The sequence below is a fragment of the Chengkuizengella sp. SCS-71B genome, from assembly GCF_040100845.1.
GTDB lineage: Bacteria > Bacillota > Bacilli > Paenibacillales > KCTC-33759 > Chengkuizengella.
Window position 1 is genome coordinate 2726887 of the sequence record NZ_JAZHSH010000001.1, and the last position, 461373, is coordinate 3188259.

The 461373-nt window shown below is 33.6% G+C and carries 467 protein-coding genes, 4 tRNA genes, 1 other RNA gene, 8 pseudogenes and 5 other annotated features (2 of these 485 cut by a window edge); of the genes and pseudogenes, 75 read left to right on the forward strand and 405 right to left on the reverse strand.

What is annotated here, in order from left to right:
- The 8 genes from VQL36_RS13310 to VQL36_RS13345 form a co-directional block, all read right to left on the reverse strand.
- On the reverse strand, nucleotides 1–40 hold the start of the coding sequence (locus tag VQL36_RS13310; protein ID WP_349249792.1) for a hypothetical protein. The gene continues 299 nt to the left of window position 1, outside the view; the window shows 40 of its 339 coding nt (coding positions 1–40); it begins with the start codon at nucleotides 38–40; its stop codon lies beyond the left edge, outside the window.
- A gap of 202 nt (nucleotides 41–242) precedes the next feature.
- Nucleotides 243–1274: a hypothetical protein gene (locus tag VQL36_RS13315; protein WP_349249793.1), complete on the reverse strand. Its 1032-nt coding sequence runs from the start codon at nucleotides 1272–1274 to the stop codon at nucleotides 243–245.
- A 140-nt stretch (nucleotides 1275–1414) separates the two neighbouring features.
- Complete coding sequence (locus VQL36_RS13320; RefSeq protein WP_349249794.1) at nucleotides 1415–1537, reverse strand: hypothetical protein; 123 nt, start codon at nucleotides 1535–1537, stop codon at nucleotides 1415–1417.
- A gap of 87 nt (nucleotides 1538–1624) precedes the next feature.
- Nucleotides 1625–4420: a peptidase G2 autoproteolytic cleavage domain-containing protein gene (locus VQL36_RS13325; RefSeq protein ID WP_349249795.1), complete on the reverse strand. Its 2796-nt coding sequence runs from the start codon at nucleotides 4418–4420 to the stop codon at nucleotides 1625–1627.
- A gap of 774 nt (nucleotides 4421–5194) precedes the next feature.
- Nucleotides 5195–5470, reverse strand: coding sequence for a hypothetical protein (locus VQL36_RS13330; protein ID WP_349249796.1), 276 nt, complete (start codon nucleotides 5468–5470; stop codon nucleotides 5195–5197).
- Between the two features lie 126 nt (nucleotides 5471–5596).
- Nucleotides 5597–5878, reverse strand: a complete 282-nt coding sequence (locus VQL36_RS13335) for a hypothetical protein (protein ID WP_349249797.1) — start codon at nucleotides 5876–5878, stop codon at nucleotides 5597–5599.
- A gap of 56 nt (nucleotides 5879–5934) precedes the next feature.
- On the reverse strand, nucleotides 5935–6060 hold the full coding sequence (locus VQL36_RS13340; protein WP_349249798.1) for a class III lanthipeptide: 126 nt from the start codon (nucleotides 6058–6060) through the stop codon (nucleotides 5935–5937).
- Between the two features lie 78 nt (nucleotides 6061–6138).
- The gene (locus tag VQL36_RS13345) at nucleotides 6139–6270 is read right to left on the reverse strand and encodes a hypothetical protein (RefSeq protein ID WP_349249799.1); all 132 of its coding nucleotides are present in this window, start codon (nucleotides 6268–6270) and stop codon (nucleotides 6139–6141) included.
- Between the two features lie 750 nt (nucleotides 6271–7020).
- On the opposite strand from VQL36_RS13345, the gene VQL36_RS13350 reads away from it, so the two are divergent.
- From VQL36_RS13350 to VQL36_RS13370, 5 genes are all read left to right on the forward strand, one after another.
- Nucleotides 7021–7158, forward strand: coding sequence for a hypothetical protein (locus tag VQL36_RS13350; RefSeq protein ID WP_349249800.1), 138 nt, complete (start codon nucleotides 7021–7023; stop codon nucleotides 7156–7158).
- A 215-nt stretch (nucleotides 7159–7373) separates the two neighbouring features.
- Entirely contained in the window at nucleotides 7374–7517 is a 144-nt protein-coding gene (locus tag VQL36_RS13355; protein WP_349249801.1) for a hypothetical protein, read from the forward strand.
- Between the two features lie 487 nt (nucleotides 7518–8004).
- Entirely contained in the window at nucleotides 8005–8154 is a 150-nt protein-coding gene (locus VQL36_RS13360) for a hypothetical protein (RefSeq protein ID WP_349249802.1), read from the forward strand.
- Between the two features lie 987 nt (nucleotides 8155–9141).
- Nucleotides 9142–9315: an HNH endonuclease signature motif containing protein gene (locus VQL36_RS13365; protein WP_349251178.1), complete on the forward strand. Its 174-nt coding sequence runs from the start codon at nucleotides 9142–9144 to the stop codon at nucleotides 9313–9315.
- Between the two features lie 104 nt (nucleotides 9316–9419).
- Nucleotides 9420–9629 carry a hypothetical protein gene (locus VQL36_RS13370; protein ID WP_349249803.1) on the forward strand — a complete coding sequence of 70 codons (210 nt, stop codon included), beginning with the start codon at nucleotides 9420–9422 and terminating at the stop codon, nucleotides 9627–9629.
- Nucleotides 9630–10230: 601 nt separating this feature from the next.
- On the opposite strand, the gene VQL36_RS13375 is transcribed toward VQL36_RS13370, so the two are convergent.
- The 7 genes from VQL36_RS13375 to VQL36_RS13405 form a co-directional block, all read right to left on the reverse strand.
- On the reverse strand, nucleotides 10231–10419 hold the full coding sequence (locus tag VQL36_RS13375; protein WP_349249804.1) for a helix-turn-helix domain-containing protein: 189 nt from the start codon (nucleotides 10417–10419) through the stop codon (nucleotides 10231–10233).
- Nucleotides 10420–10466: 47 nt separating this feature from the next.
- Nucleotides 10467–10805, reverse strand: a complete 339-nt coding sequence (locus tag VQL36_RS13380) for a hypothetical protein (RefSeq protein ID WP_349249805.1) — start codon at nucleotides 10803–10805, stop codon at nucleotides 10467–10469.
- A gap of 155 nt (nucleotides 10806–10960) precedes the next feature.
- On the reverse strand, nucleotides 10961–11650 hold the full coding sequence (locus VQL36_RS13385) for a site-specific DNA-methyltransferase (protein WP_349249806.1): 690 nt from the start codon (nucleotides 11648–11650) through the stop codon (nucleotides 10961–10963).
- Nucleotides 11651–11968: 318 nt separating this feature from the next.
- Nucleotides 11969–12502: a hypothetical protein gene (locus tag VQL36_RS13390; RefSeq protein WP_349249807.1), complete on the reverse strand. Its 534-nt coding sequence runs from the start codon at nucleotides 12500–12502 to the stop codon at nucleotides 11969–11971.
- 564 nt (nucleotides 12503–13066) lie between these two features.
- Nucleotides 13067–13142: transfer RNA gene (locus tag VQL36_RS13395), tRNA-Val, on the reverse strand.
- 85 nt (nucleotides 13143–13227) lie between these two features.
- Nucleotides 13228–14052 (reverse strand): alpha/beta hydrolase family protein, encoded by an 825-nt coding sequence (locus tag VQL36_RS13400; RefSeq protein WP_349249808.1) that lies wholly within the window; start codon nucleotides 14050–14052, stop codon nucleotides 13228–13230.
- Nucleotides 14053–14076: 24 nt separating this feature from the next.
- A complete protein-coding gene (locus tag VQL36_RS13405) occupies nucleotides 14077–15078 on the reverse strand; it encodes a Gfo/Idh/MocA family oxidoreductase (protein ID WP_349251179.1) in 1002 nt (333 codons plus the stop codon).
- A gap of 213 nt (nucleotides 15079–15291) precedes the next feature.
- Here VQL36_RS13405 and VQL36_RS13410 point away from each other — a divergent pair, with 213 nt between their 5' ends.
- Nucleotides 15292–16218 carry an S-layer homology domain-containing protein gene (locus tag VQL36_RS13410; RefSeq protein ID WP_349249809.1) on the forward strand — a complete coding sequence of 309 codons (927 nt, stop codon included), beginning with the start codon at nucleotides 15292–15294 and terminating at the stop codon, nucleotides 16216–16218.
- A 165-nt stretch (nucleotides 16219–16383) separates the two neighbouring features.
- Nucleotides 16384–17409 carry a spore photoproduct lyase gene (gene splB / locus VQL36_RS13415; protein ID WP_349249810.1) on the forward strand — a complete coding sequence of 342 codons (1026 nt, stop codon included), beginning with the start codon at nucleotides 16384–16386 and terminating at the stop codon, nucleotides 17407–17409.
- A 75-nt stretch (nucleotides 17410–17484) separates the two neighbouring features.
- Here splB and VQL36_RS13420 read toward each other — a convergent pair.
- From VQL36_RS13420 to VQL36_RS13440, 5 genes are all read right to left on the reverse strand, one after another.
- Nucleotides 17485–17573, reverse strand: a tRNA-Leu gene (locus VQL36_RS13420).
- Nucleotides 17574–17583: 10 nt separating this feature from the next.
- Nucleotides 17584–17660, reverse strand: a tRNA-Ile gene (locus VQL36_RS13425).
- Between the two features lie 5 nt (nucleotides 17661–17665).
- A tRNA-Met gene (locus tag VQL36_RS13430) sits at nucleotides 17666–17742 on the reverse strand.
- A gap of 105 nt (nucleotides 17743–17847) precedes the next feature.
- Nucleotides 17848–18012 (reverse strand): hypothetical protein, encoded by a 165-nt coding sequence (locus tag VQL36_RS13435; protein ID WP_349249811.1) that lies wholly within the window; start codon nucleotides 18010–18012, stop codon nucleotides 17848–17850.
- 123 nt (nucleotides 18013–18135) lie between these two features.
- The gene (locus VQL36_RS13440) at nucleotides 18136–18654 is read right to left on the reverse strand and encodes a phosphatidylglycerophosphatase A (RefSeq protein ID WP_349249812.1); all 519 of its coding nucleotides are present in this window, start codon (nucleotides 18652–18654) and stop codon (nucleotides 18136–18138) included.
- A 180-nt stretch (nucleotides 18655–18834) separates the two neighbouring features.
- Here VQL36_RS13440 and VQL36_RS13445 point away from each other — a divergent pair, with 180 nt between their 5' ends.
- Nucleotides 18835–19353 carry a 2'-5' RNA ligase family protein gene (locus tag VQL36_RS13445; protein ID WP_349249813.1) on the forward strand — a complete coding sequence of 173 codons (519 nt, stop codon included), beginning with the start codon at nucleotides 18835–18837 and terminating at the stop codon, nucleotides 19351–19353.
- 186 nt (nucleotides 19354–19539) lie between these two features.
- The gene (locus VQL36_RS13450; protein WP_349249814.1) at nucleotides 19540–19929 is read left to right on the forward strand and encodes a DUF2500 domain-containing protein; all 390 of its coding nucleotides are present in this window, start codon (nucleotides 19540–19542) and stop codon (nucleotides 19927–19929) included.
- A 66-nt stretch (nucleotides 19930–19995) separates the two neighbouring features.
- Here VQL36_RS13450 and VQL36_RS13455 read toward each other — a convergent pair whose 3' ends face one another.
- A complete protein-coding gene (locus VQL36_RS13455) occupies nucleotides 19996–20436 on the reverse strand; it encodes a MarR family winged helix-turn-helix transcriptional regulator (RefSeq protein WP_413789513.1) in 441 nt (146 codons plus the stop codon).
- A gap of 220 nt (nucleotides 20437–20656) precedes the next feature.
- Here VQL36_RS13455 and VQL36_RS13460 point away from each other — a divergent pair, with 220 nt between their 5' ends.
- Complete coding sequence (locus VQL36_RS13460; protein WP_349249816.1) at nucleotides 20657–21661, forward strand: LLM class flavin-dependent oxidoreductase; 1005 nt, start codon at nucleotides 20657–20659, stop codon at nucleotides 21659–21661.
- A 162-nt stretch (nucleotides 21662–21823) separates the two neighbouring features.
- Here the strand turns inward: VQL36_RS13460 and pyrE are convergent, their stop codons facing one another.
- The 10 genes from pyrE to lspA all read right to left on the reverse strand — a co-directional run bounded on the left by pyrE (nucleotide 21824) and on the right by lspA (nucleotide 33641).
- Nucleotides 21824–22462: an orotate phosphoribosyltransferase gene (pyrE, locus tag VQL36_RS13465; RefSeq protein ID WP_349249817.1), complete on the reverse strand. Its 639-nt coding sequence runs from the start codon at nucleotides 22460–22462 to the stop codon at nucleotides 21824–21826.
- Nucleotides 22463–22465: 3 nt separating this feature from the next.
- Nucleotides 22466–23188: an orotidine-5'-phosphate decarboxylase gene (gene pyrF, locus VQL36_RS13470; RefSeq protein ID WP_349249818.1), complete on the reverse strand. Its 723-nt coding sequence runs from the start codon at nucleotides 23186–23188 to the stop codon at nucleotides 22466–22468.
- A gap of 91 nt (nucleotides 23189–23279) precedes the next feature.
- Nucleotides 23280–26543, reverse strand: coding sequence for a carbamoyl-phosphate synthase large subunit (gene carB, locus VQL36_RS13475; protein WP_349249819.1), 3264 nt, complete (start codon nucleotides 26541–26543; stop codon nucleotides 23280–23282).
- Entirely contained in the window at nucleotides 26536–27678 is a 1143-nt protein-coding gene (gene carA, locus VQL36_RS13480) for a glutamine-hydrolyzing carbamoyl-phosphate synthase small subunit (protein WP_349249820.1), read from the reverse strand. Before carA ends, carB begins: the two co-directional genes overlap by 8 nt.
- A 38-nt stretch (nucleotides 27679–27716) precedes the next feature.
- Nucleotides 27717–29000 (reverse strand): dihydroorotase, encoded by a 1284-nt coding sequence (locus tag VQL36_RS13485; RefSeq protein ID WP_349249821.1) that lies wholly within the window; start codon nucleotides 28998–29000, stop codon nucleotides 27717–27719.
- Between the two features lie 31 nt (nucleotides 29001–29031).
- A complete protein-coding gene (locus VQL36_RS13490) occupies nucleotides 29032–29940 on the reverse strand; it encodes an aspartate carbamoyltransferase catalytic subunit (RefSeq protein ID WP_349249822.1) in 909 nt (302 codons plus the stop codon).
- Nucleotides 29941–29946: 6 nt separating this feature from the next.
- Nucleotides 29947–30486 (reverse strand): bifunctional pyr operon transcriptional regulator/uracil phosphoribosyltransferase PyrR, encoded by a 540-nt coding sequence (gene pyrR, locus VQL36_RS13495; protein WP_349249823.1) that lies wholly within the window; start codon nucleotides 30484–30486, stop codon nucleotides 29947–29949.
- Nucleotides 30487–30864: 378 nt separating this feature from the next.
- Nucleotides 30865–32112, reverse strand: a complete 1248-nt coding sequence (locus tag VQL36_RS13500; RefSeq protein WP_413789514.1) for an LL-diaminopimelate aminotransferase — start codon at nucleotides 32110–32112, stop codon at nucleotides 30865–30867.
- Between the two features lie 105 nt (nucleotides 32113–32217).
- Complete coding sequence (locus tag VQL36_RS13505; protein ID WP_349249825.1) at nucleotides 32218–33150, reverse strand: RluA family pseudouridine synthase; 933 nt, start codon at nucleotides 33148–33150, stop codon at nucleotides 32218–32220.
- 5 nt (nucleotides 33151–33155) lie between these two features.
- A complete protein-coding gene (gene lspA, locus VQL36_RS13510; protein WP_349249826.1) occupies nucleotides 33156–33641 on the reverse strand; it encodes a signal peptidase II in 486 nt (161 codons plus the stop codon).
- 219 nt (nucleotides 33642–33860) lie between these two features.
- Between lspA and VQL36_RS13515 the strand changes: the two genes are divergently transcribed.
- Nucleotides 33861–34574 carry a TraR/DksA C4-type zinc finger protein gene (locus VQL36_RS13515; protein WP_349249827.1) on the forward strand — a complete coding sequence of 238 codons (714 nt, stop codon included), beginning with the start codon at nucleotides 33861–33863 and terminating at the stop codon, nucleotides 34572–34574.
- A gap of 56 nt (nucleotides 34575–34630) precedes the next feature.
- On the opposite strand, the gene ileS is transcribed toward VQL36_RS13515, so the two are convergent.
- The 31 genes from ileS to VQL36_RS13670 form a co-directional block, all read right to left on the reverse strand.
- The gene (ileS, locus tag VQL36_RS13520) at nucleotides 34631–37363 is read right to left on the reverse strand and encodes an isoleucine--tRNA ligase (RefSeq protein ID WP_349249828.1); all 2733 of its coding nucleotides are present in this window, start codon (nucleotides 37361–37363) and stop codon (nucleotides 34631–34633) included.
- 57 nt (nucleotides 37364–37420) lie between these two features.
- Nucleotides 37421–37668, reverse strand: a binding site (T-box leader).
- Between the two features lie 55 nt (nucleotides 37669–37723).
- A complete protein-coding gene (locus tag VQL36_RS13525) occupies nucleotides 37724–38245 on the reverse strand; it encodes a DivIVA domain-containing protein (protein ID WP_349249829.1) in 522 nt (173 codons plus the stop codon).
- 77 nt (nucleotides 38246–38322) lie between these two features.
- Nucleotides 38323–39105 carry an RNA-binding protein gene (locus tag VQL36_RS13530; RefSeq protein WP_349249830.1) on the reverse strand — a complete coding sequence of 261 codons (783 nt, stop codon included), beginning with the start codon at nucleotides 39103–39105 and terminating at the stop codon, nucleotides 38323–38325.
- A 9-nt stretch (nucleotides 39106–39114) separates the two neighbouring features.
- Entirely contained in the window at nucleotides 39115–39384 is a 270-nt protein-coding gene (locus VQL36_RS13535) for a YggT family protein (RefSeq protein WP_349249831.1), read from the reverse strand.
- A gap of 6 nt (nucleotides 39385–39390) precedes the next feature.
- Nucleotides 39391–39834, reverse strand: a complete 444-nt coding sequence (locus VQL36_RS13540; protein WP_349249832.1) for a cell division protein SepF — start codon at nucleotides 39832–39834, stop codon at nucleotides 39391–39393.
- 128 nt (nucleotides 39835–39962) lie between these two features.
- Nucleotides 39963–40646 (reverse strand): YggS family pyridoxal phosphate-dependent enzyme, encoded by a 684-nt coding sequence (locus tag VQL36_RS13545; protein ID WP_349249833.1) that lies wholly within the window; start codon nucleotides 40644–40646, stop codon nucleotides 39963–39965.
- Between the two features lie 2 nt (nucleotides 40647–40648).
- Nucleotides 40649–41476, reverse strand: coding sequence for a peptidoglycan editing factor PgeF (gene pgeF, locus VQL36_RS13550; protein ID WP_349249834.1), 828 nt, complete (start codon nucleotides 41474–41476; stop codon nucleotides 40649–40651).
- A gap of 177 nt (nucleotides 41477–41653) precedes the next feature.
- Complete coding sequence (locus tag VQL36_RS13555; RefSeq protein ID WP_349249835.1) at nucleotides 41654–41938, reverse strand: YlmC/YmxH family sporulation protein; 285 nt, start codon at nucleotides 41936–41938, stop codon at nucleotides 41654–41656.
- 163 nt (nucleotides 41939–42101) lie between these two features.
- The gene (gene sigG, locus VQL36_RS13560) at nucleotides 42102–42893 is read right to left on the reverse strand and encodes an RNA polymerase sporulation sigma factor SigG (protein WP_349249836.1); all 792 of its coding nucleotides are present in this window, start codon (nucleotides 42891–42893) and stop codon (nucleotides 42102–42104) included.
- Between the two features lie 128 nt (nucleotides 42894–43021).
- Nucleotides 43022–43744 (reverse strand): RNA polymerase sporulation sigma factor SigE, encoded by a 723-nt coding sequence (sigE, locus tag VQL36_RS13565; RefSeq protein WP_349249837.1) that lies wholly within the window; start codon nucleotides 43742–43744, stop codon nucleotides 43022–43024.
- Between the two features lie 48 nt (nucleotides 43745–43792).
- A complete protein-coding gene (spoIIGA, locus tag VQL36_RS13570; RefSeq protein WP_349249838.1) occupies nucleotides 43793–44710 on the reverse strand; it encodes a sigma-E processing peptidase SpoIIGA in 918 nt (305 codons plus the stop codon).
- A gap of 231 nt (nucleotides 44711–44941) precedes the next feature.
- Nucleotides 44942–46078, reverse strand: coding sequence for a cell division protein FtsZ (ftsZ, locus tag VQL36_RS13575; RefSeq protein WP_349249839.1), 1137 nt, complete (start codon nucleotides 46076–46078; stop codon nucleotides 44942–44944).
- Nucleotides 46079–46160: 82 nt separating this feature from the next.
- Entirely contained in the window at nucleotides 46161–47414 is a 1254-nt protein-coding gene (gene ftsA, locus VQL36_RS13580) for a cell division protein FtsA (protein ID WP_349249840.1), read from the reverse strand.
- A gap of 191 nt (nucleotides 47415–47605) precedes the next feature.
- Nucleotides 47606–48406 carry a cell division protein FtsQ/DivIB gene (locus tag VQL36_RS13585; protein WP_349249841.1) on the reverse strand — a complete coding sequence of 267 codons (801 nt, stop codon included), beginning with the start codon at nucleotides 48404–48406 and terminating at the stop codon, nucleotides 47606–47608.
- A gap of 106 nt (nucleotides 48407–48512) precedes the next feature.
- A complete protein-coding gene (gene murA / locus VQL36_RS13590; RefSeq protein ID WP_349249842.1) occupies nucleotides 48513–49784 on the reverse strand; it encodes a UDP-N-acetylglucosamine 1-carboxyvinyltransferase in 1272 nt (423 codons plus the stop codon).
- 15 nt (nucleotides 49785–49799) lie between these two features.
- Entirely contained in the window at nucleotides 49800–50705 is a 906-nt protein-coding gene (gene murB, locus VQL36_RS13595; protein WP_349249843.1) for a UDP-N-acetylmuramate dehydrogenase, read from the reverse strand.
- A 133-nt stretch (nucleotides 50706–50838) separates the two neighbouring features.
- Complete coding sequence (gene spoVE / locus VQL36_RS13600; RefSeq protein ID WP_349249844.1) at nucleotides 50839–51930, reverse strand: stage V sporulation protein E; 1092 nt, start codon at nucleotides 51928–51930, stop codon at nucleotides 50839–50841.
- A gap of 30 nt (nucleotides 51931–51960) precedes the next feature.
- Nucleotides 51961–53349 carry a UDP-N-acetylmuramoyl-L-alanine--D-glutamate ligase gene (murD, locus tag VQL36_RS13605; RefSeq protein WP_349249845.1) on the reverse strand — a complete coding sequence of 463 codons (1389 nt, stop codon included), beginning with the start codon at nucleotides 53347–53349 and terminating at the stop codon, nucleotides 51961–51963.
- A gap of 13 nt (nucleotides 53350–53362) precedes the next feature.
- A complete protein-coding gene (gene mraY, locus VQL36_RS13610; protein ID WP_349249846.1) occupies nucleotides 53363–54319 on the reverse strand; it encodes a phospho-N-acetylmuramoyl-pentapeptide-transferase in 957 nt (318 codons plus the stop codon).
- A 13-nt stretch (nucleotides 54320–54332) separates the two neighbouring features.
- On the reverse strand, nucleotides 54333–55724 hold the full coding sequence (locus VQL36_RS13615; protein WP_349249847.1) for a UDP-N-acetylmuramoyl-tripeptide--D-alanyl-D-alanine ligase: 1392 nt from the start codon (nucleotides 55722–55724) through the stop codon (nucleotides 54333–54335).
- Nucleotides 55705–57210 (reverse strand): UDP-N-acetylmuramoyl-L-alanyl-D-glutamate--2,6-diaminopimelate ligase, encoded by a 1506-nt coding sequence (locus tag VQL36_RS13620; RefSeq protein WP_349249848.1) that lies wholly within the window; start codon nucleotides 57208–57210, stop codon nucleotides 55705–55707. The genes VQL36_RS13615 and VQL36_RS13620 overlap by 20 nt, the downstream gene beginning before the upstream one ends.
- A 52-nt stretch (nucleotides 57211–57262) precedes the next feature.
- Complete coding sequence (locus VQL36_RS13625; RefSeq protein WP_349249849.1) at nucleotides 57263–59188, reverse strand: stage V sporulation protein D; 1926 nt, start codon at nucleotides 59186–59188, stop codon at nucleotides 57263–57265.
- 143 nt (nucleotides 59189–59331) lie between these two features.
- Complete coding sequence (locus VQL36_RS13630) at nucleotides 59332–61539, reverse strand: penicillin-binding transpeptidase domain-containing protein (RefSeq protein WP_349249850.1); 2208 nt, start codon at nucleotides 61537–61539, stop codon at nucleotides 59332–59334.
- 14 nt (nucleotides 61540–61553) lie between these two features.
- A complete protein-coding gene (gene ftsL, locus VQL36_RS13635; RefSeq protein ID WP_349249851.1) occupies nucleotides 61554–61967 on the reverse strand; it encodes a cell division protein FtsL in 414 nt (137 codons plus the stop codon).
- Nucleotides 61968–61994: 27 nt separating this feature from the next.
- Nucleotides 61995–62945: a 16S rRNA (cytosine(1402)-N(4))-methyltransferase RsmH gene (gene rsmH / locus VQL36_RS13640; protein WP_349249852.1), complete on the reverse strand. Its 951-nt coding sequence runs from the start codon at nucleotides 62943–62945 to the stop codon at nucleotides 61995–61997.
- A 27-nt stretch (nucleotides 62946–62972) separates the two neighbouring features.
- Entirely contained in the window at nucleotides 62973–63410 is a 438-nt protein-coding gene (mraZ, locus tag VQL36_RS13645; protein ID WP_349249853.1) for a division/cell wall cluster transcriptional repressor MraZ, read from the reverse strand.
- Nucleotides 63411–63563: 153 nt separating this feature from the next.
- On the reverse strand, nucleotides 63564–64826 hold the full coding sequence (locus VQL36_RS13650; RefSeq protein WP_413789515.1) for an adenosylhomocysteinase: 1263 nt from the start codon (nucleotides 64824–64826) through the stop codon (nucleotides 63564–63566).
- 21 nt (nucleotides 64827–64847) lie between these two features.
- Nucleotides 64848–66488, reverse strand: coding sequence for a bacillithiol biosynthesis cysteine-adding enzyme BshC (gene bshC / locus VQL36_RS13655; protein WP_349249855.1), 1641 nt, complete (start codon nucleotides 66486–66488; stop codon nucleotides 64848–64850).
- Between the two features lie 251 nt (nucleotides 66489–66739).
- The gene (locus tag VQL36_RS13660; protein ID WP_349249856.1) at nucleotides 66740–67165 is read right to left on the reverse strand and encodes a DUF3397 domain-containing protein; all 426 of its coding nucleotides are present in this window, start codon (nucleotides 67163–67165) and stop codon (nucleotides 66740–66742) included.
- A gap of 36 nt (nucleotides 67166–67201) precedes the next feature.
- Nucleotides 67202–68161 (reverse strand): 2-dehydropantoate 2-reductase, encoded by a 960-nt coding sequence (locus tag VQL36_RS13665; RefSeq protein WP_349249857.1) that lies wholly within the window; start codon nucleotides 68159–68161, stop codon nucleotides 67202–67204.
- A gap of 90 nt (nucleotides 68162–68251) precedes the next feature.
- Complete coding sequence (locus VQL36_RS13670) at nucleotides 68252–68893, reverse strand: RsfA family transcriptional regulator (RefSeq protein WP_349249858.1); 642 nt, start codon at nucleotides 68891–68893, stop codon at nucleotides 68252–68254.
- A gap of 340 nt (nucleotides 68894–69233) precedes the next feature.
- Here VQL36_RS13670 and VQL36_RS13675 point away from each other — a divergent pair, with 340 nt between their 5' ends.
- A complete protein-coding gene (locus VQL36_RS13675) occupies nucleotides 69234–69467 on the forward strand; it encodes a DUF2626 domain-containing protein (RefSeq protein WP_160646211.1) in 234 nt (77 codons plus the stop codon).
- A 64-nt stretch (nucleotides 69468–69531) separates the two neighbouring features.
- Here the strand turns inward: VQL36_RS13675 and VQL36_RS13680 are convergent, their stop codons facing one another.
- Nucleotides 69532–70641, reverse strand: a complete 1110-nt coding sequence (locus VQL36_RS13680) for a class I SAM-dependent methyltransferase (protein ID WP_349249859.1) — start codon at nucleotides 70639–70641, stop codon at nucleotides 69532–69534.
- A 129-nt stretch (nucleotides 70642–70770) separates the two neighbouring features.
- On the opposite strand from VQL36_RS13680, the gene VQL36_RS13685 reads away from it, so the two are divergent.
- Nucleotides 70771–72054, forward strand: coding sequence for a hypothetical protein (locus VQL36_RS13685; RefSeq protein WP_349249860.1), 1284 nt, complete (start codon nucleotides 70771–70773; stop codon nucleotides 72052–72054).
- Nucleotides 72055–72199: 145 nt separating this feature from the next.
- On the forward strand, nucleotides 72200–73288 hold the full coding sequence (locus tag VQL36_RS13690) for a hypothetical protein (RefSeq protein ID WP_349249861.1): 1089 nt from the start codon (nucleotides 72200–72202) through the stop codon (nucleotides 73286–73288).
- 69 nt (nucleotides 73289–73357) lie between these two features.
- On the opposite strand, the gene VQL36_RS13695 is transcribed toward VQL36_RS13690, so the two are convergent.
- A complete protein-coding gene (locus VQL36_RS13695; RefSeq protein ID WP_349249862.1) occupies nucleotides 73358–74542 on the reverse strand; it encodes an ABC transporter substrate-binding protein in 1185 nt (394 codons plus the stop codon).
- A gap of 173 nt (nucleotides 74543–74715) precedes the next feature.
- Between VQL36_RS13695 and VQL36_RS13700 the strand changes: the two genes are divergently transcribed.
- On the forward strand, nucleotides 74716–75195 hold the full coding sequence (locus VQL36_RS13700) for a hypothetical protein (protein ID WP_349249863.1): 480 nt from the start codon (nucleotides 74716–74718) through the stop codon (nucleotides 75193–75195).
- A gap of 60 nt (nucleotides 75196–75255) precedes the next feature.
- On the opposite strand, the gene VQL36_RS13705 is transcribed toward VQL36_RS13700, so the two are convergent.
- Nucleotides 75256–75546, reverse strand: a complete 291-nt coding sequence (locus VQL36_RS13705) for a hypothetical protein (protein ID WP_349249864.1) — start codon at nucleotides 75544–75546, stop codon at nucleotides 75256–75258.
- An 83-nt stretch (nucleotides 75547–75629) separates the two neighbouring features.
- A complete protein-coding gene (locus VQL36_RS13710; RefSeq protein ID WP_349249865.1) occupies nucleotides 75630–76958 on the reverse strand; it encodes a PhoH family protein in 1329 nt (442 codons plus the stop codon).
- A 158-nt stretch (nucleotides 76959–77116) separates the two neighbouring features.
- Between VQL36_RS13710 and VQL36_RS13715 the strand changes: the two genes are divergently transcribed.
- Nucleotides 77117–77659 carry a YhcN/YlaJ family sporulation lipoprotein gene (locus tag VQL36_RS13715; protein ID WP_349249866.1) on the forward strand — a complete coding sequence of 181 codons (543 nt, stop codon included), beginning with the start codon at nucleotides 77117–77119 and terminating at the stop codon, nucleotides 77657–77659.
- Between the two features lie 166 nt (nucleotides 77660–77825).
- On the opposite strand, the gene VQL36_RS13720 is transcribed toward VQL36_RS13715, so the two are convergent.
- From VQL36_RS13720 to VQL36_RS13745, 6 genes are all read right to left on the reverse strand, one after another.
- Nucleotides 77826–78278 (reverse strand): pyridoxamine 5'-phosphate oxidase family protein, encoded by a 453-nt coding sequence (locus tag VQL36_RS13720; RefSeq protein WP_349249867.1) that lies wholly within the window; start codon nucleotides 78276–78278, stop codon nucleotides 77826–77828.
- A gap of 72 nt (nucleotides 78279–78350) precedes the next feature.
- On the reverse strand, nucleotides 78351–78626 hold the full coding sequence (locus VQL36_RS13725; RefSeq protein WP_349249868.1) for a hypothetical protein: 276 nt from the start codon (nucleotides 78624–78626) through the stop codon (nucleotides 78351–78353).
- Nucleotides 78627–78656: 30 nt separating this feature from the next.
- Entirely contained in the window at nucleotides 78657–78971 is a 315-nt protein-coding gene (locus tag VQL36_RS13730; protein ID WP_349249869.1) for a YlaH-like family protein, read from the reverse strand.
- A gap of 34 nt (nucleotides 78972–79005) precedes the next feature.
- On the reverse strand, nucleotides 79006–80847 hold the full coding sequence (gene typA / locus VQL36_RS13735) for a translational GTPase TypA (protein ID WP_349249870.1): 1842 nt from the start codon (nucleotides 80845–80847) through the stop codon (nucleotides 79006–79008).
- A 151-nt stretch (nucleotides 80848–80998) separates the two neighbouring features.
- On the reverse strand, nucleotides 80999–81472 hold the full coding sequence (locus tag VQL36_RS13740; protein ID WP_349249871.1) for a hypothetical protein: 474 nt from the start codon (nucleotides 81470–81472) through the stop codon (nucleotides 80999–81001).
- Between the two features lie 103 nt (nucleotides 81473–81575).
- Nucleotides 81576–82226, reverse strand: a complete 651-nt coding sequence (locus VQL36_RS13745) for a TerC family protein (protein WP_349249872.1) — start codon at nucleotides 82224–82226, stop codon at nucleotides 81576–81578.
- Nucleotides 82227–82508: 282 nt separating this feature from the next.
- On the opposite strand from VQL36_RS13745, the gene VQL36_RS13750 reads away from it, so the two are divergent.
- Nucleotides 82509–83201: a TerC family protein gene (locus VQL36_RS13750; RefSeq protein WP_349249873.1), complete on the forward strand. Its 693-nt coding sequence runs from the start codon at nucleotides 82509–82511 to the stop codon at nucleotides 83199–83201.
- On the opposite strand, the gene thiI is transcribed toward VQL36_RS13750, so the two are convergent.
- From thiI to VQL36_RS13775, 5 genes are all read right to left on the reverse strand, one after another.
- A complete protein-coding gene (thiI, locus tag VQL36_RS13755) occupies nucleotides 83193–84395 on the reverse strand; it encodes a tRNA uracil 4-sulfurtransferase ThiI (protein WP_349249874.1) in 1203 nt (400 codons plus the stop codon). The two genes, VQL36_RS13750 and thiI, sit on opposite strands and share 9 nt — an antisense overlap.
- A 14-nt stretch (nucleotides 84396–84409) precedes the next feature.
- The gene (locus tag VQL36_RS13760) at nucleotides 84410–85558 is read right to left on the reverse strand and encodes a cysteine desulfurase family protein (protein ID WP_349249875.1); all 1149 of its coding nucleotides are present in this window, start codon (nucleotides 85556–85558) and stop codon (nucleotides 84410–84412) included.
- 163 nt (nucleotides 85559–85721) lie between these two features.
- Complete coding sequence (locus VQL36_RS13765) at nucleotides 85722–86102, reverse strand: DUF4190 domain-containing protein (RefSeq protein ID WP_349249876.1); 381 nt, start codon at nucleotides 86100–86102, stop codon at nucleotides 85722–85724.
- A 27-nt stretch (nucleotides 86103–86129) separates the two neighbouring features.
- The gene (locus tag VQL36_RS13770) at nucleotides 86130–86339 is read right to left on the reverse strand and encodes a DUF1540 domain-containing protein (protein ID WP_349249877.1); all 210 of its coding nucleotides are present in this window, start codon (nucleotides 86337–86339) and stop codon (nucleotides 86130–86132) included.
- Between the two features lie 154 nt (nucleotides 86340–86493).
- Nucleotides 86494–86994: a DUF3907 family protein gene (locus VQL36_RS13775; protein WP_349249878.1), complete on the reverse strand. Its 501-nt coding sequence runs from the start codon at nucleotides 86992–86994 to the stop codon at nucleotides 86494–86496.
- 188 nt (nucleotides 86995–87182) lie between these two features.
- Here VQL36_RS13775 and VQL36_RS13780 point away from each other — a divergent pair, with 188 nt between their 5' ends.
- Nucleotides 87183–89042 (forward strand): S8 family peptidase, encoded by a 1860-nt coding sequence (locus VQL36_RS13780; RefSeq protein ID WP_349249879.1) that lies wholly within the window; start codon nucleotides 87183–87185, stop codon nucleotides 89040–89042.
- 71 nt (nucleotides 89043–89113) lie between these two features.
- Here the strand turns inward: VQL36_RS13780 and rnpB are convergent.
- The 24 genes from rnpB to VQL36_RS13900 form a co-directional block, all read right to left on the reverse strand.
- An RNA gene (gene rnpB, locus VQL36_RS13785) (RNase P RNA component class A) lies at nucleotides 89114–89516 on the reverse strand.
- 123 nt (nucleotides 89517–89639) lie between these two features.
- Entirely contained in the window at nucleotides 89640–90755 is a 1116-nt protein-coding gene (locus VQL36_RS13790) for a Nif3-like dinuclear metal center hexameric protein (protein ID WP_349249880.1), read from the reverse strand.
- Nucleotides 90731–91495, reverse strand: coding sequence for a class I SAM-dependent methyltransferase (locus tag VQL36_RS13795; RefSeq protein WP_349249881.1), 765 nt, complete (start codon nucleotides 91493–91495; stop codon nucleotides 90731–90733). Before VQL36_RS13795 ends, VQL36_RS13790 begins: the two co-directional genes overlap by 25 nt.
- 225 nt (nucleotides 91496–91720) lie before the next feature.
- On the reverse strand, nucleotides 91721–92845 hold the full coding sequence (rpoD, locus tag VQL36_RS13800) for an RNA polymerase sigma factor RpoD (protein ID WP_349249882.1): 1125 nt from the start codon (nucleotides 92843–92845) through the stop codon (nucleotides 91721–91723).
- Between the two features lie 42 nt (nucleotides 92846–92887).
- Nucleotides 92888–94705: a DNA primase gene (gene dnaG / locus VQL36_RS13805; protein ID WP_349249883.1), complete on the reverse strand. Its 1818-nt coding sequence runs from the start codon at nucleotides 94703–94705 to the stop codon at nucleotides 92888–92890.
- Nucleotides 94706–94752: 47 nt separating this feature from the next.
- Nucleotides 94753–95208: a YaiI/YqxD family protein gene (locus VQL36_RS13810; RefSeq protein ID WP_349251180.1), complete on the reverse strand. Its 456-nt coding sequence runs from the start codon at nucleotides 95206–95208 to the stop codon at nucleotides 94753–94755.
- 114 nt (nucleotides 95209–95322) lie between these two features.
- On the reverse strand, nucleotides 95323–97398 hold the full coding sequence (glyS, locus tag VQL36_RS13815) for a glycine--tRNA ligase subunit beta (RefSeq protein ID WP_349249884.1): 2076 nt from the start codon (nucleotides 97396–97398) through the stop codon (nucleotides 95323–95325).
- Nucleotides 97391–98281: a glycine--tRNA ligase subunit alpha gene (glyQ, locus tag VQL36_RS13820; protein WP_349249885.1), complete on the reverse strand. Its 891-nt coding sequence runs from the start codon at nucleotides 98279–98281 to the stop codon at nucleotides 97391–97393. Before glyQ ends, glyS begins: the two co-directional genes overlap by 8 nt.
- An 85-nt stretch (nucleotides 98282–98366) precedes the next feature.
- Nucleotides 98367–98550: a binding site (T-box leader), on the reverse strand.
- Between the two features lie 80 nt (nucleotides 98551–98630).
- Nucleotides 98631–99404, reverse strand: coding sequence for a DNA repair protein RecO (recO, locus tag VQL36_RS13825; protein WP_349249886.1), 774 nt, complete (start codon nucleotides 99402–99404; stop codon nucleotides 98631–98633).
- A 20-nt stretch (nucleotides 99405–99424) separates the two neighbouring features.
- Entirely contained in the window at nucleotides 99425–99559 is a 135-nt protein-coding gene (locus tag VQL36_RS13830) for a YqzL family protein (RefSeq protein ID WP_349251181.1), read from the reverse strand.
- Nucleotides 99560–99706: 147 nt separating this feature from the next.
- Complete coding sequence (era, locus tag VQL36_RS13835; RefSeq protein WP_349249887.1) at nucleotides 99707–100603, reverse strand: GTPase Era; 897 nt, start codon at nucleotides 100601–100603, stop codon at nucleotides 99707–99709.
- A 17-nt stretch (nucleotides 100604–100620) separates the two neighbouring features.
- Nucleotides 100621–101010: a cytidine deaminase gene (locus VQL36_RS13840; protein ID WP_349249888.1), complete on the reverse strand. Its 390-nt coding sequence runs from the start codon at nucleotides 101008–101010 to the stop codon at nucleotides 100621–100623.
- 37 nt (nucleotides 101011–101047) lie between these two features.
- Nucleotides 101048–101731, reverse strand: coding sequence for a diacylglycerol kinase (locus VQL36_RS13845; protein ID WP_349249889.1), 684 nt, complete (start codon nucleotides 101729–101731; stop codon nucleotides 101048–101050).
- Nucleotides 101728–102219 carry an rRNA maturation RNase YbeY gene (gene ybeY / locus VQL36_RS13850; protein ID WP_349249890.1) on the reverse strand — a complete coding sequence of 164 codons (492 nt, stop codon included), beginning with the start codon at nucleotides 102217–102219 and terminating at the stop codon, nucleotides 101728–101730. The genes VQL36_RS13845 and ybeY overlap by 4 nt, the downstream gene beginning before the upstream one ends.
- Complete coding sequence (locus tag VQL36_RS13855) at nucleotides 102197–104290, reverse strand: HDIG domain-containing metalloprotein (protein WP_349249891.1); 2094 nt, start codon at nucleotides 104288–104290, stop codon at nucleotides 102197–102199. The genes ybeY and VQL36_RS13855 overlap by 23 nt, the downstream gene beginning before the upstream one ends.
- Before the next feature lie 17 nt (nucleotides 104291–104307).
- Entirely contained in the window at nucleotides 104308–105276 is a 969-nt protein-coding gene (locus tag VQL36_RS13860; protein ID WP_349249892.1) for a PhoH family protein, read from the reverse strand.
- A 117-nt stretch (nucleotides 105277–105393) separates the two neighbouring features.
- Nucleotides 105394–106590 carry a sporulation protein YqfD gene (yqfD, locus tag VQL36_RS13865; RefSeq protein WP_349249893.1) on the reverse strand — a complete coding sequence of 399 codons (1197 nt, stop codon included), beginning with the start codon at nucleotides 106588–106590 and terminating at the stop codon, nucleotides 105394–105396.
- Between the two features lie 29 nt (nucleotides 106591–106619).
- On the reverse strand, nucleotides 106620–106898 hold the full coding sequence (yqfC, locus tag VQL36_RS13870) for a sporulation protein YqfC (protein WP_349249894.1): 279 nt from the start codon (nucleotides 106896–106898) through the stop codon (nucleotides 106620–106622).
- Nucleotides 106899–107144: 246 nt separating this feature from the next.
- On the reverse strand, nucleotides 107145–107564 hold the full coding sequence (locus VQL36_RS13875) for a hypothetical protein (protein WP_349249895.1): 420 nt from the start codon (nucleotides 107562–107564) through the stop codon (nucleotides 107145–107147).
- Nucleotides 107565–107570: 6 nt separating this feature from the next.
- Nucleotides 107571–108560, reverse strand: a complete 990-nt coding sequence (gene floA / locus VQL36_RS13880) for a flotillin-like protein FloA (RefSeq protein ID WP_349249896.1) — start codon at nucleotides 108558–108560, stop codon at nucleotides 107571–107573.
- A gap of 31 nt (nucleotides 108561–108591) precedes the next feature.
- Nucleotides 108592–109932, reverse strand: a complete 1341-nt coding sequence (locus VQL36_RS13885) for a nodulation protein NfeD (protein WP_349249897.1) — start codon at nucleotides 109930–109932, stop codon at nucleotides 108592–108594.
- Between the two features lie 169 nt (nucleotides 109933–110101).
- Nucleotides 110102–110545 carry a GatB/YqeY domain-containing protein gene (locus VQL36_RS13890; RefSeq protein WP_349249898.1) on the reverse strand — a complete coding sequence of 148 codons (444 nt, stop codon included), beginning with the start codon at nucleotides 110543–110545 and terminating at the stop codon, nucleotides 110102–110104.
- A 14-nt stretch (nucleotides 110546–110559) separates the two neighbouring features.
- Nucleotides 110560–110733, reverse strand: a complete 174-nt coding sequence (gene rpsU / locus VQL36_RS13895) for a 30S ribosomal protein S21 (RefSeq protein WP_160646171.1) — start codon at nucleotides 110731–110733, stop codon at nucleotides 110560–110562.
- Between the two features lie 109 nt (nucleotides 110734–110842).
- Complete coding sequence (locus tag VQL36_RS13900; protein WP_349249899.1) at nucleotides 110843–111187, reverse strand: histidine triad nucleotide-binding protein; 345 nt, start codon at nucleotides 111185–111187, stop codon at nucleotides 110843–110845.
- 291 nt (nucleotides 111188–111478) lie between these two features.
- Here VQL36_RS13900 and VQL36_RS13905 point away from each other — a divergent pair, with 291 nt between their 5' ends.
- Together VQL36_RS13905 and fadH are read left to right on the forward strand one after the other, a co-directional pair.
- A complete protein-coding gene (locus VQL36_RS13905; protein WP_349249900.1) occupies nucleotides 111479–112903 on the forward strand; it encodes an NAD-dependent malic enzyme in 1425 nt (474 codons plus the stop codon).
- 133 nt (nucleotides 112904–113036) lie between these two features.
- Nucleotides 113037–113801 (forward strand): 2,4-dienoyl-CoA reductase, encoded by a 765-nt coding sequence (gene fadH / locus VQL36_RS13910; RefSeq protein ID WP_349249901.1) that lies wholly within the window; start codon nucleotides 113037–113039, stop codon nucleotides 113799–113801.
- A gap of 115 nt (nucleotides 113802–113916) precedes the next feature.
- Here the strand turns inward: fadH and VQL36_RS13915 are convergent, their stop codons facing one another.
- From VQL36_RS13915 to addB, 5 genes are all read right to left on the reverse strand, one after another.
- The gene (locus VQL36_RS13915; protein WP_349249902.1) at nucleotides 113917–115002 is read right to left on the reverse strand and encodes a nitrous oxide reductase family maturation protein NosD; all 1086 of its coding nucleotides are present in this window, start codon (nucleotides 115000–115002) and stop codon (nucleotides 113917–113919) included.
- A 130-nt stretch (nucleotides 115003–115132) separates the two neighbouring features.
- Nucleotides 115133–116623, reverse strand: a complete 1491-nt coding sequence (glpK, locus tag VQL36_RS13920) for a glycerol kinase GlpK (protein ID WP_349249903.1) — start codon at nucleotides 116621–116623, stop codon at nucleotides 115133–115135.
- Nucleotides 116624–116812: 189 nt separating this feature from the next.
- A complete protein-coding gene (locus VQL36_RS13925; protein ID WP_349249904.1) occupies nucleotides 116813–117343 on the reverse strand; it encodes a hypothetical protein in 531 nt (176 codons plus the stop codon).
- A 111-nt stretch (nucleotides 117344–117454) separates the two neighbouring features.
- Nucleotides 117455–121285: a helicase-exonuclease AddAB subunit AddA gene (addA, locus tag VQL36_RS13930; RefSeq protein WP_349249905.1), complete on the reverse strand. Its 3831-nt coding sequence runs from the start codon at nucleotides 121283–121285 to the stop codon at nucleotides 117455–117457.
- Nucleotides 121282–124797 carry a helicase-exonuclease AddAB subunit AddB gene (gene addB / locus VQL36_RS13935; protein WP_349251182.1) on the reverse strand — a complete coding sequence of 1172 codons (3516 nt, stop codon included), beginning with the start codon at nucleotides 124795–124797 and terminating at the stop codon, nucleotides 121282–121284. The genes addA and addB overlap by 4 nt, the downstream gene beginning before the upstream one ends.
- A 207-nt stretch (nucleotides 124798–125004) precedes the next feature.
- On the opposite strand from addB, the gene VQL36_RS13940 reads away from it, so the two are divergent.
- On the forward strand, nucleotides 125005–125967 hold the full coding sequence (locus tag VQL36_RS13940; protein WP_349249906.1) for a Na/Pi symporter: 963 nt from the start codon (nucleotides 125005–125007) through the stop codon (nucleotides 125965–125967).
- A 25-nt stretch (nucleotides 125968–125992) separates the two neighbouring features.
- Here the strand turns inward: VQL36_RS13940 and VQL36_RS13945 are convergent, their stop codons facing one another.
- The 6 genes from VQL36_RS13945 to prmA form a co-directional block, all read right to left on the reverse strand.
- On the reverse strand, nucleotides 125993–126127 hold the full coding sequence (locus VQL36_RS13945; RefSeq protein WP_349249907.1) for a hypothetical protein: 135 nt from the start codon (nucleotides 126125–126127) through the stop codon (nucleotides 125993–125995).
- Between the two features lie 76 nt (nucleotides 126128–126203).
- Nucleotides 126204–126653, reverse strand: coding sequence for an NUDIX hydrolase (locus VQL36_RS13950; RefSeq protein WP_349249908.1), 450 nt, complete (start codon nucleotides 126651–126653; stop codon nucleotides 126204–126206).
- Nucleotides 126654–126787: 134 nt separating this feature from the next.
- On the reverse strand, nucleotides 126788–128134 hold the full coding sequence (gene mtaB, locus VQL36_RS13955; protein ID WP_349251183.1) for a tRNA (N(6)-L-threonylcarbamoyladenosine(37)-C(2))-methylthiotransferase MtaB: 1347 nt from the start codon (nucleotides 128132–128134) through the stop codon (nucleotides 126788–126790).
- A gap of 2 nt (nucleotides 128135–128136) precedes the next feature.
- The gene (locus tag VQL36_RS13960; protein ID WP_349249909.1) at nucleotides 128137–128895 is read right to left on the reverse strand and encodes a 16S rRNA (uracil(1498)-N(3))-methyltransferase; all 759 of its coding nucleotides are present in this window, start codon (nucleotides 128893–128895) and stop codon (nucleotides 128137–128139) included.
- A 102-nt stretch (nucleotides 128896–128997) separates the two neighbouring features.
- On the reverse strand, nucleotides 128998–129672 hold the full coding sequence (locus VQL36_RS13965) for a site-2 protease family protein (protein WP_349249910.1): 675 nt from the start codon (nucleotides 129670–129672) through the stop codon (nucleotides 128998–129000).
- 9 nt (nucleotides 129673–129681) lie between these two features.
- Nucleotides 129682–130632 carry a 50S ribosomal protein L11 methyltransferase gene (gene prmA, locus VQL36_RS13970; protein WP_349249911.1) on the reverse strand — a complete coding sequence of 317 codons (951 nt, stop codon included), beginning with the start codon at nucleotides 130630–130632 and terminating at the stop codon, nucleotides 129682–129684.
- 186 nt (nucleotides 130633–130818) lie between these two features.
- Between prmA and VQL36_RS13975 the strand changes: the two genes are divergently transcribed.
- Complete coding sequence (locus tag VQL36_RS13975; protein ID WP_349249912.1) at nucleotides 130819–131733, forward strand: hypothetical protein; 915 nt, start codon at nucleotides 130819–130821, stop codon at nucleotides 131731–131733.
- A 126-nt stretch (nucleotides 131734–131859) separates the two neighbouring features.
- On the opposite strand, the gene VQL36_RS13980 is transcribed toward VQL36_RS13975, so the two are convergent.
- From VQL36_RS13980 to gpr, 17 genes are all read right to left on the reverse strand, one after another.
- Nucleotides 131860–132231 (reverse strand): hypothetical protein, encoded by a 372-nt coding sequence (locus VQL36_RS13980; RefSeq protein WP_349249913.1) that lies wholly within the window; start codon nucleotides 132229–132231, stop codon nucleotides 131860–131862.
- Complete coding sequence (locus VQL36_RS13985) at nucleotides 132228–132560, reverse strand: hypothetical protein (RefSeq protein ID WP_349249914.1); 333 nt, start codon at nucleotides 132558–132560, stop codon at nucleotides 132228–132230. Before VQL36_RS13985 ends, VQL36_RS13980 begins: the two co-directional genes overlap by 4 nt.
- Nucleotides 132561–132572: 12 nt before the next feature.
- Nucleotides 132573–132713, reverse strand: coding sequence for a YfhD family protein (locus VQL36_RS13990; protein WP_349249915.1), 141 nt, complete (start codon nucleotides 132711–132713; stop codon nucleotides 132573–132575).
- Between the two features lie 95 nt (nucleotides 132714–132808).
- Entirely contained in the window at nucleotides 132809–133165 is a 357-nt protein-coding gene (locus tag VQL36_RS13995; RefSeq protein ID WP_349249916.1) for an MmcQ/YjbR family DNA-binding protein, read from the reverse strand.
- Between the two features lie 131 nt (nucleotides 133166–133296).
- The gene (gene dnaJ, locus VQL36_RS14000) at nucleotides 133297–134415 is read right to left on the reverse strand and encodes a molecular chaperone DnaJ (RefSeq protein WP_349249917.1); all 1119 of its coding nucleotides are present in this window, start codon (nucleotides 134413–134415) and stop codon (nucleotides 133297–133299) included.
- 362 nt (nucleotides 134416–134777) lie between these two features.
- Complete coding sequence (gene dnaK / locus VQL36_RS14005) at nucleotides 134778–136625, reverse strand: molecular chaperone DnaK (RefSeq protein ID WP_349249918.1); 1848 nt, start codon at nucleotides 136623–136625, stop codon at nucleotides 134778–134780.
- A 63-nt stretch (nucleotides 136626–136688) separates the two neighbouring features.
- On the reverse strand, nucleotides 136689–137279 hold the full coding sequence (gene grpE, locus VQL36_RS14010) for a nucleotide exchange factor GrpE (RefSeq protein WP_349249919.1): 591 nt from the start codon (nucleotides 137277–137279) through the stop codon (nucleotides 136689–136691).
- 67 nt (nucleotides 137280–137346) lie between these two features.
- Nucleotides 137347–138363, reverse strand: coding sequence for a heat-inducible transcriptional repressor HrcA (gene hrcA / locus VQL36_RS14015; RefSeq protein WP_349249920.1), 1017 nt, complete (start codon nucleotides 138361–138363; stop codon nucleotides 137347–137349).
- Nucleotides 138364–138607: 244 nt separating this feature from the next.
- Nucleotides 138608–139768, reverse strand: a complete 1161-nt coding sequence (gene hemW / locus VQL36_RS14020) for a radical SAM family heme chaperone HemW (RefSeq protein ID WP_349249921.1) — start codon at nucleotides 139766–139768, stop codon at nucleotides 138608–138610.
- A 57-nt stretch (nucleotides 139769–139825) separates the two neighbouring features.
- The gene (locus VQL36_RS14025) at nucleotides 139826–140638 is read right to left on the reverse strand and encodes an undecaprenyl-diphosphate phosphatase (RefSeq protein WP_349249922.1); all 813 of its coding nucleotides are present in this window, start codon (nucleotides 140636–140638) and stop codon (nucleotides 139826–139828) included.
- Between the two features lie 99 nt (nucleotides 140639–140737).
- Complete coding sequence (gene lepA / locus VQL36_RS14030; protein ID WP_349249923.1) at nucleotides 140738–142552, reverse strand: translation elongation factor 4; 1815 nt, start codon at nucleotides 142550–142552, stop codon at nucleotides 140738–140740.
- An 88-nt stretch (nucleotides 142553–142640) separates the two neighbouring features.
- Nucleotides 142641–142973 (reverse strand): hypothetical protein, encoded by a 333-nt coding sequence (locus tag VQL36_RS14035; protein ID WP_349249924.1) that lies wholly within the window; start codon nucleotides 142971–142973, stop codon nucleotides 142641–142643.
- 4 nt (nucleotides 142974–142977) lie between these two features.
- Nucleotides 142978–144204, reverse strand: coding sequence for a stage II sporulation protein P (spoIIP, locus tag VQL36_RS14040; protein WP_349249925.1), 1227 nt, complete (start codon nucleotides 144202–144204; stop codon nucleotides 142978–142980).
- A 210-nt stretch (nucleotides 144205–144414) separates the two neighbouring features.
- The gene (locus tag VQL36_RS14045; protein ID WP_349249926.1) at nucleotides 144415–147039 is read right to left on the reverse strand and encodes a peptidase G2 autoproteolytic cleavage domain-containing protein; all 2625 of its coding nucleotides are present in this window, start codon (nucleotides 147037–147039) and stop codon (nucleotides 144415–144417) included.
- Nucleotides 147040–147239: 200 nt separating this feature from the next.
- Entirely contained in the window at nucleotides 147240–150074 is a 2835-nt protein-coding gene (locus VQL36_RS14050) for a peptidase G2 autoproteolytic cleavage domain-containing protein (protein WP_349249927.1), read from the reverse strand.
- A gap of 406 nt (nucleotides 150075–150480) precedes the next feature.
- A complete protein-coding gene (locus VQL36_RS14055) occupies nucleotides 150481–151578 on the reverse strand; it encodes a hypothetical protein (RefSeq protein WP_349249928.1) in 1098 nt (365 codons plus the stop codon).
- 63 nt (nucleotides 151579–151641) lie between these two features.
- Nucleotides 151642–152631, reverse strand: coding sequence for a GPR endopeptidase (gene gpr, locus VQL36_RS14060; protein ID WP_349249929.1), 990 nt, complete (start codon nucleotides 152629–152631; stop codon nucleotides 151642–151644).
- A 194-nt stretch (nucleotides 152632–152825) separates the two neighbouring features.
- Between gpr and rpsT the strand changes: the two genes are divergently transcribed.
- On the forward strand, nucleotides 152826–153086 hold the full coding sequence (gene rpsT / locus VQL36_RS14065) for a 30S ribosomal protein S20 (protein WP_349249930.1): 261 nt from the start codon (nucleotides 152826–152828) through the stop codon (nucleotides 153084–153086).
- A gap of 99 nt (nucleotides 153087–153185) precedes the next feature.
- Here rpsT and holA read toward each other — a convergent pair whose 3' ends face one another.
- The 7 genes from holA to VQL36_RS14100 form a co-directional block, all read right to left on the reverse strand.
- On the reverse strand, nucleotides 153186–154205 hold the full coding sequence (gene holA / locus VQL36_RS14070) for a DNA polymerase III subunit delta (RefSeq protein WP_349249931.1): 1020 nt from the start codon (nucleotides 154203–154205) through the stop codon (nucleotides 153186–153188).
- 302 nt (nucleotides 154206–154507) lie between these two features.
- Complete coding sequence (locus VQL36_RS14075) at nucleotides 154508–155428, reverse strand: anti-sigma factor family protein (RefSeq protein ID WP_349249932.1); 921 nt, start codon at nucleotides 155426–155428, stop codon at nucleotides 154508–154510.
- Nucleotides 155425–155973 (reverse strand): RNA polymerase sigma factor, encoded by a 549-nt coding sequence (locus VQL36_RS14080; protein WP_349249933.1) that lies wholly within the window; start codon nucleotides 155971–155973, stop codon nucleotides 155425–155427. Before VQL36_RS14080 ends, VQL36_RS14075 begins: the two co-directional genes overlap by 4 nt.
- Nucleotides 155974–156163: 190 nt before the next feature.
- Entirely contained in the window at nucleotides 156164–158611 is a 2448-nt protein-coding gene (locus tag VQL36_RS14085; protein WP_349249934.1) for a DNA internalization-related competence protein ComEC/Rec2, read from the reverse strand.
- A 131-nt stretch (nucleotides 158612–158742) separates the two neighbouring features.
- On the reverse strand, nucleotides 158743–159264 hold the full coding sequence (locus VQL36_RS14090; RefSeq protein ID WP_349249935.1) for a cytidine/deoxycytidylate deaminase family protein: 522 nt from the start codon (nucleotides 159262–159264) through the stop codon (nucleotides 158743–158745).
- Between the two features lie 58 nt (nucleotides 159265–159322).
- Nucleotides 159323–160615 (reverse strand): homocysteine synthase, encoded by a 1293-nt coding sequence (locus VQL36_RS14095; protein WP_349249936.1) that lies wholly within the window; start codon nucleotides 160613–160615, stop codon nucleotides 159323–159325.
- Between the two features lie 139 nt (nucleotides 160616–160754).
- On the reverse strand, nucleotides 160755–161195 hold the full coding sequence (locus VQL36_RS14100) for a ComEA family DNA-binding protein (RefSeq protein ID WP_349249937.1): 441 nt from the start codon (nucleotides 161193–161195) through the stop codon (nucleotides 160755–160757).
- Between the two features lie 239 nt (nucleotides 161196–161434).
- Here VQL36_RS14100 and comER point away from each other — a divergent pair, with 239 nt between their 5' ends.
- On the forward strand, nucleotides 161435–162268 hold the full coding sequence (gene comER / locus VQL36_RS14105; RefSeq protein ID WP_349249938.1) for a late competence protein ComER: 834 nt from the start codon (nucleotides 161435–161437) through the stop codon (nucleotides 162266–162268).
- Nucleotides 162269–162275: 7 nt separating this feature from the next.
- Here the strand turns inward: comER and leuS are convergent, their stop codons facing one another.
- From leuS to VQL36_RS14190, 17 genes are all read right to left on the reverse strand, one after another.
- Complete coding sequence (gene leuS, locus VQL36_RS14110) at nucleotides 162276–164717, reverse strand: leucine--tRNA ligase (RefSeq protein ID WP_349249939.1); 2442 nt, start codon at nucleotides 164715–164717, stop codon at nucleotides 162276–162278.
- A 108-nt stretch (nucleotides 164718–164825) separates the two neighbouring features.
- Nucleotides 164826–165022: a binding site (T-box leader), on the reverse strand.
- A gap of 59 nt (nucleotides 165023–165081) precedes the next feature.
- Nucleotides 165082–165849: a class I SAM-dependent methyltransferase gene (locus tag VQL36_RS14115; RefSeq protein WP_349249940.1), complete on the reverse strand. Its 768-nt coding sequence runs from the start codon at nucleotides 165847–165849 to the stop codon at nucleotides 165082–165084.
- A 78-nt stretch (nucleotides 165850–165927) separates the two neighbouring features.
- On the reverse strand, nucleotides 165928–166821 hold the full coding sequence (locus VQL36_RS14120) for a S1 RNA-binding domain-containing protein (protein WP_349249941.1): 894 nt from the start codon (nucleotides 166819–166821) through the stop codon (nucleotides 165928–165930).
- On the reverse strand, nucleotides 166818–167165 hold the full coding sequence (gene rsfS, locus VQL36_RS14125; protein ID WP_349249942.1) for a ribosome silencing factor: 348 nt from the start codon (nucleotides 167163–167165) through the stop codon (nucleotides 166818–166820). The genes VQL36_RS14120 and rsfS overlap by 4 nt, the downstream gene beginning before the upstream one ends.
- Before the next feature lies 1 nt (nucleotide 167166).
- The gene (yqeK, locus tag VQL36_RS14130; protein ID WP_349249943.1) at nucleotides 167167–167745 is read right to left on the reverse strand and encodes a bis(5'-nucleosyl)-tetraphosphatase (symmetrical) YqeK; all 579 of its coding nucleotides are present in this window, start codon (nucleotides 167743–167745) and stop codon (nucleotides 167167–167169) included.
- A complete protein-coding gene (locus VQL36_RS14135) occupies nucleotides 167732–168322 on the reverse strand; it encodes a nicotinate-nucleotide adenylyltransferase (RefSeq protein ID WP_349249944.1) in 591 nt (196 codons plus the stop codon). Before VQL36_RS14135 ends, yqeK begins: the two co-directional genes overlap by 14 nt.
- Before the next feature lie 55 nt (nucleotides 168323–168377).
- Entirely contained in the window at nucleotides 168378–168668 is a 291-nt protein-coding gene (gene yhbY / locus VQL36_RS14140) for a ribosome assembly RNA-binding protein YhbY (protein ID WP_349249945.1), read from the reverse strand.
- Nucleotides 168669–168696: 28 nt separating this feature from the next.
- Nucleotides 168697–169551: a shikimate dehydrogenase gene (gene aroE / locus VQL36_RS14145; protein ID WP_349249946.1), complete on the reverse strand. Its 855-nt coding sequence runs from the start codon at nucleotides 169549–169551 to the stop codon at nucleotides 168697–168699.
- A gap of 121 nt (nucleotides 169552–169672) precedes the next feature.
- A complete protein-coding gene (yqeH, locus tag VQL36_RS14150) occupies nucleotides 169673–170788 on the reverse strand; it encodes a ribosome biogenesis GTPase YqeH (protein ID WP_349249947.1) in 1116 nt (371 codons plus the stop codon).
- A gap of 3 nt (nucleotides 170789–170791) precedes the next feature.
- The gene (locus tag VQL36_RS14155) at nucleotides 170792–171310 is read right to left on the reverse strand and encodes a YqeG family HAD IIIA-type phosphatase (protein WP_349249948.1); all 519 of its coding nucleotides are present in this window, start codon (nucleotides 171308–171310) and stop codon (nucleotides 170792–170794) included.
- A 100-nt stretch (nucleotides 171311–171410) separates the two neighbouring features.
- Nucleotides 171411–173606, reverse strand: a complete 2196-nt coding sequence (locus VQL36_RS14160; RefSeq protein ID WP_349249949.1) for a transglutaminase domain-containing protein — start codon at nucleotides 173604–173606, stop codon at nucleotides 171411–171413.
- Between the two features lie 2 nt (nucleotides 173607–173608).
- The gene (locus tag VQL36_RS14165) at nucleotides 173609–174856 is read right to left on the reverse strand and encodes a DUF58 domain-containing protein (RefSeq protein WP_349249950.1); all 1248 of its coding nucleotides are present in this window, start codon (nucleotides 174854–174856) and stop codon (nucleotides 173609–173611) included.
- A 5-nt stretch (nucleotides 174857–174861) separates the two neighbouring features.
- Entirely contained in the window at nucleotides 174862–175824 is a 963-nt protein-coding gene (locus tag VQL36_RS14170) for a MoxR family ATPase (protein WP_349249951.1), read from the reverse strand.
- Between the two features lie 272 nt (nucleotides 175825–176096).
- Nucleotides 176097–176447, reverse strand: a complete 351-nt coding sequence (spoVAE, locus tag VQL36_RS14175; protein WP_162035445.1) for a stage V sporulation protein AE — start codon at nucleotides 176445–176447, stop codon at nucleotides 176097–176099.
- A 12-nt stretch (nucleotides 176448–176459) separates the two neighbouring features.
- The gene (spoVAD, locus tag VQL36_RS14180) at nucleotides 176460–177467 is read right to left on the reverse strand and encodes a stage V sporulation protein AD (protein ID WP_349249952.1); all 1008 of its coding nucleotides are present in this window, start codon (nucleotides 177465–177467) and stop codon (nucleotides 176460–176462) included.
- A gap of 2 nt (nucleotides 177468–177469) precedes the next feature.
- Nucleotides 177470–177946 (reverse strand): stage V sporulation protein AC, encoded by a 477-nt coding sequence (spoVAC, locus tag VQL36_RS14185; RefSeq protein ID WP_349249953.1) that lies wholly within the window; start codon nucleotides 177944–177946, stop codon nucleotides 177470–177472.
- A gap of 12 nt (nucleotides 177947–177958) precedes the next feature.
- On the reverse strand, nucleotides 177959–178819 hold the full coding sequence (locus VQL36_RS14190) for a DUF421 domain-containing protein (RefSeq protein WP_349249954.1): 861 nt from the start codon (nucleotides 178817–178819) through the stop codon (nucleotides 177959–177961).
- Between the two features lie 188 nt (nucleotides 178820–179007).
- On the opposite strand from VQL36_RS14190, the gene VQL36_RS14195 reads away from it, so the two are divergent.
- Complete coding sequence (locus VQL36_RS14195; protein WP_160646325.1) at nucleotides 179008–179214, forward strand: DUF1657 domain-containing protein; 207 nt, start codon at nucleotides 179008–179010, stop codon at nucleotides 179212–179214.
- Nucleotides 179215–179308: 94 nt separating this feature from the next.
- Complete coding sequence (locus VQL36_RS14200; protein WP_349249955.1) at nucleotides 179309–179503, forward strand: hypothetical protein; 195 nt, start codon at nucleotides 179309–179311, stop codon at nucleotides 179501–179503.
- Nucleotides 179504–179676: 173 nt separating this feature from the next.
- On the opposite strand, the gene VQL36_RS14205 is transcribed toward VQL36_RS14200, so the two are convergent.
- Nucleotides 179677–180618 carry an L-lactate dehydrogenase gene (locus tag VQL36_RS14205; RefSeq protein ID WP_349249956.1) on the reverse strand — a complete coding sequence of 314 codons (942 nt, stop codon included), beginning with the start codon at nucleotides 180616–180618 and terminating at the stop codon, nucleotides 179677–179679.
- A gap of 131 nt (nucleotides 180619–180749) precedes the next feature.
- On the opposite strand from VQL36_RS14205, the gene VQL36_RS14210 reads away from it, so the two are divergent.
- A complete protein-coding gene (locus VQL36_RS14210) occupies nucleotides 180750–181931 on the forward strand; it encodes a PLP-dependent aminotransferase family protein (RefSeq protein WP_349249957.1) in 1182 nt (393 codons plus the stop codon).
- A gap of 24 nt (nucleotides 181932–181955) precedes the next feature.
- Here the strand turns inward: VQL36_RS14210 and VQL36_RS14215 are convergent, their stop codons facing one another.
- Nucleotides 181956–183512, reverse strand: coding sequence for an alkaline phosphatase family protein (locus VQL36_RS14215; protein ID WP_349249958.1), 1557 nt, complete (start codon nucleotides 183510–183512; stop codon nucleotides 181956–181958).
- A 193-nt stretch (nucleotides 183513–183705) separates the two neighbouring features.
- Nucleotides 183706–184701, reverse strand: a complete 996-nt coding sequence (locus VQL36_RS14220) for a DUF4003 family protein (protein WP_349249959.1) — start codon at nucleotides 184699–184701, stop codon at nucleotides 183706–183708.
- Nucleotides 184702–184950: 249 nt separating this feature from the next.
- Between VQL36_RS14220 and VQL36_RS14225 the strand changes: the two genes are divergently transcribed.
- Entirely contained in the window at nucleotides 184951–185238 is a 288-nt protein-coding gene (locus VQL36_RS14225) for a DUF3817 domain-containing protein (RefSeq protein ID WP_349249960.1), read from the forward strand.
- A gap of 180 nt (nucleotides 185239–185418) precedes the next feature.
- Here the strand turns inward: VQL36_RS14225 and VQL36_RS14230 are convergent, their stop codons facing one another.
- From VQL36_RS14230 to VQL36_RS14250, 5 genes and pseudogenes are all read right to left on the reverse strand, one after another.
- The gene (locus VQL36_RS14230; protein ID WP_349249961.1) at nucleotides 185419–187917 is read right to left on the reverse strand and encodes a U32 family peptidase; all 2499 of its coding nucleotides are present in this window, start codon (nucleotides 187915–187917) and stop codon (nucleotides 185419–185421) included.
- A gap of 112 nt (nucleotides 187918–188029) precedes the next feature.
- Complete coding sequence (locus tag VQL36_RS14235) at nucleotides 188030–189298, reverse strand: MFS transporter (RefSeq protein ID WP_349249962.1); 1269 nt, start codon at nucleotides 189296–189298, stop codon at nucleotides 188030–188032.
- A 407-nt stretch (nucleotides 189299–189705) separates the two neighbouring features.
- Nucleotides 189706–189990 (reverse strand): annotated as a pseudogene (locus VQL36_RS14240) (sigma-70 family RNA polymerase sigma factor); the annotation flags it as partial.
- A 696-nt stretch (nucleotides 189991–190686) separates the two neighbouring features.
- Nucleotides 190687–191556, reverse strand: a pseudogene (locus tag VQL36_RS14245) (IS3 family transposase).
- A gap of 141 nt (nucleotides 191557–191697) precedes the next feature.
- Nucleotides 191698–192195, reverse strand: coding sequence for a hypothetical protein (locus VQL36_RS14250; RefSeq protein ID WP_349249963.1), 498 nt, complete (start codon nucleotides 192193–192195; stop codon nucleotides 191698–191700).
- Between the two features lie 300 nt (nucleotides 192196–192495).
- On the opposite strand from VQL36_RS14250, the gene VQL36_RS14255 reads away from it, so the two are divergent.
- The 6 genes and pseudogenes from VQL36_RS14255 (at nucleotide 192496) to VQL36_RS14280 (ending at nucleotide 195267) form a co-directional block, all read left to right on the forward strand.
- Nucleotides 192496–192714, forward strand: a complete 219-nt coding sequence (locus VQL36_RS14255) for a transcriptional regulator (RefSeq protein WP_349249964.1) — start codon at nucleotides 192496–192498, stop codon at nucleotides 192712–192714.
- Nucleotides 192715–192883: 169 nt separating this feature from the next.
- Nucleotides 192884–193255: pseudogene (locus VQL36_RS14260) on the forward strand (hypothetical protein); the annotation flags it as partial.
- Nucleotides 193238–193426 (forward strand): excalibur calcium-binding domain-containing protein, encoded by a 189-nt coding sequence (locus VQL36_RS14265; protein WP_349251184.1) that lies wholly within the window; start codon nucleotides 193238–193240, stop codon nucleotides 193424–193426. The pseudogene VQL36_RS14260 and the gene VQL36_RS14265, both read left to right, overlap by 18 nt.
- Nucleotides 193427–193730: 304 nt before the next feature.
- A complete protein-coding gene (locus VQL36_RS14270; protein WP_349249965.1) occupies nucleotides 193731–194261 on the forward strand; it encodes a hypothetical protein in 531 nt (176 codons plus the stop codon).
- Between the two features lie 58 nt (nucleotides 194262–194319).
- The gene (locus VQL36_RS14275) at nucleotides 194320–194862 is read left to right on the forward strand and encodes a helix-turn-helix transcriptional regulator (protein WP_349249966.1); all 543 of its coding nucleotides are present in this window, start codon (nucleotides 194320–194322) and stop codon (nucleotides 194860–194862) included.
- A 27-nt stretch (nucleotides 194863–194889) separates the two neighbouring features.
- Nucleotides 194890–195267 (forward strand): helix-turn-helix transcriptional regulator, encoded by a 378-nt coding sequence (locus VQL36_RS14280; protein WP_349249967.1) that lies wholly within the window; start codon nucleotides 194890–194892, stop codon nucleotides 195265–195267.
- 30 nt (nucleotides 195268–195297) lie between these two features.
- On the opposite strand, the gene VQL36_RS14285 is transcribed toward VQL36_RS14280, so the two are convergent.
- Together VQL36_RS14285 and VQL36_RS14290 are read right to left on the reverse strand one after the other, a co-directional pair.
- On the reverse strand, nucleotides 195298–195531 hold the full coding sequence (locus tag VQL36_RS14285; protein ID WP_349249968.1) for a hypothetical protein: 234 nt from the start codon (nucleotides 195529–195531) through the stop codon (nucleotides 195298–195300).
- Complete coding sequence (locus VQL36_RS14290; protein WP_349249969.1) at nucleotides 195531–195833, reverse strand: YolD-like family protein; 303 nt, start codon at nucleotides 195831–195833, stop codon at nucleotides 195531–195533. Before VQL36_RS14290 ends, VQL36_RS14285 begins: the two co-directional genes overlap by 1 nt.
- Nucleotides 195834–196090: 257 nt before the next feature.
- On the opposite strand from VQL36_RS14290, the gene VQL36_RS14295 reads away from it, so the two are divergent.
- Complete coding sequence (locus tag VQL36_RS14295; RefSeq protein WP_349249970.1) at nucleotides 196091–196519, forward strand: DUF1259 domain-containing protein; 429 nt, start codon at nucleotides 196091–196093, stop codon at nucleotides 196517–196519.
- 321 nt (nucleotides 196520–196840) lie between these two features.
- Here VQL36_RS14295 and VQL36_RS14300 read toward each other — a convergent pair whose 3' ends face one another.
- From VQL36_RS14300 to VQL36_RS14350, 11 genes and pseudogenes are all read right to left on the reverse strand, one after another.
- Nucleotides 196841–196975, reverse strand: a complete 135-nt coding sequence (locus VQL36_RS14300) for a hypothetical protein (RefSeq protein WP_349249971.1) — start codon at nucleotides 196973–196975, stop codon at nucleotides 196841–196843.
- Between the two features lie 181 nt (nucleotides 196976–197156).
- Nucleotides 197157–197396, reverse strand: coding sequence for a hypothetical protein (locus VQL36_RS14305; RefSeq protein ID WP_349249972.1), 240 nt, complete (start codon nucleotides 197394–197396; stop codon nucleotides 197157–197159).
- Nucleotides 197397–198179, reverse strand: a complete 783-nt coding sequence (locus tag VQL36_RS14310; RefSeq protein WP_349249973.1) for a peptidoglycan recognition family protein — start codon at nucleotides 198177–198179, stop codon at nucleotides 197397–197399.
- Nucleotides 198180–198183: 4 nt separating this feature from the next.
- Complete coding sequence (locus tag VQL36_RS14315; RefSeq protein WP_349249974.1) at nucleotides 198184–198582, reverse strand: phage holin family protein; 399 nt, start codon at nucleotides 198580–198582, stop codon at nucleotides 198184–198186.
- Nucleotides 198563–198700, reverse strand: a complete 138-nt coding sequence (locus tag VQL36_RS14320) for a BhlA/UviB family holin-like peptide (RefSeq protein WP_349249975.1) — start codon at nucleotides 198698–198700, stop codon at nucleotides 198563–198565. Before VQL36_RS14320 ends, VQL36_RS14315 begins: the two co-directional genes overlap by 20 nt.
- Nucleotides 198701–198934: 234 nt before the next feature.
- Complete coding sequence (locus VQL36_RS14325; RefSeq protein WP_349249976.1) at nucleotides 198935–199081, reverse strand: YjcZ family sporulation protein; 147 nt, start codon at nucleotides 199079–199081, stop codon at nucleotides 198935–198937.
- A 166-nt stretch (nucleotides 199082–199247) separates the two neighbouring features.
- Nucleotides 199248–199373: a hypothetical protein gene (locus tag VQL36_RS14330; protein WP_349249977.1), complete on the reverse strand. Its 126-nt coding sequence runs from the start codon at nucleotides 199371–199373 to the stop codon at nucleotides 199248–199250.
- 381 nt (nucleotides 199374–199754) lie between these two features.
- Nucleotides 199755–199910: a hypothetical protein gene (locus tag VQL36_RS14335; RefSeq protein WP_349249978.1), complete on the reverse strand. Its 156-nt coding sequence runs from the start codon at nucleotides 199908–199910 to the stop codon at nucleotides 199755–199757.
- Nucleotides 199911–200341: 431 nt separating this feature from the next.
- Complete coding sequence (locus tag VQL36_RS14340) at nucleotides 200342–200608, reverse strand: hypothetical protein (protein ID WP_349249979.1); 267 nt, start codon at nucleotides 200606–200608, stop codon at nucleotides 200342–200344.
- A gap of 395 nt (nucleotides 200609–201003) precedes the next feature.
- The gene (locus VQL36_RS14345) at nucleotides 201004–201126 is read right to left on the reverse strand and encodes a hypothetical protein (RefSeq protein WP_349249980.1); all 123 of its coding nucleotides are present in this window, start codon (nucleotides 201124–201126) and stop codon (nucleotides 201004–201006) included.
- 193 nt (nucleotides 201127–201319) lie between these two features.
- Nucleotides 201320–201796, reverse strand: a pseudogene (locus tag VQL36_RS14350) (Gp37-like protein); the annotation flags it as partial.
- Between the two features lie 159 nt (nucleotides 201797–201955).
- Between VQL36_RS14350 and VQL36_RS14355 the strand changes: the two are divergent.
- A pseudogene (locus tag VQL36_RS14355) lies at nucleotides 201956–202339 on the forward strand (transposase); the annotation flags it as partial.
- A 161-nt stretch (nucleotides 202340–202500) separates the two neighbouring features.
- Here VQL36_RS14355 and VQL36_RS14360 read toward each other — a convergent pair.
- Both VQL36_RS14360 and VQL36_RS14365 read right to left on the reverse strand, forming a co-directional pair.
- Nucleotides 202501–202623 carry a hypothetical protein gene (locus tag VQL36_RS14360; RefSeq protein WP_349249981.1) on the reverse strand — a complete coding sequence of 41 codons (123 nt, stop codon included), beginning with the start codon at nucleotides 202621–202623 and terminating at the stop codon, nucleotides 202501–202503.
- A gap of 183 nt (nucleotides 202624–202806) precedes the next feature.
- A complete protein-coding gene (locus tag VQL36_RS14365; protein ID WP_349249982.1) occupies nucleotides 202807–203067 on the reverse strand; it encodes a hypothetical protein in 261 nt (86 codons plus the stop codon).
- 207 nt (nucleotides 203068–203274) lie between these two features.
- On the opposite strand from VQL36_RS14365, the gene VQL36_RS14370 reads away from it, so the two are divergent.
- A protein-coding gene (locus VQL36_RS14370; protein WP_349247821.1) for an IS3 family transposase occupies nucleotides 203275–204395 on the forward strand; the annotation gives its coding sequence in 2 pieces (ribosomal slippage) (nucleotides 203275–203524 and nucleotides 203524–204395; 1122 coding nt in all).
- Nucleotides 204396–204596: 201 nt separating this feature from the next.
- Here the strand turns inward: VQL36_RS14370 and VQL36_RS14375 are convergent.
- The 27 genes from VQL36_RS14375 to VQL36_RS14505 form a co-directional block, all read right to left on the reverse strand.
- Nucleotides 204597–204713, reverse strand: coding sequence for an XkdX family protein (locus VQL36_RS14375; protein ID WP_349249983.1), 117 nt, complete (start codon nucleotides 204711–204713; stop codon nucleotides 204597–204599).
- A gap of 19 nt (nucleotides 204714–204732) precedes the next feature.
- Nucleotides 204733–205014 carry a hypothetical protein gene (locus tag VQL36_RS14380; RefSeq protein ID WP_349249984.1) on the reverse strand — a complete coding sequence of 94 codons (282 nt, stop codon included), beginning with the start codon at nucleotides 205012–205014 and terminating at the stop codon, nucleotides 204733–204735.
- A gap of 53 nt (nucleotides 205015–205067) precedes the next feature.
- Complete coding sequence (locus VQL36_RS14385; RefSeq protein ID WP_349249985.1) at nucleotides 205068–207263, reverse strand: PQQ-binding-like beta-propeller repeat protein; 2196 nt, start codon at nucleotides 207261–207263, stop codon at nucleotides 205068–205070.
- A gap of 14 nt (nucleotides 207264–207277) precedes the next feature.
- A complete protein-coding gene (locus VQL36_RS14390; protein WP_349249986.1) occupies nucleotides 207278–208354 on the reverse strand; it encodes a siphovirus ReqiPepy6 Gp37-like family protein in 1077 nt (358 codons plus the stop codon).
- 13 nt (nucleotides 208355–208367) lie between these two features.
- On the reverse strand, nucleotides 208368–209000 hold the full coding sequence (locus VQL36_RS14395; protein ID WP_349249987.1) for a hypothetical protein: 633 nt from the start codon (nucleotides 208998–209000) through the stop codon (nucleotides 208368–208370).
- A 12-nt stretch (nucleotides 209001–209012) separates the two neighbouring features.
- A complete protein-coding gene (locus VQL36_RS14400) occupies nucleotides 209013–209876 on the reverse strand; it encodes a phage tail family protein (RefSeq protein ID WP_349249988.1) in 864 nt (287 codons plus the stop codon).
- 6 nt (nucleotides 209877–209882) lie between these two features.
- Nucleotides 209883–213686 carry a phage tail tape measure protein gene (locus tag VQL36_RS14405; RefSeq protein WP_349249989.1) on the reverse strand — a complete coding sequence of 1268 codons (3804 nt, stop codon included), beginning with the start codon at nucleotides 213684–213686 and terminating at the stop codon, nucleotides 209883–209885.
- A 179-nt stretch (nucleotides 213687–213865) separates the two neighbouring features.
- Nucleotides 213866–214201 (reverse strand): hypothetical protein, encoded by a 336-nt coding sequence (locus tag VQL36_RS14410; protein ID WP_349249990.1) that lies wholly within the window; start codon nucleotides 214199–214201, stop codon nucleotides 213866–213868.
- A gap of 46 nt (nucleotides 214202–214247) precedes the next feature.
- Nucleotides 214248–214817 (reverse strand): major tail protein, encoded by a 570-nt coding sequence (locus tag VQL36_RS14415; RefSeq protein ID WP_349249991.1) that lies wholly within the window; start codon nucleotides 214815–214817, stop codon nucleotides 214248–214250.
- Nucleotides 214817–215140, reverse strand: a complete 324-nt coding sequence (locus tag VQL36_RS14420; RefSeq protein WP_349249992.1) for a hypothetical protein — start codon at nucleotides 215138–215140, stop codon at nucleotides 214817–214819. Before VQL36_RS14420 ends, VQL36_RS14415 begins: the two co-directional genes overlap by 1 nt.
- Nucleotides 215137–215502: an HK97-gp10 family putative phage morphogenesis protein gene (locus VQL36_RS14425; RefSeq protein ID WP_349249993.1), complete on the reverse strand. Its 366-nt coding sequence runs from the start codon at nucleotides 215500–215502 to the stop codon at nucleotides 215137–215139. Before VQL36_RS14425 ends, VQL36_RS14420 begins: the two co-directional genes overlap by 4 nt.
- Nucleotides 215502–215840, reverse strand: coding sequence for a phage head closure protein (locus VQL36_RS14430; RefSeq protein ID WP_349249994.1), 339 nt, complete (start codon nucleotides 215838–215840; stop codon nucleotides 215502–215504). The genes VQL36_RS14425 and VQL36_RS14430 overlap by 1 nt, the downstream gene beginning before the upstream one ends.
- Nucleotides 215837–216145, reverse strand: coding sequence for a hypothetical protein (locus VQL36_RS14435; protein WP_349249995.1), 309 nt, complete (start codon nucleotides 216143–216145; stop codon nucleotides 215837–215839). The genes VQL36_RS14430 and VQL36_RS14435 overlap by 4 nt, the downstream gene beginning before the upstream one ends.
- Nucleotides 216142–216402 (reverse strand): head-tail connector protein, encoded by a 261-nt coding sequence (locus tag VQL36_RS14440; protein WP_349249996.1) that lies wholly within the window; start codon nucleotides 216400–216402, stop codon nucleotides 216142–216144. The genes VQL36_RS14435 and VQL36_RS14440 overlap by 4 nt, the downstream gene beginning before the upstream one ends.
- A gap of 14 nt (nucleotides 216403–216416) precedes the next feature.
- Nucleotides 216417–217568 (reverse strand): phage major capsid protein, encoded by a 1152-nt coding sequence (locus VQL36_RS14445; RefSeq protein WP_349249997.1) that lies wholly within the window; start codon nucleotides 217566–217568, stop codon nucleotides 216417–216419.
- A gap of 2 nt (nucleotides 217569–217570) precedes the next feature.
- Nucleotides 217571–218311 carry a head maturation protease, ClpP-related gene (locus tag VQL36_RS14450; RefSeq protein ID WP_349249998.1) on the reverse strand — a complete coding sequence of 247 codons (741 nt, stop codon included), beginning with the start codon at nucleotides 218309–218311 and terminating at the stop codon, nucleotides 217571–217573.
- Entirely contained in the window at nucleotides 218280–219506 is a 1227-nt protein-coding gene (locus VQL36_RS14455) for a phage portal protein (RefSeq protein WP_349249999.1), read from the reverse strand. The genes VQL36_RS14450 and VQL36_RS14455 overlap by 32 nt, the downstream gene beginning before the upstream one ends.
- 21 nt (nucleotides 219507–219527) lie before the next feature.
- On the reverse strand, nucleotides 219528–221258 hold the full coding sequence (locus tag VQL36_RS14460; protein ID WP_349250000.1) for a terminase large subunit: 1731 nt from the start codon (nucleotides 221256–221258) through the stop codon (nucleotides 219528–219530).
- Nucleotides 221236–221550, reverse strand: a complete 315-nt coding sequence (locus VQL36_RS14465) for a phage terminase small subunit P27 family (RefSeq protein ID WP_349250001.1) — start codon at nucleotides 221548–221550, stop codon at nucleotides 221236–221238. Before VQL36_RS14465 ends, VQL36_RS14460 begins: the two co-directional genes overlap by 23 nt.
- A gap of 145 nt (nucleotides 221551–221695) precedes the next feature.
- Entirely contained in the window at nucleotides 221696–222010 is a 315-nt protein-coding gene (locus VQL36_RS14470) for an HNH endonuclease signature motif containing protein (RefSeq protein ID WP_349250002.1), read from the reverse strand.
- A gap of 231 nt (nucleotides 222011–222241) precedes the next feature.
- The gene (locus VQL36_RS14475; protein WP_349250003.1) at nucleotides 222242–222727 is read right to left on the reverse strand and encodes a hypothetical protein; all 486 of its coding nucleotides are present in this window, start codon (nucleotides 222725–222727) and stop codon (nucleotides 222242–222244) included.
- A gap of 478 nt (nucleotides 222728–223205) precedes the next feature.
- Complete coding sequence (locus tag VQL36_RS14480) at nucleotides 223206–223379, reverse strand: hypothetical protein (RefSeq protein WP_349250004.1); 174 nt, start codon at nucleotides 223377–223379, stop codon at nucleotides 223206–223208.
- 683 nt (nucleotides 223380–224062) lie between these two features.
- Nucleotides 224063–224749, reverse strand: coding sequence for a hypothetical protein (locus tag VQL36_RS14485; RefSeq protein ID WP_349250005.1), 687 nt, complete (start codon nucleotides 224747–224749; stop codon nucleotides 224063–224065).
- Between the two features lies 1 nt (nucleotide 224750).
- Nucleotides 224751–231515, reverse strand: a complete 6765-nt coding sequence (locus VQL36_RS14490; RefSeq protein WP_349250006.1) for a S8 family serine peptidase — start codon at nucleotides 231513–231515, stop codon at nucleotides 224751–224753.
- A gap of 33 nt (nucleotides 231516–231548) precedes the next feature.
- Entirely contained in the window at nucleotides 231549–233789 is a 2241-nt protein-coding gene (locus tag VQL36_RS14495; RefSeq protein WP_349250007.1) for a hypothetical protein, read from the reverse strand.
- Nucleotides 233790–234254: 465 nt separating this feature from the next.
- Nucleotides 234255–234728, reverse strand: coding sequence for a hypothetical protein (locus VQL36_RS14500; protein ID WP_349250008.1), 474 nt, complete (start codon nucleotides 234726–234728; stop codon nucleotides 234255–234257).
- Nucleotides 234729–234919: 191 nt separating this feature from the next.
- Nucleotides 234920–235111 (reverse strand): hypothetical protein, encoded by a 192-nt coding sequence (locus VQL36_RS14505; protein WP_349250009.1) that lies wholly within the window; start codon nucleotides 235109–235111, stop codon nucleotides 234920–234922.
- 42 nt (nucleotides 235112–235153) lie between these two features.
- Between VQL36_RS14505 and VQL36_RS14510 the strand changes: the two genes are divergently transcribed.
- Nucleotides 235154–236296 carry a hypothetical protein gene (locus tag VQL36_RS14510; protein ID WP_349250010.1) on the forward strand — a complete coding sequence of 381 codons (1143 nt, stop codon included), beginning with the start codon at nucleotides 235154–235156 and terminating at the stop codon, nucleotides 236294–236296.
- A gap of 107 nt (nucleotides 236297–236403) precedes the next feature.
- Here VQL36_RS14510 and VQL36_RS14515 read toward each other — a convergent pair whose 3' ends face one another.
- From VQL36_RS14515 to VQL36_RS14615, 21 genes are all read right to left on the reverse strand, one after another.
- Nucleotides 236404–237831: a kelch repeat-containing protein gene (locus tag VQL36_RS14515; RefSeq protein WP_349250011.1), complete on the reverse strand. Its 1428-nt coding sequence runs from the start codon at nucleotides 237829–237831 to the stop codon at nucleotides 236404–236406.
- A 266-nt stretch (nucleotides 237832–238097) separates the two neighbouring features.
- Nucleotides 238098–238889, reverse strand: coding sequence for a TIR domain-containing protein (locus VQL36_RS14520; protein ID WP_349250012.1), 792 nt, complete (start codon nucleotides 238887–238889; stop codon nucleotides 238098–238100).
- Between the two features lie 227 nt (nucleotides 238890–239116).
- Entirely contained in the window at nucleotides 239117–239659 is a 543-nt protein-coding gene (locus VQL36_RS14525) for a site-specific integrase (RefSeq protein ID WP_349250013.1), read from the reverse strand.
- The gene (locus VQL36_RS14530) at nucleotides 239656–240102 is read right to left on the reverse strand and encodes an ArpU family phage packaging/lysis transcriptional regulator (protein ID WP_349250014.1); all 447 of its coding nucleotides are present in this window, start codon (nucleotides 240100–240102) and stop codon (nucleotides 239656–239658) included. The genes VQL36_RS14525 and VQL36_RS14530 overlap by 4 nt, the downstream gene beginning before the upstream one ends.
- A gap of 97 nt (nucleotides 240103–240199) precedes the next feature.
- Nucleotides 240200–240385: a DUF3954 domain-containing protein gene (locus tag VQL36_RS14535; protein ID WP_413789519.1), complete on the reverse strand. Its 186-nt coding sequence runs from the start codon at nucleotides 240383–240385 to the stop codon at nucleotides 240200–240202.
- 16 nt (nucleotides 240386–240401) lie between these two features.
- On the reverse strand, nucleotides 240402–240863 hold the full coding sequence (locus VQL36_RS14540) for a hypothetical protein (RefSeq protein WP_349250015.1): 462 nt from the start codon (nucleotides 240861–240863) through the stop codon (nucleotides 240402–240404).
- Between the two features lie 185 nt (nucleotides 240864–241048).
- A complete protein-coding gene (locus VQL36_RS14545) occupies nucleotides 241049–241291 on the reverse strand; it encodes a hypothetical protein (protein WP_349250016.1) in 243 nt (80 codons plus the stop codon).
- Nucleotides 241284–241646, reverse strand: coding sequence for a hypothetical protein (locus VQL36_RS14550; protein WP_349250017.1), 363 nt, complete (start codon nucleotides 241644–241646; stop codon nucleotides 241284–241286). Before VQL36_RS14550 ends, VQL36_RS14545 begins: the two co-directional genes overlap by 8 nt.
- Entirely contained in the window at nucleotides 241643–242080 is a 438-nt protein-coding gene (locus tag VQL36_RS14555) for a YopX family protein (protein ID WP_349250018.1), read from the reverse strand. The genes VQL36_RS14550 and VQL36_RS14555 overlap by 4 nt, the downstream gene beginning before the upstream one ends.
- Before the next feature lie 11 nt (nucleotides 242081–242091).
- The gene (locus VQL36_RS14560; protein WP_349250019.1) at nucleotides 242092–242274 is read right to left on the reverse strand and encodes a hypothetical protein; all 183 of its coding nucleotides are present in this window, start codon (nucleotides 242272–242274) and stop codon (nucleotides 242092–242094) included.
- A gap of 199 nt (nucleotides 242275–242473) precedes the next feature.
- Nucleotides 242474–242722, reverse strand: coding sequence for a DUF3310 domain-containing protein (locus VQL36_RS14565; RefSeq protein WP_349250020.1), 249 nt, complete (start codon nucleotides 242720–242722; stop codon nucleotides 242474–242476).
- Complete coding sequence (locus VQL36_RS14570) at nucleotides 242719–243048, reverse strand: nucleoside triphosphate pyrophosphohydrolase family protein (protein ID WP_349250021.1); 330 nt, start codon at nucleotides 243046–243048, stop codon at nucleotides 242719–242721. The genes VQL36_RS14565 and VQL36_RS14570 overlap by 4 nt, the downstream gene beginning before the upstream one ends.
- A gap of 5 nt (nucleotides 243049–243053) precedes the next feature.
- Nucleotides 243054–243266, reverse strand: a complete 213-nt coding sequence (locus VQL36_RS14575) for a hypothetical protein (RefSeq protein WP_349250022.1) — start codon at nucleotides 243264–243266, stop codon at nucleotides 243054–243056.
- Nucleotides 243266–243943: an ATP-binding protein gene (locus VQL36_RS14580; protein ID WP_349250023.1), complete on the reverse strand. Its 678-nt coding sequence runs from the start codon at nucleotides 243941–243943 to the stop codon at nucleotides 243266–243268. Before VQL36_RS14580 ends, VQL36_RS14575 begins: the two co-directional genes overlap by 1 nt.
- 4 nt (nucleotides 243944–243947) lie before the next feature.
- Nucleotides 243948–244799 (reverse strand): hypothetical protein, encoded by an 852-nt coding sequence (locus VQL36_RS14585; protein WP_349250024.1) that lies wholly within the window; start codon nucleotides 244797–244799, stop codon nucleotides 243948–243950.
- A gap of 11 nt (nucleotides 244800–244810) precedes the next feature.
- The gene (locus VQL36_RS14590; RefSeq protein WP_349250025.1) at nucleotides 244811–244969 is read right to left on the reverse strand and encodes a DUF6906 family protein; all 159 of its coding nucleotides are present in this window, start codon (nucleotides 244967–244969) and stop codon (nucleotides 244811–244813) included.
- Nucleotides 244970–245107: 138 nt separating this feature from the next.
- Entirely contained in the window at nucleotides 245108–245266 is a 159-nt protein-coding gene (locus VQL36_RS14595; RefSeq protein WP_349250026.1) for a hypothetical protein, read from the reverse strand.
- A 58-nt stretch (nucleotides 245267–245324) separates the two neighbouring features.
- A complete protein-coding gene (locus VQL36_RS14600; RefSeq protein WP_349250027.1) occupies nucleotides 245325–245450 on the reverse strand; it encodes a hypothetical protein in 126 nt (41 codons plus the stop codon).
- A 20-nt stretch (nucleotides 245451–245470) separates the two neighbouring features.
- Nucleotides 245471–245953, reverse strand: a complete 483-nt coding sequence (locus VQL36_RS14605; RefSeq protein ID WP_349250028.1) for a hypothetical protein — start codon at nucleotides 245951–245953, stop codon at nucleotides 245471–245473.
- A 192-nt stretch (nucleotides 245954–246145) separates the two neighbouring features.
- On the reverse strand, nucleotides 246146–246391 hold the full coding sequence (locus VQL36_RS14610; RefSeq protein WP_349250029.1) for a hypothetical protein: 246 nt from the start codon (nucleotides 246389–246391) through the stop codon (nucleotides 246146–246148).
- A gap of 13 nt (nucleotides 246392–246404) precedes the next feature.
- Nucleotides 246405–246644, reverse strand: a complete 240-nt coding sequence (locus tag VQL36_RS14615; protein WP_349250030.1) for a helix-turn-helix transcriptional regulator — start codon at nucleotides 246642–246644, stop codon at nucleotides 246405–246407.
- Nucleotides 246645–246828: 184 nt separating this feature from the next.
- On the opposite strand from VQL36_RS14615, the gene VQL36_RS14620 reads away from it, so the two are divergent.
- Nucleotides 246829–247170, forward strand: a complete 342-nt coding sequence (locus VQL36_RS14620; protein WP_349251186.1) for a helix-turn-helix transcriptional regulator — start codon at nucleotides 246829–246831, stop codon at nucleotides 247168–247170.
- A gap of 14 nt (nucleotides 247171–247184) precedes the next feature.
- Here the strand turns inward: VQL36_RS14620 and VQL36_RS14625 are convergent, their stop codons facing one another.
- Nucleotides 247185–247316, reverse strand: coding sequence for a hypothetical protein (locus VQL36_RS14625; RefSeq protein ID WP_349250031.1), 132 nt, complete (start codon nucleotides 247314–247316; stop codon nucleotides 247185–247187).
- Nucleotides 247317–247921: 605 nt separating this feature from the next.
- On the reverse strand, nucleotides 247922–249193 hold the full coding sequence (locus VQL36_RS14630) for a helix-turn-helix transcriptional regulator (RefSeq protein WP_349250032.1): 1272 nt from the start codon (nucleotides 249191–249193) through the stop codon (nucleotides 247922–247924).
- Nucleotides 249194–249409: 216 nt separating this feature from the next.
- Between VQL36_RS14630 and VQL36_RS14640 the strand changes: the two genes are divergently transcribed.
- Entirely contained in the window at nucleotides 249410–250297 is an 888-nt protein-coding gene (locus tag VQL36_RS14640; protein WP_413789574.1) for a type I restriction endonuclease, read from the forward strand.
- Nucleotides 250298–250570: 273 nt separating this feature from the next.
- Complete coding sequence (locus VQL36_RS14645; RefSeq protein ID WP_349250034.1) at nucleotides 250571–252112, forward strand: recombinase family protein; 1542 nt, start codon at nucleotides 250571–250573, stop codon at nucleotides 252110–252112.
- Between the two features lie 537 nt (nucleotides 252113–252649).
- Here VQL36_RS14645 and VQL36_RS14650 read toward each other — a convergent pair.
- Nucleotides 252650–253156 (reverse strand): hypothetical protein, encoded by a 507-nt coding sequence (locus tag VQL36_RS14650; protein ID WP_349250035.1) that lies wholly within the window; start codon nucleotides 253154–253156, stop codon nucleotides 252650–252652.
- A 480-nt stretch (nucleotides 253157–253636) separates the two neighbouring features.
- Here VQL36_RS14650 and VQL36_RS14655 point away from each other — a divergent pair, with 480 nt between their 5' ends.
- Nucleotides 253637–254089: a hypothetical protein gene (locus VQL36_RS14655; protein ID WP_349250036.1), complete on the forward strand. Its 453-nt coding sequence runs from the start codon at nucleotides 253637–253639 to the stop codon at nucleotides 254087–254089.
- A 54-nt stretch (nucleotides 254090–254143) separates the two neighbouring features.
- Here VQL36_RS14655 and VQL36_RS14660 read toward each other — a convergent pair whose 3' ends face one another.
- Nucleotides 254144–255463 carry a hypothetical protein gene (locus tag VQL36_RS14660; protein ID WP_349250037.1) on the reverse strand — a complete coding sequence of 440 codons (1320 nt, stop codon included), beginning with the start codon at nucleotides 255461–255463 and terminating at the stop codon, nucleotides 254144–254146.
- 489 nt (nucleotides 255464–255952) lie between these two features.
- On the opposite strand from VQL36_RS14660, the gene VQL36_RS14665 reads away from it, so the two are divergent.
- The gene (locus VQL36_RS14665) at nucleotides 255953–257236 is read left to right on the forward strand and encodes a helix-turn-helix transcriptional regulator (protein ID WP_349250038.1); all 1284 of its coding nucleotides are present in this window, start codon (nucleotides 255953–255955) and stop codon (nucleotides 257234–257236) included.
- 724 nt (nucleotides 257237–257960) lie between these two features.
- On the opposite strand, the gene VQL36_RS14670 is transcribed toward VQL36_RS14665, so the two are convergent.
- The 11 genes and pseudogenes from VQL36_RS14670 to VQL36_RS14720 all read right to left on the reverse strand — a co-directional run bounded on the left by VQL36_RS14670 (nucleotide 257961) and on the right by VQL36_RS14720 (nucleotide 270553).
- Nucleotides 257961–258464, reverse strand: a complete 504-nt coding sequence (locus VQL36_RS14670) for a hypothetical protein (RefSeq protein ID WP_349250039.1) — start codon at nucleotides 258462–258464, stop codon at nucleotides 257961–257963.
- 487 nt (nucleotides 258465–258951) lie between these two features.
- On the reverse strand, nucleotides 258952–260472 hold the full coding sequence (locus VQL36_RS14675) for a recombinase family protein (protein ID WP_349250040.1): 1521 nt from the start codon (nucleotides 260470–260472) through the stop codon (nucleotides 258952–258954).
- Between the two features lie 233 nt (nucleotides 260473–260705).
- A pseudogene (locus tag VQL36_RS14680) lies at nucleotides 260706–261098 on the reverse strand (sigma factor); the annotation flags it as partial.
- Nucleotides 261099–261194: 96 nt separating this feature from the next.
- A complete protein-coding gene (locus VQL36_RS14685; RefSeq protein WP_349250041.1) occupies nucleotides 261195–263135 on the reverse strand; it encodes an endonuclease MutS2 in 1941 nt (646 codons plus the stop codon).
- Between the two features lie 94 nt (nucleotides 263136–263229).
- Nucleotides 263230–264492 carry a group II intron reverse transcriptase/maturase gene (ltrA, locus tag VQL36_RS14690; protein ID WP_349248364.1) on the reverse strand — a complete coding sequence of 421 codons (1263 nt, stop codon included), beginning with the start codon at nucleotides 264490–264492 and terminating at the stop codon, nucleotides 263230–263232.
- Nucleotides 264493–264686: 194 nt separating this feature from the next.
- The gene (locus VQL36_RS14695; RefSeq protein ID WP_349248363.1) at nucleotides 264687–264827 is read right to left on the reverse strand and encodes a hypothetical protein; all 141 of its coding nucleotides are present in this window, start codon (nucleotides 264825–264827) and stop codon (nucleotides 264687–264689) included.
- 773 nt (nucleotides 264828–265600) lie between these two features.
- The gene (locus tag VQL36_RS14700) at nucleotides 265601–266497 is read right to left on the reverse strand and encodes a lamin tail domain-containing protein (RefSeq protein ID WP_349251187.1); all 897 of its coding nucleotides are present in this window, start codon (nucleotides 266495–266497) and stop codon (nucleotides 265601–265603) included.
- Nucleotides 266492–267712 (reverse strand): annotated as a pseudogene (locus tag VQL36_RS14705) (hypothetical protein); the annotation flags it as partial. The pseudogene VQL36_RS14705 and the gene VQL36_RS14700, both read right to left, overlap by 6 nt.
- Before the next feature lie 320 nt (nucleotides 267713–268032).
- Nucleotides 268033–268233, reverse strand: coding sequence for a cold-shock protein CspD (cspD, locus tag VQL36_RS14710; RefSeq protein ID WP_160646336.1), 201 nt, complete (start codon nucleotides 268231–268233; stop codon nucleotides 268033–268035).
- Between the two features lie 302 nt (nucleotides 268234–268535).
- Complete coding sequence (locus VQL36_RS14715) at nucleotides 268536–269840, reverse strand: hemolysin family protein (protein WP_349250042.1); 1305 nt, start codon at nucleotides 269838–269840, stop codon at nucleotides 268536–268538.
- Between the two features lie 170 nt (nucleotides 269841–270010).
- On the reverse strand, nucleotides 270011–270553 hold the full coding sequence (locus VQL36_RS14720) for a cysteine hydrolase family protein (protein WP_349250043.1): 543 nt from the start codon (nucleotides 270551–270553) through the stop codon (nucleotides 270011–270013).
- A gap of 273 nt (nucleotides 270554–270826) precedes the next feature.
- On the opposite strand from VQL36_RS14720, the gene recQ reads away from it, so the two are divergent.
- Nucleotides 270827–272614, forward strand: coding sequence for a DNA helicase RecQ (gene recQ / locus VQL36_RS14725; RefSeq protein WP_349250044.1), 1788 nt, complete (start codon nucleotides 270827–270829; stop codon nucleotides 272612–272614).
- A 177-nt stretch (nucleotides 272615–272791) separates the two neighbouring features.
- Here recQ and VQL36_RS14730 read toward each other — a convergent pair whose 3' ends face one another.
- The 13 genes from VQL36_RS14730 to VQL36_RS14790 all read right to left on the reverse strand — a co-directional run bounded on the left by VQL36_RS14730 (nucleotide 272792) and on the right by VQL36_RS14790 (nucleotide 281743).
- Nucleotides 272792–272980, reverse strand: a complete 189-nt coding sequence (locus VQL36_RS14730) for a hypothetical protein (protein WP_349250045.1) — start codon at nucleotides 272978–272980, stop codon at nucleotides 272792–272794.
- A 26-nt stretch (nucleotides 272981–273006) separates the two neighbouring features.
- A complete protein-coding gene (locus VQL36_RS14735; RefSeq protein WP_349250046.1) occupies nucleotides 273007–273522 on the reverse strand; it encodes a TlpA disulfide reductase family protein in 516 nt (171 codons plus the stop codon).
- Between the two features lie 47 nt (nucleotides 273523–273569).
- Nucleotides 273570–273701, reverse strand: a complete 132-nt coding sequence (locus VQL36_RS14740) for a CcmD family protein (RefSeq protein ID WP_349250047.1) — start codon at nucleotides 273699–273701, stop codon at nucleotides 273570–273572.
- A gap of 190 nt (nucleotides 273702–273891) precedes the next feature.
- Nucleotides 273892–274569, reverse strand: a complete 678-nt coding sequence (locus VQL36_RS14745) for a cytochrome c biogenesis protein (protein WP_349250048.1) — start codon at nucleotides 274567–274569, stop codon at nucleotides 273892–273894.
- 5 nt (nucleotides 274570–274574) lie between these two features.
- Nucleotides 274575–275258, reverse strand: coding sequence for a heme exporter protein CcmB (locus VQL36_RS14750; RefSeq protein ID WP_349250049.1), 684 nt, complete (start codon nucleotides 275256–275258; stop codon nucleotides 274575–274577).
- Entirely contained in the window at nucleotides 275255–275956 is a 702-nt protein-coding gene (gene ccmA, locus VQL36_RS14755) for a heme ABC exporter ATP-binding protein CcmA (RefSeq protein WP_349250050.1), read from the reverse strand. The genes VQL36_RS14750 and ccmA overlap by 4 nt, the downstream gene beginning before the upstream one ends.
- A 16-nt stretch (nucleotides 275957–275972) precedes the next feature.
- Nucleotides 275973–276374, reverse strand: coding sequence for a hypothetical protein (locus VQL36_RS14760; protein ID WP_349250051.1), 402 nt, complete (start codon nucleotides 276372–276374; stop codon nucleotides 275973–275975).
- A 50-nt stretch (nucleotides 276375–276424) separates the two neighbouring features.
- On the reverse strand, nucleotides 276425–276802 hold the full coding sequence (locus VQL36_RS14765) for a hypothetical protein (RefSeq protein ID WP_349250052.1): 378 nt from the start codon (nucleotides 276800–276802) through the stop codon (nucleotides 276425–276427).
- Between the two features lie 12 nt (nucleotides 276803–276814).
- Nucleotides 276815–277285 (reverse strand): cytochrome c-type biogenesis protein CcmH, encoded by a 471-nt coding sequence (locus tag VQL36_RS14770; protein ID WP_349250053.1) that lies wholly within the window; start codon nucleotides 277283–277285, stop codon nucleotides 276815–276817.
- Between the two features lie 11 nt (nucleotides 277286–277296).
- The gene (locus VQL36_RS14775) at nucleotides 277297–279279 is read right to left on the reverse strand and encodes a heme lyase CcmF/NrfE family subunit (protein WP_349250054.1); all 1983 of its coding nucleotides are present in this window, start codon (nucleotides 279277–279279) and stop codon (nucleotides 277297–277299) included.
- 45 nt (nucleotides 279280–279324) lie between these two features.
- Nucleotides 279325–279750, reverse strand: coding sequence for a cytochrome c maturation protein CcmE (locus tag VQL36_RS14780; protein ID WP_349250055.1), 426 nt, complete (start codon nucleotides 279748–279750; stop codon nucleotides 279325–279327).
- Between the two features lie 44 nt (nucleotides 279751–279794).
- Nucleotides 279795–281216 carry an ammonia-forming cytochrome c nitrite reductase subunit c552 gene (locus tag VQL36_RS14785; protein WP_413789576.1) on the reverse strand — a complete coding sequence of 474 codons (1422 nt, stop codon included), beginning with the start codon at nucleotides 281214–281216 and terminating at the stop codon, nucleotides 279795–279797.
- 5 nt (nucleotides 281217–281221) lie between these two features.
- Nucleotides 281222–281743: a cytochrome c3 family protein gene (locus tag VQL36_RS14790; RefSeq protein WP_349250056.1), complete on the reverse strand. Its 522-nt coding sequence runs from the start codon at nucleotides 281741–281743 to the stop codon at nucleotides 281222–281224.
- A 315-nt stretch (nucleotides 281744–282058) separates the two neighbouring features.
- On the opposite strand from VQL36_RS14790, the gene VQL36_RS14795 reads away from it, so the two are divergent.
- Nucleotides 282059–283144 carry an LCP family protein gene (locus VQL36_RS14795; protein WP_349250057.1) on the forward strand — a complete coding sequence of 362 codons (1086 nt, stop codon included), beginning with the start codon at nucleotides 282059–282061 and terminating at the stop codon, nucleotides 283142–283144.
- Between the two features lie 69 nt (nucleotides 283145–283213).
- Here the strand turns inward: VQL36_RS14795 and hmpA are convergent, their stop codons facing one another.
- Nucleotides 283214–284431, reverse strand: a complete 1218-nt coding sequence (gene hmpA, locus VQL36_RS14800; RefSeq protein ID WP_349250058.1) for an NO-inducible flavohemoprotein — start codon at nucleotides 284429–284431, stop codon at nucleotides 283214–283216.
- 145 nt (nucleotides 284432–284576) lie between these two features.
- Here hmpA and VQL36_RS14805 point away from each other — a divergent pair, with 145 nt between their 5' ends.
- Nucleotides 284577–285023, forward strand: a complete 447-nt coding sequence (locus tag VQL36_RS14805) for an Rrf2 family transcriptional regulator (RefSeq protein ID WP_349251189.1) — start codon at nucleotides 284577–284579, stop codon at nucleotides 285021–285023.
- 48 nt (nucleotides 285024–285071) lie between these two features.
- On the opposite strand, the gene VQL36_RS14810 is transcribed toward VQL36_RS14805, so the two are convergent.
- From VQL36_RS14810 to VQL36_RS14835, 6 genes are all read right to left on the reverse strand, one after another.
- On the reverse strand, nucleotides 285072–285758 hold the full coding sequence (locus VQL36_RS14810; RefSeq protein ID WP_349250059.1) for a phosphatase PAP2 family protein: 687 nt from the start codon (nucleotides 285756–285758) through the stop codon (nucleotides 285072–285074).
- A gap of 102 nt (nucleotides 285759–285860) precedes the next feature.
- Nucleotides 285861–286754, reverse strand: a complete 894-nt coding sequence (gene nikC, locus VQL36_RS14815) for a nickel transporter permease (RefSeq protein WP_349250060.1) — start codon at nucleotides 286752–286754, stop codon at nucleotides 285861–285863.
- Between the two features lie 48 nt (nucleotides 286755–286802).
- The gene (locus VQL36_RS14820; protein WP_349250061.1) at nucleotides 286803–287807 is read right to left on the reverse strand and encodes an ABC transporter permease; all 1005 of its coding nucleotides are present in this window, start codon (nucleotides 287805–287807) and stop codon (nucleotides 286803–286805) included.
- A 279-nt stretch (nucleotides 287808–288086) separates the two neighbouring features.
- Nucleotides 288087–289742, reverse strand: a complete 1656-nt coding sequence (locus tag VQL36_RS14825; RefSeq protein ID WP_349250062.1) for an ABC transporter substrate-binding protein — start codon at nucleotides 289740–289742, stop codon at nucleotides 288087–288089.
- A 32-nt stretch (nucleotides 289743–289774) separates the two neighbouring features.
- On the reverse strand, nucleotides 289775–290758 hold the full coding sequence (locus VQL36_RS14830; RefSeq protein ID WP_349250063.1) for a dipeptide ABC transporter ATP-binding protein: 984 nt from the start codon (nucleotides 290756–290758) through the stop codon (nucleotides 289775–289777).
- On the reverse strand, nucleotides 290733–291746 hold the full coding sequence (locus tag VQL36_RS14835) for an ABC transporter ATP-binding protein (protein WP_349250064.1): 1014 nt from the start codon (nucleotides 291744–291746) through the stop codon (nucleotides 290733–290735). The genes VQL36_RS14830 and VQL36_RS14835 overlap by 26 nt, the downstream gene beginning before the upstream one ends.
- 680 nt (nucleotides 291747–292426) lie before the next feature.
- Between VQL36_RS14835 and VQL36_RS14840 the strand changes: the two genes are divergently transcribed.
- The 4 genes from VQL36_RS14840 to VQL36_RS14855 all read left to right on the forward strand — a co-directional run bounded on the left by VQL36_RS14840 (nucleotide 292427) and on the right by VQL36_RS14855 (nucleotide 295833).
- Nucleotides 292427–293332 carry a diacylglycerol kinase family protein gene (locus VQL36_RS14840; RefSeq protein ID WP_349250065.1) on the forward strand — a complete coding sequence of 302 codons (906 nt, stop codon included), beginning with the start codon at nucleotides 292427–292429 and terminating at the stop codon, nucleotides 293330–293332.
- Nucleotides 293333–293446: 114 nt separating this feature from the next.
- Complete coding sequence (locus tag VQL36_RS14845; protein ID WP_349250066.1) at nucleotides 293447–294223, forward strand: basic amino acid ABC transporter substrate-binding protein; 777 nt, start codon at nucleotides 293447–293449, stop codon at nucleotides 294221–294223.
- A 100-nt stretch (nucleotides 294224–294323) separates the two neighbouring features.
- The gene (locus VQL36_RS14850; RefSeq protein WP_349250067.1) at nucleotides 294324–295124 is read left to right on the forward strand and encodes an amino acid ABC transporter permease; all 801 of its coding nucleotides are present in this window, start codon (nucleotides 294324–294326) and stop codon (nucleotides 295122–295124) included.
- Entirely contained in the window at nucleotides 295111–295833 is a 723-nt protein-coding gene (locus tag VQL36_RS14855; protein WP_349250068.1) for an amino acid ABC transporter ATP-binding protein, read from the forward strand. Before VQL36_RS14850 ends, VQL36_RS14855 begins: the two co-directional genes overlap by 14 nt.
- Nucleotides 295834–295901: 68 nt before the next feature.
- Here the strand turns inward: VQL36_RS14855 and VQL36_RS14860 are convergent, their stop codons facing one another.
- The 3 genes from VQL36_RS14860 to VQL36_RS14870 all read right to left on the reverse strand — a co-directional run bounded on the left by VQL36_RS14860 (nucleotide 295902) and on the right by VQL36_RS14870 (nucleotide 297930).
- Nucleotides 295902–296405: a zinc ribbon domain-containing protein gene (locus VQL36_RS14860; protein WP_349250069.1), complete on the reverse strand. Its 504-nt coding sequence runs from the start codon at nucleotides 296403–296405 to the stop codon at nucleotides 295902–295904.
- Between the two features lie 241 nt (nucleotides 296406–296646).
- Nucleotides 296647–296898 carry a cupin domain-containing protein gene (locus VQL36_RS14865; RefSeq protein ID WP_349250070.1) on the reverse strand — a complete coding sequence of 84 codons (252 nt, stop codon included), beginning with the start codon at nucleotides 296896–296898 and terminating at the stop codon, nucleotides 296647–296649.
- 153 nt (nucleotides 296899–297051) lie between these two features.
- Nucleotides 297052–297930, reverse strand: coding sequence for a LysR family transcriptional regulator (locus VQL36_RS14870; protein ID WP_349250071.1), 879 nt, complete (start codon nucleotides 297928–297930; stop codon nucleotides 297052–297054).
- A 118-nt stretch (nucleotides 297931–298048) separates the two neighbouring features.
- Between VQL36_RS14870 and VQL36_RS14875 the strand changes: the two genes are divergently transcribed.
- A complete protein-coding gene (locus tag VQL36_RS14875) occupies nucleotides 298049–298498 on the forward strand; it encodes a rhodanese-like domain-containing protein (protein WP_349250072.1) in 450 nt (149 codons plus the stop codon).
- 69 nt (nucleotides 298499–298567) lie between these two features.
- Here VQL36_RS14875 and VQL36_RS14880 read toward each other — a convergent pair whose 3' ends face one another.
- Nucleotides 298568–299458: a winged helix-turn-helix domain-containing protein gene (locus tag VQL36_RS14880; protein ID WP_349250073.1), complete on the reverse strand. Its 891-nt coding sequence runs from the start codon at nucleotides 299456–299458 to the stop codon at nucleotides 298568–298570.
- 169 nt (nucleotides 299459–299627) lie between these two features.
- Between VQL36_RS14880 and VQL36_RS14885 the strand changes: the two genes are divergently transcribed.
- Nucleotides 299628–301397: a M3 family metallopeptidase gene (locus VQL36_RS14885; protein ID WP_349250074.1), complete on the forward strand. Its 1770-nt coding sequence runs from the start codon at nucleotides 299628–299630 to the stop codon at nucleotides 301395–301397.
- Nucleotides 301398–301518: 121 nt separating this feature from the next.
- On the forward strand, nucleotides 301519–302343 hold the full coding sequence (locus VQL36_RS14890) for an SDR family oxidoreductase (RefSeq protein ID WP_349250075.1): 825 nt from the start codon (nucleotides 301519–301521) through the stop codon (nucleotides 302341–302343).
- A gap of 193 nt (nucleotides 302344–302536) precedes the next feature.
- On the opposite strand, the gene VQL36_RS14895 is transcribed toward VQL36_RS14890, so the two are convergent.
- Together VQL36_RS14895 and VQL36_RS14900 are read right to left on the reverse strand one after the other, a co-directional pair.
- Nucleotides 302537–303886, reverse strand: coding sequence for an MATE family efflux transporter (locus VQL36_RS14895; RefSeq protein WP_349250076.1), 1350 nt, complete (start codon nucleotides 303884–303886; stop codon nucleotides 302537–302539).
- A 17-nt stretch (nucleotides 303887–303903) separates the two neighbouring features.
- The gene (locus tag VQL36_RS14900) at nucleotides 303904–304026 is read right to left on the reverse strand and encodes a hypothetical protein (RefSeq protein WP_349250077.1); all 123 of its coding nucleotides are present in this window, start codon (nucleotides 304024–304026) and stop codon (nucleotides 303904–303906) included.
- A gap of 296 nt (nucleotides 304027–304322) precedes the next feature.
- Here VQL36_RS14900 and VQL36_RS14905 point away from each other — a divergent pair, with 296 nt between their 5' ends.
- Nucleotides 304323–304859 carry a hypothetical protein gene (locus VQL36_RS14905; RefSeq protein WP_349250078.1) on the forward strand — a complete coding sequence of 179 codons (537 nt, stop codon included), beginning with the start codon at nucleotides 304323–304325 and terminating at the stop codon, nucleotides 304857–304859.
- 154 nt (nucleotides 304860–305013) lie between these two features.
- Here VQL36_RS14905 and VQL36_RS14910 read toward each other — a convergent pair whose 3' ends face one another.
- The 11 genes from VQL36_RS14910 to VQL36_RS14960 all read right to left on the reverse strand — a co-directional run bounded on the left by VQL36_RS14910 (nucleotide 305014) and on the right by VQL36_RS14960 (nucleotide 318095).
- Nucleotides 305014–305355 carry an NIPSNAP family protein gene (locus VQL36_RS14910; RefSeq protein ID WP_349250079.1) on the reverse strand — a complete coding sequence of 114 codons (342 nt, stop codon included), beginning with the start codon at nucleotides 305353–305355 and terminating at the stop codon, nucleotides 305014–305016.
- Nucleotides 305356–305378: 23 nt separating this feature from the next.
- Complete coding sequence (locus VQL36_RS14915) at nucleotides 305379–306143, reverse strand: DeoR/GlpR family DNA-binding transcription regulator (protein WP_349250080.1); 765 nt, start codon at nucleotides 306141–306143, stop codon at nucleotides 305379–305381.
- Nucleotides 306144–306409: 266 nt separating this feature from the next.
- The gene (locus tag VQL36_RS14920; protein WP_349250081.1) at nucleotides 306410–307063 is read right to left on the reverse strand and encodes a hypothetical protein; all 654 of its coding nucleotides are present in this window, start codon (nucleotides 307061–307063) and stop codon (nucleotides 306410–306412) included.
- 162 nt (nucleotides 307064–307225) lie between these two features.
- A complete protein-coding gene (locus tag VQL36_RS14925; protein WP_349250082.1) occupies nucleotides 307226–307360 on the reverse strand; it encodes a hypothetical protein in 135 nt (44 codons plus the stop codon).
- Between the two features lie 151 nt (nucleotides 307361–307511).
- Nucleotides 307512–308632, reverse strand: a protein-coding gene (locus tag VQL36_RS14930) for an IS3 family transposase (RefSeq protein WP_349247821.1) whose coding sequence is annotated in 2 segments (ribosomal slippage) — nucleotides 307512–308383 and nucleotides 308383–308632 — 1122 coding nt in all. Because the reading frame shifts where the segments join, the coding sequence is not laid out codon by codon here.
- Nucleotides 308604–309083, reverse strand: a complete 480-nt coding sequence (locus VQL36_RS14935; RefSeq protein ID WP_349250083.1) for a hypothetical protein — start codon at nucleotides 309081–309083, stop codon at nucleotides 308604–308606. The genes VQL36_RS14930 and VQL36_RS14935 overlap by 29 nt, the downstream gene beginning before the upstream one ends.
- Nucleotides 309084–309109: 26 nt before the next feature.
- Nucleotides 309110–309880, reverse strand: a complete 771-nt coding sequence (locus VQL36_RS14940; protein ID WP_349250084.1) for an aminoglycoside phosphotransferase family protein — start codon at nucleotides 309878–309880, stop codon at nucleotides 309110–309112.
- A gap of 501 nt (nucleotides 309881–310381) precedes the next feature.
- The gene (locus tag VQL36_RS14945) at nucleotides 310382–312166 is read right to left on the reverse strand and encodes a penicillin-binding protein 2 (protein WP_349250085.1); all 1785 of its coding nucleotides are present in this window, start codon (nucleotides 312164–312166) and stop codon (nucleotides 310382–310384) included.
- A gap of 416 nt (nucleotides 312167–312582) precedes the next feature.
- Complete coding sequence (locus VQL36_RS14950; protein WP_349250086.1) at nucleotides 312583–313293, reverse strand: hypothetical protein; 711 nt, start codon at nucleotides 313291–313293, stop codon at nucleotides 312583–312585.
- A 376-nt stretch (nucleotides 313294–313669) separates the two neighbouring features.
- The gene (locus VQL36_RS14955; RefSeq protein WP_349250087.1) at nucleotides 313670–314659 is read right to left on the reverse strand and encodes a serine hydrolase domain-containing protein; all 990 of its coding nucleotides are present in this window, start codon (nucleotides 314657–314659) and stop codon (nucleotides 313670–313672) included.
- 559 nt (nucleotides 314660–315218) lie between these two features.
- The gene (locus VQL36_RS14960) at nucleotides 315219–318095 is read right to left on the reverse strand and encodes a leucine-rich repeat domain-containing protein (RefSeq protein ID WP_349250088.1); all 2877 of its coding nucleotides are present in this window, start codon (nucleotides 318093–318095) and stop codon (nucleotides 315219–315221) included.
- Nucleotides 318096–318692: 597 nt separating this feature from the next.
- Between VQL36_RS14960 and VQL36_RS14965 the strand changes: the two genes are divergently transcribed.
- Nucleotides 318693–319277, forward strand: coding sequence for a matrixin family metalloprotease (locus tag VQL36_RS14965; protein WP_349250089.1), 585 nt, complete (start codon nucleotides 318693–318695; stop codon nucleotides 319275–319277).
- A 17-nt stretch (nucleotides 319278–319294) separates the two neighbouring features.
- Complete coding sequence (locus VQL36_RS14970) at nucleotides 319295–319864, forward strand: hypothetical protein (RefSeq protein WP_349250090.1); 570 nt, start codon at nucleotides 319295–319297, stop codon at nucleotides 319862–319864.
- Between the two features lie 1027 nt (nucleotides 319865–320891).
- Here VQL36_RS14970 and VQL36_RS14975 read toward each other — a convergent pair.
- From VQL36_RS14975 to nagA, 3 genes are all read right to left on the reverse strand, one after another.
- The gene (locus VQL36_RS14975; RefSeq protein ID WP_413789577.1) at nucleotides 320892–321149 is read right to left on the reverse strand and encodes an MGMT family protein; all 258 of its coding nucleotides are present in this window, start codon (nucleotides 321147–321149) and stop codon (nucleotides 320892–320894) included.
- A 399-nt stretch (nucleotides 321150–321548) separates the two neighbouring features.
- A complete protein-coding gene (locus tag VQL36_RS14980) occupies nucleotides 321549–321725 on the reverse strand; it encodes a hypothetical protein (protein WP_349250092.1) in 177 nt (58 codons plus the stop codon).
- A gap of 63 nt (nucleotides 321726–321788) precedes the next feature.
- On the reverse strand, nucleotides 321789–322958 hold the full coding sequence (nagA, locus tag VQL36_RS14985; RefSeq protein WP_349250093.1) for an N-acetylglucosamine-6-phosphate deacetylase: 1170 nt from the start codon (nucleotides 322956–322958) through the stop codon (nucleotides 321789–321791).
- 192 nt (nucleotides 322959–323150) lie between these two features.
- On the opposite strand from nagA, the gene deoD reads away from it, so the two are divergent.
- The 4 genes from deoD to merA all read left to right on the forward strand — a co-directional run bounded on the left by deoD (nucleotide 323151) and on the right by merA (nucleotide 326030).
- Entirely contained in the window at nucleotides 323151–323858 is a 708-nt protein-coding gene (gene deoD, locus VQL36_RS14990) for a purine-nucleoside phosphorylase (protein ID WP_349250094.1), read from the forward strand.
- A 99-nt stretch (nucleotides 323859–323957) separates the two neighbouring features.
- Entirely contained in the window at nucleotides 323958–324359 is a 402-nt protein-coding gene (merR, locus tag VQL36_RS14995; protein ID WP_349250095.1) for an Hg(II)-responsive transcriptional regulator, read from the forward strand.
- A gap of 20 nt (nucleotides 324360–324379) precedes the next feature.
- Complete coding sequence (gene merF / locus VQL36_RS15000; protein ID WP_349250096.1) at nucleotides 324380–324574, forward strand: mercury resistance system transport protein MerF; 195 nt, start codon at nucleotides 324380–324382, stop codon at nucleotides 324572–324574.
- Between the two features lie 43 nt (nucleotides 324575–324617).
- Nucleotides 324618–326030: a mercury(II) reductase gene (gene merA, locus VQL36_RS15005; RefSeq protein ID WP_349250097.1), complete on the forward strand. Its 1413-nt coding sequence runs from the start codon at nucleotides 324618–324620 to the stop codon at nucleotides 326028–326030.
- Here merA and VQL36_RS15010 read toward each other — a convergent pair.
- The 22 genes from VQL36_RS15010 to VQL36_RS15115 all read right to left on the reverse strand — a co-directional run bounded on the left by VQL36_RS15010 (nucleotide 326027) and on the right by VQL36_RS15115 (nucleotide 349285).
- A complete protein-coding gene (locus tag VQL36_RS15010) occupies nucleotides 326027–326566 on the reverse strand; it encodes a GNAT family protein (RefSeq protein ID WP_349250098.1) in 540 nt (179 codons plus the stop codon). The genes merA and VQL36_RS15010 overlap by 4 nt on opposite strands.
- Nucleotides 326567–326629: 63 nt before the next feature.
- Nucleotides 326630–327127, reverse strand: a complete 498-nt coding sequence (locus tag VQL36_RS15015; protein WP_349250099.1) for a GNAT family N-acetyltransferase — start codon at nucleotides 327125–327127, stop codon at nucleotides 326630–326632.
- Nucleotides 327128–327436: 309 nt separating this feature from the next.
- The gene (locus VQL36_RS15020) at nucleotides 327437–327673 is read right to left on the reverse strand and encodes a DUF3977 family protein (RefSeq protein WP_349250100.1); all 237 of its coding nucleotides are present in this window, start codon (nucleotides 327671–327673) and stop codon (nucleotides 327437–327439) included.
- Between the two features lie 45 nt (nucleotides 327674–327718).
- Nucleotides 327719–328003, reverse strand: coding sequence for a hypothetical protein (locus VQL36_RS15025; RefSeq protein WP_349250101.1), 285 nt, complete (start codon nucleotides 328001–328003; stop codon nucleotides 327719–327721).
- Between the two features lie 296 nt (nucleotides 328004–328299).
- Entirely contained in the window at nucleotides 328300–328992 is a 693-nt protein-coding gene (locus tag VQL36_RS15030; protein ID WP_349250102.1) for an MFS transporter, read from the reverse strand.
- Nucleotides 328993–329204: 212 nt separating this feature from the next.
- Nucleotides 329205–329930, reverse strand: coding sequence for an MBL fold metallo-hydrolase (locus VQL36_RS15035; protein WP_349250103.1), 726 nt, complete (start codon nucleotides 329928–329930; stop codon nucleotides 329205–329207).
- A gap of 43 nt (nucleotides 329931–329973) precedes the next feature.
- Complete coding sequence (locus VQL36_RS15040) at nucleotides 329974–330837, reverse strand: AraC family transcriptional regulator (protein ID WP_349250104.1); 864 nt, start codon at nucleotides 330835–330837, stop codon at nucleotides 329974–329976.
- 171 nt (nucleotides 330838–331008) lie between these two features.
- A complete protein-coding gene (locus tag VQL36_RS15045) occupies nucleotides 331009–333057 on the reverse strand; it encodes a (Fe-S)-binding protein (RefSeq protein WP_349250105.1) in 2049 nt (682 codons plus the stop codon).
- Nucleotides 333058–333071: 14 nt separating this feature from the next.
- Nucleotides 333072–333488 (reverse strand): PaaI family thioesterase, encoded by a 417-nt coding sequence (locus tag VQL36_RS15050; protein WP_349250106.1) that lies wholly within the window; start codon nucleotides 333486–333488, stop codon nucleotides 333072–333074.
- Between the two features lie 8 nt (nucleotides 333489–333496).
- Nucleotides 333497–335275, reverse strand: coding sequence for an acyl-CoA dehydrogenase family protein (locus VQL36_RS15055; protein WP_349250107.1), 1779 nt, complete (start codon nucleotides 335273–335275; stop codon nucleotides 333497–333499).
- A 130-nt stretch (nucleotides 335276–335405) separates the two neighbouring features.
- Nucleotides 335406–336584 carry an acetyl-CoA C-acyltransferase gene (locus VQL36_RS15060; protein ID WP_349250108.1) on the reverse strand — a complete coding sequence of 393 codons (1179 nt, stop codon included), beginning with the start codon at nucleotides 336582–336584 and terminating at the stop codon, nucleotides 335406–335408.
- Nucleotides 336585–336624: 40 nt separating this feature from the next.
- The gene (locus tag VQL36_RS15065; RefSeq protein ID WP_349250109.1) at nucleotides 336625–338985 is read right to left on the reverse strand and encodes a 3-hydroxyacyl-CoA dehydrogenase/enoyl-CoA hydratase family protein; all 2361 of its coding nucleotides are present in this window, start codon (nucleotides 338983–338985) and stop codon (nucleotides 336625–336627) included.
- Nucleotides 338986–339001: 16 nt separating this feature from the next.
- Complete coding sequence (locus VQL36_RS15070) at nucleotides 339002–340675, reverse strand: long-chain fatty acid--CoA ligase (RefSeq protein WP_349250110.1); 1674 nt, start codon at nucleotides 340673–340675, stop codon at nucleotides 339002–339004.
- Between the two features lie 24 nt (nucleotides 340676–340699).
- The gene (locus VQL36_RS15075; protein WP_349250111.1) at nucleotides 340700–341683 is read right to left on the reverse strand and encodes an electron transfer flavoprotein subunit alpha/FixB family protein; all 984 of its coding nucleotides are present in this window, start codon (nucleotides 341681–341683) and stop codon (nucleotides 340700–340702) included.
- Nucleotides 341676–342446 carry an electron transfer flavoprotein subunit beta/FixA family protein gene (locus tag VQL36_RS15080; protein WP_349250112.1) on the reverse strand — a complete coding sequence of 257 codons (771 nt, stop codon included), beginning with the start codon at nucleotides 342444–342446 and terminating at the stop codon, nucleotides 341676–341678. Before VQL36_RS15080 ends, VQL36_RS15075 begins: the two co-directional genes overlap by 8 nt.
- A gap of 389 nt (nucleotides 342447–342835) precedes the next feature.
- Nucleotides 342836–343072: a hypothetical protein gene (locus VQL36_RS15085; RefSeq protein ID WP_349250113.1), complete on the reverse strand. Its 237-nt coding sequence runs from the start codon at nucleotides 343070–343072 to the stop codon at nucleotides 342836–342838.
- A gap of 38 nt (nucleotides 343073–343110) precedes the next feature.
- Complete coding sequence (locus VQL36_RS15090; protein WP_349250114.1) at nucleotides 343111–343527, reverse strand: GNAT family N-acetyltransferase; 417 nt, start codon at nucleotides 343525–343527, stop codon at nucleotides 343111–343113.
- A 231-nt stretch (nucleotides 343528–343758) separates the two neighbouring features.
- Nucleotides 343759–345021 (reverse strand): group II intron reverse transcriptase/maturase, encoded by a 1263-nt coding sequence (ltrA, locus tag VQL36_RS15095; RefSeq protein ID WP_349248364.1) that lies wholly within the window; start codon nucleotides 345019–345021, stop codon nucleotides 343759–343761.
- Nucleotides 345022–345215: 194 nt separating this feature from the next.
- The gene (locus VQL36_RS15100; protein WP_349248363.1) at nucleotides 345216–345356 is read right to left on the reverse strand and encodes a hypothetical protein; all 141 of its coding nucleotides are present in this window, start codon (nucleotides 345354–345356) and stop codon (nucleotides 345216–345218) included.
- A gap of 370 nt (nucleotides 345357–345726) precedes the next feature.
- Entirely contained in the window at nucleotides 345727–346335 is a 609-nt protein-coding gene (gene lepB, locus VQL36_RS15105; RefSeq protein ID WP_349250115.1) for a signal peptidase I, read from the reverse strand.
- A 332-nt stretch (nucleotides 346336–346667) separates the two neighbouring features.
- Entirely contained in the window at nucleotides 346668–347681 is a 1014-nt protein-coding gene (locus tag VQL36_RS15110; protein WP_349250116.1) for an NADP-dependent oxidoreductase, read from the reverse strand.
- 560 nt (nucleotides 347682–348241) lie between these two features.
- Nucleotides 348242–349285, reverse strand: coding sequence for a S66 peptidase family protein (locus VQL36_RS15115; RefSeq protein ID WP_349250117.1), 1044 nt, complete (start codon nucleotides 349283–349285; stop codon nucleotides 348242–348244).
- Nucleotides 349286–349600: 315 nt separating this feature from the next.
- On the opposite strand from VQL36_RS15115, the gene VQL36_RS15120 reads away from it, so the two are divergent.
- Nucleotides 349601–350170, forward strand: coding sequence for a nucleotidyltransferase family protein (locus VQL36_RS15120; protein ID WP_349250118.1), 570 nt, complete (start codon nucleotides 349601–349603; stop codon nucleotides 350168–350170).
- A 78-nt stretch (nucleotides 350171–350248) separates the two neighbouring features.
- Here VQL36_RS15120 and VQL36_RS15125 read toward each other — a convergent pair whose 3' ends face one another.
- From VQL36_RS15125 to namA (VQL36_RS15215), 19 genes are all read right to left on the reverse strand, one after another.
- Nucleotides 350249–350572: a YciI family protein gene (locus VQL36_RS15125; RefSeq protein ID WP_349250119.1), complete on the reverse strand. Its 324-nt coding sequence runs from the start codon at nucleotides 350570–350572 to the stop codon at nucleotides 350249–350251.
- A 59-nt stretch (nucleotides 350573–350631) separates the two neighbouring features.
- A complete protein-coding gene (locus VQL36_RS15130; RefSeq protein ID WP_349250120.1) occupies nucleotides 350632–351084 on the reverse strand; it encodes a GNAT family N-acetyltransferase in 453 nt (150 codons plus the stop codon).
- A 91-nt stretch (nucleotides 351085–351175) separates the two neighbouring features.
- Entirely contained in the window at nucleotides 351176–351931 is a 756-nt protein-coding gene (locus VQL36_RS15135) for a glycerophosphodiester phosphodiesterase (RefSeq protein WP_349250121.1), read from the reverse strand.
- On the reverse strand, nucleotides 351916–352521 hold the full coding sequence (locus tag VQL36_RS15140) for a DJ-1/PfpI family protein (RefSeq protein ID WP_349250122.1): 606 nt from the start codon (nucleotides 352519–352521) through the stop codon (nucleotides 351916–351918). Before VQL36_RS15140 ends, VQL36_RS15135 begins: the two co-directional genes overlap by 16 nt.
- Before the next feature lie 19 nt (nucleotides 352522–352540).
- On the reverse strand, nucleotides 352541–352999 hold the full coding sequence (locus tag VQL36_RS15145) for a GNAT family N-acetyltransferase (protein ID WP_349250123.1): 459 nt from the start codon (nucleotides 352997–352999) through the stop codon (nucleotides 352541–352543).
- Between the two features lie 72 nt (nucleotides 353000–353071).
- A complete protein-coding gene (locus tag VQL36_RS15150) occupies nucleotides 353072–353674 on the reverse strand; it encodes an NUDIX hydrolase (RefSeq protein WP_349250124.1) in 603 nt (200 codons plus the stop codon).
- 69 nt (nucleotides 353675–353743) lie between these two features.
- The gene (locus VQL36_RS15155) at nucleotides 353744–354211 is read right to left on the reverse strand and encodes a UPF0158 family protein (protein WP_349250125.1); all 468 of its coding nucleotides are present in this window, start codon (nucleotides 354209–354211) and stop codon (nucleotides 353744–353746) included.
- A 102-nt stretch (nucleotides 354212–354313) separates the two neighbouring features.
- Nucleotides 354314–355219 (reverse strand): alpha/beta hydrolase, encoded by a 906-nt coding sequence (locus VQL36_RS15160; RefSeq protein ID WP_349250126.1) that lies wholly within the window; start codon nucleotides 355217–355219, stop codon nucleotides 354314–354316.
- A gap of 653 nt (nucleotides 355220–355872) precedes the next feature.
- Nucleotides 355873–356331, reverse strand: coding sequence for a DIP1984 family protein (locus tag VQL36_RS15165; RefSeq protein ID WP_349250127.1), 459 nt, complete (start codon nucleotides 356329–356331; stop codon nucleotides 355873–355875).
- 411 nt (nucleotides 356332–356742) lie between these two features.
- The gene (locus VQL36_RS15170) at nucleotides 356743–357510 is read right to left on the reverse strand and encodes a nucleotidyltransferase domain-containing protein (protein ID WP_349250128.1); all 768 of its coding nucleotides are present in this window, start codon (nucleotides 357508–357510) and stop codon (nucleotides 356743–356745) included.
- Between the two features lie 66 nt (nucleotides 357511–357576).
- A complete protein-coding gene (locus VQL36_RS15175; protein WP_349250129.1) occupies nucleotides 357577–358389 on the reverse strand; it encodes a class I SAM-dependent methyltransferase in 813 nt (270 codons plus the stop codon).
- Between the two features lie 33 nt (nucleotides 358390–358422).
- The gene (locus VQL36_RS15180; RefSeq protein WP_349250130.1) at nucleotides 358423–359259 is read right to left on the reverse strand and encodes an NUDIX domain-containing protein; all 837 of its coding nucleotides are present in this window, start codon (nucleotides 359257–359259) and stop codon (nucleotides 358423–358425) included.
- A gap of 25 nt (nucleotides 359260–359284) precedes the next feature.
- On the reverse strand, nucleotides 359285–360169 hold the full coding sequence (locus VQL36_RS15185) for an alpha/beta hydrolase (RefSeq protein WP_349250131.1): 885 nt from the start codon (nucleotides 360167–360169) through the stop codon (nucleotides 359285–359287).
- A gap of 71 nt (nucleotides 360170–360240) precedes the next feature.
- Nucleotides 360241–360717, reverse strand: coding sequence for a GNAT family N-acetyltransferase (locus VQL36_RS15190; protein ID WP_349250132.1), 477 nt, complete (start codon nucleotides 360715–360717; stop codon nucleotides 360241–360243).
- 409 nt (nucleotides 360718–361126) lie between these two features.
- Nucleotides 361127–362692 carry a M1 family metallopeptidase gene (locus tag VQL36_RS15195; RefSeq protein WP_349250133.1) on the reverse strand — a complete coding sequence of 522 codons (1566 nt, stop codon included), beginning with the start codon at nucleotides 362690–362692 and terminating at the stop codon, nucleotides 361127–361129.
- A gap of 57 nt (nucleotides 362693–362749) precedes the next feature.
- Nucleotides 362750–363142, reverse strand: coding sequence for an HIT family protein (locus tag VQL36_RS15200; RefSeq protein ID WP_349250134.1), 393 nt, complete (start codon nucleotides 363140–363142; stop codon nucleotides 362750–362752).
- A 68-nt stretch (nucleotides 363143–363210) separates the two neighbouring features.
- A complete protein-coding gene (locus VQL36_RS15205; RefSeq protein ID WP_349250135.1) occupies nucleotides 363211–363723 on the reverse strand; it encodes a GNAT family protein in 513 nt (170 codons plus the stop codon).
- 120 nt (nucleotides 363724–363843) lie between these two features.
- Nucleotides 363844–364860: an NADPH dehydrogenase NamA gene (namA, locus tag VQL36_RS15210; RefSeq protein ID WP_349250136.1), complete on the reverse strand. Its 1017-nt coding sequence runs from the start codon at nucleotides 364858–364860 to the stop codon at nucleotides 363844–363846.
- Nucleotides 364861–365467: 607 nt separating this feature from the next.
- Complete coding sequence (gene namA / locus VQL36_RS15215) at nucleotides 365468–366484, reverse strand: NADPH dehydrogenase NamA (RefSeq protein ID WP_349250137.1); 1017 nt, start codon at nucleotides 366482–366484, stop codon at nucleotides 365468–365470.
- A 246-nt stretch (nucleotides 366485–366730) separates the two neighbouring features.
- Between namA (VQL36_RS15215) and VQL36_RS15220 the strand changes: the two genes are divergently transcribed.
- The 3 genes from VQL36_RS15220 (at nucleotide 366731) to VQL36_RS15230 (ending at nucleotide 369479) form a co-directional block, all read left to right on the forward strand.
- Complete coding sequence (locus VQL36_RS15220) at nucleotides 366731–368164, forward strand: tryptophanase (protein WP_349250138.1); 1434 nt, start codon at nucleotides 366731–366733, stop codon at nucleotides 368162–368164.
- A 168-nt stretch (nucleotides 368165–368332) separates the two neighbouring features.
- A complete protein-coding gene (locus tag VQL36_RS15225; RefSeq protein ID WP_349250139.1) occupies nucleotides 368333–368944 on the forward strand; it encodes a TetR/AcrR family transcriptional regulator in 612 nt (203 codons plus the stop codon).
- A gap of 22 nt (nucleotides 368945–368966) precedes the next feature.
- Nucleotides 368967–369479, forward strand: a complete 513-nt coding sequence (locus VQL36_RS15230) for a hypothetical protein (protein WP_349250140.1) — start codon at nucleotides 368967–368969, stop codon at nucleotides 369477–369479.
- A gap of 120 nt (nucleotides 369480–369599) precedes the next feature.
- On the opposite strand, the gene VQL36_RS15235 is transcribed toward VQL36_RS15230, so the two are convergent.
- The 12 genes and pseudogenes from VQL36_RS15235 to VQL36_RS15290 all read right to left on the reverse strand — a co-directional run bounded on the left by VQL36_RS15235 (nucleotide 369600) and on the right by VQL36_RS15290 (nucleotide 377861).
- Nucleotides 369600–370160 carry an AAA family ATPase gene (locus VQL36_RS15235; RefSeq protein WP_349250141.1) on the reverse strand — a complete coding sequence of 187 codons (561 nt, stop codon included), beginning with the start codon at nucleotides 370158–370160 and terminating at the stop codon, nucleotides 369600–369602.
- Nucleotides 370161–370215: 55 nt separating this feature from the next.
- Nucleotides 370216–370905, reverse strand: coding sequence for an HAD-IA family hydrolase (locus tag VQL36_RS15240; protein WP_349250142.1), 690 nt, complete (start codon nucleotides 370903–370905; stop codon nucleotides 370216–370218).
- 33 nt (nucleotides 370906–370938) lie between these two features.
- Nucleotides 370939–371751 carry a ZIP family metal transporter gene (locus VQL36_RS15245; RefSeq protein ID WP_349250143.1) on the reverse strand — a complete coding sequence of 271 codons (813 nt, stop codon included), beginning with the start codon at nucleotides 371749–371751 and terminating at the stop codon, nucleotides 370939–370941.
- 233 nt (nucleotides 371752–371984) lie between these two features.
- Nucleotides 371985–372809: a DNA alkylation repair protein gene (locus VQL36_RS15250; RefSeq protein ID WP_349250144.1), complete on the reverse strand. Its 825-nt coding sequence runs from the start codon at nucleotides 372807–372809 to the stop codon at nucleotides 371985–371987.
- 59 nt (nucleotides 372810–372868) lie between these two features.
- Nucleotides 372869–373315 carry an NUDIX hydrolase gene (locus tag VQL36_RS15255; protein WP_349250145.1) on the reverse strand — a complete coding sequence of 149 codons (447 nt, stop codon included), beginning with the start codon at nucleotides 373313–373315 and terminating at the stop codon, nucleotides 372869–372871.
- A 29-nt stretch (nucleotides 373316–373344) separates the two neighbouring features.
- A complete protein-coding gene (locus VQL36_RS15260) occupies nucleotides 373345–373767 on the reverse strand; it encodes a VanZ family protein (protein WP_349250146.1) in 423 nt (140 codons plus the stop codon).
- 81 nt (nucleotides 373768–373848) lie between these two features.
- A complete protein-coding gene (locus VQL36_RS15265; protein WP_349250147.1) occupies nucleotides 373849–374478 on the reverse strand; it encodes a hypothetical protein in 630 nt (209 codons plus the stop codon).
- A 15-nt stretch (nucleotides 374479–374493) separates the two neighbouring features.
- Nucleotides 374494–375171: a ribose-5-phosphate isomerase RpiA gene (gene rpiA / locus VQL36_RS15270; protein WP_349250148.1), complete on the reverse strand. Its 678-nt coding sequence runs from the start codon at nucleotides 375169–375171 to the stop codon at nucleotides 374494–374496.
- 106 nt (nucleotides 375172–375277) lie between these two features.
- Complete coding sequence (locus tag VQL36_RS15275; RefSeq protein WP_349251190.1) at nucleotides 375278–375997, reverse strand: YebC/PmpR family DNA-binding transcriptional regulator; 720 nt, start codon at nucleotides 375995–375997, stop codon at nucleotides 375278–375280.
- Nucleotides 375998–376108: 111 nt separating this feature from the next.
- Nucleotides 376109–376633, reverse strand: coding sequence for a cysteine hydrolase family protein (locus tag VQL36_RS15280; protein ID WP_349250149.1), 525 nt, complete (start codon nucleotides 376631–376633; stop codon nucleotides 376109–376111).
- Nucleotides 376633–377097: a DinB family protein gene (locus tag VQL36_RS15285; protein WP_349250150.1), complete on the reverse strand. Its 465-nt coding sequence runs from the start codon at nucleotides 377095–377097 to the stop codon at nucleotides 376633–376635. The genes VQL36_RS15280 and VQL36_RS15285 overlap by 1 nt, the downstream gene beginning before the upstream one ends.
- A gap of 114 nt (nucleotides 377098–377211) precedes the next feature.
- Nucleotides 377212–377861: pseudogene (locus VQL36_RS15290) on the reverse strand (HAD family hydrolase).
- 193 nt (nucleotides 377862–378054) lie between these two features.
- Between VQL36_RS15290 and VQL36_RS15295 the strand changes: the two are divergent.
- Nucleotides 378055–378279, forward strand: a complete 225-nt coding sequence (locus VQL36_RS15295; protein WP_349250151.1) for a hypothetical protein — start codon at nucleotides 378055–378057, stop codon at nucleotides 378277–378279.
- 276 nt (nucleotides 378280–378555) lie between these two features.
- Here the strand turns inward: VQL36_RS15295 and VQL36_RS15300 are convergent, their stop codons facing one another.
- The 19 genes from VQL36_RS15300 to cymR all read right to left on the reverse strand — a co-directional run bounded on the left by VQL36_RS15300 (nucleotide 378556) and on the right by cymR (nucleotide 395707).
- Nucleotides 378556–379074, reverse strand: a complete 519-nt coding sequence (locus VQL36_RS15300) for a GDYXXLXY domain-containing protein (RefSeq protein ID WP_349250152.1) — start codon at nucleotides 379072–379074, stop codon at nucleotides 378556–378558.
- 1 nt (nucleotide 379075) lies between these two features.
- Complete coding sequence (locus VQL36_RS15305; RefSeq protein WP_349250153.1) at nucleotides 379076–380266, reverse strand: DUF2157 domain-containing protein; 1191 nt, start codon at nucleotides 380264–380266, stop codon at nucleotides 379076–379078.
- Between the two features lie 23 nt (nucleotides 380267–380289).
- Nucleotides 380290–380718, reverse strand: coding sequence for a hypothetical protein (locus tag VQL36_RS15310; protein WP_349250154.1), 429 nt, complete (start codon nucleotides 380716–380718; stop codon nucleotides 380290–380292).
- 165 nt (nucleotides 380719–380883) lie between these two features.
- On the reverse strand, nucleotides 380884–381537 hold the full coding sequence (locus tag VQL36_RS15315; protein ID WP_349250155.1) for a response regulator transcription factor: 654 nt from the start codon (nucleotides 381535–381537) through the stop codon (nucleotides 380884–380886).
- Nucleotides 381538–381546: 9 nt separating this feature from the next.
- The gene (locus tag VQL36_RS15320; protein ID WP_349250156.1) at nucleotides 381547–382893 is read right to left on the reverse strand and encodes a HAMP domain-containing sensor histidine kinase; all 1347 of its coding nucleotides are present in this window, start codon (nucleotides 382891–382893) and stop codon (nucleotides 381547–381549) included.
- 163 nt (nucleotides 382894–383056) lie between these two features.
- Nucleotides 383057–384316 carry a U32 family peptidase gene (locus tag VQL36_RS15325; protein ID WP_349250157.1) on the reverse strand — a complete coding sequence of 420 codons (1260 nt, stop codon included), beginning with the start codon at nucleotides 384314–384316 and terminating at the stop codon, nucleotides 383057–383059.
- Nucleotides 384317–384576: 260 nt separating this feature from the next.
- Nucleotides 384577–385506: a peptidase U32 family protein gene (locus tag VQL36_RS15330; RefSeq protein ID WP_349250158.1), complete on the reverse strand. Its 930-nt coding sequence runs from the start codon at nucleotides 385504–385506 to the stop codon at nucleotides 384577–384579.
- A gap of 111 nt (nucleotides 385507–385617) precedes the next feature.
- Complete coding sequence (locus VQL36_RS15335; RefSeq protein ID WP_349250159.1) at nucleotides 385618–386277, reverse strand: O-methyltransferase; 660 nt, start codon at nucleotides 386275–386277, stop codon at nucleotides 385618–385620.
- Between the two features lie 22 nt (nucleotides 386278–386299).
- Nucleotides 386300–387412, reverse strand: a complete 1113-nt coding sequence (gene mltG, locus VQL36_RS15340) for an endolytic transglycosylase MltG (protein WP_349250160.1) — start codon at nucleotides 387410–387412, stop codon at nucleotides 386300–386302.
- A 124-nt stretch (nucleotides 387413–387536) separates the two neighbouring features.
- Complete coding sequence (locus VQL36_RS15345; protein ID WP_349250161.1) at nucleotides 387537–387854, reverse strand: DUF1292 domain-containing protein; 318 nt, start codon at nucleotides 387852–387854, stop codon at nucleotides 387537–387539.
- A 21-nt stretch (nucleotides 387855–387875) separates the two neighbouring features.
- Nucleotides 387876–388286: a Holliday junction resolvase RuvX gene (gene ruvX, locus VQL36_RS15350; protein WP_349250162.1), complete on the reverse strand. Its 411-nt coding sequence runs from the start codon at nucleotides 388284–388286 to the stop codon at nucleotides 387876–387878.
- Between the two features lie 73 nt (nucleotides 388287–388359).
- Nucleotides 388360–388620: an IreB family regulatory phosphoprotein gene (locus tag VQL36_RS15355; RefSeq protein ID WP_349250163.1), complete on the reverse strand. Its 261-nt coding sequence runs from the start codon at nucleotides 388618–388620 to the stop codon at nucleotides 388360–388362.
- Nucleotides 388621–388785: 165 nt separating this feature from the next.
- Entirely contained in the window at nucleotides 388786–391419 is a 2634-nt protein-coding gene (alaS, locus tag VQL36_RS15360) for an alanine--tRNA ligase (RefSeq protein ID WP_349250164.1), read from the reverse strand.
- Nucleotides 391420–391644: 225 nt separating this feature from the next.
- Nucleotides 391645–391992, reverse strand: a complete 348-nt coding sequence (locus VQL36_RS15365; protein WP_349250165.1) for a hypothetical protein — start codon at nucleotides 391990–391992, stop codon at nucleotides 391645–391647.
- Nucleotides 391993–392096: 104 nt separating this feature from the next.
- Nucleotides 392097–393167 carry an AI-2E family transporter gene (locus VQL36_RS15370; protein ID WP_349250166.1) on the reverse strand — a complete coding sequence of 357 codons (1071 nt, stop codon included), beginning with the start codon at nucleotides 393165–393167 and terminating at the stop codon, nucleotides 392097–392099.
- 195 nt (nucleotides 393168–393362) lie between these two features.
- Nucleotides 393363–393572, reverse strand: coding sequence for a hypothetical protein (locus VQL36_RS15375; protein WP_160646526.1), 210 nt, complete (start codon nucleotides 393570–393572; stop codon nucleotides 393363–393365).
- 27 nt (nucleotides 393573–393599) lie between these two features.
- Entirely contained in the window at nucleotides 393600–394106 is a 507-nt protein-coding gene (locus VQL36_RS15380) for a PRC-barrel domain-containing protein (protein WP_349250167.1), read from the reverse strand.
- Nucleotides 394107–394122: 16 nt separating this feature from the next.
- The gene (locus VQL36_RS15385) at nucleotides 394123–395271 is read right to left on the reverse strand and encodes a cysteine desulfurase family protein (RefSeq protein ID WP_349250168.1); all 1149 of its coding nucleotides are present in this window, start codon (nucleotides 395269–395271) and stop codon (nucleotides 394123–394125) included.
- Nucleotides 395272–395284: 13 nt separating this feature from the next.
- Nucleotides 395285–395707, reverse strand: a complete 423-nt coding sequence (gene cymR / locus VQL36_RS15390) for a cysteine metabolism transcriptional regulator CymR (RefSeq protein WP_349251191.1) — start codon at nucleotides 395705–395707, stop codon at nucleotides 395285–395287.
- Between the two features lie 456 nt (nucleotides 395708–396163).
- On the opposite strand from cymR, the gene mnmA reads away from it, so the two are divergent.
- Nucleotides 396164–397255, forward strand: a complete 1092-nt coding sequence (gene mnmA, locus VQL36_RS15395) for a tRNA 2-thiouridine(34) synthase MnmA (RefSeq protein ID WP_349250169.1) — start codon at nucleotides 396164–396166, stop codon at nucleotides 397253–397255.
- Nucleotides 397256–397345: 90 nt separating this feature from the next.
- Here the strand turns inward: mnmA and VQL36_RS15400 are convergent, their stop codons facing one another.
- From VQL36_RS15400 to eis, 6 genes are all read right to left on the reverse strand, one after another.
- Nucleotides 397346–397906 carry a GNAT family N-acetyltransferase gene (locus tag VQL36_RS15400; RefSeq protein WP_349250170.1) on the reverse strand — a complete coding sequence of 187 codons (561 nt, stop codon included), beginning with the start codon at nucleotides 397904–397906 and terminating at the stop codon, nucleotides 397346–397348.
- 309 nt (nucleotides 397907–398215) lie between these two features.
- Nucleotides 398216–399523: a replication-associated recombination protein A gene (locus VQL36_RS15405; protein ID WP_349250171.1), complete on the reverse strand. Its 1308-nt coding sequence runs from the start codon at nucleotides 399521–399523 to the stop codon at nucleotides 398216–398218.
- Nucleotides 399524–399698: 175 nt separating this feature from the next.
- Nucleotides 399699–400466, reverse strand: a complete 768-nt coding sequence (locus VQL36_RS15410; protein ID WP_349250172.1) for a tRNA threonylcarbamoyladenosine dehydratase — start codon at nucleotides 400464–400466, stop codon at nucleotides 399699–399701.
- 15 nt (nucleotides 400467–400481) lie between these two features.
- Nucleotides 400482–402263: an aspartate--tRNA ligase gene (gene aspS, locus VQL36_RS15415; protein ID WP_349250173.1), complete on the reverse strand. Its 1782-nt coding sequence runs from the start codon at nucleotides 402261–402263 to the stop codon at nucleotides 400482–400484.
- A gap of 1 nt (nucleotide 402264) precedes the next feature.
- Nucleotides 402265–403533, reverse strand: coding sequence for a histidine--tRNA ligase (gene hisS, locus VQL36_RS15420; RefSeq protein WP_349250174.1), 1269 nt, complete (start codon nucleotides 403531–403533; stop codon nucleotides 402265–402267).
- Between the two features lie 92 nt (nucleotides 403534–403625).
- Nucleotides 403626–403882, reverse strand: a binding site (T-box leader).
- 87 nt (nucleotides 403883–403969) lie between these two features.
- Nucleotides 403970–405163, reverse strand: a complete 1194-nt coding sequence (gene eis, locus VQL36_RS15425) for an enhanced intracellular survival protein Eis (RefSeq protein ID WP_349250175.1) — start codon at nucleotides 405161–405163, stop codon at nucleotides 403970–403972.
- Between the two features lie 251 nt (nucleotides 405164–405414).
- On the opposite strand from eis, the gene VQL36_RS15430 reads away from it, so the two are divergent.
- Nucleotides 405415–406071, forward strand: a complete 657-nt coding sequence (locus VQL36_RS15430) for a flavin reductase family protein (protein ID WP_349250176.1) — start codon at nucleotides 405415–405417, stop codon at nucleotides 406069–406071.
- Nucleotides 406072–406317: 246 nt separating this feature from the next.
- On the opposite strand, the gene VQL36_RS15435 is transcribed toward VQL36_RS15430, so the two are convergent.
- The 4 genes from VQL36_RS15435 to VQL36_RS15450 all read right to left on the reverse strand — a co-directional run bounded on the left by VQL36_RS15435 (nucleotide 406318) and on the right by VQL36_RS15450 (nucleotide 411616).
- Nucleotides 406318–407820: a coproporphyrinogen III oxidase gene (locus VQL36_RS15435; protein ID WP_349250177.1), complete on the reverse strand. Its 1503-nt coding sequence runs from the start codon at nucleotides 407818–407820 to the stop codon at nucleotides 406318–406320.
- A 138-nt stretch (nucleotides 407821–407958) separates the two neighbouring features.
- Nucleotides 407959–408117 (reverse strand): hypothetical protein, encoded by a 159-nt coding sequence (locus VQL36_RS15440; RefSeq protein WP_349250178.1) that lies wholly within the window; start codon nucleotides 408115–408117, stop codon nucleotides 407959–407961.
- Nucleotides 408118–408826: 709 nt separating this feature from the next.
- Nucleotides 408827–409273, reverse strand: coding sequence for a D-aminoacyl-tRNA deacylase (dtd, locus tag VQL36_RS15445; RefSeq protein WP_349250179.1), 447 nt, complete (start codon nucleotides 409271–409273; stop codon nucleotides 408827–408829).
- 174 nt (nucleotides 409274–409447) lie between these two features.
- Complete coding sequence (locus tag VQL36_RS15450) at nucleotides 409448–411616, reverse strand: bifunctional (p)ppGpp synthetase/guanosine-3',5'-bis(diphosphate) 3'-pyrophosphohydrolase (RefSeq protein WP_349250180.1); 2169 nt, start codon at nucleotides 411614–411616, stop codon at nucleotides 409448–409450.
- A gap of 285 nt (nucleotides 411617–411901) precedes the next feature.
- Here VQL36_RS15450 and VQL36_RS15455 point away from each other — a divergent pair, with 285 nt between their 5' ends.
- Nucleotides 411902–413461 carry a Na+/H+ antiporter gene (locus VQL36_RS15455; RefSeq protein ID WP_349250181.1) on the forward strand — a complete coding sequence of 520 codons (1560 nt, stop codon included), beginning with the start codon at nucleotides 411902–411904 and terminating at the stop codon, nucleotides 413459–413461.
- Nucleotides 413462–413620: 159 nt separating this feature from the next.
- On the opposite strand, the gene VQL36_RS15460 is transcribed toward VQL36_RS15455, so the two are convergent.
- The 6 genes from VQL36_RS15460 to VQL36_RS15485 all read right to left on the reverse strand — a co-directional run bounded on the left by VQL36_RS15460 (nucleotide 413621) and on the right by VQL36_RS15485 (nucleotide 420293).
- Entirely contained in the window at nucleotides 413621–414133 is a 513-nt protein-coding gene (locus VQL36_RS15460; RefSeq protein WP_349250182.1) for an adenine phosphoribosyltransferase, read from the reverse strand.
- A 24-nt stretch (nucleotides 414134–414157) separates the two neighbouring features.
- Nucleotides 414158–416563, reverse strand: coding sequence for a single-stranded-DNA-specific exonuclease RecJ (gene recJ / locus VQL36_RS15465; RefSeq protein WP_349250183.1), 2406 nt, complete (start codon nucleotides 416561–416563; stop codon nucleotides 414158–414160).
- Between the two features lie 23 nt (nucleotides 416564–416586).
- Nucleotides 416587–417540 carry a cation diffusion facilitator family transporter gene (locus VQL36_RS15470; RefSeq protein WP_349250184.1) on the reverse strand — a complete coding sequence of 318 codons (954 nt, stop codon included), beginning with the start codon at nucleotides 417538–417540 and terminating at the stop codon, nucleotides 416587–416589.
- Between the two features lie 42 nt (nucleotides 417541–417582).
- On the reverse strand, nucleotides 417583–418491 hold the full coding sequence (gene secF, locus VQL36_RS15475; protein ID WP_349250185.1) for a protein translocase subunit SecF: 909 nt from the start codon (nucleotides 418489–418491) through the stop codon (nucleotides 417583–417585).
- Nucleotides 418481–419704 (reverse strand): protein translocase subunit SecD, encoded by a 1224-nt coding sequence (gene secD / locus VQL36_RS15480; protein WP_349251192.1) that lies wholly within the window; start codon nucleotides 419702–419704, stop codon nucleotides 418481–418483. The genes secF and secD overlap by 11 nt, the downstream gene beginning before the upstream one ends.
- A gap of 139 nt (nucleotides 419705–419843) precedes the next feature.
- Entirely contained in the window at nucleotides 419844–420293 is a 450-nt protein-coding gene (locus VQL36_RS15485; protein WP_349250186.1) for a post-transcriptional regulator, read from the reverse strand.
- A 35-nt stretch (nucleotides 420294–420328) separates the two neighbouring features.
- Between VQL36_RS15485 and spoVB the strand changes: the two genes are divergently transcribed.
- A complete protein-coding gene (spoVB, locus tag VQL36_RS15490; protein ID WP_349250187.1) occupies nucleotides 420329–421903 on the forward strand; it encodes a stage V sporulation protein B in 1575 nt (524 codons plus the stop codon).
- A 6-nt stretch (nucleotides 421904–421909) separates the two neighbouring features.
- Here spoVB and VQL36_RS15495 read toward each other — a convergent pair whose 3' ends face one another.
- The gene (locus VQL36_RS15495; protein WP_413789578.1) at nucleotides 421910–422590 is read right to left on the reverse strand and encodes a DUF421 domain-containing protein; all 681 of its coding nucleotides are present in this window, start codon (nucleotides 422588–422590) and stop codon (nucleotides 421910–421912) included.
- A gap of 254 nt (nucleotides 422591–422844) precedes the next feature.
- Between VQL36_RS15495 and VQL36_RS15500 the strand changes: the two genes are divergently transcribed.
- Both VQL36_RS15500 and VQL36_RS15505 read left to right on the forward strand, forming a co-directional pair.
- Nucleotides 422845–423228, forward strand: a complete 384-nt coding sequence (locus VQL36_RS15500) for a TIGR04086 family membrane protein (RefSeq protein ID WP_349250188.1) — start codon at nucleotides 422845–422847, stop codon at nucleotides 423226–423228.
- Between the two features lie 79 nt (nucleotides 423229–423307).
- The gene (locus VQL36_RS15505; protein WP_349250189.1) at nucleotides 423308–424150 is read left to right on the forward strand and encodes a phosphatase PAP2 family protein; all 843 of its coding nucleotides are present in this window, start codon (nucleotides 423308–423310) and stop codon (nucleotides 424148–424150) included.
- Nucleotides 424151–424253: 103 nt separating this feature from the next.
- On the opposite strand, the gene yajC is transcribed toward VQL36_RS15505, so the two are convergent.
- The 8 genes from yajC to VQL36_RS15545 all read right to left on the reverse strand — a co-directional run bounded on the left by yajC (nucleotide 424254) and on the right by VQL36_RS15545 (nucleotide 432006).
- Nucleotides 424254–424550 carry a preprotein translocase subunit YajC gene (yajC, locus tag VQL36_RS15510; RefSeq protein WP_349250190.1) on the reverse strand — a complete coding sequence of 99 codons (297 nt, stop codon included), beginning with the start codon at nucleotides 424548–424550 and terminating at the stop codon, nucleotides 424254–424256.
- Nucleotides 424551–424564: 14 nt separating this feature from the next.
- Nucleotides 424565–425698, reverse strand: coding sequence for a tRNA guanosine(34) transglycosylase Tgt (gene tgt, locus VQL36_RS15515; protein ID WP_349250191.1), 1134 nt, complete (start codon nucleotides 425696–425698; stop codon nucleotides 424565–424567).
- Nucleotides 425699–425723: 25 nt separating this feature from the next.
- Nucleotides 425724–426764: a tRNA preQ1(34) S-adenosylmethionine ribosyltransferase-isomerase QueA gene (queA, locus tag VQL36_RS15520; protein WP_349250192.1), complete on the reverse strand. Its 1041-nt coding sequence runs from the start codon at nucleotides 426762–426764 to the stop codon at nucleotides 425724–425726.
- 5 nt (nucleotides 426765–426769) lie between these two features.
- Nucleotides 426770–428851: a SpoIID/LytB domain-containing protein gene (locus VQL36_RS15525; RefSeq protein WP_349250193.1), complete on the reverse strand. Its 2082-nt coding sequence runs from the start codon at nucleotides 428849–428851 to the stop codon at nucleotides 426770–426772.
- Nucleotides 428852–429025: 174 nt separating this feature from the next.
- Nucleotides 429026–430036, reverse strand: coding sequence for a Holliday junction branch migration DNA helicase RuvB (gene ruvB / locus VQL36_RS15530; protein WP_349250194.1), 1011 nt, complete (start codon nucleotides 430034–430036; stop codon nucleotides 429026–429028).
- Between the two features lie 11 nt (nucleotides 430037–430047).
- Nucleotides 430048–430668, reverse strand: a complete 621-nt coding sequence (gene ruvA / locus VQL36_RS15535) for a Holliday junction branch migration protein RuvA (protein WP_349250195.1) — start codon at nucleotides 430666–430668, stop codon at nucleotides 430048–430050.
- Nucleotides 430669–430673: 5 nt separating this feature from the next.
- Nucleotides 430674–431186 (reverse strand): crossover junction endodeoxyribonuclease RuvC, encoded by a 513-nt coding sequence (ruvC, locus tag VQL36_RS15540; protein WP_349250196.1) that lies wholly within the window; start codon nucleotides 431184–431186, stop codon nucleotides 430674–430676.
- 148 nt (nucleotides 431187–431334) lie between these two features.
- Nucleotides 431335–432006 (reverse strand): MgtC/SapB family protein, encoded by a 672-nt coding sequence (locus VQL36_RS15545; RefSeq protein WP_349250197.1) that lies wholly within the window; start codon nucleotides 432004–432006, stop codon nucleotides 431335–431337.
- 172 nt (nucleotides 432007–432178) lie between these two features.
- Here VQL36_RS15545 and VQL36_RS15550 point away from each other — a divergent pair, with 172 nt between their 5' ends.
- Both VQL36_RS15550 and VQL36_RS15555 read left to right on the forward strand, forming a co-directional pair.
- Nucleotides 432179–432613: a hypothetical protein gene (locus VQL36_RS15550; protein WP_349250198.1), complete on the forward strand. Its 435-nt coding sequence runs from the start codon at nucleotides 432179–432181 to the stop codon at nucleotides 432611–432613.
- A 39-nt stretch (nucleotides 432614–432652) separates the two neighbouring features.
- Nucleotides 432653–433978, forward strand: a complete 1326-nt coding sequence (locus VQL36_RS15555; RefSeq protein WP_349250199.1) for an ArsB/NhaD family transporter — start codon at nucleotides 432653–432655, stop codon at nucleotides 433976–433978.
- Nucleotides 433979–434196: 218 nt separating this feature from the next.
- On the opposite strand, the gene VQL36_RS15560 is transcribed toward VQL36_RS15555, so the two are convergent.
- The 25 genes from VQL36_RS15560 to VQL36_RS15675 all read right to left on the reverse strand — a co-directional run bounded on the left by VQL36_RS15560 (nucleotide 434197) and on the right by VQL36_RS15675 (nucleotide 455064).
- On the reverse strand, nucleotides 434197–434844 hold the full coding sequence (locus VQL36_RS15560) for a BofC C-terminal domain-containing protein (RefSeq protein ID WP_349250200.1): 648 nt from the start codon (nucleotides 434842–434844) through the stop codon (nucleotides 434197–434199).
- A gap of 77 nt (nucleotides 434845–434921) precedes the next feature.
- On the reverse strand, nucleotides 434922–435800 hold the full coding sequence (locus VQL36_RS15565; RefSeq protein WP_349250201.1) for a LysM domain-containing protein: 879 nt from the start codon (nucleotides 435798–435800) through the stop codon (nucleotides 434922–434924).
- A gap of 157 nt (nucleotides 435801–435957) precedes the next feature.
- Entirely contained in the window at nucleotides 435958–436836 is an 879-nt protein-coding gene (gene ilvE, locus VQL36_RS15570) for a branched-chain-amino-acid transaminase (RefSeq protein ID WP_349250202.1), read from the reverse strand.
- A gap of 17 nt (nucleotides 436837–436853) precedes the next feature.
- Nucleotides 436854–437711 (reverse strand): prephenate dehydratase, encoded by an 858-nt coding sequence (gene pheA / locus VQL36_RS15575; RefSeq protein WP_349250203.1) that lies wholly within the window; start codon nucleotides 437709–437711, stop codon nucleotides 436854–436856.
- A complete protein-coding gene (thrB, locus tag VQL36_RS15580; protein ID WP_349250204.1) occupies nucleotides 437708–438697 on the reverse strand; it encodes a homoserine kinase in 990 nt (329 codons plus the stop codon). The genes pheA and thrB overlap by 4 nt, the downstream gene beginning before the upstream one ends.
- Nucleotides 438694–439773 carry a threonine synthase gene (thrC, locus tag VQL36_RS15585; protein WP_349250205.1) on the reverse strand — a complete coding sequence of 360 codons (1080 nt, stop codon included), beginning with the start codon at nucleotides 439771–439773 and terminating at the stop codon, nucleotides 438694–438696. The genes thrB and thrC overlap by 4 nt, the downstream gene beginning before the upstream one ends.
- A 23-nt stretch (nucleotides 439774–439796) precedes the next feature.
- Nucleotides 439797–441086: a homoserine dehydrogenase gene (locus tag VQL36_RS15590; RefSeq protein ID WP_349250206.1), complete on the reverse strand. Its 1290-nt coding sequence runs from the start codon at nucleotides 441084–441086 to the stop codon at nucleotides 439797–439799.
- Nucleotides 441087–441108: 22 nt separating this feature from the next.
- The gene (locus tag VQL36_RS15595; RefSeq protein WP_349250207.1) at nucleotides 441109–441540 is read right to left on the reverse strand and encodes an ACT domain-containing protein; all 432 of its coding nucleotides are present in this window, start codon (nucleotides 441538–441540) and stop codon (nucleotides 441109–441111) included.
- A 187-nt stretch (nucleotides 441541–441727) separates the two neighbouring features.
- The gene (gene obgE / locus VQL36_RS15600) at nucleotides 441728–443032 is read right to left on the reverse strand and encodes a GTPase ObgE (protein WP_349250208.1); all 1305 of its coding nucleotides are present in this window, start codon (nucleotides 443030–443032) and stop codon (nucleotides 441728–441730) included.
- Nucleotides 443033–443053: 21 nt separating this feature from the next.
- Nucleotides 443054–443773: a Spo0B domain-containing protein gene (locus VQL36_RS15605; protein WP_349250209.1), complete on the reverse strand. Its 720-nt coding sequence runs from the start codon at nucleotides 443771–443773 to the stop codon at nucleotides 443054–443056.
- A 94-nt stretch (nucleotides 443774–443867) separates the two neighbouring features.
- Entirely contained in the window at nucleotides 443868–444158 is a 291-nt protein-coding gene (rpmA, locus tag VQL36_RS15610; RefSeq protein ID WP_349250210.1) for a 50S ribosomal protein L27, read from the reverse strand.
- A 14-nt stretch (nucleotides 444159–444172) separates the two neighbouring features.
- Entirely contained in the window at nucleotides 444173–444505 is a 333-nt protein-coding gene (locus VQL36_RS15615) for a ribosomal-processing cysteine protease Prp (protein WP_349250211.1), read from the reverse strand.
- A 10-nt stretch (nucleotides 444506–444515) separates the two neighbouring features.
- Nucleotides 444516–444827 carry a 50S ribosomal protein L21 gene (rplU, locus tag VQL36_RS15620; protein WP_162035380.1) on the reverse strand — a complete coding sequence of 104 codons (312 nt, stop codon included), beginning with the start codon at nucleotides 444825–444827 and terminating at the stop codon, nucleotides 444516–444518.
- Between the two features lie 12 nt (nucleotides 444828–444839).
- Nucleotides 444840–444936, reverse strand: a sequence feature (ribosomal protein L21 leader region).
- A 72-nt stretch (nucleotides 444937–445008) separates the two neighbouring features.
- Nucleotides 445009–446229, reverse strand: coding sequence for an Rne/Rng family ribonuclease (locus tag VQL36_RS15625; RefSeq protein WP_349250212.1), 1221 nt, complete (start codon nucleotides 446227–446229; stop codon nucleotides 445009–445011).
- A gap of 92 nt (nucleotides 446230–446321) precedes the next feature.
- Entirely contained in the window at nucleotides 446322–447173 is an 852-nt protein-coding gene (locus tag VQL36_RS15630; protein ID WP_349250213.1) for a M50 family metallopeptidase, read from the reverse strand.
- Complete coding sequence (locus tag VQL36_RS15635; protein WP_349250214.1) at nucleotides 447166–448005, reverse strand: M23 family metallopeptidase; 840 nt, start codon at nucleotides 448003–448005, stop codon at nucleotides 447166–447168. The genes VQL36_RS15630 and VQL36_RS15635 overlap by 8 nt, the downstream gene beginning before the upstream one ends.
- A 153-nt stretch (nucleotides 448006–448158) precedes the next feature.
- On the reverse strand, nucleotides 448159–449280 hold the full coding sequence (locus tag VQL36_RS15640; protein WP_349250215.1) for an FtsW/RodA/SpoVE family cell cycle protein: 1122 nt from the start codon (nucleotides 449278–449280) through the stop codon (nucleotides 448159–448161).
- Between the two features lie 7 nt (nucleotides 449281–449287).
- Entirely contained in the window at nucleotides 449288–450082 is a 795-nt protein-coding gene (gene minD / locus VQL36_RS15645) for a septum site-determining protein MinD (protein ID WP_349250216.1), read from the reverse strand.
- Nucleotides 450083–450097: 15 nt separating this feature from the next.
- On the reverse strand, nucleotides 450098–450754 hold the full coding sequence (locus VQL36_RS15650; RefSeq protein ID WP_349250217.1) for a septum site-determining protein MinC: 657 nt from the start codon (nucleotides 450752–450754) through the stop codon (nucleotides 450098–450100).
- Nucleotides 450755–450834: 80 nt separating this feature from the next.
- A complete protein-coding gene (gene mreD, locus VQL36_RS21180; protein ID WP_413789522.1) occupies nucleotides 450835–451350 on the reverse strand; it encodes a rod shape-determining protein MreD in 516 nt (171 codons plus the stop codon).
- Nucleotides 451351–451358: 8 nt separating this feature from the next.
- On the reverse strand, nucleotides 451359–452219 hold the full coding sequence (gene mreC / locus VQL36_RS15655) for a rod shape-determining protein MreC (protein ID WP_349250218.1): 861 nt from the start codon (nucleotides 452217–452219) through the stop codon (nucleotides 451359–451361).
- 26 nt (nucleotides 452220–452245) lie between these two features.
- Nucleotides 452246–453277, reverse strand: coding sequence for a rod shape-determining protein (locus VQL36_RS15660; RefSeq protein ID WP_349251194.1), 1032 nt, complete (start codon nucleotides 453275–453277; stop codon nucleotides 452246–452248).
- 107 nt (nucleotides 453278–453384) lie between these two features.
- A complete protein-coding gene (gene radC, locus VQL36_RS15665) occupies nucleotides 453385–454074 on the reverse strand; it encodes a RadC family protein (protein WP_349250219.1) in 690 nt (229 codons plus the stop codon).
- A gap of 131 nt (nucleotides 454075–454205) precedes the next feature.
- Complete coding sequence (locus tag VQL36_RS15670; protein ID WP_349250220.1) at nucleotides 454206–454808, reverse strand: Maf family protein; 603 nt, start codon at nucleotides 454806–454808, stop codon at nucleotides 454206–454208.
- A gap of 13 nt (nucleotides 454809–454821) precedes the next feature.
- Nucleotides 454822–455064, reverse strand: a complete 243-nt coding sequence (locus VQL36_RS15675; protein WP_349250221.1) for a DUF4321 domain-containing protein — start codon at nucleotides 455062–455064, stop codon at nucleotides 454822–454824.
- A 192-nt stretch (nucleotides 455065–455256) separates the two neighbouring features.
- Between VQL36_RS15675 and VQL36_RS15680 the strand changes: the two genes are divergently transcribed.
- Nucleotides 455257–456696 (forward strand): N-acetylmuramoyl-L-alanine amidase, encoded by a 1440-nt coding sequence (locus VQL36_RS15680; RefSeq protein ID WP_349250222.1) that lies wholly within the window; start codon nucleotides 455257–455259, stop codon nucleotides 456694–456696.
- A 33-nt stretch (nucleotides 456697–456729) separates the two neighbouring features.
- On the opposite strand, the gene VQL36_RS15685 is transcribed toward VQL36_RS15680, so the two are convergent.
- Together VQL36_RS15685 and VQL36_RS15690 are read right to left on the reverse strand one after the other, a co-directional pair.
- Nucleotides 456730–458013: a hypothetical protein gene (locus VQL36_RS15685; protein WP_349250223.1), complete on the reverse strand. Its 1284-nt coding sequence runs from the start codon at nucleotides 458011–458013 to the stop codon at nucleotides 456730–456732.
- Nucleotides 458014–458111: 98 nt separating this feature from the next.
- Nucleotides 458112–458816 (reverse strand): 4'-phosphopantetheinyl transferase family protein, encoded by a 705-nt coding sequence (locus tag VQL36_RS15690; RefSeq protein WP_349250224.1) that lies wholly within the window; start codon nucleotides 458814–458816, stop codon nucleotides 458112–458114.
- Nucleotides 458817–458918: 102 nt separating this feature from the next.
- Here VQL36_RS15690 and VQL36_RS15695 point away from each other — a divergent pair, with 102 nt between their 5' ends.
- The gene (locus tag VQL36_RS15695) at nucleotides 458919–459614 is read left to right on the forward strand and encodes a thioesterase II family protein (protein ID WP_349250225.1); all 696 of its coding nucleotides are present in this window, start codon (nucleotides 458919–458921) and stop codon (nucleotides 459612–459614) included.
- A 105-nt stretch (nucleotides 459615–459719) separates the two neighbouring features.
- Here the strand turns inward: VQL36_RS15695 and VQL36_RS15700 are convergent, their stop codons facing one another.
- The gene (locus VQL36_RS15700) at nucleotides 459720–460565 is read right to left on the reverse strand and encodes a type II CAAX endopeptidase family protein (protein ID WP_349250226.1); all 846 of its coding nucleotides are present in this window, start codon (nucleotides 460563–460565) and stop codon (nucleotides 459720–459722) included.
- Nucleotides 460566–460656: 91 nt separating this feature from the next.
- Nucleotides 460657–461373, reverse strand: partial view of a non-ribosomal peptide synthase/polyketide synthase gene (locus VQL36_RS15705; protein WP_349250227.1) — the 3' portion only. The gene runs 21750 nt beyond the window's last position; 717 of the gene's 22467 nt are visible here — the last part of the coding sequence; the start codon falls outside the window, past its right edge; it ends in the stop codon at nucleotides 460657–460659.

Here is a 461373-nt window from a genome sequence, read left to right on the forward strand (position 1 = left end):
GAATAAAATGATCAACCGTGAAGTTTTTCGAATTGGTCAACGCACATTGTCCGATAAAGAGTTCTATAATCGAAACCCATATTTGACCGTTAAATTCGCGTGGTAATAATTTCTCGAATAATTTTCTAATGATTTCACCCCTTGTAAAGAAAGAACGCCTTCCCCGTCATTACTCCTGAGCAGGAATTGTTTTAGTGCTATTCATTCTTTTAGTTATTATATTAATCGCTGCAAATGGAGGTTCAAGATATGCGACGGCTATTGGAGGAATTAATCCTGTAACCCCGTCTGCTGGAGAACCTAACTTTGCAATTGGACCTGAAAACGAAGCGTTTGTGTAACCTATCTAGAGTAATCTGGTTATCCACTATAACGCAAAACGAAGATTGTATTTTCGTAGTTTTGATAGAATCCGAATAACTCAATACTTTCGTAATTAAATTCAACCACTGCAGCGTTTTTATGTCCCCCACCACCAAGACGTTTTGCAATTTTGCCCACGTATGCGGTTTACTTCGCATTGAAATCTTGCGATTATTGGCGTCAATCATGATAATTGCGTCCAAGTTCAAACGGTTCAATAGTTCATGACCCGCTTCCGATTGATAACGGTCGGCAAATACAACGCCGAGCTGCTTATCACCCGTCAATTCGTAGATTACGATTCCTTTTTCAAGTATGTGGATATAACGTTCAATCGCTTCTTCTCCCAATTCAAGTAGAAGTTCGTCGGATTCCGTGAAAATGATAGGATTCGTGAGATTCAAACAACGATCTACAAAACGTTCTATACCTAAAACATAAAACAGACATTTTAATCGTTTTGAATCTGGATATGCGTGAACCCAACGGTCATAGTCGTCAACACGAATAGCAAAATCTCGAAATCTATCAGGAATCCCTTCGATATAATCGAAGACTAATAAGGTTCCGCTTGCTTCTTCGTCAATAATCGCACAATCGTATTTTTCCTGTATCCAACGATTTGTTTTGTGATGATCGAGCAATATTTTTTCACCTTCATAACGATCAACACATTCCGCGGTTTCGGGTTTGATTCCCAAGTCGGATATGATGATTTGTGGATGTTCATTAGTACGTCTTTCAATATGATCTAGTACTTTAATGATTTTTTCGTCAACATTGTAATATCCGCAATAATTAACTTCTGCACCGTATCCTATGACCGATTGGAAAAGGATGCCACAAACAATTCCGTCTAAATCGTTATGCGTAAACATGATTGCGTTTGGTTTTAATTTCATCGTGTTCAATGTAAGTCCCCCTTCGAAATATTTTGTCTTACAACCGAAGGTGTTGTTCCGAAAGGGTGAGGGACACATACAATAAAAAAAAAAGAGAATGGAGTCATTTCCAATCTCTCTTGTTTAAAGCTAACCTTATAATTTATAAATCAAAGTCTATCTTGTAATCTTTTTAATGACTGTTCACTTAGCTCTTCCACCCTTTGAATGAGCTCATCTATTCGCTTACGTCTCTTTTCTATACATTCTTTACTCACATTCGCTTCTTTCATTCTTTCTGTCCTTTTCTCGAGCCATGACTTCTGATAATTCTTCTCTTAATTTCTCTCTGCTTGCCATTACGCACCTCTCATTTGATGTTATTTTACAATAATTAAAATTTGATCTTCATCTGTTCGTTTTAATACTCGATAACCACTATGAGCTCTTGTAGCAATACCGTCAGCGTTCGGTTGACAATATCCATCTACTTCACATGTACCGTCATCTCTAACTAATAATTGTCCAGTTAATCCAACAGCCACCCATTCTGGTCTTTCTAATCTTGGAATGTATTGTTTGTCTGGATCATATTCTGGATTTAGCTTTTGTCTTTTTTCGATTCTCTCAGGTAAAATGATGTTACCTTTCTCATCTTTTTCCGCTGGAATGGTGACTTCTTCGTATAACACACGATCCCACTTATCTGTCAAATATCTCTTATTCCATTCGTACCCGGAACCTGCTAAAACAGCCGGAACAGCACTGGTTACACCTAAGATATAATCATCTCCATCTGTAGCTTTCCTTATTTTATCTCCTTTTGTTGTAACAAAATATCCGACATCAATAGGTTTACCATCCAACGTTTCAAACAATTCAGCGAAATCACAGCCTCTACCCGAAGTAATTTTACCTGCAAAACAGGCATCCCCTGTATTGCCGTTTATCAGAGCCATCAAGGTATCATTCACTAAATGCCAAGAGTTATCTTCAACCGCTTGACCTGATCGTCCCATAATATGCGCATTCACTCTATTATTTGTATCTGTTCCGTTTCCTTCCGCATGGGAACATTCACCTGAAGCAATCGTATTACAACCTTCCGCATGAGAGGCAAAGCCTTCAGCTCTAGTACCATCTCCTTCTGCGTGAGAACAATCATCTAAAGCTACCGTATTACAACCTTCCGCATGAGAGGCAAAGCCTTCAGCTCTAGTACCATCTCCTTCTGCGTGAGAACAATCATCTAAAGCTACCGTATTACAACCTTCCGCATGAGACGCTAATCCTTCCGTTCTTGTTCCATTTCCTTCCGCGTGAGAACAATCTCCTCTCGCTTGGGTTGCAAGACCTTCAGCGTGGGACGCATCTCCACTGGCTATTGTTGTATCTCCTTCGGCATGAGAACCGAAATCACCTATGGCTTGAGAAATACTCCCTTCAGCGTGAGAAAACAAACCCAATGCTTCTGTAACAAATCCTTCGCTATGGGACGTTAATCCTATAGCTTCTGTTTGAAATCCTTCCGCATGTGAGTCTGCACCTACTGCCATCGTTCCTGTTCCTTCGGCATGAGAAGATCCACCCTCGGCTGTTGTATTTGTTCCTTCGGCATGGGAGTGTACGCCATTTGCTTGTGTAAGAGACCCTTCAGCGTGGGAACGTAGACCATTCGCTTGTGTCCGAAATCCTTCTGCGTGGGAACTATCTCCTAATGCTTCTGTGAATGTTCCTTCCGAATGAGAAAAGTCTCCAGATGCTATAGTAGAAGCTCCTTCCGCATGAGAAACTCTTCCCACGGCTCTTGATTGATCTCCTTCCGCATGGGACCTTTCCCCAAGAGCTTGCGAGAATACCCCTTCCGCATGAGAAAAGTCTCCAGATGCTCTAGTAGAAGCTCCTTCCGCATGAGAAGTTGTTCCATCAGCTATTGCTGTATCCCCTTCGGCATGGGATCTATTTCCATTTGCTTCCGAACGTATTCCTTCCGAATGAGAAAAGTCTCCAGATGCTATAGTAGCAAATCCTTCCGTATGGGATCGATCTCCAATTGCTTCTGTGAATGCTCCTTCGGCATGAGAAAAGTCTCCAGATGCTATAGTAGCAAGTCCTTCCGCATGAGAAGTTCTTCCCTCGGATCTTGTTGTATCCCCTTCCGCATGGGACCTTTCCCCAATAGCATCCGTAAATATTCCTTCCGAATGAGAAAAGTCTCCAACTGTTCTAGTAAAAAAACCCTCCGCATGAGAAGCAGTTCCCACTGTTAGTGTACTATCTCCTTCGGCATGAGATCTATTTCCAAATGCTTCCGAACGTATTCCTTCCGCATGAGAAAAGTCTCCAGAAGCCACTGTACTTCTTCCTTCCGCATGAGCTTGTTCACCTGAGGCAACTGTAGCTGTTCCCTCCGCATGAGCACCTATTCCTGTTGCTGTCGTTCCCTCTCCTTCCGCATGAGATCGATCTCCTTGAGCAAGTGTGTCAATTCCTTCGGCATGGGAATTATCTCCTGTTGCTTTCGTGTTCCTACCTTCCGCATGCGCGTTTTCTCCATCCGCCTGGGTGATATATCCTTCCGCATGACTATTCAACCCTCTGGCAAGAGAACCTAACCCTTCCGCGGTAGAATTATCCCCTTGTGCTACGGTATCTCTGTTTTGAGCATGCGCATAATCTCCACTTGAGGTGGTATTTCTTCCTTCCGAGTGAGAAGCTTCCCCTTCTGCATTCGTTTTAGTTCCCTCTGCGTGAGAGAATTCTCCAGCCGCCGTTGTACAATCTCCTTCGGCGTGGGATTGAAGCCCCTTTGCTTTTGAGCTTGCTCCTTCCGCATGGGAAGCTGTTCCAATCGCTTGAGTTCCTTCTCCTTCAGCATGAGAATTATCCCCTTGTGCTACGGTGTCTTTTCCTTCCGCATGGGAAGCATCGCCACTGGATGTGGTATTTCGTCCTTCTGTGTGGGAAGCATCACCACTCGCATTTGTATTTCTCCCCTCTGAATGTGAAGCGTCTCCGCTTGACATTGTATCTCTTCCCTCGGAATGAGAATTCTCCCCACTTGATCGTGTACTTCTACCTTCAGCACAAGAGTTGTCACCACTCGCTATCGTATTTCTACCCAACGCTGTGGCGCATTCTCCCGTTTCTTCACGGTTACAACTTTTTCTATCCATTTATTTCACTTCCTTATAGTTTTTTAATATAAAGTAAGATTACATTTAAATCCTTAATCTACTATATGAAGTGAATTGTATAACGTATGGATTACTACCTATAACCTATTAAAAAAAGGTATCTACCTATGAAAATTGATTATTTGTACCCATTGACTGTAAAACAATTCACACACTTTATAGTAATCGTTTTACGGTAGAACTTGACACCAAATGTTATCTGACATCGTTTAAAAATTATTTATTCGACTTTCAAAAATGTCGATGATATTCGCCAACACATTTAAGTTTTTTAAATCTTTCTCAATCGCTACCCCTTCGGCTTTAAATATAAATAGACCATGAAAAAGACTTTTTCCTTTTATTTCGGTTACAAAAATTACATTTTCATACCATAATATTATTTTCCAAACAAAACAAAAACCACTTATATATCAAGGGGTTTGGACGTTTTAATTATGGTGACCTGAACAGGGTTCGAACCTGTGACCTCCACCCTGTCAAGATGACTAAGACCATTATATATAAACATATTAAAGACATAGATCCATTAATATCAAGGGTTTTCGAGTTTCATAATTCCATAGAATGTAATAGAAAATATAGAAATCGACTGAATCCGTCAACAATTCGTCAACATTTTTGTCAACTGAATTGATTTGTCAAAATCCTTGTTACACTGTACTTTTCAGCTTAGTTTCATAAAAGAGATAGAATGATATTCAATTATAAAACCTACTAACTTGGATATTTTTAAACGGTGAATCATAATCCCTAGTATATATAACCAAGTCCGTTTAATACTGAACGGACTGTTTTGTCGTCCTTACCTGTTTTAATTTCTAGTTCAGGAATGGTTGGCATTCTACGTTTTGAATGAGAAAAGTTATACAAAATTTGTAATACCTTTCGTTCAAGATCGGTAAGCATCACGAACCCCCCCACGATATCATCAAACTTAATCCACTCATATTCACTCTCAAACTCTAGTTTAATTTGTTTTAATTGGGTATCAAATTTAGTTACTGTAGTTACTTTGTTCCCTTTCATTTTCCTCACCCCTTATGGAATATTTGTTCTTTTATATAAGAAATAGTATGTTTGATGCAAAACAAAAAAATCCCACTAGCATTAAGCTAAACTAGTGGGAATAGACAACAACCAAAGAATTAACAATTATTCTGGGAAAAAACAGCGATCTACACGTTTTAATTCAATTTTATCTTCTACGTGTTTATCAAATCTCTCATAAAGAAAAATACCATCATCATCATAATAATGAATATACTTATCCCAAGATATTTGAAATACATCAATAAAATAATAGTCTGCACCACATTTTGTGTCTATTTTTATAGATTTCCAGTTGTGTGTATGTATTGATGTTGTTTCTGCGAATGCATTAAGTGGTAAAATAAATAATGAAATAATTAAAATAAAAAAAGCTACTTTTTTCATTTAATTTCCCCTAATATGATTTTTATAGGTCACCAATCATTTTTCCTTACCATTACTTATTTTCCAATGATGAGATTGGTCCAAATATCAACACCTGTGGTTGCAGCTACGGGGCTAATCATCCTATTGATTTCGCTATCTTTCTTTGACTCTAATTGTTGAAGAGCTAGTACCTGATTCAATAGAATCACCTCTTTTCATTTCAAATTCTGCCTCAATAGTTAACGGTTTTTATATTTCTAATCAAGATAAAAATACATCTACTTTCTTTCTACATTAGGCCTTATGTTCACCAAGTTGGTAGCTGTATCTACACCACTACAACTACACATCAGATTCATTTCACTTTTTTTCTTTGCTTCCAATTGTTGAAGAGCTAGAACTTGATTCATAATCTCACCTCACCTAATTTGGTAATTATATAGTATTAATTTTTATTTTGGTCCTTCAGCAGCCAATAAAGGCTGCTTTCTTATTGTTGTTATTTTGAATGTATTGGCGCCAACTATTCTAGATAATCATACAATATTTTTAAAATTCAATATTTTTAAATAAATCGAATTGACCTGACAAAATTGTAATTGATTATAAACATACTCATAATTTCTACCTGCAATATACAAATATGTATATTATCTTTATTTAACATCTGTATCTTTATTTCTGTACTATATTCTTTACCCCTGACAAGAGCACAATTTAATAAATACAATACAAACGCCCAATCCAAACACTTATAAAAACATATGATGGATTAAGAGTATAAATAACACTAGAACTATTTCAAAAAAAACAGAATACCACTTTCTATAAGATGTAAACCTCACTATTTATATAGTGGGGTTTAAAACTATGAAAAATGTGTACTTACCCTAGGATACACGTCCAATCAAAGTAGATATTCTAAACATATTTATGTACTATTCCAAAATATAAAGGAGGGTGATATTAATGAGTGATTATGGAAGACGCTCTGGTAGTGGAGCTGCAATTGTATTAGTACTATTTATTCTGTTAGTTATTATCTTGTTATGGCAACTTGCAGATGTGTTGAGGGTGTACTAGCCCTAGGACACCAGTGCAGACAAAGTAGATTTAATTTTCATAGTATATAGTACATTATTTTGAAAGGAGGGGTTAACATGAGTGGACATAGTTCTGCTACTGGTGCAGCTATTGTATTAGTGCTCTTCATTCTTTTAGTTATTATTTTAATTGCTAGTTGGTTAGTCGGGACACCTCTCGGACAGCCGGCGGCGATAGTGGGTCCATTCTTATAGTTATTATTTTAGTTGCTACATGGGGACGTGACTTATCGCTCAAGGTTGATCAAGGTTGAGATATGATTTAATGGATTGGCTTAAGATAACTTCACTATTTATAGTGGGGTTTTAAACTATGAAAAATGTGTACTTGCCCTAGGATACCAGTCCAGACAAAATAGATTTTCCTTTCATAGTATATAGTACAACATATATAGGAAGGAGGGATTTTTATGGGAGCAGCTATTGTATTAGTATTATTTATACTTTTAGTTATTATTCTTTTATCTTCAAGAAGAAGAGGTAGTTATTCATCTTTACGACAAGATCCTAACACAGTGATAGGTGAGCCACACAAAGCAGAAATTATTTTTTGATGAGGAGACAGTTATATCTATTTCCATTAAAAATTAATATAAAAAGTATAAAGTCCCTGCTCAGTTTATAGTGTACCCTATGGAATAGACAATTAAAAAAAAGACTACCTATAGGGTTCTTTCATGTTAAGGAGAGTAGATAGATTGGAATTAAATATCATTCAATATTTTTTAACTCAGGGACCTTTTGCGGTCCTTTTTGTTTGTTAAGGAAGGTAGATAGAACGTATGAGTTTTAAATGGTATAATAGCACATTTTCAAACAAGCAAGTCACCTGTCTATACCAAAGTATATCGTTTTAACATAAAATATATTGGCAGCGACTATAAAGCACTCATAGAATCCCTCAACGGAAAACCCTCACTATTTATATAGTGGGGTTTTAATCTATGAAAAATGTGTACTTACCCTAGGATACACGTCCAATTAAAGTAGAATTTCCTTTCATATTATATAGTACATCAATTATAGAAAGGAGGGGTTAACATGAGTGGACACAATGGTTCTGCAGCAGGAATTGTTCTAGTACTATTTATTCTTTTAGTTATCATTTTAGTTGCTGCAAGTGGACATTCGAGATATACTACAGCTCCTATGGTGACTGAATTTTTCTTTCCGATTTCAGAATACATGTAATAGTATAAATTGGAATTATTCAATATTTTTAACCCAAGGACCCTTTTACGGTCCTTTTTAGTTTGAGATGGTAAAATAGCACATTTTCAAACAAGCAAGTCATTTGTCTATACCAAAATGAAGGGTTTAAACATAGAATATAAGGTAGAACTATTACGCACTCATAGAATCCTTCTACGGAAACCTCACTATTTATATAGTGGGGTTTTAAACTATGAAAAATGTGCGCTTGTATCAGAGCATTAACCCAAGCAGTTTAGATTTTCCTTACATAGTATATAGTACATCAAATATAGAAGGGAAGGGTTTTTATGGGAGCAGTTATAGTTTTGGTTTTATTTATATTACTTGTAATAATATTATTAGCTTCAATTAAAACCTATAATCCTTTAGTACACTGTGATGTATTTTACCGTGGGGTATGTATAATACAATGATGTGCTGTAAAAATTCCTTTTCCAATTGAACCACCACTTATGCAGGCACCTCAGTGAAGCATCTCCACTAACGGAGAACTTCATGAGCATGTGAATAGAATATAGCAAATTTAAAGCTCTGCTTATTTTAACAGCAGGGTTTTTTAATGTTAAGGAGGGTGAAGAGATTGGAATTAAATATCATTTATCCTATACGAACTTATATTTGAAATGGTATATAGCACATTTTCAAACAATCAATTCACTTGTCTATACCAAAATGAAGGGTTTAAACATAGAATATAAGGTAGAACTATTACGCACTCATAGAATCCTTCTACGGAAACCTTACTATTTATAGTGGGGTTTTATTCTATGAAAAATGTGTACTTGTATCATAGGAAAGGGAAGGTCAGTTGATTAGTACATTAGTTCAACACTATCAAGAGAACCCTATTGCGATGAACACAAGAAAAATACCAACCAATACTATGATAAGTATGTAAGAGATAAGGAAAGTAAAACATTCTATCAAAGTAAAGAATGGAAACAAGTAAGACAACAAGCCTTAATAAGAGATCGTCATCTATGTCAGCATTGCTTAAAACAAAAAAAGATTACAAGATCTGATATGGTGGATCACATTACACCGATTAAAGAGGATTGGTCATTGAGGTTAGACCTAATTAATCTACAATCGTTATGTCATAGCTGTCATAATAAGAAGACAGCAAAAATAGGATAGGTGTAGTTTTTAAGGAAGGTTGAGAAAAATGAATATGGATAGAAATTAGAATTAGCGAGATAATATTAGTGAGGCTAATGTAAAGATTTTGTGGAGGTGAAAGTATGTTTTTTTCTTTAATAGTATATGAATACCTTAATGCTTTTTTAGTGCCAATTTTAGCAATTATATTTTGTCTTAATCTTGTAGCAATAATAAAAAAAGTAAAGAAAGACGAATCTACTACCGCTAACACATTCTGGTTAACAATATCTTTTGTAATAATGGTATGGATCATTGCTTTTACCCTGCTTTCTACTCTTTCTATGCATTAGATAATATTAGGTATAGAAGTACAGTAGAGTTATATAAAAATGAAATAAATAATCAGGTGCTTTTTTTGTAAACAGAGAATAATTTATAAATAAAATAAGTATTAAATCTTAAGATGAAAGCGGTGAAAAAGTAGACTCTTTATTAAAAGCAATACAGGAACGTCTTGGACATTCACGATATCAAACAACTGCTGATATATATGCCCATGTCACAAAAAAAGTGAGAAAAGAACCGCAGGTAAGTTTGATAAATTTTCTCCAGAAAAAACCATCCCCAATTCGTCCCCAATTTATCAAAACTCAGATAAAATCCAGTCATCACTTAATATTCACTAACAAAAAAAACCTTGATACACAAGGGGGTTGAACGTTTAAATGATGGTGACCTGAACAGGGTTCGAACCTGTGACCTCCACCCTGTCAAGATTCTGGATGCAGTTTTCAGTACCTTCCTCCATCAACCTAAACCCTTTAATATCAAAGGTTTTAGGGATTATAGGAACATTTATTCCTCCCCTAATTTACCCTATTTAACTATAAAAGTTGTCCAAAAACTTGTCCAAAAAGGCAATAAAAAAAAGCGAGGTTTCCCTCACTCGATTTAACTTCCGTTCAACCATTTAAAAAAGGTTTCTCTTGATATTTTATACATTCTCCCAACCCTTACATAGTGGAATGGTTTTGAAAGTAGCAACTCATAAGTTTGACGTTCACCAATATCTAAAATCTCCTGTATGTGTTTAGGTGTCAAAACTTCTGGATATTTTTCAATGTTTATTTTTCCATTCATTAAATTCTCCCCTTTCTTTATGCTTACAAGGGAATGTGTTGTTGAAATCATACGTTTTGTGACGCTTTACGCCAAATTTCTTTCGAATTTCTTTGATCGGCTTTAACTTGTTCGATTGATCGTTTATTCGAATCACACCAAAATGTAAACTCACGAAGTTCTTCAACCGTTAAATCATTTTGTTCTGCTATATACGAAACAAGTGAATTCCAACGTTCTTCGTTAATCTTCTCACGATTTTCTTCGAACCAAACGAATGGGTTTTTGTCACGTTTACAACTATTCAAATTTGAATCTAACGGATATACATTTCCAATCGTTAAGCCGCCATGTCCCCACGAAACAGGAATAAAATGATCAACCGTGAAGTTTTTCGAATTGGTCAACGCACATTGTCCGCTAAAGCGTTCTATAATCGAAACCCATATTTGACCGTTAAATTCACGAGGTAATAATTTTTCGAATAATTTTCTAATAATTTCACCCCTTATAAGGAAAGGATGCCTTCCGAAAGAAAAACGTCATTTCAATTTACGATCAATTACCGATCTTTATTTCCAGTTGTCAATTTAGCTTCAGCAATTTCATCATAAACATTTTCTAAGCGTTGATTCGCTATTTCAACGTATTTTGGTTCCATTTCAAAACCTATAAATTTACGATTTGTTTTCAAACAAGCAATTGCTGTGGTTCCTGAACCTATGCAATTATCTAAAACTACATCATTTTCATTGGTGTAAGTTTTAATTAAGTATTCAAATAACGATATTGGTTTTTGTGTTGGATGGTATTTACTTTTGTCTCTCGAAAACTTTTGGACAGTTTTAGGATATCTGAACCCTTCGTTTTTTGTAACAACCTCATCAACACTATCTTTACCATAGTTACTACCATGATGTGATTTCTTCACTATATATGATTTACCCTCGGTCATTTGAGGATTATATGTTGGTGATTTTTTATAAAATACTAAAATATTTTCATGATCTTTTAGAGGCATCTTTTTAGCATTTAAAAAACCTGTTCCAGCATCTTTCTGCCATATCCATTCATACTTCAACATTTTGAGATTACTCATACCTAAAACTTTATCAAAAGGAGTTTGAGCTGTAAGTATAATTGCTCCATTATCCTTAATAATTCGTAAGTATTGCTTCCACATTAACTCTAAATCAATTATAGAATCCCACTTATTTTGAGTTGTTCCATAAGGTAAATCACATAAAACCATATCTAAAATTTATCAGGAATTAGTTTCATCCCTTCCAAACAATCCATTTGATAGATTCGATTTAGTTCTAAACTACCTAATATTTTTTCACATCTATTTTCCGCTTGCTTCATTTGTATTCACCAAACATTTGCGAAACAGCTTCGATTTCAATCTCTTCTTCGCTTTACTCATAATGAAGCAGCGTAAACATTCGTCAGTAAGATTAGAGGATTACGGATAAAAAAAGCGTCGATCGTTAGATCAACGCTCTGTATTTTACATTAAATTTTAACTAACATAAGACTACAATCTTAACATGATTTATAATAACAATATTCAAAGTTTATCTTCGTTTTTATCATATATTTTTATTTCTTTTATTGAATCAAGAATATTTATAGTACCACTTTTAAAATCTAAAGGATGTATATACATCCTTAATGTATCAATTCCATAAAGGTCAATATCATCAATTCCAATATATTCAAATATTTCATAAACCCCTTCTACAGAAAAATTATTGTTTTTAGAATATGTTTTACCTTGATCATCAACTAAATTAAAATGAAACACACCTAAATCAATACTATCATTATTAAAAGACCATTTATTATACCAAAATCCAAAATGGAGTCGGTTTGTATCAGGGGAATAATATAGGTCAGTTAGTTTAATATTTATGTCTTTTAAATTGTGTTCTTTAAGTTGAATAGTTAATAACTCTGCCCGTGGTCGGGGGTCTTCTTTATAATAAATTAATGGTTTTATAAAACCGTACTTATATTGCATGAGTTCCCAATTTTTTTGAAGAAAAAGAAAAAAGCCAACAATAGCTAAGCCAATAAATAAAAATATTAATTTCTTTTTCAATTTTAATCTCCCCCTAAAAATTTTTCTTTCTATATGAATAGTATGCATAATTAATAAGAAAAACACAAAGTAGTCTCTATAAAAGGAATTAATCGGATAATAAATGTTTTTATTATTGAACCACAGGTGCAAGACAATTTTTATTCCATTGTATATTTATTTAATTCTTCTGTTTACAATACTGATTTCTTAAAACATAGAAACCCGAATAGTGGATACATTTAAAAAATGCCCCGCTATTCGGGTTATAGTTCAACCCTTTGAGGAATATATTAATGTATTAATACTTTACTCCTATTTCACCCTGAACGCTTGGGTTGGTCTAGTGTACGAATGATTGATAAATACGCTCATATTATGCCAAACATGCAACAAGAGACTGCGGAGACTTTCGGAAATGCTTTCTTTAACGCAAAATGAAGTTTTAATAATAAAGTTTGCCAAAAATATAAAGTTGTCCAAAAGTTGCCCAAAAAGTGAAAAATCGCAATTTCACATCAAAACTACAATTCCCAAACAAAAGAAAAACCCCTTGTGTATCAAGGGGTTTGGGCGTTTTTATTATGGTGACCTGAACAGGGTTCGAACCTGTGACCTCCACCCTGTCAAGATGGCGCTCTCCCTGCTGAGCTATCAGGTCATTTATAGTTAAATGCTTTTGCAAATATTTAGTATATTCATACTACCAAGGATGAATGAAAAGGTCAATCATTAAATATTAAAAACTAATCTATGATGTCATTAATAAATTTTTTTGTTTCTAAAATAGCTTGCTCCAATGGTTTAGTTGTTCCTTGAAAAGGATGAACAGCATTAAATGTATGATTCCCTTCTAAAATATGAATCCACTTGATATCAGGATTATTTTGGACCAATTGTTGAGACCCTTTAATTAATCGATCATGATCCTTTGTACCTTGAATAAGAACAATAGGAGTTCTCGAAGATTTCGCTCTTTCAAGAATATTATACTTATCTTTATTCTCTTCCATGTCATCCAGTATTTCTACATTTAAAGGCATTTGCTGCTTCGTGCGCGCATTATAAACAAAAGAACTTCCTGTTTGTTTCATTTCCTCTTTCTGCTCTCTGGTGAATAAATCTACGTTTGTAATTCCATTCCAGCTGACTACTGCTTGAACTGCTTCAGGATGATCAAAGCTATATATCAAACATACTCCCGCTCCTCTACTGTGACCTAATAAATAAAGAAAAGATGAATTCACCTCTATAGGGAGCTTACTATTTTGAACAGCATCCACTATTATGTCTAGATCCTCTAATTCTCTTGCATATGTATTTTGTGCAAATTTATCTAATTCCGTAAAATCAAGTAGATTCTCACCAACTCCATTGTAGGAGAAATTGAATGTAACTACATCCAGATTATCTGCTAATGCTTTTCCAATATAAGAAAACATGCCCCAATCTTTAAAACCTTTAAAACCATGGCAAACAATGAGAGTCCCCTTTGAAGGATTTTTGGAGACATAAACATTCCCTCTTAATAACCTATTTTCTTCCATTCTAATTTGAAATGGGATAGACAATATATACCCCTCCTTTTGTTGATATTAAACTAATTCAATCCTCTTTCGATTTTTTGCAGACTCAATGCAAGCTGAGACTACCTTCATATTATGATACGCATCCTTAGGTTGAAAAGGTAGAGGTTGATTTTGAAATATACTTTGTGCAAAATGATCTGCTTGCAACGTATATTGATTTACTTCAGGTACCTCGATTACTTTGGAATCACCTTTTTTTGTAACTATAAAATGATTCTTTCCATCCATTGTAATAAATGCACTTGGCACTTCAATTTTTCCGTCAGAACCTACAACCTCTAAACTATTTCTAAATTCTGCCCACATCCCACAGTCAAAAGTTAGTGATACTTGATTCGGGAATTCGATCAAAGCAGATGCCATCATATCAACTTGATCATGATGAGAAGAGAAAAAAGCATGCGTAGTCACAGCCTCTGGTTCATTCTCTAAAATAAATCTTGCAGCACTAATTGGATAACATCCTACATCATATAATGAACCACCTCCCATATGTTGTTTGTATCTAACGTTTTCCATATCCTCTGCATTATTAAACGTAAATGCACTATGTATTCCACGTATTTCACCAATTTCACCTGATTTAATCATCTCTTTTAACTGTTTATAACGTGGATGATAACGATACATAAATGCTTCAGCTAAATAAACGTTAGCCTTCTCACAAGCTTCAATCATTTCAATAGCTTCATTTTCATTTAGTGCTATTGGTTTTTCGCATAATACATGTTTACCAGCTTGTGCTGCTTTGATCGTCCACTCTTTATGTAAATGGTTTGGAAGTGGAATGTATACTGACTCAATGTCTGGATCAGCTAACAATTCCTCATAATCTCCATATGCTCTTGGTATGTTCAATTCTAATGCTACTTTTAAAGCCTTTTCTTTCCCTCGACTTGCAATAGCAACCACTTCATTCATTTTTGATTCTTTTATGCCAGGTATAACTGAGTTTATAGCTATATTTGCACAACCCAAAATTCCCCATTTCATTTTTCTACTTTGTATAATGTTCACTCCTAAATTCAATTTTCTTGAATAATAACCTTATTTTCTGTATATTAAAAAAAACTTCATTCATAAATATGCTTTTACTCTATATATTATGAAGTAGGAAGTTCTGTTAAACAAGTAACTAAAAAAATAAAAAAATATTATTGCAACATTTCTGCCGTCTAGTCCGTCTAATAGTTAAATCAATTTATGAAAGAAGGGTTAAAATTGAAGAAAAAAATATTAACAGGGTTATCCTTGATCTTCATGTTTATTTTTGCGGTTACTGGATCAGTTTTTGCTTTTAGCGACTTACCAGAGGGAACAGACAAAAACATTATTATGGAATTAAAGCGAAATGGAGTTGTAAGTGGAATGGACGAAAATAATTTCGCTCCAAATGGAAAACTTACCTACGCTGAAGGAATTGCCTTAATCGTTAAAGGATTAGATTTGAACTTAGCCCATATGACATTTATTAAGCAACCTTTAGCAAGTGATTATTTTACGAACATATCAGATGATTCCTGGTATGATGATTATTTTGTAAAAGCCTATTTAAATGGTGTGGATCTAGATAAAGATGTTAATCCAAACAAAAAGATGACAAAAGAGCAATTTTCACATGCCTTATTTCAAGCAATGGATGCAAAAGGTGACTATAGCTTTATAGAGATGTTCTTAACAATTTCAGATGCTGAAAAGATCAATCCAGAATATATGGGTAGCATTCAAAAAATATTACTTTCAGAAGTTGCTTCCTTAGATCAAACAAGCAAATTCCATCCGGCACAACTTGTCAAAAGAATTGATGCTTCAGTAATGATATATAAAGCAATTAAATTTGTAGATAGTCATTCAGAGGAAGAATCGCCAATTGACGTACCGGCACCTATTCCTGATGAAGAAGTTACCTTTAAAGTAGAGAAAGTGAATGAAGAAGTGAATAAAGTTACTTTATCTTGGGGAGAAAAACCAAATGCAGGTTACTCAATAGAAATTACATCCGTGGATTTTGTTAATAATGAGGCTGTCATTCATTATCAACTTCATTATCCAGTTGAAGGAATGATGTATGCTATGGTAATTACTGAACCTAAAGCAGAAACTTATATTTCAAATTCATTAACACCTAGTATTCAACAAGAAAAATAAAACAAAAATATCTCATAAACAACTCCTTACATTTTTTCAAAAAATGATGAGGGGTTTTTTATTTATATATAAATAAAAAATTTGCATAAAGCAAATGATAGTTATGACAATAAATTCAATTTTACACCTTGTTGCTGAGTCTAAATTAAGAGAGGATAAATCCCATTGAAACCATTCATACCGCAGCTTGTATATTTTGAACCAAACGCATTGGAATATCCATTCGGAAAACAACTGTTTGATAAGTTTAACGATATGGGGTTAGAAATAAGAAAAACAACTTCACATAATCAAGTGAGAAATATTCCTGGAGATAGTGAGTTAGAGAAATATCGCGTTGCTAAATCAACATTAGTTGTTGGAATTAGAAAAACGTTAAAGTTTGATTCCTCTAAACCCTCAGCTGAATACGCCATTCCATTAGCTACTGGATGTATGGGACATTGTCACTATTGCTACTTACAAACCACACTTGGAAGCAAGCCTTATATTAGAACTTATGTTAATCTAGAGGATATCTTTAATCAAGCACACAAGTATATCAGCGAACGAGAACCTGATATCACACGTTTTGAAGCGGCCTGTACGTCTGATATAGTTGGTATTGATCACTTAACCCATTCCTTAAAAAAAACGATTGAATTTATCGGTAAAACCAACCTAGGCAGACTTAGATTCGTTACAAAATACCATCATGTTGATCATTTACTAGATGCTGAACATAATGGTCATACACGTTTTCGATTTAGCATTAACTCTAAATATGTGATCAAAAACTTTGAAGCAGGCACTTCTCCTTTAGAGCACCGGATACAAGCTGCAAAAAAAGTAGCTCAGGCCAATTATCCTCTAGGATTTATTATTGCCCCAATTTATATTTATGAAAATTGGCAAGAAGAGTACATTGATTTACTAAAGAATTTGTCTGAAGCTTTGAACCCTATAAAAGTGCCTGATTTAACCTTTGAATTAATCCAACATCGTTTTACTAAACCTGCAAAAAGAGTTATTCAAGAGCGTTATCCGAATTCAAAACTAGAGATGAACGAAGAGGATAGAAAATATAAATGGGGAAGATACGGAATTGGAAAATATGTTTATCCTGATGATGAAGCAAATGCCATTAAAGAAATAATGCAACTAAATATAAAAAAATACTTCCCTCAAGCCAAAATTGATTATTTCACTTAACTTAAAATAGGTTTGAAGAACTTAAAAAAACTCCCCTCTACCTACCTCTATGGATAGAAACAAGGGAGTTTTAAATGGTGCCGAGGACCGGAGTCGAACCGGTACGGTAGTCACCTACCGCAGGATTTTAAGTCCTGTGCGTCTGCCAATTCCGCCACCCCGGCACATTTTAATTGGTGGGCCTTGAGGGACTCGAACCCCCGACCAATCGGTTATGAGCCGATTGCTCTGACCAACTGAGCTAAAGGCCCAAACTTGGTTGCGGGGGCAGGATTTGAACCTACGACCTTCGGGTTATGAGCCCGACGAGCTACCAGACTGCTCCACCCCGCGTTGCTAGCTTGTATAACAGCGACAAGAGTAATCATACACAATGCTAAAAACAAAGTCAAGGGTTTTTTTATAATCTATGTTTTCACAATGTTTAGAAAATTTAATTCAAATAATGTATCGCACACCATATCTGCCTTTTTGGGATCTAAAAACCTCAACTTCCATTGGATATTCAAAGCCATATACCCACCAGTCTTCCTCCATTCTTTTAGCTAAACATCCAGCTTGAAATTTGGAATCGTACAATTTCACACAGTAAATCCATTTCATATCCTCACCTCATAAACTATATACGATAGTTTTAGATTAACCGTTTTTTGCACATTTAATAAAAAAATATTTAGTTGAATTGGATTTTACTTTTCATTGTTATTCTAAATTGAGGATTTTAAATTATGATTCGTCTTCCTGTTCTTCTTCATCACGGTATCGATGAGCAAGACGGCTCGATGCCGATGCGGCAATACTAGCCACTAAATCATCTAAAAATGTATGGATACCATTGTTTCTTTTCGTATCTAATTTCTTTATAATTCCTATTTTATTTTTATCTAAATGTCCAAATGTTGTTAATGCAATACTGCCATATGCATACACTGAACCAATAGCTAACGTTTCATCACAACCAAATAATCCCTCGTCTGTTTCAATAAGTGACTGCAGTGGTTCAGATAACATCCCTTTTTCACATAAAACATCAATCTCGATCCCAACCAAAACGGCATGTTGAACTTCTCTTTTCTCTAATACAGCCTCTACACTTTCTATGCAATCGTCCATATGCAAATCCTCATGATAAGCTGACTGCATCTCATATACAATAAAAGCAATATCCTCTATTTTTACTCCACGCTCATTCAGCTTTTCAAAAACTGCAGTTCGAACTTCTTTACTGTGTACTTGTCTTTTCATTTCAAACCCCTCCCTTGAAAAGATTTATATATTATATCATATCTTCACAAAATATCCCTTATTAAAATGGATAAAAACAGCTATAATAGAATTAGATAGAAATTAGATACGTTATCATATGCAGCGTGTTCATTTTTCTTGCAAAACTCCTGTACTCAAATTAATAAGGAGGTATTTTTTATGAATTTCGGAGTTGTAGTATTTCCAAGTAAGGAGATTCAAGATTTCTCTAACTCTCATCGTATGAGGTATGATCCACATTATAAACTTTTACCTCCTCATATCACGATCAAAAAACTTGAATCATTTGATGAACAAAAAATGGATGAAATAGCAGCTCATCTTGAACATGTCACTTCAGATTTATCACCATTTGAAATCACATTTAATCGAGTATCCAACTTTTTTCCATTAAGTAATGTGATTTACCTTGCACTTGAGGAGACGAACAGAATAACAAACTTATACAAAAGTATTAACACGGGAATATTACAAGAAGAACATCCTCAATATCCATTCACTCCTCATTTAACAATTGGGCAGAAACTAAATGAAGATGAGATGTTTGATATTTTTGCAAATTTAAAAAACCAAAATATTCACTTCCGTATGAAGGTGGATCGCATTCATTTACTTTATCAACTTGAGAACGAAGTATGGACTGCATACCAAAGTTTTGTATTAAAAGAAACACATTAAATTCATAATACTTTGTCAAATAATCATTAAAATGCTTACTCCATGTGTGTGAAAACATGGAGTAAGCATTTTATATTTTGAAATCTAATATAACGATATTATTCCCTGTGTTATTTTAGAAACTTTATAACAATTGCTTCGTATAAATAAAGGTTAATGTTAAATAGAAAAAGGGGAGAGTTTTTATTGGGTTTTCCAGGTCAATCATTTAACATCATGTTTACAATTGTTCCGATATTAATAGGAATCACATTCATTTTTGTATTTGGAGGTATTATCTTCACAATCGTTAAAAGTGCTTCACAGTGGAATCATAATAATAAACAACCCATACTCACAGTGAATGCTAAAGTAGTTAGTAAAAGAGATAAAGTTAGCAGCAGAAGGAGTCATCATGATAATCATGTCTCTCATCATACTTCAACTACATATTATTCAACATTTGAAGTGGAAAGTGGTGATCGTATGGAACTGCAAATGAGTGGTGAACAATACGGGATTTTAGTTGAAGGAGACCTAGGTAAATTAACTTTTCAGGGGTCTCGTTACAAGGGATTTGAAAGAATTGTAAAATAACTACTAAATAAACCTCCTGCCATTACCAATGGTGGAGGTTTGTTTTAAATTTAAAGTGCTGACAACTTAAGACTCAGCTGCTTCCAGGATTTTACTTAATAAATCACGATTTTCATCTAGTTTTTTTTGAAATTCTTTTGGAGAAAGTCCAATTTTCTCAGCCAAACACACTGGTATTTTCTCTGCTTTTTCTCTCAAATCCAATCCTTTTTTTGTCAAACTGACCAGCACTTTTCGTTCATCATCTCTAGAACGCTCACGTTTGACAATATTAGCCTCTTCCATTCTCTTTAACAGCGGAGTTAAAGTTCCTGAGTCTAATAATAGATGTTCCCCTAGCTGTTTTACTGTCAGTTCGTTTTGTTCCCATAAAACAAGCAATACTAAATATTGAGGGTATGTTACATCCATATCCTTTAAAAATAAATTATATAATTTTGTAAATTCCTTAGACAATGCATAAATAGAAAAACATAATTGATTTTCTATCTTTAATTGTTCATCCATCAATATTCACCTACCTGCTTCTGCTATCAATGAAATCATATCGTGACTAAGTTCAATTGTAAACCTTGAAAATCTGGTATTGAACAAATTAATTACTTTGACAGCGAACAAATCCTATGTTAAATTTTAATTGCGCACAATTTAATTATACAAAATTCATATAACAAAATCTAGTCTATTCTCTAATTGAACCACTAAACAGTAGAAAAGAGGAGTAAACATGATAAAATTAAGTGTTCTGGATCAATCCCCAGTTTCTGAGGGAAGCAATCCACAAGAAGCCCTTAAAAACACTGTAAGATTAGCTCAACAAACAGAAAAATTAGGTTATCATCGTTTTTGGGTAGCGGAACACCATCATACAGAAGCATTAGCAGGTTCATCTCCAGAAATATTAATTGCACACTTAGCCGCAAACACTTCAAAAATAAAAGTAGGTTCAGGTGGGGTCATGTTACCTCATTATAGCTCTTACAAAGTGGCTGAGAATTTTCAATTATTAGAATCACTTTATCCAAATCGCATCGATTTAGGTGTAGGTCGGGCTCCAGGTGGCATGCCATTATCAACAATTGCTTTACAAGAGGGTAAAAAAAGAACCGTTCATCAATTTCCTGAGCAAATTGATGATTTATTAGCTTACATTCATAATGATTTAGATGAAAAGCATCAATTAGCTGGTTTAAAAGCAACACCCCTAAGTCCAACAGCATCAGAACTTTGGATGTTAGGCTCTAGTGGTGATAGTGCAGCTTTAGCAGCAAATAAAGGGTTGCCATATACATTTGCACATTTTATCAATGGACAAGGTGGAGCACAGTATGTAGATCATTATAAACACAATTTTAAGCCGTCCAAATATCTAAATAAACCAAAAAGCATTGTAGCTATTTTTGTAATTTGTGCAGAAAGTGATGCAAAAGCAGAACGAATTGCAAAAAGCTTAGATTTATCCTTATTATTAATTGAAAAGGGTGGCCAAACGAGAAAGGGAATTCCGAGTGTAGAAACTGCAGAATCATATCCTTATAGTGAATTTGATTTAGAAAGAATCCGTCAAAATAGAAACCGGATGATTGTGGGTTCACAAGAATCAGTAACTCATCAACTACTTCAATTGAGAGATCAATATGGTACAGATGAATTAATGATAGTTACCATAACTCATGACTTTGAAGATAAACTGCGATCCTATGCATTACTTGCAGAAGCATTTAGATTATAAATAGGGTATCTTAAAGCTAAAAATCATAGGAAAAATTGAAAGGTAGTTTTTGTTGAAACTTAGAATTGGGAATTTTATAAATTCTTAAGTTATTAAACAACGGCATGCCATTATCTGATCCATGCATGCCGTTTCTACTAAGCTTATACTAAAAAACTCTCTTTAGTTTACCATATACTGATCAGGATTGTGGAGCCAAGATTGAAGTAATTCTAAGTCTTTACTATCTACTATACCCATGTCTGAAGCAATTTGAATGAGTGCAGTATAGTTTGACAAGGTATGCAATTGGATATTTTCTTCAACAAAAGCGCTCAATGCCTTTTCAAATTCATAAGTAAATATGGCTACAACCGCCTGCACATGTCCCCCTGCTTCTTCTACTGCTTTTGCCGCTCTTAATGAACTTCCGCCTGTAGAAATTAAATCTTCAATCACTACTACTTTTTGATCAGGTTTTAAGAGACCTTCAATCTGATTTTTCTTTCCATGTCCTTTAGCTTTATCACGTATATAAATCATTGGTAACCCTAACTTATCAGCTACCCAAGCCGCATGAGGTATACCTGCTGTTGATGTGCCTGCAATAACTTCTACATCTGAATATTTCTCTTTAATGATTTGCACAAACCCTTCAGCAATGATATTTCTGATGTGAGGATAAGACATCGTTAGACGGTTATCACAATAAATAGGTGACAACAAACCTGAAGACCATGTAAAAGGCTCTTTCGGTTGGAGGTTCACTGCACCAATGTCCAATAGAGATTGTGCGATTTGATTTGATAGCTGAGAATTCATAAATTATTTCAACTCCTCTATAATATTTTCCATTGATTTACGTGGATCATCTGAAGCCGTAATCGGTCTTCCAATTACAATGTAATCTGTACCTTGATCAAATGCTTCCTTTGGTGTCATGACCCTGGATTGATCTCCCATATTTGAGCCTATTGGACGAATACCTGGGGTCACTGTTACAAAACCTTCTCCGTTTTGTTCTTTTATGTTCGTTACTTCTAAAGGAGATGCTACGACTCCATCTAAACCTGCGTTCTTTGCTAATTTAGCATATTGCAATACCGAGTCTTCAACTGTTCCAGAGATCCCTATCTCATCGTTTAAGGTGGTTACATTTGTACTCGTGAGTTGTGTAACTCCAATCACTATAGGTTTAGGAATAGATGGATTTACAGCTTGATCCACTCCTTCAAGCGCACTTTCCATCATTGTTATGCCACCTGCAACATGAACATTAAACATATCCACACCAAGTCTAGCGATGCTAGCTGCTCCGCCCTTCACTGTATTCGGTATATCATGCATTTTCAAATCTAAAAAAACTTTATAACCCTGCTCTTTTAATTTCAAAACAAAGGATGGACCAGCAGCATAAAACAGTTGCATACCTACCTTCATGTAACAAGGAATACCTTTTAATTGATTTAATAGCGATTCTGCTTCATCAGCTGAAGGATAATCCAGAGCTACGATAATTCTGCCTATGAAATCTTCTCTTTTCCCCAAATCATCAACCCCTCTTTTCAAAAAAAGATATGAACTATGAAAACCATAAAATTCAAGTGAGAGTAGTTAATACCCTCACTATTAAATTGTTTTAGTTTACACCTGCAAGTCCAATTCTTAACTTTTTAACTTCAGATATATCCTCACCCATGACAGGCATCGGAGTCGATGCGTAGTTAATCGTTTGTAACATTGTAAGAAGGGCACGCACTGTATCAAGTGAAGTTAAACAAACCACACCATTCTCTACAGCTTCTCTACGAATCCTAAATCCGTCTCGCTCAGGAGTTTTTCCTTTTGTTAATGTATTAATTACAAATTGCGCTTCGCCGTTTCTAATTAGATCTACGATATTAGGTGAACCTTCTTTTAACTTATTGACCTGTTGAACTGTCATACCAGTATCCTCTAATGTTTGAGAAGTTCCTCCAGTAGCTATAATTTTGTAACCAAGATTGTAGAAACCTTTGATTAATTCTGTAGCTTCTTCTTTATCTTTATCTGCAACGGTAACGATAATGGACCCTGATTGAGGAATTTTCATCCCTGACCCAATTAACCCTTTGTAAAGTGCCTTAGCATAATGTACATCTCTGCCCATAACTTCTCCTGTTGATTTCATTTCAGGCCCAAGAGAAGTGTCCACACGACGTAGTTTAGCAAATGAAAATACAGGTACTTTTACTGATACATAATCATCTTCAGGCCACAACCCACTCTCATATCCTAAATCGGATAATTTCTGACCTAAAATCACTTTTGTCGCAACATTGGCCATTGGAATATTCGTCACCTTACTAAGGAAAGGGACTGTTCTTGAAGAACGAGGATTCACTTCAATCACATATACCTTCTCTTTGTATATGACAAATTGAATATTTACTAACCCAATCACTTGTAGCTCTCTTGCAATTTTTGTTGTAATTTCAACAATTTGTTCTTTAACCTCTTCAGAGACGGACTGAGGAGGATATACAGCAATGGAGTCTCCTGAATGAACTCCTGCTCTTTCAACATGTTCCATAATACCTGGGATCACTACAGTTTCTTTATCACAGATCGCATCTACCTCTACTTCTTTTCCTAACATGTACCGATCAATTAACACAGGGTGATCTGGATTGATTTTTACAGCTTTCTCCATATAATTCAGCAATTCATCATCAGAATATACAATTTCCATCGCTCTTCCACCTAGAACGTAAGATGGACGGACTAAAACAGGATACCCTAATCCTGAAGCCGTTTGAACTGCTTGATCTACTGTAGTCACTGTACTACCTTGAGGCTGGGCAATCTCTAATCTTCTTAAAAGAGCTTCAAACTCTTTCCGATCTTCTGCAGCATCAATATTATCTATGCTGGTCCCAATAATGTTTACGCCTGCTTTAGATAGAGGCTCAGCTAAATTAATTGCAGTCTGCCCTCCAAATTGGACTATAACTCCAATAGGTTGTACCTGTTCAATAATGTTCATCACATCTTCAAAAAATAAAGGTTCAAAATAAAGTTGATCCGACGTACTAAAGTCTGTGGAAACTGTTTCAGGATTGTTGTTTATAATAACCGCTTCGTACCCAGCATCTTGGATTGCCCAAACTGCATGTACGGTTGAATAGTCAAATTCAATCCCTTGACCGATACGAATTGGCCCAGAACCTAATACAATGACTTTCTCTTTAGTGGATTGAATTGCTTCGTTCTCGGTTTCATAAGTAGAATAATAGTAAGGTGTTGTAGCTTCAAACTCAGCAGCGCAAGTATCAACCATTTTGTAAACTGGTCTAATATCAAATTGTGTTCGAAGCGAACGTATCTCTTTTTCTTCTGTAAATGAAAAACTTGGATCGGAGGATCTGCGTAGTTCTGCAATTGCTCGATCTGTAAATCCTTTTCTTTTTGCTTCTAACAACAAATCTTCCGTTAATTCTACATTCATTAATTTTTTTTCAAATTGAATCAATTTTTCAATTTTATTTAAAAACCACCAATCAATCTTTGTAAGGTCTTGAATTTGCTGTAAAGTATAACCTCTACGATAAGCTTCAGCTATTATAAACAAACGTTCATCATCTGGTGTTTGTAAACGGTTGTTAAGAACGGAATCATCTAATTCCTCCAGTTCTTTTATAAATAAACGATGTACATCAATTTCCAATGAACGAATAGCTTTATGAATAGACTCTTCAAAAGTACGCCCAATAGCCATAACCTCTCCTGTAGCTTTCATTTGTGTACCTAATTTTCTGTTGGCACTTATGAATTTATCAAATGGCCAGCGAGGAATTTTGCTTACGATATAATCAAGTGTTGGTTCAAAACAAGCATAAGTTTGACCCGTTACAGGATTTTCAAGCTCATCTAATGTATAACCGACTGCGATTTTTGCTGCCATTTTTGCGATGGGATAACCTGTAGCTTTTGAGGCAAGGGCAGACGAACGACTTACTCTTGGATTCACTTCAATCACGTAATATTGAAAACTAAACGGATCTAACGCAAGCTGAACGTTACAGCCGCCTTCAATATCTAAAGCACGAATGATTTTTAATGAAGCTGAGCGAAGCATTTGATATTCACGGTCCGATAAGGTTTGACTAGGTGCCACTACAATGCTATCACCAGTGTGTACACCAACTGGATCAAAATTTTCCATGTTACAAACGACAATACAGTTATCGTTCGCATCACGCATCACTTCGTACTCTATTTCCTTCATGCCTGCGATGCTCATTTCAATTAAACATTGACCAATTGGACTATAACGTATACCTGCTGCTACGATTTCTCTTAAATCTTCCTCTGAATCAGCGATTCCTCCACCAGTACCACCCAATGTATAAGCTGGTCTAATAATAATCGGATATCCAACTTGATTTGCAAAATCTACGGCTTCTTGTACAGTTGTAACAATGACACTTTCAGGAACTGGTTGTTCTAGTTCACGCATAAGTTCTCTAAATAAATCTCGATCCTCAGCCTTTTCTATAGAAGATAATTGCGTACCTAGAAGCTGAACATTTTCTTCTTCAAGAACACCTCTTTTGGCTAATTCAACAGCCATATTTAAACCCGTTTGCCCTCCTAAAGTTGGTAATAATCCATCTGGTTGTTCCTTGCGAATAACCTGAGTAACAAATTCGGGTGTAATCGGTTCAATATATACCTTATCCGCCATATTGGTATCTGTCATAATCGTAGCTGGATTACTATTAATAAGAACTACTTCATACCCTTCTTCTTTTAAAGCTTGACATGCTTGTGTTCCTGCATAATCAAATTCTGCAGCCTGTCCAATGACGATAGGCCCTGAACCTATAACCAATATTTTTTTCAATGAAGTATTTTTAGGCATTTTGCATGTCTCCTTTCTTCGCTGCTGCAACAATTTGCGCTTGGCGAGGCAACTCAGGTGTCTCTGCTTTCGTACGACGAATCATTTCGATAAAATCTTCAAATAAATAACTAGAATCAAATGGTCCAGGAGCCGCTTCAGGATGATACTGTACTGAAAAAGCAGGCACGTGTTTGTGTTTAAGACCTTCTACTGTTTTATCGTTATTGTTGATATGAGTGATTTCTAGTGGTGTGTTAGATATAGAATCTTCTTTCACTGTATAACCGTGATTTTGTGATGTAATATAACAACGGTTAGAGGATAACTCCTTAACAGGATGGTTTCCACCACGATGTCCAAATTTCAACTTTTCTGTATCCGCACCACAAGCTAAAGCAAACAACTGATGACCTAGACAGATTCCAAAAATAGGGAATTGACCTAACAATTCGTGTATCATTGTCACAGCTTCAGGGACACTTTTAGGATCACCAGGTCCATTGGATAATAAAATCCCATCTGGTTTTAATCTTCTGATTTGATCCGCTGTCGTATTATGAGGAACGACAATGACGTCACAATCACGTTTATTTAATTCTCTTAAGATTCCACTTTTTGAGCCAAAATCTACAAGAACAATCCTTTCTTTGTTTCCTGGCGAACTAAAAATACTTTTTGTAGAAACTCGAGTTACTTGATCTGTTAATAAAGAAGTACCCTTTAGTTGCTCCATCAATTCCTCGATTGAATGATTTCCTGTTGAGATAACTCCTTTCATCGTACCGTAATGTCTAATTTTACGTGTTAACATACGAGTATCGATCTCACTAATACCTGGGATATCATAATCTTTTAGTAAGCTATCTACTGTGTACTGTGCTCTCCAGTTACTTGGTATATCTTCATGTTGACGAACAACAAACCCATGAATATAAGGGCGGACGGCTTCAAAATCATCACGTGAGATTCCATAATTTCCAATCAAAGGATATGTCATTGTAATAATTTGACCGCAATAAGAAGGATCTGACAATACCTCCTGATAACCAGTAATTCCTGTATTAAAAACAACTTCACCTATAGCATTTTTTTCACTTCCAAATGATTTACCTTTAAAAAGAGTTCCGTCTTCTAATAATAAATTAGCTTGCATAATGCCCTCCTTCTGTAATGTTGTGACATACCTTTAAATTAATCTGACCAAACCACTTTTCCAGCTACAAGTGTTTTGACTGGCCATCCTTGCAACTTCCACCCTGTAAAAGGAGTATTTCTACCTTTAGATAAAAATGTATTTGGATCAACCTCTTTGGTACTTTCTAAGTCAATAATGGTTAAATCAGCATCTGCTCCAATTGAAACTTTTCCTGAATCCAAGTTAAATACCTTAGCTGGTTTCTCTGTCATCCTTTGAATTAAAAAGTCTAAAGTCCATATACCTGTTTGCACAAATTTTGTATACAACAATGGAAATGCTGTTTCTAACCCAACAATTCCAAAAGGTGCTCTTTGAAGTTCTTGTGCTTTTTCCTCTTCACTATGTGGAGCGTGATCCGTAACAATCATGTCAATGGTTCCATCCTCTATAGCTTCGATCATGGCTTCAACATCTCTAGGTGTGCGAAGAGGGGGATTCATTTTCCAATTTGCATCTAAAGCTGGTATATCTTCATCTGATAAAAGCAAGTGATGCGGGCATACTTCTGCTGTTACTTTAATCCCAATTTGTTTTGCTTGTCTAATTAAACGAACAGATTGTTCAGTACTTACATGGCATACGTGATAATGAACATCTGTAGCTTCAGCTAATAAAACATCTCGTCCAACATGAATCGCTTCGGATTCGTTTGGTATTCCCTTCAGCCCATGTTTCTTAGCAAAGGCACCATCAGTTACAGCACCACCAACTACTAAAGTATTATCTTCACAGTGAGCAATCACTGGCATATTCATAGCAGCTGCTTTACTCATTGCATCCTTCATCATTTGTGCACTTTGCACACCTACACCATCATCTGTAAAACCTATGGCTCCTTTATTTTTTAGAGCTTCAAAATCAGTTAAGTCTCTCCCTAATTCATTCTCTGTAATTGCAGCGTATGGAAGTACACGCACAATACCTTCCTTCTCGGCTTTATCTAAAACAAGCTGTAAAGTTTCAACATCATCTACGATTGGTCTAGTATTAGGCATACACGCAACTGTAGTAAATCCACCTTTTGCGGCAGACCTTGTACCTGTAGCAATCGTTTCTTTATATTCAAATCCAGGCTCACGAAAATGGACATGCATATCGATAAAGCCTGCTGACACTAATTTACCCTCAGCATCAATCACTTCATGTCCATCAACCTGTGTCTCTTCTTCACTTTGCATAATTTTATTTATTTTTCCTTGTTCAATATAAATATGTTTTGTTTCCAACTCATTGTTTTCTGTATTTAACAACTTTCCATTTAATATCCACGTTCCCAATTTCAAAACCTCCTAATAAATTTCCTACTATTTATGTTAATGCTCTCTCAATTACTGCCATTCGAATGGGTACTCCATTACTTATTTGCGGGAAAATTTTTGATCTAGGGTGTTCTATTAGAGAATCATCGATTTCCACATTTCGATTTACAGGTGCAGGATGCATAATAATAACATGATCCTTTAAGTTCCTTTCTCTCTCCTCTGTTAATCCAAATAACTCTCTGTATTGTTCAGCTGATTTAATCATACCTTGTTCATGTCTCTCTAATTGCACTCGCAGCATCATAATGACGTCTGCCTTTAATGCTTCTTCTATGGAAACATATGGGGTGAATTCTGCTAGTTCTGGGGCTTGCATGTTTGGCGGTGCACAAAAGCTTACTTTTGCACCCATAGCTAGTAACCCCCATAGATTGGAACGAGCCACACGGCTATGTAATATGTCACCTATAATAGATACATGAAGACCTTCAATATGACCAAAATGTTTTTTCATAGTATAAATATCTAATAATGCTTGTGTTGGATGCTCATTATTTCCATCCCCTGCATTAATGAGAGGAATTTTAATTTTTGGTGCTAACTCTTGTAAAACTCCTATCGGTTTAATACGAATAACACCCGCATCTATCCCCATTGACTCTAATGTTTTTACAGTATCGTAAATGGATTCACCTTTTTGCACACTTGAAACTGCTGCTGAGAAGTTTAATACTTCAGTGCTTAGTCGTTTTTCTGCCATTTCAAAGGAAAAACGAGTTCGTGTACTATTTTCAAAAAACATATTTGCAACAAAATGCCCTGACAAATAATTTGTTACTTTTGTAGGATAGTTTTCCCAATAAGTTGCACGATTTAATATACCTAAAATTTCCGTTTTACTTAATCCTTTTAATCCTAATAAATGTTTATCTGATCCAACCTTCAATTGAGACATGAATATCTAACTCCTTTGTTGTTTAATTACAACCTGATCATCAGAATCAACTTCTATCAAAGAGACATTAATATTCTCCAATTTAGAGGTAGGAATATTCTTTCCGACATAGTCGGGTCTAATGGGTAGTTCTCGATGACCTCGATCAATTAAAACAGCAAGCTGTATCATTTTGGGTCTTCCCATATCAATCAATGCATCCATTGCAGCTCTTACAGTTCTTCCCGTATATAAAACATCATCGAATAATATAATTTTTTTATCTTGAATGAATGAGCTCGTAAACGTTTGATGGTGTTCCTTTGTAGTTCTGTTGGAAACATCATCACGATAAGAGGTAACATCTAATTCAGCCATTGGAATAGGTATACCTTCAATTTCCCCTATTTTATCTGCGATTCTTTTTGCTAAATAAATTCCTCTTGTTCGAATGCCTACAAGCACACAATTTTCTACACCTTTGTTTTTTTCCAATATTTCATGAGCAATTCTTGTTAGTGCTCTTCGAATTGCAATTTCATCCATGAGTACGTGTCCTAAACTCATTGTTTCACCACCTATTCCCCTGCACTAAAATCTAAAAAGTGAGGTAATTATGAAAGAATATAACAAAAACTCCTATCGGAGTCTCTCGAAGAGGTATCCGAATACTTCTATAGAGGTAGTTTTTGTTGAAACTTAGAATTTGAAATTTTATAAATTCTTAAATTATCAAAAAAATCCTTACCCATTGGGGCAAGGATTTAAGTATACAGATAAATCAAATAAGTATTCAGTATTTGCATAAAAATAAATGATTACTCATTGCTTTTCGTATAATTCGTTCACCTTGCCAGCCTCACGGGACTGTTTTTAAAGGTTCTCATCAATATTCATTTTTAAAATTATGACATTATTCGATTATAAAGTCAATAGATTAATCATTTAAAATATAAATTCAACATCAGATAATCGACGCTTAATTTCATCAATAATTTCAATTTCTTTTTCAATTCCAGGAGCATTGAATGTAACAGAAAATCTGACAAAACGTCCTGCATCATCCCATGGTACTGTAGAAATTAGTTTTTCACGAATTAAATATTGTGAGAAATCCTCTCCTGTTTCGAAAGTTTGTCCACCTTTAATCGATTTAGGTGCTTCTACATACATAAAAAATGAACCTTTTGGTTTTTCTGCTTTAAATCCAACTTCATTCAAAGCTTTTGCTAACATATCATGACGTCTTGAATATTTTTCAGCAATTTTTTCAGTAATTTCTGGATGCTCTAAACCATAAGCAGCCGCTTTTTGAATTGCAATAAATTGACCAGAATCATTATTATCTTTAATATCTTTAAATGCTTTTACGACTAAGGCATTACCAGCAATAAACCCAATTCTCCAACCTGTCATATTATAAGATTTAGATAAGGAGTGGAATTCTATACCTACGTCTTTTGCACCTGGCACCGAGAGGAAACTAAAAGGTTTAACTCCATCATAAGTTAGTGCAGCATAAGGAGCATCATGTACGATGATGATATCGTATTTTTTAGCAAAGGCTATCACTTTTTCAAAGAATTCAACAGTTGCACCTGCACCAGTTGGATTATTAGGATAATTTAAATAAAAAAGTTTAGCTCTAGAACAAATTTCTTCTGGAATTGAATCTAAGTTAGGTAAAAAATCATTTTCTTTTAATAGTGGTACATTATAAACTTCCCCACCAAGGTATTTTGTATGTGTTCCTAATACAGGATAACCGGGAACAGTCATAATGGTAACATCACCAGGATTGATAAATGCACTAGGCAACATAGCCAAACCCGGTTTTGAACCAATCGAATGATTAATTTCTTCCTCAGCATCAATTCCATCTACACCAAAAACATTTTTCAAATAATTTGCTGCGGCTGTTTTGAATTCATGAATCCCGTTATCCGCATAACCTCTATTCTCAGGTTTAGCTGCTTCTTCAGCAAGTTTAGCCACAATGCCAGCATCTGCCATTTCATCAGGCTCTCCAACACCCATATCGATTAATTCTACATTTGGATGTTCAGCTTTTGCAGCTGCCTTTGCACGTTTAATTTTTTCGAATTTATAAATTTCCGTATCTTTCCCATAGTTTTTTCCACCAATTCTTTCAGCGAAAAGATTCTGAATATAATTTTCCTGTGTCACTTTCATACAACTCCTTTATTCTAATCTACAACAATTTATCATGATGAATAAAATAAGAAAATAGATTTTTATACATTCTTTTTGTACTCTGAAACGAATAAAACTTAAAATTTATTGACTTCTTATTTTGTCAATCACATGATTTATATCCTCAGGTATGGGAGCTTTGAACATTAAGTTTTCCCCTGTGATAGGATGGACAAAGCCTAACTCTGCAGCATGTAAAGCTTGTCCCTCCATTGATATTCCTTTATTTCGTCCGTATGTAGGATCTCCCACAAGATGATGACCGATAAATTTCATATGTACTCTGATTTGATGAGTACGACCTGTTTCTAATCTTAACTCCAATAAAGCATAATTTTTGAATTGTTCCAAAACAACAAAATGTGTAACTGCTTTTTTACTGTTTTTATTTGTTACCATATAACTTTTACGATCGTTAGGATTTCTGCCAATCGGTGCATCTATCGTTCCTTGTAAATGAGATAACTTCCCATGTACAACTGCAATATATTTTCGATGAACAGTATGATTTTTCAATTGTTCAGATAAACCTTTATGACTTGCATCGTCCTTTGCAGAAACTAATAAACCTGATGTATTTTTATCAATACGATGCACAATTCCTGGTCTCAATATCCCATTAATGCCTGATAAGTCCTTACAATGGGCTAACAGTGCATTCACTAAAGTTCCTGAATAATTTCCAGGTGCAGGATGTACGACCATACCTCTAGGTTTATTAACTACAATTAGATGTTTATCTTCATACACAACATTCAATGGAATAGATTCCGCAGTAATTTCCAACTCAGTTGGAGCTGGAGCTAGTAATTTAATTTCATCCTCATCTTGTATTTTATAGTTTGCTTTAATGGATGAATTGTTAACTGAAACGTGCCCTTCTTTGATCCATTGCTGTATTTGTGTTCGGGATATACCATCAAACTGATCTGTCAAAAATTTATCAATTCTTATTCCATCTAGATCAGGAGTTCCTTTCCAAATTAATTCATTTTCATAGATGTCATCATATAACATGAAGATTAAACCTCACCTTTCTTTACACTGAAAAAGGTAATCACTGCTGCTAAAATTGCGCCAACAACAATTGCTGAATCTGCAATGTTAAAAATGGCAAAGGGATAGTCTACTTCAAAACCAAATAAAGAAAATCTAAAGTTAAAACTTAAAAAGTCAACGACTTCACCCATTCTTACCCTATCAATAAAATTCCCAATTGCTCCACCTAATATTAAACTAAGTGCAACACATAATGAGGGGCTATTTTCCTTTTTTGACTGTTCCAAAAACCAAATAACCATTGCTACAATAATAATTGTAATAATGATGAAAAACCATTGTTTATTCTGCAATATACCAAAGGCCGCTCCTTTATTACGATGAGAAGTGATTTGAAAAAATTCTCCTATAACAGATATACGATCCCCTATTTCCAAATGCTTGATGATCATCCATTTAGAAACCTGATCTAATATGATCATAATAAAGGCTATCAAATAATACCTCAAATAACATATCCTCCTAATCAAGATAATACAACCTTACATTCGATTATTGTAGCATAGCATAGAACCTTACGTCTACGAAGTGCATGATGAATTCCCATCAATACATGGAATTACCTCTTTAAATTCTTAAACCTTTGAGAAGAATAAAGTCAGCAGCATATAAGAGAAGAGGATTTTTTGAACAACCTCTATAAGAAACTCATAAGAGGAGTTGTAGAAATGTCTGGCCTAAATGAAAATCAATTAAATTTGTTACATCAACAGCTTCTTCAAGAAAAAAACAATCTCCAAGAACAACTTAAGCATAACGATCACTTTGGTCTGTCCCAACCTCAAAAGGATAGCATTGGTGAATTATCAAGTTATGATAACCATCCGGCTGATTTAGCCACTGAGACTTATGAACGAGGAAAAGACATCGCTTTAAATGAAAATGTAGAATACCATTTAGAAGATGTTGTTAGAGCATTAAAAAATATTGAAAATGAACAGTATGGGATTTGTATTACCTGTGGAAAAAATATTCCCTTCGAGAGATTGCAGGCGGTTCCTACTACACAATATTGTAAAGAGCATTCTGAAGGAAAACATTATTCCAACGATAGACCTATTGAAGAAACCTTTTTAAACCCTCCATTTGGAAGAACTAGTTTAGATGAACATGATGAACAAAATCAATTTGATGGGGAAGATGCTTGGCAAATTGTAGAAAGTTGGGGAACATCAGATAGTCCAGCAATGGCAGAGGAACGAGAAATCCATGATTTTAACCATATGTATATTGAGTCGGATGAAAATGATGGGTATGTGGAACCCATTGAAAGCTTCTTAGCAACTAATTTATATGGTAATCATACATCTGTCATTCGAAATGTGGAATATCAAAAATATATGGCAAATGGTGAAGGAGATCATGAATTAGAAATGAATTAAAATGATAAAAACGAGCCAACATTTCGGCTCGTTTTTGTTAAATTTTATTTTTAAATTTATCCTATAATTGATGCACACCTTTTACATAGAGTTGGATGAGCTGATTCCTCACCTACATCTGTAGTAACCATCCAACAACGCTCACATTTATCTCCCTCAGCCACTGAAACCTTCACTTGGATAATTTCTTCAATTTCACTCGGTTCTTGAATAGATACAGCCGAAACGATAAATAATTCGTTTAAATTAGGAAATTGCTTGAGAAGTTCTGCAGTAGTTGAATTTGGATATAAATCCAATGCAGCAGCTAAAGAATTACCAATAATTTTATCTTTCCGAGCTTCTTCTAATTTTTTAAATACTTCCTCACGAATTTCCATAAATTGATTCCACTTATGTTCAAGTTTTTCATCAAACACATCTGTATTAACGACTGGAAAGTCTGCTAATTGTACACTTTCCAACTGAACGTCTGGAATGAACTTCCACACTTCATCTGCTGTATGAGGTAAGATTGGTGCAATTAATTTTGCTATCACAACTAAGGTCTCATACAATACGGTTTGCACTGCTTTTCGTTTTGGATCATTTAAATCATTGACATACAAAGTATCTTTTACGATATCTAAATAAAAAGCACTCATTTCAACTGAACAAAAATGATGTACAGATTGATATACAATGTTAAGATCGTATTTATCATATGCACCAGTAACTTTTTCCAACATTTTATTTAAACGAATAAGGGCAAACTGATCTAATTCACTCAATTGATCAAAAGAGACTTGATCTGTTGCCGGATTAAAGCCTGTTAAATTTCCTAAGAAAAATCTCAACGTATTTCTAATTTTTCTATAGACTTCAGATGTTTGTTTTAAAATATTGTCTGAAATTCTTTGATCAGCTTGGTAATCTACTGAAGATACCCATAGACGTAGGATTTCAGCTCCTAATTGATTACTTACTTTGATCGGATCAACAGTATTCCCTAATGATTTAGACATTTTACGTCCATCACCATCTAAAGTGAAACCATGGCTAAGCACTTCTTTATATGGTGCAACACCATTAACGGCCACGCTTGTAATTAAAGATGAATTAAACCATCCACGATATTGGTCAGATCCTTCTAAATATAAATCTGCTGGGTATCTTAGGTCTTCTCTAGCTTCTAATACAGATTGATGGCTAGATCCTGAATCAAACCAAACATCCATAATATCAGTCTCTTTTTTAAACTCATGATGACCACATGAAGGACATGTTGTGCCTTCAATCATTAATTCATTTTCATCCTTGATGAACCAAGCATTAGAACCTTCTTTAGCAAACACATCTGCAACGAAATTAATCGTTTGATCATTTAATAACTCATGATTACAACTTTTACAATAGAAAATAGGGATAGGTACTCCCCATGTTCTTTGTCGTGAAATACACCAATCTCCACGATCTCGGATCATATTGTGAAGGCGGGTCTCCCCCCATTCTGGCGTCCACTTTACATTTTTAATTTCTTCAAGCATCACGTCTCTAAACTTATCGATAGAAGCAAACCACTGCTCTGTTGCTCGATAAATAACTGGTTTTTTTGTTCTCCAATCGTGAGGATATTGATGCTGCATAAATTCCAATTTTAATAAATGACCAGAAGCTTCTAGCTTTTCTGTAATGATTTTATTTGCTTTATCATAAAATAATCCTTCAAATCCTGGAGCTTCTTTTGTAAATTTCCCTTGATCATCAACTGGGCAAAGGACATCTAGTCCATACTTTGCTCCGATCTCAAAGTCGTCTTCACCATGCCCGGGGGCAGTATGAACGCAACCTGTACCTGCTTCTAAAGTAACATGCTCACCAAGCATGACTAAAGATTCACGGTCGTAGAAAGGATGTAAACATGTGATATTTTCAAGTTCATTCCCTTTAAATTGATCAATTATACTCAAAGAGTCCCAGTTCAGTTCGTTCTTTAATGACTCTAATAAACCTTCAGCAACAACATATTTTTTCCCTTTAACATCAACCATTACATAATCAAATTCAGGATGCAATGAAATTCCTAGGTTTGCTGGCAATGTCCAAGGCGTCGTTGTCCAAATTACTATAGACGCATCCTCTGGTAAAATTCCTTTCCCATCCTTTACTTGAAATGCTACATAAATGGAAGGCGACTTCTTGTCGTGATATTCAATTTCTGCCTCAGCTAAAGCACTTTCAGAAGAAGGAGACCAATAAACACATTTTAAACCTTTATAGATATAACCTTTCTTCACCATTTCCCCAAATACACGAATTTGCTCAGCTTCATATTCAGGTTGTAATGTGAGGTAAGGATGATCCCAATCTCCTCTTATACCTAATCTCTTGAATTGATCTTTTTGTTTTCCCACCCAATTCAAAGCATAATCTTTACAATAATCTCTAAACTCGGAAATGCTTAATTTTTTACGATCCACTTTTCCTTTTTTAGCTATCGCTGCTTCAATCGGTAATCCATGTGTATCCCAACCAGGAACATACGGAGCATTAAAACCTTGCATCGTTTTGTATCGAACAATAATATCTTTTAAAACTTTATTTAAAGCATGGCCAATATGTGTATCACCATTTGCATAAGGTGGACCATCATGTAATATAAATACTGGTTTACCTTCTTGATTTTTCTGCACTTTCTCGTAAATATTAATTTCTTCCCACCATTTTTGAATATTGGGTTCTGCCTTTGGAAGGTTACCACGCATCGGAAAATCTGTTTGCGGTAAGTTTAATGTTTTTCCATAATCCATCTTCTACACCTCACTAAAATATATAGTACATTAACAAATAAAAAAACTTCTCATCCCAAAAGGGACGAGAAGTATGCTCGCGGTACCACCCTAATAATAATACATATAAAAAATTTCATATTATCACTTTCATGATCTTTAACGGAATCATCCGATATACTCTACTATAACAGTCTATATTTCCGATGTTTTTTCAAGTATATACTCATGGGTGATATTCAATCGTAAACAGATATTAGGCTTTCACCATCCCTAATTCGCTGAATCTGTATATTCGATTTACTGTTCCCAATCAACGTTTTATAAAATGATTATAATACAGCAGTATATCTAAATTTTTAATTAGAGTCAATGCAAAAGCTATTCAACTTTTGAAATTTTCTCATCTGATAAATAATCTATAGTATGGTTTGAGTCCTTCTCTAGAGAATCCCATTCCCAACTCTGATCATTTAACATTTCTAATTGTGCTTCTAATAAAGAGCGGAATCTTGTACGATAAATAGACGCTTGTTTTTTTAATTCCTCATTATCAAGTGCGATTTTTCTTGATTTAGCTAATGATTCATTTATGATACGATCCGCATTTTTCTCTGACTCTCTTATAATGAGTTCAGCTTCTTTTTTAGAATTTGATTTTAATTCATCTGCAGTATTTTGGGCGACGATAATCGTTTGACTTAATGTATCTTCAATATTAGAAAAGTGTTCTAATTTTTCTTTAATTGCCCCTACTTCTTCTTTCAGATCTTTATTTTCACGAATAAGTGCTTCATAATCTTTGATGATCTGTTGCAGAAACTCATTTACTTCGTCTTCATCATATCCGCGAAATGTTTTAGAAAATTCTCTGTTATGTATATCTAATGGTGTTAGTGACATTTCTGCACCTCCTTGAAACATAATAAATTTTATAAGTGTTAACATTCGACGATAAATGTTAAATTCCTGCAAATTTTTCAAATGTATTTTCCTATTTTTAATCGAATGTTGCCTTTTTTTGTTTTTCCTTCTATGCTTATAATTTTAAAACGACCAAAACCTTTTAAAGATATAACATCTCCTTCATTTAAAACTTTTGAAGGATCTTCCTCTACTTTCCAATTCACTTTGCACTTACCTGTTTTTATAAACGGTAATATTTTTGATCTACTCATTTTTACTGCATCGCTAATAATACTGTCTAAACGTAGTGAAGGAATTGTTATAAAACTTTCATCCATTTCAACTGGAATCGGCTTTAATTGTACTAGGGGAACAATGTCGGTACTTACATGCACTCTGTGAACTTGATGTAAATGTAAATTTACATAATCAATAATTTCTTCAGCAACGATACATTGGCATTGATCCTTTAATAAATGCAAATCCCCTATTTTTTCTCTTTTTATTCCAAGACCTAATATTGCTCCTAAAAAATCCCCATGGTTTAACTTTGAAAATTTATCATCATCAGAACGTATAGAAAGCACTTGAATCGGAATTTCATCTTTCTGGGTCATCATATAATCTGGGACAATTAAAGCTCTCTTTCTTTCAGCGTCTTCATATCCCCCAAATAACAAATGTTGAACATTTAAATTTGAATTGATCATTGTTTCTAAAATATAAGCTTGTCTAGGATCAAGAAAATCAGTCAATTTTGTAATATGTCGCTCTTCTGTTCTAGTGATCCAATCAAAAACTTTATCAACAAAGGTGCGCTCATCTGCATGAAAGTGTTCGTATATTGATGTTTTCATTTATGGCATTTACCCACCAAATAAAAATGCAATGACACTAGCTAATCCAGACGCTGCAAATTGCAATGCAATTAACGCAATTATTGGAGAAATATCAATCATACCACCGATTGGAGGAATAATTTTTCTGAATATGGATAAATAAGGCTCTACAACTTTCCCCAACAATTCCCCTATGAAGCTATCTCTTGCATTAGGGACCCATGATAATAATACGTAAGCAATAATCATATAAATATAAATATTCAAAATGCTTCCGATTATTTGTTCAATACTCAACGTTTATCACCTGTTCCTTTCTTCTATATCTTCTTTCAATAATTCGGTAATTGAACCTTCAATTTCTACACTGTCAGGTGTGCATAAAAATATATTACTACCGATTTTTGATATACTACCATTTAAAGCATAAACCGTTCCACTCAAAAAGTCCACTATACGCATAGCTTGATCAGAACGAACACGCTGTAAGTTCACGATAACTGCTCTTCGTGACTTTATATGATTAGCAATTTCTTGAGTTTCCTCATAAGTACGAGGTTCATTTAAAACCACACGACTATTTTTGTTTGAATGGATACTAACAACATTATTTTTTGCATTTTTTGTATTGGAATGCTTCTCATCTTCAAATGAGTCATCATCAATTTCCTCAATTATCGTTTCTTTTTTTACAACTTCTTCTTCTTGTAAACCAAAAAAATCTAAAAATTTATGAATAACTCCCATGACTATAATGCCTCCTTTATCCTGCTATTTTAGCGTTAAGACACCCACCTCTATAGGTGGTTCTCCCAAATCAGGTGGAGTAGAGTCTCCATCTGATTTTCCGATGTTTAAGCTTTGCTTAAACGAGTTCACTCTTTTCCAACCAATTGTGAACCTAAACGAATAAAAGTAGCTCCTTCTTCAATAGCAATTTCAAAATCATTTGACATCCCCATTGAAAGATGACTTATATTGTAATTAAATATTTGTTTTTCATTTAAACGATCCTTTAATCTTTTTAATTCTCTAAAAATAGGCCTTGTTTTTTCTTTATCTTCTTCAAATGGAGCCATTGTCATCAATCCGACGACATTTAGATGTTTATATGGTGTTAGGCTTTCAGCTAACGAATATAGTTCATCAGGTGATACTCCATATTTGGACTCTTCACCAGAAACGTTTACTTGAATAAAACAATTGACATTTACATCTTGGATTAATGCTTGTTTTTCAATTTCTTTAGCTAAAGAAATTCGATCAATGGAATGAATATATGGAAACTTCCCGATGATATGTTTCACTTTTTTAGACTGCAAATGTCCAATAAAATGCATGGTTGATTTTGTGGCTAGTACACTCACTTTCTCCTCTGCATCTGGCCATCTATTCTCCCCAATGTGTTTACAACCAAATTCAACTGCTTTCTCTGCAGTCTTCAAGGATACATACTTGGTTACAGCTATGATCTCTACATCTTTTCTGTTCCGATTTGATCTATTACATGCTGCTTGTATACGTGATTCTATGTGTTGAATTCTTTCTTGTAAATCCAAGATTACCTCTCCTTTAGTCCAATCCAACTCATCATTCGCCCTGTCAAACCCTTTTCTATTCGATGAGAATAAAATAGTTCCGTGAAACAGCCAGTACAATATTGAGTCATTTCAATATGAGTTGGTGAAATACCCGCCTTCAGCATAATCTGCCGATTCATTTCTTTTAAATTAAGTGTATATTTATCATTCCCCTTATGTTGAATTGAAGAATAAAAGTATTGATTATTTGCAAAATGATTGATGATTCGTTTATCTACTTCATAACAGCAATCTCCAATGGAAGGTCCGATTGCAGCTAAAATATTTTCAGGTTTACTTCCGTATTCTTCATTCATTTTGTTAATCGTTTTTTCAGCAATTTCTAAGTATGTACCCTTCCATCCAGCATGCGCAATACCTATCACTTGTTGTACAGGATCAAAAAAATAAAGAGGCACACAGTCTGCATAAAATGAAATTAAACAAATATTTGGTTCATTTGTAATTAAAGCGTCTTTGAAAGGTATCGAATCTTCTTGTGAGAATCTCCCTCTTCCTTTTTCACTTTGCGTTATGACTGCTATTTGATCACCATGAACTTGGTTTGCACAAGTCACTGTATCAAATGAAAACCCAATCGCTTCTGCTACCATTTCACGATTAGTAACAACATCTTCTTGACTATCATTTACATGTAAACCACAGTTTAAAGATGCAAAATATTCTTTACTTACTCCTCCTACTCTTGTAGTGAAACCTGCAGATAGTTGAGGATATTGCTCCATCCATTTAGACAAGTACAATAAAGTAGGTTTTTGCGCTTCAGTAACTTTGACAAAAGGCTCCATATTCTCACCTCATTAGCTATATTTTAACATAATAGTACACACTTAAATAGAGTAGATAAAAATATCCACCCTAGTCACACTAAGATTAGTCTTTTAAAAAACTCGAAAGAGATCGTAACTGAAGTTTGCGAAAGATAGTAGAGATATTTCTCTGTACGATCTTTTACTTAACCCTCCTCAATAGTTGTGATAATACTCTCCTTCATCATCAGGTGCTCGATATGCCCTAGTGTCGTCAAGTTTTACAAGCACAACATCCATTCCGATTTTAACTATATTTCTCCATGGTATAACAACCTCATTATCCCCACTAAATAATCCAAAAAATTTCCCTTGACTCGGAACAACAATAGAATCAATTTTACCTTGTCTAAGGTCTAACTCTAAGTCACTAACCGAACCAAGTTTTTTGCCATCCACTATGTTGATAACATCCTTAGTTTGGAAGTCAGATATTTTCATGTTATCACCACAATCTTTAAGTATTTATATTAATATATGTGTAAGTTAAATAAAATGTCCATATGTACCACAAAAAGTGTAAATAAAAAAATCACCTTAACAATAAAAAAGAGACTGCCTTTTATTTTTTAATTAAAAGACAAGTCTCTATGTTAGTTATGCTCTAATTCTCGTAAGTTTTAACATGCTTTTGCATTTGTGATATTGCTGTTTTTTCCAATCGTGATACTTGTGCTTGAGAAATCCCGATTTCTTCTGCTACCTCCATTTGTGTTTTTCCTTCAAAAAACCTCATTGAAAGAATCATTTTTTCCCTATCATTTAACTTTCTCATTGCTTCTCTTAAAGCGATTTCTTCAATCCAAGAAACATCTTTATTGTTATCGTCACTTATTTGATCCATAACATAAATTGGATCTCCTCCATCATGATATATAGGCTCAAATAAGGATACAGGATCTTGAATTGCATCTAAAGCAAATACGACATCTTCTTTAGGAACATTCAGTACCTCAGAAATTTCAAATATAGTAGGTTCTCTGTTGTTTTGATTTGTTAAACTATCTCTAACTTGTAAAGCTTTATAGGCTATATCACGAAGTGAACGTGATACTCTAATCGGGTTATTGTCCCTAAGATACCGACGAATTTCTCCAATAATCATGGGAACAGCATAGGTTGAAAATCTAACATTTTGACTTAAATCAAAGTTGTCAATTGCTTTCATTAGCCCAATGCATCCCACTTGAAATAAATCATCGACAAACTCTCCTCGATTATTAAACCTTTGAATGACACTTAAAACTAATCTTAAATTGCCATTGACTAATTTTTCTCTTGCTGAAATTTCATTGTGAGTCTGTAACTGTACGAATAATTCCCTCATTTCTGCATTTTTCAATACTGGAAGCTTTGCGGTGTCAACACCACAGATCTCAACTTTGTTTCGAGTCAATGTGAATACCTCCCAAGGAGAAACATTAATGTTAATTATCCCCTTGGAATTATTTTTTATTCCAATATCAAAAATACAACTTTTATTCATTTTTTTCTAAAATTCACTAAACATACTCCTGCACTGACTTAAACCATTTTATTAAATTCTTTTCGCAAACGTTTAATAATTCTCTTCTCTAATCTTGAAATATAGGATTGTGAAATGCCCAACATATCTGCTACATCTTTTTGAGTTTTTTCTTCTCCATCCGCTAAACCAAATCTCAGCTCCATAATTACTTTTTCTCGATCAGACAGTTTTTCCAATGCCTTTTTTAGCAGCTTACGATCAACTTGTTCTTCAATATTTCGGTAAATGACATCATTTTCTGTACCCATCACATCGGATAATAATAATTCATTCCCATCCCAATCAATATTCAAAGGTTCGTCAAATGATATCTCAGTTCTTACTTTATTATTTCGTCTAAGGTACATCAAAATTTCATTTTCAATACATCGTGAAGCATATGTAGCCAATTTAATTTTTTTAGTAGGATCAAAAGTATTTACTGCTTTAATTAAACCGATAGCTCCAATGGAAACCAAATCTTCTATATTGATCCCTGTATTTTCGAATTTTCTTGCAATGTACACAACGAGTCTCAAATTTCTTTCAATTAACATAGCACGAATAGCAGCATCTCCTGAAGAAAGTTTTTTAAGTAAAACTTCCTCCTCTTCTCGGCTCAAAGGTGGAGGTAGAGCCTCACTTCCACCAATATAATAAATTTCATCATTTTTGTAGCCTAATAAGAATAAAACTTTAAAAATATAAATTTGTAATACGAATCTCCATTTAGAAAGCATATTTTCCTCCCTGAGAGAATATTCTGTTAAAGCCTCTGTCACACCTAGTTATACTTCTATTAACGATGGATGAATAATCGCTTGATAAGAGTTATCTGTACAAAGTTTACCATCCTTGATTCCAACCAATACTTTGTGTACGACAAAGCTTTTACCATCTTGTAAAATCACCACCTTATCTGGTTTTACAGCGAGCATGAATTGACTGGAAGCATGAATACCTTTGTATGGTACTAACCTTACTCGATCTTGCCATTTAAAGTCTTCACTGCCAAAGCTATCAAACATCATTTCAGTATTCATTTGGGATACATAGGATAACCAGTTTTCAGGAAGTGCATCTTTCCAGTAGATTACATCCATAACCATCACTGGTGTTCTGGTAAGAGGATCATATAGTTGATTTCCAGTATCAATTAACCCTTTACATCTAGCAGTATAATCATCTATAACAATCTCAACATCTACTAAGAAATTTGTTATTCTCTCTTTACTTTTCAAACTTTTAAAGACACCTCGATAAAACCAAAGCATGATGAAAAATAAAAAAAGTAAAAAGAAAAAGCTGATTTGTAAAGGAAAAGCCTGACCTCCTGATTGTGTAAATATCATCCCATTATAAATCTCATTTGATGTTTGAAAAAAATAATGTAGAGCAAACATTCCACCAGCAACGATAAAATTGATAAAATAAAAGGTTGCAAGGTGTCTTAAAAATGATTGTAGCCGATTAAACCCAAACGCAAAGAAAATCATCATGATAGAAAACGCACATTTAATCAAAAAAGTATACATAAAAGTTAACGAGGGAAAAAACATCATCATCGCATATAAAGAACCAAACGATGCTGAACAAACTAATCTCCACCATTTCAATTTGAACTTACACGTCCAAGCTGTTGATTGTAATATCACAGCATCAATGAAAAAGTTGATTAAAAATACGAGATCCAAATAAATTATCATCTGCAAACTTCCCTAACATTTGAGATAAAAACAGTATATAGTAACTCTATTCCGAAGTCTGTCTAAATTCGCCTCGTTGGAATAACTTTTTTTGTCGAATCGAAGGATTTTTTACATAAAATTCAAGGAAGGATTGTAGTTTTATTTTCTTCAATAAGAGTTGTATGCATAACAAAAAACCTCCCCACATCGGAAAGGTTCTTCGTATAAATTCTAGCAATATTCTATTTTTTAATCATTATGTCTATTTCTGTTTTTATTTCTTAGAAACGTTGGAATATCCAATTGATCTTCATTCTCTGAATAGTTGCCAAATGGTTTTAAATTGGATAATCTAGAGTCTACAGATTTTGAGTTTTGTTTCTGAGCAGGAGTTGATGTTGTTTGATTAGATCCGGCTTGATTAGTTCCTCCTTGATTTTGAAACCCTGTTGCAATAACAGTAACCTTAATATCGTCTTTCATTTTATCATCAATAATCGCACCAAAAATCATGTTCACTTCAGGATCAGAAGCAGCTGTTACTAACTCTACTGCTTCATTTACTTCAAACAAACTAAGGTTTGAACCTCCAGTAATATTCATAATAACACCACGTGCACCCTCAATTGAGGTTTCAAGCAATGGACTCATAATCGCCTTTTTTGCTGCTTCTGCTGCACGGTTTTCCCCAGTTCCTTCTCCAATTCCCATCAGTGCTGAACCACGTTCTGCCATAATGGTTTTTACATCTGCAAAATCTAGATTAATAAGTCCAGGAACAGCTATAAGGTCTGAAATTCCCTGCACAGCTTGTCTCAATACATTATCTGCTTCACCAAAAGCTTCAAGCATTGGTGTTTTTTTGTCCACAATTTCAAGTAATCGATCATTAGGAATAATGATCAAAGTATCTACTTTTTCTTTTAAAGCAGCAATTCCTTGCTCTGCTTGTAAAGAACGCTTTCTACCTTCAAATGTAAATGGACGTGTAACGACTCCTACAGTTAGGGCCCCACATTCCTTTGCAATTTCTGCGATAACAGAAGCTGCTCCTGTTCCAGTTCCGCCTCCCATTCCAGCAGTTACAAAAACCATGTCAGCTCCCTGTAATTGTTGAATGATCATTTCTCTGGATTCTTCTGCAGCCTTCTTACCTATATCAGGATTAGCACCTGCTCCTAAACCTCTAGTTAACTTTTCTCCAATTTGTAATTTATCATTAGACTTTGCCAAGTGAAGTGCCTGAGCATCTGTATTAACAGTAATAAAGTCAACTCCCTGAACTCCGAACTCTATCATTCGATTTACTGCGTTACTACCTCCACCACCGACACCAATTACTTTTATTTTAGCTAGTTGTTCTACTTCCATATCAAATTCTAACATAGTAGGTATTTTCCCCCTCCTTTAAACAATACACTAAGTTGAGTTAGAAGTTATTTCTTAGGATTAAAATTGATTATTAAAATTATATAAATTCACTTAACCAGTTTTTAAATCGTTCGAATGCACCTGGTTTGTTTGTTGTGCTAGTTGGTCTTTTCACAGCTTTATTCTGACTATAATTTGACGATTCATCTTCAAGAGATTGATACATTGCATATTTATAAACATACTGTATGATACCAACCCCATTTGTATAGGATGGATCTCGAACACCAATAAAATCAGGCACTGCTACTCTAACTGAAGATTTCAATTCTTCTTGAGCTGCTTCTAATAAACCTGCCATAGAAACTGATCCACCTGTTATGACATATCCTCCAGCGATATCGTTGTCAGTAAGTTGTTTCACTTCTTTTTGAATAAGCTGAAAAATTTCCCTTACACGAGGTTCAATAATATGAGCTAGATCCACTTGTGAATATTGTTTTTCAGAATTGCTTCCTACGCGTGGTACTTTAAATACCTGATCTTCGGCTGCATCTCCAACTAAAGCACATCCATATTTGATTTTAATCATTTCAGCAATTCCAGTTTGGGTTCTTAGCCCTATGGAAATGTCATTCGTGATATAATCCCCTCCGACAGGCAATGTTGTCGTTTTTACTAAATTACCTTGATCAAAAATGGCTAGTGTAGTCGCACCAGCACCTATATCTACTAATACGGTTCCCAAAGTTTTTTCATCTTTTGATAATGCCAATTGAGCAGAAGCAAGTGACAGTAGGGTTAATCCAGAGATTTTTAGATCTGCTTTTTCTACACAACGAAGTAAATTATGAACATTTGTTTTGGCACCTGTTATGATCGTTGCTTCAACTTCAAGTCTAACTCCTATCATGCCTTTTGGATCTTGTATTCCTTCCAACCCATCAACCAAATACTGCTTTGGTACAACTCCGATGATCTCCCGTTCTGGCGGCAATGCGATCACTTTAGAGGCTTGAAGGACTCGTTCTATATCTTCATAACCAATCTCTCGATCATCATTCGATACAGCTACAACACCATGGCTTGACTGTAAGTCAATATGATTGCCAGAAATCCCGACATATACATCAGAAATTTGAATACCTACCATACGCTCAGCATGATCAACTGCTTTTTTAATAGATTGCACAGTTTGGTCAATATCAACGATAGCACCTTTTCGTATTCCTTGTGAGTCAGAAGACCCAACTCCTACAATATTAATAGCACCGTTATGGATTTCACCTATAATTACTCGAACTTTGGATGTACCGATGTCTAAACTAACAATGGTTTCATTGCTGCTCACCCTTTGGCACCTCCTGTTTCAAAAAGATTATATTTTTGAATACACTTCTGTAACTTATTCAACACAGCTTAATTTTTCCCTCTTTTTTATGTAAAATTTATTTAAAAATATTAATCTAACTCTATCTAATCCCATAAATACAATATTAACATCTTTTCTTAATATTTAGAAGTAATATTTTAATATAATATTTAATCGATTTCAATCGAATCTTCTGTACTATTAATTTGAGTATTTTCTCCTATATCAATTGGTTCAAATGTATCAGAATCCAACAAATTGATTCTTCCAGACGTTTTGTCATTTTGTTTTAATTTATTAATCGCATTATCCAAATACAAAATCTTCTCTTCTAAATAACTAACCGTTGTAACCACTTCATAAGAAGAGCGTGTATACATCATAATTTTATCATTATAAGATAAAGTAGGAGGGAGCGGTCTGATTTCAGATATTTCAACAAGCAGTTGATCATGTATCCTTCCTAAAACTTGACTAAGCTCAATTTTAACATCTTCATTTTCCTCTGACCAGCCAGTTAATATGGGCTTGTCTATCATAATCTCGTGATTTTCTACTTCCTTAGTAAACCCATTAGAAAAAATAACTTCTATTTGGTTTGTGTTTGAATTCACTTCATAAGCTACAATTGGAAACTCTGTAATATTAATTTCAATTTGTCCAGGAAATTTCTTAATGAATTCTATCGAATGAATTACTTTATTTGAATTTAACTGTTCTAAAGCCTTTTCTTTCTCAATAAAAAAATAAGAATCTCCTTCATTTAATAATAGGGCTTGTCTAAGTTCTTTTTCTGATAAAATATGAGTACCTTGAATAGAAATTGTATTTATTTTACTTAATGACGAATTAAAAAATAAAATAACTAATATGACAGTGAAAAACAAAAAAAGAAGCAGCAACAGCTTTCGGTTGCTGCGTGTTTTAGTATTTCGATTGCGCAATACAGGCACGCTGTTTTGTTTTTCCATAAGTTCACCACCTAAAAGGCTCCCTAGACTACTCGCCAAAGTTATCCAATGTTGAATTTTCAAATATACATGTTTACATGAGCACCGGACTTCAAATATGAGGAAATCATTTTGACACTGGTGATTCAACACATCTAGTTATATTAGCACCTAATTGATTAAAAATACTTTCGATGTTTACATATCCTCTATCAATATGATGAATTTGTTCAATTGTGGTTGTTCCTTTGCCAGCTAACCCTGCCACTACTAAAGCTGCACCAGCTCTTAAATCGGTAGCTCTGACTGAAGCCCCATACAATCTAGGAACACCTCTAACATACGCAATGTTATTGTTCACCTGAATATCTGCACCCATTTTTTTCAATTCATCAACATGTTTAAAACGTTGCTCGAATATCTTTTCCTTTATGGTAGTAATTCCTTCAGACAAAGATAACAATACCATAATCTGTGATTGCAAATCTGTAGGAAAAGCCGGGTATGGTGAGGTAACTATTCGATCTAATGATTTTGGTCTACCTAAACTATTAATGTTAATTATATCATTTTTCAAAGTAATTTGAACATCCGCTTTTTTTAACACATGAATTAGGGATTCCAAATGTTGTGGACATGTGGATGTAAGTTCTACTTTCCCACCTGTAACTGCTGTAGCAATCATTAATGTTCCTGCTACAATTCGATCAGGAATAATCCTATAACGACGTGGCGTTAATTTTTTCACACCTACGATCTGAATTTTATCCGAACCCGCTCCAGTAATTTTAGCTCCTAGTGTGTTCAAAAAGTTTTGTAAATCTACGATTTCAGGTTCCTTCGCAGCCTGATGGATCGTTGTTTCTCCTTCAGCCAATACGGCTGCCATTAAAATATTTTCAGTTGCACCAACACTAGGAAAATCTAAGTGTATATCTGCTCCAATTAATTTATTTGCACGACAAATGATGGTGTTGTTAGATTCTTCAACGGTAGCCCCTAACGCTCTTAGTCCTTTTAAGTGCAAGTCTATTTTTCTTTCTCCGATTGCACATCCACCAGGTTGATAAACCTGTACTTGACCAAACCTAGCTAATAGAGGTCCCATCATAAAAATGGATGATCTCATTTGTTTCATTAAATCTTCAGGGATATGATATGAATATATAGATGATGTATCCAGCATTACTCTTCCATCTTGGTGGTTTGCCTTACAGCCTATTGCATGTAATATGTCTATCATAACTTTTATATCTAGTAAATCTGGAACATTCTCTACTGTATGTTGACCATCAACTAGTATACAAGCTGCTAGAATAGGTAATGCTGCATTTTTTGATCCGTGAATACGAATCGTTCCTGTAAGAGGTCTCCCACCTTCGATAACCAATTTCTCCAATGTCTCACCTCCGAATTAACGCTCACCTACTTGCAGAACTTCCGGAACTAGAAGTACATCGAATTTTTCATATACAACTTTCTGAATATGTTCCATTAAGGTGAGGACGTCTCTAGCTGTCGCTTGATCTGTATTGACAATGAAATTGGCATGTAGGGTCGATACCTCTGCTCCACCGATACGTGTACCTTTAAGACCCGCTTGTTCAATCAGTTTAGCAGCGTGATGCTGATCAGGGTTTCTAAACACACTCCCCGAACATGCAAATTGCAACGGTTGAGTCCTTAATCTATATTCTTTATGCGTTGCCATTAAATGGGCAATTTCTTTACGATCACCGTACTCAAGATTTAAAACAACTTCAGCAACGATACCTTTTTTGGCATGAAGAATAGAATTACGATATGCAAATTCCAAATCGTCTGCTGACCATTCAACCAATTCCCCTGTCTCCAGTACAATCTTAGCTGTTGATAGTATTCGTGACATATCTGACCCGAGAGCTCCTGCATTCATATATACGGCTCCTCCCACAGTGCCTGGTATACCTCCTGCAAATTCCAAACCGGTTAATCCTTCTTTGCCAGCCAGAACACTCAATTTGATTAGAGAATATGATCCACCAGCATATACCCGATTATTATCAAAATGTATCGTTTCAAATCCTTTTCCTAGTTTGATAACAGCTCCTCTTATTCCTTTATCTAGAACAAGCAAATTAGAGCCTCTACCAATTTGTGTCCACGGGATTTGATGTTTATTTAAGATTTTGATCGTTTCCGTTAACATTTCTATATTTTCTGGCACAATGAATAAATCGGCAGGACCACCAATTTTCCAAGTCGTATATTCAGCCATTGGTTCATTCAAATACACCTCAGTAATCCCAGCTGCATGTAATTCATCAATGACTTTTTTCATGGGATAACCTCCTTCTGCAGGGTTATAAGTTAGCTTTGTCACGATTATAGGTTATTTTATGTTTTATCATGACAATTGGTTACAAGACAGACTTTAGGAAATAAGGATATAGTGTAGGAGACATTTCCTTCTTTCACCTTGAATATCTTGAGATATTAAGTAAAATTCCGATTGCAGTTAGTAATAAAGTTAAAGAAGAACCACCTGCGCTGATCAAAGGCAGTGTGATTCCTGTTACTGGAAATATTCCGATGACAACACCGATATTAATCATCACTTGTACTCCAATAATACCTATAATCCCAACTGCAAGTAAACTTCCAAATGAATCCGGTGCTGTAATTGCTACTCTAAATCCTCTCCATATCAATATCAAGAATAATAGCAATACAACACTTCCTCCTATAAAACCCAGTTCTTCGGAAATAATAGAAAAAATAAAATCAGTTTGCGGTTCAGGCAAATAATTGTACTTCTGCCGGCTTCTCCCCAAACCTAATCCAACTAATCCACCAGGACCTATAGCATATAATGATTGAATAATTTGATAACCAGAGCCTAGTGGGTCCTCCCATGGATTTAAAAACCCTGTAATTCGTTTTAAACGATAGGGTGCCGTTATAATTAAACCAACTAGCCCTACTACACCAATCATAGCTAAACTAACTAGATGGGAAATCTTTGCTCCCGCTACATAAATGACAATAATGGAAGCTCCAACAAGTACAGCGCCCGTCCCTAAATCGGGCTGCAGCATGATCAAAGCAAATGAAGTACCTACTAGTAATAACGGTGGCATTAGACCTTTAAAAAAAGAACTGATTTCGGTTTGCCGTTCAACTAAGAATTTTGCTAAATATAAAACAATTGCTAGTTTCATAAATTCTGAAGGTTGGATGCCTAGTGAACCAACCCCTAACCAGCTTTTTGCTCCACCTCGCACATCTCCTATGATTAAAACGAGTATTAACATTATAAAACCTGAGAGCAAAATCGCTTTAGCAAATTTTTTCCAAGCCCAATAATCGATGTTCATTGTGGCGAATAATGCAATGATACCTAAAACTGCAAAAATAAACTGCCTTTTTAAATAAAATAAGGAATCACCGAAATTGTGAAAAGCCAGAACAGCACTTGCACTGTAAACCATAATTAAACCAATTCCTAAAAGTAATAACGTGGATACAATAATTAAGGAATCTGGTGCAGAACGGATTTTTGACATTAAATCCTCCTCCTAGTACAACCTTATTTATTAAAGGTTATGCACCGCTTCCTTAAACATTCTTCCACGTTCCTCGAAGGTTTTAAACATGTCCCAGCTAGCACATGCTGGAGATAGTAATACAACGTCCCCTGCACCAGCCATTTGTTCAGATAATATCACGGCTTGATTCATGGCATCATTTTCATTCTGATAGGTTTCTACAGATCGAAAAGATTTTATTTCTGCTAATTCAGCAATTTTTTTTAACTTTTCACGAGTTTCACCTAATGTTACTAGTCCTTTTATTCTAGTTTTAAACAATGGCAGCAGTTCCATATAATTCGAACCTCTGTCTAAACCTCCAGCAATCAATATTACATTTTTCTCAAATGCTTCTAACGCTTTGTTCGTAGCAGTTGGATTCGTAGCTTTTGAATCATTATAAAATTCAATGCCATCCTTATCAGCAACAAATTCAAGTCGATGTTCAATGCCATTAAAATGCTCTAAAACACCACGTATAATTTTTATATCGGTATTTACAGCAATAGCAATTGCAGCTGCAGACAGAGCATTTTCCTTATTGTGTCTTACACCCATCCCTAAAGACTGTGTTTCAATAATAAAATGTTCAACTCCGTTGTTATCCCTATATACAATTTTTCCCTTTGATATATATACCCCATATTCCAATTCTTTTTTTGATGAAATTGGTAGGATTGAAGCTTCAATTTCTTTAGCTATATTACGACAAATTTCATCATCCCAATTCAAAACAGCTATATCTTCAGCCGATTGATTTCTAAATAGATTTTTTTTGGATTCAATATAATCCTCCAAAGTAAGATGATAATCTAAATGTGTTTCATATAAATTTAACAAACAAGATATTTTAGGTTTAAACTGACGAATCCCCTTTAATTGAAAGCTGCTTAACTCTGCTACAATCCATTGGTTGGATTTTGCATCTTTTGCAACTTCACATAATGGAGTTCCGATATTTCCTGCTACAATGGGCAGTTGATTAGCAGCAGATAATATATCTCCGACTATACTAGTCGTTGTTGTTTTACCGTTAGAGCCAGTAATTCCAATCATAGGAGCCTCACTGATATGATAAGCTACTTCAACTTCAGTAACAATTTCGATTTCCATTTCTATGGCTTTTTGAATCAGTGGCACATGATATGGTATGCCAGGATTTTTTACAATAAGAGTAATATCAGAATGAATTAATTCTTTAGGATGGCCACCACAGATGACAGTAATTCCCAACGCCTCTAACTCATCCGCCTCAGGACAATATTTTTTTTCTTTTTTATCATTAATAATAACGTTTGCACCGTATTCGTAAAAAATTTGTGCAGCAGCCTGTCCGCTTTTAGCCAAACCCAATACAAGTACGGTTTTATCCTTATAGAAACTGGGATGTTTCATTATTTACAGCCCCTTAATAAATATAAAGTCCTATACCAGCTAACATTAAACCTAACAACCAAAATGAAATCACAACTCTCCATTCCGACCAACCGCTTAATTCAAAATGGTGGTGAATTGGGCTCATTTTAAAGACACGTTTACCTGTGGTTTTAAATGAGATGACCTGAATGATAACTGATAGATTTTCAATGACAAACACCCCGCCTATGACAACTAATAAAAGCTCAGTTTTAGTAAGTATCGCAACAGCAGCCAACCCCCCGCCGATACTTAATGAACCCGTATCCCCCATAAATACTTTTGCCGGATGTGCATTAAATACTAAAAACCCTAAAACTGCACCAATCATAGCTGCACAAAAAACAGCTGTTTCGAATTGAGTATTCATCATAGAGATGATCGCAAAAGCACCGAATGCAATGGCACTTGTACCGGATACTAATCCATCCAAACCATCAGTTAAGTTAACCGCATTGGTTGTACCTAATAAGACAATTATAATGAATAGATAGTAGAACCAGCTTAAGTCTACACTTATGTCAGCAATAGGTATATGGAGAGCTGTACTGAAATCCATAGAACTTAACAGTACACATATCAAGATGGATACAAAAAGCTGACCTAATAGTTTTTGTTTAGCACTTAAACCCATCGAACGCTTAAAAACAATTTTTATGTAATCATCTAAGAAACCAATTAAACCAAAACCGAATGTAGCAATGATTAAAATATAAAATTCCAAACCAAAATGATCTGAAAATCTATAAAATGAAATAGACAGGGCTAAGAGAATGATGATTCCCCCCATAGTTGGTGTCCCTTTTTTCTTTAAATGCCCCTGTGGTCCTTCAGTTCTAATTTGTTGTCCAAATTTTAACCTCCGCAGGATGGGAATAAATAGTGGTCCTGTAATCAAGGCTAGAATGAATGAGACCCCTATTGTCCAATACATAACATTATAATCCACAAACCCTGCCTCCTTATCTATTTTTCAACTCGTCCACGATATCTTCTAATTTCATTCCTCTTGACCCTTTAATTAAAATTACATCTTTTTCTGTCACTATTGTTAATAGTTCTTTTAATAGCTTTTCCTTATTTTTAAAAGATTTTACATGATCAGGTAAATAATGATTTTGGGCTTCAAAAGCTACCTCTTCTGCCAGATCTCCATACGTAAAAACGTAGTCAATTTTATGTGGATCAAGTCTTCGCCCAATGTCTTGATGCAGCTCTCTTTCATTCTCACCTAGTTCCAGCATGTCACCTAGTACAATCATTTTATGATGATATCCCTCTAATTCTTCCAACATTTCTATTGCAGCTTTTAATGCATTTGGACTAGAGTTATATGCATCGTTTATGATTACAAATCCAGAATTGGTTCGAATCTTTTGTGTTCTCATACTCGAAACTTTAAGATGTTTTAATCCTTTAATAATATCTTCTTTTTTAATAGCTAGTAATTCACTAACAGCAATAGCGGCAATAGCGTTCATTACATTGTGTCTTCCTATTAATGGTATGTAATAACCCTTTGGTGGTGATTGATTTAATCCAAAATACACCCCATCTTGTTCCATCTTTATAAAAGTAGGATAGATTTCATTCGATTCCTTTTTACCAAAACGAATCCGTTTTGTGGAAGGAGGTAAATTATACCCGAGCTCAGAAATATTCTCAAGTAGAGGTTCATCACCTGGATAAATAAATAATCCATCCTGTTTCAAGCCATTTATGATTTCTAATTTTGCTTTTGCTATTTCTTCTCTCGATCCTAATTGAAGTAAGTGAGCTTCTCCTATATTGGTTATAATGGCAATATCAGGCTCAGCCAATTTACTTAGCAAGTCAATTTCTCCCCTGCCACTCATACCCATTTCAAGAACTGCAAATTGTGTATCTTCTTTCATTTGAAGTAAAGTTAGCGGCAATCCAATCTGATTATTAAAGTTGCCCTCTGTTTTATGAACTTTATAGGTGGTAGATAAAATAGCGGCAATCATATCTTTTGTCGTAGTTTTCCCATTGCTTCCCGTTATGGCTATTACCCTTGCCTCAACCTGTTTCATATACTGCTTAGCAAGTTCCTGTAAAGCTAATAACGTATCGTCTACAAAAATAAGTGGAACATGATCAGGGGGGGATTCATGATCCTTTTGCCATAATGAAGCCGCCGCCCCCTTGTTGAATGCCTCTTCAACAAAAAGATGTCCATCAAAATTTTCACCAACTAGTGGAATAAACAAACTTCCTTGATTTATATTTCTTGAGTCAGTAGATACCCCTTGAATGATAACTGGTTCTTTTATTTGTGTAAATTGTTCTACATGTAACATATCGATTATATCATCATATGCTCGGATCATCATTTATTATACTCCTTATCACGTTCTTTGCCACTAATCTATCGTCAAAATCTATTTTTATCCCTTGAACTTCCTGATATGTTTCATGACCTTTACCAGCAATTAAAACTACATCCTTTGCATTAGCATTTGAGATTGCTTTGTTAATCGCTAGATGACGATCTTCAATCAGTTCATATTGACTCCCTATCATCCCTGAATCTATAATCCCTTTCTCTATATCCGATAAAATGCGAATCGGGTTCTCTGAACGAGGGTTATCTGATGTGACATAAACATAATCACAATATTTTGCTGCAATATGTCCCATTATAGGTCGTTTTGTACGATCCCTATCTCCTCCACAACCAAAAACACAAACAATTTTACCTTCAGCAAACTCAGAAATTGTTTTCAAAGCATTTTCAAGACTATCTGGTGTATGAGAATAATCAACAATGACTAAAAATTCCTGATTTTCATATACAGACTCAAAACGCCCATCAATACCCTCTATCTTCTCTAGGCTTTCTTTGATTTCTTCTAAAGGAATTTCCTCTATAACAGACGCAGTTATAGCAGCTAAAGCATTATATATATTAAATTTACCGATAAGTTGAAGATGAAAGTCCAATGTTCCAACAAAGGAAATGACTTTAAAATTGGTCCCTTTTGAGGAAATACGAATATCTGTTGCTCGAACATCCACACCTTCCTTATCAATACCGTATGTAAATACTTCAGCTGTAGTAATTTTCTTATAATAATTAGATACTGGGTCATCGCCGTTTAATACAGCATATTTTTTATTTTCAGGATTATTAGAAAATGTATTCCCAAATCTAGAAAACAATAAACCCTTAGACTGCATATATTTATCCATGGTACCATGATAGTCTAAATGGTCTTGTGTTAAATTAGTGAATATAGCAGTGCGATAATCACAGCCCATCACCCGCCCCAATTCTAGGGCATGGCTTGAAACTTCCATTATACAATAATCAATATTACTTTTTAGCATCATATCTAAACTTCTTTGTAGCTCTAGTGCTTCAAGTGTCGTATTTTCTACATTATATGACTGATCACCAATTTTCATTTGAATCGTACCCATTAATCCTGTACGATAAAATTGATCTCTTAATACTCTATCAATTAAATAGGTTGTTGTGGTTTTTCCATTTGTTCCAGTCACTCCGATAAGTTTCATTTTATGACTTGGATATTGGTAAAATGCTGAAGCAAATACAGCCATCGCATATCCGCTATCTTTTACACGTATTTTCGGGACATTCGTTTCTACATCCTGTTGTACAACCAAAGCTGCGGCACCATTTTTAACAGCTTGCTCTGCAAATTGGTGACCATCCACTCGATGTCCAACAATACAAATAAATAAATCCCCTGACTTCACCTTTCTAGAATCAGTTTTAATGCCTGTAATCACTGTATCTGGATCTCCATGAAGATTCGAAAGTTTTAATAATGAGGCGAATTCTTTGAGTAACATGGCTAACCCCCCAAAACTAAAGTATGGATAATACCAGTAGCTTTAAGCACATTTATTCACTTTTATTTGATAAATAGACACGAATTGTTGAACCTATTTCAACTCTTTCTCCAGCCTTTGGAGCTTGACTTACAACTACATTACCTTCCCCTGATTTTGTTAATTGAAAGTTTGGGTTTAAACTTTGTATGATTTCAGTTGTAGTCATACCTACCAAATTAGGCACTTCTTTATATTTAATATCACCATATTTGTATTCTTTCTCGATCTGATCCTCTCTAGGCTCTACTTTCATGTAGCGCAAGGTGTCTTCCATCATATTTTTAACGATAGGAGCGGCAACTACTCCCCCAAATTGTATACCTTTTGGGTTATCCACTGCAACATAAATAACGACTTGGGGGTCATCTGCTGGTGCAAAACCAATAAAAGAAACAATATGTTCATTGGGAGAATACCTTCCGTTAATGACTTTCTGAGCTGTACCTGTTTTTCCGCCTACACGATACCCATCAATATATGCGTTCCTACCTGTTCCATTAGCTACAACACTTTCCAATGCTTCACGAACCTGTTTGGATGTTTCTTCAGAAATAACTGTTCTAACAGCTTTAGGTTCAACTTCTTTTACTACTTCACCAGTTTCAGGATGAATCCATTTTCCAGCAACTTGAGGTGTATATAATGTTCCTCCATTTATGGCTGCAGATACAGCTGTAACTTGTTGAATTGGTGTTACCGAAACCCCCTGACCAAATGCAGTAGTTGCTAGTTCAACAGGTCCTACTCGATCCAAATTAAATAAGATTCCGTTCTCTTCCCCTCCAAGATCAATGCCGGTTTTAGTTCCAAATCCGAAATCTTTAATATAATCATATAAGGTCTCCTTTCCTAAACGTTGACCTAATATGACAAAGGCAGGGTTACAGGAGTTCTCCACTCCCTCCAAAAAAGTCTGGCTCCCATGTCCTCCATGTCTCCAGCAACGTAAACGGGCTCCCGCAACTTCTATAGCTCCAGGATCATGAAAAGTGTCTTGCTTTAAATTCACTTTATTCTCTTCTAATGCTGCAGCCAACGTAATGATTTTGAAGGTTGAGCCTGGCTCATATGTTTTCCATATGGGTAAATTTCGATTATAAATACTTGAATCATATTCAGCATAATTTCCTGGTTCATAGTCCGGTTTTGTAGACATTGCTAGTATTTCACCAGATTGAGGATCCATCACAATGGCTAATGCGCTATCTGGTTGATACTTTGTCATTGCCTGATCCAATTCACGCTCAACAATCATTTGAATATTTTTGTCTAACGTTAATTGTAAAGTTAGTCCATCTTTAGGAGCACTGTATTGTTCAGAAGCGTTTGGCATTAAATCACCCTTTGCATCCGATAAAAAGGATATATTGCCTTTTGTACCTGTTAAATACTTATCATAGGTTAATTCAATACCTGTAAGACCTTGATTATCAATACCTGTGAAACCTAAAACATGTGAAGCTAGGTTATCGTAAGGATAATACCTTTCGTTGTCCTCTGCAATAACAATTCCTGGTAAATTCAATTTTCTTATTTCCTGTGCTTTTTCAACTGATATTTTCCGACCACCAGGCTGTATCCTAACAATTAATTCTTTTTTTGTAATTAAACCAAATACTTTTTCTTCAGATATTTGCAGAATGCTCGCCAGTTGTTTTGCAGTGGACTTTGCATCATCAATTTGAACCGGTATAGCTAATACAGATGGTGAAGTAATATTATAAGCTAATTGCTCCCCATTACGATCTACAATTTCACCTCTTTTAGCTTCAAAAGGAATATTCCTTCTCCATGTGTCTTCTGCTCTCTGAGACAGTTCAGGACCAGTCCATAGCTGCACATAACCAAGTCTAATCCACAAGCTTATAAAACCTATAACTCCTAGCAAAAGAGCTATAAATATTCTTTTTCTTAGCGTAACGTTAGAGATTCTCATGGTCTCCCCCTTATCCCAATCGTTGATTCCTATTGATATCAAGGATATTCAACAAGGATCAGGGTTAGAACAAGCTTATAGCCCTAAAAAGTGAAGAAGTGCTAAGATACACAGGCATAAAAAATTTAGCTACCTTCCGCAATTTAATCTGATGCAGATACATCATCACCTTCTAGTTCACTTTCCTCTGTTTGTTCAAGTTTTGTTTTTGCTTGTTGCTCTAAAGTCTGTAACTCTAATATAACAACTCTTTCATTCCCTTCATACCTTACTTCCTGATCAACAACATAAGCTGATCCATTCACTTCGCATTCAATTTCTAATAATAGACAAATTTGTAAAACATCTCGCAGTGATTTATTTGTTAAATCAGGCACAGGTATATTTTCTGGTGACTCAGTAAGAAGATACCCACTTTGACCAAGTGCCATTTCAGAATCCGCCGCAGGGAATTGCTCAATCACATGACTCCCATTTCCTAACACCTCATATGAAAGGCCATTTTTTTCAAATTCATTTTCAGCAACCAGAACGGTAAGATCTACGACATTTGGTGTTTCAATCATTATTTCTTCCTGTGAAAATCCTTCATCTGATTTTGTTGCAACTCCTAAATACCTTAAGCTATTCAACATGATTTCTTTAAAAACAGGAGCTACAACCGAACTACCCAACTTGTAATTCCCACCAATATCTGGCTGATCTGCCACTACAATCAATGCGATTTTTGGATCTTCAACCGGAGCAAAACCAATAAAGGAATTTAACCATATATCATTTGCATATTTACCATTAATTACTACATTTGCCGTTCCCGTTTTCCCAGCCGCTCGATAGCCGTCCATATAAGCTAATCTACCTGTTCCAATCGATTGATCTGAGATAACCTGCTCTAAATACAATCCTACCTCTTTTGCTGTTTCTTCTGATATTACTTGACGTACTACTTCAGGTGAAAAACTTTCAATAACTTCACCAGTATCAGTATCAATAATCTCTTTTACGATTTGAGGTTTTAACAACTTTCCACCATTTGCAATTGCAGACATTGCCGCAATTTGTTGTATTGTCGTTACCGTGATTCCTTGACCATACGTCGCAGTCGCTACCTCAGCATCCCACTTAAGACTAATTTTCCCTGAAACTTCACCTGGGAGTTCAACTCCTGTTGGTTGACCAAAACCAAAATCATTCATATATTGTTCTAAAGTATCTTTACCTAATTGCTCGTATCCGAGTTTGACAAACGCAACGTTACTAGAGCGTTTCAAACCTTCTAAATAGGAAATAACACCCCAACCAGCGCCATTATTATGGTCTTTCAACCTCCCGCCTGGCACTTGAATAGAACCGGATTGATAAGTTGCTTCTGGATTAAACAAACCTTCTTCTACAGCCGCTGCTAGTGTCACAATTTTAAAGGTTGATCCTGGTTCATATTGGGAACTGACAGCATGATTTTTAAAATCATTTTGAGAATCAAAATCCCAATATTCATTTGGGTTATAATTAGGCAGGTTTGCCATACCTAGGATTTCCATCGTGTGGGGATCTACCGCAATTGCTGTCATACTTTTCGGTTTAAATTGTTCATAAGCTGTTTCAATTGCTTGTTCAACATACAATTGTATGTTTTCGTCTATAGTAAGTTTCAGAGACTCTCCATTTTCCGGGGGTGTAAACGTCACCTTGCTATCTGGTATCTCGTAAGATTTTGAGTCACTTTGATAGCTGCGGTAACCTGGTGTTCCATTTAATAAATCTTCAAAATAAACCTCGAGACCTGATCGAACTTCCCCATCTTTCCTAACGTAACCTAATACATGTGAAGCTAAGTCATTAGCAGGATAAGTACGTTTTACTTCTGGAATCAAATATACGCTGCCCTCTAATCCCTTCTCATTTATCGCCGTTCTGATTTGTTCAGCAGTTGTGACATCAATTTTCCAACCCTCATTACGAATCTCTCTTTGTCCATAAAAAGTGCCATCCTCTTTTTGCTTCGTAACGATACCATGTAATTTCTCCTGTTTAACAAGACCATCCATCTTTAACAAAGGTGTTAAAGCATTCATAACTTCAAAAACCAAATCATTATCATTAATAGTCCGTGGACTTACAGCTACCGTATAAGCTTCCGCATCTTGTGCTAACACCTCACCGTTGCGGTCATAAATAAAACCTCTTTGAGCAGGAATATATTGGTTTTTTTCCCAAGAATCCTGTGCCTTCTGTAAAAGAGCAGGGGACTGAATAATTTGAAGCGAATAAACCTGATATAAGAGTCCAAAAAAAAGAAGGGTAAATACCCCACCAAAAAGCAACGAGCGAACTTTGGATTTTTTATTCATCATTTTCAACTCCATTAATCTATAAAAGCGATATCTTCATTTGTTCCAGATTTATTTGTAGTTGGAGAAATTTGAAGTACATTTGCTTCATCCGTTAAAGCAAAGTTAAATGATTCAGCATATTCAATTAATCTCTTAGGGTCCTCCATTTTTCTTACTTCAAGCTTTAAATTTTTATTTTCCTTTTCTAACTGCTGTATATCAAAAGAGATCTGCTGTATTTTCGTATTCGTTTCATAAATTTGTGCGTTTTTAAATATAACAAACCCTGCTATAACAACACACATAATAATTGAAACTAAATAAAGCAGCTTCTCAGGTGCAGAAATCGCCTTTTTCCGATTCACTGTAGTTTGTGTCTTTTTTCGATAAACATTTCTATTTACATCTTCCTGTACAGCTAAATTCCCCTGAACTCGAAAGGCCATTAAAATCTCCCCTTTTTCATAGAAAAACTATAATTTTTCCGCTACTCTAAGCTTGGCTGATCTAGCTCTTGGATTTAATTCTATTTCTTCCTCACTCGGTAACATTGGTTTCTTTTGAACTAATTTGATTGTTGCTTTATTTTCACAAACACAAACTGGAAAATCTGATGGACATGTACATTTAGGCATATAATGTGAAAATATTTTTTTACACATTCGATCTTCTAATGAGTGAAAAGTGATCACAGAAGCCCTGCCTTCTGGTGTCAAACATTCTATCGTTTGATGAAGTGCTGTTTCAAAAGCACCTAATTCATCATTTACAGCTATACGTATAGCTTGAAAACTTCTCTTGGCTGGATGAGGACCTACTCTTCTTGTTGCTGCAGGTATGGCCTCCTTAATTATTTCAGCGAGTTCTTTAGTTGAATGGATAGGACTTTCCATCCTGGTTTGTACAATTTTTTTTGCTATTCTTTTTGAGAATTTCTCCTCGCCATATTCAAACAGTATTTGAATCAACTGTTGTTCAGACCATTCATTTACAACTTCAAAAGCTGTGAGTGGACTTGTTTGATCCATCCTCATATCTAATTCAGCCTCGTGATTATAACTAAAACCACGATCAGCTTCATCTAATTGTGGTGAAGAAACACCAAGATCAAATAAAATGCCACTTACTTGTGGAACACCTTCTTTTTTTGGAATATCTAGTTCACTTAAAGCTTGCTTAAGATTGCGAAAATTACTCTTAATGAAAATGACTCTGTCCAAAAAAGGATCGAGTTTTTTCTTTGCATGCTGTATTGCTGAGTCATCTTGATCGAATGCAATTAATAAACCTTTCGAACTCAATTTGGAAGCTATTAATGAACTGTGTCCGGCTCCTCCTAACGTACAATCTACATATATTCCATCAGGATGAATATTTAATGCCTCTACAGCCTCTTCTTTTAATACAGTGATGTGATGAAACACTTGCGATCCCTCCAAAGATGATAATGTCTACATATCGAAATCTAGGTCGACTAATTTTTCAGCAATTTCATTAAAAGAACTTTCAGATTGTTGGAAATACCCTTCCCAAACTTCTTTGTTCCAAATTTCAATTCGATTAGAAACTCCAATGAAGATCGATTCCTTTTCTAATTTCGCATGTGATTTTAAGTTGTTCGGTATATTTACCCTTCCCTGTTTGTCTAACTCACATTCTGTTGCTCCAGAAAAGAAAAACCGTGTAAATGCTCTTGCATCAGATTTCATGAGAGGCAGCGCTTTTAGCTTTTTTTCTAAAACTGCCCATTCTTCGGACGGGTAGATAAATAAACATTGGTCTAATCCACGGGTTATGATAAAGGTTGGACCAAGGGCATCACGAAATTTAGAAGGTACAATGACTCTACCTTTTTCATCTATGTTATGTTGATATTCACCCATGAACATACGATCTTACCCCTCTCTCACCCCTATGTACCACTTTACACCACTTTCTACCACTATGACTAGCTATTTTCTACAAAAATAAAAAAAATCCTGCTTTTTACAGGATTTTTTTAAAAAAATAGTTCTATAGTCCGATGAAATCGGGTTATTTTTTTAGTGTGCTGACCAGCTATCTAAATAACTTCTTTGCTCCTCAGATAATGTATCAATATTGATTCCCAATGATTCCAACTTAATTCTAGCTACCTGCTCATCTAGTTCATAAGGTACACTTTCTACTTTATTTCCAATGTTTTTGTATTGTTCATTGACATATTTCAGCGACATCGCTTGAAGTGCAAACGTCATATCCATAATTTCAGCAGGATGTCCATCACCTGCAGCGAGGTTCACTAATCTACCTTCAGCAAGCAAATAAATTTTACGGCCATCTTTCAATTGGTACTCTTCTATATTATTTCGAACGGTTCTTACAGAGGAAGATTGTTCTAATAATTCAGGTTTATTAACTTCTATGTCAAAATGACCAGCGTTTGAAAGAATAGCTCCATCCTTCATCACCTTGTAATGCTTACCTCGAATAACATCCTTATTCCCTGTAACAGTTACAAAGAAGTCACCTACTTTTGCTGCATCATCCATTGACATCACTTCAAAACCATCCATGTAAGCTTCGACTGCTTTAATTGCATCTATTTCTGTAACCACTACATTAGCTCCGAGTCCTTTTGCTCTCATTGCGACCCCTCGTCCACACCAACCGTAACCTACAACAACAACTGTTTTACCTGCAACAACAAGATTAGTCGTTCGATTTATTCCGTCCCATACGGATTGACCAGTTCCGTAGCGATTATCAAATAAATATTTACAAAAAGCATCATTAACCGCAACAACTGGGAACTTTAATTCACCTTCTTTTTCCATTGCTTTTAATCTTAAAATTCCAGTTGTTGTTTCTTCTGCGCCGCCTCTAACATTTAATAACAAGTCCTGTCTTTCAGAATGAAGAATTGAAACTAAATCCCCACCATCATCAATAATTAGATCAGGTTTTATTTCTAAAGCTTTAACCATTAATTCTTTGTATTCAACTGGATCGGGATTATATTTTGCAAATACTGTAATACCATCCTCAACTAATGCTGCGCAAACATCATCTTGCGTTGACAATGGATTGCTTCCAGTAATAGCAACCTCAGCACCACCTGCTTTAATTACCTTCGCCAAATAGGCTGTTTTCGCCTCTAAATGCAGTGAGATTGCAACCTTCAAACCTTTAAATGGTTGTTCCTTTTCAAATTGCTCGCGAATACGATTTAATACAGGCATGTGTGCCTTTACCCAATCAATTTTCAAATGGCCTTGTGGTGCTAATGTTATATCTGTTATCACACTTTTTTCTACTGTATTCAATATCATTTCCTCCCTTTATGATTATGGTAAATAAATAATTGAGTGTAAATTTTCTTTATCTGTTGGTTCATCTAATAACTGCTTAAACCAATCAAAACCGTATTTATTTAAATAGGTAATAACATTATATACTCTTTCCTGCGGTTTTTCTAATGGTTTAATGGATAATTGTATTCGGTCTAATTGTCGAATTGCTGCTTCATGTTGTGATTGAATAGCATTTACGGAGCGCTTTTCTAAAAAACTAATCTGTTCTATAATTTTTTGTTTATTTCTAAGACCAAGCTTTGCCATTGACGGGTTAATATTTTCTATCTTTGACAACAAAGGTTCATAAAGTTCCTCAAAGCTCTTTTTCACTTCTGAAAAATGTTCTTCAACCTTTAATTCATCCTGCTCTAATAACCAACTTTTCTTTTTATCTTCAAAATGACTTAATACATCATCCATTGAAAACTTATACTTTTTCATATACTTTTGAATCGTGCTTTCTATAATAGTATATTCAAAACGAGGGTGTATGATAGGAAGCTTCATATCAAATAAATGAAAGACTTCCTTTAATAATCCCCAGTAGGCAATTTCACTTGGTCCAAGCACTGTACTCCATACCGGGAATAAATATTCTTGCATAATTGGACGGGTGAAAACGTTATTACTAAAACGTTCTGGATGTTTGTATAATAATTGAATTAACTCGTCTTCTTTAAATGAAACTTTATTTTGCTTATCAGTATATTCACCTTGAATAGTCCTCATCAATAATAAACGTTCACTTTGGTGAATATAAAACAAATTAGATTGGTTATCATTAATTTGAGCTTGAGGTACATATCCAAGCGTTTCAACATGCTTTTTCCCAAGATATAAAGCCTCATTAAGAGCACCATTTTGCTTAATTAAGTTTGAAAACATAGTTACTTCTATTTGACGCAATTGTTCATCATTTGAATCAAGTAAAATCAATCCTGATGTACCAAATAACCAAACCATCATTTTGGCAAAAACTTCAACTAAGTTATTCGAATTGTCCGTTATACAATTTAATCGATCTAATATCTCTGCTTTAAACTCTGTTTCAATTAAATCTTCACTAATATCATTTAAAACTTGCTTCCATTCATCAAGGTGAATTTTCAAATCACTAATCGGTGACTTTAAATCTTCTTGTGCAGGTTGAATTTTTAATTTTTTTATTTTTGAATTAGAAGATAAATAATGAATGTGATTTACCTCATCAAAATCATGGTCCTCTCCTGCGATCCAAAAAACAGGTATAACCTTTCGTTTTAGTTGTTTTGATGCTTCACGGGCTTGTTTGATAATTGTGATAATTTTGTAAATTGTAAGTAAGGGACCAGAAAACAACCCTGCTTGTTGACCGCCAATAACAACCAGCGTTTCTCTCTCTTTTAAAGCTTCAATATTTTGTAGCGCTAACTCCGTGTTTCCTACTTTTTGATTGAAATATTTTAAATACTCTGAGAGAGCGTTTCTATCTGCTTTTAAATGAGAGTTTGTTTCCAACCAAGACAAACGATCTGTTATAGAGTTTTTATCCCAAGGATTAAAATCAAACAGACCATTCACACGTTCAAAATAATTCAAATAATCATTTGTTAATGGTTGGTTAGCCTTTATGTAATAGGGTTCAGTTTTCATGAACTGACCTCCAATATTTTGAAATATATTGTGTTAAAAACAACTTTGATTTTACACGTATTATTAAATGTCTTCAAGTAAAAAAAATAAAAAAGTAATATACTATCAAAAGGACACTAAATAATAAAATTATATATTTTGCAAAATATTCACTCAAATTTGTGATAAGGTCATAAATCGAAGCCAAAATCCAGCAGTAAAAGAGGAGGGTTTTCCCTCCTCTTTTACTTGTGTATTAAATAAATTTAAAGTTATGAATTCGCAAAGTATATTCCAACACCTATAAATAAAAACAATATGTACGAAGTACTTAATACCAAAAATCCTATTCTCCAAATCACTCTAAATAATTTTTTAATATGTACCTTGCCCTTTAATCGATTTTGTAAATTGCCGACTAAACCTCCAAAAATCAAGAAGATTAATACGATGATCCATATCCCACCAAAACTTGAGCTTTGAAATATAATATCATACATAACTGCTACCGCACCTATTAAAAAAGGTGTAGTAAAATCCATAGCTAAATTCGTTACCTTTTTTTTATTCTCATATTTAAAGAATAAAACAATCCAAAATATCCCAAATGATATAAAGGGTAATATTGAAAAAATAGCATATATTGTTGATACCGTGTCTAGCACATATCCCATAAAGTCCACCTGCAATTTCATCATATATTTCACTCCAGTATAAATCTGGAGTTAATAACCTCATGAAAAGGTTTGTCCAACTGACTTTAATTTGGTTACTCCTTTTACCATATTATAAACTACTTGATGAGTTGGTATTTCAATCTTGTATTCAGAGGCTAAACGAATCAGGCTACCGTTAATCCTATCAATTTCCGTTTCTCTTCCTTCAAGAATGTCCTGTAACATGGAGGATGAATTGTTTGACGTTTTTTGACAAACCTCTATGAGCTGATCCCAGAGTTGTTCATCCGTTTTTATACCTGCTGCTCTTGCAACCAGTTTACCTTCTTCCAATAAATTTTTCATTAGCTGAACCCAATTTTCAGATGAGAGCAATTCCCCATTGGAAACTTTTAATATGGCTGTCAGTGGATTGATAACAGAATTAATTAATAGCTTATTCCAAATTATACTACTCATATTGTTCGTCATTTGTGGTTTAAATCCTGCATCACTTAACGATTTCATCAATTTTTTTTCACTTTTATCAAAAAATTCCGATTTCTGAGATTCTTGTCCAATCCAAATAATGCCTTTACCAGTATGTACTACACTATGAGCAGCATTTTTTTTAGCTGCTTCAGTAGTAATTGCAAGATAGATTTTATCTCTTGGAATCCATGATGATAATTTCTCCTCATGACCAATTCCATTTTGAAAACAAAGCAATTTAGTCTGTTCTTTCATTAATGTTGAAATGTCTTGACCTAATGATAGATTGATATGATGTTGTTTTACCATTAAAAATATCCAATCCAAATCAAATTCCAAATCATTTTCTTTTACTTCAACTATAGAATAACATGCAAAATTGGCTGCATGCTCCCTTTTTCCCTCAGCGAGCTGCAGCCCATGTGCTCTTATAATTTCGGCCTGATCTTTCGTTCTAGTGATTAATACAACTGGTATATTAGCTAGAGTGTACTTAGCAGTTAATAATAAACCTAATGAGCCGCCACCGACAATACAGAACTTCATCTTGTCACCTTCTTCAATTGTAACTACTCATTAAATATACCATTTAGATTGTTTTTTAAAAAGACTGTTAATACCGGGTTGAACGACACATTAATCAATTCTTTCAAGATTTCCATTTGCATCCATTTTAAACTTTGGCTTTGAAGCGTCTTCTTCTTCAGCGGCTAAAAACGCCATTTTACGAGCTCTATCCATAATTTGAATGAGCGCTTTGTAATCATCATTTACTGTTCTATAATCCGACTGTACTTCATTTACTTCTCTTTTAATTTGTTCATTTTCAGATGTAATTTCCATAAGAATATCGTCTTTTTTCTGCAATTCTTTTTCTAAGAATTTAATTTGTTGTGTTAATTCTTGATAAGTTGTTTTCCATTGACGTAAAAAACGAATGACGGATTCGATTGAAATTGCTTGCTCTAAATTAGGCATCTCTCCTTTTGATGGAATTAGATCTTGATTATCAATTGATAATGGTGGTGGACTAATTTCTTTTTTAGTATGATTTCTTTTTTGTCTTTGTCCTTTTGCAATTTGAATTGCAGCCTCATATTTTTTCCTGACACAACTATTCCATCTAAATCCACAAGCTGCTGCGGTTCTACCTATTCTCTGTCCTACCTCTTCAAATGCTGATAACTGTGTACTTCCCTCTCGAATGTGACGCAATGTGATTTCAGCTAAAATCAAATCATCATCCGGAGTCCAAGCATCTTGTCTTACTGCTGTCATGTTAAACCTCCTAATCGTGATTTCAATGTGTTTGGCAAAGTTTCCTTATTTATCTTTATGCCTATAATAGAGTTCATAGAATCTATTTGTTTGATACTATTTGGTATTACCAACTTTTTTCAACCTCATACATATTTTTTTGATATATGGTCAAACTATAAACAACCTAATAGAGGTTGTTTCAAAAAGTCCCTGCAGAATATGGTATATGCAGTGCTTGAAGATTAAAATTCAAAAAATGTTACTATTTTCGTCATTTTGTATGGTTTACATGGTTGTTTAAAAAACTTATAATTTATGATATATTGGAGTGAGTTTGCAATGGAAAGGGGGATGCTTTATGCCAAGAATGTATCGTGTCATGGGTTTTTGGACTTTAGCAATTGGCTTAATGGCATTAGCTGGTCATATGGTTGAGTTAGCTTTAATATCTTTTGCTCAAACAGCTGTTTTTGTATTATTAGGATATATGAATTTATCTGAAAAAGCATACATATTGATTTTTTGGGGTTATTTATTAGTAGCAGGTATCGGAATTACTTATTGGTCTTTCTTTAAAATGCCGCTTTATTAATATGGTGTGCTTTTATAAAGTAAGTATAGATTAGGGATAGCTATTAGCTATCCCTTTTTTCCTTTTACTCATTTTTTTGAATTAAAACTTTAAATAATTCGCTCATTTGATCACTTAATAACAATTGCCTAATCGCTCTATTTTTCTTTACAATAGGATGAAAGGGATCTGAAATGTTATGCTGCTGTAATTTGTTTAAAATCCCTGATTGGTATAAAAATTCTTTTTGTGACATGTAACTATGACTAAAGCCCATATTATCACCTACTGATATACAAGCAGAAAAATTAACGTGTGAAGTTATATCTTGTTCTCCGACGTGGGAATAAGGCTGTTGAGATGCTTGATGTTTGTAATAACACATAAGTGTTCCTTCCATTCGGTGTGCAGCATATATTTCATCTCTTAAATCTCCATAATCAATGGTAATAATCGTTGAAGAGGTTAAACTAGCCATCAACTTTTTTAACCATTCCATTGCTGCTAAGTTGATTTCAAATTTTTGCCCTTGTTTCAAATTTAGATTTTCATTTTTTATATAAGATAGTAAAAGTGGATTAGTACATTTTATGTATTTATCCATAAACTTTTGAGCTTGATCATCCCAGCCAACAAATATTTCATAATATTCCTCCTGGTCATAAATCAAACGATGAACAGGAAATGCATCCAATAGTTCATTGTTGAATATGATTACATGCTCAGTATGTTTCTCACTTAACCATTCTTCACCTGTTAGAAAATGTACTTTCCCTTGATGTTCAATAAGAGAATTTACTTGAAGCTGTTTATGGTAATCACTCTCCTCAATTGATATAAACTTAATACGCTCATATAGTGCATAGTGGTTATCTTGCAATTCATCTAATACCTGTTTGGCTAAACTACCCGTCCCTCCTCCCCACTCAACTATACTTATATTTTGTCCATTTTTTGTTATAGGTTGATTGGAAATATAATTAGCAAGCATTTCTCCCATGATTGTCCCTACTGACGAACTTGTATAAAAGTCACCTTCTTTACCAATCTTAGTATGACTCCTAACATAGTAACCATACTGTTCGTGATACAAGCACAATGACATATAATCATAAAATGAAATAGCTTTCATCTCACTGTTATTTATTTTTTTTTCAATAATTTCCACTAATGGAATACACCCTATATTAGCCATATAGTAAACTCCCTTACTAAGATTTAAACTTAAAAAACATTTGTATGTTATCCCTTCAATGTCAGTCTTATGTTATAATAAAATCTATACATACCATGGGTTCATTACATATAGAAGGAGAACATATTTATGAAAAAACCTAGTCAAAATATTTTATTTTCAACTTTTTTTAGCACTTTTATTTTATTTGTTTTACTCATTTCAGGCTGTACCTCACAAAATGAAGCATTAAAAGAACAAGTAGAAACCTCCTTAATGGAAAAGAGCAATTTATCAGACGTCACACTAAGTGGTAACGCAAAGCTACATTTACAATTGCCTTCAAATGAATCGAATCCATTTTACACTTTATTACAAACTTTTTCAGAAAATGGACAACTAAGTTGGGATGGTATAATAGTTGATGATTCTATGGAAATAAGCACCTTATTTGAATCAAATCAAACTTCTTTAAATGTACCTATTATTGTTACAAATGACAAATTATTTTTTAATATACCACTCATTAGCCCTGAAAATGAATATTTTGAAGCAGAGAAAAATGAGTTGTTAGCAAATGCAGACCTTAATTTTGAGTCATTATATATGCAATTTTTGTTAGAATTAATAAATAAAACAGATGCACAGATGTTCAAAGATAAATCGATAGAAACAAAAGAAGAACTTCAAGAACAAAAAATTATTGAAATAGAAATATCTGAACAAGATTTAATATTCGTTGTCAGAGAGTTTTTGTTAAATGAAATGAAAGATATCATCCCTGATGATATACGTTCAAATATAGATGGAGCTTTAAATTCTTATCTCTCAGCAGAAAATACAGAGGCAGAAGAAACGCAGTCAAGTATAATCACTTTAGTTATGGATGCAAATGGTGAAATTACGGACCAAGATTTAACGTTAAATTTGTTGGATCAGGCAATAACTATTCGTCATCAAATCATAAACAACCCTAACTCTAATGCACAAATCAAAGTGCCAGAACAAACTTTACCATTATTTGACTTTTTTACTTATTTAGATGAGTTAGAGAATTTGCAAGAGTTTACATTTGAGCCCGGTATTTTCATACCTGAATCTAATTATGCTGATCAATCCGCAGAGAAAAAAATTCTTACTCTTATAAACAACAATTTAGAATCTATCATTGAACAAAATAAAGATCAGTTCTACTCTACTTTTTCCTCAGAAAAAAATGCTGAAAAGGGCTGGGAACTTGTCCAAAACAATTTATATCGATTTATACAAGTTGAAGACCTGCAATTTAAAAATAAATCAGGAAAATCTTTTAAAGTTGGTGTACTATACGAATCCGTTAAGGAAGCAAACACTGATCAAAAACCTTTCATGAGTGGCTTTACATTTACAATTAGTAAAGTAGAGTCGGAATGGAAAATTCAAAACATTAAATAGGTAGTTTGGTATTGCCCATTTTGATTGAACAAGACATCATCTTTTGTTCAATCAAAATGGGCATTTTATTGCATACAATCATCATATCGTTAAAATTGTCATATAAATGATATACTAAGTAGGATAGATATGGAGGAGAACGTTTATGCAATTTTCAAAAAAAATACTAATCTTTTATTTCTGCATCTTTTTATCTTTTTACTATTCAAATCTATCTTATGCTTTACAAACAGATGATCTCTCCTTAGAAAAAACAAAAAAATTACTTGAAAAGGGACTAACTATTTTTGAAATAGACCAAGAGTTAGAAAGGCTAGGCATAAAAGAAGAAGAAATTGAACAAGCCATTTCAGTTACAGAAACTAACATTGTTACACAAAATAAAATGGTAGAAAGAAGCAGAGAAAAATCAGGAGAAGTATTAAAAAAATATTACACAAAAGAAAGAGATGATTTAATTCACCTTTTATTTTCAAGTGAATCTATATCAGAAGTTCTATCTATACTAGAATTTATGCAAGCAATTGTATCAAGGGATCAAAAAATTTTATCTGACTTCCAAAATGATCTTGATAAACTTCAAGCTTTATATCTTGAATTATTAGATACGCAAACAGAACTAAGCAATATAAAAAAAGCGCTTATTTTTGAAAAAGAACGTTTAATCACTTTACAAAATGAACTCGATAATGAAATAGAACAATTAGAAGATGGAGAAAGCATTCTAGAGCAAATTGAACAACTAACAATGGCTTGGGAACATGAAGGCTTGCCTATTTTTAAAACATATTTTCAAGCTCTAGCTAATGCAATGCAAAACTTGCCTGATATCCTTACTGACAATAAACAACATTTACAATTAGAGGGACTCCAGTTTGTTTTTCAAATCACAGACGATGAGCTCAATGAATTTCTAAGGAAACAAGATCCTTTATTCGAACCTTTTCAATTTGAATTCAAAAAAGATGAAATTGTTGCCTATGGAACGAATAAAGAAATAAATATCAAACTATCTGGTATGTATCAGATAGTGGTTGAGCCCGAGAACATCATCCAGTTCCAAGTTAACGAGTTAAAATATAATGATTTCTTACTACCAGATACAACCATTAGAGCATTAGAAGAAGAATTTGATTTAGCTTTTTATCCAAAAAAAATCGCCCCATTTGTTGAGGCAAAAGAGATTGATTTAAGTGAAGGCAATCTAAAAATATTTTTAAATTTACTAAATTAAAAATTGATCCAAAAATATTTTGCGTACAGACGCCAACCTCTATTCGTGGTATTTTCAAATCAGGTGGAGTTAATTTTGACTATCCTCCATCCATTGTGAAGTCCAAAGAATTGAATTTTTTTCTAAAAAGCTTGATTGATTCACACCATACAACTGGTTAAAATCTTGTATAAATCGACTCAATTGATTAGGTAAATTGGGATTAGGTTTCATAGCTTTCATACCATCAAGCTGAATGTCTACCCGATTATTATTAAAAATCTTTGAATAATATGGACCTGAAAGAAGCGTTTGAAGCCATTCAAAGGCTTCTTTTTGTTCGTTCGTATTTGATGAAATGACAAAGCTGCTTCCCCTAATTACTCCTCCTCCAATTGGAGAGGTGTTCTCAGATTCAGATTCTAAATATACAGGTGCATATTCGTAAATTTCATTCTCATGATTATAAAAATCTTTTAATGTCGTTAACTTCAACAAAATTTCACCATTATTTAATAATTCCCACGAGTTTTCAGCAACTTTAAGTTTAGTAATAATATCCCATTGTATATCTGAGTGGTTAATTTCTACAGATGATCCTTCTTTTGTCATAGTATTTAACATAGAGAGGATTTGAAGTAAACTGTAAGGATCATTTTGATCTACATACACTTTTTCTGGATAAAGAAACATGATCTCAATTAAGTTTTCTAATGTATTCGGTTTTAGTACATCCATTTTTGTTAATTGTTTAGGATTCCATACCCAAATATACATATCTGATTCAATTGGAATAGCCCAATCAGAACCATTCCATTTCGTCTGATAACGTAACAAGTTGTGATACTCCACATTCATACTATTTATGATTTCATCCAGTTGAATCAAATATCCACTTGCTGCAAACTCATTTATCCAATCATTGTCCAATAACATAATATCTGATGCAGTTCCAATTTGTGAAGCTTGTTTATACTCGGTGTATGCTTGTTCTTTAGTATAAGAATTCAATCGTATATATACACCTGAATGACTCTCTTCATATTTATTATTAAATTCTTTTAATAATTTTAACTGATTTTCATCGAGTGAAACTGAAACCTCCAATATGTTGGTTGATTGAAAATCTCTCTGATTATAAAAAGGTCTTTCTTCTTCATCCGGTTCTTTCTCATTAACTGTTATAATAGGCTCAGTGCCTCCAATGAAAATAACTATACTAAAGGAAATTAATAAAATCCCAAAAAACATAAACAGACCCTTTTTATTAAACATCGGTTTCTCCCCTATAGTAACCATACTTACTTCTATAATAACAAAAATGTACATTGAGTTAAATTGTGTTTTATTGGATAATGGAAAAAGTGATATTATACATAAAGATTGTTCAAAAAGTTATCATTCTTACTGACCTAACTTTTTAAAACACACATATAAGGAGAATAATTATGATTAAACATGCAGTTATAATGGATTTACCTGAGGGGAAAATACCAGGTTATTATGCTCAAGTTGTCAAATCATTAGCAAATAAAACCAATTTATTTGACAGAGATAAAGAAGTGCTTATAGTTAACTCAAAAAAAGAGCTGGAGTCAGTTATTGAAGTCATGGATCATTTTAAAATCAATTATGATACTTGCACTCTTTTTGTATTGCCAGAGGATGCCAAATTAGCAACTCATTATTCTGACTATGGATTTACAAGTAAATTTGGAAATACTTATTTATATGAGAATCTCACAAGTATATTTTATTTTACTCAATCTCAAGAAACTAACACTAGTCAAGCCATTGATCAAATTGAAGAGCATAAATTAGCTGAGTACAGTTTAGGAACGCTCACGTACTATGCAGTAGAGAAACATCTAGAGGAGTTAATAGAAGGGATATCTAAAGCGTATCATTGCCAAATTAAATTTATCTAACCTGGAGTCAGTAAGGGGTAACACCCCCTTGCTGAAGCTTTTTTGATCCACTGTAGAATATTATAACTTATCTTCCAAGGAGATTAATAATTTCTTCAGCTCTGTTTTGATTTCAAACAATTGCTCAACACTTGAAAAATTGTTTGTACTTGAGATTCTTTTTTCCAATTGATCTATCGTGTTTATTATGGAAGATTTTCTTTGATGTTGAACTTGCTTTATCCATAAATCCATATCATCTTTAGAACTAAACAAATCTAACTTAGGTCTGGATCTATTCAAATTTTCTTGATATTCCTCCAGATGTTTCAAAGTTCTTCTATTCATCTTTTCCTTAGCTTTAAGCCTCATGTCATATACCGCCCCAAAATTTACAATATTACAATATCATATGAAAAAAAAAGTATTTTTGGAATCAAAATCAATTGAAAAAATTATAATAAATCTGTTGCTAGCTGAGCCAGATGGGACCTTTCCCCTTTTTTTAGAGTAATATGACCACTCACCGCTTCATTTTTAAATCTTTCAACTACATGTGTTAAACCATTACTTGAAGCATCCAAATAAGGATGATCAATCTGTTCAGGATCACCCATTAAAACAATTTTACTTCCTTCACCTACACGTGATAAGATGGTTTTTACTTCGTGTTTAGATAAATTTTGCGCTTCATCTATAATAATAAACTGATTTGGAATGGAACGTCCTCGTATATAGGTTAATGCTTCAACTTGAATACTTCCTAATCCAGCTAATATTTTGTCTAAATCGCCTGACTTTTTTGTATTAAATAAAAATTCAAGATTATCATAAATAGGCTGCATCCAAGGTCGTAATTTTTCTTCCTTTTCACCAGGTAGATACCCTAAATCCTTGCCCAAAGGTACAACCGGTCTTGCAATAAGCAATTTTTTATATTTATTCTCATCCTCTACTTTCAATAATCCAGAAGCAAGTCCCAGCAAAGTTTTACCTGTACCCGCCCTTCCTGTGATGGTTACAAGCGGAATGTCATCGTTTAATAGTAACTCTAAAACCATTCTTTGTTGTACGTTTCTTGCAGCAATTCCCCAAATCGGATCATTACTCAAATATAATGCGTCCAACTTTTTGACTTGCTCATCCACTTTTAAAAGAGCTGATTTCGAAGTTCCTAACTCATCTTTCAAAATTACAAATTCATGTGGATTCAGGTTATGTTTATCATTCAAATGATCAATCGTTATATTTCGGAAAGTATAAAACTCATCTATAACTGAAGGATGTATATCCAGTGTATTATAACCTGTATAATCAGTTGTTTTTTCAAATCTATCAGATAAATAGTCCTCTGCTTTAATACCCAAAACATCGGCTTTTATTCTTACAAGAGTGTCTTTGCTAACTAACACTACAGATTTAGGGTGTGATTTTTCTTCCTCCTCTAATTTATAATTTAATGCTACAGCCAATATACGGTTGTCATTATTTATTTCAGCAAATGTATTTTTCATTTTTAAAAAACTAAGATGATTGAGTTCTACTTTTAATCGACCACCATTTTCCAAAGTAATTCCTTCTTGAAGTTTTCCCTTTTCTCTAAATCCATCTAATACTCTCGATACATACCTAGCATTCCTTCCAATTTCATCAGCATTTCTTTTCTTTGAATCAATTTCCTCCAATACGATAGCTGGTACAATTACATCGTGTTCTAAAAAATTAAAAAGTGAGTTTGGATCATGTAAAAGAACATTCGTATCTAACACATATATCTTTTTCATTTAAAAATCTCCTCCGATAAATATGTTCAAAGTAGGAAATACATAGATAACAATCTAGAGGACAAACTAAAAAATACACGCATTTAAAATCTCTTTTACTTGCGAAGGTTCATATTACAAGTAAAAAAAGTGAAAATTCACTGAAGGGAAGATTAACGATGAGAACCTTATTTTTGTTTATGAGTATATTGTGTATACTGTTTGGTTGTAGTCAACAATCTGAGAATTATTCTGATAAACAATCTGTCAAAGAGCTTCAAACTTCATCTGAAAATAAAAACATGAATAATGCAGAAGTGACAAAAAGATTAGAAACACTAACCCTGTCTATACCAGAAGTGAATGCAGCAAATATTGTAGTGTTTGGAGATACAGCACTTGTAGGTATAGATATTGATGGTTCGTTAGAAAGGGCTAAGGTTGGAAGTGTAAAATATTCTGTTGCTGAAGCATTAAGTAAAGATCCTTACGGTGCAAATGCAGTAATCACAGCGGACATGGATTTAAATGTTCGAATTAAAGAAATAAGAAATGATATCATGAAAGGTAAGCCAATCTCTGGTTTTGCTGAAGAATTAGCTGATATTGTAGGTCGAGTCATGCCACAGTTTCCAAAAAATGCAATAAAAAATCAACGAAATAAGCAAATAAACAAACCAAAGAGTGAGACAAATAATAATCAACTTAACTCTCATCAATAAAAGATGGGTTAACCTAATATTAGACATATATGTAGTAAGTTGACTTAATAATACTTAAATATCATGTAAATAAAAGAAATGCTTAATAGCATGTTCTGGAAGAGGATATACTTTCCTCTCTCTAAACAAGAAAGGAGACTGGTTAAATTACCCAATCTCCTTTTACTTAGCTTTTTTTAATTGCTTCAAAAACCTGATTATCAAGCTTCTCTGCAGCCCTCTTATCATAGGTTTTTTCATATTCAGGTTCCGTAGAAATGCGTGCTCCGTAAAACATCACGTCTCTTATACTTTTTATTGATATCTCTATACAAGCTAATTTAAAAGGTACTTCTTCCATTTCTTCCGTAATAATTTCAGCGGATCCAGAAATTTCATATACTGTAGTTGAAGCGAAGGTTGTTAAAGACACAAGTTTATTATTTTTTACGTTATTCACAATTCTAGAGCGTTGATCAACGGCAAATCTAACTGTCTTTGTATCAATTGCATTAAGCCAAGAAATCACACTGCTTGTTGGTGAACCTGACTCATTATCCAACGTATGTAACAATACTAATTTTTCTTTTTGGAGTTGAGAAAATATCGTTTCATTTAACTCGGTCAAAATATCAGTCATTATTCAACCCTCCTATTTATATCTACATCTTAGGTAAATTATAACATAGGATATTTCATCAAACCATATAGACTAATTATATTTGGGGTTTGAATTAATTTCTTCTAAAAGTTGATCCACTATTTCTCGATCAAACTTTTTAGTTTTAACTTCATCTTTTTGAGTATACGTAACTTGGTACATCAAATCATCATCTGACAAACACATATCAATGTTTGTCAGATGGTGGTCTTCTATAAGGATAGATTCAAAAAATTCTAGTGTTTTTAAAGCAGAGGCGTCATTTGGACGTGCTTTATAAACTACTTTCATTTGTAACCAGTTAAAAAAAGCGTCCTGTAAATTCATAATTTAAACATTCCTATCTTTTTAAAACATTTAATTTCTCTTTTTACGATCTTCAATAAAATAACGGATACGAACTGTGAACATGAGTGCAACTGCAATCATTAAACTTAAAATAATAGGTAATCCTACATCAATTTCAAATATTAATAAAATAAATGAAAAGAGTGCAATGATTGAATAAATAACCAAGTCTTTTAAAATTGGCAACTTTTTCACTCTAAACACTTTGTTAAACACATAAATAAGGCATATAAAAATAATAATATATTTATACCAATGGTCTTGAATAAATGCTCCCCAATCAATGGGGGGTATATCTTTTGGTTCAGCTGTTAATAAAAACATCTAAACCCCTCCTTATTATAACAATCATTCATCATCAAACATTAGCTTTTGCTAATTTACGATTTTTTTCGGCACGTTCACGTTCACTTTTATTTAAGATTTTTTTGCGTAAACGAATAGATTCCGGTGTGATTTCACAATATTCATCTTCGTTCAAATATTCTAATGCTTCCTCTAATGAAAAAATACGTGGTGTTTTCATTTTGACTGTTTCTTCTTTATTAGCAGTACGAATATTATTTAGTGCTTTTTCCTTGCAAATATTTACAACTATATCATTGTCTCTTGTATGTTCACCAACAATCATACCTTCATAAATTTCTGTACCAGGTTTTAAGAATAAAGTTCCACGATCCTCAACATTCAAGATACCATATAATTTACTTACTCCAGTTTCTGTAGAGACCAATACACCTTTTTGTCTCCCACCAACACCTTGACCAGCATATGGTGCATATCGTTCAAAGGAGTGATTCATAATTCCATACCCACGAGTCATTGTTAAAAATTCTGTCCCATACCCAATTAACCCTCTTGCTGGAATCATAAATTCTAGACGTACTTGACCATTTCCATTATTGATCATATTCTGCATTTCAGCTTTACGTGTTCCCAGACTTTCCATTACAGCACCCATGCTTTCCTCAGGAACGTCAATTAAAAGATGTTCCATTGGCTCACATTTTACACCATCAATTTCCTTAATGATGACTTCAGGTTTAGAAACTTGTAACTCAAAACCTTCTCTTCGCATATTTTCGATCAGAATTCCTAAGTGAAGTTCTCCTCTTCCTGATACGATGAATGCATCTGGACTATCTGTGTCTTCTACTTTTAAACTTACATCTGTTTCAATTTCTTTATACAATCTTTCTCTAAGTTTACTTGATGTTACATATTTTCCTTCTTTACCTGCAAAAGGACTGTTATTTACTAAAAATGTCATTTGAAGGGTTGGCTCATCAATTTTAAGCACAGGAAGAGCTTCAGGATTAGCAGGATCTGCAATCGTTTCACCAATGTTGATATCCTTAATACCAGCGATGGCAATAATATCACCCGCACCAGCTTCTTGAATCTCAACTCGTTTTAATCCTTGGAAACCAAACAATTTTTCAATCCGCGCTTGTTTATGTTTTCCTTCTCTATTGATGACGGTCACAACTTGACCTTGCGAAATTTTACCACGATTTACTCTGCCTACACCAATTCGACCTAAATATTCATTATAATCCATCAAAGTTACTAAAAATTGTAATGGTTCATCAACACTCTCTTTTGGAGAAGGTATATGTTCTGTAATCGTTTCAAACATAGAAAGCATATTATCTTCTTGTTTATCCGCATCTAAACTTGAAGTTCCTTGTAATGCTGAAGCATAAACTACTGGAAAATCTAGCTGTTCATCTGAAGCTTCAAGCTCAATAAACAACTCTAATACCTCGTCAATTACTTCTGCAGGGCGAGCATTTGGACGATCAATCTTATTTAAAACGACGATAGGTGTTAAGTTTTGTTCCAAAGCTTTTTTGAGTACAAATTTAGTCTGAGGCATACAACCTTCAAAAGCATCAACGACTAATAATACACCATCAACCATTTTCATTATTCGTTCTACTTCACCACCAAAGTCAGAGTGTCCTGGTGTATCTACGATGTTAATTAAATAATCTTTATATTCAATGGCTGTATTTTTTGCAAGGATTGTAATTCCACGTTCTCTTTCCAAGTCATTAGAATCCATCATTCTATCCTGAATCGCTTCGTTTTCACGAAAAACACCTGACTGCTGTAATAATTTATCAACTAATGTCGTTTTCCCGTGATCAACATGAGCAATAATTGCAATATTTCTGATCATTTCTCTGTTAAACATGTTTGTTTATTCCCTCCACTGTATAATAACAATCTATATGAGTTCAACATAAAATTGTTAATTTTTTTCACAAAATAAGCGTCGGACATACTCCGACGCTTTAAGCTAAATACATTATATTATGTGGAACAATAAAAAGCAATATTTTAAATTATCTTCTCCCGAAAATTAACCAAGATCCAAATACAATTAAAATACCTGCTAAAATGTAAATACCTATCTTATACAATAGTGTAAATGACATGAACACAATGGATATGATTGTTAATACAATTCCAGCTGTAAGTGCATCTTTTGGATTTTGTCTGCTAAAGAAATAATATTCGAACAAACCAACCGCAACACCAAAAATAAATATCGGCCATAAATACTGTAAATAATGCCAACTCGTAATATTTAGAAACAAAAACAATAATCCATAAGTACCAAGAATACCACCTGGAATTAGAACACCGGATGGAAAGGTCCTAATGAAATATAATACATGAAATACAATTGACACAAAGATAAATATAAACGGCCATGAGAAATCAAACACAAAATCAAAGGTATTTAATTTGAATAAAATTAATACGATTCCTATTGCGATAATGAGTAAACCTATTGTTGCTCGATTCCTTTCCATAACGTATATTACCTCTCAAAATGATTTTATTTGAATTTACAATAAACGATTCACCTTTAATTATATACGATATCCTTAGTAAATAGTTGCATTATTATTGCTTTTATCTCTTCTTAGAAAATAATAATCCTGCTAATAGTACAACTGAAGTACAAAAAGCAGGAATAAACCAATGTACTGAATGGTGAGCATCTCTAAGCAGTTCAACCGCTTTTTGATCATTTAATAACATTTCACCTGCAGTATACCCCAATATACCTGCACCAAGATAAACTAATATGGTATATTTCTCTAGCAATTTCATAAACACCGTGCTGCCCCAAACGATTAATGGTATACTCATTCCTATTCCCAAAAATAATAATACATAATCATCTTGCGCTATTGCAGCTATGGCTAACACATTATCTAAACTCATCACGAAATCAGCAACGACAATGGTCCAAATCGCTGCTCCAAGTGAAAAAACCTCTTTGACAGAATGGTCACTATCATTGATTAGAAGAGCAATAGCAATGTACAACAAAAGTCCTGATCCAATGGCCTGTATATATGGAATATCCAGAAGAAAAACGGCACCTACAGTTAAAGCTAATCTAAGAATAACTGCACCCAAGGCTCCCCACCACACTGCTTTTTTTTGCTGTTGTTGTGGAAGGTTTTTACTTGCTAATGCAATAACTATTGCATTGTCTCCACTTAGTACAATATTAATAACAATGATTTCTACCATAATAAATATATTTTCTACCACTCATTACACCACCTATTACAGTTTGTACATGTTTATTCAATTAAAAGAGATTCATGTATTAAAGTTGTCCTTTGATTTTCTTGACGAATAAATTATCATTCATTTATAATGGTTATAATGAGTTTAGGGGAGTAGCTGTCACAGCAAAGTCGTCATTTCGGGAAAAATTTTCCCCGGCTTTGTTGGCAACAATACGTTGTTAGCAAGACCTTTACCAATACCATGGTAAGGGTCTTTTTGTTTGACTCTTACGATGAATAAAACTGAAGGAGCGTACAAGGAATGGATTTTTTAACGTTTGAATTTATCTCTGCACTAATCACCATTATTTTTATTGATTTAGTTTTGGCTGGTGACAACGCAATTGTGATTGGCTTAGCTGCAAGAAACTTACCAAAAAACCAACAGAAAAAAGTAGTCATTTTAGGAACGATAGGTGCTGTAGGTATACGTATTGTTGCAACGGTATTTGTTGTTTGGTTGCTAAAAGTTCCATGGTTGTTATTTGTTGGGGGGCTGCTGTTGATATGGATCGCTTATAAACTTTTAGTTGAAGATAATGATCATGACGTGAATGCTGCAAAAGGTCTGTGGTCAGCAGTTTGGACCATTGTCATTGCGGATGCATCAATGGGATTTGATAATGTTATTGCTGTGGCAGGTGCAGCAGAAGGGGAATTTATTCTTGTTATTCTAGGATTAATCATTAGTGTCCCAATCATCGTCTGGGGAAGTACTTTGTTTATAAAACTAATTGATCGTTATCCTATTATTATTTATTTCGGATCAGGTATCTTAGCTTACACAGCAGCTAAAATGATAACAGATGAACCGAAGCTAGTACACTATTTTGAAAACAATATTGCGCTAAAATGGACAGTTGTTATTGCAATAGTTATCGGTGTAATTGCATTAGGTAAGCTAGTTAATATGAGCAAAGAAAAAAAGAGAGCCCAGTTAACAGGCTCAGAATAAATGATTTAGTTTTTCTTCTTCTTGATTAGAAACGATGATGGTTTCCGTATTTTCTACTGCTTCTTCAATACTTTGCGGAAGCCATTCCATCGATTCTTCAATTCTTTCAACTAATCCTAAATTTGGGTTTGTAGCTGGATTTTTCGGTAGAAATATAGTACAGCAATCTTCATAAGGAAGTATGGAGGTTTCAAATGTATTTATTTCTTGAGCAATTTTAATAATTTCGTTTTTATCCATTGTAATTAAAGGGCGTAAGATTGGCATTCCAGTCGCACGACCAATAACATTCAAGCTAGATAAAGTTTGACTCGCTACCTGACCTAAATTATCCCCAGTAATAATACCTAGATTGTCATTTTTCTCAGCAAGTTTTTCTGTAATTCTGAGCATCGCTCTTCTCATGAATGTGATGATCAAATTCTTTCTAGCATGTTCATTAAACTGCGTTTGAATTTCTGTAAACGGTACGATATGCAGTCTCATTTTCCCAGAGTAATTCGTTAATTGCTTTGCTAATTCAATTACTTTTTGTTTAGCACGTTCGCTAGTAAATGGTGCACTATGAAAGTGAACTGCTTCTAATTTTATTCCACGTTTCATGGCAAGATAACCAGCAACAGGGCTATCAATTCCCCCTGACAACATTAACATTGATTTACCGCTGCTTCCAAGTGGAAAACCACCCAGTCCTTGTATTGTCTCTGAATAAATAAATGTACCCTCTTCTCTTACTTCTACTTTTAAAATTACATCTGGTTCATGGACATTTACTTTTAATTCTGGAGTATGATGTAATACGTATCCCCCAATTAGGTGATTAAGCTCTTGTGAGTCATGTGGAAAATGTTTATAAGCTCTTCGAACATTAACTTTAAAAGTCTTTGGTTTTGGTGACACTTTATTCATTAACTCTAGACTTACTTCTCTCATTGCTTTAAGTTCAGTGTCTACTTTTTTTACAGGACTAAATGAAACAAGCCCAAATATTTTTTTTAATTGTTCAGCAATGCCTTCAAATGGCTCTTCATTTAATTGAATATATACCCTACCATAGTTCTTAATAACTTTTATATTAGGATATGATTTCAAAAAATCACGAATATGAGTAAGAACTCGATTCTCAAATACGTTTCGATTTCTACCTTTAAGTGTTAGTTCTCCCAAACGCAGTAATATATAATCTGGCTTCATTTTATGATTTCCCCCTATTTTGTAAACCCTTTATAATCATGGACAACTTGTTTTAACTGTTTACACAATGTATCAATATCTTTTAAAGAGTGTTCAGCAGACATACTAATACGTATACCACTATTTGCATTTTTTTCAGAAACTCCCATACCTTTAAGCACACGACTTGCTTTACTTTCCCCAGAAGCACATGCAGATCGGGTGGATACATAAATTCCTTTTTTTTCTAGTGCATGAACAATCACTTCAGATTTCATACCAGTAAATGAAAAATGTACGATATGAGGTGCCATATGTTCAGAAATTACTGATCCATTTAATTTAAGTTCAGGAATTTGAAGAATAAAATCAGTTAATTTTTTTCTTAAAAGGTACAAATGCTCCAGATTTTCTTTCTGCTTGTCCATTGACATTCTGATGGCTTTAGCCATTCCAACAATCAATGGGACATTTTCAGTACCTGAACGATACCCCGCTTCCTGTCCACCACCTGACAATAAAGGAAAAAATTTAATTCCTTCTCGATAGTATAATACCCCAATCCCCTTTGGACCATTTAGCTTATGAGCAGAAACACTCATTAAATCTATGCCCCACTCTTTAGGATATATAGGTATTTTACCAACACTTTGAATCGCATCTACGTGAAAAAAAATACGTTTTTGCTTTTTTAATAAGCTAGCGATTTTTTTTATCGGTTGAATTCGTCCGACTTCATTATTTACATGCATAATACTTACTAAGATTGTTTCATCTGTAAGTGCATTCTGTAAATCCTCTATTGATACCTGACCTGTATGATCGACAGGTAAGTAAGTTACATGATAACCTACTTTTTCAAGTTGTTTAAAGCTTTCGTATACAGAGGCATGTTCAATTTCTGTCGTAATTAAGTGTTTTCCTCTGTTTTTATATTGAACTGCTACCCCTTTAATTGCCATATTGTTGCTCTCAGTCCCTCCGGAAGTAAATATAAGCTGTTCCCCATTTACCCCTAAAGATTCTGATATGACATGTCTAGCTTTTCTCATCAATTGTTCTGCATCTATTCCTAACTGATGAAGTGAAGATGGATTGCCATAATAATTTTTCATAACTTCCATAACAGTATCCGTCACTTCTTTAAATGGAGGCGTTGTAGCAGAGTGGTCAAAATAATACATTTTTTATAAACCCCTTTAAAACACTATGATTTCACTCCTTCAACGATTTTACACTAATACACCCAAAAAAGTGAAGCAAATATTTATTTGATAAATTTAAAACACCATTAGATATACAAAAAAACAAACCCCAAAATAAAATAAGGGTTTGTTTTTTTGTAACCTAAGTGTATAAAGGTAAAACCATATAAGCTAGAAAAGCAATAACTCCTAGTGCAATGGACCAACCACCTAATGTGCGACTTCCTTGATACCATGCAACAAAACCGAATACAGCTGCAGCAGGACCTAAAATCAAGGGATAAATAAACCAAGAGGCAAGTGCAAATACAAGCGATATAATCCCTAACGTTGTGTTTGCACCTATATCCCTTGCCTCTTCAACATCAGATTGAATATCTTCATTCTGTACCCTATTTACATTAAAAGGAGCATATTCTGCTGCATATTCCTCATCAAAGGGTTCAACATTATCATTAGATAAGTTATCGTTCATTTGATTTCGTTCATTTCTATTCCCAATGTCCATTCGTTCTGAATCCATGTCTGACCTCCTTTCAACAAGGAAATGTTATGACTTCTTTTTAAACGTGTGACAGCACGTATTCGATTCCCTTGAAGCAATATCCTGATGATTGGAATTAAAGTTTTCCTTTGCGAATTCTTCATTAAAATTCATATTTGCATGTTCATCTACATCAATATTGATTTTCTCTGCAACACAGTTGTTTCCAGCTGCCCAATATTCACAATTTGCCACGCTGCATTTTACTTGCGGCATTATAATCACCCCCATTTTTATTTTTCCGTATATATAACGATCTATACTTTATAATTTTATCCATAAAAATTGAATTTTATATGAATGTTACCAAGTAAAATACAACGCAAAAAAGCCACCCTATATGATAGGATGGTCTTTAACATTTTTTATTTTACACACTTTTTCCTTGTAATTTTTTCTCTGTCATATAATCTGTTTCATAAAACGCAAGATCATCACGTAATTCCTCAAATGTTTTAGATAACCCAAGTATAAGGTCTCTAATTTCTCGTGTTGGTTTTTTTCTAAAGCGAATTGCATCTTCACCTGTATATGCATATCTGCCATCTTCTGCATAACATTCGTGTTTAGGATAGTAAAATGAATTTAAACATCTATGGTAAACATCAAACAAAACCTTTTCAGAGAAATCTAAATTAAAACTAGGTCTTCGTAAGCAGATGCCAATTTTTTCATAGAAAACTTCTGAAAACACTAATAAGTGTCGAAGATCAGATAAAATATCTCGATAAAACTGCTCCATTTCATTATCATTGTCTATGTTTAGTTGAGTTAATGAATGATGATTTAAAAATTCTTCTGTGTTATCAATGACTCCCTTTAATTTTTCTTTTGTAATTTCACACAAATTTTTCACATTGTCTTTAGTCATGAATATAGATCCTCCTTAAACTGACAACCATCCTATAATGATGACTACATTTCAATCGTAACATAGATTGCACAGCTTTTCATGTTATTGATGTAAATGAAAATGAATAAAAGAACTGTTTTTTTTAGAATCTAAAGATATTCTATACCTACATCAATAAACTTTCAATATATTTAGGAGGATTTCATATGAAATTTGTTAAAATTGCGTTTCCTGTTTTCATCTTAACTGTTATTGGTTTACTAGTATTTCCAATTAGTGATCAGAAAAATGATGAAAATATGAGACTTCAAATGAATAAAAGTTCTGAAATAAAAATAAAAGAAGAGCTAATGAATCAAGATGTAAGTAAGACAAATGAGCTATGCCGCATTCAATGTACAAGGCATTTTACTCAAGCTATAAATAATATAAATAAAAGCACTAAAGATAAAAAAGCAATCTTATCTAAAATGAAAGCAAATCATTCCAATATGGTTCAAGTAGTTTGGATAGATCACACCAATTCAAATAAGACAATAAAAATAGGTAGTCTAAGTGAAGAATTGAAAAATAAGGTATCTCCATTAATTAGTGAGGGAAAAAAGGTTCTAAATGGAAATAAACTTTTTCAGTCTAGAACCTTTGAAGTTGGTAAAGAAAAATATTTTGTGATAGCAGTACCTTCCCAAGAAGGAAATTCTTCCTTAATTGGTGTGATTAAACAAGATTTTCTAAATCAAGTAGCTACAGAGCAACGGAAAAATTTAAGAATAGTTCCCTATCCAAGTGATAAAAGATATGGCATAAAATCTGTAGATTCTGATACACTTCAAGATGTAAAAGTAGATCATCCTGAAGAGAATGTGGGAACAAGCCATTATCATCTGAAAGAAATCGTAGTTAAATTCAAAGTTAAACCTTCAGAATCAGACTTAAAGCAAATTCAAACTGACATTCAAGCAACTTCGATGAAAAAATTAGGATATACTTATGTATTCAGCTCAAGTACTTTGGATGCAGAACAAATGATGAGTTATTTTAACAAATGGGATGTGGAATATACAGAACCACATTATTTATATATGACCAATGAAACAATTCAATCTGCTGAAAATGAGCCTAATGATATTTTATATGATCCTTACCAGTGGAACCTCCCTAATATTGATACTTTAAATGGCTGGAATTTAAGTAAAGGCAGTGATCAAATCACCGTAGCAGTTATAGATACTGGAGTAGATTTAAACCACCCTGATTTACAAGGCCAGCTATTAGAAGGGGCTAATTTCGTAGACGAAGGATCACAACCTTTAGATGATGTTGGGCACGGAACACATGTTGCAGGTATTATATCAGCCCTTGTAGATAACTCTGAAGGGATTGCAGGAATGAGCTGGTACAATAAAATAATCCCTATTAAAGTGCTTGATTCAACTGGAGCTGGCAGCACCTACGCAGTAGCTCAAGGTGTTATTTGGGCAACTGATCAAGGGGCTAAAGTAATTAATATGAGCTTAGGTAATTATGCTGAGACTCAGTTTCTACATGATGCAATAAAATATGCCTATGATAAAGATGTTGTATTGATTGCTGCAACAGGAAACGATAATACAAATCAACCAGGTTATCCGGCTGCATATCCTGAAGTGATTGCAGTATCAGCAACAGATGAATTATCAATTAAGGCTGAGTTTTCTAATTTTGGTGATTATTTAGATGTAATGGCACCAGGTGTCAGCATTCCAAGTACTTATCCTGACAACCAATATGCTGCATTATCCGGTACTTCAATGGCTAGTCCACATGTATCTGCATTAGCCGCAATGATTCGGTCACTAAATCCACAATTAAAAAATGTTGAGGTCATGGAAATCATTCGGAACACGGCTGTAGATCTAGGAGATGCTGGAAAAGATAATTATTATGGTTTTGGACTAATTCATGTTGTAGATGCTTTAAAAAATGCAGGTGGAAATCAAACGGTTCAATCAAAGGAGAGAAAATCATGGTTTCAAAGATTAATTGAATCACTAAACCCTAATAATAACCCCTCTACTGTAGAGTAAAATGTGTATAAATTTTTATATTTTAAAAAAAGGGAGTGGAAAAATCCACTCCCTTTTGACGACCTTTAATATTGGAAAGTTTGCCATAAGCCGGGTTCTGTACCTTCCAGTGGTAATAATGGGTGTCATCCCTCCCACCAATGAAGTAACAATCATCTATCTAGGCTGCACATTGCTATACAGCTCAAGCGACCAACCTAAACGCACCTCGGGCTAAGGTTGTGATTAGAAATCACTGCGTTTCATTAGGTCTTGCTCCAAGTGGGGTTTACCAGGAAATATGTCACCATAAATCCTCGTGGTCTCTTACACCACGGTTCCACCCTTACCTGTGCATACAATGTATGCCATCGGCGGTCCATTTCTGTGGCACTATCCTTCAACTCGCGCTGACTGGACGTTATCCAGCACCCTGCCCTGTGGAGCCCGGACTTTCCTCTCGAGAATATCTCCAGCGATTGTTCGTCAAACTTTCCGTCACGAAGATTAGTATAACAGATCGAAATCATAAATAACAAGCACTTAATTTTAGAAATTATAGAAAATTTTACTCAAAAACTTATTATATTTTCTTTTTGAGGTTAAATCCATTTTATCCTATAAAAATGTAAATGGATCTGTATTTGTCGTTGATTGAATTACATTGCTTCCTATTTTTTTAGAAGAAAATTCTGTTTGCAAATAATCAGAAACATGTTTAATCATTATTTTTTCTGCATGATGGCCAGGATCAATGATCGATAACCCATCTGCTAAAGCATCTTGAGCAGTATGAAAATCAATATCTCCTGTAATTAAAACATCTGCACCAGCATATTTTGCTTGCTGTACGTATCTACTTCCTGATCCTCCTAAAACAGCAACTTTACTTATAGGTTTATTTAAATCTCCAACAGTTCTTACCATTGGTACATTAAAATTTTCTTTTACAGTAGCTACTAAATCAGCTAGGGTTTTCTTCTCGGGCAAACGTCCAACCCTTCCCAAACCAAAGGACTTCCCTTTTAAATCCATTGGATATATATCATAAGCAACTTCTTCATAAGGATGTGCTTTTAACATTGCTTGTACTACTTTTCTCTGAATATTCTGAGGTACAATGGTCTCTATGCGGATTTCAGTTGCTTTGGTTAGTTTGCCTTTTTCCCCAATATAAGGATCTGTATTTTCATTGGCTAAAAATGTACCTTGTCCTTTAATATTAAAACTGCAATGACTATATTCTCCTATCCATCCAGCACCTGCAGCAAATATGGACTTCAATACATTGTTATGTGCTTCTTCTGGTACGAAAACAACAAGTTTACTTAATTTTTCAGTGTGTACTTCTTCAAGAGGTGAGAGTGAGGTTAATCCCAATGCATTTGCCATCATATCATTAATACCACCTTCTGCAACATCAAGATTCGTATGTGCAATATAAACAGCAATATCATTTTTGATGCATTTTTCGTAAATTTTTCCTGCTGATAAATCTGTTTGAATATGTTTTAATGGTCTGAAAATAATGGGATGATGGGCAATAATCAATTGAATATCTTTTTCAATCGCTTCATCAACAACTTCTTCTGTAACATCTAAAGTCACCAATACATTTTTAACTACTTTGTTTAATGTCCCTAGTTGTAAACCTATTTTATCATCCGGAACTGCATAATATTTAGGTGTCCATTGCTCTAAGATTTGGGTTATTGTTTGTCCCTTTGCAAACACTTCAGTACCTCCTTCAGTTGTTCAACTTCTAAAGAAAATTCATGTTTCTTTTGAACTGCTTCTTCCAAATTTGATTGTGATAATTGTTCAATTACCTTTTCTCTCTTTGCAATTTCCATATTCCATTTTTTTATAAAAACAGCAGTAGGTCTGTTTATTAAATGTGGTCCCATTAGTATTTTTAATTTACGAGTAAGCTGAATATTACAATCCAGCCTGTGCATTACATTGGCAAAAATTTGCTGATTAAATTCATAAGCTTCTTCACTTCGCTCTGCAACTAGAATTTCATAAATTTTACGATCCTCTTCCAAAATGTCTTCTTCAATTAATTTCCATTGATTTTCTATACACCAACGCCTCACCTTATCTTCTGCTACATTAGGCTGTAAAACTAATCGATTTACACCGGTATAATCAAAAGGCTGATTTAAGATATTTGTAATCAATCCTCCACCCATACCTGCAATCACAATTGTATCTACTTCCTCTTTATCTAATACCTCTAATCCGTTACCTAACCTTACTTTAATCTTATGTTGTAAATTTGAGTTTTCAACTTGTTTTTTTGCAGCTTCATAAGGTCCTTTATTAACCTCACCCGCTATAGCCAATTGTATTTGATTCTTCTGTGCTAAGTAAGTCGGTAACAAAGCATGATCTGAACCAATATCAGCCAATTTACTATCGGGCAGTATTTTATCTGCTATTCTTTTCAGTCTTTTAGATATTATTACCATATAGGAACAACCCCATCAATTAATTTCAATTATCTTTTTTATAGAAATAAAACCATAAAAAAACATATTTTTAAAAATTTGCATTAAAATTGGAAAAGAGTTAAACTGAATATGAAAACAAAAGACAGCTAATATCTAGTACTCAACTAAAGGATTTATAAGTGGTGGTTAATTGCAAACAAAAGACCTCACTGGCAAGCAGAAAGGTCTTTAAAAAAACTAAAATTATTCTAGAAAATCCTTTAATCTTTTACTTCGGCTTGGATGTCTAAGCTTTCTTAAGGCTTTTGCTTCAATTTGTCTAATACGTTCGCGAGTAACTCCAAATACTTTTCCAACTTCTTCTAGAGTTCTAGTTCGGCCATCATCCAGACCAAATCTTAAGCGTAATACATTCTCTTCACGTTCTGTTAACGTGTCAAGAACATCTTCTAACTGCTCCTTCAGTAATTCATAGGCTGCAGCATCAGAAGGTGCTAAAGCTTCTTGATCTTCAATAAAATCACCAAGGTGTGAATCATCCTCTTCCCCAATCGGTGTTTCTAACGAAACCGGCTCCTGTGCAATTTTCATAATCTCACGTACTTTATCTGTACTTAATTCCATCTCTTTTGCAATTTCTTCTGGTGCAGGCTCACGACCTAAATCTTGCAGTAATTGACGAGAAACACGTATTAACTTATTAATGGTTTCAACCATATGTACAGGGATGCGAATCGTTCTAGCTTGATCTGCAATTGCACGAGTTATCGCCTGACGGATCCACCAAGTTGCATAAGTACTAAATTTATAACCTTTTGTATGATCAAATTTTTCAACAGCTTTAATTAAACCCATATTCCCTTCTTGAATTAAATCCAAGAATAACATTCCACGGCCTACATATCTTTTAGCAATACTAACTACAAGTCGAAGGTTTGCCTCTGCTAATCTTTTTTTAGCTTCCTCATCACCTTGTTCTATTCGAATAGCTAGATTTACTTCTTCCTCCGCAGATAATAATGGTACACGACCGATTTCTTTTAAATACATGCGAACTGGATCATTAATTTTTATTCCTGGTGGTAATGATAAGTCATCATCCAACGTAAAATCATCTTGTTGATTTGCTCCTGAAGCAGCAGTAGGTATATTTTCATCTGATTCATTTGCAATTTCAATACCTAGTTCAGATAAATGTTCGAAAAAATCATCAATTTGTTCTGGTTCTTGGTCAAATGGAGATAATTTCTCCATAATAACTTTATAAGTAAGTGATGAACGTTTTTTACCCAAATCAATTAACTGTTCTTTCACTTGATCCAAGCTTAATTCAGTATCGTCAATTTGAGTTCGTTGATCGTTCGTCATTTGATCCAACTCCCTCCTCCCTAGATTGTTCATTCAGCTTTTTCATTTATGGTTTCTCTCTAGGGTTATAATCTCTTTTCCTATTTCTGCAGCCCGTATATAATCTCCTGCTCGTTCTGCTTGATCTCTTTCTAGTCTCTTTTGTTTTATAATATGCTTTTGTGAATTATTTTTGATTTGTTTAATATAATCATCAATGACTTTCGAATTCGTAGCATGATTATCACCTATAAGTGAAATGGAACTAGCTACATTTTCCAGTTCATCATTCCGCAGCATTGTTAAAAATTTACTAATATCAGGTTTCTCATGTTGAGCAAAAAATGCATATAAATAAGCTGCAATGGCACCATGAACTTCTACATTAAACTGATCACCTATCTCTTTTTCAACATAAGTCGTTATCTCTCGACTATGCATCATAATGGCCAATAAATTCTTTTCCGCATTATGAAAAGCAGGTAATAGTGAAGGGACAACCTCCCTGCCACTTCCATTCATTACATTATTCCACCGATTTACGTTATTATCCCCTTTAAAGTGTTTTTTTTCTGCTTCCTGCCTGATCTCAAACATTTCTTGTTTTAAAGTTTCAAATGAATAATCAAAATCATTTGCTATTTCTTTTATATAATGTTCTCTTTCAGTGGGTGATTCAAGTTCAGCTATAATTTTTATAGAGGACCGAATATAACGTAATCTTTCATTTGCATCATTTAACCTAAATCTTTTTCTTAAAAACAATATTTTATACTTTGTAGCAGTTACAGCATTCTCAACAATCTCTTTTTTAAAACGATCTGAACCATGAGCTGTAATATATTCATCAGGATCCATTTGGTCAGGTAGCATAGCAACATAAACTTGAAATTTCATTTTTTCTAATATCGATAGATTTTTTATGGCTGCTGTTTGACCAGCTTCATCTCCATCAAAACACAAAATAATTTGATCAGCATATCGCTTTAAGGTGGTTACATGTTCTCGGGTAACAGCAGTCCCCATTGTTGCTACTCCGTTTAATACCCCTGCATCCCACGCTTTGATGACATCTGCATACCCTTCAAATAAGACAATTCGCCCAGTTCGTCTAATTTCAGATTTTGCCTGATAAAAGTTATACAATGTTTTACTCTTATTAAATAGGATGGTTTCGGGTGAATTTAAATATTTTGGTTGACCATCCCCTAGAGCTCTTCCTGCAAAGGCAATTACTTTTCCTCTTGCATTTGCAATAGGGAAGATGATACGATCCCGAAATCGGTCGACATGCTGCTGTTGACCCGTTTCAGATAAAAGTCCACCTTGCTCCATCAAAGATAGTGAAAAATCTCTTTTATGTAAAAACTCAGTCAAGGTATTTCGCATCGATGGGGCATAACCGATCTGAAATTGATTCATAAGCTTTAATGAGAAACCTCTATTGTTCAAGTATTCTAAAGCTACTTTTCCATGTGCAGTATTTTTTAATATATAATGAAACAAAGTTTGAGATAACTCATGTGCTCTTAATAAATCAGACTTTTCTTTCTGCTGTTCTGGATGATCACTTTGATTATGCCAAAGGAATGGAATATCTGCATCTTCAGACAATTGTTGAATCGCTTCTGGAAATGAATAATTTTCTATTTCCATCATGAATTTGACTACATTACCACCTATTCCACAACCAAAGCAATTAAAAATTTGTTTGTCGGGTGAAACTGTAAATGAAGGGGTTTTCTCAGAATGAAACGGACAAAGTCCTTTTAGATTTCTTCCTTGTTTTGATAAATGAACATACTTACTAATCACATCTACAATATCATGCTGTTTTAAGACGGTTTCAATAATTTCATCTGGAATACCTAAATTTGACACTTAACCACCTTCATCTATTATTAACAATTTATATTTCGATACTTTAATTAAATCTCCTGCAAATCTTTTAAAAAATTTGTCATTGTTTGTAGAAAAATGTTCCGATCCTCTTTTGTAAATGGTTTTGGTCCCTTGCCATATTGACCATTTCTTCTCTTTTTAGCACTTTCATGCCTGTTCTCCAATAAAAAATCAATGGAATGAGTAGAATAAAATTTACCACGAGGTGACACAACTTTAGCTCCTTTTCCTAAACAGATAGAAGCTAAGCCAAAATCATGTGTGACTAAAATATCATTCGCAGTAATATGATTTGAAATGTATAAGTCTGCTGATTGATCAGAACGATCAACCTGAATGTTCTCGACACCATCTTCATTTTTCAATGAATGATCAAAAGAAGCAACCATCACAATCTTGATTTCAAATAACTTACCGAGTTTGAAAATTTCATTCTTCACGGGACACGCATCAGCATCAACAAAAATACAAGTATTATTAATTGTTAATCACCAATTTCTTTTTAGAGTATCTATTATTATATACGAGAAATAAATATAAAATCCTTTATTTATGACATGTCATGTAATCCTTTAATCACTAATGGCATTTTATATTTATAGGACTATTTTTTGGAAATCAGCTATTTTATTAATATCAGAAGATATATTAGCTAATAAAGATAATCGATTTCTTTTTAAGTTTTCATCCTCACTCATAACCATGACACTCTCAAAAAAGTCAGTAATCGGAGCTTGCAATTGTTTTAACATCTCCAGCGCTTCAAACTCCAATGATGCATCTAATTTTTCTATAAACTTAGGATGTATTTGTTTCCATACATTAAATAGTTCTTTTTCAACTGTTTCTTCAAAATACTCTTGTTCTATAATTTCATTTTCTGCTTTAGATGCTAAATTATCTACACGATTAAACGATTCTATAATCAGCTTAATATCAGTATGTTCTACAAAATCCATCAATGCTTTACCTCGTCTTATAACAGATGGAATATTGTTAATGTCAGTTGCCATTACAGCATCAATCACATCATATCTTAATTTCATATCAGTCAGTACATTTTTAATTCTTAATGAGAAAAATTCTAAACATTTTGAACGAAGATCTGAAATTTCTGTCTTCAAGAGATTATTCTCTTCATATACTTCGATACAAATATCAAATAAATTAGATAAATTGATACTTAAATCATGATCCAATATGATTTGAACTATTCCAGCTGCGCTTCTACGTAACGCATATGGATCTTGAGAACCAGTAGGAATTATCCCAATAGAAAAACAACCAATAATACTATCCATTTTATCTGCAATACTGATAATAGCTCCAACCGTAGATTCAGGTGAAGAATCACCAGAAAAACGAGGTTGATAATGTTCAAAAATAGCTCGTGATACAACTGGATCTTCACCAGCCTTTAGCGCATAATCTTCCCCCATTACCCCTTGTAATTCAGGAAATTCGTAAACCATTTGGGTTACAAGATCAAACTTACAGATAGTTGAAGCTCTTGATACTTGTTTTTTCACTTCATCATTTGAGGATAAAAACTTTGAAATTTGGTCAGATATTAGTCTGATTCTTCTCACTTTATCCCCAACGGTACCTAATTCTTCATGGTATACAATTTTCTCTAGTTTAGCTAGTGCTTTTTCGATTGGAAAATTCTGATCTTCTTGATAGAAAAATCTTGCATCTGCTAATCTTGCTTTTAATACTTTTTCATTACCTCTTGCTACTACGTCTAACGACTTCTTGTCTCCATTTCTGACCGTCACAAAATGAGGTAATAATTTTTGATTTTGATCAAAAACTGGAAAATAACGTTGATGTTCTCTCATGGATGTAATCAATACTTCTTGTGGTATTTCCAAAAACTCTGGTTGAAAGGAACCAAATAGTACAGTTGGGTATTCAACTAGAAAAAGAACTTCCTCTAATAAGTCTTCTTTTACTGATATATGCCAGTTTTTTTCTTTAGAGAGTGCTTCAATTTGTCCAACAATTAGTTTTTGTCTCTCCTCTGAATCAGCATATACATATTGCTCTTTTAATTGAGTTACATACGTAGATGGAAGGTCTATGTTTACCTCATCTCCAAGGAAACGGTGTCCTCTTGACTTTCTACCAGCATGTACTTCTGTAATTTCCATTGGGATTACTTCCTCACCATATAAAGCAACAATCCATCGAATCGGACGAACGTATTTTAATTCATGCTTCCCCCAGCGCATATTTTTAGGATAAACCATAGAAGTAACAATCTTACTGATACCCTGAGACAATATATTTTTTGTTTCAATACCTACCTCATTTTTAACAGCATAGACGTACTCTACACCATTTAACTCTTTGAAAAACAGGCTGGATGGCTCAACACCTTGACTTCTTGCAAAACCTAATGCAGCTTTACTCCATTCACCTTGATCATTTTGAGCAATTTTTTTTGAAGGACCCTTCACTTCACTTCTAAGATCTGATTGTTTTGGTGATACATCATCAACAATAACGGCCAAACGGCGCGGAGTAGCGTAAATTTTAGTTTTTGAAAAATGAACTCTAGACTCCTTTAACCATTCACTTATTTTTTTCTCGAGTAAATTAACAGCATCACGAATAAATCTGGAAGGTATTTCTTCCATCCCAATTTCTATCAATAGATCCTTATTCATTGCTGCTCACCCCTTCATCTATTAAAAGTGGAAAACCTAAACGTTCCCTTTCTTGTAAATAGGTTGATGCACATAATCTTGATAGATTCCTTACCCTAGTAATATAACCAGTACGTTCTGTAACACTGATAGCTCCTCTTGCGTCAAGTAGATTAAATGTATGTGAACATTTCAAAACGTAATCATAAGCAGGGAAAACTAAATTTTGTTCCAATGTTTTTTTAGCTTCCTCTTCATACATATTAAAAAGAGTAAATAACATTTTTGTGTCTGATATTTCAAAAGTATATTTAGAGTGTTCATATTCTGGTTGAAGAAACACATCACCATACTTTACACCTTCAACCCATTCTAAATCAAACACATTTTCTTTATCCTGAATATAAGATGCAAGACGTTCTAATCCATATGTAATCTCTACTGCAACAGGGTTCATATCAATCCCGCCTACTTGCTGAAAATATGTGAATTGTGTGATTTCCATTCCATCTAACCATACTTCCCAGCCTAAACCCCATGCTCCTAAAGCAGGATGTTCCCAATTATCTTCAACAAAACGAATATCATGATCTTCAGCATGAATTCCTAATTTTTTTAAACTTTCCAAATAAATTTCTTGAATGTTATCTGGAGAAGGCTTCATAATAACTTGATATTGATGATGCTGATATAAACGGTTTGGATTCTCACCATATCGACCATCCGCTGGTCTTCTGGAAGGTTCAACATATGATACATTCCATGGCTCTGGTCCAATGCTACGTAAAAATGTCATTGGATTTAACGTTCCTGCACCTTTTTCAACATCATAAGGTTGAACAATGATACAATTTTGCTCTGACCAAAATTGTTGCAGTGTTAAAATCATATTTTGAAAATTCAACAAAACCATCTCCTTTATTGTTTGATATTTAATTTACTCAACTAACTTTTTTAGGAATAAAAAAATCCCTATGTCATCAAGTTGACATAGGGACGAGATGATATACCCGCGGTTCCACCCTACTTGATAGTTAAACTTTAGTATCAACTATCCACTTTATTATAAGATACTCCAGAATGCCATTCACCAAACGATTTGATCAGGCTTGCACCCTCCCTGACTCGCTTTACAACTCATTTTGGTTACTTTTTTTCCTTCTTAGTACCTATCTTATCAGAAAACATTTAATTATTAGTATATTACTGCATAATAAAAAAGTCAAATTATGTACTTCTTCAGCGCTTTTAGATTATTTTTTAGGATATTCTAAATTATTTAGATTAGATTTGCTTATTTGATCCATTACATATCGAGACTTCCAATTAATATTCACATGAGTATCCATAAAATCACGCATCAACATGTTCACTTCTTTTTTTATTGAATCTGATATATTTATTTTCCCTAACCTTCTTATATCTATTTCTTGAAACAAGCGCAGTAATTTTAGAGATCTTACGTTTATTTTTTTTACATACTGTTCTTTGGATTTACAAATTTGACAAAGCGTACCTCCTAGAGAAATAGAAAAAAAAGAACTATCATTTAATTCTCTTCCACATGATATACACTCAGTTAAAATTGGATAATAACCAGCTAGTTTAAGTATTTTCATCTCAAATATATGAGTGATGACTAGAGGATCTTTCCCTTCCTCTATAAATTCCAAAGATGCTAATAGTTGCTCAAAAATAAAAGAACTTGCTTCTTGTTCATCTATCATTCGATCAATTAATTCAACAAGATAAGCTGCATAAGTAGATTTATATATGTCTAAATTCAAATCATGAAAAGATTTTATGGCTTCACCATCGTTCAGTGTTCCCATTTTCCCTTTTTTATAGTATGTAAATTCAGCATATGTAAATAACTGAGTAACGCTAGAAAGGCGACTTTTTAATTTTTTCGCCCCTCTAGCCATAATGCTTGCCTTCCCCGTTTCTTTTGTAAATATTACAATAATTTTGTTTCCTTCACCATAATCAATTGCACGGATGACAATACCTTCAACTTTAAATAACATCCCTTTTTCCTCTTCCCTAATTAATCACTCCACACATCGTCCTGCAATTCTTCCTGATTAGGCTCTTCGTCATCTTGTTCATGAATTTCTTTATATAATAAGTAGGCGTCGACATCTCCAGTGTTAATAAAATACTTCCACGAAAAATCTCGCATGGTAGTCATTCCTTTCAGTGGCTATGTCGTAAAATAACTGGTGTCTAGTATTAGGTTAAACAGTTATGAAAAGAATATCCGAAGTAATTCGTACCAAATTAGTGAATTTTTTTATCAAAAAATTTGAAAGCATCGTAAAAGTGATTTTTAATCGTGATGGAATCCTAAGTCCTTTAAGACAACATCTTGATTCCGCCAATCTTTTTTCACCTTTACCCAAAGTTCAAGAAATATTTTTGATCCCAACAATCTCTGCATGTCCTGCCTTGATTTTCTACCAATTTCTTTTAGAACAGCACCGTGTTTACCAATGATAATTCCCTTTTGAGATTTTCTTTCTACATAAATTAATGCTGAAATATGCACAACTCCATTGTCTTCTTTTTTCATTTGTTCAATTTGTACAGCAATGGAGTGCGGTACTTCTTCACGTGTCACTTCTAACAACTTTTCTCGTACTAATTCAGCACAAATGAACTGTTCTGGATGATCAGTAACTTGATCTTCTGGGTAATACTGTGGACCTTCCGGTAAATATTTTCGTATCTGATTTAATAACGGTTGAATGTTGTTCCCCATTTTAGCTGAAATTGGAACAATTTCCGCAAAATCATATAAATCTTTGTAAGTCGTAATAATAGGTAAAAGGCTCTCTGGATGAACAAGATCTATTTTATTTAGTACTAAGACTACAGGTGTCCGCACAGATTTTAATTGCTCGATTATAAAACGGTCCCCTTTACCAATCCCCTGTTCCACATCCACCACAAATAAAATAACATCCACTTCACTTAATGTATTTTCCACAATACTAAGCATATACCTACCCAGCTTAGACTTTGGTTTATGAATTCCAGGTGTATCTAGAAAAACAATTTGTGTATCTTCTTGTGTATATACACCTTGAATTTTATTTCTTGTTGTTTGAGGTTTATCAGACATAATGGCTATTTTTTGTCCAATTACTTGGTTTAAAAAAGTGGATTTACCTACATTAGGTCGACCAATTATAGAAACAAACCCCGATTTGTGTGATTTACTCATAATGTAACGCATTCCTCCTAAAGTTTAAATGCTCCTGGCAACAATTCAGAAACAGTGGTTTCAAAATGCTCACCTTTTAGATTTACTAATATCACTGGCATTTGTTCAGAACATAATTCCACTAAAACTTGTCGACAGACACCACAAGGGCTTATTGGATCTTCCGTATCTCCTGCAACAGCTATTGCTTTAAATGATTTAGGTTTATAGCCATCCGCAATCGCACGAAACATAGCCGTTCTTTCTGCACAGTTAGTAGGACCATAAGCAGCATTTTCTACATTACAGCCCATATGTATAACATCATCATCACTTAATAATGCAGCCCCTACTCTAAAATTGGAGTACGGTGCATATGCACTATCCATAGCTTCAATTGCTTTATTCATTAATTTTTCCTTATCCAAACTGTTCTCCTCCAAATTATCTTTTTTTTACTTTACCCTATACATAAAAATAAATAAATAACGGCAGAATGATACCTAATATCGCACCATATAAGATGGAACGAATCATTACGCCTTTTTGACTTAGTAAGATTGATACAACTAATAGCGATATAAAACATGTTAGTAATATATGAATAAAATCTGCATCACTTAACACAATTAACGTAAGTATTGATGAGTTTAATGCTGAAATTAGATTAATTTGAGTAGTTTTATTTTTACTGAATATAGTTTCTTGAATTACTATTGTACACAAAAACACTAAGCCAAGCACTACTAATATTGTTTCACTAGAGATTTCATTTGTTTTCACTAGCTGATCATTAAGCCAAAATAGTACCGGGTTATAAAATACGACAATACCAACAATAATAGCAAAAACCGCAGATACTAGTACAGCAGCTGCGGCAACATCTTTTGCAATTTTGGCCATCGGATGCATCTCTTTTACAGTAAGATCAATCGTTTTTTCAATTGCTGTATTTATTAACTCCATAACAATAACTAAACATGTCACAACGTATACAAATAGGATTTGCACCTGAGATAATTCAAAAAATAAAGCAAGAAAAAGTACAATGATGGCCGCAAAAAAATGAAATCTCATGTTTTTCTGAGTTGAATAAGCATAAATTAAACCTTCATATGCATATTTAAAACTGTGAAGCCACCTGTTCATCTTGTTAATCCTGCCTCTTGCAAAATTTGTTCTTGTTTATGAAACATTTCTTTTTCTGATTGCTCATCCTGATGGTCATATCCTATTAGATGAAGAAATCCATGTACGAACAAAAAACCGATTTCTCGTTGTAAGGAATGCCCATATTCTTCACTCTGCCTTTTCGCTGTAGTTAATGAAATAACCACATCCCCAAGCATGGTAGATAATTCATCCATTTCAACATCATCTTCATAAAAAATCTCAGCTTCTTCAACCCCAGATTCCTGCATTGCAAAGGAAAGCACATCTGTCGGAGTGTCTATGCCCCTATACTCCTTGTTTAATTGATGAATGGATTTATCATCAACAAAAGTTAGTGTAACTTCACCAGATGATATATTTTCTAACTTACCGGCTACTTGTAATAAATCATCTAATATTTGTATCCATTCATCTGCTATTTCAAATTCATTCTGATCATTACTATATGCTAACTGTAGCTTCATCTTTCGTAACTCCCTTTTTATCTGGACTTGGTAATTCTGGATATTCAATCCTTGAATGGAAAATTCCAAGCAATGTTTCTTTTAGTGATTTAGCAATAGTATCAATTTCTTTAAGCGTTAGATCACATTCATTAAGTTGCTGATCCTCTAATCGATCTTTTATGATTTTATCAACCATTGTATTTATTTGATCCATTGTAGGGTTTGATAATGATCGAACTGCAGCTTCTACACAATCACATAAACCCACAATTGCAGCCTCTTTAAACTGTGCTTTAGGTCCAGGATAACGAAAATCGGATTCTTGAATTTCCTCTTCTGGCTCTCCTGTTGCTTCTTGTTGTTCTTTTGCTTTATGATAAAAATATTTTAGTAATGTCGTACCATGGTGCTGTTCTGCAATATCACAGATCGACTTAGGCATCTTGTACTCTTTTAACAGTTCTACTCCATCTCGAGCATGAGATATTATGATCGATTTACTTAAATCAGGATCTATCGTATCATGTGGATTTTCACTGTTCACTTGATTTTCTATAAAATAATTAGGTCGCTTCGTTTTTCCTACATCATGATAAAATGATCCTACCCTACATAATAAACCATTTGCCCCAATGGATTCTGCAGCAGCTTCTGATAAATTTGCAACCATTACACTGTGATGATAGGTTCCTGGTGTTTCAGTCAACAGTTTTCTTAATAATGGGTGATTAGGATTTGATAGCTCCACTAACTTAACAGGCGAAAGAATGCCAAAAGCAGCCTCAAAGAATGGCAGTATGCCTATCACAAATACAGCCGTTAATAAACCATTCATAAGTGCAAAGGTCAGTGAAAATATATAATTCGAAATCACATTTTCATTCGTTATTAAAAATATGGCAGTAATGCTAATACATGCCGTTATAGTTATAAATATACCTGCTTTTAAAATGCTCGACCTTTGACTTGCTTTATGAACAGCAAATATAGATGTGAAACAAATGACAGAGGCAACTAGTCCATATTTATAATCAAATAAAAACACTTGATTTTCAAAATTAAAAATGATGCTGGCAAAGATACTAAATATTATAGACGAAATAAATGCAAGTTTATAATCCAACAAAATTGCAATTAACATACTTCCCATTGCCACTGGTGCTAAAAATCCAAGATATGGATAATCTAAATTGTGTCCTAAAGCTACGATCTTCATGCCCATCATATTTATGATAAATATAAATACTAACATCAATAGTTGTACATTATTATTCCGAATTTGCAAATTACTTTGTCTGATATACATGTACAAAAAGACCACAAACAATATAACAAGTATTATTAATCCAATAACCTGCAAGTAATTTAGTTCTGTTGTTTCAGTTGAAGACAAAGCCTCTTTAGTAGCAGTTGCATCATAGAAATAATTAGGAATTATACTGAATCGTGCAATTTCAGTAACAAGCACCCTAGAATCATCATCACTTAAATTAGAAGCATTTACAATTTCTGCAACTTTTCCACGGATGATATCAGCATCTTTAATTTGCTCCTTCATTAAATTTTTGACGATGCTCTCAGCAACCGGACTCATCTTTATGATTTCTGCTTGACTTAAACGAGGCAGTTTAAAAAATGCTTCCACAGGAAAATCATACTGTTGATCTAGAAGCTGCTTTTCTATTTCCTGTATAAAAGACGCATCTAGGGAGTCTTCAGATTCCTGCATTATTTTCACATTATCTTCAACAAATGTGTTGTACTCTTGAATAAAATACAAACTATAAATTTCGGTTTTTTCTTCATCAGTTAATGTAGTGTCTAAGTTAATTTGTTCTAGCTTATCAAATATATGATCTAAAAAATCCAATGAATTAATAGAATACTCAGTATAAATAGGAGTATCTTGATTTAAATCCTTCTCTGAAGCAGAATCCCCCATATTTTTGTCTAGGTTAATTACATGTTGAAATGCGGATAAAAAGAAAACTATTATTAAGATGAAGTAAAGAAGCACCCTTATCAGTTTACTCTGTTTCCATCCATTGATGAAGGCTTGTTTTTTCTCACTGGATTTTGTAGAAATCATGAAATGTTCAGCCCCTCTTATTCCATATTCGTATAGTTCTGATAGGCCACAATTATTTGTTGTACTAAAGAATGGCGAATTACATCTTGTTCTGTAAATTGGATCAATCCAATTTCCTCAATATTATGTAAAACCCTTTCCGCTTCGATTAAGCCAGATTTTTTCCCTCTAGGTAAATCAATTTGTGTTTTATCACCTGTTATAACCATTTTCGATCCAAACCCAAGTCTCGTTAAAAACATTTTCATTTGTTCAGGCGTTGTATTTTGTGCCTCGTCTAATATGATAAATGAGTCATCTAATGTACGTCCTCTCATATAAGCAAGAGGAGCAATTTCAATCATTCCTCTTTCTATTGCTTTTACAACTTGATCTGCGCCTAAAATATCATGTAAAGCATCATAAAGTGGTCTTAAATAAGGATCTACCTTTTCTTGTAGATCTCCTGGTAAAAAGCCCAAACTTTCACCTGCTTCTACTGCAGGACGCGTAAGGATGATTCGTTTGACATCACCAATTTTCAAAGCTTTAACCGCTAAGGCTACAGCAAGATAAGTTTTTCCTGTACCAGCAGGACCAATCCCAAATACAATGTCTTTCTTTTTTATCGCAGAAACATAATGGTTCTGTCCAATCGTTTTAATATGAATTGGTTTTCCTTTAAAAGTCGTAGTAATTTCATTCTTGTATAATTCAAGTAACTGATCTGCTTGAAATTTTTTGGATAATTCAAACGCATATAATATATCTCTTTCTGAAAGTGTATATCCGCTCCGAATTAAATCAAGTAATACTTCAAACAAATGTTTCAAATAAGCCACTTCATTCGCATTTCCCTCAATCGAAATTTCGGCTTCCCTAGATATTATTTTAGAATCACTATTTTGTTCAATAATCTTTAAAAATTTATCGTGTGGTCCAAATAATGATAATGCTTCAGATGTATCTTTTAATGTTATGGATTCTTTGTTTTTGTGTTCAATCAAATTCTCATACTCCTTAGTAAGTGTAAATACCATTTCTATAGATGAATATTCACCCGTCTATAGATATCTATATGTCCAAGTGTATCTGATAACTGTAGAGAAATGCAACAATATCTTCTAAAATAATTGATTAGTTTCAGCAATAGGCTGTTCAGTCATAATATCCTGTTCTACCTCAAATAGGATTTTCATATGTACAACCCCATTTTCTTCCTTAGTTTCAATTATATTTTGTGCTTGTATTTTAGAATCAATTCCTGTACTAAAAAGGATATCTGATATTGCTTGTTGGATACCAACAGATTGAGCTTCCTCCATGCTTAATTCTCTTTCCACTATTTGGGATTCCAATATTTTTTCATCCATCCATCCAATATGTAAAGAATATTCTCTCCAACCTAACATATGTTTAGACAGAATATTTTCAGATTTCTCAAATTCTAAGCTACCAAAACCCATTATTTTTAAGGCTCTATTCCCAAAAACTAAATATTTTCTATCCACCACACTACCTGTATACACTTTAACTCCTTGTTTTAATGGAACCTTTACATTATATTCATACCAGACCAAACCTCTGACTTTTCCCTTGGCAACAACAATTTCTTGATTCTCTTCATCACCAATAACACCAGAGATTAGAACATCTCCCTTTTTCACTCGATGGTTTACTCTAACTACAGGGTTCCCCTTCTCTGCAAAGATTTCAGTAATGATAGCATCAGAAGTTGCTACAAGATTCCTAGGGCTTAGTAAAGGGACTTCTTCAGGAATAGTTGACTCAACAACCTTGATCTGAATTTTTGTTCCCTTCATTGTTACACCGATCCAACTACTCTCAGGCAGACTCCTCGTCAACTCCCTAGCTACGAAATCAAGGTCATCCATTTTAAATTTAAATTGATATTTATGTATTCCCAATCCCTCTGCTTTTTCCAAAACCTGCTCGGTACTTAACCTTTCAGTACCTATCACTTCTATATTCCATACCATCGTTGACAATATATAAATTCCCATTAGAAACAAGGCAATGCCAGAGATAAAAAATTTCCTTCTCAAAAATTTATTTAAAAAGAATGGAAAACCAAAACGTTTTCTTACACGCATTCTACAGCCTGTCTTTTTTAAAAGCGGGCGAAGCTTAAAAAAATCATTTAAATGGATATGAAATTCAATTGATCCCCCAGATAATCTTTTTGCATCCCAAATTTTTATTTTACTATGAATAAGTTCATTCATAAGCTTTTCTATATCTTTTCCTCTAACTTCAATTTTAACATGGCCCTGAAAATATGTAATCAGTTGGTACTGCACCTTTCTCCCCCCTTAAATCCTACTATCCACTACTGAATGTATTTGACATCTACTATTACGCCTTCGATAAATACTTCCTCTGATAAAATGGCTCTAATTACAAGATCTTTACCTATGATTTCTAATTTCCCTACATCCAACTGCAAAGTTAATTTCTCACTGGAAAATTGAATAACACCTTTATGATTTTCTACATACAGCTGCATGTTTCCAATCATCGTTATTCTAGGCAAATCAAATATTACATCCTTAGGTAAGTCAAGAACATTTGCTGTGAATTTTCGAAGCTTTTTTTTAATGCGGCTCATATAGCCCCTCCTTTAAAGGGTCAGCACACAACTATAACCGTATACAAATCGATATGAAACGAAATGAAGAAATATGACACAAGAAAACACTCTAAATCAAGGGAGGAGTATCAAAAACTGCTTTCATGACAAGGCAGTTAACAAAAATAGAGGAAAATAAAATCCTAATTAGGATTTTATTTTCCTCTGCTTGTTTGTAGAACACAGATTTAATTTGCTTTTAGTTAAAGACTAAGTTACTAAACCCTACTTTTGTGGGTATCTATAAGGTTTTTTTGCTCTTGGTGGTCCAAAAACTTCAGACCACATCATCCCTTGAATAGCTTGATTAGGATCAAGCCCCTTGTTTTGTATAACTTTTTTCTCTTGCGAAGATGTTACAATGGGTTTAGTCACTGCTGTATTTCCAAATCCACTACTTGATCTTAAATCCTTGTGCTCAACGAAATTTGTTGTACTAAAGGAGTGAACAGGCTGTGCAACTTTTCTGTCTTCCAATACAACCGTTTGCTTAATTTCAGTTGGTTCCAAATTCAATGGACCTTCGCCATCATCAGTGCCTCCAAAAGTTGGCATTCTTTGCGTTTGCACTTGTTTACTAATATTTCTAAATAGATTACTTATGACAACGATGGCTATTATTGCAATGATTAACATAAAATCCATATGTCATCACTCCGTTTTATCAGGGTCTGTAGATTTGCCAAATGAATCGCGCATATTAGTATCAGCATCAATATTTTTCAAATTCATATAATCCATGACTCCAAGTTTCCCTTCTCTTAATGCATCTGCCATTGCAAGAGGTACCTTGGATTCTGCTTCCACTACTTTAGCTCTCATCTCTTCTACTTTAGCTCTCATCTCTTGTTCTTGAGCAACAGCCATTGCACGTCTTTCTTCCGCTTTCGCCTGAGCAATTTGTTTATCAGCTTCCGCTTGTTCAGTTTGTAAATTTGCTCCAATATTTTTACCTACATCTACATCAGCAATATCTATAGACAAAATTTCAAAAGCAGTACCAGAATCTAACCCTTTTTCTAGAACCACTCTAGAAATTGTATCAGGATTCTCCAATGTTTCTTTATGAGAGCTAGCTGAACCTACTGTTGTTACAATTCCTTCACCAACTCTGGCAATAATGGTTTCTTCACCTGCACCACCAACTAAACGATCTATATTGGCACGAACTGTTACACGAGCTCTAACCTTAACTTCAATTCCATCACTTGCAACAGCTGCTACAAGTGGTGTCTCAATCACTTTTGGATTAACACTCATTTGTACTGCCTGTAGTACATCTCGTCCAGCTAAATCAATCGCAGCAGCTCTTTCAAATACAAGATCTATATTTGCTCTTTGCGCTGCAATTAAAGCATTGACAACACGATCTACGTTTCCTCCAGCTAAATAGTGACTTTCCAACTGATTAATAGATAATCCTAGTCCGGCTTTTGTTGCTTTAATCATTGGGTTTACAATTCGACTTGGAATAACTCTACGAATTTTCATTGCTACTAATGTGAAAATACCTATTTTAACACCTGAAGCGAGTGCGGAGATCCAAAGCATAATAGGTACAAAACTTAAAAATACGGTTAAAACAATTACTGCTAAAGCACCAATAACTAGATAAATAACTAAAGGGTCAAGATCTGCCATTAAAAAATACCTCCTAAAATTTGATTTAACTTTAAACTTCCCTGACTACAATACGTGTTCCTTCTACTTTTACCACTATGACTTCTACTTTTTTGTCAATAAATTCTCCACGTGTAACTACATCAACTCTCTCTTCTTGTAATCTGGCCATTCCAGATGGACGTAGAGGAGTTAAAGTCTCCCCTTTCACACCCACTAAATCTTCCTTTAATTCAGTGGAATTAAACCCCTTATCACTTGTAAGCGATTCCCGTAAAATAAAACGATTCCAAATTCCTTTATGACCTAAATATTTGATGGAAATTGCAATCACAACAACTGCCGTCACAATAGCTATTATGAGTGATAACATAGCGTTTCCTGTATTTGATGCGGCTAAAATGACACTGCTAGTTAAAGAAACAATTCCTAAGATCCCAAAAATACCAAAACTTGGAACAAATATTTCTATTAGTAATAATACCACACCTGCTGCAAATAAAAGAACATGTTCAATTGTAGCAAATCCAGCAATATAATGACCAAAGAAATATAATGCAAAAGCGCTAACACCAATTATCCCAGGGAACCCAAAACCAGGTAATAACACTTCAAATGCAACACCTACAAGGCCAATAAGTAATAATAAACTCATGATTATAGGGTTAGTAACAAATCTTGCCAATGTTTCTGCAGGAGACTGATTTATTTCAACAATTTCGTAATCCACAATATTTAGGCTCTCCAAAACTTCATTAATATTTCTCGCTTCACCCTCTGCATATCCCGCTTGTACGGCTTCATTAGCAGAAAAAGAGATTAATTCACCTTTGCCAAAAGTGCGATCAATTTCAGTAACGTTGATAATCAGGTTATCATCTACCATACCCATTGCATATTCAGGGTTACGGCCATTTAATTCTGCAGCACCTTTCATTGAGCTCAGCCATCCTGAAATGACTTTAGAATCTTCTATTTTATTTCCTGCAAGATCTACAACCGCGGCTGCACCAATGGAGCTACCAGGCTGCATCATAATTTGATTAGCATTAAGTGAAATATAACTTCCAGCCGAAAGTGCTTTTCCTTGTATATAAGCAGTAGTAGGTACAGGACTCATTCTTATCATTTCACCTATATCAATTGCATCGGTAATCAAACCACCAAATGTATTCACAGTTAAAATGATTTGATCTGCACCATTCTCATATGCTTCATCAAAAGCACGTTCTAGAAACTTTTGCAGACCTGACTCTATACTTTGTTCAATTGGAATGACATAAACCAAATCTTTTGTAGGGTCATTTGTTTTGGCTTGTATTGAAATAAAAGATGATAATATGAAACAAATTAAAGCGCTTATATAAATAAGCCTAAATAAATTTCGTTTCAATGATATTCCTCCTTTCGGTTTAATGATAACTCATATTCACTTAATACGTAAATGTATCGAGGTGGTTTCAATAAAGAAAACTCCTTATAAATTAAAATATAAAACGAAGGCATCCCCATTAGGAGATGCCTTTTGTTCCTTTTATTCAAAAAAAACTTCATTAGATTTTTTATTGTAGAAAGTTTTGAACAGTTTGATTCACTATTTTGCCATCAGCACGACCTTTTACTTTAGGCATAAGTGCACCCATCACTTTACCCATGTCCGCCTTAGAAGAAGCTCCAACTTCTTGGATGGTCTGTTGAACAATTTCGATAATTTCTTCTTCGCTTAGCTGTTGCGGAAGGTACTCATTAATGATATTGATTTCTGCTTCTAATTTTTCTACAAGGTCATCTCTACCTGCGCTTTTAAATTCTTGGAGGGAATCTTTTCTTTGTTTTATCTCTCGGGTAATGATTGCAAGCACATCGTTATCGTCTGGTGTTCTTCGTTCATTAATCTCTACATCTTTGATTGCTGAACGAATCATTCTAATAACGGTAAGTTTTAATTTTTCTTTATCTCTCATCGCTTGCTTCATATCCGAAGTTAATCTTTCACTCAAACTCATTTTTTAAAATCCCCCTAGAACTTTCTCTTACGCGCAGCCTCAGATTTCTTTTTACGTTTCACACTCGGTTTCTCATAATGTTTACGTTTTTTTATTTCAGCAATCACTCCATCTTTTGCCATTGAACGTTTAAAACGACGAAGTGCTGCATCTAGTGATTCATTTTTACGAACTTTAGTTTCAGACACCAGTTTTCCCTCCCTCCAAACAGACCGTCCAACATAAAAACGGCTTATCATAAAAATTATATGTTATATTAGAAGATAGTGTCAACCTATCACTTTTTTCTAGAGCAAATTATTTTGGATTAAGTCGTCCTAATCTTTCTCCACCAAGTAAGTGATAATGCAGATGTGGAACTAATTGTCCCCCGTTTTGACCACAGTTATTAACAATTCTGTATCCACTTTCATCTACATTCAATTCCTTAGCAACTTTTTTTATTGCCAAATGAATTTCAGAAATTGCCTCTACATCCTCTGGTGTTATTTCATTCATCGACGGTATATGTTTTTTCGGAATAAACAATATATGTACAGGTGCTTCTGGTTGAATATCGTGAAAAGCTAAAATTAGTTCATTTTCAAATACCTTTTTTGAGGGGAGCTCCCCTTCGACAATTTTACAAAAAATACAACTCATTTCAATTCACCCCCTACATATATAGTGCATATTCATCATATCGAAAAATACAAGCAGAGTCCAATTTTTACTTATTTTTAATGTCAATTAATTTTTTTGTTCGTATTGATATTTTAGTTCTATTAGCAATTTAGAGAATCAACTAGATATTATTTAGCTATATATGTTATATAATATATATAATCTATATTATTTATTATTGAATAATGCGGATTATATTAGAAAAAATTTTCAAAAGGTTATTATCTTTCTTATCTGAAATTAATGGATTCGAATTAGGAGGAAAGCAGCATGTCAAATAGAGACCTAGGTGGAAAAAACATCATTCTCCGTATCGAAATGGATACTGAAGAAATCAAATTTGGTAGAGTTGTTACGGCTATATCAGAATCAGGTGGAGATGTTATTGCGATTGACGTCATACAAACAGATAGACAAATTACAGTCCGTGACCTTACTGTTACCGTTTCTGAAACAACTCAAATTAATGAAATTATTGATCGAGTAAAATTATTAAAAGGTGCAAAAATAATTCATGTATCTGACAGAACCTTTCTACTACATTTAGGTGGAAAAATTGAAATGCGTCCAAAAACACCAATTAAAAATCGTGAGGATTTATCCCGTGTTTATACACCCGAAGTAGCACGGATCTGTTCTGCCATTCATGAAGATGAGAAAAAGGCACATACATTAACCATTAAAAAAAATACAGTAGCCGTTATTTCAGACGGAAGTGCTGTTTTAGGCTTAGGTAATATCGGACCTCATGCCGCCATGCCAGTCATGGAAGGTAAAGCGATGTTGTTTAAACAATTAGCTGAAGTTGATGCATTTCCAATCTGTTTAGACACGCAAGACACTGAAGAGATTATTAGTATAGTTAAAGCCTTGTCACCGACATTTGGTGGTATCAACCTTGAGGATATTTCGTCTCCACGTTGTTTTGAAATTGAATCTAGATTAAATGAAGAGTTAGATATTCCTGTTTTCCATGACGATCAACATGGAACAGCGATTGTATTATATGCTGCTTTAATCAGTGCTTTGAAAATTGTGAAAAAATCTATCAATGAAGTAAAAGTAGTGATAACTGGAATTGGAGCTGCAGGAATAGCATGCAGCAAAATATTACTGGCCGCTGGAGTAAAAGAAATTATTGGGGTCGATCGTGAAGGTGCCCTAGTCAAAACTCAATCCTATGATAATGTAATGTGGAATTGGTACGCTGATAATACAAATCCTAATCAGTTAAGTGGAAGTTTAAGTGATGTCATTAAAGATGCCGATGTGTTTATAGGATTATCTGCTGGAGGAATTTTAAAGAGGAAAGACGTTGAAAACATGGCGACAGATCCGATTGTTTTTGCTATGGCTAATCCTACTCCTGAAATTGATCCAAAAGAAATTGAGGACATCGTAGGTGTGATGGCAACGGGAAGATCAGACTATCCTAACCAAATTAATAATGTGTTATCTTTCCCTGGTATTTTCAGAGGTGCATTAGACTGCAGAGCAACTGAAGTTAATGAAGAGATGAAACTAGCAGCTGCAGAAGCAATTGCATCAGTTATAACCGATGAAGAAAGAAACAGTTATTACATTATACCAAGTGTTTTCAATCAAAAAGTTGTAGAAAAAGTTAGAAGAAATGTAATTGAAGCAGCTATAAACACAAATGTAGCTCGAAAAATTCCAAAACAATTTCGTAAATAAACAAATAAAAGCAAGAGACCAGGACTATCTAAACTCTGGTCTCTTGTCATAATTTATATTATATACTTAAACATAGGGCTTCTGAGAATTTTCTCTAAATATAAATAAACAATATTGAAAGGGGAATTTATCTATGAAAGATAAAGTAGTTATTGTTACAGGTGGTTCAAATGGAATGGGCAAACATATGGCACAGAAATTTGCTCAAGAAGGTGCAAAAGTCGCTATCACTGGACGAACTCTAGAGAAATTAGAAGCAACGAAAAAAGAAATCGAAACTTATGATGGACAGGTCTTATGTATTCAAATGGATGTTCGAGAACCAGATCAAGTGGATCAAATGGTGCAAAAAACAGATCAAACTTTTGGCAGAATAGATTTTCTAGTTAATAATGCCGCTGGAAACTTCATCTGTATGGCAGAAGATTTATCCGTTAATGGTTGGAATGCAGTCATTAATATTGTATTAAATGGAACATTCTATTGCAGTTCTGCTGTAGGCAGATATTGGATTGACAGGCATATGCAAGGAAACATTCTAAACATAGTTGCAACGTATGCTTGGGATGCAGGTCCAGGAGTAATTCATTCAGCCTCAGCAAAAGCAGGTGTACTTGCTATGACTAGAACTTTAGCTGTTGAATGGGGTAGAAGTTATGGCATTCGTGTAAACGCTATCGCACCAGGACCAATAGAGCGAACTGGTGGAGCTGAAAAACTATTCCAATCAGAAGCTGCAGCTAAAAGAACTTTGAACAGTATTCCTTTAAGAAGAATTGGAAAACCTGAAGAAATAGCTGAATTAGCTTATTTCATGTTCTCAGACAAGGCTTCTTATATGAATGGTGAATGTATAACATTAGATGGTGGACAACAATGGAATCAACATCCATTTTAAGCAAAAAACAGTGAACAGAAATTATAATTTCAAAAATAATATTTAACTTAATACTTAATTAGCCGTCAGAGTATGTTCAGACGGCTAATTTTATGCTGCTATACAGTAAACTATATCATCTAAGATGTGGGGGGAAAAATCGACCTTTTGTTTTGATTGAGTTGAATCCACAGTCTTCACATAATCCATCAGGTACACTTGTTTCACATTTATTTTCATCAATGACATTACCTGGTCCTCCATTATTTTGGATATCTGGATTATTTCCTTCTAAACAATTTGAACGAACTCCATTATTATCAGATGTAGTAGATAATAAAATACCTGCTTGAGTATTATCTACTACGCAATTGTTGTCTATAATACTATCCATACCTGTAATATTTATACCATTCAGCATATTTTGAAAGATTTTATTTTTCAATATTCGATTGTCAGTCCCAGATGAAAAATCAGCAGTCATGATGCCATCTGCTCCATTTTTGGCCGCTTTATTGCCAAGTATTAAATTATTTTCTTCTATTTCAAAACCAAAATTCGTATTTCCTAGGGCTTGATTACAATAAATTAAATTCCCATCTCCCTCAGCATCTAAACCAGAATCTGTGTTGCTGATTAGGCAGTTATTTATAAACAAATTATCAGTTGCTGCAGATGTTGTGAAAATCCCATCACCATTGCCTTGAATTAAATTATTACATATAAAATTACAATCAGCAGTAATTGAAATCCCATCGATCCCATTATCTTTCACAATGCAATTGATGCAATAATTAAAATTAGTATCTAGATCAATCCCATCACTAGAATTACCACTTGATTCAACGTCCATGACAAGATTGTGAGTTCCCGCTGTAACATGAACTCCTTCCGCTCCATTTCCAATAACTAAAAGATTTCTAAGAATGTTACTATTTGTATTGATCTCAATCCCATCATTAGTATAGTTTTGGACAGTAAGGCATTCAATAGTTACCAATTGTGAACCGGTAATATCAAATGCTGTGTTAAGGGCATTATTACCCTCAAGTATCGTTTTATTAACTCCTGATCCTATGATTCTTATTCCAGCTTTGCCAGCACCAATGACTAATGCTTCAGAAAAAGTTCCAGGTGCTATCCTAATTGTGTCATTTGGTCCTGCCATAGCAAGGGCAGCTGTAATGGTGGGTATTGGGTCAGGTACATTAAAAACAGTCATATATACCACTCCTAAGTTTTTGTTGATACATTAATATATTCAAATAAAATAAAAAGGAGTGGACTCATATCTAATGTACCAGAATTAAGAAAAGCACCTAGCAATATCTTCAACAATTCATTTGTTCAACTTATTTAAAAGCCATTGCAGCTTTAACAGCTTTTTTCCAACCACCATAAAGTTTATTTCTCATGTACTCATTCATAGAAGGGTGAAAACTTTGATCTAGATACCAATTTTGCGATATTTCATTCTGATCTTTCCAATAGTTGACTGCAAGACCTGCCAAATAAGCTGCTCCTAATGCTGTTGTTTCATTTACGGTTGGACGTTCAACGGACACACCTAAAATATCACTTTGAAAATTCATTAAAAAGTTATTCTGAACAGCGCCACCGTCAACTCGTAATGTATTTACAGGAATACCAGCATCAGCTTCCATAGCCATTAAAACATCTTTTGTTTGATAAGCTTGAGACTCCAATGTTGCACGGATCAAATGTGATTTGTCAGTCCCTCTTGTAAGACCAAATATAGATCCTCTTACTTCACTATCCCAGTAAGGAGTACCTAATCCAACAAAAGCAGGCACGACATACACTCCATCCGTTGATTCCACTTTTTCAGCGAAAGCTTCACTATCTGATGCTTGTTGAATCAGCTTCAAACCATCACGTAACCATTGGACAGCAGAACCTGCTACAAACACACTTCCTTCTAGTGCATATTCAATTTTTCCATTTATTCCCCAGGCAATAGTGGTAAGTAAACCATGGCTTGATTTCACAGCTTTTTCACCCGTGTTCATTAACATAAAACATCCCGTACCGTAGGTGTTTTTCACCATTCCTTGCTTATAACAGGCTTGCCCGAACAAAGCAGCTTGTTGATCTCCTGCAACACCGCAAATTGGGATGGAATACCCATCAAAAAGTTCAGTAGATGTAGTTGTATATACCTCAGAAGAAGGGCAAACTTTAGGAAGCATAGATTTGGGAACATTTAAAATAGCTAAAAGCTCATCGTCCCATTGGAGCTCATAAATATTGTACATTAAGGTTCTTGAAGCATTTGAGTAATCCGTTACATGTTGTTGTCCACCAGACAACTTCCAAATCAGCCAACTATCTATCGTTCCGCATAATAGATTTCCTTGATTTGCTTTATTTCGTACCCCTTCTACATTATCTAGTATCCACTTTACCTTTGTCCCTGAAAAGTAAGGATCAATAACGAGTCCTGTTTTAGCAGAGAATATATCTTCATAACCTTCTGCTTTTAATTGTTCACATATTTCATCAGTTTGACGTGATTGCCACACGATTGCATGATATACTGGTTTCCCAGTTTGTTTATCCCATACGACAACCGTCTCTCGTTGATTTGTAATTCCAATGCCTGCAATTTGAGAAGGCTTTATATCCGAATTTGTCAAAACATCCTTCATGACCTTTAAACTGGACTCCCAAATTTCAATCGCATCATGCTCTACCCAACCTGGTCTTGGAAAATGTTGTGTGAATTCCTTTTGTTCGCTTTTAACGACTTGTCCTTTATGGTTAAATACGATCGCTCTCGTACTTGTCGTTCCTTGATCTAAAGCTAATATATATTGTTCCATTAAACTCTCCCCTTCTAATACAATCCTTTAAATGATAATGAAGCGTTTTCACTTATACATTTTACTTTACAACGCTTAAAATGATTCGTAAATAAAAAATAAGAGACTAAATCAAATTGACCTAATCTCTAAATAATAAGTAACTATTAAATTATTCTAATGAATTACTTTACGCAAAAGATGAATGTATCAATAATACGGTAGTCTGCCGAATCTTCTTATAAATCCAAAAGGAAATATTCTTCTGGAAAAACCTAATCTTCTACCATATGGGAATCCATATCCATATCCTGGGAATCCAAAACCATACCCTGGATATCCAAATCCTCCAAATCCACCATATCCAAATTGTCTCATTTCGTGAGGGTGATGCATGGTGTTTGGCATCATATGGTGAGAGTGATGCATGGTGTTTGGCATCATATGATCTTCAGCTGCCATTACATTCTCGCACCTTGGACAAGCTAGATATAAATTTTCCTCATCAATACCTTCTACAAATCCGTCTTGGGTAGTACCATCCATCATTTCAACCATGACATATCGATGCATATTTTCACAACAAACATCTTTCATACCATTCATATGTGCTGGTGCAACACCTGCTTTTGACATCGGGGATATGTTTTCATTTGATACAGGAGATACTCCTGCCTTTGATGTTGGTGCTACATTATTATTTGATATAGGGGATATCCCAGCATTTGTGTTATTTGACATAGGGGACACCCCAGTATTGGCATTATTCATTTTTAGTAAACACCTCCTACACCAACCATGATATTCACCCGTAGGCAAAAGGCTACTAAAAGAATAAAAATGGGTGTTTACCTAGTTTATTTTTACAGTATGGGCACCATCAAAAAGATACAAGTATTGTTCTGAAACAGGAATTTTCCATATGTGTTCAACTGCTTTTGTATACATTTCTATTTGCATTTTATATCTTTCTTTTATTTCATTTATTTTATTTCCATAAACCGCATCTGTTTTATAATCAATGAGAATAAAGTGGTCATTTTCTAAAAATAAACAATCTATAATTCCTTGTATCAATACAATCTCACTAGAAGCTTCAGTATCAAGACTACCATATACATCTTTAGCAGGTAATCCATAACTAAAGGGTACTTCTCGGTAGAACCTTTTAGACAAATTCAACCTTGTTCCTAAGTCACTTTGAAAAAAAGCATGAATAACAGAAATATCAACCTCTTCACTTTGTTCTACAGAAATCATATTTTTCATTTGCAGATGATTTAAAGTTTGTTGTATCACCTCTAAAGAAATAACTTTTTGTAATGGAATGTGCTGCATGATGGAATGGTACACAGTTCCTCTCTCTGCAGCATTCACTTGTTTTTGTTCCATAAACCTAGGTCTTCTTTTTAAATTATTTTTTTGAGGAATCGATGTTAATAAAGAAGTTTTAATCGTCTCTTCATCACTTTTAGCAAACATCTCTGTCTTTAATTCAGCAATCCTTTTCATTTCTGAAACTGATGTTTTAGATAACAAAGTTTGAGACAATCTATTCTGATCTATCCAAGTAAATTTATGAGATAATAAATCGAATACGATTGAATCTGTTTTCTGTTCAAGGTTCTGTAAATTAGTAAGTGACTCTATCTTAGTTTCTGGTAATAATTCATCTATTTCTTTATCTACTAATTCATGAGCAGGCAAAATCTCAAATACCCATTTCGAATCGCAACTATTTTCTTTGAATCTAGGCATCAATTGGTGGTCTAATAAATCCCTCATTGGTTTCATATGATCATGGCGAATTAATGCAGGACCTAACCAATCAAAATAGCTGCGAGCCTTGACTAATACATAATCAGGAAGCTGTGAAGAAGTATTTTCAATCATTGGACTCCATTTCAACAACTTCTTCTTAAAATCTTTAATTGTGCCAATTAAAAATAGTTTTTCTTTTGCACGTGTTAAAGCAACATAAAGTATACGCATTTCTTCAGCTAACATTTCTAATTGCAGTCGACGTTTAATAGCTAGGCTAGGTAAGGTAGGATAGGATATTCTATTGGGAATATCCACATATTTAGGACCAAAACCCAGCTGTTTATGCATTAAAAATGGATTATTCAAATCTTGAAAATTAAACATTTTATTTATTCCAGCAACAAAAACAACTGGAAATTCCAACCCTTTGCTTTTATGAATAGACATTAAACGAACCACATTTTCTTGTTCCCCTACTGCTCTTGCAGCTCCTAAGTCTCCACCTTTATCTCGCATTTGATTAATAAAGGTTAAAAAGCGAAACAAACCTCTAAAAGAAGTTTTTTCATACTGCTTAGCACGATCATATAATAAACGAAGATTCGCTTGTTTTTGTATCCCCCCTGGCATTCCCCCTACCATATCGTAAAACAGAGTCTCACGATAAATGTGCCAAATTAAATCGGATAGGGCTCCTTGTCTAGCTTTTTTACGCCAACTCTCCAATTGAATCAAGAATTGATCCAGTTTATTCTTTAGTTCATGCTCGTCGTTTGACTTTTGATTTACAAAAGCTTGCAATGCTTCAAAATAGGAGTGTTTCGAATCAGCAAGACGGATTAATGCCATGTCATTAGCAGAAAGTTGAACAATTGGGGAGCGTAAAACCGCTGCTAGGGCAATATCCTGATAAGGATTATCTATAACTTTTAAGACAGACAACATCACTTCTACTTCCCCAGCATCAAAATAACCTGAATCTAAATCTGCATAACAAGGAATACCTGACTTTTTAAATTCATCAATGAAAATTGAAGACCATTGTTGAGTTGATCTAAGTAAAATAACGATATCCTTATATGTTGCTGGACTTGCATTTCCATGTTTATCTGTTACATAAAAAGGCTCTCCATTTTGACCTACTAACTTTTTAATTTGTTTTATAATATTCAATGCTTCTAATTGAGCCGTTTCAACATCCTGCGATTCTATCCAATCTTTTAAATTTTCTTCAGATTCACTATTCTGTTGTTGATTTACTTCCGATGATCTATCAATGAGCTGAATGTGAATCGATGAGTTAGCCTCTCCTAGCTGGTTCATTTCTGAAAAACCATCACCATAAATTAAAGCAGCTTTCTCATCATACGCCATCTCTCCAATAGATTCATTCATCAATTGTTTAAAAATATAATTGACTCCATTAATGATTTCTTTACGACTTCTAAAGTTTTTTGAAAGGTCAATTTTTACTCCATCTTGATATTGAACTTTTGTATTCACACTCTCATATCTTTTATACTTATCCAAAAACAATCCTGGTTCTGCTAACCGAAAGCGATAAATACTTTGTTTAACATCCCCTACCATAAATCGATTACCTGGTTTATCTTTAGAAATCAAAGATAAAATGGCTTCTTGAACCATATTTGTATCTTGATATTCATCTATCAATACCTCTTCAAAATTTTTTTGATAATTCAATGCAATCTGAGAAGGCTGTATATTATCATAATCACTTTCTACATTACATAAAATTTGTAAACAATAATGCTCTAGGTCCCCGTAATCTACTAAACCCTTATCTGCTTTGGCAAGTTGATATTGATCAGAGAAATCTAGAATTAGTTTTACAAGTATTTGCATTAGTGGGGCTACTTCTTCCAACTCTTGATAAAAAGTTTCTGGTGACCTTTGAAATAATTCATCACGTATCCCACTAATTAGCTTCTTTGCTTCGTTTCTTAATTCCTTCACTTGATCAAGTAATTGTGAATCTATTTCTTGATTCCTAGTTGATTTAAGTTTGGGAAATTGAATATTTTGAAAACAAACATATAATCGTTTCCAATCTTTTCCATTGGCAGCAGATAGTAGTTGCTCAACTAATTGAATATCTTCCAATATGTTATCCACATAAACGAAAGGTCCGTTCGGTCCATTTGCTAATTTTAACGCTTCTTTTAATAACCCTATAATGCCATTTAATTCAATCTGCACACTTTCTATTAAACTTTGCAGCCACAACTGACCGTGTTCTACGTAGTTATCTTCTTCATGTTGACTTACAGCATGAAATGTATCTGCCATTTGTTGCAACCATTTATCTGGCCATGGGTGGCTTCGCGAGTAATGATATAAACGCAGCACCAACTGAAATAACAAGTCATCGTTTCTTTCTCCAGTATAAGCTTCTACAAGCTTCCAAAAATCACTATCCGGAGGACTGCACTCATAATGTCGTTCAAATAAATCTTCTAAAACTTCCTGTCTAATTAATTCCGTTTCTGTGTCGTTGCCTATTCTGAATTTAGGGTCCATTTGAATAGAATGAAAATTTTGCTGAATTACTTCTAGACAGAAAGAATGCAAGGTTGTAATATTTGCTTTATGAATTAACGTAAGCTGCTTTTTCAGATGACTTGACTGTGGTTTTTTGGATAACTCTTTTTCCAAAGCTTCTCTAATTCTATGTCTCATTTCTGAAGCAGCAGCTTTCGTAAATGTTGCAACTAGCAAACGATCGACATCAATTCCATCCTCTTCTGAAGAAATTAATCGTATGATTCGTTCTACAAGAACAGCAGTTTTTCCTGACCCTGCAGCTGCTGAAATGAGGACATTATCTCCTCTAGTTGAAATAGCTAACCATTGATCATCTGTCCAATAGCTACCTTTTGGTTTAGGTACTGAGATCACATGAATTCACCTCTTTCCTTACTCTCTTGCTCTATTGTTGTTAGAACCTCTTCATTGGATTTCATTTGTAATTCACGATAATCATTGTTTTCATATAAAGTATTAAACTGGCAAATAGATTTATACTCGCAATACGTACAGGCAATTTTCTTACCCATTCGATACGGTTTGATATCAACATTTCCATCCATAATCTCTGATCCGATATTCACTATCATTTGTCTTGTATACCCTCTTAATTGCTTCCATTGCTCTTCTTCTACTACTGAAGATGTTTTATAAAACCCACCTTTAGACTTAACGGCTACTGGAATCATGTTTGAATGACCATTATTTAATTGTAAATCCATCTTTTTCACCATATCTTCATCAGCCAGCAAAAGACCCTTCATTTTAAAACGTTTAAACAACTGCTCTTCTGCTTGTTCAGGAGAAAGGTCATTAGATAATTTCAACATTGGATTTTGCACATGAAAATATAATACACCCGCTGGTTTTGCTTGCTCCCCTAACCATTTTTCAGAATGAGTAATAATTACATCTAAATACGTAAGCATCTGCAAGGACAGGCCATAAAAAACTTCTGACAAATTTAAAGATTTTTCACTGGATTTGTAATCAATGACTCTTAGTAAAACTCCCTGATCATTATAGGCACGATCTACACGATCAATTCTCCCCTTCATTTCCATTTCATATCCTTGAGCTAAATCCAGCTTTAAAGGGGGTAATGTACCGTTTAGACCAAAATCAATTTCAAAACCAATCGGTTCAAAATCTGACCTTTTGGCTTGTTCACTTAATATTAATGTTGCTCGGCTGATAATGTTTGTTAATTTTTTTGTAATGTATAAATACCTTTTAGAGCTGAATAAGATTTCACTCTGCAATTTAGGAGATAATAACTTCACTGATTGTTCTGCACGTTGAATACAGTCCTCTTTGGATAAATCAGACCATTTCACCTTACTCTCTAATAATTGTTCAGATATCATCTTTAACGCTGCATGAAATAGCTGTCCAATATCCGGTGCTTCTAAACGATAAATTTTTCTTTCTTTTAATCGTAGTCCATAAGAAACAAAATGTGCATACGGACATGAAATAAACTTCTCCATTCGAGAAACGCTAGTATATAATTTATCCCCATATATTTTTAAACCTGTATCCACAGATAAAAATTGTTCTTCATTGGTAAAAAAAACACCGTAACATAAACGTTCTAATTTATCTTTCCACTTTTCTTTTGCATGAAACCAATGGAAAACTTGCAACCATATATCTGATAACGGAGCTCCATTTTTCCATTGCTGTAATTGTATCATCAAGTAGGATAAAACCCGCTCTGGATGCTCAAAAAATGAGATAATCTCATCCAACTTTGTTAAAGCTGTTGGATCAGCAGAGAGTAGCTTTGTTTCAAGATGAGGGAACATTTTTTTGATTTTAAATACGACCTCAGAGGATAGAAGTGTGTTCCCTTCTTCATCAGACATAGGATAGCTGATCCATAACTTATCATTGCTTGTTGTTAAAGTTGTATAAATTAAAAATTGCTCTTCCATTAATCTCTGTTTACTATTGGGGGCTAGTTCAATGCCAGATTCAAGTAAAAATTCACGTTCATGTTCAGTTAACACCCCGTCTTCTTTCATTGTAGCAGGCAAAACTCCATCATTCACTCCGACTAGAAAACAATATTTAATATCACTTGAGCGTGTGCGCTCCATGCTTCCGATTAATACTTGATCTAAAGAGGGCGGAACAAGTCCCATCTTTATCCCTTCTAATCCAGTATTGATTAACTCTGCAAGTAATTCGTTTGTTATTTCTTCTTCACCGATCACTTCTACTAGCTGATCAAACACATCCATTACACTACCCCATATTTGATTATGGACTTTGGATTGTTCAGTCTCACCCTGCTCCATACTTTCTAAACCCCATTGCTCCAATCTTTCATAAATATGCATAGATTCCAACAATTCAAAAAGTATTGATACTTTTTCACGTACTTTTCCAGCCTTACTCATTTGATTTTGGAACTTGAGGATAGGTTGTACTACAAGGTCTTTTGTCATATTTAAACGTTTAAAAAACTGTGTTTCTTCTTTTTTATTTGTGAACTGTTCCGCATCTTCTAAAGATTTTATTTTATATTTCCAAGGCATGTTATCTGTCCACTTTGAACCTTGAATTCCAAAAGCTAAAACGTAATTCTCTAATTCATCAAATGTAATAAATTGAGACTCTTCATTTTCCAATTCTATCTGTTGGAAAAATCCTGTTTTTATACAACGAAAAACGGCTTCATATCTCCAATAGTAATTCACAACTTCTAAAGCTGACCGAATGAATTCAACTAATGGATGATTCATAACTTCACGTTTTTCATCAACAAAATATGGAATCTCATAATCTGAAAAAATAGTAGAGAAGAGATCTTGATAATCCTGCATATTCCTTATTAATACTGCAAAATCTCTCCAGCGATAATTTTGCTCACGAACCAAGCGAACCATTTGACGAGCTACACCTTCAACTTCCGCTCTACGATGAACTGCAGCATATATTTCTATATGTTCATTAACCTTTTTACCTGTCCACTTTAAACCTGTTTCAATATGCTGTTCTAAATGTTCAATAGGTGCATTATGAATAAAACGTTTTGTTTGATTTAAAATGATTGTTTCTTCTTGTTGAAGCTTTAATTCCTCAATCAATTTCTGAAGATGAATCATTGTCTTAGCTGTAGGATGAAATAAATCTAACTCTTTTGTTTCATCCTGTGCATGGTAAGCTTGATCTATTGTAAGTGTTATCTTCACTTTTTTTGCAAATTGAAGAAGCTGTCCTAAGATCTTATATTCTAATGGCGTGAAACCATGAAATCCATCCACCCATATTTCTGCTTTTTGTATGTATTGGGAATCTTTAATTTGATTAGCCATTAAATCAAGATAGTCCTCTGCATCGATATATTGCGATTGAAAGAAGTATTCATATTGTTCATATAACAAATAAATATCATGTAATTTATTCTTAAAAGTAGGGTCTTCACTTCTGAACTGATCCTCAAATTTTTGTAAATAATTTTTTATATCTCGAGATTTTAAACAATATCTTTTAAATTCATTAAATAAATCATTTATCTCATCTAAAAAACCAATCTGTCTTGCAGATTGATGGAAACATTTCAGCTTGCTATTTTGTTCTTTTAAGATTTTATATAAAAGCAGTTTTTTACCAGTATCATCAATAGGAGAGAGTATAGTACCTCCCGTCTCCTGCATAATTTGATATGCTAGTCTTCGAAAGCTCAGTACCTGAGCACGCATCATCCCAGTTAGATCTGGTGACGTGACAATCTTATGCTCCATTTGAAAACTCACCTGCTCAGGGACTAACATAATAAGAGGATCTCCAATTGGATTCTTTCTTAACTCCTCACAAATTTCATCTACACAAAACTGGCTTTTCCCAGTCCCTGCTCTTCCTAATACAAATTGCACTGACAAACCAAATAACCCCCTAGTTCAAAACAAAATGAAATACAATCACCTATATTTCATTTATAATTCCATAATAATTCTCATTTGTTTTATTGTTGCTGTCATGCTTGTCTATTCATTTTCATATATATAGTTACACCAAAATATAAAATTCACATATTAAAAGTTCTTCTATAAGTATATCTTTTTGGAGAGGATTTTCATAGAATGATAAATGATATATTACTTCCTTTATTTACTGGATTATGTTTATTTTTATTTGGGATGAAAATAATGGAGTTAGCTTTGCAGAAGTGGGCAGGTTCTCATCTTAAAAATACATTAGAACGATTTACGAAAACACCATTACGAGGAATGGTAACTGGGACTGCTTTAACAGCATTTTTACAAAGCAGCAGTGCGATAACTGTCATTACAATTGGAATGGTAAATGCGAAAATAATGACCTTCCCAAGAACATTAGGAATTATATTAGGTACAAATATAGGCACTTGTATTACAACGGAATTAATTGGATTAAATATTAACTATCTTGCACTCCCAATGCTAATTGTTTGTTTTATCATTTGGATGCTCAGCTGGTATTTTCAAGAACAACAAGAACAAACTCTTTTCATTCGTATCGTATTGATTTTAAGGTATTTATCTTTAGCAATCATGGGATTCTCCTGTGTCTTATTGGGGGTTGAAGTCATGCAGGCCGTGGTCCCTGCTTTACAGTCGAGAGGGATGTTCACTTGGTTTTTGGAACAATCTCAGCAAAGTTTATTATGGGGTATTATTGCTGGTACTTGTATAACCGCGATCATTCAAAGCAGTGCAGCAATGGTTGCCATAACAATGAGTTTAATTACATTAGATGCTTTTTCACTTGAGTTAGGCATTGCCATTATCATTGGAGCAAATATTGGAACATGTGTAACATCAATGATTGCGAGTATTGGAGGTAGTAAATCTGGGCAATTTGTTGCATGGTCACATGTTATTTTAAATGTGGGCGGTGCTATTTTATTCTTCCCACTGCTGTCAGTACTTGCGAATATTTCGGCTTCTATCTCCTCGAACCCCTCGGAACAAATAGCCCATGCTCAGACTATATATAACGTGGTCTCTTCTATCATTGCTCTTCCGTTATGTTATTTGTCTTTCATTAAAAGGCTTGAAAGTTAATTTCAAATTCCAGTTGATATTACTACTATTTCAATATAATTTTAACTATTAATATGGCTCCTAAAACAAAAAATAACCCAATTATAATAGGAAGAGCACCTGCTGCTAACACAAAAGGTAAAGCTAGTAATAGGACTAGATAAAAGAATATTTTATACATATTGTGCCCCCTTAGTTGTTTTCTAGTAATTTTAGGTTATCACCATAGTAAACAACTAGATATTTCCAAAGGTATACTAATCAACCTTCACCTCATATCCTAGCTTTAATAATGCTTTTTGTAACACATCGTTATTGTTATCATACCCATTATGTATTTGTTTGCGCCAAGCTTCTTTTGGAGTCAGCCAATCTACACATGATATTTCTTCTTCCTGAGCTTGTAAAACTCCCTCTTTGGCTTCAACTAAAAAATAGTGAACTTCCTTATCTATAACACCTAATTGAGGTGAATCGTATTGATAATTTACAACCTTCAAAGGAATTGCTTCCTTGATTGTACCCTTCATCCCTGTTTCTTCTTCAATCTCTCTTAGAGCAGTTTGTTCTATCGTTTCTCCTGGCTCCATCTTACCTTTAGCTAAAGTCGTTATTCCAAAACGATCCTGTATCATTTGTATGAGTAATTTATCATTCTCATATTTGTAGACCACACCACCGGCTGAAACTTCTCTCTTCATATTCATCTTTCACCACACCTCAATATTAAATTACTTTGACTAAACCCCACAAAAGTTAATCACTCACTTTATAAATTTAATCGTGATACTTTGTGGGGTCTATAAATTTTAATCCCGTTATTCAAAAATTATTTACTCATTTATACAGCATTCACATTGGAAGGCTCTAAAACTCTTACGATCTTTCCTTTACACTCATTCACTCCAGCTTCGGCAATTTTCACTTTACACACTTTTCCAATTAAATCATCAGTACCTTCCATGATAACCTGTAAATAGTTATCTGAATGTCCAGTAATGACTTGACTATCTTCATTATTTTTTGCTGTCTCTGGAATTACTTCAATCACTTGATTCTCGAATTTCTTTGCATATTCTAATTGCATTTTTTCTGAAAGATCAATCAATTCATGAACACGACGATTTTTCTCTTCCAGATCCACTTGCTGATCCATCTTCGCCGCTGGAGTACCTGTACGTTTAGAATAAGGGAATACATGCAGCTCGGAAAATTTACATTTTTCTATAAACTTATAGCTGTTCTCAAACTTTTCCTCATCTTCCCCTGGGAACCCTACAATGATATCTGTCGTAATTGCAACGTCTGGCATAATTTCATGGATTTTATCAATCTTTTCTCCAAACTCTTCGATTGTATATTTTCTACGCATCGCTTTAAGAACTTCATTATCCCCTGCTTGTAATGGGATGTGTAAATGACGACACATTTTATCTGATGTTTTTAATACTTCAATCACTTCATCTGTAATCTGACTTGCTTCAATTGAACTTATTCTAATACGTTTTAAACCTTCTATTTTATCCAAATCCCATAATAAATCAGCTAATTTATAATTGTCTAGGTCATCCCCATAACCACCTGTATGAATTCCTGTTAATACAATTTCTTGATAACCAGAGTCTACTAACTTTCTTGCTTGTTTAACTACATCCTCTGGAGCTCGACTTCGACTCAATCCACGTGTCCAAGGAATAATACAAAAAGTACAAAAATTGTTACAGCCCTCTTGTATTTTCAAAAATGCTCTGGTACGCTCAGAAAAATCAGGTACATCTAATTCTTCAAAGTTACGAGTTTTCATAATATTTCTGACAGCATTAATCGGTTGTCTTTCCTTTTGGATTTGTTTAACATAATCCATTATTTTCTCTCTATCTTGTGTACCTATGACAAGGTCAACACCATCAATATCTAAAATTTCTTTTGATGCTGTTTGAGCATAACAACCTGTAACGGCAATGATTGCCTCTGGATTTCTTCGAATAGCTCTTCGAATCATTTGTCTACTTTTCTTATCACCTGTATTTGTTACAGAACATGTATTAATAACATACACATCCGCTGGTTCATTTGTATCATCAAAGTCTACTTGTTCATATCCTTCATTTTTAAAAAGCTGCCAAATCGCTTCAGTATCATAGAAATTCACTTTGCAACCTAATGTATGAAACGCAACTTTTTTCATCATTATACTCCTCCCATCTCACCGTATTCATATAACAAACATGTCAGCCCTACCATAGCGGCTGTTTCAGTTCTTAAAATTCTTTTTCCTAAACTAACAGATTGACAGCCTGCTTCCTCTAGCTCTAATATTTCTTTTTCAGTAAATCCGCCCTCAGGTCCTATAATCATCAAAAAAGTTGGAATTGATTCATGATCTGTTTTCTTCCGGCTTATAATATCCTTTAAATAGATATGATCTTCGTTTTCATAAAAGACAAAACTGGTATCAGCGTCAGAAATAACTTTTAGAAGTTCCGGCCAAGTACTAATTCCTTTAATCTGTGGAACTCGATTTCTATGAGCCTGTTCAGCCGCTTCCTTTGCAATCTTATTCCAACGTTCCATCCTTTTGTTCTTTTTTTTCTCATCATATTGTACAATTGTTCGTTCTGAAATAAATGGAATAAATTGTATTGCACCAATCTCAGTGCTCTTTTGGATGATTGCATCCATTTTATCACCTTTAGGTAAACTTTGAGCAATCCAAACATTTATATTGGGTTCGTTGATCCGATCCAAGTCTTTTATGATCGAAGCTATGACTTTACTTTTTGTAATCTCTTCTATTTCAACCAAAACATCACGTGTTTCTCCATCACTAACGATAAATTGGTCTTCTATTTTTGCTCGCATGACTTTGATGAGATGAAACGCATCTTCATCTTCAATGTGAACTTTATTTTCAACAAATTGATTTTTTGAAATAAAATAACGCTGCATGTTAACAACAACCTCTTCTATATAAAATACCCAAAATATATCTTACTACAAACAAAGCTGATTACGCCACATTTGTTTAGTTTTACCATAAAGAAATTAGATTTAAAAAATGACAGAGAAAAACTTATCTAATAGTTGAAATATTACAAATTGCAAGTCCAAAATCGGTTGAATTGTCACCATTCTAAGTGGTGGTATAAACACTAAAAGTAAAAAAATATAAATAGAATAGGGTTCAAATTTCGTCATTTTTGCACGGACATGATTTGGCGCTATGTCCTCTAATATCCTATAACCATCCAACGGTGGTAGAGGGATTAAATTAAATACAAATAACAATATGTTCATTTTTATAAACCATTCTATAAAAGTATTTATGGCATTAAAAACATCAGGTGAAAACCATCCATGAATCACATCCGTAAATAATAAATACCAAAATAAAAAACCAATCAAAACTAAGCAAAAATTACTGAATGGTCCAACTAGAGATGTGATTATCCCCATGAATTTGGGTTTTTTGAAAAGATGTCGATTTACTGGAACAGGTTTACCCCAACCAAATCCTGCTATAAGTAATAATACCATCCCGATAGGGTCAAGGTGGGTTTGTGGATTAAGGGAAATTCGTCCCTGTTTTTTAGCTGTTAAGTCATTAAACTTATTCGACACGTATGCTTGTGAAAATCCGTGTATGGTAATAGCCATTAAAAATGCTAATAAAACAAAAGGCAGTTCGATTAAATCAAAATAAATCAAACGATCTAATAACTCCATAACAATCTCCTATCTTTTTTTTGCAATGATGGCAACCCAATCTTCCTGCTCAAGTTTCTCAATAATACTAAAATTAGATTTTTCTAATGCCTGTATAACATCGTCTTCTTTCTGTTTAATAATTCCTGAGGCAATGTATAAACCGTTATGCTCCAAAACATTGTATACATCATCAATAAAAGTCAATATGATTTCTGCTAAAATATTAGCTACAACAATCTGTGGTTGATCAGAGTTATGTTGAGTTTGAAGCACTTGCAACAGATCACTTTGTTGAACAGTAATTTTTTGTTCTAATTGATTAATACGTACATTTTCCTTTGCACTTGAGACTGCAACTGGATCTAAGTCCAAAGCTAACACTTGATTTGCTCCCAATTTCATAGCTGCTATGGATAATATCCCAGAGCCTGTCCCCACATCTATTACATTTTTTCCTTCCACTTGTGCTTTTTCCAATGCTTTCAAACATAAAGAAGTAGTCGCATGCGTCCCTGTACCAAAAGCCATTCCTGGATCAAGCTCAACCACACACTCATTTTCACCTGCTTCATAATTTTCCCAGGTGGGTTTAATTGTAATCTTTTCTGTAATACGAACAGGTTTAAAATATTGTTTCCAAGCATTAGCCCAATCTTCTTCGTTTACTATTTGTGACTTCACTTCCGCTTTTCCAACGTTAATATTTAAATCTATTAAATTTTTGACGAAACGTTCTAAGCTTTTTATAAGCTCATCCATATCAATTTCTTCTGGAAAATAGGCTTTAATTTCTGCATCTCCTTCTGGAAAATCATTTAATGGTTTTTCATACCATTGACCTAAAGAAGTATCTCTTTCTTTATTCAAAGATCCTGATTCTTCTATTGAAACTCCACCAGCTCCGTTATCATGAAAAAAATTTGAAATTTGCTCACTAGCTTCTTCAGTTGTATAAATACATATTTCGTACCAATTCATCATTAACCCTCCGTACTTATTTTATCTGACCTATTATTTTATCATAGTTTTATCTTAAGACAAAATCTGTTTCCATTCATATTTTTGAGTATTAAATGGAATAATGAATTGTATTGAAAATAGTTTGCAATCGTGGTAAAATCCTACATCGGGAAGGAAGATATAGAAAACATCAGGAGGAACACCATGTTAAAGAATAACAAACACTTGCTTTTTATTTTAATTGTTATCATATTAATGATTATTACAGGTTGTACTAATGAAGATCAGACAAATCAATCTGATGAAAAAAATCAGGCTGATGAACAGTCTTTCAAAATAACAATGGAATTTCAAGAACTTATTGAACATAATGCAAAGCCTGCTCAATTATATGAGTTCATAAATGAACAATTAGAGGACGTTCCTAAGGAAGTTATTACGAACTTGTTATTAGCTCTAGAAGATCAATTAACAGCACAAATTAAAGACTTTAGTCAAGTTCTTGAGGATGATGAGGTGCAATTAAAACTAGAGGAATTATCCAAAGAGAACAATTTTGAAATAAATGAAATACAGGAAGAAGCGCTCAAAGAACAGTTAGCTGAAATCGTTGAAAATGGATATAAAATGGAATTATTAAAAGGAACTTATAAAGTTAAAATAGACTATTCTCAAATGGAAATATATAAAACAGATGTGACTGAAGAAATGTCTGAATATATTACGATTCAAGCAAAGGAATCTTCACAACTATATGAGAAAGATTTAATGTTAACTATTTCGTGGGAGGAACTCTCAGACCGTTTAGCTCATACTGAAAAATTCTTATCCTCTTATCCAGAGTCAGTTAGAGCAAATATAATAGAAAGAATATATTTAAATTATTTAATTCCGTATTTACAAGGGCTTCCAAACACACCAGCATATGATGTCGAATCAAAACAATTCAATCAAGAACTCATTGATAGCTATACACAATGGATTGAGTCTTATCCTGATTCACGTACCACTCTTATTATAAGAGAACATTTACAAAATCTAAAGGAAGCTAATTATTTATATACTAACGAAATAGCTAAATCTTTAGATAAGTTATTAGAGCAGAGTTTAACACAGTAAAGAAAACTTGGTGATTACTAAGCCTAATAGGCGAAAATTTTAATTATATATAAAAGCCCTGCTATGTTTAGTAGGGCTTTTAACTGTTAGAGATGCAATTACTAATATCACCCTTTGTTAGCTCCTCTATACCATTCCTCCACAAGCTTCAATTACTTGAAGTGCATGTTGATATTGGGCCTCATCTATGCTTACAGTTAATAAAATATCTTTACCAGTAGGAGCTCCTTGCCCTCCATCACTCATTCCACTTGCACTTACATCAGCCGCAGCTAATATACCAGCATCTGGCTCAGTAAAATCAGCATGTAAGAATAACTTTCCTATACTCGTAGTATCCCCATTCACTGGATTTGATATTTTAGTTATCCCTTCCCCTTGATATTTACTAAAACGGTTTATGTTTAGGTTGCTTGCTCTTAACGATTTTAGTTTCACTGCAGCTCCTTCTGCTTGTTCTGGAGAATTAAAATACGCTAATATGTTTTTTTTTGTCATTTTATTTGACCTCGACCCTGATGAATAAAATCAATTGCATCATTGATTGATTCTTGTGCTGTAACAAAACTAAGCATAATATTTTTCGAGTTAAGATTTTGGTTTCCTATGTCTGTGAATCCCCATGCAGCCGGATAAACAAAACCTAATGCTCCTTGAAAATAATTCCCAAGACTCTGAGGCATTGCTGGAAAATTATCTGTTACTTGCTTCTGAGCAGGTATTCTTTCTACAGAGATGTCTTTTGTTTTTAATTTTTGCAATTTGATTGCCACGTTTTCCGCCTGATCTTCAGTGTCAAAATAAGCAATTATATGTTTATTACTCATAACAAAAACTCCCTATTTATTAATTTGTCTTTGATCAGCTTCCCTTGCTCTTTCTTGAGCTTTTAAATCATCTTCATCTGCTAATGATTGTGAAAACTCGACATCTTCATTTCTGGCAATTGGTAACTTTTTTTTAGGCTTTTTTTGATTCATCATTACCCTCCTTTCAGATTCTCCTCAAACTCCATATATGTTTTACAACAATCAATAATTTTATTCAACAAAAAAACTCACCGATTGGCGAGTTTCTAAGAATTCAATATCATTTGTTTATCTGCTTTTTTTAAACTATTAAATACTAGCTGATATGACTGATCCACCATCTCTAATATCTCTTCATCTGGAATACTTCCATCCGCATAAACCGTATTCCAGTGTCTCTTATTTAAATGATAACCTCCTACAACTGATTTATATTTCTCACGTAAAATTTCTGCTAAAAATGGATCACATTTAAGACTGATGGATGGATGCTCTTGCCCTTCTGAAATCAATGCAAACATTTTATTGCTTAACTTGATCACTAAAGTTTCTGGTCCAAATGGATAATCTTCCACAGCACCTTGTTTCTTTAAACAATATGTCTTCAAATCTTCATATCTCATATTAATCTCCTTTCAAGCTCAAGTTTGTCCATGCTAATTCGTTAAATTTCCATCGTCCACACTTTTTGTAGCAGAAAAACCGCAAGATTGCTCTAACGGTTTTTTGGTTTTATTCATAATTGATAAATTTATCAGTCACCTAAAATAGCTTTTTTCATTCTTTCAAAAATGGACTGGTGTTTTTCATGAGTATGCTCTCCATTTAATTCTGAAAAATCGCGTAATAATTGCTTTTGATCTTCCGATAATTTGGAAGGTGTAACAACAACCACTTTTACATGTTGATCACCTTGTCCGTATCCTCGAACGCGTTGCACACCTTTTCCTTTTAAACGGAAATAGGTACCTGTCTGTGTTCCAGCAGGAATTTTTAATTTCACTTTTTCAGTTAGAGTAGGGATCTCAATCTCATCACCTAAAGCTGCTTGAGCAAAGGTAAGTGGTACTTCACAGTAAATATCATCGCCTTCTCTTTCAAAAAACTCATGAGATTTTACACGTAAAACGATATATAAATCACCAGAAGGTCCACCTTTTTGTCCTGCTTCACCTTCACCTGAAATTCTAATTTGTGATCCTTCATCTACTCCCGCAGGAATTTTCACATTGATTTTTCTTTGATTTTTTACTTGTCCTGAACCATGACATTTACCACACTTATCTTTAATGATCGAACCTTGACCGTTACATGTAGTACATACTCTACGATTCACGATGCGTCCAAATGCAGTGTTCTGAACAACTTCCTGTTGACCTGAACCATTACATGTAGAACAAGTCTGCTTTTTAGTACCTAGTTTAGCCCCAGAACCTGAACAACGATCACATGTTTCTGTACGAGGAATTTTAATTTCTGTTTCCTTTCCGAAAACCGCTTCTTTAAATTCAATCGTCATTGTGTATTGTAAATCAGCACCTCTTTGTGGTGCATTTGGGTTACGTCTCTGGCCACCTCCGCCTCCAAAAAACATATCGAAGATATCACCAAATCCGCCAAAGTCAGCACCGCCAGCTCCACCCATTCCTTGGTTTGGATCAACATGACCAAACTGATCATAGGTTGCTCTTTTTTGATCATCACTTAATACATCATATGCTTCTTTTACTTCTTTAAATTTCTCTTCAGCATCAGAAGATTTATTTACATCAGGATGATATTGACGAGCTAACTTGCGATAAGCTTTTTTGATTTCATCGCCTGAAACATCTTTGCCTAAACCGAGAACTTCATAATAATCTCGTTTACTCATCACTTCACTCCATTCTATTCCAATTAAACATATTACCATTAAATGAGTGTTCAAAAAGTTCGGTTTTCAGTACCGAGAAGATTGTACGAACATGCAGAAGCCGGAGCACAGTGTAGTGATTGGTTACATGAGCACCGGACTTCAAATGTGAGTGCAATATTCGACGTCGAAACCACTTCCTCGAAAAACTTCGTAATCACTACTTAATACCAGTCACTTCCCTGTGACTAACGCAGTACCAGCACGTCCTGTGCCGGCAAAAGTGGACTTTTTGAACTACCTTTTTATCTACAAGTTTATAGTCAAAGCCAATATACTACTTGACTTTGACTATTCTTTAAAACATTTATTTTTGTTTAAGATTATTTATTTTCTTTTTCATCTACAACTTCATAATCTGCATCTACGACATTATCTCTTGCAGCATTATCAGCTTCTGCATTTCCTTCTGCACCTTGAGCCGCTTGAGCTTCTTGAGCTGCTTGCTCATATAATTTTACAGACAATTGTTGTACAATTTCAGTTAATTCTTCAGAAGCTTTTTTGATCTCATCAGTATCATCGCCTTCTAAAGCTTTTTTCACTTTATCTTTAGCTTCATTCGCTTTATCAATTTCTGCTTGATCCACTTTATCTCCTAGATCTTTTAATGTTTTTTCAGCTGTATAAACTAACTGATCTGCTTCATTTCTTGTTTCTACAGCTGCTTTACGCTTCTCGTCTTCTTCTTTAAATTTCTCAGCATCCTGAGTCATTTGTTCAATTTCGTCATCAGACAATCCACTAGAAGAAGTAATCGTGATTTTTTGACTCTTACCAGTACCTTTATCTAAAGCTGATACATTCACGATTCCATTCGCATCAATATCAAATGTAACCTCAATTTGCGGGATTCCTCGTGGCGCAGGAGGAATATCTCCTAACATAAAACGCCCTAATGTTTTATTATCTGCTGCCATTGCACGTTCCCCTTGAAGAACATGAATCTCAACACTTGTTTGGTTATCAGCATATGTTGAATACACTTGTGATTTACTTGTTGGTATTGTTGTATTACGGTCGATCATCTTCGTAAATACACCACCAGCAGTTTCAATACCCAATGTAAGAGGTGTAACATCTAATAATACAACATCTTGAACATCACCTGTGAGTACACCTGCTTGAACTGCAGCTCCAAGAGCTACTACTTCATCTGGATTTACACCTTTATGAGGATCTTTACCCGTTAATTTTTTAACTGCTTCTTGAACTGCTGGAATTCTTGTTGAACCACCAACTAATACAATTTTATCTATTTCACTAGCACTTAAACCAGAATCACTGATTGCCTGTCTTGTAGGTGCTAATGTCTTTTCAATTAAATCTGCTGATAATTCTTCAAACTTCGCTCTAGTTAAGTTCACTTCTAAATGCTGGGGAACTCCATCTACTACAGTAATAAACGGTAATGAAATTGTAGTAGTTACTATTCCAGAAAGTTCTTTTTTCGCTTTTTCAGCAGCATCTTTTAAACGTTGAACAGCCGCTTTATCTTTGCTTAAATCAATTCCGTGTTCTTTTTTGAATTCAGATACTAGATGATCGATAATCACTTGATCAAAATCGTCTCCGCCTAAGCGGTTATTCCCACTTGTAGCTTTTACTTCAAAAAATCCATCACCTAATTCAAGAATAGATACATCAAATGTACCTCCACCTAAATCATATACTAAAATCGTTTGGTCTTCGTCTTTTTCCAAACCATATGCTAAAGCTGCAGCTGTTGGTTCATTTACAATACGAAGCACCTCAAGTCCAGCAATTTTACCAGCATCTTTAGTTGCCTGACGCTGACTATCATTGAAATAAGCTGGCACAGTAATAACAGCTTGTGTAACCGTTGATCCTAAATATGCTTCAGCATCAGATTTTAATTTCTGTAATATAATTGCAGATAATTCTTGCGGGCTGAACTCTTTACCCTCAATTGTAGTTTTGTAATCAGTTCCCATATGACGTTTGATGGAAATAACCGTTCCATCTGGATTTGTGATCGCTTGACGTTTAGCCGTTTCACCAACGATTCGTTCTCCATCTTTTTTAAATCCAATAACAGACGGTGTAGTTCTATTCCCTTCTGGATTAGGAATAACGACCGCTTCTCCACCTTCCATAACCGCAACACATGAATTTGTAGTTCCTAAATCAATACCTATTACTTTACTCATTTATGAGTAACCCTCCTTATAATAATCCTACTTTTATTTTTATTAATCATGATGATTTGTGTATTAACTGCTTACTTTAACCATCGCAGGTCTGAGTACTTTATCTTTTAGGATGTAACCTTTCTGAACTTCTTCCACTACGATACCTTCCTCATGTTCTTCAGATTCTACCTGCATGATAGCTTGATGATATTCTGGATTAAATGGTTGGCCTACGGATTGTATAGGTTTTAAATCTTCACTATCAAATGTTTGTTTCATTTGATCAAAAACCATTTCAATTCCTTTCATCAATGAATCGAAATCTTTCGTTTCAGCACTTGATGAAATGGCTCTTTCAAAATTATCTATTACAGGAAGCAGCTGCTCTATGAGTCCTTTTGAAGCGTATTTTAGAGCTTCTTCTTTTTCCATTCTAGTTCTGCGACGAAAATTATCAAAATCTGCTTGAGTTCTAAGTAATTTCTGCTGACTTTCATCAGCATTTTTTTTCAGCTCATCAATATCTTTTTTATCCATAAGTATTTGTTCTTCTACGTTTTGTTCTTCTTCGTCACTTAGATTTTCATCAGCCATATTTTCTAAACCTTCATTCTCTTGATCGTTAAGTGTTTGTTCTTCTTCATTCATTTTTGTTTGGTCTGTTTGACTCATACATTCACCTCCTTAGTGGAATAAATATATTTTTCCTATATATTATTAATTTCTATCATCTTCACTCTTATCTATAATAGAATTTAACAAGGTCATCTGTTAAATGATTTAATAAGTTTATGACTCTTTCATATTCCATACGAGTAGGTCCCAAGATACCTATTGTTCCAATTGAATGACCTTCAATTTTATAAGTAGCTGTTATCAAACTACAATTTTGAATTTGTTTTACATCATTTTCTGGACCTATCGATACCTGAATTCCTTTGGGTGCATTAGAAAATAATTCGATCCATGTTTTCGTTTCATTGATTAAGTCTAAAATATTTTTTACTGTTGACACATCATTAAATTCAGGCTGTGTTAACATATTGGTAGTGCCACTCATGTAAATGCGCTCTTGTTTGTTCGTTTCAAACACTTCATCTAACATGTGCATCAATTCATGGTGTTGCTTTACATATTTTTTTAATTCATTACTAAGTTCATTGAAAAGTTTTGATTTTAATGAGATTAAAGGTTCTCCACGTAATCTACTGTTTAAAATATTAATACACTTTTCAATTTCGTCAATGGAAATTCCATTTGGAATTTGAACCTTCTTATTTTCAACTTCTCCTGTATCTGTAACAATAATGACAACGCCTGTAACATCATTAATAGAGATGAATTGAAGATGTTTTAAAGTAGTATTAAATAATTCAGGTCCAAGCGCAATGGAAGTATATTGAGTCATGTCTGATAAAATCGAAGCCACCTCTTGCAAAATTGCTTCCGTTTTATTCAGTCTTTTATTAAAATAATTTTTTATAGATACTATCTCTTCATTCTTCGATTTTGTTAAACTAATAAGATGATCCACAAAATATCTGTAGCCTTTATGAGAGGGAATACGACCAGCAGAGGTATGTGGTTGCTCTAAAAATCCCATTTCCTCTAAGTCAGACATTTCGTTTCTTATCGTAGCAGGACTAAACCCAACATCACTGCGTTTTGATATGCTTCTTGAGCCTATAGGCTCTGCAGAATGGATATAATCATTCACAATCGCACTTAAGATCATTTTCTGACGTTCTGTTAGCATAACTTCCCCTCCTTATTGTTACCCTCAAAAGCAAGGTATTGATATACGATAAAAAGTGAAAACATCGGGAGAATTGAATCTCTTCAAGAACTAAACTTAAAATGAACTTTTATCCATCGTTAGCACTCATTCAAGTCGAGTGCTAATCACTAATAACAAAATACCAAATCAAATCATGTGTTGTCAAGTGAATCCAGTCTTTTTAACACAGCAATTTCATCACAACAGGTAAAAGTTTAACTATCTAATGTGAAGAAATAAACTCAGCAAACACTTCATTCCCGAGCAATATTCCCCTTTTAGTTAATCTAAATCCATTTTGAGTTGATTCCAACAACTGATTACTAATTAATTTATTAAGTTGTCTATTAAATATTTGATCCATCGGATGTGAAAATTGTTGAAAGAAATCTTCTTTGTTTACACCTTCCATTAATCGTAATCCAACCATCATAAAATCTTCCATTGCTTCTTTTATACTAACACGATGCTCTTCAATTACAGGAAGACCTTGATTAACGGCATCTAAATAATCTTGTACACCTTTTACGTTGATATACCTTATTCCTTGCAAATAACTATGGGCTCCTGCACCTATACCGTAGTAGCTTTGATTTCTCCAATACATTTTATTATGTTTGCTTTCCAATCCAGATTTTGCAAAATTACTGATTTCATACTGTTGATACCCAGCCTCATTTAACCTGTTCATAATAAGTAAAAACATATTGAGTTCATCCTCTTCAGCAGGAAGAGGCAACTTATCCTTTTGATATAGAGAATGAAAAACTGTGTTCTCTTCCACTTTTAAACTGTATATAGAGTAATGTTGTAAATCTAATGATAAGGCTTGATTTAAGCTTTCTTCCATATTTTCCAACGTTTGATTTGGAAGACCAAACATTAAATCAATAGATAAATTATCAAAACCTACTTCTTTAGCATTTTTTATACTTTCAAATACTTCAGAAGCATCATGAATTCTTCCTATATCCTTTAATATGTCATTTTGAAATGACTGAACTCCAAAGCTGATGCGATTCACTCCACCTGCTTTCATGACTGTTAATTTATCTACATCCGTAGTTCCTGGATTTGCTTCCATCGTAAATTCAAGCTGTTCATGTTGAGTTGGAAAATAGTGATTTACTAATTGTAAAAAAGTGTTCATTTGTTGAGAGTCTAGTATTGTAGGGGTTCCACCCCCAACAAAAATCGTTTCGATCTGTCCAGGTGGAAACTTCTCAACAGTAGCTTGTAGTTCTTTTTCCAATGCTTCTAAATATTCATCAATTGGTGGTACTGGTAGTGCGTACGTATTAAAATCACAGTAATAACATTTATGTTTACAAAAGGGAATATGAATATATACAGCTTTTGCAGCAGATGAATTAAAAGTAGTCATGATCAACTTCCCTCTTTCTTTAGTCGTGTTAGTTGTTCAAGTAGTGGTTAGTGGTATTTAAAAAAGTAAAACGAAGGTACCAACGATTAAACAATACACTGTAAAAATAATAAGATTACCTCTTTGCATAATACCCATGAACCATTTCAAAGAAAAATAAGAAGCAATTAATGCACCAAGGAAAGCAAGAGTATAGGGAATGATTCTTGACTCTATTCCGGGTTCGTTGATCATATCCGACATTCCAAATACCATAACTCCTATACTAATTGGGATGTACAAAAAGAAAGAAAAACGCATCGCCGTCTCTTGCTTCCATCCCCTAGCAAGTGCTGCAACAATAGTTGCCCCAGAACGACTAATCCCTGGAATTAATGCGATTGCCTGTGCTAAACCTACAATTACAGCATCTAATAAAGTAATATTCTGATCGTTTTTTTTGCCTCTTAAGTTTCTGATAAACCACAAGGCTATACCTGTAATGATTAATGCGGCACCTATAATTTTTACATCATTTTCATTAAATGTCCCTGAAATGAAGTCTTCTAAAGTGATTCCTAATATGGCAGCGGGGATAGTGGCAATCACTAAATAAACAACAAACATAAAATCTTTTTTATATTTGATGTCCTTCGTTTGTATAAATTTCAAGCTATGTTTTGTTATATGAATCAAATCTGATCTATAAATAAGGAGTACAGCAAGCAAAGAAGCAAAATTTACTAATATTTCAAAACTTAATCCTTCAACTTCTATTCCAAACCAGTGTCGTGCCAATAAAACATGCCCACTAGAAGAAACAGGGATAGGTTCAGTAAAACCTTGTAAAACACCTAAAAACATATATTTGACTAATTCCCAAATATCCATATAGACCTCTCCAATATTATCAATGCTCGTTCATCCAATTAAAAGACCGAGAGCATTTTCTCGGCCTTCGGTTTATCATTATCACCGTTTCAGGTTAAGTCATTCATCCAACTTTAGAACAGACATAAATGCTTCTTGTGGTACTTCAACATTTCCCACTTGTTTCATTCGTTTTTTACCTTCTTTTTGTTTTTCAAGAAGTTTTCTTTTTCTTGAAATGTCACCGCCATAACATTTAGCTAGTACGTTTTTACGCATCGCTTTTACCGTTTCACGCGCTATAATTTTTTGACCGATAGCTGCTTGAATAGGCACCTCAAACATTTGACGAGGAATCAGATCCTTTAATTTACCGCATATTGCACGTCCCCTGTAAAAAGCTTTGTCTCTATGGACAATAAATGACAGGGCATCCACCTGTTCACTGTTTAACAGAATATCCATTTTTACTAATTTTGATTTTTTATAATCAGAAACCTCATAATCAAATGAAGCATAACCTTTTGTACTGGATTTCAAAATATCAAAAAAGTCATAAACAACCTCAGAGAGTGGAATATCATAAATAACCTGTACTCGATTCGTGTCTAAGTATTCCATGTTGATAAAGTCGCCACGTTTATTTTGGCAAAGGTCCATTACAGCCCCCACAAAGTCATTTGGTACAATGATTGAAGCTTTCACATAAGGTTCTTCAATATAATCGACTTTTTGCTGATCTGGCATGTTAGAAGGGTTGTCAATTTCAATCATTTCCCCGTTTGTTTGCGTCACTCTAAAAATAACACTTGGTGCTGTTGTGATTAATGGAATGTTAAACTCACGTTCTATACGCTCTTGAATGATTTCCATATGAAGCAAACCTAAAAATCCACAACGGAATCCAAATCCTAATGCACTGGAGGTCTCAGGTTCATATTTTAAAGATGCATCATTCAATTCTAACTTTTCTAAAGCTTCCCTAAGATCATTATAATCAGCTGTATCAATCGGATACAATCCACAATACACCATAGGGTTAATTTTTCTATAACCTGGCAATGCTTCTTGTGCAGGATTCATTGCATCAGTAACTGTATCCCCTACCCTAGTGTCTTTTACATTTTTGATACCTGCTACAATAAAACCAACATCACCAACTTGCAGCTCATCTACGATAGACATGTTAGGTTTAAAAGCTCCTACTTCTATGACCTCAAATGTTTTATCCGTGGCCATCATTTTTACCTTAGATCCCGATTTAATGGATCCATCAATAACACGAACATATACAATAACACCTTTATATGCATCGTAATGTGAATCAAAAATCAATGCTTTTAATGGATTGTTAGCATCCCCTGATGGTGCTGGAACTTTGGTTACTACCTGTTCAAGAATATCTTCAATTCCTATGCCTGCTTTTGCTGAAGCTAAAACAGCATCACTTGCGTCTAAACCAATTACATCTTCAACTTCTTGCTTTACCCTTTCTGGTTCAGCGCTTGGTAAATCAATTTTATTGATAACTGGTAAAATTTCTAAATTATTGTCCAAAGCCAAGTACACGTTAGCTAGAGTTTGAGCTTCCGTGCCCTGTGCTGCATCTACTACGAGCAAAGCTCCTTCACAAGCCGCTAAACTACGAGAAACCTCATATGTAAAGTCGACATGTCCTGGAGTATCAATTAAGTTAAGAATATATTCTTGACCATCCTTTGCTTTATAGTTTAAACGTACAGCCTGTAATTTTATTGTAATGCCGCGTTCCCTCTCCAAATCCATCTTGTCCAAAACTTGATCTTGCATTTCTCTTGAAGTTAACGCGCCTGTAAATTCTAAAATTCGATCTGCTAAAGTAGATTTTCCATGATCGATGTGTGCTATAATTGAAAAATTCCGAATACGACTTTGTCTTTCATGTACGTCTGTCATGCTAAACCCCCATAAATTACTTGCAAATATACATTCCCTTTATTATACCACAAGTGTATGTAAAGTGAACATTGCTTACAATTGAAGGTTAGGAAAATAACGCATGAAATACAGAGACAATGATTTCAACACCCTTATGTGCAGTAGATTGGAGAACGTTTCCTATTTTAATACTTAATCCAGAAGAGTCTTTCGTTGGAGTGGTCAAACTTAATTTTGGAGAATCTTCTACAGGTGGGATCAAATCATCAGTTTTTTGTTTTTCTGATTGGATTTCATTAGATGTTGAATCTTCTTCTGTCACTGTCTCCAAGGGACCATGAATATCTTCAATACCTTGCTTAGCAAGTTCAACACCAAAAAAAACACAAAAACTAACAATAAAAAACAAAATTAATAATTGAACACTAAATCGAACCATAACATTAACCTCCCACTCCAGTATCTACCTTCTCAGCCTCCCAAACGACATCTGATAAAACTTTTGCTAAAAGATCGATTGTCCGATTTGATTCCTCAATCGTATTTTCAACGCCTCCAACTTCAATAACAATACTATTTGGAGAAAAAGACTGATTATATTCCCCGTTACCATCAGTACTTGACTTTGACCAAATACCTCGAGATATACCTGGATATTGTGTTTCCATTGCATCATGAATCTTGGTGGCAAATGCTTCATTTGCTCTCCAATTTGGATTACTTGCTCCGATAATGAAATAAAATTTAGCATAATTTACTCCATCAATATTGATAGTTGTTACTTCTCTCCCTTGGCTGTCTCGATGAATATCTATAAAATAATTAAATGTAGGATTAACAGCAAATGCTTCTTCTACTGTTTTTAAAGAATATTTATATGAGAAATTCCAATTATATCCCTCTACACTCTCTTCATAATCTCTATCTGAACTAACTGCCACAATTCCTAAATTCTTTAAAGATTTTTCTAATCGTTTACCTAAGGCTGTTACATTAGTCTCCCCATCGTAAACTTGACCTGATTCTGGCAACCAAGATTCTCTATTATGTGAATGGTATATAAAAACAAGAGGGTTTCCATTCGCTGCAACTTTATCTGATTGTTTCTCACTAAATCCAGACTTTTGCTCGTCTTCTCCTACATTTAATTCATCATCACTTGAGCCTGATTCAATGGTTTGTTCGTCCTCTTGGGGTTGGGTTTCTATAATTGGATCTATTTTTTGAGGATTGTTATCATTGTTTGCTTTAAAATCAAAATGAGTCGGGGGTAAGTCAAGTGGTTCAACTATATCATCTTTATCTGATCCCCCTCGAAGTAAAACTACTTTTTCTAATGCAAGGCCTGGAACTTCACTTGCAAGCAAACTTTTAGGATCATTTGGATTAATACTTGTTACGTATCTAAATAAAAAATTTAGAACATTTTTTTGAGAAAATGTAGTGCTGTTTAACCCACTTTTCATTTGTGGTATTTCTACTGCCATCATATCTACAAAAAATTGACTTGATACTGAAGTACCTAACCCCTGCATTGAGACGATAGGAGATGTAACCATTTTTGATTGAGTATAACTTCCAATGGAAAGCATCAGAAACATAGTAAGCGTACCTAAAGATAAAGTAATAAAAACTCTTAACATCACCCCAAAAATAGTAGATTGGTTCATAAACTCTCCTCCAAAGCAGCATGTCTTATTTGAATCTATTTATTTATAATCTATGAATTTGAAAAAAAGATAGAACCTATATTTTTTGAAAAGTACTAGGATTTAATATTCTAGAATCAACTTCACTTTTTGGGTGTTTTAAAATTTTGTGATTTATATTGTGAAAACAAAAGCTCCTATCGGAGCTTCTCATAGAAGTAATCTTAGATGTTATTTTACAATAATTAAAATTTGGTCTTCATCTGTTCTTTCTAAAACTCGATAACCACTTTGAGCTCTTGTTGCAATACCTTCAGCGTTAGTTTTGCAATATCCATCTACTTCGCATGTCCCATCGTCCCTTACCAATAATTGACCAGTTAATCCAACAGCTACCCACTCTGGTCTATCTGCTCTTGGAACATACTGTTTATCAGGATCATATTCTGGATTTAACTTTTGTCTTTTTTCAATTCGCTCAGGTGAAATGATGTTATCTTTCTCATCTCTTTCCTCTGGAATCGTGACCTCTTCATATAACACCTGACCCCATTTATCCGTAAGATATCGCTTATTCCATTCATAACCGGAACCTCCTAAAACAGCCGGAACAGCACTTGTTACGCCTAAAATATAATTATCTCCATCTGTAGCTTTCCTTATTTTCTTCCCTTTTGTTGTAACAAAGTATCCATAATCAATGGGTTTGCCATCCAACGTTTCAAACAATTCAGCGAAATCACAACCTCTGCCTGAAGTAATTTTGCCTGCAAAACAAGCATCTCCTGTGTTCCCGTTAATTAGAGCCATTAAGGTATCGTTGACTAGATGCCACGAGTTATCTTCAACCGCTTGACCTGATCTTCCCATTATATGCGCATTCACTCTATTATTTGTATCTGTACCGTTTCCTTCGGCGTGGGAGCATTCACCTGAAGCAATCGTGTTACAACCTTCAGCGTGGGAGGCAAAGCCTTCGGCTCTCGTATTGCTTCCTTCGGCGTGAGAGCAATCTTCTAAAGCTACGGTATTGCAACCTTCAGCATGGGAGGCTTCACCAATGGCTTGTGTGTCTAATCCTTCGGCATGGGAAGCATCTCCTTCGGCGGTTGTTCCCTCTCCTTCGGCATGAGAGGCGAAACCTTCTGCTGTCGTTATATTTCCTTCCGCATGGGAACCAGTTGAACTCGCTTCGGTTTGAAAACCTTCAGCATGAGAAGCAGACCCTTCCGCTATTGTATTGCTTCCTTCAGCGTGAGAACAATTTTCTATGGCTACCGTATTACAACCTTCCGCATGGGAAGCTTCACCAATCGCTTCAGTGTCTAATCCTTCGGCATGACTACTCATCCCCCTACTTACTGAAAAGTTACCTTCAGCATGAGACTGTGCACCAATGGTAGTTGTAAGGGCTCCTTCAGCATGGGAGTGTAAACCATTCGTTGTTGTTCGAAATCCTTCGGCATGGGATGCTTCTCCTCGAGCTCTTGTATCATCTCCTTCGGCGTGAGACATCCTACCTATACTGAATGAAAGATTCCCTTCCGCATGAGACGCAAAACCTTCGGTAGTCGTAAAATGTCCTTCGGCATGGGAGTCTATACCATTCGCTCGTGTTCGAAATCCTTCGGCATGAGAGGAGAATCCTTCTGCTGTTGTATCAATACCTTCGGCATGAGAACTATTTCCCAATGCTTCTGTTCTATTTCCTTCGGCATGAGAGTTTTCACCAGAGGCAGTTGTATTTTCTCCCTCTGCATGCGCATTAATACGCGTTGCCATCGTTCCACTTCCTTCGGCATGGGACGCTAACCCTATGGCTTCAGTGTCTAATCCTTCGGCATGAGAACTATCACCTAACGCCATCGTTCCATCTCCTTCGGAATGAGAATTATCTCCTTGGGCAAGCGTTAAAAACCCTTCGGCATGGGAAGAGTCACCAATAGCTTGCGTGTTACTACCCTCCGCATGAGAGCTAGCTCCTTCCGCTCTTGTTACTTCTCCTTCCGTATGAGATTGATTACCAAGGGCTCGCGTTATAAATCCTTCAGCATGAGCGAACGACGCTAGTGTTCTGCAACCTGTCCCTTCGGCATGAGATCTATCACCTTCCGCGACTGTAAAAGCCCCCTCAGCATGGGAACATTCACCAAGAGCCATGGTCCCACATGCTTCTGCATGAGCTGCAAATCCCGAAGCGATTGATTCAGAACCTTCTGCATGCGCGTTTTCTCCATCAGCCTGTGTGATATATCCTTCCGCATGACTGTTCAACCCTCTGGCAAGAGAACCTAATCCCTCCGCAGTAGAATTATCCCCTTGCGCTACGGTATCTCTGTTTTGAGCATGTGCATAATCTCCACTCGATGTGGTATTTCTTCCTTCCGAGTGGGAAGCTTCCCCTTCTGCCTTTGTTTTAGTTCCCTCTGCATGAGAGGATTCTCCAGCCGCAGTTGTACAATCTCCTTCGGCATGGGATTGTAACCCCTTCGCTTTTGAGCTTGCTCCTTCCGCATGGGAAGCTGTTCCAATCGCTTGAGTTCCTTCTCCTTCGGCATGGGAATTATCACCTTGTGCTACGGTGTCGTTTCCTTCCGAATGAGAAGAATCGCCACTGGATGTGGTATTTCTTCCTTCTGTGTGGGAAGCATCACCACTCGCCATTGTGCTTCTGCCCTCAGAGTGTGAAGCATCTCCGCTTGACATTGTATCTCTTCCCTCGGAATGAGAATTCTCTCCGCTTGATCTCGTACTTCTCCCTTCGGCAAGAGAGTTGTCTCCACTCGCTACCGTATTTCTACCTAATGCTGTGGCACAATCCCCCGTTACTTCACGGTTGCAACTTTGTCTATCCATGTATATCACATCCTATATTTTATTATAAAATCATAGTTAAATGACCCTATCACAAAATATGAAGTCATTAGCCTAAACGAGTGGGTGATGACCTACACTCTATGTAAAAAGGCTTCTGCCTATGGAAATTGATTTTCCCAACAAAAAAGCGCTATGTCAGCGCCCTTCTGTTCAACGTTTAATCATAAAATTTGATTTAGTTATTTTACAATAATTAAAATTTGGTCTTCATCTGTTCGTTTTAATACTCTATAACCACTATGAGTTCTTGTAGCAATACCATCAGCGTTAGGTTTACAATATCCATCTACTTCACATGTCCCGTCGTCTCTTACTAATAATTGCCCAGTTAATCCAACAGCTACCCATTCAGGTCTTTCTGATCTTGGAATATATTGTTGATCGGGATCATATTCTGGATTTAGCTTTGGTCTTTTTTCGATTCGCTCAGGCGAAATAATTTTGCCGTTCTCATCTTTTTCCGCTGGAATCGTGACCTCCTCATATAACACACGACCCCATTTATTTGTCAAATAACGCTTATTCCATTCATAACCGGAACCTCCTAATACAGCCGGTACTGCACTGGTTACACCTAAAAGATAATCATCTCCATCTGTAGCTTTCCTTATTTTATCTCCTTTTGTTGTGACAAAGTATCCATCATCAATGGGTTCGCCATCCAAAGTTTCAAACAACTCAGCGAAATCACAGCCTCTACCAGAAGTGATTTTCCCTGCAAAACAGGCATCTCCCGTATTTCCATTAATCAAAGCCATTAAAGAATCATTTACTAAATGCCAGGAGTTATCTTCAACCGCTTGACCTGATCTCCCCATAATATGCGCATTTATTTTATTGTTTGTATCTGTACCATTCCCTTCAGCATGAGAGCATTCACCTGAAGCAATTGTATTGCAGCCTTCGGCATGAGAGGCAAATCCTTCAGCTCTTGTAGCATCTCCTTCTGCGTGTGAACAATCTTCAAATGCAACTGTATCACAACCTTCTGCGTGAGAAGCTAATCCATTAGCTTCTGTTCGTAATCCCTCAGCATGAGAAAAGTCCCCAATAGCTAAAGTTAATACTCCTTCGGCATGAGAAGCTATGCCTTGAGTCATCGTTTGCTGTCCTTCTGCATGGGAATTGACCCCTTGTGATGTTGTACTTCTGCCTTCTGCGTGAGACGAAGATCCTTCGGCTCTTGTTCCATCCCCTTCTGCGTGTGAACAATCTTCAAACGCAACTGTATTGCAACCTTCGGCATGGCTATTCATACCTCTTGCCATCGTCCCCTCGCCTTCCGCATGAGAAGAATCACCAAAAGCTTCAGAAAGAAATCCTTCCGCATGGCTATTTATACCTATTGAAATGGTCAGTCGCCCTTCCGCATGAGAAGCAGTACCTTCAGCTGTTGTACGAGAACCTTCTACGTGTGAACAATCTTCAGAAGCAATAGTATCACAGCCTTCCGCATGAGAATTATTTCCTAATGCTTCTGTTCCAGTACCTTCCGAATGGCTATTCATACCTCTTGCAGTTGTAAATAATCCTTCGGCATGGGAGTTCATCCCTTCAGCATTTGTATCACTACCTTCTGCGTGTGAACAATCTTCAGAAGCAACAGTGCCACAGCCTTCCGCATGAGAATTATTTCCTAATGCTTCTGTTCCAGTACCTTCCGAATGACTATCCATACCTCTTGCAGTTGTAAATAATCCTTCGGCATGGGAGTTCATCCCTTCAGCATTTGTATCACTACCTTCTGCGTGTGAACAATCTTCAGAAGCAACAGTGCCACAGCCTTCCGCATGAGAATTATTTCCTAATGCTTCTGTTCCAGTACCTTCCGCATGGGAGGCATCTCCCACTGTTCTTGTTCCATCTCCTTCAGCATGGGAGGCAGCTCCTACTGCTATTGCTCCATTCCCTTCAGCATGGGAGGCAATCCCTCCGGCTGTTGTATTACTTCCTTCGGCATGAGAAGCATCTACTCCAGCTGTTGTATTGCTTCCTTCCGCATGGGATGCAATTCCCCTTGAATTTGTTCCATCTCCTTCAGCATGAGAGGCAAACTCCATGGCATTCGTCTCATTTCCTTCAGCATGAGAATTTGTACCAGTAGCTCTTGTTTGTAATCCTTCCGAATGGGACTGATCACCTTGAGCCAATGTAATAGCTCCCTCGGCATGAGAAAAATCACCAGCTGCTATAGAATGAATACCTTCCACATGGGACTGTAAACCTGATGCTTCTGTTAAAGTTCCCTCTGCATGAGCACCGATACCCGTTGCAATTGCTCCTTCTCCTTCGGCATGGGAATTGTCTCCTTGGGCAAGTGTATCTCTTCCTTCGGCATGGGCATTATCTCCTGTTGCTTTCGTGTTTCGTCCTTCTGAATGAGCACTTTCTCCATCCGCCTGTGTAATATATCCTTCCGCATGACTGTTCAACCCTCTAGCTACGGAACCTAGTCCCTCGGCGGAAGAATTATCCCCTTGCGCTACGGTATCTCTGTTTTGAGCATGCGCATAATCTCCACTCGATGTGGTATTTCTTCCTTCCGAGTGGGAAGCTTCCCCTTCGGCATTCGTTTTGGTTCCCTCTGAATGTGAGTAGCTTCCAGCTGCCGTTGTACAATCTCCCTCGGCATGAGATTGAAGCCCCTTTGCTTTTGAGCTTGCTCCTTCCGAATGGGAAGCTGTTCCAATCGCCTGCGTTCCTTCTCCTTCGGCATGGGCATTATCGCCTTGGGCTACGGTGTCTTTTCCTTCGGCATGGGAAGCATCTCCGCTAGATGTCGTATTTCTTCCTTCTGTGTGGGAAGCATCGCCACTCGCTATTGTATTCCTCCCTTCGGAGTGTGAAGCGTCTCCGCTTGACATTGTATCTCTTCCCTCGGAATGAGAATTCTCCCCATTTGATCTCGTACTTCTACCTTCAGCAAGAGAATTGTCTCCACTAGCTACGGTATTTCTACCTAATGCTGTGGCACAATCTCCCGTTACTTCACGGTTGCAACTTTTTCTATCCATGTATATCACATCCTATATTTTGTTAGAAAATCATAGTTAAATGACCCTATCACAAAATATGAAGTCATTAGTCTAAACGAGTGGGTGATGACCTACACTCTATTTAAAAAGGTATCTGCCTATATTAGTTTTTATTAGAAAATAAGAAGTAGTTTATTATAAAAACAAAAACTCCTATCGGAGTCTCTCGAGGAGGTAGCTGAATACTTCTTTACACTATCATTAATTAAATAATTAAAATGTAGATAGTATAAGGGCAACTAACGATTCTGCCTTCGTCTAGACTTGCCAATCATCGAGTTTTCTTTAGAGGTAGTTTTTGTTGAAACTTAGTATTTGAAATTTTTTAAATTCTTAAGTTATAAAAAAAATCACCTTGTTTGGTGATCTTTTGGAACATAAAGATTTAAAAATTTTTAGTGACATCATATATTTTCCAAGCATTTGTTATAGCATTTTTTTGTAAATAAAAATTGTATATTACAATCTGATTTTTATTATGCTTCGTAGTTAATATCGCTTGAATTGGAATGACTAACCATAAATCACCATCATATTGTCCCTCGGTATATGAAGATAACCTGCGAATCTTTGAATTGGTTTCCATCTCTACTTTAAAGGATTCAATTTGTTCATGGTTTTTATGAGGAAATAATGTCTTTAATAAAAATAAATCTTTTTGATTCAATGCAATAAAAAAACTTTCAATGACATCATTCGGGCTCGCACTTTGAATGTACTTTCTCCACATACCAGCTGCTTTATATAACATGGATTGATGAGATAAATCTACATTTCTTAGACGATGAGTTGTGCTCCCTAGAAAATGAATGCAAAAATGACCTGAGAAATCATTATGTGGTATGCCATCACCCCCATGAGGCATGCCATTCATTGAACCTGCTATTGAATAATCTCCATTTTGTATTAACACGGCTCTTCGATTCCAACTCCATTGACCATTATAAATCTGTTTCATGATTTTAGAATCCTTAGCTGTTAATGGCTGTACATCAGCATGTTTACTGCCGGCTCGCCTCTGTACTTTAAAACTTAACCCTGTTTCTATATCAATAACAGTAAAAATGGAATACTTCGGCAACTCTCCTTTTGCCTGATCCCAAGTTAACAAATAGCCATAATGTTTTTTGCGAACGATATTTACATATTTATTTATTTTTATTTTTAAATCAATTGGCAATTGGAATAATATATCTTGTTTTTCATCTATAAGATTAAACCTTTCACTTATCACATAAGTCCTTTTTTGCTTCTTTTTTTGAATGGTTAAAGTAGCATCAGATAATTGATGATATCTTACTTTGGATATCATTGTATTTTTATCCTCTAACATTTTCTCAACCACATTAAAAAATTCTTTAGATCTAATTACTAAACTGGACGTATTTTTCGATGATTCTGAACTCTGTATTTGTATGATGATCTGATTTAAATTCTGATTTGACTTTTTTTCTAATCCTAAAGAATTGTTGGGCAAAATCAAAAATAAAAAAATGCATAGATAACATAAGAGCTTTTTTCTTCTCATGGAAATCTCCTATAATCATTAATGTGTATATGCTGCTACATTATCTGTATCCACTGCTTCATGAAGTGATGCATTTAAGCCATTAGCAATGATGTTTGCTATATCCTCAATAAATTCATCGATTTCCTTCGGTGTAACTAGCAAATCATGTCCCATGGGATTTAATACTTCTCTCACTAAATTCAATCGTTCTTGATCCGTCATTTTATCCAAAGCACCGAAAATAAATTCTGTATTATCTGTTTGTTTTTTAAAATGATTAATCGCCATTTGAATGCTGTTATTTACAATAGTTGAAGCATATACAACCGTAGGGACCCCAATTGCAATACAAGGCACACCTAACGTTTCTTTATTTAGTCCTTTTCTCTTATTCCCAATTCCAGAACCAGGATGAATACCTGTATCAGCAATTTGTATCGTTGTATTCACTCGATCTAAGGCCATAGAAGCTAATGCATCAATAGCTACCACTACATCAGGTTTAGATTTTTCAACAATCCCATGAACAATTTCACTTGTCTCAATTCCTGTTATTCCTAATACACCTGGTGCTACTGCACTTACTTCTCTATATCCTTCTTGTACTTGATTCGGCATTAATTCAAAAAAATGTCTTGTCACCATCACATTTTCAACAACAATTGGACCTAGTGCATCTGGAGTTACATTCCAATTCCCTAAACCTACAACTAATATTTTTGCATTTGGTTCTATTTTAATGTCCTTTAATAGCTGTTCAAACTCTTTAGCAAGTCTTGTTGCCACTTGGTTTTGCAATTCAGAATCCTTTTTTCTTAAACCAGGAACTTCAATTGTAATATAGTGTCCCTTCATTTTCCCAATAGCTCTAGACCCTTCCTCATCTAAAACTTTAATTTTAGTAATAGTAACCCCCTCATCTGATCTAGTTTCTGTATGTACACCTGGAATTTGGCCTCCCATACGATTGGATGCTAATTCTGTTGCTTCTAGTGCTAGATCAATACGTTCTGAATATGTGTCCATAACTTAACCCCTTCCAAAGCTGTTTTAAAATACAAAAAAACGTCCATCTTATTTTGTCATTGATTTTGTTTCGTTATACATCATGACAAGTATTGCAATTTTATAACCTGCATGATAGAATATTTAAAGTTGTCAATAGGAATACCTTTGAACGGTTTCTTATGTAACACCAAGGTCTTTAGGAGGTGAACTACATGCCTAATATCAAATCTGCTATTAAGAGAGTAAAAACTAGTGAAAAACGTCGTTTAATTAATGCTGCTAAAAAATCCGCATTACGTACTGCAATCAAAACTGTTGATACAGCTATTGAAGATAAAAATGCAGAAAGTGCAAAAGCTGCACTAAGTGACGCCATTAAAAAGCTTGATAAAGCGGCTTCAAAAGGATTAATCCACAAAAATGCTGCTTCTAGGAAAAAATCACGCTTAACTAAAAAAGTTAATGCTCTTTAATCCTAAGAGAGTGAAAAATTCAATTCTTTGATTCGAGTACCTCTTGTGGTTAAATTAAAACCCGCCATTCAATGACGGGTTTTTTAGTATGAGGATATCTTACATATTCACCTGAAATAAAAACTTCTCTATACCTAACACTTTATCAACTTGTCCGCTTTTCATCTGAAAATCAAGTTCGGCTAATTTGTCTAAAATGTCTAATAGATTCTGTTCGTGATATATCCTACCCTGTCCATCAGCAATTTTAACAGCGTAAGGATGGATGCTCAATTGCGATGCAATTTGATATTGTGAATAACCTTTACTGGATAACTCCTTTACCTGTAATATAATACGAAACTGTCTGGCAATAAGTGAAACAATTTTTATCGGCTCTTCTTTTTGTTTTAACAGAGTATTAAAAATAGCTAAAGCCTTATCAAGTTTTTTCTTTACAATTTCATCAACTAATATAAAAATGTTTTGTTCAGTACTGCGTACAACTAACTGTTGAATCATCTCACTAGTAATTTCCTGATCCACTCCTGCAAATAAACAACACTTTTCAATCTCTGCCGTTAAAGTTTGTAAATTCGTACCCGCGTATAAAATAAATGTTTCAATAGCCTGCTCTGAAATATGATTCCCATTTTTTTTCACTCTATTTAGAACCCATTTTGTTAATTCATTTGGCTTTAATGGGGGGAATGAAACAATATAATTTTGTTTTTTTAATAACTTCACTATTTTTTTTCTTTCGTCTAATTTCTCAGTATGGACATAAAGAATTAACACAGAATAATCAACTGGCGAGTTAGTATATTTTTCTAACTTCTCAAATTGATGTTCAATCTTAGATTTATCCCTTGCTCCGGTCAAAAAACTTGCGTTTTTAGCAACAACTAATTTATTAGGTACCATAAACGGAAGGGTTTCAACATCTTCAATAACTTGGTCTAGACTTGTTTCATTTAAATCAAAAAGACTTAATGCAAAATCTTTATGTACAGGATCAATAAATTCATTCGTTAAAAATTGAATAAATTCGTTCATTAAAAATTTTTCTGTGCCATAACATAAATATATAGGTAAAAACTGTTTTTGTTTTATTTGTTTTACTGCTTCTTTATATTCCATATTATCCCTCATCTACTTTTTGTTCCAGGTAAGATATTTGAACTATTCTGCCAAGAATAGTATAACAAAGAGATCACTTCAAAACCAATGGATTTTAAAGTGATCTCTTCCTCAAAAAATCTATATAAACACTCGGTAATAAGCCCTAGAAACGTATTACCGGAGTGGTCAGCAACGCGGTTGATTTCGCGTTGTTGACTAATGAATAATATACTATATACATTTTACGCAAAAAGTGTGAATACATTCTTAAAATTTTTGGATAAGTGTTCAAAAAGATTATGTTTTCATTACTAAGAAGGTTACATTGGATTAAAAATATCGATTTTTTCAGAATATTTCTTTTCACCGTCGAAAGTCTCTAACAGGATAAACTGACTATCCTCTAACCACTCTATCTTTGTAATGGATAAGTTATCCTCAATCTTTAAAGTAAATAATATTTCTTGATTATTTACTTTCTGTACAATAAGCTCTTGTCCCCCCTCCTCAACAACACGAATATTTACAACGTACTGACCATCTGGTGATGCAGTTCCCTTCACAATCTCTGAGAATGTAACTTCTTCGTGAGCTGGGATTTTTATGCCTTCTTCAGAAGCTTCTTCTCCTGTTCTTGTTTCAACTCCTGACTGTTCAGCATTTTCATTGTTTTCTTCACTTTCAATTCGCAATGCTGCGTTCTCATCAAATTCCACTTTTGGGGTCGGCACAACATCGTCATCAAAAACAACCTCAGCACTTTCTTCCAATGGTGCGTTTTGATTTGCAGTAGTATCAGAAGCAAATTGTTCTGCCGCCATGTCGTTCATCTTAAGATTATCTCCTGAGTTTAAAGCTGTAATTACGATCAATATTACAGCCGCAGCAGAAGCTCCAAGAAAAGCAATAGGTTTTGCTTTTTTGAACAAAGTTGCAAATGTAGTTCTTTGGTTATTCGAAGTTAATATTTCTTCTGTTTCATCTGTATCAGGTACTTGTGTTTCAATTATATTAGCCTGATCAATTTTCTCTAATTGAGGTAATATTTGATCTACTATACTTACTGGTGGTGTTACTTTCGGTAACTGCTCTAATTCAATCGAAACATTTTTTAATCGTTCAAACATCTCTGTACAAGAATGACAATCGTTGATATGGTCGATCATTTGCTGATGTTCTTCTTTATTTAAATCACCATCAAGGTCTCTTTGCATAAGTTGTATCACCTCTTGACATTTCATCCTTGTACACCACCTTTCTGATATTCATGGAGTAATTTCTGCAGTTGTTTCCTAGCTCTAAATAAATACGATTTCACAGTATTCAAAGGTAAATCAAGTGAGGTAGAGATCTCATTGTAAGAAAAATCCTGCAAATACCTTAAAACAACAACCACACGGTGATGTTCAGGCAATTTGGCAATCGCATCCTCAATATCTTTTGCCACATATGCAGATAAAATTTCTTTTTCCACATTATCATCACCTTTAATAACTATTTCATGCTCTTCAATAGAAACATTCGTTTTTTTCTTGCGAAACTTATCTATGCAAACATTTGTAACGATTCTTTGAATCCAAGTTTTAAACAGAGCTTTTTCTTCGTATAAATGAATTTTAGAATAAATTTTAATAAGTGATTCTTGCGCTGCATCCATCGCATCGTGTTCGTTGCCCAATATATAATAAGCGGTGCGATATACGTGGGTTTCAATTTCTCTTAACACTTGTACTAAAGCTTCCTTATCCCCATTTTGAGCATTTTTAATTATTTCTGGCTCTACCACAAATGGGCCCCCTCTCTTACAACTATATTGACGTAGAAAAAATCAAAAATGTTGCAGTAATATAATTAATACAAATCATTACCAATGGTCAGTACAATGTAACGTTTATTTTTTTATAACATTACTACAAATATATCAGAAATCAGGATTAAATATAGCATTTTTAATTTACATTTTTATTAAACTATCATTATTTCAACTTTGTAGTCACATCCCATCCATTAGCTCTAATTTCCAACTTTATTTCACCCTGTATGTCAGTACGATAAATTTTAAGGTTGTGATTTTCTAAGTTCATCAACACATCATGATGTGGGTGTCCATACAAATTATTGTTACCTACTGAAATCACGGCTGCTTTTGGCTGCCAATAACTTAGCCATTCTGTTGATGAAGAGGATTTACTTCCGTGATGTGCTACTTTTAATATATCTATTTTGGATTGATTCGGATTCAAGCGGTTTAAAATTGCACTTTCTGTAACCTGATCTATATCCCCAGTAAATAAAATTTTTGTTTGATACATTTTCAGCAGAAAAACGATAGATTGTTCGTTTTGTTCAGATTCAAGATAAAGTTCCTCTAATTCAGCAGGATGTAAAAAATGAATAGTCGTATATTGATCCAACTTTAAAACTTCTCCAAATTCAACCTTATATAGCGGAATTCTCTTTTCATTTGCTAAATGGAAGAGTTGTTGAACTGTTTCATTATTTTTTAATGTACCGTTAAAAATAATATGATTAACAGGTATTTTTTCAATCGTAGCGATCAACCCACCAATATGATCAAAATCTAAATGAGATATGATTAAATAATCTATTTCATGTACCCCTTGTTTTCTTAAAGTTGGTACCACAACATCTTTACCAACTTCATATGGATCTTTTCGGTTTCTCCATTCTTCGTTTGACTTTGTAAATGAAAACGTGCCGCCACCATCAACCAAAATCACTTTGTTTTTTGGAGTCTGAATTACAATACTGTCACCCTGACCTACATCAATAAATCGCACTAAACCAGTTTTGTCAAAAAGATCTGGAAAATAAAAAAATAATCCGAGGAGAAGGAGGATGATATTAAAAAAAATAGCAAGTTTATATTTCTTAATAAAAACGAACCTTAGATCTTGAACTATTACCGGAATGAGATCATCTTTTGTATTTGTTTTATGCAATGTCCAAACACTCAGCCATAACAAAATGTAATATAATAAGAGAAGTTCAATTGTTGGGGAAGCCCAAATGGTATTGAATTTTGAATACGAATTAATACTGTGAACAAACCAAAATAAAATATCAATACATATTTCGATTACATAAGTGATCAATAAAGCTACTTTGATATGAATTAAACTTAAAATTAAAGCTGCTAATCCAAGAGGTAAAATGATAATACTAACGATAGGCACTAAAAGGAGATTTGCTAACCAAGATAGAAAAGAAAATTGATTAAAATAATAAATTGTTAACGGAAATGAGGCAAGCTGCGCAGTAATAGTCACAGACAACGTTCCATTTAAAAGAGTTGAAGAAATGGGAATTAATTTACTAATCATAGGGACAAGTAAAATTAGTAATAATGTTACGATCACTGAAAGTTGAAAGCTCACATTGACCAAATAATAAGGGTTCCATATCAACATGAGGAATACTGCAAAACCAACAAAATTTAAAACATCTTTACCACGTCCGTTTTGGAGTGCATATAACCCAAACATGGCCATAAGACCAGCTCTAACTACCGATGGTGCAGCTCCTGTAATAAGGATATAAAAAGGAATAATACACATACAACAATAGATTTGTTTTTCTTTTGTAAACCCTAGTAGTTTTAATAAGTACATACAACAAGTCAAAAAAACGGCTACATGAAGACCAGAAATCGCTAATATATGCGTTAATCCAATTTGAGAAAATTGTTCAAACTCAATTGGGTCAAATTCATTACGTAATCCTAATAACAAACTTAACATAAAACCCTGATGCGATTCTGAAAAAATCATTACCAATTGATTAGCTAAATAACTTCTTATTTTATCAGTCCAACTCAAAAAGTAACTGAAACTGAATTGAAATGAAGCTGGAGTCACCTGAAGATTATCCAAACCTCTTGCTGACAAAATCCAATGAATGTGTTGATAATATAAGTACTTTCTATAATCAAAAGCACCAAAATTCCTTGCTACCGAAGGTGCTTTAAGTACCCCGATAAAAGCAATAGAATCTCCTCTCCCCCATGTTTTCACAGTATCTTTTTCATCACTTGTGTTCAGTTTGATAAAAACTTTCAACTTTTCATTTAGTTGGTCCGTTTTGATATCAAAGCTGACTTGATCGCCATCGATTTTTATTGTGGAATTAATCGTACCATAAACTTTCACCTCTGATTCTTCCCAATCCGGATCTATCATTGAAACATTTTTCATATGATACCAGTAGTGATACATAATTGAATAAGTTAGTATTAAACATAATAATAAAATACTTTTAAATGGCACTTTTATTTTCCAAAGCAATAAAACACCAAATAAACTCATTATTATAATAGAGAAAAACATCATTTTTGTAGGAATTGAAAACACTATAGCTGCACCAATTACCCAAGAAACTGCAATATAAAGGATTGGCTGTTTCAAAATGTACTCACTCCAAAACAAAAAACCTCTTTCGAAAATGCTCGAAAGAGGTTCTTCCTCGTAATATTTGTTTATATTTTCATATCATATATTAACACCCTCTAAAGCAACTTGTCTATGGGTCATATTACTTAGTTACCTTTTATTTCAGCAAAAACACCTTCAGGGGGATGATAATGTTCAAGTGTTCTAAACACGATCCCTCTAGCTTTCATAAGATTTATCACTTTATCTGAATCTTTTAAATATGGACGATGATAAACAATTTCAGAAACACCTGAATTTGCAAGCATATTAGCACATGTCCAACATGGTTGATCTGTTACATAAACCGTTGAACCTTCACGATCCTTGCGGTCTGTAAATAGCAATAAATTTTGCTCGGCATGAATCGTACGAATACATCTTTGTTTTTTTATCATCTCATCATTTCCATCTACATATTGTAATTCATATTCTTCAGCGATCATACAACCTGCTTCTGAACAGTCTGGAACTCCCATCGGTGCACCATTATATGCTGAACCTAGCAGTTTTTTTCCTTGTACAAGAACAGCACCTACTCTTCTTCGTGGGCATTGTGATCTTGTAGCTGCCATATAAGCAATGTCTAAAAAGTAGGTATCCCAATCTTTGCGTTTATTTTTGTTCATGTAAAGGCTCCTTTAAGTTATTTTTCCTATCTTATTCCAATCATGAGATGAATTTTCTTTATTGTTGACTTGCTTTTAGCGCTTGACCCAAATCATTCATTAGATCATCTATGGTTTCTGTTCCTACTGATAAACGAATCATTCCAGATGTTACTCCTGCTGATAATAGATCGTCACCTTGTAATTGAGCATGCGTTGTACTAGCAGGATGGATAATAAGTGATTTACTATCTCCAATATTAGCAAGGTGCGAAAATATATCAACAGAATTAATGACTTTTTTTCCTGCATCCATTCCACCTTTTACTTCAAAAGTCATCACTGCTCCCTGTCCGTTCGGTAAATACTTCTTTGCTAATTGATGTGAAGGATGACTTTCCAACCCTGCATAACTAACACTATCAACAAATTCATGACCCTCTAAATATTGAGCAATTTTAAGCGCATTTTCACTATGTCTTTCCATTCTCAAATGAAGTGTTTCTATACCTTGCATAAGTAAAAAAGAATTAAATGGTGAAATTGCAGCTCCCATATCCCGTAACAACTGAACTCGAGCTTTAATGATATATGCAATTGGTCCTACTGCCTCTGTATACACCATCCCATTATAACTTGGATCTGGCTCAGTTAATCCAGGGAATTTCCCACTTTCCTTCCAATCAAATGTACCTCCGTCAACGATAATTCCTCCTATTGAAGTGCCATGACCTCCAATAAATTTCGTAGCTGAATGTACAACAATATCTGCACCAAACTCAATTGGGCGTAATAAATAAGGGCTTGGTATCGTATTGTCAACAATGAGAGGAATGCTATTTTCGTGTGCTATTTTAGCTACAGCTTCAATATCTAAGACATCTCCCTTAGGATTTCCTATAGATTCAGCATACAAAGCTTTTGTTTTGCTAGTAATTGCTTTACGAAAATTATCTGGATCGTTCGGGTCTACAAATTTCACATCAATACCAATTCTAGGTAAACTAACCGAAAACAAATTAAAAGTACCACCATATAAACTTGAAGCAGACACAATCTCATCTCCAGCACCAGCAATATTTAAGATGGAATACGTTATTGCTGATGATCCAGAAGCTGTTGCCAAAGCAGCAGGTGCACCTTCTAAAGCCGCTATTCTCTTCTCAAACGAATCTGAAGTTGGATTCATTAATCGAGTGTATACATTACCGAATTCCTTTAAAGCAAACAAATTCGCAGCATGTTCTGTGTCTTTAAATCCATACGAAGTCGTTTGATAAATTGGAAGGGCTCGTGACATCGTTGTTGGATCAACCTCTTGACCTGCATGTACAGATAACGTTTCTAAGCCTAACTTACGTTCTTCAAACATAATATTACTCCTCCTCATTTTATAAAATTATGCATTCACTATATATTAATCAATACACATTTATTAAAGATGTCTTCAGAGTAACTTGCTTAAGTTGTTTAATTTATAAAAATATCACCTATCGGTGATCGTCAAATTCCTAAAATGTAATCAATCCTTTTAGTTTTTCAATCGTTTTCTCTCCGATTCCTTTTACATTCATCAGTTCATTTCTATTGAGAAATCTCCCATGCTCTTCTCGATAATCAACAATGGCTTGAGCTTTTACTTCTCCAATATTCGGTAAAGTCATTAACTGTTGAACACTTGCTTGGTTAACATTAATTTTTTCAGGTGGTCCTATAGTTTCTGCGCTTGAATCTGATGGGTTTTCCAACCCCTTTTCTTCTAATTTACCTTTTTGACTAGTTCTAACATCATTTAGTAATAGTACATCTTCCACCTGGTCATTAACCTTCTCTAATTCATTAACCTCATCAGTTTGTAATATAAACATCTCAAGAAAAAGAAAGAAGACAATACATAATATAAGTATGATCCATAATATAGAACGGATTTCTTTTAATTTGCTTAAACTCATCACTCATCACCTGCTAATACAATTCAATTTACTAGGGTTCATGTTTCCATTTTGAAAAATATACCATATCAGTAGTGTACAGTCTATACTTTTATGTAACTTCGTTTCGTTTATCACTCTTTTACTTTAAAGCAAAAAAATCCCTCATGTTTATTAATGCACAAACATATATATAATGGTAGCATATTAATTTAACCATATGCGTAAATGAATTGAATCTTATATAGGAGGGTTTCGTGATGAATTTAGGATTCATTGGAACTGGCAGTATGGGGAGTTTATTAATAGAGGCTTTCATCCAATCCGAAGCCTTGAAAGCAGAGCAACTTTCAGCAAGTAATCGAACAAAGGACAAAACGAAGAAACTTAAAGAAAAATACCCTAAGCTCCGTATTTTTCCATCAAATATTGAGGTAGCTTTAGAAAGTGATATTATTTTTATTTGTGTGAAACCATTAGAATTTAAACATGTAATAGATGAAATCAAAAATGTATTATTACCTTCTCAAATCATTGTTTCAATTACTAGTCCAATTTTAATAAAACATCTTGAAGATCAGCTTCCTTGTAAAATTGCAAAGATTATTCCAAGCATTACAAATCATGAACGCAGCGGGGCCTCTCTATGCATGTATGGAAACAAAATAACAGAAAAAGACAAACAAACGCTAGAAAATTTACTAGAAACTATTAGTGAACCATTGCAAATTTCTGAACAGTATACAAGGGTTACATCTGATATCTCTAGCTGTGGTCCAGCCTTTTTAGCCTTTTTTATTCAAAACTTTGTTGACGCAGCTGTGGAGGAAACAGGAATTCCAAAAGAAGAAGCAACTCGCTTAGCCAGTGAAATGGTATTGGGAACTGGAAAGTTATTAACTACAGGGGGATTCACTCCAGAAACATTAAGAGAACGTGTTAGTGTTCCTGGAGGAATAACCGCTGAGGGCTTGAAGATGATGTCAAACGAGTTAGATGGTGTTTTTAATCAGCTTATCAAAACTACACATGCAAAATATGATGAGGACCTCAACAAAGTAGAATCCATGTTTTACGATTCAAGCAAAAATTAAATGTATATTATACTACAATATTTACTAATTTCCCTGGAACAGCAATAACCTTTCTTATTGTTTTACCGGTTGTTGCTGTTTTTACTTTGTCAAGTTCTAAAACCATTTTCTCTAAAGAATCTTTATCTAATTCTTTTGATACTTTGATTCGATCAATGATTTTCCCTTTAATTTGGACTACAATTTCTACTTCATCATCAACAATCCATTTTTCATCATAAGAAGGCCAAGCTACAAATGTAATCGTCCCTTCATTTCCTAAACGCTGCCACAACTCTTCAGAAATATGAGGAGCGATAGGGGCTAACATTTGAACAAAATGAGCCATCGCTTCTTTTGGTAGTTCTTCCGTTTTATATGCTTCATTTACAAAAATCATCATTTGGCTAATCGCTGTATTAAAACGAAGACCTTCGTAATCCTCAGTTACTTTTTTAACGGTTCTATGCCAAATCTTTTTAAAGGAGTCAGGTCCTCCATCTTCTACGATTTTATCGTTCAGTTCCCCATTATCTGCTATAAATAAACGCCAGACTCGATTCAAAAATTTATAAATTCCGTCTACTCCGTTTGTATTCCAAGGTTTTGTAGCTTCTAAAGGACCCATGAACATTTCATACATTCTTAATGTATCTGCTCCATATTCATTAACGATTTCATCCGGGTTAATCACGTTACCTCTAGATTTACTCATTTTTTCATTGTTAGGCCCTAAAATCATACCTTGATTCACTAATTTATGGAATGGTTCTTTTGTAGATACTACTCCGATATCATACAATACTTTATGCCAGAATCTAGCATATAACAAGTGAAGGACAGCATGTTCTGCTCCACCAATATAAAGATCTACAGGAAGCCATTTTTCCTGTAACTCCTTAGAACAAAGCTCATTTTCATTATTTGGATCTATATACCGTAAATAATACCAACAGCTTCCTGCCCATTGTGGCATCGTGTTCGTTTCTCTTCTAGCTTTTTGACCTGTTTCAGGATCAATCGTATTCACCCATTCTTCGACAGTTGCCAAAGGGGATTCGCCAGTTCCTGATGGTTGAATCTGCTCTACATCAGGTAATAACAGCGGTAACTGATCCTCAGGAACTGCTTTCATCGTTCCATCTTCTAAATGTAGGATTGGAATGGGTTCTCCCCAGTAGCGTTGACGACTAAATAACCAATCTCTTAAACGATATGTGGTTTTACTTTGACCTTTGTTATGTTCAGATAACCAATCTATCATACTTGAAATAGCTTCAGCATTTTTTAAACCATTTAAGAAATCGGAATTCACATGTTCACCATCACCTGAATAAGCTTCTTTTGACAAATCTCCACCTTGAATGACTTCAACGATATCTATGTCAAATTGTTTAGCAAATTCCCAATCACGCTGATCATGTCCAGGCACTGCCATGATAGCACCTGTTCCATAACTAATTAATACATAATCAGAAATCCAAATCGGAACTTTTGCTCCATTTACAGGATTCAAAGCATATGCACCTGTAAAAACACCAGATTTATCCTTAGCCAAATCTGTTCTTTCTAAATCACTTTTACGAGCAGCCATATCTTGATATTGTTTTACACTTTGTTTCTGAGCAGGAGTAGAAATTTTATCCACCAAAGGATGCTCAGGAGCAAGCACACAATATGTAGCACCAAACAATGTATCTGGTCTTGTTGTGAATACTGTCAGCTTTTCTTCTTCAAAACCATGAATATCAAAATAGACTTCAGCTCCAACAGATTTTCCAATCCAATTGCGCTGCATATCTTTGATACTTTCTGACCAATCTAATTCCTCTAAATCTTCTAAAAGTCTTTCAGCATACTCAGTAATTTTCAACACCCATTGACGCATCGGTTTACGAATTACAGGGTGATTCCCCCGCTCACTTAATCCATCAATTACTTCTTCATTAGCGAGCACTGTACCTAAAGCTGGACACCAGTTAACCGAAATTTCATCAACATATGCTAAACCTTTTTTATACAACTGAAGAAAAATCCATTGCGTCCATTTGTAATAATCTGCATCTGTTGTACTAATTTCACGATCCCAGTCATATGAAAATCCTAGAGACTTAATTTGTCTGCGGAAATTGTTAATGTTTTTGACCGTAAATTCTTTTGGATGTTCACCAGTGTTTATTGCATGCTGTTCTGCAGGAAGTCCAAAAGCATCCCAGCCCATTGGATGAAGCACATCAAAGCCTTTCATTCTCTTGTAACGAGATATGATATCCGTTGCTGTCATTCCTTCTGGATGTCCTACATGTAAACCAGCCCCAGAAGGATAAGGGAACATATCTAAAGCAAAAAATTTCTCTTTTGCATCATTATTTTCTACTCTAAATGTCTTATTCTCTTCCCAATACTTTTGCCATTTTGGTTCAAAAGCTTGAGGGTTATATCCTTGTTCATTTGATTGTGATTGTGACATAATTAAATCCTCCTTTACGATAAACAACCCACAAAAGTGAAGTATAACCTTGCAGTGAAGAAAGTTAAATAATTCTTCCATTTAAAAAAACCTCCATCCTTAGCTAATGCTAGGGACGAGAGGTTACTTCCCGTGGTACCACCCTAATTAGCAGTCCACTTCCGTTTTCTGCTCACTTCAACCCTTAACGCGGGGAACGATCTAGCTCATAGGTAAGTTCACTTTATACCATTTATCGGTTCACACCCTACACCGATTCTCTGAGAAATGGGACAAAAACTACTACTCCTAATCTAGGCTAATGATTTTCGCAAATTTTCTTAGATTATATAAATTTATCCTACCCATGTCAAGTTCTTCAACTTTACTCTGGGGACTTGTTTGCAACGAAAAAAACACGGTTTGTAGCATCATTCGGTGATTCAAATTCGAAATCTCCATAAGAGCTAATATTTATAAACCCTGCATGACTTAATTGGCTCTTAATCCATTCTAAAGAATAGGCACGTTGAGTATGTATTTCATTGATTTTCAAATAGTTTGAACTACTTTGTTGTGCAAAGATTGTTAAATCATGTTCAATTTCTTGATGTCGGGTATCATAATCACAAGTCCAAATATACGATAAATTTTCTTCATTATATGTGAAGGGCTGTTCTTCGGCATAAAATTGAAATTGAGACTCTGTTAACATATCAAATATAAACAAACCCTTATGCTCTAGATGTTCATATACCTTTTGAAAAGACTGAATGATATGAGATTCATCAGTAATGTAATTATAACAATCGCAAAAAGAAATGATACAGTCTACAGATGAAGGTAATTCCAGGTCTTTCATATCCTGTTCAAGCCATGTTATAGAGCCCCCATTTTGTTTAATAGTAGACATGTAATTTATTTCTTTTTGAGTTGCAACCGTAAGCATGTCTGAAGATAGATCTATTCCATATACTTGATATCCTTTTTTTGCTAAAGGGATTGAGATGTTACCTGTACCACAGCCTAAATCCACGACTGTTTTTGGTTTCCCATGTTTATTCCAACAACTCTCTGCAAACTCAATCCATTGAGAATAGGGCATGTCCTCCATTAATACATCATAATAATTAGCAAATCCTTCATAAGACATATTTACTCTCCTCTAATAGAAAACAATTAATGCTAACATTTTACAAAGACATTAAAACATTTGTATTTCAATTAAATACTAATGATCTTCTGCTTTTTTTTCTTTTAAATAGGTCCAATTTTCATCTTGTCTGATCAAACCTTCTTTCATCAACTTCCCCATTGCTCGTTTAAAGGCTGCTTTGCTCATATTAAATTTATGTAAAATAATATCCGGAGGCGTTTTATCTGAATATGGCATTGCACCATTAGGTCTTTCCTTTAAAAAATGAAGTAGGGTCGTTGCATCCTCATCTCTACCTTTTTCTTTACTTAATCTTAATGAAAGATTAACTCGTCCATCTTCACGAACAAAAATAACTCTTACCTTGGTTACCTCACCAACCCTTAGTTTTTTTGTTCTTTCTGAAGAGTGGATCATCCCGATGGCTCCAAATCCTAATACTCCCCCGTCTACAATGACGAAAGTGCCCATTTTTAATGTTTTATATACTCTCGCATCAAACCACTGATTTTTCCAAGTAGAGGGAGCTGCAAAAATATATGGCTCAAATTCTCTTTCACCGGCAAGTTTAGCAAGCATTCTTCCCTGTTTATCCTGCTCTAAGACAACAAAAACATGATCTCCAACAACAGGTCTTAATTCCTGTTCCTCAGGGAGTTCTCGTATTGGCAGCAATAATTGCCTACCTAACCCCATCTCCAAAAAACATCCCATTCGCGGATGAACATCTGCCACTTCTAATAATGCTAATTCACTCAAACTGATTAAAGGACGTTTCATCGTTGAAGCTAGCCGGTCATGAGTATCATGGAATAAAAACACCTCAATACAATCGCCAATCTGTATTTGACCTTCAATTTCACTGTAATGCAGCAGTACATTTTCAGAACCATTTGTTAAGTAATATCCATTTGGTTCAACCTCTTTTTCAACTTCTAATTGTACATAAGTACCTGCTTCTAATTTCATACATTCTCTACCACTTTTGCATCAGACCATAGACGTTCGATGTTATAATACTCACGATCCTCACGATGGAACACATGTACAATCACATCTCCTATATCTATGAGTACCCATCTAGCGGTATCATAACCTTCCATTCTTTTAATATTTCCGTTTCCTTTTTCAACGCTTTTTTTCACTTCTTCTGCAATTGCTTTAACTTGCGGTTCCGAATTCCCATGACAAATAACAAAATAATCTGCGATCAATGAAATTTCCTTTATATCTAAAGATGTGATGTTATGCCCCTTTTTTTCCTCAATTGCATTATTTACGATTGTTAATATTTCCTCTGAATTTAAATTCATTCTATTCCTCCTTCATATTTTTCACTTCATCAATTAGAAAGTTACGTGATTCAACAGTTAAAGGATAAACCTTTCTTCCTTTGGATATTAAAAAACGGATAGTAGAGTCAAATCCAGCTATAAGGGCTTTTTCTATACTTTCCTTAGATAATTCTCGAATTTGCTCAACTCCAGGAAAATCTCTTCCTGGCTCCATGTAGTCAGCTAAACAAACGACTTTTTCAAGCATTGACATGTTTTTTCTGCCAGAAGTGTGGTAACGAATAGCATTAATCACATCTTCATCCTTAATTGAAAATTCTTGTTGTACTATTTCTGCTGCAACAGGACCATGCCATAGTTGTTTATCATATTGTAATAATTCAACCGGCAGATGTTCCTTTATAACCCATTCTTTTTGTCGTTCTGTGGGCCAATACTTGCAATAATCATGTAATAAAGCGGCCAAATCTGCTTTTACAGGATCAGCTCCATATTGTTCTGCCAGAGCAACAGAAGTTTCCATAACACCTAATGTATGAAGCCAACGCTTATTTGGCATTTGCTGTTGCACAGCTTGAATAAATTTATCTCGTTTCATATAATTTATGCTCCTTAATAAAATCATATACTTTATCATGAACGAGATATCGTATTGATTTGTTTTGAGCGGAAAGAGTCCTTATATCAGTAGATGAGATGTCTATTAAAGGCATTGTCACCATAGTGATCTTTTGCTTTATTTGCTCATTTAACAGCTCCCAATGTATTTCAGTTCCTGGTCTTTGTAGACCTATAAAAGAAATAAGTTGAATCAACTCATCAATTCGATACCACTTTGGTAAATACTGTATCATATCTCCTCCTATAATGAAGAAAAACTCATGTTGAGGAAATTGCTTTTTTAAAGTTTTTACCGTATCTATCGTATATGAGATGCCTTCTCTTGTTAACTCCAGATCTTTCCCTAAAAAATATTTGTTTGTTTCAACTGCTTTACATACCATTTCCAATCTTTGTTTAGCAGTTGCAATCGGAGCATTATTTTTATGAGGAGGGATAGAAGAAGGCAAAAACCAAACCTCTTGCAGATCCATTTCAATTCTAGCCCTCTCAGCAACTATCATATGGCCAATATGAATGGGGTCAAAAGTACCTCCTAAAATCCCAACTTTCATTGTTATCCTCCATTAAACTAAGCTACATAACTTCACTTCACTTTTTTGGGTAGAGTTATGGAAGTTCTATAGTTTTGTTATCCTCTGATTCCTTATACAACACAATCACATTCCCAATCACTTGTACCAATTCGGATTTGGAAGCTGTCGCAATTTCCGCTCCAATTTCTTTTCGATCATCTAAGTTATTGCTCAGTACACTTATTTTCATAAGTTCTCTATTTTCTATTGCTTCATTGATATGTCGTATTAAGTGGTCATTAACCCCACCTTTTCCAACTTGAAAAATAGGTGTTAAATTGTGTGCTAATGATCGAAGATATCTTTTTTGTTTTCCTGTTAACATTGTCTAACCTCTATTCAATTGAATGTATTTAATTTTTGTAATCCATTGCTTGTTTCATGGCTTCAATCGGGGCAGGCTTACCTGTCCAATACTCAAAAGCATAGGCTCCTTGATAAATAAACATACCTAATCCACTATGAATTTGACAACCCTTTTCTTCTGCTAATGATAGAAGTTTTGTTTTTCTAGGATTATAAACCAAGTCACTAAAAACCATGTTTTCTTTTATAAATAAAGAAGGAATCGGGCTATATTCAATCTGTGGATGCATCCCTACGGAGGTCGTGTTGATGACTAGATCAACCTCTTTATTTATTTTTGCAATGTCTGAGATAGCCATACCTGTTGACTTCACGAATGATTGCATTGATTCAGCAAGTTCTATTGCTCTTTCTACTGTACGATTAGCAATCCAGATGTGACTTGGATTTTCCCCAGCTAATGCATAAGCAACTCCCCTAGCTGCACCACCTGCACCTAAAATGAGAACCCTTTTTCCCTTTAGATCGAGTTGTATTTCTTCTTTCAAAGACCTTACATAACCAATTCCATCCGTATTATAACCTTTCAACTTGCCATTATCATTCACGACTGTATTTACAGCCCCAATCACTTTGGCACTTTCATCAATCTCATCAAGGTAAGACATCACTTCTACTTTATGTGGAATGGTAACGCTAAGTCCTCCAAGCTTAAAAGCTTTTAGTCCTTCAATTGCTTCCTTTAACATGCCTACTTCTACATGGAATGCTCCATAAACAGCATTTATATTCATCTCTTGAAAGGCACGATTCAACATAGTAGGCGATTTGGAATGTTTAATTGGATCTCCAATGACACCGTACACTTTTGTGTTTGTATTTATTTTTGAATGAAATTGCATCTTTTTACCTCCCCCATAAAACAAGACTAAAACAGGGTTCAGCATATTATGTTCAGTTAAAACCCTGTTCTTAAACCCTTTAATAATATCGTATGCATGGAACAGATTAAAAATCTAGTACTTATAACATGGATTCACGCAAAACGACTTTCACACCTTTAGGAGCATGTATTATCACTTCTGCACCAGTATCACCATTACATTTGATCCAACCTAAACCTGAAATCAATAAATCCAATCTCTTGTTCTTTGGAATTCGAAATGCATGTTTTGTAAATGAAGGAAGTGCTTCTAGTTCTTTAATTCCAGGTGGTGATAACATTTCACCTTTTTGATTTTCATAGATTTCATCTGCCTTATCCAATTTCGTTCGATGGACATAAACAGAATTAGAAATAAAACAAGTAAAAGATTGGCGTTCACCTTGTACAAAATCAAACCTTGCTAGTGATCCAAAAAACAATGTTTGCCTCTCATTTAATTGATATACTCTAGGTTTTAAAGATTGTTCTGGTGTTATTTTTTGTAAATCGTGTTTAGAAATAATTTCAGTCATTCGTGAAGTGTAAACAATCCCTGGTGTATCCACAATGAATTTTCCATCTTCCAAAGGGATTTTTACTAAATCTAAAGTAGTACCTGGGTATCTGGATGTCGTTAATTCTTCATCTAAATCACTAAAATCACTGATGAGTCGATTTATCAGAGTGGATTTTCCTACATTTGTTGCTCCTACAACATAAATGTCTCTGCCTTTTCTATACTTACTTAAAACTTCTAATACATTTTGAAATCCTATATTTTTTTTAGCGCTGCACAAGACGACATCAATAACATTTAAACCATATTCTTTCGCTTGTTTTTTTACCCAATTCATCACTTTATTCAAATTCATATTTCTTGGCAATAAATCTACTTTATTCACTACCATAACCGTAGGATTTGAACCAACAAAACGTTTCAATCCTGTAATTAAACTTCCTTCAAAATCAAACACATCAACAATATTTAAAACTAAACTTTTCGTTTGTCCTACATGACTTAAAATCTTTAAAAAGTCATCTTCTTCTAGAGCAATAGATGAAATTTCATTATAATGTTTAATTTTATAGCAACGTTGACATATCGTTGCATTTTCTTTAGGAACATATCCAATTTTGTTTGAATCATTCGTTTGCAATTTAACACCGCAACCTGAACAATATTCGAGCTGGTCTGTATCTATGTTTTTATCCACAATTTAATCCTCCCAAGGCATTAGACCTTTCTTTTTTAACTTGGAAAGAATGATTCGTTCTATTTTTCGGTTAATTCTTGTAAAAAAAGAATCCTCACCAATTGAAACTGGTTTCACTAAAATAGTATTCAAACCAAATCGATTCCCCCCATACACATCAGTCAGTAACTGGTCACCGATAACCACAGTTTCAGAAGCCTTTAAACTCATTAATTGAAGTGCTTTTTTGAAAGCTAAATTAGCTGGTTTTCTGGCATTTGGTAAAAAAGGTATATTTAATGGAACGGCAAATTTAGATACCCTTGAATGATTATTATTGGAAACAATAACGACTTTAAAACCAATTTCTTCTAACTGCTTTAACCATTGAATTAATTCAGGTGTAGCTAGAGGAACTTTTGCACCTACAAGCGTATTGTCTAAATCTGTAATAATTCCTTTTATTCCTGCTTTTTTTAAAGCATCAATATCAATTTCATAAATTGATTTCACATGTAAATAGGGTACAAATTTTTTGATCAAATCCTGTCACCTCAATTAATTTCATACGGAAACTATACCATATATGTCCTTTTTGTTGCAAAAAAAGCTGAAGAGCGCTTAAATAAGCGCCCTTCAACTATTATTTAAAAAAACCTTTTTTTAATCGGCGTATAATCTTTGAAGCTCTATCCGCTTCATCTGAATCTATAATGATAGAACTATATTTTGCACGCTCAAAAATAAGTATTAGTTCATTAAAATCTTTTTCTAACCAATAATAATTTGATTTCCATCTATTAATCAATTCCCTAATGGTTTCATGTTTTTTCTTACCAAAGCCTTTTTTATAGGCAAACTTCAAAAACCTCTCAAACTCAATAATTACTTTATCATTTGTTTTTCTTCTAAATGTCCTATTCATCAGTTTTTTAAAGAACAGCCTAACCACATTGAATTTGACCACTATTAGAAAGAGAAGAATGATGAAAAACACGGATAAACCTATAGCATACAACCCAAATTCATTTACCTTAAATCCCTCTTCTGAAACTTGATTATTTTCTGGTTTAGTGTCTATATTAGAATTTGTTACTAAGTTCTCATCTGATAAGAAAACCTCTGGCATTCTAAAACCTGCTGTTGGTTCAAAAGGTATCCAACCATATCCATCAAAATATACTTCAACCCAAGAATGCGCATTGGAATTAAGAACAGTATAGGTTAATTTAAAGTCGTCTAAATTTTGTTGTCTAAGCTGATTCATAATAAAGGAATCAACTTCCTCTGAATCATCTTCACCTGGTGTATATCCTTTTACCCAACGTGCAGGTATACCCAGTGATCGTGTCATGACAACCATTGCAGTTGAATAATAATCACAATAACCCTCTTGGATTTCAAAAAGAAAACGATCAACAAAATCCTCACTTTGTCCTTTTGTCAAATCTGGCTTGTTGTTGTAGGGATATCTTTCAGAGAGATAAGTCTCAATTTTTTTTACTTTATCATAATCATTATTTTCATCAACGGTAATTTGTAACGCTAAATCTTTAACCCTTTCTGGTAAAGTATCCGGTAATTGAATATATTCATTCATTACAACTTCTGATCTAATCAATGTAGCAGCTTCTTTTAATTTATTCGGTTCAATCACAGGGACATCAGAAACAACCGTATAACTTTTCGGATATTCAATTCTAAACCAATATAAAGATTGTTGATAAGAATTCCACAAAACTCCATCAGAAATGTTTTCAATTTGCTCGTCGTTAACGGACAAGAGTTTATTAATAGATCCTGCGCCAAACAAAACAGGATAAATTTCATTGTTTAGCATTCTAAACCTTTGTTCTACTTCTTTTGTTTTTAATTTTGAAGTATTAAATTCCTCAGATAAGTTAATGTCTGAAGTGGATACAAGACTATTAACCTCACTTTCTAATTCATTGAGTTCCCAACCCATACCATTATAATGAGATCTTGTTTCACCTCTCCAATAACTTCTCTGACTGCTTTCAACTTCCATGACAGACGAATAATCAAAATCAAATCCGTAACCTAACCTTTCATTATGGCGAGCATATCCAGAAATTGAATCAATACCAGATTCTAAAGTAGGTCCATCACCCTCACCTCTAGCAGTAGCTTGTGTTGCATTTTTCCAAGCAGTATAGGGATCCGTTAGTATGGGACCAAAATTAGGTGCCAAAGTACCTAAAATAATAGTTACCGAAACAAAGATAAAAATTGGAGTCACAAATGATTCAGGATAATCCATAATTTCAGACCAGCTTTTTGGGTGTTTTGATTTAAAATGATGATAATGATTAATAATTAATAGTAATAGTCCACTAAAAATGATGAATGCTACTTGATCCCACATAGTATGAATTGTAAATGAATCTACTGAACAAAATACAATGATCGTAATCATGATCAACATACCAATTCTTTTGAGATTATTTGCCCATAAAATTAAAATAAAATAGATTACAGCTACAGTAAGACTAAACCAAATATATGGATGAAGTTTGAGGACGTTTATAAACAAAAATTGAAAGAAAGATGACAATATTCCATCTGTATGTTCTGTAGTTTGAATACCAAGTACGATAAAATGAATAGATAAGACTCCAACAACTTGCATTATGCGCTTATATAATCTCTTGTTCATCAATACTTCTGTAACAATGACTATCAGAAATGAGTAAGTTACGATAGTGTTTGTTTCATCCCACCAATAGACCGAAAACCACTCAAGATATTGAAAAAGAAAAACGCCCCATAATATTAAATTTAATTTTTTAAAAAGTTGAGGATGTTTTAAGAATTTCATAATTATGTCTCACCCCCTATTTTGCTTGGAAGATCCTCTAAATGTTTTATTTCTAAACTATAAAACCCTTTAGATTGAATCGTTTTAAACCAAGGGATGCTTGACTCAGAATAAAATGGATCAGTAACACAGACATAACAACTGTTCATATCTGAATGTTTTATCCAATTTAATGTTTGAATGATGTCATTATTCTTTCTAGGGCTAATAAGAAGACACAAGGTGCCTTCAGAGAAGAAACGTTTATGTTTTTTCATCATTTCTAGTAAACTGTAATTCCCTTCTGGCTCTACTTCTATTAAATGGTTTAGTATATTTTCGAAGTGGGCTTGTCCTTGTGCTGGTTCAAAGTAGGCAGGGTTGCTTCCAAAAGAAATATACCCTTGAGCCATTTGTTGATGTTTAATGCCATATTTCAAGAACGAAGCCGCAACGGATACTGCCGTTTCAAAATGTTTCGAATCATCATAAACCCCTTGATCACAGTCTAGTATAATCATCATTCGTGGAAGTGATTCTCGCTCAAAGTCTTTGGATTTTAATGCACCTGTTCTAGCAGTGGCATTCCAATGTATTCTTGAAATTCGATCCCCATATACATAATCTCTCACTCCATTAATTTGAGAAGTACCTCTAGATGATAAAGTAATCATGGAGGAATTTTGAGTGCCTTTCAAAACATCATCTATGAATTGCCAACGAGGCAGTTCAATAATTTTGGGAAGCACTTTAAAGGAAAGGCTCATTTTTATTTGTCCTTGATGTTCTATAATTCCAAAAATATCCTCTGTAGAACATGTCGTGTTAGAAAAATGATAAAAACCTCTTTTTAAAGAAGGAATAACATATTGTAATTCTCCTTTTCTTTTCCAATCTGGAATAATTGTAGATTCATAAACAGAGCTTTCTCCATTTTTTCTAACTAATTGATCTCTAATTATGACATAGGGAATGGGCCAAAAACCTGGAAAATCAAAATTTAATTGAACATGAATTGAACTGCCTCCAGGTATATTTACTCCTTTTTGGTTCATTAAATTTCTATTACCCTTCACATATTTGATTCCGCTCCATTTTCCCGAAAGAATATATGCTCCTAAAATAACAACAATAATAAAAATCATATAGGCTAATTTACCGCCTTGAAATATTACAAATAATAAACTACAAAACATGATCGTATAAATGATCCAATATCTTAACTTTTGATTAGGAGATATCGCTGCATACTTAGACGAATAATTTGCCATAATGATTACTCCATTCGTAATTTAACGGGTACGGTAACTTGTTCCATAATAGTTTCCAGTACGGTTTCAACCGTATTTCCTTCCATACGTTCATCAGATTGCAGTATCATTCTATGGTTTAATACGTATGGTGTTAATTGTTTTATATCATCTGGTATTACATAATCTCTTTCTTTTAGAAAAGCCAACGCTTTTGCTGCATGAATTAAAGCTAGTGTAGCTCTAGGACTTGCCCCTAATAAGATTGATTTGTGTTGACGTGTATTTCTTGCAATTGCAATGGCATATTGAGACACAGCTTGATCAATATGAACATGTTTTACCTTCTCTTGTATGTTTAAAATCGTTTCCATGTCAGTGACTGGCTTTAAATCTAACAATGGATTGTTTCGACTATATGCATTTACCATGTTCAACTCAGTTGCTTCATCTGGATATCCCAGGCTAAACTTCATCATAAAACGATCTAACTGTGCTTCAGGAAGCAGATATGTACCTGCAAAATCTATTGGATTTTGTGTAGCTAGCATCATAAACGGCTTCGGTAATTCGTGGCTGACACCATCTACAGTCACACTCTTTTCCTCCATTGCTTCTAGTAATGCGGCTTGTGTTTTAGTAGTTGCTCTATTGATTTCATCAATGAGCAAAATATTTGTTAAAACAGGACCAGGACGAAAAACAAATGAATCATCTTTTGGGTGATAAATGGAAACGCCTGTAATATCTGTTGGCAATAAATCTGGGTTACACTGAATGCGATGGAACTGGCCATCAATTGACTTTGCTAATGATTTAATTAATACGGTTTTACCTGTACCTGGGACATCCTCAAGCAATACATGTCCTTCAGCTAATAACACAGTGAGTAAAAGTTCAATTTCTTCTGATTTACCCAAAATACAAGTTTCCAAATTTCCTTTCAACAATTTAGCAACAGCAAATTCTTCTTTCGTAAACGCTTCCATTCCAATTTCCTCCTCTTGTCTATATTCTTCTATTTTACATGAATATTCCGTGTTTTTGTACAGTGTATTTTTCAGAATTAATTTGTATATATCCATTAAAATTATCGATTCTAGCTGGTTTTTTGGAAGAAAAGCTTTACATAATACTTTGAACAAATCATTATGTTGCTTTTACGGTTAGGAAAAAATGTCCTCTTCACGAAAATAACCCGCTTCCCTTTTTTTGTAAAGTTCAAACCAGGAAGCAGGTTCTGTATTATCCAATTATGAAGTTATCCTTTTGGTTTAAACACCAATGCAGCAAGAAATGAGAATATAATAGCCGCCGAGACACCAGCACTTGTTACCTCAAAAATCCCTGTTATGACACCTATATAACCATCTCTTTCTAACTCAGCTAATGCCCCGTGTACAAGTGCATTCCCAAAGCTTGTAATCGGTACAGTAGCACCTGCTCCTGCAAAATCCTCAAAAGGTTCATACCAGCCAATACCATCAAGTACTGCACCTGCTACAACAAGTGTACTCATCGTGTGAGCTGGGGTCATTCTTCCTACATCCAATAAAAATTGTCCGATTACACAGACTCCGCCTCCAACTACAAATGCCCAAAAATATTGTATCAATTCATCACCTCATTCACTTTCTATGCTTACTGCATGTGCAATGCAAGGAATACTCTCACCTTGCTGATATGATATAGGGGAGTGTAATGCCCCTGTTGCAACAACGAGTATTCGATTCAGTTCTCCATTACGTAATTTTTTCATTAAATGACCATATGTAACTACTGCAGAACATCCACATCCACTTCCACCTGCAATAATTAAATAAGAATCAAGTTCGTAAATCATTAGTCCACAATCTTTAAATTCCGTTTGATCTATCGGAATTTTATGCTTGTGAAACAAATCTGTAGCAATTTGATGACCAACTTTTGCTAAGTCTCCTGTCACAATTAAATCATAATGATCAGGTGTAATTTGAAAATCTCTTAAGTGAGCCTCAATCGTATCCACTGCCGCTGGTGCCATAGCTACTCCCATATTAAAGGGGTCTGTAATCCCCATATCCACCACTTTTCCAATCGTGGCGCCAGTAACTCTAGGTCCATTCCCTTCTTTAGCAATGATAGAAGCTCCGGCACCAGTAACTGTATATTGTGCTGTTGGAGGTTTTTGTGAACCGTATTCTGTAGGATATCTAAACTGTTTTTCCACAGAACTGTTATGGCTGCAAGCACCACAGGCCACATGATTTGCAGCTCCAGAATTAACCAGTAAAGAAGATAACGATAAACTTACCATTGAAGTTGAACATGCACCAAATACTCCCAAATAAGGTACAGCTAAAGTTCTAGCTGTAAAGCTGTTACTAATGATTTGATTCATAAGATCCCCTCCTAAATAGAAGTCGATCCCATCTGAAGTAAGGTTTGCTTTTTTAATTGCCAACTTCACAGTCTCTTCCATGAATTTTTGCTCTGCTTGTTCCCAGCTATCTTGACCTATCCAGTTATCCTCATGAATAATATCAAAATCATTCACAAGAGGTCCCTTTCCTTCTTCAGGTCCTACTATTGTGGCTGTTGAGATAATAACAGGTTTATTTTCAAACTTCCAGCTTTGATGCCCTTGCAACATAATTAAGCTCCTCCGGTTCCTATAAAGATGTGAATAATCCCAATAATAAAGGCTGCAACAACACCAAATACAATAACAGAACCAGCAAGTTTAAACATATTACCACCGACGCCAAGCACATAACCTTCACTACGGTGTTCTAAAGCTGCAGAGCACATGGAATTCGCAAATCCTGTAACAGGTACGGCTGATCCTGCTCCTGCCCATTGTGCAAATTTATCATATACACCTAAGCTGGTTAAAATGATGGAAATGAGTATTAATATTGCAACCGTTGGGTCACCCGCTTTGTCTTCTTCAAAATGTAACCAATGTACCATTGCGTCTTGAATACCTTGTCCGATCAAACAAATGGTACCTCCAGCAAAAAATGCACGTATCGAATTTTTAATTACAGGTCTTTGAGGTTCCCTCTCCTTTGCAAATGATTGATATTGCTGCTGTACAGGAGTTAACGTTTTTTTCTTTTTATTCGCCATAAAAACATCTCCTTATTTTAAAAGTGGTGTTAATCTAGATATCAATTTGTTTAACTTCATTAAATTAGTTTCATACATTTTTTTTGCATCTTCATTTTCTGTAGATAAACTGAATAGTTCAATATCTGCTGCACATTTTTTCAATGTTGACAATAAAATAGCCTTTTGTTGAGGTTGTGCAACTTGAAGCTGGTCATTATATAAATCAACATAGAGTTCACCATAATTATCTACTTGAGCTAAAAATACATTTTCTATAGTAACTCCTAGTTTTTCTAATTCCGTATGTAACCATTCACGATTTAATCCGATGGATGCCAATGGCTCATTGATCACATTTCCATCCATGATAACTGTTTGAGATTCTTGTTCATTCGGTAATTTCAACCCAAGATGTTGAGGTGTAATAGGTTGATTTTCTTTCTTTAATAAAACAGAAAGATCTCCGGAAGTTTCCAATACTGCAAATTCTACATCTGCTACATTAAAAGCGTTTTTCTTTCTCAATTGAGACAACAAATCATCCGTATTATATTTGACCTTGTGCATATTATCTTCCAATATTTTACCATCCTTAATTAATGTAGTTCCTTTTCCTTCCATCAAATCCCGAATTTTTTTACTTTTTAATAACAATTTCTCAATAAAGAATGCAACTAAAGCCCAAACAGTTAATGCTATTAATCCAGTACCCCAATTCAAGAAATCTATGGAACTAAATCCAGCCAAGCTCCCAATGGTAATACCGACAATATATTGAAAATAATTCAATTCTGAAATTTGTCTGTTGCCAAGCAATAAACGAGTTAACAAAAACATTACGATAATCGCCGCTAAAGACTTCCAAACAATTTGAATCCATTCAGGTAGCAAAATGATTCACTCCTTCCCTTAATTAATATTCATTATCTGCAATGTTTCCTTATGTTATGAATCACAATATTTTTCCAATTAGAAAATCATGAATAGGGTAAAATACAATAAGTATGAAATTGTAAAATGTCAATACGAAAACAGATGACTTTTTCCTACACAAAATTAAAAATACGAGGTGTATAAATATGACTGTAGCATCTGATGTAAAAACATGTTTAGCTTCATTGAAAAGTGCACAAGCAAGCCTTGAACAATTTGCATTAAGTACTCAAAATCAAGCCGCAAAAACTTTATTTGAAAATTGTGCCCAAACTACTCAACAAGTAGTGGACCAAATAGGAACACGAGTTCAGCAGTTAGAAAATGAAGAACCACAGTATAAAGGACTATAATATCTTGAAATTTAGTATTGCACATATGTTGCATCAATTATAAAATGGTATTAAATAGAAAAAAGTTCTGATTAAACGATTTGGAGTGATTCAAATGTTACTTTGGATACTAACTTTTATAGTACTTTTTTCTTTCTTCATTACAGCTATTGTTATGTCTTTAAAAGAAGACAGAAAAAAAGCCAATCAACCACATATAAAAACTGGCAAACAAGATAATAGTGAAGAAAATTTCCGAAATTCATCGTACATCAAAGGAACTGATTATGGTTCTGGTAATATGAGTTAAGAACCATGAATATAAGGCAACAAAAAAACACCTTTAGTAGGTGTTTTTTTGTAAAAAATCGGTGAATTTTCTGTCAATGGACCTTTTTGGGGATCTACGATCACATTTTTCACTTCAAATGGAAATTCATTTTCTTCATTTTATAATCCCCTTGAAATTGTTCCCTTAAATGTTTATTTTTTCTCTAACTCGGCGTTGATTTTTTCAATTTGTTCCTTCATTTTTTGTGCTGAAAATTTGAAGTTTTGTTGCTCTTCTTCCGTTAGTGTTATAGGAACAACTTCTCTTATGCCTGATTGATCTACAATACAAGGAACACCAATATATACATCTGAAACCCCTTGATAATCTTCAATATATGTAGACACATTCAGAACTGCACTTTCGTCCCGCAAAATTGCTGTACAAATCCGATCCAAGGCTAATGCTATAGCATAATAAGTAGAACCTTTTGCCTGAATGATTTGATATGCTGCATCCCTAGTATTTTCAAAAATCTGCTTCTTATCTTCATCAGAAAGAGTTAATGGCATACCAGCAAAATTGGCTAGACTCCAAACTGGCACCTCTGAATCACCATGTTCACCAATAATTTTTGCATGTATACTTCGCGGATCAACATTCATTTTTTCACCAATTAAATATTTAAATCTTGAACTATCCAAAAGTGTTCCAGACCCAATTATTCGATTTTTAGGAAAACCAGACTTTTTCCAAGAGAAATAAGACATAATATCCACAGGATTTGAAGCAATTAATAAAATTCCATGGTGATTATACTTTATTACATTTTCAATAATGCTATCAAATATCATTACATTCTTTTTTAATAAATCAAGTCTGGATTCTCCTTGCTTTTGAGCAGCGCCAGCAGCGATAATCACAATATCCGCTTCTGCACAATCCTCATAGTCTCCAGCCCACACCTTTGTCTTTCCAGTAAAAGGTATCCCATGATTCATATCCAAGGCATCACCTACAGCTTTTTGTTTATTATGATCAATCAACACAAGTTCCGTCATACGCTCACGAAGTAATAATGTATACGCTGTTGTAGAACCAACTGCTCCAACTCCTATGACAACAACACGTGTTTTTTTATCTGTTTGATCCATATTTTTTATAACATCCTCTCTAGATGGTACTTTTTGTATAAATGATTTATTTCTTATGTAAATTTCCCTTGCCAAATTCTGTTAGTGTGTGCAAAAATTAATATAATATTCCTTGAAGGGGGGAGATGTGAGTGAAACTTCTTTTTTCAGAGTCAATACAACAATTAAAAACATTACCTACTCGTGAAATTTTAAAATTAACTCAAGGCAATGATATCATTTCATTCGCAGGGGGATTACCAGCAGAGGATTTTTTCCCTGATAAAGCTATTCAAGAAGCTTTTATTAATGTGTTTGAACAAGGTAAGCAATCACTTCAATATGGGATTACAGAAGGTCATACCCTATTAAGGGAAGAAATTAGCAAAAGGATGTTATTAAAAGGTATTCAAGCGAACTTGGATCAAATTCAAATCACAACAGGTTCTCAACAAGCCATTGATCTCATCACCAAAGTTTTCATAAATCGTGGGGATACTATACTGATTGAAAATCCAACTTATTTAGCTGCATTACAAGTTTTTCAAGGTTATGGGGCAAATGTTGTCGGAGTTAATAGTGATGATGACGGGATGGATCTAGATGATTTAAATGAAAAAATAAAACATTATCAGCCTAAGTTCATTTATGTAACCCCCACCTTTGCAAACCCAACTGGACGTGTATGGAGTAGTGAAAGAAAACAAGGAATACTACAAATTTGTAAACAGTTTGAAACCATTTTAATTGAAGATGATCCATATGGAGAGATTCAGTTTGATAAAGCAGCAGACTATTCTTCTATCTATTCTTTACATTCAACAAATGATGATTTTAATCCAGTACTTTATACAAGTACTTTTTCAAAAATTGTCGCACCTGCACTACGCACAGGTTGGGTTATAGGTGAGCAAAGTATTATTCAACAAATTACAAAAGCAAAACAAACGGCAGATATTCATTCAAGCATGATTGATCAACAAGCTTTATATTTTTTATTAAAATACTTTGATCTTGATCAGCATATCATTACTATTTGTAATGAATACAAAAAGAGAAAAGATCAAATGACACAACTATTAAAACAATATGAAATTCCAGCTAAATGGGTTGAGCCTCAAGGTGGGATGTTCCTCTGGTTGACATTGCAAGATTCTAAAATAAACTCAGCAGAATTATTAAAAAAAGCAGTCCAAAAAGGAGTTGCCTTTGTGCCAGGTACCGTGTTTTATACTGGAGAGGGTGAGAAAAATACGATAAGATTAAATTTCACATATACTCCTTTAGAACAAATGCAAATAGGTATTGAACGACTGCAACATGTATTAAGCTGAACAAGAACCTTAACTATCCCTTTATTAATTGAACTTTTCTAAATCCATCAATTGCAAAATCCAATCCTTAACATCAATAATCCTTGTATATTTAGGAGATGAGTTAGTTCCTGTTATAATCATTGGAACGAATGAATCATCTGCATGTAATGAACCATGACCTGCTCCTCCTAAATGTATAGGTGAGTATTCATCTGTAAATTCATATTCAATTTTTGCATCTGCTACTAAAAACCTGCCTTGATGTGAATATAAAGCTCCATACAATCTGGCAAGCGCATCAGGGTAAGTTTTATACTGCAATTGATTATCTTTAAAATCAAGATCTAGTATTTCCAAATTTCCATTTACTGACCAGAATTGCTCATACAAATCTTGAATTACATTATTCGGTTCATAGCTTAAACTGCCATTATGATCCGGGGAGAGCACATGTACTGATTTTTCTTCTTTCCACGCTACAAAATCAACTCGACTATCTTCTTTTATTTTCTCAGCTATTTTCTGTAAAGAAAGATTATTATCTAATACATAAATATAAGACATCCGTTCGTTTACACTTAACAATATTTGATCGTGTTCCTTAACTTCTGAACCTAGCTCATATATTTGGTATTCGTTTAACAATGATTTTAGTCTTATTAGATTTTTTTCTTTATCTTTGCCTATCTTGGATTGACCACTATCCCCTAATATGATCCAATTTACTTTTTCTATAGCATCGTTCCAGGTTGGATACGAATTTAAAACCTTTTGCAGCTGTTCATCTACTTTTTTAATTCCTTCAGTTTCATCTACTCCTTTTTTATGTACAACTTGATCATTGTTTGGAAAATAAACCATTGAAAAAGGGGGTAGGATTTGATTTTCAATTAAGAATAATAGTTCATTTGTAGAATATTGGTCATTTAAACCAAACCTTTGCCAAACATGATGGTTTTGATTTTTAGGATTCATTTGTGCCAAGCTGCCAAACGAAAAAAAAGCAGGAGCTTTCACATTGATTTTGTCTGGTAATTCACTAAATTGTGAAAAGGTATTTGGTAGATAGAGTGTTTGAGTTTTATTACCTCTATAAATTAAACCATTGATTGATGCTGAATCGATTTCATTCGTTGAGAGGGTCTCATAAATTGTTTTCACATTTGGGTTTAAATGTTTATCGTTTAAATTCTTTAGGCTATCTAATATCATATGGTATATACCATGCTTCCATATTTCCTTCATTCCACTTCCATATGTAATGACACGCTTTTCTTCATCGCTATACCACACTAAACCTGGTACTTTATGTTGATCCGCATATTCCCCTGTTAATATTGAGCTATCTATTGTAACAGACATCGTTGGATAACTACTGACTACTTTAGGAAAGTACTTTCCTCTATCTATCAAATATTTTAAAGCTGGAGCTTCACCACTTTGTATGGCATTTTGTAAGGGTTCATCCATTATTGAGTCTGCGATAATCAAAACTATAGGTTTTGTAGATAAGGAACTATAGTCAAAAGTATTCAGATTAAATTCATTTTTATTTAATTCAGAAGGGTTTTGATCCAAACCCGAAATAAGAATCAACATGATAAATACAATTGAAGTTAAGGTTATTAAAATCCATTTATATATCATATGTTCAGCCCTTTAAAGTGTAAATATTTTTGAACTATTAATCACTTTATTGTGTGCAAATATTAGTTAGATCATTCATATCATTTGCCATAAGGTTGGTCAATGATCCTAAAATTTTAATTTCCTAATTTATTGTGTTCTTTTTTTATTGTGAATTTATAGTTGAGGCTGCTACTGATGTTGCGACAATCGCAGATACTGAAGCAGCAGTCTGTGCTGCGATTAATGCTTCAATTGATACACTTAAAGTTGTATCAATCAACTTGTTTTGTTCAGTTTTATTATCAATATATTGCTTACTCACGATAACAGAAGCTAAAAGTACATTCATTCCTCTTCCTAACCACTTATATTTTTTAAGCCCTTTTAAGTAGTTAGCAACTTCTATTAAATTAGTAACAACTTCATGCTGATCATCATCTAATAAGGTGATTAATCCAAGTGCCGCATAATACTGTGAATCAATTTTCAATTTGTTTTTCTTCAATTGATTAAATATACTTTTACATTTTTCTGATTTTATTTGAATATTCTCATCGCTAAATGACAAGATGTGAGAAAGCAACTGCAGACCATTTCCTTTTCTAAATCCATGCTCATTTAATGCTCTATAAATTTCAACAATATTTTGCATACTTGTTTCAACAGATGATTCAGAATTAGCTAACATCACACATAGTGGATAATCGTCTCCACTTGTAATCCATGGATTATTCTTTTTCATTTCTTTAAATATCTCTAATGATTTCCTTATCCTTTCTTGCATCATGCTTTCTTCACAAGTTAACAATAATGCATAACAAGTAATAGGCATATACTCACTATTTTTAAAGCCTGCTTCTTTAAACCATTTTTCATAAGTTAACAATTTTAAAAATTGTGATTCTGGATCGTCAAATTCACTGCACAACAACATGGAAATCATAAACATATTACTTCTAAAGCTTGAAAACAGTCTAGTTTGTTTTTTTATGTAATCACTAGTATTTTTAATCTTGTTTTTTTCATATTTAATGTGCTTCTGAGTATAGGTTAGTGCAGCAAAGTGAAGAGATAGATTGTTTTCCCACCTAAAGTCTTTTTCAATTGTAAAATAAAGATCTAACATTTCATCCACTTTTGTTTTTAATGATTGCTCCATGCATGTTCCCCCTATAATCAAACTCCAACTTTTCTATTTAATAATTTATTTAAAAATAATCTATTTTTTAAATTAGAGCACAAGTGCACAAATTGGCGAGTTTCTTTATAAGTATACGGAAATATAAGGAGAAAGTTTCAATCTAGTAATATCTCCCTCATTTGTCATGAAAAATATTCATTTTACTCCTTCTAACTCTATCAATTTTTGATATAATGATTTTAATTTAGAAAAAGGAGCAGATATTATTTGAATAAATCAATTCAGTTTTTTCGTTATGTTGGGTTTGCAGAAGGATTATCTTTCCTTATCCTACTCTTTATCGCAATGCCTCTTAAGTACATTTTTGAAATGCCATTAGCAGTTTCAGTTGTTGGGGCTATTCACGGAGGTTTATTTATTCTTTATGTACTTACTGTTCTTTATGTTGCAACAGAACATAAATGGCCATTGAAAAGAACTTTACTTGCAGGAATAGCTTCTATTGTTCCATTTGGACCGTTTTTATTTGATGCACGTATTTTACGAAAAAGTTAGTTTTATTAATATAGACAAAAAAGGACGGATTTTCATGCGTCCTTTTTTTATTTGAATTTTGTACAATTGCCCAATAGTTACCTTTGTGTACATATTTATATGTTTTGAAATAAAAAAAAGACCACCCTAGTCCTTCTCAAAACTAAAGCAGTCTATTTCCCGAGAAATATATTTTACTATTTATTTTGTAAGCTGACCTCTTGTGACTCCTAGTTGATTTGTTGCTTTTAATGTTCTCCACACTTGAGTACCACTAATTTCACCTTTAACCGCTTTTTCGTACAAGCTTATCACTTCTTTTACCTTTTCCGGAGATTCTTCTAAAAATTCAATACGAAAATGTGATACACCTGATTTTATGAAATGTTTTAAATACTCTGCCCCAGACTGTTCAATTGCATTATAAACAGTATTCCGACATCCCTCATCTACACGAACTGGATGTGACATTCCAATTCGATCTCTCAAGGAAACTCTATGCTCTTCACAAGGTCTTCCACAATTCGTATAATCTGTTCCCTCACTTAGGAAAGTACAATAAACACAATGCTCTGTATGGTACATTGGTAAATGCTGATGTATCACTACTTCCAATTTAGATGTATTCGCTTTGTTTAATAAATCCATCATTTGTTGGATGTTTAAATCATATGAAGGTGTACAGCGATCCAATCCTGAATTAAGGAAAAGATCAATTGTTTTATGGTTTGCCATGTTTAAGGAAAAATCACCGAACATTTGTGGAAATTCTTCATTCGGATTTTCTTCTTTTCTTTTTATAAACTCATATACAGCTCCTGTATTTCTTAGAAGTACAGCATCTGGTTTTAACTTCAAAATATGATTGAAATAACCTGTTTCACCTGGCATATGAATACGAGGTGTAGTTAGAGCAATTTTTTTTCCTGCTTTTCGGGCACTTTCCACCGCAGCTGGATATTGCTTTATAAATTCAAAATCTGCGTAAATCCATTCAATATGTGTTTCGGAAACAGCATGTACTTGTTCTAGGTTTCTACATAGTACAACAAGAGCAGGTTCAACTGCTGAAGGTTGTTGTGTGACAGCATCAGCGTATACATCAACTTCTCGTTTTGTATATGAATTTGGCTCTTGTCTTTTTTTTACTAACTGTTCAACCGCTTCACGACGAACTTTATTTAATTCTTTGATAGGCACAATGACGTGTCCTTCTAATTGATTGATCACATTTTCTAAATAAAAAATCGTGCCACCCATTCTTCCCAATTGATCCTGTAAAATTCCATCCTCTAGAGGTCTTTTTATGGCTTTCTCTAATATTTTTTCCGTCTGAACTGTAACTTGATGTTTAGTTTTTATATCTGTAAACTTTGCAGTCAGCGGTTCACCCTCTTTACCAGTTACTGTAACTTCTAATGCAAATATGTGATAAGGCTTTTCAGTTTCAAAAGTTTCACGCAGTGCTTTATCTAACTTAGGATCATTTGTTTTCCAAATACGATCCCCTGCATGGACTCTTTGTAAATTGATATCATTACGACCTAAGATTATCTCGATCAACTGACCTTCTTTTGCTTCACCCTCAAACTTTACTCCATCTACTCTTAAATCATAAATTCGTCCGCCCTCTTCATCTTTTGTTGGATCACCAGCATCATAAACGATACCATCCCCACGTTTTATTGGAGCTTCAAGGTTACAGATAACACCTCGTTTTGTTATTTGTTGTACATCACCTAGAAAAACTCCCCTACTTTTAGGGAAAGTACCATCAACTAGTTGTTTATTATTTGTCCCTTTTAAAAATCCATAAGTAAAACCGCGAGAAAAGCTTTGCTGCAATTCACGCATTTCATATTTATTCGGTTTTGAGTTTTTACATTCAAAATACCTATCTATCGCTCTTCTGTATTTACTCACAACATTTGCTACATATTCAGGACTTTTAAGGCGACCTTCTATTTTAAATGAAGTCACCCCTGCTTCAATCAGTTCTGGTACAATTTCAATCGCTGCTAAATCCTTTGGAGACAAAAGATAAGTGACATCTCCCATTGGCTGATGCTCACCGTCAACCATCATGTCATAAGGCAATCTACAAGCTTGAGCGCACTCACCTCGGTTCGCTGAACGCCCTCCCCACATTTCTGAGGTTAAACATTGACCTGAGTAGGAGACACAAAGAGCCCCGTGAACAAAAACCTCCATCGGCAGTTTCGCTTCTTCTCCAATTCGTTGAATGTGTTTTAAATTATTTTCTCTTCCTAACACAATTCTTTCCATCTCATAAGGTTTTGTAAATTCAGCCGCTTCAGGAGAAGTAATGGTCATTTGAGTAGAACCATGAATCGGAAAGTCAGGTGAGATTTCACGAATCATTTTAACTAATCCCAAATCTTGCACAATCAAAGCGTCTACTCCTGCATCCATGCAGGCTTCAACTAGTTTTTTTGCAGCTTCTAATTCATCTTCAAACACAAGTATGTTAAACGTAACGAACCCTTTTACGCCATAAGTGTGTAAAAAAGACATGACCTCTGGCAAATCTTCTATTGTAAAGTTCTTAGCTCTTACACGAGCATTAAACTTATCTACTCCAAAATAAACAGCGTCTGCTCCATTGGCTACCGCTGCTTTCATACAATCCCAATCACCCGCAGGTGCTAGCAACTCTATATCTTCTATTTGACGTTTCATTATAATCCTCCACTTATTTATCACACACAAAATGATCTTACATCATTGTATATGTTCAGGTCTCATAGGTCAAAGATTGTTCCTTCCTTATAATAAATACCGTGTAAAACCCTTATATATACTCCTGCTTCCTCATCAACACAGACATTGCATAATATAATCCTGCTCCTACAAAGGCCAATAAGGCAATGATAATAAATGTCCATCGAAACCCAAACCAAACCGTTAACGGAATTGCCAATGGAGCAATTGTTCTTCCAATCGTAAATCGTAAACTGGCAGCAGCATAATATTGCCCTAACATTTCTTTTGGAGCTAATTTAGCTACAAAAGATTCTTGAATACCAACAGCCATAAGCTCTGCTACAGTAAATATAAACATTCCCAATAATAAACCCCAAATTTGCAAGGTGTGTCCAAAGATAATCATGGATACTCCATAGGTCAATGCACTGGCAATAAAAACTCTATGCGCCTCAAAGCGTTCAGAAATTTTTGTAGCATAAAGAGTAAATAATACAACCAATAAACCATTTTCAACAATAATCCAACTAAACACTTTTTCCCCTGAAGCAACAAATGACCAATTATTGAAATTAAATAAAGTTTGACTCGGTACAGATTCAGATATATATACAGCTAACAGCAAATCCATCTGCATAAAGGTTTGTGCGAGTAAGATCCCTGCAAGTATAAATAAAAAGAATGCTTTATCCGTAATAATAACACTGTAATTTTTCACCTGCTCAATTAAGAAAGAATACCACTTATCATCTTTACTTTCTTTGTTTTTGTCCTCTACAACGTTCGGTGCTGTTTCTCGAATAAATCGTTGCAATACAATTGTAAATATGACACTTATAATAAATGCAGCAACCAATAATTCAAATCGATAATTAAAAAAGAAAATTCCACCCAGTAATGGTCCTATAACTACTGACATATTAATCATAATGTAAAACACAGCAAATACTGCTGTACGATCTTTTTCAGGTACAACATCTGCAACCATAGCGTGACTTGCAGGCCAATAAAAAGCCCCAAAAACACCTAACAATGAAAAAGATATAAAAGTCAGTACAGGTGATTCATACCATGGTGAATTAGCAAATAGAAACATCAAAAATGCAGCTGATGTACCTAAGTATGAATACACCATCATCTTTTTTCTACCGAATTTATCTGCACAATAACCTCCAAATAAATTCGCGATAACACCTATACATTGTGAAACCACTAACAATATCCCGGCTGTACTCTTACCAAATATCTCAGCAAAATAGATAGCCATAAAAGGAAAAAACATCCAAAATAAAATACCAATAACAGCTTCCCCATATAATCTTACCTTTAAATTTTGATCCCAGTCTTTCCACTTCATAATAAACACCTCATTAATTCTTAGTTGAAACTTAAAAAAAAACAAAAAAATAGACGCATCGCAGCTACGATACGTCTATTTAATGAATTCATCAAAAAATAAAAATGCAGCTCACATTAATTCAAGTGACCTGCATCATTATTTTGATTTAATAAAACAAAGTACAAATATAAGATATACAATTAATGATCCGCTGAGGTCACGTAATATGATTTTGTCTGATTTTGATTAAAATAAATGAATAAGCTCACGTTTACGCAACCTCCATTAATTTAAAGTCTCAACTATCTTAACATCTTCCTTTTTTTATTGTCAAGAAAAATATAACAATCTTTAGTTGGACTATATTATTATTTGAGTTTAATACAAACCAAACCCCACAAGCTTATCAAGCAAGTGGGGGGCATTTACAACTTTTTCACTCTATAAAATTCATGAAATAACTTCATTAAAGCTCTCTTTTCAATTCTAGATACATAGGATCTCGAAATGCCTAAATCTTTTGCAATTTCTCTTTGTGTAAGTTCTTCTCCACCTTGAATTAATCCAAATCTCCCCTTAATTACTTCACGTTCTCGATCATCCAAAATATGAAGATTGCTATATATTTTACTTTTTTCTATTTTTAATTGAACTTTGTCTACTACTTCATCTGATTCTGTTCCTAAAATATCAATTAGTGTGATTTCATTAACACCATTATATTATCTGTTTTAATCTCCTTTATTTCTTTAACAAACAAATAGAAAATCAGTCCCCTCTTAATTTACAACAAACCCCTTAATCATATTTATTAACCTCAAATAACCTTCATTAATTATATGGATATATAATTTTAAATCAATCGTTACTCTAAGTTCATTTTTCATTTAAAAAACTCCTTTGTTTAAAGCCTATGTGCGTTTGTCCACTATGTCAGGAGTTTGACAAATTTATTTAGTAAAATAGTATATTTTTCAATTTACCTGTCCATCATGATCATTAAAAGGAGTGATGGAAATGGTTTTGGGGTAAGGGTTTAGGTAGGAGAAGAACAAGGTTAGGTAAGTATTTAGATGATAATGCTCAACAAACTATTTTAAAAAAAACTGGTATCAGTAGAGATACCATGTCTAAATTATGTGGGGATAGAAATTACTCCCCTACTGAAAAAACAAAACAAAAAGTTGTAAAAGCATTGAAAGAAAAAGATAAAAATGCAAATATTAATACATTTTGGTAATTATAAAATATTAGGTGTTTGATATAATAGAATGGAATTACATATAAACTAATGTATGTTTATGGGCTAACCACTGACTTAATAGTCGGTGGCTTTAACTATTTTAATATAAAAAAACCCACAAACTCTTAAAGTGTACCCTTTGTAAAGGACATATAAAAAAAGCCTATGCAGTTTTAAGAAGATGATCTCTGTATTGAACAGGGGTCATTTTTTTTAGATTCCATTGATATCTATAGTTGTTATAGTAAGTCATATAGCTTTTGATTTCTTTTTGGAGTTCTTCGAGTGTTTCACATGACTTGATATATACTTCATCCTTAAAGTGACCAAAGAAGGATTCTTGAGGGGCATTATCCCAACAGTTCCCCCTCCTGGACATGGATTGGTCTAACCCAAATTTTTCAACCATTTTTTGAAACTTCGGACTAGTGTAATGGACACCTTGATCAGAATGAATAAAGGCAGACGGAACCAATCTTACTTTTCTATTATTCTTTAATTTGAGAAGCGTATCTGTTGCGATGTCTAAGGTCATGCGATCTGACAGGTGGTAAGCTAGTATTTCGTTAGTTGAACCATCTTTAACGTCGAAGGACATACTTTTGGCTGGGGGAAAGCTCTATTTTCTCATCCCCCTTTCGACAAAACGAATCTTTTTTAACAGTTCGTTTTCTGCTTTTAGTAAGTTAATTTGTGCTTCTAAACGAGCATTTTTCTCCTCTAGAGTAAGTTCTCTTTCCAATGGGCGCCCTGAGTTCCCTGCCCTAGTGTCACGTAAACCGATTGTCCCGTTCTTCTTGTAAGCTTTCTGACATCTTTTACTTGCCGATCTAACTCTTTCCGTTCCCAAAACTTCTACATCAAAACCGCATTGTTCAAATATTTCTCTAGCAAATTTCCCTTTCTCTTTTTCTACAATAAAAATATGCTTAAATTCATCTGTATAAGTGATTCCTTTTGAACTAACAGATTTAACGTATTTATTGTTTCTCAGTTGCTCTATCTCTTTCTTTATAAAAGTTTTTTTACTCATAATTTCTCCACTCCAAACTAATTCTCTCGTTATATTATTAATTATACAAAAAATACCCTATAGCTAGACTTTTTTTGAGTGTCTACACTACAGGGTACATTTTATCTAGTTTGTAGGTTTAAGTTGATAGAGCCTTTTATTTCATCCTGGAAAAGCATATCTACGGAACAGTTTATTATATAGCTCATTAAATTCTTCCAAAAATTCATTAGCTACTTCTAAATTTTCAAATGCTTGATTTTTCAGTTTTTTATCATTTTGTTTTTCAATGGATGCTTGTAACAATTGAAATGCACCCAGTCGGCGCTGTAATACAAACCCATAATCAAAAAGTAATTCCTTTACTTCCTGTGTTTCAAAATGATCATTATGCATACTATTATAGATTTGTTTATATAAAGTATATCTAGGAATAATTTCTTGAGTTAATGTTTCATATAATATAGTATCATTTTGATAATTCTCTCCCGTTACACTTTCAAACAAAGACATTAATTCAACTTCTTCATTTGCCTGAATCAACATCATTTTTTCATGGTATTCTAAAAAATCTTCTTCCACTGAAACTTTGTTAGATACCATGTAAGTAACACTATTAGTTATAATCAATAAAAACACAATAAGTATTATTTTCTTCAACGCGTCCCCTCCCCTTTATAAATATATAATATACTATTATTTAATAGTTAAAACTGGTAATTATATCCATGATATTAAAATCCTTTAAACATATTTATTAACCTAATATAACCTGTATTAATAATGTGGATATACAGTCTAAAATCAACCTCTACTATAAGTTCATTTTTCATTTTTAAAACCTCCTTAGATATTTGTTAGAAGTGTATGTGCCACAGATTGTACACTATTCCACATTTATTCAATAGAAATGTATAATAGTTGATCCTACTGTCAATCCTGCATTTAAGGAGGGATTAAATGTTTGGATTAGGTAAACCAAGAACAAAATTAGGGAAATATATCGATAAGAAGAAAATCTCACAAAAATGGATAAGTGATAATTGTGGAATAGACAAAAATACAACAAGTAGATTGACTGGAAATGATAGCTATAAACCAAATCGAAGTACAAAACATAGAATAGTATCGGGATTGAGAAAAAAAGGAGAGGAAGTGGAGGAATCGGATTTTTGGTGAGTTGTAAAAACTTGATATAATGGAGTAGAACTACATTTTAACTAATGTATGTTTATGGGTTAACCACTGACTTAATGTCGATGGTTTTTTGTTATAATCAATACAATAGTTTTACTAACTTCTAGGAGGAAATATCTTGAGAGTTACTTATGTACTTATACTTTTATTAATGTTATTAGGTTGTTCGCAATCTAGTGAAATAGTTACTTCTAATGCTACATATGATGAAATTTTGGTTTTTCCTGCTGATAGATACCCCGAAACGGCAACACATATTGAATCAGCCATTTTAAACGGTCAGTCTGCTGTATGTACCATAGATCGTGATGGAGCAGATGAAAATAGAGGTGAATCACTTGCAGGAATCCCCACTAAAGATGGATTTGATAGAGATGAATTTCCAATGGCAATGTGTGCTGAAGGTGGAAAAGGTGCAAGTGTAGCTTACGTTGATCCTTCAGATAACAGAGGGGCAGGATCTTGGGTTAGTAATCAATTAGAAGACTATAGAGATGGAACTAGGGTGTTATTTGTAATTGAAGAAAAAGAACTTGGCAGTGTTCAAGTTGCTAACAATGAAGAATCCACAATTGATATACCTTATGCTAACTGTACACTAGCAAGAGAAGCAGGAGTTACACCTTTACATGCAGGTGATTTAGGATATAGTACAAAACTAGATCGAGATGGTGATGGAGTAGCTTGTGAGTGATGCTTTTTAAAATGTTTTATATCTCTTATTGTAAAATATTAGAAGGTTGATATAATAGAGTTACCTTTTCTTTGCATTAAATAGATTAGTTTATGGGCTAATGGTCTCATTAGGAATGAGACCGAACCACTGATTTAAAATTCAGTGGTTTTTTTATTTGTTCTTTTCTTGTATCAATAATAACTCTTTTTTTACATCTTATATCAATGAACATTTATTCACTTTTTAAAAAGGAGTTGACCAAAAATTTAACACCATGGTATTTTTAATAATAAAAACATTGTTTAAAGGGTTGGTTTACCAAATGAATTATTCAGAATTATTCAATAAGTATATTAAAAAAAGTGGTTTAAGCTGGGCAGAGATTACAAGACGATTGCATGATGAAAAAAATATAAAAATTGATCGTTCTTATATATCAATGCTTAAAAATGGGAAAACAAAATACCCTGCATCTGATGAAATTAATAGAGCCATTGCAGAAATAACAAGGTGTGATCCCAATAAACTTGTTATGGCGGGTTATCACGAAAGAGCACCTATTGAAGTAAAAGAAGTTTTAGATAAAACTATTTTTTATGAAAAACTCTTAAAGAGGATTTTATTAAAAACCCAGAATTTTGATAAGGAAACTCAAGAGCTAATTAATAAATTCTCCAATCTTGTACCTCGTGAACTAGATGATTCAATATCTGAAAAAAAAGAAATTGATGTCTCAGATGAATTCTTATTTAAAAAATACAATTTAAAGTTAGATGGTAAATCCTTGAGAGAAAAAGATATTAAACTTGCTGTAGCTTTTTTGCGAACAGCTTTAAAGCATAATGAACAATAAATATTAAGAGGAAACTATTTGGACACGTCTTATCCAAAAGATTTCAGGAGGGCAGAAGATGAAAGTTGGAGGAATAATTAAAGAATTAAGAAAAGGACATAAAATGACTCAAGTTGAATTAGCTAAAAAATTAAATGTCGCTCCTACAGCAGTTTCAGCATGGGAACGAGATGAGAATAGACCGCTTTTGGATAAAATCACAATTTTAGCAGATATGTTCAATGTACCAGTTTCACATTTTTTTAAAAGTTCACGAACAGAACAGATGTCAGTAGGAAAAAATATCAAAAGAGTACGAAAAGCTAAAAAAATTACACAAAATGAGCTTGCAAACATGTCCAATATGTCAAGGTCTTATTTAGCTGATATTGAACGCGATCGATATAACCCAAGTGTTGTTTCTCTAAAACGCATCGCCGAATCCCTCGAGATAAACTTAAGTTCATTAATAGACGATGATGGAAATGATAAAAATGTCATACCTGATATAAAGAAAATACTAGAAGATAACAAACAAATCAAATATGACGATGTTTTAATCGATGGAGAAGAAAAAGAAAAAATACATCGTGTTATAAAAGCAATTTTAGATATTGAATGAAAATGTGTTTTCAAGAGGGGTTTTACAATGAGTGATTTAAAAATGTCGATGGGTAAAAAAATTAAAGAATTGAGAAAAAAAAGAGGATTATCTCAAGATGATCTAGCTGAGCATTTGGGAATGACAAGAGCAAATGTTTCTAACTATGAACGCGATAAAAACAAGTATTTACCAAGTAGCAGTCTAATGAAAATTGCAGATGTGTTAGGTGTATCCTCAGATTATTTGTTAGGTAAATCTAATGACTCTAAAACACCAGAAAAAGAGTTTCTTCAAAAATTAGAATTATCAGATGATGAAATACTTAAAAAGTTTTTTCTCACATTAGATGGAAAAGAATTAACAAAAGAAGAAGTCAGAATTGCAGTGGCTTTTCTTAGAACCAACCGTCAAATGAAGGGATGATTAAAAGACTAACCGCCTAAATAAGCGGTTTTATCTTCTAAACGGTGAATCATAATCCCGAGTATATATAATCTTTATATTTTGTGTATCTCCATCTGGACATTCTATATACCCACCTCTAACAAGTCCATTTAATACTGAACGGACTGTTTGGTCGTCCTTACCTGTTTTGATTTCTAGTTCAGGAATGGTTGGCATTCTACGTTTTGAATGAGAAAAGTTATACAAAATTCGTAATACCTTTCGTTCAAGGTCGGTAAGCATCAGGACACCCCCACTATATCACCAAACTTGATCCACTCATATTCATGCTCATGATCTAATTTAATTTGTCTTAATTGGGTATCGAATTTAGTCACTGTTCCCGTCTTAAATGCATTCAGACCAAAATCTCTGAACAATTCAACTGTAATTTCCGAGTTACTTAACATAGAATCTGATAACTGCTCTGATATAACATTAACTTCTTCCTCTGCTAGTACTGGCTTCGTCTTTCTATTTAGCTCTTGTTGATAATCATTATACGTTCTTTGTGTTCGGGTAGTATCATTCTGCTTGCTTCCCACATCATATTAGATCCAGGTGTTAGTTTATTTTCTTTCATTATTATTCACCTCTTATAGAACATTTGTTCTTATTATATAAGAGGTACAGGGAGATACGCAAGAGCACAATTTAATATTTACAATACAAACATCCAGTCAAAGTTCAATCTTAACTCATACAATATCCCATCAAATAAAAGAATAAGAGAGGTGTTTAATATTTTCCTAGAATACCTATATTTGAGCACAATTTATTAAAACGAAGGGGAGTTTTTTTTATGAATACAAATCAAAATTTTAATCAAATATGCAAAGCTTTTGCTGAGGTGCTTGGAGGAGAGCCTACAATAAAAAATGGGGTGTGTACAGTTATATTAAGCAGAGACATTGCAACGACTATACAAGGTGTTAGATCTCAATCTTTACTTTTATATCCTGCCGATTTTTCCTTTGAAGCATTGACTGAAGATGGCGAGGCATTAAACTTAGGAGCTATAGGGCTTTTACAAGGTGAAGTAACTCCTTTTATAAAAGAAATACTAAAAGATGAGAATATGGAATTAGGGACTTTGAGTAACCATTGGCTTTATGAAGACCCACGTATACTTTATACTCATTTTCAATCTATACAACCTCCTTTAGATTTTGCAGAAACCGTATCCAGAGCATTTAAAACACTACAGATTCAAAATTTCATGACGTGTTAAGTAGTTTTATTAAAATTAATAGTGAATTGAAATAATAATAAAAAGTAATCATTAGGACATTTGAATCAATTTCAAGTTTCGGACTATTTAAATAAGAAACTCCCCGACCAGCTACACTATGAGCCAGTGGGGGTTATTTACGCTTACCTTTATTTAATTCACCTGGTTCTTTTTACTTGAATTAATTAAAGTCTATTCAAATGGATTTTCCTTTGTCCAATCAGTTGGTCCTTCATTACTAGCAATAAATTTTCGCCATAACTCCCCACTTTCTTTATCAAATATAATAATATTATTATCATTTGCTGGGATTAATTCATATTATAATGATTGTTCTTGTGTTATACCTACCTTCTCTTCTTGATTTGAATGTAAAGATTGTGAAATAATCCAAGAACTTAAAAGAATGCATCCCCCTAAAAAAATAATAGAAAAGAACTGTAATTTTTCACTCACTATTAATACCCTCCAAAATATTGTAATATCACCAACATTATTATCTTAGCTCTCTATTAATATACCACTTTTATTTTACGGGTTCGTTGGTTCATGGTTTTAGACACAATAAATACTCCCCTTTAAGTAGCAGAATTTTATTTTTTAATCTTTCTACCTTTAGGAGAGCTATCACATTAACTCATTTCTGCACTATATTTTTAGCGCCACTCCATAATCCACTAGCAGCTAATCCCATTACTATGCCTACTAGAATAGCTTGTTTTGGATCACCAGGTGCCACATAAACAATACCAGTTACTACCCCTAATACTAAGGATAAAACTGGTTGATACTTAGCCCCTAATCCTAGTTGTTTTACTAATTGAACTAATGCAACGATAATCGGCACAATTGCAAAATCATAAACTTGAAATTCCATTTAATTTCCTCCTTCCAATTTTTTATTTGATAATCGATCTAACATAACAAAAAATAACCAAGGTATGTCCTGTAAAACCTCGTCAGGCTTGTCCTCTACTTTCTTTTTCCATTCATCAACATCATGAAGTAATTCTTTCTCATTAAGATTCTCAATAGATTGATGAGCCATTTCTATCTGCCATTTTTTTAACTTCAAAATCAATTCCTCCCTCGGTAAACAATCATAGTATTCTTTCACTACATCCTGTAATAACCGGTCATAAGATTTACCCATTTTTGATAGTGCGTTTTGTGGATCTGTTTTACGTTGTGGATCAAGGATGTGATGACCGATGATAGAATTAGACGGATCTAGTCCAGCTACATAACAAATATAAGCAATCACCCATACATACCTTTTATAAGCTTCTTCATTATTAATACTGCCTCTCTTATGAGAAAAACAAAGCTCAACACCTGCTGCTATATCATTTGCATCATCACCAAATATCTGATTATCTAAAGGTTTTTGATATAGAACATGCCATGCCTTTTCTGGTGTATCTGTAAGCAAAGGAATACACTCATAAATACCTGTATCGTCTACAAAGATATGAGCAGAAGCATACATATCATTATTTGAATTCTCGTAGTATTTAATATTTTGTAATGCTGTGGATCCGTCATTTCCTGTATCGTGAGCAACGATAAACCCCACTTTTGGCATCTTAATTCCAGATCGTCTTTTTGTGCCTTTAGTGAGGTATTTCTTCGTGATGGGATATTTTACTTTGAAGGTCATATTTTCACTTCCTCTCACTCTTTGATTTAAAAATCTCAACCGCATTCAATAAAATAGACGGAACAGGTAATCCGATCCGTCCAGCGTTTTCTATTATGGAAAGCAACTCATTACCAAGGTATAAAAATATAGCTGCATCACGTATGAAGTGTTGGTCGCCTATTGCTGTATCTGTTAAATGAGCAACTGATATCATGATGAATATCATTACCTTTTTGGCTATCCCTTTAAATCCCTTGTTGCTTTGTAATCTCCCCTCAACACCTGCAGCTATGATTCCTGAAATATAATCGATCAATACAAAGACAATTAATATTTCAATCAAACTGTTCAATCCTCCAAATAGATATGATCCTATTGAACCTAATGAAGCGATAACAAATTTAAATATTGTATTTTCCAAATCTCTCCCCCCTTAAAAAGTGATAAATAAGCAACCAAACAAAAAGGACCGCAAAGGGTCCCTGAGTTAAAAAATATTGAATGATATTTAATTCCAATCTCTCCACCCTCCTTAACATTAAAGGACCCTGCTGTTAAAAGGTTCATCACCAAATTTTGTGATTTATCCATAAAAATAGGAAAGCATCTATATAATCCTGGTCATAATGTTAGCGACTAAACAAACACTAGGAGGATTCATAAATGCTTTCCCTATCACTAGATTTGCCAGAATTTAAAGTCATTAAACAAGAAAATGGTTCGAATTTTCATTTTGTAGTCGTTGAGAAAGAATGTGAAGAAGAACGTTGTCCTTACTGTGGGTTTCTCGCTGGCAAGTCGGGTTCTATTCTCATTAGTTGATCAGGACAATATGTTCTACTTGCAGCAACAAGAATGATAACCAAAAGAATAAAGAGTACTAGAACTAATGCAGCTCCAGAACTACTGTGTCCACTCATGTTAACCCCTCCTTTCTATATACGATATAATATAGAATCCCCGCTGGTATCTGGTGGGGACGGACTATCAAATATTTATTTTTTATTATTTGCAGAAGCTAGTTACAACTCCTCTATTTGCATGTAAATCTAGATATCTTCCATCTATAGAAAACCACCATGTACACTAAAACCTACTAAAGCCTAAATCTAGTCGTTCAAGCTCCTCAAGTCTTCTTTCTCTATAACTCCAACTTCCAACTAAAATAATAACTAATAATATAAATAAAACCAAAACTATAGCTGCTCCCATAAAAACACCTCCATTCTATACTGTGATGTAATATACTATGTTAAAAAATCTACTTTGATTGGACGTGTATCCTAGGGTGAGTACACATTTTTCATAGTTTTAAACCCCACTATATAAATAGTAGGGTTTTCCGTTGAGGAATTCTATGAGAGCACACCCTCCTATTACTAGGAGGTTATATATTCTATGTTCTGTAGCTTCATTTGGTATAGACAGGTGACATACTTGGTTAGAAATGTGCTATTATACCATTTCATAAAAAAAGGATCGCATAGGGTGAATGATATTTAATTCCAATCTATCCCTGTGCAAAATATTGCAAAATTCTTTCCCTATAACTTCCAACTAAAATAATAACTAATAAAAACTATGTTAAAACATTCACTTCATAAGAGAAGGCATGAAAAATGCCGTCGCCGTAGGTGCTGTAGTATATCCCGAATGTCCACTTGCAGCAATTAATATGATAACTAAAAGGATGAATAGCACTAGTACAATAGCTGCGCCAGTACCAGAACGTCTTCCATAATCACTCATTCGAATTCCTCCTTTCTATATATAATGTAATATATACTATGAAAGGAAAATCTAAACTGCTTGGGTTAATACTCTGATACAAGCGCACATTTTTCATAGATTAAAACCCCACTACATTAATAGTGAGGTTTCCGTAGAAGGATTCTATGAGTGCACACCCTCCTATTACTAGGAGGTTATATATTTTATGTTCAACCCCTTCATTTTGGTATAGACAGGTAACATACTTGTTTGAAAATGTGCTTTATCCTAAGTCAAACAAAAAGGACCGCAAAGGGTCCCTGAGTTAAAAAATATTGAATGATATTTAATTCAAATCTCGCCACCCTCCTTAACATTAAAAAACCCTGCTTTTATAGGCAGGGCTTCTAAAATTTAATAATAAATAAACACTTTAGTACTGTATATAATTGTTGAATCCTTGAACCTAATCACAACAACTCATTAATTAAATTTAACTGTTGCATTCTTTCAATTAGCCCTTCTGGGGTTTCCAATTCTGATACTCCCCTAAGTGCCTCAATCTCTGCTATCAATTCTGCTTGCAATGCAAGCAACTCTTCTCTACTTAATGAGCTTAATGAACCCCCTGAGCCATATCTCAAACGTCCTCTAGAACTCATTAAAATGATAACAAGAAGAATAAAGAGTACTAGAACAATGGCAGCTAAACTATTAAATCCTTTTTTAGATGTCATAGAATCATCCCTCCTATCTATATATGATGTACTATATACTATGAAAGGATAATCTATTTTGATTGGACGTGTATCCTAGGATAAGTTCTCATTTTTCATAGATTAAAACCCCACTATAAATAGTGAGGTTTTCCGTTGAGGGATTCTATGAGTGCTTAATAGTTCTGCCATATATACTATGTTCATACCCTTCATTTGGTATAGACAAATGACTTGATTGTTTGAAAATGTGCTATATTATCCTAAGTCAAACTAAAAGGACCGCAAAGGGTCCCTGAGTTAAAAAATATTGAATGATATTTAATTCCAATCTCTCCACCCTCCTTAACATTAAAGAACCCTGCTTTAATAAGCAGGGATTTTAAATTTACTATATAATTTATCTATTCACATGCTCAATAATTAGCGGGGCAATGAATCCCTGAATATCTTGAACGCCCACTTGCAGCAATTAAAATAATAACTAAAAGAATGAATAGTACTAGAACAATTCCTGCTGCAGAACTATGTCCACTCATGTTAATCCCTCCTTTCTATATATAATGTAATATATACTATGAAAGGAAAATCTATTTTGATTGGACGTGTATCCTAGGGTAAGTACACATTTTTCATAGATTAAGACCCCACTACATAAATAGTGAGGTATTCCGTTTCTACTCGCTCAAACCCTGTCGATTCCCCAACCTCTGCAATCGCTCTACTTGCTCCTTCTCCTTGTCCACCTACGGTGATCCGTCTACTCAATATACCTTGTAAAGTATATCCTCTCACCATTAATTGCTCCGTGTTTTCTTGTTTGATTTCCCGATGTCTGATCACACCGACTTTATTCGTACTTAACACAATGAAGTGATCCTCTTGTAATGTTTCCGTGTTGTTTTTATTTAGATTAATGTGAAGTTCAAACTCTCCTTGATTGAAAAGGATATTATTTTCATCCATGGAAATCATGTGGTTAGAGTAGATGCTGACAATCAACTTGTTTTTCCATGTATCATCTGCTACTCTTAGTGGTGCTATAACTAGAATCTTAGAAGCTTCAAAGGAATCAAACAACATTTGTTCTAAAGCTGTTAGTGTGATCACCGTCTTACCTAAACCCATTTCCAACAATAGTGCTAAAGCAGGTGTATCTAAAATTCGCTCGATAGCATATTCTTGGTATTTGTGTGGTTTAAAATCCATTTCTGCTGTTCCTCCACAAATTGATTTATCTTTTCAACAGAATCAATGACGTATACTTTTGCATTTCGTTCGTTTAGTTCTTGTTTTCGTTTCACCTGTAAAGGTCGAAGTCTTTCTCCTGGTGCTTTCATTTCTACAAAGACGATATCCCCACCAGGGAAAAAAGTCTATCAGGCTCTTACGTTGGAAGAAGCAGAACTTTCCTTCGACTCTTTCAAGGAAAGGTGGGGCAAAAAACATCCCATTATTATTCGATCTTGGGAAACGAATTGGGTAGAGTTGACGGCTTACTTTAGCTATCCACCTGCCATTAGAAGGATGATTTACACCACCAATATCATCGAAGGGTATCATAGACAACTTAGAAAAGTTACAAAAACAAAAACAACCTATCCATCGGATGAGGCGTTAAGAAAAATTATTTATTTAGTCACAATGGAAGTATCCAAAAAATGGTCTATGCCGTTAAGAGATTGGAAAGAATGTATATCACAATTAAGTATTTATTATGAAGATCGGATTCAACCTGAATTATTAGGGTAGTGCCGGCTTGACATGGAGCCTCTGCGGGCACGATGTTTTGCGATAGTTGGATACATATTCTTCAAATTGTATCGCAAGTTTTTTGAATCAGCCTATCATGCCCGCCACTCCAAGTAAAGCCTTTTAAGTTAGTTTAGAAAAATCCATTTACACAAAAGAATTTATATTCCCCCAGATCTCGGGCCCCCATTCATTTCAAAACCTGCATATGCAGCAATTAAAATAATAACTAAAAGAATGAATAGTACTAGAACAATTCCTGCTGCTGAACTATGTCCGCTCATGTAAATCCCTCCTTTCTATATATAATGTAATATATACTATGTCAAATCATCTGAACTGCTTGGGTTAATGTTCTGATACAAGCGCACATTTTTCATAGTTTAAAACCCCACTATATAAATAGTGAGGTTTTCCGTAGAGAGATTTATGAGCATACAGCCTCCTATTTCTAAGAGGTAATAAACCTAAAACGTTTGCATCAATTGCTGGAGTAAAGCCCGTTGTGTTTGTTCAATCCTTACAATTAAATCAAATTGCGTTTGAATTAAAGCTTGTTGTTCTTGAAGTGCTAATAGCTGTTCTTCATCTCTTATATCAATTGTTCCAATTGTATCCCCTGAGCCATATCTCGAACGTCCTCTTGCAGCAACTATAATGATAACTAAGAGTATGAATAGTACTAGAACAATGGCAGCTAAACTACTAAATCCTTTTTTAGATGCCATAGAATCATCCCTCCTTTCAATATATGACTTAATACATACTATGAAAGGATAATCTACTTTGATTGGACGAGTGTCCTAGTGCAAGTACACATTTTAAATAGTTTAGACCCACTATATAAATAGTGAGGTTTAGATCGGCTACACTTAACTGGACAGAAAAATTAAGGTCAAGTAGAATACAACTAATATTATTGAGGAGAATCTACTATGACAAAAAGAAAACGAAGAACATTTAGTCCGGAATTCAAGCAACAAATGGTGCAGCTTTATAAAAGGGGTAAACCACGTAAAGATATAATTAGAGAGTATGAATTAACACCATCAGCACTTGATAAATGGGTTGTGCAGAGTGATACATCGGGATTGTTTAAAGAAAAAGACAATTTAACCCCTGAGGAACAAGAGCTAAGAGAACTTAGAAAAGAAATCAAACAACTTCGAATGGAAAATGATATTTTAAAGCAAGCAGCGCTGATCATAGGACGAAAGTAAATGTGATTAAGAATAATCGTCACAAATACTCGATATCAGCAATGTGTAAAGTCCTAAACATCTCAAGAAGCACCTATTATTATGAAGCAAAGGAAAATTCCTCGGAAGATAATCTGGCATCTACTATGATTGATATTTTTAATGCAAGTCGTCAAAATTATGGAACTCGCAAGATGAAAATCGAGTTAGCTAAGTTAGGATATCAGGTATCTAGACGACGAATTGGTCGGATTATGAAAGAGCAGGGATTGGTTTCTACCTACACCATCGCACAATTTAAGCCACATCCAACAACGTATAATGAGTCTAAACAAATAAATGAATTGAACCGTAATTTTGATCAAGAAGAAGAATTGAATGTGGTCGTCAGTGACCTAACCTATGTAAGAGTCAATCAAAAGTGGCATTACATATGTGTATTTATTGATCTTTTCAACAGAGAAATCATCGGGTACAGTACAGGTCCTAACAAAGATGCAGCATTGGTTTATCGTGCGTTTGCATCTATTCAGAGAGATCTTCGTAAAATACAATATTTCCACACAGATCGTGGAAATGAATTTAAAAATAAGTTGATAGATGAAGTGTTAGAGACATTTGATATTAAGCGTTCTTTAAGTATGAAAGGTTGTCCTTATGATAATGCTGTAGCCGAGGCTACGTTTAAAATCATCAAAACAGAGTTTATTAGAAGACATCAATTTGCTAGCTTAGAAGAGTTATCCATAGAACTGCAAGATTACATACATTGGTTTAATTACATTCGAATTCATGGAACATTAGGATATTTAAGCCCGATTGAGTATAAACTTGAACACCTTAAAAAAGTTGTCTAGTTTTGTGTTGACAATCCAGTTTCCGTAGAGAGATTTTATGAGTGCTTAATAGTTCTTCCTTATATTCTATGTTTAAACCCTTCATTTTGGTATAGACAAGTGACTTGATTGTTTGGAAATGTACTTTATCCTAAGATTGTTACTAGTGCTCTTATATTAAAGCATAAAAAAAGAACCAATACTGTCAATGGCTCTTAATCGTTATCCAATAATTTGGTTGTATTGTTCTTGTGTAATCCACCCTTTACTGATTGCATTTTGTAATCCTGCAGCATTCAATTTTCCCGTGTCATATAATCTTTTTAATGTATCAAACATGATAAATTCCCCCTCAAATTTATAATAATGAATCTAGAATTAGCATATCCACTGTTTCTTTGATAGATTTTACCTCTTCTTCAACTGGATGAGACTTATTGATGACTTCATACCACAACTCGTCAGTTTGTGGATTCATATATAACACTTCTCTTTCCCCTGATCCTAACACAGGTTTTACAGGTAATTGATCCACTTCCACCCCTCTACTTTTTGCTTCCAAAGTAAGTAACTCAGGTTTATAATGAATGGTCGTCACCCTAGCTCGTTCTTCTGTTTCTACTTCATAAAATAAAACCATAATAAAAAACCTCCATTTTCATTTTGTTCATATCATTATAAAAGCTAACTCTATTACATCTCTATACCTGCTGTTAGTTTTAAATTACGAACTCCAGCATCAGCACTGTATATTCCAATATAAATCGTATCATTTTTATATATGGCTATACTTCTAACATGATCGCCTGTCGAAAGATCCCCATATATCCACATCACATTACCGTCACTATCCAATTTAAACAATTTAGCATTGTTAGAACTTGATCCTGTCGTACCTGCATAAATATAGCCATATTGATCTACTGCTAATGAGGTGACATCATTTCCAAGATTCACAAACCATACCTGTCCTCCATCTTCACTTACTCTCCTAAGATAATTTCCGCTGTCTCCTACATAAAGTATCTCATGACCATTGCTTTGATCAACAACAACAGCGAGAAAATCGTAACTTCCACTTCCCTCAAAAGTCCACGTTAAAGTACCATCATTATCATCTATTTTTCTCACTCTATTATCTCTTGAGGCTGTAAAACAATCACCGTTTGTATTTGCAGCCACACCTTTACAATCATCTGTATGTCCTGTATATCTCCATTCTAAATCATCGTCTGTTAAATTTCCGTTTAATTTCACAACATCGCCAATTTCATCTCCTGCGTAAACATACCCTAATGAATCTATATCTAAACATAACCATCCATTATTTATATCTGTATTTCTGTACGACCAAATCAACATCCCATCTTGATCATATTTTTTAATATAAGGACCATAATCTGAAGTAAAAATATTACCATGATCGTCTACTTTTACACCTGTTACAGTACCAGAAAAACTACCCATTTTATTTAAGAAATTTCCCTCTTTATCTACTTTATGAATCCCTTCAATATCAGAGGCTGCTCCACCACAATAAAAATTTCCCTCTTGATCTACTGCAACTGCATAAATATAATTTCCGTATCCTACATAATTAGTTTCAAAACTGACCCTTTCATATATAATCGCTTTTGCTTCAGTTTGTTCTATTTTATAAATCTCTCCATTTTCACCCGCATAAATATGACCTACATCATCTAATACAATAGAATATACATCACCCATTACATCATCTATAATCCATTGAAGTCTACCGTATTTGTTTAACTTTACAACACCATCATAACCTGTACTATTTAATGCCCCATAAATATTCCCCACAGGATCAAATGTAAGATCATATGCTGTATTTGATCCTGTAAGAGTCACAAATATAGTGTTATCATCTTTATCTCTTTTTTCTATCATTCCACCTGTAACACCAGTGTAAATATTTTCATCATCGTCTACTGCTATGCTATATAATCCCTGATAATAAGTATATTTATTTAATAATTGTACAATCGAACTCATTTCTACTTTATGGACTTCAGGCTCGAGTCCACCACAATAAATCATGCCATTTTTATCTACTGCTACTGAGTATACTCTGTTCAAGTGTCCTGTATATGTTCCAATTAACAAACCTGATGAATTACATTTATATACATTCGTGTCCTCACTACCAAAAATAATATTCCTCTCATGATCTACTGCTAGACTACGAACATTTTCTGAAGCAAATGCGGTTGCCCATACAAGATTTCCATTACTAATATCTATTTTATGAACAGTATTATCCGCACTTCCTGAATATAAATATCCATGATCTAATGCTAAAGCATATACAGTATTTGTATGACCAGTATGTTCCCATACGATGTTTCCATTTAGATCTATTTTTTTCACAGTAAAACTACTACCATCACCCGCATATAGATTTCCATCTTGATCTCTTGCCAATCCGTAAAATTTACCAGTATCCTCTACTATACAAAACTTTTCTAAAGAATCAACACTTCCAGATAATAAAGTCTCAAAAGATGTTGCTGTTGCCATTTTTCTTATATTCCTAATATCGTCTGATAACTTATCAAACGTATCACTACCATTAGAATCCTTCCCTCTATCTACATCAGTAATAGCGGTAGCGACTTTATTTTTCCCATCACTGACAGAGGACTTTAAATTGTCTATTTCCAACTGAACATTTGATTCATTTGATGTGCTTATATTTTCAGCACTTAAGTCAATGTTTTCTATATTTTGATTGATTTGAATGATCTCTTCTTCTAAGTTGTTACTGTTTTGCAATTTCACATTTTCAGCCTTTGTTTTAGGGTAAAGGTCATCCCAAGCTGTATTTACTTCATTTCTCTGTTTCATTTGAATATTTTTTTCAGCCACTTTTAATCCCCCCCTTACATTACTGGTGTATCCATTGTCTTCTTAATCTTATCAATCAAAGTTGGAACATGGTTTCCAAACGTTACATCTAATCTAAATCCATCAGACTCATAGATTTCTTTAACTTCTGAAATCGAAGTATCTAATGTGATCCCGAGTTTTCTATCCTGAATTGTTACAATATCCCCTAAATCCCAATCCTTTTCATATTCAAAGGGTCCATGTGTGAGTATTTCAGCTTCAAAACTAAAAATTTTCTGCATCTCTTGGAGTTTTTGATTCCCACGGGTCTTTAAACTAGCAGCTTCTTCAAGGTCTCTCGCATCGATAAAAGTTTCTAATCTTTCCATTCCTAACGATTCACCCATTTCTACAATCATTCTGCTTGCCCCTTCTCCTTGTCCACCTACAAAGGCTGTATTCTTGTATCCAATGGCACTATCTATGAATGTATGGCTCTTGATGTTATCGAAGTGGGCGGAAAAAATCACAGGGGGTAGTTCACTTTGGGATGCAGTTTTATGCTTTGGTTCAAACACTTCAAAACTCCATTTTTGTTGTTGTAAATCTAAAACAATATCCCATCCTAGACCTGAAGAAAAAGAGATCCCTTCCAATTCTTCTGCTAGATTCTTATACCTTGATTGCCAATCTATCACAGATCCTAATTGTTTATCCTCTGCAATGATTAGATTGGGGAAAACTCTGCTTGAATTCACAGGTTCCACAGCATTGTTACTCACGTAATGTTTTAAAACTGTTTCTGCATTCGTTTGAATTTTGTCATAAGCTTCACCCATAGGTGGGATTATAATCCTTCTATTTAACACACCTTGAAGGGAATAACCCTTTATGAGTAATTGTTCTGTGCTCTCTTGCTTCATTTCACGATGACGAATAACACCTACTTTGTTTGAAGATAAAACAATCAAATGATCTTGTTGCAGCGTCTCTGTTAAATTTTTATTGATGTTGATATGAATCTCAAACTCGCCAGCTTTATGAAACCGCCTTGTAAATTGTAGACTTTCATAATCATCTATCTCACCTAAAAATTCAAATGAGGGTGTCATCACTTTTATCGGTTGCAAAACTTTCCACCCCCTAGATATTTTTTAACCAGATATCCCCTGTTATTACTTCTTGCGGTTCATTGTCTCCAATTAATATTCTGACACCAATATCATTTTGTATCCCATTAAACCACTCATTCCATTGTCTTTGAAATTCTTCTATTGGAACAGTAATGAGTGACGATACTAACCCACATACATCCTCATCAAATCGTTCATCTATAATGGAATGGATGGTCGTTTCTCCTGTATTAATTCTTACCTGAGCCAAGCTAATTTCATAGATGATATCGTCACGTTGTAAACTAGGGGGTTCGGGACTTGTTGCAGGAATTCCCTTCTTTAAAACTGCCTTAATATCTCTAACATTTACATCTCGATCTAGCTTCAAGACAATGCGGTCAATACGTGGATTGGTTACATCCGCATCGTCATGTGTAAATAAAAGTTCTGCTGTGTTTTCATACATGAAGCCTTCGAGGTATGCTGAACCTATTTCAAGCTTAGTCTGCAAATCTGCTACATGGGTAATTTCTAAAGAGGGTTGATTGTTTTGATGATACAATCCAGTAGAAAGAAATTGCTTAAAATACAATGCAAATTGCTCCATATCATACTGCCTATCCCCATTCACGCTATTAAAAAAGCTAGATTTTTCTGCCATGATTACACCTCCTTACACACTTAAATATCTATTCCTCCATGTAATGGTCACTCCTGCATTTTCATATTCCTGACCTGTTGAATAATCAATGAGATTATTTCCAGCTTGTAGTTGAAAAAAAGTACTATTCAAATTCACAAAATGGAAAGCGTTAATACGTTCACCATTCGTGGTTACTTTTTCAACTTTCTTTTGTCCAAAAGCGGTGTTGATTTCAAGAAATTCACCCTCTAGTAGATCCTGATTCACTTCAATAAAATTGCCAGTCGTCACATTTTCTACTCTTATGGGTGCTGTAGCAGGACCTTCAAAACCAATTTGCAAAGGGGTATCAACATGACCTTCATTGAGTAGTATTTTTGATTTTGATTCTGATTGTTCAGCAAATGTAGTGGGTAACTCAAGTGGGAACTCTAACCCACCCTGCCAAATGACAAGTTGATCCACATGTTCTTCTGTTGTCCAAAATGGACTGGGACAAATTAGATCAATGATGACTTTTTGAAAACGGTTAGTCCGATTGTCTAATCCGCTAGGATAAGTAGGCACATGTTCAGAAACCGCATCTATCCACCTAGTTACCCTATCATTTTCATATTTACATACGCCCTTCACCTTTGGATTAAAGACACTAGACAACAGCTCTCGTTTTGCTGATATATCATTCCTGTTCGTTCCCAAAATTGTGACCTCAATAGGGATAAACCTCTCGGTAAGTAGGGACTGAATATGTGTACTTCCATCTTGATATGGTGCTTTTTGGGTTTGAATATCTGCTTCAACATCACCTAAACCCTCTATTTTAGACAGCAAAAAAGGAGCTCCTCCAAGCTCCACAGATAAGCCATTTGTATTTGTAAAAGTGATTTTTTGCAAGACAGTTTACCCCCATTCTAACGCGAGTTGTCTAAGTGATTGTTGTTGTTTCCTTGCCACTTGTGCAGGCGAATCTACAGGCATATGAAAATGATTCGTTACATTCGTGCTAAAATTTTTATTCGTTGCATTAGATATTTGCTGACTTTGACCGAAATTAGGACCTCTTGGAATGGTAGCCTGTGCCATGTTGTTTGTTGCTCCAATCACTGCGTTCATATTGCGCTCCATCCCTTCAGCTAAACCGATTGGAATCCACTTACCTACATCCATCATGACTCTTGAAGGACTATTAATATCTAAAGCGTCCTGTATTTCATTTTTAACGGATCTAGCTATTTCTCTAGCTGTTCTCATCACTGAAGATTTCATTGCATTCATCCCCTCAATCAAACCTCTCATTGCATCACGTCCAGCATCAGGTAACTGATCTTTTAAAACTACAAATTCCGTTTTTGTTTGATTTCTGATCTCTTGTGTCTTGGTTGCAAATTCACCTTTCAAATGACTTAATTGCTCAGAGGTTTTTACGTTTAATTGCTGTAGATTCAATGCTGTATCCTCACGTAAACCAGCAAATGTTGTGTTAGTACCTCCACGAATTTCTTTGACCTTTAATGCAAATTCATTCCTCACACCTTCAAGCTGCTGTGAAGATGTATAATGTAGTTGTTGGATCTGTAACTCTGTATCAGAGCGTAAACCACTCAGTTCAGCATGTGCTTGTTTCCTTGCTAGACTACTCTTCTCTTTCCACAATGCCTCGTATTTGACTAATTCTTCATTCGTTAAATTCAATAACGCTGCAATTTCTGGTGCTGCATTGGGACCCATTTGTCTTAATTCTTCCAGGAGTCCTTCATCTATTCCACGTTTGACTAGTTGGCCTATATTATCCGACCAAGTTTCTAAATGATTCACTTGACCTTCTAAATTTTTAATCAGTTCTTTTCCTGTAATATCTGCTGTAGTCACTACTTCTTCAAATAACCCTTTGAAATCATAAATAGATTTGGATCTTTCTTTAACTGCTTTTTCATATACTTCATTTAAGCGTTGTTCTTCTTCTTCGATGTTCGTGTTAATTTCTTGAGTCTGTTTTAAAAACGCTTCACTAGCTGTATTTAACTTTGAATAGATTTCTTTACGTACATCAAAGACATTTTGTTCGGCTAGTATTCTTTCATCTGTACCCTCTTTAAAAAGCCTTGTCGCTTCACTCCATATGGCAGCTTCTTCAGTTAGTGTTAACTGTTCTAGTTTGACTTCTTGATCTACCCATTTTTTAATGTTTTTGTATCTATCTTCGGCTGATCCCTCAACAATGGATTCTAACTTTTTTAAATTCTTTTCAGTGATTTTAACAGGTCCTAAAATGTCTGGAATAATGGCCTTAGAAAGTAGCTCTCCTTGATCTTCAATATCCTCTTGTGTATTTCCAATGCCATCCACAAACCCTTTCCCTGCCCATTCTCCTAATTCTCTCATGACTCTGGATGGTGAGTTAATTCCTAGAAGGTCTTTAACCCAATTCGGCAATGTTTCAGCTAATTCTTTAGCCTTTTCGATCACCTTATCTTTCAAGCCACCAATCCCATCAATAAACCCTTGAATAGCATCTTTTCCCATTTCAAACAAAGTGTCACCTAACCCTGAAAAATACTCATTGATGTTATCCCATACGTTCCAAAAGGTTTCCTTTACAGTTTCCCAAGCACCTTCCCAATCCCCTTGAAAAAGCTTTATAAAGGTTTGGATAATACCCATAATAATATCAGTGACATTATTGATCGTGAGTTTAATACCTTCCCACGCTATTTCAACAATGCCTTTGATGATGGGCCAGACCGTTTGAAAAACTGCTTGGATATATGACATGGCTACTTCTATCGCCTCAGAGATATAAGTAGTGAAAACATTAACTATTTCCATAATACTCTCGCCATTTTCATCCCAAAAGCCTTTTATTTTCTCAAGTTGTTCGTTGAAAAATCCAGTTACCGCACCCATGACTTGTCGAACTATATAACTTATAAATCCTAATGCTGTACTAAAAGCACTCTTGATTCTATCCCATATTTTTTTTACACCATCTCTGAAGGTTTCATTCTTTTTATACAAGGTTACAAATATAGCAATCAATCCTGCTATGGCTGCCACTGCAATACCAATAGGTCCTGTGATTGCTGCTAATACAGCAGAAAATCCTCCTGCACCACCAATAGCAGAAATAGCAGGTGTGATGACCGAAAGAATAGATCCAATTGAACTTACTAAAGTCCCTATTATGACAAGAATAGGCCCTATAGCTGCCGCAATACCACCTAAAACTAATATTAATTTTTGTGTCCCTGAGTCCATTTCACCAAATTTACGAATCATATTCGTTACCGATTCTAAAACCTTATTTATGTGAGGTAGTATATAATCTGAAAGGGTTATCGCTAGGCCTTCTAAAGCTGATTGAAATTCCTTAAATCCTCCCTTCGTATTATCGCTCATGGTCTCCGCCATTTTACGAGCTGCACCATCTGCGTTAATCAGCATTTGTGTATTTTTACCAAGGGTATTTGACCCTGCTTCAAGTAACACCGCCCAATGTTTATATGCTTCTGAACCAAAAATCGTAGCCAGTGTTGCTGCTTTTTGTTCTTCACTCATTTCATGGGTTGCATTCTGCAAATCTCCAACTAAATCAGGAAGTGGTTTCATCTTTCCTTCAGTATCAAAAAAGTTCAAACTTAATACTTCCATTAACCCAGACATTTTTCCAGTTGGTTTTGCTAAACGCGTTAAGCTGGTTGAAAATGCAGCACCTGCTTTTTGTCCTTGAATCCCTGCATCCGAAAGTGACATGACTGCGGCTGTGGATTCCTCAATCGACCATCCAAGTGATTGTGCAGACGGAGCTAGATAAACCATGGCTTCACCTAGTTGTTCAACACTCGTATTGGCTGATGATGCTGCTTTTGCGATTACATCTGAAACATGTCCCGTTTGAGATGCTTCTATTGCAAAAGCACTCATGATATTTGACGTTATATCTGCGGCAGCACCTAAATCTAAGGCACCGGCTGCTGCAAGATCGAGTAGCCCAGGCATAGACGATAGTATCTCCTGTGTTTCAAATCCGGCCATCGATAAAAACTGCATACCTTCCGCTGCCTCTGTAGCTGAAAATTTAGTGGTTGACCCCAATTCTTTTGCTTGGTTTTTAAGTTTCAATACATCATTTTCAGTCGCTACAGATATCGCTTTTACTTTTGACATTGCTTCTTCAAAATTCGCACCTGCTACTACGATGCCAGTAGCCATAGCTGAAATGGGAGCCGTTAGTTTTAGCGATAAATCTTTGCCAATACTGCCCAATGAACTTCCTGCTTTTTTTAGAGAGTTCGATACTTCATCCATATGTTTCTTTAATTTTTTCCATGTGTTGGTTTGGTCTTCGATCTTTGCATTAACTTTATCTAATTCTTTTCGAGTGCTGTTCATGGCAGAAACGGTTTTGTTATATCGAATTAGAAGATTTTCAGTTTCTCTAGCTTCTTTTCCCTTTGTCTTTACGCTTTCTTCGTATTTATCACGAAGAGTTCTTACTTTTTCAGACTGCAATTGAAGTTTGGTAGAAAGATTATCCGATATAACTTTCAAGTCATCAACACTTGATCCAAACCCATCTACACTCGTACTTGCAACCTTAAATTCGCTTTCTACAGCTTTTAATTTTCTATTTATGTCTGTAATACTTTTTGTAAATTCAGCACTATCCAATCCAAGATTAACCTTCAGCGCTCCTACTTCTTCCATTCACTCACCCCCTTACAACACCTGATCAATAAATCCTTTTTGTTCTTGCTGATCCTTTCGGTTATAGTTATTAACATGTATTTCTATCAGTGAGTAGATCTTGCGTAACGTACAGCGCCAAAAAGTTTTTTCATCCATATTCAAAAGAACCGTTCCACAATAGTAAAGCCAGTCCCAATCTATTTGCTTTTGGGACTGGCTTGCTTGTTTTTTGAATCATTCGTTTCTGGTAATGAACTTTCAAATGCTTCTGTTATTTTTGACATTACGGTTGACATGTTAGACATATCAATCAGGCTTCCTACTTCCGTTTCTGTTAAATTTTCATGTGCTAATGCTGCATGGAGTAATTTGCGAGTCGCTTTAAAACTCATTTTCTGTAACTGATTGAATGCTTCTTGTATATCACCATAATGTTCTTCCAATTCAACAAGACTGTTCAAATCAAATAATAATTTTCGTTCTTTCCCACCTAATTCAATTTTTACCCCTTTTTGAATCACGTTCTTTCCCATTTTTAACCCTCCTTTTATTAAAAAGAGACTATGAAATCATAGCCTCTTACGCTGTTTCTTTATATACGCCAGTAAACCAATTCGTAATCACTGTTGCACTAACACCTGCATCCCCACTCATCACTGTTGCTTTCCATGCGTTGTCAAATTCACGTTTAATGAACTTACCTGTAATGGTGGGAGTTTGATATTCAATAGATTCCCCTTTTGTTTTATAGTTAGCTTCGGGTAATTCAAACTTCCCTTTATATAGCCACACATATTGATTTTGTCCATCGCTTGTAGGTGAATTAAACCCCAGAGCAACATAAGGAGCTTGATCATCAGACTTTTTAATCAACACTCCCTCAGCATTTACTTCATGACCTAAAAGAAATTCCTGCATTTCAGTCGATAAAGAATCAATATTTAATTCAACTTCAATTTCTCCTAAACTACTATCCGTAGCTGCAGGACCATCATCAGCATATAAAGTAGCTGTATTTACATTAGGCTTTATTTTAGCTTCAATCGCTAAAGCAAGCCTTTTTGGAGTATCATATGTTGTCTCAGTTTCATTGTCAGTCAACATTTCAGCAACATGAATATTTTTTAAACCAATAATAATTGCACTCATTAAATTTCCCCCTTAAATCGTATTACTTTGTGAAAAATACCTGTTTCTTTTTCATATAAATCTGCTTCGCTTGTTCTTGTAAATCCATTTGATTTCATAGCCTGTTTTACTTGGCTTACTATGTCTGTATAATCTGTATTGCTCCATACATCCACTTGAATAAAGTGTGCTGTTCTTTGTTCTTCATCATCAGCATTGAGTCCTGATTTTTGGTTATATTCAAAAAATGTAATGTATGTCTTTTCACTACCTACATAGTTTTGAAACGCTACAGGAACACCAATACCCTTTAGAGCATTTATAATGATTGAATTAATACTCATAGATTTAACCTACTTTTAATTACACTCGACATTGCTTGTTGAATCTGGTCTTTACAAGCTTCAAAAGCTGGCTGCACAAATGGTTGAGCACTCATCTTTGATGTTCCAAACTCTAAAAAATGAGCATAAAAAAAGTCCTTATGAGGACCCACATCTAACTTTCCATCTTTGATTGATGAGATAATGATATGATCTGCTAAATGTTCTTTGTTTAAAGTAGATCGTGGTGCTAATTCTTCCATTTTTGCTCTTAGAACCTCTGCTCCTGCTTTTAAAGCTTCATCTGCAACCTCTTGACTTTGATCCCCCATCTTTTCTAGATTTTTAAGTATGTCTTTCATTCCTGTTAACTCAAATCCCATCACATCACTTCCTTTGCAATGATAGTCAAAGTTTTATTTTTCATGTCGTCATTTGTAACAGATTCAATGTCATAATAGTGCTCTTTAAGTTTGACTCTCATTTTTGTATTTATTTCATCCCTAGTGTAACGAATAACAAATCTCACTGTATTTTCAGTATGAACACTTGCAGCTTGATAAAATTCTTTTCCTTTCATTGTTTTAATCATAGCCCAAACCGTTTTAACATCTGTCCACGTCTTAGGATCATCATCAGATAAAGGGAATCCGTTATCATTCATTGCATTTTCATCAAATTTTTGAATGGTAATCCTTTGATTTAATTGTCCTGGGTTCATAACAGAGATTCTCCTAGCAGAGATTCAATATGTTTTAAGACTGTCGTTCTGTTCTTGCCAGATGATTCATTATCAAATAGTTCTCTTAATTCTGCTTTTGTAAGTTCTTCTGTAATTGAATCTAATACCTCACTGACATTGTGATCTAAAATATGATCTGGATCATCATTGACCTCTACTGCTATAAACCCACCATTGGTTAATTCTACTGCTCTTTCCTTGTTTGCTTCGTATAAATCGCCCATTTTATATTGTTTTTTAGTGATTTTATCAATAAAACCCCTTATTACAACGTGTTTTTTCACTCATTTTCACCCCATTCTTTTAATTGTAAGATGATCCCTTGAAATGCAAAGTTTAGTTTATCCATCTTTTGACTCGGATCACGATTTTCATAATGAAGTGCGACGTACAACAAGACTGCTAATTTATATAATTTACTCTCTGACTCTGGAACGCCAGCATTTGATAAATATTCTTCAGCAGCTTCAAGTAAAAGAGTGAGGGTTACGTCATCCTCACTCCCATCGATTCTTAGATATTTTTTTAATTCCTCAAGCATCATTTATGGTCCTATTAAGCTTCAGGAACAATTTTGGCAATACGAAATGCTGATTTCAGCTTGATTTGATGATCAAACCACGCTGTTACTACAAATTGTTCAATGCCCGTTTTTACATCTTTATCTCTATCATAAAGTGCATCTAAATCATAATTGAAATGCGAATAATTAAAATCTCCTACTACTGGATGAATGGCGGAGTCACAAAATACCACTGGCTTTCCGAGAACCTGTTCAGGTTGTGCAGCAAATAAAGTAGCACTTCCATTAGCAAGCTCTTTTATAATGTTTTTGTAATCTTGATAACGCATAACAATCGTTGCATTTTCTCGATAATCTTCATGAAGGTCTGCAATCGCATCTGTTATAGCCTCATACATATTTCCTGCTTCCTTCTCAATAATGGAAACGCCATAAAAAGACATATGCTCTTCTCCTGCTTTTGGTGTTGTAGCAAAAGCAACTTTCTTCTCTTTAGCTGCAACACCTGATTGTAAACTCATTTCAACATTGGATACTAAATTCGTATCCGTACCGTTGAGAACTGTTTCAGAGACCCCAGCCAATACTTTAAATTTGTGACGATTAAAAGAAACGACATCTCCATCGGCTTTTAACTCTTTTGCTGTTTCTTCATCATTAATAAAATCATCATCATCTAAAGTAAAGCTTAATTTAGGAATTTCTAAGTTCGGTATTTGTGTAATCATCGATAATTCACGTAGTTGATTTTTAACAAAGGGTTCCACTAAGATTTCATTGGAAACTGTTTTCGGCAAAAACTTATTCCCACCTGTTGAATCGTTATCTCCAAGTGCATTAAAAACATCTTTAGAAACTGATTGCTTGCGCATAGTTGCACGAATTAATTCAGCTTTTGCACCTGTTAATCTGGCTTTTGGATCTTCACTTTCTAAACCTGGATTTAAAGATGAGTTATTCTTCATTCTTGCTTGTAAATTAGCTTTTTGCTCTGCTTCTAACTCATCATGTTGCTCTTGTAACAAGTCAAATCTTTCTTTCAAGTCCTTTTTTTGGCTTTTTAAACTTTGAATATCTTCAATGGGCACTGTTGGGTTGGCTGCCTTTGCTGAAATATCCCCCTCTATTTTTTTAAGCTCACTTCCCACTGTCGCTATACTGGCTTTCAATTCATATAATGTCATATTTACATCCCTCCAAGGATTAGATTTAATTTTTGAATACTCACTTCTGCTTCTTCTTTTAACTGTTGTCTTACCTGTTTTTCTTCGTCTGAAATGTCCGAATCCGTTGTTTTATTTGCTATTTCTAGTAGATTTTTAGGTGTGTTTTTATATTTTGCAAAGAAATCACGGTTAAAACTAGCAGCGATATTCTTTTCTTGCTCAATCACATCACATAACCCATACTCAACACACTCTTTCGCAGACAACCACGTTTCAGCATCTAACATCCGAATTAGCTTATCTTTTTCTAATTTCTCACCTGCTTTCGCAAGATAAGAAATCATCATACTCTCTTGAGCTTTATCTAAATCATCTGCTTCTTTTCTTAGATCAGATGCATTTCCCATAGCAAATGTCCAAGGATTATGAATCATCATCATCGTGTTTTCGGGCATAAAAATAGTATCACCTGCCATTGCGATGACACTTGCGATACTAGCTGCTATTCCATCAATATGAATATTTATTTTTGCTTTATGTCTTTTTAAAATGTTATAGATTGCATTCCCTTCATATACCGATCCACCAGGAGAATTCATATAAATGTTTAAGGTCTTTATGTCACCTAAACGATCTAAATCCTCTTTAAAACTTTTTGCTGTTGTGTCTGATTCATCCCATTTATACGATGTGATCTCACCGTATATCTGTATTTCACCCATAGTATGATCAATTGCTTTTACTTTCCAAAACTTCTCCATTATCCTTCACCCCCTTTCGTTGTGATGGATCCATTTCCAAAGGATACATATCTCCACTCACCCATAATTCATCTGCTTTACCACCACGTGGGGGTAAGTCTTCCCAACGTCTTACTTCATCTCTGCTAAGCCACCCATTTCGTAGTCCGTTATGATATAATGCTGCTCTTGCTGCTGTATCTCCTCTTAACAAGGCTCCCACATTAAATTTAAAATAATGACCATTACGTCTCTCGTGTTCATTAAGTAGCTTGCGGTCAAATTCTTGCTCATACTGACGAACAATAGGCATTAATGTGAGTTGAACAAACACACGCATTAACTGTTCACTACTCGAATAACTTTGACCCTCGGTATCATTTAAAAAGGTAACTGGTACATTAAATACATTGGCCACACGTGAACGTGTAATTTTTTCTGATGTAAACGTATCTGCAGGAATGTACTTTCTTTGAATCTCATTGATCTCAACACCAGGTTCTTGAAATAAAATACCCCCATTGTCTTGATAAAAACGTTTAAAATCTTCTATGACTTTTTGACGCTTTTCATTATCCACATTCGCATCGTATTTTAAGATGAAAGAGTTTGAAGCACTTTGCATTTCATTAAGACTAAAATCACGAACAGCCTTATCATAATCACTAGTATTCGTGAGGACCTTTATAGGATTCATTCCTTTTAAACTTCCAGATCCAACAATATGTTTTAAATGCAAGATATCTAGATTATGAAAATAGTATGTTTTGTTACTACCAATAACTTTGTACCATAACTCGCCACTGTCTTTATCAAATATAGGTTCAACGTAAGTTGAGATTAACGGAGTGAGACGTGAAACTTGCCCTCGAATATCTCTCTCAATCATTGCATAGGCATTTCCTGTTTCATTTCTCATGGTCTCCATATTTCGAATAAACTCAAATGAACTCATGTATGAATTAGGTGAATTCATTAATACATCGGATGCTGAGTTAGACACAGTATCATAGTTCTGATGTAATTTCAAGGGCAGTGAAGCCATACTATTGGATAGTCTAGATACAACGCTAAAAATGGTTTCATTGTTTGCTAATTGAGCATTTTCAGTACCCCAAAAAGTACGTCCCAACCAGTTTGAAAAATCAAAACCTGTCCCTTTCCAACCAGAAACCGCGCCATTAATAGCGCTTTTAATCTTATTAATCCACCTCAAATTATCACCACCTTTCATTTATTACTTCATTAGGTCACTCATTGATACCACATTAATATCTCCGTTTCCTTTTGGAGCCACCATCATTTTCATCACTTCTGAATGCGCATTTAAAAAGGCCGCAAAACCGTCAATTTTACGGTAGCGACCTTGCTTTTTAGGCAACCAACTTCCATTATCATTTTTCTTTAACTGCACGTTATTAATGTACCATCTGAATAGCTTATTTTGATTAAATATTACTTTTCCATCAATAAACATAGCTTCTAAATCTCTTAAAACAGGGGTTAAAGTCAAAGCTCCTTGTCTAACTACTTCAGTTTTAAAGCCAAAATTCTCAAGGTCCTTAATGATTCTAAATGCTTTGGCCGGATCATACATCATTTTTTGGATAGAGTAAATCTCAGAATGTCTCACAAACCATTCATATATAAGTTCCAACTTGATGTATTCCTCATCAACAATGGTCAAAAGACCTTGTTCTGATAACCCTAAATAATCAATTTTCTCATTATTTGCTATTACCTTTTTTCTAGGTAACCAAGAATGAGATAATACAAAAACCTCACCTGAATCAAGAGGAAATTCAAGACAGACACTTGTGAAATCTTCTGATTCTGAAAGGTCGAAACCTCCAACACATGGCATTCCTTTTAAAGTTTCAATACCCATGATTTTATGATTTCGTTGAATGACCTGATAATCTAAATAGGACTGTTCATCTGATTTTACAAATATATTAAACCGCTTTGTTATAAAGTCATTCTTTTCTGCAGGAATACGTTTCGCTTTTTCCCAATCCTCGATCATATCTTGTAAATGGATGGATATACCGAGGTTAGGATTAGCCTTGATCCACATCTCAGGTTTTTCAAACTCGCTTTCACCATCTAAACTAGCAAGATAATAAAAGGTTCGTTCATCTTCTATAAGACCATTCAATACATCGACACCTTGTTCATAATAATCTACTAACGGTCCATCTAACTGATAGCCAGCGGTAGTTATATAAATTAATAAAGGTTGTTTCCTGCTTCCTCTCGAGTTTTTAATGACATTGATTAATTTGTAGTCCTTATATTCATGGATTTCATCAAAAATACCGAGGTGAGTATTCAACCCATCCAATTTATCACTATCCGTTGCTTGTGGTTCTATTTTTGAAAAGGTTTTATCATAATGAATAGCATCCCTTAATGTCCTAAACCTTTTCTTTAATTGAGGTGAAGATCCAATCATTTTCTTAGACTCATCAAACAATAATTTAGCTTGTTTCATTGAATTTGCTAATAAAATAACGTCTGCACCGTTCTCATGATCTTTACTGCAACCATAATTTGCGGTTCCTGAGATCATAGTAGTCTTTCCGTTTTTCCTGCCCACAAAAATGATACATTCTTTAAATCTTCTTACGCCTGTATCTTTGTGAATCCACCCATACGTGGAACCTAAAACAAAATGTTGCCAAGGCTGAAGTATTAACTGTTTAAAATCACCTTTTGATGGTTTGCAGAAACTTTCAATAAAACGTATGGGTCTATGTCCTATTTTTTCTATAAAAATGTATGGAAAATCGCTAGTTTTTGCCCTTTTAAGGTCATTTAAATGCCTCTCACAAGCTAAAATAACCTCTTTTGAGGCTACTATTTTTTCAGAAACAACTTGTTCTGCATACCAAGTAGTTAGAAGTGATTGAGCAGGTTTTATGAGCACATTGAGAGCCCCTGTATTAGAAATCTTCGAAGTCGTCATCTTCCTCATTCACCACTTTCTTACGTTGAGCTGGAGTTAATCCAAGCGACTTTAAAAGGTTGTTCAAAGTTTGCACCGTCTTAGTCAGCTCAATGGATAGGGGGTTTTTGATAAGGTTAGTAGCCCCTGCTTTATTCGTGTGTTTATACATCAAATTAGAGTTCTTCACTTCCTTTTGCAATCTCCTATAGAATTGATGTGTTTCAATATAAATTTTAATTAATTCCTCATCAGATTCTTCGTAAGAATCACCTAAATATTCACGTATTTTTTTAGCAGTAGGTACAGCCATTTTTGTGTTACCCCCCTTTCATGAAAATTTTTTCCGTGGTGTGAACGAAGCTGCCAGCCCGGTCTAGCTTTTTTATACATTTTCAGTTTAAAGGTAGGGGGGCTATGCACAGTAAATACACGTAATTTTCAATGTTATCTCCTCCTTATATCACTTCTTCATTTGCCTTTACTTCTATTACTTTGATTCTCCTTGTCCTCTTCTTTCTCTGCTCCTTCTTCCCTTTCTCTGGATGTTCTTTATTATGGCATGACGAACAAACACTTAATAAGTTATCCATGTCTAATGCTCGACTAGGATTATCTTCTAAGTGTTCTATATGGTGTACTATATCTGATGGAGTAATCTTATTTTGTTTAATACATATTTGACATAAGTAGTTGTCTCTTAAAAGTACTAACTTCCTGCAACCTTTCCATGCTTGGCTATCATAAAATTTCTTCTTATCTGCTTTGTTCATAACATTATTCTTTGTTATGTTAACCCTTCATAAATTTTCTAATTATATTATTCTAATAGATTTAAAATAACATAACTCCCATCATTTACATTCTTACATCAATTCTATTCACAGAGGAGGCATTTTGTGAAATGAAATCTTTTTATCGAAATCAATAAAAAGATGACTTCGGCAAAATAACCGAAATCATCTATTAAATATCCTAGTATTATTTATAGGTTGCTTTTTGTATTATTCTTCATTATAAGGCAAAGGAGATAGTTCAGCTAATTCTTCTTTGGATTTTGTCCACCAATAAGAGTCGTGACCATAATAAATATTATACGCCCAATCTTTTGGTCCTTCATGAAATACCAAATCATCTTCATCAATAATATCATTACCTATCCATTTACTTCTTATCCTTCCTATTGCTTCTTCAGTAGAAATACCAAAATCATTTTTCATCATTCGCACTATTTCTAAACATAATACATATCCACTAGTATTGGTTTTAAAACCTAATCTCCCTTTTGAAATACCCTTATAAATATAAGCTGACCAAAACTTAGGATCTTCATCAACTAAAAATATATCTTCTTCCAAAGATAAACCTTTCCATTCTTCATTAATTCTTTGTACCTCTGTTTCTGAAATGTCGTAATCATAAATTATATTACGTAAAGTCTCTATACATATATGATAAGTTTTTTCATTTGTTAAAAAATTAAAATACACCTTCGCACTCCCTTTCATCACTTTTTGGTAATAACTACATTTCCACTAAAATGTCAATTTATAATAATTAGTACCAAAAATTTCTTATTTCCTTATTCATCATAAATAAATATACCTTCTTAATCCAATGGAAATATGTTACTTTTAATGGTTGTTAAACCTTAAAGAGAATCAAAATAACCTTTCATAGTAGAGAAAGGTTTAATAAAGGGAAATACACTCAAAATTAAAGAGTATAAATTGCACTATAAAGAAAGAACAGAGATATTAATGAGATTTAGATAAAAATATGAGTTATGGTACTAAAATTATATAAAAAATCATGTGTTTATGAAACGATAAAATCATCCCAAAAACGACCGTTTATGGGACTGTTATTAAAATGTATATAATTTAAAAACCTCGAAAGGCATGAGAGCCAATCAAGGTTTTTCATAAGACTTACTAACCAAACATTTTTACATAGTTTTCCTATTTACTAGAGCTTTAGTTCAATTTTAATATCATTACATAATTGTTTCGCTTTTTCAGCTCTATTTTTTAATTCTTCATCATCAGTAGATACTTCTAATAAATTCATACAATTATCTTTAAAACTTTTTGCAAGATTTTCTTCTCCTAAATCATATGACACTACGTGGACTTCTACCATTAATGGTTTCTGCTATGATATCAGTTAGCTTTGACATTATTACCTTTATTATAGAATTCATTTTAAGTATGTGGTCAATTTTTTTAGTACTTTCGATTAAGTCATACATTCTATCATATTTTAGCAATAGTTTTTCATTATTATGTTTGTCATCATTTAAAGACTTGTAATATCTATAAAACTCTTCTTCTCTCCATTCCATTTCAGTCTCTTTCGAAATTTTTAAAGCCATATACATTTCATATTTCATTAAGGAACACGAATATATGATTTTACTTCAAACATTATTACCAACTATTCTTTATATATTTAGAAAAAACTACCCAACTCTACAAACGACCGTTTAAAATCGAGATGTTAATAATCTTTTAAATAAACAAAAAGAGAACTGCACCTTCAATTGTAGAATAGTGTCTAACAATTGGATGCAGTTCAAAATCACTGTAATTCTACTTTCAAAATTTTCATAAATAAAACTTCCTACTCATCTCATTTCTTACATTTTCTTTATGAATTCATTTTATAAACCTACTCCATTTTAAGGAATTACTTAATTTAAAATTATACATATTGATTTATTTAATAAAATTCAAAACTATAGGCAAAACTTTTTAGCAAAACCAAATAATTGAAATTATCTAATAAACGTTATTTTCATTTAAATTATCTATCAATATTAACTGTTAGTTTTGTTCAAAATATTTAGTTGCAATTTCCGTTAATATATCATTTCCATGTTCTATATTTTCTAAATAAAATATGAAAAAGTTATTCACATCACTATCTTTAAATATTGATAAATATTTGAAAGCCACATTTAAAAAGATATATCTAGAAACTAATTCTGATGTTAATAAGACCTTGGCTTGATCAGTAATAACTTTTATTAACCTCTCATCTTTAAATTGAGTGAAAGCCTCAATCAAATCATAAGATTTTTCTAGATTATAAGGTTTCTCTGGATTATTAAATTCTTCTAAAACACCTCTAGTTATTATTTCTATACACTCTTCGTCATTTATCTCTGAAAAAAGCAACCATTTTTTTATATTATTGTATTTGTGTATGCTTTCTTTATGATCATTATAAAAATTCTCCCAAAAATCAGACTCAACAAACTCTTCAAATGTAAATCTAATATTACCTTCATTAGTTTGATTTACAATCCATTTAGAATTTAAATTTGAAGTACTAATATTAAATAAATGTGCTTCATATCTCATAACTTGCCTATCATCATTCTCAATAAGAAAAAAGGTTTGATTTTCACCAAGATTAATTTGGTTTATAACTACCATCTCAATAACCAAGTATTCCCTACCCTCAAAAAGTCCAGATTCATATATATTATTTTTCAATTTAACTTTCATACTAATCCCTCAATTTTACATAATTAAAATTTTCATCTACATCTATTATCCAATACTCATCATCTGGATTTTCTCTTAATTTTTTTGGCTTTGGAATCTTAAGTTTTGAATCAAACGAGCTTATTTCACCTGTTAATTGATTTTGATAAAAATGGAACTCTCCTCTACCATACTGTGTTTCGTATGCATTTGAAGACATTTTTGCCCAATCATTAATATCACTACCATCTTTAGTTAGTTCAGCAATAGCTCTAGAGTCCTTTAAGTCACCACCATTAATTATAGGTCTAGAATTAGAAAGAATATCCTCTGTCATTAGTGATCCCTTATACTTCTGAAAGCTGTATATATCTTCAGCACCACTAGTCTTTGTTTTTGTTAAAAAATATATTCCTTCATCAACTAGCTTAAATAGTTTATTTCCAAGGAGAAAGAATATAGCAGCACCTTTATCTACTCTACTAGCATTTGGATCAGCTAATGTATAAAAGTCGCCAAGTAAAAAGTCATTAAAGAACCATCTACTAAAGGCTCTTTCTGATTCACTGTTTCCTGGCTTCTCTTCCCCAGTAATATAATGTGTCCCATCAGGTCCATATAATCCTGCTCCACAGCCACCATATCCACACACCGCACTATGACCACTCGGATCAATATATTTTAACGGATTATTACTTACATACGTATACAAATTCATACTAAGTGGATTACTAATTGTTCCTTCATAAGTATCCTCAGTAATAAACCTACCCATCGATGGATCATAGTATCTTGCACGTAAATAGATCAATCCAGACTCTTCATCATAGATTTCACCTGTATATTGGAATGGGTTATCAAAGGTTTTTGTTTCATGACTTGTTTCAGATAGAACGTTACCCCAGATATCGTAGTCATATTCTTTTAATACATCTTTGCTACCATCATCAGCGATAACTTTAACCACATCACCATGACCGTTATAGAAGTAATATCCACCTAAATTAGATGTCATGTCCTCTCTATATAATAACTGATTTCCCCAAATGTTTCTTGCTGTTGGGTTTCCTACTTGATCTAATTCCTCAATAACATTTCCTTGATAATAAATATATCTTGTAAAGTCACCATCTACACTTTCTTTGGTTGCACGTAGTCCACCTACATAATATTGATACGTTGTTTCCTCATCATTCTCTTTAAAAGTACTTAATTGATTTAGTGCATTATACGTAAATTCTCTTGGACCTAATGGAAGTTTCATTGTTCCTTCCATTGTTTTACGGTTTCCTTTTTCATCATACGTGTAAGTTTGAATGCCTTCGACTACATCTTCTTGAATAATTCGATTTAAATCATCATATTGATACGTACTGAGTTCACCATTTTGATTGATATATTCAATATTCCCAAGACCATCATACCCAAAAGATTCAGCCCAAGTAATACTTCCCGTATCTTTTTGTTCATGAGAGATCAGTTCTCCAAATGGATTGATGTCTGTTTGGAATCCCATAGATAAAGGTTCATAATTGAGTGCTAAAGAAGTTCCATCTGTAGAAATGGTATAGTCATAGTCTCCCATCAATTGACCGTCATAGGAGACGGTTTTAATACGACTTAAATTGTCATGCGTGTAATCTACTTGTTTTAAATCAGGGTAAACTAAAGCATTTAGTCTATCAAAATCATCATAGTTAAAGGTATAGGTGTTCCCAGCTATTTGTTGTGTGTTTAATCGTTTCCACTCATCATACGTATAGGAAAGGGTTTGCCCTTCACTATTGGCAAGCTCTGTTGGCAATCTTGTTTCTGGGTCATACGTATAGTCTTCCCATAATACTTCTTGGCCAGTGTTATCTGTCACCGTCATATGTTCGACTTCGTTATATGGACTATACGTATAAGTAAACGTTTGACCTTTTTTATCTACAAAGGTTTCAATCAGACCTTTGTTATTATACGTATACGTTTCTTGATCATCAGATGGAGAAGTTTCTGTTAATAACCATCCGACTTCGTTATATATTTTCGTAACCTCAGGCTCAGTTTTGTTATTGATATAGTATTCTACGACCTGCCCTAATGGGTTATAAACATACTTATAGGTTTGCCCGAGGTCATCTTCTAGGAATATTAAGTTCCCTGTTCCATCATAACCGAATTGATTCGTTTGTGTTTTTCCTTCAGAAGTGACGGATGTTTCTAGTAATTGACCTAAAGATGAATATTGATTGGTTGTGATTCTTTCTTTATCTCCATTCACATCACGTTCAACAAACTTTATGAGATTTCCACTGACGTCATAGTATGAGATTTCTTCTTTTCCGTTTGGATAAACCACTTTGGATGTTTGTTGTAGGGTGTATTTTCCATCGGCTCCTTGAACCGTGTTTGCATAAAAATATCTTGTAATGTTCCCTTCTGCATCCTCCATGCTCATGACACGATTTAAGTTATCATACGTATAACTGGTTCCTAAATCACTATTTCCATAAGGTTTGGTTGCATCTGTAATGATGCCATCATTAGATTCTATTTCGTTGATGACTTTTGATACTTCATTTACATTTCTGACTTGTTTTACATTTAAGCCAAATGGATTATAAAAGCTCTCTATTTGTTCACCATCTGGTGTATTTACAGTTACTTTTCTTTCATCGTTAACGTAGTCAACAGTCGTGGTTCGAATGTCTCCACCAAATGGCACTTGGCTGTAAGATGTAATGCGGTCTAGATAGTCATATTCATATTCGACTTCACTTGTATCTGAATAGATGATTTCTCTTAAGTTACCTTCTTCGTTATAATCATATTGAATGGTTAAAGATGTTGGACTTTGACCTTCTTCTAAGGTAACTTTTGAAGTTTCAGTTTTTAACTTTGCATCCTCTGTATAAGTAAACTCCTTATCTGAAACTATACTTTCATTCCCAAATTGATCTCCAGATGCATAACTTGTTAAACTCTTCAATAACTGATCTTCATAAACATACTCCTTTTTAAGAGTATCTGTTTTATTTGAAGTTGGAAGAAAAGGATCTTGATACGTGTATATTTCTGTTTCAAGTTCCGGTAAATCATTTTGAGCTCCACTACTACCGTAAACGATATCTTTTTGATACGTAAATAAACCATCTTGTGATTGGATGTTTATATTTGAGAGTTGATGAAAATTACCTGTGTATTCATATACAGTTGTATTTCCTAGTGGATCAACTTCTTGTTTTAATTCCCCATAATTATCGTATTCAAAGTAATGGGCTTGTACATTCACCTCAGGATAAGGAATCTCTGGAAATTGTACGTTCTTTACATTCATAATAAATCTTTCATCTACTTCTTGTACTACTTCCTCATAATCAGGTATGTCGTCTGAGTACCGATATACAGTAGTGGGTTGAATATGATCGCCTGAATAATCATAAGCAATTACAACATCTGGTTGTGATAAAAAATATTTTTCATCTTCTATGAACTGAAGTTCACTCTCTTGTAAATCTCTTGTCCATGTTGATGTTAGTAAAAATCTAGTCCCATTATTTTGATAGTAATAGAAATTTTCTTCCCCAGTGGAACTTGAAACCTTATTCGTTTGTCGATCACCAAATCGAGATGAATTTCTTAATCTTGGAATCTCAATTTGACTATTTTTCCAATATTCTTTGAAGTTCCAACCATGATCTTGATGAAGTTTAGCATATTCCACATAGTTTATAGAAGAAGAGTTCACAGGATCTTCATACATAAAATCAATTCGGTTTACTGCATGATAGGAGATGTGCTGTAATGCATAACGGTCAATGAAAAGCTTGGTTGTATTCCGTTGTTCTTCAGCCGATCCAATCTCCTGATTCCCTTCAAAATAATCATCATCCCAAAACGGATCATACAGATCATAATTAAATTTCATAATCGTTCCATTATTGAAATAAACATTTTTTAATAATAAATATGGGATTTCCGCATAATCTTGCCATTGTGTATCATAAACTTCATCTAATTCTATTAATACTCTATCTGATTCCCAATAATCAATTCTGTTTTTATATTCGTCATAGTCTAAATGATTTCTGATCCTGTTCCCATCGCTTTCCTTTGTATAGTGAGCATATGGTTTTAAAATAAGATTGAAATCAGCTAATGTTGTTGAATCAATAGGGTAATAATTATAAGCTTCCAATACATTTCCATCTATATCATTCACTTCATCTAGTCGCCAATAAGAAATACTTTCCGTTATGATGTCATTTGGAAACGTGAAATTGGAAGTATACCTTCTATACGTGATATCTTCCGTTCTGTTCGTCGTTTTATAATGAATTTCTTTCAGTGTACTCCCATTACGATCAAAAACACTAATTTGATAAATAACCATATCATTATTTCTATATATTGAGACTCTTCTTCCAAGAGAGTCAGAAATTGTAATGTTATTGTTCACATCATCGTATTCAAAAATTAGTTCATCATCTAGAATCCGATCATACTTTCTTAGGATTTTTCCGTCCGCATCAAATTCATACATTATATTACCAATACCAAATCTATATTGTTCAACATCCCATCCTGCTTCATAATCCCATCTATCAGGACCGTTCTCAAAGTTAAATCCCTTCCAAAATTGATCACCTTGAGGTAGAACTTCAAAACTCACATTGTTTCCATAAGGATAATCCACTAGTTCAATTGTTGGATAGTTTGGATTATCGTAGTTGGTTCTTCGAAATTCGTATGAACTTCCATCCTCTAATGTAAATACCATTTTGGTAAAAGGATTCAGTTCAAATTTATAACTGCTTTCATATACTTTATCATCATTACTATCTGTTCCAAGATAATCAGTGTCATTTATGATGTCACCTTTAATATCTTCCCATTCCAAATACGGCAAATTTAAACTCCACCCATTTGCAATAAACCCACTCATAACATCCTCTGGATTAATCTCATCGGATTTGTTAGTAGTTGAAGTTGCACGTGGATCCTTCACTTTACTTTCAAGTGAGTTGTAATGTCTTTGAAGAACCAAGTCAAATCCATTTTTTCCAGGTAAGTATACATCGGTTACCCTCCGATTTGCCGTTCTATATAGTGAATCTACATAGTCATCTGTTGTTATCTTATAAGTATATTCATTGTTAAAATCGGAAAAAGTAAAATCTTCTGGTACGGAAGCCTTTGAGAATGTTTCTTTTAGTTCTTTTGTGTTCGAGTCTCTTGCTTTATTTAATTTTAAATTTTGTATTTCCTCAATATAACCTTCTCGATCAGTATGATATTTATATTGCGATATCGCTACTGGTAGCAATTCTTCTAAAGTGTTAAAATCTGTTGAATTCAATGATGCTATTTTTTTATTCAACAATTCCGTATCTAGTTTGAATAGCTCAAATTTTTCAACTTCATTTAATTGATTTATATATGTTGGATAAAAATAAGCTGCAATTAATAAGAGATCTCCTCTTAACTCAGGAACGTCTATTCTTTCTTTTGAAGAAAATCCCTTAGAATCTTCTTCAGTTATAGGTAAATCTATAAGTTCTTCTTCAATATTTTCTTCAGATTCTGTTAATTCTTCCCCTAGGTTTTCAATTGCATCCTCTGTTCCTTGTGCCGATTGATCAATTAACTCTAACGCTTTAGCTACATTTACCAAACCAAAACCATATCGATGCTTATCTCCTAATGGTGTTGCTGAATTGTATAATATATTTTTCACTTCATCAGCTGTCAGCTTCTTATCTGATTCCCAAATAAGTGCTGCAGCACCTGTTACATGAGGTACAGCCATGGACGTCCCTGTCATTTCGCCATAATTTCCATCTTGCAAGGTGCTTAAAATTGAAGTACCAGGAGCCACTAAATCAAGTTCTAATCCTGTACTAGAATAATCTGCTCTCTCCAGTTTTTTATCTACCGCTCCAACAGAGATGACTTCTGGAAACAATGATGGATATAATAACGTATTATTACCTTCACCTAAGTTTCCTCCTGCAGATATCACCAAGATCCCTTCGTCTTCTGCTGTCTTTATCACTTCATGAAGTGCTTGACTATAGGATTTTCCACCAAAACTCATAGAGATAATATCCATCTTGTTATCAATTGCCCATTGAATCCCTTCAATGACTTGAGCATAAGAGCCATTTCCATCTTCATCAAGTACTTTCACTGCATAGAGATCAGCACCAGGAGCAACCCCTAAAACACCTAATCTATTATCGAGTGCAGCTATGGTTCCAGCAACGTGAGTTCCGTGTCCTTGGTCATCTTCATCAAATAATTTACCTTCTACAAAAGAAATCCCATCTTTCACTTTTAAATCAGAATGGTCAGCTATTCCTGTATCTAAAATGGCTATATTTACGTTTTTACCATCGAATTTATTTTTAAAAGCAATATCACTCCCAATAGCTTGAATCCCCCAAGGAAGCAATTGATTATTTTCGTCTACATCTTTCTTTGTTGGTTTATCTATGGATGCAACTTCAACGATTGCATTTTCTTCTACAAATAAAACTTCATCATCGTTTGTTACTTCTAATAACTCTGCTTCAGTTAATTCAGCAACGATGAGATCTTCCTTTTTTGTTTTAATTTTCTTAGTCTTTTTATCTTTTAATTTTATTTCCTTAAATTCATCTGCAGAAACTTCATCATTTAAACCTATTAAATACGAAGTAACTGGTTCTTCTATTAATAGTTCACTTGGATTTGCATAAGATAGATTTGAAAATATCATAGAAAAGATACATATATATACTATAACTTTTTTTGAATCCACTATATTTCCTCCTGTTTTGAAATGGCCAAAAATCTATTCTAAAATGTAACTTTTATTTAAATTACCATTATGATCATATTCATACACCATTGTTTGCCCATTTGGTAGTATAACTGAAGTAAGTCTATCCTCCTCATCATAAATGTGCGTAAAAGATCCGAAGAATGTACCGTTAAATTCTGGAATTGCAATTACCTCTACTGAGTCATCACTTTCCCCATTACGATTTATTGCACTTACCACATAAAAGTATGTAGTACCATTGGATACGTCGTAGTCTATATAATTCATTGTTTGTAAACCACTCTCTACTATGGTGTATGGTCCTCCTGAAATCAATGATCGTTTTACAGTATAACTACTAGCGCTTGCTCCTGTAGATACATTCCAACTAATCCTTACAGCACCATCTCCAACAACTGTAGTAATTCCTGATGGGGTTAATGGAATTTCTGTTGGAAAAGGTACAACACTAACTTCTTCAGAATTATCACTTTCTCCACCACCATTTACTGCACTAACTACATAATAATAAGTATTTTCGTTAGTTACACTTGTGTCTATATAACTAGTTGTGGGAATCTCACTTTTTATCGTTACATAAGGTCCACCACTTGCTTCAGAGCGCATAACTGTATAACTTTCTGCTCCTATGCTATCGTCCCACTGTACTTGAACCTTTCTATCTCCAGAAGTTATAGATAAATCAGATGGTGGACTTGGAATTGTTATGGCCATTACTTCATTTGAGGTTTCACTTTCCCCAGCGTTATTTATTGCTTTGATCACATAATAATACGTAATTCCTTTGGATATATTTGTATCTACATAGCTGGTTGTTGAAATACCACTTTCTATCGTAGTATAAGGTCCTCCACTTACTTCTGAACGCATGATTGTATAACTTTCTGCCCCTATACTTTCAATCCAATTCAGTTGAACCCCATCCCCACCTTCTGGTGTTGTTGACAATCCTGTTGGAACAGTTGGTAAAGTTACTGCACTGACTTCATTTGAGTTTCGACTCTCTCCACTGTTATTTTCTGCACTAACCACATAATAGTACGTTGTACCATGGATGACCTCCAAATCTATGTATTGTGTTTCTATAATTCCACTTCCAACAACTGTATAAGGTCCTTCTAAACTAGTAGATCGTTTTATATTATATAAATCTGCTCCAATTATTTTATCCCATGAAATTTGTACTTGTGAGTCAGTAGATGCTGTTATTAAATTTGTAGGCTGAAAAGGAGGAGGAATTTTCAGATCTGTCCAGCTACTAGCTTCAGACACTTGACCATAGTTATCCATTCCGACAGCCACGACTGTTCCATCACTTTTTAAACCGATTGTTTGATTGGTTCCATTTGCACTCACTTCGACAATGTCTGTCCAGTTACTCACTCCAGACACTTGACCAAAACTATTCGACCCCACAGCCACGACTGTTCCATCGCTTTTTAAACCTACTGTATGAACCAATCCTGCACTCACTTGAACGATATCTGTCCAGTCTTCTACATCTATAGCACCATAAATATTATTTCCAACAGCCAGAACAGTACCATCGCTTTTTAAACCTACTGAAAAATTGCTTCCTGCACTTACTTGTATAATGTTGCTCCAGTTACTTACTCCATCTACTTCACCATATCGATTGGATCCCACAGCCACGACTGTTCCATCGTTTTTTAAACCCATAGTATGTTCGCTTCCAGCGCTTACTTGTACGATATCTGTCCAGTCTTCTACTCTTTTTTGACCAGAACCACCAGAGCCTACAGCCAGAGCAGTGCCATCGCTTTTCAAACCTACTGTGTGTGATCTACCTGCATCCACATCAACAATGTCTTCCCAGCTACTTACTTGTAATTGACCATTTTCTCCTTCCCCAGTTCCCTGTACAGTTCCATCGTATTTTATACCAACCGTAAAATCACTTCCTCCACTCACGTGCATGATGTTTCTCCAATGACCCACAGTGACTTGACCATCAGAATTTGATCCTACAGCTGCTACAGTATAATCACTTTTCAGACCTAATGTAAAATTACCTCCTGCACTAATGTGGCTTTTTCTTACATCTCGCTGAGCTAAAGTCAAAGAAGAACTAGTCATATTATTCTTTTGAGGTTTTAATTGATTAACTTCATCAATTTCTCCAAAAACTAATTTCTTCGTAACTTCTTCTTGAATTTCATTAGATATTACTAAGGTTGGAAACACCAATAAAAATATGCACATCAAAACTATTGATTTTTTAATAATCAACATTCATTCCTCCTAATATTTAAGTTATTATGTAATAATCTAATTCTCTATTAAACTTCTTATCTATCCTTCTTAAAACCAATCCCTCCTTCATTTACTAAAACTTTCATTTATTTACCTTTAAATCATATATAAATCTCTTTCATATTCCAATGGAAATAATTTCATTCTGAGGCTGCGAGGATCTAGAATTAAACAATTTAAAAAACTTTCATAAAAAGTTAACATATAAAATATTAAGAAGAACTAATAAATTTTCTCTTATTATCTATAAATCGTTTTGCTATCCTATTATATTGTTTCTAACATGTAGCACTTGTAAGAATAATAATTGATCCTATTGTTTATCATCCTGCTTCCCTCCCCTAGCACAATGGATGATATTTTCCCAACAAAAAAAGAACGTATTTCTACGCCCTTTCTGTTAACCGTTTAATCATAAAATTTTATTTTTAAACTTTAGTTCTATATTGTTATTACTGTGGCTTTAAGACTTCTAGAGCCAGCAAAGATAGAATTCACACCGAAGAATGATAAAAATGTACATCTAAGATCATACTTATTGATTCCAGGATCCGGATCTTCATCTACTAAAGGAAAGTTTGGAAAGTTTGTATGTCTAAATTCAATAGAATTAGGTTTTGCATAATCCATTTCATCATTTATTGTTGCAATGGTAGTGCCATTTCGCAAGATCTCATATTTCACTTCAAAAGATATAGAATCAAGTCCTGGATTACCTATAACAGCAATTTGGGTCATTGAATCAATTGATACTTGAGTTTTCTGTGGTTGTTGGACACAAACATCAACTGTAGCTACAACCACAGGAACTTCATCAGGATCAGGAAAGGGAAGTTCGATTGATCCTTCACCACCATATGGGTTCTCTACCGAAAAACTTTGAGCTATTACAAAAGGTCCTTTATTTAATCCCATAAACTTACCTCCCAACTTTATTATTATCCGTTTATCCTATCTTATGAATAATCTAAAGAAGTTGCTTGGACTCTTATCTATGGGCTGGAATGTAAAAAAGAGCGCTACATGCGCCCCTTCCTATTTACAAATGTTTAATTTTATTATAAATTTTAAAGTAATTACATTTTTATGTCGTTTTATGTGATTATTTACCTAATAACATCAAATATTGGCGAACCATCTGTCAAGTGATATTCGAAAGCTTTGCCAATATGTCTGTTATCATCATCGACTTCAACTAAGATTAACTCACCTTCTGAACCACAACAAGATTCACCTTCTAATACTTCATATGTTTTTTTATTTAGCATTTCTATGAAGTCACCTTTTAGAATTTTCATAATATTCACCAACTTTCTATACTAGAGGAGGATTTTTTATTTATGAGTGATGATTTTGTAACTAAAAAAGAGTTAGTCCGGTTACTTGATAGAGTTTCAGAATTCGATCAGTTAGTGTTTGAATCATTTGATGGAGAAGAGTATTCTTTTGATGACTCTCCACTAAACATAACAGGTATACAACAACCTTTCGAACTACTCATCCCAAAAACTTACTGGACAAAAGAAGATTTCACAAAAACTCGTTCTCAAATTTCGATTGAAGGTATAACTAAAGATAAGAATGATAATAGGCAATTATTAATTAGACTAGACGAGGTCTCACAAGATTTTGAAACTACTTCAGATGCTATAGCTCAGTTATTTGAGCCTATGAAATTAAATAAGTACATGGCGCATTTATTAAGTGATGATACTACAGATCACTTTGAACACATCTTATATATTTTTGATTACTGGTTCAGAAAGTTAGATGCGGATCGAGAAATATTAATTCGTACTGTAAAAGAAGAAGGGAAATATATTGTTCGATGTTTTGCATCTACAGAATACAGACCAATTGATAATCATGCTTTGCTTTACATTACATGCCACGCATTGAATAAGCTTAATTTACAGTTTAACCTTCAAAGTTATTCCTTAAAACACTCTGAGATGAAATTAAACATATTTTCAGAGGATAAAATAGAAATCCCTGATGTTGGAACCCTAACATATGGTTTCACTGTACTTAACAGTGAAACTAAAGATAAAACTGTTGGTTTTCACCCTACTTTTGAATTAACAAATGAAGATAATTCTCAAACTTCATTAATTTTAGATAAGCCAATCTCTATTTATCATCGTGGTAAATCAGTAGAACCTATTATTGAAAAATTAGAAGAAATTCAAAATTTAAATGAACATTTAGAAACTGTTCTCGAAACCATTAAGATTGCAAAAAATGAAAAAGTAACTGATGAATTTGCCTACAAACTGACTCGCGAAATATCTATTATAGTAGGTAAAACAAAATACGAAAAGTTTGAAAAAGAATATCTAGATATAGCAAGACTGAACACTTATAATTTATTGCAGTTTTTTGGCAGATTACATGAACTAGATGTCGATGATGATGAAAAAGAATTTAAGCTAAGAGTGATTTTTTGGAAAGCTCTCAATAACCATATAAATAACGATGAATAGTTCTAATGGGCTGCTTAAAACTGCAGCCCATTTTATTACCCTTCACTATATAGTGGCAAACGTATGACAAAAAGAGCCCCTTTCGAGGCTCCCCTTAAGCTAATATATTATTGAGTTAATTCATATTCATTTACTTCAAATGTAAGTACATTATCATGAATAATGTAATCTGTTCTGTTTAAGAATGGTCCAACATTACCTGTCTTTTCTATGGCATATGCTACTGTTAAGTTGCCTTGGTACCAATTAACAAACTCCTCAACTTCACTCATTGTTACATCATATTCTTTTTCTTGTCCGTTTTCTAATACAATTACTAGGATTGCTCTATTGTTGTTTACGCTTGCTGATGCTTCTGGAGTTGCTGATGCTTCATTTGAGTTTCCGCTTTCTCCCGCTGCGTTTACTGCGGAAACAACATAATAATAAGTGGTTCCATTTATCACGTCTGTATCAAGATAAGATGTCTCAGATACACCTTCTGCTATGATGTCATATGGACCACCTTGTGTTGTTGATCTTTTTACTGTGTAACTGTCAGCACCTTCTACTAGATTCCATGATAGAGTTATTTGTGAATCGCCTGCTTCTGCTGTTAGGTTTAGTGGATAGCCTAATTTATCATTATAAATATAAGTAGCTGTAGAATTTAATAGAAATAACCTCTGATTAACATTTAATATTTCATAAAGTGTAACTATTGGAAGATCTGAATGAATACTCAATTTATTTGTTATTGTGTTAAACTCATATACATATTGAGAATCATTTGAATTTGTATTCCTTGTAATATATATTTTTTCAGCTAAAGAGGTTATATTATACTGATGTCTAAGTCCATCATCTTCAATGGGAGAATATATTTTCTCCCAAACATCTTGAGATACAATATATTCATATATTTCTCCTCCATCCCATACCATGAAAATCTTATTTTCAATCGTTACAGCTTCAAATAATTTCTCTCCTGATGGCATTCTATTAGAAAGTTTTGACCAAGTATCAGTCTCTGGATCATATAATTCTATTATATCAAGAACTGGTCCACTACCTGGTTGATCTGCAAAGCTCACTCCACCAAATGTGTATATCTTGCCTTCAAACACTACTGAAGCAAAATCATGCTTCTTTGTTGGCATGTTAGATTTAGGTATCCATGTATCTGTTTGGGGATCATATTCTTCAACAACATTCAATGAATGACCATCATCAGATTGCCCACCAAGAGCATAAATTTTATTATTTATAGTAACTGCAGAAAGGCTCTTTCTATTTGTTAACATTGGAGATTTAAATTCCCAGGTATTTGTTTCTGGATTGTAAACTTGAACTGTATTTTGTGAAATGTTATCAACTGACCCTCCAATAACATATATCATCCCATCTAAAACAGTTTTACCAAAAATATAATTTGATGATAATTTTGGCACTTTTTCCTTCCAAACTCCTTCTTCTGCTGCAAAAACAGGAACAGCAGATAACAACATCACCATAGCTAAAACAACTGACAATAAAACTTTAAATGATTTCTTCATCTTTCTACCACCTTATAGTAAATTATGTAATAATCTTTTGATAGAATAATATAGTATAACTGTAATGTCCATGAAATTAATGCATAATATGTGTATTTTCTGATGAACTAGATAATATTTTCTTTTTGATGTGTTTTATCCAAACAAAAAAAGAACGACTAGTATCAGCCGCCCTTTCTTTATATCTCATAATATAATAATATCATCTATTTCAATGATTATACTGCCAACTTTCTGCCAAGATTCTGCCAAAAACAAATTATAAATTATTTTTTTTCTAAAACTCCCGTTCTAAACTTTTCAGCAGCTGATATAAATAAATAGTCAAATTGTTCTTTTGTTAAAAGCCACTTTGAATCTAGAGCATTGAATATTTCTTCTTTAGTGTATCCACTGTTTATTAATTCATAAATTTCATCTTTTAATGAAACTGCTTTAAAATTACTAGTGTTCGTTGTTTTATATTGTCCAATATTTTCAATTGATCTTAATTTTTTATCTAGTGATCTTGTAGTGGTGAGAATTTCTGAAAGAATTTCATCATCACTTCTTTTCTCAACTATATTTTCTGATTCCGTATTATGTAATATTTCATGAAACCTATTTTCAAATTGACCCCAAAATGTATTAAATATGTTTTCTAGTATATTATCCGTTAATCGGTTCGTTTCTACTTCATTATTAATAGTTTTAACTAATCCTAATATGCCTTCTTTTGAAGGGAGAGTAGCGTTGAATTGAGATAGTGGGCTTTCAATATCTTTAACTTCCAGATCTATTAATAAAGGAATAACTCTATTTGATGTCAATCCCTTTAGTAATGCCCCTGCCTCAAACAAAATCCATGGTTTATTTTTATTATCATTAGTAACACAAATTATTCCTACTGCGGTATCCTTTAGTTCATCATTTATTTCATTAAACCATATACTCCCTTTATCAATATCTTTGCTGGACATCCATGGATTAGTGGCTTGAATCACACATGGTAACCATTCATATAGAAAAGCAGCTACTTCTCTACTTCTTTCACCTGACCAACTAATAAAAACTTTCAAATAATCCCCACCTTTTACAGTTTTAATCTTTTCATTTATATTACCATATTATTGATATACTCTTTTCCAATTACCCATATCTTATATTGTGTTGAATTCACACAACCACTGTAATCCTTACAATATATAGCGATAAAACATTTCCTTAAAATGAGTTACACATGCACATAATGAAGGGAACTAGAGAGAAGACAAAGAAAAAAGCCTACCCATGATACAAGGTAAGCTTATATTTTGAAGTCTTTAATGGCTTTGTTCATCGCATCTTGATCTATACCGATATACCGTAACGTAAACGCTGGATCACTGTGGTTTAATATTTTCTGTAATAGAGCCACATCTCCTGTTTGTTTATACAAATGATAGCCAAATGTTTTTCGTAACGTATGGGTACCGATATCATCTAAACTTACATATTCAGCAGCACTTCTTAAAATCTTATATGCCATGCTTCTACCAATCGGTTTATTAATACCCTCTCTGCTTTGAAACAAATATTCATGATCTTCTTTCCCTTCAATATATTGTTTAAATTCACGCTGCAGTTGTGGAGTCATATCAATACGTTTTTTCTTTCCTGTTTTTACTTCAATGATGTTAAAGTATTTTCTTTTTGCATCAGATACTCTTAAAGGTAGGATATCTGATATTCTCAGTCCTGAGTTTATACCTGTCACAAACAACATATAGTTTCGTTCACTTTGATTCTTTAAATGTCGTTTGATTTCAAATATACAATCTAGATCACGTATAGGCTGTACAAAGTTCATCCAGCTTTCACCTCTGATTCATACACAGCAATACCTAACGCATTAGCTATATTTATAATGGCTTCTTTCTTTTCTCTATAGAAGGTTCGAGAACTCATATCTAGTTCAAGAGCTACAGCACAATCCTTAGTTCTTTCTTTTTGCATATAGCATTGAATTAGAATGGCTCGATGTTCACCATTTAAACGATTTACAGCACTTTCAATAGATTTCATAAAAAGATTTCGCTCTACATTATAAATAGCCGCATCTTCAGTAGTAGAATGAAATTCGTTCGTTTGACTTGGTGGTGTTAATGAATAAGTGGTTGTGATCTTTGGTAACTTATCATTAGGTACTGTAAACAATAATCTTCTATACTTTTCAAATGCATCTTCAACAACCTTCTTTGTATCTTCAACAGCAATTTTAGGTAAATCAAATGTAACTTGATTCCATTCCACAACCCACACCCCTTAATTGTTTTTCACCCTAAAATAAAAAGAACACTAGTCATATAAAATATGATCCAGTGTCCTTTGGTTTTTCCATTTGGACTTTTTATATTTTTTCTATATTTGTTGTTTTTACTAGTTTGACCTTGCCAGCTTGCCAAGTAATTATTTGTTCTCTATAGCCTGTTTTTGGGGGTTTTACTTCGGTTAGTTCTCCACCTTTACTGATATAAACTTGACTTTGATTTGATTCAGTTTCAATTATGTTTATTTTAGGTTCTTTATCATTCAAATGATTCACACCCTCTCTAAAACACTTCTAGTTGCAACTTTTTCTTTCGTTCATTTATATATTTGGACTTAGCTTCTTTTGGATTTATTGGGTATACAGGGCGTGCTAAGAATGAGATTGAGATGTCTACATGTTCAAGGTTTATTTTTGTATACTCCATTATCTTATAATTCTCACCTTTGAACTCAAAAATGTTACCCAACATCAGTTCTTTTATTCTTTTAGAATCATCATATTTTCGTCTCATTACAAATTCTAGTTGATATGAAGGTTTATAAACCTTTCTCTTAAAATCATTTCTTTGTATATTTTGGCAAATATACGATACCTCTAAAACACTCTCATACAATAGTTCAAAGTTTTCAATTCCTATGATTAAATAAGTTGTGCTTCTATGTTCAAATGTATCACCTATTTTTTTAGGCTGTTTAAATAATCGAAATTTAAATGTAAAACTATTTATAATATCATCTTTCAAAAGTACCTCACTTCCTTTTTACAAGCTCCCCTATATCTTCACCATAAGACTTTAATACTTGCAATTTTCTAGTTGTAACTTGAATTCAGGCTTTTGTTCAATATCGTTAACAAGCATGTTCAAATGGTTCCTCAATAAAAGTAAGTTCGTTTCTTCCTTATTTCTATATTCATTTATTTGAATAACTATTGTCTCCAACCAATCTTTATAGAGCAATCTCTTTCACTCCTTCCATCAAGGCTTAAGGTTTCGCAATTATCCGAATCATATAACGTCACTCTATCTTCATGTCCTTCTGCTGTAGGTATCCACTTATAATCCATAATTGACCAGTATCTAGGTGGAGCTTGTCCATCATTTCCTTGTGTTTTTAAGTCATTCTGTAAATCTTTCAAGAATCTGATATCATCTTTTACTGTATCACCCAACCTCTTTCACTCCTTCCAAAGCTTCCAACAAGCGAAAAGCATCAGTCTCAGTTCCCTTAAACTCTCTAACTCTTTCCTTTAATTCATCATCTATTGGACCCCATAAAACGAACTTGCCTTGTTCATAGTTATCTGCATATCCTCCGTTAAAAGCTAAAGCGATTGTACAAAAATATTCTTCGTCTGCTACATTGTCTATTTCCTTATCTGTTACACCTACATCATTTAATAATTTTCGGTTTTCTTCGTTGTTTTCTACTAAGATATAACCGTCAATCATACACTCCTCATAAACTTCAAAACTATTTAACACGTCTAATACTGCTTGTTTATCCTCTTTTGTTAACTGTTTCATTGTTTCACTCCTTCCAACAACTCAGGATTTTGATATATGTTTCCTATGACAATAGAGTTAGTTTCCATATATAACGGTTTTCTTGATTTATTCCTACCATCATCAACGATCACTCTAAATTCCCCATACTCGTAAATAACTTCATATTTTATACTTTCTTTTTCTTTTGTTAGTGGGTTATGAAACCTATATTCCAATATATCCCCCTCATAAATCTCAACATCGTTACAATCCTTTAGTCCTGTGTATTGTCCTACTGTCTTAGGATTAACAGGCAAATTATAACCCTCTTCATCTTTGATGAAATGAACCTCTTTCTTATTCCCTACTTCTTTTCCTGTCCAATCATAATCTCTTGTGTTTAGATACAGGTAACTACCGTAAAAGAATCCCTTGTTATCAAGCCTTTTTCCTCTAAACTTTAACTCTCTCAATTTACACCCTCCTAAATACTGTGACATTCAAAATCTGATATTTCCCAAGCATCGTAATTAATCTCACCATAATTATGTTCAATCCAGTTTTGTAGTATATCGTCGTAATCTGGATTGTTCGGTAAGTTGACATCCCAATTAACTTTAACTCGTATTGGATCATGATTTTTAAGTACAACGAAGTATTTTTTCATGTTCTTACCCTCCTATTAATTAAAACTCATATACTAACTAGCTCTCCATGGAATCAGATGTTTAATATTTGAGTACCGAATCCGTTCATCGTATGTTATTTCTTGATAATAATAAGTCCTTGTTTCAAGCATTACACTTTCATAATGCAGTACACATAATGGTACTAGAGCCCATGTTGTGCAAGCTTTTTGATTGCAATTATGGTACTGACATTTCATTTTTTTCACCTACTTCAATGATTTTGTTCAAATACCACCGAGCTTTCAACAAATCTTCTTGTCCTCCCTTTTTCTCATGCCTAGAGCAATATTTTATGACGTTTCCTAAACAAAACCCTTTGAATTGTTCATCTGTCAATTTTGCTTTCATAAAATCTATAGTCTCAATTCCTCCTGCGATATAATGTTCTGGATTATTAATAGGATCATTCGATTTTTCCTTTATCACGATTCATCCCCCCTGTTAATGCTTCTCTTACTATCAAACCCATTCGGATATCTCTTTTCAAGCTTTGATATATTCCCTTTTGCTATGTCCTCCATTGATATTCCTAACGCTTCTGCTCCTGCTGCAACATACCAAAGAACATCCCCAAATTCCTTTATGATCTTGTCTTTCTGTAGTTCGTGACCTTGAAAAATATGTTTCTTTAGCTGGTCCGCAACTTCTCCACTTTCACCGCATAGTCCTAATGCTGCATTTAAAAGTAATTGATCTGAGTCTAACCCTGCTGCAGTTCTCATTGCTTTGTACTGATATTCGTTTAAATCCATTTTATTTACCCCTCTCGACTAATTTCTAATATCAAGCCTTTAAGCTTTCCAATCACAAATTCTTCTCTTGCTTTTCTATCTACTCGATTTACAGACATACTTCTATAAACTGCTTGTATTCTATGGTCAAGCCTTTCTAAATCATCTTTCAGTAGATATTGCCATGACTCCCATTCTTGCTCCATGGTTCGTTGCTTTTCTATAACTCCCAACTTCATCACTCTGCCAATCGGTAATTTAAACTTAAATCTCCTGTTAACAACACTGTGTAATCCTTACACATTTCATATATCCTTGATCCGAGTCCCATATCAATTTCACAAATCTCCTCTATGTCTTTTTCAGATGAAATCAATATTGGTTTATTATTAAGATATCGATAATTTATAATTGCAAATAATTGTTCTAATTGGAATTCTGTCGGAGTTTTACGTCCTTTAAATAGATCATCGATGTACAAGACATCAACCTTTTGCATGTAATTAACCTTTTGTTCAAGTAGATCAAAATCATCTTTTAAATCATTGAATGTTTCCACCCATGGGAAGTAAGAACAGCTTGTCCCTTTCTTAATAAGAGCGTTAGAAATTGCCATAAGTAAGTGCGTTTTTCCGACTCCTGGTACTCCCAACAGAGCCATGCTATTTTTACGGTCATTTCGTATCTCAGCAAAGTTATTAAAGTAATGTTTAGCTGCATAATGTGCATCACGTACAATCTGTGGTCTGTTTTCCAACTTAAAGTTATCAAAGGACTTTCTAGCAAATTCAGGAGTAATTTTACTAGACTTTATCAACCGTTCAGCCTGCCTTTCCACCAGACATTCACAATCTTTCCATACCTCGATTCCCTCTGCATTACGAATTATAAACCCTTCTTCATCCCTGCAATTCATACATTTATGCTTTTTTTCTATCCTTTGCGAGCCATCCTGTTTTTCCGCCTGTAATACTCTTAAGTGTTGGATTTTTTTTAGGAGGTTCGGCATTGCTTCGCTTAGTGCTTGCATTTGATGATCCATCTTCCTTTCTTGCTTCATATTCTTGTTCTACAATGTAATCTTCGTAAGCCTTACTGTTGCTAATAAAAGTACTTAGATGCTTTATAAACTTTTGTTCTGTTTCATTTCGTTCACATTCTTTTGCGTAATTTCTACATGCAGTAATTAAGTCATCTGGATTCACTTTTTCTTTTAGGCGAGTATTCCAATTTTTGAATGCTTGCTTCTTTCCAATTTTTCGTGGGTATAATTTATAAAAAATTTCAAATGCTTCAGAGTATACATTTTTATTATTCTTTTCATTCTTAACATTCTTTACATTCTTGTTTGTGGTCAACTGTTGGTCACTTGTTGGACAGTTGTTGGTCAACTGTTGGTCACTTTGATGGTCAATTTCACTTTCCGAATTCTGATATACACCATAATTCACAACGGTAACAATGCTATATTTGTTGGTCACTTTGATGGTCAACATTTGCCACCTTTCTAAATTTTTCAAGTATCTACTCCAACTTTTCTCGGACAGCTTCTTTTCAGGCTTAACCCCGCTATTTAACTCCTCAGATAATATTTTTCTACCAGTTACAAATTGTCCAACTTCTAACTTAATCATTTGATTTCCAACTAATTGATCGTGTTCTTTATGACTTGCCTTGAATAAACAATACATAAATAATTTTAAGTAATTCGGATCACTCCATATAATGTTTTCAGATATTTTACGGTGTAACTTAATCCAGCCTTGCATCATAGAACCCCCTCCTATGCGCCTTTTTGAATCGTTCTAAGGGTATTAGTAATCCTGTTTACCAATCTCATTTCTTGTACCGTATCACGCTCTATGAACCAATTATCTGGATTTAATCTGTATTCTTTTATCAATATCTTTTGACGTCTATTAGGACGTTTACCATGTTTCATTGAATTATTCTCCTCTCAAATATTCTTTCAATTAGTTTGAATCCTTTTTGTAACATCCATTCAATCAACTCTCTATGATAAAAATTGATAATCCAACACATTAAATAAACCTTATTCAACATAATCCATTCTCCAATCTTATGAAACTAATCTCTCAATCTTATGTTTCGCCCATCGAATACGATCAGAATAATAATGAGCTGCATTTGTATCACCAAAATATTCTGCTTCAGTTTTTAAAGTCTCTGCTCTTTTCATTTCAATTTTCCATATTTGCAGTTCTATATCTTGTTTCATAATTTTAATTTTCTCCTAATTTTGTTATAATAAATTTATAGTTATTTTTATGTGTTGTTTAAAGCGTGACTGTTGCGAGCAGTTGCGCTTTTCTTATTCTTACTAAGTTATTCAATGCAATTAATCTAGCGTTCTTTTTAGTTGAATTATTCAAAATATAATGCCAAGCTTCATACTGATGCATTTAAGCACACTCCTTTCTTTTTATCGCTCCCCATTCCGAATCAATTCTTTCCTTCTTTTACTTACCTCTACTAGATCAATTCCAAACTCCTCTGCATATGAACCCTTCATAACGTGGATCACTTCTTCAACATCCTCAATTTCCATTAATAAATCTGTAACAAGCTCCTTTTTCTTAAGAGGGTTCATTCTGGACAACGTTAACGCCTCCAATTTTGTGTATAGTTCTTTCATTTCTATTAGGAGTCTTTCTTTTAATGCACTTGAATGTAAGTCAACATCTTCACCATATGTGTCAAATAAGTTTGAAATATAACCCCCTGTACGTTCGTTCGCTATTTCGATTGCCATTTTGAATGACATTCTTGCAACGATTGGTTCACGATCCTCTGGAAGCTTTCTTTTCTCTGTGTCAATCATTGCTACAGCACTTCGTGACATATTAAGTCTGACTGCTACTTCTTTTTGAGGCATATTTAACCTCTTAGATAAACTCATTGCCATAAAATCAAATCTCCTTTCGTGACTTTCTTAAAATTTATTATTAAATATGTGACTTTGAACTATCTTTCAAGTCACTGAAATTAGAGTTATTATTTAGTTACAAAGTTTATTCCCACCCACTACCTTGTTAATAGGTTCACCTTTTTTTGATAATGCATTACAAGAACTGCTTGTCCAGCGGAAGAAAAGTTTTTATACCTTTTCTCCCTTTTCGATTTTTTCATTGATAACAGCCCAAGTAGCTAGGCGTAAATCTTCGAGAACTTTCTTTTCTTCTTCTTGAGTCTTAGCGCAACTGTCATCACAAATATATACTGTTGTTTTTCCATACTTTAATGTTTTAACAATGTTACCTTTGTGGTTGAAATGACCAGGTCCGTACATAACAGCATCACCTCTTACATTATGTGTATGCTGTTGATCTGGGTGGACTGCCATGGTTTTTCACCTCCTACGCAGATTGTTTTTTCGTTTCAATAGTATGATTTTTTTGTACATTTTTTGTAAATAAAAAACCTACATCTTTTTCTAATATTTCTCCTATACGAATTGCTACAGATAATGGAGGACTTGAGTAACCATTTTCCCAATTTGCTACAGACTGTTTTCCTTTATAACCTAACAAAATAGCTAGTACTTCTTGTGTAAAGCCTTTTTCTTTTCTTGCTGTAGTCAACCGCTTATTTTTCATTAATTATCACCACCTTTATTAAGTATGAATAACTTGTACTTAGTAATCATATTATAATGTACAAGTTTCTTGTATGTCAACACAAAATAACAAATATCTTGTACTATTATTACAAAGTAGTACCAAAACATGTACAATGTTCTTGTACAATGAATTAAATTTGGAATTAGAAAGGGAAGTTTTTATGTTATCTGATCGTTTAAAACAAGCTAGGAAGGAACTTAAACTAACTCAAGAAGAATTAGCCAAAAAAGTTAACACTACAAAAGGTACAATCAGTAATTATGAAAATGGATATAGTACACCTTCAAACGAAATGTTAACATTACTTGCGGATATACTAAATGTAACTACTGACTTCCTTTTAGGTCGTAATTCACAGGCTGTAAACGAGGGGAAAAGTAATATAAATGCACAAACACACATTAAAGATAAGGTTAAAGAGAGTTTACTTAGTGAATTTGATAAATTGTCAGAAGAAGATCAAAAGTACATTGTAGAATTAATTAAAAAGATAAAAAAGTAAAACTCTCACATGTTCTACAAGAGCAGTCTCATTAATTCTATTATGATCTCTAATTTTTTTTTATTATCGTTATCGATACTTTTTATTACAAGTTTAACTTCATTTTCTGTTGCTCCATTAATAAATTCATCAAAAACTTCCCTCATATTTTAACACCATCCTTTATTATATATTGAAACTGCGTCTTACTTCCTCTTCACACAAAAAACGAACGTTTGTTCTACATATTTATTGTAGTGTAAACAATTTCGTTTTAGTAGTAAATTTTTTCCTCTTTCCAGTATTTATATGAAATAGCTTTTAGCAGGACAAGTTGCTTTTCGCTTTTTTTTTGGAAGCTTTTATATATTACCATTAAATTGAATATTTGTTTAAGCATGTCACATTACCAGCAAACGGGGGGACTGTTGGTAAGCCATATTTACAAAGTCCTTATTGTTTATTGTTTCATCGTATAATAAGTTTCTTAAACATTTTTAAAAACTTTATCATCTTTTTTTCGAATGATAGTATGTTTATATGTTTACCACTATTCTACTATGTGTTGCTAAAAAACAGTTTCTTAAATTTTTCAGCAATATATTAACAATATATACAAAAAAAACCTCTCCTTGTTAAGGAAAGGTTTTTTAATATTTTTTACCAGCCTCCGTCACCTACACTTAATAAAGTAACGATCTCACTGATTTCAGGTGTGATTGCCAATGTAAAGGCAAGAAAAGCGAAAGATTTGAATAATTTTTTCATGATTTTAACCCTCTTTCTCTAAATAGTTTTTCAACTTCTTCATAGTCTTAAAAGTTTCCGTTTCTTTATTTGTATCATGGATATTCGTAATTATCCATAAACATTCTTTTTCGTTTTCGATTAAGTCAATCATAGAGTAACGTTTTGCTGCTTCTAAGCAATAATTTATGCCTTCTTCTATTCTATCAGTTTGGATGAAATATTTTCCTTTGAGTTTAAAATAACGACCGATTTCTGCCTTTTTAAATGGAGTAACGCATGGAATAGACAATAATTTCTCTTCTAACTTGAAAAGATTTTCAATTGCTGGTAGATTATTTGTTTTAAAAAATAAATCTATTAATTGGTTCACTGCATGGATCAAAGCAAAATCTCCACATTGTGGCAGGGTATCCTCTAGGATGGAAATGGCAAGTTTATGTTCACCAGTTGCAGCATATAGTTCTGCTTCGTTTAACTTTACATTGTCTTTCACTTCTGGGAGTAAGAATTTCTTATATCGATCTAAATAAGCTTTTGATTCTTCATAATTACTTAAAAAAAAGTAGCCATTAGATAAGACATAAATGGTGTTTGCAAGCGTTCTAGTATCAGAAATTGTTTCATTCAATGCTTTTAAGCCCATCTCCACACTCTCCTCAAACTGATTTGTGTAGAAAGCATGAACTTGTAACTTATAGTAAAATTCGCCTCGTTCTTCACTTGTAAGGAAGTCATTGAAAAATAAATTAGCTTTACCGGATCCATACGTGGAACGAAGTTTGGTAAAATCGTCTCGTTCAATGAGATAAATTCCCAATAAACTTTTGGCAATATAAGGCATCATTCCATGTGATTTTGAAAAGCCCGTAATCGCATTATATAGGGCTAGTCTGATAGAAGTACAGTTTATACCTTCTATCTTGTTAAAAAGCATCTCAACAGATTCTAGTGTGTTCTGATTAGGAGATTCAAGTGCTTTTGTCGCAACTTTAACGATGATAGATATATTTTTTTTCTCATTAATTAAGGTGTCCAAAATAGAAAATAAAACAATTACATTATCTATACTTTCTATGTATTTTTCTATCATTTTTTCATTAGGGATATCTAGCACGGAACATATTTTTAATATGTTTTCAAAATTTGGCCGTTTAACTTGACCTGCTTCAACCCTTGATAGATTTCCTTTGTCTACATCAGCCGCTTCCGCTAATTGTATTAATGTCATACCTAATTTTTCACGTTTTTCTCGAATCAGTTCCCCCAAAGATAGTCGTTTTTCAACAGTTTCCATGAATAAAGTACCTCTCAATCTAAAGGTTGAAGAAAACGCTTCCCTCATCCTTAATTTTCCGACGAATGTAATGAAAAAATACAAAATTAAATTTGCTATATTATTGAATTCGTTCAACGTATAAAATACTTCCAAAACATGATGAAGGTTAAGTTTTGATGAGATTAAATTACAATTTCTAGGTTATCATAACACCTATTTTTAGCTGATGTAGGTATAAAAAAAGGGGAGAAAGTTGATTATGCTATCATACAAAATGGTGAACCTGTCATTTTAATTGAAGCTAAATCAATTCAAGAGCCACTCGATAAACATGATTCACAGCTATTCAGATATTTCGGAACTACAAAAGCAAAATTCGCTATACTAACTAATGGTATTCAATATAAGTTTTACACAGACCTTGAAAAACAGAATATGATGGATACTATACCTTTCTTGGAATTGAACTTACTTGATATTAGAGAAAATCAAATCACACAACTATATAAGTTCAGTAAAGACAACTTCGATATTGAAAATATATTAACAACTGCCTCGGAATTAAAATATACTAATGAAATCATTAATTTTCTAAAAGTTCAATGGGATAATCCTTCAGAAGATTTTATTACTTTTATTCTAGCTAATGTATACACAGGAAAAAAAACCAAACAAGTAATTGAAAAATTTAGTGTTTTAGTTAAAAAATCTTTAAACCAATTTGTCAATGATATGCTTAATGATAAACTCCAAGCTGCCATTTCAAACACAAATTCAGAAATTGAAAAAGAACAAGAAGTAGCGAGTACTAAAGAACAAGACACTGTAGAAGAAGCTCAAGTTGTTACAACAGAAGAAGAGATTGAAGGATATGCTACAGTTAAAATAATAGTTAGCGATCAAGTAGATCCAGATAGAATCTTTTACAGAGATAACTTAAGTTACTGTAATGTATTATTAGATGATAATATTAGAAAATGGATATGTAGATTAGGCTTCAATGGTTCAAATAAATATATACAGTTTAATGACGAGGACAAAACAAATGTATATATTGAGAACTTATCTGATATTTTGAACCATAAAGAACGCTTAAAAAATGTAGTTAAAAAATTTATATAGTATATGTGTGTATCAACTATTACTTTTCCGTATAAAGTATATAATATGAAAGACCACAGATACGGGAATATCTGCGTTCAGTGTACAAAAGGTTTGCCTAAAGCAAGTCGACTCATAAAGAGTACTGTAAACCGCCTCCGTTCAGAGACAAGGGCGGTTTACTTCTTTTTATGGAAAGCTAAAGACTAACGTTGCGAATGATATCATCTGTGAGGTTTTTATATTTTTTTGTTATAATTATGTTTATAATGCTTCTAAACTAGGAGGTCTGTGATGGATCGAGTTTGTATATATCTTAGAAAATCACGTGCTGATCTTGATGCTGAAGCTCGTGGAGAAGGTGAAACGCTAGCTAAACATAAAAAAGCACTTCTACAACACGCTAAGTTAAATAAATTAAATATAGTCCAAATTCGTGAAGAAATCGTTTCTGGTGAGTCTCTTCTACACAGACCTGAAATGCAGGAGTTACTTAGAGAAGTGGAATCTAAAAAGTATAATGCTGTCCTTGTAATGGATGTAGATCGACTTGGTCGTGGTAATATGCAAGAACAAGGATTGATTTTAGAAACTTTTAGATCATCAAATACAAAAATTATTACACCTAGAAAAGTATATGATTTGAACGATGAATTTGATGAAGAGTACAGCGAATTTGAAGCATTCATGGCTCGAAAGGAATTAAAAATAATCACTAGACGTTTACAAGGTGGACGTGTTCGTTCAGTAGAAGAAGGAAATTATATAGGGACTCGCCCCCCATATGGATATCAAATTGAAAAGAAAGATAACGAGAGATATCTAATACCTCATCCCGAACAAGCACCAGTAGTTAAAATGATTTTTGAAATGTATACAAAAGATAACTTAGGATCTAACAAAATCGCAAATGAACTAAATCTAAAAGGATATAAAACATATACTAATGTTCAATGGAGAGGCTATGCAGTTCTAAATGTTTTAAAAAATGCAGTTTATGCAGGTCGAATTCAATGGAAAAAGAAAGAACAAAAGAAATCAAATGAAGTTGGAAAGAGAAGAGACACCAGAACTAGACCAGTTGAAGAGTGGATAGATGTTGAAGGAAAACATGAACCTCTGATATCCATGGAAACATATCAAAGAGCACAAGAAATACTGAAAACAAAGTATCACGTACCATATCAATTAGAGAATGGTATCACTAATCCACTTGCTGGATTAATCAAATGTGATATGTGTGGATCTTCCATGATCCTACGACCATACACAAATCAACTCCCACATTTAATGTGCTATAATCGCTTTTGTAAAAATAAAAGTAGCCGTTTTGCTTATGTTGAAACTGGATTACTTAATGCATTAGAAGAATGGCTAGAATCTTTAAAAATTGAATTGGGTAACAATCCAGACAATTCACATTCTAATGACAAAATCAAGTTTATAGAAACATCTTTACAAAACATGCAACGAGAATTAATTGAAATTGAAAAGCAAAAAGAAAAATTACATGACCTTTTAGAAAGAGGAATATATGATGAAGAAACTTTTATTAACCGTTCAAGAAATCTTTCTGAACGTTATGAAACAATTCAATCTTCAATAGTTAATTCTGAGCAGGATTTAAAAAATGAGTTGAAACGGAATAAAAATCAGTTAGAGATTATTCCTTCAGTAGAACAAGCGTTATGGTCTTACAAAGACACTGAAGACCCCAAAAAAAAGAACGCAACCATAAAATCAATATTAGATTACGCAATTTATCGAAAAGAAAAAACACAGAGAAATGATGACTTTGATTTGAAGATAAAACCTAGAATTAACCCTCACAGATAACCTGTGGGGGTTAATTCATTACCTTCTTTGTCCGTTCCAATTGGATCTTGGAGAGAAACATCCTTTCTTGTTTTCTTTAAAGAACGAAGATGCATTAGAATTTCGATTCTAATGTCAATAGAGGAGTTTGTCAACTTCTCTATTTTTTTAAAAGGAATCATGAACGTACTGAATTGGTGTACTTATTAATTATTCTATTCGTATATCTTAACGCTTGTTCGGAAGGTTCTTCTCGAGCGTAACAGTTACCATTAAATCCCCCAATTTTATTACATTCTTCATTGTTGTGTTGTTTTACTTCACATACCACATAAATCAATTTCATTCAATTCTTTCGTTCTTTATGATCTTCGATATATTTACGATCTATTCCAATCGATTGTTCCATCTAAGCAGAGTAAACATTTGTCAGTAAGGTGGCAAGATTACGCAAAAAAAATCGTAAATCGTTAGACAAACGCTTTCTTGTTTTTGGATAAAAATCCATATATAGAACTTCCGTTATGGAGCTCTTTTTATTTCCACTGACTCAAATAATTAGAAATCTTTTTTTTCATATTGGAGAGGCTTTATTTCATTAATAAAATAATTAGCTATAATGTGTTCAGCATCTATATGAAAAAGCTGGACTTCAATTGATTTTTTATCTTTTATAATAGAATAAAACTCATCGTAGTTAGTTTTATCTAGTTCTACCGATATACTATCACCGCAAATTAAAGGTTCACCAGCCTCTAATGTGTAAGGTTCTAAACCAACATCTTGTTGGATATTAGATTCTTCACGTTCCAAAATATTTGAAAGTCGATCATCATGGAATATATATTTCATATAAAATGGACCTAAAGCTTCATTCGTATTATTTTTAATTTTACAAGCAATGGAGAATAAGTATTCAGTCTCAAGATCACTAATCATGATATACATTCTATCCTCTACAAACTCAACTGCTTGCTTTTGATTATTTGATTGTGTTGCACCACATCCAGTTAACCCAATTAATATAGATATAAATAACAATATAGATAGTCTAGTATTCTTCATGGTTACTCCTTAACACATTATATTTTATTTGAACGTGAGACTACAATCTTAACATCATTTATAATAACAATATTCAAAGTTTATCTTCGTTTTAGTTTAATATTTCTATCCTTTAAATTATGATTTTTAATTTCTATTGTTGTTAATTCTGCATAAGGACGTGGATAGTGGTTTCTTATAACCATATTTTATTTTGCATAACTTCCCAATTTTCTGTCAAAAAAATAATAAAAAATAACATAATTATGCGTATATACTTAAAAAAAGTTTCACAAAGGATTCCTTTATGAAACTTTTTTGATTATATCACAATATAACATACAAGCGTTTATCGTTAGACCAACGCTTTCGCTCTTCAAAATGTTTGTTTATGGGCTAACCACTGACTATCATAGTTGGTGGATTTTTTTATTTTAAAATAATTTACCAAATTTTTTTTTTAAAGTATAATTAAGGAAGTGGTTTGAGAGGGGCTGTATAATGAGAAAAATAATTTTCACCTTTGTATTTGCCATAATAATCATCTCATCAGTAAGTTGTACTAACAATTTTGACCCAGATAATGAAACTTTATTTTTTAAATCAATAGGATGGTCAGAAACAGATACAAAAAAAATATTTGCGTTAGTTCTTTATCCAAATCAAGAATTGGGTGTAAAAGATATACCTGGAATTAGTTCAATAACTCCATATAATGATTATAACCGTATTAATGAAGAACTTTATGAATTTAAGACGGTTTTGAGTAACAATAATAGAACATCCTCATTCTTTTTATCTGCCGATGATATTGGTCTACCTTCAAAAATAAATATTGAGGATACTTATACTTTTGTTTTTATAACCGACAAACAAGAAGAAATTAATATTAATAAATACAAATTAACATTTAATCAAGAGTTTGACGGAATTTCAGAAATTACATTAGAGTAAGTTAATATTAAAATAGAGAGAGCCTATTTGATGAAAGGCTCTCTCTATTTTTTATTATCTTGCTGTTAAGTTATTTTTAGAACCAAAGTTATATATTTTGTATTCATCATAAGCATCTCCAAATGTATATTCCCATTTATTAGAGTTTGATGAACTAGAAGTAACTGAGAGTGAAACAGAATATCCATAAGCACTTACTCCTGCTTGGTTAGTAAATGTATTACTTCTTGTTTGTTCTTCAGTGTAAGATGTATGTGAATCATATGTTGGACCCGAAACACTATCAAAATCTCTTCCATTTGCATAGATGTAATTACCGTAATGTGCTCCTCCTATATGCTCATAAACACCGACACGAGTATATTCTTCTGGTCCGCCATTGTTTCCAGATATTTTTCCATAAACTTTTTTAGAAAATTTATACTCTGTTTCTAATGCTCGACCTGGAGAAGATTTAGTTGAACCAGTCTTCGGTCCCCAACCTGTTGTGCCTTTCAAACTTTTAGATACACTTCCAGAAACCTCTACTCCTAAACCACTAGCAGCAAATTTTGTTTGAAAACTTACACCAGATGCACTACTGAATGTAAACTTAGCAGTAACTCCTTTTATAAAATGTAACTCTGCTATTCTAATATCATCATTGTAATATGTCGTACTTTTGACTCTGTAGACATCACCCACACCACAAATAATGCATAAAGCAGAAACCACATCTCCTTTTTTAGACTTTTTAAGTTGAGTAGTTTCATTCTTATTTTTAAATAAGTTAAAATCTAATTCTCCAAGTAAACTTCCTTCTTTATTATATTCAAGCATATGGGTTACTTGATCAGGATGAATCTCATTCTTTTTGTTTATGTAAAATTGAGTAAATTCATAAAATCCAGTGTAGTCACTAGTACTTAAAATTATTGTGTAATCAACACTGTAAAAAGGTTCGTTTTTATTTGCCTCTTTTAATTCTTTAGAAGGTTTTAATTTAATTCCATTTAAATCTTTTAAACTCTCTACTGTTTTAACAAGGACTTGTTTATCCGTTTGAGAGTCAAATATCTGCAATTGAATGAGACTATTATCTTCAATTAATTTATTCTCAACCTCAGAAATGTTGATTAAATTATCATTTTTAGAAGCTGATTCTTCTTTTATGCTTTTATTCTTTTTTACTTTAAATTTGAGATTTTTCTCACCTTTTTCTAGCTCTCGAATAATCTCATCTTTTTCTTCCTTACTAATTTCAATTTTTTTGCTAGTAACTTTAACTTCATCTTCTTGACTAGCATTAATATCACTTGAAATACTAATGCCAACAACACCAAAAATAAATGTAAAAACAAGTATTAAAACTGATGCCTTTCTTAAAATCGTCATAAATTTAAATTCCTCCTATTATTGCTAGATTTTCTTTAACATAAATAAATAAAAACTAAATCTTTTATACCTCCTCCACTAAAGTAAAATTTTAGATACATATACCAAATGCTCTGAAATTTTTTTGTTTGTTAATTTAATTGTGTTTCATAATTCAACGTTTAGTTTTTTGATTATTTTGTATAAGTATCTGTACAGATAAATAATAGTATAATTTGCATATTTTATTTATTATTAAAATAATTTAACAAATAAGTTATATAATTTCTTTTTTCTATTAATTATAATTTTATTGATAATTATCTACTTGGAACGTTTACTAGCAAATACTGAAAAAGTCATCTTTATTTTTCAGCTTTATATATTGCACAAAAAGTTTAAACAGGTATAATAAAAATATGAAATCATTGGAAAATATTGATTATTATTGAAAAATAAACCTCATAATTAGTTGTCAATTAAATATGTCAGAAAGGGTGTATAAAAGTGATGGTTACCGGCACGAAGTATTCATCTTTGGGGGAACTCATTCGACATCATCGGAAACAAGCAGAAATGACATTAGTACAATTAGAGGAATTAACCAACGTAGATAAAGCGAGCATATCTAGAATCGAATCGGGACAAATTAGACGCCCATCCTTGGACACAATTCAGAAAATTAACTCTATATTAAACATTCCATATGAAGAATTAATTGAACAATATATAAAGGTAGAAGATAGAGCAGATATATTATTCAATGTTCTTCATGAGTTAGTAGAAGGAAAGAACCTTTATATTATTACCAAAGTTGCTATGAAAGCACTTCAATATCCTGTAGAGGACAGCTTGGACTTGGTAGAGAAGCTTTATGATATAATAGAAAACATTGAGGAACCTTCTATCAGGGTAGCCCTCTATCAAGCGATTATTGTATACTCTCGTGCACATGGTATCATGCCTTATCTTGCCAAAGGTATGTTGCAAGCTTATCTTATTGAACGTGATGATTTCTCTAAACTTCGATCTACATATGAATCAGGGAAAGGTATTTTGCTTTATGAAGAATTTCTGACAAGTGAAGAACAAGGGGTGATGTATTATAAATTGTCCGTTCATGCTTACAACTTGTGTTTATTTGAAGAGAGCATAGAGTTTGGTAAAAAGGCACTGGATGCAAAGATTCGTGATAGAATGCGGGTAAGCACTTTAATTACTTTATCCAATAGTTACTATAATTTAGGTGATTATAAACAGACAAAAGAGTATTTTTCTCAATATAAGGAGTTCTCATTTCCAGAAGTGGAGGGTAGATCAAAGTTAACCGAAGCAAACTTACACTCATTGCTTGGGGAATATCAGTTAGCTATTTCAATATTACAAGAAAACTTATCACAATATGGAGATGACTCATTACTGCATGCAGTGAACCAATTAATTAAACTATATTTACAAATGCATAAATTATTGGATGTAAAAGAACTTCTAAAATTAGAAGAGAGACTTTTATCCATCCCATGTGTCACTCCGTTTAAAAAGGCTGAATTAGCCCTCTATTATAAACTAAAAGGAGACTATTATGTCTTATTAAAAAGAGTACGAGAAGGGGCAAAATGTTATTTGGAGGCGGCAACACGATACGCTAAGGTTGACCTTATCTCCAAAGAAAGTGAATGCTTACGACAAATTATGAATATACATAAGGATAATAAAGAAGATATAGATTTTTCAATTTTTGGGAATCTAGAAAATTATTATGATGATAAAGTTAAGAAAGGAGATTATTTATGAACATAAAAAAATTAAAACTCTTAAAGATTTTAATTGGTGTAACACTATTAGCTTTAGAGCCAGGAACTGTAGGTATATTATTTGACCCCGAACCAGATTGGTAGAAACAAAAACTAAAAGTAGTACAAAAAATAAAATGATTTAACAACCTGATTTGTAAAAGATACATAGTTAAAAAAACGACAAAATTATTTGCCGCAATGACATTTAAACAAGTGCCAAAGGAAATAAGTATGTATAAATAAAAAAATACCTTCCCCGAAGGGAGGATAAATTGAGGTATTACCAATTACTGTAAACGAAATGGTTCCTTTCAAAAGAACCTCAATCCAATCCGATAGGCGCAAAACCATGCTTCTCTTTTCCTGCCGTCATTTGATAGTTAGATTTCCAGTTTGAAGTAGGAGGCGGCTTATAATAGCTAACTTACATCCAATCATCATTCGATGAATCCGAATCACCTGCGTAAATTGTAGTACTACAACGAAACCACCACTATTAATTTTTTTTCAAGTTTAGTTACCCCATCACGTTCAAAGATCGTTGTAGCACGACGAACTTTATAAATACAATGATAGCGATATATACCCGTCATGTAATCATATAGTTTTGACAGTAAGGTGGGAAGAATTACGCACAAAAAAAAGCGTCGATCGATAGACCAACACTCCCGCTTTAGGAACTTTAATAAAACTATGAATTTAATTAGAAAAAGAGGGGGAGATTACTCAACTCTAAGGCTAGTCCCTAACACTTCTTCTGTTTCAGCATCGTAAATATTAATTACTTTTACATTTTTGAGAGTGCCAAGCTTAGGCGAATCATATTCTTTAAATTTAGAAACTACTAGATAAATTTGCCTTTCTGGATCTACGTAATTCATTGTATCAGTAATTTCTGGAGCATATTTTTTTATGTTCTTATATAGAATTTTTTCCTTTACTTTGTTATCAACATCTTTACGATTATGTGGATTATCTTTATTGGATTCCAAAAATTTTTCTGCACTTTTAAAATCTTTATCTTTATTATTTTTGTACTTTATTTTATCTGCTCTACTTGCTTTTTCCTTCACTTCTTTTTCCTTTTTTTGTATTTTTTCGTAGATCCCTAATTCTTCTTTTTTATTTTCTGCTAAAACTAGTATGTCACTATTTGAAGTGTAAAATAAAGCAGTAGATACTAGACCAACAGTAACTACACCAGTTATTAATATTCTGCTTTTCATTTAATTAATACTCCTCTCAATTTAGTAATTATGGTTTCCAGACTGCACTGTTATCACTTGTAAAAGAGACATCAAACCTATGTAATACGATTTTCAAAACAGGAATGCTCCTTAATAAAAGTTGGTTCATATTTTAAACGAGGCAAAACCAAAAAAGGTTACATTTTTTGTATGAACATACTAAAAAGACAGAATGATTGAAAAGAGTTCAGATAAGTATGATGAGATTTATCAATGTGCGTCACTAAATTCAAAACAGACTATAAACGTCAATATAACTATTTCTCATTTAACAACGAAACCATAAATTAATTTTTTGGTTGGATTATCTTATCACTAATTTATGTAAAAAACTAAATTAATCCCACACCTTTTATTCGTTTCAAGTTTCTTTTCCTTGGTATACGATTCAAGCAATTCTTCTTAATTGATAGAATTTATGGATCAAGGGGCTTGAACGTTCTCGCTTATTGAATACTTTCTCGTTTTATAAGCGAATAAATTCAATTTTCCCGTCTGAATATATCCTTATTTCTCGAAATACTTTGCGCAGATAATCTTGCTTTCGATTAATTGTCAAAGATTCGATATTTTCTTCATGAATGAATTGTTCGACCATTTCTCTTAAAATTTCTTCTTGGAATCCTTCGTCGTTACTATTGTCAAGCAATTCTATGGTTTCCTTTTTTAGCTTCAACATATGTTCTTCCTTTTCCTTTAATTCTTTTAACTGATTACGGATATCTTCTTCATCAACAATATCAGCATTGTTGACCATAAAATTAAGTAGTTGCTTACGTGACGTTTTTATTCGATCTAATTCTTTTTCAAGGCGTTCAAGCTCGGTTTGTTCAAATGAATTGAAATTTTCCTCTATTGTTGTAGCGATTTCTTGATTCGCTGAATCACCCCTTAATGTCACTAAATCAACAAAATAATTCCAAACATAATTGTCGATTTCGTCACATTTTAAACGATTGCCACACCCTCGATTTTTTGCACCAGCCGTATTCTTAATATCAGTGTATTCAAATACATATTTTCCCCAATTCTTTGAACGTCGTCCCGTTATAGTATTACCACAATCCCCACAACGCAATAAACCACTTAATAGATATTGGTTCTTTGAATGACCTGCCCAGCGCCTTCGGGATTCCTTTAATAATCTTTGTGCGTGTTCAAAAGTCTTCTTTTCAATAATTGCAGGAACATTGACAGGTATCCATTCGTCACGAGGTCTATGTGTCATAGGAATGCGTTCATCTTTATCTTTATATTTATTTGCTAACATTCCTTCGGTGTTCCATTTATTATGATAGCAAACACCCCAATAAGTATCGTTCATTAAGACTTGACGAACAACTTGCCTATGCCAAATTCCTTTACCTTTCTTCGTTGGATACCCTTTATCCATTAAATAATGAGCAATTCCATTTATCCCCTTGACTCGCCCCATAGGGTTGATGAACAACTCAAAAATCAATCGAACAACTTTCGCTTCAGGTTCATAAATCTCTAATTTTTCCGTTTCCTTGTTATATTTGTATCCGTAAACTTTCGAATCTTTTACAACTTTTCCTTGTTTCGCCTTTTCACGTCGACCCCGTGACATACGTTCCGTAATTTTGGCTTTTTCAAATTCAGCAATTGCCCCACGCATTTGATAAAATAACATTCCTTCAGGGGTCTTCTTATAATCGCCATTTACAAAAATTAGTTCAGCTTTCTTCTCGATTTCTTCTGATAGAATAAGTTGATTCATAAGTTTACGTGAGAGACGATCGGGATCATAAACAATTATTTTGTTTATTAAACCTTCCCGAATATCATTACGAAGTTTAGTTAATGCAGGACGTTCGAGGAATTCACCCGAATATCCATCGTCAATGTATTCCATCACTTCATTTGTATTTCCCGCTTTTTGCCTACATTGATGAATTTGGTCTTTAAGTGAATACCCACTTTTAGCTTGTTCTTCCGTTGATACCCTTGCGTAAAGTGCTATCATTTTTCTTTCTCATCTCCTTCCTAATTAAATTCTTTATATCGTTGTAGCATTCAATTATTGCTTCGTTGGTTGCATCGTTTTCAATTAGGACGGGATAAAATTTACTTTCGGGAATATAGCCTTTATTAAGCTTATTTTTAATACACATAATCAACGCCCCTCCATACCCTCTTCTTGTTGGTTACACCTATATGTGTGGCGCGTATTAGGTCATTTGTGACGTTGATTATTAATTTATTAGTATTTTTTTTGTTTTGAAGTGATTCGCAACCAATTGACTTTACAATTTCATTTTCTATACATCTAGCTGAAAAAGTAGCTAACTTCGTTCCTTTATTCGCTTTATAACTTTCAATCGCTTTGATTAAACCAATTGTTCCAATGGAAATTAAATCTTCAATATCTTCACCAGTATTGTCGAATTTCTTTACAATGTGAGCAACTAAACGCAAATTATGCTCGATGAGAATGTTCCTTGATTCCTGATGGCCTTCTGCCATTAATCGTAAATGTTTGGCTTCATCTTTTTCAGCTAAAGGTTGGGGAAAAGCATTGTTTTTTACATAGGATACAAAAAACACTAACTCCTTAGCAAACAACGCTAAAGCTGCAAAGAAACCAGGCATGTGTTAACACCCCCACATAAAAAGAGAATGTTATATCTTATGTGGGCGATTACCTATCTGTGCAAGTACCGATGAAATTTAATTTTCTTTGTGCACCTATACCTCATCTTGATCATATTCAATGCTCAATCCTTCAACATGTTTTCGACTTAGTTGATTCCGTACCTTACGATTTTCTTTAGTTTCGAATATGATGTCAAAATCGTAATTTTCTGGATATAATTCCTCCGCCTTGATATGCAGTTTCATTCGTTTATGATTCAGAACCTTTTTCTCTCCTTTGATCATTACCACAACATCACCAACTTCATTCATTGGTTTATACACAATACCATATTGTTTTAAATGCGGAATAAATACATTATCTCCAATATTCAATTGAGGCAATTCTTCACTTTTACTTTTTAACTCTTTTTTTATTTTTTTAAACCTTTTTTTTGGAGCCAATTGTTTTTCCTGATTTCTCCATTCTCTTGTCCCAGTTGCGTTTGATTCATAAAACTTCTTTTCTTTATATGTGATTAAATGTGCTTTTTCTATTAGTTTTGGATGCATACCTAAAGTTATAGCTATGTGAAATGCTTGACTATCCCCACCTTTGCCTATCAATAACTTATATTTAGGCTGTAACGTCTCAGGGTCAAATTCCATAGAGGCATTTTCAAACCGCTCATGTTTTGAGGCAAATTTCTTGATCTCACTGTAATGAGTTGTAGCAAAGATGACCGCTCCCTTTTCATACAATTCTTCTAATATAGCAACAGCTAAACCCATACCTTCTCCTGGATCTGTTCCTGAACCCAATTCATCAATAAGCACTAGCGTTTTATTGGTAGTACTTGACAGTATTTCAATGATATTTTTTATTCTTGAAGAAAATGTACTTAATGACTGCTCGATATTTTGACCATCACCGATATCTACTAAGATATGATCATATATACTTAACTCACTTTCTTCACTAACTGGTACATGTAAACCACATTGGGCCATATAAGTTAATAATCCTACTGTTTTAATCGTTACTGTTTTCCCTCCAGTGTTTGGACCAGTAATTACAAGAGCATCGTATGAATCACCAATCTTCACATTTAATGGAACAGCACTCTCACCCAATAATGGATGTCTTGCATTTTTCAAGTTTATGATTTGATCATCATTCATTGAAACAGCTATGCCATTTATTTCTTGGCTGTATTTCGCCTTAGCAAACAAAACATCATAATGAATCATCATTTCAATTGCAATATTTAATTCTGATTCAGATTCTTCAACTAAATTGGTGAGCATAGAGCAGATTTTTTCCTCTTCAAGCTGTTCATCAATTTTCAATAATTGCAATTCTTGATGACACCTACTTACATCTTCTGGTTCAATAAATACGGTTGATCCAGAAGCAGAAGTATCATAAACCACTCCACTAATATTTTTTTTATATTCTTTTCGTACTGGAATAACGTAATGTCCATCTCGCATACTCACTATCTTTTCTTGAATAAATTTATCGTATTTTTTTGATTTTAATACTTTTTCAATTCTCTCTTTCATTTCTGCCTCTATTATTAAAATATTTTTTCGTATTTTACTCATTGGCTTGCTAGCTCTATCATCTACTTTTCCATTTCGAATACAACGATTTATTTCCTCATATAAATGAGAAAAATCTGATATTGAATAAATGTATGAGCTTACTCTAGGAGCAATGCTTTCCTTGTCTTTCATAAATCGATTCATTTTCTTTATACTGTCTAAAAATTCAATAAATTTGTTAAATTGATCTGGACGTAATATCATTCCTTTGTTTAACCTTCCCATTAATTGCTCCATTCCATTTAAGCTATGAACGGGTACACTTGTGCTTCTCTTTAGTATTGTTTTAGCCTCTGTCGTTTCAGCTAAAGCACTTTGGATCGCATTTAACTGATTTAATGGTTTCATATTCTTTAATTTTTGTTTACCCTCTTCTGATAAAGAATACTTCATTAATTCTTTGATCACTTTTTCAATTTCTAAAATTTCAACCGTATGTTGGTTCATGTTTTTTCCTCCGTTTTAAATGAAATCGAGTAGGAGGGGGCGGCTAGCCCCCGACCTCTCACACCACCACACGTACCGATCGGTATGCGGCGGTTCATGTCATATTCCGTAAGTATTTGTATCTATCCATTAAACTTCGCAAACCTTGATTTGACCAGAATTTATTATTCATGGTTCTATGAAGAATTGGACTACAGGCAATTCTCCAGTATTTCTTTCTCGAGTTACCCCATTCATATGCCTTCTCTCTAGGGATACCTAAACCTGTAAGTTTCCTTACTTTCGTTTTCGGTTTCTTCCATTGTTTCCAAAGACACATCCTTAATCTTCTTCGTATCCATTCATCCAATTCTCGAAAGATCGTAGGTGTATCTATTAATGCGTAATAGCCACACCATCCTGTTAGATATTGATTGAGTTTCTTAATTCGCATCTCCATAGCTACGGGACTTCTCCTTGATGTAATCTCTCGTATCTTTGCTTTCACTCGTTGCATGGATACTTTGGATATCCTCACTTTTGGATTCTTCTTGTCCCAACTAAAGGTGAAACCTAGAAACTTTCGTTTCCATGGTCGGTCTATCGCGCTTTTCTCTTGGTTTACCTTCAACTTTAGCTTGTTTTCGATGAATTCTGTTACTGAACGCTTCACTCGTAATCCTGACTTCCACGTTTTAACATAGATGTTGCAGTCGTCCGCATAGCGTACGAATCTCAGGTTTCGCTTTTCTAGTTCCTTATCTAGTTCATCTAATACGATATTTGATAATATTGGACTTAATGGTCCACCTTGCGGCGCTCCTTCTGTCGTAGGTTTAACGAGTCCATTTACCATCACGCCAGATTGGAGGTATTTTCGTATAAGTTTTAATAAGGTTTTATCTGGGATTCGTTCTGCTAACTTTGCCATGAGACGATCATGATGCACTCGATCAAAGAATTTCTCTAAATCAATATCCACTACAATACGGTATCCTTCTTGCATGAATCGTCTTGCTTTCCTCACTGCATCATGTCCTCGTCTCTTTGGACGAAAACCATAGCTTTGTTCAGAAAACATAGGATCAAATATTGGGGTTAATACTTGCGTTATTGCTTGTTGAATGAATCGATCTATCACAGTGGGGATACCAAGAAAGCGAGTTCCACCGTTCGGTTTCGGGATTTCGACCCGACGGACTGGACTCGGTTCATAAGCCCCCTTTTCCAACTGCTCACGAAGAATATGCCAGTTTTGTAGAATATGTGTCCGTATCTCTTTGACAGACATGCCGTCTACTCCATGGCTTCCTTTGTTCGCTTCCACTCGCTTGAGTGCTGTAATTAAATTTTCCTGTGACAATAATGACTCCATCATTCTTAGATACGCTCCTTACGTGAATTGTTCTCCTGTTCATGCCATGAGTAAATTCAGCCCTTCTGAGTACCCTCATGGATTCACCATTACTTTCCTCAGATAAGTCCGTACTGGATTGTCTGCTTTCATCACTTACTCTTGAAATTCCAGTCGTTCAATTCCTATTTCATGTTCAGCCCTTCCGTTTACTGTCGTCACAGCTCACGTACTATGGCGTCTGCTGACTTCTGTATGTTCAGCCTGCTTTCACAAGCAGGGTTACGAAGTTTACTTCGCATTTCATACAGATCTCCCCAGGTAAGAATGCAGTCTTTCCTTCCATCTATCTGCTCCATTTACTCTGTACCATCTTTGGCAGAAAGGGCTTTGTTTTGTTAAGCAAACTCACCCAATGATACCTAGCCTTATATGAAGTTCGTGTTCCTCAGACCGGAAGTTTGCCGCTCGCTTCCTTCAGATTCCGCATCACTACGGACACCCTTGCGTTGAGCTAACTGCTACTTCTGCCTTCACAGCTCGGGACTTTCACCCTATAGACTGCACCCATGCTGGGCGCACTTAAAAAAAAGACGACAATGAACAAAGATTCATTGTCGTCTTTCATAAAAATGTACGAGGTTCTATAAGTTTGATTGTGCGGGTTCAAAATCAAACTTAACACTCAAATTGCACAAAAAAACTGTGCAATTGGCACAGAGTTGTATCGTACGTATATAAATAACGAACTATACCAATGTTCTTAACTTAAAGTACAGGATCAAATAAATACACTTAAATAAACGTCCTATTTTTTAAAAAAATAAGTACATCACTTATTTTGATCCATTATTTACTTTGGTTAGTTAAGAACGACTCCACTCATAAAATATAGCTCCTTATTATTTATCTTTTTCATTATACTGTTTTTGTTTCATTTTGTCACTAAACTATCACTCATTTCTAAATAACTCATCAAATTCTTCAAGGATAGCCTTTATATTTTATGAATTTTTCAAATTAACCACATTACTCTCAAGGGGTAAGATCATAGTATACTTTTGTAGAATAAACAAGTAAAAGACCTTAGCAACTTACTAAGGTCTTTTATCATTTTTGACTAATTAAATTCTTAATGAGACCCTATATAATCAAAAGTATTATTCGGATGAGATGTCCATTCATTACTATTATAACTTGCTGTCCCTGAAATAATGTCCATATTTCGTACCAATGTGATGTCTTTTGCAAATTGTGTGCCCATAATTCCAATTACATCTACGATATCATTGTTATGTTTTAATGTTATAGAATCATCTCCATTAAAGGCAAGATTCGACGTCGTCATATCTGACTCATTTAATAACGCTTGGTCTGCGCTTGAATGAGATATGACTAAAACATCTCCGTTTCGTAATATCCCACTTAAATTTATAGAAGCTGAAGTATTTGACAATTCAATAGAATAACCAGATAAATTAATATCCTGCCCTGTTCCATTATAAATTTCCAGAGACTTATTAAAACTGCTACCTTCTATATATTCTGAAAAGAATAAGCTTTCAGTAGTATTTGGACCTCCACCTATTGAAGTATGTGTTCCGATATAATCAAACGTGTTATTAGGATGTGTTGACCATTCAGCACTATTATAGCTTGTTGTTCCCGAAGTAATGTTTTCATTTCGTACTAACGTGATATCCTTGGCAAATTGTGTACCTATTACCCCTATTACATCAACTATATCATCATTTAGTTTTAATGTAATTGAATCGTCCCCATTAAAAGAAAGGTTGGACGTTGTCATATCTGAAACGTTCAAAAGCCTTTGATCTGCGCTTGAATGAGATATGACAAATACATCTCCTTTTTGCAATGTTCCAGTTAATGAAATGGCTGTTGATACATTAGAGAGCTCGATCTTAAAGCTGGAGAGATTGATATCTTCACCAGATCCATTATAAATTTCCAATGCTTTATTATAGCCACTCCCCTCAATATATTCAGAGAAATAAATACCATCTACTATTGAAGGGTCCGTTGGATTTGAATCAGTGTACCCATATGAACCTTTTGCGAAACTTGAAGCATCCCACCAAATGTATCCAGCATCTGGCTGTGACCAAGGCTCGAATTCAGGTTCAGTCGAATTTTGAGGTATTTCCATATTTAATAAAGAAGTTGGTTGATCTAACTCCAAACCAGCAACTGTATCAAAACTAGAATAATTTTCTTGTATAGATAACCAATTTATGATGTTCACAAGGAGTTTAGCATCATCTTGTTCTAAAAAGCCATTGTAAGTTTTTTTTGTCTGACCATTTTCTTCTCTAACATATTTAGGAGAGATATCCTCAACTGGTGAAGAATCTCCTATAAATGCAGCTTTACCTAAACCTAATTTAGATATCGCTGCGTATGGACCTTCCTCTAATCCACCATTATTATAAACACCTTGATCTACTGCATGCCTCCATGCAGCATTGGTTTGTGGAAGATAAACTATTCCTTTTGCTTTTTTTGGATCTAAAATAGCTAATGTTGATCCTGCATGCATAGCTACATTCTGAACACCTTCTGTTATTCCAAATGATTGTTCAGGACTCACTATATGATTTGCAGTTACATCACCTATAGCATTGTAACGAAAACGAACTCCAAATTGTTCAGCAAGCCAATCAGAGCTTACCACGTTTTCCATAGCTGTCGAGTTTGCTTCCTGAATGCTCATCCCTTTTGTTGGGTCCTCCCATGCACCACGACGATAACCATTAAAAATTTCGGAAGCATCCCACCTATTTTTATTTCGATCAGCGTTGTAATGATCAGATATAAAGAAAATACTTCCTCCTTGTTGAACATATTGTATCATAGCATTTTGTTCAGAAACTTTATAAGGTATATTTGCCTCAGGGATGACAAATACATCATAAGTACTTAAATCACTGTATGTAATAGGTGATGATTTTCTAAGTTCCTTTACATAGTAACCTTGATCAGCAATCGCATTTGCAAAATCAGAAAAAGCACCATCAATGACCCAATCCGCAGAACCAGCTGTTTGACCGTGTGTATTATCAAATAAAACAGACTTGCCATTTACTTGTCCTCTTGCTTGAATTTCTGGGGCAGGATCATCAGGTCCTTCAGCAAAGCTTTGTACAGTCGCAAATAAAAGAGAAAACAATAAACTAAAAATAATCATTACGGAGTACCACTTTTTTTCCTTTGATTGAAAAAACATAAAACACTCTCCCATAAATTATATTTTTGATCAGAACATAAACAATCTCTGACCTTCTATTTGAATGTATCAAAAATTGATCAGAAATGCATAGATAATTTTCCCAATTGTAAATTTTTTTTAAGTAGTAATTCTTTTTTGAGGATCCGATTCAACCTGAGCTTCTAGCTTGAAAATTAGAAGTGTTTAAAAAATTTATAAATATTTTTAAAGTGCAAAAAAATCCCTGCTAGTTAATACCAGCAGGGATTTTCATTTAATTGTTGTAAACGTTAGATTTGAAATAAATATGCTTAAAAGCGATTATTCGCTTTATTTCTTTATTTTTTTACTACGTTAACAGCTTGTGGTCCACGGTTACCTTCTTCTACGTCGAAAGAAACTGCTTGACCTTCTTCTAAAGTTTTGAAACCTTCACCAGTGATAGCTGAGAAATGTACGAAAACATCATCTCCACCTTCAACTTCGATAAAACCGAAACCTTTGTCAGCATTAAACCATTTTACAGTACCGTTTTGCATTTAAAAAATCCTCCTAAATATACCTTAAGTACATATTCATAATTAATCATTTTACCTATATAAAACGTTTAAAAAGCTGCAACTTTTAAGAAGATTCAACTCTGCTTTCTCCTTAAAAGTTACAGCTAAATTAAATCTGTATTATATTTGTAAATGATTTAAATTAACTATACCACTTAATGAATTTAAAAGCAAACTTATTTGAAGTGTAAACTTCTTTAATATTATAAAATCTTAAAAGAATAAGTCAGCTTCCACATAACTAGAAGCTGACTTTTATTTTTGGAATTTAACATAACTAGTTATTTCTCTTCTTTGTCTGAAGAACTTTTTCTTACTTCAACTTTCTTCACTTGATGCCCATCATGCTCGACGATTTTAAAATCATAGCTGCCTTTTTTTATAACAATTCCATCTTCAATTTCATCAGCTTCAGACAAAACCCAACCACCAATGGTATCTAAATCTGTATTTCTTATATTTAAATTATATAATTCATTTACATCTTCAATTAAAACTTTTCCATCTAATATTGCACTTGTTTCATTAATTTTATTAATGTTTGGTTGTTCATTTACATCAAATTCGTCACGAATTTCCCCTACAATTTCCTCTAATATATCTTCAACAGTGACTAAGCCAGCAGTACCTCCATATTCATCTACAAGAATAGCCATATGCATTCTTTCTTTTTGTAATTTAGCTAATAAATCCTTAATGGGTATCGTCTCAATTACTTGGATAATTGGACGAATATAATGATCAAGTTTCTCTTGTTTACCATTTATATAATCTCCAAAGATCTCCTTCACATTCACCATTCCGATGATTTGATCTTTATCCTTTATAGCAACGGGATACCTTGTATATTTTTCTTTATTTATAATCGCTAAATTTTCTTTCACATCATTGTTTTTAAAAATAACGCTGATCTCAGTTCTTGGGATCATAATTTCTTTTGCAAGTCGATCATCAAATTCAAAAATATTATTTACATATTGGAGTTCAGATTGATTGATTTCACCACTTTTGTAACTTTCAGATAAAATAAGACGCAGTTCCTCTTCAGTGTGAGCTAGTTCATGCTCAGATGCTGGTTTAATACCAAATAATCTTGTAAATACTCTAGCTGAGCCATTTAAAACCCAAATAAAAGGATACATCATAGCGTTAAATAATATCAAAGGTCTTGCTAACATCAAACTAACTCTTTCAGCTTTTTGAATAGCAACGGTCTTTGGTGCAAGCTCACCAAGTACGACATGTAAAAAAGTAATGATACTAAAAGCAATAATGAAGGATAAGGTTGAAGTGACTGTCTCTGATAAATCAAAATACTCAAATACAGGGAGTAACAAATGTTCTACTGTAGGTTCACCAATCCAACCTAACCCTAGAGAAGTGATTGTAATCCCAAGCTGCGCCCCAGATAAATAACCATCAAGATTGTTGATTACTTTTCTCACTGCTTTCGCATTTTTATTCCCTTCTCTTACTAAAGCATCAATTCTTGTACTTCTTACTTTGACTATTGCAAATTCTACTGCGACAAAAAAAGCTGTAAAAAATATAAGTAATGCTACGATCAATAAATTAAAATAATCCAAAAAAGTACCTTACACCTTTAAAGGGTAAGGTTTCACCTCCTGATTCAATTTGAGAAGATTATATAAATAATCAGATATATTCTATTTTATCAAAAATTACATTAAGTTGCACTTTCTGATTAAGATAATTCACACTCATTCTAATTCAGCTTGATTAATCACATTATTTCTCACTTAATAATTTCCGTATGAAAACATAACTTTGCATGCTCTAAAAATAATTCTTGATGTTTGGTAAATGTCGCTGTTCCTCTGCTATGAATAACAGTTTTAAATCCATTTGCATCCGCCCCTGCTAACGTTAAGAAATCACATGTATCAGTACATACACCTGTAATATGAACCTTCTCCACATTCCAACCATTTAATATCACTTTTAAATCTGTACCATGGAATGCATTATAATTTTCCTTTGGCACGTAAAAAAGTCTTTTGTTGTTTTTATTTTGTTCATACCAATTTCCTAAGTCTCCATATAACTTCTGACCCCAACTACCTACAACGTTATGCGCTGGCCATAATTCAAAGTGTTTATCATTTTTTTGATGAGCATCCATTGTGATAACTACTAAACCTTCTTGATCTAAAAAAGTCTGAGCTATTTCCATAATATAAGGTACAATTTTCTGTGCAGCTACACCCGCGGATAACGCTCCATTTTTATGTACAAAATCATTACTCATGTCCACTATAAGTAAAGCTTCGCTTTTCATCACAAACCCTCCTACCTCATTTTGAAATAATAGAACAATAATCCTTAAACAACAGATTATATAGAAATAAATAAGGAAAAATTCACTTATTGGAGACTTTTAGAGGATGTCGTGGAGCCAAGTAAGTGATAAAATTGCTATATTAAGTGTAATAATTTAATTATTCCATATTTTAGCATGATTAAAAAGGTTAAACTTTATGAAATTATGAAAAGATTTTGTTAATTGATAATTATATGAATGATTTACAGGTTCAATGAAAGGAAGTTTATTATGGAACGTTTGATATATGAGAAACTAAAAGATGTATATGGATATACTTCATTTAAACAAGGGCAGCAGGAAATAGTTGAAAGTATATTACAAAAAAAAGACTCTGTCGCCATCATGCCAACAGGAAGCGGCAAATCATTATGTTATCAGTTACCAGCTCTTATTTTTGAGGGGACAACCTTTGTTATCTCTCCATTAATTTCGTTAATGAAGGATCAAGTAGATACTTTAAACACGATGGGAGTATCTAGTACATATATTAATAGCTCTGTTTCAAGGAAAGAAATGAACAATCGTCTGATGAATATTTCACATCAAAAATATAAACTCGTATATATCGCACCAGAGAGGTTAGATTCAGAAGTATTTATAGAGCGACTTCAAAACATTCATATTCCTTTAATTGCTATAGATGAAGCACATTGTATTTCACAGTGGGGGCATGATTTTAGACCAAGTTATATGAACATCTATCAACTGATTCGCAAATTACCAAAGAAACCAGTTATCGCAGCATTTACGGCTACAGCAACAAATAAAGTTGAAGCAGATATTATAAGCAACTTAAGACTACAGAAACCGAATATTACGAAAACGGGCTATGCTAGAAATAATCTTTCCTTTTCCGTTCTAAAAGGGGTTAATAAGCAGGACTTTTTACAAAACTATTTGAAGGATCGTACCGAGGAATCTGGAGTGATTTACGCATCTACTCGTAAAGAAGTAGATCAATGTTACGAAAATCTTAAGAAATTGGGCTTTAGTGTAGAAAAATATCATGCTGGATTAACGGAAAAAGTACGAAAATCAAATCAAGATCATTTTTTATATGATGACATTAAAATCATAATCGCTACAAATGCTTTTGGTATGGGAATTGATAAATCAAATGTCCGTTTTGTCATTCATTTAAATTTACCAAAAAATATTGAGTCTTATTATCAAGAAGCTGGAAGAGCTGGTAGGGATGGAGAACCCGGTGAATGTATTTTATTATTTTCACCTCAAGATATCATTACACAAAAATATTTGATTGAACAATCTGAAAAGGATGACAATTATAAAGCAAAAGAATATAGTCAGTTACAGCAAATGATCGATTATTGCCATACAAGTAACTGTTTACAACAACATATCGTTCGTTATTTTGGAGATCAAACTTATGATATTTGTCATAAATGTAGCAACTGTAAAGATGATCGAGAATTAACTGACATCACAAATGATGCCTTAAAGGTAATTTCTTGTGTAAAAAGAATGAGAGAAAGATTTGGGGTCACTTTAACTGCTAAGGTTTTAAAAGGGTCTGCTGACAGTAAAGTAAAACAATTTAAATTTGATCAATTATCCACATACGGTTTGATGAAAGAAAAAAAGGAAAAAGAAGTCATACAACTTATCCAATTACTTATCGCAGATGGTTTTCTTGAATTGACTGAAAGTAAATTTCCTATAGTCAAGTTAAACAATAAATCCATACAGGTACTGAAAGGAGAAGAAAAAGTATTTCAAAAAGTACAGATCATTGCAAAAAAAGAAGTTTCCTTCAATTATGACAAAGATTTGTTCGAAGTTCTGAGGAGTTTACGAAAACAAATTGCAGATGAAGAAAATCTTCCACCATTCACAATTTTCCATGATGCTTCATTGGTGGAAATGTGTGAGGTACGCCCTAATAATGAGGCTGCATTTTTAGCAATAAAAGGTGTAGGACAGGCAAAGTTTCAAAAATATGGGGAGAGGTTTATTAAATGTTTAGCTGATTTTCAAGATTCAATAACAGGGTAAAAAATAACCCGCAAAAGTAAACTATAACTTTGAAATCCATTTATAAAACTAGTTTAAAAACTTTTGCGGGGCTTTCTTAATTTATTAAGCATTCCATTTTTTCTAACACGTGAACCCAAAAATACTTTTCAGGGTTGAATTTTAATGTTTGTCGCATCTTCATCTGTCATATCTTTATTAGCTTGTTGAAATACATTTTTGATTCGATAATTTTGACCGTCTAATGTTTAATATCTCTCCAACTTCAGCATATTTACCATGCCTTCTAACTGTCGTTTTTTTACCTGTCACTATTTTATCAATCTCTTCTTGTACTATTACTAAATGATCAATTGTAAGCTGCATTTCCGGTTTATGCCCATTCAACTCTATCACCTCATAATTAGTTCATATTATTTGTTATTTAATGTAGCTAAGTAAATTTTACTAGCTAAATCCTCAGACGTTGTAGGTCCAATTATTTTTTCTAGTAAGATCCCTTCTGGAGTAATAATAAATGTTTCCGGTTGTCCTCTAACACCATAATATTGTGAAACCTTATCATCTTTATCCATTAAGTAGGTTGTTGTAGAATCATACTCCTCTTTAAATTCTAGAATTCTATTCTTCGGCTCACTACGATCAATAATGAGAAGTGGATATTCCTCTCCATATTTTTGATGAAATTTTTCTAATTCTGGTTCCTCATCTTGGCAAGGAAAACACCATGTTGCAAAAAAGTTTAGAACAACATACTGACCTTTAAAATCAGATAACCTATAAATTTCATCATCTGTACTGTACAACTTAAAATCATAGGCAACCTCGCCTATTTCTGGCACCTCAACACCTCTAAGCCCATTTGCTAGGATATACAATACACCAACAACAGAAATGATAATAACCCACCATATTCCATTCTTATTCAAGTTAACCCCTTCCTTCAGTAAAACATTGAATCCATTAATTTAAATAATTATTTACTATTTTCAAGCTCTCTAATGAATTCAATTTCTTTATTTATCTTTTGCTGACGTTTACCTAAAATCATCAAATAACCTGATAATAAAATCCAGATTACCATATAAGCAACAAATAAATAGCTCACTTTTAACCCTCCTCAAATAAATGTAAGTTGTATCGCTTTGAATTTTTTCTATTAAATAATGCATTTGTGGCATAGAAAATTTATTTCATTAACTTTTCTTGTTTATAGGATAGGAAAGTATTATTATTTCATACTTGTATCCTCAAGAAAATCAACCTCTAAAGAAGGATTCGACGACATCTTCGAAAGGTCATCGATATGTGATTTTCTTATAATTTTCAACTGCTAGTTTTGTTTTTTCGATGTAAATCCCCTTTTGTAGTAATACGATATAAAGCAATGTGATCACACCAAGACAAAAAAGGAGAGTGGCTAACATTTCTCCTTCAATCCCACCTCCTGATTGATTTGGAGCATCACCAAATACAATCGGATGAAGTTTGGAATTCCACCACCTAATCGCCATAAATACGATAGGTACATCAATAAAGCTAATAATTCCAAAAACAGCAGCCAATCTTGCCTTTTTCTCCCATGCTCCATCCATACGTCGAATAAAAATGTACGCTAAATAAAGGAAAAACAAAATGAATGTGGTTGTTAAACGAGGTTCCCATGTCCACCATGTATTCCAAGCACTTCTACCCCAAATAGGACCCGTTGTTAACACAATCGCAGTAAACAAAACGCCTATTTCTGCTGAAATACCAGCGATCATATCATAAGACCGTTTTCTCTTTATTAAAAACAGGATACTGTATACAAACACAACACCAAATGCAAGAAATGCCACCCAAGCTGATCCAACATGAAAATAAAAGATTTTTTGTACATTCCCCATTACTTTCTCTATTGGTGACCAGATAAACACTAAATAAAGTGCAGCACTCATTAAAATAATGAGAATCCAAACCAAAGATCGATGCATTTTTATTACACCTCCATTATGAATTCAAATAAAAAGAAACAAAACACAAAAAATAATAAATCGTATCCTGCCATTAAGCTGATCCAAGAGAATAAACTTTCAATTTCTTCTACATCTATTAATAAGATTCGAGTAGATTGCACAGCTGCAATCACAATTGGACTAATTACAGGAAACAATATGATCGGCAGCAACATTTCACTGCTTCGTGAATTTGCCGAAAGTGCTGCTAAAAAAGTACCAACACAAATGAATCCTACACTGCCTAGAAATAAAACAAGCACAAACAATAATATATTTCCATTCATTTTGTATTCAAACAAAATAAATAATAGGGGAATCGTAATTATTTGCACAAACAAAACAATAATAAAATTTGAGAGAAATTTCCCTAAATATATACTAGATGGATCAATTGGGGAAACAATTAATCCGTGTAAACTATCATTATATTGCTCTGATATAAATGATCGATTCAAACCTAGAATTCCAGCAAATATCGTAATCACCCATATCATGCCTGGAATAACTGCCCTAACAGTGTTATTCGTAGGATCAAAAGCAAAGCTGAAAGTAACGATGACAAGACCTGAAAAGATTAACATTGTACTTAAAACTTGTTTTGTCCTCCACTCCGCATATAAATCCTTCCAGGTGATAGCTAATGCTGAAATTATTAAATCTCTCATGTATAGCCCACCTGTCTTAAATAGATTTCTTTTAATTGATGTACATTTTTACCCTCTAATACAAAATCATCAATAATTACACCCTTTTTCATTAAAATAAATCGGTCACATGATTCAATTGCTTGAGTTAAATCATGCGTTACCATTAAAATGGTTGTTCTCTGTTTTTTCTTTTTTAATATGACTTTATTCAAAATATCGATGGCTTGTTGGTCAAGTCCCGTATGCGGTTCATCTAAAATTAATATCGATGGATCATGAACAATCGCCCTTACAATGGCCAAACGTTGAATCATACCTCTAGAAAAAGAACGAACTGGCTCATTCATAAAAAACTGTAATCCTACTTCGCGAATCATTTCTTTCACTTTATTTTCAAGCTGATTAACTTGATATAATTTACCGAAAAAAGTCAAGTTTTCTACAGGAGAAAGATGTTCATATAAATAACTGTTATGTGCTAAAAAACCAATCTTCTTTTTTATTTGTAAATTATTTTCCTTTAATGAGACATTGTCGATCATTACATGACCAAAAGATGGTTTCATTAATCCCCCAATAATTTTAAGAATCGTACTTTTCCCCGCACCATTAGGACCTAATATCCCAACCGTTTCACCTTGATTTACAGTGATATTAATATCATTTAAAATTGTTTTTTCTCCAATGGTTTTGTTTAGAGTTACTGTCTTAATCACTGTAAAACCTCCTAACTTATTCAGTAAACTTTTTTAATTTCAATTTCACTTGAATTAGTTGCTGTTTATAACCTTCATATTTTTTTGTGAATTCATATTGATCCATTCCTCTTGATTGATGTGACTGCTCTAAATCAATCATTTTGTCTAATATGATAGAACGTTTTTGTAATAAGTCCTGAATTTGTTTTTCATTTTGCGTGATCGAAGTCCCATGCTCCAACCCATCTATTTTTTTCAATTTAAAAACGATATAATAACCTGCAAATGCTAAAAGAATACTTCCGAAAACAATCAAAACAATGTGTGGATTAAACTCTCTTAATGGTGAATCATACCACATTCGAATATGACCTTCATTGTGAAAATTCGGTGAGCTTCTAGTTACATTTGATTCTGTTAAAAGAAAGAAATTCATGTTATCCCACTGAATTAGATCACAGCGGTTTTCACCTTCCTTTCATAAATTTATCCCTTTAATCCTCTTTCTTTTCTTAATAACTCTAGTTCAATCTCAACTTCTGATTGGATCTCTTCTAAGATTTGTTTATTTTCTTTTTCCTCGAGTAGCTCTGGTAATTGATCTTCATCTCTTAATAGTTCTATAAAAAATAATTCAACCTCTTCCTTCAAGTGTTTGTAATCATATTCTGACAATTTATTCATTTTATAATCCATCTCAAGCTCATTTAAAGTTGCATAAAATTCCTTTTTTATCACTTCGTTATCGGAAGATTTTTTTAAATCTCCATCTGTAAATATCTTTTGATGAAAAAAAGGAGATAAAACCATATACAAACAACCTATGATCATGAGAGCACTTGTTAGCAGAACTATAAAGTCCATCCTTGTCACATCCTAAAAATACTTTTTCCGTTCTTTCTCAATAACAGATAATAAGATTTCATTTTCTGTTTCATCTATAAATTCTCGATTTAAGTCACTAGATTGATTTGGACTTACCCATTTTTTAATTAAGAAATAAACTAGAAATGTTGCTAAAAACAATAATAAAAATGGGGTGATCCATGCGGTGAGACTAAAGCCCGTTTTGATTGGGGCTGCTAATGCTTCTTCCCCTAACTGATCAACATAGTCATTTAAAATTTCATCTTTGGTTTTCCCTTGTGCCAAGAATTCTGCAACTTCATTATAATAAGTTTGTTTGACAGGACAAGTTGCTAAATCATCACTGCTATGACCTTCCATAGACAACATGCTCACAATGGATTGAAATTCTTTAGAACTATAATCAAAACCTTCTTCTGCAAAAATCACATTAACTGATAATAGTAATGAGAAAATGAGCAAAAAAACGAATCGTTTCATCATCGTCCTCCTCAAGTAACTTTTCTTTGAGTTCCACGATATCTTGGAATGACTTGATTTTGTCTGCCCCCCCAAATAGCAAATAACGTACCAATAACTACAACAACTCCACCAGTCCAAATCCATTTTACTAACGGATTGACACGAACCACAAAAGTTGCTCGTAAGTCTCTTTCCCATGCACTTATCACAATATATAGATCTTCTTGCCAACTGCTTATCATTCCAACTTCAGTTGAAGGTTGTTGCCAATTACCATAAAAGATTTTTTCTGGTTGAATGTAACCCATCTGTTTTCCATTCTTTTGAACTTTTAAATCAGCAAACACGATATCATTAAGTCCTTCACGTTTTTGAGCTAAATTTTCATATGTAATTTCAAAGTCTGCTATGTTTATCTTTTCTCCTATAGCAACTGTTTTCATAGACTCTACACTAAAATTCTGTGAACCTATAATACCTATGGCAATCAATGCAATTCCAAAATGTACGGTATAACCTCCGTAACGACGACGATTTTTTGAAATTAAGCGAATGAGTGCAAATGGATAACTTTCTAGTGTAACAGAACGTCTTGCTTTAACCCCACGGAAAATTTCAGAAATGTGAGTGAATAGCATAAATGCTACAATAGTAAATCCGAAAATAGGATATGCAGTTTTAATCCCCATAGTAAATAAAAGAACTGCAACAATGAAGGTTAATAATGCTGGAATTAAAAAATTCTTCTGTATGTTTTTTATTGTTGATTTTTGCCAAGCAATTAGTGGGCAAATGGCCATGAGAAACAACAGTGCCAACAATATAGGAGACATTACTGTGTTAAAAAACGGTACACCAACGGTTACTTTAGTACCTCTTACTGCCTCAGAAATTAGCGGGAATATCGTGCCCCAAAATACAGCAAATGCTGCACCTACTAAAATTAAATTGTTAATTAAAAAACTGCTTTCTTTTGAAAAAAAAGATTCAAAATGATCGCTATCTTTTTTAAGTAAATAATACCTACTCATCATGACATACATTGCAAAAATTACAGCTATGCCCATAAAAATTAGAAAGTAAGTTCCTAAATTTGTATCTCCAAAAGCATGTACAGAAGTTAAGACACCGCTTCGTACTAAAAATGTACCGAACAACGTTAGTGCATAGGATAAAATAATTAAAGATAAATTCCAAACCTTTAACATTCCTTTACGCTCTTGTATCATGACGGAATGTAGAAATGCTGTCACCGTTAACCAGGGCATAAATGATGCATTTTCTACTGGATCCCATGCCCAATATCCACCCCAGCCTAACTCTAAATAAGCCCAATATCCACCCAATAAATTCCCAAGAGTTAAAAACAACCAAGCTAATAAAGTCCAACGTCTTGTCATAAGTATCCAGAAGGAATCTACGTTTTTTAAAATCAATGCTGCTATCGCAAAAGCAAATGGAACAGCTAAACCTACATAACCTAAATAGAGTGTTATGGGGTGAATAATCATGCCTGGATCCTGCAGCATTGGATTTAATCCATTACCTTCAGGAGGAATAAATTTGTTTAGTTCAAATGGTTTTGTAGTCGTTAATAAAATAAAATAAAAAAAGATCACATTCCCTAACATAATTGTAGAAACATAAGGAACCATCGGATTTCCTTTCATTTTATTAGAGAACGCAACCATTGTGGTGTACATCGTTAACAAAAATGTCCACAGTAATAGTGAACCAGCATTTCCTGCCCATAAAGCTGAGAGTTTATATACAATTGGAAGATCACTGCTTGTGTACAAGGATACATATTTAAATTGAAATTGACTGGTTGCTAGGGCATATAATAGAAAAATTACCGCTACACTTGTTAGAAGAAATAATGTCAAGACTCCATTTTTGCCACTATTCACCCATTTTTGATCTTGCTTTATTACTCCAACAATGAATGCAATGAATGAATAAATAGAAATAGCTAAACCCAAATAGATTGTCAGAACTCCGATATTATGCATAATATACCCTCATTTCAATGAACACTACTGTTTGTTAATCACTCTCTATTCCATCTCTTGATCATGTAACTCAGGATCGTATTCTTCTCCTTCATATTTTGAAGGACATTTCGTCTGAACCTTCTCTGCTGTGAAGGTCCCATCATCATGAACAAAACCTTCAACAATCACAATCACATCTTCACTGAAATTATCTGGTTTAACACCCTGATGGACAACGGACAAATTATTCCCGAATTCATCTTCTATTTGGAAACTAAGTTCAATTAGATCAGCATTCCATTGAATTGAGTTTTCTATTAAGTCACCCTGTGTCATTAAAAAACGCCCTTGAAATTTATGAGGCTCTAGTATAATTTCCTGCAAAGTAAGCTCAGAACCACTAGTTTTTGTTGTAGCTCCAACTAATAAAATAATAATTGCAACAAAAACTGCACTAAAACTTATGAGCATCTTTTTATTCTTTTTCATAAATTTCACCTCTTTCATAACTTTTCAACTCTCTATATCCTTCTCTATTTTTTTTGAGGAGGAAAAAAATCGTTGGTAGCATGTTCATTTTTCTTGAAATTATCAGGTTCGTCATAAACAGCTTTTTTAACTTTTTCGATTTCTTCTTTTAATTCATTTATGTCTACGTCCAGTTTCACTAGCTCCTCAGTTGCTAAAATAATCGCTTCACTAGAAGCTTCTACAGATGTTTTCAAAGCATCCATTGAACCTTGAGGATTGTGGAAGCCAGTTGAGTTTTCAGCAGAAACAATATCCCAGAACCATTGTCCCTTTCTTACTAAATCCTGCGCTTGTTTGATTTTATCTTCTGATACACCCGATGTAATCATTTTGTTCACATAATAATGTGAGATTATCGAAATATCCCCTGCTTTATCCAATGCATCTTTACTCATTTCCTGAATTGATTCAACTTTGCCCTTTAACTCCTCTTCCGTTTGATCAGAATGACAAGTACGACAAGATTGATCAATTGTTTTTAGAGGTGAAGTCCAAAAATGACTCGTAATTTTTTTTCTATCATCTTCACGAGTATATGGCATATGGCAGTCAGAACAGCTCACTTCCGCCTTCCCATGTGTACCTTCAGCCCATGTCTCATACTCAGGATGTTGTGATTTTAACATTGGTGCACCTGAGACATTGTGTATCCAATCTTGGGAGAATCCAGATTCCATTGCAATAGTTTCATAATATTCAAACATTTCCTCAGGTTGATAACCTTCTGACCAAGGGAACGTAACAGCTTTATTTTCTGATTCAAAATAATATTCTACATGACATTGCGCACAAACATAAGTACGCATTTCATTTAATGTTGGATTAGATATATCTTCACCCTTTTCTAACATTGCTGTAGCAAACATGGGACGAGTCACTTGAAGTTCCATCGTTTCAGGATCATGGCAATCTGAACATCCTATTGGAGAATGACCCATTTCTTCTGCTAGTGGGATAATTTCATTACGGAAATTTTTATTCCAGTACTCATCACCAAAATGATCTATCATACTTGGAACGGCAGTACTTTTACAGGTAAAACAAGAACCAATTGACTTATCATTAATTCTAGCGATTGAAATATTATCTTCTACTGCGTAAATGTGTCCACGGTCTTCATTATATTCCTTAGCAAATCCGTAACCATTAAATAATATAGGCGCAAACGGTTCTTTATTATGTTCAAACTTTGACGCAAGAACAGAACCTCCAAACCTTGTATCTTCCATCTCTAAGTTTCTTTGATAACTAGCATAATGAAGAGGAAAAAGATTCTCAAAAGCTTCATTGCTGATTTCATCAGGAGAAAGACCTGTTAGAGCTACTTCAGATGTTCCTTCTGTATTTAATTCACAAGCCGACATGATGAAAACTGTCAAAGTCAAAACAGTACAAACAAGAAACAAATGTTTCAAATTAACCATCATTTTCATTCCCTCCTACTCTCATTTATACCTTTAATGTTGTACGTTCCTGGTTCATATAATTGCTCGGATTTAATTTTATCTTTTTTGCCATGAGGTACTTGACGATGACATTCAACACATGTACTTTTCACATTATGACTTACATTGTTGATAGAATTCTCGTGACATGAAACACAATTTTCTTGAACGACTTCAACAGTTGCAGCTTTTGCATGAATGACATCTGGAATTTCATCAACGTTTAGCGTATTCATATAAATATCATGTAAACCTGCCTTTGATTTAAACAAAATTTTCTCTACAAAGTTATCAGTTGGTGCATGACATGTATTACAATCTAAATTTGCATGTATTGAATCAGAAAAACTGCTATAAGCTGTATCCATAGGGTGACAAGTAGAACAAAATTCAGCGGAATCAGTGTAATGTAATGTTTCTGCACTTGCTACCGTAAAAATAAGACCTAACAAAATACCTATAAATAAAATTAATCTTTTATCAAGCGCTTTTATTTTTTTAAACATCCTCTCACCCCTTTTGCAAGAAATAGTTCCTTATCTACAATGTATCATTTAGAGAAAATGAATAATGTACCAATTAAATGAACAAAATATGGAATTTATTTGTCTGTATTTATTTGTATCCTTTATATTTGTGAAATAATTCACATAAGTTTCAAAATTGGCAATTCGACAATAATGACATGTTTTCTAATAAAATATTTTTTTTTAGATCACATGATTTGACAAACTTCTAAAAATGGTTCGTGTAAACTTATTTTATATTTTTCTGATAAACGGAAAACATAAAGAAAATGAATTAATATTAGGAGTTTTTTCATGAAAAAGAAGTATATTTATATATTAGGTGCAGTGTTGCTAATTTTCACTTCTAGTTATTTTCTAAAAAACACAATTAAACTTATGGCATTTAATTGGTTCTTTTCTCAACATCTTGATGACATACTAGAACAATCATATGAACCATTGACATATGAAGGAAATATTTTGGAGTCAGATGAAAACGTTGAAACGAACCAAATAAATAATCCAAATCTTATTAACTTTCAGCTGTTTCCAAGACAAACGCAATTAAAGGATAAAAATGAAACAGTATATGGTACAACAATTAAAAACACTGAACCTTTTGCGACATTACTATTAGGAGAAGATGCAAGGGGAAAAGAGCAAGGCAGATCAGACAGCATGATCCTGTCTATCATTAGACCATCTGATCTTAAAGTGTTGCTGCTATCTATACCTAGAGATACTTACGTAGAGATACCGGGTAGAAGAGGAAAAGATAAAATTAATCACGCATTTGCATTTGGTGGAGTGAAGCTTGCGAAAGATACAGTTGAACATTACTTTGATATCTCCATTCAATATTATTCTAAAATTAATTTTTATGGCTTTAAACAGCTTATTGATGCTCTGGGTGGAGTAAGCCTGCCAATTGAGAAAGATTTAATTAAATATACCTATTCACGAGCAGAGATTATCGTTGTTGGAGGTAAAGAGAATTACACTGGAGAAGAAGCATTAAATTATGCAAAATTTCGTTCAGATTCACAAGGTGATTTTGGAAGAACAGAACGACATCAAGAAGTTATTATAGCTATTTTAGAAGAAGCGAAAAAACTATCAAATATAACGAAAGTATTTGATGTCATCGAAATTGTAGGTGAAAACTTAAAAACAGATATGAAACCTAACATGATAAAAGAATTAGCTAACTTATATTTAAAATCAGAAAATCCACAAATTCACACATACACATTGAAAGGCATTGCTTCTAATGATAACCCTCAAAAAATTTGGTACGATCATGTTAGTGAAACAGAATATACCAAAGTAAAAACAATGATTGATGATTGGCTAAACTCAGATACCTCAGAAGATGAATTAATTGAATACTTTAAATAACATAAAAAGCCTTAGGTTCGTAGTATTTTCTTAATCCTAAGGCCTTATATGAAAGTTTATATAAATTAATTATTCCTCAATTTCTGCTTTTGGACCAAAGAATTCATAATGTATATGTTGTAAATCTACTCCCCACTTATTTAATCCTTTATATATAACCTTCATAAAGGGTACTGGTCCACAGAAATAAAAATCAGCTTGATGTGAAGGTAAGATGTTCTTCAACCATTCCATTTCAATAAAACCTTCTTTTTCAAAACCATTAGATTGTTTATCTTGTTCAGTAGGAGCTTGATAACAAACTAATGATTTTAACTGATCATGTTTTGCTGCAAGCTGCTGAACATGATCTCTAAAAGCGTGAAACTCACTATTAATTGCTGCATGAATAAAATAAACTGGGCGTTTTGGTTCTTTTTCAATTAACGTATTTAACATGCTAATCATAGGAGTAAGACCAACTCCACCACTAATGAGAACAATTGGAAAATCATGTTCTGAATTTAACACAAAATCTCCTGCTGGTGCACTTATTTCCACAATATCTCCTTCATTCACATGATCATGCAAATAATTTGACACTAAACCATCAGGTTTATTTTCAACCCCTAATTCTCTTTTTACGCTGATTCTGTAATAATTTTTATCTGAGGAATCAGATAAACTGTATTGTCTGATATGCGTATTTTCCCTCCCTTCTATATTCATTTTTACACTAATATATTGACCAGGTTGAAAGCTTGAAATAGATTTACCATCCTCTGACCGTAAATAAAAAGAAGTAATCACCTTACTCTCTTCAACTTTTTTGTAAACCTCAAACTTTCTAAAGTCTTTCCAACCGCCATTAAGTTGTTTTGCATCTTGGTACATTTGATGTTCAATGGAAATAAAGACATCAGCTATGACTCCATAAGCCTCTTCCCATGCACTCAAAATTTCATCAGTAGCAGCATCTCCTAAGACTTCTTTTATAGCTAATAACAAGTGTTTACCAACAATCGGATATTGCTCGGGTTTAATTCCTAAACTTCGATGTTTATGCCCTATTGTTTTCACTATAGGGAGAATGGCTTCTAAATTATCTATATTGGCAGCAGCGGCTAATACAGACCCAGCTAAGGCTTTTTGTTGTCTTCCTTGTTTTTGATTGGCATGATTGAAAATGTTTAATAACTCAGGATGATTACTAAACATAATCTTATAGAAATGACTTGTAATTTCCTCTCCATGTTCCTGCAATACTGGTACTGTTGATTTAATAATATTAATTGTATCTTGATTCATTGAATGTTCACCCCATAAAAGATGTATTTTATTTACTTCTTTAATATAATCTATAACAAGTATTTAAAATACATGTTTAAGTTACAACTTTTTGAACGATTAAAGGTATAATAAAAGAACAATGTTCAATTGGAGTGATGGAATGATGCGATTAACAAATTATACAGATTATACTTTAAGGGTCCTACTCTACTTAGCGACTCAACCTAAAGATAAAATAAGTAATATAAAGGAAATCTCTGAAACTTATGGAATCTCTAATAATCATTTAATGAAAGTAGTTTATGAATTAGGGTTGTTAAAATTGATCCATACCATTAGAGGAAGAGGTGGTGGAATTAAACTTGCTTCTGCTCCAAAAGATATCAATATTGGGTGGGTGGTAAGACAAACTGAGAATAGATCTAACATAGTAGAATGTTTCGATAAAGAAAATAATTCTTGTATTATAAGTCCAGTCTGCAAACTTAAAAATGTGTTAAACGAGGCGTTAAATGCATTTCTAGAAATATTAGATCACTATACATTAGAAGATCTATTAACTAATGAACCTGAATTGAAAAAAATATTAATGAATCACTCACATGAGTGAATTTAACAGTAAACAAAAAAACCGCCAGAGGCGGTATTTTTATTCTTATTAGTTAACTTTTTTCTTGAATTTAGACTCACTTACACTTTCATAAATGAAAATAGTTGCACACACAATTGTAATCCCCAAAGAATATCCCGCCATAATATCAGTAAAATAATGAACAGAGAAATAAATTCGATTTAAACCTAACAAACCTATCAACAAAACAAAAATGATAGAAATAATCCATTTATTTATTGTTCTTTTTGTATACTTCACTAAAAAATAAGCTATTAAACCATAACATACCAGTCCAACGAGTGCATGCCCGCTGGGGAAACTAAACCCTATTCCATCAACTGCTATGTTTACTTCAGGTCTAGGTCTTTGAAAAAAATCTTTAAATGACCCTTTTAAAATCTCACTTACTGCAACAGCAATAGGTAAAATAATTACACCTATTAAATCTCGCTTCCTCCATCCTAACCAGAGCATTGCTAACAACACTACGATTGGAATAGACCAATAGGTCACTGCTTCAGTTAAAAGAGTTAGAAAACCTGATAAAAAACTGGGAACATATTGATCCACCCATTCTAAAACCTGTATGTCAAGAGTTGAAGGATTATTTATATCTAATGAATAAACCAAAAATACAAAAAGTGCAAGTGATAGTATAGATAAAACTAAAATATATGATTTCGATTTTGAGTGCAATGTTAATTCTCTGTCTTGCCTAGATATTTGAGCCACGCCATTTAATACCTCCACAATCATTAATGGTGATGCTATTTTTGTTATCTTAACATAGTATATCAAAACAATAGGTAACATTACATTTTTTAAAGTTACATTTTAGTTTTTCATTCTAGGATCTAAAGCATCTCTTAATCCATCTCCCATTAAATTAAAGCCAAGTACAGTTAACATAATTGCAATCCCTGGGAAAAACATTGTCCAAGGTGCTTGTACTAAATATTCCTTTGAATCTGCTAACATTTTTCCCCATTCTGGATTTGGAGGTTCTGCTCCTAACCCCAAAAAACCTAATGCAGCAGCTTCAATAATAGCAGTTGCTATAGCTAATGTACCTTGAACAATAATTGGAGCCATACTGTTCGGTAAAATATGACGAAATAAAATTCTACGATCTCGCATCCCAATTGCTTTAGCCGCTGTAATATATTCTTCTTGTTTGATACTTAAAACTTTTGATCTAATTAAGCGGCCAAAATTAGGCACATTAATAATAGCGATAGCAATCAATGCATTTCTTAATGAAGGTCCTAATACTGAAACAATTGCAATAGCAAGTAGTATACTAGGAAAGGCAAGCATAATATCAAAAAATCGAGAAATAATCGTGTCTATCCAACGCCCGTAATAACCTGCTAAAATTCCCAGTAAACAACCAACCACGATAGATCCAATAACTGAAACGAATCCAACCCATAGTGATATACGAGCACCATGAATTACCCGAGATAAAACATCTCTTCCGAAATCATCTGTTCCTAACAAGTGTTCACTTGAAGGCGGCAATAATCGATCCGCTAGTTTTTGCTCATTAATGCCTTCGGGCGCTATTACCGGAGCAAATAATGCTAAAATTATAAAAATGGTAACGATAATTAAACCTACAACGGCTAATTTATTTTTTTTAAAACTTTTCCAAGCTTCTAACCACAAGAGAAAACGAGTTCCTCCTACGGATTGCTGTGGAGCTTTATTTGGAGCTAGTTCTGCCATAAGTAATCCTCCCCTTTGTTTAGGAGTTTTTCATATTTTATTAGAATGTTAATTGTATTTAATTCTAGGATCGATAAATGCATATAATAAATCAACAATAAGGTTAATCATTACAAAAATAGTAGCTACAACTAATATTCCGGACTGAATGACAGGATAATCCCGAAATTCAATTGCATTATAAATATATCGCCCAATCCCAGGCCATGAAAATATAGTTTCTGTTAGAATTGCTCCACCTAACAATAGTCCTGTTTGTAAACCGATTACAGTTAATACTGGAATGACTGCATTTTTTAAAGAATGTTTATATACAACCCAAAACATCTTCTGCCCTTTTGCTCTAGCTGTTCTAATATAATCAGAACGCATAACTTCTAACATACTGGAACGAGTAATTCTTGCAATAATAGCCATTGGTATAGTTGCCAGGGCTATACCAGGCATAATCAAGTGTTTTAACACATCTATAAACTGATCCATTCTACCTTGTAATAGCGTATCAATTAAATAGAAATGTGTAATGGTTTCAACAGGATTTTTAACATTTTCTCTCTTTGAAGGAGGTAACCAATCAAGTTGAACAGAAAATATCCACTGTTCCATCAAACCTAGCCAAAATATTGGCATGGAAACCCCTACGAGTGCAATGACCATTGCTGTATAATCAAACCAAGATTTTTGAAACCACGCGCTGATAATCCCGGCATTCACACCAACAACTACAGCAATAAGCAAAGCCACGAAGGAGAGCTCAAAGGTAGCCGCCAAATAAGGCCATATCTCTTCACTTACCTCTGCCTTCGTTCTAAGTGATTCACCTAAATCCAACGTGAATAACTGTTTTAAATATTCAAAATACTGAGTAAACCATGGTTGGTCAAGCCCTAGTTCTGCCCTTAAACTGTTAATGGCATCCTCCGTAGCAAGCTGACCTAAAATCACTTGAGCAGGATCACCTGGAATCGCTCGAATCATAAAAAATACGATAAACGTCATTCCAAACAAAACGGGTATCAACATTAAAAGTCGTCTAATGGTATAACTTAACACTATGATCACCTCTTCATATACCCATAATTACCCCAAAAAGTGAAGTATGCACACGGATGTGATTGCCGAGTACTTTTCAGGGACCCCGGATTAAAATGAAGGTTTCTTCCTTCGGGAGCCCGATGATTACCAATACTTTAAGAGGGCTCTGAGCCACTAATATAATCACATATGTGAGTTGATGCTTCGATATTTATCCCCTTTGCAGGTATCGAAGTCAAAATTGTTTCTTTCCTTTAAAAAAGGGGAGGTTTAAGCTCCCCTTTTTTGAATTATAACTTAGTCAAAATAAACTTTTGTTAAAGCTTGAGAACCTGTTGGATGAGCGAAAAAGTCATTAACATTGTTCTTTCCACCTAGGATTGGAGTTGAATGTACTAAAGGAATCCATGGCGCATCTTCATGAATAATCTCCTGTGCTTGTTTATATAGGTCTTCACGAGCTGTTTGATCAGGGTTTGATTGTGCTTCAATTAAGATGTCATGTAATTGATCATTACTGTAATAAGTATAGTTGTTACTTCCGATGTTGTCTTTATCTAACAAGACATACATAAAGTTATCAGCATCTCCATTATCCCCAGTCCAACCTAATAGGAATGCATCTGCTTCACCATTTCTTGCTTTTTCTAAATAAGTAGCCCATTCATAAGATACGATTTTAGCCTTAACACCAATTTGTGCAAAGCTACTTTGAATAACTTCTGCTACTTTTTGACCGTCAGGCATATAAGGACGTGGTACTGGCATAGCCCACAATTCCATTTCGAAACCATCTGCATATCCAGCTTCTGCTAACAATTCTTTCGCTTTTTCCAGATCGTAAGGATATGGATCGATGTCATCATTATATCCAGCAATTACAGGTGGTAATGGATTTTTAGCTGGAACTGCTTGTCCTGAGTAGAAAGCTGCAATAATACCTTCTTTATCAACTGCATGATTTAAAGCTTGACGAACAAGTTTTTGATCAAATGGTGGTCTTGTATTCGTTAAACCTAAATAACCAACATTCATAGAAGGTCGAACGAACAATTGCAAGTCGTCTTCCCCTTCAATTCTTGTACTGTCGTTTGGACTAACTCCATCCGCAATATCAATCTCTCCCGCAATTAATTCATTTAATCTTGTTGCGTTATCTGGAATAGAAACAAATATAACTTTTTCTAGTTTTGGATAATCCTTCATCCAATAATTTTCATTTTTTACTAAAACTACGCGATCATTTCTTTTCCATTCTTGAAATACAAATGGGCCAGTCCCTACTGGATTTTCTGTAAAGCTCTCCCCATGCTCTTCTAAAGCAGCAGGACTAGCAATCGCAAACGGAGGCATTGCTACATTTTGTAGAAACGGTGCTTGTGGTCGACTTAGTGTAAATTCAACCGTAAGCTCATCAACCGCTTTTACTTCTTGAATAACATGACCTTCATCCCCTTTGAATCCTCCAAACATAGATCCATAATAATAGAATGAAGATTTTTCACCATTTGCCCAACGCTCAAAGTTATAAACAACTGCTTCTGCATTGAAGTCCGTTCCATCATGGAACTTTACCCCTTCACGAAGATTAAAAGTGTATGTTAATCCATCATCACTTGTTGTCCAATCAGTTGCCAAGCTTGGTTCAATAGAAGTATCTACATCACCATATTTCACTAAAGTATCATAAATGTTTAAAGTTACTTTAATAGACTCACCATCTGTGACTAAAGCAGGGTCTAAATCAACTGAATCAGCGCCACGTCCAAACACTAGAGTGCTTTCTGTAGAACTCTCCTCTGATTGTTGGTTCTGATCATCTTTAGTACCCTCATTGTTTTCATTTGTCTCCCCTTGTTTTTCTTCAGTTGGAGCTTCAGAGCCACAACCAACTAAAGCAATCCCCAGAACAAAAATAAACACTAGTGCAAGAAAAATACTCTTTTTTTTCATTTCTTTTTAACCCTCCTATTTTTTATCTATCACTAAAGCTGCTCGTTCTTGTTGTACAAATGACAAGCAACATAATGATCTTGCTCAATTTCTTCAAACTCTGGCTGAACTGTCTTACAAATCTCCATACATTGTGGACATCTTGTGTGAAAAGAACATCCTTGTGGTGGATTTGATGGACTTGGCATTTCCCCTGTTAACTCAATATGTTCCCTCTCAAATGTAGGATCAGGAATAGGCACTGAACTTAGAAGAGCCTCGGTATATGGATGCAGTGGTTTGTTATAAAGCTTTTCACTGCTTGATAATTCTACTATTTTACCTAAATACATGACGGCTACTCGATCACAAATATGTCTAACAACCCCTAAATCATGCGCTATAAAAATATAAGTTAATGAAAATGCCTTTTGCAAATCATCTAGTAAATTTAATATTTGTGATTGAATAGAAACATCCAATGCAGAAACAGGTTCATCAGCGATGATAAGTTTTGGTTTCGTCATTAGAGCACGTGCTATACCAATACGCTGACGCTGCCCACCGCTAAATTGATGGGGATACCGCTTTGCATGATAGCTGCTCAAACCTACTGTTTCCAGCATTTCGATAACCATTTCTTTGCGTTCTTTAGGGGTACCTATTTTATGAACAATTAAAGGTTCTTCTAATATTTTCTCAATGGTATGCCTAGGATTAAGAGAAGCGAATGGATCTTGAAAGATCATCTGAACATCTCTTCTAACCGTACGCAATTCACCTAAACTAAGTTGGGTTAATTCCTTTTCGTTAAATTTGACCTTTCCATCAGTAGGTTCGTGTAAGCGAAGAAGTGTTCTTCCAGTTGTAGATTTTCCACAACCACTCTCCCCCACTAGACCGAAGGTCTCCCCTTCAAATACAGAGAACGATACATCGTCTACCGCCTTTACTTCCCCTATTTTCCGCCCTAAAATTCCACCGTTAATGGGAAAATACTTCTTCATTTTTTCAACTTGTAATAGTGTTTTTGGCATTCGTATCTTCCTCACTTTCCTGATGTAAAAAGCAACGAACTTTATGGTTAGTTTCAATTGAAACTAACTCTGGTGTTTCCACTTTACATTTATCCATGACAAAATCACACCGATCAGCAAATCTACACCCTTGTTTAATAGACCCAGGGATCGGTACATTTCCTGGAATTGAGTACAAACGACTCTTTTTATCACGAATATCAGGTACAGATTGAATTAAACCTTTAGTATATGGATGCTGTGGACTCTCAAATATCGTTTTAACATCCGTTTCCTCAACTATTTTTCCTGCATACATCACAATGACTCTTTCACATATTTCTGATACAACGCCAAGATCATGTGTGATAAGTATAATGGATGTATTTAGCTGTTTATTTAATCTCTTCATCAAAGCCAAGATTTGTGACTGAATTGTAACATCTAAAGCTGTAGTTGGTTCATCAGCTATTAATACTTTCGGTTCACAAACCATTGCCATTGCAATCATAACTCTCTGTCTCATTCCTCCAGATAACTGATGAGGATATTCATTCATCAATTCCTCTGCACGAGGTAGTCCGACTAACTTTAAATATTCTATCGCTTTCATTTCCGCTTGTTTTTTACTCCATTTACGATGAATTAAAATCGCTTCCATGATTTGATTACCAATGGTAAAGAGCGGATTCAAAGAAGTCATAGGTTCCTGAAATATCATAGCTATCTCATTTCCACGTATATCTCTCATTTTTGATTCGGAAGCTTTTAAAATATCTTCATCGTTAAAAATAATCTCTCCGCCCACAACTTTACCGGGAGGATGAGGAACTAGTCCCATTATAGAAAGGGAGGTAACACTTTTACCGCATCCAGATTCTCCTACTATCGCAATAATCTCCCCTTGTTTTAAGTTGAAATCTACATCGTCAACAGCTGGCACTTCGGATTTATCCATAAAAAAAGAGGTTTTCAGTCCATTTACCTGTAATACAGAAGTTTCACTCATTTCTTTACCCCCAAGACATACAATTTAAAGTTAGATAAGTACCGATAAAACCATCGTCAAAAGCATTATAATCATATGATTTTAGATTTATTAGAACAGTTCCATTCAAGTGAAAGCGCTTCATCCCTTTCTTGTAAAATTGGTATAAAGTAATGGCCTTCATAAAATATGGAAAACAATAAGTAACCAAAATAAACATTTTGAATTTAATTTAGTTTAGAAGTTCTATGGTGTAAACAAAAACAGTGAAGTTAAAAAATCTCTGAAGTTGATATGACAGTTTACGTTAAATCTATTAAATGCTCTAAAGAGGTTAGGTATCTTACAGGAGTATACATAGAAATTGATAGTGAATAAGTTAAATGTTGAATAATTATCCACTCTTATACTCACAGATGTAAGGTTTTATATTTATTGAAATATTATCATATTCCTATTCTTTTTTCTATATTAAATATAAATTAATTTCACTGAAGTTTATATTCCCTTGATTATATAAGCATTTGTTTATTTATAATTTAAAGTTAATCATTATTAAAATTACTGGTAATATCAAGAATTTTTCACTATTTGATCACACTAAAATGTGACATTTTTTTGTTGTAGAAATAAATCTAGTAAGTTAATATGAATGAATAGATTTTAGATACAAATAGCACTTAGAAGAAAGTTGGTTATATATGATAGGTTTTGTTGTGAACCCCGTTTCTGGGAATGGAAGGGGTCTTAAAGTTTGGCATGAAATTAAGCATATATTAAATGAAAAAGACATAAACTATGTTGAAAGTTTTACTAATAAAGCAGGTTCTGGAACAGATTGTACACTAAATTTAATTGATAAATATAAACCTAATATCGTTGTAGCAGTTGGAGGTGATGGAACCGTACACGAAGTTATCAATGGAATCTATCAAGCTGACGTTAACAACAAAGTCCATTTTGGATATATTCCTTCTGGCTCTGGAAACGACTATGCTAGAGGAGTAAACTTGCCAAGACATCATTTGAAAGCGCTTAAAATCATTTTAAACTCAAATGAACGTAAAACAATAGATCTTTTAAAAATTGATAATGAAGTCGCGGTATGTTCTATTGGTGCAGGTTTAGATGGGAAAATAGCTCAAATCACGAATGAAGCTAAGTATAAAAAATGGTTGAATGGACTTCGTCTTGGAGGATTCGCTTATGTTATCTCATTATTTAGAGTATTATTTTCTTTTCGTACCAGTGACATTACTTTAAATATTGATGGAGAACTAAAACAACTTAAGAATGTTTGGTTTATCACTGTTTCCAACTTTCCATACTATGGGGGTGGAATGCTCATTAATCCAAATGCGAGCCCGACTGACGGGAAAGCGGAGATTTGTATTGTTAGCAACATTAATCACTTAGAACTTATAACACTATTCCCTCTCGTATATCTTGGAAAACACGCTAGACATAAAGCAGTGAGTTTCTTTTCTGGGGAAAAGATAGAATATGTGCCTAATCATTACTTAACCACCCAGGCAGATGGAGAGACGATTGCAGTGAATAAATATAAAATCGAAGTATTGGCCAAACACATTACAGTTATCAAATAAACTTCAAATATTGTTTAATAAATTTCATTATATAAAACAATGGTTGAGAAATTCTATTAATACGTTATACTATAAATTAAATATATATTATTTATACAAAAAGGGGGAATAAAAATGAAAAAAAGTTTATTACTTATATTATTGATTAGTATGGTTGCTTTATTAGCGGCGTGTGGCGGTGGAAGTGACAAACTTGTAATAGGTACTGATGCTGCATTTGCACCTTTTGAATCACTAGATGGTGAAGATATTGTTGGTTTTGATGTAGATTTATTAGCTGCAGTAATGGAAGAAGCAGATCTTGAATATGAACTAAACAATATTGGTTGGGACCCTATCTTCCCTTCATTGAAAAATGGCAGTATTGATGTTGCAATTTCGGGAATAACAATAACAGAGGAACGTGATCAGGAATTTGATTTTACTAGACCATATTTTGAATCCACTCATATGATCGCTTTTTACGAAGGAACAGATATTCAATCGGCGAATGATTTAGAAGGTAAAGTAATTGGAGTACAGACAGGTACAACAGGTCAATTTGCAGCAGAATCTATTGTTGGTGAATCAAACCCTAACCTACAATTATTTGAAACAACAGCACTTGCACTAGCAGCTTTAAAACAAGGAAATATTGAAGCTGTAGTTACTGATATTGCAGTAGCTGCAGAATTTGTTAAAAACAACCCTGACGATAACATTCAGCTTGTATCAGATGCAGAAAATTTTGAAGCAGAATATTATGGTTTAATGATTGCAGATGGTAGTGAATTAAAGGAGCCGTTGGATAAAGCATTAACAACCGTCATTGAAAACGGAAAATATGCTGAAATTTATGAAAAATGGTTTGGAACATCACCTGATGTTGAAACATTAATAAATCAAAAATAGTTTGAATTGACACATTAAATTCAAGCGTAGCGCGAACAAGCGGTACGCTTTCTTTTTTGAAAGTTCTATTATGCTTTTATGAAGAAAATGGAGTGAGTTTATGCAGGGCATTAAAGATTTTTTTAGTTGGATCTGGGAATATGTTAGTATTTTTTTTAGTTGGATCTGGGGATATATTAGTGATCTTTGGATCTGGGGATACGTATATAATTGGTTATTAAATGATGTTGGAATTAGAATAGATGTAATTGTAGATTATTTCCCATTATTTATGAAAGGAACCTTATATACATTAGGTATTTCTATATCAGCAATTCTTATTGGATGTGTACTTGGACTATTTATTGCTTTTGGTAGATTATCTCCATTTTCAATTATTAGACTGCCGTTTATCTGGTATATAACATTTTTTAGAGGAACTCCTTTATTAGTACAAATTTTCATCATTTACCTTGGAGTAGCCCCTCTTTTCATTAGTGGTGCTGGTACTACAAAAGCTGTTATTTCAGCCATAATTGGACTCTCTTTGAATTCAGCAGCTTATTTAGCAGAAATTTATAGAGCTGGTATTCAATCTATTGATAAAGGACAAGTTGAAGCTGGACGATCATTGGGAATGAATAAAGTTCAAACGATGTGGTATATCGTATTGCCACAATCCATTAAAAGAATGATCCCTCCATTTGGAAACGAATTTATTACTTTAGTTAAAGATTCGTCTCTGGCTTCTGCTATCGCAGCTCCAGAAATACTTTATTGGGCTCGAGCAGTAAATACAAGGTTCTTCATTACTTGGGAACCATTTATATTGATTTCTTTAATATACCTTGTGATAACCTTATCTCTAACTTACTTATTAAATTACATCGAAAAGAGGTGGAATATCGATGATAACCGTTAAGAATCTGAAAAAATCCTTTGGAGATAATGAAGTCCTAAAAGATATTAATCTTCAAATTGAACCTCAAGAGGTTGTTGTTATCATCGGCCCTTCAGGATCAGGAAAATCAACCTGCTTACGTTGTATGAACTTATTAGAATCCATTACAGCTGGGGAAGTTTATATCGAGGGTGTGAATCTTACAGACAAAAACACTAATATAAATGATATTCGTACAGAGGTAGGGATGGTTTTTCAGCAGTTTAATTTATTTCCACATAAATCTGTGCTTGAAAATATTACGCTTGCACCGATAAAAGTGAGAAAATGGTCTAAAGAAAAAGCAAATAAAGTAGCATTAGATTTACTGGAAAAAGTAAACTTATCAGAAAAGGCAAATGCGTATCCAGATTCATTGTCTGGCGGACAAAAACAACGTGTTGCCATTGCAAGAGCCCTAGCGATGGAACCTAAAATCATGCTGTTTGACGAACCTACTTCTGCACTTGATCCAGAAATGGTTGGGGAAGTGTTAGATGTTATGAAACAATTAGCCAAAGAAGGTATGACCATGGTAGTCGTAACTCATGAAATGGGATTTGCACGTGAGGTTGGGGACCGAGTTATTTTCATGGATGAAGGTTATATTATTGAAGAGAATGTACCTGAGAAACTATTTGATTTCCCATCTCACGAAAGAACAAAATCATTCTTAAGCAAAGTACTCTAAGATTGTTAATGACAAAACACTTATATAAAACGAAGAAAAACCAGCAAATCTGCTGGTTTATTTTTTGATTATAAATTCATTGTTGAATGACCACATTGTGGGCAAACGTCAACCGAAATCTCTAACACTTCATCGCAGAAGGAACAAGTAAATCGATCCTCATTTCTAGGCTTGATATTTGTATATTCATGGTCTGCAACATATACATTCCGTACAACCTTCATCTCGAATTTGTGTCCACAAACTGAGCAATAATTGTTATCAATATCTACTAAATGACCACAACTACATTCTTTTTTATTTGATAATTCTTTTATTTGTAAATCAATTTGTTTGATTTCATTTTTTAATTGTTCAATATCTTTACACATTATTTCCATGTCCTGATCCAACTCGACTAGAGCTTGTTTTTGATATTGATCATATATTTTTTCACCAATATACATAAACTTATTATCTATTTCTTTTTGTTTGACAGAAATTTTAAATTTTAATTGATTGATTTCAATCACTTCTTTTGCTTTACTGCCTGCTTCAGAAAACCCTTTCTTCAATTTATCTAACATGCTCATCATCCTGCGCTCCTTCAATGATCTATTTGCTTTATTTTAAACCACTTCGTTTACAATCATATTATGATCAAAAACATACATTGGTTAATCATAATTATCATTATAAATGATTTCATTAATTGATCTATTAAACTACTACATTATCTATTAACTTTACGTAAATTAGTTAAATAAAGTTTCAGAGATAGAGCCAAAGACTCATTAAAAGCTAATCGCTTCATAAAAGATTTTAAATCACAATTTATTTTATTGTTTTAACTTTTACTAAAGCTGACAGATCTATATCTTCTCCTTCAATTACGATAGCTGTCATTCCTTTATCAGAAGTTGTTTCATGCCATTCACCAGGCTCCCAAAAAGCAGCTTGGCCTTCTTTAATTGGTGTTTTTACACCCTCTTTACCACGAACAAATCCTTCACCTTTTACTACTAGAAATAATTGAGCACCTACTGCTTGGTGATGACCTACTATACCATCACGACCAATGAACATACACCACCATCATAGAAGAACCCCAGTTTTTTGTAACTAATTGCTTCACTTGATTACTTATCTCGTTTGTTATTTCTTTAATTTCAATCACTTTTCATAACCTTCTTTTAGTTTATTTATTCTTTTTAATGTTTAAGATTTTACAACTTCGTTTCAATCCGAATGCTTCTGCAAATCTACAAATTTTTGAGAAGCCTTTGAAATCCATTTATCTTTCCTGTAAATCAATTGACTATAGAAATTCAAGTTAGGGTTCACAAAAGGTATCATTTTCAACCCCCTATCTTCTATATTATCCTCAACCGCAAAATATGGTAGAAATGCAATTCCCCAGGAATGTTCGACACCTTTTTTTATCGTCTCAATGCTGCCTAGTTCTAAAGAAATATTAAAAGTAATGAAATGTTTATTCATTTCATTAATCAAGAATGCACGATATGTGCAACCTTCTTCTGTCAGAATTAATTTCTCATTATCTAAATCTTGGATTGTAAGCTTCGATTGATTAGACAGTGGATGATTTCCTTCCATCAAAATGACCATATTTTGCTTTTTTATAGAAATGGTATTTATCTCTTTTGAAGAGTATGGAACATCTAATATTAAACCAAAATCAATTTCTTTGACTTTTACTCTATGAATTATATTAGCTTCAGTATCTAGTATAATACGAACCCTAATTTCTGGATAACTCTTTTTAAATTTCTCTAAAATATTTGGTAGATAATATATTGCTAAAGTCTCTACTGTTCCAACTGTAATGATTCCTGTGTCTTGTTTTATAATTTTTTCTTTTGCTTCTTGATGTAATGATAGAATCTTTTTTGCATAATCATATAGCACTTCACCAGTGATTGTAGGTACCATAACATTTCCTTTTCTCTCAAGGAGTTTCACATTGCCATATGATTCTTCAAGTTTCTGAATATGGTTGGTTACACTAGATTGAGCGTAATCTAGTTCTAACGCAGTTCTTGTATAACTACCCCATTTAATGACCTCACAAAAAGTTTTTAGATATAGTAATTCCATCCGCTATTCACCACCTTATCAGTAATTATGATATTTAATATCAATAAATATCTATAACTATAATACAGATAATAAAGTAAAATGAAAACGAAATAATTTTATTTGGGAGGAAAAAAGGATGAACACAAAACCTAAATTTTCATTGGTATTACAAACTGAAGCAGCTGATCCAAAAATAGCGTTTCAGCACTTTACTTCAAGACTTTCATTCGAAACAGATGTAGCCGATCTCTTAATCGATTTAAAAAAAGGATGTGATCATTTCATTATTGTTGATGTTCGAGAAGCTGGTTCATACAAAGAATGCCATATACCTGAGGCTATCTCTTTACCTACGAATCGGATAAACGCGGAAACAACAAAATTATTTCCCAAGGAAAAAGTATTAATCACTTATTGCTGGGGACCTGCCTGTAATGGAGCAACAAAAGCTGCCGCGAAGTTTTCAGAACTTGGTTTTAAAGTAAAAGAATTAATAGGGGGTATTGAATATTGGCGTAATGAAGGTGGCGAAGTTGAGGGTACTTTAGGAAAAGAAGCTCCTTTATACTGGAAAATACAATCTTAATAAAAAATGCCGATTTCCTAAACGATAAGGTCGTCGGCATTTCTTTTTTTATATTTCTAAATTCTTAATTCAAATAAATTTATTCAAATTCTCATTCAATTCAGAAACAAATGCTTTGCGTGTACTCAAATAAAATTGATTGTGACTACACATATGAACACGTATAAGATTGGCTGATCTTAATATCATAATGTGATGATGAAGATTTCCTTTAGCACCACCAATTACATTTAAAATATCCGTAAATTTATATTTATCCTTAGAAAGTAGTTGGAGTATATCCAAACGTTTTTGATCTGATAATGCTTTAGAAATGGAATATGTTTTTTCTCTTGCAGTTTCATTTTGTACAGGATACCATACATACATTTTTTCTTTGAAAACACTAAACGTATGCAAAGGCTGAAAGTGTATAGACGGAATAAGAACAACTTGTTTTATGGATGGAATATCAATTCTAAGCCCCGTTGCAAACTCCTCTATTAAATTTTCTGGTGAGCTCTTATTTACTCTTTCTTTAAATCTCGCTAATTCATTTGACATCGTATACTCTACATCTTCATATATAAAATACTGTTTATTCCATTCATACAGAAGATCACTATATATTTTTTTCTGTTCCTCTATATGGAGCAAAATATGAGAGTCTTCTTTTCTTAAGTGTGATGCAAGTAGTTCATATATTTTTACCGTAGATAAATTTTCAAACCAACCTAAAAAAGATTCTATATCCTTCTTTTGTGGACATTCTTCAATAAGTAAACACAACACATCTCCAAAAGCTAGATCATTCCATAGCTCTAGTTTATTTTTAAATGATGCTGTTATGTTCTTATTCACCTTTTCAATCCATTCCATACCTTTATATAAATACTTTAAATTTTTTCTTACTTTATATAAATGAAGACTTAAAAGTAGTTCATAGGTATTTGAATTTTCAAGACTAACTCGATAAGACATTCATTGCCTCCTATTTGGGAACATAATAAACTCATCATACCAAAACAAAAATAGAATGAAAAATAATCTTACATAATATATTTACATTATATTATATTTCATTTATTATTGAACTTAAAATTAGTTCAATATATATTGAACTAAAAATTTTTGTTGGAGGTATTTATTCATGAAGCCACATTACTATCATCCTACTCAATGGAATATAAAAAAATTGTACCCAAATGAAATTGACCATTCGTTGTCTAATGAACTACATGAAATTAAACTTTTATTAAACCAATTAAAAATTGAACCAGATTCAGAATTAATAAAAGATCATTTAGTGGATAAACAAAGGTTATACACTCTAGCGGATGTGAGGAGCAGGATTGAAAAAGCAGACTACTATTGTTACTGCCTTTACTCTGAATCAACAGATCATGTAGTTCTTTCCTCTTTACAAAACGATATCAATCAATGTAAAAATGATTTTCGTTCTTTATTAATAATTTGGACAAAATATATAAACCAGCTTCCTATTGAAATTAAAAAACAATGGACTACTATTCCTTATGTAGAATCTTTTTTTTCCAATTTAATAATGGACTATAATGATGAGCTTAAAAAACATTTAATTAACCTTACAAAAACAGAATTAACTCAATGGAACCAATTCTATAACCAGCTTAAAAATAAATTAGAAGTTAATATGAATGATGATGAACAGAGAAATGTGCTGTCTTATGTTCAAGCAAATGATATAACTATGAATCATAAAAACCTAAATCAAAGAGTTAAGGCATTCAACGCTCTAACTAACTCATTAGATAAAGAAAAGGAATTATATGCTACGGTTTTAAATCAAATTACTCGATTAAGATTAATTCAAAATCAAGATACAAAAAAAGAAGATATTTTATCAGAATCGCTGCGAATCAATGGGATTTCCAATAAAACTCTTCATACAATGTGGAGAACAGTTGATGAGAACAATGAAAAATTAACTTCTATTCTAAATTTTAAAAAGAAAAATGAAGGTACAAGTACATGGCATCAATTTATGACAGATCAAATAGAATTACAAACCAAAATCCCTTTCTCTAAAGCCGCAGAAGGAATCTATTGTTCATTAAAAGAAATAGAAGTGGAAATGGCACAATTTGTACTAAATGCCATTGAAAATGAGTGGGTAGATGCACAACCTAGAGAAGGAAAACACCCGGGTGGATTTTGCGTACCATTTATTCGAGATGGGGAATCTAGAATCTCTTTACGTTACGATGGAACGATACAGAGTGCAAGAATTCTAGCACATGAGTTAGGACATGCGTGGCACTTTAGACAGTTAAAAGATACTCCCTCTCTCACCTTTTTAGAAGATCATTTTCCAATGAGTATAGCAGAAAGCTCTTCTATTTTATTTGAATTTATTTTTATAGATCATTTCATAGAAACAAGTGATCCAGAAACTAAAAAATCAATATTAAATTATAAATTACAAAATAGTATCAATTATTTAATGTCTGTTCGTGGTGCCTTTATGTTTGAACAGCTATTGTATGAACACAGTATAGAAGGTCCATTAAACGCTAACCAAATAGAGGAATTATCTATCCAATCACAAAAAAAAGCATATTATGATACCTTTAAGCAATACCAACCCTTTGTTTGGATAAAATATGGACATTTTTACAACCCTAGCATCCCATTCTATAATTACCCCTATACTTTTGGGTATTTATTGAGTTTAGGCCTATTCACCATAGCAAAACAGGAGGGCATAAAATTTAGTGTTAAATTCAAAGGATTCTTAAGTGAAACTGGAAAAAAGCCTGTTGAAGAATTATTGCAACAATACTTTCATATTGATCTTAAGAACCCAAACTTTTGGCAACAGTCGATAGATCATATTTTAAAAGATATAGAAGAATACATTAAGCTAGCAGATATAAAATGAGTTTTAGTATTACGTCAGGCTATTACAATATAATAACCCAATCAGGGTATTAATTTTGTACTCATCTTTCAAATTAAGTTATAATCAATATGATAAATATTCAAAATAAGGTGGAATAAAAATGAATAATAGGACTGCTATAGTGACGGGGACATCAAGCGGTTTTGGTTACTATACTGTAATCGAACTCGTTAAATTAGGTTTTCATGTCATTGCAACAGTAAGGAATCAAGAAAAGGCCAATCAATTAAAAGAAAATCTTGAAAGCAAAAATATAGATGTGCAACAAGTCACTATTGAATTGTTAGAATTAACAGATACAAATTCCATCCAATCTTTTACAGATAAACTACATAACTATAATACTATAGACATACTTGTGAATAATGCCGGATTTGTTGTGGGGGGGTTTGTTGAAGAAATCTCTATTGAACAATTTCATAAGCAGTTTGAAACAAATGTCTTTGGATTAATCGCTGTAACTCAGGCTGTTATCCCTTTTATGAGAAAACAAAAACAAGGTAAAATCATTAATATAAGCAGCGGAATGGGCTTAATGGGGTTTCCATCTATGTCACCGTATGCTGCCTCAAAACATGCTGTAGAAGGTTTTACAGAATCTTTAAGATTAGAATTAAAACCGTTTGGCATTCATTCCGTTTTAATTGAACCGGGTGCATATGCAACGAGTATGGTCCCAGATTATCAGAATGTAGAACAATCCTCTCCTTACTCACAATTTAATAAAAACGTTCAGAATTCAATTAAGAATTTCGATCAAGGAAACCCTATTGATGTAGCAAAATTGGTTGCAGCTATTTCTCAAATGAATAAACCAAAGTTAAGATACCCCATTGGAAAAGGAGTAAAATCACAAATGTTTATGAAAAATCTTCTACCATGGAATATGTGGGAAAAAATAATGTTGAAAGTTCTAAAAATGTGATTAGAATACAAACGGATCTCACGACTTGTACTATTCAAATAGACCTTTTTCATAAGACGGTCTATTTGATATTACCTCTTAATTAGCCGAAGGTTCTTAATTAAATTGATACTATACCGTTTATCCATTTTTTCAGCGATTGTGGATTAACCTTAAATTCCATGATGTTTTTTTTATTAGGTGTAGTCTAAATTTATGTATTCAATCTCCACCTATTATTTTTATAGCGAATCCATAAACAGATAGCTCTAAATAAGTTATCAAGACCTATTGCTATCCATATTCCAGCAATTCCCCACCCAAGGTATATCCCTAAAAAGTAAACCCCAATTGTTCTTATTAACCAGATTCCAATTGCCGTAATATACATAGGGAATTTTGTGTTTTCTCCTCCTTGATAGATTCCCGTTAAAATAAGAACGATTGCAAGGACGGGTTGAATGAAAGCATCAATCTTTAGTGCAAGTGCTATTTGCTGCATTACAACAATATCACTTGTAAAAAAAGACGCTGCCCAGTTTCCTAAAAAAAATAACAAGATTCCAAAAATAGTCATGCAAGTTGCACCTAGGATCATAGACATATTTGCATACTTCTTTGCTCCATCATAATCATTTTCACCTAGTTTTTGACCTACTAGAGTAGTAGCAGCTGTGGCAAATCCGTATCCAATCATATAAGAGAATATCTCAATATTTCCTGCAATTTGATGAGCTGCAAATGTATTGGTCCCTATTGCTACAATCATTCCAAAATAGAGCACCTGTCCTACTCTCATCACAAGTCTTTCTCCAGCAGCAGGAGTACCTAATCTCATTAAATTTAGCTGTGATTGCTTATCAATCTTCCAATTTTCCTTTACAATTTGTATGGATTTTGATTTAAACATATACATAGATAGTCCAATCACTCCAATTAATCTAGATAGAACTGTTGCCCATGCTGCCCCTGCTAAACCAAATGAAGGAATGAAGAAAAAACCAAAGATGAGTATGTAATCTAATAAGATATTCAATAAATTTGCCATAATACTTACTTTCATAGGTGTTTTTGTATCTCCTGTACCTCTTAAAATACTACTAAGGACAAACATTAATGAAATCAAAATAGAGGGAATAGCTACAATACGAAAATAAGTCATGGCATGAGCAAGAACATCTTTTTCTACTCCCATAAGTTTCAAAAGTGGTTCAGCAAAGAATAAAGAAATGAGTCCAAACAATACTCCTGCAAAAATAGATAGAATAATAGCTTGCTGTCCGATTTGGCTCGCTTTGTTTTTGTTCCCTGCCCCAATATTTTTAGCAACAAAAACATTTGTTGCAACTCCAAGTGCCATGAAAACTGCAAAGTATATAGCTAATATAGCATTAGTTACACCAACAGCTGCCACTTCTATTAATCCTAATTTAGAAACAAATAGAGTATCTACAAAACCAAGAATAGTTTGAAAAAAATTTTCTATTACTGCTGGTAAGGCTAGAACAAGTATGAATTTAATTATTTGACTATTTGATTGGGATGAACGTAAAGTATGTTCCATAGTAGGCTTTTTCCTTTCTAACGTTTAAATTTATCAATCACATCGTTTAATCTTTCAATCACTTTTTCAGAAAGAACATGTCCCTCAATCCTAGATAAGCGGTTTACTACACTCTTTCGATGTTTATGATGATCTGACATTTTTATCACTACTATTATGATTATAGAGGATCCACGTAACTTCATACATGAATTTTTACATAAGTCCGTCCCTAGTTGTTACATTAGCGGAATTTTTCAAGAAAGTATAAAACGTCCAATCAAATGAATATTGTAACTCATATTATATTATGAGATCTCAAAACAAACACCTACAGTACAAAGATGGTTCATATCTCTTCATACATGAGGTGTGTGAGCTTTAGGCGTTTGTGAAATAGTAAGAATACGTGAGTATTCCAGAGATAATTTAACTTTATTTAGGGAGTGAATTACACATGGCAAATAAAACTGATTGCTGTGGCAAAACCTTAAAAGATGTTTGTTTAGTTTTTGATAATAGTGTGGGACCGATAGAAAATCTTGAAAATCTACCTATTATTAATGGTAATCCGCTTAATGATGCAAATACACTACTTGTTAACGAATTACCCCCTATAGTAATATCGAAGCCTGGTCAAAAAGTAAAAATAGATGCTTCAATATCACTTTTGGTAACACAAGGAAATGTTTTCTCTCAAAATGTTAGTAATAGGGGTGTAAATGCTTTAGATTTTAACTATGGTTTTTTCTTAGTTAGGGATGATTTAGGTCTTGATGGTCGGTTAGATGAGGTTCTTCAATCATACTCTAATGCAGCTTCTATTCTTCTTGGAGGAAACAACTTTAATCCTAATTTTACGTTTACTGATTGTCCACCCAATGGAAAATTTGTTTATAGCATAAGAGTTGGATTTCTTTTTAATGGAAATCTTGCGTCTCAATTCACAGCTTCTATTCCAAATACTAATATGACTGGTCTTCGAATTGGGTGATCACAACTGTATCATTTTGATTCTTATCCTGTAATTTTTCAAATATGGAAATTACAGGATTTTCATTTAAAAACAGATGGCATTACTAATATCTATTGATGAGGATTGATGAAGAATAATTGTATACTAAGAAATAATCATTGATAGTTTAAAATTATAGTAAAGTGGTTTCTAAAAAATCCTCTTTAATTTCATCCTTAAGATATTTCTTGAGTTTCTCTCTTCCTCCTATTTTCTCAAACCAGTCTTGAATACGATTAACGTGCTCTTTATCACTTCTAACTTTATTTTCAATATTTATGTAATCTTCATAACTATCATACTCCCAAATGGCAAATATTTCGATTTCATCCTTATTTTTTCCTTTGGTCATCCATCTCCCTACTAGTCTAGCTCCATATTTGAGCTGGGTAGGTAATAAAGTTTTGTTAAAATGTAAATTAAATTCACTTCTTAAGCTTGCTTCTATCTTATAAGTTTTTCTACGATAAATCATGATCATCCTACCTTTCAAATACTTTAATTCCTGGCTACTATAACCTCTACACCTAGTGATTTAATGGCATTAATCTCTTCTTCTAATGTATCTTCATCTGTAATAATAACGTCAATTCCCTTAATAGGATACATACAAGAAAACATGTCTAAGCCAAATTTAAAATGTTCTATTAAAGCTACATTTTTTTTTGAATGATCAAGCACATTTTTATAAAAGACTGAAACATCTGGTGTAGCAGTACTTAATCCTTTTGATGATAATGCCCCAGCAGTTGCAAAGCATAAGTCAAATGTAAATTGCTTTACAAATTCATTTGCTATAGAATCGGTAATGTTTCCTGAACTTTTAACATTTCCACCTATTAAAAAAGTCTGCACATTACCTAAATCTCTTAAATGATAAGCCGTTTCAACTGAATTAGTAATTACCGTAAAAGGGATATCTGTTGGGAGATATTTTAGCATTACATAATGTATAGCAGCACCGCCTATAAATAACGTTTGATTTTCTTTAATATAAGAAACAGCTAATTTCGCAATCGTATTCTGAAAAACACTGCCTTCTCCATAGCGTTTAGATGGAGATTGAGGGATATGTCTAACTTCCGGTACAGGTATAGCTCCGCCGTGTGTTCTTTTTAAGACACCCTGTTCTTCCATTATTGATAAATCTCTTCTAACTGAATCAACTGAGATATCAAATTTAATCGCCAAATCCTTAGCAAGAACACGTCCATTTTGCTCCAATATTTTTAGAATTTCAAGTCTTCTTTCATCTGAAAACATTTCATCACCTAAATCTAATCTAACATAATTTTTTTATATTATTTCAATTTTATTCTGTTTTGTCAATTCATTTTTAAAGTATTATTCATTTTTTTTCTGTTTTATTCATGTTTTATGTTGTAGATCAAATTTAATTAATCAACAAATTTGCCCTTTCAACAAAGAATGCGCCATCTATATTTAAGATAAGCGCATTGTTAAAGATAGCTTGGGTTTCTATTAGCTGTCATTTAAGAAGAGAATGTGTAAACGTTACAAATTAATCTTTATATTAGAGAATTTTCGATAATATCAACAGATTTTCGTTTAGTATCTAAAATACGTGTTCTAACATCGTTTTTTGAAATCAATATTTCTTGTCCATTTTTATCAAAACAGTATGCTATCGGAATTGAAAATCCACAATTTCTATATGATCCATCTGCGTGGCTAGCTCCAATAATCATCGCTCTTTGATCAATGGCAATTTTTCTAGCTTCATTCGTCCATTCTTCAAATTGTGCTTCACTAAACATACCAACTCCAATAGGATTAAAGATAATATCGATATCATCATTTTTGACTAGTCCTTCCAATCCTTTGAATATTTCTACACAAAGTAAATATCCTATATTCACACCATTCTCTTTAATATTCGATAGAGTATATAATTTTGCATCTTCTGGTGTTTTTGCTCTTTCCAATATAAGTTCACCTAAACTATTAACAATAGAAACCCTATCTTTATTGTTATCATCTTTATAACCAGTTACAATAATAGTGTTATTAGATTTTGCTAAATTACATACCTTCTGTATGTTATCCTGATGAAAATAACCTTCAGGAAACAATACTATATCTACAGTAGGATTATTTTCAACTTCATTCTCTAACTGTTCTAAATTATTCTCTCTTTTAGGTTGACCAATAAGAATTTTCATTTACAGCACACCCTTTTTAAATGTTTACTAACTATCCCATAATTATATCAGGTATACACAAATTAATTGGTATGAAAAAAATTAATATTCATTTCAGTGATTTTTAAGCTCTGGTTACTGAATAACATATTTCAAGAAAGGTTTATCTTTCTCTTCATGTAATCAACAATGTGATTTTATGCTTAATGCTTTAACTTCTAAATCTTGAATATTAGAGTTTTCTCCTATACCATCAATAACTAAATCAACTTTTTCTATAGGGTTTTGCCTCTTGATATAAAGCTCTTCTGCTGGCATCCATAACTCTTCCCATAAGTGTCTTTTCTGTTCACCATCACGTTCAATACCTCAAGACAATCTTAGTTCTTTTGGAGTCTCAACCCAAATTTTAAAATCATAGTAGGTTTCTAGTTCTTTTATTAACGAGTAATGGATTGTCAACACAAAACTAGACAACTTTTTTAAGGTGTTCAAGTTTATACTCAATCGGGCTTAAATATCCTAATGTTCCATGAATTCGAATGTAATTAAACCAATGTATGTAATCTTGCAGTTCTATGGATAACTCTTCTAAGCTAGCAAATTGATGTCTTCTAATAAACTCTGTTTTGATGATTTTAAACGTAGCCTCGGCTACAGCATTATCATAAGGACAACCTTTCATACTTAAAGAACGCTTAATATCAAATGTCTCTAACACTTCATCTATCAACTTATTTTTAAATTCATTTCCACGATCTGTGTGGAAATATTGTATTTTACGAAGATCTCTCTGAATAGATGCAAACGCACGATAAACCAATGCTGCATCTTTGTTAGGACCTGTACTGTACCCGATGATTTCTCTGTTGAAAAGATCAATAAATACACATATGTAATGCCACTTTTGATTGACTCTTACATAGGTTAGGTCACTGACGACCACATTCAATTCTTCTTCTTGATCAAAATTACGGTTCAATTCATTTATTTGTTTAGACTCATTATACGTTGTTGGATGTGGCTTAAATTGTGCGATGGTGTAGGTAGAAACCAATCCCTGCTCTTTCATAATCCGACCAATTCGTCGTCTAGATACCTGATATCCTAACTTAGCTAACTCGATTTTCATCTTGCGAGTTCCATAATTTTGACGACTTGCATTAAAAATATCAATCATAGTAGATGCCAGATTATCTTCCGAGGAATTTTCCTTTGCTTCATAATAATAGGTGCTTCTTGAGATGTTTAGGACTTTACACATTGCTGATATCGAGTATTTGTGACGATTATTCTTAATCACATTTACTTTCGTCCTATGATCAGCGCTGCTTGCTTTAAAATATCATTTTCCATTCGAAGTTGTTTGATTTCTTTTCTAAGTTCTCTTAGCTCTTGTTCCTCAGGGGTTAAATTGTCTTTTTCTTTAAACAATCCCGATGTATCACTCTGCACAACCCATTTATCAAGTGCTGATGGTGTTAATTCATACTCTCTAATTATATCTTTACGTGGTTTACCCCTTTTATAAAGCTGCACCATTTGTTGCTTGAATTCCGGACTAAATGTTCTTCGTTTTCTTTTTGTCATAGTAGATTCTCCTCAATAATATTAGTTGTATTCTACTTGACCTTAATTTTTCTGTCCAGTTAAGTGTAGCCGATCTATAACACCCTTCCATAACTACCAATCCACCAGAGGGGACTTTATGCCACTCAACCAAGGCATCTTCATTCCAATCATACCTCTGATACTCAGTATTTTGATTTTGACTTAAAGGGTGTAAGATTTGATCTTTCACTCTATTAATATCCCAATTTCCTCCTATGTCACTATCTTTTACAGATTCTCTAAGTAAAGATGGTTTATAGAAATCATCCATATGTATTACAGTTACTTTCTTTGGGTCTACCTTCCTAATGGCTTGTGCTAGAGTACTTTTTCCTGCTCCCCCACAACCATCAATCCCAATTAGAATTGTTTTATTTCCTTCTTTTGTATTCATTAATTTTGCATAAATATCTTCAATTAAAATATTCATATCGTATCTCCTCCAATAAGTTTAAATTATATTGATTTGATACCTTGAGTTATCTGCTCCTCATTTCTTTCTAAGTATCCAATATCATTCAAATATAATTCAATATGACCTTCTTCTATATGTAATTGAAAATCTTTGTTACCATTACTTGCTTCAAAACGCATAAAATCTATTAGGCTTTTTAATCGCTTTATTAATACTCCAACAAAAGAGTTTTTACTTTCAGAGTCTACTCCATAAGTATCCAGAAACAGCTTCGATTTTCTTATTTGTTCCTTTAGGTTACCATGATAGTCAAATGGTACCCACCTGTAAATGGCATATGCGATATCCCACATTTTCGGTCCTGGGTGGAGAGTATCAAAGTCGATAATACCAGTTGCTTCATTGTTCTCTACAGTAACGTTATAGGGTGCAAAGTCCCCATGACACATTACTTCAATAGGATAAGTTTCTGATAACATCCACTGCTCATCATTTGTTAGTCTTGTAACATATTTTTCACTATACTTATGAAACTCTAATAATAATTTTGATGAAGATACGATCATTGAGTCTGTTAATAGTTTCTCTGGCAATGGATAATTAAAAACATCACCGGGCATAAAGGAAATAATCTCCTCTTCTTTTTCATTTATACCGTATGGTTTTGGAACAAAATTAACTCCTTCTTCATGAAGAAATTGTAAAAAACAATGTATATCCTTTGTCCATTTATTAGAGGGTCTAACAACAGTTTCTCCAATTTTATGAATCTTCCCGATTCTACCCCCTGTAAGTTCTTCTTTATTGTTCATTTATAACAACCTCTCTATATTATTTTTTTCTTGTGTTTTAATGCTAGTTTTATATGACAAAAAAGCCACTCTAGAAACGAACCCTAGAGAGGCTTTACATACACCAGAACAATATATATGCATATGGGACAAAGAATTACACGATGAACAATAATATTGAAAACGTTAATCTCAACAAATTAGCTATGTATTAAAGGTCATCATAAGACATTTAATATCACTAATTTTTAAGAAAAAGTTACATCATACAATTTTAAAAGTATCCAAGCATAAAAATATGGGTGTATTAATCCGATTCTCTAAGTTCATATAGGTTGCTTCTAGAATATAAAGCAACAATTATTTAAGAACTCTTAAAAACAGATTAATTCCACATTATCTTTATACCATTCCCTTCCTATAATTATGCATTCAGTATATAACATAAAAATAAATACCGTCAATCTATTTACTATTTCATGGAATTTTTTTAGTTGAAGGAACTAGACCAGTCAGCCTTCTCTAATATCCGTTCTTGGCCAACCACCCCATAATCTCTCCAAAAATTTTCGTAGCTATATGTTGCCCTCCTTCGTAAGGATTTTGAACAAATACAGCTATCGCATATCTAGGATCTATGTAAGGACCATAACCAATAAACCATTGATTCTCTCCTTTTCTCCCATCAACAATCACTTCTGCAGTCCCAGATTTCCCTGCTAGTTTCCAAGGATTCCTTTTTAGACTTTTGCCAGTACCGTCTTGTACTACCTCCTCCATCCAATGCAATAAAAGATTTGAAGTTTGCAATGAAATATTGCGTTCACCAGTACTTAGAAACTGATCATCAAAAGCTTGTTTAAAAGAGTCATTTTGATAACGGATTTCCTTTACTACCCTTGATTGCTTTACTTCACCTTGATTAAGCAAAGTAACAACAAGGTTAGCTGCTTGCAGCGGAGTCATCAATACATCCCTTTGGCCAATTGAGGTTTGAGCTTTTACACCTTCATCTTCTTTATCTGTATTTGTTGAAAAAATTTGCCCTATCTCCTCATGATCAAATTGGTAAAATACAAAGTCTCCATGATTTTGAAACCATCCATTTTTCTGTAAACCACCTAACTTGCTGAATGTTTGCACTAACATGTTAGAACTCATTCGTTTCATCACTTTAGCAAACGTAATATTACAGGATTGTGCAAAGGCTTCTTCGAATGAAATCGTACCATGCCCTTCCTTTCTCCAGCATGTAAATCTATATTTTCCAAGATAACCATTACATTCAAATTTTTCCTTTGGGTCTACTAAGTCGTTTTCTAATGCCGCAGCTGCAACAATGATTTTAAATATCGAACCAGGGATTTGAGCTTTTAAAGCTTGATTGCCCCAATGATTTTCAGTCATGGTTACTCGATTGGGATCATAATCAGGAAGACTCGACATTGCTAGTACATCAGCGTTAAGAGTATCTAAAACCACCACAGCACTATTATGATTTGTATATGTGGCTTGTATCATTTCCACGTTCTGTTGAATATTTTTATCAATCGTAGTCTTAATTTTTAAAGGATAAAATGGATTAGTAGACTGAATGAGTCTTAAATCTAATCCAGGAATCACTCGATGTTTCCCATCTGTGAAAAATGAAAGAGATGTATCTTCTACACTTTGAATAAGTGAGTCAAATGTTTTTTCTAATCCGCTAGCACCAATTAAGGTATTTATGGACATTTCTCCACTATCGATTTTAGTTGGGTATAACTTTTTTATTCGACTCGGGTTTTCACCTACAAAACCAATTAAATGGCTTGCAATATAAGGATCAGGGTATCTTAGTTCATATTGGATAGCTTGAATGCCTGGTAAATGGAGTCCATTGATGATCGCTACCTCATTGGCTGTTAATATATATGGAATTGTTGCTGTTGCATTCTCCTTCCAAATGACTGGTTCATTTATACTATTGAAGAATTCAGTCCACTCTTCTAATGAAATGTCTAATATACTCACTAATTTTTTTATTTTTTGTTCATTTCCCTGGAAATGACTTCGATTTGGAAAAACGGCTACAACATGAACCAACCGCCCTGTTAATGAATCTCCATTACGATCATAAAAGTGACCTCTTCCAGAGGATAGTATAACTCCAGATTCTCTTTGATTAATGGAACGCTCGATAAGATTAATGTCTAAAGTTGAATAACTTCTCGTCTCAACTACTTGAATCCAGAACAATCTTGAGCCTAACATTCCAATAATCAATGTAAAACATAATAATGTGATTAGGATCCTTCTTTTATCCAAATTTGTCTGCTCCTAATTCCTGACTTTTTTGTAATCTTAAATGCAATGAAGAAAACTTAAAACGTTAAGTCTTTTTTATTATTTACAAATTCAAATTAGAACAATCAAAAGAATTTCAATATACTATATATTTTTTATACAAAAAAACTCCTATGCTACAGAATTTTTCTGATTGCACAGGATTTTTTCTTTAACTATTTTAATTTAATGATATGAGTTGTTTACATTTAATGTGTGTATTCAATGCTCAGATGTGGTTTTAAAAGAAAGATTGATTATTTAAAAGTTATCAAGACCTAAATCGTAAAAAACCATAAAAAATAAGGGTGATACATATTATACATGACTGCGAAAGATCATTATATGTTAGTGGCATTGATTTCCAACTATTGCCCCCGTTAATAAGCCCATTACTTTTAATTGGTGTTTTCTAATATATTTCTTATTTTATCCGTATAAATTTCAGCTAGATGTTCGGTACTGTATTCATAATTTTCCATACTAGATACTTTGAGAATATTCAGGTTAACAAACTGTCTGTCAAGCTCTTCAATAATAAAATACTCATGTTCTTCATTTTTAATTCCGCCGACTTCAGTTAAATCAATGTTTGAACCGTCTTTTAATTCTATAATGTAAAAAAAGTCACCCTGTGAATGAGTAAACGGTAAATATAATTTCTTACCATACACTCCTGTTTTAATCTTCACAATATCGTTGTAGTTATATTCCCTACCCTTTGGTGAAAGGAATGAATAATCAATAATCTTATTATTAGTTATAACAGTAACAGCTGAAACAATGATGTAAAACAGAGCAATGTTAAGGGTTATAAATATAGAAAGAACTAGTTTTCTGTGTTTTTTAAGAAAACTATCATTTGAACTATATGCTTTCGTACCCATTATTCTAAATTTCTTATGAATATAGAAAAATCCAACAACTAGATATATCTCATAAATAAGTACTAGCCTTGAAGTAGGGTATTTAAAAATCCACATTAAATACTCTTCAGGTACAAATAATTTGTATTGAACTGCTAAAATTAAGATATAAATCCCTAGTGTTAATATAACTATGGTAACTAGTGAAAAGATATAAAGAATAATTGTTTTTAATTTTTTCAAATTAACAACTCCTAGCGTAATTAACGACACAAAAATTTTAAGACATATATTATTATGTCCTCATATCAATGTTCACTAAAAACAATTCCACTCACCGTTAGTTTAAATACAATTATTCTCAATCTCGCCTTTATACTTTAACTTAAATATCCTTTTTTTTAAGTTAGTTACTCAACAATAGGTCCCTATTAATAAAGAAAGACGCTTCTCTTATTAGAGAAAAGCGCCATATTGTGGAGGACAGATCTGTTTTAATCAGAATATTACATTTTATTTTTAAGTGTACTATATTTACAACCAGATAAAAAAATGACTCCAGTTTTATACAAACGTCATTTCATTATCTACTCCTTATCTTCATTCACCTTTGACAATGTTAGTAAGTGTATTTGTAAAATTCGAAATCTTGTTTCCTCCTATGTATTGATTGTTGCTTAAAAAAAATAATGACAAGCTCTGAATCAAGCTCACGATAAATATTCGCTAAATACCCTGGTAAGTACCCTGCATGTTCAACATTATTTTCCTGCGTAAGCCACCCATATCCATATTCATATCCACTACCATAATCAGAATTTAAAGGAATTTTAGTATAAGGAGCATACATCTTATCTATTGTCTCTTTTTTTAGTAACTTTTCAGAATATAGTCCCCTATCCCATTTTACTAAGTCATTCATTGTTGTATACAAACCCCCAGCAGCATGGAACAAGAAATACTCATCATATTGACTAGGATAAACATTATTTTCTGTAATCACTTTTTCATATCCAATCGCTTTATTTTCTTGAATGTTCCAATCCAAACTATAACCTGAATCCAACATCCCTAAAGGTTTGAAAATATTTTCATCTAAGAAGGTTTCATATGTATCCCCCGAGATTTGTTCTATTATCAATCCTAATAAAAAATAATTGGAATTACTGTATTCATATTCTTCACCAGGTTTAAAGTTAAGAGGAATGTCACTATATAAAGCAATGGTTTCTTCTGCGGATGGCAACGAAGTAATATTAGACCCAAGACTCTTTTCAAAGTTCTCAACAAGACTTGAATGACCTGTATTTACAATACCAGATGACATGGATAATAAGTGATGAATAGTAATCTCATTAAATTGGTTTGCATCTGGAAAGTATTTTGTAAGTTGATGATCAAGATCAAGCAATCCTCTTTCCTCTAACTGTAATATCGCTGTGGCTGTAAATTGTTTAGTTAAAGATGCCATGATAAATTTCGTGTCCAATGTATTTGAGATATCTTGGTTATAGTCAGCCATACCAAATGTTTTAGAATAAATTCCTTCACCTTCCATCCCAACATACACAGCTCCTGAAAAATCATATTTTCTCTCAATAGCAGACATAGTAGAGTCTATTTTATTATATAAATCTTGAGTTTTAGAAGATTTACTTAAATCTAAATCTTGATTTGATTCAATATTTTCTACTGTTGATGTTTCAACTAGATCTAAATTTTCTGAAACTTCACTTTTTTATCAATAGAATTTTCCGTACTACATCCGACAATTACAAGAGATAAACTAATAAGTACAAGAAACATCGTTTTTTTCAAAAATATCGCCCCTTTATTTATTATGCAATGCCATTAAATACGAAGTAACTGCCAAGAAGTTTCATTTTTTAATATGGTGTGTGAATTTCAATTTTAATTTGCGTACTTTTTAAGATTTATTTTGCGCAAATATCAAATAAAGGATTATACTAATTAGTAAAAACTCTTCAAATTAGATATGATCCTTTTATGCTTTGTTAATAAAGCCGCATAGTGTTGAAGATGGAGAAAGTCTAAAAAAGGTTATCCTCAAGCCGTATTCAATCGCTTATCGGATAACCTAATTTAACCAACTTGATTTTAATTCATCTATCGTTACAATTTAAATTCACCTTTTTAATTTAATATATTCAATTATCAGTATGGAGCAATTGATAGATGGTGTATGCAGCTTCAACTAAGAATTCACGTGTTGCATACAACCTATAATTCTCTCGATCTTTTATAAGCTCCCACTGGATCGCTGCAAACACATATTCCTCAGCCCATTCACTTACATAACCCGTATTTACTCTTTCAATCTTTTCCATATCTCCTATCTCAGCGGCATATCCTTCCACTAACATCTTAATAAACTGTTCATAGGTCACATTTCCAGTTGGATCAAATTGATCGTTACCTATTCCATGTATAATCCCTACTTCTGATGCGGCTTTGATATATGGATATGACCATCTGCTTTTCGGGATATCTGTAAAGCTCTTATCTGTTTCTGTGCTTTCTAAATCTAATTCAAATAGTAAAGCCATCACTTTAGCTGCTTGTTCTCTGCTCATGTGATCTTCTAAATGCGGTAAGCCATCAGCATAACCACTAAAGATACCTAATGCTTTTAATTCCTCAAATTTTTCTTCTGTCGTTAATTCTTTTTCAACAAAGATGGTGTTGCTTCCCTTATATGATGACCATGGTCTCACAGCATTGGACTTTCCTGAAGCTTCACTGCTTCCTATGTCATTGATCGCTTTCACCGTAAAGGTGTATTTCGTTCCATTGGAAAGACCCCTAATTTTTATCGGGCTTTCTGTTCCTATTACCTTGATATTCCCAGGTGAAGCTGCGATCTCATAACCCGTGATTTCACTTCCTCCATCATCCATTGGCGGTGTAAATTTAACGGTCGCTTTCCCATTTACCCCTCCTGTTGCAATGACATTTGTTGGAGGGGAGGGGACGGTTGCTGCTCTTGTGACTGTAATTTTGTATGTTTGTATTGTTCCATCATCCTCTGCCTTGACGATAACTTTGATTTCATTATCTCCAACGACTAGAGGTATAGGGCTTGATTCACTTCCACTTGTTACCTCTTCTCCATTCACGGTGAGACTTGTTACTTTTTTGGCGCTCTCAGCTGTTGGTGTAACTGTGATGGATTCTATTTCGACATCTACCTTATACCCGTATAATTTATACTTATCAAAATGTGGACTAAGCGTTCCTTCACTTAATTTTATGCCACTTAAATTTGACAATGGATTTCTAAATTCATCATAATAATTCACTTCTGTTCCTTTAGCTTCCAAATCTTGAATTATTCCTTCCGCTCTTGGATTCAGTGGATTATCATATAAATTAAGAAAGTCTAAATTCTCTAGATTCTCTAAACTAGAAATATCTGTAATTTTATTGTAATATAAATCAAGCCAGGTTAATTTCGTTAGATTCTCTAAACTGGAAATATCTGTGATGTTGTTTATCCCTAAATAAAGCCAGGTTAATTTCGTTAGATTCTCTAAACTGGAAATATCTGTAATTTTATTGTAATATAAATCAAGCCGGGTTAAATTCGTTAGATTCTCTAAACTGGAAATATCTGTGATTTCGTTTTCTTCTAAATAAAGCCAGGTTAATTTCGTTAGATTCTCTAAACTGGAAATATCTGTGATTTTATTGTAATATAAATCAAGCCGGGTTAAATTCGTTAGATTCTCTAAACTGGAAATATCTGTGATTTCGTTTTCGTGTAAATCAAGATAGGTTAAATTCGTTAGATTCTCTAAACTGGAAATATCTGTGATTTTGTTGTCATCTAAATCAAGCCAGGTTAAATTCTCTAGATTCTCTAAACTGGAAATATCTGTGATGTTGTTGTTCCCTAAATCAAGCCAGGTTAATTTCGTTAGATTCTCTAAACTGGAAATATCTGTGATTTTGTTGTCATCTAAATCAAGGCTGGTTAAATTCTCTAGTTTTGCCAAAATAGAAATATCTGTGATTTCGTTGTCATCTAAATTAAGGCTGGTTAATTTCGTTAGATTCTCTAAAATGAAAATATCTGTGATTTCGTTGTCATCTAAATTAAGGCTGGTTAATTTCGTTAGATTTGCTAAAATGGAAATATCTGTGATTTCGTTGTCATATAAATTAAGGCTGGTTAATTTCGTTAGATTCGATAAAATGGAAATATCTGTGATTCTGTTTTCCGATAAATCAAGATCGGTTAAATTCACAGCATATTCAAGACCTACAATACTATCAATATCTTCATAAATCGCACTTAAATCTTCTAAACCTTGTAAGTCATCAATGGTTATTTCTTCTGATACATTTAATTCTTCTTTTATAGCTGCTTCTAAGTTTTCATCTTCAAAAATTGCCCTTGTTACTGTAATGGTATAGGTCTTTTCATCACCTCCAGCAGTGACTTTTACTTCGATAGTGTTTTCTCCCACTTCTAATGGGATAGCACTAGGATCATCCACTGATTTACTGTTTACGGTTATATTCACGCTCGCTGAACCGTCCGCAGTAGGAATTACCTCAATATATTCTGTGACACGTTCAACAGAAACCGTATATTCTGTTGTGCCAGCATCGAAATCAGGCTCTAAGTTTCCACCATTTAACGTTAAATCACTTAAGGCTGCAACACTTGAAGCGTCTGCTGATTCGGCTTTCGATAGATTTTCTTCTATCTTTAAATCTGATGATACTGCGGCTTCCAGGGCTTCTGCTTCTTCTAACGGTTCATCGATCTGCATTTCCAAGGAATCAGGCTCTGTCCCATCTTCATATTCATTTATAACTTCTTCAGGCGCACCATCCGTAGTGGTTCCTTCAGTAGAAAGGGCATTGATAATACCACCCTCATTTGCTAGTAATGTTTGGTCGTTTGCTTGATGTATTGGTTGTTTTGCTCTTACATTCATTTGTTGTTGAAATACAGGTTGAATGAATAAGATCATGGCTACTATTAATGCTGTCAACTTCATGAATGTTTGTTTCAATTGTTCTATCTCCTTTCAAAATACAGGGTATTTAAATCAATGAAGGTGCCTAATGAATGACAACTCCATATCCACTTCTTATTTCTGTCCATCGCTTCACCACCTTTTTCTCAGTAAATGCCTCGTTAAACCAAAATTTTAATTTAACGTAATCAGAATGTTTTGTTACAGATAAATGATTATAACAGAAGGTTCTCTCAAAAAACTCTCAAAAACTTAGATTGAACCTTTTTTTCCTCTATATATAAACCCCATAAATGCCTTTTAAACAACGAATTTATTTACAAAAAAAGAGCCCATTTTCTTCTTACAAAAAAATCAGCTCTTTATATTTCTACTATATTAAGAAAGGTTTTTCTTAGATGATCATTTTTACATCCTGGAATTCAAAATGACGTAGCAGAAATAGTGATCTTCCACAAAATGGCCCCCTTGTAGTTTTAAAAGAAAGATTGATCATTAATATCAATTCTTAAAAATAAACTGTACCTTATTATAACTGATTCACATTTTTTAAAATAATATGCAACTTTTATCCATAATTTACGTTAAATACAATGTAAAGCAAATTAAGACAAACTAAACAGTGGATATACTGTGAAGAAGAAAGGAATGTATTATTATATGATCAAAAAAGTAATATTTAGCTCTCTTTGTTTAACGGTATTTTTGATTGGATTTTTGTTGTCGAGTGCTTATGCAGAAGTTTTTGGACCAAAATGGGACCAAGTAGGTATTTATTGGTATCCAACCAGTAGTGTTAAAAATAACAGTGAATATATGACAGCAATAAGGAAGGGAGAAAAATTGTGGGAAGGTGTTCCAGCTGCACCATTATATATAGAGGGTGAGTGGGGTGATGAAGTAAAAGTACTTTTTTCTCCTGATGATGACTATTGGACAAGAAAGAGCACTTACGGACTTGGTGTTCCTATAGAAAAAAATGGTACTTATGTGTCAGGTCATTTAGAAATTGTTAGGGGAATGTGCGATGATCTGGATGCTAAAGATAAGAAAATGGTAATGGGGCATGAATTTGGTCATATATTGGGATTAGCACATACAGAAGACAGTATTTTCAATCCAGTTAAATCAATAATGGATAAAGATGATGTTTTTGATAGTGATATGTATGGTCCTACAGATTATGATATAGATAGTATTCTTGGTCTTTATAGATAAAAAGGGGGAAAGATAATATGAAGAAATACATATTTGTTTTAACAATTGCTTTTATTTTAGGCGTAAGTTCATATGCTGTTTATGATAAAAATTTAAAGTTTAATGATGAAGCTATATCACTAGCTAAAGATTATAAAACCGTGTCTGAATTATATAATGATTATCAAGTTATTGTTAAAGGTAAAATTACAGAGGATTATATTGAACGTGATGTTCAATTAACTGAAAAGATTGCGAAAGAAAGAGTCTATAATGTGAAAGTTAATAAATTACTTACTAACAATACTACTATAAACATAAATAAAGGAGATGTTATATTACTATCACAAACTTACGGAATTGAAATGAATGGAGAATATTATCCTTTATCTGAAGAGCTTAAGGACTCCTTGGGAAATGGTAATTATATATTTTTCTTAGATACCTATGAAGATGAAAATACTGGAGAAGTAATGTATAGCAGTTCTCAAAATGCTATCTTTAAGCAAAAAGGTGAGAAATATAAAAATGTTTATGGCGGATCACTCCCTGAGCTGACAGAATTAGAGGTAGAGAAAGAAATAGAGAAAGAGAAAAAAATTAAATAATATTACGAGGACAAATTCTAGTGATTGATAGATAATTGGGGGTTAATTTTTTTTAACCCCTCTTTCAACTTCAATTATCACGGAAACATCTTTGATCAAAAATATGATGTAGAAAGCACTGTATTGTTGGGTTATAACAATGACATTCGTTAAATTAAAGAGATTCACTAGCAAGTGCATCTATATGCAAAACAAATCCTTCAAATGATGTAGTTCCCCCCTTCTACTGTAACTTTAAAATAAAGTTTGATCATTCATGAAACTCCGTTACTAATGTTAGTAAATAGGTATCGGCTATTGAAACAACTTCGTTATAATTCATACTATCTCCTTTTCGAAGAACATTAATTTTGTGCTTTGCAAAGATTATACCAAATAAGTAGCACACTCAATGAACTTTTTTGTTTAAGTGTTCTTATACTAATGGGGGCAAACCATTCCATTTGACAATATTGACCATCATATGAGTCCGTATCAATTTTTTCGAAGAATAATGAAGGAAAGAAAATTAATGGGCTATGCTATCAATAACAATGGGAAATTCTCAATAACTTGGACTACTGACAGACTCCTTCTTAAACATTTGAGTATGTGGGCAATAGTTGGAGAAGATAGACAATATAATGATCAATCTTTTTTATAAAAGTCAAGTAGTCAATCTCAAATTTAGAATCCATTTTGATCAATCTTCAAAATGGATTCTTTTTGTTTGCCATAAGATATGGGTTTGGGAGATGGTTATGAACAATCTTTATTTTAAACCTACATCAGAGCCATATTGAAGACCATTCTTTTCATAAGCAAATTACAGATTCAATCTTGTATTAGTTTTTTTACATTGCTGCTAATTATTATGATAGAATATTTGGAAAATCATTTTAGGAGAGGTTAGAATTAGGAATCCAAAAAGCACTTGTTACATGTGATCATAACAATTTGCCATCTAAAAAAGCCATTTTAAATAACGGAGGAGTTCCTGATGTAGATTATGTTGAGGAAATATTGAGAATAGATTTTGGATCGAGCTTTAATAAGTTTCTTCAGGATGATATTGATATGTCGCTAGGTTTAAAGTTTGATAAGTATTAAACTTTATTCCTTCACTTTCAAGTGACATTTTTTGAATGGAAAATAATTCTTCATCTGTTATAGCTATTTCACCTTTAGCGTTGATTACCCGATGCCAAGGGAGTTTATGTTTTTGACTCATGGAATGTAATATTCTAACAACTTGTCTAGCCCCCCTTGGACTTCCTGCTAATTTGGCTATTTGTCCATAAGTCATAACTTTTCCTGAAGGGATTTGTTTAATGATTTTAATAACCTGCACTGTAAAGTCTTGCAATATGTACATCTCCTTAATTACTATAGATACAATTCGAAATTCCTGTTGAAAGCCAATGTACCCCTACTGTTAATAGATTCACATCTTTACTGTCTCTATGATAAACAGAATCCTTATTCATAAACTATTAAAAATGTGTACTTGTCATAGGATACTTGTCTATACAAAATAAAGCCTTTGAACATATTATATAATACCTCTTAGAAATAGGAGGTAATTATCAAACGCTATGCACTTATTTATCAACCTATACTGGAGAACCTCACTATTAATTTATATAGTGAGGTTTTCTAGCGTCAAATTCAATGAACTTGACGGTTCTCTCTATTTTTTAACTCTTTAAACATTCTTTACAGCAACGTAATAAGCAATTACACCAAAAGGTCCAAACAAAGAAACAATAATCTTCCATAACATATGAATATTCGTTTTTTTCCGTCTTGAAATTTTAGTAATCATAAAAATAGAAATAATCCATATCATGAATGCCACTATAAATCCTATTGATCCACCCATAATCATAACCACCCTTTGTGTTTAATAATCTAAACATTATATCATATTCAAATTTTTCATTTTTTAAAATTTCAATAATTCCCCTTTTTTCCATACCTTCTCTATATGCAGATCTTTTGATACCAATAACAAATCTGCTTGCAAACCTTCATTTATACTTCCTATTTGATTTTCCACTCCTAGCCGTTTTGCAGGATTGTAACTAGCAAATTTACTAACTTCAGGAACAGTCAGACCAACTTCATTAACCATATATTTAAAAGCTTCTATCATTGTTAAACTGCTACCTGCAAGATTTCCTCCTTCTTTTAATCTTGCTACGTTATCTTCCACTACAACATTTAATCCTCCCAAATTATAGATCCCGTCCCCTAAGCCGGCTGCTGACATCGCATCAGTAATGAGTAATAGATTATCTTTATTTTTTAATTTGGTTAATAAATCAATACAAACTGGATGAACGTGTTCTCCATCTGCTATAATTTCTGTGCTTACCCCTTCATTCTTTAAAATACTTCCAACTACGCCAGGTTCTCTATGATGAATTCCACTCATTGCGTTAAACATATGTACAGAATGAGTTAACCCCGCTTCGTATGCAGTTTCCATTTCCTCATGGACTGCTTCGGAGTGTCCACAAGCCATCACTATACCCTGTTCAACTCCATATCGAATCATCTCAACAGCTTTTTCCTTCTCTGGAGCAAGGGTTAATATTTTTATCACCCCTGGGAATTTATCAATCCATTCTTTTATCCAATCTAACCGAGGCGGTACAACGTAATTTGGGTTTTGAGCCCCTAATTTATTGGGACTAATAAAAGGGCCTTCCAAATGTACGCCAATGATTTGTGCAGTGAGTTGTCCTTTTTCCTGTAAGTTCTCAACTGATTGCAGTACCTTCTCAATATTTTCTTTCGAGGAAGTAACGGTTGTTGCAAGCATTGTCGTTGTCCCAAATTGAGCATGAAATTCACTTATTCCTTGTAGAGATTCCAGACTAGCATCCATAAAGTCAAAACCATTGCCACCATGTACATGAACATCTATAAAACCTGGAAGTAACCAAGCTCCTTTAGCATCCATGAGTTCCACATTTGGGTTTTCCACCAAAAAAGAATTCATATCATGATTTTCAACAATTTGTTCTATTTTTCCTTCATATATGAATACTCCCCCTCTTTCAATTACTCCCATTATGCTAACAATATTTGCGTTATATATAAACAACATCTTCACCTCAAATCCTAATCAAAGTCGCACTTATATATTCTTCTAATTTAAACTATAAAACAGATCTTCATTTAAAAACAGGGGGAAATTTTGTTCATTTTATGTCTTATTTGAATCAGTATAACGATTATGATACATTGATTAAGCAAGGTTATGATAATTACCTATTGAAAACTAGAAAGGATTGTTAAAATGAGCATACATATTGAGGCAAAAGAAAATGAAATCGCGGAAACGATACTTTTACCAGGTGATCCATTACGCGCAAAATATATCGCAGAAACCTTCTTAGAAGATATTTCTTGTTATAACAATGTTCGCGGCATGTTAGGGTTTACAGGTACATACAAAAATGAACGTATATCTGTACAGGGAACTGGAATGGGCGTTCCTTCAATTTCTATTTATGTAAATGAATTGATTCAAAGTTATGGTGTGAAAAATTTAATTAGAGTAGGAACATGTGGAGCAATCCAGAAAGATGTAAAAGTACGTGATGTCATTCTTGCCATGACCTCTACCACAGACTCACAAATGAACCGCATTGAATTTGGACCTATTGATTATGCGCCAACAGCAAACTTTAACCTTTTAAAAAGAGCTTATGATACTGGCGTTGAAAAAGGATTAAATTTAAAAGTGGGTAACGTATTTACTGCGGATCAATTTTATAATGATAATGCACAATTTGAAAAATTAGCTCGTTACGGTGTACTTGCAGTTGAGATGGAAACGACAGCTTTATATACATTAGCAGCAAAATTTGATGTAAACGCACTGTCTGTTTTAACTGTAAGTGATCACATTTTAACTGGTGAAGAAACAACTGCTGAAGAAAGACAAACTACATTTAATGATATGATTGAAGTTGCATTAGATGCTGCAATAAAAAATAAATAACCAATATTAACACTAAAAAAAAATTTCAAAAATATTTAATTAACTATTGACCCTGTACCTAGGTACAGGGTTTATACTTTTTTTATGAGGTGATTAAACATGAATTATCGTGCAGGTGAAATTGCAAAAGCTTGTTTAATTAATAAAGAAACACTCCGTTATTATGAGCGTGTTGGTCTCATCCCTGAACCTCCACGTTCCAAATCTGGGTATCGATTGTATCAGGAAAGTACAATTCAAAGAATACAATTCATTAAAAAGTTACAAGGATTAGATTTCAGCATAAAAGAAATAGATAAAATGCTCGGTATAATTGATAAAGACAATTTAAAATGTCGAGACATGTATGAATTCACATCTCAAAAAATAAGTGATATTGAACAAAAAATGAAAGAACTAATGAAGGCTAAAAGTCTGTTAGAAGAATTGAAACAACGTTGTCCAGATGAAAAAGAAATGTTTGAATGTCCCATCGTAGATTCACTTTTAGAAGAGGTTTAACAAAAAAAGGTGGTGCAATAGTGAAAAACAAAAAGTTATTTATATTTGGTTTAGCAGGAACATTCATCACTCTTGTTTGTTGCTTTACCCCCTTACTTGTTATCTCTTTAGGAGTAATAGGTCTCAGTGCATGGATTGGGATCATTGATTACTTCCTTATTCCATTAATCGTATTTTTTATCGGATTAACTTACTTTTCTTATAGGAAGTCTTAGTCATGAAAGGAAATATTAAGAATACAGAGGAAGGATGAGTATATTGAAAAATAATAAATTTGATTTTGATTTTGCCATTATAGGTTCTGGAGCTGCTGCATTTTCTGCTGCAATTCAAGCCTCTCAATACAATACTAAAATAGTGATGATAGAAAAAGGAACTATTGGAGGAACATGTGTGAATATTGGATGCATACCATCTAAAACGTTAATCCAGGCTGGGAACATAAATCATACAATTCAACATCATCTCGTCCAAGGTCTGCAAAGTGAGACAAAACAAATTAATTTTAAAAATATAATATCTCAAAAAGATGAACTCGTTTTTTCACTTAGACAGCAAAAATATGAGAATCTAATTGATCAATACGGATTTGAGTTCATTCGAGGTGAAGCTAAATTTACTAATGCCCATACGATTGAAGTAAATGGGAAAAGGATTACCTCTAATATCATTTTAATTGCTACTGGGGCATCCCCATTCATTCCAGACATTCCGGGACTAAAAGATGTAAAATATTTAACAAGTACTTCTGCTATGAATTTAGAAAAAATCCCTAATCGAATGATTGTCATTGGAGCAGGTTATATCGGTCTTGAGCTTGGGCAAATGTTTCATAATTTAGGCTCTAAGGTTACTCTTCTAAAACGTAATGATCGTTTATTACCTTCTTATGATTTAGAAATATCGGAAAGAGTTTCTAGTTTTTTTAATACGGAACATTTAAAACTATTAACTGGCGTAACATATAAAAAAATAGAACAAAAAGGAACCATTAAGAGGATTCACATTACAATTCAAGGTGAGGATCAAATTATTGAAGCAGATGAGATACTTGTGGCTGCAGGGAGATCTCCAAAAACAAGTAAACTTAATCTAAAAAATACAAAAGTACATTTGGGTGAGTCAGGAGAAATTCTAGTTAACGAATACATGCAAACTAATGTAGAAAATATTTATGCCGCTGGAGATGTACTTCTTAGTGCACAATTTGTGTACACCGCTGCACATCAAGGAAGTATTGTTGCAGATCATGCATTTGGAACCACAAAACGAAAAAATAATTCGAATGTGATTCCATCTGTGATTTTTACTAACCCTTCGATAGCATCTGTTGGTATTACTGAACAAACAGCAAAAGAAAACGATATCCCTATAAAAACATCTATTTTATCAATGGAAAATGTACCTAGAGCAATCATTAATTTGAATACCGAAGGGTTAATTAAAATTGTAGCTGAAAAAAATACGAATAAAATACTAGGTGTACAGGTTGTCGCAGAAAACGCTGGCGAAATTATTTATGCAGCTACACTAGCTGTACAATTTGGATTAACAATAGACAACATCAATGAAACCTTTGCCCCATATCTTACAATGGCTGAAGGACTTAAATTAACCTCTCTTGCATTTGATAAAGATCCAAGAAATCTATCTTGTTGTGCAGGAAATTAATTATACTGTTCAAGATTATGTTCATCTTTTAATAATCCATATAAAAACATATCATGACGTTCAAGAAACTCACGGTAAACTCCCTCTTTTTTAAATCCAAGCTTTTCATATAGAGTAATCGCTCGTTCGTTATAACTAAATACGGTTAATTGTAAACGATATAAATTAAGTTCACTAAATGCATAACGAAGAGCAAGTGTTAGCATTTCTGTGCCAAAACCTTTTGACCAATTTTGTTTATCTCCAATGGCCATTGATAACCATGCAGTACGGTGATTCCATAGTATTCCATCTATTTCTATTACCCCTATGATTTGATCTGAATCTATCAACCTTACAGCAAATCTATATTCATTAGAATCTGTAGAATCAATCCACTTTTTTATTTCAGAAGCTTGTTTTGGGAATGCTGCTTCTGCAGTAAACAAATTTAAAAAATCAGCATTTTCATACCATTTCAATATATGAGAAATATCTGTTTCTCTAATGGATGTTAATTTTAACTTCTCCCCTTCAAACAATTGACTTGATTTCATAAATACCCTCTTTTCTAGTATGTAATCTACACTTAAAAATAACAATAGTGAGAACAAAATGATTTATGATAAAAACAACATCATATGTTCTTCATCATAATACGTATCTCCTATTTTTAAAGCTCTTTTATCTACTCCAAATGTTTCAAACCCCATAGAATTATACAGTTTTCTTGCTGCTTCGTTCTCTCTATTTACACTCAAATAAATTTGTTCAACTTCATCTAACTCTTTTGCTTCTTTTATTACTTCTTTCATTAAACTTTTCCCAATCCCCATACCATGATAATCAGAATCAACATACATAGCATAGATATTTGCTCTATGTTTTAATTTATTTTTCTTTTCTTTCACCAAAGTCACTATTCCAATTAGTTGTTCACTTTTAAATGCACCAAGAGTTATAAACTCAGATTTTAATCTACTTTTAAATTCTTCTACTGTAAATTCTTTTTCCTCTTCATAACTTGAACCAAATGCAGAAGGATGGTTTTTTAAACCTTTTAATCTAAGTTTTTTATATAATTCAGCATGTGTAGAATCTAATCGTTTAATATTCATAAACCCCTCCTATTACATTCAAAACTATTAATAAACACTTATTTTGATTAATGATATACTATTAACATTAAATTTGACCTACCAAGGTAACTTTCCAATACCAGGCTCTACATATAAACCTGATTCATCTTTCTCTAGGTCTTTTATCATTTGAAAATATTTTGTGCTGCTTCATACGGTTCATGACTATTAAAAAAGGACTTAGTTAGTTCGTATCCAACTCCTCTACCTGCACCAGTAATTAAAACTCTCTCATTCAAAACTATCACATCCCATTTTTTATTTTAGTGAACAGTAAGATTAATCATCTTACCTACTTGTAATTCCAAAAATGAACTTGAATTTATTACGATCCTTTTTTCCTTTTTGAAAACCTTTTTTTAAATCTAAAATATATACCGTTTTTCCAACCCAAATTCGTAAGTATAAGGAATGAAACTTTATAGGACCACAAATTCCTTTTTCTTCAAATTCTGTACCATTGTTTAATTCTGTTTCAGTTCTAATTAACCAAGTATTACCTATTCCAAATTCAATGTATTTCAATCTTAACGTACGCTCCTAATTATAGTGTATTTATTAGTTTCTATTTCAGTTAAATGGTTCTAACCACCATGGATAATCAAATTGTCCATCTGACACTTTAAAGAATTTGCCGAAAATCCCTAGATGAGTTACTCCATTTTCATCAATTACTTCAACAAAAGGGGTATAGGTAGAAAATAGATAGAAATTTATATGTTCAATTATGATTTTAGGAGTTTTTGGCACCGTTATTCCGAGCCTTTCTTCTTCTTGAGCCATATATTTTTTATAATCTTCTAAATTTGGATTAGTTAAAATTAATAATACGATCATCATTACTACAACTATCATAAACATATATATCTTCTTCATGTTTCTCACCCACTTCTTAATCCATCCTACCTTAGATAAAAGAGCCAATCAATCCTTGATAACTCCTTTACTCATTATATAACTATCAAATGTTTAACTTATATTATCACTCATTCCAAAATATTAATAGAAATTTTCATTAAATTTTTCGTGGTGGTCATTACCTAGCTTATTACGATATAAAAGAAAAAGCCAGATACTACTTGTAAGTACACAAATTATCCCAAACACTACACCAATAGCTTGGGGAGAGTAGTAATCTAGTAAAATACCTGTTAAAACCATAGATAACTGAAATAATGATCCGTAAACCGCATAAATTTATAACCATCCACTATATCTCTAGAATAATTGATTTTTTTAGTTGATTGTTGTTTTATCTCAGTTTGAGGAATTTCGGTAAACTTTATAATTAAAGCAGAAATGAAAAAAGCCATGCTATTTAATGCAAAAGCGATATTAGGACTTAGAAACCCTAATACAAGCCCACCTATACTAGAGCCTATGATAGCAGAAATTGCCTGCATTGAGCTTGATAACGAATTAGCAACTGGTAATTCTTCTTTACTAACCATCTTGGGAATTACACTTTGTCTTGCAGGATTAAATAGTGTAGAACATAACGCCATTAAAGCATTCACAATAAAAACCAAATATATAAAATTATCAGCAAAAAGAAAACCTAGCACAATGATAGCTCTAATCAAATCCGTAATGATTAGAATCTTTTTTCTATTCATTCTATCAACAAAAACACCTGCTAACGGGCTAAACAATAATTGAGGAACCCCCTTGCTAATGAGCGTTAAGCTTACCATGAAGGGTGACCCTGTAATCCCATAAACAAAAGTTAATAAAGCTATAGTACTGAACCAATCACCAATTGTACTCGTCGTTTGAGCATAAAAAAGTTTTTTATATTCATTATTGTTTTTAAGTATTTTTGTATATACGTTTTTATTCTCCAATAATCTCCCACCTTGTTTAATTTTATTAAACTCATCCTCAAGGGTTATATTTTCATCATAATTATTAAAAGCCCTATTAACTACCTTCAGAAGGATTAGTTTTAAGTACAACTTTAGGCCGAGATTATATTCAAAAATATGTACATCATCCAATTTTAAAGTAGGAATTGAAAACTTGATGAAAGAATGACAGAGGACTAAATCAAGTTTAGTTAAGAAAGGACCAATTTAGCGATACGTTCATTTACATTGTCATTAAATAAACCACCGTGATAACAAATAACAGTTTCAATATCATATTGTGTGAACTTTCGCAATGATTTTTGAGATAATTCAATATCTATAGATTGCTGGTTTAGTTCTAACAGACCATCTTGAACAACCATTGCATCTGCAGCAATAAGAGTCTTACTTTGTTTATGATACAAGCTAATATGACCTATACTATGACCTGGTGTATTGATGACAATGATACCTCCACAATAAGGTAACTCTTCACCATCTGTCACTATTTTGTGAACAATAGTTTTTGGTGGATTGGATAACTCTGATTTAAAGTCATTACGCCATTGTTCTGGCCAAGATTCCATTTGAGCCAGCAATTCATCTGTTAAGAGATCTTTTTCTCCCTGAATATATGGTTTTTCTAAATCATTTGATAAAACTTGAATATTGTGATGCGATGACTCTAAAATACTAGGTAAACTTCCTGTATGGTCAAAATGATGATGAGTAATGATGATCTTTCTTAGAGAGTCAAAAGGTATAGATGCTTTTTCAAATTCTTCTAGAAAAATATCTTTTTGACCTGGGAAACCAGTGTCTATCAATATAGCCATTTCTTTATCCCAAATAACAGTAGGATGTATAGTCACATCTTGCCCCAAAAAGTCTTTTCTTTCGATCTCGAATACTTCAATTCCTGTAGCTACCTTCATCATATTCCTCCATAATCAGTTTTTATTTTCATATCTTTATAATTTATTTCTTTTTTATTGGAATCCAAATTTCACATCGATAATTTGGGTTTGTATCATCACCTGGAGGAATCAACTCGATTTCAGGTACCCCTGCGAGTTGCTCATATCCAGTTGAAGGAAACCATTCTGTATAGATGCGATCCCATACTTTTGAAGCTGCATCTGGCATCGCACCAATGGATTCAAAAACAGCCCATGAAGCCGAAGGAATCTCTTTTTGCTCATAATTTTTCATATCTTCATTATTACTGATCATTGTACCAATAAAGTAGGTAAATTCTTCTTTTTCATGATCTATGTCCATAATTACACCTAGTAGTTCCATTTGTCCTGTAATAGAAAGAATATGTATATCAACACTTTCTTGCCGTATCTTCTCTCTAAATTTTAAAATATGTACTCTGGACTTCTCTTTCACCATAGGCACTTTTATTCCCCTTCCTAATACTTTAAAACTGTCTTTCTTCATAATTTTATAATTCATTTCCTTTTCTCCTTTTAAAGAAATATGAAATGTGATTCGTGGAAAGGCGACTAATGAAACGTCCGATTCCCTTACTTGTGACGGGGAAATGCCATGCACTCTCCGGAATGCTTTTGAGAATGACTCTGGTGTTTCATACCCATACTTTAAAGCAACATTGATCACTTTTGTTTTCGTATCAGTCAACTCTTGAGCAGCTAATGTTAACCTCCGTTTTCGTATATATTCAGCTACTGTATAACCTGTTAGCATATGGAACATTCGTTGAAAGTGAAACTTAGAACTGAATGACTTACTTGCTAATACTGATATTTCTATTTTTTGATTCATGTTCTTTTCAATGTAATCAATACATTCATTCATGCTTTGAAGCATATTCATAAATTTACCCCCTCAACTTCAATTTTAAGTTTAACAGTGAATTTAAGTTTAAACCTGTCATTTTGTGCTCTTTATTGACATAAAAAAATAGAAAAGTAAAAACCTGTGAATGCAATCTGCCATCCACAGGTTTTTTACAGTGACACTTGTATAAAACTTTTGAATCTTATATTACAAGCTCTCAGCGATAATCTCTGCGATATCCCTAGCTTGAACTTTCTCTTCATCTTTTGCTTTTAATCCATCATCTACCATAGTGAGGCAATATGGACAACCTGTTGCGATTAGATCAGGTTTTGTTTCTAAAGCTTGTTCTGTTCTTTCAACGTTCACTCTCGTACCTTCTGTTTCTTCCATCCACATCATTCCTCCACCAGCACCACAACACATACTGTTGCTTCCTGAACGTTCCATTTCTACAAGTTCTACTCCTGGTATAGAGGATAAGGCTTGACGCGGAGCTTCATATTCATTATTGTGACGACCTAAATAACAAGGATCATGATAGGTAATCTTATCCATCATAGATTTATTAGGTTGAATCTTACCTTCTTCGATCCATTTTGAAATGAGCTGTGAGTGATGATAGACCTCAACATCCTCAGGCAATCCAAAATCTTGATATTCATTTTTAAACGTATGGAATGCGTGAGGGTCAATGGTAACAATCTTTTTAACATTATAATTTTTAAATAATTCAACATTTTCTTCTGCAAGCATTTGATACAAATATTCATTACCTAAACGTCTTGCCGTATCACCGGAATTTTTTTCTTCATTCCCTAATACTGCAAAAGAAATACCGGCTTTGTTCATAATTTCTACAAACGCTTCGGAGATTTTTTGACAACGTTTATCGTATGAACCCATAGAACCTACATAAAATAAATATTCGAAGGATTCGGTATTTTGTACCTCTTCTACTTTATTGTCATCGTCCATTTGGTCCATCCAATTTTTACGATCTAAACGGTTTAATCCCCATGGATTTCCTTGTCTTTCAATATTATTTAAAGCACGAGCCGCTTCGGCTGGCAAGCTTCCTTCCGTTAATACTAAATAACGACGCATATCCATAATTTTATCAACATGTTCATTAGCAACAGGACATACTTCCTCACAGTTTCGGCAAGACGTACAAGCCCAAAGTTCTTGTTCCGTAACAACTTCACCTACTAAAGGAGTGTCCAGTTCAGTTTCAGTAGAAACAGCTAGTTCATTGGCAGTTGTTCCTCCAAATGCAAAAGCAGGCATCCAAGGAGTACGAGAAGTAATTGCTGCACCCTTGTTAGTTAAATGATCTCTCATATTCGTTATTAAATGCATTGGAGATAACATTTTTCCAGTTGACGCAGCCGGACAAACACTTGTACAACGACCACATTCTACACACGCATACAGGTCTACCAATTGATTTTGTGTGAAATCTTCAATTTTTCCAGCTCCAAAAGACTCTGCATTCTCATCTTCTAAATCTATTTTTTTCAATTTACCAGGAACACCTAGTTTTCTAATAAAGACATTGATAGGTGCAAAGAATAGATGAGCGTGCTTAGACTGTGGAACATATATTAAAAATGTGTAGAGAATCAATAAATGAATCCACCAAAGAACATAAAATAGAACCCCAGCCACATTGCTACCCATCCAAGAAAATGCTAATACAAATAGGGAGCTGACAGGTTGAAGAGCATTTACCTCATGCCCTTTCCAAATCATTTCCAAACCACCTGACAATATTATAGAAAGCATTAAACTTGAAAGCAGTAAAATCACAATACCTGCTTTCCAGCCACGTTTTAAACGGGCTAACTTTTCAACATATCGACGGTAAAAAGCATATCCAGTAGCTAATAACACTAGTAAAACTGTAATTTCCTGTATAAATACAAAAATCGGATAGAAGGAACCTAATGGTAAATGCCAACCTGGCACCAGTCCTTTACCAACCAAATCAATCGCACCAAATTGAATAAGGATAAATCCATAAAACATAACCAAGTGCATTATACCGCTCTTTTTATCCTTTAGTAATGTTTTATGACCAAACATATTCACTGCAATTTGTTTAAACCTTTGTTTATATTCTGGTTGTAAAGACTCTTCTTTTCCTAATTTAATAAATGAATAACGACTATACATGATGTGATAAAACAAATAGAAAACATATCCAGTGAGCAATAAAAATGCACAAAGCTGAATTATAGTTAATAGTTCCATAAAATCACCCACCTTTATTTATTAATCACTCGATATGAGCCTGTTGCTTTTGCAACAAGCTGCCCATCTTCACTTCTAATTTCTCCCTCAGTTGTAAGGGTATTATTTGTTTGATGTATAACTTTTGCATTTACCTTTAACGTTCCATCTTTTAAAGCAGTTAAATAATGGATGTTTAACGTGGTAGTAACTAAGTTATCATCAGGGCGGGCTACAACAACTGCCAGCCCCATGATACTATCTAACACGGTGGCGTGAACGCCACCGTGTATGATTCCATTTGGATTAAGATGCATGGGTTCAACCTTAATGGAACCAAAAATTTGATCGTCTTTTATTTCAGTAACTTCACTATTAATGAGTTCCATAAATGTGCCTTTCACTTTTTCTGCTAACATATTCTGAAAGGCTTCCCATTCTTTTTGATTCATACTTTCACCTAAACTACATACTGATCAGATTGAATGATCTTATCAGCTATTTCTCTTTTAATGTGTAATAAGTTTTTAGGTTTGAAACGAACTAATTTCTTTAAGATGGAAAGAACCATTAAGGCAGAATCACCATCATCCATAGAAACAATTCCTTCTTTAGCCATCAACTCAATTTTTGTAAATGCTTCTTGAGCAAATGCAACTGTTAGGTTTAACTTTTGTTTGGACTTTTCTAATCCATCTCTAGCAATTGCTTTTTCTGTTCTTAAGATTGTGGATTCTAATGCATAGATTTGAATTGCTAAATTTGAGATGATTTCTAAAATTTCTTGCTCATCTTGTAAAGCTTGCTTATATTTCTTAACAGCAGTTCCACCAACCATTAAAAAGATCTTTTTAGCAGATGCAAGCATTGCTTTTTCTTTTTCTAATGGTGTGTCTTCGTCAATCATCGGCGGCATGTAGGCTACTAATTCTTGCTCTAAATTAGCTGCTACTTCCATCATAGGCAATTCGCCTTTCATCGCTTTACGGAATAACATATCTGGAATTAATAAACGATTAATTTCATTCGTTCCTTCAAAAATTCTATTGATTCTAGAATCTCTATAAATTCTTTCTACTTTATACTCTTGTGTAAATCCATAACCACCATGAATTTGAACTGCTTCATCTGAAACAAAATCCAAACACTCTGATGCAAATACTTTGTTAACAGAACATTCTAATGCATAATCTGCAACTTTTTTCACTACATCTTTCTGATAGTTTTCATCATTTACATCTAAGGTTTTTAGAGCATCATCCATTAATCCACCAGTTCTGTAAACGACACTTTCTGTTGCATAAGTGTTAATAGCCATGTCAGCTATCTTCTTTTGCATAAGTGGAAATTCTACTAAAGCTTTACCAAATTGTTTTCTTTGTTTTGCATATTCAACAGAAAGATCAATTGCCCATTTGGATGTTCCTAAACAACCAGCTCCTAAAGAATAACGACCTAAGTTAAGAATGTTAAAGGCGATTACATGCCCTTTACCAATCTCTCCTAATAAATTTTCAACAGGTACTTTTACATCTTCTAATATAAGTGAACGTGTTGATGAACCTTTAATTCCCATTTTCTTTTCTTCTGGACCCGTAGATACACCTTCAAAAGATTTTTCCACGATAAAGGCTGTGAATTTGTCCCCATCTACTTTCGCATATACAACAAATACATCAGCAAACGCTGCATTAGTAATAAATTGTTTAGTCCCATTTAAGACATAATGTTTACCATCTTCACTTAAAACAGCTGTTGTTTTTGCACCTAATGCATCTGAACCTGAAGATGGTTCAGTTAAACAGTATGCAGCTAGTTTTTCACCAGTAACTAGAGAAGGTAAATATCTAGATTTTTGATCATCATTTCCGAAAAGTGCAATGGGTTGAGTTCCAATCCCTACATGTGCACCCACACTTAAAGCAAATGAACTACCACGAACTAGTTTCTCACCAATTAAAGTAGAACTAATTTTATCTAAATTCGTCCCACCATATGTTTCAGGAATTGCCGCACCCAATAAACCTAATTCTCCAGCTTTTTGCAATAAATTAACGAGTAAATCAAAGTCCTGTGTTTCAATTCTTTCATCTACTGGTGCGATTTCATTTTCTACAAAATCAGCTGTCATTCCTGCTATCATTTTATGTTCTTCTGAAAAATCCTCAGGTGTAAATACCGATGAAGCATCAACATCACCTAATAAATAACTTCCACCTTTAGCAACTTCTTTAATCATCTTAAATTCCTCCTCAAAATTATAACACACATATTAGTTGTCTGTACCACACATTAAGTGGCAATTTATAACCGACCCAGCTCTAAGGCTGGATCGAATTCATTTCGGATCTGAAATTTAGAGTTTAATTTTAAACAAATTCAAATACCCCAGCAGCGCCCATACCACCGCCAATACACATGCTAACCACACCATATTTACTATTTCTGCGTTTTGCTTCATGTAACAATGTTGTAGTTAATTTAGCACCTGTACATCCTAGTGGATGACCTAATGCAATCGCTCCTCCATTAACATTTACCTTATCTGGATTAATTTTTAATGTTTCCATTACAGCAAGAGCTTGAGCTGCAAAAGCTTCATTGATTTCAAATAAATCAATTTGGTCTAACGTTAATCCCGCAAGTTCTAATGCTTTTGGAATAGCTACAACAGGACCAATTCCCATAACTTCTGGACCTACACCTCCAACAGCAAAGCTGCGGAAAATAGCCATTGGTTTTAATCCTAATTGATCTGCTTTTTCTCTAGACATAACTACAACCGCTGAAGCTCCATCATTCATTTGAGATGCGTTTCCAGCTGTTACGGAACCTCCTTGTAAAAATGCAGGTCTTAATTTAGACAACACTTCTACACTTGTACTTGCACGAACACCTTCGTCTGTATCAAACATAAAGGATACTTCTTCTTGTTTACCAGCATCATTTATAATCGTCTGCTTAACTGGAACAGGAACAATTTCTTCTTTGAATTTTCCAGATTCAATTGCAGCCGCTGCTTTTTGATGACTACTTACAGCAAAAGCATCTTGTTTTTCACGAGATACTTCATATTCACTTGCTACATTCTCAGCTGTATTCCCCATGGAAATATATACCTCAGGGCGATGATCTACCAAATATGGATTTGGTTGAGGTTTAAATCCTGACATAGGTACATGACTCATGCTCTCTATCCCACCCGCAACAATCACATCTGAGAATCCACTCATGATTCGTTCTGCTGCAAAAGCAATAGATTGTAAACCAGAAGAACAAAAACGATTAATGGTTAAACCAGGTACTGAATCCGGTAATCCTGCTCTTAAAGCTGCAATACGTCCCATATTTAAACCTTGTTCACCTTCAGGCATAGCACAACCGATAATGACATCTTCAATTTCATCAGGAGATAATCCAGGAGTACGTTTAACAACCTCCTCAATTACAAGACCTCCTAAATCTTCTGCACGTGTATTTGCAAGAGAACCTTTATGAGCTTTACCCATTGGTGTTCTCACTGCTGAAACAATAACAGCTTCTTTCATAATATTACTCCTCTCAAAGTAAGACTTATATAAAATACTTTTAATTTCTCAAAGGTCTTCTTTTTAATAACATATGCTGCATTCTAGCTTGGCTTTTTGGTTCACCTAAAAGACTCAAAAATGCTTCTTTTTCTAGATCTAAAATATATTGCTCATCAACTAATGTATTCGCTGGGATATTTCCACCTGTTAAAATGTTAGCAAGTCTAGTCCCTATTAATTCATCGTGGTCACTGATATAACCTGAAGACTTCATGTGATATAAGCCCATCTTTAATGTAGCTAGACCAGGTTCTCCGACAACTCTGATTTTTTTAGCTTGAGGTGCTTCATATCCTGCAATGGACATGCCTAATACGGCCTGTTTTGCATCATGAAGTAAATAATCTGAATTGACAGTAACTCGATCTGTTTCTCTTAAATATCCAAGGTCCCTAGCTTCTGCGGCACTAGTTGATACCTTTGCCTGACCAATGTTCTCAAATACTCGGTTAACAAACGGCTGTAGATCAATTGTTTTGTTGATATCCATTGGTACCGTATTACGATATAACATTTCCTTCGTTCCGCCACCTGCTGGGATTAAACCAACACCTACTTCTACTAACCCCATGTATGTTTCAGCTGATGCTTGCACATGTGGTGCAGGAATAACAAGCTCTACTCCTCCGCCTAAACACATATTGAATGGAGCAGATACGATTGGTTTTTCAAAATATTTCATATTCATCGCAACTTGATGATAAGTAGTAATCATCTGATCAATTTCAAACCAGTTTTCATCCTGAGCTTCCATTAACATCATCATTAAATTTGCACCAACGCAAAAGTGTTTTTCTTGATGTCCAATTACAAGACCACGATAATTCTTTCTTACTTCCTCAAAAGAATGAAGGAACATTTGTAATACATCAGGTCCAACAGTACTGTTTGGTGAATGGAATTGTAAACAAGCAATGTCATCACCAATATCAATTAAACTTGCACCTGTATTCTTTTTAATAACACCATTTTTCTCTTTTATTAATTCTAAATCTATAAATTCTTTTGGTATCTCTTTCTCATTTAAGCCACCATCTATTTTTATATAAAAAGTTTTATCTTCTTCTTTCTGGTAAAATGATGTTTTACCATCTGAAAGCATTTTTTCAATCCATGCTGGGATTACTTCTCCCTCTTCTTTCATTCGAGCAACGGTAGATTCTAAACCTACAGCATCCCAAGCTTCAAAAGGTCCAAGCTCCCAATTGAATCCCCATCTCATTGCATCATCGATGGCTGAAATGTCATCAGCAATTTCCGGTACTTTACTAGCAGAATACAACCAGCTTTTTTTCATAATCTCCCAAACAAATTTTCCTGCTGCATCATCGGAAGTAATTAAGGCTTTTAATTTCCCTTTTAAACCTTTTGCATTTTTTGCGTTTTCAACAGAAGTAAATTTCGTTTTTGTTTTAGGAACATAACTTTTACTCTGAATGTCAAATTGTAAAATTTCTTTTCCTGCATCAGTTCGTTGTTTCTGATAAAAACCTTTTTTTGTTTTCTCGCCTAATTGACCGTTTTTCACCATCTCAGTCAACAGCTCAGGAACTTTAAAGATTTCCTTCTCAGGTCCTTCACCTACATTTTCATAAACATTATTTGCAACAAATACAAATGTGTCCAATCCTACTAAATCTAAAGTTCTAAAAGTAGCACTTTTTGGTCTACCTGTAAGTGGTCCAGTCAACTGATCTACATCAGCTACGGACAATCCAAACTTCTCCATTTCATGTAAAACGACCATTAATCCATATGTCCCAATTCTGTTTGCAATGAAGTTAGGTGTATCTTTAGCTATAACAATCCCTTTACCTAACTTTCTTTCACAAAACTTCGCCATCATTTGTACAATGTTAGGATCTGTTGCCTCTGTTGGTATCAACTCTAGTAACTTCATATATCTTGGAGGATTAAAGAAATGGGTGCCTAAAAAGTTCTTTTTTAATGAATCTGATAAATCTTCAGATATTTGTTGAATAGAAATTCCTGAAGTATTAGAACTTACAATCGTGCCTGGTTTCCAATGTTGTTCTACCTTACTAAGCAGTTGTTTTTTAATTTCTAGATTTTCTATAACAACCTCAATGACCCAATCAACCTCAGAAACACGATGAAGATCATCTTCAAAATTTCCTACTTTAATAAGTTCTAAAGATTGTTTAGAATATATTGGACTCGGCTTTGCTTTTAAAAGATTTTTTTTCGCAGTCTTTGCTAACACATTAGGATCTTTTTCCCCTTCTATCACTCTGTCTAAAAGGAAAGTTTCAATACCTACATTTGCTAAATGAGCAGCAATGGATGCACCCATCACGCCAGACCCTAATACAGCTGCTTTACGAATTTGTTTTTCCATACTTTACCTCCTGGTTTTATTCTTCGAGTGTGGCAGCATGTTCTTCTGCCAATACTCTACGTAATATTTTTCCAACCATTGATTTAGGAAGCTCATCACGAAATTCATATATTCTCGGGACTTTATATGAAGCTAAATTAGTACGGCAATATTGATTCAGCGCTTCATCTGTTACATTTGAATCTTTCTTTCGAACAATATATGCTTTTACGGTTTCTCCACGATATTTGTCTGGAACTCCCAGAACAATAGCTTCCTTTACTGCTGGATGTTTATATAAAACCTCTTCAATTTCTCTAGGATATATATTGTAACCGCTTGCGATGATCATATCTTTTTTACGATCTACAATATAAAAGTATCCTTTACTATCCATATAACCCATATCTCCAGTATATAACCAACCATCCCTTATTACTGCTGCTGTTTCCTCTGGTTGATTCCAGTATCCCTTCATGACTTGCGGTCCTTTTACAATGAGTTCACCGATTTCATGAGGAGCGACTTCTTCACCTAATTCGTTAACAATCTTACTTTCTGTGTTTGGCCAAGGAATACCAATACTTCCTTCTACTCGATGTCCCCATATTGGATTCGCGATAACAACAGGAGAAGCTTCAGATAGTCCATAACCTTCTACCAGCTTCCCATTGGTCAACTCTTCAAACCTTTGTTGCGTTGACACTGGTAATGGGGCTGAACCACTGATACAACATTCGATAGAAGAAAGATCCGTTTGATTGACTTTGGGATGGTTTATAATACCTTGATATAATGTTGGTGCCCCTGGGAAAATAGTAGGTTTCTGTGATTCTATTATTTTTAATAATGAATCCACCTCAAACTTAGGAATTAAATTCACCACTGCACCTGATGAAATACTAAAGTTCATACAAGTGGTCATACCATAAACATGAAACAAAGGTACTACCGCCAATACACTTCCTTGCCCTTTTTTTACTTTAACCCATGCTTGACATTGAATTGTGTTTGACACAAGATTCATATGAGTCAGCATCACTCCCTTAGAAACCCCTGTAGTACCACCCGTATATTGCAAAACTGCCACATCATCAGGTTTGCCTGGATTTTCTACTGGGTTGTCTGAAGCTTGTTGTAATTCTTTTTTTAATGATAGTACTTGCTCTTTTTCTACATTTAAACGTGTGTAAGGTCCTTTTTTAATTTTTTGCACTAAAGGATATAATGACTTTTTTATAAAGGGTAAATGATCTTGTATGCTTGTGGTAAAAATATTCTCCAAATTGACCTTTTCTTTAACCGCTTTCACTCGGAAATAAACTAAATCAAGTGCAACGATAGTTTTAGCTCCCGAATCTTTCAGGTGATATTCAAGCTCTCTTTCTACATATAATGGATTCGTTTGAACAACAATGCCTCCCATAAATAAAACTCCATAATAACAATAAACATATTGAGGTATATTGGGAAGCATTATTGCTACACGATCTCCGGGTTTAACCCCTTTTTCCTTCAAAAGGTTAGCAAATTTATAAGCTTGTTTGATAAGGTCTTTATAGGTGATTTTTTTTCCATAAAAATAAATAGCATTATGATTGGGAAATTGCTCAGTTGAATTTTTCAAAAAATCTGATACTAATTGTGAAGGATATTCAAGATGCGGTTCAATTCCTTCTGGATAATTTTTTGTCCATGGATCCTTAGACATCAAAAAAACCACCTCACCATATTGTTATGAAGCTTGTTTGTTAATTACCTTTTTAAAGTACTCTGTTAACATTGGCACTACTTCAAATAGATCTCCAACAATTCCAAAATCAGCAATATCAAATATTGGCGCTTCAGGATCTTTATTAATAGCTACGATGATTTTTGAATTAGACATTCCTGCTAGATGTTGAATTGCTCCAGAAATCCCACAGGCAATATATAAATCTGGTGTTACAACTTTACCCGTCTGTCCAATCTGTAAAGAATAATCGCAATATTCAGCATCACACGCACCTCTTGAAGCTCCAACAGCTGCACCGAGAACATCTGCTAATTCTTTAATAGGCTCAAACCCTTCAGTACTTTTTACTCCTCTACCTCCAGATACAATGATTTTTGCCTCAGACAAATCTACACCTTCCGTTGCTTTTTGAACAACTTCTTTTACAACTGTACGAATGTTTTCAATATTGACATTCATAGTGTCTTTGTTCACTGTACGACTGCTGTCCTCTGTACCACTCGGAATATTGTTAGGTCTTATCGTAGCAAAAATCTTTCCATCGATAACTTCCCTCTTTTGAAATGCTTTACCTGCATAAATTGGACGAGTAAATACAATGTTTCCGTTTTCAATATTTACATCTGTACAATCAGTAATAAGTCCACAGTTTAAATGGGATGCTAAACGAGGCGCAAAGTCTTTACAAGATGCAGTATGAGGCATCAAAATTACATCTGGATTTTTTTCATTTAATATAGAAATAAAAGCCTGAGTGTAGGCATCTGTTGTATAATTTGTTAGCTCCTCATTGTTTACAACTAAAATTTCATCTGCTCCGTGAGCAGTAAGAGATTCAGCAAATGAATCTGGTTGTTCGCCGAAAATCACTGCAGTAATTTTCCCACCATCATTTACACGTTTTGCTGCATTTAAAACTTCAAAAGAAACATTACGTAAACTTCCATTTTTAATCTCAGCAAATACGATTACTTCTCTACCCATTGATGTTCACCTCACCTTGTAATAAGTTTACGAGCTCATTCACTTGATCCGCCATTTCACCTTGAAGTATTCTTCCTTCTTGTCTTTTTGGTGGAAGTACCTGATCTATAATTTTGGTTTTTGCTTGAATCTGATCTAGATCAATCGATAAATCTTCTGCTTTAAGCTCTTGAATCGGTTTTCTTTTCGCTTTCATGATACCTGGTAAAGAAGGATATCGAGGTTCATTTAGTCCTTGTTGAGCTGTGATTAGAACCGGAAGCTCAGCCTCAATAACTTCAACATCTCCTTCCACATCACGTTCTACTACTACTTGTTTACCTTGTACCTCTAGTTTGGTAATTGCATTCACATGAGCGATATTCAATTCTTCTGCTAAACGTATTCCACTTTGACTTCCGCCATTATCAACAGACATGTAACCGCTTAAGATTAAATCATAATCTTTATCTTTCATGAACGCAGCTAACACTTTTGATGTCGTGAATTCATCTCCCATTAAACGATCATCGTTTATTAAAACAACATGATCAGCCCCCATTGCAAGAGCTGTTCTCAATGCAGTTTCAGCCTGAGAAGTTCCAATTGTAACTGCAGTCACTTCACCGCCAAATTGTTCTTTTAAACGAATCGCTTCTTCTAAAGCATATTCATCATAAGGGTTAATGACGAACTTTGCCCCGTCTTCATTAACCTTCCCGTTTTCGATGTGTACTTTCTCTTCAGTATCAAAGGTTTGTTTAAGACATACTAAAAGATTCAATACTCTCCCCTCCTATTTTTGTGCTTAATTTATAAATATTAGTTCAAATGTTGTTTACCTTTCTATACTATTATACCGATTCGGTCATTTCGTGTAAATAGTCAGTTTCCCATAATTAAAACATTTTATACCTTCATCATTAATTTTAATTGTTTTTTTAACAGACAGATACCCTTTTAAACAATTTTCTTATAATCCAGAGTTTTAATTATTGGAAATCACAATAAAAATTGGCAATCTAAATGTGTAGATGGATAAAAAAGATGGAAACTGGAAAATCTATATGTAATCAATTTCCCGGCAGGATGCTTCTTTAAATAATTTTTTTTCAAATTGTTCCGGTTGATCTTGAATTACGTTATTAAGTAAAGTCGATTTGTAACCTTAACCTATTCCTTATCTTTGAAATATTTATTATACTCTGCTTCAGTTATTCTTGAGATTCTACGTTGTGGTTTTGTAGTTAGTGGATCAAAAGGTTTTGGAATTCTTGATAATTGAACAATTATTTTTAATAACATGCCAAAAATTATAGCAAACATGAGAATAAAACCAACGATATGCATCGATATTAAGCAGATTCCAACAATAATGCCTATTAAAATAAACAGTAGTAATTGTGCCATGAGTTATTAATCCCTCTTTTATAGTAAAATAAATTTAGTTATTTAACCTCCGACTTCGTATAAACCATTAACCAACAATCTCTTTTTTTACCTTCATGCCATTCATGATCAGGTAATAATTTCTTTTTTTTAAAACCGCATTTTTCATAACAAGATATTGCTCTTACATTCCATGTTTGAGGATCCATCGCTATAACATCAGCATTTTTTCTATTGATTAAAAAATGAATCATTGAATTTACTAAAGATTTTCCGATCCCCTTATTCCAATAAGATATTTCACCTATAAACTGATCCATTCCATAAATCAATCGACTGTTATCAGCGTATCCATACTCTTTCTTTTCTTCTTCATCCAATAAATAAAACTGAATATATCCAATTTCTACATGTTCAAATTCAACAATACATCTTGTGACGTTCTGCTCATATCTATAAAAATGTCTTTTTACCATATGAATATCATGAGGATTATCTCTACCTTCATAAGTACTTTAAAACTAACGGATCAGATAACCATTTCACAAGTAGATTCACATCTTTTTGCTCTAATTCTCGAACTAGCAATTCATTTGATTGGTAGATCATTATAAAATCCCTTCTCTTAGCTAAGTCAATCGAGTAGGAGGGGGCGGCTAGCCCCCGACCTCTCACACCACCACACGTACCGATCGGTATGCGGCGGTTCATGTCATATTCCGTAAGTATTTGTATCTATCCATTAAACTTCGCAAACCTTGATTTGACCAGAATTTATTATTCATGGTTCTATGAAGAATTGGACTACAGGCAATTCTCCAGTATTTCTTTCTCGAGTTACCCCATTCATATGCCTTCTCTCTAGGGATACCTAAACCTGTAAGTTTCCTTACTTTCGTTTTCGGTTTCTTCCATTGTTTCCAAAGACACATCCTTAATCTTCTTCGTATCCATTCATCCAATTCTCGAAAGATCGTAGGTGTATCTATTAATGCGTAATAGCCACACCATCCTGTTAGATATTGATTGAGTTTCTTAATTCGCATCTCCATAGCTACGGGACTTCTCCTTGATGTAATCTCTCGTATCTTTGCTTTCACTCGTTGCATGGATACTTTGGATATCCTCACTTTTGGATTCTTCTTGTCCCAACTAAAGGTGAAACCTAGAAACTTTCGTTTCCATGGTCGGTCTATCGCGCTTTTCTCTTGGTTTACCTTCAACTTTAGCTTGTTTTCGATGAATTCTGTTACTGAACGCTTCACTCGTAATCCTGACTTCCACGTTTTAACATAGATGTTGCAGTCGTCCGCATAGCGTACGAATCTCAGGTTTCGCTTTTCTAGTTCCTTATCTAGTTCATCTAATACGATATTTGATAATATTGGACTTAATGGTCCACCTTGCGGCGCTCCTTCTGTCGTAGGTTTAACGAGTCCATTTACCATCACGCCAGATTGGAGGTATTTTCGTATAAGTTTTAATAAGGTTTTATCTGGGATTCGTTCTGCTAACTTTGCCATGAGACGATCATGATGCACTCGATCAAAGAATTTCTCTAAATCAATATCCACTACAATACGGTATCCTTCTTGCATGAATCGTCTTGCTTTCCTCACTGCATCATGTCCTCGTCTCTTTGGACGAAAACCATAGCTTTGTTCAGAAAACATAGGATCAAATATTGGGGTTAATACTTGCGTTATTGCTTGTTGAATGAATCGATCTATCACAGTGGGGATACCAAGAAAGCGAGTTCCACCGTTCGGTTTCGGGATTTCGACCCGACGGACTGGACTCGGTTCATAAGCCCCCTTTTCCAACTGCTCACGAAGAATATGCCAGTTTTGTAGAATATGTGTCCGTATCTCTTTGACAGACATGCCGTCTACTCCATGGCTTCCTTTGTTCGCTTCCACTCGCTTGAGTGCTGTAATTAAATTTTCCTGTGACAATAATGACTCCATCATTCTTAGATACGCTCCTTACGTGAATTGTTCTCCTGTTCATGCCATGAGTAAATTCAGCCCTTCTGAGTACCCTCATGGATTCACCATTACTTTCCTCAGATAAGTCCGTACTGGATTGTCTGCTTTCATCACTTACTCTTGAAATTCCAGTCGTTCAATTCCTATTTCATGTTCAGCCCTTCCGTTTACTGTCGTCACAGCTCACGTACTATGGCGTCTGCTGACTTCTGTATGTTCAGCCTGCTTTCACAAGCAGGGTTACGAAGTTTACTTCGCATTTCATACAGATCTCCCCAGGTAAGAATGCAGTCTTTCCTTCCATCTATCTGCTCCATTTACTCTGTACCATCTTTGGCAGAAAGGGCTTTGTTTTGTTAAGCAAACTCACCCAATGATACCTAGCCTTATATGAAGTTCGTGTTCCTCAGACCGGAAGTTTGCCGCTCGCTTCCTTCAGATTCCGCATCACTACGGACACCCTTGCGTTGAGCTAACTGCTACTTCTGCCTTCACAGCTCGGGACTTTCACCCTATAGACTGCACCCATGCTGGGCGCACTTAAAAAAGCTGCTCCCTTAAGGAAAAAGCAGCTTTCTGGACATTCGTGTTAACCTAATTTATCTCCATTTTTTACTTTTTGCTCTGGTCTAACTTATTAAAATCATCAAAAGTAGCAATATCTAACTCAAACTCCTTTTTCAAAAGTTAATCTATCAAACCTATTTCATTTATCGGCCACATTTTGAAAATTGCTTTTCCTTCAATAGTGGTTATATCTATTGGTCCAATATCTCGACTATCCCTGCTTATCATCCTATTATCACCCATTACAAAAACTTCCCCTTCAGGAACTTCAATAGGTAATTCTACATTTCTTGAAAATGTTTTATCGCTTTTTACATAAGGTTCATCAATTATTTCACCATTAATGTATACTTGACCCTCTTTAATATCAATGGTATCACCTGGGATGGCTATGATTCTCTTCACGAGTCTTTTTCTCGGTTCACCATTTGTCACTTTATCCACATAATCATCCAATTGAATTCCGATACTGCTACTCCAAAACCCTCCAGTTTGTTTCTCTTCTGTAAAAATAACAATATCTCCTCTATCAAAATCATCAAATGTATCTGTAAACTTATCGATAATTAATCTTTCATTTTCAAATAAAGTATTTTCCATAGAAGATTGTTTCACTTCAGTAACTGCAAACACTTCACTTTGAATAAAAAAAGCTACACCAAATGCTACCAAAAATGTGACCATCCAACTTACGATTTCTTTTCTTATAGACTTCGTTGTTTGCTTCATATGTAGTTCATCTCCTTATGTTTTTAGTAATCTAAAAAACGATGAAGTGTGTTTCTGTTTATTGTTTATGATAATGTAACACCATTTTAGCAAAATATATCAATCGATTCAAAAAATGAATCTGGACTTCATTCTGACACAAAACTTCCTTTGATGATTTTGGAATGAAAAATCCACACACTGTATTGTTAGATACAGAAAATGATGTATTGATTACACTGCAACTTGTATTAAACAAGAATGAAAGGTAAAGATAAGAATAAATTAGGGAAAATAATAGGTTTAATATAAAATACACCTATCATTTTCCCTTAAAGTTTATAAATTCAATTTTACGTTAAACTTGGATCAGCTACCTTAACTAATAATTTACCTAAATTAGTCCCTTTGAACAAACCTTCAAAAGCCTCAGGTGTGTTTTCAAATCCCTCAACGATCGTCTCCTCATATTTTAACTTTCCTTCCATCATCCAACCAGCTAATTGTTTAATGCCTTCTGGAAAACGATCAATATAATCAAATACTAAAAACCCCTTCATTAGCGCACGATTTTGAATTAAAAGTGTTTGAACTCGCGGACCTAAATCTATTTCTTTATTATTATAGGATGAGATCGCTCCACAAACAGGAATACGAGCATTTACATTTAATCGTTTAAACACTTCGTCAGAAATATCTCCGCCTACATTTTCAAAATATACATCTACTCCGTTAGAACAAGCTTCTTTTAACTTCGTTTTAAAATCAGAGTCTTTATAGTTAATAGCAGCATCAAAGTTTAGTTCATTGACTAAATAATCGATTTTATCTTGAGAACCTGCGATACCAACCACACGAGCTCCTTGGATTTTTGCAATTTGTCCAACAATCATACCTACAGCACCTGCTGCACCAGATACGACAACCGTTTCACCTTCTTTTGGCTGACCAATATCCATTAATCCAAAATAGGCTGTTGCTCCAGGCATACCCAAAACACCAAGACTTGTTGAAATCGGTGCTAAAGAAGGATTGACTTTTTGTACGGATGCTTCGTTAATTGTTTGATAACGAGCCCAATTTAACATGCCCGTTACAATATCACCTTTTTGGAAGTTAGAAGATTTGGATTCTACTACCTCTCCAATAACCCCACCAGAGATGGCTTCGTCAATTGCAAAAGGTGCTACATAAGATTTGCCCTCTCTCATACGCCCTCGCATATATGGGTCTACTGAAAGATATAGCGTTTTCACTAAAATTTCTTCTTCATTAGGTGTTGGCATTTCTGTAGTAACAAATCGAAATGTTTTTTCATCTGGTAGACCTACTGGTCTGGAAGCTAATTGAATTTCTTCATTTTGCATTGGATAATCACCTTTCATTAAGTAAAGTATTTACTCTTCATAATAAATTGTGTACAATTCAATTTTAGACAATTAAAAAATAACATTATTTTTAAAATTTGTCAAAACAATATGTACTGAAGAATACATTATTATATTCAAAAAAATTACACTATATTATAAAAAGAAAAAATACATCATACCAAAGTAATAATAACTGCTAAACCAAAACATAGAATAAAAATACCAGAGAATCTATTTATCCAATTAAGAAATACACCGATGACTAGCAAAAAAGATAGAAAGTAATCTGGATTTTCTAAACTACCAATTCCTAAACCAGCAAATATACCAATAAATGAAAGTATTGTAACGGGATTAGTAATTGTAAGAAAGAATGTTGTGAGATAAGAGGATAACAGACCTTTATTTTTAGAATTTGAAGGACCAACCTGAGGTTTGGATTTTAATATAAATATATCTACAATGACAACAATTAAAGGTCCTGTCCCCCGTGCAATAGGATAAACTAGAGTAAAATCATTTTTTTCATACTAGCTCTTATATTCTTTCTAATATAATTAACTTCTATCAAAAGGGTTTTCCATCAGAATAATGTTCTTATTTTTTGGATTCAATTGAACCCCACACCCCAAAGGTAAAATGAGTTTAGGATCTGTATGGCCAAAATCCATATCTACAATTATTGGAATGTCCTTAACCCCAAACTCGTCACTGATAATACGAAGAATAGTTTCATTTAACTCTTCTTTCTCTTGTGGGGAATAGTCCTTAGCTCTCCCAAAAATTACACCATTAATTTGTTCAAAAATACCTTGTGTTCCATAATTGCGAAGCATATATCCAACCTGATGTGGTAATGGTTTTTCTTCAGAAGTTTCAAAAAAAAGCACTTTTCCTTGCCAAAATTGAGAATCAGGCCAATATTGGGTTGATTTCAAAAATTCTAACACTTCAATGCAACCACCCCATAACTGTCCTTCAGCAATTGAGTCCCCTTGTAAAAACGTCCATCCATTTTCATTTTCAGTAAATGGTGTACACTCCCCCAGAGTTTCTTTTATGCCCCAATCTTTATATCCATTGGTCCATTTTGGATATGGTTGATATTGATAAGGATATTGATCTTCAAAAAAGATAGATTTTAAATGTTTTATATATTCATCCGGCAGATGTTTTGTTTGAGCAAAACCAGCCATAACTGTAGGACCATAAAAAGTAACTAATCCTAAATAGTTAAAATAGGTGAGGAAAGTAGATGGATCTGATGTCCCCATAATCATCTTAGGATTCTTAAGTATGGACTTTATATTAAGGTAGGGCAAAATTCTAACAGATTCATAACCACCTATGGATGTGATCATTCCATCTATATTATCATCTTCAAAACAACGATTAATATCTTCTGCACGTCTTTTTGGATCTTGATATAATTCAGCAGGTGACATTCTTGCTGTCGGCATTTCAATGACTTCAAACTCTAATGCTTCTTGTAACATTTTCAAACCTAATTCGTAATTGTCTGGGAACAAGAAGGGCAAACCATTAGAAGGTGATATAATCGCTATTGTTGATCCTGGTTTTAATCTTTTAGGTTTTATCATTTTGACACATCCTTTGGGAGTATAAATAGTAGTACTGTTATTTCAAGTTTAAACAAAACCATCCTTATGTAATAAAAGCTAGGTTTCTACATAAATTTCAACCCATTATACAGTATAATGATTCATTTTATTCAACTTCATTTTTCAAAATCACAAAAAACATCTCATTCATCATACTATTCATCAACTTAGATCTTCTGTAAACTTTTATTTACCACAATTAAAGATATATATAACATTAGAGTTTTAGTAGCATTGTTTAATTAAATAATGTAACATTAGAATACATGTTCGTAAATTTAAAGGGGGGATATCATGTTGATAAAAAATGAAAGAGATGTTATAAAACTAGTACAAGAAGACAATTGGATGATGGAAATCTTATTAGCTGCTAAAGCGCTAGAATTACCAGATTGGTGGATATGTGCAGGGTTTGTCCGAAATAAGATATGGGATTCATTACATAATTTTAGTGAAAGAACAATTTTATCCGATATTGATGTGATTTTTTTTGATGATTTACATATTGATAAAAAATATGAAAAGAATCTGGAAGAGAAGCTTAGAAAAATAATGCCAAATATCCCTTGGGAGGTTAAAAATGAGGCGAGAATGCACATTGTGAATGGTATCCTCCCATACTCATCCTCAGTTGATGCAATTTCAAAATTCCCTGAAACCGCCACAGCCCTAGGGCTAAAATTAGATACACACAACAATCTGATCTTGACTGCACCATGTGGAATTGAGGATGTAATCAATTTAGAAGTAAAACCAACTCCATATTTCCTTAGTAATGAGAATCTTTCTTCTATTTACAAAAAAAGAATCAAACAAAAAAATTGGAAGTCCATTTGGAATAAAATAAAAATTATTTCTCCTTAAATGGAACATAAAATTATAAATAGTTGAATCAAAAAAAGCTTAATTAACTTAGCTCTTTTTTGATTCAAAGGAACTGTTCTATATATTGCTCTCAGATATTAAAGCAACTTGATATGGATATAATTTAGCAGTCATAATCCCCTCTTTTACAGCCGGGTCATTTTCCATAATCAAGTTGGCTTCATTCTCACTCTCTGCTTTGAATATAACAATCCCAAATGTCGTCTCATCCATATTTTGTGTTCGACCAGCTAATATAAGTTGTCCTTCACTTTGTAACTTTTGTAGAGCTTTAAAATGCCTTCCTACGATATCATTTTCTTTACCTGTCCATTTGGATTCATCAAGTAATTTTGGAATTAATTTCAGCACATATATATACTGGCTTGTAGTTTCAGACATATTTTAATCCCCCCTTTTCTTATTTATTTAAAAAGTTGTTATTCATTGACTTATTCATATTATAATGGCAAAAAGTAATGGAAGAAATCATCTTTTTCATAACCTAATGCTTCATAAATTCTCTGAGCAGTTAAGTTATCTTTTGCTGTAGCTAATTCTACTCCTTTTGCATTTGTCTGCTTAGCAAAGGTTTTTGCTGACTCAAGTAAACCCTGTGCAATTCCTCTTCCTCTAAAATTTTCATTTACATATAAATCATTTAATAACCAAGTTCTTTTCATTGAAACAGAAGAAAAAATAGGAAACAATTGAGTAAATCCTACAGCAACTTCTTCAACCTCATCTTTAGCTAAAAATATAATAGATTGTTGATGTTCAAATCTTTCATATAGAAATTTTCTAGCACCTTCAATATCTGATGGTTGTTCATAGAAAATTCTGTACTGGTCGAAGAGTACAGCTACTTCCTCAAGTTCTCGAATAGTTGCTTGCGTAATTTTGATTTGATTCATTCTTCAATTTCCTCCTTCTAAGGTATTTGAATTGGATATTTAATATAATTAAAAAATATATCTCTAACAAAGTTATTATTAAGGGATTTTTTTATTTTAGAATAGATTTTAATTGAATCGCTTTCTTTGGAAAATCTGTCATTAAAGCAGATAAACGTTTTAAAAGTATATGTTTCATGTCCAATTCATCATTAATCGTATATACTCTAATAGGTATTTGTTGTTGTGCTTGAGTAACCATATTTGACAAAGCAAATGATTTAGAACAGTGCAAAGCTGAAGCACCTAAACTTTTCACATAATGCCATGGTTGATATAAAATATCATGGGTAAGGACAGCTGTCTCTATTTCTTTATCAAGTTGTTTAACCTTTACTAAGCTGCAGTGGTTAAAAGAAGATATGATCACCGATCCAAACAAGCCATAATTGTGAACTAATTGAATAACCTTTTCTTCTAATCCTTCATATTGTAAAATATCATTTTTAAGTTCAATATTTAGCAGTAAATTTTTATTGCTTGCCCATTCTAAAACTTCATCTAGAGTTGGGATTGTCTCATCTTTGTAATAATTAGAATACCAGCCACCAGCATCTGATTGTTTCAATTCTTTTAATGTTTTTTCATGTACAAAACCTGTACCATTTGTAGTTCGATCTAACTTTTCATCGTGTATTACCACAACTTCTCCATCTTTTGTTAAATGAACATCAAGCTCAATCCCATTTACACCAACAAGAAAAGCTTCTTGGAATGCAACCATCGTATTTTCTGGATGAGTTCCACTTGAACCTCGGTGTGCAAAAATAAGTGTTTCGATTTGAGAATCGCTTATTTTCTCTGCCATACTACACCTCTACGTTCATACTCCATTCTATTTTCTACAGAAGCTGCAATTTGAGAACTAGCAAACCTTTCAGTAATCCACAGAGCCAAGTCTATGCCAGAAGTAACCCCTCGTGCAGTGATCACATTACCATCATCCACAATTCTATAATTTAATAGTTCAGCCCCATACGTTTTAAGTTCCTCAGTTGCTAAATGATGCATGGTTGCTTTTTTTCCCTTTAAAATCCCTGAGGCACCTAGCAACATTCCTCCAGTACATACTCCAGCAATAATTGTTCCTAAACTAGACATTTCTAAAATTATTTTAGGTAAATACCCTTTTTCCACTTCGTTTCTTACACCATGAATAGATTGATGATTCCAACCACCACCGGGAACGATCAACAAATCCGGCCTATTACTAATTCGTAAATGCTCTTCTACAGAAACTTGCATACCATAAGACGTTTTTAATTGTAAGCTAAGATCACTGCCTACTAACTGAACATGAAACGGTGCTCCATTTTCCTTAGCCCTATTTAAAACTTCATATGGAGCCAAAGCAACCAATTCTCCAAATCCCTCAAACAAAACTATTTGGATGTTCATTCATTTTAATCCTCCATATTTATAACTTTTTTCCAAAACATAAACTTGACTTACTATGTATGTATTCTCCAAAAGCTTCAATTTCATTGTAACCATGTTTTTTGTACAAACTAATAGCTTCTACCTGTTTAACTCCTGTTTCTAATTTGATAACTTCATATTGGAGCTCTTTCGCCTTACCTTCTAAAAAGTTTAATATTTTTGAAGCAATGCCTTTATTACGATATGTTGAGTCTACGTAAAACCGTTTTAGTTCAATCACATTCTTTTCGAGAGGTCGAATAGCACCACACCCAACAGGGATTTGACCGTAATATGCTATTGAGAAAATCGTTTCAGATATATTAGGCTTATCAAAATCAATGGTAAAGATAGCTTCCGGTGGATATTTCTTTGATAGTTCTGAATCTAATTTTGAAATTAATAGTTGTAAATCGGGATGATTAGGTTCAACAATTTCTACTCTTATGTGTTCCATTATATCTCACTCCTAGTTCAACTTTATTTATATTATAATTTAAATTAATATGACTTTAAATTACACCCATCCTTAATTTCGTTGTTTAATAAAATCAAAAACCTTTTGATAATAGCAACCACTGCCATTTAATATGTGTGTTTTATAAACTACTCTTTCCTTACATTCATTGTTATTATTTACTTCTATGGCCTTTATCTCTCTTAAACGACCTTCAAATAGTTCGATCACTTCATATAGTTTTATTTTAAATATACTAGCAACTTCCTCTTGCTGGAGTGTGAATTTTGGAATTATATCTTTTTCATATAAAAATACATGACAAAACTCTCGATCAATGATGGCTTCTGTTCTTATTTCTTCTTTAATGATGCCAATTGAAACTAAATCTTCAAATTTCACTTTCAATCCCAATTCTTCTTCTACTTCTCTTATACCATCTTTAATAGTTTCACTTGCAAGTAAATGACCAGCAGAAGTAATATCCAAAAAATTAGGGTAATCCGCTTTACAAGCAGCTCTTTTTTGAAATAATAAAAAGGTATCTCCTTCCTCTCTCACTGTGATCCAACAATGGAAAGTTTCATGCCAATATCCTTTTTTATGTACAATATCTCTAGGTTGTTTACCTATCAAATTCATATCTTCATCAAAAATATGCAGTAATTCTGACATGTCCTCACCCTTCTTCTGGTGCTTTAGGTGGAAATAAGACCTCAGAAGAGATGCTTATTTTTTCTTATTCTATTCAATACATTGTATATCGTTGTCATTGCACCATTCTAACGCTATTTGCTTAAAACTTTCATCTCTGTATGCATACCACTCTTCATGAACTTCTAGATCATATAGTTTATCTTTAAATCTTCTGAAGGCACCTTTGCCTTGTATTGAATTAAATAACTCACTTTTCTTCTTTTGGTCATTCAAATTATCAATAAATTGCTCCATCATATTATACTCACTGATTTCAAATTTTGTTGGCAGTTCTAAGTAATCTTCAAAGTTTTCTAATACGTCTATAGCTTTTTGTATATCTTTTTGTTGCCACTCGGGGAGATGGTCAAACGACTCTTCGTCCTCAGCAATTCTCATATCATCACCAGATACTGAAACTACTTCGTAAGTTTTCAGATTCAAATATGTACTTGTTCCTTCAAATTGCGTCTCCATCACATCAATAATTTCATTAAGTTTCACTTGTTTTTTCATATATGTTGCCATCTCCTGTTTAAAATAAAAAGAGCTATATCTCAGCTCTTTTATTTTAATTCTATTTGAACAACAATTAATTCTCAAGCACCATAATAGAAATTAGATAATAAAAGCTTTCTTGTCAACTAAAAAATTAATTATTTCTTTATTAATTAATTCAGGTTGTTCTCCATTTATACTATGACCGGCATCTTTAATAATTTTCAAATTCAATCCAAGTTCTGCATACTCTTGTTTTATATCTGGTTTATAAACAAGTTTGTCGTGATCTCCAATTAAAAATAAGGCATTATCTCTGAATTGTGAAAATGTCTGGATCTCATGTGATGCAATATTACGAACTAGCGGAACACTATGTTTAAAAATATAATAAAAATGTTTAAATACTTCATCATTGTCATCCAACTTCATATTTGGACCGCTCAATTTTTGGAACAGCTTCTGTGCATTTTTCTGATTTGGGTTTAATATTTCTGGCATAAAAACTTTAATCGTTCTAACAGTATATACGAACTTCTTCAATCCATTTACTTTAATAGGAAGAGAGCCTGCCATGCCAACTAACTTCTTTACTCTGTTAGGATATTTTATAGCATAATTCAACATTAAAATTACACCGAAGGAAACTCCGATCATATGAGCTTTTTGAATATTGAGTGTATTCATGATTTCATTAATCCATTTAACTTCATCAAAGCTTTTAAAAAACAACTCATTTGGTTCGCTTTTCCCTGCTGCACCTAAGGTATCTACTGCAACTACATAAAAATGTTTTGTAAATTCTTGAATATTACGAATCCACATCAGTGATGAATTATCTCCAGTACCATGAAACAATACTAAAGCAGGTTTAGTTATATCACCGGCTTCAATGATATGTGTTTTTCCATAGGTTGTTTCAATATCATGTTCTTGGACTTCTACATCCCACATTTCCAAAAGTCTATCATAGGATTCAAATAACAGTTTTTTGCCTTGCTCGCTTTTAAATATTTTTTTTGGCATTATAAAACCTCCAATATTGACAAGATTTATTCAATAAGACTGTAGATTAGCTTTTTTTGAAAACGTTTTCCATAAAGGGTACTTGAGGGGATTTGAGAAATATAAGTATGAAAAAAGACTTTGTTATTATGAATTATTCTATTTATTTTTTTTGAAAAAGTATATACATTTTAAGGAATTAAGTGAACTCAAATGCACAGCTTTAACAATTCGTTCATCAACTGATCACGAAATGTTCATTTTTCCCAATTAAAGAGCAAAGTTAATATAAGGTAAAAAACAAAAAATAACCACTTTTAATTAAGCGGTTATTAAAAATTGATCATATCTCATTGCAATCCGTCTAACTATTTGATTCATTTTCAAGTTCATTTTTTTAAAGAATAATAAATAATAATGTCATTCTATCTATATCCTTTTATCGTTGTGTAGATTTTATTCCCCAGTCCCACCCTCAACAACTTATTGCCAACACATGGTAGTTACATTAAATTATACACAATACTTACATGCTTTAACGCAATCTTGTTACATTATTGGGCTAATTTATAAAATTGATTGAGTATGGCCCTGCACTCACATTAGAATTGGTCCCACTTTAACCTGTGGAAGGGTTGTGTTCACATCAATAAATTGTTTACCTTCATATTAAACTATTCTATTAAATCTACATTCCAATTCTTCTCTTGTATTTTAAAATCTAGTTCTCTATATTTTTTAGAAACGTTATCTATTTCTTTTTGAATTTCACGGACATCAATTGTACTTTGATATCTAATCTCTGATCTACTATATCGATCTTGTATTATTGCTGAATGTTCGAGCATTCCATCCAATACTTTTTTTCTTTGCATTAAACCATCTCTTTCAGCTAATACGTCAGCAATACTTTGTGATGAATCAAATTTTGTTAAAGAATTTGTTTTATTAATCTTTTTTACTAAACAAGTAAATTCATGAATAGAACCTTGTATTTCTGCAAATAGTTCCTTTGGATCTTCTGCAGGCTTCTCATCTTCTTGAACTCTAACCACTCTTTCTAATCGTTGTCTTAATTCAGATATCTTTCTTTGTAAATCTGCTCTTAATATTAATGCTTCTGCAAGTCTCATGTTCGCCCTCCTACAAAGTGGGTTTCTAGACTACTTATACTTCCTAAAATTGAAAAAGTTGCATTTACATTTTGTAAGAACGTGAAAATCTATTTATATCCACCAATTTGTTGAGATTCTATTGTTATTTTAGTCTTAAAAAGTATAGACAGGAGTACACACAAAAAATTGGACTTTTCATAAAATAGAAGAATAGAAAATATTCGCCCTGAAACTCAAAAAAAGAGGTGAAAAAAACATGTTTGAAAAATCAATTAAAAAAATACTAAATATGTTATTTTATTACTATTATACTTTTTTTTAATACCAACTAAAGAATGTTATTAATTAGTGACTAATCCCTTAAATAAGTATTAAATTGAGAGGAAAACTATCTTTTTAATATTACTTTCAATAGTCGCACACTTTTTTTCATTCTACGCTACTTGTGATCTTCCAACCGTCGATATGGAAACCTCCCATTTTTTCTAAAACATAATCAGTTAAATTCTTAAAACTTTCCATCATGAGTTCTTTGGAATTCTCCTCAACAGCTTGAATAAACAGTTGACTAAATTGACTATCAGGAAATGGGTTAGTTAAGTATTTTTTATGGTATATCGGATTTGTTAAAAATGAATAAAGTTGATAATAAGGTATTTGTTGATAACCAAGAAAGCTGCTGTAGTCATTGAATAAATGACTTAATGCATTGTTATAAACTAGTTGAAAATCTGGTCTATCATGTTCAAAACAATCTAATAAATTATCGTAGGAGTCCCAAATAGAATACTTTTTTATCTCTTTAATTGTCGTATTGGATTGTTCATATTTTTTATCTTTCCACTGAGCTGCTTCTGATTTTAATTGTTCTACAACACCTGATGTGCGATCAAATAAAACCTTACCGGTTAAAAATTGAACCATAGACATCTTTCTTTTATTTTTAAAATCTTCCTGAAAGTACTTTCTTATTTGCTTTGGAGGATTTGCAAAGTATTCTATGACGAATCCATCAACAACCTTATTTCCTCTTTCTCTCCATTCAACTCTATCATCTAATAATATATGAATATCTATATCTGAACGTGGAGATGGATTGCCGGTAACATAACTGCCACATACCATTGCTGCAGTCACTTCAGGTCGTTGTTTCCAATCTATTAAAAAAGAATTTAAAGCCGTTTCCCATTTTTCCATTCCAATGCTCCCCAATCGTACTTCATCCTGTAAGTTGTTAAATTGAAAATTCAACATTAACAGTAGTTATTTAGCTACTTTAGCACAAACAATATGATGATAATTAATAACTTTTAATCCTTTAGATGATGCATTTTGATAAAATATTTCTTTTACATCCTTTAGACACTGTTGCCAAACGTACTGTTTTAATTTATCGTTTTGACCAAAGCACTTTTTGATAAGTACATCTTCTGGTCTTGAAAGGTATTCAACTTCTTCAACTACTTTAATTTCAAAGTTAGTTAGACCATAACTCTCATTTAAATTATATTTATGCTCAAATTTCTCAATATCATAAGGATCTAGTGGCAACGGAGCATACAGCCCTTGGAACAAATCTCTTAATCCACCATCTGTACCACTATGAAAAAGTCCCAGCATTATTCCACCTGGTTTCAATAACCTACTGGCTTCTTCATATAACCAAGGACCCTTTTTGGTATAAATCAAGTCAAAATCATTGTCTTGAAAAGGTAGTTTCTTATTTGCATCAACTAGTTGAAATTGCACCTTATTATTCTTGCTTAAACCCTTTGCTGTTTCTATAAAATTTGCTTCTATATCAATAGCTACAATGTCTTTGGTTTTTGTAACAAATTGATGGGTAAACTCACCATGTCCACATCCAATGTCTAATATTTTTGATGTCTCATTTATATGTTCAGATATAAGGTCTGCAAATATTGTCTCAGCTGTTGGCTCATCAAATACAGATTTCCAAGGATATTTATATTTCTCAACATTTCTATTTAATCCTGCATACCACTCTGGACTATGTGTAGGTATCCATTCTGGATGTTTTGATGGATCAGGAAATAACAACTTTTTTTCTATCATATATATCCACCTCTATCTTTTTATCTGTTATAACTAGACGAGACTAAATACTTTTAAAATTGAGTTTTGATATCCTTTAGCTAAATCTAACACTTCTAAATCCTTTTTAGAAAACCAGCCATATTCTATATGTTCATCACTAAGTTGTATATTAAAATCATCTTGAACTTTACAATGGTAGGTAACGATAAATACATGTTTATCTTTTATGACCTCAAAATTATAAGCATCAACAATTTTTTCAACTTTACAATCTAACCCTATCTCTTCACTTATTTCTCTTGTAACTGTTTCTTCTGGCAATTCCCTAGGCTCCATTCTTCCACCAGGCAATTCCCAAACATTTCTTTCATTTTTCAAAAGGAGTACTCTATTTTGATTTAAAATAACTCCTTTACAGGACACAGGGGCTTTATATGAGCTAGTTATTTCTCTTTTAAAAGGTTCAAGATATTTACGATATACTTTCAATAAATCTATGGGTAAATCATCAAATGAAAAGAACTTTAAATCTTTAGTTTCAATTCCATCACTTCTCATCACACCTGTAAAACTTCTAGTTATATACACTGCTGTTGTTGAGTAGAACTCATCTCCGTTTTTAAGTTTAATATAATAATCGTTTCCTGAAAAAACATTTAATAGTTTTAATTGATTGACTGTTAGTCCAGTTTCTTCATAAACCTCCCGTATAGCAGTTTGTTCTAGTGACTCTCCAAGCTCAGATAAACCTCCTGGAAGCCCCCATCCTCCGGTACTACGCTGTTGTAATAAAACCTGATCTTCATTGTTTAATATGACAACAACTGCGCCTGTTAAAATGAGAGGTTTAGTTCCAATCTCTTTTCTCAATTCACTTACGTAATTCAATCTTAGCTCCTCCATACATGTTGTTTTACTTAAACCAATTCTTAATTTCTTCTATTGTTTCATGAGGTCGATCCCAATGGACCATATGTGTCGTATGTCTATAAACTTTTGTAGTTACTTTTACTTTCTGTTCAAATGTTTTAACCATTAACTTCCTTATATCGAAATAATGATCGGGATGGTCAACATATATGAGCAATATTTCACTTTTAAGTTGGGAGAATTTCAATGTTTGTTGTGAATGGTACTGAAATTTAATAACACCTCTTGCGGTATTACCCGTTGCATGAAAATGAATTTTACTACCTTCTTCCCTCATCAAATCATATATAGCCACTTCCCTCAATTCTGGCGTTCTTCTATGGTTTGCTTTTTCCGCCTCTAAAAAACTAGATTTGTCATCAAAAATAAATTCGTCAAAATCATTTTCATACCATTTTATCGTTTCCTCCAAAGAGCACATTGGCTTATAATCTATTTTTTTTGATTTAACTAACTCTGTAAAATAGTTATACTCCATTTCAAAATTGTGATATCCACCATCTAAAAGTAACATTTTATCCACTTTCTCCGGACATTCAGCCGCATAATGCAATGCTACACTCGCTCCCCAAGAGTGAGCTAAAATATGAAAGGAATCTTCTCCAATCCTCTCTATTAACTCTATGACCCATTTTACTAAATGATCCGCTCCATATTCTTCATCAGTTTTAAACGCACCTGACTTTCCATGCCCTGGCAAATCAAATGATAATATATGATATTTATGTTTTAACGATTCAGCTACTTCTATAAAACTTAAACTAGTACTTCCTAAACCGTGAAAGCAGATGATTTGTGGATTATTTTTATCTCCCCACTCATGAATTCTAGCTATATTTTCTCCAAATTGGATATAAAACTGTTTCACTTTATATCTCTCCTATTTATAATTAATTTTATAAAACACTTTAAATCAAATAACGTAAAATTTTAATATATTTAGTTATCAATTAATCTTTCATATACTCCTGGTGAAGAGCTTTCAATAGCTATTGCATTTACTGTTTTTTCATAAAACCCAGCAGCTTCAGCAACGGATCCAATAATTGCATAACCGTAACCTTCTTCTCTCATAGATAATAAACATTTTATTAAAAGTACTTTTCCAATCCCTAATCCTCTATACCTTTTAGAAACACCTGTTGGTCCAAAATAACCTTTTGCAGTAACATCATAACAAGCGAAACCTATAACTTGTTTATCCTTCACTGCTATAAAACAGGAGACAGGATGATTAGAAAAAGCGACATCACATTCACCCGCCCACTGCTCATAAAACTCATTTTTTGCATAATTAATTATGGTATATTTATCAGGAACTAATGCTCTTTTTATCGAAATGCCTTCATTTTTTAATTCATCAAGATTAATTATTTCATCTGAAAGGTCATACAGTTTAACTAACATATCAAACATAAATTAAATTCTCCTTTATGAACATTTCTGATAATTGCACATTAAGGTTAGTCAACGACATGTGTTTTTTATTTTTACTAATTGAAGGTATTTTTTGTATATGTTATGATTATAGTAATAATAGGACGGTGAGCCACACCGTCCCAGATACAACTTTCTTGGCGGGTTTCCTTCCAAGTAAAAAAGTTGAAGAATAACCCACTACTAGGCTCTCAACCAGTGTGGGTTATTTCCTTTTATTATCGAAATACCAGAAGTATGCGATAAGGAAAAGACCAAAGCAAATGACTTCAATCATACGCATCCCCTCCTTTCTGGAAGGAACGCTACCCCACTCAAGTTGGTTATACCTCATTAATTATACCATATAAATCCAAATTCAAACTAGAAACATAGACATACTTTATACTTAAAAATCTAACCAATCCTCAAAAAAGGTAGTATCCTCCATTTGAAAATAGGATTGTGAAAACCTTACAAATTCTTCAGTACTTATTTGTTTATAAGCATAGGTTTCATAATAAGCTTTTAAAAATGTAGTTGCATTATTCTTCATTCCATTTTCCTTCAGCAACTCCCATATTTTTATAGGTGCAAGACCATAAAACAATCCAAAAATTCTATGATTCATATTTTCAAAAACAGTCACATTGGCAGGCTCTGAAATTCCTTCTTGCAATATATAGTTTAGATGACGATTAGGAAAATCAAATGAGTCTTGTTCTGAATAGTTCCAGTAATCGTAAAAATAGTACGATGTTGCAAAAGTTGTAAAACCCTCATCTAACCAGCTTTCATCAAATGGATCATTACTAATCATGCCATAAAACCATTGATGAGCAATTTCATGAACAAGCGAGTCTAAGGATGAAATCGTTACAATTCCAGGGTATTCCATGCTCGGTAAGTTTTCTCCCAAGATAATATCGAATTGGTTATGAGGATACTTGCCTACTTCATTGTGAAAATAAGAAATTGCATCTTTAGCAGTTTCCATAACTTCATCTACATCTTGAGATTGTTCTTGAAATGAAGTTACTCTAACTTCTATATCCTGTATTTCATCCGTCTGTATATACATATCACTCTTTAGTATAGCAACAAACATTTCTTTTACATTGTAAGCATTAAATTCTCCCGTTGTTGAGTTTGATAGTGGGTCATTTTCTGAAGAGCTAAAAATTGTGAATCCTTGTGGAATTTCATATGAAACATTAAAATCAGAGAAGTTTGTATGATAAGATTCAGGGACTGGAAAATAATCATTTTTATCCCAACCCGAATCAAAATTTGCTAACATTGGATACCACTGAGCTAAATAGTAGTTTCCTTCATCTCGTGTAAAGCGCATTCCATATTTGGGAACATGAAACTCATAAGATATACTAAGTATTTTCTTCTCTTTAGGTATCATGGGTTCTTTTAAATCAACTTTTAAAGTATCATATTCTAACACATAGTCTACAAGTTGATTGTTTACATAAATATTGTTTATTGTAGCATCAGCACTAGCATCGATACTATATTCGTAAACTTGCAGCAATTCCTGATACTTTTCATTTCCTGCTGTAAACACATTTGGAATGAAATAAAAAACGATTTCAGACCATTCATCTGTTGATAAATTTTCAACCTGTATTTGTGCTTCTACAAAAAACTTTCCATTATCATTCATTTCAAGAGAAAGATCATAACTCCCTTTGCTTCCTACAGGAACAGGGTTTGGTTTAAAATCTTTAAAAGAAACCAGTTGATTAGTGACTACACTTTGATCTTGTTCAAATATAGATTGTTTGGTTTCATCATGTTCAGCTGAATGGTTTTTAATATCTGAAACACGTTCTTCATTTGTTTGATTATTTGGTAGATTTGTAGATTCGTTAGTAATAAAAAATATGACTCCCCCAAAAATCATAAAAACTAGAATCACAACGATGAGTTTTAAAGAACTATGTTGGTTTTTGTTAGTTCCCATTGTTAACTCTCCCTTTCCAAATCACAATAAATATACAAACAATTTACTCCCTTGTATTCATATGTTAGGGCGTTTATTTATTTTTTGCTTTAAATGGTTTCTGATACCTTTATAGGCTAAAGGTTCATCTTTATATCTTGGTATAACGTGGAGATGTGCATGATTGATCGATTGTCCTCCAACTGGGAAACAGTTCCAACCTACATTGTAACCATCTGGATTATATTTTTCATCTAAAAACAACTTAACCTTGTTTAAAAGGGAGAACGTTTCCATAAGTTCCTCATGAGATAAATCAAATACTGTTTCTTTATGTTGTTTTGGAACAATTAACCCTGAACCGACTAGAATTTCTTGAGGCTTCATTATAAATGCATTGTTTTTCGTTTCTATCACAATTTCTTGGTCGTCAACTTCTTTAATTGGCCAGCATAATGGACAATTGTTCATTTACTATTCACCCTTATCATGTATTTCAATTTTTACCCATAATTCTTAATCGTAGTTTACATTATATTTCAATTAATAAAATATTCATTTTCCAAAATTGACATTATAATCAATGATTCATAATTACCTTCATATAAAAAACATTCTCTCAACAGACCTTCTTCTTTGAATCCCAATGATTTATACAAATGAAACGCACGATGGTTGTGTTCTTTTACATCTAACCAAAGTCGATGTGCTTTTAGTTTTTCAAATGCTAGTTTTTTTACTAGAATTATAGTTTCTTTCCCATATCCTTTACCTTTTTCTGCAATAACTAATCTTCTAAATTCAATATTATGATCTTGGTTTTTATGACCTGAAATAATTACATATCCAACAGGGTTATGATCTAGTACATTCTCAACTATTAGATGTAATCTTTCTTGATTAGACAGTATGTTTAAATGATCACTTTTTTTCCAAGCTCTTACGTATGGAGAGTTTTCTTTATGATGTTCAGTGTTTATAACAAAGTCCAGATCTTTTTCTTCTGTATTTCTTAAAATGATTCTATCTGTTTTTTCATATATTTTATTCATAATTCCACCTCTACTATGAATGAGATTCTTCTACTTGTAAAACATTCTCATTGGAGTGGCTAATATAAATGATTTCCACTCGTTTTACTAGTTTACATGACAGTAAAAAAGGGTTTAATCTTACCAAGCTCTGTTATATTGAACAGGACTTTCGATTTCAACACGCAATTGATTAGCAGCTGTTCTAACCCAATAAGGATCTCTTAATAATTCTCGTCCAATAAAAATAAGATCTGCTCTCTCATTCTTAAGAATTTCCTCAGCTTGCAATCCATTCACGATTAAACCTACTGCACCAGTAGCAATGTTGCCTTCATTTCTAATTTGATCAGCATACTTCACCTGATAACCAGGATAAGCATCAATGGAAGCAGGGACAACTCCTCCTGAACTGCAATCAACTAAATCTACACCCTGCTCCTTCATTCTTTTAGCATAATAAATAAAGTCACTAAGAGTATTGCCACCTTCTACATAATCATTTGCAGAAACCCGAACAAAAAGCGGTCCTTCCCATTCTTCTTTTATTGCTTCTATCACCTGCGATAAAAAACGATATCGATTTTCTGTACTCCCACCATACTCATCCGTTCTGTGATTAGTTAGAGGAGATAAAAAACTGCTTATTAAATAACCATGAGCTCCATGAATTTCTATAACATCAAATCCAGCAATCTTTGCTCTTCGAGCACCTTCTTTAAAAGCCTCAATCGTTTCTTTTATTTGATTAAGAGACATTTCTTGAGGTATTCTCATTTCATCATTAAAAGAAATAGCTGAAGGTGCAATTATGTTGCCATCTACTTCAGCTTTACGACCTGCGTGAGCTAATTGAATTCCAATCTTACTGCCATGTTGATGAGTCATTTCAGTTAATTGTTTTAAACCTTCAACTTGTTCATCATTCCATATTCCCAGATCATATAGGGATATCCGTCCTTGAGGATCTACAGCTGTAGCTTCTACAATAATCAAGCCTACTTGCCCTACCGCTCTACTTGTATAGTGAGTAAGATGCCAATCCATCACTTTTCCATCTTCTTTAACACATGAATACATACACATGGGTGACATTACGATACGATTTTTTAAAGTTACATCTTTTAAATCGTAACTAGAAAATAATTTCTTTGCCATGATTTCAACTCCTGTATTTGATCAAGTGAAAACTAATCATAATTAGATATTATCCTCAATATTTTACCATTTTCAATAATTTCCTTCATCTTTTGATTTTCACAATCATCAATATATTTTCATAACATATATTTATATGAATTAAATTGACATAATGTCATTTAATGGAAGTCATTTATAGTGGAGCCGATTCACCTTATTCCTAAAGAGGAAAGATAAAGATTTGGTTATTCTTAAACCCTGATCTATTCTATCATATCTAGGATACTTACTTATTTCTTTGATTGTTTCCTGTGTATTTGCATAGTAAACTTCTTTGATAAATGTACTATTTTTTGCTACGATTAGATTGTTTAAAATAATTTGTTACAACTTCATAAATCCCGTTTTCTTTTATCAGGCAAAGGTTCAACTGTACATTTAATTCTATTGAATAGAAAAATATTCATTTTTCAAAATTGACATTAATGATTTATACAAATGAAACGCACGATGGTTGTGTTCCTTTATTTATGACCTTGGTTTTTGTGACCCTGAAATAATTACTATCCAGCAGGGTTATTCACTCGTTTTACTAGTTTACTGATAGTAAAAAAGGGATTGAATCTTACCAAGCTCTGTTATATTGAACAGGACTTTCGATCTCAACACGCAATTGCTTAGCGGCTGTTCTAGCCCAATAAGGATCTCTTAATAATTCTCGACCTATAAAAATAAGATCTGCTCTTTCATTCTTAAGAATTTCCTCAGCTTGCAATCCATTCACGATTAAACCTACTGCACCTGTAGCAATGTTTCCTTCATTCCGAATTTGATCAGCATACTTCACCTGATAACCAGGATAAGCATCAATTGAAGTCGGGACAACGCCTCCTGAACTGCAATCAACTAAATCTACACCCTGCTCCTTCATTTTTTTAGCAAAGTAAATGGAATCATTGAGTGTATTGCCACCAGGTACATAATCATTAGCAGAAATGCGAACAAAAAGGGGACCATCCCATTCTTGTTTCACAGCTTCTATCACTTCGGATAAGAAACGATATCGATTTTCTCTACTTCCTCCATACTCGTCCGTTCTCTGATTAGCAAGTGGAGATAAAAAGCTGCTTATTAAATAACCATGAGCACCATGAATTTCTATAACATCAAATCCAGCAATCTTAGCTCTTCGAGCACCTTCTTTGAAAGCCTGAGTTGTTTCTTTTATTTGATCAAGGGACATTGCTTGGGGTGTTCTCATTTCGGCGCTAAAAGGAATGGCAGAAGGTGCAAAAATGTTACCCTCTACTTCTGATTTACGACCAGCGTGAACTAATTGTATCCCGATCTTACTGCCATGTTGATGAGTCATTTCAGTTAATTGTTTTAAACCTTCAATTTGTTCATCATTCCATATTCCCAGATGATATAGCGTTCTTCGTCCTTGAGGATCTATAGCTGTAGCTTCTACAATAATTAAACCAACTTGCCCTACAGCTCTACTTGTATAGTGAGTAAGATGCCAGTCCATCACTTTTCCATCTTCTTTGACACATGAATACATACACACAGGTGACATTACAATACGATTTTTTAAAGTCACATTTTTTACCATGTAATTAGAAAATAATTTTTTTGCCATAATTCACAGCTCCTATATTTGATTTTCATCAATTAAATACTATTTATAATATTTAGATATTATTCTCAATATTTTGACACTTTTCTATAACTACCATTATCTTAAAATTTTTATAGCAAGCATGAATATTTTTGCATAACATACTTATATAATTAAATGACATAATGTCATTGACATAGTGTCATTGACATTATATCATTTAATTAAAGTCATTAATTATCAGTTGTATTAGGAGGGATTTATACAATGAATACTTATCATCCTGAACCTTATAAAATAAAAATGGTGGAGCCGATTTACCTTATTCCTAAAGAGGTACGAAAAAGAAAAATTGAACAAGCAGGTTATAATCCATTTTTACTAAAAAGTGAAGATGTCTATATTGACCTTTTAACTGACAGCGGAACAGGCGCAATGAGTGATCGCCAATGGGCAGGTTTGATGATGGGGGATGAATCCTACGCAGGCAGCAGGAATTTTTACCATCTAGAACAAACTGTGCGAGAACTTACGGATTATCAATATGTCATTCCTACTCATCAAGGACGTGGTGCTGAACAGGTCCTTTTTCCACAATTAATTCAAAATCAAGGTCAAGCGGTTCTAGGCAATATGCACTTTGATACCACAAAAGCTCATATCGAATTAAACCAGGCGAAAGCAATTAATCTGGTTATTGATGAAGCATATGATACTTCCCATGATCATCCATTCAAAGGTAATTTTGATATCAACAAATTAAATTCCTATATTAAACAACATGGAAAAGAAAATATCGCTTTCATTTTAATAACCGTTACTTGTAACAGCGCAGGTGGGCAACCTGTTTCAATGCAAAATATAAAAGAAGTATCCCAAATAGGTAAATCAAATCAAATTCCAGTTTTTTTTGATGCAGCTCGCTTTGCAGAGAATGCCTATTTTATTAAAAAAAGAGAAGATGGATATGAAAACAAATCAATTCGTGATATTATTCTTGAAATGTTCTCCTATGGTGATGGTTTAACCATGAGTGCGAAAAAGGATGGTCTAGTGAACATTGGCGGAATTCTTGCTATTCGTGATCATAAAGAGTTATTTGAGCAGTGTCGTTCATATATTGTTCCCATGGAAGGATTCCCAACGTATGGTGGTTTAGCTGGAAGAGATATGGAGGCTTTAGCAATCGGATTACAGGAAGTAGTGGAGTTAGATTATCTAGAACACCGCATACGTCAAGTTCAATTATTAGGTGATTTATTAAAAAATGATGGAATTCCAGTTCAAGAACCGATAGGTGGTCATGCCGTTTTTATAGATGCTCAAAAGTTTTTGCCTCACATTTCAAAAACTCAATTCCCAGCTCATTCTCTTGCTGTTGCATTATATCTAGAAAGTGGGATTCGTGGGGTTGAAATTGGATCATTGTTATTCGGTAGAGATATCAAGACAGGAGATGATGGTTTATCTCCATTAGAATTATTAAGGTTGACGATTCCAAGAAGAGTATACACAGACAATCATATTCGTTACATTGCAGATGGGATTATAGCTCTGTATAAAAAAAGAACTGAAGTTAAGGGAGTTAGTTTTACTTATGAGCCAAAAATCTTAAGACATTTCACATCCCGATTTACTCTTTCAAACAATTCAGCTGTTCAAGAGGTTCAAGAAACCCCAGTTATTCAGAAGGAAATATGAGCATATAGCGAATTTATAGATATTAAGAGTAGAATTCCAAATGGAATTTTACTCTTTTAGTGTATCTTAAAAAGATAAATATCTAGCTTCATTATTCAATTAATAAACAATTTGTGTTATCCTTTTCATTAATATGTCTTAAATATCACTTTAAAGGATTGAAACGAAATGGAAACTAAAAAAATATCCAAAAGAAAAATGCAGTCTGTACAAACTAGAGAAAAATTATTACATGCAGGTCAGGACATATTTATTGAATTTGGCTTTCAAAAAACGACCATATCGCAAATCATTAAGAAAGCTGAAACAGGATATGGGACAGCCTATGTATATTTTAAAAATAAGGATGATATTTTAATAGAACTAATGGAAGATGTGATGGAAAGATTTTATGAAATAGCCAATCGAACTTATGAGCCAAAATCTAAAAAAGAAGCCTTTGCATTAATTGAATCACAAAGTATATTATTTTTGGATATGGCTAACAAAGAGAAGCTAATGATGCAGATCATTGAAGAAGCAATACGATTATCAGATAACGTAAGATCAAAATGGACTGAAATTCGTGAACAGTTTATAAAACGCATTAGTGAAGACATTGCCTATGCTCAAAAAAATGAACTTGCTAGAATCGATGTTGATTGTACTATCGTAGCTCGTGCTTGGTTTCACGCTAATGAAATGTATTTGTGGGAAATTGTAACTGACCATAAAACCCCTCCAATTAAAGAAATCGTTCATAACATTGCTTCCATTTATACTGGAGGATTGTATAGGTAGAATTCAAAGGAGATTAAGAGTCTTGAATAAGAAGCAACAGATCATTTTTCGTAGTTCTATTATTACAAACATTTTTTTAGTAATTATTATTATCTGGGGATTCATAAATACTAACTTTGTAAAAGAACAATTAATTTTTGAACAAGTACAGCACAATTTAGTTGAGTTAGAGGGATTGATTACACACCAAAAAAAATATAACTGGTCAGAACCTAATTTAGTTACAACAGAAGTAAGGGACATCTTAAACGGTATATATATAGGAGTAAGTACTGGAAAGTATTTAAAAACAATATCCAGCAGTGATATACGAACCCTAGAAAATCTTGCCTCTATACTTAGGCAATATCCACATGATGAACTATATGAATTTTCTACTTTAACTACAGAAGATAAACAAAATTTTGAAGAGCTACAAATAAAACTTCGAGAGGTTGGATTAGGATTGCGAATTACCATAAGTAAAGACTGGGATTCATTTATGGATCAAATAAAAACATTAGAAGAAAACCTCTCAACTCTACAGAACAAATAGTTACTCTTGTATCAAACCAAAGAAAGAGGTGTCTGGTATCAATTTCTCTAGTCTCAACATACCACCACCTCTTTCATTTCGCTAGTTTAGGTAAAACTTAACCAATTTCAATAGAATGTATTAAAAATTAAACTGCTCTTTTATCTTATAAGCTACCTCTTCTGCACTCAAATTTGTATTGTTGATTCGAATATAATTTTCTCTTGTGATCTCACCTTCATTAGAATTTAATCTATGCTTCTCATATGTAGCTCTTAGATGATGCTCAGACTGTTCAATATTTCTTTTTGTTGGCTTTTTTTCTAATCTATAAGGTGTTGTATTACGGACAAGACGTTCCTCCATATCCGCTTCTAACTCTACAAAATAAATTTCTGCTCCATTCAATTCAAAAATAGAACAAACATGGTTGACAAAATTCCAATCTCCTTGTAAATCAAATGCCCATACATATGTAAATATCATTCCATAATGGTCACTTTTTGCAAATTCACTAAACATTTCATTTCGAAACAAATTTACTAGTTTCTTGAAAGATTCTGTTCCAAAATCAAAAAAAGGTTGAATAAGATCAATCGTCATATGGTTATGAAATAACTTTAGATCTGTTATCTTTTCTAATTCATGACCAATGGTCATTTTCCCCACAGCTTGAGGACCAAATAGCAATACTAGTTTCATGTTATCCACCTCGTTGAATATATTGTTCTCGTTTCTGTCCTTTAATTGGTAGGGTTCAACCTCCATCATACATTTCATCCTTTATAAACACTATAAGTTCATTTAATTTCTTTATTGTTTTTACTGGTGTGACTGCCAATGATTCATCCCATTTTTGATTTTTATCAACCCAAACCGCCTTCATACCAACCTGTGAAGATCCAAACATATCATTTTTAGGGTGATCACCTACAAAAATTGCTTCATGCGGCAATAAATTTAATCGTTCCAACGCCATTTGGAATATTTGCTGATCTGGTTTTTTTACTCCTGCCTCCTCGGACACGATAATGACATCAAAATAATCTCTAATTTCCAATAAATCAATTTTTCCATATTGAATTTGATTTCTTCCATTTGTCACTAAACCTAGTTTATAGTTGTTTTGTTTACAAAACTCAAGTAATTCAACGGTATGCTCCATCAAAACCGCACATTGAACATAGTTGGTAAAATAAAATTCCATCAATTCATCTAACTCTGGTTTGACTTCCCAAATAAATGTTTCACGTATTTGATTAAATGTTTCTTCTTTTTTTGTGTATCCAAAATAATCGATTTTTTTAATCATTTCAATGTGTTGACTTTTTTTTAATGGAGACAATGAATTAAAATATTGCTCCATAAATAATTCTAAAAATTTACCGAATGATTTACTTCTGTCTAACAACGTATCATCAAGATCAAAAATAATTCCCTTATGCAAACTTCATTTCCCCTCATTTGTTATGTAGTTTCATTAACCTAAAGCCACGTCTAAAATCATCATCACAACAAAACCAACCATAAGTCCTAGAGTTGCAAGATCAGTGCTTCCAGAGGATTGAGATTCAGGTATAAGTTCTTCTACTACTACAAAAATCATTGCACCAGCCGCAAATGCAAGCGCATAGGGAAGAATAGGTTGTATAAGTAAAACCGCACCTGCTCCAATCACCGCAGCCAATGGTTCAACAATTGCAGAAAGTTGTCCATAATGAAAAGCTCTTTTCCTAGACATCCCTTCTCCACGTAATGGTACAGATAAAGCTGCTCCTTCAGGCATGTTTTGAATACCAATTCCTATCGCAAGACCTACAGCACCTATTAATGATGCGTCTCCTAATCCTAAAGAAGCTGCTCCAAACGCAACTCCAATGGCTAATCCTTCAGGAATATTATGTAAAGTAATTGCTAAAAACAACAGTGTTGATTTTTGTAACTGCGTTTGTGGACCCTCAGCTTTTTCATGTTTTTCATTTAAATGAAGATGTGGTACTACAAAGTCCAATAACCGAATAAATAAACCACCAAATAAAAAACCAACTGCTGGGGCCAACCAAGGAATCTGTCCATTCTGTTCACTAAACTCAATGGAAGGTGCCAATAATGACCAAAATGAAGCTGCAATCATGACGCCTGCCGCAAATCCTAACATCATATTTAATACATGTTTATCTATTCTTTTGAAGAAAAATACAGTTGCAGCACCTAAAGCAGTTAATCCCCATGTAAAAAGCCCACCTATTAAAGCCTGCACCGTAGGATTTAATTCACTGAACCATAAAAACATGAAATGAACATCCTTTCACTCTCCATTTTAATGATTAATATACCATTGTTAACTAATTAGATGGATTATAACAGATTCAACTTGTATTGGACAGTAAAAAGTGTCACAGATATTCATTTCAAATCAAGCTTTAATCTTTTGATTAAAAATATAGGTAAGAGTGTAACAAAGGAATGTATATGGAACACGTAGTTTTGTGAGTGAGATTACAATTTGTTCATAAATAAAAAAATCTAAAAAGTCAAATCTCCTTCTTCAAAATATTTACTATATATCTCTAGATTCCGTTTCTTTAATCCATTGATTGTACTCTTCATTGCTCTTTTTACTGTCGGTCTTGAATCACTTGCTAGTACTTTAAATAATTCAATCGAATCTTCAATATATTTCATGCCTTCTGCGGAAGAAAATATTTTGGCTATATTCCACCTTACATTTTCATCGTCTATTTTTATCCAATCGTTCATTCTCTCCATTACTTGATTAGGATAGTATATTAACAAACCGTCACCAATGGCAAATGCACCTAAGTTCTTTTTTACATAAGGATTTTGATCACTTAAAAGTGGTTCAATCAAATCAATAAGTTGATTAGCCATCTCCTGATTCTTTAATTTACTTACATATTTAACTGCAACAGTGACAGCTCTTCTAACATTAGGTGATTCATTATTTGTCCACTCATAGAAGGTTTGATAATATTCATGAAAGTGATTGACTAAGATAATGGAACAAGCACTAGCCACCCATTCTCTAACTTCCCAATGATCACTGTCAGCTAATATAAGTAGAGTATTATTTACTTCTTTTGGATTAATTTCAAATTGCTCCGCTATTAAAATTGAACCTAATTCTTCACCTGTAATATCATTTGAGTTTGCTAATAACATACCAAAGTCATATATGGACTCTTTCGTTACCAATAATTTTTTAATCATTTTTAAAGCCTTGTTTTTCACAGCTTGTTTAGGTGTTTCAGCATGATTAGTAGCTTGCGATTTGAGTTTGTTTAGCATGCACTGTACATCTTTGCTAAGAATAGATTGTTCAAGCTCCACCAATAATCACTTCCTCAACTTCATTCTCTATTTTTTTCAAAATTTCTTCTGATTTAAATCTACTTGCTTTTTTCCCATCCAAAGCTCTCAAACCACATTTGCTGATGGTTTTTTTCTATAGCTGTTCTAATGAAGGGAATCATATTACTAGGTAACTTGTCCACTTTAAACCACTTGAACTCTTCACATTTATCAGGTTCAACATTTATGATCTCACCTTGCCACGAGTCAACTTTGACGTAAAAATCAATCCATTCGTTTTTTATGTTATTCCTATGCATTACGCCAACTACATTAATCTCATTTGAATCTATTCTGACGCCTGCTTCTTCTTTGGCTTCTCTAATTGCAGCTGACACTACATCCTCTCTGCCTTCTATTTTGCCAGCAACTATACCCCATTTACCATCTTCAAACCCTGTATTCTTTCTTTTTAATAGTAAAACTTCATTATCATTTCTATAGAACAGTACATTTACGGAACCGTAATATAATGGCTGATTCATATTGTCACCTTACCCTATCACTTTTCTTTCTAAAATGATCTTTTTACAATTTTATATATAATAAACCCAATAACTGCTCCGGTTGTATTTAATATAATATCATCGACGTCAAAACTACCCCTTTTCAACAGTAACTGTAAAAATTCCAAACATGTAATACTTAAGATAAAACTAAAAATAAATTTAATAACATTAAATCTAAGCACATAAGGTCCAAATATTCCAAAAGGGATAAATACAACTATATTACCTAATATATTGATAATCCAGATTTTAGGGTCAAAATGATCATAATAATAAAAATATTGCTTGATCGTACTGAAAGGTGTTAAGTTGTAGCTAAAGCTACTATTAATCTCAGTTCTATCAAACCCTACAAACATCCAATATACTAATACGAACAAATAAAACATCATCAATATGGCTGTGATTCCTCGAAGTAAAGTTTTCAATTGTGCATCTCCTATTTAAAAATAATATTAATTAATATTATCCAGACCTTATTATCATAACATTTCAAAATAAAATTGGCCCTACCTATTAACTCGTCTTCTTTTTGACCTGAATCTTATAAAAATAGATATTGTTACCAACAATGTTGAAACCAATATCGTTATCCCCATGGAAACAAAAACACTTATAATGCTACCTAAAAAATCATGAACAACCGTCAATTTAATCACATCATGTGGTAAAGATTCTGTGTCGGTATTAATTCTAAAGCTACCGCTACTCTCTATTGTAAAATCATATAAAGAACTAGCTTCCACATCATTCATGCTATAAGTTAAGCTTTGCTGAGGTGTTAACAACATTTCATTCCGTGTTTCCAAATCTATTACGGACACTTTAATCTGATCTATTACATGATTATATTTAAGTGTCCTTTTCATTTCAAATATACCAATATCTAATTGATCAATTTCATATTCATAAAAAATAGTATATTCACCAGGTTGTTCTAGTTCCAGATCATTTTCTCCAGGAACGAATACATAGGGAAAATTTTCTGTTTTAAACAAATAATTAACGTTGAAAGCAGTAATTAAAATGCCAACGATAAGTACAATAATTGCAACAATAATTCCAATATACCATGGTATTTTCATAGATGTCTCCTTTTTACTGTATCCAAAAGTATTAATTTGTAAATTCTTCCCCATCATTTTAATCTGAGGTTATTCTAATTTATCCAACACTTTCACTTCTCCATCATTGTATCCAATGATGACTTGATCAACCATATTTACAAACAAGCCATTTTCTACTACTCCAGGTATCATATTTAATTGAGTATGTAGATGTGATGGGTCTTCAATCAATTCAAAATAACAATCTAAAATATAGTTTCCATTATCAGTAATAAATGGTTCATTCTTTTCTAGTTTTCTTATTTTTGTTAGACATTTAAATTTTTGTATTTCTCGTTTGGTTGCTTCAAACCCAAACGGGGTAATTTCCACAGGTAGAGAAAATGAACCGAGTTCTTTCACGTACTTTGATTCATCTGCCACTACTACAAATTTTTCAGAAGCAAATGCCACGATTTTTTCTCTTAGCAATGCGCCTCCTCCACCTTTTATTAGATCTAAAGTTGAACTTATTTCATCCGCTCCATCAATGGTAATATCTATATGATTTACATCAGAAAAAGTAATGAGAGGTATATTCATTTCAATTGCTAGTTTTTGGGTGCTCTTTGAAGTGGGAATTCCCTTAATATTTAAACCATTCTTCACTTTTTCACCAAGCTTTCGTACTACCCAAAATGCTGTAGAACCTGTACCTAACCCAACGACCATACCATCTCTTACATGTTCAACTGCTTTTTCTCCTGCTATTTTTTTTGCATTCATATGTACCTCCTGAAGAATTTAATGATAAATTTAATTTACATTTTGGATTATACTTAATATAAAAAAACAGACCTTTAAATTTATCAAGGTCTGCTTTCACCATTTATTATTCCCCAAAATCTACATTGTGATATACTTGTTGAACATCTTCTAAATCTTCCAAAGCGTCTATCATTTTTTCAAATTGTTCCAGCACATCTTTTGAAAGTGTTACATCGTTTTGTGCAATCATCGTTATTTCTGCTACAGTGAATTCAGAAATACCAGCATTTCTGAACGCTTCTTGTACTGCATGGAATTGATCAGGTTCAGCATAAACAATAATTGCACTATCTTCTTCTAAAATATCACGAACGTCTAGATCTACTTCCATTAATAATTCAAGCACTTCATCTGCTGTTTTCCCTTCTATACCTATAACAGCAGTTTCATCAAACATATAAGCTACAGATCCACTTACTCCCATATTCCCACCATTTTTATTAAATGCCGAACGTACTTCTGGTGCAGTACGGTTCACGTTATTAGTTAATGCATCTACGATGACCATAGATCCATTGGGCCCAAACCCTTCATAACGAAGTTTATCAAAGTTTTCATCTGAACCACCTTTTGCTTTTTCAATGGCACGATCGATGATTGCTTTTGGTACATTATACGTTTTAGCACGCTCAAGAACGAATTTTAATGCTTGATTTGAGTCAGGATCAGGTTCACCTTGTTTAGCTACGACATAAATCTCACGCCCGAATTTTGCATATATTTGACTAGTTTTTGCATCTTTTGATGCTTTTTTTTCTTTAATATTATTCCATTTACGACCCATAAATGTTTCACTCTCTTTCATTCTTTAAATCAAATATATTATACCTTATATGGTTCATTTATTGAAATGAATAATGTTGTCAAAAACATTTTAAAAATTTATGAGTTTCAACTAAAATTGAATTTCTTTGGCAGCTTTTAATTCAGCAAACCTTCCACCTAAAATACTGTTGTGATGTTCTATAATTTGCTTTGCTTTTAATATTTTTGTGTCAAATGTGGAGTGCCCATCCTCTATTAATACATTATTATATCCCAAACTAAAGGCACGTCTACAGGTCGTATCAACACAAAACTCTGATTGCATTCCAACAATAATTAGGTTTTCTATTCCTTTTTCTTGCAGATTCTCATGTAAATCTGTTTGGAAGAATGAATCACAGTAATTTTTTTGAATTACCATCTCATTTTCAAGGGGTGTTATTTTAGGGTGGATTGGCCACCCTTCCTTACCGTCAATTAAATTGGGAGCTTCAGTATGCTGAATAAAAAACACTGGTATATTATTTGAGCGAGCCCTCGCCAATAATTCTTGGATGTTATGTAATACTTTATCTCCGTTGTACAAACTCCCTCCATCATATGTAAACATTATCACTTGTACATCAATAATTAATAAAGCTGTCTTATTTTCCATTACCCCACCTCCCTTTTCTCATGGTTTAATTTGTTCATGATTTGACTTAAATGGTGTTCATCATGTTCATTTAATTCTTCTATAAGATAAAGTAGTGAATTAGGGGTTAATTTCCTAGTTAGATCTTCGTATGATAAATTCAACAGCATTTCGCATAATTTATTTCTAGTTGCATTAAATTCTTTGATTAGCTCAACCTTTGAATATTTTTTTCTAGCCATTTCATATCCAAGTTGATTAAAAGTATCAAATTCGGGAAATTCCATGTTTTCTCCATTTTTCACAGCTGGAATTGTATGATCAATGATATATGTATCCCAATTTAATAAATGCCCTATAATTTCACCAATAGATGCTTTCCCTTGTGCAATAGGATCTAACCATAGTTGATCAGGTAGTCCATTTAAAGAGGTAACAAATTTAGTAAAATCTCTATACTGTTTAATAATTTCGTTATAATTCATAAATCAAATCCCCCTTACTTAATATGAATATATTATCATGGGAAACGATATAATTCAAACATACGTTCTGTTTACCCTTTCAACTTTACTTCGTAATATGAAATAAAGTTATTATTATTTTACCAAATGATTTATCAGGTCTCTAACTGTTTCAACGTAATAAGTAGGATTGTTATCTAATAATTCTTGTTTACTGCCATAGCCGTATCCAACACCAATAGATGCAACTCCGTTATTCTGTGCTCCAATTAAATCATATTTTCGATCACCTATCATGACAATATTACTGGGATTCAATTTTTCTTTTTCAATTAAATATTGGATGACTTCAGTTTTATCTGATCTTGTTCCGTCTAAGTTACTTCCACTTGTAAATCGAAAGTATTTTTTTATATCAAAATGTTCTAGAATTTTTTCCGCAAAAAGAGTAGGTTTTGAAGTCGCTACATACAACTGTTTATTCTGATTTGTTAATTCCTCCAACAAGTGAATTATTCCATCATATAGTGTTCATTCTCATATAAACCCTTCTCAGAAAAGTATTCTCTATAATAAGCTACTGCTTCCTTTACCTGTATTTCATCAAATGAGTAAAATTCCATAAAAGATTGATACAGCGGAGGACCTATAAAAGTTTCTAATTCATTTAAATCTTTCACATCAATATCAAATTTAGCCAAAGCATATTGTATTGACTTTGTTATACCAGTTTTGGGATCCGTTAATGTTCCATCTAAGTCAAATAATATTGTGTTATATTTCATCGTATACACCTGCTTTTCATATTCTCATGTTAGTATATTGTCCCTAGCAAAATTCTTCAACTCTATAAACTCAATGACACCTTTACAATTCAGTTACAATCTTTATATCATTTTAATTGAAAATTAATGTAATTTTAAGGTTAACAAACTACAATAAGTCTTGTAACAAAAAAAAACCAGGGGGAAACAAAAAATGAAAAAAGCATTACAAATTTTTGCGATTCTAGGAGCTATCACTGTTTTTGCAGCAGCTTGTACACCACAGGATACAGATGTAGAGCAACAGGAAGAATTTCAAGAAAATGAAGAAATGAATTTTGAAGAAGAAGGTACAGATGAAGATGCTGACGCAGAAGCTACTGATGAAGAAGATGCAGAAGCTACTGATGAAGAAGATACTGAAGAGTCTACTGAATAATTGAAATAAACAGCTGAACAAATTTATATAAACAAAAAATGATGTGACTTACATTTCACACCTAAATAGTTACTCTAGCTTCACACTAAAACATATGGAATATATTAGAATGTATACATTAAAAATCAGTCATCTCTTATTCTATAGCTTAGGTTCAGTGAATGTAAGGTGTAATCATTTTTTATATAAATTTAAATAACGATGGTATCTTCTTAAGGAAGACTGCCATCGTTATTTTATTCTACATATAGAATTTAAAATGTTATTAATTTTAATTCAACTTTCCCCGAATTCAATCCTAGAAATTTTCATATTTCCCCATATCGCTTTTTTCACAATGACATCAAGTTCTCCTCTTTGCTGCTCAAGTTCTCTACCTTCACCTTCAGGAACATAATACTTTTCTATACCATATTCAACAAAAATGGAATTTGGTCTAATCTTAGAAACCACTGCCTCAAGGTAAATGTGAGCTTCCACTGCATCCTTAGGTTTAACATGACCAATAGATGCAACTGTATAATAACCCTTTTCTTCTATTAATCCAATTGTGAGCTTCTCACCTATATCAGGCAAATTAACTTCTTGCCATAGGGTTTTGGGAATGTCATTTATCTCATAATGTAAAATAACGTAATCTCCGTAAAATAAATCTCTAGGATCAACAGGTACTGTTTTCAAACGTAATTCTTCCCCAAACCATTCCACAGAATAATTGCTGAGAGAAATAGATAATAAAAAACAAACTTGTAATATGAGAGCTATGATAAACCAACCTCTTTTTGAAGTTCTCAATTCAATCACCTCCACCATCGATTAGCCATTTTTCCTTTTGTTTTTGCAGTATGAAGTAAATTCCAAACAGCAATCCACCACCAAGTATGAATGAAATTGATTTCGGCATAAAATCCCAAGTCAAATTAAGATATGCTACAAGTGTACTGAACAAAAATGAGAAACTTCCCAAGTTAACAATCATTCTATTTCTTAGCTTAAAACCAAGCCACAATAAATACATTGAAAAGAAATACATCATAAATATATAAACAACATCTGTAAATGGAATCAAATAAAAAACTGGAATCATTATGACCCATTCATACCCTGTAAATAATCGATTATTCTTCCACTTAAATGCAATTGAAATTAAAGCAATAAGCAAAAAGGTTATAAAATGAAAAGCTGAAAAAGATTCAGAACTTCGATATAAAACCATGAATAATGCAAACATAAAAAAGAATAATAGACTTAATTTTCGATATATTGAAAAGAAAAAGTCTTTAGGAAAAATATCCGCCAATACATAAAATAAATAAACTGGAACAAGCATCCAAAACCAAGAGATATCATAATTTGAAAACAAAAACAATGAGTGAATAAAAACAGAAGTAGATAATAATAAAATAATAACAATATGATGTCTATACTTAAATGCAAACAAACCTAGACCTATCGCTAGAAAAATAAAGGTAACAAAGCTAAATTGATTATACGTAATCAGACTAATACCTTGTGATAAATTCAAAATCACGAGTGTTAAATAAAACAGTAATGAACTTCGATATATATAGGTCATTGCTAAACCAGCTAAACCCCAAACGATAAATGAGGTAACATCATTTGCACTTATATGAAACATCTGACCAGTTAAAATGATGCCAGCACCAAAGGCAACTACTCCTAATGATATGAAACAATGACCCATAACTAAAGATCCCTTAGCAACCTTTTGTTCTCCAAATCCGTAAAAACCTAACATTACAATTAAAATAATTAATAATTTTATTGGATTTGAGATTAATGACCAATTAGAGGCAATAAAAGTCAATATCCCTAATCCGATTAATAAACTAGCTAATATGGGTATTATTTTATAAGAACGTTTATCCTGTTCTGGATACAACTCAAGTATTTGATTGAATTGCTCGTTTGAAATAATTTGTTTTTCAACCCATCCTAAACCTTCTTTTTGTAATAATTTTCTCAATGATTACACCTCCTTATAGAATTTTAACTCATTTTAAATAAATATACTCTAATAAATTCATCAATCAACCAATACAAAACTCCAGTTAAACCAGTTACTAATATAACTAAAGGAAATCCATTCACAAATAGTAAACTAATGATTATAAATAACATTATATGAAGAAAAAAAGCGATAAATTTACGATTATCTTTATATATTTGATCTGTTACAACATCTGACAAAATCGAAATAGGGATAGCAATAACGAACAGTGGGACAACCATAAAAATCATTTGAAATGTTGTTATCAAAGATAAGTTTTCCTTTAATGCATCAATACTCTCACCAAAATAAAGTACATAAATGGCGAACTCTATAGACAAGATGACAAGTATACTGATTGTGCTTACAATTATTTTTCTTTTTAAAAAATCAAACCCCAAACGTATCCATGATTCACTTTTAGTCAATATTACTCCTCCTTTATTAAGGGGGTGTTTACTGCCCTATCTGGCTACTTGCAAGTCAATATAAAAGCTGTATTTTTTTCTTATATTATAAAAAAAATCGAAAAAAAAATAGTACTATCTTTTTCTAGTACTATTTTTTCACAGATTTCTAAGTAATTAAATTTATTAAAACAATCCCATCTCCTTTGCCTTTTCAGCTGCTTCTTTACTACTTGTTAACTCCAATTTTCGCAGTATGTTACTTACATGATTTTTAACTGTGCGTATGGAAACAACTAAAGTTTCTGATATTTGAGTTTGTGTTTTCCCTTGATAAATCAAGTTTAGTATCTCAAGTTCAGCAGGTGTGATCAATGCACGCATTTCTTTCACTTTATATTCTTGTTCTAATTTCTTTAATCGTTTAAATTCTTCTCGAATCTGTTCCGCAGCTTGTGCATTAATAGGAGATTGGTTTTGATAAGCAGAACGAATACAATCGGGGATTTTTTCAAAGTCTGATTTAATAATATAATCCAGTGCTCCTGCACGAAAAGCACTAAACATCATTTCTTTTTCTTCAAGTGATGTTAGCATAATAATTCTGGCTCCATATTGCTGACTCATTTCGGCTGTGATTTCAATTCCTTCTATACTATTAGCTAACAAAATATCCATCAAAACAACATCAATTTCCACGGTGCTTATCGCTAACATCGCTTCTTCCCTATTTTCCGCTTGTGACACAACCTCTAAATCAGATTCAGCTGATAAAAAAGAAGATAACCCCCTTCTCCAATCTTTATCATCCTCCACAATTAAAATTTTTATTTTATCCATATTCTCTCCTTATTTCTTAGGAAATTTTAAGATTACTGAAGTACCTTCATCTCTTATACTTTTGATATCTAGAGAACCTCGATGTCTATTCATCACATTATATGCGTAAGCCAAGCCTAATCCAAAATTCATCTTATCCTTCATTTTTGTCGTAAAGAATGGATCCATCACTTTTTTTAAATGATTTTTGTTTATGCCAAAACCAGTATCTTTTATTTCTAAAACATGAACCTGGGTCATTTCATAACCAATCATCTCAATCTCTCCACCTGCTGGCATCGCTTCAATCGCATTCATTATTATATTTTGAATTGTTTCCATCACATGTGTTTTATCACAGATTAAATTAATATTTCCATCTACAGAAGATATGACATTGATTTGATTCAAATAAGGCCGTATATTTTCCAATGTTTCATCAATCATAGCTTTAAGGTTATAACTTCCCTTTTTTAAAACTATATCGTGTGTCTGATGTTGCACTTTTTGAATCATTAGTTGAATATGTGATGTTGCATTTAAAATCACTCCAATATCTTCTTCAAGTTCCTTTTGTTCCGTATTTTGAGCATGTGCTTTTATTTTATGTCCAAACAATCTCATTTTTCCCACATCATTTTTAATGGCATGATTTAAAATTGCAGTTCCTGATGTGATCGCTTGAAGTGTAATATCTAATTTTTTCCGCTCAATAAAAAGCTGCATTCCTAAAAATCCATAATTGAAGATAGCTAAAACAAATACAATTGTACCGTAAATGACAATCCATGTATTGTACTTCCACATTCTATAAATATCAAAACTAGGTAAAACATAATTCATAACCAATACAAACAACACCGTTGGTACAATCGATAAACTAGTAAGTATATGATTCCTTTTTAAATCTGGAAGCTCTTCACGTTTGGATATAATCAAAATACTTCCAAACAAAACATATAAAACCGACCATGATGCTAATAATGGATATAACCCAACATCAGTTACAGGATAAGCGGGAGTAAATAACAACATAAGTACAATCGGTAAACATAATATGTACGGGATAATTTTAAACCAACGCTTGTTTACAAATATAGGTTGATAATATAAAGAAAATAATATATAGCTATAGGGAATCCCATAATAAGAAAATAGAGAGCAAGTAACTTGGATTCTATATAATATTGTTTGTAACACTTTGGTATCAGATTGCTCTTTTACAAAAGGAAGAAACTGCTCTCCAATTAAAATCGCAATGGCTCCACATCCACCACAAAATAAAAGTGCACTTAACCAACGGATTGAAATATTTTTTGGATCAAATCTTAATAGTATAAGAGCAATGCCCCAAAGAGCAATCAAAACAAATAACATACAAGTTCCACTTCCTCAGTACAGTTTCTATTCCTTTTTGTGATTTTACAATATCCAACCAATAAATACCACTCATCCATAAAATAATGCATTTAAGATCTACGTTTAAAAACCCTCAACATATATGTTGAAGGTTTTTAATTATCAAAAATTATAAAAAGGATTAAATATTCTTTTTTCTCATCATATCTAGAGCATGAACAGGTTGATCAACCTTCATTCGCAAAGTCATCAAAGGATGTCTTGCAGCTTCTAATTCATTGCCTTTGTCATCCCAGATTTTTGCAACAGTTTGTTTGAAAAATGTCCCATTTGGGCCGAAAAATTCAATTTCCTGTCCTACTTTAAAATGGTTTCGTTGCTGAATCGTTGCTATTCCTGTCTCCTCGTCATAGTCAAGAACTAACCCCGCGAAATCAAAGTTCACTAATTTATCTTCTGCTTCATAAATATGTTCTCCTGCACCTGGTGCTTTATAAAAGAATCCTGAATTCAATGGGCGGTTCGCAGCTTTATGAATTTCATCCAACCACTCTTGCTTTAATTCATAATGATCAGTATTTTCCATATAAGCATCGATAGCTTGACGATATGCGTTAACTACGGTTGCAACATAATGAATACTCTTCATACGCCCTTCGATTTTAAAGCTATCTATACCTGATTCAATAAGCTCAGGAATATGTTCAATCATGCCTAAATCCTTAGATCCCATTGTGAATGGATCGTCTTCATCGACAGTAAACATCGGATGTTTTTCATCACCTTCATACAGATCATAATACCAACGACAAGACTGAGAACATCCGCCACGATTGGAGTCACGATCAGTAAAATGGTTAGACAGGACACAACGTCCAGAATAAGAGGAACACATGGCACCATGGATAAAGGCTTCAATTTCAATATCAACCTTATCTTTAATTTCAATTATTTCTTCCATGTTTGCCTCACGTGCTAACACAACCCTTGGCAGACCTTCATCTTTCCAAAATTGTACCGCTTGCCAATTCATTGTTGATTGTTGAGTACTCAAATGAACCTCTAATTTCGGAGCTACTTTCAGTGCTGTATTTACAATGGCTGGGTCTGCTGCAATGATAGCTGAAATGCCCACTTCTTCTAATTGTTTTAAATACTCCTCTAACCCATCAAAATCCTCATTATGCGCATAAATATTTGTAGCTACAAAGACCTTAGCCCCATACTTTTTGGCAAATTCAACCCCTTGCCTCATTTCATCAATACTGAAATTATCTGCATTGGAACGCAATCCAAATCTTTGTCCACCTATATATACCGCATCCGCTCCATAATGAATTGCAAATTTTAATTTTTCTAAATTACCCGCAGGTGCTAACAGCTCGGGTTTTTCTAATTTTCTTCTGGTTGAACCCGGTGACTTTTTAGTAAGTACCGTCATCGCTCAACACCTCCTATTTTATATTTAATTTCCCGGGGGTCCCCGAACCCTACTTAAATTCAGTCACATCCTTGTGACCAACCTAGGATCAGCACTTCCTGTGCTGAAAGCATATTTTTGGGGTGCATATTTCTGTTATGGGCCCCGTAAAAGTAATAGCCAGCTAATATCACACCACGTCCATGCGGTGAACACTGGCACCAGTTCATCCAAGAACTGGGGACCTAATATTGAAGTCTTACTTCACTTTTTGGGGTGTACTAATATACTTGCTCTTTAAAAAAGAAACCGTAAGACAATTCCCGATCTGGATCTTGTACTTGTTTAATCTTTTCTAACCATTCAGGATTAAACTTATAGGATTCAGGATTTTCAAAGTATAAATCAATCGCTTCACGATAACAACGTACAACTGTCTCATTATATTTAATCGATTTTAACAATCCTTCAATTTTAACACTATCAACAGGCTCTTCCAGCACTTCGTCTAACACATCAATTGTACAAATATCATCAGCACTCATAATGTGTGTTCCATTCTCATCCTCATAGATAGGTAATTTTAAATCCTGTCTTTCATATTCTACTAAATACAAATTTCGATCCTTGTCAAATTTATCTGTGACTTTATGATTGATATGCCCCATATAGCTTTTAACTAATTCACGTTTGGAATGATAAATGTTCGTTATACCGTGAATTTGAATTTGAGTTTCTAACTTTAATTTATCGCTTATTTCTTGAACTTCCACTAAATTTAACTCTCTAGCTAATATCATTCGGGTAGCACCTTTTGTTCCCCAATAATTAGCTGTTACATAGTTAGTGGATGTCATTTCCGTATTCCAATGTAAATCCATTTTAATATTCAGTTGCTTTAAGACAGAAATTATGGCAGGATCACCAAAAACAATAGCATCCACTTGGTAATCATGTAGTGCCTTTAAATAAGATGGCAAGGTCTCCATTTGTGCATTATTAAATATGTTGTTAACAGCTACATAAATTTTAACCCCTTTTGCATGGGCGATTTGAACTGCTTTTTTAATCTCTTCCAAATTGAAATTACCGGGTAATCTCACTCCATATTCATTATGCCCAATGTTCACTGCATCTGCACCAGCTTGGATCAAACGTTCCAATTCTTCTAAGGAGCCTGCTGTAGCTAACAGCTCTGGTTTTTTTCTCATTTTTTCACCTCGTAAAAGAATGTTCAAGCATTCCCTACTTACCTTAAGCTAACTTTCTGGTTTCAGTATCATCATATACTGTTTACGTAGGAACAGCACTTCAGGTGCTGTTTATTCATGCTGTAGTTCATGATTAGTACTTACAATTGAAATTGCCAATCCATCTCCAATTGATACAAAGCTTGTTTCTAACTGTGGATGATTGGACAACAATTCATTATATTTATTCAATTTATCAATCATATTGCGAAATCTTGGTTCTAATTCATCTCGTTCCTTTGTCACAAAACCTTGAAAAAACACATTATCTGAAACAATCACAGTCCCCTGTTTACAATGTTTTAAAGACAATTCTAAAAACTTTTTATATTGTCCTTTTGCAGCATCTATAAAAATAAAATCAAAGCTCTCTTGTAAAGCAGGCAATGTTTCTGCAGCATCACCAAGGACGAGCTTTACTCTTTCTGAAACACCAGCTTCTTGGAAATTCTGAACTGCTCTTGCTGCTCGTTTTTCATCCATTTCTAATGTTATAATTTCAGCCATAGGTGCAGCTTCCGCCATATGAATTCCAGAATAACCGATTGCAGATCCAATCTCAAGTATATTTTTAGGTTGAATACTTTTCAACAATACGTTAATAAACTGGATACTTTGAAGCTGTATGTTTGGTATACCTTCTTTTTTAGCTTCCTTTTCAAGCCTTTTCAGTACTGCATTCCGATCTGGAATCAGGTTCAAAATATACTCATTTATTTGTGGATCTATCATATTATATCCCCTTAAAATTCACTTAATTTTGAGCAGTTTGTTTACTTTTCTTTATATTTTGTAAATGTCCCTCATATGTCTCAGAAAATAAATGCTCCTGACTTCCATCTTTTTTTGTAACATAGTAATAATAACTTGTTTTTTCTGGATAAAGTGCTGCTTCTATTGATAGTATACTCGGACTAGCGATAGGGCCAGGTGGTAATCCTTCAACAAAATACGTATTATAAGGACTTTCTATCTTTAAATCTTCATACAATAAACGTTCCTTTGGTTCCTCTAATGCATATTGTACCGTAGCATCAATTTCAAGTTTTATGCTATTATCTCTAATTCGATTATAAATAACACCAGCTACAGTCTTTCTTTCTTCATCTACAACCACTTCTCTTTCAATAAGTGAAGCAATTGTCATCATTTCATGAAAATTGATGCCTTGTGTTTCAAGCTGTTCCTCCCAGTTCTCAGGCAAAGTCTTTAATTTCCTATCCAACTCTAAAAGCATCCTTTCAATGATTTCCTGTTCACTGCTATCAGCTTTCATTTCATACGTTTCAGGAAAAAGATACCCTTCTAAAACATGTTTTAAATTTTCATCTTCTGGTATTTTTTTAATCGATTGGCTTGAAAATAACTCCGGTTGCAATAGCAATTCATGTAAAACATCTATGTTAACTAATTCCTCTTGACTTAGCTTATCCGCAATTTGAGATAAAGTATAACCTTCAGGAATTGTAAATTGAATGGTATCAACTACTGTTTCCCCATTGTTTAATTTTTGAATGATATCATCAATAGTGATCCCTGGCTTCATTTCATATTCGCCTGCTTGGAAACGTTGCCCTTCACCCTTGAACTTTAAATAATAAGTAAAAGAGGTTTGGTTTCTAATAAGTCCTTCTTCTTCTAAACGATTTGCAATTTGTTTTGAATTCATACCCGTTTCAACAATGAAACGTATATTTTCATCTTGTGCTTCAACTGGTTGTAAAGAGCTATATCCATAAAAAACGCCGCCAGCTACAACACCTACAATTAAAAATATAATGATAGATATTATAGCCATTATGATTTTTACTTTTTTCCATCCATTACGGGATCTGGTTCCTTCAACAAAGTTTTCTTGATTTTCCAAGGCGTAAATTCCTCCTTATAACAAGTTAAAGTTTAAAAAATTCCGATATCATCACCAACAAACTACTCTCATACGTAGAAAAAAGCGGGCTAGGCCGCTCAATTCTCATTTATTATACCATATATTATTCTTGTAAATCAGATTCGGCTAGTAACGTATTAAAAGTTTCTTCAACAAGATTCCATTCTTCATCATCATCAATGGTGAATAGCTTAAGGTCATCTCCATCCTCTTCATAACGGAAGGGATACACTTCATCAACCTCATCATCTTCATTAGCATTTGCATTTTCGGGAACAACCATCATGTACTTTGCACCCGTTTCATGAACTTCAAATTGCATAATGATCTCGAAAGGTTCATCTTCACCTTCTTCATTTTTTATAAAAATTGACCCTAAATCATCTTCTAGTATTGTTTCGTTGTTATTTTCTTCACTCATCTGTAAAACCTCCTAATTAAACTATTTTTTTGCATCTAAGTAACTTTGCAGGATTAATACTGCTGCCATTTTATCAATCACTTGTTTTCTCTTTTTCCTGCTCATATTAGCCTCAATTAATGTGCGTTCTGCTGAAACAGTTGTTAACCTTTCATCCCACATATGGATTGGCAATTCCAACACTGTTTTAAGAGTTTCACCATATTGAATGCAAAGCTGACCACGCTCTCCTATACTTCCATCCATATTTTTAGGAAGTCCAAGAACAATTTCAGCTATATCATATTCTTTTATGATGGTTCTTAGTCTGGATATATCTTCTTTCTTGCTTTTTCTTTTTATAACTTCTATACCTTGTGCAGTCCAACCTAACTCATCACTAACAGCAATACCAATTGTTTTATCACCGAAATCTAAACCCATTTTTCGCATGCAATATTCTCCTTAGCCCCTTAAACACCTCTAAGAGTAAAAAGCCCGATGGATAACCATCGGCCTTTCATTTTTAACGATGCTGATTTAGGTATGAACGAACTAATTCTTCAATAAGCTCATCTCGTTCTTGCTTCCCAATCATCGTCCTAGCATTATTATGTCGGGGAATATATGCAGGATCTCCAGACAACAAATAACCAACAATCTGATTGATTGGATTATATCCCTTTTCCTTTAAAGCATCATATACGGTTAATAAAATATCCTGTGAAGTTTCCTCACCGTCTTTGCTCATTTTAAAATGCATTGTTCTATCCATGTTGTTGTTCATCACCAGCACCTCCCGATTTAATACCACTATATTTATGAAAATCACTCTAGATTGAACGCTTATTTCCTATACAAAATACTATAATCAGTTAGGATATATCTTCTTTTATAGGATGTTATAGCTTCATCATATCATAAAATAGAATTGAATAAAGGTAAATCTTTCTTATTTATTTTGAATTTGTTTAATATATTCTTCAACACTGTCAAGTGATTGTTGCAACTTAGATGGATCTTTACCCCCAGCCTGTGCCATATCTGGACGTCCACCCCCGCCGCCACCACAAATAGCTGCTACCTCTTTAATAATTTTACCTGCATGGTAACCTTGTTTAACTAAATCAGACGTAACTGCAGAAGCAAGCTGTACTTTCCCTTCATTTACAGTACCAAAAACAATCACAACTGACTTTAGCTTATCTTTAAGCTCATCAATCATAGAACGCATTGTATCTGCATTTACCTGCTTCAATTGTGCTACTAAAACAGGTACAGTTCCTACTTTTTTCACCTGATCAGATAATGAACCTGCTTCAATTGTGTTTAATTTCCCACGTAATGATTCATTTTCTCTTGTTAGCTCTTTATTTTGTGTTAATAACATTTCAATTCTTTTTGGCAATTCGTCAATTTTTGTTTTTAACAGTTGAGAGCCTTGATCTAAAAGTTCTAATTGATTTGATAAAAACTGATACGCATGTTTTCCAGTCACAGCTTCAATTCGTCGAATGCCTGAACCTATACCATTTTCACTTAAAATTTTAAACAATCCAATTTGTGAGGTTTGATTTACATGGCATCCTCCACATAATTCAATGCTGTAATCACCAACTTGAACCACTCTAACTGTGTCGCCATATTTTTCACCAAATAAAGCCATTGCTCCTATTGCTTTTGCATCATTTAGAGACTTTTGTTCAATTTTTAAAGCTGTGTTTTTCCAAATTTGTGCGTTCACTTTTTGCTCTATCTGTGATAACTCGTCTTCACTTATACTTCCAAAATGAGAAAAATCAAATCTTAATCTTTCAGGTGCAACTAATGAACCCGCTTGGTTGACATGATCACCTAAAATTTCCTTCAAAGCTTTATGCAGTAGATGAGTTGCTGTATGATTTTTAACAATATCTTCTCTCATTTCTATTGCAACAGCAGCGTTTACTTCTTCGCCTACTTTCAGAGTGCCAGATTCTATCTGCACTGTATGAACATGTTGACCATTTGGTGCTTTAAATACATCTTGTACATTTCCTTGAAAAGATTCATTCTCTAGTTTTCCATGATCACTTACTTGTCCACCACTTTCAGCATAAAATGGTGTTTGATCTAACACAACTAAGCAAGTATTTCTATCACTTACAATATCAACAAGTTGATCATTAAAAATAATGGCTTCAACTTTTGCTCGAACCTCCAAGTTATTATATCCAACAAATTCACTTTTAACCTCTAAGTCAGTCAATGGGCCCCCCTGAACCTTCATGCTGTCCACTTCTTGTCTGGCTGCTCTTGCTCTCTCACGTTGTTTCTGCATTGCAAGTTCAAATCCATCATGATCTACTGTGAATCCATTTTCCTTTGCAAAGTCTTCAGTTAAATCTAATGGGAATCCATAAGTATCATATAATTTAAAAGATTGATCTCCTGTAATTTCAGATCTCCCTTGTTTGTTAGCTTCTTGAATCATTTCAGCTAAAATATTTAAACCATCAGATAAAGTTTCATGAAAACGTTCTTCTTCAACACGAACAATTTTTTCAATAAACTGTTGTTTTTCTACAATTTCTTTATAATGCCCACCCATAACAGATGCTACTTTTGAGATTAAACGATATAAAAACGGTTCATTTACACCAAGTACTTTCCCATATCTTACTGCTCTACGAAGTAAACGTCTAATTACATATCCCCGACCTTCATTAGAAGGTAGAACTCCATCACCTATTGCAAATGCAACTGTTCGAATATGATCTGCTATAACTTTAAGTGCAACGTCTATTTCAGTCTTTTCTTTATACTTAACGTTTGCAATCGCGCATGTTTCTTCTATTGTTGGAAGAAATAGATCTGTATCAAAAGTAGAATCTACATCTTGTAAAATCGTTGTAAATCGTTCTAATCCTGCACCTGTGTCTATATTTTTATTAGGTAACGGTGTATACGATCCATCTTTATTATGATTGAATTGTGAGAACACAAGATTCCATACTTCTAAAAATCGTTCATTCTCACCCGCAGGATTTACCTCTGGATCTGATAAATCCCCATATGCATCACCACGATCATAAAAAATTTCTGTACAAGGACCACAAGGTCCTTCTCCAATATCCCAAAAGTTATCCTTGTCTAATTTATATATTCTCTCTTCAGGGATGCCTATTTTTTCATTCCATATTTTATAAGCTTCATCGTCTTCGTGATATACAGTAACAGATAATCGATCTGGATCAAAACCGATCCATTTCTTATCCGTTAAAAATTCCCATGCCCAAGTAATTGTTTCCTCTTTAAAATAATCACCAATTGAAAAGTTGCCTAACATTTCAAACAGTGTATGATGACGTTTTGTTTTTCCTACATTTTCAATATCATTGGTACGTATACACTTTTGAGCATTTGCAATTCTAGGGTTGTCCGGTTTCACCGTACCGTCAAAATAACGTTTCAACGGTGCCATCCCTGCATTAATCCATAAAAGAGAAGGATCGTTATGTGGAACTAATGAGGCGCTTTCTTCTATCTTATGGCCTTTTGTTTTAAAAAAATCTAACCACTTTTGACGTATTTCTCCTGACTTCATTCTTGTTACCTCCTCAAGAACCGTATGTATATTAAATAAATTATTTCATGAAAAAAGTCCCTTTACAGGGACGGATAAATAGTATTTTCTATGTATTTCAATGAATTTCCCTATAATAATTCATTAAAAAATTATAAACTTATCCACCTTTATTGTCAAACTATAGAGGACTAAAGGGAGAGTGTATTCAAACATTAAATAAAATTATAACGTGAAAATATAATATCATTTATTAGACATAGGGTTAAAGAAATCAAAATCATAATTTTCATAAAAACTTCTTTCTCCTGTAACTAACCAATGATCGACTGCTATTTTAGAAAAATAGAATTGATTATTTATTCTAAATGATGCAATCTTAGGGTTGTCCATGCTCATGACCTCAGTATTAATATCAGGTACGATCTTATTCAGTGCCTCATCATCTAATCCTAAATATTCCCCTAATTCTTCTTTAGTTAGTAGTGGTTTTTCGGGTTGGTTATTTGTATGAATTGCATTAGAAATGAACCCAGCACTAACCATCATACAAATGCCAAGATACACAATAGCATAAAGTATTTTTTTATCCAATATTATATAACTCCTTTGGGCTTTAAGAATTAAGATGTTAAGAAAACTCAAGGTAATTATATAATATTGTTTATTGCTTTTGTAGACATTTATCTTGTTATTTTTTATGTTTTTTTACGCTGAACATAATAGTCAAACACATGATGTACAATGACCTTCATAACAGCAAAAACTGGAACTGCTAAGATTAATCCTACGACACCTGCCAATTCTCCTCCAACAAGTAAGGCAAATATAATCGACATTGGATGTAAATGTAATGTCCTGCCTACGATCTGAGGTGATATGACATTACCCTCTAATATTTGAACGATAATATTTACGATGGCAACAAATAAAACCATTTTAAAAGAAATAGTGGCTGCCATAATAATTGCGGGAGCTGCACCAAAAAATGGTCCTAAATAAGGAATAATGTTAAAAACTGCAACAACACTTGCTAATAGTAGAGCGTAAGGCATACCAATAACCCAATACCCAATATACGCTAATATACCTACTACAACACATACTAAAAACTGCCCTCGTATGTAATTTCCTAATGCTTCATCAATATTGATTAATAAACGAACTGTTTGTTTACGGTGTTTACTTGGTATGATGGCTAAAGAACCTTTTTCAATTAACTTAAAGTCTTTTAACATATAAAAGGCTAAGAACGGAACAATGAAGGCAAGAAACATCATATTGATATAACTTCCTATATCACTAATGAGTTGTGAAACTTCTTTGCCAATATTATTTTCAAAATTCATAAGCGAATTTGTTACCCCAAGGCGTACAGATTCAGGAAAAAAGCGATTTTCATATACATAATCAAGCCATTTTTGTACCGTGGCAGTTAATTCTGGCAAATGTTCATTCAATTCTTTTACCTGTTTCATAAACATCGGGATTAAATTCATTAATATTACGGTAATTGAAGTGATAAATACTGCGTAAATAAGTAAAACAGCTAATGTTCTCGGGACTTTACGTATACTAAGTAAATTAACAATTGGATTCAATACATAGGAAATAATCATAGCGATTATAAAAGGAGCTAAAACAGCACTAATAAAATTATATATGCCAATAATCATTGGTTTGATTTGCAGCAGCATAAACAAAGCAGCCATGATTAACAAAATATAAATTAATATAATAAAAAAACGATTATTTACAAAACGTTCCATAATTTCTCCCCAACACTTTTGAATTTCTAGTACAAGTTATAGTATTTTAAAGTATATGTACTAAAAGTGGAAAATAACCACTAATTTACCCCAAAAAGTGAAGGTCAAATATTCTAGCCTATTCCTATAGAAAAAAACACTTAGAGAGATTAAATTTCTCTAAGTGTTATGTTTGATATTTTAAATCTTAATATTTTAAGTTGCGTGTATCTCTTGTATCTCTTCTGACATTTCTTCTTCAAAAAATAAATCATCCAGAGAGCTGAGGGAACCATCTTCTTCTACTTGAAATACTGACATTTTTTCTCCATTGACTGTTAGTTCTATGAAACAACCCCAACAGTAAAATTGATGTGATCCTATTTTTCCAATATCTTTAGAATTACAATTTGGACAACGTAACACCTTATTCACCCTATCCCTTCGAATTAATCATGAATCCTCCAGATCTTGTTCACTCTGAACAGGAACGATGATTGCGTCTTTTCCTACGGTTATTTGTATAGGAGCAGGCAGCCACTTTCTTCCATCCTGTATATCTGAGATTAAACCATCTGTTAATTCATATCCTATTATTTTTCTTCCCAATTTCCCACCAAAATAAACATCATCAACCATTCCTAATTCATGACCATTCACCGTTAAAATTGGAAGACCCAGTATTTTTTTCTCTCCATCGTATAAAGGATGAAACTGATTAGATACATCATCTAGCTGCTGAATAACCTCTTCATTTTGTATGGTTACAGCATCTTTACCAAAGGAAATTATATTTTCCCATTCCACAATTCTAGTTGAAGAAAACCAGTGCTTTCCTTCTAAAATGATTGCTTGAATTTCCCAATTATTGTTAAGTAGAAAATCTTTTACAGAGCCTGTTTGCTCACCCTTCTCAATTTCAATGACGGGTAATCCAATTATATCTTTGGCTTTATGCAAAATATAACTCTCCCTTCTACTTACTACGTAAACGATTTACAATGGTTCCAATTTTTTTTGCAGCTGTTATCATTTCTTTTTTCGTATTATTTATACCCAAACTAAATCGAATGGCTCCTTTTCTCAATTCGGGAGAGATATCCATTGCATCTAATACATGCGAGTCCTTTATAGAACCAGATGTACAAGCAGATCCACTAGCAGCTGCAATCCCTTCAATATCAAAATTCATTAACAACGTTTCCTTGTTCGTTTGATTAAAACTTACATTTAAAATATGCGGCAATCTTTTGATAGAATGACCATTAATAACGAATCCTTCATGTCCTAATTCTTTACTTAACTCTTCAATCAGAAGTGATCTTAAATCATTTAGAATTTTCTGATTATTGTTTACATTATGAACGGATAGCTCAATCGCCTTAGAAAAACCTACAATAGCTGCAAGATTTTCCGTGCCTGCACGACGTTTGCGCTCTTGGTTTCCACCATATATATTAGGAAGTAAATGGACTTTTTTATTTACATACAATAAGCCAATGCCTTTAGGCCCATTAATTTTATGTCCAGAAAAACTCATAAGATCAACTGGAAGATCTGAAAGGTTAATCATTATTTTACCCAATGTTTGTACAGCATCTACATGAAAATAAATTCCTTTTTCACGTGCCAAACCACCGATTTCCTCAATCGGTTGTAATGTTCCAACTTCATTGTTTCCATAGTGAATACTGATTAACACTGTTTCAGGTTTGATTGCTTTATTCAAATCTTCAATCGAAACTAAACCAGTCTTGTCCACAGGGAGGTAAGTAACGGCATGTCCTAGATTCTCTAGTTGTTGACAAGTGCTTAATACAGCTCGATGTTCAATTTGTGTTGTTATCACATGAATAGGTTTTTGTTTACTTGCTGCTACCGTACCCATAATAGCTAAATTAACACTTTCTGTTCCACCACTTGTAAAGATAATCTCATTTGCACTGCAATGTAAATGTGATGCTATGGAGTCACGAGATGAATCCAAAGCAATTTTGGCATTCCTACCATACGAATGGAGACTCGAAGGATTTCCATAATGCTCTTTTAGAAACGGTACCATTACCTCAAAAACTTCAGAGTGCAGCGGAGTCGCTGCAGCATGGTCTAAATAAATATTATGCATTGTTCATCACCTGTTAAATATAGAACATGTTACTCTCATGTTCATCTCCTTGATCTTGATAATGGATTAGATTTGCCAAAGTAGTTGAATCTAATACCTTTGCAATACTGTCACGAATATTGATCCAAAGATCTCTTTTTGCAGGATCATCTTCTTCTGTAAAATCAACGGGACTAATAGGTCCTTCTAACACACGAATAACATCCCCTGCTGTGATTTCTTCTGGAGGTTTAGAACATTGATAACCACCATATGCTCCTCGAATGCTCTTGACTAAACCAGAGTTTCTTAATGGTGCAACCAATTGCTCTAGATAATGCTCTGATAATTGGTGCTTTTCAGCTATACTTTTAAGTGAGATTGGGCCTTCTCCATAATTTGAAGCCAATTCCATCATGATTGTAAGTCCATAACGACCTTTAGTAGAAATTTTCAAGGTAACACCCCATACAGTAAATAATAGTTTATCCATAATATTTTGCGTACAGACGCCACCTCTATAGGTGGTATCTTCAAATCAGGTGGAGTAGAGTCTCCATCTGATTTCTTGATGTTTAAGCTATGCTTAAACGAGTTCACTTTCTTAGTTATAAACAACAATTCTTCATTTATACTGCCGTATGATCCATTTCAGTTTATCTATATAAGGAAAAGTTAGTTATAAAAAGTTAGTTATTGAAAAGTTAATTATATGTTATCATATAAGAGCTTGCAATAGTAAAAAATTTGACTATTTTTATTGAATTTTTTAAAATATGTTAAACTCATTACTATTGAAATATAAAAAATAATAAATTAGACCTACAAAAGTTATTAGAAGAATTCCAGGTTCTGTTATATTTCCAGGGTCCTATTTTTGTAGGTATTATATATTATAAGTGAGGTTTTTATCATGTCTAACAACTCGGCAACTCGCGTCATAGTGGGTATGTCAGGAGGCGTAGATTCTTCAGTCACAGCATTATTGTTAAAACAACAAGGTTACGAAGTCATTGGTGTGTTTATGAAAAATTGGGATGATACTGATGAATTTGGACATTGTACAGCAGAAATAGATGCTGAGGATGTAAGAAGAGTTTGTGCACAAATTGATATTCCATTTTACACAGTAAATTTTGAAAAAGAATATAGTGATAAAGTGTTTTCTTACTTCTTAGACGAATACAAAAAAGGACGTACTCCAAATCCTGATGTTATGTGTAATAGAGAGATTAAATTTGGAGACTTTTTAAATAAAGCACTTGAATTAGGTGCAGATTATATTGCGACAGGTCACTATGCCCGTCTAGAACAAAAAGATGGGAAATATACTCTTTTAAGAGGCGTTGATAACAATAAGGATCAAAGTTATTTTTTGAGTAAATTAAATCAAAAACAGCTCTCAAAAGCGATGTTTCCGATAGGACATCTACCAAAACAAGAGGTTCGTAAAATTGCGGAAGAATCAGGATTAGCAACGGCAAAGAAAAAAGACAGTACTGGCGTTTGTTTTATAGGGGAAAGAAATTTCAAAGAGTTTTTAAGTGAATATCTTCCTGCTCAACCCGGTGACATGAAAACATTTGAAGGTGATGTGGTCGGGCGCCATGATGGACTGATGTATTATACGTTAGGTCAGCGTAAAGGATTAGGTATTGGAGGAAAAGGTTCTGGTGAACCTTGGTTTGTAGCTGATAAAGATTTAAAAAACAATGTTCTTTATGTAGTACAAGGAGAGCAGCATCCTAGTTTATATTCCAAAGGACTCATTGCCTCTGATGCAGTATGGATCAGTGATGTAGCTCCTGATACTCCTCTAAAATGTACGGCTAAGTTTCGATATAGACAACAGGATCAAGGGATTACAGTTACTGCAATCAAAGATGGTCAAGTTCATATACAATTTGATGAGCTCCAAAAAGCAGTTACTCCTGGACAGGCAGTTGTATTTTATCAAGATGAAGTATGTTTAGGCGGAGCAACGATTGATCATGTCATAAAGTGACTCATTTATCTTGCATTTAAAAGTTCAAATTCCACATAAACGGACCTTCATTTTTGGAGGTCCTTTTTATTCAAAACAAATATAGTTCAACTATTGTTTCATTGAATTTATACAGTAGACCCGATGATCTGTCCACTCATCATGTTCAAAAATAAAACCTTTCCTTATACATTCAAACTCCATACCTACACTTTTTGCTAAATGAATAGAAGCTGAATTATCCAAATTTATATGTGCTTCAACACGATGAAAATTCAATTTTTTAAAGGCAATTTGAAGTGCTTCACTTACTGCCTCTTTACCATAACCTTTTTGCCAATACTGATTATGAATGGTGTAACCGATTCTAGCCCATTGAAAATCACCTCTTGCCAAAGAGGAAAAGTCTACAGTACCTAAATGTTTTCCATCATCTTTCCGAAAGATAGCAAATACGTGAGCTATATCATTTATTGCTATTTGTTGATGGTTTTTCACCAAATTAGTAAACCACTCTCTAGTACATTCACTCATATCGATTCTTCCCACATCGTATTTGTGCTGAGAAGGAAGTCTATTATTAAATTCATTTAACCAATTATGATAATCCTCTTCTTGTAATGGTCTAATTAATAATCTTCTTGTATCTGAAAAATAATCAAATTTTATCAACACGACACCTCTTATATGGATTCTTATTAAGTAGAAGCTCCTATGTTAAAATTGGACAACATATCTCACTTTGAGATGAATAGTTATTCATAATCAACATCTCTTTCCTTTTAAAACTAATTTAGTAGACTTAGATATTATAATATATGTTGGAGATGTACTAACTGTTTGTGTCAATCTACTGATTGTTTTGCATTATTTTTCTATAAAAACATGCTCATTAGTAGGCCTCAAACATATGATAGATGCAAATAGTCTCTCATTCATTGAGAGACTATTTTTGATATACCATGTCTGTTCATTTTTTTACTACTGTTTACTTCTACGATTTTGATTTATCTTAATTTTCTCTTCCATCCCTTGTTCAGTTGCTTCATAGAGTGTTTGATTTTTAATTTTATCTGGTAAGTACTGTTGTTTCACATAATGTCCGGGGTAATCATGTGGATATTGATACCCTTTGTGCCCTAATTCTTCTGACCCTTTATAATGTGTATCTTTTAAATGCAAAGGAACTTCAGCTGATTTTATATTTCCCATTAAATGTGCTATTTTTGAAAGAGCATTTGGAATGGCATTCGATTTTGGGCTTTCTACTGCAAATAAAATTGCCTGGGAAATGATATATCTTGACTCAGGCCAACCTATTTTTTGATAAGCCTCCATTGCTGTCACAGATTGTACCATAGCTTGCGGATTTGCTAATCCGATATCCTCACTGCTAGCTACAATCAATCTGCGGATAAATACCATCGGATCCATACCTAACTTTTCAACTGCGTATATGAACCAAAACAATGCCGCATCACTTGAACCTCTAATACTTTTATGAAAAGCGGATAAAACATCATATTGTGTGGACTCATCAGCTTTAATCGTCGGACGTCGAATTGATTCCTCTGCTACTTCAAGTGTTACATGTATTTTGCCATTTGGATTTGGATGTGTGGTCATGACTGCTAGTTCTAAAGCATTTAAAGATCTTCGTATATCTCCATTTGCCATATGTGCAATATGCATTAGAGCTTCCTCATCAACTAGGACAGGGAGCGTTCCTAATCCTTTCCCCTCATTATTCAAAGCCCTTTTCATAGCTTCTAACGAATGTTCATATGTTAATGCTTGTAATTCAAATAATGTGGATCTAGAAAGTAATGCACCATTGACATGATGAAACGGATTTTCTGTTGTTGCTCCAATCAATATGATAATCCCTTGCTCCACTGCTGGTAAAAGAGCATCTTGCCTTGATTTATTAAAGCGATGTACTTCATCTAAAAAAAGAATCGTTTTTTTATCATACATTCGTTTGCTCAGTTTTGCGTTTTCAATCACTTCCCGCACATCTTTAACAGAAGCATCTACAGCGTTAAGCTGAACAAAATCTCCATTGGTTTGGTTTGAAATGATATTTGCCAGTGTTGTTTTCCCTACACCTGGAGGACCGTATAAAATAATAGAGGTGATTTGATCTGCTTCAATCGCTCTTCGAAGCAACTTTCCTTCACCAACGATATGTTGTTGACCGATATACTCATCTAAAGTTTGCGGTCTCATTCGATCTGCTAACAATTGATGCGTAGGTTGCTCTGATTCGTTATATGAAAATAAGTCCATGATTTTCACTACCTTTTCCAATCAATCTATCATTAAAGTGATTATATATTACATATATTTCTGGATGCTAAGACTACTATATCAAAACAACTGCCTTGAATCCAAGAGTGAGAACGAAAAGAAGAGCCGTTAGGCTCTTCTAAATGACTCATTATTATTTAACTATCATCGATTATCAATACTTCCGCTGTACTTTTAGATCATTTGCAGCCAATAAATCCTTAACAACTTCACTTGCCATAATCAGACCTGAAACGGAAGGTACAAAAGCGTTACTTGAAGGTGGATGTTTCGCTTTACGAATTTCCGGAGCATTTTCAGGAACGATTTCATCTGTCACCTCTTCTAAAGGAACGATCGGTGGTTCCTTTGAGTATACAACTTTTACTCCTTTATAAATTCTATCTTTTCTAAGTTTTTGACGGATGACTCTGGCCATCGGGTCCATTGAAGTTTTAGAAATATCCGTCACTTCAAATTGAGTTGGATCCATTTTATTTGCAGCACCCATACTGGAAATCACTTGAATTTTTCTTTGTAAACACTGTTTAATTAGATGTATTTTGTATGAAATCGTATCTGAAGCATCTACAACGTAATCTAATGGCGTTTCGAAAAATGATTCATATGTTTCTTCAGTGTAAAACATATTCAAAGCAATCACGTCACACTCAGGATTTATTAATCCAATACGTTCTTTCATCAGTTCAGCTTTAGACTGTCCAACCGTCGATGTTAAAGCATGAATTTGCCGATTTATATTCGTAATATCCACAACATCCTTATCAACTAAGATGATTCGACCAACACCTGAGCGAGCAAGTGCTTCAGCTGCAAAGGAACCAACACCCCCAATACCTAAAACCGCTACCGTACTATTTTTCATTATTTCTAGCCCTTTTTTACCGATGGCTAATTCATTTCTTGAAAACTGGTGAAGCATAGTTATCTTTCCTTTCTAGTTATTGCCAGCCTCTTGTTTGATTGCAAGGCGAATCGATAAATCATCTAACTGATGCTGACCTACCTCAGAAGGAGCATCACTTAATAAATCTGTTGAACTTGCAGTTTTTGGAAATGCTATCGTTTCACGAAGATTAGAACTTCCAGCTAACAACATGATTAAGCGGTCAAAACCATAAGCGATTCCACCATGCGGAGGTGTCCCGTATTCAAAAGCATCTAATAAGAAACCAAATTGCTCTTGAGACTCTTCTTTCGAAAACCCTAATGCACTAAACATTTTTTCCTGAATTTCTTTTTGATAAATACGCATAGAGCCACCACCTACTTCATACCCATTTAAAACAAGATCATAAGCTTGAGCACGAATCTCACTCGGATCTGTATCAAAAAGATGTATATCTTCTTCTTTTGGACGAGTAAATGGATGATGTAATGCAACATAACGTTTTTCTTCTTCCGCGTATTCTACTAATGGAAAATCAACGACCCAAGCGAACTTAAATTGTGATTCATCAATTAAACCTAAATCTTTTCCTATTTTTAAACGTAAGTTTCCTAACACATCAGCAACTACTTTTTTCGTATCAGCAGAGAATAAAAGTAAATCACCATCTTCAGCTTGTAATCTTTCCTTTAATGCTGCTAACTCCTCTTCGCTGAAAAACTTAACGATAGGTCCCTTCATTTCTCCATTTTTCACTTGAATCCAAGCAAGTCCCTTCGCTCCATAACGAGCAGCATAAGGTCCTAAGTCATCAATTTCCTTACGACTCCATGTACCGCAACCTTTGGCATTAAGAGCTTTTACTTGTCCTCCTTTAGCTACTACACTTGCAAATACTTTCACACCAGAATTGACAACTAAATCCGATAAATCCACTAATTCTAAACCAAAACGAAGATCTGGTTTATCTGAACCGTACTTATCCATCGCTTCTACATATGTCAAACGTTGAAAAGGACGTGGAATTTCAACACCTTTTAATTCTTTAAATAAACGTACCATAAGTTCTTCCATCATGTCCTGTAGCTGCTCTTCTGATAAGAATGAAGTTTCAATATCTACCTGAGTAAATTCTGGTTGACGGTCCGCTCTCAAATCTTCATCACGGAAACAACGAGCAATTTGATAATAGCGCTCAACTCCCCCAACCATTAACATCTGCTTAAATAATTGTGGAGATTGTGGAAGTGCGAAGAACTTCCCGTCTTGTACACGACTTGGAACCAGATAGTCTCGAGCACCTTCAGGTGTGCTTTTTGTCAAAATTGGCGTTTCTATTTCTAGAAAATCTTTTTCATCTAAAAAGTCTCGGAAAATCTTAGCTGCTTTGGAACGAAGTTTTAACGTTTTTTGCATTTCTGGTCTACGCAGATCTAAATAACGATATTTCAATCGTAAAACTTCGTCCACATCAATTCCGTCTTCAATAAAAAATGGCGGATTTTTCGCTTCGTTTAATATTTCTATTTCAGAAACTTGTACTTCAATTTCACCAGTCGGAAGATTTGGATTTAACGTTTCTTCATCTCTTTCAACAACCTTCCCTTTCACTGCTATAACATACTCATTTCTAGCCTTATCTCCAGTATGAAGTGCTTCTCCTGAAAAATCTGGGTTAAAGACAACCTGCATGATTCCTGAGCGATCCCGTAGATCAATAAACAAAACACCACCTAAATCTCTTCTTCTTTGAACCCATCCATTTAATATGACGGTATCTCCTACATTTGCTTTTGTTAAAGATCCACATTGATGTGTTTTTAGCATCATTTTACATGTTTCCCCCTTTAGTTATTTTTATCATTTCTTCTACAAAATTCTCTAGTGCAATCGTTTTTTGCTCACGTGATTCTAATATTTTTAGAACAATTTCACCTCGTTCTAATTCTTCATCACCTAATATCGCAGCATATTTCACTTTTTGGCGATCAGCTGATTTTAATTGGGCTTTCATTTTTTTGCCTAAATAATCTTTTTCCGCCTTAATGCCTGCCTGCCTTAACTCATATAATACCTTTACACATTTTTCCTCTGCTTGATCTCCCAGCCCAACTAAATATACATCCAAAAGATTTTCTTCAGGGATTTGAACATTTTGATGATCTAAAATAAGTAATACTCTTTCCAAGCCAATTCCAAAACCAACACCAGGTTGGTCCTGCCCTCCAATTTGTTCAACTAGACCATTATAGCGACCACCTGCAGCAATCGTATCTATAGCTCCAATACCTTCAGCTTTATACTCAAAGACAGTATCTGTATAGTAATCTAATCCACGTACCATTCTTGGATTGATTTCAAACTTAACATCCATATCTGCAAGATACTTTTGTACCTTTTCAAAGTGGATCATACTTTCCTCATCTAAGCTATCCAAAATAGAAGGTGCTCCATCAAAATATTGTTGATCCTTCTTACAGTCAAGGATACGCAATGGGTTTCTTTCGAATCTAGACTGACAATCATTACATAACTGTTCTTTTACGGGAGTAAGGAATTGTTGTAACTTTCCACGATAGTTAGTTCGACTCTGTTGATTCCCAATCGAATTTAATTCCACCTTCACACCTTGCAATCCTAAATCTTTAAAAAAGCTATAACCAAGTGATATCACTTCTGCATCAATGGCTGGATCAATGGAGCCAAACACCTCTACTCCAAACTGATGAAACTGGCGAAATCGACCACTTTGCGGTTGCTCATACCGAAACTTAGGACCGATATAATATAGTTTTTGTAAATCTGGTTCACCATATAGTTTGTTTTCAATATAGGCTCGAACTACTCCAGCTGTACCTTCTGGTCTCAAGGTCATATTTCGATCGCCTTTGTCCTTAAACGTATACATTTCCTTTTCTACAACGTCAGTTGTTTCTCCAACACTACGAACAAATAACTCTGTTTGTTCAAAAATAGGTGTACGGATTTCTTTATAATTAAAACGATGGCACCAATCCCTAGCTTTTTTCTCAACATACTGCCATTTTTCTACAACACCAGGGATGAAATCCTGTGTGCCTTTTGGCTTTTGATATCTCATTTTTATTACCTCCCTTACCTCAACTAAAAAACTAAACACTTCATTACATCAGTTATAAATTAAATAAAAAATCTCCCACCCCTGATCTTATTATCAGGGACGAGAGATTGAAACAACAATAAACACCCGTGGTACCACCCACATTTAGGATTAATATCCTACACTTTCGGTTAACGCCCGTATACGCTACACAGCTACCAAGTAAATCATTACTAATCACTAACGTTTACTCTTCACTGTAAGTTCTCAGGGAGGTCTTTTCATTCAGTTTCATAAGGATGTTTACAGCCTATGACATCCCTCTCTATGTATGAAGATCTGAATTACTTTATCCCTTCTTAGAATCAACCAACTTATTCTAATTTTAATATTAACAATGATTTTAATATGGTTAGGTCTTAATGTCAAGCATTACACTAAAGTATAAAAGAATGTTTTAGAAAAAGTCCATAAAGTAAGTTGTTTTTTGGGGGATCAAAAATTCAAGTTCATTTATTTTTTCATTCGGTCCTTTAATTTTTCCAAGTTTAAATAAAGTCTCAACACTCTGATAACCTGATAACAAACTACTTAGTGATTGAATTGAACAATGAATAGAATAATCTACCATTTCATGTTTAGCACAAAGAGATACTTTATTCACTCTAGCTTTTCCATTTTCATCAATTTGTATGTCAAACAAACCATCATTCCATTCAGCAAATTCATCTTTTACTGTGATCATGAACTCCTGTTTTACTCCTGAAGCATAAAAAGGATAGACACGAAGGAATTGCTCCACATCAACAATACGCATCATAAAGTAAGTGATAATCTCTTGATCAAAACTTGGATTGTCTAAAATTACGGAAAGTGGATCATTAGAAGGAGCAATGATTTGAACCTTTTCAATCATTGAATCATGTTGATTAATCAACCTCCAAAGTTGCATTCGAGCGGTTTCATTTAAAAAAACCATCTCCTTTACTTTCATTTCACGATCTTTCACTTTATATAGTAAATACCCTTCTGGTTTCCCAGAGTCATTATAATAGACTTGGATAGTCTGCGTTTCTCGAAAAACTCGATTAATCCACCATGTCTCATCTCTTTTTAACATTCCATTAAACCCAGAAGTATATTGTTCATAAATTTCGTTTAATAATGGCCAGCAATTCTGTATATTTTTATATCTTAAGATTGTGCCTAAATTGCTTTCTATTTTCGGAAAATGTGAAATAGGTATTGTATATTTTTTGTATTCACTTAAAGTTTCCCATCCATATTTTCTATAAAATGCAAAAGAAAATGGAGCTAACATTGAAACTGTCATATTCTTCTCTTTCATTTCTAATAAAGCTTCTTTTAATAGCTGCTTCACTAGACCTTTTCTACGATATTCAGGCCAAGAAGCAACACCAGCAACTCCACCCATAGAAAAAACTTGATTATGTATAAATACTTGAAGTGGCAGTAAACTAGCCATTGAAATTAACTTATCATCTTTAAAATAACCCCAGATTTGTTCAGGTTTTAATCTTGAACGAATACCAGCCCTTTTTTCAGGGCTCGCTTCGTATTGAAATGCAAAAGTGGATAGTTCTATCACATCATCTAATTCATCATATTTACATTTTCTTATTTCTTCCATAAACTACACCCCTTTGGTTTATTACAATTTAATCTTCAATTCAACAAAAAAATAAATATAAATTGATTATTTTTTCTAATTACTATCTTATAAGTTCATGTTAAAGATCACAAGGAATCTATGAAATATAAAAAAAGTCTGCTCAAATACATACTTCAAAATTGACGCACAATATTTTGAAAGCATTTAATGAATTTCCTAAGTTAAGATAATTGTATAAAACTCAAGATGAAAAATGGAGGAGCACCTATATGCATAAAATCATTAAACCAAAAATACTTTATTTCGGAACCCCTGTTGTACTAATAAGCACATTAAACGAAGATGGAACTCCCAATTTAGCACCAATTTCTTCAGCTTGGTGGCTTGGCCAATCCTGTATGTTAGGGATGAGCAGATTCTCTAAAACTGTACAAAACTTAGAACGTGAACGTGAATGTGTTTTAAACCTTCCATCAGCAGATCTAGTTGAGGCCGTTGATCAACTTGCATTGTTAACTGGGAAAAATACTGTGCCTAAATACAAAGAAAAAATGGGATATCGTTATGAACCCGACAAATTTGAAATAGCTGGATTACATCAAAGTCCATCTACTCTAGTTAAACCACCGCGAGTTGCTGAATGCCCAGTTCAATTAGAAGCTGTTGTGCAAATAATAAATCCAATTCATGATTCAAATAGTTCACTAGCAGCAATTGAGGTAAGTATAGAACGAGTTCATGTAGAAGAAAACTTATTAGTAGACGTGGAAAAAGATTATATTGATCCTGAAAAATGGAATCCGTTGATTATGAATTTTTGCGAATTTTTTGGATTAAGTGGTAAATTACATCCATCAAAACTTGTGCCTGCTTTCGGACTCCCGCAAAAAAATAATCAAATAGAACAAATAGAAATAACCAAATAATACAACCATCCTAAGATTGTAAACAAAATATAAAATAAGACCATCCTACTACACTAGTGGTCTTATTTGTTGTTTACTAAGTGTTTTAAAAAAAAGAAATACCTGTAGCTACGTAAACCACAGGTCTAAAACATTTATTTTATATATTAAAAAGGGGGTCATTTATTATTATAGGGAAACATTATTAAAATAAAGTTTAAAACAGATTACAATTATGTTACAAAAATGTAAGCGTTTAATTCAATGTTAATTTTTTAAAAATAGCTCCCTTAAAGTTTTAATTTTAGCTTCTGTATATTTTTTGTAATGTTCATTATAAGCTTTTGGTTCTTTAGGGTTTGCAAATCGGGATATCTTACCTGTTAAAGGATCTACCCATTTACTAGAAGCCCCACACCCTATACCAATGATCGTTTGTAATTCTTCCATAATCAATATATTGTAAATACTCTCTTGACCTGGATGAGCATACCCTACATTTTCTAGATTACCTAAAATATTTTTTTGGCGGTATAAATAATACGGTACATAACCATTGGATTTAGTCCATTCATTCCCTCTGTTCATCATTTTTGTTACTTCTTTTCGACCTGCTACTTTATACTTTTTTTTATTTTGTGTCATTTCAGACGCACGTTTAAAGGAGAGGGTGTGGATCGTTAGTGATTCTGGCATTAACTTTTTGGTTTCATCTAATGTATGATTAAACTCTTTTAATCCTTCTCCAGGTAAACCAATAATAAGATCCATATTAATATTGTTCATTCCCATTTCCCTAGCCAAATGAAATTTATTAATCGTCTCTTCAACTGTATGATGTCGACCAATGGCTTTTAAAGTTTCTTGAGTATAAGATTGAGGATTGATACTAATTCGATCTATATTCCACTTTTTCAAAACTTCAAGTTTTTCTATTGTAATCGTATCTGGTCTCCCAGCTTCTACTGTAATTTCTCTGATTTGATCTACATGTGGAAAAGACATTGCCATTTCCTCATATAACATATCCATTTCATCAGCAGTAATACTGGTTGGTGTCCCTCCACCATAATAAACGGTCGTAATTTTTATATTATTTTCCTTTAACCAGGTTCCAATCTGTCTCATTTCATAATGTAATCCCCCAAGAAAAGAATCCACAGATCCTTGTTTTCCATTTATAGCATAAGCAGGGAAAGTGCAATAAGCGCATTTCGTAGGACAAAAAGGAATTCCAATATAAATACTAACCTCTGAGCGAAGATCGTATAAGTCAGGAACCATTGTTTTTTGTCTATCTACGATGGTTTGCATTAAAGTAATCTTATCATCATGAATCTTGTATTGTTCTTTTAATTCCAAATGTGCTTGTGCTTTTGGAATACCTGTCTTTAATTTTTGGTGAAGTAGTTTTGTTGGACGTATTCCTGTTAATATACCCCATGGTTGATACAAACCAGTGCTTTGCTGAAGTACATTTAATAAAGGTTGGTTGATTAAATGTTTTAATGCTTTTCGCTTTTGTGATTCGGTATTCCTTTCATCTAGCTTTTTTGTAATCTCAGATTCAAAGTTTTTATTTTGAATATGATCTTGAAGTAATACAGATATCCTAGTGCCTACTTCCTCATCTTTCATATTTATATCTATATATAGATCTGCTTTCGTTAATTTAGAAAACGAAATGCTGATTTCTTCAAAAAATAAACGAATTATATTTTCTACAGAGCGATGGAATGTTGAATCCACTCCGTTTACGTTAATTACCATTTGTTTTTCCCCTTAGTATATTAAGCTAATTTATGAACGTTATATTTTTCTTTTCTCTAGCTATTCAAGTTTAACCAACATCAAGGGAAGGGTCAATATTATCGTAAATTCATTATAATTTTTAATTTCAAACTTGTTTTAACGAAAAGTATTTTTAAGATTTATATCATCAATTTCGCTTACTCTTTTTTTGTGATTAATTTCATTTTGATGATTGATTTTAGTTTCATGAATCGTGTTTTGTAACAAACGAGTAGCCGCATCCAGCATATATTTTTCTTTTTTGGACTGATGCATTATAAGATAACCACCTTTTATATAAAGGATTGAATTATTTTACATCTATTCTGTCCAATTTAAATCTTCGCTATCACAAAGTAATAGTAAGGAACTGATAAAGGGAAGAGTGTTTAGTATTGAAATGATACTCAATGATGAGAAAAATAATGGGTATTTGGAAGGGTACTGATTGATGAGAAAAATAATGGGTATTTGGAAGGGTACTGATTGATGTGGCTAGTGGATAATACGAAAGGTTAAATTTGAAACTTTTTAACTTAAAGACGTCTTTGGTGACAAAGGGGTCTGAAGGAAGCTGATGGTGGTTATTGAAACGGAACCGAAGTGAACCAGTGATGGCAGGTGTGGTGGTTAACCGGATAACTTTCAAAAATGGCTGTTGAGATTAAAGGTAATTAATGGTCTTATATTGGCTTTTTCAAAGTATTTTTTTAATTAGCGGTAATTTTTGGTCTTATTTTAGTCATTTTCCCTAAATTTAGTCTTATTCATTGGAAAATTGCAATTTTAAGACCACAAAATACCTCTATTTATTGAAGTTAATTAAAAATTGACAGTGTAAGGCCATTAATTCCCGTTATAATTCTTTACCGGGACAAAAAACAACCCACAAAAAGTGAAGAAATAACAAAATCTAACTCCAGTCTATGATCATATAACACGATGATGATTTTAAGGCAACATCACTTATTTCAAATGTTAATTTTTATGAAATTGGACTTTCCACAATCAAAGTGACTGGTCCCCAATTTGTGAAGGAAACATCCATCATTTCACCAAATTTACCTGTTTCCACAACTAAACCTTGCTCTCTTAGAAATTCATTAAAACGTTCATATATTTTATTTGCATATTCAGGCCGTGCTGCATTCATAAAATTAGGTCTTCTACCTTTTCTGCTATCACCATATAAGGTGAATTGTGAAATGGATAATATTTGTCCAGAAACATCCTTCACAGAGAGATTCATTTTCCCAAGTTCATCTTCAAAAATTCTTAGATGACTGATTTTTTCCGCTAGGAATCGGGCATCCTCATCCGTGTCATCATGAGTTATACCTACAAGAAGCATTAGACCCATATCAATCTTTCCACATGTTTCTCCATTTACAGTTACTTTTGCCTCTTTACTTCGTTGTACAACTACTTTCACTGTTACTCCACTCCAATATAATTAAGTTAATCATTCAAAAATTAGATAAAAAATCCGTCAACCCGCTTCAAAAAGGGAGTTAACGGATTAGGTTTCAATCTATGTTACACTCGGTTTCAGATGGGAAACAATCACTATCTAAACTTCCGTTATTTCAGTTTTGTTTAAACAAGTTCACTGCATAATTCTTTGAACTGAATATACATCCTTCACTCTTTTAATTTTCTCAACAATGCTGTGTAAGTGTTCTTTGCTGCGAATTAATATTGTCATATGAATGATCGAAACTTTGTTGCGGTCTGCTCTACCTGAGACAGCGGAAATAACCGTCTTCGTTTCAGATACCGCCTGTAAAACTTCATTTAAAAATCCTCTGCGATCATGACCCGTAATTTCAATTTCTACGTTGTAATTTGCTTCTACTTCTGATTCCCAATCTACTTCAATTAAGCGATGGGATTCTTCATCATTCCCAGTAGGTATATTGTTACAATCAGCACGGTGTACTGATACACCTCTACCTCTTGTAATATATCCTATGATTTCGTCTCCAGGGACCGGATTACAGCATCTAGCGAAGCGAATTAACAAATTATCAATCCCTTTAATGCTAACCCCGTGTGCTTGTCTGCTCTTTTTGACAGGATCAGGTTTGGTTTCCTGAATTTCACTTACCGCTTTTTCTTCTTCCAGCTCTTTACGCAGCTTTTCAGTTAATCTTGTGCAAATTTGTGCAGCAGTAATTCCCCCAAACCCAACAGCAGAATACATGTCTTCAATACTATTAAAGCTGAATTTAGGAAGTACTTCATTTAGCTCTGATTCAGTCATCACATCCGAAGGCTCAAATCCTAATCGTTTGATTTCTTTTTCAATACTTTCCTTCCCTTTTTCAATACTTTCATCTCTTTTTTCTTTTTTGAACCACTGTTTTATTTTTGTTTTTGCTTGTGATGATTTCACAATTTTAATCCAGTCTTGACTCGGTCCATATGAATGTTTTGATGTAAGTATTTCAACAATATCTCCTGTTTTCAAAGAATGGTCAAGTGGTACTATTCTACCATTCACCTTAGCCCCGATGGTGCGATTACCAACTTCTGTATGGATACGAAAAGCAAAATCTAAAGGTCCTGATCCACTTGGCAGTTCAATCACCTCACCTTTAGGTGTAAATACATAAACAAGATCAGAGAAAAAGTCCATTTTTAGCGATTCCATAAATTCTTCCGCATTTTGCGCTTCATTTTGCAGATCTAAAATTTCTCGGAACCAATTCATTTTATCTTCGAAACTTCCATTTGGAACCATTGTACCTTCTTTATAAGCCCAATGTGCTGCAACCCCGAATTCTGAGGTTTGGTGCATATCCCATGTCCGAATCTGAACCTCCAAGGGTTCTCCACTAGGTCCAATCAACGTTGTATGGAGAGATTGATACATATTAGGTTTAGGCATAGCAATATAATCTTTGAACCTGCCAGGCATTGGTTTCCAAAGGGTGTGTATGATTCCTAGAGAAGCGTAACAATCTTTAATGTTGTTTACTATTACACGTATCGCTAGTAAATCATAAATTTCATTAAATTGTTTACTTTGACTTTTCATCTTTTTATAAATGCTATATATATGTTTAGGTCGGCCTGAAATGTCAGCTTCAATCCCCATACCATTTAGTTTTTGTTTGATATTTTCAATCACATCATCTATATATTTCTCACGTTCTGCTCTTTTTTTCTGCATTAAATTTACGATGCGGTAATACTGCTGTGGATTTAAGTAACGCAAGGAAATATCTTCCATCTCCCATTTAATTGCGGACATTCCTAATCGATGAGCAATCGGACAAAATATTTCTAAAGTTTCGTGTGCGATTCTTCTCTGATTTTCTTCCTTTTGGAATTTTAGTGTACGCATATTATGCAATCTATCAGCCAGTTTAATTAATATAACTCGCAGATCCTGAGCCATTGCAACAAACATTTTTCGATAATTTTCATTCTGATGCTCTTCTCTTGATTTAAACTTAATTTTTTCAAGCTTCGTCACACCATCAACCAGCATTGCACAAGTATCACCGAACTGTTCTCGCAATTGCTCTAAGGTCACATCTGTATCTTCAACAACATCATGTAAAAGAGCAGCAATGATCGAAATTACATCCATCTGCATATTAAGCATAATATCTGCAACAGCTATTGGATGAAGGATATAGGGTTCACCTGATTTTCTTACCTGTCCTTCATGAGCTTTTTCAGCAAGATCATAAGCTTTTCTAATCTGTTCTAGATCAGCTTCTTTTAGATATGCAGATGCCTTTTCAATTAATTGCTCGATGCCCATTAATTTCCCTTCCTATTCTCAAGGATTTTCTATCATTATGCCTTTCAATCTTGCTTACGTCAACTATTCACCTGTCTCTTTACTCCAATTAAGTCAAGTGTCATTCTGTTATAAGCGTTAGTTATCAATTCTGTTAAAAAAGTAAGTGGGAATAGGATTTATAAGAATAGTAGGCAATTGCTAAATTTTTTTGTAAAATATAATTCATATGAGGAATGTTAATTTTGGTAATACTTACATTAATTCGATTTAACATTTTACTTAATTTTATGAATGAGGTGCATTATGGAACATCAGTTTGAATTAGTATTACTGTTACTCGCAATTGCAGCTGGAATCACTGCATTAGCAAAAAAATTAAAAGCTCCTTACCCCATTGCTTTAGTTATAGTTGGAGCTATTTTAGGTTTAGTTCATATTCCAGGATTGGAAGAACTAAAAAGTTTTATAGTTGAGGACGAGATTTTTACATTTGTTATTGTATCTATATTTTTACCTACTTTATTAGGGGAAGCCACATTAAAGTTGCCTTTTTCACATCTGAAAGAAAATAAAACGCCCATTTTAGCTATGGCATTGTTTGGTACATTAGTTACTTATACAGTGATCGGATTCTTAGCCGTTTATTTACTCGGATTAGATTTAAAAGTTGCCTTTATATTTGCAGCCCTTATGGCAGCTACAGATCCTGTCAGTGTGCTTTCAATTTTTAAAAGTATGGGGGTAAACCATCGATTAGCAACGATTATAGAAGGTGAAAGTTTAATTAACGATGGAGTGGCCTATGTTCTATTCAAAATCAGTCTCACTACTTTTATTTTTGCAGGATTTACAGAGTTTGGCCAAGGACTATTAGAGTTTTTTAAAGCTTCACTTGGTGGGTTAGCCATTGGATTGCTCTTAGCTTATTTATTTTCAAAAATACTTCGGTACTTTGATGATTACCCGCTGGAAATTGTTTTTTCTATGATTTTATTTTATAGTTCATTTTTCATCGCAGAAATTTTCCATTTTTCTGGAGTAATTTCCGTCGTAGCTGCAGGTCTTGTGTTTGGAAACTATGGGGCAAAAATTGGAATGAGTCCAACAACCAAATTGAATATAAAAACATTCTGGGATGTACTTGCTCTTATTGCAAACTCATTCGTCTTTTTAATGGTGGGTTTAGAAATTGCCAACATTGATTTATCTGGAAAATGGATGATGATTTTATTTGCCATTCTAATTGTTTTAATTGGTAGAAGCGTCGCAATTTATGGAAGCCTATCTTTCACTCGTCATATACCTATTGCATGGAAGCATGTATTTAACTGGGGTGGTTTAAAAGGTTCTTTATCCATTGCTCTTGCTTTGAGTTTGCCAGTTACCTTTGCAGGAAGAGAGGATATATTAGTCCTCACCTTTGGAGTCGTATTGTTCTCACTCGTTGTCCAAGGTTTAACAATTAAACCACTTGTCAATGTTTTAGGAGTAACAAAAACAAAGGAAAGCAGTCTTTCCTATGAAAAAACATTATCTGAAATCCACCAAGCAACTGCTGGAAGAAAAGCGATAGAAGAGATGAAAGATGAAGCAACCATATCTCCAGTGATCTTTAATCAATTGGATAAAGATTATCAGAATAAACTAAACAAGTTACATGAAGAGCTTGAAAACCTATATAAGAAGTTCCCAAGATTACAAGAAGATCAACTGATCAGCGCAAGAAAAAAATCATTGTATGCTGAATATGAGGCTGTTGAAGAGCTGGTCAAGCAGCATCTCATTTCTTCTGAAACAGCTGAATTGGAGTATAAAAAAATTATCGATCTCCTTGAAAAAGAGAACAAAACAGAATCTGATTAGAAAAACATATCATAAATAACCCGTCCAATATTGTTATGTTAATTGGACGGGTTCTATTTTTTCTAGGCACCACAAAAGTACAAGGATTGGTTATCGGGTCCCCGAAAAGTAATCGGACTATGCATCACCGAATTTTGTTCACTTTTTGGGGTATTCATATTAATATTTCATCAAAGAAAACATATCTATGTCTTTTAATTTATCTTTTCCATTTAAATAAGTTAGTTCTATCATAAATGCTGCACCAACTACTGATCCCCCTAATTGCTCAACTAAATCAATGGAAGTCGCGATAGTACCGCCTGTAGCCAATAAATCATCTGCGATTAGAACCTTTTGACCTGGTTGAATAGCATCATTATGCATAGCTAATTTGTCGTTACCATACTCTAAACTATAATTTGCTTCTATCGTTTCACCAGGTAATTTACCACTCTTTCGTATCGGTATAAAACCAACTCCCATTGCATACGCCAATGGTGCACCCACCACAAAGCCACGAGCTTCTGGACCTGCTATTAAATCAATTTCAAGATGCTTTACCATGTCTCTTATAGATTCAATCACCTGATGGTATACTGGGCCATTTTTCAATATTGTAGTTATGTCCTTAAATCGAATGCCTTCCTGAGGAAAATTCTCAATCACTCGAACATGTTCTTTAAAATCCATTTTACTTCCTCCTAAATTGTTCACTCACGTTTGTATTTGATGTAAGATCCACTGTGTCATTTCATAAGTTGTAGAGTATTCAAATATTTTTTCTATTTCAGATTGATGCCACCTTTGTTTGTATAAACTGGATGAATCAAGACTACTTTTCTTCGGTGATTTTATACAATGATATGAACGACCTTCCTTTTGAATGAAAGATAATTCTTCAAATACACCAATCATAAATTGTATCATATCTTTTGATAAACTTGTACGTTTGCTTAAATTTCCCAAAAATGACTGATCATTAATCTCCCAACTATTTTTATTAAGTAATGAAGCATAAATATTTTTAAAAGCTTCTCTTGATGGCAGTCCTTTTAAAGCAGCTTTATTTCTATTTTTATGAACTACATATACGCGTTTAATAGATTGATTTTTTCTGAACGCAGACTCAATCGTATGAATGTGGTTTGGGAGAGAGTATACAATAAAATCAGTCACCTGCATGTTAGCATCTATCGTTGTTAGATTGGTATTTATCTGAACTAAATTCCCATCAGCATCCAAGGTGTAAAAGAATTCAGCAGCTTGCATATGCTCCTCAAAATCACAAATGTGATCTCCATTATCTAACAATATAGCTAATCGCACATTCTCCCGATTATTTAATTGTTGGATGCTCTGTGTTAATTTATCAATTTGATGATTTCTCCAATCAAAAACTTGACGATTTGGAATTCGAATATCTTTTATAAATAATTGCGGTTTTCTGATTCCATTCCATTCATTAATGGATAGTTCTCCAATGACATCTACTTTAGCTTCCGTAGATATATATTGATCTAAATCCCCTTTACCAAAACCTATAGCTTCCATTGAACAACTAACCTCATTAAACGCCTGTGATAAAACTAACTTTAAGTGTTGCTTTTCTTTGCCTAGTCTATTTTTTTGTAAAATGCGTAAATCTTTTAAAAACAAGTTTGGAGAAGGGTTACCCGATCCATAAGGTGCAAGCATAGATTCCATTTTTTCAATGACTGGGATTGTAATCTCTTGCAATTCACTCTCAATATCAGCTTGAATCTCAGGCATAAAATCTTCCTCTGTTAACCAGTTCATAGCCAGTTCATTCAGATGATTCCTCAATTGTGATATATTCTTTTCTTGAATTGTTAATCCAGCAGCTGCTTCATGACCGCCAAAATGATCCAGCAATGGTTCACAATGAGATAAAGCTTTATAAATATTAAAACCAGCAATAGAACGAGCTGATCCCTTTGCTAAACCTGTTTCTTTATCAATATGAAGTACAATAACTGGTCGATAAAATTTTTCTAAAATTTTTGAGGCAACAATACCAATTACACCGATATTCCATCCCTCATTCGCTACTACAATCACTTTGTGGGAATTAGAGTCCATTGATTTTTCAATTTTGTCTAGTGCTTCAACTGTAATTTCATTTACCAGTAATTGCCGCTCTTTATTTAAAGCATCTAAATCATATGCTAATTTCTGAGCTTCATCCTCACTACTTGACGTTAATAGCTTAACAACATCTTCAGCGTGTTGTAGTCTTCCACCAGCATTAATTCTGGGACCAAGCGCAAACCCAATATGCATACTGGACAGATTGGAGGAATCTACCTCGGCTACATCTATTAATGCTTTCAATCCAACAATGGATGTATTTTTCATTTTTTCTATTCCAAGTTTTACGATCAAACGATTCTCATCTGTTAATGGCATCAAATCAGCTACTGTACCAATTGAAGCAATTTCTAAAAATTCATCTGGCAAATATCCAAGCAAAGCATGTGCTAATTTTAAAGCCACTCCTACACCTGCCAATTGTTTATATGGATATTGGCATTGAGGAATTTTTGGATTGATAATCGAAAAAGCATCAGGTAATATTTCAGGCGGTTCATGATGATCAGTAACTAGTACATCTATCCCCAACTCATTTGCATAACTAATTTGATCGACTGCACTAATCCCGTTATCTACCGTAATAACTAAAGTTATACCTTCTTTGTGTGCTTTTTGAATCGCCTCTAGATTTAACCCGTATCCCTCACTAAATCGATCAGGTATATAGTAATCAAAGTCAGCTTTCAATTTTGAAAGTAAAAAGTACATCAAGGTCGTACTACTTACACCATCCGCATCATAATCACCATAAATTCTAATCTTTTCGCCAGTCTGTATTGCTTTTTTTATTCTTGTTGTTGTTTCTTTCATCCCCGCCATTAAATAAGGATCATGAAACATTTCATTTTCTGTTTTCAAAAAATTTTCTGCTTGTTTTTTATTTTGAATTCCTCTCACTATAAGCAGTTTAGCCACAAGTAAAGGAATAGCTAAGTCTGAACTTAACTGGACAGCTAAGTTTTGATTCGAATCTTCAGGTAATTTCCACTTAGACTTTGATTGAAGCATGTTATTCTCCTTAAGATTACATGTTAATGTAATATGTTTGAAAAACCGTTTGGATCAGAATCTACATTTTTGTAAGGATACCCGGGATCATAAGGATTCACATGTACAAACACATCTGATACGTTACTATGTTCCTTTAGCAACCGTTTCTTTACCATTTTTCCTATTTTATGACCATCAAGAACTGATATTTTTGGATTCACACTGAGTTTCACGTCAACAATTACATAATAACCATGTTCTCTTGCTCTAAGTTCATTAATAGCAAGTACACCAGGTACACCTTCAATTGTTTTGTGTAACCCCTCAGTCTCCTCCTGATGAAGCACATGGTCCATTGTATTATGTATCGATTCTTTTATCAATTTGTATCCCATGATAAATACTAGTATCGCAACAATAATTCCAGCAACTGGATCTAAATAATACATCCATGGATAATTAAAATAATCACCTATAAGTGCTCCTGATATTCCTATTAAAACAGCAATAGATGAAAATACATCTGAGCGATGCTCCCATGCATTTGCAATCAATGCCTGACTAGAAAGTTTTTTTCCTAAACGATATTTATATTGAAACATCAACTCTTTTAATAAGATTGAAAATATTATGGCATATATTGCATACGATGCAGGAGCTGATTCAACTCCGCTATAAATGGATTTCACTGCACTAATGCCAACTTCAATACTAACTAAAATTAATAATAGTGAAACAATAATTGCAGCGATAGGCTCTGCTTTTCCATGTCCATATGGATGGTCTTTATCTGGAGGTAATTTTGCAGCCTTTAATCCGACTAAGACCGCAAAAGAACCTGCAATATCGGATGCAGAATGAACTGCATCCGCAATTAATGCTTTACTATTTGCTGTTATTCCAATCGTGCCCTTTACGATGACTAATATTAAATTCCCTACAATCCCAACCCAAGCAGCAAATTCAGCTTTGTTAAATCGTTGATCTACAGACAATGAGTTCACTCCTTGAATTAAAAATCACATTTGAAATTACGCTTAAGAGTTCAATGCTTCCGTTTTTTTCTTCTTCAGGGACTTGCTTTTTAAAATTAACCATAACTGACTAGCAATAAAAATAGAGGAATAGGCCCCGCTGATTAAACCAATTAACATAGCAAGAGAAAATAATTTAATGGATTCACTTCCAAAAACAAATAAACAAAAAGCTGCAAACACAACCGTTAAAGCCGTATTAATAGACCTTGTTAAGGTTTGTCTAATACTCGTGTTTACCATGCTGGACAAATCATCAAAGTTTTTAATTTTAAATTTCTGTAAGTTTTCACGAATACGGTCAAAAATAACAATCGTATCATTAATGGAATAACCAATAATTGTCAAAACTGCAGCAACAAAAGGTAAATTGACTTCCAATTGAAAAATAGAAAAAATACTGATGACAATAAACGCATCATGAAGTAAGGCTACAACTGCAGTAAGTGCAAACCTCCATTCAAAACGAATACTAACGTAAATAATAATTCCAATACTTGCGATCGCTACTGCATAAATTGCCTTTAGCCCTAACTCTCTAGCAATTTCAGCATCCACTGTATTTTCTTCATAGTCTACTTGCCCGTATTCTTTTTCAAATCCAGAAATGATTTCAATCCTCTCATTTTCTTTCAATACTTCCTCAAAACGGACATTCACTCGATTATTCGAGTCTCCTCCAACTGTAATTGTTGAAGCCTCTAATCCAGCAGATTGTATGATCTGTACTGATTTTTCTTTAGTAGTCGAGTTCTCACCCAAAAGGACATCTAATGTAGTACCTGATTTGAAATCAACACCGTAATTTAAATTAAAAATAAGAAGAGTTAGAAGCCCTAATAAAGTAATAATAATAGAAATACTAAAAAATTTCTTTCGATTCTTTACAAAATCAAAGTCTCTAAAGTTCACTGATATCTGCCTCCTTTACACCGTAATAAACCGGCTTTTTAGCAATGTTGGCACGAATTAATAGATGTAAAAGCAGTCGGGAGAAAAATACATTCGTTATAATACTAACCAAAATACTTAAAATCAGAGTTAGTGCAAACCCTTGTATCGATCCAGTTCCGATATAATATAAAACTAGTCCAGCTAATATCGTTGTTATGTTTGCATCCATTATCGTACGTAATGAATTTCTTGAACCTGCTCTTAAAGATGATAAGATGCTTTTACCACTTTTAATTTCTTCTCTAATTCTTTCATATGTAATGATATTGGCATCCACTGCCATACCAATTCCCAATACAAATGCAGCAATTCCAGGTAACGTTAATGTTGCATTCATCCAATAAAAGACAAGCAATAACATCCATGTATAAACCGTTAATGTAATACATGCTATAATTCCTGGCAATCTATAAAAACCAAGCATAAATATGAGTATCATAACAAAACCAATGATTCCTGCTGTGATCGTTTGTTGCAATGATAATTCTCCTAAAGATGCCCCTACACTTTGTGTGTACTTCTCCGTTAACTTCACTGGCAACGCACCTAAGTTAATAATGCCTGCTAATTTTTCAGCTTCTTCAAACGAGTCCTGCCCACTAATTGTAGCAGTTCCATCAGAAAATACACCTTGTACATATGGTGCTGAAATCAATTCTTCATCCAAGTAAATGGCAAGTATATTTCCTGGCGTACCATAACCATTTTCATATAACTTTCTTGATAATTCTTTAAATTTATTTTTATCTTTCACTTCGATGCTTACTAACGGTTCATTTGTTGTCTGTTCAAATACAACTGTTGCTGCACCTTCAACAAAGTCCCTACCATTAAGTTCAATTTTACAAAATTCGTTTGGATCTTCACAACCATCATTACTTCTAAACGTTAATTCTGCAGGTTTTTTCATAATCTGCCTTACTTCTTCTTGGTTTTCAACCCCTGCTAAACGAACTCTAATTCGATTTTCCCCTTCAGGATAAATCTCAGGCTCACTAATCCCTTGTGCATCTGCGCGAAGTTGCAAGCTTCTAGCTGCTTCACGTAATAACTCCTGATCCATAACTTGAGATTCATCAATCGGTTCAGCGGTGTATAATATTTCAAAACCGCCTTTTAAATCTAAACCAAGTTTAACATTATTTACTATACCCGGGCTCGTCCAAACCATGATCACAATCGTGGCGATTACAATCAATAAGAATGCAATCAGTCTTTTTGTATGTACCACTACCATTTCTCCCTTCAAAACTCAGTAGTCCTATTATACCTACCCCAAATTATCGAGTCAATTCTGGTGGAGTTAACTATCATACTTCTTTATATGCATTTATGGTTAACCAGTTCATAAAATTGGTTACCTTCAATGTTAAAATATCATTCACAATTTTATGTAAATTAGGAATTCCATCTTTATGGTATTTTTTGCTAATACATTGCCATATCTCATGACCTGTTACATGATTATACCCTAACATTCTAAATTCTTCTGCTTTACTTAAACATAATTCTTCAATAGTTCGACTTAACTCTTGTTCATCTAACTCGTATTCCCTTTTTGTATCACATGAATCCTCTTCAACTACATTATCCCATAATTCCCCATCCATTTGCTTCACCCTCCCCAGTTGTAAACTTAAATTATTATTTCGATAAACCCCACCTGAATCCTCCCAAACAAAACTTTTTAATCTTAAAATCATATTCTCTGCATGAGTTAGGACATGTTGTGCATATCCATTATATATAACTTTGTCCAAATTTACATTAATGAATAAGGAAGAAGGTATCCAGTGTGACTAAGCAATCATTTATTAAAGGGACAATGATCCTGCTTGCTGCAGGGATGATAAATCGCATATTAGGATTTGTTCCAAGAATAATGCTACCTAGAATTATTGGGGCTGAAGGAATTGGTTTATATCAAATGGGATATCCTTTTCTCATTGTAATCATCACGATTGTAACAGGCGGTATTCCTTTAGCCATTGCTAAACTCGTGGCAGAATCTGAATCTAAAGGAGAAAGAGATCGTTCAAAAAGCATTTTGTTCGTCTCACTTTGTTTAACAACAACCTTAAGTACATTATTTACAATATTCTGTTTCATTGCGGCACCTTGGATTACAAATCACCTTCTCACGGATGAACGGGTATTTTACACTTTTTTATCGATGAGTCCAATTATACTATTTGTTAGCATCTCTGCAGTATTTCGCGGATATTTTCAAGGGTTACATAATATGATTCCAACTGCAGTCTCATCTATAACAGAAACGATTGTTCGTTCTGTTACAATGTTATTATTTTCTTATATTGTTTTACCCTATGGTGTCGAATATGCAGCGGCAGCAGCTATGATTGGAGTTGTACTCGGTGAAATAGCAGGAATGTGTATTTTACTTGGCAAATATAAAAATAATCATAATCGGAGGAGCCAAGTTTTCGAATATAATAAAACGAAATTTAGTAAAGATCAAAAAGATCACCTTGCTAATTTAAAAGAAATGATGCGTATATCCGTACCTGTTACCGCCAGTAAACTTGTAGGTTCTGGTTCATATTTTTTAGAATCTATAATGATCGTCCAAAGTTTAGCTATCGCAGGTATCGCGACAAAAGTTGCAACTGCACAATATGGCATGCTGCAAGGGATGGTCATTCCAATCCTGTTACTTCCAAGTGCGTTAACCTATTCACTTTCAGTGTCTCTTGTTCCTTCACTTTCTGAAGCAGCTGCAAATGGTGACATGAAAACAATACATAAAAGATTACATCAATCGTTAAGGCTTGCACTAGTTACAGGCGCTCCTTTTATCATTATTATGTATTTTTTAGCTGATCCGTTATGCTCTTTTTTATACGGTGAAAATAATGAGGTTGGTGCCATGCTTAAAATGATGGCTCCTGCAGCAATATTCATTTATTTTCAAGCACCGTTGCAAGCCACATTACAGGCATTAAACAAGGCTGGAACTGCACTATTAAACACCTTTATTGGAGCATCAATAAAATTAACACTTATATATATCTTGGCTGCTAAATTAGAAATGGGAATTTTAGGAGCACTTATTGCTATTAGTATAAATATCATGTTAGTTACCTTGCTTCATTTGAGAAGTGTAATGAATTATTTAAAATTTTATATGAAATTTTTAGATTTTATAAAAGTAGGAATTGGTGGTTTCGCGATGAGTGTAATTATTTTATTTATGATGCAGCAATCGTGGATTCAATCAAATTTAGTCCAATTTTTATTCACCTGTACATTGAGCATTTCAACTTATTTGTTAGTCATCGTTTGGTTAAAACTTATAGATCGTTACGATTTAGTGAGAATCCCTTGGATTGGCAAATATTTTTCTAAATAACTACGACTATTTATTTTTTTCCTTTCGGTCAATATACAATTCATTACGATGGTTAATACTGCAAAAAAAGACATCTTTGAAATCAAAAACTCCTTGCTCCTGTAGTTTATTTTTAAGCCAGAACCTTGTTTTATCTATTTTCTCAAGATGATCATCCTTTACCTTTCCATCCATTATTAAAGGCAAGGGCAATCCTTCATATCTAAAATTAGCTGTATGATTTGGGGTGGAATCAAGGTTATCTTTCTTGATGATACTTAAATTTCCATTGGTCTCTAATATTGCAAACTCAACATCACGCATATCCGTTATGTTTTTGTGACGCAATTGTAACAATAAATCATCTAGATTATATCTTTGTTTTTTCATCTCTTTACGATTCAATTTTCCATTTTTAATAATGATACTTGGAACTCCATCCAACCATTGCCTTAATTTTTCATTTTTCAAACTAATAAAAGCTGTCATAATTTGAATCATCAATAAAATAATCATAGGTAAGACGCCTTCTAACATAGGTCTGTTAGTATCTTCGATGACAATAACAGCTATTTCAGCAATCATGATGGAAACAACTAAGTCAATGACAGATAATTTCCCAATTTCCCTCTTTCCCATGATTCTCATGACGATGACAACAACTATATAAATTAAGATCGTTCTTATTGTAATCCCCCAAATATCCACTGAACCTGCCCCCTTTAAAACTAACCCATAAAAGTGAAGTGAATCACGGACCTTATGTTCAGGATTTAAACAAGGTTCATTCAATTCAATGGTATTGTAGCCGCTTCATAACTTTGTCATACAGACAGCCCTTCTTTAAATGTTGGCAGTTATTCCAAAACATTCCCTTAAATATTTTCAGTTGATATCAGTACTAATTTTATGTGCTTGACCATAAAATGTGTTAAGTGTTTCGATTCTGGAGGTGAAATATTTTGAATAAAGCAACGCAAATGAGATCATTTTCCCCAATGCTTTCTGGTATTTTTTATGCATTTGTGGCACTGGCAATTTTAACATTGATCACATCCATTATTCTTAAATTCAGCAGCATGAAGGAAAGTTCACTAGATACATATGTATATTTCATTCATGGTCTATCCCTGTTAATAGGTGGTTTTATTTCTGGTAGAGGAAAAGGAACTCGTGGTTGGTATTACGGTGGTTTATTAGGAATTATGTATAGTATATTAATTTTAATGATCAGCTTTTTAGGATTTGATTCTTTAATACTAACTACAAAATCTATGATGTTCATAGCATTATCTTTCCTATTAGGAGCAGTTGGTGGGATTTTTGGAGTTAATTTCAAAAAATAAACTTTCACTTCCTCCTTATTTATGATAAAATTAACAGTCGCTTATGTTTTTATAATATACATATAAGGAGGAGGAAATATTGACTATTGAATCAATGACTGAAGTTTATGTATATATCTTTTTAACTATTATTGTATTATTCGTATATCTGTATCCTAAAAATCCCTTAACTCCTGCTTTCAAATCATTTAAACAATTTTTCACTTCTTGGAAAATGATATTACATTTTGCCGCTATAGCTTTCATATTGTTTTTAAATAAAATAGAATTAACCATAGAAGAAAATATGAGTTTAGATTATGACCTGACCCCACTGTTTTATGGATGGGAAGGAAATATAGTATATACGATTCAAAACTTCTTTCACAATGATTTACTTACTACCGTTGTTGTATATTTTTATGTTGTGGTGTTTACTTCATTAATCATCGCTTCTTTTTTAGTTTATTTAAATGAAAAAGATAATAAACTGTTTTATACTTTTTGTTATGCTATCATGCTTAACTACGGATTAGCGATTCCATTTTATTTATTTTTTCCTATTAATGAAGTTTGGGCACATGAACCTGCAGGTGTACAATTTTTAATGCTGGACGTTTTTCCAACATTTGAAACTGAATATAGGGCTCTTTCTGGATTAAATAATTGTTTCCCTAGTTTACATACCTCCATATCTGTAACTCTTTGTTTAATTGCGTTAAAATCAAACAATATTAGATGGAAGAGTATTGTTCTTATCAGCGCAGGTATTATTATATTCTCTATATTTTATTTAGGTATTCACTGGATAGCGGATATGATTGGTGGCGTATTACTTGCACTTTTTGCATCTTATATCGCACAGCGTATCGCTGATGGAAGATTTAGTTTAAGAAAAAGTAAAACTGAGCAGTTTACTCAAGATAAAACCGTTGAGCAGTAAGCCTACTCCACCTGATTTAAAGATACCACCTATAGAGGTGGACGTATAAAAAAAGCAAGGTCTCGGAAATATATCCGAATCCTTGCTTTTTAATTTTTATCATTTAATCCGTTTTCACACCATTTACTGCTGAACGGTCAAATGTCATTTTTGTAGCATCATTGATTTGAAGAACTACCATATCATCAGTAATTTCAAAGATTGTACCGTGAATTCCACCAATTGTTATGACCTTATCGCCTTTTTTCAAATCTCCTAACATTAAGTTACGAGCTTTTTGCTTTTTTTGCTGTGGTCTAATTAACAAGAAATAAAACACTGCAAACATTAATACCAATGGTAATACAAAAGTAGTTAACATACTTGGTTCTCCTGTTGTTCCAGCTTCCGCTAATAACATATATTACCCTCCCTTCAAAATCCTTTATCATTATTATGTAGGCCATACTGATCAAAAAATTCCTCTTTGAAATCCAACAACCGATCCTCAGATATTGCTTGTCTGACATTTTTCATCAATTCAATTAAAAAGTGCAGATTATGATAAGTTGTCAAACGAATTCCAAAGATTTCATTTGCTTTTAACAAATGTCGTATGTATGCACGTGAATAATGAGTGCAAGTGTAACAAGAACAATTGGGATCCAGTGGTCCAAAGTCCTTCTCAAACTTGGCATTACGTATAACTAATCGGCCTTCACTAGTCATCGTAGTGCCATTTCGAGCAATTCTTGTAGGTAAGACACAGTCAAACATATCCATCCCTCGAATTGTTCCTTCTAATAAAGCATCTGGAGAACCTACCCCCATTAAGTAACGAGGTTTCTGAGTTGGCAGATGTGGAACTGTATATTCCAATGCCTCATACATCAAATGTTTTGGTTCACCAACACTTAGTCCACCAATAGCATAACCTAGAAAATCAAAAGAAGTCAACTGTTCTGCACTTTGTTTTCTTAAGTCTTCGTACATACCACCTTGAACGATTCCAAATAATGCTTGATCCTTTTTTCTTTGATGAGCTTGAATACAACGCTCTGCCCATCTGGTGGTCCGTTCTAAAGACTTTTTTACATATTCATAATCTGCGGGATAAGGAGGACATTCATCAAATGCCATGATAATGTCAGCTCCAAGTGCATTTTGAATTTCAATCGACTTTTCAGGTGAAATGAACAATTTATCACCATTAAGATGAGACCGAAACTCCACACCTTCCTCAGTGATTTTTCTCATTTCACTTAAACTAAAAACTTGAAATCCACCGCTATCTGTTAAAATAGGGCGATCCCAATTCATAAACGTATGTAACCCACCAGCTTCTTTCACAATTTCGTGTCCTGGTCTTAAAAATAAATGATACGTATTGCTTAAAATAATTTGAGCCTCCATCTGTTTCAATTCCTCAGGGCTCATTGTTTTTACGGTGGCTAATGTACCTACCGGCATAAAAATAGGTGTGTCTATTGTTCCATGTGGTGTATGGATTTTACCTAACCGTGCTCCAGATTGTTTACACGTTTTTATAAGTTCATATTTTAGTGGCATTATTAACTATAGTCCTCTCTTGCTATTAATATATAAACATGGCATCTCCAAAACTAAAAAAACGGTATTCTTTTTGGATAGCTTCTTGATATGCTTGCAACACTTGTTCTCTACCTGCAAATGCACTGATCAACATCAGTAATGTAGATTTAGGCAAATGAAAGTTAGTCAACAAAGCATTAACTAACTTCAACTCATAACCAGGGTAAATAAAAATATCAGTCCAGCCGTTACACGCTTTAAACTCTCCAATTTTTTGATGAATGGCTGCAGTTTCTAACGTTCTAACCACGGTAGTTCCGACAGCTATAATCCTTCCTCCACTATTAACAGACTCATTTAAAGTTTTGGCACATTCATCATTTATTTCATAATACTCAGAATGCATTTTATGATCATCGATATCCTCTACAGAAACGGGTCTGAAGGTTCCAAGACCGACATGTAATGTAACATAAGTAATGGTTACACCTTTATCTCTAATTTTGTTTAAATAAGACTCTGTAAAATGTAACCCTGCTGTTGGGGCAGCTGCAGAACCTTCTTCTTTGGCAAACACTGTCTGATAACGATCCTTATCTTCTAATTGTTCCTTTATGTATGGCGGCAGGGGCATATGGCCTAATTGATCTAAAAGTTCTGGAAATATGCCTTCATAAGTAAATTTTAAAACTCTCTGACCCATTTCGCTCTCTGCTTCTACTTCAGCAGTTAAAAGAGGATTTCTCAATGTGCCAAATTCAATAATTGATCCCTTTTTTAATCTTTTTGCAGGTTTAACTAGTGCTTCCCAACGATCATTTGCTAAATTTTTCAACAATAAAACTTCTGCTTTTGCACCTGTGTGTTTTTTAATTCCAAAGAGCCTAGCAGGAATCACCTTCGTATTGTTCAGCACAAGTGTATCATTAGGGCGTAAAAAATCAATTAAATCTTCAAACTGTTTGTGTTCTACATTCCCTGATGTTTTATCTAATGCTAATAAACGAGATTCAGTACGATTCTCTAGTGGTGTTTGAGCAATTAAATGTTCTGGTAAATCAAAATTATATAAATTTACATTCATGTTTATTAATCAACCTTTTCGATGTTAACATCCTTATAGTAGTATTTCAGAATTTCTTTGTAATCATACCCTACAAATTCAGCTAGCTGTCTAGCACCCCATTGGGACATGCCTAAACCATGACCGTATCCGTAACCAATTATACGAAACTGTGGTTCTTCTGTAAGCACACGAATATGATTTTCCCCGTTTAATACAATAAATTCTGAATGAGCTTTTTCAGAAGTTGATCCCGAATCTATCACATGTAATCTTTCATCAGAATCAGGAAACTCTAATGTATTGCCATCCGCACCTAATACAGTATAATTGTTCGTTTGATCAATTTCAAATCTAGTGCTTCTTATACTATTTAAGGCTGTGCGATAACGATCTGGATAACTTACTTCTATTACTGTTCCATTTGCTTCTATTTCAAGAACTCTCCCTGAAGGTCCTCGATCTGTAATTTCCAATGATTCTAACTCTCCAGTGATAACATTGTTGGAAGTTTTGTTTATACTTTCAAGTAATTCATCGGCAGAATAAGGTTTGGTTATCCATCTATATGAATTAGACTCTATTACTTGATCAAGTAAAATTAATTGATCCCCAGCTCTCACTTTTGCAATAGGAGCATTGATTTCATTATTTACAAACGGGGCCTGTCTAACATTAATTTGATTATCCGTGACTTTAACAATTGGAAAACCACCCGCATTCTTTTTGCTCGTATTAGATGTAAAGTCCGTTCGAATGTACCCAATCGTCCCATTGGCTAAGATAACATGATCCCACAATAGAAGCCCTTCTTCTGCAATATCATCTGGACTTGGTACACTCTGGACATAATCAATTGGGGAATCCCATATTTCTGAAGGAGCTGCTGTTAAACCACCTGCATTGGAATAATAAAAGGGCATAATCAAATCTCCATTAGACCCTTTTAAAACCATTCCTTCTGTATCCTTAACCGCATTTGTTACATGAGCATTTTCTACAGTAGATCCTTTATAAGCTTGATCAAATGTAGTATCTGAAATATGAGCAATTTGATATTTCATTCCTAGCTGTAACGCATAAGTGCGCGCTGCAATAGCCTGTGCTTTTAAAGCTTCAGATGGCCATTCTGAGCCCATTTCCGTACTCACAACACTATATAAATATTGTTCAAAAGGAAGTTCATTAATAACAGCTAAACGATCCTTATACTGTGTAATCTCTATATTCCCTCTATAAGATCGATTGTATTTTTCTTCTATTTTTATATCTGATGAGTCTGATGAAATCCAGAGTTTTTGTCCATTTACATTAAGGAAATAATGTGGAATTGTTGAACTTTTGTCATTTGAAGATAATCCGTTTCTAACGACTAAATATGGGAAATCAGCTTCTACCGACTTTAATTCTAATCCAGGGAACGAGCTTGTGATCTTATTCCTTATATCGTTTAAATCACTTTGATTTGCTACTCCTCCTACCCATACTGAATACATTAAATCGCCTTTATTATTTTCCTGATATACCAAATAGCTGTCTATTCCTACTCCAGATAAATCAGAAATAAGGTTTTCAGCATCTTTTTTACTATCGTATGAAGCTGCACTCAAATAGTTTGGACCAGTGATCACAATATCAGACTGATTTAAAGATTTTTCTAAGGAAGATTTGATATTTTTAGCTTCACTTATACTAGCATAGGTACCCGCATACACTTGGTACATTGGTTTTCCATCTCTATTCGACTTAAAAATAAACGCACTGCTACCTTCTACTTTTTCACTTAATGAGGTCGCTTGATTAAAATCACTAGTTTCTATTATTTTAAGCATATACTGATCTAAACTAACTTTTGTTTTTTCAGAACCATCCTCTGAAACCCATTTTTTTATTCCAGAAGACTCCCTTATCCCAATCTCTAATCCACCATTTGCAACTAATGTTGCACTTGATTTAGTATGTAATGATTGAATCATCAAAGCCACGCGGATATCTTCTAAACTTTTTGCTGCATACGTTTTTCCTGAAAATTGGAATAATATCATTGAAAAAAACATAACGAAAACAAGTCCTAACTTTATTCCCTTCCCTGTTCGAATAAGCGACATAAAATATACGATCCCCCTGTAAATGTTAATATTTTAGTAAAGTTAACTATTCTATTAATATAGACTCACCTTATTATTAAAAGTTTCATATGCAAACCAAAAAAATAAGGAATAAGCTCCCAATTCCATGTGGGCCTTATTTACTTTTTATTTAGATCATTTTCGTTGAATTTTCTATTGTTCTCCTCCTGGTATAGCAATTCCCAAATGTTTGTATGCAAGTGGTGTGACTACTCTTCCACGAGGAGTTCGCTGTAAAAATCCGATTTGCAATAGATAAGGTTCATAAACGTCATCAATCGTTTGACCTTCTTCTCCTATAGTTGCAGCTATCGTTTCTAACCCAACCGGACCGCCAGCAAAATTTTTAATAATCGTATTTAGAATTTTATGATCAATATGATCCAAACCTAAATCATCAACTTGAATGTTTTTAAGTGCTGTTTGTGCTATCTCTATAGTAATGATTCCGTCTCCCTTAACTTGAGCAAAATCACGAACTCTTTTTAATAAACGATTGGCAATACGTGGTGTGCCTCTTGAACGTCTTGCAATCTCAGACGCCGCTTCTCCAATAATTTCAACTTCTAATATTTCAGAAGCTCTTGTAACAATATAACTCAATTCATCTATTGTATAAAACTCCAATCGACACATCACACCAAATCGATCTCGTAATGGAGAAGATAATAAACCAGCTCTTGTAGTGGCTCCAATTAATGTGAACGGGGGTAAATCTAAACGAACGGAACGAGCACTAGGACCCTTTCCTATAATAATATCCAATGCAAAATCCTCCATAGCTGGATATAATACTTCCTCCACCTGTCTGTTTAGGCGATGAACTTCATCAATAAAGAGCACATCCCCTTCTTGTAAATTTGTTAATATAGCTGCTAAATCTCCAGGTCTATCAATAGCTGGACCAGATGTTACACGGATATTAACTCCTAATTCATTGGCAATAATGTTGGAGAGTGTTGTTTTTCCTAAACCAGGAGGGCCGTACAGTAATACATGATCAAGTGCTTCTTTGCGTAATTTTGCTGCTTCAATATATATTTTCAAATTTTCCTTGATATTTTCTTGTCCAATATATTCAGCTAAAAATCGAGGTCTTAAACTTAATTCAGCTTCTTGATCCTCCATCATTAAATTAGCTGATATGATGCGATCATCATCCATGTTTCTCCTCCTTAACCCTCAAACAAGGATTGTAATGCCTTTTTCATAATCGTTTCCACTGTATCGTTTTGATCAACTTTAGTTCGTATTACTTCCCAAACTTGATCTACTTCTTTTTCTGAATAACCTAAACCAATTAAAGCTTCTTTTGCTTCCACCCATGGTGTAGGCATAGAAACATCACTTTGATCTGACGAAACTACTGCAATATGGTCATGTGTTGAATCAGTAGACACAATATGATCTAATTTATCCTTCAAATCAAGAATAACTCTTTGAGCTGTTTTCTTACCTATACCAGGAAGTTTGGTTAGAAAAGTAATGTTTTCTTGCTGAATGGAACTAATAATATTTTGAGGAGTAGCTCCAGAAAGAATACCTACTGCAACACGTGGTCCTATTCCAGAAACATCAATCAATCTTCTAAATAAGGTTTGTTCCTCTCTTGTTTTAAATCCATACAATAAAATAGCATCTTCTCTAACATGCTGATGTATAAATATTTGAACCTCTTTATCAACATGAAAAACATATGGATTTGAGCAAAAGACTCTATATCCAACACCATTTACATCCAACACGATGTAATCCGTTTGCATGTGTGCAACAGTTCCTCTTAAAAAATCTAACATTATAATTACATTCCTCTTCTTGTTATATTATTTTGTAATTTGTTTTGCAAAGTGGATGAATGAGCGTGACATATAGCAATAGCTAATGCATCAGCAACATCATCTGGTTTTGGTATTTCTGACAAGCTCAAAAACATTTTCACCATATCTTGTACTTGCTTTTTTTCTGCCTTTCCATAACCAACAATGGCTTGCTTGATCTGCAATGGAGTATACTCTCCAATTTCCAGCCCCTTTTGTTTACATGCTAACATTAAAACTCCACGAGCTTGACCTACTGCAATCGCAGTAGTTACATTACGATTAAAATATAATTGCTCAATTGCAGCTGCATCTGGTTTATATTTATCAATTAATTGAATCATTGAATCATAGATGTCCATTAAGCGAATGGATGGATCGGTGTGGGCTTTTGTTTGAATACATCCATATTGAACTGGCACTAGCTTGCTGCCAACTTTATCCACAAAACCAAATCCTACGATGGCATAACCCGGATCAATTCCTAAAATTCGCAACCTTTTCTCCCCTGTCCTTAATTTAAAAAAATCATTGCTATATATATGTATTTTAGCGAACATATGTATCGATATTATTATAACAGACTTCTATTATAGTGACACTCTCTTTTCTTCTTTTCTTAATTTGTTTGATTAAACGAGTTCACTATCCTTCTATTTCAACATTCACGACCCCTTTTATACTGTGAATATCATAATAAACATCTGTTGTATAATGTTTTTCATCCACCATAATACGTAGATCCATAAGATATTTTTCATCTTTTAAATCTTTCACAACTACGTTTTTAATATTTATTTTTTTTGCGTTGATTTCTTTTATAATTTCTGTCATGTTTTCATTGTTATTAAGAAAAATCTTCAATTTCTTTTCTTTAAGTCTAAGTGTTTTAGGACCAATCCATTTTAAAAGAAGAGGAACAATTTCAACCCCAAATAAAATAAATGCAACACCTATTAAACTTTCAATATAAAACCCAGCTCCTACTGCAATACCTAATCCAGATGCTCCCCATAACATAGCAGCTGTTGTTAATCCGCTTATCACATCATTACTTCGTCGTAATATAACCCCAGCTCCAATAAATCCAACTCCAGTTACAATTTGTGCTGCTAAACGCATGGGATCCATCATAATTCGATCTGGCTTGTCAAACTGATATGCAGATTCAATGGAAACTATTGTTAATAAACAACTGCTCACTGCTAAAACAAAACAAGTTTTTAGTCCAAGTGGCTTTCTCCTAATCTCACGTTCAATCCCGATCATAAATCCCATTGCGGATGCTAATCCGAGCTTCAACCAAATTTCCATCATTTTCATCACTTCTCCCTATCTATGCAGGAATGATATAATACAAAATGGTTTAGATTAAGTATATTATATGGTAAGGACATTGAATTATCATTTAATTTTTTAATTCATTTGAGAATCATTCTAAAAACACATATAATATTCTTTAGAGAATCATGAAAAAGGGGGAGAACAGATGAAAAATGTTGTGATTCATAAGGTGGTCAAATTAGTTTTTACTGAAGACCATCTCAAAGGATATTGGAATAAACAAAATAGTGACTTAGCGTTTGATTCTTTAACAAATGAACAACTGATTAGCCTTGCAAAAAAAATGATGAATAACACATCACATAGCATGTTAGAACAACATATTGTGGGAAGTGATTGGCGTACTGAAGAAGACACAAAAGGAAAGTTGCTAGAAGAAGATGATTCAGTAAATGATGAACATATCGAAATTATTGAGACATCTATACCAGGTTCAAAATCAAAAAAACTGCTAATCGATCGCTTATTAAAAGTAGATTGTAAGCAATGTGAATTTTCATACTTTATTTCAGATTTAAATGCAGACACAACAAAATTAACTTGTCCATCTTGTGGTGGAGAAGTCATTGCAGATAACTAACAACAAACAATACATATTCACTTGAGGGAGTTGGGATCGTTGCACGAAGAAGTAATTTCAGAAGTAAGTAATTTTCAATATTGGGCTGCCATTGCAATTTTTTTATTTGCATATGCCTTTATAATATCTGAAAAAATCAATCGAGCCGTCATCGCATTATTTGGTGCCGGATTAATGATTGTGCTTGGAATTGTAGATTTGGAACTTGCATTTACTCATCATATCGAATGGGATACGATTACTTTATTGATTGGTATGATGATACTTGTAGGTATCACTAGTAAGTCAGGTGTATTCCAGTATGTGGCCATCAAAACAGCAAAAGCAGCTAAAGGGAATCCAATCACTATCTTACTTTACCTTTCTTTATTAACAGCTGTTGGTTCCGCCTTTTTAGATAATGTAACTACCGTACTTTTAATTGTGCCAGTTACATTTTCAATTACAAGGATATTAAATGTAAATCCAGTTCCATTCTTAATATCAGAAATATTATTTTCCAATATCGGAGGAACAGCAACTCTTGTAGGAGACCCTCCAAACATTATGATTGGATCAGCAAATCCACATTTAACGTTTAACAAATTTATAATCAATCTTGCTCCAGTTGTATTAGTCATCATGGCTGTTACAATCATCATTATTTACTTTTTATACCGCAAACAAATTAAAACAAGTCAGGAAATGATTGACAAGTTAATGAGTTTAGATGAAAAATCGTATATTAAAGATCCTGTATTAATGAAAAAGTCTGTTGCAGTGCTACTTTTGACCATTCTTGGCTTTATTCTTCATAATGTGCTTCATCTTGAGGCTGCTGTTATTGCCATGGCAGGTGCTACACTGCTTATGTTAATTGGAGTAAAAGAACACGACTTAGAAGAAGTTTTTGAATCTGTAGAATGGGTAACCATTTTCTTCTTTGTTGGATTATTTACATTAGTTGGTGGGCTTATTGATATTGGTTTAATCGAAACTTTAGCTCAAAAAGCGTTGGATGTAACTGGTGGAAATATTCCTTTCGCTGCATATCTAATTCTTTGGATTTCAGGTGTTGCTTCCGCGACAATAGATAATATACCTTTTGTTGCCACGATGATCCCTTTATTGCAAGATATGGCGACGGGAATGGGTCTAAGCGCAGACTCACCTCAGTTTGAGGTATTATGGTGGTCATTAGCATTAGGTGCTTGTTTAGGAGGAAATGGTACTTTAATAGGAGCATCAGCAAATGTCATTGTAGCTGGTATGGCTTCTCGTGAAGGAAAAGGGTTTAGCTATATAAAGTTTTTATTAATTGGGGCTCCAATTACACTTGTTTCCCTCATTATCGCACATGCATATTTGTATTTATTCTTGCTATAAACATACGCTAACAAAAATAAATCCATGTGGAAGTTTCTGAACAGTCCTAAAAAAAAGGCTGGGACATAAGTTGAAAACTAACTGATTTTTGCAAAATACGCATAAATAAAATCGCATGAAATCAAGGATTATTAAATTGATTTCATGCGATTTATTCATTTTAATTGGGTTTTGTCCCAGCCTCTTTTAATGAAAACTCCACTGAAAATTTGATCTTTCTATTGATCAACTGAAGTAAATTCGCTAAATGTTGAGAGAATACTATTGTAATCTTCAAAGTCTTTAATTCTAATTCCTTCAACTAATTGTTGTACAGTACCTACTGGTAAACTGCTTTCCAGATGTTCAATGTCCAATTGAAAAAAAGTTCGAAGGACGTTATCATGTATAGGTAAACCGTCAAAAAGTGTCAATTTCCCATCTTCACTAACTCCAAAATAGGCACTTTCTTTACATTTAGGTGAAAGGTCTTCTATAGATTCTGAAAATACAATGCTTCCTTCTTCAGTAAATTCAAAAGTATATTGAGGGTTATTTTGATACAGCTCTAAAATTTCCTGGCTATTTAAACTTCCTAGTGATTCAACTTCTTCTCCACAAACATACATTTTTTTAATGATTACTTCTCTTTGTTGAGAATCTGTAATTAAAAGTTCTAAAGAACCTTCATTCTTCTGTGATTGATCCAAATCTTTTTCAGAAGAAAAATCATTCAAAAATGTAGACTTTATATCTGTTTTCCCCTCATTTAATAAAATTAACACTGATATTGTACCAAGCAAAATGATAAATGCTGCTAGTGTCAGCCATTTTCTCTTCATTCGTAATTGTTTTTTTAATTGTTTTAGAAATTTTGTAAAACTCACATTTATCCCCTTCTTTAACAATTAGAGATTTTTTTCCTATTCTAACCATTCAAAGAAGAGTTTATACTTAATATGTGTTATAAATTTATCCAAGGTTTATTTTTTGATTTAGTTATACGTTCACTGTTTTTTTTCGACTTTCGTTTATTAGAGTTTCTGACTTTAGCTTTAGATGACTCCTTTTTTGCAGGTTTTTCATTCTCTAAGCTGTTTTTTGCTCTCACTTTGCTTTCCTTTACCTTCTTATCTGATGAGTTTTTTTTAGGTTCAGAAGCTGTTTTTTCTGGTTGATTTGTTCTTGGACTTGCAGTACTGTTAGATGCTTGTTGATGCATAGGCATTTGATTGCTCGGATAATTCATCAAGTTTTCATTTCCTGGGATATAATGATGTGTATTCACAAATGACATATATGGATTAATCATATGTGGTTGTTCGAGATTTGTAGGTTGAGAATATGAAGTCCACCATTGATTTGATGCATGCTCATGTTGCATTTGGTTCTGAAATTGCGGATATTGAAACTGCTGCTGATTCACTGTGTCATAAGGCGTCTGAGGATTGAATAAATTGTTGTTCTGTTCAAATTGAAATTGTTTATTTTTTTTAAATGATTTTGTTTCTATTTCATTTAATTCTGGAACTGGTGGAACATCATAAAAATTTCCTACTTCTGTAGCAGGAACATTAAATTCATCAAACAAATCTTTATGCTTTCCTGTTGGAACATTATCTTCAACTGCTTTTTCATTCACCTGATGTGTTTTGAATTCTTTTTGATTCCTTTTTTCGAACTTAAGATGTTTAGTTCTAGAAGGAATTTTTAATTTTTGACCAGGCTGAAGTTCACTCCCTCGAAAGGATGAATTTATTTCAAGCACTTTATTTATATCTGCTTCATACTTTTTACATAATTGCTCCAACGTCTCTCCCTTTTTGATAATGTGGATTTTCACTTGTCGTACCTCCTTCATACAAGTATATTAGTACAGTGTATGCAAGAAATAGGCATTTGACATCTAAAACAACCTACAAAATGAAGAAAATCTTTTTCAAAAGAAATAACCATCCGAAAAAACATCTTCGAACGGTTATAAGAAAACATCTAAAATATTATTTATAAACTTGAACTCCATCCTTATTTACAATTCTTCTAAACTCCTTTAACAAATGCATCGTAATAGGTCCCGCCTTACCCTCACCAATAATACGACCATCAACCTCTCGTGTAGCGATCACTTCTGCTGCTGTACCTGTTAGAAATACTTCATCAGCAACATATACATCATGAAGTGTAAAAGGTTGTTCTTTAACAATATACCCATGTTGGTTACAAATATCAATGATTGCTGCTCGTGTGATTCCTTCAAGTGCTCCAATGTAAGATGGCGGTGTTATAATTATTCCATCTTTTACGATAAATATATTATCACCAGATCCCTCTGCAACAAACCCATCTGAATTCAACATCAGCGCTTCCCCGACACCTGCTAAATTGGCCTGAATCTTTACTAAAACATTGTTTAAATAATTTAAAGACTTTATTTTTGGATTCATAGCATCCGGAATATTTCTACGTGTAGAAACTGAAACAATTTTTAGCCCATTTAAATAATCTTCTTCAGAATAAATAGATAGTTGCTCTACAATAATAATAATATTTGCACTTGGACATCTACGAGGATCTAAACCGAGATCACCAGTTCCTCTTGAAATGACTAATCGGATATAACCATCTATAATTTCATTTTTTTTCACAGCTTCAATTAAAGCTTGCTGCATTTCTTCATAAGATAACGGAATCTCTAACATAATGGACTTCGCTCCGTCATACAATCGATCCATATGTTCTTTACACTTGAAAATATTTCCTCCATAGACACGGATGCCTTCAAAAATACCATCACCATATAAATAACCATGATCATACACAGATATTTTAGCGTCCTCTTTGTTTACAAATTCCCCATTTAAATAAATCCATTGTGCCATAAATCATACACCTCCAATTAATCATTCACATATGAAAAACTAGGAAAGCAGCCTAATGTACGTACTTTACACCCAATAGCTTCTATTTCTTGAATAGCAGCCGTCAATAAAATAGAATCCAGACTTTCTTCGATTTCAATATAAAAATAATAACTTCCTAATTTTTTCTTAGTAGGTCTCGATTCGATTCTAGACAAGTTAATTCTCCGCCAGGCAAAAGTGGATAATACTTGATGTAAAGCACCTGGGTAATCTTCAGGTAATGTAACTAGTATGCTTGTTTTTATATGTTTTGTCTTTTTTATTTCAGTTAAAGATTCTTTACCAACTAACATGAAACGAGTAAAGTTATCGTCATGTTCATGAATATGTTTTGATAATACATTTAAACCATACTTTTTAGCAGCTAAATCAGTACCAATCGCTGTATACCCTTTATTAGGGTTGTTTTTTACAATTCTAACCCCCTCAGCTGTACTTACATATTCAAACTCAACATCTGGCAGATGTGATTTAAGATAAGGTTTACATTGAGCAATGGCTACTGGATGCGAGTACACCTTTTTTATATTTGATAAATCAGATCCAAGCTCCTTAGCATTCCCTATCAAATTTTGCCTAGATGGATAAGTCCACTCAGCTTGGATAGGCAGATCCACTTCATGCACTAACCAATCCATATGAAGGCTTACAGATCCTTCAATTGCATTTTCAATAGGGATTACACTATAATTTGTTTTTCCAGATTCTGTTGCTAAAAAAACATCAGAAATTAATTTAAATGGTACTAATTCAACAGTCATATCTGAAAAAAAATACCGAGTACTCTCTTCACTAACCGTACCCTCTGGACCTAAAAATGCGATCTTTTTCATGATTTAAATTCTCCTTTCATAGATGCCTCTTCTTTTAGTTTCTCAATATGGAAAGGAAAGGAATGTTGTTGCGGTATAACCTGAGCACCTTTTTGACAAGGGTTTAACCATAACGTTTTAACCGCAATATTCTCTCTCTTAAAATGACTGATCACAAAATCCTCTAGGTTTGTTTTTTCGCTGCTATTTCTATCCACTAAAACCACCAGAGTGGGTCCTGCACCACTTAAAGCAGCACCTAGGGCACCATGTTGTACGGCTTGATCCAATATCGTTTTCATACCAGGAATAAGAGTAGTCCGATAAGGTTGGTGTAATCTGTCTTTCATAGCATGCTGAATAAGCTCTAATTTACCTGTACATAATGCTGCAACAAGTAAAGAAGAATGACTTACGTTATAGACAGCATCTGGAAAAGGGATCTGATCTGGTAAAATATCCCTCGATTTTTGGGTGGCTAATTCAAATTCAGGTATAACTGTTAATATTTCTAGTTGAGGATTAGGCTCAATACGTATATATTCTGCCCTTATCCCATTCCAATTGGAAACGATTAAACCACCAAATAACGAAGCGCCTACATTATCAGGATGATTCTCAATAGTCGTCGCCATTTGGAACAATTCATCATCTGATAAAGGATTATCAATCAAAGCATTCGCTGCAATTAGTGCACCTACAATTGCGGAAGCGCTACTACCTAATCCTCTTGTTAATGGGATATCACTATATATACTAATTTCTAGATTTGGTTGCTTAACCCCTGCTTTCAGTAAAACTCTTTGAGCTACTTGATAAATCAAATTGTTTTTATCTTCAGCCACACCTTTTAAATTCTCACCATATAGATGAATTTTTGTTTTTTCAGAAAAACTCATTTCAATCCAAGTGTACAAATCCAACGCCATACCAATCGTATCAAACCCTGGACCTAAATTCGCTGTGCTAGCAGGGATTTTCACACGTATTTTTTTCATTTCATTCATTCTTGCCCAACCTTTTGTTTTGTTAGTTTTGAAATTGCTTCCATCACCGCTTCTTCTGTATCATTTACAACAAGTGGTTGTACATGCACACTATCAATAGCAGTATTTGGATCCTTTAATCCATTTCCTGTGAGCACACAAACAACCGTTTCATCTATTGAAAAATACCCTTGCTTGTGTAGTTTCATTACACCTGCTACTGATGCAGCAGAAGCTGGTTCACAAAATACACCTTCCTTGCCAGCGAGCTGTTTATACGCATCTAAAATCTCCTCATCAGTAACATAATTGATTTGACCTTTAGATTCTTCCGCTGCATTCACAGCTCCATCCCAACTAGCAGGATTTCCAATCCGAATTGCCGTAGCAATTGTTTCTGGATCTTTAATCGGTTCCCCTTTCACAATAGCCATAGAACCTTCTGCTTCAAATCCGACCATCTTTGGTAAAGATTTAGATTTCCCTTTTTCATAATACTCTTTAAAACCTTTCCAATAAGCCGTAATATTCCCAGCATTTCCGACTGGAATTGCTAATACATCTGGAACTTGATCCAGTTGTTCACAAACTTCGAAAGCTGCTGTTTTTTGTCCTTCAATTCGATATGGATTTACTGAATTAACCAGTGTAATTGGATGTTTTTCTGTAATTTCTCGAACGATTTCCAATGCTCTGTCAAAATTACCTTCAATCGCAATCACTTTTGCACCATATATAATGGCTTGTGCCAATTTACCTAGTGCTATATGATTATTCGGAATAATAACAATACAATTTAATCCGGCTCTTGCTGCATAAGCTGCTGCTGCTGCAGAAGTGTTTCCAGTAGAAGCACACATTACTGTCTGACTTCCTTCTTCCTTCGCTTTTGCAACTGCCATTACCATCCCACGATCTTTAAAAGAGCCTGTGGGATTTAACCCTTCGTATTTTAGATATAAATTTATACTTAATTCTTTGGATAATTGATCAGCACGAATTAAAGGTGTATTTCCTTCATGAAGTGTGATCAAAGGTGTATTTTTATTAATAGGTAAAAATTCTTTATGTGCCTTCAGCAGTCCTTCATATTTCATTGATGATAGCTCCTTTTATTTATTTACCCTTCTACACGGTACACACTTTTAATTTCGTAAATAACATCCATGTTATTAAAATCATTCAGTACTTTTTCCATGCTTGCCATATTTGCGTCGTGAGTTACGATGATAATTTCTGCTGCTTGTAAATCTGGGTTTGGCTGTTGCACAACAGATTCCAAACTCACTTCATATTCCGTAAACACCTGTGTTATTTGTGCTAAAACACCTGCTTTATCTGCAACGTAAAGTCGAATAAAGTTTTTATACACAACCTGATCCAGTGGCTTTAATTTTTTTTCTTTATATGAAGATGTAGTTGATCTACATCCATTCACTTGAAGCATTGAATTTTTAACTACAGCAATTAAATCTGCTACCACCGAAGTGGCCGTTGGCATTTCCCCTGCTCCAGGTCCATAGAACATTGTTTCTCCAACCGCTTCTCCATAAACATATACTGCATTAAACACGCCGTTCACATTCGCAAGGGGATGTGACTTTTTCACTAAAGTCGGTTGTACACTTAAATAGATTAAATCATCCTTACGTTCAGCAATGCCTAACAATTTAATCTCGTATCCTAAATGAGAGCTATAACGAATATCTTCTAAAGTAACATCTGAGATCCCTTTGATATTTACATCGTCTACGGTTATATATGTGTGAAACCCTAACGTTCCTAATATGGTCATTTTGTAAGCTGCATCAAAACCACCAACGTCTGAGGTTGGATCTGCTTCTGCAAAGCCTAATTGTTGGGCTTCTTTTAATACATCCTCGTATGATGCACCTTCAAAACTCATTTTGCTTAAAATATAGTTTGTTGTACCATTTACAATTCCCATGATTTTTGTAATTCTATCAGATGATAAACCTTCTACTATTGTTCTAAGAATAGGAATTCCACCTGCAACACTTGCTTCATAAAACACATCGCGGCCATGTTCCTCCGCTTTTGCCAATATCTCATGACCATGCTGCGCCATTAAATCTTTATTAGCTGTAATGACATGTTTACCCTGTTCAAGTGCAGTTAGTATATAGTTTTTTGTTAATTCGACTCCACCCATGACTTCAATAATGATATCAATATTTTTATCTTCTATAACATCCCACGGATCTTCTGTTATTTTATGCGGTTCTATATGAATATCTCTCAATTTATTTTTATTTTGAACTAGTATTTTCTCTATTTCAATAGAAGAGCCAATCTGTCTTTTAATATCATCTTGATGACCCTCTACAATTCTCACAACACCTGTACCTACAGTTCCTAATCCCAGTAAACCTACTTTAAATGGTTTCATTATTCTCCCTCCCAAAGTTATTTCATCCTTGCCCAATCACCTGCACTCTTTTAACACCTTCAAACTCCAAAGATTCCAGCAAATTTGCAAAATTTTCACCTATTGATGAGGTATCTACCGACATCACTACATTCGCCATACCTTGAAGTGGAATCGTCTGGTTAATAGTTAACACATTACCTTTAAATTCCGCAACCAAAGCTATTACTTTGGAGAGGACACCTGAGCGATGATGTAAATCCATCGAAATAGTAACAATACTTTCAGTTTGTAGTTTATTTAAAGGAAAAATTCCATCTTTGTATTTATAAAATGCACTCCGACTCAATCCTACTTTTTCTACAGCTTGATGAACGGTTTTCACCTCTCCATTTGCAAGAAGTTCTTTCGTTTGTATTGTTTTTAGTAATGATTCAGGCAATATATTTTCTTTTACTAAATAAAATTTCTCCATACGTCCCCCTGTTAAAGACTTATGTTTTTCTATAGTGGACATTATATCGAAATACCGGGAATAAAACAATAGTTAAGTTACCCACAAAAGTGAAGAGAACCAAAAACCATCTCAGAGAATTTCTAAGATGGTAAAATGGTTTGTTTTATTTATTTGTGGGCTTGCTTCACTTTTTGGGGCGAAATTACTACTCTTTTTCTACGAATTCAAATTCATATTCTCCGATACGTATAGTTTGACCGTCTTTAGCTCCCTTATCTCGTAAAGCCTGATCTATTCCCATATTACGTAAAGTTCTTGAGAAACGCATAACAGAGTCATATGTCCCGAATTGCGTTTTTTTGAGCATCTTATTGATACGTTCACCTTCGATAATAAAGACATCATTTTCTCTCCGAATTGTAAACGGCTCTTTTTCACTCTGATCTTCAATCGTATATATTTTTCTATCCTCAATCTCTGATACTTCTTCAACAATAGGTTGTTTCGGTATAGCATCTAAGACATCTACTGTTTTGTACAATAGTTCCTGAACTCCTTTTCCAGAAACTGCAGAAACCTCAAAAACATCCAGTCCCCCATGACTTTCATTTAATTGTTCACGAAATTGCTTTAAATTTTCCTCTGATTCAGGAATGTCCATTTTATTTGCCACAATAATTTGAGGAAGGTCTTTTAACATCTCACTATATTGATAAAGTTCTGAATTGATTTTCACCCAATCCTCATAAGGATCTCTTCCTTCAGAAGCAGACATATCAACAACATGTAAAATAATTCTAGTTCGCTCAATATGTCTTAAAAACTCATGGCCTAAGCCAGTACCTTCATGTGCCCCTTCAATTAGACCTGGAAGATCTGCCAATACAAAACTTCTGCCATCACCAACATCAACTACACCTAGATTAGGTGTTAAAGTTGTAAAATGATATGAAGCTATTTTCGGTTTAGCAGCAGTTACTCTGGATAAAAAGGTGGATTTGCCTACACTTGGGAAACCTACCAAACCAACATCAGCCATGACCTTTAATTCTAGTACAATCCAACGCTCCTGTCCCTCTTCTCCATTTTCAGCGATGTATGGAGCAGGGTTGCTTGCTGTTGAAAAACGAACATTACCATGACCACCTTTACCTCCTTTAGCGATGATCACCTCTTGTCCATGTGTGGTCAAATCTGCTAATACTTCATTCGTATCATCATCATGAATCACTGTTCCTGGAGGAACTCTTACGATCATATCATCTGCATTAGCACCTTGCTGTTTTTTTATTTTCCCTTTTTCACCACGTTTTGCTTTAAAATGTCGTTGATATTTAAAATCAACTAGTGTCCTAAGACCTTCGTCTACTCTTAAGATCACGTCTCCCCCATTACCACCGTCACCGCCTGCTGGTCCACCTTCAGGAACATACTTTTCACGGCGAAATGAAATCATACCATCTCCACCGTCACCGCCTTTCACGTATACTTTTGCTTTATCTACAAACATAAAAACACCTCAATTATGTATTTAATCAAATTGTATCTCAATCGATATCCATTTTTCATTTACTTCTTCTTTTATCTTCAACCTTTTCGTTTTGAACTTCATTACAATTGGATCTAAATCATTTTTGAATTGTGTTAGGTTCATCTTCCCAACAAATTCAAATGCTACATGCAACTTTTCCTGTTCTTCAAAAAAGTCAACCATTAGCTCATTATCAGAATCATTTGTATTTTTTGCATAGCTTTCAAATAAATTCAACAATTCAATTAATAAAAAAACATGATCATTTAATTGGTTAGTAAACTTTTCTGGATAGTTCAGGCTTTGTTCAACTTTAAATTGGTATGACTTGCAATTCGTTTTCATTTTTAGTAAAACAAATTCAAGAAAAGGAGTATTTAATTTAGCAATATTTCTTTCTTGCTGAATACTTTCCTTTAATTTTTCCACAATAAATATTAATTTATCAAACTTTTTAAGCTTGATATATCCAAAGATGAGTTGCAGCTCATTCATTAAGTCATGTTGATAATGATGAATAAAACTCAAAGTCTCACTCACCGATTGATCCCTTTCACTTGACTTCTGCTTTTTTCTAACAAAAAAATGAAAGATAATTAGTATGACTGTAATCATGATGAGGATCCGACTTAACCAACCATTTGATGTTATAAAAATAAACAGTAATAATAACAATACCAAAAGCTCAGTAATAAGACTCTTTCGTTTCCAATTTCCCATAATACAATCCCCGTTTATATCCACATTTATTTTTAATTAAATAAAAATCCCAGCGCATTCTATACGCCAGGATTCATGTTTAAAGTGTTATTTATTAAGCTTCTGCTGCTACTGGATATACGCTCACTTTTTTGCGATCGCGTCCCCAACGTTCAAATTTCACTACTCCGTCAACTTTAGAAAATAAAGTATCATCAGACCCAATACCTACATTGTTTCCAGGATGAATTTTTGTTCCACGTTGACGAACAAGGATATTACCAGCTCTAACAGCCTGACCGTCAGCACGTTTAGCACCTAAACGCTTTGAAATACTGTCACGACCGTTTTTTGTAGAACCTACTCCTTTTTTAGAAGCAAATAACTGAAGATCTAACTTCAACATAGTATCTACCTCCCCTACACGAGTTTATTAATAATGTTTACATAATCTTCATAAGATTCCTGAATTGATTTCAACATGACAACCATCGATTCAAGAAGCAGTTGAGTTTGATCCGAGATTTCTCTCGCCTCAATATTAGGTATCTGTACATCGAGCAGCCCATTATGCATTTCTGCAGGCATTTCTATGTTTAATAAAGACTCAATTGCATTCACGGTTCCAATGGTGACCGTCGATACACCTGCACAAACGATATCTTCACCTGATTCAGCAAATTCAGCATGTCCATCTACAAGATATCTGACAATTTTTTTCTCATGATCTCTTTCAATGGTTATGGTAATCATTAGATTCCTCTTATGCTTGAATTTTTTCAATAACTACTTTTGTATAAGGCTGACGATGACCTTGTTTACGATGGTAGTTTTTCTTAGGCTTATATTTGTAAACTGTAATTTTTTTACCTTTACCGTGTCTCTCTACTTTTCCAGTTACACTTGCTCCAGAAACAGTAGGAGTACCTACTACTAATCCTGCATCGTTTGAAACAGCTAATACTGTGTTAAATGTTACTGATTCTTCTGCATTTGTATCTAGTTTTTCAATATAAAGCTCATCACCTTCTTGAACTTTGTATTGTTTTCCACCAGTTTCAATAATTGCGTACATTTATCGCACCTCCTCATGTCTCAGACTCGCCAAATGAAAGGTGACACAATTGGATTAAAATCCATCATTGCATTCTTTTAATACCTTGTTTGAGCGGTTATAACATGTGTCATAAGCACACATCATTCAGATGTTATCATACTTACAGTAATAATGCAACAAAAGAGTTTTTGAAAAACGATTATAATACACGATTACATTTGGGACAAACCTTAACAGGTGAGTTGTTCATATTCCTTACTTTTTTTCTTGTCATTTCAAATAATCCAAGTTTCGTCCATCCCATTACTGTCGTTTTCGTACGATCATCTTGTACAGCAGCTTCTAATTTCTCAGTAATTTCATCTCGATGGGTTTGAATTTCCATATCAATAAAATCAATAATGATAATCCCACCAATGTCTCTTAATCTTAATAATCTAGCAATTTTCTCCACAGCTTCTAAGTTTGTTTCAAACACAGTCTGCTCTAAATCAACTGTACCAGTGTATTTTCCAGTATTTACATCAATTACAGTTAGTGCTTCTGTCTCGTCAACAACGATATATCCTCCGTTATCCAACCATATCTTAGATTTAAAAAATTTCTCTATTTGTTTTTCGATCTGATAAAACTCAAATATATACTGAGAATTGGGGTCATGCATTTTCACCCGATTTGAAAGTGATGGAGAAATGTTATGAACAAACTGTTTAATAACTTTAGCTTTTTGAGCATCGTCAATGATAATTTCTTGCACTTCCGTTGTAAATAGATCTCGAACAATTCGCAATGAAATACCAAGTTCTTGATAAAGCTCAGCAGGAGCATTAGAGGATTCAAATCTGCTCTCAATTTCTTTCCAAATTCCCCTAATCTCAACAATATCTTTATTTAATGACTCCTTACTCGCTTTCTCAGTAACCGTTCTTAATATAAGACCTTCCTCACCGATTCGTATCTCTTCCCCAATCGATTTTAAACGTTCTCTTTCATCGTTTGAATCAATTTTTCGGGAAACAGCTACATAATTACCAAAAGGCACGTATACTACATACCTGCCAGGTATATTGTAATGAGTTGTAATTTTAGCACCCTTTTTCCCCAATGGCTCTTTATAAATTTGAACCATAATCTCCTGTCCTACACGAATCAACTCTTGAATAGGCGGTTTATTTTTAGGTTTTTGTTCTAAGTTAACAGGTAATAAATCATCACGATATAAAAAAGCATTTTTTCCTTTTCCAATATCAACAAATGCCGCCTCCATACCTGGCAAAACGTTTACAACCTTACCTTTATATACATTTCCAACAGATTGCTTGTCCATTGTCTCTTCAACATAATACTCAGTCAATTGTCCTTCTTGTGTATATGCAACTTCAGTTAAATCCTTCTTATAGTGTATAACGATTCTTTTCATTATTACACTCCCAAATCATTAAAACTTTTTATTTTATTTTTATTTTACACAAAATTTCCCCAAAAAGTGAAATGTTAAAAAACCACAAAAAATCAACCCTTTATTTTAGGGTTTAAATAGGTTTGTATGATACGCTTTTCTGGTATAACTGCTTGAACTTTCCCTAAATCATTCAGTACATAAATAATATGCATTTGATCACGTTTGAAACATCTTACAATTTCAGATATTGAACTTGAAGATTTAGCAAAAATCGGTTTTGTAGTTTCTTTTTTTTCTTTCATATTTGCAAATGTCAATTCCCTATTTATTAGAAACCTTATAAAGGAATAAGGTATATTCCGAAAATAATACCAGTTCGAATATAATAAAAAAAATCCAATGACCAATAGATTTAAATGTACACCTGAGTAAAACACGTCCATACAAGCATAAGCAATTATTAAAACACTCATCAGAAGACTGTTCCATGCACAGTATTTTAAAGAATTGTGATAGCTTATTTTATAACTGAGCAATGCCTGTACAATTTTACCTCCATCCAATGGTAAAATAGGTAATAAATTAAACAAAGCGATCATTAAATTAGCTTGAATAAAATACTCAGACCAAACTAAATCAATCATTTCAGTTCTTTGTAATAAATAAACAAGTGCAATCATCCAACAATTTTGAAGTGGGCCAGCAGCTGCAACAATAATTTCTTCCTTAGCAGACGTATTTCGATGTGTTTCAACTTCAGCTACTCCACCAAACGGGAGCAATTGTACAGATTTTACTTCCCAACCAAAGTTTTTTGCTGCTACAACATGCCCCATTTCATGTATAAAAACAATGGTGAACAAAGTGATTAACTCCCCAATATTTCCAGATAAAATTGAAGTTAACATGACTAATATAAACATGGGATGAAGTCGGTATTGTGTACCATGAATCTTAATCAAATTGAATCACTTCCGCAGGATCAATAAATTGATTGTCCTTTCTTAAAGCAAAATATAAAATCCCTGCTTCGTCATTTTGTAGCTCTGAAACAACGCCAATCTGTTCTCCACCTTCTACCCAATCGTTCACCTGTAATGATGAATAAGTAACATATCCATAAATAGATTGAAGTTTGTTTACATGTTGAATTACTATCGTTAAGCCTGTAAACTCTGTATTTTCAACTGAAATGACTCTCCCTTGATCCAGCGCGATAATAGGTTCATTTTTCCTTGTTTTGATCGTAACACCAGACTTTGTAGACTCAAAAGCTGAGATGATTTTTCCATTAGCAGGATGATGAATATTCTTAACTTGAGAGGTATTTACTTTTTCTGCTGGTATCTTGTTTTTTTCTGAATTGAAGGTTGGGATGAAGGAAGGGTATCCTTCAAACATTTGGTCATAAAGAGTTAAAAATGTTTTATTATCAAATGAATCTTCATTCATAACCTGTGTAATTAACACTTTCCCCTTTTCTGCCCATGGTGTTTCAAATTGAAATAATAGCCAGATGGTAATAAATAAGAGGAAGCTAATAGTAAATGTTGTCATGAAATGCTTTAGTAAAAAACTTTCTTCTCTATCATATTGTTTCAAATGTGCCCATGGATCTTTTCTATGTTTCCACATAAATTCAGGATCATCTAATTTTTGGTCTAACAACTCCTGATGATTTCTCGGATTCATTTCATAATTGTTGTTGTTCAAAGGTTTATTATGTTTTTGTTTTTGAATAAGCTCATTTACACGTTGGTTCCTTCTTTGTTTAACACTCTTATTAATTTTCATATTGTTCACCCCAAAGGCTAGTCCATTTATTTTATGATTAATATTTATGATCATTTTGTAATGGTTAGAACCTATAGAAATAAAAAGCAAACAATAAACCGTATGAAAGCCAAAGCTCCATACGGTTGATTTATTAAAACAAATATTCAGCTATCAGTAATCATCATCATACATCCATGGGCTATCTTGATGGACCTTAATACTCATCACAATACCTATGCTCATCATATTAATTAAAATAGAAGTTCCTCCATAGCTAATAAAAGGTAGAGTAATGCCAGTTAGTGGCATTATTCCAATTAACATGCCGATGTTTTCAAAAATTTGGAATAGAAACATTGAAGTAATTCCCACAATAATGTAGGCACCTGCAAGATCTTTTGATTGAATGGCAATAATAATCAATCGATATATTAATAAAAAGTATAATAACAGCAGTAACGAAGATCCTATAAAACCAAACTCCTCACCAACAATGGCAAAAATAGAATCTGAATAATCATAAGGTACTGTCACAGTCCCATTAGAATAACCTTCTCCTAATAATCCGCCTGAACCAATGGCCATAATCGCCTGATCTTGATGATAAGTATCTCCAGCAGCTTCTGGAAATAAGATTGCATCTATCCGTTTAGTCCAATGTCCTTTACCACTATCACTTAAAAATGTTACGATTTGATCGTGAAAAGCTTGATACACTTGAAAGGAGGTAAAAGCAATAGCAGAAATGAGTAAAATACTAATTAAAACATAAGTATATTTTAAATTTCCAATCCAAAGCATTCCTATAAAAATTACAATATATATAATCGCATTACCTAAATCAGGCTGCATAATAACAATAGTAAAAGGAATTAATACCACTAAACCAATTGGAAGTAAATCATTTACTATAGTCAATGGCTCTCCATCACGTTTTTTTAGCAAATACGCAATCATGATAATTAATATAATCTTAACTAATTCAGCCGGTTGAAAGTTAACAATCCCAAAGTCATACCAACTTTTTGCATTATTTATTTCAGACCCAAAAAAAATCAATCCAATTAATATAAGAATACCGAATCCATAAAGATAGTATGCTCCTTTTATTAGAAGACGGTAATCAAATAAAGAAAAGAAAACCATGGCTATAAAACCTATGAAGAAATATTGTACATGGTTTATATACAACCATGACTTATCTGAACTCTTTATTAAAAACGCACCAATGACCGTAAGAAAAATTAATACTATAATAATTACCCAATCTAATTGTTTCAACTTAGTTAGCACTTTGTGATCATCCTATCCCCATGATCTTTTTTAGCTTATTAAATACACCCTTTTTTCTTTCTAACGCCATTAAAGGTACAGAATCTCCTAATATACGACGGGCGATATTGCGATATGCAACAGCTGCATCTGAAGTTGGATTCATTACTGTAGGTTCTCCTATGTTTCCAGATTTTATCACTTGTTGATCATCTGGTACAACCCCCAGTAAATCAATTGCTAATATAGAACAAACTTCATCAATGTCCATCATATCGCCAGATTTCATCATATTCAGACGTACACGATTAATAATCAATTTTGGATTTTTAATATTGGAAGCTTCCAATAACCCAATTACTCGATCTGCATCTCTTACGGATGACATTTCAGGAGTTGATACAACAATGGCTTTATCTGCACCAGCAACAGCATTTCTGAACCCTCCTTCAATACCAGCAGGGCAATCAATAATAATATAATCAAAATCTGGCTTTAAAGAGTCCACTATTTTTTTCACATCTTCTGGCTGCACAGCATCTTTATCCTTCGTTTGAGCAGCTGGAAGAAAATATAATTCTTCAAAACGTTTATCTTTTACTAAGGCCTGAGCTATTCTACAGGTCCCTTCAACTACATCTACCAAATCATAAATAATTCTATTTTCCAAACCCATGACTACATCTAAATTCCTCAGTCCGATATCTGTATCTAACAAACATACTTTTTTACCTAACATTGCCAAGGCAGTTCCTATGTTAGCTGAACTTGTAGTTTTACCAACTCCACCTTTACCTGAAGTAATGACGATTGCTTCTCCCATTGTTAATCACCTCCGTTAGAATTGAAATGCATCAGGACGAACTTTATGAAGTTCACTTATTTTTCCGATTTGCATATGATCATCCTCCAAAAAAGCAAAATCCATATATGTACCTTCATTTGCAGATTCATCAGGTGATCTACTGACAATGTTTGCAATTCTTAATTGAGTTGGTTTCATATATGAAGCTGCTATAATTGCCTCTTTATTGCCTTTGTTCGTTTTACCAGCATGTGCGAGACCTCTAAGAGATCCCATAACATAAATATCTCCAGTAGAAGATATCATTGCTCCTGGGTTGACATCTCCCATAAAAAGAACAGGTGTCTCATAATGGATGGATTGTCCAGAACGAATAATACCTTTTATTATTTTTAGATCATGATTATTCTCTTTTATATCTTTTGAAGTAGATTCCATGGATTGAATTAATAAATTTCCATGGTTACTAACAAGTTTTTTTATTTTTTCTTCTTGTTCAACATTTAAATCTCGATTACCTAATTTTATATGTACATTAATCGTGGGACCAGATAGTATTTGTTGATGTGTCTTTTCAAGTTTATACTGCAATTCACTAAGTAGTACAGGAAACTCGCAATGATCATTAAACAAAAATACTAGACCATCTTTATTCCCTTTGATAGTCACGTGTTCCTTCGTTGCAGTCATATAAACCCTTCCCCCTTAAATATATAAAATTCGATATAATAAATTAATTTCCTTCTAAATATTCTAATGTTGCATGATTACTATCCCTTTTGTTTAAACGATATTCGAACAACTAAAGAGCGAAATGGTAAATATATCATCATTGAAAATATTAAATTGACACACAAACTAGGTAGAACTTGATGAGAGAATACCCATATGTATGATTCATCGGTAAATTTAAATAAATAATACACTCCGTAAATGGTACTATCTAATAATATTAAAGAAAGCATAACAACTAGTGTAAAAATAAAAAAACCTAGATAAGACCGCCTAATCATATAAGATATAAAGTAAACAATAAATCCAATACTAAAAGCATACAGTCCAAATAATTGATTATAGTAAATTAAATCATAAAAAAATCCAATACTAAAAGCTAATATAATTGCAAATGATCTCTGCACATAAAAGCAAGTGTATAATATAAGGATAAAAGTAAAATGAGGCGTTACGTGCAAACGTTCATCCCATGTTAAAGGCAACCACTGAACTATAGTGCCTTCAATTAAAAAAAACATAAAGAGAATCAAACCAATATATGTGCGAAGCATATCACACCTCACATTCCAGGTTTTTCAACTACAAAAACCTCCCTAAAGTTATCGAATTTTGCTGCTGGAGCAATTTTTGCAATATGCGTAAGGCCATAATCCCCCACTTCTCTTGACAAAACTGTTCCAATCTCGATCCCTTCTGGAAATAACTTCCCTAAACCAGATGTTATAATGATGTCCCCTTCTTTTAAGGTATCATTTTGATTTACTTGGCTCATTATTAATACATTTTCCTTCTCGTCATAACTTTGAATAATGCCGAAAGATTCTTCGCTCCCTAAAACAGTAGCAGCTATACCAATACTATTATTAAATTGGTCATTAAAATCTGTCAATAACTGCACAGTTGCAAATAAAGGATTTACTTCACTAATTCTTCCTATCAAACCTTCCGTAGTAGTCACTAGCATATTCTGTTTCATACCGTGTTTTGAACCTAAATTAATCGTAATTGTATCATTAAATGCATCAGGATTTACAGCAACAACATGGGCGATATGAAATTTATAATTATTTAATCCCTTTTGTTCTTCGGTAAATTGAAGTGCTTCTGTCAATCGCCTATTTTCTTCTTCTAAAGTATTTAACTTAGCCCTATCCCTTGCATACTGAGATAGAGTTAATTTTAATGTTTTATTTTCTTCATGAATAACTCTTAAATCTCCTATATTCTCAAAAAAACCCGCTATATATCCAGCGGGCCTATAAATTAAACCTTGCATCCAAGATACAGAGTCTTTTAAAAACTTTTCAGGCCAGATTAAGTTATCTCTCTTTTCAATCGAACTTATTCCCATTAGTGCTGTAAAAAAAATGAGACCCAGCAATAATAAGAAAAGTTTTTTATTCCCAAAGAGCTTAAACAAACGAACACCTTCTATTCATTCAACAATTATCTTTTATTTCTACCTTTATTTTTCTTATCTCTAAATAAATGTATTTCTTCTAAAGCTCTACCTGTACCTATTGCAACACAATCAAGCGGGTTATCAGCAACAATGACTGGCATACCTGTTTCCTGAGTTAATTTTTTATCTAGATTCCTCAACAAACCGCCACCACCAGTTAATATAATACCACGATCCATTATATCGGCTGCAAGCTCAGGAGGGCATTTTTCTAAGGTTCCTTTTACTGCTTCGATTATTTTATCAACGGTGTCCTTCAGGGCTTTTGTAACTTCATTTGCAGTTATCTCTATTGTTTTAGGCAAACCTGTAATCAAATCACGACCGCGAATCTCCATTGATTCAGATTTTTCTGCTTCAGTTGCAGATCCAATTTCCATCTTAATAGACTCGGCTGTTCTTTCACCTATCATCAAACTATATTTTCTTTTAATATATTGTGTTATGGAATCATCCATCTCATCCCCAGCAACTCTAACGGAACGATCAGTTACAATTCCTCCTAATGAGATCACTGCTACTTCCGTTGTTCCACCACCAATATCCACAACCATGCTGCCTGTTGGTTCCCATACTGGTAAATCAGCACCAATTGCAGCTGCAAATGGTTCTTCAATTGTGTATGCCTCTTTTGCTCCAGCTTGACGTGCCGCATCTTCCACTGCTCTTTTTTCAACTGCGGTTACCCCTGATGGAACACAAATCATAACGTTAGGATGTTTTGGAAATAAAAACCTTTGCTTTTGAGCTCTCTTCATGAAAGCTTTAATCATTGCAGACGTCGTTTCAAAATCAGCAATAACTCCATCTTTCATTGGACGTTCTGCTTTTATACTACCTGGTGTTCTACCGAGCATTTTTTTTGCTGCGTCCCCTACTTCAACAATCGTTTTAGATTCCGTATGTACAGCAACAACTGAAGGCTCCCTAACAACGATCCCCTTCCCCTTTAAAAATACAAGTGTATTTGCTGTTCCCAAATCAATTCCTAAGTCTTTAACAAAGCTGCCAAACATGCCAAGTCTCCTTCCTAATTTCCAATCGCTCAATAAAATTATCATATATTTTCTAGTTTTGTTTATATAAAACGAAAATGAATTTATTTGAAACTTATATCATTGTATTACATAAGTCCTCTTTCTTTCAAACTAATAAAATTTTGATCACCAATAATTAAATGATCAAGAACCTCTATACCGATCACCTGCCCAGCTTCTAACAAACGATTCGTTATTTCAATATCCTCAGGACTTGGAGTCGGATCACCACTTGGGTGATTATGAACACAAATAATTGAAGCACTACTTCTTTTTATAGCTGCACGAAAAACTTCCCTAGGATGAACTATAGATGCATTTAAACTTCCCATCGAAAGCGTTTCTTGTGCTATCAGTTGATTCTTTGTATTTAAAAATAAACAAATAAAGTGCTCCTTCTGCAAATATCGTAAATCTTCCATCATATATTTTGCAGCATCTTCTGGCGATCGGATTGTGATATGATGTTCTAATTTACTTTTGGCTAACCTTCTGCCAAGTTCAATTCCAGCTTGAATTTGTAACGCTTTTGCTGGACCGATCCCCTTCATCTCAATTAATTGTTCTGTACTAGCATCAACCAAATGACGCAAACCACCAAACTTTTTCAGTACTTTTTGAGCTAATGTTATTGCAGATTCATCAAAGGAACCCGTTCTTAACAATATAGCTATAATCTCTGCATTACTTAAAACCTGTGCACCGTATTGAAGCATGCGTTCACGAGGTCTATCTTTTTCTGGTACATTTCTGAGGATTTGTGACAAATGTGACATATCCTAAGCCCTCCCTTTGGACATTTTTAAAAATATTTCAAAATGTACATTGTCATGAGGGATATGCATACAAGATAAACTAATTCGCATCTCCATTACAGAACCTAAATTCGTACAATTTCTTTAAAAAGTCATATCACTTCAATTCCAAACTCACCTAACATTTCACTTAACAAAGAAAGCGATAGACCAACTACGTTAAAATATGAACCCTCTATAGAATCCACCATGGTTGCACCAAGACCTTGAATAGCATACGAACCAGCTTTATCCATAGGTTCTCCAGTATTAACATAACGTTCAATCTGTTCAATCTTTAGAGGCTTCATATTTACTATCGTTTTTTGAGATTCAACTATTATTTTGCCTGAATCTGAATCTATGCAAGCAATACCACTATATACTTCATGTGCTGTTCCTTGAAGCTGGAGCAACATTGATATCGCATCGCTCTTGTCTTTTGGTTTCCCAAATATTCGTCCATCTTTTACAACAATTGTATCTGCACCAATAATAATTCCATGTTTATTCTTGGATTGCTTTTTTTCAAACACAGCTGTTGCTTTTTTTGTTGATAAAACTTTTACCACTTCAACAGGTGTTAATATTTCTGTCAGAGTTTCATCAACATCACTCACACAAATTGTATAGGGTAAGTTCAAAGAACGAATTAATTCTTGTCTTCGAGGTGAAGAAGAGGCTAGGATAAGATGTTTATTATTCAAAATTTTCAATCCCCTTCAAACATCATAATTTACGATATAACCAAAAAGCTAAAGCTAATCCTAGGATGTTTGCAATATTTAGTTTAACCTGGAAATTAAAATCATATGATAAAAAACCTAAATCTGCTGAAGGTTCCCATGTGATTTGTGAGGATTTGGTCAAAAAATATAATGCAGGTACGGGTTCTAAAAGTTGAGCAATAATAGACCCTGTTAATAATCCTATCAACAAAAAAATAATTAATACAAAACTATTTTTTTTCATCACACTCCTACCTCCAAAACTTGTAACTTACACTTTTTATCTATGAATCTTTTGAATTTCATCTATATTCTATTATACGAGTTAAGATGAATTAACACAATCTATGAAAAAAAACTTTAAGTTCCTTATTTTACCTTTTTACATACCACTCTTTTCCTATTAAAATATACAACAGGGAGGAGATTTAGCTTGATGGAAAAATGTAAACATACCGTTATTTTCTTGATGATTCTTTTTGTGATTTTTCCAAATTATGCTCAAGCTTTGAAAGTGGTCCTAGATGCTGGTCATGGTGGGAAAGATCCAGGTGCATTGGGTGTTAATGGACTGAAAGAAAAGGATGTTAATCTAGACATCTCATTTAAAGTAAAAAATATTTTAGAAGAGCGTGGACATGAGGTTGTTTTAACGAGGGAAAATGATACATACATAAGCTTGCAAGATAGAGTAAAATTGACAAATCAACAAAATGCAGATTTATTTGTATCAATTCATGCAAATGCTCATCACGATCCATCCATTAAAGGCAGTCTAGTAATCTACTATAATAACCAATATCCAGATAAGGATTACCCTGCTAGTACAGCAATGTCTGTCTTAACACCCTATAGTAAGACACTGGCGCAATCCGTATTAAATGGACTGATAACCGAAGCCGAAACGAAGGACCTTGGTTTAATGTCCAAAGCTGTTTATGTCGCTCGCATGGGCTCAATTCCAAGTATTTTAGTAGAAACCGCTTTTTTAAGCAATGAAGAAGATGCTGCTAGATTATTTGACGAAAGTGAAAGACAAAAAATGGCCATAGGGATTGCAAACGGAATTGAAACATTTGAACCCATTACATTTTGGGATGCTTTAGATCACTGGGCGATAACGTCTATCATTCGACTTCAGGATAATGATCTAATCTTTGGATATAACAATAGTTATGAGCCAAATCGATCATTAACCAGAGCTGAATTTTTAGCGATGATGGATCGTATTTTTTATTTTACAAGTGACAAAGCCCCTGAAGATGAGCAAACAACACAGGATCCACATGATAATTTGAGCGATGAACAACAAACTCCTACTACAGAAGAGAATACAGAGTCAACTCAAGAAAATAACCTGGAAGAAGAAACAGAGTCATCTGAAGAAAGTGATGTATCAGATCAAGAAAAAAACAACCATGAGCAAAATAATACAAACACAGACTCAAATGAAACCAATGATGAAGAATCAACATCAGATAATACAAGTGAGTCTGATTCTAATCAACAAACAAAAGTAGAGACAAAAGACTTTAAAGATCTATCCACTGATCATTGGGCTTTTAAAATCATCCATGAAGCAGTGAATAATGGTTATATTCTAGGGTATCCAGACGAAACGATTCGACCTAATGAACCTATTTCTAGAGCTGAGGTTTCGGTTATTTTTAATCGCATTTGGAATGAAAATGAAACGGAAGCCACGGAAGCAACGTTTTTATATGAAGATGTTTCAGAGGGAAAGTGGTACGCTGAGTCTGTATATCTGTTAAAAGAACTTTCTCTTTTAAATGGAATAACAGAAACCAAATTTGGACCTGAGCGTAATATGACCCGTGCCGAATTAGCTGTTATGGTTGATAGATTTTTGTACTAAATAAAAGCTCGCCATCGGCGAGCTTATTTTTAATTAAAGAGATACAGATATCCTTTGGAGTAAATCTTTTTGTAAAATCGTATATTGCATTAAAGCAGTTTGAGTCTGCCAAAGCAATGAAGATGAAGGATTTTTTTGATAATCCTCCAAGGAAATCATAGCTGTACTTAATGCACTATTCATTTTTTCAAACGTGGATTTTACTTCCTCTGGAAATCCAGTATTTATTTCCGGGATTAATCCTGCCCAAGTTCGATGGAGACCTTTAATCGTTTCTAGAGAGCTATTCTCAAAGGACGTAAAAGATTGATCCCTTAAATGTATTAAGGTTAACTCACTTATTGTATGAACAAGCTCTGATCCCTGAGAGAAATAAGATTGAACAAGCTCTGCATTATTCCCATTCCATTTCATCTGTTTGATAGAAGGTATCTCATACGTTTTTATATAAACTTCTAAACCTTCCTGCTGTAATTTATAACTCAGTAATAATGCATCATCTCGATTTGTTGTCATCCCTGCAAAAACATAGTAGTTATCGTTTAATTCACTTACAGCAGCAAAACCATTGTTTGATAACCCAGCTATCGCTGCTTCTGCTCCATCCAAACTACTGAACACACCATTTTGAAGCATGAAATAAGATTGGAATGGTATGTTTAATGTGATTGTTCCATTTAAATTTACAACTGGCTGAGGACTAGTCATGTTATCCTCACTTTCAACCTCTTCGTCTAATTCTGAAGGTACAATAGAATCATTTTGTGATTGATTTATTTCACTGGCTGATTGTTGATTGTCAGAGAAAAAAGATAATACAAAAAAACCAAATGCAATCCCTACGATGATAGCTCCTGTAAAAGAAGTGATGATTTTAAACCATGGCCTTTTTGTTTTTTTTACATACCCGTAAGGATTTCTATTTTTGTATGGATTTTTCTGATATTCCTTTGAATAATTTGGATGGGCATCAAATCTTCCTAAATAATCATCTTCGCGCTCTTTATCTCCATGTTTATTATTAAAACCATTGTCATTATCTTGATACGTATCCGTTTCTCGTATAAGCTGTTCTAATCTAGCAGTTTCAGCATCAAAGGGGCTGCTCCATGCTCCATAATCCGTTGTAAATTGATTTAATGGCTGTGAATCTAAAATAGTATCAGAGAGTTCATCTTCAGTCATCGTTTTATCTGACTTCTCTAACACCTTAAACTCATTTTTATTTAGGGATATAATATCTTTTTGAGTTTCATTTTCCTTATTTATTTTATTGCCATCCTTGTCAAAGCGATAGGTTAATCTTGCTTTATTCAATACATATTCCCTCCTTGTCCCAAACCCTGTATATGAAAAGAATATGATAGAAATAGAAAGATTATGATTAAATCATTTAATAAATCAATCTAATAAGTTCAATGATTGTGATCTATATGATTCAAAAAATTGTGACAAGTGTCTAATAAAGATAACACACGTGGTTCAACAGGAAATTGATTGTTTAATGCACATACTGAACATTTATACATATCATCTATTTCATACTGTTTAAAAAATACTTCCTTCAGAGAGTTTTCTGTCATCATCTTTATAGTATTATTCGTTTTACGAATACTAAATGAATCGAGAGGGATAGATAATCCTCTGCCATCCGCTTTGATATAACTTTCTTTTAGAGTCCAAAGATCAAAAAAATATTTTAATTTTTCAGGCTCTTCTTTTTTTGTTAAATCCATTATTTCTTGTTTTGAAAAAAACCGATCAGCGATTGTGTAATCAATTGGAGAAATTTTCTCTACATCTATACCAATAGTTGAACAATCAATCGCACAAGCCACCCAATTACCAGAGTGAGTAATATTATAGTGAAGTTGTGGCTTGTTCAATAAGATTGGTTTGCCATAGCTATTTTTTTGAAATACAATTTCAAGGTTTTTAACATTTGTTACATTCATAATTTCAGTTCGAATTAAAATTTCACCTAGTAATGACCGATCGGCGTCCATTTTATTTCTAAATTTATTTAATCGAACTTGTTTTTCTTTAGGTAGGTTTCTTAATAAATCAATATATAAACTATGTTCAATCTCTGAATCTATTTTTACAGCCACGATTTTCATTCTTTATACCTCAACTTGTAAGTTTCATTTTATTTATTATATCGAAAAAATTGGAAAATAAATATGATATGCTATAAACTAAATGAATGAGGTGATTGAATCATGATGAAGTTATTCTGTTTACCATACGCTGGTGGCAGCTCTGCTATATATAGCAAATGGAAAAGGCACTTTAATCAATCTATTGAAATCGTTCCAATTGAGTTAGCTGGTAGAGGCACTAGAATAGGTGAATCTTTTTACGAGAGTTTAAATGAAGCTGTGGAGGATGTCTATAAATTGATAAGCGGACAGATAGATTCTACACCATACGCTCTATTTGGACATAGCATGGGAAGTAAAATTGCTTATGAATTGTATTATAAGATAAAAAACTTGGATCATAATGAACCAGAAATGATCTTTTTCTCTGGAAGTCCTGCCCCACATTCAAAAAAAACAGACAAGGAACAAGTTCATTTATTACCGAATGATGAATTTAAAAGAAAAGTGTTGGAACTTGGAGGAACTGCTGATGAAATTTTTGATAATCGTCAATTAGCAGAGCTTTTTGTTCCAATTATTCGTGGAGACTATAAAATTGTAGAAACGTATGAATATAAACAAAAACAAATTAAAATTAATTGTAAAACAGTTGTATTGTATGGTCTGCAAGATAAATATATAGATATTATTAAGGAATGGGATGAACTTACTGAGCAGCCTTCAACTTACCATTTCATAAACGGAGGGCACTTCTTTATCCAAGATCATATGGAAAAAACGATAAAAGCCGTTGGAAGTCATACAGCCAAATGATGATGAATCGTAAAATTTTCATCAAACTTTGTGATAGGAACCTGTTTAACTGATCCAGGTTCCTATCTATCCTCTATGTATTAAAGAAGTTTCTTTATGTTTGTTTCATCCTTGCAATTCCAATTTATTTGCAGGAGTTATGTTATTATTTGAGAGTGACTCACTTTTAAACAAGTAAATCACAGAAATCAATATAAATAGGAAAGAAGAAATCATGGTTAACACTAATACCCAATCTGGTAATTTCCCTATTGCATCGTTTATCTTTAATTCCCTAAATGTAAACATAGACACATTCAGCACGATACCAATCCATATAGACGACCAGATAGATTTCGTTTTGAAATAAACTAATCCATATAAAATCCCCAACATGAATCCTGTAAACATAATAATTGGACTTGGTTGAAAGTATCCATATACTATTGCATTTAAGATTAAAGCAATTGGAAAGGGCATCACTTTATTAAATTCATTAAATACCAAACCTCTAAATAGTATTTCTTCAAATAAAACACCTACAATCCCAACTCCGATAAACACATAAAAAAAGTTGTCCGATCTAGAAAACACTTCCATATATGATTCTAAATCTGGAAATCTTTCCCCAAAGTATGTTATTTTCATAAAGCTGATGAACCATAAAGTTCCTGCCAAACCAATGAGAGTGAACAAAAACATTTGTTTTCTATTAATCATGGAAAAATTACATACGGACCATATACTTTTATAATTTTCCTTGAGAAAGATTTTTTTAATATAAAAAATAAATAGAAATAGTAGAAATGTCACACTCGTTATAAAAATTAAATAAAGTGGAATATTTCTTTCAAAGAAAGTAACAAACCATTCAAAATTGTTATATAAGTATAGAACCAATAGTTCAAAGACAAAGTAAGTTGCTCCTAGATAAGCAGCTAAATTCGCAATCATTAACAAATATTTTTTCATATAATAACTCCTTTTCATTTTTAAGTAACTTATTAAATGAATATTGAATAGGCCTTTTCATCACCCCCCTTCATTTATCTTTATTTAACAGCTACATATTTGACGTTTTTGTTTGGATTTGTTGGAAATCTACTACAATATGTTCATCAGTTTCTTCCTTAACACGAACTAATCCAGTTTTTTCAATTCTTCCCATCAAATGAATGATTGCTTCTTTGGAAACATGTCCACCTAACATTTCTGAAAAACAAAGTTTATTTTCAGTTAATTGCTTATGATCAAAAGGGAGTATTTCCTTTAGTTGCTGCTGCATCCGTTCATAATTTACTTCAATCTGTTTTGAAAGACCGTCACAAGATACTTCCACTAACAGATTTTCACCTGTTTTAAAAGTAACAAATCCTCTTGAATCTACCATACCCTCTTCTTTGTTGATCACAGTATATTCGGCAAGTTGTCTTGCAGAAAACTTCATCCCGTTGTCCATCTCAATGATAGGATTGATCTCAATAACCCCTTTATCCTCATCTTTAGAAGGATCGTTCATAATGTCTTTTATGAAATTGACGTTCACTTCCATGTGCACAGCCATGTTAGGGGTTTTTCCGTTAAATAGAATCAAAGCATTTTTGACTCTTTTCTCCCATGCCAATTCATTATGCAGAGCTCCTTCTTCTAAGTAATAAAATACATCTTCGCCATAAGTAAAACCTTGTTCTTCCAATAGATCAATAAAGGTAGCTTCATAGTATTCTTCTACATTCCCCATATCAACCCAAATGTTAAGCTCTGGTTTTGGTTTATTGAT

Excerpts from the sequence above, each read along its gene's own strand:
- VQL36_RS13320 (WP_349249794.1), bottom strand. The coding sequence starts at position 1,537 with ATGAAAGAAGCGAATGTGAGTAAAGAATGTATAGAAAAGAGACGTAAG.
- VQL36_RS13325 (WP_349249795.1), bottom strand. The coding sequence starts at position 4,420 with ATGGATAGAAAAAGTTGTAACCGTGAAGAAACGGGAGAATGCGCCACA.
- VQL36_RS13330 (WP_349249796.1), bottom strand. The coding sequence starts at position 5,470 with ATGAAAGGGAACAAAGTAACTACAGTAACTAAATTTGATACCCAATTA.
- VQL36_RS13335 (WP_349249797.1), bottom strand. The coding sequence starts at position 5,878 with ATGAAAAAAGTAGCTTTTTTTATTTTAATTATTTCATTATTTATTTTA.
- VQL36_RS13345 (WP_349249799.1), bottom strand. The coding sequence starts at position 6,270 with ATGAATCAAGTTCTAGCTCTTCAACAATTGGAAGCAAAGAAAAAAAGT.
- VQL36_RS13350 (WP_349249800.1), top strand. The coding sequence starts at position 7,021 with ATGAGTGGACATAGTTCTGCTACTGGTGCAGCTATTGTATTAGTGCTC.
- VQL36_RS13355 (WP_349249801.1), top strand. The coding sequence starts at position 7,374 with ATGGGAGCAGCTATTGTATTAGTATTATTTATACTTTTAGTTATTATT.
- VQL36_RS13360 (WP_349249802.1), top strand. The coding sequence starts at position 8,005 with ATGAGTGGACACAATGGTTCTGCAGCAGGAATTGTTCTAGTACTATTT.
- VQL36_RS13370 (WP_349249803.1), top strand. The coding sequence starts at position 9,420 with ATGTTTTTTTCTTTAATAGTATATGAATACCTTAATGCTTTTTTAGTG.
- VQL36_RS13375 (WP_349249804.1), bottom strand. The coding sequence starts at position 10,419 with ATGAATGGAAAAATAAACATTGAAAAATATCCAGAAGTTTTGACACCT.
- VQL36_RS13385 (WP_349249806.1), bottom strand. The coding sequence starts at position 11,650 with ATGGTTTTATGTGATTTACCTTATGGAACAACTCAAAATAAGTGGGAT.
- VQL36_RS13435 (WP_349249811.1), bottom strand. The coding sequence starts at position 18,012 with ATGAAATGGATTTACTGTGTGAAATTGTACGATTCCAAATTTCAAGCT.
- VQL36_RS13440 (WP_349249812.1), bottom strand. The coding sequence starts at position 18,654 with ATGAAAAGACAAGTACACAGTAAAGAAGTTCGAACTGCAGTTTTTGAA.
- VQL36_RS13445 (WP_349249813.1), top strand. The coding sequence starts at position 18,835 with ATGAATTTCGGAGTTGTAGTATTTCCAAGTAAGGAGATTCAAGATTTC.
- VQL36_RS13455 (WP_413789513.1), bottom strand. The coding sequence starts at position 20,436 with ATGGATGAACAATTAAAGATAGAAAATCAATTATGTTTTTCTATTTAT.
- VQL36_RS13460 (WP_349249816.1), top strand. The coding sequence starts at position 20,657 with ATGATAAAATTAAGTGTTCTGGATCAATCCCCAGTTTCTGAGGGAAGC.
- pyrE (WP_349249817.1), bottom strand. The coding sequence starts at position 22,462 with ATGAATTCTCAGCTATCAAATCAAATCGCACAATCTCTATTGGACATT.
- carB (WP_349249819.1), bottom strand. The coding sequence starts at position 26,543 with ATGCCTAAAAATACTTCATTGAAAAAAATATTGGTTATAGGTTCAGGG.
- carA (WP_349249820.1), bottom strand. The coding sequence starts at position 27,678 with ATGCAAGCTAATTTATTATTAGAAGACGGAACTCTTTTTAAAGGTAAA.
- VQL36_RS13490 (WP_349249822.1), bottom strand. The coding sequence starts at position 29,940 with ATGTCTCAATTGAAGGTTGGATCAGATAAACATTTATTAGGATTAAAA.
- pyrR (WP_349249823.1), bottom strand. The coding sequence starts at position 30,486 with ATGAGTTTAGGACACGTACTCATGGATGAAATTGCAATTCGAAGAGCA.
- VQL36_RS13500 (WP_413789514.1), bottom strand. The coding sequence starts at position 32,112 with ATGAAAGTGACACAGGAAAATTATATTCAGAATCTTTTCGCTGAAAGA.
- VQL36_RS13505 (WP_349249825.1), bottom strand. The coding sequence starts at position 33,150 with ATGTTATATGATGACATCTATGAAAATGAATTAATTTGGAAAGGAACT.
- VQL36_RS13515 (WP_349249827.1), top strand. The coding sequence starts at position 33,861 with ATGTCTGGCCTAAATGAAAATCAATTAAATTTGTTACATCAACAGCTT.
- ileS (WP_349249828.1), bottom strand. The coding sequence starts at position 37,363 with ATGGATTATGGAAAAACATTAAACTTACCGCAAACAGATTTTCCGATG.
- VQL36_RS13525 (WP_349249829.1), bottom strand. The coding sequence starts at position 38,245 with ATGTCACTAACACCATTAGATATACATAACAGAGAATTTTCTAAAACA.
- VQL36_RS13530 (WP_349249830.1), bottom strand. The coding sequence starts at position 39,105 with ATGAAAACATCAATATACGAACACTTTCATGCAGATGAGCGCACCTTT.
- VQL36_RS13540 (WP_349249832.1), bottom strand. The coding sequence starts at position 39,834 with ATGGGAGTTATTCATAAATTTTTAGATTTTTTTGGTTTACAAGAAGAA.
- pgeF (WP_349249834.1), bottom strand. The coding sequence starts at position 41,476 with ATGGAGCCTTTTGTCAAAGTTACTGAAGCGCAAAAACCTACTTTATTG.
- VQL36_RS13555 (WP_349249835.1), bottom strand. The coding sequence starts at position 41,938 with ATGAAAATATCTGACTTCCAAACTAAGGATGTTATCAACATAGTGGAT.
- sigE (WP_349249837.1), bottom strand. The coding sequence starts at position 43,744 with ATGCTTTCTAAATGGAGATTCGTATTACAAATTTATATTTTTAAAGTT.
- spoIIGA (WP_349249838.1), bottom strand. The coding sequence starts at position 44,710 with ATGATAATTTATTTGGATCTCGTATTTTTAATCAACTTTTTCATTGAT.
- ftsZ (WP_349249839.1), bottom strand. The coding sequence starts at position 46,078 with ATGTTAGAATTTGATATGGAAGTAGAACAACTAGCTAAAATAAAAGTA.
- VQL36_RS13585 (WP_349249841.1), bottom strand. The coding sequence starts at position 48,406 with ATGGAAAAACAAAACAGCGTGCCTGTATTGCGCAATCGAAATACTAAA.
- murB (WP_349249843.1), bottom strand. The coding sequence starts at position 50,705 with ATGAAAAAAGTCATTGATGAATTACATGCAGCTGGGATTACTGAGGTG.
- spoVE (WP_349249844.1), bottom strand. The coding sequence starts at position 51,930 with ATGTCAAAAATCCGTTCTGCACCAGATTCCTTAATTATTGTATCCACG.
- murD (WP_349249845.1), bottom strand. The coding sequence starts at position 53,349 with ATGAAACATCCCAGTTTCTATAAGGATAAAACCGTACTTGTATTGGGT.
- VQL36_RS13615 (WP_349249847.1), bottom strand. The coding sequence starts at position 55,724 with ATGATGATCCGAGCATATGATGATATAATCGATATGTTACATGTAGAA.
- VQL36_RS13620 (WP_349249848.1), bottom strand. The coding sequence starts at position 57,210 with ATGTTACTCAAAGAATTCGCCTCATTATTAAAACTTTCGAATCTTCAT.
- VQL36_RS13625 (WP_349249849.1), bottom strand. The coding sequence starts at position 59,188 with ATGAGAATCTCTAACGTTACGCTAAGAAAAAGAATATTTATAGCTCTT.
- VQL36_RS13630 (WP_349249850.1), bottom strand. The coding sequence starts at position 61,539 with ATGAATAAAAAATCCAAAGTTCGCTCGTTGCTTTTTGGTGGGGTATTT.
- ftsL (WP_349249851.1), bottom strand. The coding sequence starts at position 61,967 with ATGGCCTTTCGAGTTCAGGGGAATTTAGCTGTACAGGAAGATGTAAAT.
- mraZ (WP_349249853.1), bottom strand. The coding sequence starts at position 63,410 with ATGTTCATGGGTGAATATCAACATAACATAGATGAAAAAGGTAGAGTC.
- bshC (WP_349249855.1), bottom strand. The coding sequence starts at position 66,488 with ATGAAAACTGAACCCTATTACATAAAGGCTAACCAACCATTAACAAAT.
- VQL36_RS13660 (WP_349249856.1), bottom strand. The coding sequence starts at position 67,165 with ATGATGAAATTGCAGGTGGACTTTATGGGATATGTGCTAGACACGGTA.
- VQL36_RS13665 (WP_349249857.1), bottom strand. The coding sequence starts at position 68,161 with ATGAAGTTCTGTATTGTCGGTGGCGGCTCATTAGGTTTATTATTAACT.
- VQL36_RS13670 (WP_349249858.1), bottom strand. The coding sequence starts at position 68,893 with ATGACAGCAGTAAGACAAGATGCTTGGACTCCGGATGATGATTTGATT.
- VQL36_RS13675 (WP_160646211.1), top strand. The coding sequence starts at position 69,234 with ATGCCAAGAATGTATCGTGTCATGGGTTTTTGGACTTTAGCAATTGGC.
- VQL36_RS13680 (WP_349249859.1), bottom strand. The coding sequence starts at position 70,641 with ATGGCTAATATAGGGTGTATTCCATTAGTGGAAATTATTGAAAAAAAA.
- VQL36_RS13685 (WP_349249860.1), top strand. The coding sequence starts at position 70,771 with ATGAAAAAACCTAGTCAAAATATTTTATTTTCAACTTTTTTTAGCACT.
- VQL36_RS13690 (WP_349249861.1), top strand. The coding sequence starts at position 72,200 with ATGCAATTTTCAAAAAAAATACTAATCTTTTATTTCTGCATCTTTTTA.
- VQL36_RS13695 (WP_349249862.1), bottom strand. The coding sequence starts at position 74,542 with ATGTTTAATAAAAAGGGTCTGTTTATGTTTTTTGGGATTTTATTAATT.
- VQL36_RS13700 (WP_349249863.1), top strand. The coding sequence starts at position 74,716 with ATGATTAAACATGCAGTTATAATGGATTTACCTGAGGGGAAAATACCA.
- VQL36_RS13705 (WP_349249864.1), bottom strand. The coding sequence starts at position 75,546 with ATGAGGCTTAAAGCTAAGGAAAAGATGAATAGAAGAACTTTGAAACAT.
- VQL36_RS13710 (WP_349249865.1), bottom strand. The coding sequence starts at position 76,958 with ATGAAAAAGATATATGTGTTAGATACGAATGTTCTTTTACATGATCCA.
- VQL36_RS13715 (WP_349249866.1), top strand. The coding sequence starts at position 77,117 with ATGAGAACCTTATTTTTGTTTATGAGTATATTGTGTATACTGTTTGGT.
- VQL36_RS13720 (WP_349249867.1), bottom strand. The coding sequence starts at position 78,278 with ATGACTGATATTTTGACCGAGTTAAATGAAACGATATTTTCTCAACTC.
- VQL36_RS13725 (WP_349249868.1), bottom strand. The coding sequence starts at position 78,626 with ATGAATTTACAGGACGCTTTTTTTAACTGGTTACAAATGAAAGTAGTT.
- VQL36_RS13730 (WP_349249869.1), bottom strand. The coding sequence starts at position 78,971 with ATGTTTTTATTAACAGCTGAACCAAAAGATATACCCCCCATTGATTGG.
- typA (WP_349249870.1), bottom strand. The coding sequence starts at position 80,847 with ATGTTTAACAGAGAAATGATCAGAAATATTGCAATTATTGCTCATGTT.
- VQL36_RS13740 (WP_349249871.1), bottom strand. The coding sequence starts at position 81,472 with ATGGAAAGGAATCGAGCAACAATAGGTTTACTCATTATCGCAATAGGA.
- VQL36_RS13750 (WP_349249873.1), top strand. The coding sequence starts at position 82,509 with ATGGATTTTTTAACGTTTGAATTTATCTCTGCACTAATCACCATTATT.
- thiI (WP_349249874.1), bottom strand. The coding sequence starts at position 84,395 with ATGAAGCCAGATTATATATTACTGCGTTTGGGAGAACTAACACTTAAA.
- VQL36_RS13760 (WP_349249875.1), bottom strand. The coding sequence starts at position 85,558 with ATGTATTATTTTGACCACTCTGCTACAACGCCTCCATTTAAAGAAGTG.
- VQL36_RS13765 (WP_349249876.1), bottom strand. The coding sequence starts at position 86,102 with ATGGATTCAGAACGAATGGACATTGGGAATAGAAATGAACGAAATCAA.
- VQL36_RS13770 (WP_349249877.1), bottom strand. The coding sequence starts at position 86,339 with ATGCCGCAAGTAAAATGCAGCGTGGCAAATTGTGAATATTGGGCAGCT.
- VQL36_RS13775 (WP_349249878.1), bottom strand. The coding sequence starts at position 86,994 with ATGACTAAAGACAATGTGAAAAATTTGTGTGAAATTACAAAAGAAAAA.
- VQL36_RS13780 (WP_349249879.1), top strand. The coding sequence starts at position 87,183 with ATGAAATTTGTTAAAATTGCGTTTCCTGTTTTCATCTTAACTGTTATT.
- VQL36_RS13795 (WP_349249881.1), bottom strand. The coding sequence starts at position 91,495 with ATGGTAATAATATCTAAAAGACTGAAAAGAATAGCAGATAAAATACTG.
- rpoD (WP_349249882.1), bottom strand. The coding sequence starts at position 92,845 with ATGACGAACGATCAACGAACTCAAATTGACGATACTGAATTAAGCTTG.
- glyS (WP_349249884.1), bottom strand. The coding sequence starts at position 97,398 with ATGAATAAGGATCTATTGATAGAAATTGGGATGGAAGAAATACCTTCC.
- recO (WP_349249886.1), bottom strand. The coding sequence starts at position 99,404 with ATGTTATTTAAAGTTGAAGGTATTGTCATCCGTGCAATTGATTATGGT.
- VQL36_RS13830 (WP_349251181.1), bottom strand. The coding sequence starts at position 99,559 with ATGCGAGATTTTTCGTGGAAGTATTTTATTAACACTGGAGATGTCGAC.
- era (WP_349249887.1), bottom strand. The coding sequence starts at position 100,603 with ATGAGTAAATCACACAAATCGGGGTTTGTTTCTATAATTGGTCGACCT.
- VQL36_RS13845 (WP_349249889.1), bottom strand. The coding sequence starts at position 101,731 with ATGAACAGGTGGCTTCACAGTTTTAAATATGCATATGAAGGTTTAATT.
- ybeY (WP_349249890.1), bottom strand. The coding sequence starts at position 102,219 with ATGAAGCTACAGTTAGCATATAGTAATGATCAGAATGAATTTGAAATA.
- VQL36_RS13855 (WP_349249891.1), bottom strand. The coding sequence starts at position 104,290 with ATGATTTCTACAAAATCCAGTGAGAAAAAACAAGCCTTCATCAATGGA.
- yqfC (WP_349249894.1), bottom strand. The coding sequence starts at position 106,898 with ATGAGCCGCATTAAAAAAAAGCTTCGAAAATTCACAGCAAATGTTCTT.
- VQL36_RS13875 (WP_349249895.1), bottom strand. The coding sequence starts at position 107,564 with ATGGATTTTATGTTAATCATTGCAATAATAGCCATCGTTGTCATAAGT.
- floA (WP_349249896.1), bottom strand. The coding sequence starts at position 108,560 with ATGGCAGATCTTGACCCTTTAGTTATTTATCTAGTTATTGGTGCTTTA.
- VQL36_RS13890 (WP_349249898.1), bottom strand. The coding sequence starts at position 110,545 with ATGAGTTTGAGTGAAAGATTAACTTCGGATATGAAGCAAGCGATGAGA.
- VQL36_RS13900 (WP_349249899.1), bottom strand. The coding sequence starts at position 111,187 with ATGAGTTGTATTTTTTGTAAAATTGTCGAAGGGGAGCTCCCCTCAAAA.
- VQL36_RS13905 (WP_349249900.1), top strand. The coding sequence starts at position 111,479 with ATGTCAAATAGAGACCTAGGTGGAAAAAACATCATTCTCCGTATCGAA.
- fadH (WP_349249901.1), top strand. The coding sequence starts at position 113,037 with ATGAAAGATAAAGTAGTTATTGTTACAGGTGGTTCAAATGGAATGGGC.
- VQL36_RS13915 (WP_349249902.1), bottom strand. The coding sequence starts at position 115,002 with ATGACTGTTTTTAATGTACCTGACCCAATACCCACCATTACAGCTGCC.
- glpK (WP_349249903.1), bottom strand. The coding sequence starts at position 116,623 with ATGGAACAATATATATTAGCTTTAGATCAAGGAACGACAAGTACGAGA.
- VQL36_RS13925 (WP_349249904.1), bottom strand. The coding sequence starts at position 117,343 with ATGTCAAATAACACAAATGCTGGGATATCCCCTATATCAAATAATAAT.
- VQL36_RS13940 (WP_349249906.1), top strand. The coding sequence starts at position 125,005 with ATGATAAATGATATATTACTTCCTTTATTTACTGGATTATGTTTATTT.
- VQL36_RS13945 (WP_349249907.1), bottom strand. The coding sequence starts at position 126,127 with ATGTATAAAATATTCTTTTATCTAGTCCTATTACTAGCTTTACCTTTT.
- VQL36_RS13950 (WP_349249908.1), bottom strand. The coding sequence starts at position 126,653 with ATGAATATGAAGAGAGAAGTTTCAGCCGGTGGTGTGGTCTACAAATAT.
- mtaB (WP_349251183.1), bottom strand. The coding sequence starts at position 128,134 with ATGAAAAAAGTTGCGTTTCATACATTAGGTTGCAAAGTGAATTTCTAT.
- VQL36_RS13960 (WP_349249909.1), bottom strand. The coding sequence starts at position 128,895 with ATGCAGCGTTATTTTATTTCAAAAAATCAATTTGTTGAAAATAAAGTT.
- VQL36_RS13965 (WP_349249910.1), bottom strand. The coding sequence starts at position 129,672 with ATGGAGTTATTAGATCGTTTGATTTATTTTGATTTAATCGAACTGCCT.
- prmA (WP_349249911.1), bottom strand. The coding sequence starts at position 130,632 with ATGAATTGGTACGAAATATGTATTTATACAACTGAAGAAGCTAGTGAG.
- VQL36_RS13975 (WP_349249912.1), top strand. The coding sequence starts at position 130,819 with ATGTTAAAGAATAACAAACACTTGCTTTTTATTTTAATTGTTATCATA.
- VQL36_RS13980 (WP_349249913.1), bottom strand. The coding sequence starts at position 132,231 with ATGACAAAAAAAAACATATTAGCGTATTTTAATTCTCCAGAACAAGCA.
- VQL36_RS13985 (WP_349249914.1), bottom strand. The coding sequence starts at position 132,560 with ATGAGTAATAAACATATAATTGCTTATTTTGACACTGAAGATCAGGCG.
- VQL36_RS13990 (WP_349249915.1), bottom strand. The coding sequence starts at position 132,713 with ATGAATCAAAAAAAGCCTAAAAAAAAGTTACCAATTGCCAGAAATGAA.
- VQL36_RS13995 (WP_349249916.1), bottom strand. The coding sequence starts at position 133,165 with ATGAGATATGAAGATTTGAAGACATATTGTTTAAAGAAACAAGGTGCT.
- dnaJ (WP_349249917.1), bottom strand. The coding sequence starts at position 134,415 with ATGAGTAAACGAGATTATTATGAAGTTCTCGGTTTAGGCAAAGATGTT.
- dnaK (WP_349249918.1), bottom strand. The coding sequence starts at position 136,625 with ATGAGTAAAGTAATAGGTATTGATTTAGGAACTACAAATTCATGTGTT.
- grpE (WP_349249919.1), bottom strand. The coding sequence starts at position 137,279 with ATGAGTCAAACAGACCAAACAAAAATGAATGAAGAAGAACAAACACTT.
- hrcA (WP_349249920.1), bottom strand. The coding sequence starts at position 138,363 with ATGCTAACAGAACGTCAGAAAATGATCTTAAGTGCGATTGTGAATGAT.
- hemW (WP_349249921.1), bottom strand. The coding sequence starts at position 139,768 with ATGACTACTTTTAATTCATCTGCTGCAAAAGCTGTATATATTCATATT.
- VQL36_RS14025 (WP_349249922.1), bottom strand. The coding sequence starts at position 140,638 with ATGGATATTTGGGAATTAGTCAAATATATGTTTTTAGGTGTTTTACAA.
- lepA (WP_349249923.1), bottom strand. The coding sequence starts at position 142,552 with ATGACAGACGTACATGAAAGACAAAGTCGTATTCGGAATTTTTCAATT.
- VQL36_RS14035 (WP_349249924.1), bottom strand. The coding sequence starts at position 142,973 with ATGGTTCGATTTAGTGTTCAATTATTAATTTTGTTTTTTATTGTTAGT.
- spoIIP (WP_349249925.1), bottom strand. The coding sequence starts at position 144,204 with ATGAACCAATCTACTATTTTTGGGGTGATGTTAAGAGTTTTTATTACT.
- VQL36_RS14045 (WP_349249926.1), bottom strand. The coding sequence starts at position 147,039 with ATGGATAGACAAAGTTGCAACCGTGAAGTAACGGGGGATTGTGCCACA.
- VQL36_RS14050 (WP_349249927.1), bottom strand. The coding sequence starts at position 150,074 with ATGGATAGAAAAAGTTGCAACCGTGAAGTAACGGGAGATTGTGCCACA.
- gpr (WP_349249929.1), bottom strand. The coding sequence starts at position 152,631 with ATGGACACATATTCAGAACGTATTGATCTAGCACTAGAAGCAACAGAA.
- rpsT (WP_349249930.1), top strand. The coding sequence starts at position 152,826 with ATGCCTAATATCAAATCTGCTATTAAGAGAGTAAAAACTAGTGAAAAA.
- holA (WP_349249931.1), bottom strand. The coding sequence starts at position 154,205 with ATGGAATATAAAGAAGCAGTAAAACAAATAAAACAAAAACAGTTTTTA.
- VQL36_RS14075 (WP_349249932.1), bottom strand. The coding sequence starts at position 155,428 with ATGAAATGTCAAGAGGTGATACAACTTATGCAAAGAGACCTTGATGGT.
- VQL36_RS14090 (WP_349249935.1), bottom strand. The coding sequence starts at position 159,264 with ATGAACAAAAATAAACGCAAAGATTGGGATACCTACTTTTTAGACATT.
- VQL36_RS14095 (WP_349249936.1), bottom strand. The coding sequence starts at position 160,615 with ATGTTTGAAGAACGTAAGTTAGGCTTAGAAACGTTATCTGTACATGCA.
- VQL36_RS14100 (WP_349249937.1), bottom strand. The coding sequence starts at position 161,195 with ATGAGTTTAAGCAAATTAAAAGAAATCCGTTCTATATTATGGATCATA.
- comER (WP_349249938.1), top strand. The coding sequence starts at position 161,435 with ATGAATTTAGGATTCATTGGAACTGGCAGTATGGGGAGTTTATTAATA.
- leuS (WP_349249939.1), bottom strand. The coding sequence starts at position 164,717 with ATGTCACAATCACAATCAAATGAACAAGGATATAACCCTCAAGCTTTT.
- VQL36_RS14115 (WP_349249940.1), bottom strand. The coding sequence starts at position 165,849 with ATGTCTTATGAAGGATTTGCTAATTATTATGATGTATTAATGGAGGAC.
- VQL36_RS14120 (WP_349249941.1), bottom strand. The coding sequence starts at position 166,821 with ATGAAATTAGAAGCAGGTACTTATGTACAATTAGAAGTTGAAAAAGAG.
- rsfS (WP_349249942.1), bottom strand. The coding sequence starts at position 167,165 with ATGAATTTAAATTCAGAGGAAATATTAACAATCGTAAATAATGCAATT.
- yqeK (WP_349249943.1), bottom strand. The coding sequence starts at position 167,745 with ATGAAACGAGATAAATTTATTCAAGCTGTGCAACAGCAAATGCCAAAT.
- VQL36_RS14135 (WP_349249944.1), bottom strand. The coding sequence starts at position 168,322 with ATGAAAGTTGGGATTTTAGGAGGTACTTTTGACCCCATTCATATTGGC.
- yhbY (WP_349249945.1), bottom strand. The coding sequence starts at position 168,668 with ATGTTAACAGGAAAACAAAAAAGATATCTTCGATCATTAGCACACAAT.
- aroE (WP_349249946.1), bottom strand. The coding sequence starts at position 169,551 with ATGCAATTTCATTCAAAAATAAATACAAACACAAAAGTGTACGGTGTC.
- VQL36_RS14160 (WP_349249949.1), bottom strand. The coding sequence starts at position 173,606 with ATGAAATTCTTAAAACATCCTCAACTTTTTAAAAAATTAAATTTAATA.
- VQL36_RS14165 (WP_349249950.1), bottom strand. The coding sequence starts at position 174,856 with ATGGCAAATTATTCGTCTAAGTATGCAGCGATATCTCCTAATCAAAAG.
- VQL36_RS14170 (WP_349249951.1), bottom strand. The coding sequence starts at position 175,824 with ATGGAAGCGTTTACGAAAGAAGAATTTGCTGTTGCTAAATTGTTGAAA.
- spoVAD (WP_349249952.1), bottom strand. The coding sequence starts at position 177,467 with ATGTTGCAAGGGCATCAAAGCTGGAAGTTTGAAAATAAACCTGTTATT.
- spoVAC (WP_349249953.1), bottom strand. The coding sequence starts at position 177,946 with ATGGCGAATAAAAAGAAAAAAACGTTAACTCCTGTACAGCAGCAATAT.
- VQL36_RS14195 (WP_160646325.1), top strand. The coding sequence starts at position 179,008 with ATGACTGTAGCATCTGATGTAAAAACATGTTTAGCTTCATTGAAAAGT.
- VQL36_RS14200 (WP_349249955.1), top strand. The coding sequence starts at position 179,309 with ATGTTACTTTGGATACTAACTTTTATAGTACTTTTTTCTTTCTTCATT.
- VQL36_RS14205 (WP_349249956.1), bottom strand. The coding sequence starts at position 180,618 with ATGGATCAAACAGATAAAAAAACACGTGTTGTTGTCATAGGAGTTGGA.
- VQL36_RS14215 (WP_349249958.1), bottom strand. The coding sequence starts at position 183,512 with ATGTTGATTCTTATTTCGGGTTTGGATCAAAACCCTTCTGAATTAAAT.
- VQL36_RS14220 (WP_349249959.1), bottom strand. The coding sequence starts at position 184,701 with ATGGAGCAATCATTAAAAACAAAAGTGGATGAAATGTTAGATCTTTAT.
- VQL36_RS14230 (WP_349249961.1), bottom strand. The coding sequence starts at position 187,917 with ATGAAACGTCAAATAGAAGATATAGAGTTGCTAGCACCTGCGGGTGAT.
- VQL36_RS14235 (WP_349249962.1), bottom strand. The coding sequence starts at position 189,298 with ATGAAGTGGAAAGACTGGGATCAAAATTTAAAGGTAAGATTATATGGG.
- VQL36_RS14255 (WP_349249964.1), top strand. The coding sequence starts at position 192,496 with ATGTTTGGATTAGGTAAACCAAGAACAAAATTAGGGAAATATATCGAT.
- VQL36_RS14270 (WP_349249965.1), top strand. The coding sequence starts at position 193,731 with ATGAATTATTCAGAATTATTCAATAAGTATATTAAAAAAAGTGGTTTA.
- VQL36_RS14275 (WP_349249966.1), top strand. The coding sequence starts at position 194,320 with ATGAAAGTTGGAGGAATAATTAAAGAATTAAGAAAAGGACATAAAATG.
- VQL36_RS14280 (WP_349249967.1), top strand. The coding sequence starts at position 194,890 with ATGAGTGATTTAAAAATGTCGATGGGTAAAAAAATTAAAGAATTGAGA.
- VQL36_RS14285 (WP_349249968.1), bottom strand. The coding sequence starts at position 195,531 with ATGCTTACCGACCTTGAACGAAAGGTATTACGAATTTTGTATAACTTT.
- VQL36_RS14295 (WP_349249970.1), top strand. The coding sequence starts at position 196,091 with ATGAATACAAATCAAAATTTTAATCAAATATGCAAAGCTTTTGCTGAG.
- VQL36_RS14305 (WP_349249972.1), bottom strand. The coding sequence starts at position 197,396 with ATGGAATTTCAAGTTTATGATTTTGCAATTGTGCCGATTATCGTTGCA.
- VQL36_RS14310 (WP_349249973.1), bottom strand. The coding sequence starts at position 198,179 with ATGACCTTCAAAGTAAAATATCCCATCACGAAGAAATACCTCACTAAA.
- VQL36_RS14320 (WP_349249975.1), bottom strand. The coding sequence starts at position 198,700 with ATGTTAAGGAGGGTGGAGAGATTGGAATTAAATATCATTCAATATTTT.
- VQL36_RS14325 (WP_349249976.1), bottom strand. The coding sequence starts at position 199,081 with ATGAGTGGACACAGTAGTTCTGGAGCTGCATTAGTTCTAGTACTCTTT.
- VQL36_RS14330 (WP_349249977.1), bottom strand. The coding sequence starts at position 199,373 with ATGGGAGCAGCTATAGTTTTGGTTTTATTTATATTATTAGTTATTATT.
- VQL36_RS14335 (WP_349249978.1), bottom strand. The coding sequence starts at position 199,910 with ATGAGTGATTATGGAAGACGTTCTGGTACTGGCGCAGCTATTGTACTA.
- VQL36_RS14340 (WP_349249979.1), bottom strand. The coding sequence starts at position 200,608 with ATGACATCTAAAAAAGGATTTAATAGTTTAGCTGCCATTGTTCTAGTA.
- VQL36_RS14345 (WP_349249980.1), bottom strand. The coding sequence starts at position 201,126 with ATGAGTGGACATAGTTCTGCAGCAGGAATTGTTCTAGTACTATTCATT.
- VQL36_RS14360 (WP_349249981.1), bottom strand. The coding sequence starts at position 202,623 with ATGAGCGGACATAGTTCAGCAGCAGGAATTGTTCTAGTACTATTCATT.
- VQL36_RS14365 (WP_349249982.1), bottom strand. The coding sequence starts at position 203,067 with ATGGCATCTAAAAAAGGATTTAGTAGTTTAGCTGCCATTGTTCTAGTA.
- VQL36_RS14375 (WP_349249983.1), bottom strand. The coding sequence starts at position 204,713 with ATGTTTGATACATTAAAAAGATTATATGACACGGGAAAATTGAATGCT.
- VQL36_RS14380 (WP_349249984.1), bottom strand. The coding sequence starts at position 205,014 with ATGGTTTTATTTTATGAAGTAGAAACAGAAGAACGAGCTAGGGTGACG.
- VQL36_RS14395 (WP_349249987.1), bottom strand. The coding sequence starts at position 209,000 with ATGGCAGAAAAATCTAGCTTTTTTAATAGCGTGAATGGGGATAGGCAG.
- VQL36_RS14405 (WP_349249989.1), bottom strand. The coding sequence starts at position 213,686 with ATGGAAGAAGTAGGAGCGCTGAAGGTTAATCTTGGATTGGATAGTGCT.
- VQL36_RS14410 (WP_349249990.1), bottom strand. The coding sequence starts at position 214,201 with ATGGGAAAGAACGTGATTCAAAAAGGGGTAAAAATTGAATTAGGTGGG.
- VQL36_RS14415 (WP_349249991.1), bottom strand. The coding sequence starts at position 214,817 with ATGAGTGCAATTATTATTGGTTTAAAAAATATTCATGTTGCTGAAATG.
- VQL36_RS14420 (WP_349249992.1), bottom strand. The coding sequence starts at position 215,140 with ATGAGTATTAATTCAATCATTATAAATGCTCTAAAGGGTATTGGTGTT.
- VQL36_RS14425 (WP_349249993.1), bottom strand. The coding sequence starts at position 215,502 with ATGGGATTTGAGTTAACAGGAATGAAAGACATACTTAAAAATCTAGAA.
- VQL36_RS14430 (WP_349249994.1), bottom strand. The coding sequence starts at position 215,840 with ATGAACCCAGGACAATTAAATCAAAGGATTACCATTCAAAAATTTGAT.
- VQL36_RS14440 (WP_349249996.1), bottom strand. The coding sequence starts at position 216,402 with ATGCTTGAGGAATTAAAAAAATATCTAAGAATCGATGGGAGTGAGGAT.
- VQL36_RS14445 (WP_349249997.1), bottom strand. The coding sequence starts at position 217,568 with ATGACATTATATGAATTGAAAGCCAGTATAGCGACAGTGGGAAGTGAG.
- VQL36_RS14450 (WP_349249998.1), bottom strand. The coding sequence starts at position 218,311 with ATGGAGAAGTTTTGGAAAGTAAAAGCAATTGATCATACTATGGGTGAA.
- VQL36_RS14460 (WP_349250000.1), bottom strand. The coding sequence starts at position 221,258 with ATGACGACTTCGAAGATTTCTAATACAGGGGCTCTCAATGTGCTCATA.
- VQL36_RS14465 (WP_349250001.1), bottom strand. The coding sequence starts at position 221,550 with ATGGCTGTACCTACTGCTAAAAAAATACGTGAATATTTAGGTGATTCT.
- VQL36_RS14470 (WP_349250002.1), bottom strand. The coding sequence starts at position 222,010 with ATGAACAAAGCAGATAAGAAGAAATTTTATGATAGCCAAGCATGGAAA.
- VQL36_RS14480 (WP_349250004.1), bottom strand. The coding sequence starts at position 223,379 with ATGGTAGAAGTCCACGTAGTGTCATATGATTTAGGAGAAGAAAATCTT.
- VQL36_RS14485 (WP_349250005.1), bottom strand. The coding sequence starts at position 224,749 with ATGAAAGTTAAATTGAAAAATAATATATATGAATCTGGACTTTTTGAG.
- VQL36_RS14500 (WP_349250008.1), bottom strand. The coding sequence starts at position 234,728 with ATGGGATTAAATAAAGGACCTTTTGTAATAGCTCAAAGTTTTTCGGTA.
- VQL36_RS14505 (WP_349250009.1), bottom strand. The coding sequence starts at position 235,111 with ATGAAAATTCTAAAAGGTGACTTCATAGAAATGCTAAATAAAAAAACA.
- VQL36_RS14510 (WP_349250010.1), top strand. The coding sequence starts at position 235,154 with ATGAGTGATGATTTTGTAACTAAAAAAGAGTTAGTCCGGTTACTTGAT.
- VQL36_RS14515 (WP_349250011.1), bottom strand. The coding sequence starts at position 237,831 with ATGAAGAAATCATTTAAAGTTTTATTGTCAGTTGTTTTAGCTATGGTG.
- VQL36_RS14525 (WP_349250013.1), bottom strand. The coding sequence starts at position 239,659 with ATGAACTTTGTACAGCCTATACGTGATCTAGATTGTATATTTGAAATC.
- VQL36_RS14550 (WP_349250017.1), bottom strand. The coding sequence starts at position 241,646 with ATGAAACAGTTAACAAAAGAGGATAAACAAGCAGTATTAGACGTGTTA.
- VQL36_RS14560 (WP_349250019.1), bottom strand. The coding sequence starts at position 242,274 with ATGAAAAAATACTTCGTTGTACTTAAAAATCATGATCCAATACGAGTT.
- VQL36_RS14570 (WP_349250021.1), bottom strand. The coding sequence starts at position 243,048 with ATGGATTTAAACGAATATCAGTACAAAGCAATGAGAACTGCAGCAGGG.
- VQL36_RS14575 (WP_349250022.1), bottom strand. The coding sequence starts at position 243,266 with ATGAAGTTGGGAGTTATAGAAAAGCAACGAACCATGGAGCAAGAATGG.
- VQL36_RS14580 (WP_349250023.1), bottom strand. The coding sequence starts at position 243,943 with ATGAATTGCAGGGATGAAGAAGGGTTTATAATTCGTAATGCAGAGGGA.
- VQL36_RS14585 (WP_349250024.1), bottom strand. The coding sequence starts at position 244,799 with ATGATGCAAGGCTGGATTAAGTTACACCGTAAAATATCTGAAAACATT.
- VQL36_RS14590 (WP_349250025.1), bottom strand. The coding sequence starts at position 244,969 with ATGAAACATGGTAAACGTCCTAATAGACGTCAAAAGATATTGATAAAA.
- VQL36_RS14595 (WP_349250026.1), bottom strand. The coding sequence starts at position 245,266 with ATGAAACAAGATATAGAACTGCAAATATGGAAAATTGAAATGAAAAGA.
- VQL36_RS14600 (WP_349250027.1), bottom strand. The coding sequence starts at position 245,450 with ATGCATCAGTATGAAGCTTGGCATTATATTTTGAATAATTCAACTAAA.
- VQL36_RS14605 (WP_349250028.1), bottom strand. The coding sequence starts at position 245,953 with ATGGCAATGAGTTTATCTAAGAGGTTAAATATGCCTCAAAAAGAAGTA.
- VQL36_RS14610 (WP_349250029.1), bottom strand. The coding sequence starts at position 246,391 with ATGGCAGTCCACCCAGATCAACAGCATACACATAATGTAAGAGGTGAT.
- VQL36_RS14615 (WP_349250030.1), bottom strand. The coding sequence starts at position 246,644 with ATGAAAAATAAGCGGTTGACTACAGCAAGAAAAGAAAAAGGCTTTACA.
- VQL36_RS14620 (WP_349251186.1), top strand. The coding sequence starts at position 246,829 with ATGTTATCTGATCGTTTAAAACAAGCTAGGAAGGAACTTAAACTAACT.
- VQL36_RS14625 (WP_349250031.1), bottom strand. The coding sequence starts at position 247,316 with ATGAGGGAAGTTTTTGATGAATTTATTAATGGAGCAACAGAAAATGAA.
- VQL36_RS14630 (WP_349250032.1), bottom strand. The coding sequence starts at position 249,193 with ATGGAAACTGTTGAAAAACGACTATCTTTGGGGGAACTGATTCGAGAA.
- VQL36_RS14645 (WP_349250034.1), top strand. The coding sequence starts at position 250,571 with ATGGATCGAGTTTGTATATATCTTAGAAAATCACGTGCTGATCTTGAT.
- VQL36_RS14650 (WP_349250035.1), bottom strand. The coding sequence starts at position 253,156 with ATGAAGAATACTAGACTATCTATATTGTTATTTATATCTATATTAATT.
- VQL36_RS14655 (WP_349250036.1), top strand. The coding sequence starts at position 253,637 with ATGAGAAAAATAATTTTCACCTTTGTATTTGCCATAATAATCATCTCA.
- VQL36_RS14660 (WP_349250037.1), bottom strand. The coding sequence starts at position 255,463 with ATGACGATTTTAAGAAAGGCATCAGTTTTAATACTTGTTTTTACATTT.
- VQL36_RS14665 (WP_349250038.1), top strand. The coding sequence starts at position 255,953 with ATGGTTACCGGCACGAAGTATTCATCTTTGGGGGAACTCATTCGACAT.
- VQL36_RS14670 (WP_349250039.1), bottom strand. The coding sequence starts at position 258,464 with ATGAAAAGCAGAATATTAATAACTGGTGTAGTTACTGTTGGTCTAGTA.
- VQL36_RS14675 (WP_349250040.1), bottom strand. The coding sequence starts at position 260,472 with ATGATAGCACTTTACGCAAGGGTATCAACGGAAGAACAAGCTAAAAGT.
- VQL36_RS14685 (WP_349250041.1), bottom strand. The coding sequence starts at position 263,135 with ATGAACCAACATACGGTTGAAATTTTAGAAATTGAAAAAGTGATCAAA.
- ltrA (WP_349248364.1), bottom strand. The coding sequence starts at position 264,492 with ATGATGGAGTCATTATTGTCACAGGAAAATTTAATTACAGCACTCAAG.
- VQL36_RS14695 (WP_349248363.1), bottom strand. The coding sequence starts at position 264,827 with ATGGAGCAGATAGATGGAAGGAAAGACTGCATTCTTACCTGGGGAGAT.
- cspD (WP_160646336.1), bottom strand. The coding sequence starts at position 268,233 with ATGCAAAACGGTACTGTAAAATGGTTTAATGCTGACAAAGGTTTCGGT.
- VQL36_RS14720 (WP_349250043.1), bottom strand. The coding sequence starts at position 270,553 with ATGAAAAGCGAAGCTTTACTTATAGTGGACATGAGTAATGATTTTGTA.
- recQ (WP_349250044.1), top strand. The coding sequence starts at position 270,827 with ATGGAACGTTTGATATATGAGAAACTAAAAGATGTATATGGATATACT.
- VQL36_RS14745 (WP_349250048.1), bottom strand. The coding sequence starts at position 274,569 with ATGCATCGATCTTTGGTTTGGATTCTCATTATTTTAATGAGTGCTGCA.
- VQL36_RS14750 (WP_349250049.1), bottom strand. The coding sequence starts at position 275,258 with ATGAGAGATTTAATAATTTCAGCATTAGCTATCACCTGGAAGGATTTA.
- VQL36_RS14760 (WP_349250051.1), bottom strand. The coding sequence starts at position 276,374 with ATGAATTTCTTTCTTTTAACAGAATCAAATGTAACTAGAAGCTCACCG.
- VQL36_RS14765 (WP_349250052.1), bottom strand. The coding sequence starts at position 276,802 with ATGGACTTTATAGTTCTGCTAACAAGTGCTCTCATGATCATAGGTTGT.
- VQL36_RS14770 (WP_349250053.1), bottom strand. The coding sequence starts at position 277,285 with ATGAAACGATTCGTTTTTTTGCTCATTTTCTCATTACTATTATCAGTT.
- VQL36_RS14775 (WP_349250054.1), bottom strand. The coding sequence starts at position 279,279 with ATGCATAATATCGGAGTTCTGACAATCTATTTGGGTTTAGCTATTTCT.
- VQL36_RS14780 (WP_349250055.1), bottom strand. The coding sequence starts at position 279,750 with ATGAAAAAGAATAAAAAGATGCTCATAAGTTTTAGTGCAGTTTTTGTT.
- VQL36_RS14785 (WP_413789576.1), bottom strand. The coding sequence starts at position 281,216 with ATGGTTAATTTGAAACATTTGTTTCTTGTTTGTACTGTTTTGACTTTG.
- VQL36_RS14790 (WP_349250056.1), bottom strand. The coding sequence starts at position 281,743 with ATGTTTAAAAAAATAAAAGCGCTTGATAAAAGATTAATTTTATTTATA.
- VQL36_RS14795 (WP_349250057.1), top strand. The coding sequence starts at position 282,059 with ATGAAAAAGAAGTATATTTATATATTAGGTGCAGTGTTGCTAATTTTC.
- hmpA (WP_349250058.1), bottom strand. The coding sequence starts at position 284,431 with ATGAATCAAGATACAATTAATATTATTAAATCAACAGTACCAGTATTG.
- VQL36_RS14805 (WP_349251189.1), top strand. The coding sequence starts at position 284,577 with ATGCGATTAACAAATTATACAGATTATACTTTAAGGGTCCTACTCTAC.
- nikC (WP_349250060.1), bottom strand. The coding sequence starts at position 286,754 with ATGGCAGAACTAGCTCCAAATAAAGCTCCACAGCAATCCGTAGGAGGA.
- VQL36_RS14825 (WP_349250062.1), bottom strand. The coding sequence starts at position 289,742 with ATGAAAAAAAAGAGTATTTTTCTTGCACTAGTGTTTATTTTTGTTCTG.
- VQL36_RS14830 (WP_349250063.1), bottom strand. The coding sequence starts at position 290,758 with ATGCCAAAAACACTATTACAAGTTGAAAAAATGAAGAAGTATTTTCCC.
- VQL36_RS14835 (WP_349250064.1), bottom strand. The coding sequence starts at position 291,746 with ATGAGTGAAACTTCTGTATTACAGGTAAATGGACTGAAAACCTCTTTT.
- VQL36_RS14840 (WP_349250065.1), top strand. The coding sequence starts at position 292,427 with ATGATAGGTTTTGTTGTGAACCCCGTTTCTGGGAATGGAAGGGGTCTT.
- VQL36_RS14845 (WP_349250066.1), top strand. The coding sequence starts at position 293,447 with ATGAAAAAAAGTTTATTACTTATATTATTGATTAGTATGGTTGCTTTA.
- VQL36_RS14850 (WP_349250067.1), top strand. The coding sequence starts at position 294,324 with ATGCAGGGCATTAAAGATTTTTTTAGTTGGATCTGGGAATATGTTAGT.
- VQL36_RS14855 (WP_349250068.1), top strand. The coding sequence starts at position 295,111 with ATGATAACCGTTAAGAATCTGAAAAAATCCTTTGGAGATAATGAAGTC.
- VQL36_RS14860 (WP_349250069.1), bottom strand. The coding sequence starts at position 296,405 with ATGAGCATGTTAGATAAATTGAAGAAAGGGTTTTCTGAAGCAGGCAGT.
- VQL36_RS14865 (WP_349250070.1), bottom strand. The coding sequence starts at position 296,898 with ATGTTCATTGGTCGTGATGGTATAGTAGGTCATCACCAAGCAGTAGGT.
- VQL36_RS14870 (WP_349250071.1), bottom strand. The coding sequence starts at position 297,930 with ATGGAATTACTATATCTAAAAACTTTTTGTGAGGTCATTAAATGGGGT.
- VQL36_RS14875 (WP_349250072.1), top strand. The coding sequence starts at position 298,049 with ATGAACACAAAACCTAAATTTTCATTGGTATTACAAACTGAAGCAGCT.
- VQL36_RS14880 (WP_349250073.1), bottom strand. The coding sequence starts at position 299,458 with ATGTCTTATCGAGTTAGTCTTGAAAATTCAAATACCTATGAACTACTT.
- VQL36_RS14885 (WP_349250074.1), top strand. The coding sequence starts at position 299,628 with ATGAAGCCACATTACTATCATCCTACTCAATGGAATATAAAAAAATTG.
- VQL36_RS14890 (WP_349250075.1), top strand. The coding sequence starts at position 301,519 with ATGAATAATAGGACTGCTATAGTGACGGGGACATCAAGCGGTTTTGGT.
- VQL36_RS14895 (WP_349250076.1), bottom strand. The coding sequence starts at position 303,886 with ATGGAACATACTTTACGTTCATCCCAATCAAATAGTCAAATAATTAAA.
- VQL36_RS14900 (WP_349250077.1), bottom strand. The coding sequence starts at position 304,026 with ATGTCAGATCATCATAAACATCGAAAGAGTGTAGTAAACCGCTTATCT.
- VQL36_RS14905 (WP_349250078.1), top strand. The coding sequence starts at position 304,323 with ATGGCAAATAAAACTGATTGCTGTGGCAAAACCTTAAAAGATGTTTGT.
- VQL36_RS14910 (WP_349250079.1), bottom strand. The coding sequence starts at position 305,355 with ATGATTTATCGTAGAAAAACTTATAAGATAGAAGCAAGCTTAAGAAGT.
- VQL36_RS14915 (WP_349250080.1), bottom strand. The coding sequence starts at position 306,143 with ATGTTTTCAGATGAAAGAAGACTTGAAATTCTAAAAATATTGGAGCAA.
- VQL36_RS14920 (WP_349250081.1), bottom strand. The coding sequence starts at position 307,063 with ATGAAAATTCTTATTGGTCAACCTAAAAGAGAGAATAATTTAGAACAG.
- VQL36_RS14925 (WP_349250082.1), bottom strand. The coding sequence starts at position 307,360 with ATGCCAGCAGAAGAGCTTTATATCAAGAGGCAAAACCCTATAGAAAAA.
- VQL36_RS14935 (WP_349250083.1), bottom strand. The coding sequence starts at position 309,083 with ATGAATATTTTAATTGAAGATATTTATGCAAAATTAATGAATACAAAA.
- VQL36_RS14940 (WP_349250084.1), bottom strand. The coding sequence starts at position 309,880 with ATGAACAATAAAGAAGAACTTACAGGGGGTAGAATCGGGAAGATTCAT.
- VQL36_RS14955 (WP_349250087.1), bottom strand. The coding sequence starts at position 314,659 with ATGTCTGCTATTGAGAGAAAATATGATTTTTCAGGAGCTGTGTATGTT.
- VQL36_RS14970 (WP_349250090.1), top strand. The coding sequence starts at position 319,295 with ATGAAGAAATACATATTTGTTTTAACAATTGCTTTTATTTTAGGCGTA.
- VQL36_RS14975 (WP_413789577.1), bottom strand. The coding sequence starts at position 321,149 with ATGACTTATGGACAAATAGCCAAATTAGCAGGAAGTCCAAGGGGGGCT.
- VQL36_RS14980 (WP_349250092.1), bottom strand. The coding sequence starts at position 321,725 with ATGGGTGGATCAATAGGATTTATAGTGGCATTCATGATATGGATTATT.
- nagA (WP_349250093.1), bottom strand. The coding sequence starts at position 322,958 with ATGTTGTTTATATATAACGCAAATATTGTTAGCATAATGGGAGTAATT.
- deoD (WP_349250094.1), top strand. The coding sequence starts at position 323,151 with ATGAGCATACATATTGAGGCAAAAGAAAATGAAATCGCGGAAACGATA.
- merR (WP_349250095.1), top strand. The coding sequence starts at position 323,958 with ATGAATTATCGTGCAGGTGAAATTGCAAAAGCTTGTTTAATTAATAAA.
- VQL36_RS15010 (WP_349250098.1), bottom strand. The coding sequence starts at position 326,566 with ATGAAATCAAGTCAATTGTTTGAAGGGGAGAAGTTAAAATTAACATCC.
- VQL36_RS15015 (WP_349250099.1), bottom strand. The coding sequence starts at position 327,127 with ATGAATATTAAACGATTAGATTCTACACATGCTGAATTATATAAAAAA.
- VQL36_RS15025 (WP_349250101.1), bottom strand. The coding sequence starts at position 328,003 with ATGATAGTTGTAGTAATGATGATCGTATTATTAATTTTAACTAATCCA.
- VQL36_RS15035 (WP_349250103.1), bottom strand. The coding sequence starts at position 329,930 with ATGAAGGTAGCTACAGGAATTGAAGTATTCGAGATCGAAAGAAAAGAC.
- VQL36_RS15040 (WP_349250104.1), bottom strand. The coding sequence starts at position 330,837 with ATGAATATGCTTCAAAGCATGAATGAATGTATTGATTACATTGAAAAG.
- VQL36_RS15045 (WP_349250105.1), bottom strand. The coding sequence starts at position 333,057 with ATGGAACTATTAACTATAATTCAGCTTTGTGCATTTTTATTGCTCACT.
- VQL36_RS15050 (WP_349250106.1), bottom strand. The coding sequence starts at position 333,488 with ATGAATCAAAAAGAATGGGAAGCCTTTCAGAATATGTTAGCAGAAAAA.
- VQL36_RS15055 (WP_349250107.1), bottom strand. The coding sequence starts at position 335,275 with ATGATTAAAGAAGTTGCTAAAGGTGGAAGTTATTTATTAGGTGATGTT.
- VQL36_RS15060 (WP_349250108.1), bottom strand. The coding sequence starts at position 336,584 with ATGAAAGAAGCTGTTATTGTTTCAGCAGTGAGAACACCAATGGGTAAA.
- VQL36_RS15065 (WP_349250109.1), bottom strand. The coding sequence starts at position 338,985 with ATGGAAAAACAAATTCGTAAAGCAGCTGTATTAGGGTCTGGCGTGATG.
- VQL36_RS15070 (WP_349250110.1), bottom strand. The coding sequence starts at position 340,675 with ATGTCTAAGGATCCATGGACAAAAAATTATCCAGAAGGAATTGAACCG.
- VQL36_RS15075 (WP_349250111.1), bottom strand. The coding sequence starts at position 341,683 with ATGGGTAGAGAAGTAATCGTATTTGCTGAGATTAAAAATGGAAGTTTA.
- VQL36_RS15085 (WP_349250113.1), bottom strand. The coding sequence starts at position 343,072 with ATGGCACAATTACTACTGTTTATTTTAATAGGCATTATTGTTGGAATC.
- VQL36_RS15090 (WP_349250114.1), bottom strand. The coding sequence starts at position 343,527 with ATGGTAAAAAGACATTTTTATAGATATGAGCAGAACGTCACAAGATGT.
- ltrA (WP_349248364.1), bottom strand. The coding sequence starts at position 345,021 with ATGATGGAGTCATTATTGTCACAGGAAAATTTAATTACAGCACTCAAG.
- VQL36_RS15100 (WP_349248363.1), bottom strand. The coding sequence starts at position 345,356 with ATGGAGCAGATAGATGGAAGGAAAGACTGCATTCTTACCTGGGGAGAT.
- lepB (WP_349250115.1), bottom strand. The coding sequence starts at position 346,335 with ATGAAGCAAACAACGAAGTCTATAAGAAAAGAAATCGTAAGTTGGATG.
- VQL36_RS15110 (WP_349250116.1), bottom strand. The coding sequence starts at position 347,681 with ATGCAAAATGAAGAAATTCAATTAGCTTCCAGACCAGTAGGTCTACCA.
- VQL36_RS15115 (WP_349250117.1), bottom strand. The coding sequence starts at position 349,285 with ATGATAAAACCTAAAAGATTAAAACCAGGATCAACAATAGCGATTATA.
- VQL36_RS15120 (WP_349250118.1), top strand. The coding sequence starts at position 349,601 with ATGTTGATAAAAAATGAAAGAGATGTTATAAAACTAGTACAAGAAGAC.
- VQL36_RS15125 (WP_349250119.1), bottom strand. The coding sequence starts at position 350,572 with ATGTCTGAAACTACAAGCCAGTATATATATGTGCTGAAATTAATTCCA.
- VQL36_RS15130 (WP_349250120.1), bottom strand. The coding sequence starts at position 351,084 with ATGAATCAAATCAAAATTACGCAAGCAACTATTCGAGAACTTGAGGAA.
- VQL36_RS15135 (WP_349250121.1), bottom strand. The coding sequence starts at position 351,931 with ATGGCAGAGAAAATAAGCGATTCTCAAATCGAAACACTTATTTTTGCA.
- VQL36_RS15140 (WP_349250122.1), bottom strand. The coding sequence starts at position 352,521 with ATGAACATCCAAATAGTTTTGTTTGAGGGATTTGGAGAATTGGTTGCT.
- VQL36_RS15145 (WP_349250123.1), bottom strand. The coding sequence starts at position 352,999 with ATGGAACACATAAGAGTAGAAATTGTTGAACCTAATCATCCCGATTTA.
- VQL36_RS15150 (WP_349250124.1), bottom strand. The coding sequence starts at position 353,674 with ATGTCAGAATTACTGCATATTTTTGATGAAGATATGAATTTGATAGGT.
- VQL36_RS15155 (WP_349250125.1), bottom strand. The coding sequence starts at position 354,211 with ATGAAAAAACAAGTGAAACTTAATGAAATTATTGATGTGATGGAGACG.
- VQL36_RS15160 (WP_349250126.1), bottom strand. The coding sequence starts at position 355,219 with ATGCCAAAAAAAATATTTAAAAGCGAGCAAGGCAAAAAACTGTTATTT.
- VQL36_RS15165 (WP_349250127.1), bottom strand. The coding sequence starts at position 356,331 with ATGAGACTTGCAGAAGCATTAATATTAAGAGCAGATTTACAAAGAAAG.
- VQL36_RS15170 (WP_349250128.1), bottom strand. The coding sequence starts at position 357,510 with ATGGAAAAATGGGAAACGGCTTTAAATTCTTTTTTAATAGATTGGAAA.
- VQL36_RS15175 (WP_349250129.1), bottom strand. The coding sequence starts at position 358,389 with ATGATAGAAAAAAAGTTGTTATTTCCTGATCCATCAAAACATCCAGAA.
- VQL36_RS15190 (WP_349250132.1), bottom strand. The coding sequence starts at position 360,717 with ATGTTTGATATGTTAGTTAAACTGTATGACCTTTCAGATGAAATAATT.
- VQL36_RS15195 (WP_349250133.1), bottom strand. The coding sequence starts at position 362,692 with ATGGGAACTAACAAAAACCAACATAGTTCTTTAAAACTCATCGTTGTG.
- VQL36_RS15200 (WP_349250134.1), bottom strand. The coding sequence starts at position 363,142 with ATGAACAATTGTCCATTATGCTGGCCAATTAAAGAAGTTGACGACCAA.
- VQL36_RS15205 (WP_349250135.1), bottom strand. The coding sequence starts at position 363,723 with ATGAATAAAATATATGAAAAAACAGATAGAATCATTTTAAGAAATACA.
- namA (WP_349250136.1), bottom strand. The coding sequence starts at position 364,860 with ATGGCAAAGAAATTATTTTCTAGTTACGATTTAAAAGATGTAACTTTA.
- namA (WP_349250137.1), bottom strand. The coding sequence starts at position 366,484 with ATGGCAAAAAAATTATTTTCTAATTACATGGTAAAAAATGTGACTTTA.
- VQL36_RS15220 (WP_349250138.1), top strand. The coding sequence starts at position 366,731 with ATGAATACTTATCATCCTGAACCTTATAAAATAAAAATGGTGGAGCCG.
- VQL36_RS15225 (WP_349250139.1), top strand. The coding sequence starts at position 368,333 with ATGGAAACTAAAAAAATATCCAAAAGAAAAATGCAGTCTGTACAAACT.
- VQL36_RS15235 (WP_349250141.1), bottom strand. The coding sequence starts at position 370,160 with ATGAAACTAGTATTGCTATTTGGTCCTCAAGCTGTGGGGAAAATGACC.
- VQL36_RS15245 (WP_349250143.1), bottom strand. The coding sequence starts at position 371,751 with ATGTTTTTATGGTTCAGTGAATTAAATCCTACGGTGCAGGCTTTAATA.
- VQL36_RS15255 (WP_349250145.1), bottom strand. The coding sequence starts at position 373,315 with ATGAATCAGCCATTATATTACGGTTCCGTAAATGTACTGTTCTATAGA.
- VQL36_RS15265 (WP_349250147.1), bottom strand. The coding sequence starts at position 374,478 with ATGGGGAAGAATTTACAAATTAATACTTTTGGATACAGTAAAAAGGAG.
- rpiA (WP_349250148.1), bottom strand. The coding sequence starts at position 375,171 with ATGAATGCAAAAAAAATAGCAGGAGAAAAAGCAGTTGAACATGTAAGA.
- VQL36_RS15275 (WP_349251190.1), bottom strand. The coding sequence starts at position 375,997 with ATGGGTCGTAAATGGAATAATATTAAAGAAAAAAAAGCATCAAAAGAT.
- VQL36_RS15280 (WP_349250149.1), bottom strand. The coding sequence starts at position 376,633 with ATGGAAAATAAGACAGCTTTATTAATTATTGATGTACAAGTGATAATG.
- VQL36_RS15285 (WP_349250150.1), bottom strand. The coding sequence starts at position 377,097 with ATGAATTATAACGAAATTATTAAACAGTATAGAGATTTTACTAAATTT.
- VQL36_RS15295 (WP_349250151.1), top strand. The coding sequence starts at position 378,055 with ATGAAAAAAGCATTACAAATTTTTGCGATTCTAGGAGCTATCACTGTT.
- VQL36_RS15315 (WP_349250155.1), bottom strand. The coding sequence starts at position 381,537 with ATGGATAAAATAAAAATTTTAATTGTGGAGGATGATAAAGATTGGAGA.
- VQL36_RS15320 (WP_349250156.1), bottom strand. The coding sequence starts at position 382,893 with ATGTTATTTGTTTTGATTGCTCTTTGGGGCATTGCTCTTATACTATTA.
- VQL36_RS15325 (WP_349250157.1), bottom strand. The coding sequence starts at position 384,316 with ATGACGGTACTTACTAAAAAGTCACCGGGTTCAACCAGAAGAAAATTA.
- VQL36_RS15330 (WP_349250158.1), bottom strand. The coding sequence starts at position 385,506 with ATGAGAAAAAAACCAGAGCTGTTAGCTACAGCAGGCTCCTTAGAAGAA.
- VQL36_RS15335 (WP_349250159.1), bottom strand. The coding sequence starts at position 386,277 with ATGATAGATCCACAAATAAATGAGTATATTTTGAACCTGATTCCAGAT.
- VQL36_RS15345 (WP_349250161.1), bottom strand. The coding sequence starts at position 387,854 with ATGAGTGAAGAAAATAACAACGAAACAATACTAGAAGATGATTTAGGG.
- ruvX (WP_349250162.1), bottom strand. The coding sequence starts at position 388,286 with ATGCGAAAAATGGGTTTAGATTTCGGTGATAAAACAATTGGTATTGCT.
- VQL36_RS15355 (WP_349250163.1), bottom strand. The coding sequence starts at position 388,620 with ATGAACAACAACATGGATAGAACAATGCATTTTAAAATGAGCAAAGAC.
- alaS (WP_349250164.1), bottom strand. The coding sequence starts at position 391,419 with ATGAAGTCAGGAGAAATACGTCAAAAGTGGTTAGATTTTTTTAAAACA.
- VQL36_RS15370 (WP_349250166.1), bottom strand. The coding sequence starts at position 393,167 with ATGGAACGTTTTGTAAATAATCGTTTTTTTATTATATTAATTTATATT.
- VQL36_RS15385 (WP_349250168.1), bottom strand. The coding sequence starts at position 395,271 with ATGCATAATATTTATTTAGACCATGCTGCAGCGACTCCGCTGCACTCT.
- mnmA (WP_349250169.1), top strand. The coding sequence starts at position 396,164 with ATGTCTAACAACTCGGCAACTCGCGTCATAGTGGGTATGTCAGGAGGC.
- VQL36_RS15405 (WP_349250171.1), bottom strand. The coding sequence starts at position 399,523 with ATGGACTTATTTTCATATAACGAATCAGAGCAACCTACGCATCAATTG.
- VQL36_RS15410 (WP_349250172.1), bottom strand. The coding sequence starts at position 400,466 with ATGCTTCACCAGTTTTCAAGAAATGAATTAGCCATCGGTAAAAAAGGG.
- aspS (WP_349250173.1), bottom strand. The coding sequence starts at position 402,263 with ATGATGCTAAAAACACATCAATGTGGATCTTTAACAAAAGCAAATGTA.
- hisS (WP_349250174.1), bottom strand. The coding sequence starts at position 403,533 with ATGAGATATCAAAAGCCAAAAGGCACACAGGATTTCATCCCTGGTGTT.
- eis (WP_349250175.1), bottom strand. The coding sequence starts at position 405,163 with ATGGAAGAAATAAGAAAATGTAAATATGATGAATTAGATGATGTGATA.
- VQL36_RS15430 (WP_349250176.1), top strand. The coding sequence starts at position 405,415 with ATGCATAAAATCATTAAACCAAAAATACTTTATTTCGGAACCCCTGTT.
- VQL36_RS15435 (WP_349250177.1), bottom strand. The coding sequence starts at position 407,820 with ATGGTAATTAACGTAAACGGAGTGGATTCAACATTCCATCGCTCTGTA.
- VQL36_RS15440 (WP_349250178.1), bottom strand. The coding sequence starts at position 408,117 with ATGCATCAGTCCAAAAAAGAAAAATATATGCTGGATGCGGCTACTCGT.
- VQL36_RS15450 (WP_349250180.1), bottom strand. The coding sequence starts at position 411,616 with ATGGGCATCGAGCAATTAATTGAAAAGGCATCTGCATATCTAAAAGAA.
- VQL36_RS15455 (WP_349250181.1), top strand. The coding sequence starts at position 411,902 with ATGGAACATCAGTTTGAATTAGTATTACTGTTACTCGCAATTGCAGCT.
- VQL36_RS15460 (WP_349250182.1), bottom strand. The coding sequence starts at position 414,133 with ATGGATTTTAAAGAACATGTTCGAGTGATTGAGAATTTTCCTCAGGAA.
- recJ (WP_349250183.1), bottom strand. The coding sequence starts at position 416,563 with ATGCTTCAATCAAAGTCTAAGTGGAAATTACCTGAAGATTCGAATCAA.
- secD (WP_349251192.1), bottom strand. The coding sequence starts at position 419,704 with ATGGTTTGGACGAGCCCGGGTATAGTAAATAATGTTAAACTTGGTTTA.
- yajC (WP_349250190.1), bottom strand. The coding sequence starts at position 424,550 with ATGTTATTAGCGGAAGCTGGAACAACAGGAGAACCAAGTATGTTAACT.
- tgt (WP_349250191.1), bottom strand. The coding sequence starts at position 425,698 with ATGCCACTAAAATATGAACTTATAAAAACGTGTAAACAATCTGGAGCA.
- queA (WP_349250192.1), bottom strand. The coding sequence starts at position 426,764 with ATGAATGTAAATTTATATAATTTTGATTTACCAGAACATTTAATTGCT.
- VQL36_RS15525 (WP_349250193.1), bottom strand. The coding sequence starts at position 428,851 with ATGTCGCTTATTCGAACAGGGAAGGGAATAAAGTTAGGACTTGTTTTC.
- ruvB (WP_349250194.1), bottom strand. The coding sequence starts at position 430,036 with ATGGATGATGATCGCATCATATCAGCTAATTTAATGATGGAGGATCAA.
- ruvA (WP_349250195.1), bottom strand. The coding sequence starts at position 430,668 with ATGTTAGATTTTTTAAGAGGAACTGTTGCACACATGCAAACGGATTAC.
- VQL36_RS15545 (WP_349250197.1), bottom strand. The coding sequence starts at position 432,006 with ATGATGGAAATTTGGTTGAAGCTCGGATTAGCATCCGCAATGGGATTT.
- VQL36_RS15550 (WP_349250198.1), top strand. The coding sequence starts at position 432,179 with ATGAAAAATGTTGTGATTCATAAGGTGGTCAAATTAGTTTTTACTGAA.
- ilvE (WP_349250202.1), bottom strand. The coding sequence starts at position 436,836 with ATGGCACAATGGATTTATTTAAATGGGGAATTTGTAAACAAAGAGGAC.
- pheA (WP_349250203.1), bottom strand. The coding sequence starts at position 437,711 with ATGAAAAAGATCGCATTTTTAGGTCCAGAGGGTACGGTTAGTGAAGAG.
- thrB (WP_349250204.1), bottom strand. The coding sequence starts at position 438,697 with ATGAATGAAATGAAAAAAATACGTGTGAAAATCCCTGCTAGCACAGCG.
- thrC (WP_349250205.1), bottom strand. The coding sequence starts at position 439,773 with ATGAAATATGAAGGACTGCTGAAGGCACATAAAGAATTTTTACCTATT.
- VQL36_RS15590 (WP_349250206.1), bottom strand. The coding sequence starts at position 441,086 with ATGAAACCATTTAAAGTAGGTTTACTGGGATTAGGAACTGTAGGTACA.
- VQL36_RS15595 (WP_349250207.1), bottom strand. The coding sequence starts at position 441,540 with ATGGAGAAATTTTATTTAGTAAAAGAAAATATATTGCCTGAATCATTA.
- obgE (WP_349250208.1), bottom strand. The coding sequence starts at position 443,032 with ATGTTTGTAGATAAAGCAAAAGTATACGTGAAAGGCGGTGACGGTGGA.
- VQL36_RS15605 (WP_349250209.1), bottom strand. The coding sequence starts at position 443,773 with ATGGGAAATTGGAAACGAAAGAGTCTTATTACTGAGCTTTTGGTATTG.
- rpmA (WP_349250210.1), bottom strand. The coding sequence starts at position 444,158 with ATGTTGAAGTTAGATCTTCAGTTATTTGCTTCTAAAAAAGGAGTAGGT.
- VQL36_RS15615 (WP_349250211.1), bottom strand. The coding sequence starts at position 444,505 with ATGATTACCATAACCATTGAAAGAGATCATGAGAAAAAAATTGTCAGA.
- rplU (WP_162035380.1), bottom strand. The coding sequence starts at position 444,827 with ATGTACGCAATTATTGAAACTGGTGGAAAACAATACAAAGTTCAAGAA.
- VQL36_RS15625 (WP_349250212.1), bottom strand. The coding sequence starts at position 446,229 with ATGAAAAGAATCGTTATACACTATAAGAAGGATTTAACTGAAGTTGCA.
- VQL36_RS15635 (WP_349250214.1), bottom strand. The coding sequence starts at position 448,005 with ATGAAAATTAATAAGAGTGTTAAACAAAGAAGGAACCAACGTGTAAAT.
- minD (WP_349250216.1), bottom strand. The coding sequence starts at position 450,082 with ATGGGAGAAGCAATCGTCATTACTTCAGGTAAAGGTGGAGTTGGTAAA.
- VQL36_RS15650 (WP_349250217.1), bottom strand. The coding sequence starts at position 450,754 with ATGACTGCAACGAAGGAACACGTGACTATCAAAGGGAATAAAGATGGT.
- mreD (WP_413789522.1), bottom strand. The coding sequence starts at position 451,350 with ATGCTTCGCACATATATTGGTTTGATTCTCTTTATGTTTTTTTTAATT.
- VQL36_RS15660 (WP_349251194.1), bottom strand. The coding sequence starts at position 453,277 with ATGTTTGGCAGCTTTGTTAAAGACTTAGGAATTGATTTGGGAACAGCA.
- radC (WP_349250219.1), bottom strand. The coding sequence starts at position 454,074 with ATGTCACATTTGTCACAAATCCTCAGAAATGTACCAGAAAAAGATAGA.
- VQL36_RS15675 (WP_349250221.1), bottom strand. The coding sequence starts at position 455,064 with ATGAAAAAAAATAGTTTTGTATTAATTATTTTTTTGTTGATAGGATTA.
- VQL36_RS15680 (WP_349250222.1), top strand. The coding sequence starts at position 455,257 with ATGGAAAAATGTAAACATACCGTTATTTTCTTGATGATTCTTTTTGTG.
- VQL36_RS15690 (WP_349250224.1), bottom strand. The coding sequence starts at position 458,816 with ATGAAAATCGTGGCTGTAAAAATAGATTCAGAGATTGAACATAGTTTA.
- VQL36_RS15695 (WP_349250225.1), top strand. The coding sequence starts at position 458,919 with ATGATGAAGTTATTCTGTTTACCATACGCTGGTGGCAGCTCTGCTATA.
- VQL36_RS15700 (WP_349250226.1), bottom strand. The coding sequence starts at position 460,565 with ATGAAAAAATATTTGTTAATGATTGCGAATTTAGCTGCTTATCTAGGA.